The sequence below is a fragment of the Leifsonia sp. LS1 genome, assembly GCF_020521355.1.
In the GTDB taxonomy this organism is placed as follows: domain Bacteria; phylum Actinomycetota; class Actinomycetes; order Actinomycetales; family Microbacteriaceae; genus Leifsonia.
In genome coordinates this window covers 56,296-509,681 of the sequence record NZ_BPER01000002.1, presented here as the reverse complement: position 1 = coordinate 509,681, position 453,386 = coordinate 56,296, and the positions used below count along the sequence as shown (strand labels likewise).

Genomic DNA, 453,386 nt, shown 5'->3' with positions numbered 1-453,386 from the left:
GAGCACCACGCCCTCGGCGAACGGCGCGTCCACGATCAGGAAGGGCGATCCGGGGAAGAACACCTCGCCCTCGCGATATCCGCGGATCGTGCCGGAGAACCGGTACCCGGCGAGCCAGTCCAGCGTCTCCGACCGGACGACGGCGTTCTCGCGCAGGTAGTCGAGCTCCTCATCGCGGAACCGGAACTCCCGGAGCAGCTCGAGCAGCCTCCCGGTGCCGGCGAGGACCCCGTAGCGCCGCCCCTCCGGCAACCTGCGGGTGAACGCCTCGAAGACGCACTCGCGGTCATGCGTGCCCTTCAGAAGGGCGGCGTCGATCATGGTGAGCTCGTAGCGGTCGGTCAGGAGCGCGGATGACTCGGTCACCCGATCAGCCTAGCGGCGTGCCGCACCGGACGGCGGGGTAGGCTGGATCGCTGTGACGGATGCGCCGATTGGGATCTTCGACTCGGGAGTCGGCGGGCTCACGGTCGCGCGTGCGATCCGCGACCAGCTCCCGAACGAGTCGATCCTCTACGTGGGCGACACCGCACATTCGCCGTACGGGCCGAAGCCGATCGCCGACGTGCGGCGGTACTCGCTCGAGGTGCTGGACTTCCTGGTCGAACAGGGTGTTAAGCTGCTGGTGATCGCGTGCAACACCGCCTCGTCGGCGATGCTGCGCGACGCCCGCGAGCGCTACTCCGTCCCGGTGATCGAGGTCATCCAGCCGGCCGTCCGGCGCGCCGTGCGCGCGACGCGCACCGGTCGGGTCGGAGTGATCGGCACGGTCGGCACCATCGCCTCCCGCGCCTACGAGGACGCCTTCGCCGCCGCGCCGACGCTCGAGCTCTTCACGCAGGCGTGCCCGCGGTTCGTCGAGTTCGTCGAAGCGGGCATCACCAGCGGCGACGAGGTGCTGCAGGTGACCGCCGACTACCTGGAGCCGCTGCGCGACGCCGATGTCGACACACTCGTGCTCGGCTGCACGCACTATCCCTTCCTCAAAGGCGCGATCTCCTACGTGATGGGCGAGGGCGTCTCCCTGGTCTCCAGCGACACGGAGACCGCGAAGGACGTCTACCGGACGCTCGTGGGCGGAGGCCTGGAGCGCCGGTCCGCCGAACCGCCGACGATCCACTACGAGGCGACCGGCCTCGACGCCGACAACTTCCTGCGCCTCGCGCACCGCTTCATCGGCCCGGAGGTCTCCCGTGTCGACCTGGTGCAGACCGGCGTCATCGACCTTCCGTTCTGACCATCCCATCCACACGAGGAGAGCCACGTGACCGATAACATCCGCGCCGACGGGCGCACCGCCGACCAGCTCCGCCCGGTCACCATCGAGCGCGGCTGGAGCAAGCAGGCGGAGGGATCGGCGCTCATCTCGTTCGGCGACACCCGCGTGCTGTGCACGGCGTCGTTCACGAACGGCGTGCCCCGATGGATGGCGGGCAAAGGTCGTGGCTGGGTGACCGCGGAGTACGCCATGCTGCCGCGCTCGACCAACGACCGGATGGACCGGGAGGCGGTCAAGGGGAAGATCGGCGGCCGCACCCACGAGATCAGCCGGCTGATCGGCCGCAGCCTGCGCGCCGTCGTCGATATGAAGGCGCTCGGCGAGAACACGATCGTGATCGACTGCGACGTGCTGCAGGCCGACGGGGGGACCCGCACCGCCGCCATCACCGGCGCCTATGTCGCCCTCTCGGACGCACTCGAGTGGGGTCGTGAGCACCGCTTCATCGCACAGCGGGCGACGCCGCTGATCGACTCCGTCTCGGCCGTCTCGGTCGGCATCATCGACGGCACGCCGATGCTCGACCTCGCCTACGTGGAGGACGTGCGTGCCGAGACGGACATGAACGTCGTCGTCACCGGCCGCGGTCTGTTCGTGGAGGTGCAGGGCACCGCCGAGGGCGCCCCGTTCGACCGCTCCGAGCTCAATTCGCTGCTCGACCTCGCGCTGCTCGGCACGACCGAGCTGTCGGACGTGCAGAAGGCCGCCATCGGCGCGGGGGCCTGAGCCGTGGTGCGCGTCGTCCTCGCCACTCACAACGTCCACAAGGCGTTGGAGTTCCAGCAGATCCTGGGCGATGCCGTCCCCGGGATCGAGATCGTGCGGTATGACGGACCCGAGCCCGTCGAGGACGGGTCGACGTTCGCGGAGAACGCCCTCATCAAGGCGCGCGCGGCCTCCGCGCACACGGGCCTCCCGGCACTCGCGGACGACTCCGGCATCTGCGTCGACGTCATGGGCGGCTCACCCGGCATCTTCTCGGCCCGCTGGGCGGGAGGTCACGGCGACGCGCAGGCCAACCTCCAGCTGCTGCTCGACCAGCTCTCGGACATGCCGGACGCGTCCCGTGCCGCGCACTTCACGGCCACTCTGGCACTCGTCGTGCCGGGGGAGGAACCGACGGTGGTCGAGGGGATCTGGCCCGGCAGGATCTCCCGGCAGGCCAGGGGAGCGCACGGCCACGGCTACGATCCGATCTTCGTGCCGGAGGGATACGACGAGACGGCCGCGGAGCTCGGTCCCGACACGAAGAACCGTGAGAGCCACCGCGCCCGGGCGTTCGCCGCGATCGTGCCCGCGTTGCGCGACCTCGCCGGCCGCTGACCCCAGCTGAGAACGGCACTCATTCCTATCTAGCGGGATCGCTGGCGGCGGGCCCGGGCTTCTGTCTACCGTAGAAGGGATGAGTCACGACCACGGTCATTCCGCGAACCGCAACCGCCTCCTGATCGCGATCGGCATCGTGTCGACGGTGCTGGTCGTGGAGGTCGTCGGAGCCTGGCTGAGCGGCTCGCTCGCCCTCCTCGCCGATGCCGGCCATATGCTGAGCGACCTGACCGGCCTGATCGTCGCGCTCGTCGCCACCATCATCGCCGCGCGGCCGGCGACGGACCGGCAGACGTTCGGCTTCCGCCGCGCCGAGGTCTTCGGCGCGCTCATCAACGGGCTGATCCTGGTCGTCGTCGCCGTGGGGGTCGCGATCGGCGCGATCGGCCGGCTCGTGGCGGGTGAGTCGGAGGTGCAGAGCGGGCCGATGCTCATCGTGGCCGTCATCGGTCTCGTGGCGAACTTCGTGGCTCTCATGCTCCTGCGGCCCGCGGCCGGGCACTCGATCAACATGCGCGGCGCCTACCTGGAGGTGTTCGGCGACCTCGTCGGGTCGGTCACGGTCATCGTCGCGGCCGTCGTTATCATGGCCACCGGCTGGGGGCCCGCCGACGCGATCGCGTCCCTTCTGATCGCCGCGTTCATCGTGCCGCGCGCCTACCTGCTGCTGCGCGACGTCGTCCACGTGCTGAGCGAGGCGGCGCCCGCCGACACCGACGTGGCGCAGATCCGCGACCACATCCTCCGGGCGAGGGGCGTCGTGGCGGTGCACGACGTGCACGTGTGGGCGATCACCTCGGGCGCGCCGGTGTTCACCGCTCACGTCGTGGTCGAGCAGGAGGTGTTCCGGTCGGGGTCGACGGGAGCGCTGCTGGACGAGCTGTCCGGTTGCCTCGCCGAGCACTTCGACGTGGAGCACTCGACTTTTCAGCTCGAGCCGGCGGAGCACGCCGAGCACGAGGACGAGTTCCACCGCTAGGCGGGATCGCCGCGGTCAGGCCTCCGGTGTGGGAGCGGGGTGCGCCGCTGCGGCGTCCGCGTCGGCGGCCGCGTCCGCGAGGCGCTTCTTCTTCGACTTGCGCACCGACTGGAAGTAGTGGAACAGCGTCGGGATGAGCGTGATGACGACGGCGCCGATGAGGATGATGTCGATGTAGCTCGACACGAAATGCGCGACCGGCGGGATGTAACCGATGAGGAAGCCGAACAGCGTCAGCCCGGCACCCCAGATCAGTGCGCCGATCGCGTTGTAGAGCGAGTACTTCTTGTAGTTCATGTGGCCGACGCCGGCGGCGACGGGCGCGAACGTGCGGACGATCGGAACGAAGCGGGCGAGGATGATCGCCAGGGCACCGAAACGGTCGAAGAACGCGTTGGTCCGGCGCACGTTCTCCATGCTGAAGAGCCCGCTCTCCTTGCGTTCGAAGACCCGTGGCCCGGCCTTGTGGCCGATCAGGTAGCCGACCTCGCCGCCGAGGAAGGCGGCGAACGCGATCGCGAGGCACACCCACCAGATGTCGACTCCGAACACGAGCGAGGTGTGGGTCAGCAGCCCCGAGATGACCAGGAGCGTGTCGCCCGGCAGGAGGAACCCGACGAGGAGCCCTGTCTCGGCGAACACGATGCCGCACACGACGACGAGCGCCCACGGCCCGGCGGCCGTGATGATGGTGGTCGGGTCGAGCCAAGGGATGAGGCCGGCGTGATGGATCAAGACGCTCCAGACGGGTTCGAGGTACGGGGCCGAGTTTAGTGGCCGGAACCTGCACGAACCGTGCGAATTGTCGCGATGCGGACGAAGATCATCCTGTGGTCCTACTGTGCGGCGTCTTTGTCGTGCAGAGGGCCTCCGGTGCGGGAGAAGGGACTCGAACCCTCACGCCGTGAAGCACAGGAACCTAAATCCTGCGTGTCTGCCAGTTTCACCACTCCCGCGGCGCGCGCTGGGCGCGGCTACGACAATAGCTCATGCACGCGCGGGGCGACCTCGGTGCCGTACAGCTCGATGGCGCGCATGAGGTGGTCGTGCCCGAGCGTGCCGTTGCTGATCTTGAGGTCGAAGCGCTCGATGCCGAGGCCGCGGGCGGTGTACGCGATCTTCTTCGCGACCGTCTCCGGCGAGCCGACGACCAGGGCGCCGTCCTCTCCCGCCTCGTGCTCGAAGCGGGCGCGCGAGGCCGGGGGCCAGCCGCGCTCGCGTCCGATCCGGTTGGTCATGGCCTCGTAATGCGGCCACAGGATCTCCTTGGCCTCCTCGTCGGTGGCGGCGACGAACCCGGGGGAGTGCACGCCGATCGGCAGTGTGGCGTCCTGCCCGAACTGGTCGAGGGCCTTGCGGTAGAGCTCGGCAAGCGGCTGGAAGCGCATCGGGCCGCCGCCGATGATGGCGAGCATCAGGGGAAGCCCGTAGTGCGCGGCCCGGATGACGGACTCCGGGCTCCCGCCCACGCCGATCCAGGTCTTCAGCGGGCCGTGCTCGAGGTGCGGGTAGACCGACTGCCCGGTGAGCGGGGCCCGGAGGCTGCCTTCCCACGTCACCGGCTCCTGCGTGCGCAGCGCGGCGAACAGTTCGAGCTTCTCCTCGAAGAGCTCCTCGTACTGGCCGAGGTCGAGCCCGAAGAGGGGGAACGACTCGATGAACGAGCCCCGCCCGAGGATGACCTCGGCGCGACCGCCCGAGACGCCGTCCAGGGTGGCGAAACGCTGGAACACGCGCACGGGGTCGTCCGAGCTGAGCACGGTCACCGCGGAGCCGAGATGGATGCGTTCGGTGCGGCCTGCGATGGCGGCGAGCACGACCTCCGGGGCCGAGACGGCGAAGTCCGCGCGGTGGTGCTCGCCGATGCCGATGAAGTCGAGGCCGACCTGGTCGGCCAGCACGCCCTCTTCCACGACGTTGCGCAGCACCTGCGCGTGGGGCAGGGGCGCGCCGTCGGCGTCGCGGGTGACGTCTCCGAAGGTGTCGATCCCGAGTTCGAGCCTGGTCGCCATGTCAGTCCTCACATTCATGCGTTTGCATGAAGCCGAACGGCCTCGACGCCGAGCCTATTCCCCGGCCCCGCCCGTCTGTCAGGCGGGCCGCGCCGTGCGGGGAACGTACCGGGGGATGTAGCGCCCGAGCATCATCGCCCCCAGCAGTCCCAGCACGCCCATCACGCCGCCGGCGAACGAAATCGAGACGACCGCCGTCAACAGGGAGACGACGAGCGGGGCGACGGCCTGACCGGCGTCGCTCGAGAAGCGCCAGGCTCCGAGGAAGGGCGCGGGCGCCTCCCGCGGCGCGAGGTCGGCGCCGAGAGTCATGACGATGCCCGATCCGATGCCGTTGGCGACGGAGAGGAAGAGCGAGACGCCGATGTACCAGGCGACGCGCGCATCCAGGTCGTGCGTGAAGGACAGGGCCAGGAATCCGGCACCGAGCCCGATCATCGACGGGATGGCGCTCCACATCCGGCCGAACCGGTCCATGATCTGCCCGCTCGCGTAGAACAGGGCGAAGTCGACGGCACCGGCGATGCCGATGATGAGTGCCGTGTTCGCCTCACTCAGGCCGATGGAGACGGCCCACAGGGGCATGAGCACGGTGCGCGCCGAGCGCACGGCGCTCACGAGCGCGACGCCCGAGCCCATCCGGATCAGCACGGCGCGGAACAGCCAGATCGTGCGGAACAGGCCGTGAGTGCGCTCCTCCGCCTCCTCCTCGCCCGCCGTGACCGGCTCGCCCTTCGGATCCGTGGCGCGCGGAGCCGGCCCGAACATCTTCTCCGGGTCCGGCAGTGCGATCAGCACCACGACGGCGCCGACGCAGCCGACCACGAAGATCCAGAACACCGACTGCGTCGAGCCGGTCAGAGCGATGACGGCGGAGGCGATGAGCGGGCCGACGAACCACCCGCCGCGGAAGATCCCGCCGAGCGTCGAGAGTGCGCGCGCACGGTACTGCTGCGGAACGTAGGTCGTCATGAAGGCGTGCCGGGCGAGCGCGAACACCGCCGTCGCCAGGCCGACCACGAAGATGCCGACCATGAGCACCCAGTAGTTCGGCGCGAGGAGGCAGACCGCGATTCCGATGATCGCCACCAGAGCGGCGGCGATCATCGATCGGCGCTCGCCGAAGCGCGACACGATCCAGCCGCTCGGGATGTCGCCGGCCAGCTCGCCGAGCATCACCATCGAGGCGATGAAACCGGCCATCGCGAGCGACGCGCCGAGGTTGCCGGCGGCGATCGGGATGATCGGGATGATCGCGCCCTCGCCGATCGAGAAGAGCAGCGTCGGCAGGAAGGCGGCGAGGGCGACGGAGCGGAAGCGGAAGGGGCGCTCGTCGATAGTCATCTCCTTAATACCGTACAACTTTCCGCGGCCGTCCCCGGCCGCACGCCCGGCCGGTAGGCTGGACGCCGACATGATTGAACTGGACCTCTCCCCGCAGATCGCCGAGCTGCGCTCGACCCTGGCCGACATCACCGCTGTCGTCGACCCCGACAAGCTCCGCGCCGAGATCGCCGAGCTGAGCGAGCAGGCGGGTGCCCCCGACCTCTGGGACGACACCGCCAACGCGCAGAAGGTCACCAGCGCGCTGAGCCACCGCCAGGCCGAGCTCGGCCGCATCACCACCATCGAGCGGCGCCTCGACGATCTCGAGGTGCTCGTCGAGCTCGCCAACGAGGGCGACGACGAGGAGTCCGCCGCCGAGGCGCGCACCGAGCTCGAGTCCCTGCAGAAGGCGCTCGGCGACCTGGAGGTGCAGACCCTGCTGAGCGGCGAGTACGACGAGCGCGCGGCCATCGTCACCATCCGCTCCGGCGCGGGTGGCGACGACGCCACCGACTTCGCCGAGATGCTCATGCGCATGTACCTGCGCTGGGCGGAGCAGCACAAGTACCCGGTCAAGGTGATGGACACCTCCTACGCCGAGGGCGCCGGCATCAAGTCGGCGACCTTCGAGGTCGATGTCCCGTACGCGTTCGGCACGCTCTCGGTCGAGGCCGGCACGCACCGATTGGCCCGCATCAGCCCGTTCGGGTCCGCCGACAAGCGCCAGACGTCGTTCGCCGCGGTCGAGGTCATCCCGCTCATGGAGGAGGCCACGCAGGTCGACATCCCGGAGGGCGACATCCGCGTCGACGTGTTCCGCTCGTCCGGCCCGGGTGGCCAGTCGGTCAACACGACCGACTCCGCCGTGCGCATCACCCACCTCCCCACCGGCATCGTCGTCTCCATGCAGAACGAGAAGTCGCAGATCCAGAACCGCGCCGCCGCCATGCGCGTGCTGCAGACACGCCTGCTCCTGCTCCAGAAGGAGGAGGAGGCGGCCAAGAAGAAGGAGCTCGCCGGCACCATCACGGCCAGCTGGGGCGATCAGATGCGCTCGTACTTCCTCTACGGCCAGCAGCTCGTCAAGGATCTGCGCACGGGGTACGAATCGGGCAACCCCGCCACCGTCTTCGACGGAGACCTCGACGGGTTCATCGCGGCGGGCATCCGCTGGCGTGCGGGGAACAAAGCCGAGTCCCAGGACTAGTCGATCCGGGACGCACCGCGCACCGACCGCACGCACGGCGCGCTGTCAGGCTCGCGCCACGCCCGCGTCACTACGGCGGATGCGACCGAAGATGCATAGTCTCTAGAGGTCATGATCCGGTTCGAACACGTATCCAAGCAGTACTCGGGCACGACCCGCCCGGCGCTGAACGGCATCAACCTCGAGGTGCTGCGCGGTGAGTTCGTCTTCCTGGTCGGCGCGTCCGGCTCGGGCAAGTCGAGTTGCCTGCGCCTCATCCTGAAAGAGGAGAAGCCCACCAAGGGCAGCATCCACGTGCTGGGGCAGGACCTCGGCTCGATCTCCTCGCGCAAGGTGCCGTACTTCCGCCGCAACCTCGGAGTCGTCTTCCAGGACTTCCGCCTGCTCCCCAACAAGAACGTCTTCCAGAACGTCGCCTTCACGCTGCAGGTCATCGGGAAGTCCCGTGGCTTCATCCAGGAAGCGGTTCCGGACGTGCTGAAGATGGTCGGGCTCGACGGCAAGGCCCAGCGGTTGCCGCACGAGCTCTCCGGTGGCGAGCAGCAGCGCGTGGCGATCGCGAGAGCCGTCGTCAACAAGCCCCAGATCCTCCTCGCCGACGAGCCGACGGGAAACCTGGACCCTGCGACCAGTGCCGGCATCATGGCCGTGCTCGAGCGGATCAACGCCGGCGGCACCACGGTGCTGATGGCGACGCACGAGGCCGCGATCGTCGACCAGATGAAGCGACGCGTGATCGAGCTTGTCGGCGGCCAGATCGTGCGCGACGAGCGCCACGGCGGTTACGGCGTGACGGCTGCCGTCCCGGTCCAGCGGGACCAGGTCACCGTTGCCGCGCCGGCCCCGGTCGGCGTTCCCGTCGGCGCTGCGGCGCCGGCGCCGTACGTCGCGCCCGCGAGCGAGCCGATGACGCGCCCGCACACCCCCGTGAGCAACCCCACCGGACCGGTCGCGGTGCCGCAGCAGACCGGGCCGCAGCCGTCCGCTCCGCAGCCGGTCGCGTACCCGCCGGCGGCGCAACAGCCCGTCGCACCGCCACCGGCCGCTCCGCAGCCGGTGCAGCAGCCCGCCGCCGCCCCGGTGGCGCCGGGGGAGTCGCTGCCCGACCACCTCAACTTCACCGCGAACCTCGACCTCCGGGGCCTGCGCGAGAACTCCGACCGTGACGGCGAGCAGAATGTGGGGCCGACCAAATGAGATTCGGACTGATCTGGTCCGAGGTCGGCAACGGCCTGCGCCGCAACCTCTCGATGGTGATCTCCGTCATCCTGGTCACGTTCATCTCGCTGACCTTCGTCGGCACGGCAGCCCTGCTGCAGATGCAGATCGGCCAGATGAAGACCTACTGGTACGACCGCGCCCAGGTGGCGGTCTACATGTGCACAGAGGCCGACAACTGCCAAGCGGGCCCGGCGACCGAGCAGTCCGTCGAGGCCGTCAAGAAGCAGCTGGAGTCTCCCGAGCTCTCGCCGTACATCCAGAAGTTCTACTTCCAGAACCAGCAGCAGGCGTACGACGAGTTCAAGCAGCAGTTCAAGGGCAACCAGATCGCGGACTTCGTCACGCCGGACATGATCCCGCAGACCTTCTGGATCAACCTCAAGGATCCGAACCAGTCCGCGGTGCTCACGGAGACACTCGCCGGCACGACCGGCGTGCAGAGCGTCGTGGATCAGCGCAGCTACCTGGACCAGATCTTCAACATCCTCGGCGCGGCCAGCGCCACGGCGCTCGTGGTGGCGGTGGTGATGCTCGTCGCCGCGGTCCTGCTGATCGCTACGACGATCCGCCTGTCGGCGTTCTCGCGACGGCGGGAGATCGGGATCATGCGCCTGGTCGGCGCCTCGAACAGGTTCATCCAGACGCCGTTCATTATCGAGGGCGTGCTGGCGGCGCTGATCGGCGCATTGCTGGCGGCCGGTGTCCTCGTCGTCATCGTGCAGCTGTTCGTGCGCGGCCCGCTGCAGAACAGCATCCAGTCGATCAACTTCGTGTCGATGGCGCAGGCCTGGCCGGTCATCCCGCTGATCGTGCTGGTGGGCGTGCTCCTGGCGGCGGCCTCCGCGAACTTCGCGATCAAACGCTACCTGAAGGTCTGACGCACGATAGACTGGTCTGCTGCCCGGCGATGCGCCGGGCAGCACCACCATCGAACGTCAGGAGTCAGCCGTGCCCAGGGAACAGGGACAGAAGGTCGTCGCGACCAACCGTCGCGCCCGCCACGACTACATCCTCGAGGACACCTTCGAGGCCGGCCTCGTCCTGACCGGCACCGAGGTCAAATCGCTGCGGATGGGGCGCGCCTCGCTGGTCGACGGCTACGCCTTCGTCGACGGCGGTGAGGCGTGGCTCGATGCCGTGCACATCCCGGAGTACGCGGACGGCACGTGGAACAATCACGCGCCGCGCCGCAAGCGCAAGCTCCTGCTGCACAAGGCTCAGATCCTGAAGATCGAGAACAAGGTCAAGCAGGGCGGGTACACGATCGTGCCGCTCCAGATCTATTTCAACGACGGCCGCGCCAAGGTCGAGATCGCCGTGGCCAAGGGCAAGAAGGACTACGACAAGCGGCAGGCGCTGCGTGAGCGGCAGGACAACCGTGAGGCGCAGCGGGCGATGTCGAGCCGCCGCCACCTCGGCGAGTAGCCGCGCCTGAACAGGCGGTTCGCGGCGCGGTCGGTCGCACCTGGCAGACTGAGGCCATGACCAGCACCGCCCAGCGCATCCCCGTCCCCGGCACGTACAACTTCCGCGATGTGGGCGGGTACGCGGTCGACGGCGGGACCACTCGCAGCGGCAAGCTGTTCCGCGCCGATGCGCTCGGCCGCCTCGGCGACCCCGGCAAGCAGAGCCTCCGTGACCTCGGCGTGCGGGTCGTCATCGACCTGCGGGACCAGTTCGAGGTGGATGTGCTCCCCGACGACCTCGACGGCCTCGACGTCGACGTGCTGCGGCTCCCGGTGTTCGAGGGGTCCGGCGCGTCGCAGGCCACCATCGGGGCGACGCTCGTCGACCTCTACGAGAAGATCCTGCTCCAGCACCGGGACGTCGTCGTGCGCGCTCTGCGCGAGATCGCGGACACGGCCGATGCGCCGGTCGTCGTGCACTGCACCGCCGGCAAGGATCGCACGGGCATCGTCGTGGCCCTCGCCCTGCTGGCCGTCGGCGTCGATCGCGAGACCGTGCTCGACGACTACGCGGCGACGCAGGCGAACCTGGCGGGTGAGTGGCTCGACGGCATGCTGGAGCTGGTGCGCCGCCATGGAGTGGAGGTGACGCCCGACCTCCGCGTCATCATGGGAGGCAGCCCGCCGGAGGCGATGGCGGCGGCGCTCGACCTGCTCGACCGCGACTTCGGGGGCGCACGCGCCTACCTGCTGGACGCGGGCCTCGACGAGGTGGAGCTGGTGAAACTCCGCTCGGTGCTCGTGCGGCCGGCCTGATCGCTGCCGCTCTCAGACAGGGCGTCGATTCACAGGGGAGTCATCAGTCGCTCGCAGGTCGGTCGCGGGCAGCGCGTGCTTTCCTGGGAACATGGACGAGAATCAGCCGACGGAGCCGCTTCCGCCACAGCATCCGGAGCCTCCGCGCCCGCAGGCGGAGACTCCTGCCGTTGCGCCCGCTGAGCCGTTCTACAAGCGCCACGGCCTCGCGTTCGCCATCTCCACGCTGGTCCTCGGCGTCGTCGTCCTGCTCGGTGTCGTCGGTGCGGGCACCGTCGTCGCCGTCACGGTGGTGTCCCACTCGGTCTCGGCCCGTGACCGCTCCCCGCAGGAGGGGCCGCGCGGGCCGGGTGACGGCCGTCAGGACGGGGGACCTGGACGGGAAGGCCCCGGCCAGGGCGGCCCGGGCGCCGGTGGCACGCAGCGCGAGCTCGTCCGCGGCACGCTGGAGTCCGCCTCCGGATCGGAGTGGAGCGTCACGACGGCCGCGGGCACGACGATCACGGTGAAGATCACGTCGTCGACGGCTTACGGCCTGCCGAAGCAGTCGATGTCGGCCTCGGACTTCGCCCCGGGCGACGAGGTCATCGTGGTCGGCACCGACCGCAGCGGCGACACGGTCACAGCTGCTCGCATCCTCAAGCTCGCCGACATCCCGCGCCCGGGATCGACTCCGGGGCCGACTCCCGGTTCTGGCGGACTCTGACGCGCGTCAGCGTGTCCCCGGCCGCTCAGGAAGCCGCGAACCGCGCGTGCACCTGCACCGCGACATGGATGTCCTCCGGCGCCAGTGCGAGCGCCCCGCCCGCCGTGTCGGCGGACATCGTGCGCGCCCCCAGCGGGGTAGGCGACCGGGGCGGAGCGCCCGCGTCGCCGAGCAGTCCGGGGTCGCTGAGCGCGACGGGCCGCAGCTCGGTGAGGCCGAGCGCCGACGCATACCGCCGGGCCGTCGCGACGGCGTCCTCGACAGCGAGGCGGGACACCTCGTCGACGAGGGCCTCCCTGGTCTCGTCGGAGAGCATCCACTCGACGCCGTCGACGGAGACCCCCTCGCGCAGCGTCACCGCGCTCACCCAGTCCGAGACGGCGGTGGCCTCGGCGAACTCCGCTCGCAGCCCGAGTTCGGCGTGGTGCACGATCGGCAGCTGCTCGCCGCTCTGACTCCATGGCCGGTCGCCCCACACCCGCACCTGATCCGACGACCAGCGCAGCAGCGGACCGCCCGCCGCCTCCTCCAACTCGCGCAGGCCGGCCACCAGCTCCGCGTGACGCTGCGTTGCCAGTGCGAGCGTCTCGTGGCGCGAGGAGCCGTCGTACATCACCCGGACGCGTACGCTCCCGTGCTCCGCCGTCCGCTTCTGCTCGTGCTCGCCCAGGACCGTGATGATCGTCTCCGACATAGGGTGATCGTGGCATAGAACGGGTGGCTGCGCTGTTGTATGATGAGAAGCTCGCTGAGAGGCGAGAGCGGTATCTATACAACTCAACAGCGCGTGACAGCGACCCAGCCTGATGGCTGCGCACGGGGATGATCGGTTTCGACATTGTCTGCGTGACTGTGAGAAGCGGGTCGAGGATGCATGCTTATCTCGTAAACGACGCATGCAAAACCATAAGTGCCAATTCCAAGAGCACTGTCTCGGCCAAGGCCGACTTCGCCCTCGCGGCGTAAGTCCTCCTCCGCCATTTAAAGAGACCGTCAGACCGGGAACTGTTCTCTACCCGGATCCTGGCGTCAGCTAGAGAACTTGCTTCTGCGTTGCGTATCAGGGCGCAGAGGGACTTCAACTGATGCTGGGCCCGTCGGATCAGGTGCCAGTGGCAAGATCCGGGGCCGAGAAAACGCCTTCACTGGCTACACCCGTAGAAGGCACATGACCACAGCAGTGGACGGGGGTTCGATTCCCCCCATCTCCACCACCAGGTCGCTGTCACGCGTTGTTCGAGTCACGACACGACGAAGGGCCGCCCCGAGAGATCCGGGCGGCCCTTCGTCGTGGGTTGGGGCGGACGGACGCCTACTCGTCGTCCCTCGTGATCGCCTTGTTGAACCCGGTGACCGGCTGGGCCTCGTCGAAAGCGGCGACCTTGCGGTGGAAGCCGCGGGTGAGGGCGAGCAGGTAGACGAAGCCGATCACGGCCCAGACCAGGCCGCCGATGAGGGCGTCGGTGTGCAGGTTGACCCAGAGGATGCCGGTCAGGAGCATGCCGATGCCGGGGAGGACGATGAACGTGACGATGTCCTTCGCCTTCTTGCGGCGCCCCTTGCGGATGGCGAACCAGGCGATTACCGAGACGTTCACGAAGGTGAAGGCGATGAGGGCCCCGAAGTTGATGAACGCCGCGATCAGCTCGAGGGTGAAGGCCGCGGCAAGCAGGCTGATGACCCCGACGAGGACGATGTTGAACGTCGGGGTGTGGGTCTTGGGGCTGATGTACCCGAAGAGGCGCTGGGGGAGCACGTTGTTGCGGCCCATGACGAGCAGCATGCGCGAGACGGAGGCGTGCGAGGCGAGACCGGAGGCGAGCGTGGCGGCGAAACCGGCCGCCGTCAGGACCGCCTGGAGTACGGGTCCGCCGACCTGCAGACCGATCTGCGGGAGAGTGCTGTCCTCGATGGCGTCGGTGGGGAACGCCGACGATGACGGGAAGCGCAGCTGGGTGAAGTACGCCGCCACGAGGAAGATCGCGCCGCCGATGAGCACCGTGAACAGGATCGCCTTCGGCATGATCCGCGGGTGCTTCGCCTCCTCGGCGTACATCGTGACGGCGTCGAAGCCGATGAAGGAGAAGCAGACGATGGTCGCGCCCATGAGGACGGCCCCGAGGGTCACGCCGTCGTGGAAGAAAGGCTGCACCGACGCGACCGTGCCGGCGCCCTGCCCCTGGACGAGCTGGGCGATGACCATGATCACGAAGACCGCCATGACGACGATCGAGAAGACCAGGAGGAGCATGTTCATGTTCGACGTGCCGCGCATGGTCAGGTAGATGACCGACGTGACGACCGCGCAGTAGATCACGACCCAGATCCAGCCCGGCACGTCCGGGAAGATCGCCTCCAGATAGCTCCGGATGATCAGGCAGTTCACCATCGGCAGCAGCACGTAGTCGATGAGGGAGGTCCAGCCGACCATGAAGCCGACGTTCGGGTGGACCGACTCGCGCACGTAGGTGTAGGCCGACCCCGCGCTCGGGATCGCGCCCGCCATTCTGCCGTAGCTGATCGCCGTGAACATCATCACGACGAGTGCCACCAGGTAAGCGGAGGGGACGACGTTGTCCGTGTCGCGCGCCACCATCCCGAAGGTGTCGAAGACGACCGTCGGCGTCATGTAACCGAGACCCAGCCCGACGATCGCCCAGAGTCCGAGGTTCCGTCGGAGGGAGCCGGACTTCGATGTGGCGGGGGCTGATGTACTCGTCACGGTCTCTCCTTACGAACAGGGCGAGCGGACGAGGAGCCTCCCGCTCGTCCGCGAGCAGTGACAGCCATCATGGCAGAGCGGACGAGCGACCCGCACCACACACTCCGTCGGACGAGCCGACGATTCCGGATGATCTGACCCGTCGCCTCGGCGAGGCCCGCCTTCAGGACGCGCGGCGGCGTCTCAGCGCGGCGCCGACCACGACGAGGAGACCGCTCGCGGCGAAGCCTGCGCCGACGATGGCGACAGGGGCGGCCGCGGCCGGTGGCGGCGAACTCGTGCCGACCGTCCGGACGCGGCACGAGATCGCCCGCGGTTGCCCCGAGCCCGACGCCGCGCCGGTGGCGAGGGAGCCGAGGTTCCAGAGCGCCGTCTGCCCGGACTCGTGCGGGGGAGGGAGCGGCTGCTCGGCGAGGGCGGCGAAGCCCGCCCCCATGATCACGGCGCCGTGCTCGACGTCCGGGATCTTGTCCTTCGCCCACGGGAACGTCACCAACTGCGCTGTCCCGGTGTCGAGCATCGTCGTGAGGGGGTCGCCGCCGTTGATGCTGATCCGCACGGTCGGGACGACGTTTCCGTCGCCGTCGGCGAGGGCGCCGAGGGGGATCGCCCCCGCCGGGGGCGTGGGAGCGGCGGCGGGACGTGTCGGCGGCGCGGCGTCGGCTGCGGCCGCGCCGGTGACGGCGACCGCGAAGGTGACGGCGACCGCGAGGGCCAGGACGGCGGAGGCGCGCGCCGCACGGGCGGTTCCGGACCGTGCGGTCATTGGTCACCCTCGTCGCCCGCCCCGCAGATTCGCACGGACTCTAGCAGCAGGATCCCGCTGGGCCACGCTCTTCTCCGCCGGTCCTTGCGGTACGGACGACGGGCGCGACACCATGGCAGCATGAAGAACCGCCTCGCCGGCGCTCTCGCCGCCTCGCTCGTCGTCCTGCTCGCCGCCGGATGCGCGGCCCGGCAGGAGGGCACGGCGACCCCGGCCGACGCGTGGCAGCAGGCGGCGCAGTCTGCGCTCGACGACGCCCTGCGCACGACGGGCATCCCCGGCGGGGCGATCACGGTCACCCACGGGGACACGACGTGGACCGGGGTCGCCGGTCTCGCCGACGTCGCATCGGGCAGGAAGGTGAGCGTCGACGACCGCTTCGCCTACCGCAGCATCACCAAGTCCTACACGGTCACGGCGATCCTCCAGCTCGTGGACGAGGGCCGCCTCTCGCTCGACGACCCCGTGTCGAAGTACGTCGACGGCGTGCCGGAGGGCGATCGCATCACCCTGCGCGACCTGGCCCGCATGCGCTCCGGCCTGCCGAACTACTCGGCGACGCCGGCCTTCCAGGACGCCCTGCGGATCGACCTGACGCGCGATTGGACCGACGCCGAGATCCTGCAGGCGGCCTTCTCGGAGCCGAACGACTTCGCCCCCGACGAGCGGTACGAGTATTCCAACACCAACACCATCCTGCTCGGCGAGGTGCTGCAGAAGGTCACGGGGAAGCCCTGGTACGAGGTCGTGCAGGAGGCGATCCTCACACCGCGCGGGCTGAGCACCGCGACGTACCCGGACTCCGACCCCATCCCGTCGCCGCTGGCCGAGCCCTACCAGGCCGCGGGGGAGGGACAGGATCCGGAGCTCATCCCCGCGATCCCGGCCAACTCGCTCTCGGCAGCGGGAGGCTTCGCCGGCACGATCCGCGACCTCGGCCGCTGGGCGCGCATCCTGGGCACGGGCGAACTGCTCGCCGAGAAGACGGCGGAGCAGCGCACCTCCGAGGCGTCGCTCTCGCCGACGACCGACGACCCGAACAGTCCGTTCTACGACGCGTACGGCATGGGGATGGGCGAGATCGACGGCTGGATCGGGCACACGGGCAACGGGCTCGGTTACCAGGCGCTCGCGATGTACGACCCTGCGACGGGGGACAGCGTCGCGATCGTGCTGAACGGCACAGGCGACGACCACGATGCGCCGGCGCACCTCTTCCAGAAGCTGCTGCCGGCACTGAGCTGAGCGGGCGGGGCCACGTCGAGCGTCCTAACGGCTGAGCGCCCAGTCGAGGGCGATGCCGAGCCCCGTGAGCACGGAGACATGGCCCTCGCGCGGGCGCAGCCAGAGCTCCCCGCGGTGCAGTCGCGCAAGCTGGAGGGCCGCATGGCCGGGTGGGACGACGCGGTCGGCGCCGCCTTGGACGAGCAGCGCCGGGCAGCGCACGGCGGCGAGGTCGACGCCCCACGGCGTGACGTAGGCGACGTCGTCGTCGACCTCGCCGTCCGGGCCGTCGGCCGACCCGGCGCCCGCGTCCGCGCCGAGGGGTCCCCAGTCGCCGTTGAGAGCCTCGTAGTCCCGCGAGGTGAAGGAGTCCGGGTCGAACTCGGCGGTCTCAGCGTGCGTCAGACGCGCGTCGCGACCGCCCAGCGCCGCTCCCAGGCCCGACGGGTCGGCCATCCCCGTGAACCAGTCCGGCGACGCCGAGTACGGCGCGATGCCCGCCAGCACCACCGCCGCGCGCACGCGGTCGGGGGCGACGGCGGCGAGCGCGAGCGCGTGCGGGCCGCCGCCGGACGCGCCGGCGGTGATGACCTCCTGCACGTCGAGCTCGTCGAGCACGGCGACGACGTCGGCGGCCGCGTCCGCAACGGTCCGCCCGGGCAGCGGGTCCGACCCGGGATAGCCGGGACGGGCGCACGAGACGACACGGAGCCCGCGTGCGGACGCCGCGGCCGCGACGGGTGCGATGACGGCGCCGGTCTGCGGCGTGCCGTGATGCCAGACGAGAACCGGAGCGCCGGCTGCGCCTCCGGTGTCGAACCAGCGGACGCGGCGCCCGTCCGCGGTCGTGAGGGTCCCCGTCGTGTCTGCGCTCATCCTCGCCATGCCTCCACCTCCTGCAACAGCTCCGCCTTGCGCCCGTCGCTCGCGAAGGACGCCTCGATCGAGTTGCGCGCGTACCGCGCGGCCTGCTCCGCGGTGAGGCCGAGGGCGTCTCGCACGGCGATGAAGTTGTCGCCGACGTAGCCGCCGAAGTACGCGGGGTCGTCGGAGTTGATCGTGACCGCGACCCCGGCGTCGTCGAGCACGTGCAGTGGGTGGTCGGCCAGCACGGGAACGGCGCGCAGGCGCAGGTTCGACAGCGGGCAGACCGTGAGGGCGATGCGTTCGGCGGCCAGCCGCTGCACGAGCGCGTCGTCCTCGACCGAGCGGATGCCGTGGTCGATCCGCTCAGCGCCGAGCAGGTCGAGCGCGTCGCGGACATAGCCGGCCGGACCCTCCTCGCCCGCGTGCGCGACCACGCGCAGACCGGCCTCGCGGGCGCGCCGGTACACGGCCTCGAACAGCGCGGGCGGGTAGCCGACCTCGGCGGAGTCGAGCCCGACGCCGATGATGCGGTCGGTTCGGGTGAGGCCGGCGCTCAAGATCTGCTCCGCCGACTCCACGCTCTCGTCGCGGAGGAAGCAGAGGATGATGCCGCTCGTGATCCCGAGGTCGCGCTCCGCCTCGTCCAGAGCGGCGCCGATGCCGTCGACGACGTCGTCGAGACGGACCCCGCGTGCCACGTGCGCCTGCGGGTCGAAGAACAGCTCGACATGGCGGACGCCCTGCTCGGCCGCGCGGGCCAGGTAGCGGCGGGTCAGCTCGGCGAAGTCGTCTTTCGTGCGGAGGACGTCCATCGTGGCGTAGTAGAGGTCGAGGAACGACTGCAGGTCCGCGAAGTCGTACTGTGCGGCGAGCTCCTCCACCGACGCGTAGGGGAGGGGCACGCCGTTGCGGCCCGCCAGCTCGAACACGAGGTCCGGCTCCAGCGTGCCCTCGATGTGGAGGTGCAGCTCCGCCTTGGGCAGAGCCATCAGGGCGGAATCGGACGGAGCGGAGGGGGAGGGGGCGGGCACGGCATCGGTCATGCACCGATCCTCCCACCTGCGGCGGACGGGATCATCCGGGCGGTGGATGCCCGGGCGCGGCGCGGGCGTTAGCGTCGGGGGATGCGCCGCCTCGTCCTGCTCATCCTGGCCGTCCTCGTCATCGCGGCCGGCCTCGCCGTGCACATCGCGACCTCGGGGGAACCGGGCGGCTTCGTCGGAGACGCCCTCTATGCGGTGCTGGTGTTCCTGCTCGCGGCGCTGGTGGCCCCGCGCGCCTCCGTGCTGCTGACCGGTGGTGCCGCGCTCGCACTCTGCTGGGGCGTCGAGCTGCTGCAGCTGACCGGCATCCCCGCCGTGCTGTCGCGATCCGTCCCGGGCGCGTCGCTGGCGCTGGGGACCACGTTCGAGGCTCTCGACCTCGTCGCCTACACGGTGGGCGTCGGCACGGCGGTCTCGGTGGACGCGCTCATCCGGCGCGCAGCAGGATCTTGCCGAGGTGGGCCGACGACTCCATCCGCCGGTGCGCCTGGCTCGCATCGGCCAGAGGGAACACCGAGTCGATGACGGGGCGCAGCCGCCCGTCCGTCAGCAGGGGCCACACCCGTCGTTCCACGTCCGCGACGATCTCGCGGCGCTCGGCGAGTGGACGCGCCCGGAGGGTCGTCCCGTGCACGAGGGCGCGCTTGCGCATGAGCAGTCCCATGTCGAGGGAGGCCGGGGCGCTCTCGCGCGTCGCGATGGACATGATGCGGCCGCCCGTCGCGAGCGCGTCGAGGTCGCGGGCGATGTACGAGCCGCCGACGATGTCGAGCACGACATCGGCTCCACGCCCGTCGGTGACGGCGAGCACGGCCTCCACGAAGTCCTGGGAGCGATAGTCGACCGCCGCCTCCGCGCCGAGGTCGCGGCAGAACGCCGTCTTGACGTCGCTGCCCGCGGTGGCGATCACGCGGGCGCCGAACGCGCGCCCGAGCTGGATGGCGGTGCTGCCGACCCCGCTCGATCCCCCGTGGACGAGGAGGGTCTCACCGTCCGCGAGCCGGGCGATCCGGAACACGTTCGACCACACGGTCGCGACCGCCTCCGGCAGGCCGGCGGCCTCGACCAGGTCGATCCCGTCGGGCACGGGGAGCACGAGGCCCGCATCCACCGCCACCTGTTCGGCGTAGCCGCCGCCGGGGAGCAGGGCGCACACACGGTCGCCGACGCCCCAGCGCTCGACGCCGCCTCCGACGCGGACGACCGTGCCGGACACCTCCAGTCCGGGCCATTCGGGCGCCCCCGCGGGAGGCGGATAGAAGCCCCGGCGCTGGCTGAGGTCCGCGCCGTTGAGTCCGGCGGCGGCGACCCGGATGAGCACCTCGCCGGCGGCGGGCTGCGGGTCCGCGACCTCGCGGAGCCGGAGGACCTCCGGACCGCCCGGCTCGGCGATGGTCACGGCGCGCATCAGCGGGCGACCCGGTCCGTGTCGCGGCGGGCGCTCAGCACGTCGCGGATCTTGACGCGGCTCGAGTACTGGATCGAGCCGTAGCGGAACAGCCGGACGGCGAGGCGCAGCACGATCGCCGCGAGCACGAAGAGCTCCACGATGATCACGATCGCCTGCCACAGCGGCAGGGAGCCGAAGGCGTTCAGGATGAGCGCGGTGATGGGCGCGGTGTAGGGGAAGAACGCCAGGATCTGCACGATCGGCGACTCGGGCGCGCTGACCGCGAAGCTCGACGCGTAGAGGGGGATGACGACGGCGAAGATCACGACGGAGAACACGGGGGCTGCATCCTTCGCGGTCGGCATCACGGCGCCCACGGCCACGAGGGTTCCGGTGAACAGGGCGAAGCCGCCGATGAGGATCAGCGAGCCGACGATCATCTTCTGCGGATCGAAGACGAGCCCGCTGAGATCCAGGTTCGGGATGTCGAGCTGATCGCGGAAGAACAGGTACCCGACGAGGACAGGCAGCGCGAACACCGCGATCTGGATGATGCCGACGGCGAAGAGGGAGATCACCTTGCCGATCAGCAGGTTGGTCGGGTTGATCGTCGTCAGGATCATCTCGGTGACGCGGTTCTCCTTCTCCTCCAGCGTGGAGTTCAGCATCTGGTTGCCGAGGAACACGATCACGATGAAGAACGCGGCCAGGAAGATGAGCGCCGGGATGATCGCCTCGAAACCGGGGGCGACCGCCCCGTCCTTGAAGGTCGTCGTCGAGGTGGAGACCTCGCCGCGGAGGATGGCCACGTCGATCGGGGAGTCGAGCCGTTGCTCCACGCTCGCCGACAGCAGCGCCTGCGCGACCGAGGAGTACTTGCCGTTCTGGAACACTCCGACGTCGGCGCCCCAGACCTTGATGGCGTCGGTCTTCGGGTCGGCCGGGTAGTCGAAGTACGCCGCCGTTCCGCCGATCTGCACCTCCTCGACGCCCTCCGCGTCGCTCTGGATCAGCTTTCCCCCGTACTCGCGCGCGATCGTCGGGTTCACGAGTCCGGAGGCGTCGCTGTAGAGGAAGTCGAAACGCGCGTTCTTCTGCGCGTCCGCCGAGTTCGACGTCGAGACGTTGGCCGAGATGATCAGCGCGCCGAGGCCGAAGACCAGCAGCGGGAGGATGAGGGTGACGACCCAGAAGGACCGCTTCGACACAGTGCGCTTGAACTCGAACGAGATGACGGTGGAGAGGTTGTGGCGGGCCATGTCAGTCCTCCTGGCGGCTTTCGGCGCCGTAGACCTCGACGAAGATGTCGTCGAGCGACTTGCGGGTGGGGGCGAAGCGGGTCATGGCGAGGCCGGCGTCGAGCAGGCCTCGCAGGATGGCGGCGTCGTCGGCGTCGTTCGCCACCTCCAGCTCAGCGTGGCCGGCCGCGTCGGAGGCGATCCGGTAGGCAGGGGAGGCGGGCACGACGCCGTCGTGGTCGACGTGGATGATCGTGCCGCCGAACTGCTCCTGCACCTCCGGCACGGTGCCGTACGCGCGGGAGACGCCGTCCTTCAGCAGGATGACCCGGTCGCAGAGCCGCTCGACCTCCTCCATCTGGTGGGTCACCATCATGACCGTGGAGCCGCCGCGCTTCTGATCGGCGATGATGTCCATCAGCAGCCGCCGATTGACCGGGTCGAAGCCCTTCGTCGGCTCGTCGAGGATGAGCAGCTCGGGGTCGTTCATGATCGTGACGCCCAGTTGCACCTTCTGCTGCTGGCCGCCGGAGAGCTTGTCGAGGCGCGTCTTCTCCTTGTCGCCGAGTCCGACACGCTCCAGGTACTCCCGCGACCAGTGACGGGCCTGTTCGGCGCCGAGACCCTTGAGACGGCCGAAGTAGACCATCACGTCGATGACGGACTCCTTCTTGTAGAGCCCGCGCTCCTCCGGCAGGTACCCCAGGCGCTCACCGGTCTCCGGAGAGAACGGCTTGCCGTCGATGTGCAGCACGCCCGCGGTCGGCTGGTAGATGCCGAGCAATGCGCGGATGGTCGTCGTCTTGCCGGACCCGTTGCTGCCGAGGAAGCCGAACGTCTCCCCGCGGTTGATGTCGAAAGAGAGGTCGCGGATGACCGTCGTGCGGCCGAAGTCCATCCGGAATCCCTGGATGTGGACGAGGGGTTCGAGTGTCGATGCGCTCACGCCCCCAAGCCTAGGGGTGGCCCTCCTGCGCGTCACCGGGCCACGCCCGCGTCAGGCGAGCGCCTCCAGCAGGGCCGGGTGGAGGTGGCCGTTGCTCGCCAGGGACGACCCGTTGCCCGGTCCGGGCGTGCCGTCGACGGAGGTGAACCGGCCGCCCGCCTCCTCCACGATCGGGATCAGCGCCGCCAGGTCGTAGGTCTTCACGTCGAACTCGGCGACCGCGTCCAGCACGCCCTCGGCGAGGAGCATGTACGACCACATGTCGCCGTAGGCCCGATCGCGCCACACCGCGCGGGACAGCGCGATGAGCTTGTCGAGATACCCGGCGTCGTCCCACTGGGCGATGCTCTGGAAGCTGAGCGACGCGTGCTCCAGTTCGGCGACACCCGAGACCCGCAGGCGGCGCGGCTCGGAGGCCGCACCCGCGGAGCCGGCCGTGTCGGAGGTCCAGGCGCCCTCGCCGACGGAGGCCCACCAGCGGCGTCCGAGCGCGGGGGAGCTCACGACGCCCACGACGGGCACGCCGTCGACCGCGAGCGCGATCAGGGTTCCCCACACCGGCACGCCCCGCAGGTAGTTGGCGGTCCCGTCGATCGGGTCGAGGATCCACTGGCGGGCGGCGTCGCCCTCCGTGCCGTACTCCTCGCCCAGGATGCCGTCGTCCGGCCGCTCGGCGGCGATCGCCTCCCGCAGTGCCCGCTCGACGGCCAGGTCGGCCTCGGTCACGAACGACCGGTCCGGCTTGGTGTCGATACGCAGATCCTGCGCCCGGAAATGCTCGGACGAGATGCGGTCTGCGATGTCGGCGAGGCGCAGGGCGAGGGCGAGGTCGTCGATGTGGCGGGTCACGAGGACGAGCCTACCCGGGGTGAGCTCGCCCGGGAGGCGGGACGCCTTTCGCCGACGGAGGCCCAGACGAGGCTTCCGACGACGACCACGACTCCGCTCGCCGCCAGTGCCAGGCCGCCGGGGCTCAGATCCGTATGTCCGAAATACGGGACGTAGGCGGCGAGCGTCAGAATCAGCTGAACGAGGATCGCCACGACCCCCAGCCAGCGGGCGATGCTCGCGACCCAGGCGCCGGCCGCACCGATCAGGAGCAGAATCCACACGTGCGATCCCTGGTGGACGACGGCATTGTCGGACAGGAACATCGCGAGAGACCAGAAGAGCATGCACAGCACGCACAGCAGCACGATGATCGCCAGCCGCCTCGTCGGCGCCATCGTGCGTCGGCGCAGCAGGACACGGACCGCGATGGTCACAGCCATCGCCCCGAGGATGAGCACTGACAGGCCGAGAGCGCCGGTCGTGTCGTAGTACTCGAAGTGCCGCCGTGCAGAGAGCGAATCCGGGTCGAGGGGGAGGCCGGTCAGGAGGTGGGGATTGAACACTCGCCCCAGGTTCTCCAGTCGTGCGCGGATCAGCTGTTCCACCGGCGTCGACGAGTACTGATGGATGACGTCTGCGAGGAAGCTGTTGCCGTCGGGGGCCTTGATCCCCGCGAGATGCCACTTCAGCAGCCGATCGCCCGGCGGGGAGGTGAATCGCTGGTAGAGGCTCCACGGGAGATAGCAGACCGCTGCCGTGGCAGCCGTGAGGACGAGTGTGAGAATCCGCCGTCCCCGAGCACGGACGAGAGCGGTCACACCGAGGACCGCGATCATCGGGAGCGCGAAGGCCGCGGCGCCGTGCGCGACCATCGCCAACGCGAAAGCCAGCGCGGCGGAGATCAGGCCGGAAGGCCCGCTGATCAGCCTGCGGATCGTTGCGATGAGGAGGGCGGCCGCGCACACGACGAGCGCGGCCGAGAGGAGTTTCGGCCAAGTGTACGTCGTGTTGATCAGCATCGTTCCGGTCGACGCCGCGAACACGATGGCCAGCCGCGCTGCGCTTCCGCGCACGCCGAGGACTCGGAGAGCGGAGAACAGCGCCGGGATCCACACGATCTGGACGACGAACGACAGGGCGAACGAGGCCGGCACTCCGACGAGGCCCAGCCCGCCGAGCAGTGGACGGCCGAGCAGGATCAGTCCGCTTTCGAGCGTGGGGCGGTCGCCCACGTTCCACGCGCCGATGAATCCCTGCGGCGAGGTGCCGGCCCCGGTGATGTCCGCGGCGAGCGTCGGTATGTAGTTGTCGACCGGGTACGGCTTGTCCGCCGAGAAGTGCCACCGCCATGCGGCGATGTCGAACAGGTTCATCCCGGATGTCCGCCAGAGGAGCAGCAGGCCGAGATAGCAGAAGAGCACAGCTGCGCACAGGGCCAGGAGCCACCACGCGCCGCGGAGAAGCCTCCACGCCCGTGTCAGCACGACTGCGACGACCGCACCGGACACGACTGCGATCGAGAACCACGGGCCGATCGGTGGCGCCAGCCAGGTCACGATGAACTGCGCCCACCCTGTCACGCACAGCACAATGACGCCGGCGACGAAGCCGAGGGCGGGAACGCGGCGCCAGAGGGCCTGCGTGAGCCGCGCTCCGGCCAGCCCGACGACTCCGAAGACGAGGAAGGCGACCATCACGCTGGACGCAGTGCTGAGCACATCCATCCTTCCGACGACACTCACACACAGAGTAGGTAGTAGGTAGACAGAGGGCCCGGGTCGGAATGTTCCGACCCGGGCCCTACACGCTGGTGCGCCCCCAGGGACTTGAACCCTGAACCCATTGATTAAGAGTCAATTGCTCTGCCGATTGAGCTAGAGGCGCATTCGATTCGGTGTCCCGAACCGAGGCTCAACACTAGCATCGGTTTCGGCCGCTCCGCCAATCGAGTGATCCTCGGGTGTGTCGGCGGTCAGCGGAGCTCCTTGCGGGGCATGACGACCTCTTTGATGATCAGGATGATGCCGGCGGAGATGGGGATGGCGACCAGGGCGCCGGGGAGGCCGAAGAGGGTGGAGCCGGCGAGGGCGGAGATGAGGACGACGGAGCCGGGGACCTGGACCGCCTTGCCCATGACCTTGGGGGTCAGGATGTACGCCTCCACCTGCATGTAGATCAGCATGAAGATGAGGACGACGACCGCGCTCACAGGGGAGTGGATGAGTGCGAGGACGGTCATCACCGCCGTGGTCAGGACCGTTCCGATGAGCGGGATGAGCGTGATGAAGAACGCGGCGAGACCGATGAGGAATGCTCCGGGGACGCCCGTGACGACGAGGAGGATCGTGCTGTAGACGGCGTTGAAGAATGCGAGGACGACCATCCCGCTCAGGTACTTGCCGAAGTTCTGCAGGATGCGCTCGGTGTACTTGGTGAAGCTGTCGCGGTGCGACTTCGAGACGAGCCGGTACAGGGAGGCCTTGGTCGCGTCGTAGGAGGCGATGAAGTAGAGCGTCAAAATGGCGATGAAGAAGCCGGTCGTGAGGCCGTTGACGATCGAGAGGCCGAACCCGACCAGCCCCGAGCCGACGCTCGCCCAGAGCTGTGGATCCTGCACCTCCTTCGCGATCCAGTTGAGGGCGGCGGCGAGGGTGCCGTTGCTGGTCTCATTGGCGGGGTCGAACCACCCTTGCGCCTTCAGCGCGGCGATCTGCTTGGGGATCGAGACCGCGAGCGACTGGATCTGCTCGATCACCAGGGGGAGCACCACCCAGATGATCGCGACGATCACGCCGATGAGCAGGAGGCTGACGGTGACGATCGCCCAGCCGCGCTTCATGCCGCGGCGCTGGAACCAGCGGATCAACGGGTCCAGGCCGACGGTCGCGAACGCCGCGAGGAACACCGAGAAGATGATCGAGCGCAGCCCGTACAGCATGAGGCCGGTGAGCACCGCACCCACCGCGCCCAGCGTGATCAGATAGCCGAACAGCAGCGGGCTGCGGTTCACGAGCGGCTCCGAGCGGCGCTCCTCGATCGCACGGGAGGCCGGGGTCGCCGGCGGACGGGTGAAGCGCATCGCGCCCTCCTTCAGGTTCCAGCTGAGCGTATTGGCCGCGCTGATGGGCGACAAGTGCAACACGCGCCGCGCAGACGCGCGGCGGCACAGCGCATTTGCGTCTTGTGGCACCGGAGGCGGCGGACGAGACTGAACGGAACGGTCGCGGAGGACCGCGGCCGCCGACGACCGAGGAGGACGCGTGGAGTACAAGGACATTCCCACCAAGGCCGACATCGAGCGGATCGCCGCACATCGCGAACCGGGCTGCGTGAGCATCTATCTGCCCACGGGCACCACCCCGCCGGAAGCGGACCGGGCACGCATCGAGCTCAAGAACCATCTCAGCCAGGCGGTCCGCGCGCTCGAGTCCCTCGGCGTGGCCAAGGCCCGCATCGGGGCCGTGCAGGCCGAGGGGGAGCTGATCCTGGAGGACCGCGACTTCTGGCGCTACCAGTCCCGCTCACTCGCGGTCTTCCTCGACGGCGAGGTGGCCGAGACCTTCCGCCTCCCGAACCGACTGAACGGCGCGTGCGAAGTCGCCGACCGCTTCTACGTCAAACCGCTGCTGCGCGCAGTCACCTTCCCCCAGTCCGCCCTCATCCTCGCACTCGCGCAGAACTCGGTGCGGTTGATCCGGATCGCCGCGGAGGCTCCTCCCACCGTGGTGGAGGTCGAGGGGATGCCGCAGGACGTGGCATCGGCCGCGGGCCTGGCCTCGATCAGCGGACGCTCGCCCGACGGCCGCATCCAGGGCTCCGAAGGCCAGAAGGTGCGGATGCTGGAATACGTGCAGGCGATCGACCGGGCGCTGCGCCCGCTGCTCGCGAACAGCACGGAGCCGCTCATCCTGGCCGCGGCGGAGCCGCTGAGCGGCATCTTCCGGGGCGCGAGCGCCTATCCCCATCTCGTCGAGGAGACCATCGGCGGCAATCCCGAGGACAAGACCGACGAGGAGCTCTCCGTCGCCGCCCGGGGCGTGCTCGACGCCGTCTACGCCCGCAGGACCGAGGAGATCAAGGACGATTTCGAGGCGCGGATCGCTGCGGGCACGGCGCTCGTCGACCTCAGCGACATCGCACGTGCGGCGACGTTCGGCGCGGTCGAGGCGCTCGTCTTCGACATCGACCGTCGCGTGCCGGGAACCGTCGACGACGAGAGCGGCGCGATCAGCTTCGCGCCCGACGACGCGCCCGGATACTACGGAGTCGTCGACGAGATCATCCGCCGGTCGCTGGCCTCCAAGGCGAGGGTCTACGCCGTCCGCTCCGAGGACGTGCCGGGTGGAGGCGCGGTCGCAGCCGCGGTGCGGTTCCCGGTCTGAGCCGGGACACGCCCGCCGTGGCGCTCGGCCCTAGCCGCGGCCGAGTGAGAGCACGAGGGACTCCTGCACGACGGCGAGCCAGTCGAAGACCGTCCGGCGGATCTGCGACTCCTCGTCGTGCACGTCGCCCTCGTCGCCGTCCTGCACGATGCCGAGGCGTGCCGCGAGCACGAGCCGGATGTCGGTGAGGCAGCGCAGCCAGGCCGTCGCCTGCGCCTCGTCCAGAGTGACATCCACCCGGGAGGCGTCGGAGCGGGCGAGGCATTCGACGACGATGCGCGCGTTGAGGGCCTTGCGCTCGGCGATCCCGTCCGCGGTGAACCGGCGGAACTCGGCGGAGGCCTCCGCGTCGCCCGGGTAGGCGTCGGGCATCAGGCGGATGAGGGCAGGGTCGGCGCGCAGGTCGTCGTCGACCGCGGCGGCCTCGGAGGCGAGCTCGGCGGCGTCCGCGGCGAGACGCAGGAGGAGTTCGGCCTCCTCCGGTTCGAAGCGGGCGGTGACGCTTCCTGTGCCCGCCGGGTGGAACAGCCTCATGCGTCCGCCTTCGTCAGCGTGGCCCAGAGACCGTAGTCGTGCATCGCCTCCACGTGCCGCTCCATCTCCTCGCGCGTCCCGGTCGCGACGACGGCGCGGCCCTCGGTGTGTACCAGCATCATGAGCCGTTCGGCCTCCTGGCGGGGATACCCGAAATAGGTCTGGAACACGTGCGTCACGTAGGACATGAGGTTCACGGGGTCGTTCCAGACGAGGGTCACCCACGGCGACCCGAGCTCCAGGCGCTCCTCGACCCCGAGAGCGCCCTCGGTGCGTTCCGCCGGTCGGGTGTCCGTCACCGGCCGGCCGCCGCGATCGCGTCCGCCGCGCGCACCAGAGTGAGGTGCGTGAGCGCCTGAGGGGTGTTGCCGGCCTGCGACCGCCCGTCGACGTCGTACTCCTCGGAGATCATGCCGACGTCGTTGGCGAGCGCCACCAGGCGGTCCATGAGTCGCGTCGCGTCGTCCAGGCGGTGCGAGCGTGCGTACTGCTCCACCAGCCAGAACGAGCAGGCGAGGAACGGGTGCTCCCCGGGAGGGAGACCGTCGACCCCCTTCTCCGTGCGATAGCGCAGCACCAGCCCGTGACGCAGCAGATCCTCCTCGATCGCCCGCACGGTGCCGAGCATCCGCGGGTCCTCCCAATCGCAGTAGCCGACCTGCGCCAGTTGGAGCAGCGAGGCGTCGACCTCGGAGGAGCCGTAGTGCTGCACGTACGTGCCGCGCACGGCGTCGAACCCGTTGGCTTCGATGTCGGCGCGCACTTCGTTGCGCAGCGCACGCCAGCGCACGACGGGGCCGTCCAGACCGTCGCGCTCGACGGCCTGGATGGCGGAGTCGAACGCGGCCCACACCATTGCGCGGGAATGGGTGAAGGCCTGCGGCTCGCCCCGGATCTCCCAGATTCCGTGGTCGGCATCCCGCCAGTGCTGTTCCAGGTACCCCAGGAGCGCACGCTGCAGCGCCCAGGAGAACTTCGTCTCTTCGCTCCCGTCCTCGCGGCCGCGCCGGAGAGCGATCATGACCTCGCCGATCACGTCGCCCTGGAACTGCGTGGAGGCGCCGTTGCCGACCCGAACGGGGTGCGCGCCCTGATAGCCGGGCAGCGACGACAGCTCCCGCTCCGCGAGGTCGCGCTCACCGGAGAGGCCGTACATGATCTGCAGGTCGGCCGGGTCGCCGGCGATCGCCCGCAGCAGCCAGTCGCGCCAATGGTCGACATAGTCATCGTACCCGTGCGCCAGCAGCACCGCGATGGTGAGGGAGGCGTCCCGCAGCCACACGTACCGGTAGTCCCAATTCCGCTCGCCGCCGAACGCCTCGGGCAGGGAGGTGGTCGCCGCCGCCACGATCCCGCCGGTCTCGAGGTGGGTCAGCGCCCGCAGCAGCAGGAGCGATCGCACGACCTCGTCGCGGTACGGGCCGTCGTGGGAGCAGCCTGCTGCCCAGCCGGTCCACCAGCCGCGCGTCTCCCGGAGCGCGTGCTCGACGTCGAGGGCCTCGGGGGTCGGCCGGTGGGAGGGGAACCAGGTCAGGCTGAGGTCGACGGTCTCGCCGGCCTTCACGTCGAACTCGCCGTGGTGCGAGTGATCGGCCGCGTGCAGCATCGGCCCGCGGACGACGATCGCGTCGGGGCCGGCCACCGCCACCAGGGCGGACGGCCGTTCGGAGGTGTCCTTACGCACCCAGGGCACGGCCGAGGCGTAGCCGAAGCGGATGCGGAGGTCCTGCTGCATCCGCACCGTCCCGCGCACACCGCGCACCCGCCGCACCACATCGGCGCGATGGTCGCCCATGGGCATCGCGTCGGTGACTTCCACTTCGCCGTCCGGCGTGCGCCAGCGCGTCACCAGGATCATCGTGTCGCCGTCGTAGCGGCGCGTGCTCTCGGCGATGGCGTCTGTGGGGGCGACGAGCCAGCGGCCGTGATCCTCGGTGCCGAGCAGGGCCCCGAACATCGACGCGGAGTCGTAGCGGGGCAGGCACAGCCAGTCGATGCTGCCGTCCTTGCCGACGAGCGCTCCGGTGAAGCAGTCACTGATCAGGGCGTAATCCTCGATGGGGAGCGACATATCCCCAGTATGGCCGTACTGTGAAGTCCATGACGCAGTCGGTCGACACTCTCGCGATTCTCGGAGCGAGCGGCGATCTCTCCGCCCGCCTTCTCCTCCCCGCCATCGGCCAGTTGCTCTCGGATCACCCCGACCGGCACTTCCGGCTGGTCGGCGCCGGCTTCGAGGACTGGACCGACGCGCATTGGCGCTCGGTGGTGCGGGCATCGTTCAAGACCATCCGGGCCTCGGGCCCGACGGTCGAGCGCGTGCTGAAGGAGACCGTCTACGTGCAGGCGGACGTCACCCGCGCGGACGACCTCCAGCGCATCTTCGACGCGTGCGAGGGAGCTCCCGCGCTCTACTTCGCGCTCCCGCCCGCGATCACTGCCAAGGCATGCGCCGTTCTCGGGACGATGCACCTGCCGCGCGGGCTGACGCTCGCGCTCGAGAAGCCGTTCGGCACGGACAAGCGCAGCGCGATCGCGCTCAACAAGCAGCTCGCGACGCTCGTGCCGGAGGAGCGCATCCACCGCGTCGACCACTTCCTCGGCCGGTCCACGGTCTTCAATCTGATCGGCCTGCGGTTCGCGAACAGCATCCTCGAGCCGCTGTGGAACGCCGACCACATCGAGCGCGTCGACATCGTCTATGACGAGACGCTCGCGCTCGAGGGGCGCGCCCGCTACTACGACAACGCCGGCGCCCTGGTCGACATGATCCAGAGCCACCTGCTGCAGGTCCTCGCCATCGTGGCGATGGAGCCCCCGTCGACCCTCGACGCGACCGACCTGCGCGACGCGAAGGCGACCGTCCTGCGCGCGACCCGGGTGTGGAAGGACAGCCCGAAGGAGTCCAGCAGACGCGCCCGCTACACCGCCGGCACCGTCGAGGGCGAGTCCGTCCCCGCCTACGTCAAGGAGCCGGGTGTCGACCCCGCGCGCGGCACCGAGACGCTCGCCGAGGTGACTGTGCAGATCGACACCTGGCGCTGGGCCGGCGTGCCGTTCACACTGCGGTCGGGCAAGGCGCTCGGGGAGCGGCGGCGGGAGGTCGTCGTCACGTTCAAGCCGGCCCGGCACGTCCCGAAGGGCCTCAGAGGCACCCGCGAGCCGACGGTGCTGCGCGTCATGCTCGCCCCCGACGAGATGTCCCTGGAGATCAACATCAACGGCCCGGGCGACCCGTTCGAGATCGAGCGGGCGGCGATGCGGCTGGAGTTCGGCCCGGGCCAGCTGCTGGCCTACGCGGAGGTGCTGGAGGGCATCCTCGACGGCGACCCGGCGCTGTCGGTGCGTGCCGACACGGCGGTCGACTGCTGGCGCATCGTGGCGCCGGTGCTGACGGAGTGGGCGAAGGACGAGGTCCCGCTGCAGAACTACCGAGCGGGGTCGGCGGGTCCGGCGTCGTGGAAGAAGGTGGGCTGATCCGGCCGCACGAGCGGACGGCGGCCGTCAGGCGGCGTTGCGCTCGGCGATCGCCGGGATCTCGCCCGTGACGGGCTTGCGGAGGTCGGTCCAGACGGTGATCGGGGCAGGCTCCCAGCCGAACGCGGCGGGCTCGCCCTGCTCGGCCGTCCGGGTGCTGTCGGCCGCCGGGGTCTCCTCCGGCTCGGCCAGGTGCTGCGGCTCGGTGACGGCGCCCATGTCGCCGGCTTCCAGGCGGCGGCGGGCGTCGACCAGGGCGGCGGCGATCCCGACGGAGACCGACTGCGCGAGCACGGAGTGGAAGATCGTGTCGGTGTCGTCGGCGGACCGGCGCGAGACCGACCACTCGCCGTCCTCGCCGATCAGCGCGGCGATCTTCCCGTGCACGATCTCGAGGATCTGCGCATCCGTCAACTGAGGCACCGGCGCCGCCGGAACCTCGGCTGCGGCGTGCCGCCTGCGTCCAAACATCGCGATACCCCTCTCCTGGCCCTCGTCGTATACCAGTGTCGGTGAGGAACGCGCCCTCTCCCTCCCGGACACGCCGGTTGACCAGCGGAAATCCGCGGGAGAGCGAGGTTCAGGAGCTCTTGCGGGCGCCGAGCGGCTTGGATTCGCGCTCGGCCGCCTCCTTGGACTCGTCGATGACGGTGCCGATCGCGATCGCCAGCGAGATGGCCGCACCGATCCAGAGCAGCGGAACGCGCCAGTCGCGCACCCCGTTCCTCGTCGACTGGATGGTGGTCCACAGACCGAGGACGGCCGAGATCACCGCACCGTTGAAGACGTACTTGCGCATCCGCATCCTTCCGCTCTCCCCGTAGCGTACGCTGCCTACGGCGCCGGAGGGACCCGGCCAGGACGGAAGGGACCGGATGCGCACTGCGCTGGTGGGAGCGGTGCTCCTGATTCTCGGCGTGATCGCCGTCGCCGTCGGCGTCCTCCCGCTGCCGGAGGTGGCCGAGCTGTGGGACCGCGTGTGGCCCATCCTGCTTTTCGTCGTCGCGGTGACCGTCGTCACGGAGCTCGCCGCGGAGGCTGGGCTGTTCACCTGGGTGGCGCAGCGCACGGCGCGGTGGGGGCGCGGCCGCGCGTGGGTGCTCTGGCTGTTCGTCGTTCTCGTCGCCGCCCTCTGCACTGTGTTCCTCTCGCTGGACACCACAGCGGTGCTGCTCACGCCGGTCGTGATCGTGCTCGCCCGCCACGCGGGACTCAACCCCCTGCCGTTCGCGCTGACGACGGTGTGGATGGCGAACGCCGGCTCGCTGCTGCTGCCGGTATCGAACCTCACGAACCTGCTGGCGCAACACGCCATGGGCGATCCGTCGCCCGCAGCCTTCGCCGCGCTCATGTGGGCGCCCGCCGTGGTCGCGATGGTCGTGCCGATGGTCGCCGTGTTCCTCATCTCCCGGCGTTCCCTGGTCGTGCGCTACGAGGCGGGGGAGGAGGAGCCGGTCGGCGATCGGGTCCTGTTCACGGCCAGTGCGGTCGTCGTGGTGGCGCTGGTCCCGCTGCTCGTCTCGGGGCTCCCGGTGTGGCTGCCCGCGTCGGCAGCCGCCGTCGCGCTCGCCGTCGTGTTCCTGGTCCGCCGCCGCTCGGTGCTCCGGTTCGGCCTCGTCCCGTGGCAGCTCGTCGTGCTCGCCTCCGGCCTCTTCTTGTTCATCGAGGCGCTGCACGCCCTCGGGCTCGGCCAGCTGCTCGCCGCCGTGTCCGGGACGGGGGACTCCCCGCTTGCGCTCCTGCGCCTCTCGCTGACCGGGATGGTCGGCGCCAACGCCATCGACAACCTCCCGGCCTATCTCGCCCTGGAGCCCGTCGCCGGATCGCCCGTGCGCCTCGCCGCCCTCCTGATCGGCGTCAACGCGGGACCGCTGATCACCCCGTGGGCCTCGCTCGCGACCCTCCTCTGGCATCAGCGCCTGACGTCGTTCGATGTGGACCTGCGCTGGAGGCGCTACGTGCTGCTCGGGCTCGTGGTCGCGCCGCTCACCGTGGTGCTGGCGACGCTGGCGCTGGCAGTGACCGCCTGAGGCCGACACCGCGTCGCGCCACTACTCCGCGGGCAGCAACTGCGCCGCCCGCACCACGCGCCTGCGTGCGATGGCGAAGAGGGCGAGGCCGAACCCCAACGCGGCCCAGAGCAGCAGGCCGCCGAGTCCGCGCCAGACGTCCGAGCTGCCGGCCACGACACCCTGCAGCGCCGTGATCGCCGGCGAGGTCGGCAGCCACGGTATCGCGGCGTCGAAGAACGCGGGCGCCGTCGACACGATCCCCGAGGCCAGCGTGACCACGACGACCAGCATGGAGAGGAACCGTCCGACACCGCCGAGGAGCGCGACGAGCCCGTGGTTGACTGCGGCGAACGCGACCCCGACGCCGATCGCGACCGCTGCGAAGCCGAACCACCGTCCCGCGTCGAGAGAGAGCGCCGGCTGCATGATGGCCGCGACGAGCACGCCCTGCACCGCGCCGAGAACAGCGGCGGGGACGAACCCGTCCAATGCGATCAGCCCTGCGGCGCGCGAGGTCAGCAGCGCGCGCCGCGAGACGGCCTGCAGCACGAGGAACGACGCGAGCGCGCCCAGCCAGAGCGCGACGGAGGCGAACAGCGGGATGCTCGTCGAACCGAACGCGGAGGTGCCGCTGGTCTTCTGCGTCACCGGATCGGAGACGACGGACGCCAGATTGGTGCGCTCGCCGGAGTCGTAGCTCGGCAGCTGTGCCACGGCCGACTTCAGGCCGGAGGCGAGGGAGGCCGCACCCGAGGCCGACTGGTCGGCGCCGGAGGCGAGCGGTGCGACACCCGAGGCGAGCTGCGAGACGCCGTCGGAGAGTTGCGCGGCACCGCTCGCGGACTGGGACGCGCCCGACGCGAGCTGGGCGGCGCCGGAGGCGGACTGCTGGGTGCCGGAGGCGAGCTGCTGGGCGGCAGACGAGAGTTGCGACACTCCGGATGCCAACGCGGGCATCCCCCCGGCGAGGGTCTGGACGGCGGGCGTCAGCTTGGCGGAGTAGCCGTTCGCGGTGTTGAGCGGCGTGAGCTGGACGGCGAGCTCGCGGCAGAGCGCGCCCACCTCGGCACTCGTCGGAGCGGCGCAGTACCTGCTCACCGCGGAGTTGATGCCCGTCGTCGCCGCGCTCAGGTTCGTGTTCATGGTCGTCATCGAGTCGGCCAGCGTCTTCGTCTGAGCAGGAAGCGGTGTGGTCTGTTGATTCAGCTCGGACAGCCCGCCTGCCAGCTTGGACGAGCCGTCGGACAACTGCGCAAGTCCGCTCGACAGCCCGGTCGCGCCCGAGCTCAGCTGTGCGGTCCCGCTCGACAGCGACGACGCTCCCGTGGAGAGCTGCCCGGCGGCGTCGTTCAACTGGTGGGTGCCGCTCGCCAGCTGGGTGAGGCCGTCGGAGAGCGAGGCGGCGCCGGTGGCGGCCTGGCCGATCTGGTCGTGCAGGGTGTTGAAGCCGACGTAGACGTTCTCGAGATAGGTCGACGTGAGCTGCTTGTTGAGCACCGTCGTGGCCGTGCTCGTGACGACCTGGCTGATCGCGGGGTCGACGAGCTTCGACTTGTCGCTGGTGCGCACGTCGATCGTCGCCTGCGTGGCGTCGGCGGCGTCGCCCGAGGGGGAGGTCGCCGCCTTCGAGAACGATTTCGGGATGGTGACCACCGCGACGTAGGTGCCGTCGGCGATGCCCGCGTCGGCGTCCTTCTGATCGGTGAGCACCCAGGAGAAGTTGTCGTTCTCGCTGTCGAGCAGGCCGGCCGAGAGCTGGCGGCCCAGCGGCACGGTCTTGCCGTCGACCTTCACGGGCTGGTCCAGGTTGACGACCGCGGCCTTGACATCGCCGAGACGCTCGGTCGGGTTCCACAGCGCCCAGACGAGCAGGCCGCCGATGGTGAGCGGCACGAGCACGATGCCGACGATGGTGAGCCATGTGATGCGCTTGTCGGAGCGCACGCGCTCCAGCGAGAACAGCGAGCGGGGGCGGCGGAGGGGGGAGGGGGTGGTCATCAGGCGTTCGCCTTCTCGAGAGGGGCCGGCTGGCGGGACGTGCGGTCGGGGGAAGCAGTCGGGTCGTCCGGCAGGAGGAGCGTGCCGGCCTCGACGCCGTCGGGGAGCAGGTCGTCGAGGCCCGACGGGTCGACGCAGCTGACGACGAGTGCGAACGGACGCTGGTCGACGCGGGCGCGGCTGAGAGCGGCCGTCAGCTCGGAGCGGATGCGGCGCCGCTCGCCGGGATCGGTCACCGCGTCGGCCGCGTCGAGCGCGAGCAGCTGCGGCCTGCTGGCGAGGGCGCGCCGCACGTCCTCGACCGGGGTGTCGGAGGCGCCGAGGCGGACGACGGAGGTGCGTGAGCGCACGCCCGAGCCGCGCGTGGGGAGCACCAGCCCGGCGACCTTCATCGTGCCGGAATCCGGCCTGGTGCGCCCGGAGACGGCCATCAGCAGGGTCGTAGCCGCCGTGCGGTCGTCGCCGTGGACGACGAGCACCTCGCCGTCGCCGAGCCGGAAGGACACGTCCCGCAGGACCGCACGCCCGCGCACGCTCACGGAGAGGTCGTCGGCCGCAGCCACGAAGCGCGCGCCGGGTTCCGGCCAGTCCGCCAGCTCCAGCTCCTTCTGCAGGCCGTCGCCCTCCACGTCGAACGAGGGGAGGACGCGGTCGAGCCAGCGCGGCATCCACCATGCTTTGTCGCCGAGGAGCTGCAGTACCGCGGGAACCAGCGTCATGCGCACGATGAAGGCATCGACGAAGACGCCGACCGCGAGTCCGAGGGCGATCGGCTTGATGGAGGTGTCGCCCTCCGGGACGAACGCGGCGAAGACGGAGATCATGATGATCGCGGCCGCGGTGACGACCTTGGCGGAGCCGACGAAACCGCTCTGCACCGCGCGCCGGGCATCCTTGCCGTGCACATAGTCCTCGCGGATCCGGCTGACGAGGAACACCTCGTAGTCCATCGCGAGGCCGAACAGCACGCCCATGAGGATGATCGGCATGAAGCTGATCACGGGACCGGTCTTGTCCACGTGCAGCGCGTCGGCGAGCCAGCCCCATTCGAAGACCGCGGTCACCGCGCCGAAGGCGACGCCGACGGAGAGCAGATAGCCGAGCGCGGCCTTGATGGGCACGGCGATCGACCGGAACACCATCGTGAGCAGCACGAGCGAGAGACCGACGACGAGGATGCCGAACGGCAGCAGAGCCCCCGCGAGGCGGTTGGAGACGTCGATCTGGGCGGCGGTCGTCCCCGTCACCTTGAGATCGACCCCGTACTCGTCGAGGAAGTGCTGGTGCTTGGCCCGCAGCTCGGCGACCAGGTCGGAGGTGCGCTGGTCGTCGGGACCCGTCGTCGGGATGACCTGGACGATGCCGGTGTCCGCGGTCGCGTTCGGCGTCGCCAGTGGCACCGCGGCGACACCGGGCAGGTCCGCGATCTCCGCGCCGATCTTGTCCATCAGCCCGACCGGGTCGGTGCTGGAGATGATCGAGCCGGTGACGATCAGCGGGCCGTTGTAGCCGGGGCCGAAGTGCTCCGAGATCAGGTCGTAGGTGATGCGGGCGGGGTCGTCGGCGGCATGCGAGCCCGCGTCCGGAAGGGCGAGCCGCAGCTGCATCGCGGGCAGGGCGGCGATCCCGAGCGCGACGACGACCGCGACCACCGTGACGATCGAGAAGCGGGTGACGGCGCGGACCCAGCCGCGGAAGAAGCCGCGCGGGATCTCGGCCGTCGCGGCATGCGCGAGGCTGGGTGTCGCGGAGGGGGTGGATGTGGACTCCGCGGGCGCGTCGGCAGAGTCGGGCGCCGTTGCCGCGGTCCCCGCGGAGGCCGACGCCCGCGCAGCGCGCTTCGCGGCGCGGCGGCCGGCGCGTCGTCCCGGAGTGATCCGCGCACCGGCGAAGCCGAGGAGCGCGGGCGTCAGAGTCAGTGCGACGAGAACGGCGACGGCGACGGCCGCCGAGGCGGCGAAGCCCATGGTCGTGAGGAAGGGGATGTTCGCCACGGCGAGACCGGCCAGCGCGATGATCACCGTGATGCCCGCGAAGAGCACCGCGGACCCGGCTGTGGCGACCGAGCGGGCCGTCGACTCCTCGGGATCGACGCCGGCCTTCAACTGGCTCTGATGTCGCGAGATGATGAACAGCGAGTAGTCGATGCCGACCGCCAGGCCGAGCATGAGCGCGAGCAGCGGGGTGGTGGAGGAGATGGGGCCGAAGACGGTGGCGATGAAGATCAGCGCCATCGATAGCGCGACGCCGAGCAGCGCCGTCGCCAGAGGCATCCCCGCGGCGATGATCGAGCCGAACGTCACGATGAGCACGACGAGCGCGATCCCCACGCCGACGAGCTCGGTGAGGGAGAGTGTCGGCAGGCTCTGGGAGAACAACTGCCCGCCCACGGCGACCCGCGAGCCGTCGGGGAGCTCCTTCTGCAGCTCGGCTCCCGCGTCTTTCAGAGCGGTCTTCGTCTCCGCGGTGACGGTGGTCTGCTGGCCGGTCAGCTGCACGGTGATGATCGCCGCCGTGCGGTCGTCCGAGATGAGGTTCTTGACGGTCGTGCTGTACGGGGAGGTCGCCCCCGACACCCCGTCGACCTTGGCGAGATCGGCGACGGTGGACTCCACGGGGTCCGTGATCGCAGGTTGGTCGACGGTCTCGCCCTCGGGCGCGACGACCACGATCTGTGCGCTCGTCCCGCTGACCTGCGGGAAGGTGCGGCTCAGCGTGTCGAGCGCCTCCTGCGACTCGGTGCCCGGGATGCTGAAGGTGTTGTCGGTGCCGTGGTTGAACGCGACCGCGCCGCCGGCGAGCAGCACGAGCAGCAGCAGCCACAGCGAGACGACCAGCTTGCGGGCGCGGAAGGCCCAGCGGCCGATCGAATACAGGAGTGAGGACACACGTTCTCCAGCGGTGAGGTGACCAGCGGCGTCACGGAATGATGAGTTTCGATACACCGTTGTATTCGATGCTCGACTGTATCGGATACACTCGTGTATCTGGAACTCGACTCAGGAAGGTTTCAGCTTGGACAGCACAGCTCTCACAGAAGGACACGAGGATGCGCCCGTCGAGGATGCTCCCGTGGAGTCGGCGCGCCGCCGTCGCACCCGGGCTCGGCTGCTGGACGCCGCATTCGACGTTTTCGCCGAGCAGGGCGTCCGCGCGGCGAGCGTCGAGACGATCGCCGAGGCGGCCGGTTTCACCCGCGGTGCCTTCTATTCGAATTTCTCCACCAAGGAGGAGCTGTTCTTCGCGCTGATGGAGCGCGAGAAGACCATGCGGCTCGAGCAGCTCGACCTCGGCCTGGCCCAGCACCTCGCTCCGCTCGTCGACGCCGGGGTGGTGGAGCTCGACGACGCACAGGTGCTCGATATCGTCACGAAGATCCTGGAACTGCAGTCCGACGACCGCCGCTGGTGGCTCGTGCAGTCGGAGTTCCAGCTGCTCGCCCTGCGCGACCCCGCGATCGCGGGCGGCTACCTCGCATTCCAGGACGGTTTCTACAGCGACCTGACCGAGGTCGTCGTCGCGGCACTGGCGAGCGCCCGCCGGCGCTTCACGATCGAGCCGGCGGAGGCGGTCCGTGTGATCGCAGATCTGTGCGCCAGCGAGGAGGCGCGCGCACTGCTCTCGGGCGACGAGCGCAAGTTCTCGGAGCGGCTGTCGGAGAGCGTGCCCGCGGTGCTCCTGGCGCTGACGGAGCGCCTCTGACCGTCCGGCGGACGCACGGCGACATCGGAGCCGACGTCGAGCCGGGTTCGGTACGCTCGATCAGATGCGACGCAGAGCCCTCCCGAACGCACTCGCCGGCGTCCTCGCCGCCGCGGTGCTGACCCTGGTCGCCGCCTGCTCCGGCGCAGCCGACACCGCCCCGGCGGCCACGCCGCAGGCCGAGGCGACTGCGACGCCGACCGCGACGCCGGACCCCTTCCCGCGCCGCCCGCTGACGGCGAGCACCCGCTACGTCGCGCTCGGGGACTCGTTCGCCGCGGGCATGGGCGGCGGCAACGAGACGGGCAAGTGCCGTTCGAGTTCGGCGAGCTATCCCGACGTCTTCACCGAGGAGGCCGGGATCGACCTGATCGTGAACGCGGCCTGCTCCGGGGCCACCACCTCCGACCTCCTGCGCAAGCAGCTCGTCTCGCTCGACGACCGGACGGACCTGGTCACCGTCAGCATCGGCGGCAACGATCTGGGTGTCGCTGCGATCGCCGCCGACTGTGCGGCGGGCAAGGCCGCGTCGTGCCGCAGCCAGCTGACCTCGGCACTCTCGCTGCTCAACGTGCTCCCGGAGCGGCTGGCGACGGTCTACGACGCGATCCTCCAAGCGGCGCCCAACGCGCGCATCGTCGTGACCGGGTACGCCCTCATGTACGACGCCTCGAACCCGGACGCCAAGGACTTCGGCATGGCGGCCGCGATCAACGCGGCCACGATCGGCCTCAACCAGGTGATCGACGACGCGGTGGACGCCGAACGAGCCAAGGGCGCGCCGATGACGTATGTCGGGGTCGACTTCGCCGGACACGCCATCGGGAACGCGAAGCCGTGGGTCCACACGAGCGGCGTTGACGCGTTCCACCCGACGGCGGACGGCTACGCCGAGTACGCGAAGCAGCTCGTGCGGCGTCTCGGCACCGCCGGCTGACGTCGCGGACCTCGTCGGAACCCTTCAGCCCCCGGCGACGCTGCTGTGATCGCGCGCGAACGCGAGGGTCTCACGCAGCAGGTCCCGTCGCTCCGCACCCGAGCGCGCTTTTCGCGTGTTGACCTCGGCGACCACCGAGCCCGACCATCCCGAGCCGGCGAGCAGCCGGAGCACCTCGGCGACGGGCTGGGTCCCGCGCCCCGGCACCAGGTGCTCGTCGAAGACGCGCGTGTCGTCGAGCGCGCCCGAGCCGTCGCACAGGTGCACGTGGCGAAGCCGGTCGCCCAGCTCCTCCGCCATCCGCAGGCCGTCGACGCCGCTGAGCGCCGCGTGGGAGAAGTCGAGCGTGACCGCGTCGCAGTCCATCGGCAGCGGGTTCCAACCGGGGGAGTAGGCCGCCATGCCCCGGCCGGCCACCTTCCACGGGAACATGTTCTCGACCGCGACCGTCACGCCCGTCGCCGCGGCCGTCCGCCGCACGATCCGGAGGAAGTCCTCGGCGTACTCGGACTGCCAGCGGAACGGCGGGTGCACCACGACCGTGTCGGCGCCGAGCTCCGCGGCGAGCGCCGCCGACCGCTCCAGCTTGATGCGCGGGTCGCGCCCCCAGACGAAATGGGTGAGCAGGAGGACCGGGGCGTGGACACTGAGCACGGGGATGCCGTATTGCTCGGCCAGGGCGGCGAGCGGCGGTGCGGACTGCGTCGCCTCGTCGCGTGTGACCATCACCTCGACACCGTCGAAGCCCAGCTCGGCCGCGGTGCGGAAGGCCTCCTCGAGGCCGAGCGGGTAGACGCAGGTCGTGCCCATGCCGATGCGCATCACAGGCGCACTCTAGCCCCGGGCGCTGAACGCGATGTGTCCTCACGCCGAACGACGGCCCCGCGTCAAGGCCCCCGCCGACGCGCGGGGACGCTGGTACTGTGGCGAGCAAGCCACCCCCGCCGACCCGACCATCGACCCGAGGGAGAGGATCCACCATCTCAGCCCAGCCCGCCACCGCGTCCACGACCGACACCTACGAGTTGGTCATCGTCTCGAACCGCCTCCCGGTCGACCGGGTGATCGACGGCGACGGCGAGGCGAGCTGGCGGCCCTCCCCGGGGGGACTCGTCGCGGCGCTGGAGCCGGTGATGCGCGCGCAGGACGGCGTCTGGATCGGCTGGGCCGGTGTCTCGGGCGAGGAGATCGACTCGTTCGAGGCCGGCGGTATCAACATCCTCCCCGTTCCCCTCAGCGAGCAGGAGCTGCAGGAGTACTACGAGGGCTTCTCGAACGACACCCTGTGGCCGCTGTACCACGACGTGATCGCCCAGCCGAGCTATCACCGCGAATGGTGGGAGAGCTACGTGAAGGTCAATCGCCGGTTCGCGGATGCGGCCGCCGGTGCGGCCTCCTCCGGCGCGGTGGTGTGGGTGCACGACTACCAGCTGCAGCTCGTCCCCGCCATGCTGAGGGAGACGCGGCCCGACCTGGTCATCGGCTTCTTCAACCACATCCCGTTCCCGCCGTACGGCATCTACTCGCAGCTGCCGTGGCGGCGCCAGATCATCGACGGGCTGCTGGGGGCGGACGTCATCGGGTTCCAGCGCGTCGCCGACGCGGGCAACTTCTCGCGCGCGGTCCGCCGCCTCAAGGGATACGAGACGCGGGGGCCGATCATCGAGGTTCCGATCGACAGCGACGACCCCGAGGCCGGGTCGCACCGCCATGTGACGACGAACCGGCACGGCGGTCTCGTGCGCACCGTCCTCGCCAGGGCCTTCCCGATCTCGATCGACGCGGAGCAGTATCAGGATCTCGCCCGCCGTCCCGACATCCAGGCTCGGGCGAAGGAGATCCGCGAGGAGCTCGGCAACCCCGAGACCATCATGCTCGGCGTCGACCGGCTCGACTACACGAAGGGCATCGGCCACCGGCTGAAGGCGTTCGGCGAGCTGCTGCGTGACGGCGACCTCTCGGTCGAGGACGTCACCCTCGTCCAGGTCGCGAGCCCCAGCCGCGAGCGGGTCGAGACCTACCGTCAGCTGCGCGACGAGATCGAGCTCACCGTCGGCCGCATCAACGGCGACTACGCCACCCTGGGCCACAACGCGGTCGCCTACCTCCACCACGGCTATCCGCGCGAGGAGATGGTGGCGCTCTACCTCGCCGCCGACATCATGCTCGTGACCGCCCTCCGCGACGGCATGAACCTCGTCGCCAAGGAATACGTCGCGACCCGGGTGGACGACGACGGGGTGCTGGTCCTGAGCGAGTTCGCCGGCGCGTCGGACGAGCTCCGCCAGGCCCTCCTCATCAACCCGCACGACATCGAGGGGCTCAAGGAGACGATCCTCCAGGCCGTCGCGATGCCCAAGCGCGACCGCGTGCGCCGCATGCGCGCCCTGCGCAAGAAGGTGCTCACCAACGACGTGGCCCGCTGGTCCGCGTCGTTCCTCGACGCGCTCACCCGTGCCGCGCACGGCGACCACCCGCTGCAGAACCCGCCGGTGAACCGCCGCTGAGCCGCTCCCGGTTCGCCCTCTCCTCCGTCCCGACCCGGAAAGCCGTATGACCGACACCGCCCCGCACACCCCTCCCGCCTCCGCCGTCGCCCTCGCGGCGGCCGTGCGCCGCCTCGCCGACGCCGACCGGCTGCTGCTCGCGCTCGACTTCGACGGCACCTTGGCGCCGTTCGTGGACGTGCCGCGCGGAGCCCGCGCGCTTCCGGAGGCCAAGGCGGCGCTCGACCGGCTCGAGAAGCTGCCGGACACCTGGGTGGCCTACGTCTCCGGCCGACCGCTGGAGAGCCTCGAGGCCGTGACGGAGGCCGACGCGGACGCCCTGCTGATCGGATCGCACGGCGTCGAGATCCGCTTCGGGCGCGACGGCGTCTCGCTCGACCTGAGCGACGAGGAGCGCGCGACGCTCGAGCGGCTGGGGGAGGCGCTCGGTCGGCTGGTGGACAGCGTCCCGGGGACGAAGCTCGAGGTCAAACCGGTCGGCTTCGGCGTGCATTACCGCACGGTGGAGGGGGACCGCGGGCCGGAGGTCGTCCGTCGCGCGTACGAGGCGGCCGGTGCTGTCAGCGACGCGCTCACCGTGCGCGACGGCAAGGACATCATCGAGTTCTCCGTGCGCGGCGCGAACAAGGGGGACGGCATCGAGCGGCTGCGCGAGTACACGCGGGCGACCGCCGTGCTGTTCGCCGGAGACGACGTCACCGACGAGGACGGCCTGCGCGTCCTGCGGCCGCAGGACGGCGACGTGGGGATCAAGGTCGGCACGGGGGAGACCGCGGCGCAGTACCGGGTGGCGGACGAACGGGCGATCGCCACGCTGCTCACCCTGCTCGCCGACGCGCGCACCTCCTCCACAGCCTGAGGCGCCGCGCGGCCTCTCCACCGATCCGACGACGCATGGTCGGAGCGGCATCCGAGAAGTCCTAGAGTTGTCACATGCCAGAGATCGATTGGAAACCGCGCTCCCGCGTCGTCACCGACGGAATCGAAGCCACGACGAGCCGGGGCATGCTCCGCGCCGTCGGAATGGGCGACGAGGACTGGGAGAAGCCGCAGATCGGCATCGCCAGCTCCTGGAACGAGATCACCCCCTGCAACCTCTCCCTCGACCGCCTCGCACAGGGCGCCAAAGAAGGCGTCCACTCCGGCGGCGGCTACCCGCTCCAGTTCGGCACCATCTCCGTGTCCGACGGCATCTCGATGGGTCACGAGGGCATGCACTTCTCGCTCGTCTCCCGCGAGGTCATCGCCGACTCGGTCGAGACGGTCATGATGGCCGAGCGCCTCGACGGCACCGTGCTGCTCGCCGGCTGTGACAAGTCGCTCCCCGGCATGCTGATGGCCGCCGCGCGCCTCGATCTGTCCGCCGTGTTCCTCTACGCCGGATCCATCGCCCCCGGCTGGGTCAAGCTCTCCGACGGCACGGAGAAGGATGTCACGATCATCGACTCCTTCGAGGCCGTCGGCGCCTGCAAGGCCGGCAAGATGAGCGAGGAGGACCTCAAGCGCATCGAGTGCGCCATCGCTCCGGGCGAGGGCGCCTGCGGCGGCATGTACACGGCCAACACCATGGCGTCCGTCGCCGAGGCTCTGGGCATGAGCCTGCCCGGCTCGGCCGCGCCGCCGTCAGCGGACCGCCGGCGCGACTACTTCGCCCACCGCTCGGGCGAGGCCGTCGTCAACCTGCTCAAGCAGGGGATCACGGCCCGCGACATCCTCACCAAGAAGGCGTTCGAGAACGCGATCGCGGTCGCGATGGCGTTCGGCGGCTCGACCAACGTCGTCCTGCACCTGCTCGCCATCGCGAACGAGGCCGAGGTCGAGCTCACGATCGACGACTTCAACCGCATCGGCGACAAGGTGCCGCACATCGGCGACCTCAAGCCGTTCGGCAAGTACGTGATGAACGACGTCGACCGCCACGGCGGCGTCCCCGTCGTCATGAAGGCCCTGCTCGACGCCGGGCTCCTCCACGGCGACTGCCTCACCGTCACCGGCAAGACCGTCGCGGAGAACCTCGCAGAGATCAACCCGCCTGCTCCCGACGGCGAGGTCATGCGCACGCTCGACAACCCGATCCACGCCACCGGCGGTCTCACGATCCTCAAGGGATCGCTCGCCCCGGAGGGCGCGGTCGTCAAGACGGCGGGCTTCGACGCCCAGGTGTTCGAGGGTCCTGCCCGCGTGTTCGAGCGCGAGCGCGCGGCCATGGACGCCCTCACCGAGGGGCGCATCAACGCCGGCGACGTGGTCGTCATCCGCTACGAGGGTCCCAAGGGCGGCCCGGGCATGCGCGAGATGCTCGCCATCACGGCGGCCATCAAGGGCGCGGGGCTCGGCAAGGATGTACTACTATTAACGGACGGACGATTCTCAGGCGGCACAACCGGCCTGTGCATCGGCCACATAGCACCCGAAGCGGTGGACGCAGGTCCCATCGCCTTCGTGCGCGATGGTGATCTGATACGGGTCGATATCGCGGCTCGCTCCCTCGACCTACTGGTCGACGAGTCAGAGCTGACCGCCCGCCGTGACGGCTGGGCTCCTCTTCCTCCGCGCTATACCCGTGGCGTTCTCGCGAAGTACTCCAAGCTCGTGCACTCTGCAGCAGAAGGCGCGGTCACGGGGTAGCCCTTCGCTCCTCCAGCAGTCAACCGTTTCGTACGTAAGGGACCGATACAGGCATGTCCTCGGATGCAACCCCCCACACCGTGTTGCCCTCCGCGACGCCCGGCAAGGCGTCGCCCGAACCACTGACCGGCTCGCAGGCCGTCGTCCGCACCCTCGAGCTGCTCGGCGTCACCGACGTCTTCGGGCTCCCGGGCGGCGCGATCCTGCCGATCTACGACGCCATCGTGGACTCGGCAAAGATCCGCCACATCCTCGTCCGCCACGAGCAGGGCGGCGGCCACGCCGCCGAGGGCTACGCGTCGGCCTCCAACAAGGTCGGCGTCGCCATGGCGACCTCCGGACCCGGCGCGACCAACCTCGTGACCTCGATCATGGACGCGCACATGGACTCCGTCCCGGTGGTCTTCATCACCGGCCAGGTCTTCTCCACCCTCATGGGTACGGACGCGTTCCAGGAGGCCGACATCGTCGGCATCACCATGCCGATCACCAAGCACTCCTTCCTGGTGAAGCGCGTGGAGGACATCCCGGCCACCATCGCCGCGGCCTACCACATCGCGGGCACCGGCCGACCGGGCCCCGTGCTCGTCGACATCACCAAGGACGCGCAGCAGAACACGGCGCCGTTCGTGTGGCCGCCCAAGGTCGATCTGCCGGGCTATCGGCCGATCACCAAGGCGCACGGCAAGCAGATCCTGGCGGCCGCGCAGCTGCTCGTCGAGAGCAAGAAGCCGGTGCTCTACGTCGGCGGCGGCGTCATCCGCTCGCGGGCGTCGCAGGAGCTCCTCGAGCTGGCCGAGGCCGTCGGCGCTCCGGTGGTGACCACCCTGATGGCGCGCGGCGCGTTCCCGGACACCCACGAGCAGCACCTCGGCATGCCGGGCATGCACGGCACGGTCCCGGCCGTGCTCGCGCTCCAGGAATCGGACCTCATCGTGTCGCTCGGCGCGCGGTTCGACGACCGTGTCACCGGTAACACCTCCCTTTTCGCGCCCCACGCGAAGATCGTGCACGTCGACGTCGACCCTGCCGAGATCTCCAAGATCCGCATCGCCGACGTCCCGATCGTCGGCGATGCCAAGGACGTCATCGTCGATCTGACCGCCGCGTTCCAGGACGCGTCTGCGACCGTCAAGCCCGACCTCGTCGAGTGGTGGACCTACCTCAACGGGCTCCGCGAAGAGTTCCCGCTCGGGTTCACCCCGACGAGCGACGGGCTGCTGGCACCGCAGCACGTGATCCAGCGGATCGGCGAGCTGACCGGGCCGGAGGCGATCTACACCGCCGGCGTCGGCCAGCACCAGATGTGGGCGGCGCAGTTCATCAAGTACGAGCGGCCCAACTCATGGCTCAACTCCGGTGGCGCCGGCACGATGGGCTACTCGGTCCCCGCGGCGATGGGCGCCAAGGTGGCCCAGCCGGACCGCGTGGTGTGGGCGATCGACGGCGACGGCTGCTTCCAGATGACCAATCAGGAGCTCGCCACCGCCACGCTGAACGACATCCCGATCAAGGTCGCGATCATCAACAACTCGTCGCTGGGCATGGTGCGGCAGTGGCAGACGCTGTTCTACGACGGCCGCTACTCCAACACCGACCTCAACACCGGGCACGACACTGCGCGCGTCCCCGATTTCGTGAAGCTGGCCGAGGCGTACGGCGCCCTCGGCATCCGCGTCACCAAGGAGGAAGAGGTCGACGCCGCCATCAAGCTGGCCCTCGAGACCAACGACCGCCCGGTCGTGATCGACTTCGTCGTGAGCGCCGACGCCATGGTGTGGCCGATGGTCCCCCAGGGAGTCAGCAACAGCTACGTCCAGTACGCACGCGACCACAGCCCCGCCTTCGGAGAGGAGTGACCATGAGCAGCCACGTTCTGAGCCTCCTCGTGGAGGACAAGCCGGGTCTGCTGACCCGGGTCGCCGGCCTGTTCGCCCGGCGCGGATTCAACATCCACTCGCTCGCGGTGGGCACCAGCGAGGTCGAGGGGCTTTCCCGCATCACCGTCGTGGTCGACGTGGAGGAGCTGCCGCTCGAGCAGGTCACCAAGCAGCTCAACAAGCTGATCAACGTCATCAAGATCGTGGAGCTGGACCCGGCGCAGTCGGTCCAACGCGAGCACCTGCTCATCAAGGTGCGCGTCGACAACTCCACCCGCTCCCAGGTCTTGGAGGCGGTCAACCTCTTCCGCGCCCGCGTCGTCGACGTGGCCACGGACGCGCTCGTGATCGAGGTCACGGGCGACTCCGGCAAGACCCAGGCGCTGCTCAAGGTGCTCGAGCCCTACGGGATCAAGGAGATGGCCCAGTCGGGCCTGCTCGCGATCGGCCGCGGCTCCAAGTCGATCACCGAGCGCGTCTTCAAGAACTGAACCGTCAGAACCACACATGAAGGAGAATCCACCAGTGGCTGAGATCTATTACGACAACGACGCCGATCTCTCGATCATCCAGAGCAAGAAGGTCGCCGTCATCGGCTACGGCTCGCAGGGGCACGCGCACGCGCAGAACCTCCGCGACTCGGGCGTCGAGGTCGTCATCGGCCTGAAGGACGGCTCGAAGTCGAAGCCGAAGGCCGAGGAGGCGGGCTTCCGCGTCCTCAGCGCCGCCGACGCCGCCAAGTGGGCAGACGTCGTCGTCATCCTCGCGCCGGACCAGGTCCAGCGCCACCTCTACGCCGAGGACATCCAGCCGAACATCGAAGAGGGCAACGCGCTCGTCTTCGGCCACGGCTTCAACATCCGCTTCGGCTACATCGAGGCGCCGGAGGGCGTGGACGTCATCATGGTCGCCCCCAAGGGCCCGGGCCACACCGTGCGCCGCGAGTACGAGGCCGGCCGCGGAGTCCCCGTCATCGTCGCCGTCGAGAAGGACGCCACCGGCAACGCGTGGCCGCTCGTCCTGAGCTACGCCAAGGGCATCGGCGGCCTCCGCGCCGGCGGCATCAAGACCACCTTCACCGAGGAGACCGAGACCGACCTGTTCGGCGAGCAGGCCGTGCTCTGCGGCGGTGTCTCGCAGCTCGTCCAGTACGGCTTCGAGACCCTGACCGAGGCCGGCTACCAGCCGCAGGTCGCCTACTTCGAGGTGCTGCACGAGCTCAAGCTCATCGTGGACCTGATGTGGGAGGGCGGCATCGCCAAGCAGCGCTGGAGCGTCTCCGACACGGCCGAGTACGGCGACTACGTCTCGGGCCCGCGCGTCATCGACCCGCACGTCAAGGAGAACATGCAGGCCGTCCTCACGGACATCCAGACCGGCGCCTTCGCCGAGCGCTTCATCGCGGACCAGGACGCCGGCGCGCCGGAGTTCCTCGCGCTGCGCAAGAAGGGCGAGCAGCACCCGATCGAGGCCACCGGCCGCGAGCTGCGCAAGCTCTTCGCATGGAACGCATCGAACGACGACGACTACGTGGACGGCGAGGTCGCGCGCTGATCCAGCGCCGCGCTGCTGCCGTCTGACGGCACGCTAGCCTGAGGGGTGCCGTGCTCCACCCGTCTCCGGACGGGATCGGGGCACGGCACCCCTTCGTCGTCGAGAGGACCACCGCCATGCCCCGACCCGCCGTCGAGATCGCCGTGCAGGATGTGCCCGGCGTGCGCATCGCTCTCGCGGAGGGCGCGGACCGCGTCGAGCTGTGCTCGGCGCTGGGCCTCGGCGGCCTCACACCGTCGGCCGGTGTGCTCCGTGCCGCCGTCGAGGCGGCGGAGGAGGCGTCGCGCGCCGGGTTCGTCCACGTGCTCGTGCGGCCTCGCGGCGGCGGCTTCGTGTACGACGAGGACGAACTGGCCACCACCGTCGCCGACATCCGTTTCGCACGCGAGGTCGGCGCATCGGGCGTCGTGGTCGGCGCGCTGGACGAGGCCGGGCGGGTCGATCGCCCTGCCGTCGAGCGGTTCGTCGCCGCGGCGGACGGCCTCGAGGTGACCTTCCACCGCGCGCTCGACATCGTCGCAGACCCGATGTCGGCGCTCGAGGCGCTCAGCGGCCTCGGGGTCACACGGGTGCTCTCCTCTGGCGGCGCGCCCCGCAGCATCGAGGGCGTCGAGGTGCTCACCGCGCTGGTCGAGCGCGGTGAGGGGCGCGTCCAGGTGATGGCCGGGGGAGGTGTGCGCGTGGAGGACATCCCCGCACTCGCGGCCGCGGGTGTCGCCGCCGTGCACCTGTCGGCGCGCGACACGGTCCAGGGCGCGCCGAGCGGACCGGGGGGCGGCGATGCAGCCTACGACATCACCGACCCGACGACGGTCCGAGCCGCCGTCGCGGCGGCGGAGTCGCAGCGCGCCTAGCCCGTCACAGCGCGCAGAACACGCACAGCGCGATCAGCAGCAGCTGCAGCGCCGCCCGGGGGAGGAGGGGCGTGCCGAAGGCGCCGAAGCGGTCCGGATGGCGCGCAGCGTAGGCGTTCGCGGGAAACACCGCGATCAGGAACACCACGAGGCAGATCGCCGCGGCCGCACGGGTGGGAGGCAGCAGCAGTCCGATGCCGCCCGCGACCTCGCAGACGCCCGTGACGGCGACCAGGACCGGTGGCGCCGGCACCCCGGGGCGGCGCAGGGCCGGCGGGATCATCGCCGCCATGCCGCGGGCCGGCCCCGGCACGAAATGCAGGGTGCCCATGACGAGGAAGACCGCCGCGAGAGCCAGCCGGGTCACGAGCTGCGCGATGTCGAAGGCGGTCATCCCACCATCCTCTCCCGGGCGGGGCCGTTCCGCGCGTAACGCGGCGAAAGCAGCACCTGCGCTCCCGCTAGAGTTAACGCGACCTGCGCCCCACCGACCGTGGCGCTCTTCTCTCCCAAGCCAGCCCTGCACCTCGAAGGAAACTGCCACGTGACAAAGCCGGTCGTCCTGATCGCCGAAGAACTCTCGCCCGCCACCGTCGACGCCCTGGGGCCCGACTTCGAGATCCGCAGCGCCGACGGGACCGACCGCCCCGCGCTGCTCACCGCCGTCGCCGACGCCGACGCGATCCTCGTCCGCTCCGCCACGAAGGTCGACGCCGAGGTCATCGGCGCGGCGCCGAAGCTCAAGGTGGTCGCCCGCGCCGGCGTCGGTCTCGACAACGTCGACATCAAGACCGCCACCACCGCGGGCGTCATGGTCGTCAACGCGCCGACCTCGAACATCATCTCCGCCGCCGAGCTCACCGTCGGACACATCCTGAGCCTCGCCCGCCACATCCCGGCCGCGCACAGCGCGCTCGCCCAGGGGCAGTGGAAGCGGTCGAAGTACACCGGCGTCGAGCTCTACGAGAAGACGATCGGCATCATCGGCCTGGGGCGCATCGGCGCGCTCATCACGGCCCGCCTGCAGGCGTTCGGCACGAAGGTCGTCGCGTACGACCCCTACGTCACCTCCGCCCGCGCGCAGCAGCTGGGCGTGCAGCTGGTGACGCTCGACGAGCTCCTCGCCGAGTCGGACTTCGTCACCATCCACATGCCCAAGACCCCCGAGACCACGGGCATGATCAGCGACGACCAGCTCGCCCTGATGAAGGAGACCGCGTTCATCGTGAACGTCGCGCGCGGCGGCCTCATCGACGAGGACGCCCTCTACCGTGCCCTCACCTCCGGCTCGATCGCCGGGGCCGGCCTCGACGTCTTCGTGAGCGAGCCGCCGACGGACTCCCCCCTGCTGGCACTCGAGAACGTCATCGTGACCCCGCACCTCGGCGCCTCCACCGACGAGGCCCAGGAGAAGGCGGGCGTCTCGGTCGCGCGCTCGGTGCGCCTCGCTCTCTCGGGCGAGCTCGTCCCCGACGCCGTCAACGTCGCCGGGGGCGTCATCGACCCGTACGTGCGCCCGGGCATCCCGCTGGTCGAGAAGCTCGGCCAGGTGTTCTCCGGGCTCGCACACAGCCCGCTCACCAGCATCGACGTCGAGGTGCGCGGCGAGCTCGTCGACTACGACGTGAGCGTGCTGAAGCTCGCGGCGCTGAAGGGCATCTTCACCAACATCGTCAGTGAGACGGTGTCGTACGTGAACGCGCCGCTCCTCGCCGAGCAGCGCGGCATCGAGGTTCGCCTCATCACCGACTCGGTGAGCGAGGAGTACCGCAACCTGATCACGCTGCGCGGCGCGCTCAGCGACGGTTCGCAGGTGTCGGTCTCCGGCACCCTGACCGGTACCAAGCAGATCGAGAAGGTCGTCGAGATCAACGGCTACGACGTCGAGGTGCCGATCGCGGAGCACCTCATCGTCATGGTCTACGACGACCGCCCCGGCATCGTCGCCGTCTACGGCCGCGAGTTCGGTGAGTCGTCGATCAACATCGCCGGGATGCAGATCGCCCGCACGTCGGCCGGCGGCAAGGCGCTCAGCGTCCTGACCGTCGACTCGCGCGTGCCGGAGGGACTGCTCGAGAAGGTCCGCGTCGCGATCGACGCCGACCTCCTGCAGGAGATCGACATCACCGAGTCCTGAGCGCCTCCCGGACACCCCTCGACAGCCCGCCGGAGAAGTTTTTCCGGCGGGCTGTCGATTTCCGCGATTGACTGACGTCGTACCGGTGTTCGCATCAGTGAGCGCGCGTGAGCGCGCGAGACGTGAGGAGACATCATGACCGACGAGTACGTCCTGCTCATCAAAGAGCCGAACTGGGATCCGGCCGCAATGAGCGCGGAGGACTGGGCAGCCGGGATGGCCGGGCACCGGGCGTTCCAGGAGGCGGTGGCAGCGGCGGGCGAGAGGATCCTCGCCAGCAACGCCCTGCAGCCGGAGAGCGCCGCGACGAAGATCACCCCGCGCGCCGGGCAGACGCCGCTGATCACCGACGGCCCGTTCGGCGAGACCCGGGAGGTGGTGACCGGCTTCTACAGCTTCACCGCCGCGACTCCGGAGCGGGCTCGCGAGCTCGCGTCGCTGGTTCCGAGCGAGGGCTGGGTCGAGCTGTACCCGGTGCTCGTGTTCGACCGCGCGAACTGATTGCGGCGGTGGTCGCTGCTTGTTTGAATGAGCTGTGACCACCGCCATCGAGCGCGCATACCGCACGGAGGCGCCGCGCATCCTGGGCGCCGTCGCCCGCTCGGTCGGCGACCTGCAGCTCGCGGAGGACGCGGTGCAGGAGGCGTTCGCCCGCGCGGTCGCCGAGACGGCCAGGGGTCGCGCGCCCGCCAACCCCGCCGCGTGGATCACGACGGTCGCCCGACGGATCGCCATCGACGCGTTGCGCCGCGAGGCCACAGCGGCCCGTGCCCTTCCCGCCCTCGCGGCGGACGAGGCCGGGCGGGAGGCGCGGAACAGCGTGGCGGAGGGCGACATGCTCGCGAACGACGTGTTCACCGGGGACGAGCGTCTGGAGCTCATCCTCCTGGTCTGTCACCCCGAGGTGACCGAGGAGACGCGGGTCGCCCTCGCCCTGCGTTTCGTCTGCGGTGTTCCGACGGCGCAGGTGGCGGAGGTCTTCCTGGTGCCGGAAGCGACGATGGCGGCGCGCCTGACCCGGGCCAAGAAGCGCATCCACGATTCGGGGCTGCGCTTCACAATGGATGACCCGGAGGCGTTGAGCGACCGTCTGCCGGACGCGCTCACCACGGTCTACCTGCTCTACACGGTCGGCCACGCGCGCACCGACGACCGGCTGCGCGCCGACGCCGTCGAGCTGGCCAGGGACGTGCGTCGCATCCGCCCGGACGACGCGGAGGCGACGGCGCTGCTGGCGCTCCTGCTGCTCACCGAGGCGCGGCAGGCGACCCGGGTCTCGGCGCAGGACGACTTCGTCACGCTCGCCGACGCGGACCGCACGCGCTGGGATCGCGCGCTGCTGGCCGAGGGGGAGCGGCTCGCGACCGCCGCGCTGACGACTGCGGCAGGGGAGGAGCCCGGCCGGTTCGCCCTGCAGGCGGCCGTCGCGGGGCTGCACGGGATGGCGCCGACATGGGAGACCACAGACTGGCCGGCCATCGCGCGGCTGTACGACGGTCTCGTGCGCGGGTGGCCGTCGGCGACCGCCCGGCTCGGGAGGATCGTGGCCCGTGCCTACAGTCCGGACGTGGGGCCGGAGGCGGCGCTCGCAGAACTGGACGCGCATCCCGACCTGTTCGACGGCGTGGCCGCCGCGCAGGCTCTCGCCGTGCGCGCCGACCTACTGCGGGCATCGGGGGAGCGGCGCGCCGCCGCGGACGCCTACGAGCGGGCCCTGGCGGCGGCCGACGACGCGCGGGTGCGGCGGTTCCTCACCCGCCGGCGGGACGAGCAGCGCGGAGCGTGAGGCTGGGGAGTCCGGCCGACGGCGCTGCTCAGGCCACGGGATCGACGCCGAGGCGCTGGACGAGCTCGATCACGCGGTCGAGATCGGTCTCGCCGCGGAGGACGGCGTTCGTGTCGGGCAGGAGCGCGGTGTTGTAGTACATCCCGTCGCCGATGAGCATGATGATGCGCGCGATGAGCGGGTCGCCGACCGATGACTCGAGGATCTCGAGCCAGGATCGCTGCATCGCGGCGAGGGCGTCGCGCGCCCGGCTGTCCGCACTCTGCGCCAGGCGGGCGACGGCGACGATGGAGCGTTCGAGGGCGTTGTCCGTGGGGATGGACGTGCGGATGAAGTAGTCGACCGGCCCCTCGGGTGCAGCCCGCATGCGCCCGAGATCGGCCTCGACGTGGTCGTTCAGCCGGGCGAGCACGCCGTCGACCATCGCGTCCTTGGAGGCGAAATGGTAGAGCAGGCCGCCCTTGGAGACGCCGGCGCGCGCGGCGACGGCCTCGAGGGTGGCCGCCCGTTCGCTCTGCTCCCCGAGGAGTTCCTCGAAGGCGTCGAGGATGCGGTCGCGGGCGGAGGGGGTTTCGGCCATGCCGCCCATGCTAGCCGCTCGGGCTTGACTACTATACCGTCCAGACGGTACAGTAATCGACATGTCCACGACGAACCCCACCCGGCCCGCACCCACCGTCGCCCCGCGCGCCGGTGCGCGCGAGTGGGTGGCTCTCGCCGTCCTCATGCTCCCGGTGCTCCTGGTCTCGGTGGACAACACCGTCCTGAGCTTCGCGCTGCCCGCCATCTCGCAGGCGCTCGAGCCGAGCGGCACCGGGATGCTGTGGATCATCGACGCCTACCCGCTGGTCCTCGCCGGCCTGCTCGTCTCGATGGGCAGCCTGGGCGACCGGATCGGGCGCAGGAAGCTGCTCATGATCGGCGCGACCGGCTTCGCGCTCGTCTCCGTCGGTGCGGCGTTCGCCCCCACCACGGAGCTGCTCATCGCCGCGCGCGCCAGTCTCGGCTTCTTCGGCGCGATGCTCATGCCGTCGACGCTGTCGCTGCTGCGGAGCGTGTTCGTCGACCGCGAGCAGCGGCGCCTGGCGATCGCCGTCTGGGCGTCCGGTTTCGCGGCCGGCTCCGCTCTGGGCCCGATCGTCGGCGGCCTCCTGATCGAGCACTTCTGGTGGGGCTCCGTGTTCCTGCTCGCCGTCCCCGTGCTCATCCCGCTGCTCGTGCTGACGCCGCTGCTGGTGCGCGAGTCGCGCGACCCGAACCCGGGGCCGATCGACGTGCCGAGCATCCTGCTCTCGCTGATGGCGATGGCGCCCGTCGTCTACGGCATCAAGTCGCTGGCGTCGGAGGGGCTCACGGTCGTGGGGGTGCTGGCGATCCTGATCGGCGTCGCCGCGGGCTGGCTGTTCGTGCGCCGTCAGTTGCGCCGCCCCATCCCGATGCTCGACATGCGCCTGTTCCGACGCGCCTCGTTCAGCGGCGCAGTGCTGGTCAACCTGCTGAGCGTGGTGTCGCTCGTCGGCTACCTGTTCTTCGTCTCCCAGCACCTGCAGCTGGTGCTCGGGCTCAGCCCGATCGAGTCGGGGCTCGTCCTGCTCCCCGGACTCGCGGTCATGATCGTCGCAGGCCTCGTCGTCGTTCCGATCGCGCGACGCGTGCGCCCCGCGATCGTGGTCCCCGTCGCGCTCGGCATCTCGGCGGTCGGCTACCTCGTCATCGCCCTCTCGGGCGGGGACGCGCAGACCGGGACGCTCATCCTGTCCTTCGTGCTCCTCGGGCTGGGCATCGGCGCGGCGGAGACCGTCTCGAACGAGCTGATCCTCACGAGCGCGCCCGCGGAGAAGGCCGGGGCCGCGTCGGCGGTCTCCGAGACGGCCTACGAGCTCGGCGCGGTGCTCGGGACGGCGACACTGGGCACCATCCTCACCGCGTCCTACCGGGCGGCGGTCGTGCTGCCGAGCGGACTCACCGATGCCCAGGCGCACGCCGCGGGGGAGACCCTGGGGGGTGCGACGACCGTGGCCGGCCAGCTCCCGCCGCAACTGGGCGAGCAGCTGCTCGCGTCGGCGCGGGCGGCGTTCGATTCCGGCGTCGGGCTGACCGCCGGCATCGGGGTCGGTCTCATGGCCGCCGCTGCGGTGCTCGCGGTGGTCTCCCTCCGGCGGCTGCGCGGCTGACGCGGCGAGGAGGGAGGCCGCCCCGGCCGGTAATGTGGAGGCGTCCGCACGCATCGACCACGCAGGAGTGCCATGTCCCAGACCGTCAAGCTCGCTGTCATCCCCGGAGACGGGATCGGGCCGGAGGTGATCGCCGAGGCGGTCAAGGTTCTCGACGCGGTGAGTGCCGGCAGCGACCTCGCCTTCGAGAAGACGCACTTCTCGCTCGGCGCGGACCGCTACCTGGCCACGGGCGACGTGCTCACGGACGACGACCTGGCGGCGATCTCCGCGCACGACGCGATCCTGCTGGGCGCGGTCGGCGGGACGCCCGGCGACCCGCGGCTCGCAGGGGCGAACATCGAGCGCGGCCTGTTGCTGAAGCTGCGCTTCTCCCTCGACCACTACGTCAACCTCCGCCCGACCACGCTGTTCCCCGGCATCGCCAGCCCGCTGGCCGACCCCGGCGCGGTCGACTTCGTCGTCGTCCGGGAGGGCACAGAGGGGCCCTACGTCGGCAACGGCGGCGCCATCCGCCAGGGCACGCCGCACGAGATCGCCAACGAGGTCTCCGTCAACACCGCCTTCGGCGTCGAGCGCGTCGTGCGGTTTGCGTTCGAGCAGGCCGGGCAACGGCGCAAGAAGCTGACGCTCGTGCACAAGACGAACGTGCTGACGTTCGCGGGCGGGCTGTGGAAGCGCATCGTCGACGCGGTGGCCGCCGAGCATCCGGATGTGGCCGTCGACTACCTGCACGTGGACGCCGCGACGATCTTCCTCGTCACGGACCCTGCTAGATTTGACGTGATCGTCACGGACAACCTCTTCGGCGACATCCTCACCGACCTCGCGGCCGCGATCAGCGGCGGCATCGGGCTGGCAGCGTCGGGCAACATCAACCCCGCCGGCGCGTTCCCGAGCATGTTCGAACCGGTTCACGGATCGGCTCCGGACATCGCCGGCCAGCAGAAGGCCGACCCCACCGCCGCGATCCTCTCCGTCGCACTCCTGCTCCGCCACCTCGGCGCCCAGGAGCAGGCGGCTCGCGTGGAGCAGGCGGTGTCCGCCGACCTGGCCTCCCGCAGCGGGGCGCAGCGCACGACCGCCGAGATCGGCGACGCGATCGCCGCCCGGGTGGCGCAGAATTAGATCACCCTGTTTCACCGCAGGCAGCGCAAAGGACTCTCAATGACATCCAGCAGTATCACACTCACCAGCGGCCCCACCGAGACGAGCGGCCTGCTCTGGCAGGTCACGCGCAACGAGGCCGCGCGCGACGCCGCCGAGCGCGAGGAGATCCTCGCCGACCCGGGCTTCGGCAACTACTTCACGGACCACATGGTCGACATCTGCTGGTCGTCGAAGGGCGGCTGGCACCGGCCGCGCGTCTCGCCGTACGGGCCCATCCAGCTCGACCCGTCGGCGGCCGTGCTGCACTACGCCCAGGAGATCTTCGAGGGCCTCAAGGCGTACCGACACGAGGACGGCTCGATCTGGACCTTCCGCCCCGAGGCCAACGCGGCGCGCATGCAGCGCTCGGCCTACCGCCTGGCGCTGCCCGAGCTGCCCGTCGAGCACTTCCTCGACTCGATCAAGCAGCTTATCGCCGTGGACGGCGACTGGGTGCCCTCGGCGCCGGAGACCAGCCTCTACCTGCGTCCGTTCATGTTCGCCAAGGAGGCGTTCCTCGGCGTGCGCCCGGCGAACAAGGTCGCGTACTACCTGATCGCGAGCCCGGCGGGCGCCTACTTCACCGGCGGCGTCGCCCCCGTCTCCATCTGGCTCTCCGACCGGTGGTCCCGCGCGGGCCAGGGCGGCACGGGAGCGGCGAAGACCGGTGGCAACTACGCGTCGAGCCTCCTGCCGCAGGCGGAGGCGTACGACCACGGCTGCGCCCAGGTGCTGTTCCTCGACTCCGTGGAGGGCAAGTACCTCGAAGAGCTCGGCGGCATGAACGTGGTGCTCGTCTACAAGGACGGCACCGTGGTGACCCCGGAGTCGGAGAGCATCCTTGACGGGATCACGCTCGACTCCATCCTGCAGCTCGCCCGCGACCGCGGCCACACGGTCGAGCGCCGCAAGGTCACCATCGACGAATGGCGTGACGGCGTCGAGAGCGGCGACATCGTCGAGGTGTTCGCCTGCGGCACCGCCGCGGTGGTCACCCCGATCGGCGAGCTGAAGTCGGACACGTTCACCGTGGGCGACATCACCGCGCCGCCCGGGGAGCTGACGATGGCGCTGCGCCAGGAGCTCACCGACATCCAGTACGGCCGCGCGCGCGACCGCCACAACTGGATGACCCGCCTCGACGGGTAGCCCTGCGGCACCGGGTCCTTCAGCGGACGGCCGGCGTGCGCACCGCCTTCAGGGCGGCGTGCACGTCGGCTTCGTCGTTCCAGAGGTGGAAGGCGACGCGGGCGCGGCCCGCGCGACCGGAGGCGCGGAGGCCGGCCGCGGCGAGGTCGGCCAGGGCGGCGCCGTCGGGGTCGTCCCAGGTGACGATCGCCTGCCCGCGGGTCGGCAGGCCCATCGCCTCGGCGAACGTGTCGCCGAGCGCGGTCGCGTGCGCGTGGACGGCGTGGATGTCGAGGTCGTCGAAGAGGCCGAGGGCGGCTGCGGTTCCCGGCCAGACCGGCCACGCGGGCGAGACGTCGAAGCGTCGGGCGGAGCGGGCCGGTTCGACGACGGGCCCGTAGCAGGATGTCCACGGGTCCTCACCCGCGCACCAGCCTGCGTGCACCGGGACGAGTGCCTCGCGCATCGCATCGCCGACGGTGAGGAAGGCGGACCCGCGGGGTGCGCACAGCCATTTGTAGGCGTGCGTGGCGGTGACGTCGAACCGCGAGGCGTCGACGGGCAGCCAGCCGAGCGCCTGGGTGAGGTCGGCGAAGGTGCGCGTCCCGGTTCGGGCGCACGCCGCGAGGATCCCGTCGGCGTCGGCGAGCGCGCCGGTCGCCGACTGCACGAGGGAGAACGCCACGAGCCAGGTGCGGTCGTCGACCGTGTCTGCGAGGGCGGCCAGTGGTGCCGAGCGCACGACGACGCCGCGGTGGGCCTGCGCATAAAAGGGTGCGACCATCGACGCGAAATCGCCGTCGGCGCAGAGCACGGTCGCACCGTCGGGCACGGACGCGGCGACGAGCGAGGCGAGCACCGACACCTGCGAGCCGATCGCGACGGCGTCGACCGGTACGCCGGCGAGGCGCGCGAAGGAGGCCCGGGCCCGGCGCACCGCGTCGTCGTAGTCGACGGGCGACGAAGCGCCGGACGCCCAGCGGTCGAGGTCCGCGCGGCCGGCGGCGACGGTCGCATGGGTCGGCAGGCCCTGCGTGCACGCGGCGAGATAGCCGGCTCCGGCGGGGAAGCGGTCCTGAAAGGTGAGCATGCCTCCACCGTGCGGGATGCGCCATCCATCGCACCAGAGCAGGTGTTCAATCGCATCCATTCGGATTGGTTATGATTAGCGAATGCTGCCCGACGACCTCGACTCCCACAGCCTCCGCGTGGTCCGCGCGATCGCGGACGAAGGATCGATCACGCGCGCCGCCGAGGCCCTCGGATACAGCCAGCCGGCGGTGAGTCAGCACCTGCGCAAGCTGGAGGCCCGGATCGGGCTCCCCGTCGTCGCGCGTGCCGGGCGCGGCGTGCGCCTCACCGAGGCCGGGCGTGTGCTCGCCCGGCATGCGCTGGCGGTCACGACCGCGCTCGACGCCGCGGCGGGCGAGCTCGACGACCTGCGCGGCCTGCGGACGGGCCGGGTGCGCCTGGCGGGATTCCCCTCCGCCTCGTCCTCCCTCGTGCCGCGCCTCCTGAGCACCATGGAGGCCCGGCATCCCGGAGTGCGGATCACCTACCTCGAAGCCGAGCCGCCGGAGGCCGTCGCCGCCGTCCGGGCGCAGACCGCCGATCTGGCGATCACCTTCGGCTATCCGGGAGACCGGGTCGACCCGCACCGCGAGAGCGCGCGTGGCCTGGCGGTCGCACCGCTCTGGCGCGACGAGATGCTGCTGGCCCTCCCCTCCGGGCATCCCCTCGCCGTGCGCGAACGCGTCGATCTGGCCGACCTGGCGGACGAGGCGTGGATCGGCGGGTGTCCGCGCTGCCGCGGCCATCTGCTGGAACTGGCGGCCGGGCGCGGCTACGAGCCGCGCATCGCCTACGAGACCGACAACTTCGTCGCCGTGCTGCGGATGGTGGCCGAGGGGATGGGCGTCGCCCTGCTCCCCGGCCTCGCGGTCGGCTCGGCCGGGGAGCAAGCCGGCGTCGTGCTCCGCTCGACAGGCAACCGCGACCACCGGACGATCAATCTCGTCGGCGCGGCGGGGGCCGACGTCGTGCCGGCGATCTCCGCCACCGCCGAGGCCATCGCCGGGCTCGAGGTGGGGGAGTGGCGACTAGCATCGGTGGGATGAGCGACGAGAGCGACGTGACCCGCGCCGACGAGACCGTCTTCGCGGTCGTGGGGCCCGGCGCGGTCGGCGGCCTCGTGGCGTGGCTGCTGCACCGGGCGGGGCGGGACGTGGTCGCGGTGGGGCGCCCGGCCACGGTGGACGCCCTCCGCGCGGACGGCATCGAGGTGCGCAGCGCGCAGTTCGGCTCGGGCGTGGAGCGGGTCCCGGCCGACACGGTCGTGCCGGACGGGGCGAGCGTCATCCTCGCCACGAAGGCGTACGGGCTGGACGCGGTGCTGCCCGACATCGCCGCCTCCCGGCCCGTCGAGGTCGTCTCGTTCCTCAACGGGGTGGAGCACGTCGGGCCGCTGCGCGCCGCGCTCCCGGGCGTCGCGGTCGCGGGCGCGTCGGTCGCGGTCTCGGCGCTGCGCCTCTCGCCGAGCGTGATCGACCACCGCAGCCCGTTCGTGAACATCGAGGCCCCGGAGGCGGCGGCCGGATTCGCGGCGGTCCGCGCGCTCGCCGACGCCGGACCGCGCGTGCGCGCCCGCGGAACCGAGTCCGAGGTGCTCTGGGCGAAGTTCCGGATGCTGGCGACCCTCGCCCTGCTCACCTCGCACTGGCGCCAGCCGGCCGGCGCCGCCCTCAGCGCGGACCCGGAGCTGACCGAGGCCGTGGTCGCGGAGATCGTCGCCTGCTCCACCGCCGAAGGTGTTCCCGCCACCGCGGTCGCCCTGATGAGTGTGCTCGCCACCGTGCCGGGCGGGATGCGCACGTCCCTGCAGGAGGACCTCGCGGCCGGCGCGCCGAGCGAGCTCGACGCCATCGGCGGCGCACTGCTGCGCATCGGGGAGCGCGACGGCGTCCCGACGCCCGCGATCGCGCGGATCGTCGCGGGGCTAGGCTCGTAGGGTGAAGATCGCACGATTCAGCCACGACGGCGCCATCGACTACGGAATCGTCGACGAGGACGCCCTCGTCGTCCTCGCCGGGGACCCCATGTTCGCCGGCTTCGACACCACGGGCGAGCGTGTGCCGCTCGGGAAGGTCGGCGCGCTGCTCGCGCCGGTCATCCCGCGCTCGAAGGTGGTGGCGGTCGGCAAGAATTACCGGGACCACGCCGCCGAGATGGGCGGGGAGGCGCCGGCCGAGCCGCTGCTCTTCCTCAAGCCGAACACGTCCGTCATCGGCCTCGGCGACGCCATCCTGCTGCCGCCTCAGTCGGAGCGCGTGGAGTTCGAGGGCGAGCTGGCCGTCGTGATCGGGACGATCGCCCGCAACGTGCCGGAGGCGAAGGCCCACGAGTACATCTTCGGGTACACCGTCGCCAACGACGTGACCGCCCGCGACCTCCAGAAGAAGGACGGTCAGTGGACGCGCGCGAAGGGCTTCGACACGTTCTGCCCGCTCGGCCCCGTGATCGAGACCGAGCTCGACCCGGAGGCGTTCCTGCGCACCCGGGTGAACGGCGAGCTGAAGCAGCAGGCACGTCTCTCGGAGATGGTGCACGACATCCCGTCGATCGTCGCCTACGCGTCGAGCGTCTTCACCCTGCTCCCCGGCGACGTCATCCTGACCGGCACACCCGCCGGCGTCGGGCCCCTCGTGGCCGGCGACACGGTCGAGGTGGAGATCGACGGGGTCGGCTCGCTCGTCAACCCGGTGCGCGCCCCCAAGTAGCCGCGCCGCGCACGGCCGCTCCTGACTAGGATTGAGAGCGGTATGTCTGACAACGCTTCGCACCCCTTCTCCACGGCCACCGGCTCGGACGTCCGCGTCCGCTTCTGCCCGTCGCCGACCGGCACGCCGCACGTCGGCCTGATCCGCACCGCCCTGTTCAACTGGGCGTACGCACGGCACACCGGCGGCAAGCTCGTCTTCCGCATCGAAGACACCGACGCGGCGCGCGACAGCGAGGAGAGCTACGCGCAGATCATCGACGCGCTCACCTGGCTGAAGCTCGACTGGGACGAGGGAATCGACGTGGGCGGCCCGCACGGGCCGTACCGGCAGTCGCAGCGCGGCGAGATCTACCAGGAGCTCATCGAGCGCCTGAAGGAGTCGGGCCACATCTACGAGAGCTTCGCCACCGGCGAGGAGATCGAGGCGCGCAACGTCTCGCTCGGCCGCGACCCGAAGCTCGGCTACGACAACTTCGAGCGCGACCTGACCGAGGAGCAGAAGGCGGCCTACCGCGCCGAGGGCCGCGAGCCGGCCCTGCGTCTGCGCGTGCCGGACGACGACCTCAGCTTCGACGACCTGGTGCGCGGCGAGATCACCTTCCCGGCCGGCTCGTTCAGCGACTTCGTGGTGGTGCGCCCCAACGGCAAGCCGCTCTACACCTTCGTGAACCCGGTCGACGACGCGCTCATGGGCGTGACCCACGTGCTGCGCGGCGAGGACCTCCTGTCGTCCACTCCGCGCCAGATCGCGCTGTACCATGCCCTGATCGACGCGGGCGTGACCACTTTCGTACCGCGCTTCGGCCACCTCCCGTACGTCATGGGCGAGGGCAACAAGAAGCTTTCGAAGCGCGACCCCGAGTCGAACCTGTTCCACCACCGTGACCGCGGCTTCATCCCCGAAGGGCTGGTCAACTACCTCGCGCTGCTCGGCTGGTCGCTGAGCCACGACCGCGACGTGTTCTCGACCGACGAGATGGTCGCCGCGTTCGATGTCGCCGACGTGAACCCGAACCCGGCCCGCTTCGACCAGAAGAAGGCCGAGTCGATCAACGGCGACCACATCCGGCTGCTGGAGGTCGCGGACTTCGCCGAGCGGACCATCCCGTACCTGGTGGCCGCCGGTATCCTCACCGAGCCGCTCACCGAGGCGCAGCGCGCGGTGCTCGCGGAGGCGGCACCCCTGGTCCAGGAGCGCATGCAGCTGCTCGGCGAGGCACCGGGGATGCTCGGCTTCCTGTTCACCGACGCTGCCTCGCTCGTGGTGGAGGATGACGCCCGCGCGTCGCTGCCCGCGAACACCGGCGAGGTGCTCGCCGCCTCCCTCGGCGCCCTGGGCGACATCCCCGAGGCCGAGTGGACCCACGACGCCATCGAGAGCGCCCTGCGCGACGCCCTGATCGAGACGATGGGCCTCAAGCCCCGTGTCGCCTTCGGGCCGCTGCGTGTCGCCGTCTCGGGGCGCCGGGTGTCGCCGCCGCTGTTCGAGTCGATGGAGATCCTGGGCAAAGCCGACACCATCGCGCGGCTCGACCGGCTCTCGGCGTCGCTGGCCTAGGGGGAGCGGTGCCCGAGCAGAGCGAGCACGCAGCGTTCGAGGTCGTCGTCGTCGGCGGCGGCCCGGCCGGGCTCTCGACCGCACTGAACCTCGCGCGTGCGCGGCGGCGGCTGCTCGTCGTCGACGGCAACCGGCCCCGGCACGCTGCGACACTGATCGCGCGCGGCTTCTTGACCCGCGACGGCGTGCCTCCGCTGGAGCTGCGCCGTCTCGGCCGCGAGGAGGTCGACGCCTACGACAACGCGCAGGTCGTCTTCGCCCAGGTCGGGTCGATCGAGCTGGAGGGCTCGGGCTTCCGGGTGCGCGCCCGCGGCGTGCGCGGCGGCGCGGACGTGGACACGGTCGCGGAGGCCCTCGTGCTCGCGACCGGCGTCACCGAGACCATGCCCGCCATCCCGAGCCTCCGCGCCTACTACGGCACCCAGCTGCACAGCTGCGTCGAGTGCGACGGCTTCGAGAAGGCCGATACGCCGCTCGCCCTCATCGGCGAGTCCGCCGACCTCGCCGAGCGCGCCCTCCTGCTCACCCAGTGGACCGACGACCTCGTGGTCTTCACCAACGGCGTCGCACCCGTGAGCGCGGACGAGGAGCGGGCCCTGGCCCGGCTGGGCGTCACCGTCGAGCGCCGCCCGATCGACGACGTGGTGGGGGACAAGGGCGTGATGACCGGCGTGCGACTGGCCGACGGCACGGTGATCGAGCGGGCGGGCGGCTTCGTGCGCCCCGCCTGGACCCCGGCGCTCGACTTCGCCGCCGGCCTCGACCTCGACCGGGACACCGACGGCTACCTGGTGACCGACCGTCAGGGCCGCACGTCGCTCCCCGGTGTCTACGCCGCAGGCGAGACCACAGCCCCCGGACCCCAGCAGCTCATCGTCGCGGCCGGCTCCGGCGCCGTCGTCGCATCCGCCGTCAACCGCGACCTGATCGGCATCCAAGCGGACGAGCGCGCCGTTTTGTAGTTCGTTGCGCGCGTAGGATAGAGTTGTTTCTCGTGCCCGGGCCTTGGCCCGAAGCCCTTGGGGTATGGTGTAATTGGCAACACGGCTGATTCTGGTTCAGTTGTTCTTGGTTCGAGTCCAGGTACCCCAGCAAGCGAAGCCCCGGAATTCCGGGGCTTTTTTGCTGTCATCCCGCGGCCCGAGTTCGCCGGACCCCGGCCTCAGCCGCCCGCGCTCCCACCCCTCTGCCGGCCGACGGCGGCGGTGACGCCCGCGAGGATCAGCGACAGGGCCGCGGGGGTGATCGCAGCGTGGTCGCCGATCATGCTGGCCCCGGTCGCGCCGACCAGGCATCCCACGATGAACCCGGTGAGCAGAGGCCAGGCCGCGGCCCACCTTTCGCGGACGGCCCGGTCGCGCCCGCGCGTGCGGACGAGGTCGACGGCGGCCATGGTGGCGACGACGAGGTTGCCGGTCATCACCGCTGTCGAGAACGCCGCGCCGGGGAGGAGGTGCAGGTAGGCGTTCTGGGTCGCCATCGCCGCGACCGCGCACAGGCCGATGACGACCGCGAGCGGGGCGGCCGGGTCTGCCGAGGCCGTCGTCGTGAAGGACAGCACGGCGGCGACCGCGAGCAGGACGGTCTGGACGGCGAGCAGGGGTGCGAACCGGCGCCTCCTCAACCACGCGGAGGAGCGTCCTGTCACGGTGACCGCGGCGACGACGACGACGAACACGGGGATCGCGAGGAGGCTCGCCGGAGCCGGCCGATGGCCGGTGACCGCATCGGCGGCCAGCACCACGAGGTTGCCCGTCACGTGGGCGGAGAAGAAGCCGCCGAGCAGCAGCCAGCTGGTCACATCCGTCGCTCCGGCGATGAGACTGAGCGCGGCCGCGGTCCACAGTGCGCCGGAGCCGAGGTCGTCCCTCGACGCGACGCGCGTGCCGGAGGCCGTCACGATCCCGTCCCTCTCGCGGCGCGGATCCGGTTGTAGACGAACGCCGGAATCAGGATCCCGACCGCCATGCCGAACACCGTGAGGCCCGCCTCGGTCGCGTCCTGAACGATCTCGACGAGCAACCGCTGGGCCGCCTCGCCGGACGACCGCTGCAGGACCGTCAGACCGTCGAGCACGCGGAAGATGAGTACACCGGGCATGAGCGACACGACGGAGGCGAACCCGACGGCGGCGAACGGCACTCCGAACCGACGAGAAGCGGGAAGGAGCACACCCGCCGCGAGAAGGCAGGCGAGGGCGGCGGCGAGAGCGGAGTCCCAGTGCCACACGGTGATGGCGGTCCATCGGAGAGCGTGGACGGCCCCGCCCACCAGGAGCGGCCAGTACAGGATGCGCACGGGCGCCGAGTAGAAGACGCCGTAGCACACGGCCACGACCCCCGCAGCGACGGCGTCGAGCAGCACCGGGACCTCCCGCCCGCCGGGCTCCGGGATCAGGTTCGCGCCCCCGATCGTGAGGCCGATCACGAGGCCCGCGCCGATCGAGAGGAGAGTGACCGCGGCGAAGGTGAGGCGGCTCACGCCCAGCGGGATACGCAGCCCCGCCAGGTCGAAGGCGCCGTTCAGGAGGTGCGGACCCGGGACGAGGATCATGCACGGGCACACCACGGCGAGCCGCAGCTCGGAGCTGAAACCCATGTCGACCGCGGCGGCGCCGAGCACGCTCGCTATCAAGGCGGCGGCCCCGACCTGCCAGAACGGGGATGCGCCGGCCCGGCCGAGCAGCCGTCGGACCACCGCGCCCAGAGCGGCGGACACCACGATGACGGCGATCGGCTCCCACCGCCGGACTCCGAAGATGACCGCGAGACACGAGGCGCCCGCGGCGCAGGCCAGGACGAACAGCGCCAGGTTCGCGGCCGGGAGCGCGGCCGCTCGCCGCACCGCCTCATATGCCGCCGCCGGGTCGGTTCGCCCGGCGGCGAGGGCGTCGATCGCCCGATCCACGGCGAGGACGCGGTTCATGCCCAGATTCGACGGCGGCGTCCGGAACACGATCCGGGAGCCGCTCGCGGCCGTGACCTCGGAGCGGTTCCAGCCCAGGTCGAGCTCGATCGGCTCCCCGAGCGCGGATGACAACTGGTCCGCCCGCGCGCGGGTCCGGTGGGACTCGGCCCCGTTGGCATGGAGGGTCTCGAGGGCGTCCGCGGCCAGCCGCTCGCCGGACACCGGATCCCGCGTGGTTTCGGGTCCTGTCGGCATCCTCAGGCGCCCTCGACCCCATGGCCGACAAGGGTGGACGGCACGACGATCGCATCGAACTGCTCGGCGGTGACATGTCCCGAGGCGATGGCCGCATCGCGCAGCGACAGATCGTGCGCGAGCGCGTCCTCGGCGATGTGCGCCGCGTTCTGGTATCCGATCACAGGGCTGAGCGCGGTGACGAGCATGAGACTCTCCCCGACGTAGGAGGCGATCTTCTTCTCGTTCAGGACGGTGCCCGTGACCGAGTAGGCGACGAACTTCTCGATCCCGTCGCCCAGGATGCGTGCCGAGTGCAGGAAGTTGTTGATGATCACGGGACGCATCGCGTTGAGCTCGAAGTTGCCCTGCGATCCTGCGAAGGCGACGGCCGCGTCGTCACCGAGGACCTGGATGGAGATCATCACCATCGCCTCGCACTGGGTCGGGTTGACCTTGCCCGGCATGATCGACGAGCCGGGCTCGTTGGCGGGGAGGATCAGCTCGGCGAAACCGGTGCGGGGGCCGGACGCCAGCCAGCGCATGTCGTTGGCGATCTTCATCAACGCGACCGCGAGCCCCCGCAGGGCCGCATCGGCGCGGACCATCGCGTCGAGCGAGCCCTGGGCCATGAACTTGTTCGGCGCCGTGACGAACTCCTTGCCCGTCAGATCCGCGATCGTCAGGGCGATCTCACGGCTGAAGCCCTCGGGGGCGTTGAGTCCCGTGCCGACCGCCGTGCCGCCGGCGGCGAGCTCCAACAGCCCCTCCCTGCTGCGCTCGATCTCCGCGATGCACGCGCGGATCTGCGCCGCCCAGCCCGACCATTCCTGGCCGACGGTGAGCGGAACGGCGTCCTCGAGGTGCGTGCGGCCGATCTTGACCACATCCATCCACTGGATCGACTTGCGGTCGAGCTCGTCGGCGAGCTCGCGCACCCGGGGGAGCAGCCGGTCGTCGATCTCCAGGATCGCGGCGATGTGCATGGCGGTGGGGAATGTGTCGTTGCTCGACTGCCCCATGTTGACGTCGTCGTTCGGCCCGACCGGCTCCTGGCTGCCCAGCGTGCCGCCCAGCAACTGGATCGAGCGGTTCGAGATGACCTCGTTGACGTTCATGTTGCTCTGGGTGCCGGAACCGGTCTGCCAGACGAAGAGAGGGAAATGCGCGTCGAGCTTTCCGGCGATGGTCTCCTCGGCGGCGCGGATGATCGCGTCCGCCTTCCATCTCGGCAGGCGGCCCGCGGCCAGGTTCACCAGCGCTGCGGCCTTCTTGACGTAGCCGTACGCGTGGTACACCTCCTTCGGCATGTGGTCATTGCCGATGGAGAAGTGGAGGAGGGAACGCTGGGTCTGAGCTCCCCAGTACTTGTCCGCCGGGACGTCGACCGATCCCAGGCTGTCGAACTCGGCGCGCGTGCCGGTCGCATCCAGCCCGATCGGGATGTCGTGGAGCGCCGGGGGCGTGCTGTCCGCGGCGGCGGGCGTCGTGTGCGAAGTGCCCTTGTGCGTCGTCATCGGTCTGTCCTCTCGTGCTGTCGTCACGTGCCGTCTTCGGTGTGCGGTCGTGCTGAGGACGACGGTAGGAAGGCACCGTGCCACCGTCGTGGGACAGGAGTCGGAAGATCTTCCGCGAGATGTCGAGCGGCGCGGTCCTCTCCGGGATTCGGCCCCCCGATGACCCTGACCCTGCTGGGGGCACGTTCACCCCGGTGGGCGGTTCGTAGAATCCCGACCGTGAATCTGCAGGATGTCGTCGACCAGCTCGCCATGAACCTGGCCCGGTCCGTGGTGATCGACGACCTGCGCTACCGACCGCTCGTCTCCTCGGCACAGGGCGACGAGATCGACGAGCTCCGCGCGTCAGCGCTGCTGAAGCGCTCCACCCCCGAACCGGTCCGCGCCTATCTGGACGAGCTCGGCGTCGGAGACGCCCTGCGCCCGGTCACGGTCGACCTCACCCGATTCGGCGGAAAAGAGCGTCTCGCCGTCCCGGTCCGCGACGAGGGCGGCCCGATCGCCGTGCTCTGGCTCATCACCGGGAATCTGCCGCCGCTCCGGGCGTGCGACTATGCGGCGATCGACTCCGCGGTCGATCTCGCGCGCGCGGCGCTGAATGCCGGGCATCGGTCGGAGGACTGCGAGAACCGCCGTGCCGGAGTCCTGCGACGCCTGCTCGATCCGGACCCGGCGACCAGGAGCCGCGCGCTCCGCGACGCCGGCGCCGCGCACCTCCTTCCCCCGCGCGGCGGCGCGACCCTCCTGGCCGTGCGGCTCGACTCCGGCGCACAGGAGCTCGAGCGGGCCACGTTCGCGAAGTACGGCTCCTCGCCGCGCACGACACCGCTCGATCTGATCGGCGACCAGGACGGCGACCTCGTCTTCCTGACGAGAGGGTCTCCGGAAGATGCGCTCCCGACACTCCAGGAGCGCGCCGAGCATCTCGGTCTCCCCATCCTCGCCATCGGCTCCGCGCAGACCACCGGCGCGGAGGACGATCTGCTCCCGGTCGCGAAGGACGCCCGGACGGCGGTCTCGATCGTCGCCGCGGTAACCTCCCTGGGCGGATATGCCGACATCCGGGGGCTCGGCACCTGGCGGTTGCTGTCCGAGATCACCGCCGGAGAGGCGCACCTCGCCCGCTACTCGCCCGCCGCGCACGCCCTGCTCGTCCACAGCGACCCCGTGCACAGGGAGACCGTCGAGACGTATCTGGACGCCGGCGGGAACGTCCGGGCGGCCTGCGAACGGCTCCACCTGCACCGGACGACCCTCTACTACCGACTGGACAATCTGCCGCAGGTCGTGCGGGAGGCGCTCGACGACGGCATCTCCCGCAGCGCCCTCCACCTGTGCCTCAAACTGGCACGGTTCGCGTGATCGGCAGTTGCGGTCAGCGCACCAGGCGGCGCCACCGGGCGGGCGTCGTCCCGGTGTGCGATCGCCACACCCGGATGAAGGCCGTGACATCGGTGTAGCCGACTGCGCGGGCGGTCTCGGCGACGGTGGCGTCCGTCGTGAGGAGCAGCCGCTCCGCCGCGGCGAGCCGTGCCGACCGGATCGAGCCTGCGACGGTCTGCCCTTCGGCTTCGAACGCGGCGAAGAGCGTGCGGAGCGAGACGTGGTGGCGGAGGGCGATCGTTCCGGCCGAGAGCGCAGGGTCGGCGAATTCTCGCCGGATGTGGTCCACGGCGTCTTCGACGAGACGGTCCGTGTGACGGACGCCTCGATCGGGTCCGTCGCCGTCCAGTTCGCGCAGCAGCGCTCGCGCAGCGCCGACGAGCCGGTGGGAGAGCCCGGTGGGACCGGTGTCGGCGCTCGGGGTCGCCCCGCCGACCGCGCCGCGCAGCAGCCCCTCGAGCGCGATCCTGCTCCGGGAGCCGCCGGCCGCCGCGCGGCCGTTGAGCGCCTCCGGGAGCACTCCGCCTGCCCGCAGCAGAACGGTCGGCACTTGGATGATCGTCGCTCGGAACTCCTCCGGGTAGACGAACGAGAAGGGCCGGCTCGCGTCGTAGACGGCGAGGTCGCCGACGCCGAATCGGTGGTCGCTCTCGCCCAGACGGACGACGAGGCTCCCGGAGTGGACGAAATGGAACTGCGTCGACTCCATCGCCTGGGGCGGGACCTCGTGCATCCGGGAGTCGACCGTCTGTGCGACGGAGGCGATCTGGGCCACCCCGACATGGCCGAACGAGTGCCTGCCCATCCTGCGGTACACCGCGTGCTCGGCGTGCGTGGTCGCCGTCATCTGCACGAGCACGCACGTGGGATCGGTCGGGAGCTGCATTTCCCTCCAGGAGTCTGTCGCCTCAGCATCGCACAATCGTGGCGTGGTGGCAGCCGGGAGCTTCGCGGCCAGGTGCGCGCAGCTGGACGGGCAATCGGCTGATCGTGCAGATCTGGCGGCCGGGACGCGCCCGCTGCGACAATCTGGAATGGTGAATCCATATCGGAGCTGCCACAGCAGAGGACGGTCGTGATGAGTGGCTCCCACGCCGAGCTGGGGATCTACCTGCGTGCCCGGCGCGACGCTCTCGCTCCCGCCGACGCGGGCCTCTCGGCGGACGCACGGAGACGCGTGCCCGGGCTGCGCCGTCAGGAGGTCGCCGTGCTGGCGGGGATCAGTCCCGAGTACTACCTGCGGCTGGAGCAGGGGAAGGACCACCAGCCCTCTCCGCAGGTGCTGCTCGCCTTGGGCAGGGCTCTCCGACTCGACGCGGACGCCACCGACTACCTGTTCCGGCTCGCGGGGCAGACCGTGCCCTCCCGCAGGCCGGCCGCGGCCGGCCCCTCGGCGCCATCCGACCCGGACGCGCTGGACAGTGTGACGACGTTCCTGGACCAGTGGACCTCGGCTCCCGCGTACGTCGTCGATCGCAACCAGGACATCCTGGCGGTGAACACGCTGGCGCGATGCTTCATCCCGATGGCGATCGCTCCAGGCGACAACCTGATCGAGGCGATCGTCGCCGGCGCGGAGGACTCCGACGCCGAACCGGGTGCCGAGGCGCGCAAGCCCTACTGGGATGGGGCGATCCGGTCCGCCGCAGCGAACCTCCGCTACCACGCCGACATCGACGATCCACGGCTGCAGCTGCTCGTCGCCTCGCTCTCGTCACGGTGCAAGCTCTTCCGAGACGCCTGGGGGAGCCACGAGGCACATCCGCAACGCCGGGGCGAGGCGCTGGTCGATGTTGCCCCGTTCGGGCTCATCCCGTTCCGCTGGCAGACGCTGGAGGTACCGGGCGGCGGGCAGTACCTCGCCACCTTCTTCGGCGACCCCGGCTCTCCCGCCGCAGCGGCCGTCGAGTATCTGCTGGCGAAGGACAAGGTGAGCCGCGCACTGGGCGAGGCCGGTGAACGGCGGCCGGGACCGGAGGAGTTGACAGAGCCCGGCGACGGGTGATCCTCTCAGGGTCACGACAACCGCGGCGGCCTTTCCTAGCGTGGCCTGCGAACCCCGAGAAAGGAACGCCGCCATGGCCGCACCCACCATCGTCCTCGTCCACGGAGCCTTCGCCGACGCGGCGAGCTTCGCGCCCGTCACACGGATCCTGCTCGATCAGGGACGCACTGTCCGGGTTCCGGCTGTGCCGAACCGCAGCCTCATCGGCGACGCCGCGTACATCCGCTCGGTCGTGGAGCAGATCGACGGCCCGGTGCTGCTCGCAGGCCACTCGTACGGTGGCGCGGTCATCACCGTGGCCGGCGCCGCCGACAACGTCGTCGGTCTGGTCTATCTCTCGGGCTACGCCCTCGACGAAGGGGAGAGCCTCGGCCAGCTGCAGGGCGGATTCCCGGACTCGGACCTCGCCGCGAACCTCGTCTACACGCCCTTCCCCGTCGAGGGCGGCGAACCCGGCACAGACGTCTCGGTGAAGGTGGACGCCTTCCCGGACGTCTTCGCCGCGGGCATCGACCGTTCCGTCTCGGAGGTGCTGGCGGCCTCGCAGCGACCGTTGGCCGCCCTGGCCTTCAGCGAGGCCGCCCCGGTCGCCGCGTGGAAGACGAAGCCCGGCTGGGGGATCGTCTCGGCCGCGGACCACACGATCAACCCCGACGTCGAGCGCTTCGGCTACCAGCGGGCCGGTCTCCGGTCGGTGGTCGAGATCGACGCCCCTCACCTGGTGATGCGCTCGCACCCCGAACAGGTCGCGGCGTTCATCGCCGACGCCGCCGACGAGGTGTCCTGACTCCCCGTCCCAACCGAAGGAGAAGAAGATGGCGACCGCCAACCCCCAGGGATACGCCCTCGAGCCCGCCGCACTGGCCTTCTGCGAGGCCACCGTCGAGCCGCCGTTCCTGTACCAGCTTCCGCCCGAGCAGGGGAGGACGATGGTCGACCAGGTGCAGGACTCGGAGATCGCCAAGCCGGAGGTCGACGACACCTGGATCACCGTCGACGGCGGTCCCACCGGCTCGGTGCCCGTGCGCATCGTCAAGCCGGTGGGCGCGACCGGCGTCCTCCCCGTGATCGTCTACACCCATGGCGCCGGGTGGGTGTTCGGCGACGCGCACACGCACGACCGGCTGGTCCGCGACCTCGCGGTCGGCACGGGGGCGGCTGTGGTGTTTCCCGAGTACACGCGCTCGCCCGACGTCCACTATCCGGTTGCGAACGAGCAGTCCTATGCCGCCGCGAAATGGGTCGTCGAGCACGGCGCCGACAGAGGACTCGACGGAAGCCGCATCGCTATCGCGGGAGACTCGGTCGGCGGCAACATGGCGATCGCGCTCACGCTGATGGCGAAGGAGCGCGGCGATGTGACCTTCCGCGGGCAGGTGCTGTTCTACCCCGTCACCGACGCCGCCTTCGACGACGGCTCCTACCGGGAGTTCGCCGACGGCTACTGGCTGACGCGCGACGCGATGCGCTGGTACTGGGATCAGTACACCACCAGCGCCGACGAGCGCGCCGAGATCACCGTCTCACCCCTCCGGGCGAGCGAAGAGCAGCTGGCGGGACTGCCGCCCGCGCTGGTCATCAATGCCGAGTGCGATGTGCTGCGCGACGAGGGGGAGGCCTATGCGTCCAAGCTCCGCCGGGCGGGCGTCGAGGTGACCGGAGTGCGATACGAAGGAATCATCCACGACTTCGTGATGGTGAACAGCCTGCACGACACCCCTCAGGCCCGGGCGGCGGTCGCGCAGGCGGTCTCCTTCCTCTCCGGCTGGCTCGCCGAATGAGCGCGGACGGCGGGAGCGGCGGCTTCGACCCGCTGGACTTCGCGATCGTCGAGCCACGGACGTTCGAGCAGCTGCGCATCGGGGAGGTGTTCCGTGCCCCGAGCCGGACCCTGACGGATGCGCACGCGTCCGCGTTCCAAGCGGTCTCCGCGGACAACCACCCCGTGCACTACGACGCGGTGTGGGCGGCGGCCCACGGCCACAGCGCCCCCGTCGTGCACGGTCTGCAGGTGCTGGCGTTCACCGCCCCCGGCGCGACGCTGTTCCCGCAGGTGATCGGCGAGGTGTTCATCGCCTTCACGGGTCTCTCCGCACGCTTCCTCGGCGAGGTCCACGCCGGTGACACGCTCTACTCGCAGCTGGAGATCACCGGGCTCGCCCCGGAGGGCGCGAACGGCGTGGTCACCGCAGCCGTCACCGTGCACAACCAGCGGTCGGAACTGGTGCTGGCCGGCGAGCACACCTACCTGCTGAGGCGCACCCCCGAGGCGGAGCCGCCGCGGTGAGCGTCGCCGAGCTCCGCTCCACTCGGGCGACGGTGCGGTCGGGATACCTCGACCCGACCGCACCGGCCGCCGTCGAGATCGAGCCGGGGGATACCGTCCGATACCTCGACACCTGGACGCATTGGGGGAACGAAGCGGTCTACGGCATGAGCTTCGCCGATCGCGAGCCGCTCCGCCATCGCTATCCGAAAGGCCCCTACTCGATGGTGGGCCCCGTCGAGATCGCCGGGGCGGCGCCCGGGGACGTCGTCGAGTGCGCCGTGCTCGATCTGCGCACCATCGACTGGGGGTGGAACTCGTTCCCGCACGGCGTCGGAGCGTTGCCCGACGATTTCGCCGAGCCCTACGTCCACTATTTCCGTTTCGACGACGCCCGGACGGGCACGGATTACACCCACGGTGTGCGGCTTCCGCTGCGACCGATGATCGGTGTGCTCGGGGTCGAACCCGGCGGCGACGAGGTCTCTGCGATCACGGCCGGCCCGTGGGGCGGCAACCTCGTCCTCCCCGAGCTCGGCGTCGGCGCATCCGTGTTCCTCCCGGTCCGCCGCCCCCGAGCGCGCGTCTGGCTCGGCGACATCCATGCGCGCCAGGCGGAAGGAGTCGTCGATCAGACCGGCATCGAGACGGCCGCCGAACGCATCGACATCCGGTACGCGCTCCACCGCCGGGTCCCGCTCGACGCGCCGCTCGTCGAGACGGCCACCCACTGGGTCCGGTTCGGCTTCGCCGACAACCTCGACGACGCCCTCGTGGCCTGCCTCCGCGGAACGATCGCCTGGCTCGCCGCCGTGACGGACCTCTCGCCCAGTGAGGCGTATGCCCTGTGCAGCATGGCGGTCGACTTCCGCGTGACGCAGTATGCGAACCAGACGGCCTCGGCCTACAGTGCGACGCCGCCCAAGACCGTCCACGCCATGATCCCGAAGGACGTCTTCGACTCCCGCGCCTCCGCGGCGGTCGGCGCGTGGCTCCGGGGAGGATCCTGATGCGACTGACCGGAGCCGAGCAGCTCGAGATCGCGGCGCTCATCGCCGAGGCCGACGACTGCGCGACCCGTCGTGACGCGACCGCCTACGCCGCGTTGTTCGACGTCGATGCGCGGATGACCGGGGTGCAGGGCAGCGTCGCCGGGCGGGACGCCATCGAGCGCCGGGTGAGAGAGGTGTGGGCCGCTGAACCCGACGCGACCCTCCACCTGACGGTGACGCCCGTCGTCTCAGCGGAGATCGACGACGGCGAGGCGACGGCGCGATCCGCCCTCCTGGTCGTGGATCCGACGGATCGGCGCCTGATCGCCGTGCAGCGGGTCAGCCATCGGCTGGTCCGGCGCGGTGCGGGTTGGAGCTTCGTCGCACGCGACATCGGATGATCCCGGGGTGGCGGTCGTCGCGGTCACGTAGGGTCGAAGCATGACCTCCGCCTCTCGCCCGATCGCCCTCGTCACCGGTGCTTCTCGCGGCATCGGCGCTGCCATCGCCCGTGAGCTCGGGCGCACCCATCACGTCCTGGTCGGAGGCCGGGACGACGCCGCGGTGGCGAGCGTCGTGTCCGACCTGCCCTCGGCCGAGCCGTACGTGGGGGAGCTCACCGGCGACGGTCTGCCGTCGCTCCCCGAGCGGCTGGATGTGCTCGTGCACTCGGCGGGTGCGGAAGACGGCGGCACGATCGAGGACACCGACCGGGCGACGTGGCGGCACCTGTTCGAAGTGAACGTCTTCGCAGTCGCGGAGCTGACCAGACGCGCCCTGCCGGCGCTGCGGCGAGCCGAGGGGCTCGTCGTGGTGATCAACAGCGGCTCGGGGCTGACGAGCGGACCCGGGGGTGGGCCGTATGCGGCCTCGAAGTTCGCCGCGCGGGCGCTGACGGATGCGCTGCGGGAGGAGGAGCGGCCGAACGGAGTCCGGGTGAGCAGCATCCACCCCGGCCGCGTCGACACGGACATGCAGCGGGCTCTCGTCGCCCGGGAAGGTCACGACTACGACGAGGCGTACACGATCACGCCGGAGATGGTCGCGGCGACGGTCCGGACCGTGGTCGACCTGCCGTCGGCGGGGACGGTGGAGTCGCTCAGCGTGCGGCCGATGCGGCGCCGCTGAACGATCCGGCGCGGGTGGGAACGAGTCCGGCGTCAGCCGATCAGGCTCTGCACGGCCGCGAAGCCGCCGAGCGCGATCACGGCGATCGCCAGCAGGATCCAGACGCCCATCGCGAGCAGATTGAGGGCGATGCCCCAGCCGGCGCGGCCGCGGGCGTACGGCTCGCGACTCCGCGACGAGACGCCGAGGATCAATCCGATCACCGGGGCGAAGAAGGTCCAGCCGACCAGCAGCGAGCAGATACCGAGCACGAGGCTCGCGGTCCCGCGTCCGGTGCCCGGCTGGGGCGCGATGCCGGCCGGAGGGCGGGTCTCGGAGGGGTTGGGTGCAGTAGTGGTGGTCATGTCTTCCACGCTACGAAGGACCGCCGCCGGTCGGATCGGCCGAGGGTGCCGTCGCCGTGGTACTAGGAGACGACCTGTGCGGCCGACCGCGTCATCCCAGCCGCCGAGGTTCACGTCGTTGCGCCTATTCCGCGGTCGTGACCGCAACGACGTGAACCTCGGGGCTAGTCGAGATGGTCGAGGTAGCGGAGGATGACGCCCTCGCGGAGCGCCCACGGCACCACCTCGAGCTGATCGACGCCGAACGCGCGCATCGCCTCGCGGAGGACCACGCCCCCCGCGACGATCTGGAAGGTGCGGTCGGCGGTGATGCCGGGCAGGGCCGTGCGCGACTCGGCGTTCATTCGCGCCAGCCGCGGCACCCAGTCGGCGAGGTCGCTGCGGCGCAGAACGATGCGCTCGGCGCCGCCTGGGCCCTCGCTCGTGGAGCCGGCGAGGCGGGCGAGCGAGCGGATGGTCTTCGACGTTCCGATGACGTGCTCGTCCGGCCGGCGGTTCGGGAACCGGGCGACCGCGCCGGCCAGCGTGGTGCGCGCATGATCGCGGAGTGCGTCGAGCTGGTCGTCGCGGGGCGGGTCGTCGGGGAGGAATCCGATGGTGCTGCGGCCGGCGCCGAGTGGCACCGAGACGGCGATCTCCGGGTACTCGTCCGCGCCCGCGGCGATCTCGAGTGAGCCGCCGCCGATGTCGAGGAGCAGGATGCTGCCGGACGACCAGCCGGACCAGCGGCGCACGGCCAGGAAGGTCAGCCGCGCCTCGTCCTCGCCGGACAGCACCTGCAGGTCGACGCCGGTCTCGGTGCGGATGCGTTCGAGCAGCGTGGGCCCGTTGGCGGCCTCCCGGATGGCGGAGGTGGCGAAGGGGAGCAGCTCCTCGATGCCCTCCTGCTCGGCCACGCGGATCGCGGCGGAGATGGCGTCGAGGATGGCGGCGCAGCCCTCGTCGCTGATGGCCCCCTCCGGCGTGATGTATCGCATCAGCCGCAGCACGGACTTGTGCGTGGCGGCGGGGATCGGGCGCGCGCCGGGGTGGGCGTCGACGACCAGGAGGTGGATGGTGTTCGAACCGACGTCGAGGACTCCGAGGCGCATGCTTTGACAGTAATGCGTGTACGGGAGGCCGAAATACGCGGCGGATACGATCGGATCATGACCCTTCCGCTCTCCGGCTCCCGTCCGTCGCGCCCCGCCCGTTCGCAGCATGTCTTCGAGGTGGTGCGCACCGAACGGCTGACCCCGCACCTGGTGCGCGTGGTGCTCGGAGGTGCGGCCTTCGACGCGTTCGTCGGGGAGGCGGATCCCGGCAAGCTGGCGACGACCGACAAATACGTCAAGCTGCTGCTGGCGAAGCCGGGGCTGGACCTGCAGCCGCCATACGACCTGGACGCGCTGCGGGCCGAGCTGCCGCCGGAGGACGTCCCGGTGCGCCGCACCTACACCGTGCGCGACCTCGACCGGGAGGCGAAGACGCTCACGATCGACTTCGTCGTGCACGGCGACGAGGGGATCGCCGGCCCGTGGGCGGCGGCGGCGCAGCCCGGCGACCTGCTCGCGCTCTCGGGCCCGGGCGGCATGTACGCGCCCGTCGACGACCCCGGAGTGGAGCACCTGCTGATCGGCGACGACAGTGCTCTTCCCGCGGTGGCGGCCGGTCTCGCCGGTATGGTGGCGGAGGCGCGTGGGCTGGTGCTGATCGAGGTCGGGGGAGCGGCGGACGAACTGGAGCTGGAGCATCCCGCCGGGGTGGAGGTGCGCTGGGTGCACCGCGGCTCCGCGGTCGCGGGCGAGCCGCTGGTGGAGGCCGTCCGGGCGCTCCCCGAGCCGGGCGGGCGGGTGCAGGTCTTCGCGCACGGCGAGCGCACGGCGATGAAGGGGGTGCGCGCGGTCCTGCAGGGCTGGGGGCTGACCCGGGAGGAGTTCTCGCTCTCCGCGTACTGGGCGCTGGGCCGTGCCGAGGACACGTTCCAGGCCGAGAAGCGGCTGCCGGTCGGAGACCTGTTCGCCTGATCGGACGGACCGGGGCGATCGGTCGCGACGCCGGAGAGCCTCCGTCTAGACCGTAGCGCTCGCGTCCGTCGCGGTCGCGTCCGTGGCGTGCGACACCGCGTTGATGCGCTCGGCGGCGATCTCGACGTGATCGGCCATCGCAGCCTCCGCGCGGCCCGGGTCCCCGCTGGCGAGCGCGTCGACGAGGGCCTCGTGCGAGCGCGCGTGCGCGACGAGCTCGTCGGCGGCGAGGGAGCCGTTGGCCGCGCGGAGGAAGCCGTTGATGCGGCTGCGCAGCTGCGAGGCGATGGTGAGCAGCGTGCGGTTGTCGGCCATCTCCCACAGGGTCTCGTGGAATCGGCTGTCGAGGGCGAACAGGCTCTCCAGCTGCTCCTTCTCGGCCGCGGCGACCATCTGTCGCACGATGCGGCGCAGGGCCTGGTCGGACTTCGCGCTCCATGCCGTCTGCACGCTGCGGGCCACGTACTGCTCCAGGACGATGCGCAGGCCGGTGATCTCCTGCAGCTCCTTCTCGGTGAGCGACGCGACCCGGGCTCCGCGGCGCGGGGTGCGCTCGACGAGGCCCTCCTCGCTCAGCTTGGCGAGGGCCTCCCGCACCGGGATGTGGCTGACGCCGAGGCTGTCGGCGAGCTTGCGCTCGACCAGTCGCTCGCCGGGCTCGAGCCGGCCGTTCTGGATGGCGTCGCGGAGCTCGTCGGCGACTTTGGCCGAGATGTTCCGGTCGGACACGCTCCCGAATGTCATGGCTCTCCCTCCTGCGTGGGTGCTTCCGCTACAAGCTATAGGACGCGAGGATGGATTCGCGCAAGACATCGCTCCGTGTCTCCTGGGCGGGGGGGGCGTTTGTTTCGAGCGCGTAAAGCTTTCTTCCTCAGCTCGTCATTTGCTACATGCTATAGCAATAATGCTATCGTGGGAGCGTTCGACGGCGAACCGCTCCCAGCGAAGCCGTCGGCCCGGGTCCCCGGGCACGGACAGATGAGAGAGCGCGAGGAACGATGGACCACACCCCCGTAGCGGGCCGCCCGGTGCGCATCGCCGTCATCGGCGCGGGCAACCGCGGCCAGTCCTACGCGAAGTGGGTCCACGCCAATCCCGATCGGGCGCGCATCGTCGCGGTCGCCGACCCGCGGCCGTTCCAGCGCGGCGTCATCGCCGCCGGCGACCCGGACGTGCGCCACTTCGAGGATTGGCGCGAGCTGGTCGCCGAGCCCGAGCGCATCGCCGACATGGTCATCGTCTCCACGCAGGACCGGCAGCACGTCGAGCCGGCCGTCGCGTGCGCCGAGCGCGGCTACGCCATCCTGATGGAGAAACCGCTGGCGCCCACCGAGGAGGAGTCGCGGCGCATCGTCGCCGCGATCGAGTCGGCCGGGGTGCTGTTCGGGGTCTGCCACGTCATGCGGTACATGCCGTACACCGACCTCGTGAAGAGCGTCGTCGACTCCGGCGTGCTGGGTGACATCGTGAACGTGCAGCACCTCGAGCCCGTCGGGTGGTGGCACATGGCGCACTCGTACGTGCGCGGCCCCTGGCGCCGTGAGGACCTCGCCGCGCCGATGCTGCTGGCCAAGTCCAGCCACGATCTCGACTGGATCCGCTATGTGACGGGCAAGCGCATCGCGACGGTCGCGAGCTTCGGGTCGCGGCATCACTTCCGGCACGAGAACAAGCCGGCGCTGGCCGCCGACCGCTGCCTCGACTGCCCGCTGCAGGAGACGTGCCCGTACGCGGCGCAGAAGCTCTACCTGCCGGTCGTCCGCGACGAGGGTGCGGTGTGGCCGGTCACGGTCATCACCGACGACGCCACGGAGGAGGGCGTGATCGAGGCGCTCCGCACCGGCCCGTACGGGGTGTGCGTCTACGGAGCCGACAACACCGTCGTCGACAACCAGGTCGTCGCCCTGCAGTTCGAGGACGGCACGGCCGGCACCTTCACGATGACGGCCTTCAGCGAGCAGGAGCACCGCAAGACGCAGCTCTTCGGCTCGCACGGCATGCTCGACGGCGACGGCGAGCGCGTGCGGGTCACCGACTTCCGCACCGGGGAGTCCACGGTCCACGAGACCGGGCCGACCGGGGCGGCGAACGCCGGAGGCGACCACGGCGGCGGGGACGGCGGCGTGATGAGCGCCTTCGTCGCGGCCGTCGCCGCCGGCGACCCGGGCCTCATCCGGTCCGGTCCGCGCGAGTCCCTCGACAGCCATCTGGCGGTGTTCGCGGCCGAGCGCTCGCGGCACGGCGGGACGGTCGAGGCGGTCCCGCGCTTCTAGCAGCACCAGCACCTGCGGCATCCGCCGCGCCCCCACCCCCACGCACGAAGGAGCAGCATGCGGTACACGAAGACGATCACGGCGGCCGCCGTGGCAGCGACGGCGGCGCTCGCGCTGGCCGGTTGCAGCGGCAGCTCCGGAGGCTCTGACGGCTCGAAGAAGACGGTCACCATGTGGATCTATCCGGTGATCGCCGACGAGGCGAAGCACAAGAGCTTCTGGGACGACACGATCAAGGCGTTCGAGGCCGAGCACAAGGACATCACCGTCAAGTACGAGATCTACCCCTGGGCGAACCGTGACGAGTCGCTGTCGACGGCGATCGCCGCGGGCAAGGGCCCCGACCTCGTCTACTTGATCCCCGACCAGCTGAGCACGTATCAGAAGTCGATCGAGCCGATGGATTCTTACCTGCCGAGCGACCAGAAGAAGGACATCCTCGACAACGTCGCGGAGTCGATCACGATCGACGGCAAGCTGATGGCCGCGCCGATCCTCACCAGCGCCAACGCCCTGATGTGCGACGCCAAGGCATTCGAGGCGGCAGGCGTCACCGAGTACCCGAAGACCTGGGACGACCTGGAGAAGCTCGCCCCGATCTTCAAAGAGAAGGGCATCTACGTCACCCAGTACTTCGGCTCGCCGGACGTCACCCTCAACATGACCTTCTACCCGCTCCTCTGGCAGGCCGGCGGCTCGGTCTACAACAAGGACGGCAGCAAGGTCGCCTTCGACAGCACAGCCGGGGAGAAGGCGCTCAGCATGATCTCCGACTTCGCCCAGAAGGGCTACATCGAGAAGGATCTCATCTCGACGATGCCGGCCCTGGAGCAGACGGCCCTCGCCACGAACAACGTGGCCTGCACCTGGCAGTCGGGCCCGAGCGACGTCACCAGCTTCTGGGGCGAGGACGCCATCAAGATCCTCCCTCCGCTGACGGACGAGAAGCAGGTCTCCTACGGAACGGTGGGGTCGCTGGCCATGCTCAAGGGGGCGAAGGACAAGGACGCCGCGGGTGAGTTCGCCGCGTTCGCCACGGACGCCGAGAACTCGAAGAAGTTCGACCTGGCCTCCAACTTCTTCTCCCCGCTGAAGTCGACCGGCGAGCTCTACGCCGACAACCCCATCCAGAGCGCGATCGAGAAGACGATCCCGACGAGCAAGGTCGGCGAGCTGCAGCCCAGCGCGCGTGCCGTAATGGGCGTGCTCGCCCCGGAGATCCAGGCCGCGCTGCTCGGCACGAAGTCGCCGGAGCAGGCGCTGAAGGACGCGGCCGCCGCCGCGCAGCCGCTGATCAAGTGACCGTCGGATCCGGCCGGGGCGCCTGACCGCCCCGGCCCGGCGGGTCCGCGACCCGAGGAGACCCCCGTGACCACCACCCCCACCCAGCCCCGGCCTCCCGCCGTGGGCGGACGAGCGGACGGCGGGCAGCGCCGCGACGATCGGCCGCCCGGCCTGACCAAGCGGGTCCTCGCGCGCCGGGAGGCCCGGATCGCGCTGTTCTTCGTGCTGCCCGCGTTCGTGCTGTTCCTCGCCTTCCGGTTCGGTCCGGCGATCGCCGGTGTCGGGCTGAGCTTCTTCGACTACGACATCTCGGGAGAGCTCGACTGGGAGGGCGTCAAGAACTTCGAGCGGATGTTCGCCGACCCGACGTTCTGGCAGGCCCTCGGCGTCACGCTCGCGTACTCGGTGCTCGCGGTGCCGATCTCCCTCGCGCTGTCGGTCGCGATGGCGCTCGGCGTGCGCCGTGCCTTCCGGGGGTCGCGGTTCTTCCGCTCCGTGTTCTTCCTGCCGGTGATCACCTCACTGGTGCTGGCCGGGGCGATCTTCAAGTGGATCTTCTCGACGGACGGCCCCTGGTCGGCGATCATGACGCCGCTCGGGCTGGGCGGTTCCTGGCTCAACTCCACGGTGCTCGTCATCCCCGCACTCGTGGTCGTCGGGGTCTGGTCGCGATTCGGCTACGGGATGCTCATCGTGATCGCCGCGCTGCAGGATGTGCCGCGCGAGCTGGAGGAGGCCGCTCTGATGGACGGCGCCGGCGCCTGGTCGCGGTTCCGCTTCATCGTGCTGCCGCATCTCAAGCCCACGCTGTTCTTCCTCGCGGTGATCGAGACGACGGCGTCGTTCCAGGTGTTCGACCTCGTCTACGTGATGACCCAGGGCGGCCCGGCGCACGCGAGCTACTCGCTCGTCTACATGCTCTACGACCAGGGCTTCAAGTACACCGACTACGGCTACGCGGCCGCCATCGGCGTGGCGCTCTTCGTCATGACACTCGTCGTCGCGCTGATCCAGCGCCGCGTCATCGGGAGGCAGAAGTGACCACAGCGACCACGCGCGTGACGCGCACGCGCTCCTTCCGCGCCCTGCACCCGACCCGCGGCGGCCTCGTGCTGCGCTACCTCTGGCTGTCGATCGCGGCGGTGCTCTGCTTCTTCCCCTTCTACGCGATGGTCGTGCTGAGCCTGAAGCCGGGCCTCGCCGTGCAGTTCCCGCAGAGCCTCCTGCCGTGGAACCTCTCCACCGCCTCCTACGAACAAGTGCTGGGCGGACAGAACCTCCTGGCCTGGCTCGGCAACACGTTGATCTACGCGGTGGTGAGCGTGGTGGCCGTGCTGCTGCTCTCGGCGATGGCCGGGTACGCGTTCGCGAAGAAGCGCTTCCGCGGCAAGGAGATCATGTTCTGGTCGTTCCTCGCCATGGTGATGGTCCCCTTCCACGTCACGCTGATCCCCACCTTCATCGTGCTGGCGAAGCTCGGCGGTGTGGACACCTACTGGGGCCTCATCCTCCCGACGCTCGCGAACGCGCAGGCCGTCTTCCTGATGCGCCAGTTCATCCAGGGGCTGCCGGACGAGCTGTTCGAGGCGGCGCGGATCGACGGCGCGGGGGAGTTCCGCATCTTCCTGACGATCGTGCTCCCGCTGTGCAAGCCGGTGCTCGCGACGCTCGGCATCTTCGTGTTCCTCTGGCATTGGAACGACTTCCTCTGGCCGTTGATCATGGCCAAGAGCTCCGACATGTGGACGCTCACCGTCGGCATCGCGTCGCTGCAGCAGCAGAACGTGCCGCTCAGCGTCATGCTCGCGGGCTCGGTGGTCGCGCTCGTCCCCATCTTCTTCGCCTACTCCGTGGCCCAGCGCTACGTGCAGGAGGGCGTCACGTCCGCGGGGATCAAGGGCTGAGGCCCGCCCCGCTCGATGCGAAAGGCAGACATGTTCAGCAGTGAGAAGGAGCTCGAGGAGGCCCTGGCGACGCCGAGCGCGGCGCTGGTGGCCGACCTCGCGGAGTCGAGCGGCGACCTCGTCGTGCTGGGCGCCGGCGGCAAGATGGGCCCGAGCCTGTCGGTGCTCGCGCGGCGCGCGCTCGACGAGTCGGGCCGCGGCGGCGACGCCGTGTACGCGGTGTCGCGATTCTCGAGCGAGGAGGCGCGACGGGGGCTTGAAAGGGAGCGCGTGGAGGTCGTGCCCTTCGACCTCTTGTCGGACCGGGACCTCGCCGAGCTGCCCGACGCCCCGAACGTGGTGTTCATGGTGGGCGCGAAGTTCGGCGCGGCGACGAACGCGTCCTGGGCCTGGGAGGTCAATGCCGCCCTGCCCGACCGGGTCGCGCGCCGCTACCGCGACAGCGCGATCACGGCGATGTCCACCGGCAACGTGTACCCCTTCGTCGCCCCCGCGAGCGGCGGCTCGATCGAGTCGGACCTGCCCGGCCCGGTCGGCGAGTACGCGATGTCGTGCCTGGGCCGCGAACGCGTCTTCGAGTTCGGCGCGGTCACCCGGGGGACGCGCGTCTCGATCGTGCGCCTCAACTACGCGGTCGACCTGCGCTACGGCGTGCTCGCCGACATCGGATCCACCGTGCTGGCGGGCGCGCCGGTCGATCTGACCACCGGCGCCGTCAATGTCGTGTGGCAGGGGTACGCGAACGAGGTCGTGCTGCGCTCGCTCGGCCACGCGAGCGACGCCGTCTTCACCGTGAACCTCACCGGGCCGGAGCTGTTGAGCGTCCGCGGCATCGCGGAGCGCTTCGGGGACCTGCTCGATCGCGCGGTCGCCTTCGCCGGCGAGCCGGCGCCCACCGCGCTTCTGAACAACGCGGGACGCTGCTTCGAGCTCTTCGGGTACCCGTCCGTGCCGGCTGGACGCCTGATCGAGTGGCAGGCGGAGTGGCTGCGGCAGGGCCTGCCGACGTCGGGCAAGCCGACGAAGTGGGCCGTGCGGGACGGGCGGTTCTGATGGGCGTCGAACGGCTCGCCGACGGGCTCGTCATCCCCGCGCATCCGCTCGCCCTGACGGCGGAACGGCGGCTCGACGAACGGCGCCAGCGCGCCTTGACCCGGTACTATCTGGCCGCGGGCGCGGGAGGGATCGCGATCGCCGTGCACACCACCCAGTTCGAGATCCACGAGCCGGAGCGCGGCCTCCTGGAGCCCGTCCTCGCGCTCACCGCCGACGTGCTCGACCGCGAGGCGGACCGTGAGCTGGTGCGCATCGCCGGCGTCGTCGGCCCGACGGCGCAGGCCGTCGCCGAGGCCGAATTGGCCGCGCGGCTCGGCTACGACGCCGTGCTGCTGAGCCCGCGGCTCGCCGATGCGAGTGAGGACGACCTCATCGAGCGCGCCCGCGCGGTCGGCGAGGTGCTGCCGGTGATCGGCTTCTACCTGCAGGAGGCCATCGGCGGCCCGGTGCTGTCGCGGGCGTTCTGGCGGAGGTTCGCCGACCTGGCCGCCGTCGTGGCTGTCAAGGCCGCCCCCTTCGACCGCTACCGGACGGCGGAACTCGTGCGCGGAGTGGGGGAGTCCGACCGCGCGGACGAGGTCGCGCTCTACACCGGCAACGACGACGCGATCATCGCCGACCTGACCGCCGTGCACCGGGTGCCGGGAGAGGGCGGGACGCGCGAGCTGCGCTTCCGCGGCGGCCTGCTCGGTCAGTGGGCGGTCGGCACCCGGGCCGCGACCGGGCTGCTGCAGCTCGCGAAGCGGGCGGCGGACGGCGATGGCGCCGCAGCCCTCGAGCTGGCGGACCTCGCGGCGGATCTCACCGACTTCAACGCCGCGGTGTTCGATCCCGCGCACGGCTTCGCCGGCGTCATCGCGGGCGTGCACGAGGTGCTGCGGCAGCAGGGGCTGCTGGAGGGGATCTGGTGCCTCGACCGGGCGGAGACGCTGTCGCCCGGACAGGCCGCCGAGATCGAGCGTGTGCGCCTGGCCTACCCGCGCCTCGGCGACGACGCGTTCATCGCCGAGCACCGCGACGAGTGGCTGCGCTGATGAGCGACGGCGTGCCGGCGGACGCCGCCGCACCGACGAGCCGGCCGGTGCTGCTGGTGGCCGTGCCCGTCGCCCGGCGCGCGGAGTTCTTCGACGCGGGGGACGCCGGGCGCCTGGCGGACGCGGCGGCACGCCTCGGCGGGGAACTCGTCTTCGCGGAGTCGCTGGCCGACGCGGCGGCGGAGGTCGACCTCGCGGCGGTCCGCGTGCTGGTCGTCTCCTGGGGCGTTCCTGCGCTGGACGCCGCCCGGCTCGACACGCTGCCCCGCCTGGAGCTGGTCGCCCACTGCGGCGCGAGCATCCGCCCGTTCGCCACGCCGGAGCTGTTCCGGCGCGGTGTGCTCGTCACACAGGCGGGCGCCGCGATGGCGCGGTCGGTCGCGGAGGTGTCCCTGGCCTTCACGCTCGCCCTGCTGCACCGCATTCCACGGTTCGACCACGCGCTCCACGCGGGCTCGGAGTGGGCGGACGCCGAGGCGGCGCCGCCGCAGCACGAGCTCCTGGACGCGCCGATCGGCGTGGTGGGCGCCTCACGCACCGGCCGGGCGTACCTGGAGCTGCTCGTCGCGCTCGGCGCACGCCCGCTCCTGGCCGATCCCACGGTGGACGCGGCGGAGGCGCGCCGGCTCGGCGCCGCGCTCGTCCCGCTGGACGTGCTGCTCGCCAACAGCCGCATCGTCGCCCTCCACGCACCGAGCCTCCCGGAGACGCACCGGATGATCGGCGCCCGCGAGCTCGCCCTCATGCCGACGGGCGCGGGGCTGGTGAACACGGCGCGCTCGTGGCTGGTCGATGAGGACGCCCTCCTCGCCGAGCTGGGCAGCGGCCGCATCGACGCCGCCCTCGACGTCTTCGACGACGAGCCGCTGCCGGTCGACAGCCCCTTCCGGGCTCTGCCGAACGCGCTCCTGGTGCCGCACAAGGCGGCCGGGACCCGGGAGGGCCGGCTGCGGCAGGGGGCATTGGTCGTCTCCGAGGTGGCCCGCCATGCCGCGGGACGGCCGCTCGAGCATGTCGTCACCGAGCAGGATCTGGAGCGGATGGCATGACCGGGCCGGCCGTGGTGTTCGCGGGTGTCGCCCACTCGCACCCCTTCGCGGACGCGGCGAACCTCCGTGACCGCGGTGCGCGGATCGCGGGCGTCTGGGACGCCGACGACGGACAGCGGCGGGACGACTTCTCGGCGCGATTCGCCGCCGAGCCGCACGCGACCCTGGAGGGACTGCTCGACACCGGTCCCGATCTCGTGATCGCCACACCGCGCACCCCGAGGGCGCCCGCGGTGGTCGCGGCCTGTGCGGCGGCCGGGGTGCCGGTGTTCGTCAACAAGACGATCGCCGCGACGGAGGAGGCGCTGGCGAGCCTCGACGCGACGGCGGCCGCCGGAGCCCGGTTCGGCACCTCCTCGGTCCTGCGGTTCGCGCCCGCGGTTGCCGCGTTCGCCGCGCTGCTCGACGGGTCGCGCGTGCGGGCGGTCGATGTGACGGCGCAGCACGACATCGCGGGTTTCCTGACGCCGGAGCGCGCGTGGCAGGACGACCCGGCGTCCGGGGGAGGGACGCTCCTCTCGATCGGTGTGCACGCGGTGGACCTGGTGGACGCGGTGCTGCCGCTCGACCGTGGCCGAGCGGTGCTGGAGAGCGCGATCGTGGTCGACGCCCGGGGTTCCGCCGGGGCGGTGCCGACCCGATCGGAGGCGGTCGCCGTGGTGCGCGCCGACACGGCGGAGGGCATCCCGCTGACGCTCACCATCAGCGGCGTGCCCGGACCGGATCGCTACGCCCTGCGTGTCGTGACCGACGGGGGCCTGCTCGAGCTGGCCCTGGGCGATGGGGACGATCTCGGCTACGCCGGGCTCGCCGACGCCCTGCTCGCGACCGCGCGGGGCGCCTCCCTCCCGGCGCCCTGGCGGCGGAGCGCGGCGGGCTACCGGCTGCTGCTCGACGCCGCCGCCACGATCCGGACCCGGCGGGAGGTCGCGGCATGATCGCCGTGCGCGTCGCGACCGCCGCCGACGAGCCCGGGATCCTCTCGGTGTGGGAGGAGGCCTTCGGCGAGCCCGACATGGCCCCGCGCTGGCGCCTCGACCCGAACCGGCGCTCCTGGACGCTGGTGGCGGTCGAGGGAGCCGACCTCGTCGGGGCGCTGTACCTCGTCGACCAGCGTCGCCGGACCGCGACGGGCCGGCTCGCCCGCGTGCTCGGCCTGGCCAACGTCGCCGTCGCCGGCCGGGCGCGAGGCCGGGGTCTCGCCCGCGCCCTCACCGACGAGGCGGTGGCCTTCGGACGACGCGCCGGCTACGACTGGTCTCTGCTCTTCACCGATACGCCGGGCGTGTACGCGCCGAGCGGCTATCGGGCTTTCGCCCAGCGCCGCGTCCGTCGCGGCACGGTGCTCACCGGCCGGTCCGCCGCCGGCCGCCCGTCCGGCGTGCGCAGCGGCGGAGCGGAGCTCCTCGGCCTGCCCGGCGTCGCCGCGCTGCACGACGGCGCGGACGAGCGCCCGCTGACCGCGGTCCGCGACGAGCTGGGCTGGAGGCGGGCGCTCTCCTGGTACGCCGACACCCGCGTGCACGTGTTGGACGGCCCGGGCGGGTCGCCGCGCGCCTACGCGGTGACCCGGCTCGGCGCCGCGCCCGCGCTTCTCGAGGCGGCGGGCGACAGGTCCGGTCTGGCCGTGCTGGGCGATCTCGTGCGCGCCGACCTCCTGCGAGCCGGGGCGGTCGCCGTCTCGGTCGAGCTCCCGCCCGGCGAGCCCTACGACGACCTGGTCGGCCGCGTCGTCGCCGACCCGGCAGCCGTCGCGGACGACACCGGGATGTTCCACCCGCTCGACACCGACCCCGAGGTCGTACGAGCGACCCTCGACCATCCCCGAGCCTTCCACTGGACGGGGGACTACCTGTGATCCTCCCGACCGCCGATCGAACGGAGCACGCATGACCGAGCTGGGCGCACGCCTCGCCGTCCCGCGCACCGACGCCCCCGTCGGCGTCGCCCGACGGGACATCACCCCACCGACGGGCATCCGCGCGAAGAACTGGGGACCGGCCGACTGGGAGCGCTCGGAAGGCGCCCACCGGCCGTTCACCGCGACCGCGCTCGCGGTCGGCGCCGACCCGCTGGTGCTCGTGGCCGTGGACGGCACGTGGTGGCGTCGTGTCGACGACGAACGCGCGGTGCGCGGGCGCGTGCGGGAGTTGCTCGGGATCGCGGAGGAGCGTCTCGTCATCGCGCTGTCGCACACGCACGCGGGCGCCGTGCTCTGCAGCGCCGACGCCGGGCTCCCGGGGGGAGAGCTGATCCCCGGCTACCTCGACGCGCTCGCCGAGGCGATCGCGTCGGCTGCCCGGGAGGCCGTCGACACCGCCGCGCCCGGCCATATCGACTGGACCGCCGGCCGGTGCGCACTGGCTGCGGATCGCGAGCTCGACATCGAGGGGCGCGCGCTCGTCGGGTACAACCCGGACGCGACGGAGGCCGACGACACCGTCGTCGTCGGGCGGATCACGGCGGCCGACGGGCGTCCCGTCGGCACGGTCGTCAACTACGCCTGCCATCCCACGACCCTCGCCTGGCAGAACCGCCTCGTCTCGCCGGACTACGTCGGAGCGATGTGCGAGCTGGTCGAGTCGGAGACCGGGGCGCCCGTGCTGTTCCTGCAGGGTGCTTCGGGCGAGCTCGCGCCGCGCCGGCAGTACACGGGCGAGCTCGACGTCGCGGACAGGCACGGCCGAGCGCTCGGATATGCCGTACTGTCCGCCCTCGCCCTGCTGCCTGCGCCGGGGACCGAGCTGGAGCTGAGCGGCGTCGTCGAGTCCGGGGCTCCGCTCGGGATGTGGACCGAGGCGCCTCAGGCGCCGGCGACGACGATCGCCGCCGCCCGCTCCGCCGTCGAGCTGGAGTTGAACGACCTCCCGACGCTCGACGACCTGGAGCGCAGCTGGGCGGACATCGATCCGCGGAGCAGGCAGGAGCGCCTCGGACGCGCACGCAATCTGCGCGACGGCTACATCGACGGACCGACCGTCGAGCATCCGCTGTGGGCCTGGAGGCTGGGCGACGCCCTGCTGGTGGCGCACCCGGGTGAGGCGTACTCGGCGCTCCAGACGGGGCTCCGCGGGGAGCTGGACGGCCATCCCGTCCTCGTGCTGAACCTCGCCAACGGTCCCGGCTTCGTCTACCTGCCGACCGACGAGGCCTACCGTCGCGGCGCGTACCAGGCGTGGCAGACCCCGCTCGCGCCCGGGTCGCTCGGCCGGGTGACCGCCGCGGCCTCCGGAGCGCTCCGCGGTCTGCTCGAGGGAGGCGCCCGATGACCGACGGAACGCGCCGCGGGCTCCTCGTCGGTCTGGGGGCCGCCGCACTGGGCGGCGCAGGATTCCTGACCCAGAGCCGGGCGGAACCGGCCTCGGCCTCAGCGCCCGGCGGCCCCGCCTCCGCGCTGCTGACGGTGCGCACGGTCGCCGACCTCGCGCGCGAGAAGGCCCAGGACGGGCGTCTCGCCGTCGCCTCCGGATACCGTGCGCCGGGGGATGCCGGGACCCTCCTCTACGTGGGCGTTCAGCACCCGGGGAGCAGGGCGAACGGCGGCACGCTGGTCGCCGGCCGCAACGGAACCGCCTGGCGGCTGCTGCACGACGGCACCGTCGACTTCCGCGCCTTCGGGGTGCTGGGATCGGACACCCCGGCCGACGACGCGCTCGACGCCCTCCTCGCCGATCCGTCCGTGCACCGCATCGAAGCGCGCACCGATCTGCACTTCGTCCGCCGGCACACCTCGTCGCGGTCGGGCGTCGAACTCGACTTCGGCGGCCACCTCGTCAGCACCGACGGCATCGAGCCGAACAGCCACGACAACCCGTTCGGCGCCGTGCTCTTCTTCACGGGCACGCCCACCGGCGCGACGGTCGAGTACGCGCTCCCGGAGGCCTGGCCCGAGCTGACGGACGCCGTCGCCGTGCCGGATGCCGGCGCGTTCCCGCTCGACTCCTGGTGGGCGCTGCAGTGCGACGAGGTCGCCGGAGGAGGCGGGGACGAACGGGAGCTGCAGCGGTTCGTCCGGATCACGCAGCGCATCGACGCCACCCACGTGCGCGTCGACTACCTCAACGGCTGGACACTGGAGAAAGGGCGGAAGCTCCGCTGGCGGGGTGTCGCGCCGGTCGAGCGGGTGCGCATCCACTCGATGCGGTTCGCCGGGGCGGGCCCCTTCGACGGCCCGACGGACGGCTCGCTGCCCGACCCGCGGGAGCTGACCGGTTCGCATCCCGTCGCGTTCGAGTACGCGGTGCACTGCGACGTGGCCGACATCCACGCCACGCAGACCTGGTGGCCCGTGATCATGCGGCGCTGGAACAGCCACTTCGTCACCGAGCGCTGCTCCCTCGAGAACCCGCCCACCGTGTTCTACGGCGGTGCGGGCTACCTGACCCAGCAGATCTACTGCCTCTATGGCACGGTGCGCGACTGCCGCAGCTCGAACGCGCGCCACCTGAACGACCTGACGGCGAGCGCGTACTGCCTGGTGCAGAACTGCCACGGGGACGGCGACGATCAGGGCGGAAACCCCTTCACCACCCACGGCCAGTACGAGCACGACCTCACCTTCCTCGGCAACTCCGGGCTGATGGACATCGCCAACTCGGGCGCCCAGTGGGGGACGAGCGCGAAGCGGATCACCGTGCGCGATCACGTCTGCTCCTGGTTCGTCGCGAGCACGAAGATCACCGACCTCACCCTGGAGAACGTCCGCGTCGTGCCGCGCAGCACCTTCGACCCGCAGGCCACGCTGACGATCAACGCCGACGGCGCCCAGCTGCGGGGCTGCACGGCCGGCCTGTTCGCGGTGGGCCAGCGCAGCAGCCGCTCCACGCGGCCGACCGTGATCGAGGACTGCACCCTCACCCTGCCGAAGGGACAGGTGCTCGTGCAGACCCCGGTGACGGCGACGGTCACCTTCTCCGGCTGCCGCATCGAGGGCGTCGACGGGACGGTCGCGCGCGGCGCGGGCGCCCTCCGCTTCGTCGACTGCGCCCTGAGCGGGCCCGCCGGCGGGGACGCCTTCCAGATCGGGAGTGCCGAGCTGACCGTGAGCGGCGGCACGGCCGACGGGGTCGCCCTCGTCGTCACGGCCGCGCGCGACCAGCGCGTGACCGTCGAGGGCACCCGCCTCTCCACCACCCGGACGTCCGCGCCGACCCTCGCCCGCGGCGACGGTCCCGGCACGGTCACCTGGCGGATCGACGGGATCGCGTCCGACGCGCCCGCCGGAACGCCGCACCTCGCGATCGAGCGCGGGACCAACCACCTCCGCCTCACGGGCGCCGAGCTCACCGGCGGCGCGCTGAGACTCCCGGCGGCGGGGTTCGGCTCCGACTCGACCCTGCTCTACGACGGCGCCACCGAGCGGCGCGTGGAGCGGACCCTGCCCGAACCGTCGAACCGCATCCTCCTCGGCGACGTGCTCGTCGCCGACCGAACGTGAAGGACTCTGCTCCATGACCAGCTCCTCGGTTCCACCGACCTCCCCGCGCCGCTCCCGCCGCAGCGAGACGGCGCCCGCGCCCGACGTCCCCCGCTCCGGCACCCGCCGCGGCCTGCTCGTCGGTCTCGGGGCCGCCGCGATCGGCGGGGTGACCGCCGTCGGCGGGCTCACCCCGGCCGATGCGGCGACCGCTGCGGTCCCCGCGACGCCCGGCGCCTCCGGCTCGCTGCGCCAGGTGCGCGTCGTCGGCGACCTGGCGAAGATCAAGGCGAAGGACGGCGAGATCGCCATCGCCTCCGGCTACCATCAGCCCGGCGATGTCGGCGGACTGATCTACCGCGGCGCGTCCGGCCAGGGCGCGACCGTCAACGGCGGGACGATCGTCGCGGGCAAGAACGGGACGGTGTGGGTGCTCGCGCACGACGGCACCGTCGAGTTCCGCCAGTTCGGGATCATGGGGCCGGACACCCCGGCCGACGCGGCTCTGGAGGCGATGGTCGCCGACGCGGCCATCGCCAGGATCGAGGGCCACACCGACCTCAACTTCACCAAGCGCCACAAGCTGGTCCGCTCGCACCTCGAACTCGACTTCGGCGGCCACCTCATGACGACGGAGGGGATCGAGAACGCCGGGACGGACGACCCCTTCGCCGCGGTCATGTTCTTCCAGGGGGTCCTCTCGACCGAGACCCAGAGCGCCGCCCTCAGCGCTGCCATCCCGGACCTCGGCGACATCTTCGAGGTCGCCGACTCCTCGTGGTTCGCCGTCGACGCGTGGTATGCCGCGGAGGTCAACGCCCTGAGCGGGCGGTGGGAACGCGAGCTGCAGAAACTGCTGCAGGTAACGCAGATCGTCGACGGCACGCACATCCGCGTGAACTACAAGAACGGGTGGCCGCTGGCGAAGGGGCGCACGATCACCTGGACCAAGGTGCAACCGGTCCAGGACATCCGCATCTCCAACCTCGTCTTCCGCGGCAAGGGGACCGACCAGTACACCGGGTCGCACCCGATCGCGTTCGAGTACGCCGTGCGCTGCGACGTCGAGAACATCGTCGGCAGCCTGACGTTCTGGCCGCTGATCATGCGCCGCTGGAACACGTTCTACTCCACCATCGGCTGCACCCTCTCGAACCCGACGTCGGTGACCTATGGAGGGGCCGGGTACCTCACCCAGCAGATCTACTGCCTGTACGGATATGTCGCCAACTGCCACACGTCCAACGCGCGGCACCTGAACGACTTCACCGCGAGCGCGTATTCGATGGTCGAGAACTGCCACGGCGACGGCGACGACCAGGGCCCGTTCGTCACGCACGGCCAGTACGAGCACGACCTCACCTACACGGGCAACTCCGGTCTGATGACCTTCGCCAACTCGGGTGCGGCGTGGGGTTCGGCGGCCAAGCGCATCACGGTGCGCAAACACGTCTGCTCCTGGTTCGTCGCGCGGGTCAAGGTCACCGACCTGACGCTGGAGGACGTCCGGGTGATCGGCAAGCCCAGTCTGGCGGGCTCCGGGATGCTCTGGATCAACGCCGACGGTGCGCAGCTGACCGGCTGCACCGCCGACAGCACGCTCGTCATCACGCAGGCGTCGACCGCCTCCACCCGGCCGACGGTCATCCGCGACTCCTGGTTCGGCTTCGCGGCTCCAGGCAGCCTGACCGACGCCAGTGTGAAGGTGCCGGTCACCTTCGAGAACACGACGCTGGAGAATGTCGGAGGGATGAAGATCCTCGGGGCCGGGGAGGTCACCTTCCGCGGCTCCACGCTCACGGCCCCCGCCGGGTCCGACCCGGTGCAGACGGCGTCGGCGCGCACGCGCGTCACCGGCAGCCGCCTCGACAACGTGTCGATCCAGGCGACGGGCGCGGCAGAGCAGGCGATCGAGGTGACGGCGAGCAGCGTCATCACGGGCGCCGGAGGCACGGCGATCGGCCGGTCGGGGGACAAGGCGGTCACCGTGCTGCTCGCCGACAGCGCGTTCTCCCGCTCGGAGTCGAGCGGGAAGCACGTGTCGCTCACCGGGGGCACGAACCACTACCGCGCCACGGGCTGCCGCTTCGACGGCGGCGCGCTCGAGCTCACGGGAGGCGGCTTCGGCGGGACGTCGACGCTGCTGCACACCGCGAACGTGGAAAGCTCGGTGACACGCACCGGATTCCCCGCCGACTCGGCGCGCATCGTGACCGCCGGCAACGTCACCGTCTGAACCGTCCGCTCCACCGCACCGCAGAACCACTGGAAGGAACACGCATGACCGCACCCGCGTCCGCATCCGCCCCCGTCGCCCTCGTCACCGGAGGCGCGGCCGGCATCGGCTGGGAGATCGGGAGACGGCTCGCCGCCGACGGCTACCGGGTCGTCGCCGCCGACCTGGTCCCGGGGCTCACGGAGACGACCCCGGAGGCGGGGATCGTCCACCGGCGGCTCGACGTGACCGATCCGGACGACGTCACGGCGGTCTTCGCGGACGTCGTCACCGAGTTCGGGCGGCTCGACGCGGTCGTGAACAACGCGGGCATCCAGCGTCACCGCGCGATCGAGGACCTGAGCTGGGACGAGTGGAAGGCCGTCGTGGACGTGAACCTGCACGGCGTCTTCCTCTGCCTCCAGGCCGCCGGCCGGCACATGCTGGCGGCCGGCGGCGGACGGATCGTCAACATCTCGTCGATCTCGTCGCGCGGCTCGGCGGGCCGCGCGCCGTACGCCTCCACGAAAGCCGCGGTCGTCGGGCTGACGGCGACGGCGGGCGCGGAGTGGGCGGCGCGCGGCGTGCGGGTCAACGCGGTCGCCCCCGGCTATGTCGACACCGGGGTCTTCCGTCAGGGCGTGGCAGCCGGGACGCTGAGCGAGGAGACGATCCTCGCCCGCATCCCGGCCCGCCGCCTCGCCCAGCCGCGCGAGATCGCGGCGACCGTCGCCTTCCTGCTCTCCGACGACGCGAGCTATTTCGCCGGTCAGACCCTCTTCGCCGACGGCGGGTTCCTGGTCGACTACGGCGTGCCGCTCGCGTCGGTGCCGAAGCCGTGACGCGCGAGCTGCGCACCGCGACGACGGCCCTGCCGCTGCCCGCGCCCCTGCAACTCGGCGCGATGACCGTCACCCGGCGGGAGTTCGCCGCCGTGCGCGTCGAGGAGGGCGGGGAGGCCGGAGTCGCGTACGGGCTCACGCGTGAGGCGCCGATGGCGGAGATCGTCGAACGCCTCATCGCGCCGCACGTGCTCGACGGCGATCTCGAGCCCGAGAGGCTGTGGGACCGTGCGTTCCGCGGCAGCGCGATCGTCGGCCGCGTCGGCCTGGTGCGCCGTGCGCTCGGGCTCGTCGATGTGGCCCTCTGGGATCTGCACGCACGGCAGCAGGGCGTTCCGGTCTGGCGCCTGCTCGGCGCGGACGGCGGCCCCCGCGCCGCCATGCTCGTCGCCGCCTACCCGACGGCCGGCCGCACGGTCGAGAGCCTGGTCGAGGAGGTCGTGGTGCAGGCGCGCGCAGGCTGGCCGCAGGTGAAGATCTCCCGGTCGCCCGATCGCGGGCTCATGCGCGACCTCCTCGCCGAGCTCGACCGTGAGCTGCCCGCGGGCTGCGGTCTCGTCGTCGACGTCGGCTTCGGCTGGCGGGGCGCCGACGAGGCGATCGACGAGCTCGCGGCGTGGGGGAGTCCGCGGCTCGCCTGGCTCGAGGACCCCCTGCTCCCGGAGGATGTGGCCGGGTGCGCTCGGATCCGCCGGGAGACCGGACTCACGGTCGCGGTCGGCGACGAGGTCACCGACCCGGCCGTCCTGCAGGCTCTCGCCGAGGGCGGAGGCATCGACGTGGCGCGACTCGATGTCGTCGCCCTCGGCGGGATCACCCCCTCGCGGGCGTTCCTCGCCTGGGCGGCCGACCGCGGCCTCCCCGTGTCGTGCCACATCGGGCCCGAGATCAGCACGCACCTGCCGGGCGTGCAGGTCGAGACGTTCGCGCGCGGCCCCCTGCCCAACCCCTACGACCCCTCGCCGGTGCTCGTCACCGGCGGCCCGGTGTTCGCCGGCGGTCGTGCGACACCGCCGTCGGGTCCCGGGCTCGGCTTCGGGTTCGCACCGGGTACGTTCGACTTCGGGAGGTCGCAATGACACGCAGTGTGGTCGTCACCGGCAGCGGCAAGGGGATCGGGCGCGGCATCGCCGAACGGCTCACGGCCGACGGCTGGACCGTGGTCGGAGTCGAGCGGTCGGCGTCGGACACCCTCGAGGCGGGGATCTGCGCGGCGGTCGTCGTCGGCGACTCCGCCGAGCGCGCGGTCCACACCCGGGCCGCGGAGCGTGCGGAAGAGCTGGCGCCGCTCGCGGGGTGGGTCAACAACGCCGGTGTCACCGTCCGCACCCCGCTGCACGCCCTCGACGAGGAGGCCGTGCGCCGTGTGGTCGAGACCAACGGCCTCGGCTACCTCTGGGGCTGCTCCGCCGCCGTCGCGGCCTTCACCGCGCGTGCGGCCGGCGGTGCGATCGTCAACGTGGGCTCGATCCACGGCCGCGCGAGCTTCGTGGACCACGCGGCGTACGAGTTCACCAAGGGCGGGATCGACGCCCTCACCCGCAGCGTGGCGGTCAGCTACGGTCCGTTCGGCATCCGCGCCAACACGGTCGCCCCCGGCGGGGTGCGGACGCCGCACCTCGACGCGCAGATCGCCGGGGCGGCCGATCCGGAGGCCGAGGAACGCGGCCTCGCCGAGGGGCCGCCGTTGCGGCGGATCGCCACGGTCGCCGAGGTCGCGTCGCTCACGGCGTACCTGCTGAGCGACGAGGCCTCCTACATCAGCGGGCAGTCGATCGCGGTCGACGGCGGCTGGACGGCGGCGTTCGGGCGGCCGGAGGCCGACGCGGGCCTGGCGGAGCGGTACGGTCTCACCGGGCGCTGACGGCGTCCGGACGCGCCGGCCGGCGTCAGGCCTTGACCATCGAGGCGCGCCGGATGAGTCCGTCGCGCACGTCGAACGTGGCGATCGTCTCGGTGGCGACCCCGTCGCGCACGACCTGCTCGCGCGCGACCACCCAGCGGTCGCCGAAGAGCGCGTGCGCGTCGATGGTGCAGTGGAGTCCGGGATAGGCGAGCCGGTCGGCGTAGAAGGTGCGGATCTCCTCCCGTCCCGTGAGCGCCGCTTCGCCGACCCCGGTGACGATCGCGTCCTCCGCATAGGTGGCGACGAATCCGTCGAGGTCGTGCGCGTTGAACGCGTCGACCTGCTCGGTGACGATGCGGAGCGCGTCGAGTGCTGTCATGGGATCCTCCGGTGGCGGGTCGTTCGGCGAGGCAGACGGGGTGGGGGCGGGGCGCGGCGCGTCAGTCGATGCGCACGCCGCCGTTGACGTCGTAGGTGGCGCCGGTCACGAAGCCGGCGCGCTCCGAGGCGAGCGAGGCGATCGTCCAGGCTACGTCGGCCGGTGTTCCGAAGCGGCCCAGCGGGATCGAGGACTCGAGGGCGTCGCGGCCGTCGCCGGTCAGCTGGTCGGTGATGGCGCTCGTCACCGGTCCGGGGGTGACCGCGTTGACGCGGATGCCCTCGGCGGCCAGGTGCCGCGCGAAGCTCCGGGTCAAGGCGAGCAGGGCGCCCTTGCTGGCGGCGTAGTGCATCCCGGTCTGCAGGGCGCCGAGCTGTCCGGCGATCGACGACAGGTTCACGACGCTGCGGTCGCCGGAGGCCGCGCGCAGCAGGGGGAGCAGCCCGCGGGTGAGGAGGAAGGTCCCGCGCACGTTCGTCTCCATCACCGCGTCCCACTCGTCGAGCTCGATGTCGTCGTAGTGGCGGTAGGGGCACACCCCGCCGTTGTTGATGAGCACGTGCAGCTCGCCCCAGGTGGCGGAGAGCTCCTCCACGAGGGCGGTGACCGACCCGGGGGAGCGGAGGTCCAGCCTGCTGACGCGCACCTCGGCGGCCCCGGCTTCCCGGCATTCGGCGGCCACCCGCTCGGCCGCGGCGCCGCCGGATGTGAAGGTGAGCCAGAGCGCGTGCCCGGCGGAGGCGAGCTCGACGGCGGTGGCGGATCCGATGCCGGAGCTGGCTCCGGTGATGAGGCTGCGGCGGATGGTCATGGGAAAACGCTATAGCAAGATCGCCGCAGAATGCGAGCGGACTGGCCCGCAAACGCTAGATGCTATAGCGTTTTCGTTATGACTTCCGATCTCGTTGCGATCACCGACTGCGATCTGCCCGGCACCGCCGCCGACGACGCCCTCACCGCTGCCGGCCTGCGCGTGCGGCGCGCCGCCTCGCCGTCGGCCGACGACATCGCCGAGGCCGCGGCGGACGCATCGGCCCTGATCGTCCAGTGGGCGACCATCGACGGCGCACTGCTCGACCGCCTCCCCCACCTCCGCTTCATCAGCAGGCTCGGCATCGGCTACGACATGATCGACGTGGAGGCGGCCACCGAGCGGGGCATCCTCGTGGCGAACACACCCGCCTACTGCCTGGACGAGGTCGCGACGCACACCCTCGCGATGATCCTCGCTCTCGGTCGCGGGCTCATCGGCTACGACAGGGCGGTGCGCGCCGGGCGCTGGTCCGCGGTGGACGCACGGCCTATGGGCTTCCGGCCCGCGGCGACCACCGTCTCCGTGGTCGGCTACGGCCGGATCGGCTCCCTGGTCGCCCGCCGCTGCGCCGCGCTCGGCTTCCGCGTGCTCGTCGCCGACCCGATGGTCGACGACGGCGACGTCCTGGCGGAGGGCCTCGAGCCCGTCTCGCTGGACGACGCGATCGCACGGGCGGATGTGCTGACGCTGCACGCCCCGCTCACGGACGCCACCCGGCACCTCGTCGACGCACGCGCCCTCGCCGCCATGCGGCCGTCCGCCGTGCTCGTGAACACCTGCCGCGGCCCGCTCGTCGACGAGGACGCTCTCGCCGAGGCGCTCGCGTCCGGAGGCATCGCCGGGGCGGCGATCGATGTGTTCGACAGCGAGCCGCTGCCCGCGACCAGCCGCCTCCGCGCACTGGACAACGTGCTGCTGACCCCGCACGCGGCCTGGTATTCGCCGCAGGCGCTGGCCGACCTGCCGCTGCACGCGGCCGGGAACATCGTCGACCACTTCGCGGGACGGCCCGTGGCCGCCGTCGTCAACCGCGCCGTCGCCACCGCCGACTGAGAGGACCCCGCATGCGATTCCAGCGCCTCGGCCCGGCGGGAGCCGAACGACCGTACGTCCGCTCCGCCGGCCGGCTCTTCGAGCTCGACCGGGTCGCGCCCGACATCGACCCGGCCTTCTTCGCGGCGGACGGGATCGCCCGCACCGCCGCCGCGCTCGCCGCCGGAGAGCTCCCGGAGGCCGCAGCCGAGACCGCGGACCTGCGGGTCGGGCCGCCCGTCGGCCGCCCGGCGGCGATCGTGTGCATCGGCCAGAACTACGCCGCGCACGCCGCCGAGTCGGGGGCAGCGCCGCCGGAGCATCCGATCGTCTTCTTCAAGCACCCCAACACGCTCGTCGGACCGCACGACGACATCCTCCTGCCGCCCGGCGCCGAGCGCGTCGACTGGGAGGTCGAGCTGGCCGTGGTGATCGGACGACGCGCCCGCTACCTCGACACGGATGCCGAGGCGGAGGCCTGCATCGCCGGGTTCGCGGTCTCGGACGACGTCTCCGAGCGCGCCTGGCAGCTGGAGGTCTCCGGCGGCCAGTGGTCGAAGGGCAAGAGCGCCGAGACGTTCAATCCGTTCGGTCCAGAGCTGGTCACCCCCGACGAGGTCGACGGCACGAGGCTGCGGCTGCGCTCGTGGGTGGACGACGAGCCCCGGCAGGACTCGACGACGGCGGACCTGATCTTCGGCGTCGCGGCGCTCGTCCGCGACCTCAGCCAGTACCTGGTGCTCGAGCCCGGCGACATCATCAACACCGGCACGCCGCAGGGCGTCGCGCTCTCCGGCCGGTTCCCGTACCTCGTGGAGGGGAACACGGTGCGCGTGGCGATCGACGGGCTCGGGGAGCAGCGCAGCCGGGTGCGGCGCGCCACACGCTAGACCCCGCTCAGCGCCGGTAGCGCGGCTGCGGCAGTCCCTGCGCCGCCACCTCCGCCGTGAACAGCGCGCCGGACGCGGGCGCCGCCGCCAGCGCGTCCGCGTCCAGATCCGCGCGTGCGGTCGTGACGACCAGGGTGTGCAGCCCGGGTCCGGCGAACGCGACGCTCGACGTGTGCGGGGCGTCGACGGCGACCGTGTCGATCACCGCGCCCGTCGCGTCGTAGCGGCGCACCTCGCCGCGGCCCCAGAACGCGATCCACAGGTTCCCGTCGGTGTCCGCGCACATGCCGTCGGGCATTCCGTCCACCTCGAGATGCACACGGCGCGGCCCCGTCGCTCCCGAGACGACGTCGTAGTCGCGAGCCCAGACCGTCGCGGCGAGGGTGTCGACCGAGTAGAGCGTGCCGCCGTCGGGCGACCAGCACAGCCCGTTGGAGAGCAGGAGATCGTCGTCGAGAACGCGGACGCGGTCGCCGTCGAGCTGGACGAGGACCTCGGGCCCGTCGCCTCCGTCGAACGGGTGCGTGCCGACCAGCAGGCGCCCGGCGGGGTCCACCGCGGCGTCGTTGGTGCGGCTGCGGGCTCCGGTCGGGACCACCACCGGTCCCGCCTCCACGGCGCCGCCCTCCGCCGCGAACAGGATGCGCTCCCGGGCGACGACGGCGAGGCGCCCATCGGCCGCCGGGAGCACGGCGCCGACCGGTTCGCCGAAGGACCGCGACCCGGTGACGGTGATGCCCGCGCCGTCGAGCCGGCCGGACAGCACGGTCCCTGACAGGATGTCGACCCAGAGGACGAGGTCGTTCACCGCGTCCCACACGGGGCCTTCGGCCAGCTCGAACGTCTCGGTCGTGGCCCGGCGTGCGTGGTAGGCGGTCATCCTCCGATCCTGGCAGAAGCAGTCAGCGCGCCGACGCCACGAAGTCCGTCAGCACCGGCGCGAGAGCATCGGCCTCGACCGCGTGCGTCTGGCCCGGCAGCTCGGCGTAGTGACCGTCCACGGCCTCGGCGGCGATGGTGGCGGCGCCGTAGCGGAGGAATTCCGGGGTGGCGCCGCCCGCGAGCCCCAGCACCGGCACGCGGAGCGCCGCGACGACCTCGTCCGGCACCAGGGAGTCGCCGAGTGCCGCGTCGTCGTACGCGAGCGTCGGCGCGAGGCCGACCGTGCCCGACCAGAACGGCGACTGTCGCAGGCCCGCGAGCTGATCCTCCGGCACCCCGACGCGTCGGAAGAAGAGCTCCACCGCCGCGTCGCGGTCGCCGCGGGCGAGAGCGTCGTGCAGGGCGGCCGTATAGGCCTGGGCCGGCTCCTGCGCGCCTTCGGGCACGTACGGCGGCTCGTAGACCACCAGAGCGTCCACCAGCTCCGGCCCGAGCGCGGCCGCCGCAGTCAACGCGAGCGCGCCGCCGGAGGAGATGCCGAACAGCGTCACGGGGCCGCCGATCGCGTCGATCAGGGCCGCGATGTCCTCGATCTCCCGCCCGACGGCGAAGGGGAGGGTGTCGCCGCTCTCCCCGCGCCCGCGGCGATCGTAGGCCACAGCGGTCAGCCGGCGCGCGAGTGCCGCGGCGATCGGCCGCATCGGGCCGGAGGCGCGATGGCAGGAGGCGCCGTCCACGAGCACCATCGCGGGCCCGGCGCCCGCGGTCTCGTAGGCGATGTGCGTGCCGTCGGCGGAGGTCACGGTGGCCATCGATGCTCCTCTCGGCGATCGGCCGGGGCGTCTCGTCGGCCCGGCTGGGCGCATGGTCGGAGTCTAGGCAGCCGTCCGACCCGGGGCCAGGGGCGACGACCGACCGACCCTGGTCAGGCGGCGCGGAGCGCGGGTAGTGTGTCCACACACGGTCCGCCCCTGCACCCGAAGCGGCGGACGGATGGGGGTGTCGATGAGGTTCTTCCCCGAGCGCGAGGAGCGTTCCGCGGACGGCCGCGACCTGCAGCGGTCCCGCACTCCGCGCTGGTCGCGACCCCCCGAGGACGAGCTGCCCCACGCGCTGGCCGAGACGGCGGTGCTCGCGACCACGGACAACCTCGCGCTCCTCCTGGCCGGTGTGCGCGCCTACTCCGACGGCGCCCTGTTCCTGGTCGAGTGGAGGCTGCGCCGGCTCGACGAGGACGACGCCGCCTGGGCGGCCCTCGTGCGCCGCGTCGCCGGCCCGCGCCTCCCGGGTGAGCAGCAGCTCGGCGCGCTGCGGCTGGGTGTCGAGCTCGCCGACGGGGAGCGTCTCGTCGCCGACGGCGAGTCCTGGTGGCTGCCGGGGGAGCTCACCGAGCCGGACGGGCACGTGCTCGGCATGGCGAACTGGAGCGGTGGCGGCAGCGACGACACCCAGGTCTTCTCGGGCGACCTGTGGCTGTGGCCGCTCCCGCCCGAGGGACCGGTGACGCTGGCGTGGGAGTGGCCCGCCTTCGGGCTCACCGAGGGGACGCGCGTGCTCTCCGGCGGGCGCATCCGCGACGCCGCCGTCGCCGCCCGGCCCATCTGGGGCTGAGCGGACGGTTCAGCCGCGCCGGGCGCGCAGGCGCCGCCCGGTCAGGAGCGCCATCCCACCGGTCAGGGCGAGGACGACTGCGAGGGCGGGCAGCGCTCCGGGCGCCGCTCCGCCGGTGTCGGCCAGCTCACCCGTGGGGAGCGTCGACCCGCCGCCGGTTCCGCTGGGCGGCGGCGGAGCCGGCGTCGCCGGCGCGATCAGCGCGAAGTCCTGGCCGACCACCGCGTCGCCCGCCGCCGTGATCGTCACGGTGCGCGTGACCGGTCCGTCGGCCGTGAAGCCGGCCGGTGGCGTGAGCGTGATCGTGTAGTCGCCGGGAGGTAGGGCGCCGAGATCGTAGGAGCCGTCGGCCGCGGTGGTCACGGAGGTCGAACCTCCCGGACCGTCGACCCGCACCGAGGCCCCGGCCACCTCGCCCGCGTCCGACGTCACGACCCCGGCGACCGACCCCGTCTTCGCCAGGGCGAAGTCGACACCGGTGACGTCGTCCGTCGTCACGGTCGCGTCCCGCTCGTCCGCACCGCTGACGACGTATCCCTCGGGAGGGGTCATCGTCACCGCGTAGTCGCCGGGCACGAGGCGCGGCAGGGTGTACGTGCCGTCGGCCCCGGTCACAGCGCCGACGGTTCCGTCCGGCCCCGTTGCGGTGATCACGACACCCGCGACCGGTCCGGCCGCGTCCGTGACCGTGCCGCTCAGGCCCGGGTTCTCGCGCACGACGAAGTCGACGCCCGTGATCGGCGTCGCGACGCCGGGAGGTACGGTGATCGGCTGTCCGGGCGTGACGACGGAGTAGCCGTCCGGCACACCGGTCACCCGCACGGTGTACGGCCCGACGGCGGCCTCGTCGAAGAGATAGCCGCCGTCCGGGCCGGTGGTGGTCGTGATGCCGGGCGCGAGCTCGACGGTGGCGCCGGGCACCGGGTTTCCGGCCGTGTCGCGTACGGTGCCGCCCACGGCGACGGGGACGATCACGTGCATCGAGAAGTCCGCGACCGCGTCCGTCGCGGAGAGGTCGGCCGGCCGGGAGATCGGAGCGTCGGCGATCCACCCCGCGGGCGGCGTGAGGGAGACCGTGTAGCCGTCGCTCGCCTGCACGCCCGGGAAGGAGTACGAGCCGTCGGGGCCGGACGTGGTCGTGCCGACGACCGTCCCGTTCGCGTCTGCCAGCGTGAGGGCGGCGCCGGCGGGGCTGCTGGCGTCGGTGGTCGAGACCGTGCCCGTGATGTCCCGGGCGAGGGAGGCGAACCACGTCTGATAGACGGGGAGACCCGCGCGCTGGGTGTATACGAAGGTGAGGGTCGCGATCGGCGCGTTCGGCTCGAACCACGCGGCCGCGCCGTTGGTGTCGGCGGCCGCCGCGTTGCCGGTCAGGGTCTGGGTCGCCGGATCCCAGGTCGGGACGTCGGTCGCCGAGCCGGAGCACGATGGCTTGCCGGCGATGCCCGGCGCACAATAGTTGAAGCCCCCGTCGAAGCCCAGCTGGGCCGCTGTGAGGGCCGTGCCGTCCGGGCCGACGGCGCGGATCTGCACCGTGTCCGCGTCGATGTCGCCCAGCACGAAGGTCCACCCGGACGTCGGTGTGGGAGCGGCGAACGCGTAGGTGGTGGTGGACGGGGAGACGGCGTTATCCGCCTTCGGCCGCAGGTTGAGATACGGACGACCCTGGCTGGACCCGTACTTCGCGCCGACGGGCGTGCCCGCGGCGAGCCAGGTCGATGTGCCCGAGATCACGCCGATCTGTCCCGTGCGCGAGTCGGTGCTCACCGTCGCCGTCAGCGGCGGGGTGTTCGCCACCTGGACGGTGTAGGACGTGGGGGAGGTCGTCCCCCACCCGGCCCAGAGGCCGGTGGTCGCGGCGGAGGCCGGGGTCGCGGCCACGACGGGCACCAGGACGACGGCCGCGAGGGCCGCGAGGATCGGCAGGCGGGAGCGCACGTTGCGACGCTACGCCGGTGCGGCGAAGCCGTCTAGGAGCGACGGTCCGGACGCCTACCGACCGCGCCGCCGCCGGATGCCGAAGCCGAGCAGCACCGCCCCGCCGATCGCCACGAGGACTCCCGCACCGCGTCCCAGCCACTGCACCTGCCCCGTCAGCGTGTCGACGACCAGGGGAGCGGCCAGGCCGACGGCGATCAGCGCGATGCCCGCGATGAAGAACCAGGGGGAGCCGTTCGTGCGTTCGACCATCCGCCCAGCCTACCGAGCGGACCGGTCCGCCGCCCCGCCGGCCGGCGTATCGCGGGTTGCCTCGCGCACGGCGGGATTGCAGGAGGCGCTTGTATGGTTGAGGACCGTATGCGCACCGACACCCTCGACCCCTCCCGCCTGCGCGCGGACTTCCCGATCCTCGCCCGCGAGGTGAACGGGCACCCCTTCGTCTATCTCGACTCCGGGGCCACCTCCCAGAAACCGCGCCAGGTGCTCGACGCCGAGCGGGCGTTCGCCGAGACGTACACGTCCGCCGTGCACCGCGGCGCCCACACGGTGGCGGGGGAGGCCACCGAACTGTTCGAGGGGGCCCGCGAGCGCGTGGCGCGTTTCGTCGGCGCGCGCCCCGATGAGCTGGTGTGGACCTCGAACGCCACCGAGGGCCTGAACCTCATCGCGTACGGGGTGTCGAACGCCTCCCTCGGGCGCGGCGGCGCGGCCGCCGCCCGCTTCCGACTCGGCCCGGGCGACGAGATCGTGGCCACGGAGGCCGAGCACCACGCCAACCTCGTGCCGTGGCAGGAGCTCGCCGCGCGGACCGGCGCCACCCTCCGCATCATCGGGCTCCACGACGACGGGACGCTGCGGCTCGACCAGGCCGCCGAACTCATCGGCCCGCGCACGCGCGTCGTCGCCTTCGCGCACGTCTCCAATGTGCTCGGCGCCGTCGCCCCCGTCGCCGATCTCGTCGCGCTCGCCCACGAGCACGGTGCCCTCGTCGTCCTCGACGCCTGCCAGTCCGTGCCGCACCTGCCCGTCGACGTCGCCGCCCTCGACGTCGACTTCGCCGTCTTCTCCGGGCACAAGATGCTCGGACCCACCGGTGTCGGCGCGCTGTACGGCCGATCCGACCTCCTGAACGCCCTCCCGCCGTTCCTCACCGGAGGCTCGATGATCACCACCGTGACCCTCGAGGGTGCGGAGTACCTCCCGGCGCCGCAGCGCTTCGAGGCCGGCACCCAGCGCGTCTCGCAGGCCGTCGCGCTCGCCGCGGCGGTCGACTACCTCGACGCGGTCGGCATGGAGGCCATCGCCGCCCACGAGGAGGCCCTCGGGGGCCGGATGCTCGCGGCGCTCGCGGAGATCCCCGGCGTGCGGGTCCTCGGTCCCGGCGCGGGCACGCCGCGCGTCGGTCTCGCCAGTTTCGTCGTCGACGGCATCCACTCGCACGACGTCGGCCAGTTCCTCGACGATCGCGGCATCGCCGTGCGCGTCGGCCACCACTGCGCCCAGCCGGTGCACCGCCGCTTCGGCGCCACCGCGAGCACGCGCATCAGCACCTACCTCTACAACACCGCGGACGACGTGGATGCGGCCGTCGCCGCCGTCGCCGACGCCCGCGCCTTCTTCGGAGTGGCCGCATGACCTCCAGCGATCTGCAGAACCTCTACCAGCAGGTGATCCTCGATCACGCGCGCGAGAAGCACGGCTTCGGCCTGCGTGACGATGCCGCGGCCAGCTCGCACCAGCTCAACCCGACCTGCGGAGACGAGGTCACCGTGGGCGTCCACACCGGCGCGGACGGACGCGTCGCCGCCATCAGCTGGGAGGGTCACGGCTGCTCGATCTCGACCGCGTCGGCGTCGCTTCTGAGCGACCTCGTGCACGACGTCGACCGGGCGCAGCTCGGGGAGGCCGTCGCCGCGTTCCGCGAGCTCATGCACTCCAAGGGCACCCTCGAGGGTGACGACGAGCTCCTGGGCGACGCGGTCGCCCTGGCCGGCGTCTCCAAATATGTCACGCGCATCAAGTGCGCCATGCTCCCCTGGGTCGCCCTGGAGGACGCCCTCCTGAAATCCTCCTGACCACCTCCCCGGTGCCGACAGTGGGGTCGACGGAGGAGTCCAGGTCGGCGGGATTCGGCCGATTCCTCCTCCGTTCGCGTGCGGTGGCCCGGGAGGCGCGCTAGGGGACGGGCGCGAGGTCGACTTCGTCGGCGATGGCCTCCAGGGCGGACGGGAGCGACGGGAACGTCGTGCCGTAGACGAGACCGGAGGGGCCGGCCGCCGTCCACGCGGCGGTCCCGCGCTCGACCTTCCCGACGAGGTAGCGCTTGTGCCCGCCCAGCACTTGGCGCTGCGCGATGGGCAGCGTGAGCGGGAACGCGTACACGTCGCCCTGAGGGCTGACGACCAGCTCCCACCTGGCTTTGCCGGGGTTGAATTTACTCGTGAAGATGCGCGACATGATCGCTCGTTTCTACCCTCACGCCGGCGTCGGTCGCCATGTTCATGACGACCTGTTGCGGACGGCCCGTCTCACCCCTCGCGGGGTCACGGCTCCAGGCGGGCGAGCCAGGCGGTGAGGATGCGTTCCAGTGCGGCGGCGTCGTCCGGGGGGAGATCGTCGAGCAGGCGACGCTCGTTGGCCATGTGGGCCGCGAACGCGGCGTCGATGGTCTCGCGCCCGAGCGGGGTGAGAGCGACGACCCGGCCGCGGCCGTCGCCGACGGCGGTGCGGCGCGCCACGAGGCCGGCGCGTTCGAGTCGGTCGAGGCGCTTGGTCATCCCGCCCGTGGTGATCATGGTGTGCGCGGCCAGCTCGCCGGGAGTCCGTTCGAACGGCGCGCCCGCCCGGCGCAGCGCGGCCAGCACGTCGAAGTCGCCCTCGCCGAGCCCGTGCTGCGCATACACCGCGGTCAGCTCGTCGGTGAGCCGGGACGCGACACGGTGCAGCCGGCCGATGACACCCTGCGGCGCCACGTCGACATCGGGCCGCTCGCGGCGCCACTCATCCTGGATGCGCGCGACGTGATCGGGATGCTCCATGCCCGCCACAATACCTTCCCGGGAAGCTAAACTAACTTCCATGGAAGCTATTTCGCCGTCGTCGTCCGCTCGCTGGGGCTGGATCGCGCTCACCGCCGTCGCCCCGGTCGCGTGGGGCTCCACCTACGTGGTCACCCGCGCCGTCCTCCCGGACGAGCCGCTCTGGGGAGCGGTGCTGCGCGCGCTGCCTGCCGGTCTCCTGCTGCTGCTCGTGAAGCGGCGGCTGCCGCGCGGGGCGTGGTGGTGGCGCTCCGCGGTGCTGGGGCTGCTCACCTCGGGCGGATTCTTCGCGCTCGTGTACGCGGTGGCGCACCTCCTGCCCTCCGGGGTCGCGGCCACCGTGATGGCGGCCTCGCCGCTCGCCATGATGGCGCTGGCATGGCTGATCCTGGGGCAGCGTCCGCGCCTGCTCGCCCTCGCCGGCGGCATCTCCGGGGCCGTCGGTGTCGCGGTCATGCTGCTGGGCGCCGCCGAGGGCGTCGATCCGCTCGGCGTGGTCGCCGCCGTCGCGGCGATGCTCCTGTCGTCCGTCGGCTACGTGCTGGCGACGCGATGGGAGGGGGAGGTGGATGTCTTCTCGGCGACCTCGTGGCAGCTCGTCGCGGGCGGGCTCCTCATGCTCCCGCCCGCACTCGTGCTCGAGGGCGCGCCCCCGGCGCTGGACGGGCCGGCGATCGCGGGCTTCGCCTATGTGACGGTCGTCGCGACGGCCGTCGCGTTCCTCGCCTGGTTCGCGGGCCTGCGTCACCTGGGACCCGCGACCGTCGGCCTGATCGGCCTGCTCAACCCGGTGGCGGGAGTCCTGCTCGGTGCGGTCGTCGCGGGGGAGACACTGACCGGCCGCCAGGTGCTCGGTCTGGCGATCGTGCTCGCCGGCATCGGCGTCGGTCAGTCGGCCAGGGCCTCCAAGAAGCCGCGGGTCGGCGCGAAGAACGTCGTGCCGGTGACCGCCGTCGAGAAGTCCAGGATGCGGTCGTAGCCTCCGGCCGGGTCGCCCACGAACATCCGCTCCAGCATCCGCTCGATCACCCACAGCGCGCGCGAATACCCGATGAAGTAGGTGCCGAACTCGCCCTGCCCCGGTCGCCCGAACGGCATGTTGTCACGCAGGATGTCGTGCTCGACGCCGTCCTCACCCGTGATCGTGGCCAGCGTCTTGTGGGCTTTGCGGCCGTGCTCCACGTCGTCGAGCTCGACGTTCTCGAGCTTGGTGCGGCCGATCACCGCCTCCTGCTCTGCGACGCTCAGCGCGTTCCACGCGCCGAGGTCGTGCAGGTACTTCTGCACGACGACGTAGCTGCCTCCCGCGTGCACCGGATCCTCGTCGCCGACGATCGCCGCCGAGCCGAGCTCGGAGCCCGTCGGGTTGGCCGTGCCGTCGACGAAGCCCAGGAGGTCGCGGGAGTCGAAGTAGCGGAACCCGGTGACCTCGTCGACGACCGTCACGGCGTCGCCCAGTGCACCGAGCAGCAGGCGCTCGAACTCGAACGTGAAATCGCCGCGCTCCGCCCGGATGTGGAACAGCAGGTCGCCGGGCGTCGACACTGCCGTGTGCGCGCTGCCGCGGATCTCCCGGAACGCGTGCAGCTCCCGCGGTGCCGCGGCGTCGGTGAGGCGCGGCCACAAGGCTGCGCCGATCGCGACGTTGCACGACAGATGCGCGTTCAGATCGCGGAACCCGACCGTCTTCACCAGGCCGGCGAGATCCCCGAGCACGTCCTTCACGGTGGCGGCGGCCTCCGGTGTCCCGGCCACCGTCACCACCAGGAAGATCGCGGCCCGCGAGAGCGGGGCGTCCACGCTCTGGGGTTCGATCGGGACGCGCTGCCAGGGGTGATCCGCGGTCGTTTCGGCCATGGTGACCACTTTGCCGTATCACGAGGGCGTCGCGGAAGCGATTTGGCATCCGACCCGTGATGGCTGATACCGTCGAAGGCGCCCCGGTGTGCTCCGACAGCACGGAACGGGGCCGTGAACCCAGCCCGCGACCCGGGCGCGCGGCCGTCACCAGCGGCCCGCCCGGAGCGTACGGTCGGCTGGGCGTGGGCGCACCCCGATGGTCGCGCCGGCGGCGGTCGTTCGCGCGGAGAGTCCGCGCTCGAGCGGCCCGGATGCCGCAGCACGCCCACCACCCGGGCGCAACCACCGGCCGACATCGTGCCCGTGCGATGCGTGCCTGCGGAGAACAAGTGAGCGAGTCTGTCGCCGTCGAGGCGAAGAACATCTACAAGGTATTCGGGCGCAAGCCCCAGGAGGCGGTCCGCCGGCTCCGGGAGGGCTCCTCCCGGCAGGAGGTCTCGGGCCTCGGGACGGCCGCGGTGATCGATGCGGGGCTGACCGTGCAGCGCGGCGAGATCTTCGTCGTCATGGGTCTCTCCGGCTCCGGCAAGTCGACCCTCATCCGGCTGCTGAACGGCCTCCTGGAGCCCACCGCCGGCGAGGTGTCGGTGATGGGGACGACGATCACCGGGTTGACCGGCAAGCGGCTGCGGGAGGTGCGCCAGCGGCACATCTCCATGGTCTTCCAGCACTTCGCGCTGCTGCCGCACCGCACGGTGCTCGACAACATCGCGTACGGCCTGGAGGTCAAGGGCTCCCCGAGCGCGGAACGCCGCGCCCGCGCCGAACAGGTGCTCGAGCTGGTCGGTCTCGCTGGCTGGGGCGACAAGCTCCCGAGCGAGCTCTCCGGCGGCATGCAGCAGCGCGTCGGCCTGGGCCGGGCGCTCGCGGCCGACACCGACGTCCTGCTCATGGACGAGGCGTTCTCCGCCCTCGACCCGCTCATCCGCCGCGAGATGCAGGAGCAGCTGCTGGAGCTGCAGAGCTCCCTCGGCAAGACGATCGTCTTCATCACGCACGACCTCAACGAGGCCATGTTCCTGGGTGACCGGATCGCGGTGATGCGCGACGGCCGCATCGTGCAGACCGGGACGCCGGAGGAGATCCTCACCGATCCCGCGAACGACTACGTCGCCAGCTTCGTGCAGGACGTCGACCGCGCCCGCGTGCTCACCGCCGCGAGCGTGATGGAGCCCGCCCGTGCGCTGGTGACCGTGGCGGGCGGTCCGCGCGCCGCCATGCGCACGATGCGCGACCTCCAGACCTCGGCCGCCTTCGTCGTGGGGCAGGGTCGTGCCCTGCTCGGCGCGGTGCGCGACCGCGACGTGATGCGCCAGGTGCGCGACGGCCGCAGCGACCTCCGCGAAGTGATCCGCGAGGAGATCGCGTCCGTCGACCGCGACGAGGTGCTGAGCGAGCTCGTCGAGCCCTCCGTCGGCAGCGACCTGCCGCTCGCCGTGGTGGACGGCAAGCAGCGGCTGCTCGGCGTCATCCCGCGCGTGACCCTGCTCGCCGCCCTCGGCAACGTGTCCAGCGACACGACGGAGATCCCCGTCGTCGTCGAGCCGCCTGCAACCGTGCCCGTCGACGCGATGACCCTCGCCCTGCAGGAGTCCGCCGGCGACGAACCATCCGCCCGCGGTGAGGAGGTGCGCGCGTGAACGGCATCCGGCTCCCCCTCGGCGAGTGGGCCTCCCACGCCGTCGACTTCGTGACCACGACCCTCGGCGGTTTCTTCGATGTCGTCCGGATGGTCTTCACCGGCCTCTACGACGGCATGGACTGGCTGCTTCAGGCCCCGCCGTTCTGGGGCATCATCCTCATCTTCGCCGTGCTGGCCGTGTGGCTGCGCGGCTGGGTCTTCGGTGCGGGGACCGTCGTCGGCCTCCTCGTGATCGCGAGCGTCGACCAGTGGTCGAACGCGATGGACACCCTCGCCCTCGTCCTCGTCTCCGCCGCGATCGCGATCGCCATCAGCGTGCCGCTCGGCATCCTCGCCGCCCGGTCGAAGACCGCGTCCGCGATCATCCGCCCGATCCTCGACTTCATGCAGACGATGCCGGCCTTCGTCTACCTGATCCCGGCGCTCATCCTCTTCCGCGTCGGCGTGGTGCCGGGCATGGTCGCGACCATCGTGTTCGCGATGGCCCCGGGCGTCCGCCTCACCGAGCTGGGCATCCGCGGCGTCGACAAGGAGCTGGTGGAGGCCGGCCGCGCGTTCGGCTCTCCGCCGCGCCGCATCCTGCGACAGATCCAGCTGCCGCTGGCCATGCCGTCCATCCTGGCGGGCGTCAACCAGGTGATCATGCTCTCGCTCTCGATGGTCGTCATCGCCGGCATGGTCGGCGCGGGCGGCCTGGGCCGCGACATCGTCCAGGCGCTCAGCCGGGTGGATGTGGGCCTCGGCTTCGAGGCCGGTGTGTCGGTCGTGATCCTGGCGATCGTCCTCGACCGTCTGACCGCCTCGGTCGGCCGCGCGCGCCTGCGCATGCCGAAGCGTGCCCTGGCCGTGCTCGGCGCGGCGGTGCTCGTCGCCGTCGGCGGGACCGCGGTCACCGCGGCCTCCACCGCGAGCGGCGGCGACAAGGGCACCATCACGGTCGCCGTGTTCAACGGCTGGCCGGAGGGAGAGGCCGCCTCCTACCTGTGGAAGCACGTGCTCGAGAAGAAGGGCTACACCGTCGACTTCGAGTACGCCGACGCCGGCCCCGCCTTCGCCGGGCTCTCGACCGGGGACTACGACGTGGCGTTCGACGGCTGGCTGCCGACGACGCACGAGGCCTACATGAAGAAGTACGGTTCGAAGCTCACCGACCTCGGCGCCTGGAACGACGAGGCCAAGCTGACCATCGCGGTCAACAAGGACGCTCCGATCGACTCGCTCGACGAGCTCGCCGCCCACTCGGCGGACTTCGGCAACCGGCTCGTCGGCATCGAGCCGGGCGCCGGCCTGACCCAGGCGACCCAGGACAGGGTGATCCCGGAGTACGGGCTCGGCTCGATGGACTTCGTCACGTCCTCCACCCCCGCAATGCTCGCCGAGCTGACCGCCGCGATGAAGAAGGGCGACGACGTGGCCGTGACGCTGTGGCGTCCGCACTGGGCGTACGACGAGTTCGACCTCAAGGATCTGAAGGATCCCAAGGGTGCGCTCGGCGACGCGGAGTCCATCCACTCCATCGGCAGCAAGGACTTCTCGGCGACGTTCCCCGAGGTCGCCGGATGGGTGAAGGGCTTCACGCTCGACTCGGACCTGCTCTACTCGCTCGAGAACGCGATGTTCAACAGCGGCGCGGAGTCATCCGCGTACGACCGCATCGTCTCGTCGTGGATGGACGAGCACGCCGACTACGTGGCGACGCTCACTCCGTAGCGGCCGCGGCCGTGGCGCTCGACGACGTGCCGCTCACTCCGACGGAGTGCAGCCAGTCGAAGAGCGATCGCAGCGAGCGCAGCGCGACGGTGGCGTGCGTGGCGCCGGGGATCCGGTCGTACGTCACCGTCGTGCCCGCGTCACGCTCGGTCCGCACGAACGCGTCGGTCGAGGTCGGCCGCACGAGCCTGTCGTCCTCGCCCTGCGCGACGAAGAGCGGCATCGTCAGTGCCGTCGCGCCCGGCGTGTTCTGGGCGAGCAGACCCGACCACGGCTCGGTGGTCTCCGGATCGTCCGTCAGGAACCGCCCCACGAGCGGCTGGGCGATCGTGTGCAGCTCCTTGTTCTGCGAGAGCAGGCACAGGTCGTTCATGGCGGGCAGCGCGGTGATGGCATGCGGGGTCAGGATGCTCGCGAGCGGCTCGTCGTAGACCGACGCGTAGGCCTGGAACGCGTAGGAGCCGATCGTGACGCCGGAGACGTCGCCGATGTCGGCGCGCAGCAGGGACGCGAGATCGGTCGCGGGTGCCGCGGCCGCCACCGCCTGCACGTCGAGCTCGGGAGCGTAGCCGTGTGCGAGCTGGGCGGCGAACAGCACGGCCTGGCCGCCCTGGGAGTGACCCCACAGCACGACGCGCTCACTGCCGTCGCGGCCGAGGACGTTCCGGGCTGCCCGGGCGGCGTCGAGGACGTTGCGGCCCTCCGTCCCGCCGACCAGATAGGAGTCGGGGCCGGCCGTCCCCATCCCGGTGTAGTCCGTGTAGACGACCGCGTAGCCGCGGTTCAGGAAGTCGGTCAGCCCCTCGACGCTGTCGTACGGGTCGTCGGAGCGCGATGGCGCGCACTTCTCCGCGGCGCCGGTGGTCGGATGCCCCCAGGAGACGATCGTGCGCCCGCCCGCCGGCGCGGGGGAGCCGGGGGCCACCAGCAGGCCCGAGTCGACGACCGGGCGGCCGTCGAGATCGGTCGAGTGGAACAGGATGCGGTAGGCGACGGCTCCGGGAGGGGCGCCGACCGCCGGCGACGTGCGGATGAGGTCCCCGGGTGATCCCGCGGGCAGCGGCTCCGGCTGCTCGTAGAAGGAGGAGATGAACGGCGACGACTCCGCGTCGTCCTGCAGCCGCGCCTCCTGGATCGGGGTGCAGGCGGTGAGCAGCACGACCACGGCGACCGCGCCGAGCGCGACCGCCGTGCGAGGCCGTCGTACGCGCGACGCGTGCGTTCGCGCGCGCTCGGCGCGCCTGCCGCCACTCGTCTGCGCGGTCGTTCGCCTGCCCACGGCGTCAGCCTAGCGGTCCGCCCGGGCGCGGCCCGTACGCTGGGGGGATGACCCTCCCGCGTACCGACACCGTCGTCACCTACCTCGCCGGCGACGTCTCATCCACCGGCACCGTCGTGCACATCGAGCCCCGTCCGGACGGGCGCACCGCCGTCGTGCTGGACCGGACCGCCTTCCATGCCGTCGATCCGGTGTGGCCGGACCAGCCGGCCGACATCGGCACGATCACCGTCGGGGGCCGTGCCCGGGCCGTGGTCGACGCCGTCGTCGGGGCGACCGACGGTGAGACGCTTCACGTCGGCGACGCGCCCGTGCGGACCGGCACCGCAGGGTGGTCGTTCGTCGTCTGCCACCTGGTCGACGACGCCGACGGCATCGAGCCGGGTGCGTCGGCGGCCATCGAGGTCGAACCCGGCCTGCGTCGTGCCCTGTCGGCCGGCCACACGGCCTGCCACCTCGCCTCCCTCGCCCTCAACGACGCTCTCGCGCCGCTGTGGACGAAGGAGGTGCCCGGTGACGGACGCGGTCGCCCCGATTTCGACCGCCTCGCGATCACCTCCTCCCGCATCCTGCCCGACGGTTCGCGCGACGAGTACCGCATCGGCAAGAGCCTGCGGAAGAAGGGGTTCCCCGCCGCCGAGCTCCCGGGCCGGCTCGACGAGATCGCCGCGGCGGCGAACGCGCTGCTCGCGGAGTGGGTGGCGTCAGGCGCAGCGGTCGCGATCACGCGCGAGGGCGACGGGCTCGGCGACCGGCGCCTGTGGACGTGCGCGCTGCCCGGCGGGACCGCGGCCATCCCGTGCGGCGGCACCCATCTCGCATCCCTGGGCGAGCTCACGGCCGTCGAGGTCGTCCTCGAGGCCGCGGAGGCCGACGGCGCCCTCACGGTCGTCATGCGGACGTCCGCCCACTCCGCCTGAGGTCCGGGCCGCGGCGGCGTCAGCGCGGGACGAACGGGAGGACGGCGGCGAACAGGGCGAGCCCCGCTGCGACAGCCCAGCCTGCGCGCACCAGGCGGGCGCTGCCGACCTCGCTCTCGATGCGGGCGAAACGGTCGGCGACATCCACCAGCTGCCCGGCCGTCCGCCAGGTGCCCGGCTCGTCCACGAGCCGGGTGACGGCGTCCACGGCGGCCGCGTCGGTCACGGCCGGACGCCGGGTGAGCCAGTGCACGAGCTCCTCGCCGCGCACGACATCCACCGATCGCGGGCGCTGGCGGATGCGCAGCTCCTTCGCCCCGACGACGGCGACGACGGCGCGCACGGGCGCCTGGATCCCCGCGGTCGCCAGCAGGCCGCGCACGCGCGAGGCCTCCAGGTCGGCGTTCCGCAGGGAGGGTGCCGTGGCGCCGTTCACCCGCATGGATCGTTGCGCGACCCACACCCGCGCGCCGCGGTGGTGGGTGGTGTCGATGACGAAGACGCCCGCCGGTCCGACCACCAGATGGTCGAGATCCGCGTCGCCCGACCCGACGGGCAGCGCGTGGAACACGCGCCACCCGTCGGGAAGGCGAGCGAGGCGAGCGCCGATCTCGCGCTCGCCGAGGGCGCCGACGAACCAGGGGATCGTCTCGTCCGCCAGCGGGGTCACCCCGAGGGCACGGGCGAACGGCGTCCGCGGCGGGGCCGCGTCGTGCAGGCGCACGACCTGCGCCATGACCGCCGCCCCGGGTGCCCGGTCGCTCATCCGTCCGCTGTCCATCGCGTCACGGTATCGGGCGGCGGCCCGGGTCGGCAGTCCCCTGTCCGGGCCGCTCCGTGGCGGCCTACCCCTGGTCGGGGGAGCCGTGTTGCGGCTCCGCGTGCTGGCCGGGCAGGCGTTCCTCCAGCGAGTCGTTGCGTTCCGCCACCGTCTCGAGCTGGTCTTCGCGGGTCTCTCCGAGGCCGGCCACGGTCTCCTGGAGGTCGGCGGCGGTCGTGGTGCCGTCGGCCGTGGGCTGTTCGTCACGATCGGTCATGCCGTGCACGGTACTCGCGGTCGGCTCGAGCCTCGTCCGGCCCTCGCCTGAATCTCGCGCTGCGGGAGTAGCATGCGGCCCATGAGCCGCATCGAAACCGGGATCGTCTCCTACACCGTCTCCGGCGACTACTTCGCCCGTGTCGGCGCCGACTTCGACGCGGAGGCGGTCGACGACGCCATCCTCGCCGAGCTGAACCGCCGCCTGCCGCGCGGCGTCGTGGTCGAGCGCAGCGGGCGCGTGCTGGCGGAGGAGGCGCAGGCCGAGGAGGCCAGGAACCTCGACTGGACCGCCCTCCTCGGCAGCATCGACGTCGACCAGATCCTCGCCGACCACGCGCGCTGACGGTCGGCGCCGACGGGCGGCGCTCACGGTCAGCGGGCCTTCTTGACCACGTCGAACGCAGCGAGGGCGGCCCGGCGCGTCTCGGCGAGATCGACGATCGGCTCCGGGTAGTCGCCGGTGTCCCACTCCGGAACCCAGCGGCGCACGTAGTCACCGTGCGGGTCGAACTTGGTGCGCTGCAGTTCGGGGTTGAAGACGCGGAAGTATGGAGCGGCGTCCGCCCCGCTGCCGGCGACCCACTGCCAGTTGAACGGATTGTTGGCCGCATCGGCGTCGACCAGCGTGTCCCAGAACCACTGCTCGCCCCGCCTCCAATCGACCAGGAGGTTCTTGACGAGGAACGACGCGACCACCATGCGCACGCGGTTGTGCATGATCCCGGTCGTCCACAGTTCCCGCATCCCCGCGTCCACGAGGGGAATGCCGGTGCGACCCTGGTGCCAGGCCCGTAGTGCCGCAGGATGCAACCGGGGCCAGGGGAAGGAGTCGTACTCGCGATGGATGTTGACGGTCGCCAGGTCGGGATGCTCGTAGAGGGTGTGGTGCGCGAACTCGCGCCAGCCCAGTTCGCTCACGAAGGCACTCGCGCCGGCCGCGTTGGTCTGGTCGCGGGCCTCCGCCGTCGCGTGCCACACCTCATGCGGGCTCAGTTCGCCCCAGCGCAGGCGGGGGGAGAGCCGGGAGGTCGCGGCGATGCCCGGGGTGTCGCGATCGTCGCGGTAGCGGGCGACGTCCTCGTCCAAGAACTCGACGAGCCGCCGCCGCGCCGCCTTCTCGCCGGGCTCCCAGGCCTCGCGCAGGCCGCCCGCCCAGTCGGGGGCGGTCGGCAGAAGACCCAGATCGTCGAGGGCGTCCCCGTCGACAGGCGAGGCGCGCCGCAGCTCTCGTGGCGCGGGCAGCGGTTTGCGCGGCGGGGGCGCGGCCAGGCAGGCGCGCCAGAACGGCGTGTAGACGGAGAACGGCGTCCCGGATCCGGTGCGGATCGTCCACGGCTCGAACAGCAGGTTCGCGGCGAAGCTGGTCGCCTCCATCCCTGCCGCGCGCGCGGCGGACTTGATCGCCTCGTCGATGCGCCGCTCTGCGCCGCCGTACCGACGGTTCCAGAACACGGCGGCGGCGCCCGCCTCGCGCAGCACATCGGCGACCACGCGCTGGGCCGGACCGCGCCGGATGATCAGCGGGGCGCCGCGCTGTCCGAGGTCGTCGGCCAGCGCGGCGAGCGAGTGGTGCAGCCACCAGCGCGCTGCCCCGCCCAGCGGGCGGATCCCCGCGGACTCCTCGTCGAAGACGAACAGGCAGAGAACCGGGCGGCCGGAGTCGGCGGCCGCCCGCAGGGCCGGGTTGTCGGCGACCCGCAGATCGTCCCGGAACCAGACGACGGCGGGCGCGTCCGCCGTCCCGGCTCCGCCGCCGGATCGGCCCGCGCTCACAGGTCGAGGGAGTCGCCGGGTTCGAGCGCGAAGTGCTTTCCGCCGTTCTGCTCGGTGGCCCACCCGATGCGCGCGTTCGAGAGATCCTTGCCCGCCCGGGAGAGGACCATCTCGTGAACCGCGAAGCTGCGCCTGGGCTTCACGGCGAGCACGTAGTCCATGACCTCGGCGACCTTCATCCACGGCGCTCCAGCGGGCGCGGCGAGCATGTCGACCTCGACGCCGTCGGGGATCGTGAACGAGTCGCCCGCGTAGTAGAGCTCGTCGTTGATGAGCACGCCCAGGTTGTCGACGGTCGGGATGCTGGAGTGGATCACGGCATGCTCCCCGCCGAAGAAGCGCAGCGTGAACGGCCCGGCCTCGACGGTGTCGCCGGCGTGTACGACGGTCACGTCGAAGTCCGCCGCCGCCCGCGCGACGCCCTCGGGCGCGAAGATCCGCGCGTCCGGGCTCAGGTCGAGCACGCGCTTCAGCTGCTCCGGCGTCCAATGGTCGGCGTGCTCGTGGGTGATCACCACGGCCACGGTGTTCGCCGCGTCGGTCACGGGCGTCGTGAAGCTGCCCGGATCGACGAACAGCTTCTTCCCCGAATCCTCGAGGAGCAACGCGGCGTGTTCGAACTTCGTGAGTCTCATTCCCCCAGGAAATACCGAACGGCCGACCGGTGCAAGCCGACGGAGGGGGACCGGCTCCGAATGCGCGGGAGGGGCTGGCGGAATATACCCGGTAGGGGTATCGTTCCGGGTGTCATGGACAGCACGAACGCACACGAGCACCAGCACACGGACGGCGCGATGACCTCGCACGCGGAGCACGGCCACGGCGCGCACGATCACGGCGCGCACGATCACGGCGCGCACGATCACTCCGCCCACGATCACTCCGCCCACGACCACTCCGCGCACGCCGGCCACGACCCGGCGATCTTCCGCCGCAAGTTCTGGCTGACGCTCGTGCTGACCATCCCGACCCTGGTCTTCTCGCACGGCCTGCAGGAGATCCTCGGTCTGTCGGGCCCACGGTTCCCGGGCAGCCAATACATCCCCGCGGTCTTCGGCATCGCGATCTTCTTCTACGGCGGGCTCGTGTTCCTCCGCGGAGCGGTCGGCGAGCTGCGGTCGCGACAGCCGGGGATGATGACGCTGATCTCGCTCGCCATCGTCGTCGCGTTCGGGTACAGCCTCGCGGTGACGCTCGGCCTGCCGGGCATGGACTTCTGGTGGGAGCTCGCCACCCTCATCCTGATCATGCTGCTCGGCCACTGGATCGAGATGTCGGCGGTCATGGGCGCCCAGGACGCGCTGGGCCAGTTGGCGAAACTCCTGCCGGACACCGCCGAGCGGCTCGCCGACCCGCATGCCGACCCCGAGACGGTCGCCGTCGAGGAGCTGCGGGTCGGCGACCTCGTGCGGGTGCGGCCGGGCGCCGCCGTGCCGGTCGACGGCGAGATCGTCGACGGACGCAGCGATCTCGACGAGTCCCTGCTCACCGGAGAGTCGAAGCCGGTCACCCGGGGGACGGGGGAGCAGGTCGTCGCCGGAAGCATCTCCGGCAGCGGGTCGCTCGTCGTCCGTGTCGGGAAGACCGGGGGCGACACCGCGCTCGCCGGGATCATGCGCCTGGTGTCGGACGCTCAGGCCAGCAAGTCGGGCACGCAGATCCTGGCCGACCGCGCGGCCGCCTGGCTGTTCTACGTCGCGCTCGCGGTCGCTGCGATCACCCTCGTCGTCTGGATCCTGCTCCGCCCCGGTGACCCCGCGTTCGTGCTCGAGCGCGTCGTGACGGTGCTCATCATCGCCTGCCCGCACGCGCTCGGCCTCGCCATCCCGCTCGTGGCGCAGATCTCGACGGCGATCGGCGCGCGCAACGGACTCCTCATCCGCGACCGGCACGCCATGGAGGACGCCCGCCGCATCGACGTCGTCCTCTTCGACAAGACGGGCACGCTCACCGAGGGGCGTCAGGGCGTCGCCGCCGTGACCGCCGTCGACGGCGACGACGATGCCCTGCTCGCTCTCGCCGCCTCCGTCGAGGCGCCGGCCGAGCACCCGATCGCTCGTGCGATCGTCGCCGCCGCCCGCGAGCGAGGGCTGTCCATCCCCTCCGTGACGGACTTCGAGGCGCTCGGGGGCCGCGGTGCCGCCGCCACCGTCTCGGGCGAACGCGTCGTCGTCGGTGCGCCGCGGCTGCTGGCCGAGACGGGAGCGACGGCGGCGGGCTCGGTCGCCCGCATGGTGGAGGAGGCCTCGGCGCAGGGGCAGACGGTCGTCTACGTTCTCCGCGGCGATCGCGTCACCGGTGCGATCGCGCTGGCGGATGTCGTCCGGCCCGAGTCGGCGGACGCCGTGCGCGCTCTCCGGGACCGCGGGATCCGTGTCGCCATGCTCACCGGCGACGCACGACCGGTCGGAGAGGCGGTCGCCGCGACCCTCGGAATCGACGAGGTCTACGCGGAGGTGCTCCCGGGCGACAAATCCGGCACCGTGGCGCGTCTGCAGCAAGACGGCTCCCGGGTGGCGATGGTGGGCGACGGCGTGAACGACGCACCCGCGCTCGCGCAGGCGGACGTCGGCATCGCCATCGGCGCGGGCACGGATGTCGCGATCGAGTCGGCCGGCATCGTGCTGGCCGCCAGTGATCCGCGCGGGGTGGCGAAGGTGGTCGAGCTCTCGCGGTCGACCTATCGCAAGATGCTCCAGAACCTGGCGTGGGCGACCGGGTACAACGTGATCGCGCTGCCGCTGGCAGCGGGTGTGGCGACCGGTGCCGGCATCGTCGTCTCCCCGGCGTTCGGCGCCGTGCTGATGTCGGTCTCCACGATCGTCGTCGCCCTCAACGCCCAGCTGCTGCGACGCGTCCGCCTCTGAGATCCGCCCCGCAGCGGGGTCGCGAATCGTCGCTCCGGCGCCGCCATACCAGCGGTTCGCGACCCCGCCGTTCCGGCGGCCGTGTGCCATCATCGTGCACTATGGCCGCACATCCCGGAACCGTCGTGGTCGCGGTCAACCCCATGGCCTCGTTCGGCCACCGCCGGGAGGTCGGCCCGCTGGTCGTCGAACGCCTGCGCGAGGCCGGACACATCGTGGTCGCGATCGACGAGGCGAACATCGAGCTCCTGCGCAGGGAGACCGCACGCGCGGTGGCGGCCGGCGCCGGCGCGCTGGTCGTGGTCGGGGGCGACGGCATGGCGAACCTCGGCATCAACATCGTCGCCGAGACGACCGTCCCTCTCGGCATCGTCCCGAGCGGCACCGGCAACGACCTCGCCGACGGCCTGGGGATCCCGGTGGGCGACACGCACGCGGCCATCGCGCACCTCCTCGCCGCGCTCGGCCGAGAGCCGCGCACGATCGACGCGGGGGTGGTGCGTCACGGCGGCCTCTCCACCTGGTTCGGCGCAGTGCTCTCGGCCGGCTTCGACGCCACCGTCAACGAGCGCGCCAACCACATGACCCGTCCGCGCGGACGCAGCCGGTACATCCTCGCGCTGCTCCGGGAGCTCGCCACCCTGGCCCCGCGCCCGTACCGCCTCGTCGTCGACGGCGAGACCATCGAGACGGAGGCGATGCTCGTCTCCGTGGCCAACAACCGCTCCCTCGGCGGTGGGATGCGCATCGTGCCGCACGCAGCGCTCGATGACGGCCGTCTCGACCTCTTCGTCGTGCGGCGCATGTCGCGCCTGCGCTTCCTGCGTCTCTTCCCGACGGTCTTCCGCGGCGAGCACACCGACCTCCCGGAGGTCTCCTTCCACTCCGTGAGCACCGTCCGCCTCGACGCGGAGGGGGTCGTGGTCTACGCGGACGGGGAGCGGATCGGCCCGCTGCCCGTCGACGTCTCCGTGGTGCCGGGAGCCCTCCGCGTCCTCGCCTGAGGGTCGCGACACACCCGGGCTGGGCGCCCCGTTTTGGAGGATGCCGCCGACCTGTGGCATGATCATTGAGTTGTCAAAACACGGCCCCATCGTCTAGCGGCCTAGGACGTCGCCCTCTCACGGCGGTAACGCGGGTTCAAATCCCGCTGGGGTCACCACTCACGAAGCCCTCTCGGACCATGCCCGGGAGGGCTTCGTCGTGTCGCGCGGCCGGCCGGGGAACGCGGCTTCCTCACGAGATCCATTCCGTCGGGAAGTGGTCTCTGATCCGCTCCGCGAAGTACCGACCGGCCGACGGCGCGGAGCGGAACTCGTGCCAAATCCGGTCGGAGACCAGCCGGTAGCGGTAGCGCGCTCCGGACCGGAACACGATCTCCAGCACGTGCTCGCGATCGTCGAAACCCGCCGCGGCGACCGCGGCGCTCTCGAACTCCACCCACTCCACGCGCGGCACTGTACGCGCGTGCGCCGAGCGCGGGGGAGTCCGGTAGGATGAGTGATCGCGAAGGGGAGTATCCCGGACGGCCGCGGTGCGTGCACCGCCGCCGGCGCTGTGAACGTCATCACGGTCCGCTCTGGACCCGGGCGCAGCGGCACTGGAGACGGTGCGGGAGAGACTTTCGGCTCATTTCCGATGCCCTTCGAAAGGTCCTCCATGCAACTCGCCCTCCCGCTCTGGTTCGAGGTCGGCTCGATCGTCGTGCTCCTCCTGGTGCTCGCGTTCGACCTGCTCATCGTCTTCAAGCGCCCGCACATCCCGAGCCCGAAGGAGTCGTCGCTCTGGATCGCGTTCTACGTGGGTCTCGCGCTGATCTTCGCGCTGCTCATGCTGCTGCTGGGCGATGCGGAGCACGCGGGGCAGTTCCTCGCCGGCTGGCTCACGGAGTACAGCCTCAGCATCGACAACCTGTTCGTGTTCGTCATCATCATGGGCCGGTTCGCGGTGCCCAGGAAGTACCAGCAGGAGGTGCTCATGGTGGGCATCATCCTGGCTCTGATCTTCCGCGGCGTCTTCATCCTGCTGGGGGCGAGCCTCATCGCGAGCTTCAGCCCGATCTTCTACATCTTCGGCGCGTTCCTGCTCTGGACCGCCTTCAACCAGGCGTTCGGCAACCACGACGATGAAGGAACGGACGACAGCTGGTTCATCCGCTTCATGCGCAAGCACCTCAAGGTCTCCGACCAGTACGACGGCAACAAGCTCCGCACCACGGTTGCGGGCAAGCGGATGTTCACCCCCCTGATCATCGTCTTCCTGGCGCTCGGCACGACGGACCTGCTGTTCGCGCTCGACTCCATCCCGGCGATCTTCGGCATCACGCAGAGCCCGTTCATCGTCTTCACCGCCAACGTGTTCGCGCTCATGGGTCTGCGCCAGCTGTACTTCCTGCTCGGTCATCTGCTCGACAAGCTCGTGTACCTGAAGTACGGGATCGCGTTCATCCTCGCCTTCATCGGCGTCAAGCTCGTCTTCCACGCCATGCACGAGAACGAGCTGCCGTTCATCAACGGCGGCCAGCACCTCGAGTGGGCGCCGGACATCGACACCTGGACGTCGCTCGCGGTGATCGTCGGGTCGATGGTTGTCGCTACCATTGCAAGTCTGGTGAAGCTGCGGATGAGTGGCGGAACCATCGCCGAGGCCATCCACGGCGACGACGACGAGGCCGACGAGGCCCCGGAGGCCGTGACCGGCGAGGTCCCGGTCCCGCGCGATCAGCAGGAGGACCCCCGCACATGACCTCACACGTCGGCGTGAGCGCCCGGAGCGACATCGGGGCGGTACGCCACGTGAACGAGGACTCCTTCCTCGCCGAGGACCCGGCCTACCTCGTGGCCGACGGGATGGGCGGCCACGCCCGCGGCGATCTGGCGAGCCGCACGGCGCTGGAGAGCCTGGCGCGCACGCTGCAGCCGGGCAGCCGGCCGACGCCGGAGGAGGTCGTCGCCGCGATCGACGAGGCCAACGCGGCCGTCCGGGCGCTCTCGGGAGCGGACGAGTCCGGGGCCGCCGTCGCCGGAACCACCCTCGCCGGCGTGGTGCGTGTGCGCGTCCCCGAGCGTGCGGCGGAGCACTGGCTGGTCGTGAACGTCGGGGACTCCCGCGTGTACGAGTGGGACGGCTCCGCGCTGACCCAGCTGACCGTCGACCACTCGGCGGTGCAGGAACTCGTCGACGCCGGCCTCATCTCGGCAGCGCAGGCGGCCGTGCACCCCGAGCGCAACGTCATCACCCGTGCCCTGGGCGCGGAGGACTTCGTCGACACCGACACCGCGCTGCTGCCGGACGCCTCGCGCCGCACGCTGCTGATCTGCTCCGACGGTCTGACCCGCGAGCTGTCCGACGAGCGCATCGCGGCCGTCCTCGCCTCCGCCCCCGAGGATCCGGCGGGGGAGCTGGTGGAGGCCGCCGTCGCGGCGGGCGGTCACGACAACGTCACGGTCGTCGTCGTGACCATCGATGAGACCGACGGACCGTCGGTGATATCCTGACTCCGTGCACGCAGGTCTTCTCCTCCTTAGCCGCCGCGGCGAGTCCTAGTTCTCAGGCCACTCTCGCCGCGGAGTCCGTCGACGGCTGATCCGCACGCACGCTAAGGAGCACGAGCACAATGACGACCGAGACCGATCGCACTCCGCTGACCCTCGCAGAGAAGGTCTGGCGGGACCACCTGGTCGTGAAGGGCGAGGACGGCACGCCCGACCTCATCTACATCGACCTGCACCTGGTGCACGAGGTGACCAGTCCGCAGGCCTTCGACGGCCTCCGCATGGCCGGCCGGCCGGTCCGCCGTCCGGACCTCACCATCGCCACCGAGGACCACAACACGCCCACCATCGGCATCGACCGGCCCATCGCCGATCTGACCAGCCGCACGCAGATCGAGACGCTGCGCCGCAACGCCGAGGAGTTCGGCATCCGCCTGCACTCGCTGGGCGACGTCGAGCAGGGCATCGTGCACGTGGTCGGCCCGCAGCTCGGCCTCACGATGCCGGGCATCACCGTGGTCTGCGGCGACTCGCACACCTCGACGCACGGCGCGTTCGGCGCGATGGCGTTCGGCATCGGTACCAGCGAGGTCGAGCACGTCATGGCGACGCAGACCCTGCCGCTCAAGGCGTTCAAGACCATGGCGATCACCGTCGAGGGTGACCTGCGCCCCGGCGTGACCGCGAAGGACATCATCCTGGCCGTCATCGCGAAGATCGGCACCGGCGGCGGGCAGGGCTATGTGCTCGAGTACCGCGGCAGCGCGATCCGCTCCCTCTCGATGGAGGGGCGCATGACGATCTGCAACATGTCGATCGAGGCCGGGGCCCGCGCGGGCATGGTCGCGCCCGACGAGACCACCTACGCCTACCTCAAGGGCCGCCCCCACGCGCCGGAGGGCGCCGACTGGGACGAGGCCGTCGCATACTGGGACACCCTCGCCACTGACGACGACGCGGTCTTCGACGCAGAGGTCTACCTGGACGCCGCCGACATCGAGCCGTTCGTCACCTGGGGCACCAACCCCGGCCAGGGCGTCTCGCTCAGCCAGAACGTGCCGGACCCCGCGCAGATCGAGGACCCCAACGCCCGGGCCGCCGCGGAGCGCGCGCTGGAGTACATGGATCTCGAAGCCGGCACCCCGATGAAGAGCATCCCCGTCGACGCCGTGTTCATGGGCTCCTGCACCAACAGCCGGATCGAGGACCTGCGCGCCTTCGCCTCCCTGATCAAGGGGCGCAAGAAGGCAGACAACGTGCGCGTCATGGTCGTCCCGGGCAGCGCGCGCGTGCGCATCGAGGCCGAGGCGGAGGGCATCGACAAGATCGTCGAGGAGTTCGGCGCCGAGTGGCGCTTCGCGGGCTGCTCGATGTGCCTGGGCATGAACCCGGACCAGCTGGCGCCCGGGGAGCGCTGCGCCTCCACCTCGAACCGCAACTTCGAGGGCCGGCAGGGCAAGGGCGGCCGCACCCACTTGGTGTCGCCCCTGGTCGCGGCAGCGACGGCGATCCGCGGGACCCTGTCCAGCCCCTGGGACTTGGATAACGATGGCGGCGACACGCCGGACGGCGGCGACGCGGACACGCGCGCCGGGGAGAAGGTGAACGCCTGATGGAGAAGTTCGAGACCGTGACGGGTGTGGCCGTCCCGCTGCGCCGTTCCAACGTGGACACCGACCAGATCATCCCGGCGGTGTTCCTCAAGCGCGTGACCAAGACCGGCTTCGAGGACGCCCTCTTCCACGGCTGGCGCCAGGACCCGGACTTCATCCTCAACCAGGACGCCTACCAGGGCGCGACCGTGCTCGTCGCCGGTCCCGACTTCGGCACCGGCTCCTCCCGGGAGCACGCCGTGTGGGCGCTGCGGGACTTCGGCTTCCGGGTCGTCCTGAGCCCCCGGTTCGCCGACATCTTCCGCGGCAATTCCGGCAAGCAGGGCCTGCTCGCCGGGCAGATCACGGAGGAGGACGCGGAGCGCCTCTGGGCGGCCATCGAAGCGCAGCCGGGAATAGCGGCGACGGTCGATCTGGTTGCCAAGACTGCGACGATCGGCGAGGTACAGGTGTCTTTCGACATCGACGATTACACTCGCTGGCGTTTGCTCGAAGGGCTGGACGACATCGCCCTCACCCTGCGTGATGAAGCGCGAATCTCCGAATACGAAAGCGGCCGTGCTGGTTGGCGGCCCAAGACCCTCCCGGTGAAACTTTGAACTCACTTCTTCAGGACGCTCAGGCAGCAGGAGCGCGCGTCGGCCTCAAGGGCGACCGCATCACGATCAACGGCGGCATCCCCCTCCGGGGCCGCATCGAGGTCCGCGGCGCCAAGAACTTCGTCACGAAGGCCATGGTCGCCGCCATCCTGGGCGAAGGCCCCAGCGTCCTGCGGAACGTGCCGGACATCAGCGACGTCCGCGTGGTGCGCGGTCTGCTCGAGGTGCACGGCGTCAAGGTGACCGACGGCGTCGCGGGTGAGCTGCTGCTCGACCCGAGCGCGGTCGAGACGGCCCACATGGCCGACATCGACGCGCACGCCGGGTCGAGCCGCATCCCGATCCTGTTCTGCGGCCCGCTCCTGCATCGCCTGGGCGAGGCGTTCATCCCCGATCTCGGCGGCTGCCGCATCGGCGACCGCCCGATCGACTACCACCTCGAGGTGCTGCGCCAGTTCGGGGCGGTCGTCGACAAGCTGCCGAGCGGCATCCGCATGAGCGCCCCGAACGGCCTCCACGGTGCCAAGCTCGAGCTGCCGTACCCGAGCGTCGGGGCGACGGAGCAGGTGCTGCTCACCGCTGTGCGCGCCGATGGCATCACCGAGCTCAAGGGCGCGGCGATCGAGCCCGAGATCATGGACCTCATCAACGTCCTGCAGAAGATGGGCGCGATCATCTCGGTCGACACCGATCGCGTGATCCGCATCGAGGGCGTCGCGAAGCTCGTCGGCTACAGCCACACCGCGCTGTTCGACCGGAACGAGGCCGCCAGCTGGGCGGCCGCCGCGCTCGCCACGGGCGGGGACGTCTACGTCGGAGGCGCCCGCCAGCCTGAGATGCTGACCTTCCTCAACGTCTTCCGCAAGGTCGGCGGCGCCTTCGAGATCCACGACGACGGCATCCGGTTCTTCCACCCGGGAGGACCGCTGAAGCCCGTCGTGATCGAGACCGACGTGCACCCCGGGTTCATGACCGACTGGCAGCAGCCGCTGGTGGTCGCTCTCGCGAAGGCGGAGGGGGTGTCGATCGTCCACGAGACGGTCTACGAGCAGCGCTTCGGCTTCACCGACGCGCTCATCGACATGGGTGCCAAGATCCAGGTGCACAAAGAGTGCCTCGGCGGCCACGCCTGCCGCTTCGGCCAGCGCAACTTCAACCACTCCGCGGTCATCATGGGCCCGACGGAGCTGAAGGGCGCCGACATCGAGGTCCCCGACCTGCGCGGCGGCTTCAGCCACCTGATCGCGGCGCTGACCGCGGAGGGCCGCTCGACCGTCAGCAACGTCGGCATCATCAGCCGCGGCTACGAGAACTTCATCACCAAGCTGGAGTTGCTCGGAGCGGACTTCGTCCTCGAAGGGTGACGGCACGGATAATAGGGATGTGTCCCATCCCGAAGATCCCGCCGTCCCGCGTCCCCCGGTGAAGCGTCAACGCTCCGAGAAGAGCCGTCCGTCGATCTTCTGGGTCCTGGCGTTCCTCATCGTGCCGCTGGGCAGTCTGCTCGCGCGGTTCCGTATCGCGGACGGAGCGAAGCTGCCGCGTCACGGCGCGTTCATCGTCGCTCCGAACCACTACAGCGAGATCGACCCGGTGATGATGGGGATGGTGCTGTGGCGGCTCGGCCGGCTGCCGCGCTTCCTCGCCAAGGACAGCCTGTTCCGCGTGCCCGTCGTCGGCTGGTTCCTGCGCAGGTCCGGTCAGGTGCCGGTCGCTCGTGGCGGAGCTGCCCGGGGCGCTGCGCCGCTCGACGCGGCGCAGAAGATCATCGACGAGGGGCGCATCGTCGTCGTCTACCCGGAGGGCTCGCTCACGCGTGACCCCGACATGTGGCCGATGCGCGGCAAGACCGGCGCCGCCCGGATGGCGCTGGAGCACGGCATCCCCGTGATCCCGATGGCGCACTGGGGCACGCAGCAGGTGATGGCGCGGTACTCGAAGAAGATCAGCTTCTTCCCGCGCAAGACGATCGACGTGAAGGTCGGCGACCCCGTCGACCTCTCGGCGTTCGAGGGGCGCAGCCTCGACTCCGCGACGCTGGCCGAGGCCACCGCGGTGATCATGGCGGCGATCACCGCCCTGCTCGAGGACCTCCGCGGCGAGAAGGCGCCCGCGCAGCGGTGGGACCCGTCGCAGCACAACCAGAAGGAGACCGGCCGCTTCGATGGCTAGCAAGGCTCGTACCGCACTGCCTCCCGCTCCCCGTCGGATCGCCGTTCTCGGCGCCGGCAGCTGGGGGACCACCTTCGCGAAGATCCTCGCCGACGGAGGGTCCGACGTCGTGCTCTGGGCGCGCCGTCCGGAGCTCGCGCGCGAGATCAACGAGGTCAAGCGCAACAGCGATTACCTCGAGGGCATCAATCTGCCGCGCAACCTGCGGGCGACGTCGAAGCTCGGAGAGGCGCTGCGCGACGCGGAAGTCGTGTTCGTCTCGATCCCGAGCCAGACGCTGCGGGAGAACCTCGCCGCCGTCCAGCCGTTCCTCGGCCCGTCCACGATCGTGGTGAGCCTCATGAAGGGCGTCGAGAAGAGCACCGGGTTGCGGATGAGCGAGGTGATCGCCCAGGCCCTCCCGATCGAGGCCGAGCGGATCGCTGTCGCCTCCGGCCCGAACCTCGCGCTCGAGATCGCGCGCGAGCAGCCGACCGCGGCCGTGGTCTCGTCGGTGAGCCTGGAGACGGCGCAGACGGTCGCGATGGCCGCCACCAACCGGTATTTCCGCAGCTTCGTGAACACCGACGTGATCGGCACGGAGTTCGGCGGCGTGCTGAAGAACCTCATCGCCGTCGCGATCGGCATCGTCGACGGTGTCGGCTACGGCGAGAACACCAAGGCCTCGATCATCACGCGCGGGCTGGTCGAGATGACCGACTTCGCCGTGGCGTACGGGGCGGAGGCCCAGACCCTCTCGGGGCTCGCGGGCCTCGGCGACCTGATCGCGACCTGCGAGTCGTCGCTCAGCCGCAACAACACCGCCGGGCGGCTGCTCGGCCAGGGCTACAGCTTCACCGACGTGGTGAAACAGATGAACCAGACGGCGGAGGGGCTGGCCTCGGTCGCCCCCGTGCTGAGCCTGGCGGAGGCGCGCGGCGTGGACATGCCGATCGTGCGGCAGGTGAGCCAGGTGCTCGCCGGAACGCTCGATCCGAAGGACATCGCGCCGCACCTCACGACGGACTCGGACGAGCCGCAAGGCGAAAGGACGACGGATGACGGACACGGCCGCAGTGGCTCTTCTCTTCGGGGGGCGTTCAAGCGAGCATTCGATCAGCTGCGCAACGGCGGCCGGGGTCCTCGCGGCGATCGACCGTAGCGCCTACCGCGTCATCCCGATCGGGATCACGCACGACGGCGCCTTCACCCTTCAGCCGGACGACGCCGAGCGGTTCGCGCTCGACGCGGAGGCGCTCCCCGAGGTCGAGGACAACGGCACCCGCGTGCACTGGCCAGAGAGCGCCACGACCCGCGAACTGACCGTCACGCATCCGGACGGCTCGGTGGAGTCCCTCGGCGACGTCGACATCGTGTTCCCGATCCTGCACGGTCCGTGGGGCGAGGACGGCACGGTGCAGGGCCTGCTCGAGCTGGTCGGCCTGCCCTACGTGGGCAGCGGCGTTCTCGCCAGCGCGCTCGGGATGGACAAGCACTTCACGAAGACCGTCCTGCTGCAGGCGGGCATCCCTGTCGCCCCGTGGCAGACCGTGACCGCTCACCGGTGGGGCGCCGCTCCGGAGGCCGTCGAGGCCGAAGCCCGTGACCTCGGGCTTCCCGCGTTCGTCAAGCCGGCGCGGGCGGGGTCGAGCGTCGGCGTGACGAAGGTCAAGGACTGGTCGGAGCTCGCCGCCGCCATCGAGGTCGCCCTCGCCGAAGACGACCGGGTGCTGATCGAGTCGGCCGTCGTCGGCCGTGAGGTGGAGATCGCCGTGCTCGGCGGCCGACCGGGGGAGGCTGCGCGTGCGTCCGTCGCGGGCGAGGTCGTCGTCTCCGGGCGCGACTTCTACGACTTCGCAGCGAAGTACCTCGACGCCCCCGGGATCGACCTGGTCTGCCCGGCCGACCTGAGCGCGGCCGAGCTCTCCGACATGACCGATCTCGCCGTGCGCGCGTTCGACGCCATCGGGGGAGAGGGCCTGGCGCGCGTGGACTTCTTCCTGACTGCGGACGGTTTCGTCGTCAACGAGATCAATACGATGCCGGGCTTCACTCCGATCTCGATGTTCCCGCGCTGCTGGCAGGAGTCGGGGCTGTCGTACCCGGATCTGATCGACGAGCTCATCCAGGTGGCGCTGGCGCGCGCGGCGGCCTGAGCGCCCCGCGCTGCGGTTCGGGACGAACGCTGCGCGGCGCGCGACCGCGGATGTCCCGTGCGACCGCGGTCGCTGCCGTGCGGCGCGCGGGTGGCCTGGCGCGCTGCGGTTCGGGACGAACGCTGCGCGGCGCGCGACCGCGTTCGTCCCGCGCGACCGCGTTCGTCCCGCGCGACCGCGGTCGTCCGGCGGGGCGGCGGATGCCGCTCAGCGGGTGGGCGTGGGCGTCGGCGTCGGCGTGGACCCGTCGGTCGCGCCGTCCCTTGGGGTGAGGCTCGTGTCGAGCGTCGACAGGCACTGCTTGGTCTGCTTGACCGTCGAGACGGCGGAGGCGAACTCGGGCAGCACCGACGAGTCGGACACGCCGGCCACGTGGTCGATCACGACCTCCGTCGCGGGGGTGCGGCCGAAGGTCTGATAGACGATCGTCTTGGCGGTCGGGTCCGTCATCAGCACCCAGTCCACGCCGTTGACGTTGACGCACGGCTGGGTGGTCGGCCCGATGTCGGGGACGCCGCAGCGCAGGATGACCGCTGCGGGGTCGCCCCACGCACCGGTGGCCTGCGCGTCCGTCACGCGCTTGTCCTTGTCTGCGACCGTGTCGGGCAGGCGCACGCTGATCTCGGCGCAGCCGGGGTCGTTGGCGTCGGCGCCCGGGTCGAGCGAGACGGTGGGCGCGCATCCGGTCAGGGCGAGCGCGATGGCTCCTGCAGCGAGGACGGAGGCGAGGGCGGTGCGGCGGACGGTCACGATGATTCAGGCTAGCGTTTCCAGACATGGGAATGTCTGAGAGCACGGCGGCCGGCGCGACGATCGGAGAGGTCTCCGAGCGGGAGGCGCTGCGCCGCATCTTCCCCCGCCTCCCCGGGTCGTCGGCCACCGTGGTCGGCCCCGGCGACGACGCGGCCGTGCTCGCCGCCCCCGACGGCCGGTACGTCGTCACGACCGACATGATGGTCCACGGCCCGGATTTCCGGCTCGCCTGGTCGTCGCCGGAGGATCTCGGCTGGAAGGCCGCCGCCACCAATCTCTCCGATGTCGCCGCGATGGGCGCCGTCCCGACCGCGCTGGTGGTGGCCATCGCGGCTCCGGCCGACACTCCCGTCGCCGACCTCGAGGCCATCGCGGACGGCTTCCGCCTGGCGTGCGAGGCACTCGCCCCGGGCTGCGGAGTCGTCGGCGGCGACCTGTCGGTATCGGAGACGCTGACCTTCGCCGTGACCGCCTTCGGCGACCTCGAGGGGCGCGCTCCGGTGCTGCGCAGCGGGGCGCGGCCCGGAGACGTGGTCGCGGTGTCCGGGAGGCTGGGAGCGGCCGCTGCGGGACTCCGTCTGCTCTTCGACGAGGCCGTCGATGCGTCCGGAGTGCCCGACCGCGATCGGTTCGCGGCCGTCGTGGCCGCGCATCCCGACGCCGTCCGTGCGCAGCTGCGGCCGGAGCCTCCCGTCGCCGACGGCCCCCGCGCTGCGGACGCGGGCGCGACCGCCATGCTCGACCTCTCCGACGGCCTGGCGCTCGACGCCCGGCGGGTGGCCGAGGCCAGCGGTGTCGCGATCGATCTCGACCCCGGTCTGCTCGGTGACGACCCGCGCGCCGCCCTCACCGGGGGAGAGGACCACGGCCTGTTCGCCGCCTTCCCGGCCGGCGCAGCGCTTCCCGGCGGCTTCCGCCGGATCGGCGCGGTGCGCGACGGCAGCGGCCTGCTGGTCGCCGGCCGCCCCTTCGACGAGCGCGGCGGCTGGGACCCGTACCTCGAGTGGGACGGCGCAGCCGGCTGACCGCGTCCGCGCGATCACGTTCAGGGGTCGCATCCTGCCGCTCAGCCGGCCGCATTGCGGCAGTTCGCGACCCCGCGATGCTCGCGGGGGGAGGGGGCGTCAGTGCGCGGTGCGGGTCAGCCAGAACAGCGCGGTCTCGCCGTAGTCCTTGCGGCGCGTGAGCTCCAGCCCGTCCGGGAGGGCGGGCTCGCCGGTGCGGGTGCTGCGCTCGACGCAGACGGTGGCGCCGGGCACGAGAAGAGGGACGAGCGCGGTCAGCACGTCCAGCAGCTCGGCATCGCCCACATCGTAGGGCGGATCGACGAACACGAGGTCGAACGGGCCGGCAGCGCCGGAGAGGTACGACTGCACGCTGGTGGCCCGGACGTCGACGGTCGGGCGCGCGGACGCGGGGGCGGCCTTCGTCACGGCCGCGGCGTTGCGGCGGCAGATCTGCGCGGCCGCGGCACCCCGCTCCACGAGGACGACGGAGGAGGCGCCCCGGCTGGCGGCCTCGAGACCGAGGGCGCCCGAGCCGGCGAACAGGTCGAGCACCCGCGCGCCGTGCACCTCGCCGCGCGCGTCGAGCGCCGAGAAGGCGGCCTCGCGCACGCGGTCGCTCGTCGGGCGGGTGCCGCTCTTCGGCACCTGGAGGGTGAGGGAGCCGGCGAAACCGGAGACGATGCGGGTCATGGCACACCGAGCCTAGCGGCACGGGATACCACCATCGCGCACTGGTCTTCGCCGGGCGACGGCACCAAGATAGGGGCCATGGTGGAGCGCCTCGAACAACCCGAGCTCGACGCGTTGTGGGACGTCGACGACCCGGTCGGCTCGGCGGAGCGGATCGCGGCGGCGGCGTCGCGACCCGACCGCCCCGAGCTGGTCCGTGCTGAGCTGCAGACCCAGCGGGCGCGCGCGTTCGGCCTGCAGGGCCGTTTCGCCGAGGCGGACGCCCTGCTGGCGTCACTGGAGCCTGCCACGGGCATCCTCCACGTGCGGATCGTGCTGGAACGCGGGCGCCTGCTCAACACCGAGGGACGCCATGCCGAGGCGGTCGAGATGTTCCAGGAGGCGGTGCAGGCCGCCCGGCGGGAGGGTGACGTCTTCCTGGCCGTCGACGCCGCGCACATGCTCGCGATCGCCGATCCCGCGCGCGGCGAGCAGTGGACGGAGGAGGCCGACGCCGAGCTGGCCGCGACGACGGATCCGCGCATCCTCCGCTGGCGCGTCGCGCTCCGCAGCAACCGCGGCTGGTCGTTGCTGGAGGAGGGGGACGCGGAAGCCGCTCTGCGCGAGTTCGACCGGGCTCTGGAGGCCGCTGTCGAGTACGGGACCCCCGATCAGCGGTTCGCCGCGCGCTGGGCGGTCGCCCGTGCGCTCCGCAGCGCCGGTCGCGCGGAGGAGGCGCTCGAGCTGCAGCGACGACTCGCCGAGGAGCGTCCCGAGGATCCGTATGTCGTCGCCGAGCTCGCCGCGCTGACGGGGGCAGCGCCTACGATCGAACCATGACCAACGCCTCCGCCCCGGCTGCCGAGGGCGCGATCACGCTCGACTCGCGGCTCGCCGGCGTGCTCGGGGGGCGCACGGCCTCCGCGTTCGAGAAGGCGTTCGGGATGCGCACCGTGGGCGACCTCCTGCATCACTTCCCGCGCCGGTACGCACGCCGTGGCGAGCTGACGGCGCTCGCCAATCTGCCGCTGGACGAGAACGTCACGATCATCGCCGAGGTGCTCCGCGTGCAAGAGCGGTCCATGCGAGCGCGCCGGGGGTCGATCCTCGAGGTGAAGATCTCCGATGGCGAAGGGATCCTGACGCTGACGTTCTTCAACCAGTCCTGGCGCTCGAAGGACCTCGTGCCGGGCGTGCGCGGCATCTTCGCAGGCAAGGTCTCTGCCTACCGCGGCGCGCTCCAGCTGGCGCACCCCGACTACGAGCTCTTCGAGCCCGACTCCGAGAACGCGGTGGCACCCGGCAGCTCCGCCGCGACGTCGTGGGCGCAGACGCCCATCCCGATCTACCCGGCGACCGGCACGGTCGCGAGCTGGCAGGTGCAGAAGGCCGTCGAACTCGCGCTCGACGCCCTGGACACCGCGCCCGACCCCGTGCCCGCCTCCATCGCGGCCGAACGCGGTCTGCTGTCGTACCGCGACGCGCTCGAGGGCATCCACCGTCCGCAGAAGGACGCGCAGTGGCAGCGGGCTCGCGACGCCCTGCGCTTCCAGGAGGCGTTCGTCCTGCAGGCGGCGCTGCTGCAGCAACGCGCCGCGGCGCGCACGGTCCCGTCGACGCCGCGGCGCGCCGAGCCCGGAGGCCTGCTCGAACGTTTCGATGCGGCCCTGCCGTTCTCGCTGACGGACGACCAGGCCCTGGTCGGCGCCGAGATCGGCTCCGACCTGGCCGGAACCGCTGCCATGCACCGGCTGGTGCAGGGCGAGGTCGGCTCCGGCAAGACGCTCGTCGCGCTGCGGGCGATGCTCGCCGTCGCCGACTCGGGCGGCCAGTCCGCGCTGCTCGCCCCGACCGAGGTGCTCGCGGCGCAGCACCTGCGGTCGATCGCGGCGATGCTCGGCCCCGACCTCTCCGCGCAGCTCATGCCCACCCTGCTCACCGGGCAGCTGAGCGCCGCGGAGCGCAAGCGCGCACTGCTGCGCACCGTCTCCGGCCAGGCGCGCATCGTGATCGGCACCCACGCGCTGCTCGGCGACGCGGTGACCTTCTTCGACCTCGGGCTCGTCGTCGTCGACGAGCAGCACCGGTTCGGCGTCGAGCAGCGGGAGGCGCTGCGGGCGAAGGGCGGGACGCCCCCGCACGTGCTCGTGCTGACCGCCACGCCCATCCCGCGCACGGTCGCCATGACGGTCTTCGGCGACCTCGACGTGTCGACGATCGCCCAGCTTCCCGCCGGTCGCCAGGGCATCGAGAGCTTCGTCGTGCCCCTGGCCGATCGTCCCGGCTGGGAGCGGCGCATCTGGGAGCGGGCGTCCGAGGAGATCGCGAAGGGCCGCCAGGTGTTCGTGGTGTGCCCGGCGATCAGCGGTAAGGATGTCGAGGACGACGGAGGCGAGCGGGAGGAGCCCGAGGACGCCGCGGACGACGGAGCGCCGCGCGCGGTCGCCACGGTCGAGTCGGTGGCGGCGCAGGTGCGCGCCGATCCGCTCTTCGCCCGGTCCCGCGTCGGCGTGCTGCACGGCAGGCTCGCGAGCGACGCGAAGGACGAGGTGATGCGCGCCTTCGCGTCCGGCGACATCGACATCCTCATCGCCACGACGGTGATCGAGGTGGGCGTCAACGTGCCGAACGCCTCCGCCATGGTCGTGCTCGACGCCGACCGGTTCGGCGTCTCTCAGCTCCACCAGCTGCGCGGCCGGGTCGGCCGGGGCGAGATCCCGGGACTCTGCCTGCTGGTGACGTCGGCCGAGGAGGGATCGCTGGCGCGCGAGCGGGTGGAGGCGGTGGCGGCGACGCTCGACGGCTTCGAGCTGGCCAACGTCGACCTCGAGCTGCGACGAGAGGGCGACGTGCTCGGCAGCCGGCAGTCCGGCGGCCGGTCGTCCCTGCGGCTGCTGCGGGTCGCGGCCGACGGCGACCTGATCCAGGAGGCGCGCGTCGCCGCGGCGGAGACCCTCGACGCCGAGGGCGGCCTGGCGGCGGTCCCCGCCCTGCAGGCCGCGCTGGCCAGGAGGCTCGACGAGGCGGAGCGCGCCTACCTCGGCAAGTCGTGACAAGGTAACGGATTCACAACGAAATGCCGGGTACCGCGGGATAGTCTGGTGCCCTATGAACAGGATCGCCGTAGTCCCTGGATCGTTCGACCCGGTCACCCTCGGTCACCTCGATGTGATCGAACGCGCCGCCCGGCTCTGGGACGAAGTCCACGTCGTGGTGGTCCACAACCCGGACAAGTCGGCTCTGCTGCCCATCGCGCAGCGGGTCTCGCTGCTGGAGAAGTCGATCGAGGAGGCCGGGATCACCGGCAACGTCATCGTCGCCTCCTGGTCGATGGGGCTGCTGGTCGACTACTGCACGGACGTGGGGGCGCACGTGCTCGTCAAGGGGATCCGTTCGCAGGTGGACGTCGCATACGAGACGCCGATGGCGATCGTGAACCGCCACCTCGCCGATGTCGAGACGGTGTTCCTGCTCCCCAACCCCGCCAACGCGCACGTCTCCAGCTCCCTGGTGCGTCAGGTCTCGGCGCTGGGCGGCGACGTGAGTCCGTACGTCCCGCCCGCGGTCTTCGAACTGCTGTCATCGAGATGAGAGTGCAGGAGCCATGAACAGCTACGCGACGCGCCAGCCCACGGAACCCTCGCTCGCACCGGAGGAGGAGGCGGGCCGCGCCGCAGCGGGCATGGATCTGGCGGAGCTCCGTCGCGCCGCCGAGCAGATCACCGTGAACGTCGAGTCGGTCATCGACGGCAAGCACGACGCCGTGCGAACCGCGCTGGTGGTGCTGCTCGCGGAGGGCCACCTCCTGATCGAGGATGTGCCCGGCGTCGGCAAGACGATGCTGGCGAAGTCGCTGGCGAAGTCGGTCGACTGCACCGTGAGCCGCATCCAGTTCACCCCCGACCTCCTGCCGAGCGACGTCACCGGCGTCTCGGTCTACAACCAGGTGGAGCGCCGCTTCGAGTTCAAGCCGGGCGCGATCTTCGCGAACATCGTCATCGGCGACGAGATCAACCGTGCGAGCCCCAAGACGCAGTCGGCGCTGCTGGAGTGCATGGAGGAGCGGCAGGTCACGGTCGATGGCTCGACCTATCCGCTCGCCGCCCCGTTCATCGTCGTCGCGACCCAGAACCCGGTGGAGATGGAGGGCACGTACGCCCTCCCCGAGGCGCAGCGCGACCGGTTCATGGCCCGCATCGCGATGGGCTATCCGGATGAGGAGTCCGAGCTCGCGATGCTCACGACGCGTGACACGTCGAGCCCGCTCTCGCGGATCGGCCCGGTGGTGACGTCGGAGCAGCTGCGCTCCATGATGACGACCGCGCGCAGCGTGTTCGCGTCCGCCCCGGTGAAGCAGTACGCCGTCGATCTGGTGCGCGCGACCCGGGAGGATCGCGACCTGCGCTTGGGGGCGAGCCCGCGCGCGACGCTGCAGCTGATCCGGGCGGCGAAAGCCCTGGCGGCACTGGACGGACGCGACTTCGTGCTTCCCGACGACGTCGACTCCCTCGCCGTGCCGGTGCTCGGTCACCGTCTCCTGCCCACGAGTCGCGCGCTGGGACATCACCACGAGAGCGCGCCCGTCATCGCCGACATCGTCCGGCGCATCGTCGCCTCCACGCCTGTGCCGGTCGGCTCCGGCGCGATCGGCTCGGGCGGCCGCTAACGTGCCGGGCCGCGGCCGGGCGTCCAGCCCGCTGACGAAGCCGCGGCCGACCGCGCGCGGCTGGACGCTGGGCGGGGTCGGCGTGGCCGCCCTGATCGCCTCCGCCCTGCTCGGGAGGACGGACGTGCTCTTCGTCGGCGTCTTCCTGACGGTCCTGCCGCTCGCCGCGATGATCTCCGTCACCTGGGACCGGCCGCGGCTGGGAGTCACTCGCAGCTTCCACCCCGATGTGGTCGCGGTGGGGGAGACCACCACCATCGTCACGACCGCTCGCAATCTGAGCGGCCGGCCGAGTCCCGCCGCCCGCTGGCGGGAGTTCGCCCCCGCAGGCATAGACGTGCAGGGGCGCGCGCCGTTCCCACGCCTCGGCCCGCACGACGCGCGCGATCTCCAGGGCCGAGACACGACCGTGCTGCGACAGGAGGTGCTGGCCGAGAAGCGCGGTTCCCACCCGGTCGGCCCGCTCGTGATCAGCCGCACCGATCCGTTCGGCATCGCCTACGCCGAGTACGCGCTCGGGCAGCCGCGCGCGCTCCTGGTCACGCCGCGGGTCGTACCGCTCGCCCACGGCGAGCTGGACGTCGCACACAGCGAGGGCACCGAGCACGAGCTGCTGCGCCACAGCATCCCGAGCGCCGACGAGCTGATCGCGCGCGAGTACCGCCCCGGCGATCCGCTGCGACGGGTGCACTGGCGGGCGACGGCGCGTCACGACAAGCTGATGGTGCGCCAGGAGGAGCAGCGCAGCAACCCCGAGGCGTGGCTGCTGCTGGACACCCGCGACGGTCTCGCCGACGAGGCCGCGTTCGAGGCGCAGATCGATCTGATGGCTTCGGTCGGGGTCCACCTGCTCGACGAGGGATTCGCCGTGAGCGTCGTCGAGACGGCGGAGCGTCAGCTGACCGGACGCAGTGGTGCCGGTCGTACCGGGACGCTCGGCGCCACCAGCCCGACGTTCGATCTCAGCGGTTCCGATCGCCTCCTGCTGGCCGACCTCGCCGGCGTCGAGCCGGGCGTCTCCCCGCGCGACGACGCCGTGGCCGAGCTCGCGACCGGCCTCCGCCGCGCGGGGCGGTCGGTTCCGGTGTTCGCGTTCCTCCTCGGCGGCACGGCCGAGCTCGGCTCGCTGGCCGCGCTCCGGTCGATGGGCGACCCGGCGGTGGCGTTCCTGGCCGCCTCGACGCCACCAGAGGTGGAGGAGTTGCTCGCCGACGCGGGGTGGCTCTGCGTCGCGTGCGCGCCCGGCGAGGACGCCGCCACCAGCTGGCAGCGCGCGCTGGCCCGGCAGCGGGCGGTGACGCATGGTTAGCGAGTCCATCCCCGTCGCCGTGCCGAGGCTTGTCCGGAGGCGCGTGGGCTACTGGAGACTCACCGGCGCGATGCTGCTCCAGACGCTCGCCGCGAGCGTGGCGCTGGTCGGACTGATCCAGGGGGCCGGCTGGTGGTTCGCCCTCATGCTGACCTCGTCGCTCCTGCTCGTCGCCGGGGCCGGCCTTCGCACGGCGGGCGTGCACCGCGGGATCGTGCCGGTGCTCGAGCTCGTCCTCGGCGCGATGGTGATGACGGCGGCGTTCGGCGGCGGGACAGGGCTGCTCGCCATCATCCCGACGCCGGCGACGTTCGCCCACTGGGGCGGCCTCCTGCAGCAGGCGATGCTCTCGATCTACCAGCAGGGGACTCCCGCGGAGAGCCTGCCGGAGTTCCTGTTCCTCGTCGTCGGTGGCGCGGCGCTGATCGCCGTCGTCCTGGACACGCTGGCCGTGGCCGTCCGCGCACCCGCGTTCACCGCGGTCGGCGTCGGCGCGGTGCTCGTCGTGCCGGGCGCGCTGCTCGGCGACGGCCTGGACCCCAGCGCCCTCGCCCTCTCCGCCATCGCCTACCTGTGGTTGCTGCGCGCCGACGTGCGCACCCGCCGTCCGGGCTCCCCGCGGCCGGGCGCAGCGCTCGCGGTCGGCGCCTCCGCGACGCTCGTGGCGGTGCTGCTCGCCGCGACCGCACCGGGCTTCGACCGCGGCGGCGCCGCCTCGTTCACCGCCGGCGGCATCAACATCGGCGGCACCGTCACGCCGCTCATCGACCTCGGCAAGGACCTCCGTCGGCCCACCGCCGTGCGCGCGCTGACGTACACGACGAGCGCGGCCACCGGGCAGTACCTGAAACTCGCGTCGCTCGACCAGTTCACGGGGTCGGTGTGGAAGCATCGCGAGCGCGACACCAAGCGCCTCGCCGAGGGGACGCCGATCGGCCCGGTCGCCGGGCTCTCCGACCAGGTGCCGACGTCGAAGATCACCACGACCGTGAAGATCGACAACATGCAGAGCCGGTGGCTGCCCGTCCCCTCGCCCGTGCAGTCCGTGAAAGGGCTCGCCGGCACCTGGTCGTGGGATCCGGACGATCTCACGATCGGGGGGATCAACGCCACCACCAGGGACCAGGACTACACCGTCACCAGTCTGCTCGTGCAGCCGACGGCGGACCAGCTCAAGGCGGCGGGCGGTTTCGTGCCCGAGGACGTGCAGCGCGACCTGTTCCTGCCTCCGAACCTGCCGTCGATCATCGCGAAGACGGCGGTCGCCGCGACGGAGGGGGCCACGTCGGAGTACGAGCAGGCCGTCGCTCTGCAGGACTACTTCCGCGACAACGGGTTCGTCTACTCGACGCAGACACCGCTCAAGCAGGGCTACGACGGGGACGGCGCCCGCGTGATCGCCGCGTTCCTGGAGGCGAAGAGCGGCTACTGCGTCCACTTCGCGTCGGCGATGGCCCTGATGGCGCGCTCGCTCGGGATCCCGTCCCGTGTCGCCGAGGGCTATCTGCCCGGCGCGAGCGGCGGAGGCACAGCCACCGACCCCGGGCAGTACACCGTGACCAGCGACGACCTCCACGCCTGGCCGGAGCTCTACTTCGCGGGCGTCGGCTGGGTGCCGTTCGAGCCGACCGTGGGCCGGGGGACCATCCCGAGCTACACCCGTCCCGAAACGGCCGCTGCCGTCCCGACGACGGCGCCGAGCTCCGGCACCACGACCGCGCCGAAGCGGATCGTGCCGACGGATCCGGCCCAGATCGCGGGAGCGGCCGGCACCACGCCCCCGTCTCCGCTGCAGCCCGTGCTCTCCGGACTCGGCGTGGCCCTCCTCGTCGTCCTCGTGCTGCTGACACCGGCCGTCGCGCGCCGCGTGCGTCGTCGGCATCGGCTGAGACGCCTGGCCGAGGCCTCGGGCGGGGCATCCGTCGTCTGGGCCGAGCTGCGCGACACCGCGCGCGACCTCGGCTGGTCGGCTCCCGAGACCGAGACACCGCGCGCCTTCGCCCGGCGCATCGCCGATCAGGTGGCGGGGACGGTGGGGGAGGAGGCCGTGCTGCGACTGCTCGAGGTGCGTGAACGTGACGCGTACGGGCCTCCCGTCCGCGGCGCGACGGTCGGCCTGCGCGACGATCTCGTGCGGGTGCTGGACGCGCTCGAGTCCCGTGCGGGCCGGGGCAGACGCGTGCGGGCCCTGCTCCTGCCTGTGTCATTGCTGCCAGCAGGCTGGCCGATCGCTGCGAGTCCCGGAGGCGCCGCGTAGAATTGTCGTCCGTGACCACGTTCAAGAAGACCCCGTACACCGTCAACGTGTACGACCTCATGCGCCGGCCTGGTGCGATGCGCGAGCAGGAGCTGGCGATCCCGGTGCGCGAGAAGCTCGGCGAGGGGCTGATCTCGGTGCCCGAAGGTGCGATGCTCGATCTCGACCTGCGCCTGGAGTCCGTGCACGAGGGGATCCTGGTCAGCGCGGTGGCCTCGACCACCGCGACCGGCGTGTGCGGTCGCTGCCTGATCGACATCGAAGGGCCCGTCGAAGTCGATTTCCAGGAACTTTTCGCGTATCCTTCTGGAGAAGCTTTCGATTATGAGGTTCACGACGACCACGTGGATCTTGAACCTCTGATCAGAGATGCGGTAGTGCTGGCACTGCCGTTTCAGCCGGTGTGCCGGCCGGACTGCCCGGGTCTCGACCCCGAGACGGGCGAGCGGCTGGCGGATGTACCGGACCGGGAGCCCACCCAGACCGTCGATCCTCGTTGGTCTGCGCTCGCGGGTTTCCAGGCTTCCGACACCGATGAATCCACCCCGTCCAGCGGGAACACAGAAGAGAGATAGTCATGGCCGTTCCGAAGCGGAAGCAGTCTCGCGCCAACACCCGCGCCCGTCGTTCGCAGTGGAAGGCCGAGGTCCCCACTCTCGTCAAGACCGTCGAGGGTGGCAAGGTCACCTACAGCCTTCCCCACCGCGCCAAGGTGGTCGAGGACTCCGCAGGCACCGCCCTGTTCCTCGAGTACAAGGGCCGCAAGGTCGCAGACGTCTGATCGTCCCTCAGCAATGAGAGGGCACGGTCCGGCCGGGGAGAACCCCGACCGCACTGCACTCATCGAGAAGCTCGGAGTCGATATCGACCCCGAGCTTCTCGGGCTTGCGCTCACCCATCGCTCGTACGCGTACGAGCACGGCGGCATCCCGAACAACGAGCGCCTCGAGTTCTTGGGCGACTCGATCCTCGGCCAGGCCGTCACGGTCAAGCTGTTCCGCGAGAACCCGGACCTCGACGAGGGCGAGCTCGCCAAGCGACGTGCCAGCCTGGTGAGCTCGGTGGCCCTCGCAGAGGTCGCCCGGGCCATCGGGCTGGGGGAGTACCTGCTGCTCGGTCGCGGCGAGAACCAGAGTGGCGGCCGTGACAAGGCGTCCATCCTGGCCGACACGGTCGAGGCGATCATCGGGGCCGCCTACCTCGACGCCGGCGGCACCGAGGCGACGGCTCTCGTGCTGCGACTGATCGAGCCGCTGCTCGGCGACCCGGATCGCTTCGGGGCCGCCATGGACCCGAAGACGAGCCTCCAGGAGGCGGCGGCGCACCGCGGGGCCGGCCTTCCGGTCTACACGGTCACCAGCACCGGCCCCGACCACTCGAAGATGTTCCACGCCTCCGTCGCGGTCGGCGATCTGGTCACCGCCGACGGCGAGGGCACCAGCAAGAAGCAGGCCGAGATGGCCGCCGCGCTCAACGCGTGGACCGAGCTGACCAGCCGTCGTGCCCGAGCTCCCCGAGGTTGAGGTCGTGCGTGCCGGTCTGGCCCCCGCGGTCTCCGGTGCGACGATCCTCGGCGTGGAGGTGCTCGAACCGCGCTCCCTCAAGCGGCACGACCCGCTCGGCGGTGCGTTCGAGGCACTCCTCACCGGCCGTGTGATGCGCACGCCGGCCCGGCGAGGCAAGTTCCTCTGGATCCCGCTGGACGGCGAGCCCCGGCAGGCGATCGTCGCCCACCTCGGGATGAGCGGCCAGATCCTCCTGCGCGATCCCGGGGCAGTCGAAGCCGGCCTGCTGCGCATCCGGCTCCACATCGAGACGCCCCCGCAGCCCGACGGCGCCCGCCGTGAGCTCTGGGTCCACTTCGTCGATCAGCGCATCTTCGGCTCGATGGCGGTCGACGCGCTCGTCCCCACCGCGGACGGCGCCCCCGCCGGTCTGGGCACCGACGACCCTCTGGTGCCCACGCAGGTCGCCCATATCGCCCGCGACCCGCTGGACCCGGCCTTCGACGACCGCGCGTTCGCCGCCGCCCTGTCCCGCAAGAAGACGGGCATCAAGCGCGCCCTGCTCGACCAGACGCTCGTGAGCGGCATCGGCAACATCTACGCCGACGAGGCGCTCTGGGCGGCCCGCATCCACTACGCCCAGGAGGCGTCCAGCCTGTCCGCAGTCCAGGTCCGCACCCTGCTCGCCGAGGTGCGGCACGTGCTCGAGAAGGCGCTGGCCGAGGGCGGCACCAGCTTCGACGCGCAGTACGTCAACGTCAACGGCAACTCCGGCTACTTCTCCCACTCCCTCAACGCCTACGGACAGCAGGGCAGGCCGTGCCCGCGCTGCGGGACGGCCATCGTGCGGGAGCGTTTCATGAACCGGTCGTCGCACTTCTGCCCGCGGTGCCAGCGGCTTCGCGGGAGCGGAGCCGCCTGACGGATCAGCACGCCTGCCGGACGACCTCGCGCGCGTGGCAGGATGGCGTGCATGGGATCGGACGAGAACCTGCCCCGCTACCGCCTCCTGACCGGCGTCGACGACGCGGCGTTCTGCGAACGCGTCAGTGCCGCGCTCGACCTCGGCTACGAGCTCCACGGTGGCCCTGCGCTCACCTGGAACGGTGCGACGGGCTATGTCGCCCAGGCCGTCGTCTGGCACAAGGACGGACCGACGCCCGCGAAGCCGCGTCCGGGCGCCTGACGGCGGCCCTTTTTCCCGGTCGGTAAAGTGGTCGGGTGAACATCGGCGATTTCGAGGTCCAGGCGATCACGGACGGGAGCGGTACAGAGCAGGCGGCGGAGATCATCTCGCGCTTCTCGGACGCGGAGGCGTGGCGTGGCCACCCGGAGGAGTTCGGGCACGACGGGCGCTGGACGTTCCCCGTCGGCGGGTTCCTGATCCGCGGCGGCGGCCGCCTGATCCTCGTGGACGCCGGAGTAGGACCGCTCGACGAGGGCGGCTATACCGGTGGCGGACTCCCGCAATCGCTGCGGGCGCACGGCGTCGAGCCCGCCCAGGTGACGGACGTGCTGTTCACCCATCTGCATTTCGACCACGTGGGCTGGGCCTCCGTGGAGGGCCGTGCTGCGTTCCCGCGCGCGACCTACCGGGCCCACCGGGCGGACTGGGAGCGGTTCGTCGACGGCCCGGACGCGGACGAGCGCGTCCGCCGCGTGCTCCTGCCGGTCGCGGAACGGTTCGAGCTGTTCGAGGGCGACTTCGACGTCGTGCCGGGCGTCGTCGCGCGCTGGACTCCGGGCCACACGCCCGGCTCGGTCGTGGTCGTCGTGGCCTCCCGCGGCGAGCGCGCGGTGTTGCTCGGCGACACCGTCCACTCGGTCGTGCAATTCGCGGAGGACGACTGGACGGTGGTGTGGGACGACGACCCTGTCGCCGCTTCCCGGATGCGGAACACCCTCGCCGATGAGGCCGCCGAGCGCGGGGATCTCGTCGTCGCCGCACACTTCCCGGCCCAGGCGTTCGGCAGGGTGGTGTCGTCGGCGGGCCGTCGGCGGGCCGTCGGCGCTTCGTGCGGTCGACGCGCTGAGCACGTCGGCTCGGACCGCTCGGCCTCACCCCAGCCGCTTCTGCCACGTCCCCGTCAGCGCGTGCGGGCGGAAGCCGAACGCGCGGTTGATCGCGATCATGGGGGCGTTCTCGTCGGCGTTCCAGGTGAGCAGACGGGTGATGTGCGGGGCGCATCGAGCGAGCTCGTGGATGTTGTGGAGCTTGACGAGGGTGCCGAGGCGGTGGCCGCGGTGGTCGGCCGCGACCAGGGTGTCGTACTGCTCCGCCTTCTCGCCGTCGGCGGGCACCGCGATCTCCGTGTAGGCGGCGAGGTCGCCGCTGGCCTCGCACTGGGCCGCCGTGACGAGCAGGGGTTCGCCGCGGGCGGCCAGTTCGCGCTCCTGCGCGCGCACGCGGTCGCCCGTCCAGGCTTCGCGGTCGAGCGCGATCCCGCTGTGGGGCACGTCGACCACCATGCGCTCCTTCAGCGCCGCGAAAGAGTCGAGCAGGTCGTCGGGCGCTGCACCGAACCAGGACACGACGCGGTAGCCGTCCGCCGTCGCGGCGGTGCTGGCCAGGGCGACCGCCCGCACCGGCGGCAGCGGCAGGACGAGCTCGCTCGAACGCTCGATCTGGCCGAGCCGGTAGCCGTGGCGCAGGGCGAACCGCACCCCGGGGTCCTCGGCAGGGAGGCCGGCGGAGCCGGCGGGGGCATGCACCCACGCCCCCTCTTCGGGCAGCGAGCGGACGGGATGCTCGGTGTAGGCGCTCACCACGGTGCGTCCGCCCTCGGCGGCGAGCTCTTCCCCGGCGGCGAGCAGGGCGGAGCCGATGCCGCGACTCCGCAGGGCCGGGACGACGTCGACGAGCAGGGAGACCGTCTCGGCGTCCTGGTCCAGCGGGAAGTCGGCCTCGACACGCCCGACGATCGCGCCCTCCTCGACGGCGACCAGCACGATCTTCTCGAGGTAGTCCTGCTCGCGCAGGCCGGCGAGCGCCTCCTCCGCGGTCTCGACGAAATCGTCGTCGCCCCACAGCTGGTACACGATCCCGTTGAGCACCCCGACGAGCTCTTCGAACGCGGCGGACTCCGGGGTCCCGAGCCGTTCGGGAGGCGTCAGACGGCGGATCTCCAGCCCGGACCACCTCCCCCTCACAGCAGCCCGGGCGACGTCGCGCGGGCCGAAAAAACTCACACTAGCCCGCCGGGCGTGCCGTGTGAAGTCGGACGTCCCGTTTGGTTTCGATCGTGTAAATCCCGCCCGCGGACCTGGTTGCAAAAGCTTGCGCAGCATGTAGTCTCAGCACACATATTCGTGGTGCGGCGCGGTAACTACGCCGCGTTCGTGACGCATTTCACGTCGAGAGGCAGAAGATGTTACGAAACAAAGTCACCATCGGTGCGGCCGTTGCAGTGTCGGTCGCACTGCTCCTCGCAGGGTGTGCCAACCAGCCGTCCAGCGGGGGATCGACCAGCGGGAGCTCCAAGGTCGACATTCCGGCGATCACCTCGATCGACACACCGAAGGACGCGGTCCTCCCCGCCGGAGACGGCAAGGCGACCTGCCCCGCGGGCCTGACGATCGGCTACGTCGGAGCGGAGACGGGCCCCAACGCCCAGCTCGGCATCAACATCTACAACGGCATCCAGCTCGCCATCGACCAGCACAACGAGGCGAACAAGGGCTGCCAGGTCGGCTTCAAGAAGTTCGACACCGAGGGCGACCCGAACAAGGCGACCGGCCCGGTCACCCAGGCCGTCAACGAGTCCGACATCGTCGGCGTGGTCGGCCTCCCGTTCTCGGGCGAGTCCAAGGCGACCGGAAACATCTTTCAGCAGCAGGGCCTGGTCCACATCACCCCGTCGGCCACCAACCCCGGCCTGACGGAGAACGGCTGGACGACCTTCTTCCGCGGCCTCGGCAATGACGCCGTGCAGGGCCCGGCGGCGGCGAAGTTCCTCACCGACCAGCTGAAGGCCAAGAAGGTCTACCTGGTCCAGGACGACTCCGACTACGGAATCGGCCTCGGAACCCAGACCTCGCAGGCGCTCGGCGACGCGCTCGTCGGCACCGACAAGGTGACCACCGGCCAGAAGGACTTCTCGGCGGTGATCTCCAAGATCATCAACGCGAAGCCCGACGCGGTCTACTACGCCGGGTACTACGCCGAAGGCGCCCCGTTCGACCAGCAGCTGGTCAACAAGGGCTTCACCGGCACGTTCGTCGGCCCGGACGGTGTGAAGGACGACCAGTTCATCAAGCTGGCCGGAGACGCGTCGAGCAACGCGTACTTCACCTGCCCCTGCATCCCGGGTGAGCTCATCCCCGACTTCGAGTCCGCCTACAAGAAGCTCGCGAACGCCGAGCCGGGCACCTACTCGATCGAGGGCTACGACGCCACCACCGTGCTGCTCGCGGGCATCGACAAGGGCAAGACGACCCGCGCCGACCTGCTCGACTGGGTGAAGAACTACGACGCCGACGGTCTGAGCAAGCACTACAAGTGGGACTCGAAGGGCGAGCTCCAGGCGCCGACCGTCTACGGCTACAAGGTCGAAGGCGGCAAGATCGTGCCGATCGGCACCATCGGATAGCGCGACACCGTGAGGATGCCGCGGGCCGCCGTGGCCCGCGGCATCCTTGCGTTTCGGCCCCTCATCCGCACATGCCCGGATCGCCGACGATCCGGCACTGAACCCTGGATGCACGAATGCTCGAACTGATCGCCCTCCATCCCGTCCTCGACAACTCCTGGATCAATTTCGACGTCGGCGCTCTCGTCCAGAACTTCTGGAGCGCCACCTTCGACGGCCTCACCTTCGGTGCCATCTACGGCCTGATCGCGGTCGGCTACACGCTGGTCTACGGCGTGCTCAACCTGATCAACTTCGCCCACTCCGAGGTGTTCATCGTCGGCGCGTACGGCGTCGTGATCACCCTCACCTCGCTGGGCTTCGGCCCCAGCGCCCCCAACCTCAGCCCCGCCGCGATCATCGGCGACCTCCTGCTGGCGCTCCTCGTCGGCATGGCGGCGTCGGCGTTCACCGCGTTCGTGCTGGAACGGGTGGCGTACCGGCCGCTGCGAAAACGGAACGCGCCCCGCCTCGTGTTCCTCATCACGGCGATCGGCGCCTCGTTCACGATCCAGTACCTGATCTTCCTGATCCGGGGCGCGAACGCGGAGCCGGCGGTGACGATGTTCATCCCGACACCGATCTTCGACGTGTTCGGGACGATCGTGAACAGCCAGCAGATCATCATCGTCGTGGCCTCCGTCCTCCTGATGGTCGCGACCGATCTCTTCATCCGCCGCACCCGCACCGGTCGCGGCATCCGCGCCGTCGCACAGGACGCCGACACCGCGACGTTGATGGGCGTCAACAAGGAGAAGATCATCGTCATCACGTTCGTGGTCGGCGGCGTCCTCGCCGGTGCCGCGGCCCTCTTCTACGTGATGCTGGTGCCCTCGGGCGTCATCTACAACGGCGGCTTCGTGCTCGGCGTGAAGGCGTTCGCCGCCGCCGTCCTGGGCGGCATTGGCAACGTGCGCGGCGCCCTCCTCGGCGGCCTGCTGCTGGGCGTGATCGGCAACTACGGCCAGATCCTGCTCGGCGACTCGCAGTGGACCGATGTCGTGGCGTTCGTGGTCCTCGTCCTGGTGCTCCTGGTGAAGCCCACCGGAATCCTGGGAACCTCGCTCGGAAGGAGCCGCGCATGAGCATGACCGAAGGTCCCAAGGTCCTGCCCGACGGCCGGTCGGAGCAGGCGGCGGATGCGATGGAGGCGGCCCGCGGCGGCCGGCGGGGGCCGTTCCAGCCGCTCCGCGACAGGTGGAACTCGCTCCCGCGCCCGATCCAGTGGCTGTGGCTGCTGATCGTGGTGGCGCTGGCGTACGCGCTGCCGTACCTCAACTTCTTCCCGCTCACCACCGAGCCAGGCAACGACTGGCCGCTCGCGTGCTTCGCGATGGCGACGTACGCGCTGGTCGCGGTCGGCCTCAACATCGTGGTCGGCTACGCCGGCCTCCTCGACCTCGGCTACGTCGCGTTCTTCGCGGTCGGGTCGTACACGGCCGCGATGCTGACCAGCCCGGACTCGCCGTTCCTGAAGATCCCGTACCTGTGGACCATCCCGGTCGCCATGGCGATCACGATGATCTTCGGCGTGATCCTCGGCGTGCCGACCCTCCGGCTCCGCGGCGACTACCTGGCGATCGTGACCCTCGGCTTCGGAGAGATCGTGCGCATCCTCGCGACGATCATCCCGGCCCTGAAGGGTCAGGTCGGTTTCCAGAACGTCGGGCACCCGCCGGGGGAGCAGGCGAACGGCATCCCGATCTTCTCGAACTCGAACGGCGTCCCCTGGTACTGGCTGACGCTCTCGATCATCATCATCGTGCTGCTGCTCGTCGGGAACCTGGAGCGCAGCCGGGTCGGACGGGCGTGGATCGCGATCCGCGAGGACGAGGACGCCGCCGAGATCATGGGCGTCCCGACGTTCAAGTACAAGGTGTGGGCGTTCGCCATCGGCGCCGGCGTCGGCGGCCTCTCCGGGGCCCTGTTCGCCGGGCAGGTCGGCTTCGTCAACAACCAGAAGTTCGATGTGCAGACCTCCATCCTGTTCCTCGCGGCCGTCGTGCTCGGCGGTGCGGGCAACAAGGTGGGCGCGATGATCGGCGGAGCGATCGTGGCGTACATCCCGCTGCGCTTCACGGCGATCGCGGACTACAAGTACCTCATCTTCGGCATCGCGCTCGTGCTCATCATGATCTTCCGCTCGCAGGGTCTGTTCCCGGCGCGGCAGAAGCTCCTGGCGTACGGCAGGCACGCGTACCGACGAGTCAGCGAGGCGGCGAAGGGAGGCGCACGATGACGGACGCGCAGAACCCCGGAGCGCCGGAGGAGGTGGCGCTCGGCGCCAACGAGGACGAGCTGGAGGCGGCGGGCGTCGATCTCGACGTCGCCGAGGCGGCGGCGCCCGACCGCGAGATCGCGGTCGAGGTCGGCGAGAACATCGTCGAGGTCCGCAACCTGACGGTCAAGTTCGGCGGCCTGCTCGCGCTCGACGACGTGTCGTTCGACATCCGGCGCGGCGAGATCCTCGGACTCATCGGCCCCAACGGCGCGGGGAAGACGACGTGCTTCAACGCGATGACCGGCGTCTACAAGCCGACCAGCGGGGATGTGCTGCTGGAGGGCCAGTCGATCAAGGGGCGCAAGCAGCACCAGATCACCCGGCTCGGACTGGCCCGCACCTTCCAGAACATCCGCCTCTTCGGTGAGATGACGGCGCTGGAGAACGTGGTCGTCGGCCTCGACGCGCGCCACCGCACGTCGGTCCCTGGAGCGCTGCTGCGCCTGCCGCGTCACACGCGGGAGGAGAAGTCGGCGATCGAGCGCGGGATGGCGCTGCTGGAGTTCGTCGGCATCGCCGACCTCGCCGGCACGCTCTCCCGACACCTCCCGTACGGCTACCAGCGCCGCCTCGAGATCGCGCGCGCACTCGCCACCGATCCGAAGGTGCTGTGCCTCGACGAGCCGGCGGCCGGCTTCAACCCGGCGGAGAAGGAGGAGCTGATGGACCTCATCCGCACCATCCGCGCCGACGGATACACCGTGCTCCTCATCGAGCACGACATGAAGCTGGTCATGGGAGTGACCGACCGGATCGTGGTGCTGGAGTTCGGCCGCAAGCTGGCGGACGACACGCCGGAGGCCATCCGGAACGACCCGCGCGTGATCGCCGCCTACCTCGGGGAGCCCGAAGATGACGTTGCTTGAGCTGAAGAACATCAGCGTGTCGTACGGCCGCATCGAGGCCATCCACGACATGTCCTTCTCGGTCGAGGAGGGGGAGATCGTGAGCCTCATCGGGGCGAACGGAGCGGGCAAGTCGACCACGATGAAGACGGTCTCCGGCATCCTCAACCCGACGAAGGGGTCGATCCTCTTCGACGGCGAGGACATCACGAAGATGAAGGCGCACATCCGTGTGGTGCGCGGCATCTCGCAGGCGCCGGAGGGCCGGGGCATCTTCCCCGGCATGACGGTGATGGAGAACCTCGACATGGGGGCGTTCGGCCGCAAGGACCGCAGCAACATGAGTGCCGACTTCGACCGGGTGTTCGGCCTGTTCCCGCGGCTCGCCGAGCGCAAGTCGCAGGCAGGGGGAACCATGTCCGGCGGCGAGCAGCAGATGCTCGCCATCGGCCGCGCGCTGATGTCGAACCCGCGTCTGCTGCTGCTCGACGAGCCGTCGATGGGGCTCGCGCCGCAGTTCATCCGCCAGATCTTCTCGATCATCACGGAGATCAACCAGCAGGGGACGACCGTGCTGCTGGTGGAGCAGAACGCCAATCAGGCGCTGGCCCGCGCGCACCGGGCGTTCGTGCTGGAGACCGGCAGCATCACCCACGCCGGAACCGGCAAGGAGCTCCTGGCAGACCCGGCGATCAAGGAGGCGTACCTGGGCGTCGCGTGAGCGCCCGCCGAGGGGCACGTCGTGGCCGCCATCCCGCGCGGATGAAGGCCACGACGTGCCCCTCGGCTGCGGGATGGCGGCGGCGCGTTACGGTAAATTCACCTGCGTGTATCTGAAGAGTCTGACGCTCAAGGGCTTCAAGTCGTTCGCTCAGCCGACGACGTTCGCCTTCGAGCCCGGCGTCACCTGCGTGGTGGGGCCGAACGGCTCCGGCAAGTCCAACGTCGTCGACGCGCTGGCCTGGGTGATGGGCGAGCAGGGCGCCAAGACCCTGCGCGGCGGCAAGATGGAGGACGTCATCTTCGCCGGCACCTCGACGCGCGGTCCGCTCGGGCGCGCGGAGGTGCAGCTCACCATCGACAACTCCGACGGCGCCCTGCCGATCGAGTACTCGGAGGTGACGATCTCGCGCACGCTGTTCCGCAACGGCGGCAGCGAGTACGCCATCAACGGCCAGTCGTGCCGGCTGCTCGACGTGCAGGAGCTGCTCAGCGACTCCGGCCTCGGGCGTGAGATGCACGTCATCGTCGGCCAGGGTCAGCTCGACGCCGTCTTGCGCGCGACCCCGGAGGAGCGCCGCGGTTTCATCGAGGAGGCCGCCGGCATCCTGAAGCACCGGCGCCGCAAGGAGAAGACCCTCCGCAAGCTCGACGCGATGCAGGCCAATCTGACGCGCCTCAGCGACCTCGCCGGCGAGGTGCGACGCCAGCTCAAGCCGCTCGGTCACCAGGCCGAGATCGCCCGTGAGGCGCAGTCCATCGCCGCGATCGTCCGCGACGCCCGGGCCCGCCTCCTCGCCGACGAGGTCGTCGGGCTCCGTCGCGTGCTCGACGACCACACGCGCTCGGAGGCCGAGCGGCACTCCGAGCAGATCGTGCTGCAGGAGCAGCTGGAGCAGAAGCAGCTGCGGCGCACCCGGCTGGAGCAGGCGCAGATCGGCGATGCGGTGGACGTGGCCCGCAGCACGGCCTTCGCACTCGAGCAGGTGCAGGACCGCCTGCGCTCCCTCTACACGCTCGCCACGCAGCGGCTCGCCCTGCTCGGCAGCCAGGCGGACGCGCCCGACGACGGCCCGCGGGTCAGCCCGCAGATGGTGCAGGACGCCCACGACGAGACCGAGCGTCTGCGCGGCGTGGTCGCCGCGGCAGAGGCCACCTGGACCGCAGCGCAGGCGGCGACGAAGGCGGCGCGCGAACGACTGGACGCCGTCGACGAGGAGATCGCCGCGCAGAGCGCCCTCGTCTCGCGCCACGACCTCGAGATCTCCCAGCTGAGCGGACAGGCCGAAGCGGCCGCCCAACGTCTCGCCGCCGTGCGCGGGGAGGTGCTGCGCCAGCAGAGCGCGCTCGACGCCGCATCCCAGCGCCTCGCCCAGGCGCAGCAGGCGTTCGACGAGCGCGAAGCCGAGGCCGAGGAGACGGACGCCGGGGAGGGCTCCCTCGACGAGGCGTACGAGCTCGCCCAGGCCGACGTGTTCGAGGCGGAGGGGGAGATCGAGCGGCTCCGCGAGGAACTCCACACGTTGGAGCGCGAGCGCGACGCCCTCGCCGCCCGCACCGGCGCCCTCTCGCTCGCCCTCGATCAGAAGGACGGATCCGCCGCTCTCGTCTCCGCACGGCTGGCGGGCGTGCGGGGGCTGGTGGCCGAGCACGTGCGTGTGCATCCCGGCTACGAGGCCGCCATCGCCGCGGCGCTCGGTTCGCTCTCCGACGCCGTCCTGGCCGACGACCGTTCCGCAGCGTTCGACGCCGTCGCCCATGCCGCCGCCGACGATCTGGGCCGCGTGGAGGTCGTCCTCGCCGACGCGCCGGTGCCGGAGGTCGATCTGAGCGGTGTCGACGGCGTGGTCCCCGCGCGGAGCGTCGTCGAGGCTCCCGGCGGCATCCTCGGCGTCCTCGCTTATACGGCCGTGGCGGACGACCTCGACGCCGCGCGCGCTGCCGCCGACGCGTTCGCCGCCCGCGACCTCGGCGGTCCCGTCACGCTCATCACGCGGGCCGGGGACGTGCTCACCCGGTACGTGCTCCGCGGCGGCTCGGGTGCCAAGCAGAGCCGCATCGAGCTCATCGCCGAGCGTGACGCGGCGGCGGACCGGCTGGGAGAGGTGACCTCCCTGATCGAACGCGCCGGCTTCGCGCTCGCGGAGCAGCGGGGCGTCGTCCAGGTCGCCAAGGAGCAGTCGCAGGCGGCACTGGCCTCCCTGCGGGAGTTCGACGCTCAGCTGGCCGCACGCACCGAACAGCTGAACCGCGTGAAGGTGCAGCTCGAGGCGGCGCTGGCGGAGTCCGAGCGGCATGGTCGTGCCCACGAGCAGGCCGCCGAGCGCGTCGCGGAGGCGGAGGCCGCCGCCGAGAAGGCGAAGGCCGAGCTGGAGTCGGCGCGTTCGCGCCCGCGGCCCATCCTCGACGTCAGCGCGCGCGACACGCTCTCCGCCGAGCTCGACAGCGCGCGGGAGGCCGAGGTCGAGGCACGGCTCGGCGTCGAGACGGCGAAGGAGCGCGTGCGGGCGGAGCAGGCGCGCGGAGAGGCGCTCGCCCGCCAGCTCGAGGCCGAGCGGGCCGCCGCGGAGGAGGCCGCCCGGCGCGCCGTCGTCCGCCGACGGCAGCTCGACGCGGCGCAGGCCGTCGTGGACGCCCTGCCCCCCGTCCTCGCCTCCGTCGACCGTTCGGTCGCGCAGGCCCGGCTCGAGCTCGCCACGGCGGAGGCGGAGCGCGCCAGCCAGAACGAGGAGCTCGCGACCGTGCGCCGCGAGGAGAGCGCGCTGCGCGAGCGCCTGCACGGCGTCACCGAGAGCGTCCACGGCCTCGAACTGCAGATCTACGAGAAGAAGCTGCACCTCTCCAGCCTGCTCGAACGCGTCGGAAGCGAACTCGGCCTGGTGGAGGACGTCCTGGTGGCCGAGTACGGCCCCGAAGTGGGCATTCCCGTCGCGCGGGACTCGGAGGACGGCGATCCGGCCGACGGGGCGGAGCAGCCCACTGTCCCGTTCGTGCGCGAGCAGCAGCAGAAGCGCCTCGCCCAGGCGGAGCGCAAGCTCGCCCAGCTCGGTCGGGTCAACCCGCTCGCCCTGGAGGAGTTCGCCGCACTGGAACAGCGCCACAAGTTCCTCACGGAGCAGCTGACCGACCTCACGAACACGCGCAAGGACCTCGTGACGATCATCGAGGAGATCGACGAGAAGATGCAGACGATCTTCGAGTCTGCCTTCGCCGACACCGAGGCGGCCTTCACACGGGTCTTCCCGATACTCTTCCCGGGCGGCGTCGGCCACATCGCCCTCACCGACCCGGACGATCTGCTGACGACCGGTATCGAGGTCTCGGTCAAACCGGCCGGCAAGAAGATCGAGCGCCTCTCCCTGCTGTCCGGCGGTGAGCGCTCCTTGGCCGCGGTGGCGCTGCTCATCGCGATCTTCAAGGCGCGCCCCAGCCCGTTCTACATCATGGACGAGGTGGAGGCGGCGCTCGACGACGCCAATCTCGGCCGCCTGCTGTCGATCTTCGAGGACCTGCGCGAGGACAGCCAGCTCATCGTCATCACGCATCAGAAGCGCACCATGGAGATCGCGGACGCCCTCTACGGCGTCTCGATGCGGCAGGACGGGGTCTCGGCCGTCGTCGGTCAGCGCGTCGCCCAGGAGGCGGCGTCGGAGGACCGCGCGGCGTCGTGACGGACGGGTGAGGCGATGCTGCGCCCGAGAGCCCGCAACGACCGTGGCAGGGGACGTCAGATCCTGATTGCCCCGACCTTCTCTTCGACGCCGTTCAGCGCCTCCCGCGCCCTCCGCTCGCAGCGGACGGCGGCCGCTTCGAGATCGTGCTCACGCAGAGAAGCGGCGAGGAGGGTGTCGTCGCGGTGGGAGCCGAGCGCGTCCTGCACCGCCTCCGCCGCCGCGGCGAGGCGCACGGCGTGCCGCCCGAGGTCGTCCGCGACGGCCTCCGCCGCGTATCGCACCCGCCGGGCGGCCTTGCGTGTCTCATGCCGCTCCGCCAGCGCGTCGCCGCGCGTGGCGTGCACCCGGTCGACGGCCTTCGCGAGGCCGCGGCGGACGACCCGGCGCGGGTGCTCCCTGCCCGCGACGGTGAGCGGGGGATCGGCGGCGAACGACTGCACGTCCGCCAGGAGCCGCCGGTGGGAGCGACCGTGAAGGTGCTCCAGGAGGGCGTGCAGCGCCTCGCGGTGCTCCGCGCGCGCCTGCGCGGCCAGCGCCTCGACCGCATCGACCAGCGCGGGATCGTCATCGGCGCCGGGGAGGTCGTCCAGCGCATCGGCGCGCACCTCCCGGTCGCGCACCTCGCCGAGCCGCGCGCCGAGCGCCTTCAGCCGCGCCCGCAGCCGCCGGGCCTCCTCCGGCTCGAACGCCTTCCGGTAGACGCCGAGGATGCTGCGCAGCCGCCGGACCCGCGTGCGCGCCTGGTGCACGGCGTCCTCCCCGTCCGACTCGATCGCGACGAGCTGCTCGGCGAGCTCGGCCGACACCGCCACGAGGGAGAACATGGGCCAACGCTAGCAACTAGTCTGAGTGTCATGGCAGACCGCACCCCCTGGTCCTTGTCGGGCGCCCTTCGCGGGCTGTTCGCCAAGAAGACCATCGATGAGAACACCTGGGACGACCTGGAGGCGGCGCTGATCACAGCCGATTTCGGGCCGGACGTCACCGAGGCGATCGTCGACGACCTCCGCGCCAAGGTGGAGCGCTTCCACACCACGGACCCGGCGGACCTCCAGCGCATGCTGCGGGAGACGCTCGAGGAGCGGCTCTCGCGGCACGACACCACGCTCACGCTCAGCGACCGCCCCGCGATCGTGCTGGTCGTGGGCGTGAACGGGGTCGGCAAGACGACCACGATCGGCAAGTTCGCCAAGTTCCTGCGCACCTACGACCGCACCGTGATCGTTGGCGCGGCCGACACCTTCCGCGCGGCGGCCGTCGAGCAGCTCGCGACGTGGGCGGAGCGCGCAGGGGCCGCCATCGTCCGCCCGCAGCAGCAGGGGCAGGACCCGGCCTCCGTCGCGTTCCAGACGGTCGAGAAGGCCAAGAACGACGGCATCGAGATCGTCATCATCGACACGGCGGGCCGTCTCCAGACCAAGGGCGGTCTGATGGACGAGCTGTCCAAGATCAAGCGTGTCGTCGAGAAGCAGGCGCCGATCTCGGAGGTGCTCCTCGTGCTCGACGCCACCACCGGGCAGAACGGCCTCGCCCAGGCGGAGGCGTTCCTGGAGCACGCCGGCGTCACCGGTCTCGTGCTCACGAAGCTGGACGGCTCGGCCAAGGGCGGCTTCGTGCTCGCGGTGCAGGAGCGCACCGGCATCCCGATCAAGCTGGTCGGCCAGGGCGAGGGGATCAACGACCTCACCGGCTTCACCCCGCACGTCTTCGCGCAGCAGCTGGTCGGATAGGGGGAGAGCGTGGCGATCGAGCACGACTATTTCGGGATCATCGACGAGACGGCCTCGGGCGGCCTCGCCTGGTCCGACACGGTCGACCTCGCGGACCAGGCCGTCGAGGTGGAGCTGCTGGCGGACGACGAGACGGCGGTCACGGAGTTCGCCCTCGATGCGGCCGCGGCGCTCGTCCAGGCGCTCGAGGGCTTCGATGCGCGGGCGCGGGACGCCCTGGTCGCCGAGCTGAGCTCGCGCCAGTCGGCGACGAGCACGTACATCGACCAGCACGTGGACATGATGGGGGAGAGCCTCGTCGACCTCCTGGTGCACAACTCGGGCGACATCGCGATCGACGTCCTGCGTTCGCTGCAGCTGCTCCACATCGTCCTCCAGCCGGACAACGCCGAGGAGGACGAAGTGTTCGCCACCTTCGACTACTCGATCAGCCCCGACGAGACCGACGCCATCCTGACGGTCTCCTTCGACGTGCGCGGCGATGTCGTGGCGGTCGACACCCAGGGCTGACCACTCGGCCGACGCACGGCGGACGCGCGGCCGCTCCCGGTAGACTTGTCGGATCATGGCTACTTTCGGCACGCTGTCCGACCGTCTCGCGGACACCTTCAAGAACCTGCGCACCAAGGGCAAGCTGTCGCCGTCGGACGTCGACGGCACCGTGCGCGAGATCCGCCGCGCCCTGCTCGACGCCGACGTCGCGCTCGACGTGGTCAAAGAGTTCACCGGAAAGGTGCGCGAGCGGGCGCTCAGCGACGACGTCAACAAAGCGCTCAACCCGGCCCAGCAGGTCGTCCAGATCGTCAACGAGGAGCTCATCGGCATCCTCGGCGGCGAGCAGCGCCGCCTGCAGTTCGCGAAGAAGCCGCCGACGGTCATCATGCTCGCCGGCCTCCAGGGCGCGGGAAAGACGACCCTGGCCGGCAAGCTGGGCAAATGGCTCGTCAAGGACGGCCACACGCCCCTCCTCGTCGCCGCCGACCTCCAGCGTCCCAACGCGGTCACCCAGCTGCAGATCGTCGGCGAGCAGGCCGGGGTGCCGGTCTATGCCCCGGAGCCGGGCAACGGCGTCGGCAACCCGGTGAAGGTCGCCAAAGACGCCCTGAAGTTCGCCGAGACGAAGCAGTACGACACGGTCGTGATCGACACAGCGGGCCGCCTGGGCGTCGACGCCGAGCTGATGAAGCAGGCCGCCGACATCCGCAAGGCCACCGACCCCGACGAGGTGCTGTTCGTCATCGATGCGATGATCGGTCAGGACGCCGTCGCGACCGCGAAGGCCTTCCAGGACGGCGTCGACTTCACCGGCGTCGTGCTCTCGAAGCTCGACGGCGACGCCCGCGGCGGTGCCGCCCTCTCGGTCGCGTCCGTCACCGGTCGGCCGATCATCTTCGCGTCGACCGGTGAGGGGCTGGACGACTTCGAGCCGTTCCACCCCGACCGCATGGCGTCGCGCATCCTCGACCTCGGCGACATCCTCACCCTCATCGAGCAGGCCCAGGAGGCCTTCGACGAGGAGGAGGCGCGCAAGGTCGCCGAGAAGTTCGCGACCGACAGTTTCACGCTCGACGACTTCCTCAAGCAGATGCAGCAGCTGCGCAACATGGGATCCATCAAGAAGATGATGGGCATGCTCCCCGGCGCCGGGCAGATGAAGCAGCAGCTGGACAACTTCGACGAGCGCGAGATCGTGCGCACGGAGGCCATCATCCAGTCGATGACGAAGGCCGAGCGAACCACGCCGAAGCTGCTCAACGGCTCCCGCCGCCTCCGCATCGCCAAGGGCTCCGGCACCACCGTCACCGAGGTGAACCAGCTCGTCAACCGTTTCGAGCAGGCAGCGAAGATGATGAAGACCGTCGCCAAGGGGGGCGTTCCGAACGTCCCCGGCATGGGACCCATCCCGGGTGCGGGGTACGCCGGCCGCAAGCCGCAGGCCAAGAAGAAGAAGGGGTCTCGTTCCGGCAACCCGGCGAAGCGTGCGGCGGAGAACGCCGCGCTCGCGTCGGGCATCGACCCGAACGCGACGTCGGCCCGCGCCGGAAGCGGCTTCGGCCTGGGAGGCGGCGCAGCAAAACAGGGCGGCCCCACCGAGGAGGAACTGGCCTCGCTGCAGAAGTTCCTGGGCCGCTGAGGCCCGCTCGCCGAGCCGCCGCCTAGAGCGTCGCCACGAGGGGAGCCAGCCGGCTCTCGATCCGCGCGGCCACGGCGCGCTGGCCCGCGGCATTCGGGTGGATGCCGTCCGGCTGCAGCAGGTCCGCCTTGCCTTCGAGCGGGCGGCCGAGGTCGAGGAAGTCTCCGCCGACCGAGCGCACTGCGGCGCCGACGATGTCGTCGACGCGGTCGAGGGTGGCGGGCTGCGCGTCCGCTCCCCAGATGCCCGTGATGCCGATGATGCGGGCGTGCGGGAAGGCGTCCCGCAGTTCGCCGAGCAGCTGATCGGCGTTCGCCTCGATGCGGGCGGGATCCTCGTACCGGTCATTGCGGGTCGCGGCGATGAGGATGTACGCGGGGTGCAGCGCCAGCGCCTCCTTGACTTGGTCGCCGTAGGTCTTGCCGTTCCAGCCGGTCTTCACGAAACCGGAGCCGGACACGGCGAGGTCGTCGAGTCGCCAGCCGTGCTGCGCGGCGACGAGGGCGGGCCAGGACTCGTCCGGCCGCACGCCCTTGCCGAACGCGATCGAGTCGCCGATCGCGACCGCGGAGGGCTGCTCGTCGGCGGCGGGAGCCGCGGCGGACTCCGCTGCGACGGGTCGCGCCGTGGCGGCGCAGCCGGCGAGGGCGGTTGCGGCGACGATCGCGGCGAGTGCCAGCGCGAGACTCAGAGGGCGTCGCCGGCGCGGTCGGGTGGTGGGCACGGAGCGAGGATAGATCGCTGAACCTGCGTGATCACTGTGTGTCGTTCGGCGCGCCCCGGACTCTCGGTCAGAAGCGGATTCGGAGGTGTCAGCTCGCGGGCGTCGCCGTGCTCGCCGCGCGCGCCTCCACGAGGCCGTCGAGTGCGGTGAGCGCGACCGCGGCGATGGCCTGCTGGCCGGCGACGGTCGGATGCTCGCCGTCGGCCTGCACGAGTCCGTCCTGGTCGCGGTAGGGCTCGCCGAGGTCGATCCACGTGCCGCCCTCTGCCTCCACGGCCGCCTTCAGAGCGGCATCCAGCGGCGCGAGGTCGTCGTCCGAAGCGGCGCCGCTCAGCGCGTCGTAGCCGATGATCTGGGCGTGGGGGAGGGCGGAGTGCAGCCGGTCGACAGCGGCGGACATCGCGGCGGCGACCGTCGCAGTGTCCGTGCCCAGATCGTTGTCGGACGCGCCGATCAGGACGAGCTGCGCCTTGTCGGCGATCGCGGCCGTCACCTGGGTCGCGAAAGTGCCGCCGTCGGCGCCGGTGGCCACGAACCCGGCCCCGGAGACGCTGAGGTTGTCGAGGCCCCAGCGGCGGTCCACGGCGAGCAGCTCCGGCCACGCCTCCGTCGGCTCGAGGCCCAGCCCGGCCTCGATCGAGTCGCCGATCACCGCGACGCGGGTGTGGGCGTCCGCCACCGCCGTCCCGACGGGGGTGGGCGGCGTCGCGGCCGAGCACCCGCTGAGGGCCAGGGCCGCGCCGCTCGCCACCGTCACGGCGGCGGCCAGCGCGGCGAGCGGGCGGTGGGAGAGCATGCCTCCACCCTAGGAACCGACCCTTTGTCTTCGCTATGGGCGGCACACGGTGTTCCTGTGTGGTAAGGCCGAGGCGCGCGATCAGCGGGCGAGGCCGCCGCGCAGCTCGTGCGTCAGCGAGCTGACCACCGCCTGCAGGCTGCCACCGTTCGCCTCGGCGACGGCCAGCTGCCGCTGGTAGCTCGCTCCGCCGTCCAGGATGCGCAGCACCCCTTCCAGCTCCTCGGGGCAGCCCAGCCGCTCCGCGGTCGGGCGCAGTTCGTCGACCAGCTCCCGCAGGGCGTCGGAGACGAGTCGCTCACGGCCGTCCGGGGCCTCGATGATCTCGGCGTCGAGCCCGTAGCGGGCGGCCCGCCACTTGTTCTCGCGCACGAACCACGGCTGCAGGGTGACCGGCTCGGCGCCGGTGTCCAGGTCGCCCGACATCCGGTCGGTCAGGCAGTGGATGAGCGCAGCGACGGCGCCGACCTCGTCCGTCGTCGACAGGCCGTCGCAGGCCCGCATCTCCACGGTGCCCCACTTCGGCGACGGGCGGATGTCCCAGCGCACTTCGGAGTGGTCGGTCACGACCCCGGTGGTCACCAGATCCTGCACGTACTCCTCGTAGTTCGCCCAGGTGCCGAACTGCCACGGGAGGCCGGCCGTCGGGAGCTGCTGGAACATCAGCGCCCGGTTGGACGCGTATCCGGTCGCGGCCCCGGCCCAGAACGGACTCGAAGCGCTGAGCGCCTGCAGGTGCGGGTAATACGTGAGCAGGCCGTTCACGATCGGGAGTGCCTTGTCGCGCGCGTCGATCCCGACATGCACGTGCACACCCCAGATCATCATCTGGCGGCCCCACCACTGCGTGCGATCCAGCAGGCGGTCGTAGCGGTCGTTCGGGGTGATCTTCTGGTCGTACCACTGGGCGAACGGATGGGTGCCCGCGCACAGCAGTTCGACGCCCAGCGGGTCGGTCACCCCGCGCACGAGGTCGATCAGCCCGGAGAGGTCGGCGACGGCGGCCGGCACGGTGCGGTGCACGCGGCTCACCAGCTCGACCGTATTGAGGAGCAGCTCGTGCGTGATCTGCGGGTGCTCCCGCCCGTCGGGCGTCCCGAGCTCGCGCAGAACCTCGTCGGCGATCTGGACGAGGTCTCCCGTCGACCCGTCCACCAGTGCGATCTCCCACTCGATGCCGACGGTGGAGCGCTCGGACTCCGCGAATTCGATCTGCACAGGGCGTTCCGTCCGTCCGATTGTTCAAAGCAGGGCAGTATCTGACAGAATAGCTAGTTGAGTTCCGCCGTACCCGACCCTCTATCCGGTTCGGCGGAATACCAATAGACCTCCTGCCGAGTGTGCCCCCACGCCCACGGCAGTCAGTTCGACGAAACGCACTCATCAACACTGGAGAATTGTGGCTGTCAAAATCCGTCTGAAGCGCCTGGGCAAGATCCGCGCTCCGTACTACCGCATCGTCGTCGCCGACTCGCGCACCAAGCGCGACGGTCGCGTCATCGAGGAGATCGGTCTGTACCACCCGACCGAGGAGCCCTCGCGCATCGAGGTCGACTCCGACCGCGCGCAGTACTGGCTCGGCGTCGGCGCCCAGCCGTCCGAGCAGGTCCTCGTGCTCCTCAAGCTCACGGGCGACTGGGGCAAGTTCAAGGGCGACAAGGACGCCGTCTCGACCGTGAAGACCGCGGACGAGAAGGTCGCGTTCGTCGCCGACGAGAAGAAGAAGCCGGTTCTGAAGCCCAAGGCCGAGAAGCCCGCCGAGGTCGTCGCCGAGGCGGAGGCCGTCGTCGAGGCCGAGGTCGAGGCGGAGGAGGCCGCTGAGGCCGAGGTCGTCGCCGAGGCCGAAGAGATCGTCGCCGACGCCGACGGCGAGAAGGCGTAACACCTTGCTCGCACCCGCGCTCACGCACCTGGTCAAGGGCATCGTCGACCACCCGGAAGACGTGCACGTCGTGGCCAAAGGCTCCCCGCGTGGCGAGGTCCTCGAGATTCGCGTGAATCCCGAGGACCTCGGCCGGGTGATCGGCCGTGCCGGCCGCACCGCCAAGGCGCTCCGCACGCTCGTGTCCGCGCTGGCCGACGGCCGTCGCGTCCGCGTCGACGTCGTCGACGACTGAGGTGGCCGACCACAAGCTGCCCCGTAAGGACGTCGCGCCGCGACCCGGTCAGACCGAGCTCCGCGTCGGCCGGCTCACCAAGGCGCACGGGCTCAAGGGAGCCATCAAGCTCGAACTGTTCACCGACGAGCCGGAGAAGCGGTTCGTCCCGGGAGCGGAGTTCACCCTCCAGGTCCCCACTGCCTCCAAGTGGCACGGCAAGACCCTGAGGCTCGTCGAGCTGCGCTGGTACAACGGGCACGCCGTCGGATTCTTCGAGGGCGTGGACGACCGGACCGAGGCCGAGACCCTGGTGAAGGCCATCCTCTGGGTGAGTCAGGACGCCACGGAGCTCCCCGAGGAGGAGGACGCCTGGTACGACCACCAGCTGGTCGGGCTGAGCGCCCACCGTGACGGCGTGCCCGTCGGCACGGTCGCCCGGGTCGACCACCTGCCCGCGCAGGATCTGCTGGCGATCAAGACCGACGCGGGCGAGGTGCTCGTGCCGTTTGTGAAGGCGATCGTGCCCGAGGTCGACCTGGCCGCCGGAACGGTCACGCTCACGCCGCCGACGGGGCTCTTCGAAGAGCTTCCGGAGGAGGGGGAGGCTCCGTCCGGGGACGCCTCGGCCGGAGAATCGCCCGCTCAGGGAGAGCCGCCCGCTCGGGGCTGAACGTCGTGAGAAGAGCCCCGACCATCCGGTCGGGGCTCTTCTCGTTCTCAGCCGACGATCGCGAGGCCGCGGGCGCGGAGCCCGCGGGCGTCCGCGCCGAGCGCCGTCGCCAAGCGCTCGTGGGTGGCCACGATGTGGCGGTGGATGTGCTCCGCAGCCGCGTCCGCATCCCGCGCCGCGACGAGGTCGAGGATCCGCCGGTGCTCCTCCCAGGCGGTCCGCCGTGACTCCTCACTCCGCACCTCCAGCCAGCGGGTGCGGGCGAGGCGGGTCATCGCGGCGTCGACGGAGTCCGCGAAGAAGTGGTTGCCGCTGAGGGCGGCGAGCCGCATATGGAAACCGGTGCCCGCTCCGATGGCGTCCTCGTGCGTGCGGCCGAGGTCGTATGCGCCCAGCCGGGTCACCAGGGCAGCGATGTCGTCATCGGTGGCGCGCTCGCAGGTGAGGCGCACGGCGGCCGTCTCCAGGGCGTCGCGCAGCTCGCTGAGCCGGGCGATCTCGCCGAGGTCGATGGGGGAGACTTGCCACGCGCGACCGTCGCGCGAGACGAGGCCCTCGCCCTCCAGACGCATCAGGGCGGCCCGCAGCGGTGTGCGAGAGACTCCCAGGTCGGTCTCGAGCCCTCGCTCCGTCAGGCGGGAGCCGGGCACACGGTCGAGGTCGAGGATCTCGGCGCGCAGGCGCTCGTAGACAGTGGACTGCTCGCTCATGGGGTCCTCTCGATGTGGTGCACCGGGCTGGTATACCATTAGGGTATACCGCATGATGCCCGTCCTTCAACGATCCGACTCGCGACGGCCCCGCCCGTGGATGATGCTGGGGTTCGGCGTGCTCGCCCAGGCGAGCTCGACGGTGTTCGTCTCGACCCCGGCGTTCCTCATCCCGTTGCTCCACACCGAGAGGGGACTGAGCCTCGCCCAGGCGGGACTGCTCGCGTCGGCGCCCACGCTCGGGCTCGTCCTCACGCTGATCGCGTGGGGCGCGCTGAGCGACAGGATCGGGGAGCGCTGGGTGATCGCCTCCGGGCTCGCCCTGACCGCGATCGCGGGGCTCGCAGCGATGTTCGTGTCGTCGTACGTGCTGCTCGGCGCGTTCTTCCTCCTGGGCGGCATGGCCGCGGCCAGCCCCAACGCCGCCAGCGGGCGCGTCGTGATCGGTTGGTTCCCGAAGGAGCGGCGGGGACTCGCCATGGGCATCCGCCAGATGTGCCAGCCGCTTGGCGTCGCGATCGCCGCGATCTCCATCCCGTTGCTGGCGAATGCGGGCGGTGTCGCCGCCGCGCTGATCGTTCCGACGGCCCTCTGCGCCGTCTCGGCCGTCTTGTGCGCCGTCGGGATCGTCGACCCGCCGCGACCGCCGCGGAAGGCGTCGCCGGGGGAGGCCGAGCACCGACAAGCGACCTGGCGCCCCTATCGCGAGACCTCGCTGCTGTGGCGCATCCACTCGGTGTCGATGCTGCTGGTCGTCCCTCAGTTCACCGTGTCGACCTTCGGCCTGGTGTGGCTCGTCACCGAGCTGCGCTTCTCGTCGCTGGCGGCCGGCATCGTGATCGGCGTGAGCCAGTTCGCGGGTGCGATCGGGCGCATCGGGGTGGGCGTGCTCAGCGACCGGGTCGGCAGCCACCTGCGGCCACTGCGCTGGGTGTCGCTCGCGGCCGTCGTGGTCATGCTCCTGATGGCGGCCGCCTCGGCCTTCGGCTCGGTGGCCGCCGCGGTCATCCTGATCGTCGCGGCGATCGTCACGGTCGCCGACAACGGCCTCGCCTACACGTCGGTCGCCGAGATCGCCGGGCCGTTCTGGTCGGGCCGTGCCCTCGGTGCGCAGAACACCGGTCAGTTCCTGGCGGCGTCGGTCGTCGGGCCCGCTGTGGGCGGCCTCATCGGCTGGCTCGGCTATCCCGTCGCCTTCGCGGTGGTCGCCCTCTGCCCGGCCGTCGCGACTCCGCTCGTCCCGCGCGACCGGGAGCTGGCCGTCGTCCCCGAATAGACTCGTCTGCATGCGCATCGACATCGTCACGATCTTCCCGACGTTCTTCGATGTGCTGGACATCTCCCTGCTGGGCAAGGCGCGGCAGTCGGGGATCATCGAGCTGGGCGTGCACGACCTGCGAGACCACACCCACGACCGGCATCGCACCGTCGACGACACCCCGTACGGCGGGGGAGCAGGCATGGTGATGAAGCCAGAGCCCTGGGGGGAGGCCCTCGACGCCGTGCTGGGCGAGGGAGCGCGCGATCCCGTGGTGATCTTCCCGTCGCCGGCCGGCGAGGTCTTCACCCAGTCCCTCGCGCGCGAGCTGGCCGAGGAGGAGCACCTCGTCTTCGGCTGCGGCCGCTACGAGGGGATCGACCAGCGGGTGTTCGACGACACGGCGACGCGGGCACGCGTGCGGCTGATGAGCATCGGCGACTACGTGCTCAACGGCGGGGAGGTCGCGACGATGGCGATGATCGAGGCGGTGGGACGTCTCATCCCCGGCGTCGTCGGCAATCCGGAGAGCCTGGTGCAGGAGTCGCACGAGGACGGTCTCCTGGAGTACCCGAGCTACACCAAGCCGGCGCAGTGGCGCGGGCACGAGGTGCCGCCGGTGCTGCTTTCGGGCAACCACGGCGCGATCGCGACCTGGCGGCACGAGCAGCAGCTCGAGCGCACCCGGCGCGTGCGTCCGGATCTGCTTCCCGGAGACTGAAGCGCGCGGGAGCCGGCAGCGTCGCCGCGGGGCTACGGCGCGGAGAGGACGAGGGGGCCGTCCGGCGTGATCGCGACCGTGTGCTCCGAGTGCGCTCCGCGGGAGCCGTCCGCGCTGCGCAGCGTCCAGCCATCCGGGTCCGTGAGGATCTGGTCCGTGGTCTCGAGGAACCACGGCTCGATCGCGATGACGAGTCCGGGCTTGAGCGGGAAGCCGCGGCCGGCGCGACCGTCGTTCGGGACGTGCGGGTCGCCGTGCATGGTGCGCCCGACCCCGTGGCCACCGAACTGCGTGTTGATCGAGTAACCCTCGGCGTGCGCGACCGCCGCGATGGCGGCGGAGATGTCCCCGATCCGCCCGCCTGGCTGCGCGGCGGCGATCCCCGCGGCCAGGGCGCGCCTGGTCGTGTCGATCAGGCGCAGGTCCTCGTCGCGCGCGGATCCGACGACGATCGACACCGCGGAATCGGCCACCCACCCGTCCACGCTCGCGGCGAAGTCGAGGCTGAGGAGGTCGCCGTCGCGCAGCCGGTAGTCGTGTGGGAGGCCGTGGAGCACGGCATCGTTGACGGACGTGCAGATGACCTTGCCGAACGGGCTCGCTCCGAACGACGGGTGGTAGTCGATGTAGCAGGATTCGGCGCCGCGCGACCGGATGAGGTCGTGCGCGATGCGGTCGAGCTCCAGGAGGTTGACGCCCACCTTCGCCGCGGCGGCGGTCTCGCCCAGCACCTCGGCGACGAAGCGGCCGGCCGGCCGCATCTGCTCGATCTCGGCGGGGGTCCTCAGCTCGATCACGGGTGCGTTCCTCTCCTGACGCCGTCCGCGCGCTGCGCACGGCGGCGCATCCCAGTCTTCCACGGACGTTCGGCCCTCGGCGAACCCGCAGCCGGAGCACAGGCGGGCGCGGCTACGCTGGTCGCGTGATCATCCGCAAGGCGTTCTACTGGTGGCTCTTCCCGTCCGCCGTGGTGCTCCCGGTGTGGCTGCTGATCGGCTGGGCGGCGTTCAGCCAGGGGAGCGGCTGGAGCTTCCTCGGCCTCCTCATCCTGTGCCCGATCCTCTTCCTCGCCCAGCTCGCCGTCGGCGGCATCACGGTCGCCCGGCGCAGCGCACGCGACGTCCGCGCCGTCTCGTGGGCCGACGCCGCCCTCCTCACCGGGTGGCACGCGTCGGTGATCGCCTTCGGGTTCTTCCCTGCCGGTGCGACGGGCTGGCTCGCGGTGCTCGCGGTCCTCTTCTTCCTCGGCACGTTCTGGCTCGTGCTCTGGGAGCTCGTCACCGACATGCGAGCGCGGGTGCAGCAGACCTTCGAGGCGTACGAGCGCGCCGCCCAGCCGCAGCAGGTGCGTCGCCCCGGCCCGGCCGACGAGAGCATCGAGTACATCGTGGTCGAGGAGCGGCACGACGACCGCTGACCGCTTTGGCGATCAGACCCCCGGCATGGCAGAATGGATGCTTGTGCCGCGGCCCGGCTCTGCCACAGGGGAGCCAGCATCGACTCGTGCACACCCCAACCGAATGAACGGCCGCCCGCGCCTCGCGTGATCGCGGCCCCGAATCCGTCCCCGACCTGTCGGCGGGTACAGAGAGCGAACAGCAATGCACATCCTCGACCAGGTGGACGCAGCGTCCCTCAAGTCGGACATCCCCGAGTTCCGCGCCGGAGACACCGTCAAGGTGCACGTGAACATCATCGAGGGCTCGCGCGCGCGCGTCCAGGTGTTCCAGGGCGTCGTGATCGGCCGCTCGGGCGAGAGCGTCCGCGAGACCTTCACGGTCCGCAAGATCAGCTTCCAGGTGGGCGTCGAGCGCACCTTCCCGGTCCACTCGCCGGTCATCGACAAGATCGAGGTCGTCACCCGCGGTGACGTCCGTCGCGCCAAGCTCTACTACCTGCGCGAACTGCGCGGCAAGAAGGCGAAGATCAAGGAGAAGCGCGACAACTGAGCCGCTTCCCGCAGCGTGTCGCGCGGCCCTGCGCCGCAGTCGTCCTGAGCTCCCGGTCCTACACTGGACCGGGAGCTCAGACGGTTAAATGACGGAAGACACGGTTCCCGCAGGCGCGGGGCGCGCGGCGGGTGGCGAGCGCGAGAAGCGGCGCACGGCGCTGAGGTTCGCCCGCGATGCCGCGATCATCGTCGTCGTGGCCCTCCTGGTGTCGTTCCTGGTCAAGACATTCGTCGTCCGCTCGTTCTACATCCCCTCCGGCTCGATGGAGAACACGCTCCAGATCCAGGACAAGATCATCGTCAACGAGCTGCAGCCGTCGCTCCTCCCGCTCGCCCGCGGCGATGTGGTCGTGTTCCGGGATCCCGGAGGCTGGCTGCCGCGCGCCGCCCCGACGCGGCAGGACCCTCTCGGCCAGGTGGTCGACACCGCGCTCACCTTCGTCGGCCTGTCGGCGTCCGACAGCGACGACCACCTGGTCAAGCGCGTCATCGGCCTGCCCGGCGACCACGTCACCTGCTGCACGGCCGGCGGGCGCCTGACAGTGAACGGGGTCCCCATCGTGGAGCCGTACGTCGTCGTCCCCTCCGGGCAGGTCGACGCTGCGACCGTCGCGTTCGACGTCACGGTCCCCGCGGGCGAGCTCTGGGTGATGGGGGACAACCGGTACGCGTCGCAGGACTCGTCCCGCAATCAGGCGCTGTCGGGGCACGGTTTCGTCCCGGTCTCGAACGTCGTCGGCCGGGCGTTCGTGATCAGCTGGCCGTCCAGCCGGTGGACCTGGCTGGACGACTATCCTGAAGTCTTCGCACGTGTGGAGGAGAGCTCAGGATGATGGCCCCGGTGACGCCGACGCTGCGCTTCGAGAAGGCGCTGTACCGCGACGGGGTGACGTCCATCGTCGCCGTCGATGAAGTCGGGCGCGGCGCCCTCGCCGGCCCGGTGGCGGTGGGCATGGTCGTGATCGACACGGCGGTGAGGCGCATCCCGGTCGGGCTGCGCGACTCCAAGCTGCTGCCGGAGGCGGCGCGCGAGGCGCTGGAGCCGGCGTGCCGACGCTGGTCACTGTTCCACGCGGTCGGCCTGGCCACCGCCGCCGAGGTCGACTCCCTCGGAATCATGCGCTGCCTCGGTCTCGCCGGAGCCCGGGCTCTGGCCGCTCTCGAGGAGGAGGGGGCACCCGTGCACGACAGCACGCTCATCCTCGACGGCAACTACGACTATCTCAACCCGTCGCTGATGCGCCCCGCGCGTGTGGTGACCCGCGTCAAAGCTGACCGCGACTGCGCGTCGGTGGCGGCTGCTTCGGTGATCGCGAAGGTGCACCGGGACCGGTTGATGATCCAGCACGACGCCGAGTACCCGGGCTATGGCTGGGCGAGCAACAAGGGGTACTCCTCCCGCGAGCATTTCGCCGCGCTGGACGCGCTCGGCCCGAGCGCGCTGCACCGTCTCACCTGGCTGAAGGACACCGCCACCCTCGACATTCCGCTCTGAGCTCCGAACCGGCATAGACTTGACGGACGATGGATGAAGACGAGTTCGACGACTACGACCGCGAGGTCGAGTTGGCTTTGTATCGCGAGTACCGGGACGTCGTCTCGCAGTTCAAGTACGTGATCGAGACGGAGCGCCGCTTCTACCTCGCCAACGAGGTGGAGTTCGTGCGCCGGGACACCGAGCACGACTTCTACTTCGAGCTCACGATGAACGATGTGTGGGTGTGGGACGTCTACCGCGCCGACCGATTCGTGAAGTCGGTGCGCGTGCTCACGTTCAAGGACGTCAACATCGAGGAGCTCTCGAGCAAGGAGTTCGAGCTCCCGAAGGAGCTCGCTCTCGACGAGTAGCACGTTCTCCTCCACAGCGGCTCTCTCTCCGCCTCCTCTCCACCGATCTTCCGGATCCGCCCGCTGCGGGGCCTCCTCCGCCCAGTCTGGTGGCAGGAGGAACACATGGCAGAGAAAGACGAATTGGGCCGTCGTGGCGAAGCGGTGGCGGCGGAGCGGCTGGAGGCGTCGGGCCGTATCGTGCTCGACCGCAACTGGCGTTGCGCGATCGGGGAGATCGACCTCATCCTGCGAGAGGGCACGACGACCGTCTTCGTCGAGGTGAAGACGCGCAGCTCGCTCGCGTTCGGGCATCCCTTCGAGGCCATCACCTCCGCGAAGAGCGCCCGGTTGCGGCGACTGGCGGCGGAGTGGTGCCGCGAGAACGGTCCTCTGCCGGGCGACATCCGGATCGATGCGGTCGCGGTGATCGACGCGTGGGGTCCCGCGCCGGCGGTCGAGCACCTCGCCGGGATCGCGTGATGGCGCTGGCACGCGCGTTCGCCGTCGCCTTGACGGGCGTACGGGGTGACATCGTCGAAGTGGAGGCCGACATCTCCGCCGGGCTCCCGGCCTTCGTGCTCATCGGCCTGCCGGACGCCGCGCTCGGCGAGTCGCGCAAGCGTGTCAGTGCGGCCGCCGTCAACGCGGGCAGCCCCCTCACCCAGCGCAAGCTCACGGTCAACCTCTCCCCGGCGTCACTGCGCAAGCAGGGGAGCGCTTTCGACCTGGCCATCGCGATCGCGGCGCTGGCCGCGGCCGGCGACGTTCCGGCGGAGTCGGCCGCCCGCGCGGTCCACCTCGGTGAGCTGGGGCTCGACGGGCGGCTCCGGCCCGTCCCCGGGGTGCTACCGGCGGTCGTCGCGGCCCGGGAGGCCGGCTTCCGGCGCGTGTTCGTCCCGACCGCCAACGCCGCGGAGGCCGAGCTCGTGGAGGGGATGGAGGTCGTGGCCGTCGTGGGACTCCGGGCAGCGGCGATCGCCCACGGTGCCGACCTCGACCCGGTGGACCTCGATCCCGTGGAGGGGCCTCGGCTCGACCTCGGTCCGGCAGAGGAGCCGGACCTCGCGGACGTCGCCGGCAACGACGAGGCAGTGGACGCCCTCGTCGCGGCAGCGGCGGGCGGCCATCACGTCGCGATGGTCGGACCTCCCGGCGCAGGCAAGACCATGCTGGCTCGGCGGCTGCCGTCGTTGCTGCCCGATCTGAACGGGGAGGAAGCCTTGGAGTCGACGTCGATCCGCTCGCTCGCGGGGCTCGGGGTCGGCGGCGGCCTCGTGCGCCGGCCGCCGTTCGAGGCGCCGCATCACACCGCGAGCGCGGTCTCTCTGGTGGGCGGCGGCAGCGGCCGCATCGTTCCCGGAGCCATCGTGCGCGCGACCAACGGGGTCCTCTTCCTCGACGAGGCCGCCGAGTTCCCGCCCTCGGTGCTCGACGCCCTGCGGCAGCCGCTCGAGTCGGGGTCCGTCAGCATCCACCGCGCGAGCGGTGCGGCGACCTTCCCCGCGCGGTTCCAGCTGGTCCTGGCCTCCAACCCCTGCCCGTGCGGGCGTTACGGCTCGGTCGACGAGGAGTGCACGTGCACGCCGATCGCGCGCCGTCGGTATCTCGCGCGTATGTCCGGACCGCTGCTCGACCGCGTCGACATCCACCTCACCGTGCGCAGGCTCGGACTCGCCGCGCTGCGATCGGGGCGGGACGGGGAGCCGACAGGTCGCACCAGTGCGGCGCTCCGGGAGCGCGTGCACGCCGCGCGCTCGGCGGCGGCGGCACGGCTGGAGGGCACCGGCTGGCTCCGCAACGCCGACGTGGCGGGCGTCTGGCTGCGGTCGGGATCGCGGCGCATCGGCCCCGCCACCCTCGGACCCCTCGACCGGGCGCTCGAGCGCGGCGCGATCACCATGCGCGGCTACGATCGGGCGCTCCGTCTGGCGTGGACTCTGGCCGACCTCGACGGTGCGGGTGCGCCGACGGCGGACCATCTCGGGCGCGCACTCTTCCTCCGGCGGGGGATCGGCGCATGACCGCAGACAGAGGATTCCTCGGCGTCCCCTATGCACGGCTGGCGGCGCTCCTCGATCCGGTCGCCGTGGGTGCGCCCGTGGTGGCGGACGCGGGCGATGCCAGGGAGACTGTGCGTATCCGCATGGCCCGCGCGGCGCTGGGGACGATGTGCGAGCCCGGTGATCTGGACGCCGGGGCGCTCGTCGCGGCGCTCGGCCCGGTCGAAGCGCTGACCGCGATCGTGGACGACGAAGACGCCTCCCGCCTGCTGCAGCGCATCGGCGGCACCTCGTCGAGCGCGCGCCAACGTGCGCGGCTGGATGAGGCGCTGAAGCGCTGGCGCGCTCGCGGGACGCTCGAGTCGGGAGTGCGGGCCCTGGAGATGGCCGCGCACGTGGGGGCGCGCCTCCTGACCCCGGAGGATGCCGCATGGCCCGACGGCCTCCCCTCACTCGGTGCCGGCGAACCTCTCGCGCTCTGGGTGCGCGGCGATCCGGGACGACTCGCGGGGTTGCGTCGTTCGATCGCTCTGGTCGGCGCACGGGCAGCAACCGGCTACGGGGAGCACGTCGCGATGGAGAGCTCCGCCGGGCTCGGCGATCGCGGCTTCGCCATCGTCTCCGGCGGGGCGTACGGCATCGACGGAGCCGCCCACCGTGCCGCCCTCGCGAGCGGACACGTGACGGTCGCATTCCTCGCCGGCGGTGTCGACCGCCTCTATCCCGCCGGTCACTCCGACCTCCTCCGCCGTGTCGCCGACACCGGCCTCCTCCTCGGCGAGCTGCCCTGCGGGTCGACGCCCACGCGCTGGCGGTTCCTCATGCGCAACCGCCTCATCGCGGCATCCAGTGCGGCGACCGTCGTCGTCGAGGCCGGGCAGCGCTCCGGCTCCCTCAACACGGCCGGTCACGCCGCCGAGATCGGACGCCCATTGGGCGCGGTGCCGGGTCCGGTGACATCACCCGCCTCCGCGGGCTGCCACCGGCTCATCCGCGAGTACGCCGCCACCTGCGTGACGACGGTCGAGGAGATGGCCGAGCTCGCCGGTCCGATCGGCGCCCCGGGCGGAACGGCGGGCGACGCGTCCGCCGACGCCTCCGTGAGGAATGGCGCGGACGGCGACGACCTCACCGTGCTCGCCGCCCTGAGCGACGCCTGCGGGCTCGAACCGGGCGACCTCGCGCGAGCGACCGGACGCCCCGTCCGCGACGTGAGCGCCGCTCTGGGCCGCCTCGAGCTCTCCGGCACCGTCCGTCTCACCGGGCGTGGATGGGAGGCGGTGCGATGAGGCAGCAGCGCGAACGGGTGGCGAGAGGGGGCAGGAGGCGAGGCGGTCGACCCATGGGTCGAGGGAGCGGACCCATGGGTCGAGGGAACGGACCGTGGGACCGGCATGGTGACGAAAGCGCGGCTCCGCTCAGGCGGCCGATCCCGGGGTCCGCCGAGGGTCGCTGCACGAGTCGGCCGTCGGCGAGGGGGATGCTGGAGGGGTGCACTTCACGGACGCGATCGACGGCTACGCCCGCCACCTCGAGGTCGAGCGCGGATACTCCGCGCAGACCGTGCGCGCGTACCGCTCCGACCTGACCGCGCTCGCCGCGTTCGCCGCCGCCCGTGCGGCTGCGGCGCGCGGAACGGAGACGGTCGCGAAGACGTCGGCGGCGGTCGCATCGGTCGGCACCGAGGCCGTGACTCTCGAACTCTTGCGGGACTGGCTCTGGGACGGGGCGCAGCGGGAGCTCGCGAAGGCGACGCTTGCGCGGCGGTCGGCGGCGGCGCGCGGGTTCAGCGCGTGGCTGACGCGAAGGAGCGGGGCGCCAGTCGATCCCGCCGCGCGGTTGCGTGCGCCGCGGCCGGACAAGACCTTGCCGCGCGTGATCACACGCGCCCAGATGGACGACCTCCTCGGCGGGCTCGCCGCGCGGGCGGACGAGGGCGAGCCGGCTGCCCTGCGCGACCTGACGGTGATCGAGCTGCTGTACGCGACAGGTATCCGGGTGTCGGAGCTGACCGGGCTCGACGTCGACGACGTCGACCTGGACCGGCTGACCGTCCGCGTGCTCGGCAAGGGAGCGAAGGAGCGTGTGGTGCCGTTCGGGGTGCCCGCGTCGATCACCGTCCGCCGCTACCTCGCCGACGCGCGACCCCGGCTCGCCGCCGAGCGCTCCGGCCCGGCCCTGCTGTTGGGCGCCCGCGGCGGCCGGCTCGGTCCGCGTGCGGTGTACGAGCTGGTCGCCGGGCTGCTCGCAGAGATCCCGGGTGCGGGTCCGGCGGGGCCGCACGCCCTCCGGCACACGGCCGCGACGCATCTCCTCGACGGCGGCGCCGACCTGCGGGCGGTGCAGGAGATCCTCGGCCACGCCAGCCTCGGCACCACCCAGATCTACACCCACGTCTCGACCGAAAGACTCAGAGAGAGCTACCGCATCGCCCACCCGCGCGCCTGAACGCTGGAGGCGGTCGCCACACACGTCACACCGGCCGAGCAGAGCCCATCGGCTGAGCGGGAGCGGGATCGGTGCCGGCCGGTTCTGAGTGCGCTCATCGGCCGAGTGGGAGCAGGATCGACGGGGGGACGCGCTCGAAGAAGAGCAGCGGTGAGACGTACTCGCCGTCGACCCGGAGGCCGACATGCAGGCAGGCGTCCGCGCAGTGACCGCCCGTGGCCACGACACCGAGAGGGTGACCGCGCGTGACCGTGTCCCCGGCCACCAGAGACGAGTCGAGAGGCTCGTAGCTCGAGAGCACCCCGTCGCCGTGGTCGAGTGTCACCACGGAACGGTCGACCACCCGCCCGACGAAGCGGACGATCGCGGTGTTGGGGGAGCGAACCGCGCTCGCCGTCGTCGACGCAATGTCGATGCCGCGATGCCCCGCCGAGTAACGATCGACCGGAGACTCGAACCCGCGCGACAGATGCGAGGGAGCGAACGGCCACTCCCACCGGGGCCGCTCCTGCGCCGCAGCAGAGGCCGCCGCCGATGCGGCCGATGCCGGCTCTCCGACGACGGTAGTCGGTATCGCCGTCGTCTCCGCCTTCGCCACCGAACCCTGGACGGCCACGAGGATCACCACTCCGGCGCCGACGACCCCGGCGCCGACCACCCACAGCCGCTGTCCCCTCTCACTCCACCCGCTCACGCGACCCCTCCTCGCCTCGTCCTCGTATCGGCCGGCCCGTTCCCTCCGCCTTCACCCTCGCGCAGGCATGACTCGCCGGGAGCGCTTCTGCGGTTCCGGTGGAGAACGCCGATTATGCACATCCGTTCGCCTGTCGCTTTTGCCGACCGCGATTCCGGGCGTACGGTGAACAGCGCCGGTGAGGCTCCTGATGCGGATCGCGCACGGGGTCGGTGCCGGAAGGGCCCGTGATCCGACGGCTCACGCACGGACGGCCCACAACCGAACAAGGGGATAACGAGATGTCTGGAGAGCGCAGCAGCGCCGCAGAGGACGAGGTCGGGTACGAACCCACGTCCGCGATGAAGCGACGGGTGGTGGGGCTGGCCGTGTCGGCCGCGGTCGGCGGGTTCCTCTTCGGTTTCGACTCGTCGGTGATCAACGGCGCGGTGGACTCGATCCAGGAGCACTTCGCGCTCAACGCGTTCGTCAAGGGCTTCGTGGTGGCCATCGCACTGCTGGGCTGCGCGCTCGGCGCATACATCGCCGGTCGGCTCGCCGACCACTGGGGCCGCATCAAGGTGATGCTGCTCGGCGCCGGCCTCTTCCTGGTGAGCTCCATCGGCGCGGGACTGGCGTTCTCGGTGTGGGATCTCGGGCTGTGGCGTGTCGTCGGCGGACTCGGGATCGGCATCGCCTCGGTCGTCGCCCCGGCCTACATCGCCGAGATCTCGCCGAAGCGTTCGCGCGGCGGGCTCGCGTCGCTCCAGCAGCTCGCGATCACGATCGGTATCTTCGTCGCCCTCCTCTCCGACGCACTCCTCGCGGGTGTGGCCGGCTCGGCGTCGAGCCAGCTGTGGTTCGGGCTGGAGGCGTGGCGGTGGATGTTCCTCGTCGGCGTCGTCCCGTCGGTCGTGTACGGCATCCTGGCCCTGAGCCTTCCGGAGTCGCCGCGCCACCTGCTCGCGACAGGCAAGCGCGACGAGGCGAAGAAGATCTTCGCGACCCTCGTCCCGGCAGACCACGTCGACCAGCAGATCGCCGACATCGAGCGCGCGATCGCCGAGGACAAGCAGGGAGCGAAGGCCTCGCTGCGCGGCGACCGGTTCGGCCTGAAGCCGATCGTCTGGATCGGCATCATCCTGTCGGTGTTCCAGCAGTTCGTCGGCATCAACGTGATCTTCTACTACTCCACCTCGCTCTGGCAGGCGGTCGGTTTCACCGAGAGCAACTCGCTTCTCATCACGGTGATCACGTCGGTCACGAACGTGGTGGTGACGGTCGTCGCCATCCTCCTGGTCGACCGGATCGGCCGTCGCCCGATCCTGCTGACCGGGTCGGTCGGCATGGCGATCTCGCTCGGGCTGATGGCGCTCTCGTTCACGTTCGCGACGAAGTCGGGCGACGCGGTGTCGCTGCCGAACCCGTGGGGGCCGATCGCGCTCATCGCCGCCAACGCGTTCGTGATCTTCTTCGGCGCATCGTGGGGTCCGCTCGTCTGGGTGCTGCTGGGGGAGATCTTCCCGTCGCGCATCCGCGGCGTCGCGCTCGGTGTCGCCGCCTCGGCCCAGTGGATCGCGAACTTCCTCGTCACGGTCTCGTTCCCGCCGATGTCGGACTTCTCACTGCCGTTCACCTACGGCATGTACGCCGTGTTCGCGGCCCTGTCGTTCTTCTTCGTGTTCTTCAAGGTGCCGGAGACGAAGGGCATGGCGCTGGAGCAGGCGGAGACGCTGTTCACGAACGCCCGTGGGCGCCAGCGCGGACCGCAGGTGCGCTCCACCGGCGACAACGCGTGAGGCCCCGTTCCTGATAGGATGTGCGAAGCACTCCGCTCGTCGGAGTGACTACGCGTGCCCGGACACCCGCAGGGTGGGGCGCACTTCCACCGGTCTCCTCCACACATCCCGAGCGGTTTTCCGCGCGGGCGGACGAGGAGCGGAGGTGCGCGGGGCACCAGGAACGGCGGCCGCCGGCCGCCGTGGACAACCGCACATCGCACCCGTCCCGGCATGGCCGAGCGGGCGCGCCCAACACAAGGAGAAACGGCAAATGGCCGTCGTCACCATGCGCCAGCTGCTCGACAGCGGCGTCCACTTCGGACACCAGACCCGCCGCTGGAACCCGAAGATGAAGCGATTCATCCTCACCGAGCGCTCGGGCAGCTACATCATCGACCTGCAGCAGTCGCTCACCTACATCGACAAGACCTACGACTTCGTCCGCGAGACGGTCGCCCACGGCGGCACCATCCTCTTCGTCGGCACCAAGAAGCAGGCGCAGCAGGCGATCGCCGAGCAGGCGACCCGCGTGGGCCAGCCCTACGTCAACCAGCGCTGGCTCGGTGGTCTGCTGACCAACTTCCAGACCGTCTCCAAGCGCCTCGCCCGCATGAAGGAGCTCGAGGAGCTCGACTTCGAGGGCACCACCAGCGGCTTCACCAAGAAGGAGCTGCTGATCAAGAAGCGCGAGCTGGACAAGCTCCACAAGTCGCTCGGCGGCATCCGCAACCTGTCGAAGACCCCGAGCGCGCTCTGGGTCGTCGACACCAAGAAGGAGCACCTCGCGATCGACGAGGCGAAGAAGCTGGGCATCCCGGTCATCGCCATCCTCGACACCAACTGCGACCCGGACGAGGTCCAGTACCCGATCCCGGGCAACGACGACGCCATCCGCTCGGTCGGCCTCCTGACCCGCATCGTCGCCGACGCCGCGGCCGAGGGCCTCATTCAGCGTCACCAGAAGCCCGAGGAGGGCACCGAGCAGGCCGAGCCGCTCGCCGAGTGGGAGCAGGAGCTGCTGCAGGGCCAGGCCGAGGTGCAGTCGAGCGCCGAGACCGAGAAGGCCGCTGACGCCGACCTCGCCGAGGCCGAGGCGGACTCCGCCGAGGTCATCGCCGAGGGCGAGGCCGACGCCGAGGCTGCGGCGGACGCCGAGCCCGAGGCCAAGTAGTCACCCCACAAACCCGCTTTCGACAAGAAGGTTCCAGTCAGAACATGGCAAACATCAGCATCGCTGACATCAAGGCCCTGCGCGAGCAGCTCGGCACGGGCATGGTCGACACCAAGAAGGCGCTCGAAGAGGCCGGTGGCGACATCGAGAAGGCGACCGAGATCCTCCGCCTGAAGGGTGCGAAGGGCAACGCGAAGCGTGCCGACCGCTCCACCAGCGAAGGCCTCGTCGCGGCCAAGGAGAACGGAAACGGCTCCGCCACCATGATCGAGCTCGCTTGCGAGACCGACTTCGTGGCGAAGGGCGAGAAGTTCATCGCCCTGGCCGACAAGGTCCTCGACGCGGCCGCCGCCGCGGGTGCGACCACGGTGGAGGAGGCCCTGGCCGCCCCCGCCGGCACTCAGACCGTCGCCGAGCTCATCGGCGACGAGGCCGCCATCCTGGGCGAGAAGGTCGAGCTCCGTCGCGTCGCGTCCGTCTCGGGTGAGAACTTCGCGATCTACCTGCACAAGACCTCCAAGGACCTGCCGCCGCAGGTCGGTGTCGTCGTCGGCTACACCGGCTCCGACGCGGAGACCGCCCGCAGCATCGCGCAGCACATCTCGTTCGCGAACCCGACCTACCTCACCCGTGAGGACGTTCCGGCCGCCGAGGTCGAGAACGAGCGTCGCATCGTCGAGGAGATCTCGCGCAACGAGGGCAAGCCGGAGGCCGCCCTCCCGAAGATCATCGAGGGTCGCCTCGGCGCGTTCTTCAAGCAGGTCGCCCTGCTGGAGCAGGAGTACGCCCGCGACAACAAGCTGACCATCGCCCAGGTGCTGAAGGACTCGGGCCTGACCGTGTCCGGCTTCGCCCGGTTCAAGGTCGGCGCCTAAAGCACCGATGAAGGAGTCCGGATCGCCGTGAGCGATCCGGACTCCTTTTCTGTGCGCCCACCCATAGGCGCACGAAAAGACACGCACTAGCGTTAGAACGAAAACCACGGAAGGACCACACACGACATGTCGGCAGCCAACACGAGACGCAGGGTCCTTCTCAAGCTTTCCGGCGAGGCGTTCGGCGGGGGGCAGCTCGGCGTCAACCCCGACATCGTGAGCAGCATCGCCCGCGAGATCGCGCAGGCGGCGGAGGACGTCGAGATCGCGATCGTCGTCGGTGGCGGCAACTTCTTCCGCGGCGCCGAGCTTTCGCAGCGCGGGATGGACCGCGGGCGCGCCGACTACATGGGCATGCTCGGAACGGTGATGAACTCGCTCGCCCTGCAGGACTTCCTCGAGCAGGCGGGCGCGGAAACGCGCGTGCAGTCGGCCATCTCGATGACCCAGGTCGCCGAGCCGTACATCCCGCGCCGCGCGGAGCGCCATCTCGAGAAGGGCCGCGTCGTCATCTTCGGCGCCGGCGCCGGACTGCCGTACTTCTCGACCGACACGGTCGCCGCGCAGCGCGCGCTGGAGATCAGCGCCGACGTCGTGCTCGTCGCCAAGAACGGCGTGGATGCCATGTACGACTCCGACCCCCGCACCAATCCGGGGGCGCGCAAGATCGAGCACATCAGCCACCAGGAGGCGCTGCAGCAGAATCTCAAGGCCGTGGACTCCACCGCGCTGAGCCTCTGCATGGACAACGGCATGCCGATGCGCATCTTCGGGATGGAGCCGGCCGGTAACGTCACCGCGGCGCTGCTCGGCGCCGAGATCGGCACCCTGCTCGGCTGAGCGCCGCCTGGCCCCGCCGCCGGGTGCGACGCGTGGGCTCTAGACTAGACACCGATTCACCGATCTGAAGGAGAAACCGTGATCGCGGATGTGATTTCCGATGCCCGCCAGCGCATGAGCAAGACCGTTGATGCGGCGAGAGAGGACTTCGGCACCGTGAGCGCGGGCCGCGCCAACCCGGCCCTCTTCCAGAAGGTGCTCGTGGACTACTACGGTTCGCCGACGCCGCTGGCCCAGCTGGCCGGCCTCCAGAACCCCGAGGCCCGGGTACTGCTCGTCACTCCCTACGACAAGTCGGCGCTGAAGGAGATCGAGAAGGCCATCGTCAACATGCCGAACCTCTCGGCGAACGTCGGCAACGATGGCGAGATCGTCCGCGTGACGCTTCCCGAGCTCACCGAGGACCGCCGCAAGGAGTTCGTGAAGATCGTCCGCGGAAAGGGCGAGGACGCCAAGGTCGCCATCCGCAACATCCGCCGCAAGGCGAAGGACGACCTGGACGCGCTCAAGGGCGAGGTCGGCGACGACGAGGTGGCGCGCGGCGAGAAGGAGCTGGAGTCCCTCACGCGCACCAACGTCGACGCGGTCGACGAGGCCTTGAAGCGCAAGGAAGCCGAGCTCCTCGAGGTCTAGGCATGAGCGAGGGGAGCGACCCCGGCGCGCCCCACGCGCCGGTGACGGGCAGGCGGGGGAAGCCGCGTTCACGCGAGGAGCTCCGCGCGCAGGTGCAGGCCACACGCGCGGACTTCGAGCGTCAGGTTCAGGCCCGCAAGGCACAGCTCGACGCGACGAACGAGCTGATCGAGCAGCGCGCCGGGCGCAACCTGATCCTGGCGATCCTGATCGGGCTGGGCGTCGGAGCGATCGTGGTCGTCAGCCTCATCTTCATCAAAGAGCTCTTCATCCCGTTCGGGATGGCGATGGCCGGGTTCGCGGCCTTCGAGCTCACGCAGGCGTTCCGCGGCGCCGGTCGTCGCGTTCCGCGCGTCCCGACCCTGCTGGCCGCGGTGGCGATCATCCCCGCCGCCTTCTGGTTCCACGCCGGCGGGCAGCTCGTCGCCCTTGCGGCGGGTATCGTCCTCGTCGTCGTGTGGCGGCTGATCGAGGAGGCCGCGCTTCCGGTACGACGCGCCGGGGGAGCGGCGCTCGTCCGCGACCTCACCTGGAGCATCCTGGTGCAGCTCTACGTCGGGCTTCTCGCGAGCTTCGTGCTGCTGCTGCTCGCGGAGCCGGGTGGCGAGTGGTGGGTGCTGGCGTTCGTCATCGTGGTCGTCGCGGTCGACACGGGCGCGTACGCGGCCGGTCTCGCGTGGGGCAAGCACCCGATGGCGCCGACCATCAGCCCGAAGAAGACCTGGGAGGGTTTCGCCGGTGCGACGGCCGCAGCCATCGTGGCCGGTGTGCTCGTGTCGGTGTTCATGATCGACCGGCCGTGGTGGTTCGGCATCGTGTTCGGCGTGGTGCTGCTGCTGACCGCGACCGCGGGGGATCTCTCCGAGTCGCTCATCAAGCGCGATCTCGGCATCAAGGACATGAGCTCATGGCTGCCGGGTCATGGCGGCTTCCTCGACCGTCTCGACTCGATCCTGCCGTCCGCCGCCGCCACCTACGTGCTGTTCCTCATCTTCCGATGACACAATGGGGGACGTGAGCACCTTCCCCCGCACCCCGAAGAAGCAGGGCTACGACGTCGAGCAGGTCGACGCGTTCCTGCAGACCGCCCGGCGCGCGTACGACGACGACGCCTCGGCTCCGCTGACGTCGGCCGACATCCGGCGCACGGCCTTCTCGATGCAGAAGGGCGGCTATTCGACCACACACGTCGACGCGGCCCTGGAGCGGCTCGAGGACGCCTTCGCGCAGCGCGAGCGCGAGGGCGCACGGCAGAGGATCGGTGACGAGGCCTGGTTCGCCGACGCGCGCAGCACCGCGCAGGTCGTGCTGAACCGGCTCGACCGGCCGGTGGGCCACCGCTTCGACCGGGTCAGCTTCCTCACCCTGGGCTACCACCGGCAGGACGTCGATCGCTTCGCGAACCGTCTGGTCAAGTACTTCCAGGACGGCCGCCCGATGAGCGTCGAGGAGGTCCGCACGGTGACGTTCCGCGAGCAGCGCGGCGGCTACCGGGAGGTGCAGGTCGACCTGCTCCTGGACAGCGTCACGGACGTCATGCTTGCCGTCCGGTGACCCTGGCTGTTGCCTGAACGCGTGCGCGGTTTCTTGGATTGTCCGCGGAAGTCCGTTATGGTCTTGTGATCGTGGGTAGACGAGAAGCAGCAGAGATCGTTCCGCTGACCCCGGCCAACCCGGTCGGAGTCGCCTTCAAGCGATCCCGACGACCGCACATCCGGTCGCGAGCCCTGCTCTGGGGTTTCGCCTTCACCGCCGCCGTAGGCTTCGCCCTGGTGAACGTGGTGGACCCGTACTCCGGTTCGGCGGCGACTCCGGCGTATGCGGACACGATCCCGACCGCCCCCACCACGTCGCGCTTCGGCGGGGCGCCCACGCAGTCGCTCACCGCTCCGGACTCGTACACCACCCAGGTGCAGCGCGACACGGTGAGCGTGAAGGCCAAGCCGACGCCCACTCCGACTCCCACCGCGACGAGCAAGTCGTCCGGATCGTCCTCCGCTCCGGCTGTCGGAACGCCCGACCCCGGGACGGCCCAGGCGATCGCCTACGAGATGCTCCAGGCCCGTGGCATGGGGGACGACCAGTTCAGCTGCCTGGTCGCGCTCTGGAACAAGGAGTCGCACTGGAACGTGTACGCGCACAATACCAGCAGCGGCGCGTACGGCATCCCGCAGGCGCTTCCCGGCAGCAAGATGGCATCGGCCGGGTCCGACTGGGAGACCAACCCGGCGACGCAGATCACCTGGGGCCTCGGCTACATCACCGGCCGCTATGGCGACCCGTGCGGTGCCTGGGGGCACTCGCAGTCCTCCGGTTGGTACTGATCGGCGGCGCGGACCGGCGTCCGGCGCGGCCTGGCCGGCCGGTTTAGACTGGTCCAATGCCGCGCAGCAACCGTCCCCGAGGCCGCCACGGCCCGGGGCGTGACCGCTTTGAGGACCAGCAGGACACCGGGCTCGACCGACTGCTCTCCGGTTGGCGGCGCACAGAGACGCGCCGCGGGACGACCTGGAACGTCCAGCCGGTCTCGGCCGCCCAGGCGCAGAAGAGCTACGTGTGCCCGGGATGCGGGCGCGACATCGCCCCGGGAGTCGCGCACCTCGTAGCGTGGCGAGCGGACGGCGTGCTGGGCGACGGCGCCGACCTGGCGGCACGACGGCACTGGCACGAATCCTGTTGGAAGATCGCCTGAGCGCAGTCCCGCGGCGATCTTCGACCACCGAGAAGAGAAGGACCCACGTGAGCACCATCGAGATCCGCGGCGGCGTCGAGCTGCCTGCGCGCCGTGAGGACATCGAGCTGCACACGCGCGACGGCCTCACCCTCGTCGGTGAACTGGCGAGCCCTCTCGACCGCGAGCCGGTCGCGACGCTCGTGACGCTGCATCCGCTGCCGACCGGCGGCGGTTTCATGGACTCGCACATCCTCCGCAAGGCCGCCGGGCGTCTGCCCGCTCTGGCCGACATCGCCGTGCTGCGATTCAACACGCGCGGCACCGCGTCGCCGCGCGGCCGCAGCGAGGGACGGTTCGGCCACGGGGTCGACGAGCGCTACGATGTGGAGGCCGCGATGGCGTTCGTCGCCGAGCGGGGCCTCCCGCACCCGTGGCTTCTCGGTTGGTCGTTCGGCACGGAGTTGGCGCTGATGTACGGGCGCGAGTGCCCGGTGGACGGCGTCATCCTGCTCTCGCCGCCGCTGCATCGGGCCAAGCCCGAGCACCTCGCGGCATGGGCGGGGGACTCCCGGCCTATCGTCGCCCTCATCCCCGAGCACGACGACTACCTCCAGCCTGCCGAGGCGGTGCGGCGATTCGCGCCGCTGCCCCAGATCGAGCTGGTCGACGTCGCGGGAGGAAAGCACCTGTGGGTGGGCGAGAATCAGACGCGCCGCGTTCTGGACGAGATCGTCGCCCGGATCAACCCGGCCGCGGCCCCACTGCCTACCGAGTGGAGTGAGCCCGCCGCGGTGTGATCCGCAGCGGACGCGCCTACAGCTCGTTCTGGCGGGGGATGACGACCTGCTTGATGATCAGCAGCAGGGCGGCCGCGAAGGGGATGGCCACGAGCGCGCCGAGGATGCCGAGCAGTGTGCCGCCGGCGAGCGCGGCGACGACGACGAGCGCCCCGGGCACGGAGACGGCGCGGTTCATGATGCGTGGGCTCAGGACGTACGCCTCGACCTGCATGTACACGATGTAGTAGATCGCGGCGGCGATCGCCGTCGGAGGACCGGACAGGATGCACACCGCGACGATGATGACCGAACCGGTGATCGTGCCCACGAGCGGGATCAGGGAGAAGAAGAACGCGATGAACGCCAGCAGCACCGGGAACTTCGCGCCGATGATCGTCAGGAAGATCGCGCTCAGCACTCCGTTGACGAGGGCGAGGGAGACCTGGCCCATGACGTACTTGCCCACGGAGTCGGTGATCTGGTCGCCGAGGTCGGCGAAGCGGGATCGCTTCGAGGCCGGGACCAGCTGGTAGGCCGCGCGCTTGATGCTCGGCAGCGACGCCGTGAAGTAGATCGTGAGGATGATCACGATGATCACGCCGAACGCGCCCTGGACGATGCCGGAGGCGGTCTGCAGGATCTTCGACGTGATGTCCGGGAGGTTCTGCTGCAACCACTGTGTGACGGCATTGATGTTGGTGTCGTTGATCACCGACGGGAACTGGTGCTGCAGACTCTGGAACCAGTCCTCCGCGCCTCCGCTGTTGACCCACGTGATCGTGTTGTTGACGAGCTGCGTCGCCTGCGAGATCGCGACCGGCACGATGGACCAGATCAGGCCGACGAACGCGCCGATGATCACGACCAGCGTGATGACCAGCGCCAGCCAGCGCGGGAAACGACGGCGCTCGAGGAACGAGATGAGGGGCTCGATGCCGAGCGCCAGGAAGAGCGCGGCGCCGATGTAGGTGATGATCGTGGCGAGGCTGACGATCGACGTCAGGATCAGGATGCCGAGACCGACACCCAGCGTCCCGATGAGCCCGACCCGGAATGCGTTCTGGATCTTCATGTTCCCCCGGCCCTTCCGGTCAGTCTCGGTCTGCCGTGACGCCCTCGGCCTGCTGCAGCATACCGCGGAGGTTCTCGAAGTAGCCGGCCACAGCCTCCCGCTCGATCTTGATCTGGGCCAGGCGCTCCTCGGCGTCGGCCACGAGCCGCGCGGTGCGCTCCTCGGCCTCCTCGAGCTGAGCGGCGGCGCGCTCCTCGGCGTCCCGCACGATCCGGGCGGCCGTCTGCTCGGCCTCGGTGCGAGCCTTCTTGACCGTCTCGCGGGCCTTGGTCTCGAAGGCCTCGCTCTCGGAGCGCGCCTGCGCGGTGCGCTTGGTGGCGTCCTGCAGCTGGGCGTTGGCGTCGTCGAGGTACTTCTGCGTCTGCGCGACGGCCTCCTGGTGCCGGGCCAGGTACTCCTTCTCCGCCTCGTCGCGGCGCGCCTTGAGCTCGACGTCGAGGTCGATGCGGGCCTGCTGCACTTCGTGCGTGCGCGCGTCGAGCTCGGCGAGCGTCGTCGTGCGCAGCGTCGACAGCTCGGTCTCGAGCGCCGTGCGGGCCTCCGCCGCCTCGTGCTCGAACTGCGCGGTGCGCTCGGCGATCTCGGCGGCGAGCGCGGTGCGTGCCTGGGCGATCTCCGCCGCGAGCTCCTGACGCGCCTCGCCGGACTCCTTCTCGAGCGCGACCCGAGCCTGCTGGGTCTCGTCCGCGAGCGCACGACGGACGGTCTCCGCTTCGCTCTCGAGCGAGAGCCGCTGCTGCTCCCGGTCGTTCGCGAGCTCGTTCGCCGTGGATTGACGCTGATCGGCGAGCTCGACCGCGGTGCGGCGTGCGTCTTCCGCGAGGGTCGTGCGCACCCGCTCGGTCTCTTCCGCGAGGCGGGAGCGGGTCTGCTCCGCCTCGGCGGCCAGCGTGGCCGTCGTCTGCTCGACCTCGGCGGCGAGTGCGGCCTTCGTGGTCGCGACCTCGGTCTCCAGCGCCGAGCGGGCCTGCTCGGTGTCGGCCGCGAGCGTCGTCGTGGTCTGCTCGACTTCGGCGGCGAGGGCGGATTTCGTCGTGGTGACTTCTGTCTCGAGGGCGGATCTGGTCTGTTCGACCTCGGCGGCGAGGGCGGACTTCGTCTGTTCGACTTCGGCGGCGAGCGCGGACTTCGTGGTCGAGACCTCCGTCTCGAGGGCGGACTTCGTCTGTTCGACTTCGGCGGCGAGGGCGGCGCGGGTGGTCTCCACCTCGGACGCCAACTGGGCGCGGGTCGAGGTGACCTCGGCCTGCAGAGCAGCCCGGCCGCCGGCCAGCTCGTCGGCCAGCGCCGTGCGTGCCGCGTCGACCTCGGCCGCGAGATCCGCGCGGAGCTGCGTCGCTTCGGCGTCCAGCTCGCGGCGGCGCCGCTCGGTCTCCGCCTCCAGCTCGGCGCGGGAGGTCTCCGCAGCCGTCGCGATCTCGCTCGCCGCCCGCTCGCGGTCGGCGGCGAGGGCGGCGGCCGTGGCCGTGCGATCGGCCTCGAGGGCCGACCGCGTCTCGGTCGACTCCTTATCCAGGGCGGTGCGCGTCTGGAGGGTCTGGTCGGCCAGCTCCCGCGTGGTCCGTTCGACGTCGTCCGCCAGTCGTGCCTTCGTGCTGGTCACCTCGTCGGCCAGAGCGGACTTCGTGCGGGTGACCTCGTCGGCGAGGGCCGCCTTCGTGGTGGCGACTTCGTCGGCCAGAGCGGACTTCGTGCGGGTGACCTCGTCGGCCAGAGCGGACTTCGTGCGGGTGACCTCGTCGGCGAGCTCGGTGCGGGTGCGGTCGACCTCCTCGGTGAGCGCGGATCGGGTCGTCGTCACCTCGGCGGCGAGCCCGGCCTTGGTCTGCTCGACCTCCGCCGCCAGCGCGGCCTTGGTCTGCTCGACCTCGACCGCCAGCGCCTTGGTGGTCTGCTCCACCTCGGTCTTCAACGAGAGTCGCGTGGTGGCGTCTTCATCGGCGAGGTCGGCGCGGGTCTGGGCAGCCTCGGCGGCGAGGGCCGCGCGCTCCTGTTCGACCTCGGCGGCGAGGTCGGCGCGGGTCTGGGCGGCCTCCGCCGCGAGCTCGGCCCGCAGGCGTGACTCATCCGCCGCCAGCCGATCGGCGGTCTCGGCCACACGGCGGTCGAGGTCGAGGCGGATCTGCGCGGCCTCCCGCTCGAAGGCGGCACGGTCCTGTGCGAACGCCCCTTCGAGCTCTGCGGTGCGGGCCTCGATCGTGCGCTCGAGCTCTGCGGCCTCCGCACGGGCCGACTCCGCCTCCCGCGAGGCGACGGCCTTCAGCTCGGCGGCCTCGCGGTCGGCTTCGGCGCGCACCGCCGCGGCCTCGCGCTTGCTCGTCGCCCGCAGCTCGGCGGCCTCGGTGGCGACGGCACCGCGGATACCCGCCGCCTCTCGCATCGCGTCGGTGAGGAGGGTCTCCTTGTCGGCACGAGTCTTGGCGAGGAGCTCACGCGACTCGATCTGCGCGTCCTCCAGCATGGTCGTCGCGCGGGCGGTCGCGTCCGCGATCACCCGCTCGGCCTGCTGGGCTGCAGCCTTCTTCACCTTCTCGATCTCACCGGAGACCCCGGCGCGCAGCTTCTCCGCGTCGATGTCGGCCTGCGCGATGAGGCGGGTCGACTGCTCCTCGGCGACGCGGAGGGTGTTCTCCAGCTTCGTCCCGAGGCCCGAGTACGTCGGGCTTCCGACCTCTTCGATCTCGGCGTTCAGCTCATCGATGCGCAGCTGGAGACGCTTGATCTCCTTGGCCGAGTCGGCCGACTGCGTGTTCGACTTGATGAGCTCGCGCCGCAGCTCCTGCACGGCCTTGTCGACCTCGTCCTTGTCGTACCCGCGGAAGACCTGCGTGAAGTTGGATTCATCGGTGGCCACGTGTGTTACTCCTGAAGTCTGCTGGTCGCGAGCTGCTCGCACGCCGCAACGATCTTACATTTGGCGCCGGGTACCCGCATGGGGGACTGCATCCTCCCGCAGGGAACGGTTAGATGCCTTTCAGGGTGCTGGACTATCGTGGAGTGTCTTGCCCGCCTGTCTGTGCCCGTCCCCCTCCGGCACACGAGGAGATCTGCTTGCGTTTCGTACTCGCCATCGTCGCGTTCGTCGTGGCCGCCGTCATGATCGTCGCCGGCATCGCCCAGCGGACGGTGTTCGCACCCCCATCGCAGCTCACGGCGACCGCGAACGTGCCGGGGGATGCCCGGTACGTGGTGATCGCCGGCTCGGCGCTCAACGCGCACACCGGTCAGCAGACGCTCTCCGTGACCGGTGCCGAAGACCCCGCGGCGCAGGTCGTCGCGATCGGGCGGACGGACGACGTGACGGCGTGGCTGGGCACGGAGAAGTACGTCGCCGTCGGATACGACTCGACCACGGGCGCGCTCACGACACGCATGGTCACCCCGAAGGCGGCCTCCGGCTCCACCTCGACCCCGTCGCCCGGCGCGACGGCGGGTGCCACCGAGGGGACGTCGTCGTCCGCGGCGGGTCCGAATCCCACGGGGTCCGACCTCTGGCTCGAGGAGTACGACGGCCAGGACGCCCAGGTCACCCGCATGAACATCCCCGACGGGGTGAGCGTCCTCGTCGCCTCGGACGGCACGAAGCCCGCGCCCTCCACGATCACCGTCACCTGGCCGGTCGACTCGAGCACGCCGTGGGCGTTCCCGCTGATCATCGGCGGCCTGGTCCTGCTCGTCATCGGAATCGCCCTCTACCTCTGGGGGCTCTACACCCACCGCAGATCGCGCGGACCGCGCCGGAAGAGCGGACCCAAGATGCCCAAACTCCCCAAGGCCCCCAAGTACAAGCCGACCTCCGAGGTCGAGACCACCCCGCGCGGGCGTCGATCCACGCGGCGCGCCCGGGTGATCGCGCCCGCCGTGCTCGTCGGAGCCCTGACCCTGTCGGGCGCCGGCGCCGCCTTCGCCGACGAGACGCCCACTCCCACTCCGACGCCGACGTCGACGACGACCGCGGTGCCGAAGCCGGCGAATCAGCTGCCACCGGCGGTCACCGTGCCCCAGCTCGAGCGGATCGTCAAGCGCATCTCGGTCTCCGCGGCCAATGCCGATGCGAAGGCCGACCCGAACCTCGCCAAGCAGCGCTTCACCGGCGCCGCCCTGCAGCTGCGTGAGGCCAACTACGCCATCCGGGCGAAGAAGGCGGACCAGCCGGCGCTCCCGGCGATCCCCTCCGACCCGATCGTGCTCTCGCTCCCGCAGGCGACCGATTCCTGGCCCCGCACGGTCGTCGCGGTGATCGAGATGCCCAAGGACGCGGAGGGCAAGGACCAGGCGCCGCAAGCGCTCACCCTGGTGCAGGACTCGCCGCGCGACAACTACATGGTCGAGTACGCGATCTCCCTCGAGCCCAAGGCCAAGGTTCCGAACCTGGCACCGGCGAGCATCGGCGCCGCCGCCGTCCGTCCGGACTCGAAGCTGCTCGCCCTGCCGCCGAACCAGGTCGCCGCCGCGTACGGCGACGTGCTGATGAACGGCGACCAGAGCAAGTACGCGAGCCTGTTCAGCGCGGACGGCGACACTTTGCGCACGGCGGTGGGCGCCGAATGGAAGGCGCAGCAGAAGGCGGCCGTGCCGGCCACCGCCTCGCTGACCTTCACCAGCGCGGTCGGCCCGAACCCGGACGTCGCGATGGCCACCAACGACTCGGGCGCGCTCGTGTGGGTGGACCTGCAGGAGACGCAGCAGCTGAAGGTGGTCGAGGCCGGGGCCGAGGTCAACGCCGGCCCGACCGCCGCCGCGCTCGGCGTCGCGAGCTCCAAGACCGGTGTCGAGACCACCTTCGGCTACCAGTTGGCCTTCTATGTGCCCCCGGCCGGGTCGGACGCGAAGATCACGCTCCTCGGTTTCGCTCAGGGCATGATCGGGGCCAAAGAGATCCAGTGATCGCGCGGCGCCCGCCGCGTAAGGTTGAGAGTTGTGCCGACGCGGACCCGGTCCGCCCTCTGGAGGAGTCATGAGTCAGATCCCGCCCCCGCCCACCAACCTGCGCGGCGCCGTCGATTTGAGTTCGCTCGTCAACCGGCCCGCCACGCCTGCCGCGGGCGGTGCGGGGGCGCCGGCGGACGCGGGTGAGGCGCTCGCGCTGCCGAGCCTGTTCTTCGAGGGCACCGACGCGAACTTCAACGACTTCATCGATCTGTCGATGCGCGTCCCCGTCGTGGTGGACCTGGCCGCCGCGTGGGCGGAACCGTCCGCGCAGCTCAGTCCGGTGCTGGAGCGCGTCGTCGCCCAGCTCGCCGGTCGCGTCGTGCTGGTGAAGGTCGATGTCGACGCGAACCCGCAGCTGGCCCAGGCGTTCCAGGCGCAGTCCGTCCCCGCGGCGGCCGCGCTGGTCGGCGGCCGCCCCGTCCAGCTCTTCGCCGGCGCTCTACCCGAGGAGCAGATCCGCGACGTCCTCGACCAGCTGCTGCAGCTCGCAGCGCAGAACGGCGTGACCGGAACGGTGGCCGTCGACGGTGAGGCCGGCCCGGCCGCCGAGGGGGAGCAGGCCGAAGCCGCACCCGAGCCGCTGCCGCCGCACCACGCCGAGGCGTACGAGGCGATCGAGCGCGGCGACTACGCCACGGCGATCCAGGAGTACAAGACGGCCATCGCGCAGGATCCGCGCGACGCCATGGCCGTGGCCGGGCTGGCGCAGGTCAGTCTGCTGGCCCGCCTGGCGGGCAAGACGCTCGACGCGATCCGCTCCGCCGCCGCGGCCGACCCGGCGGACCCGTCCGCGCAGCTCGACGTCGCCGACCTCGACCTCTCCGGCGGTCACGTGGAGGACGCGTTCGACCGCCTGCTCACGCTGTTCCCGACGCTGGACGCGGCCGGCAAAGAGACGGTCCGCACCCGGCTGCTCGACTATTTCGAGATCGTCGGTGTGGAGGACTCGCGCGTCGCCAAGGCGCGGGCTAGGCTGACGTCGCTGCTCTACTGACGTCGCGGACGCGGTGAGGCGGCGGACCCCCGAACCCCTCCCGAAAGGCAGCGTATGCCCCGTGTGCTCGTCGTCGGCGGGACAGGTCTCGCCGGACGCGCGGTGACCGCCGCCGCTGTGGAACGCGGGCACGAGGTGGTCGTGGCTGCGCGACGGGCGCCGGACGACGACGCACCGGCGTACGTCGACGGCGCGCAGTACGTCACGGCCGATCTCGTCGGCGGGGGCGGCCTCGAGGAGGCGGTCGACGGGGTCGATGTACTGATCGACGCGAGCAACGGCTCAGGCAAGCAGGCGGCGCGCGTCTTCCTGCACGGTTCCCGCAATCTCCTGCACACCGCGGCGCGCTTCGGTGTGGGGCGCGCGGTGCAGCTGTCGATCGCCGGCATCGACGGATCGCGCTACCCGTACTACCGCGCCAAGCTCGCCCAGGAGCAGGTGTATCGCGAGTCGCCCCTGGCGACCCGCATCGTGCGGGCGACCCAGTTCCACGACTTCGTGACCGCGGTCTTCGAGCGCGGGCGCCCGTTCGGCGCGCTGCTCGCGCCGACGGGGACGCGGTTCCAGCCCATCGCGGTGGAGGATGTCGCGGACGCTCTGGTGGACGCCGCCGAGCTCACCGCTCCGGCGGACACCGAGCGCACGATCGGCGGTCCGGCGATCGAATCGGCCCGCTCCCTCGCGGAGCAGTTGAAGGCAGCGCGCGGATCCCGTCGTCCCATCGTCCCGGTGCGCCTGGGCGGCGGCCTGGGCGCGACCTGGCGGGCCGGGCGCAACCTCGCGCCCGAACACGCCATCGACGGCGTCGACTACGCCGCGTGGCTCAGCGCCGCGGCCTGAGCCACAAGGCGCCCAGCGGCGGCAGGGTGAGCACCGCTGACGCCGGGCGGCCCATCCACGGCTCGTCCGCCGCGGTCACTCCGCCGAGGTTGCCCACGCCCGAGCCTCCGAACGCGTCGGCGTCGGTGTTGAGCAACTCCTCCCAGTCGCCCGCGAAGGGCAGGCCGATCCGGTAGCCGTCGTGCGGGGCGCCGGAGAAGTTGAACACGGCCACCAGGGGCGAGCCGTCCCGGTCCTTCCGGAGGAACGCGATCACATTGCCTGCGGCGTCCGAGCCGTCGATCCACTCGAAGCCGGCCGGCTCGTTGTCGAGGGCCCAGAGCGCGGGCTGCGCCCGGTAGAGCGCGTTGAGCTGAGCGACCAGGTTCCAGAGGCCCTGATGCGCCGGCTGGTCCAGGATCCACCAGTCCAGTCCGCGCTCCTCGCTCCACTCCGACGGCTGGCCGAACTCCTGCCCCATGAAGAGCAGCTGCTTGCCCGGATGCGCCCACATGAACGCGAGGAAGACCCGCACGTTCGCCAGCTGCTGCCAGTGGTCTCCCGGCATCTTGCCGAGCAGCGAGCCCTTGCCGTGCACGACCTCGTCGTGGCTGATCGGCAGGAGGAAGTTCTCGCTCCAGGCGTACACGAACGAGAACGTGAGCTCGCCGTGGTGGTAGGAACGCCACATCGGGTTCTCGTGCATGTACTGCAGCGAGTCGTGCATCCAGCCCATGTTCCACTTGAGCCCGAAGCCGAGGCCCCCCGAGGAGGTCGGCGCGGTGACGCCGGGGTAGCTGGTGGACTCCTCGGCGATCATCACGGTCCCGGGGTTGCGCTTGTACGCCGTGGCGGTGACCTCCTGCAGGAAGCCGATGGCCTCGAGGTTCTCGCGCCCACCGTGGATGTTCGGCTCCCACTCGCCGTCGTTGCGTGAGTAGTCCAGGTAGAGCATGGAGGCGACAGCGTCGACACGGAGCCCGTCGACGTGGAACTCCTCGAGCCAGTAGAGCGCGTTCGCGACGAGGAAGTTGCGCACCTGCGAGTTGCCGTAGTCGAAGATGTATGTGCCCCAGTCCTTGTGCTCGCCGCGGCGGGGATCGGGGTGCTCGTACACCGCCTCGCCGTCGAAACGCGCGAGCGCCCAGTCGTCCTTCGGGAAGTGGCCGGGCACCCAGTCCATGATCACGCCGATCCCGGCCTGGTGCAGACGGTCGATCAGGAACCGGAGGTCGTCGGGTGAGCCGAAGCGGCTGGTCGGCGCGTAGTAGCCGGTGACCTGGTAGCCCCACGACCCGCCGAAGGGATGCTCGGCGAGCGGCAGGAACTCCACGTGCGTGTAGCCCAGGGCGACCACGTAGTCGATGAGCTGGTCGGCGGCCTCCACATAACCGAGCCCCGGCCGCCAGCTGCCGAAATGCAGCTCGTAGACGCTCATCGGCCCCGCGTGCGGGTCTCGCTCGGCGCGGGAGCGCATCCACTCGCCGTCCTGCCAGTCGTGACGGCCGACCGTGACGACGGACGCGGTCGCGGGAGGGGTCTCCGCCGCCTGCGCCATCGGGTCGATCTTGCGCACCCACGCGCCGTCTCGGCCGAGGATGTCGAACTTGTAGAGCTCCCCTTCGCCGAGACCGGGCACGAACAGCTCCCAGACACCGGCCACGCCCATCGTGCGCATGGCGTGCTGCGTGCCGTCCCAGCCGTTGAAGTCGCCGACGAGACGCACGGCACGGGCTTGGGGCGCCCAGACCGTGAACGCCGTCCCGACGACGCCGCCCAGGTCGCGGACGTGCGCGCCGAGCGCCGTCCACAGCTGCTCGTGGCGCCCCTCCCTGATCAGGTGCAGGTCGAGCTCGCCGATGGTGGGCGCGAAGCGGTACGGGTCGTCGGCCGTCCACGTGCTGCCGTCCGCGTAGCGCGCCTCGATCTCGTAGGCGCCGGGGCCGACGATGTCGACGCCCTGCCAGATGCCGTGGGCGAGGTGCGCCAGCTCGAGGTGGGCGCCGGTCGGGAGGATGGCGAACACCTCGGTCGCGAGGGGGCGGAGCGTGCGGATGACGGTGACCGGGTCGGACACGCCCGCTGCGTTCACCTGGTGCTGGCCGAGGACGGCGTGCGGGTCGTGGTAGGCGCCGGTCGCGACGGCGAGCAGCAGGCCGTCGTCGAGAGCGGGCAGGTCGACGGCGGCGGCGCCTTCGGGGATCGGGCTCATGGTGCTCCTTCTGGGGCTGTTCTCGGCGGGCCTGGGCGGATCGGTCCGCGGTTCAGAGCGGCTTGACGACCAGGATGTGCACGGGTTCGGTGAAGGCGTCGAGGCGGACGTAGTTGTCGGCCCCCCAGGTCCAGCGCTGGCCGGTGACGACATCCTTGACCTCGAACGTCGAGCCGACCGGGAGCCCGAGCGCGGCGACGTCGAGGTGGACGACGGTCTCGCGCACGGAGTGGGGGTCGACGTTGGCGACCACGAGCACCGTGTCCGCCTTGCCGCTGCGGGTGAACGCGCCCGGCAGGTGCTTGGAGTAGACGAGGATCGCGTCGTCCTCGCTGCCGTGCACGTGCAGGTTGCGCAGTTGCCGCAGGGCAGGGTGCTCGCTGCGGGTGCGGTTGAGCATCGTCAGGTACGGAGCGAGAGAGCGGCCGAGTGTCTGCGCGCGGGTGTAGTCACGTGGGCGGTACTCGTACTTCTCGTTGTCGATGTACTCCTCGGCGCCCGGGCGTGCGACGTTCTCGAACAGCTCGTAGCCGGAGTAGACGCCCCAGGTCGGCGCGCCCGTCGCGGCGATCGCGGCGCGCACCTTGAACGCCGCCGGCCCGCCGAACTGGAGGTACTCCGTGAGGATGTCGGGGGTGTTGACGAACAGGTTGGGGCGCAGGAAGTCGGCCGTGTCGTGGGCGAGGCCGTCGAGGAACTCCTCGAGCTCCTCCTTCGTGTTGCGCCAGGTGAAGTAGGTGTACGACTGCTGGAACCCGGCCTTGGCGAGTGTGTGCAGCAGAGCGGGGCGGGTGAACGCCTCCGCGAGGAACACGACGTCCGGGTCCGTGGCGTTGACCGTGTGGATCAGCCACTCCCAGAAATGCAGCGGTTTGGTGTGCGGGTTGTCCACGCGGAAGATCCGTACGCCCAGCGACATCCAGTGCCGCACGATGCGCAGCACCTCGGCCCGGAGGCCGTCGTAGTCGTTGTCGAAGTTGATGGGGTAGATGTCCTGGTACTTCTTCGGCGGGTTCTCCGCGTACGCGATCGTGCCGTCCGGCAGCGTCGTGAACCACTCCGGGTGCTCCGTGACCCAGGGGTGGTCGGGGGAGGCCTGCAGGGCGAGGTCGAGCGCGACCTCGAGGCCTGCTTGCTTGGCCTTTCCGAGGAAGTGGGCGAAGTCCTTCTCGGTGCCGAGGTCCGGGTGGATGGCGTCGTGACCGCCCTCCGCGGATCCGATCGCCCACGGGGAGCCGGGATCGTTCGGTCCGGCGTCGAGTGTGTTGTTCGGGCCCTTGCGGAACGTGCGCCCGATCGGGTGGATCGGCGGGAGGTAGACGACGTCGAAGCCCATCGCAGCGATCTCCGGCAGGCGCTTGGCCGCGGTGCGGAACGTGCCCGACTTCCACGAGCCGTCGGCGAGCTTCTTGGCGCCCTCCGACCGCGGGAAGAACTCGTACCAGCTGCCGACGCCGGCGCGGGTCCGCTCGACGAGCACGGCGCGCGTCTCCGAGAGCGACGGCAGGGACACGATCGGGCGCTCGGCGAGGATGCGGACGATGCGTTCGTCGATCGCGGCGGCGAACCGCGCATCCACGGGCTGCGCGGTGTCGGCGACGACCTTGGCGGCCTCGCCGAGGTGGCGGCGCTCGGCCGGGCTGCGGCGCTTGTCCGCGGCCGCGCCGGAGAGCAGGTCGTGGCCCATCCTGAGCATCAGGTCGACGTCGATGGCTGCGGGCACCTTCACCTCGGCGTTGTGCTTCCAGGTGGCGTAGTCGTCGGCGTACGCCTGGATCCGGTACCGCCACAGGCCCTCGGTCTCGAGCTGGACCTCGACCTCCCACCGGTCGGTCCCCGGCGCGATCGGGTGCATGTGGTGCTCGGTCTGCACCCCGGCGGGGTCGAGCAGGAGGAGGTCGACGCCGATGCGGTCGTGCCCCTCGCGGAACGAGGTCGCGCGGAAAGGGACGACCTCGCCGCGGAAGGCGGTCGCCGCCCAGTGGCCCTCGTCCACCTGCGGCGAGAGGCCCAGGATCGGCAGCCGGGTCAGCAGGGGCACGTATTCCTGGACGGGTCCGGCGTCCCCGGTCCCGGCCGCGGGGGTCTCCGCCGCCGGTGACGTCACCTCCTCAGGGAGGTGGTCGACGGTGGCCTCCGGTGCCGCTGCGGCTGCCGGCTTGGTCGCTGCGCTCTTTCCCACAGACCCGACCGTACACTCATTAACCTGCTCGACATGAGGCTCCCCTATTGTGGGGCGAGTGAAGGCCATCCGTAGATTCACCGTCCGAGCCGTCCTGCCCGAGAACCTGTCCGCCCTGGAGGAGCTCGCGGGCAATCTCCGCTGGTCATGGCACGAGCCGACCAAGGAGCTGTTCGCCCGCATCTCACCGGAGCTGTGGCACCAGGTGGAGCACGATCCCGTCGCGCTCCTCGGAGCCGTCGACCCGGACCGCCTCGCCGAGCTGGCCGCGGATCCGGGCTACGTGGACTGGGCGAACCATGTCCGCGACGAGCTGCACGGGTACCTGAGCGAGCCGCGCTGGTACCAGTCCCTGGGGGAGCACACGCCGCGCACCATCGCGTACTTCTCTCCCGAGTTCGGCATCGCCGCGGCGCTGCCGCAGTACTCCGGCGGCCTGGGGATCCTCGCGGGAGACCACCTCAAGGCCGCGAGCGACCTGGGCGTCCCGCTGGTCGGCGTCGGCCTGTTCTACCGATCCGGCTACTTCGCCCAGGCGATCTCGCCCGACGGCTGGCAGCAGGAGAGCTACCCCTCCCTCGACCCGGACGGGCTGCCCCTGAGCGTGCTGCGCACCCCGGACGGCACCCCCGTCGAGGTCTCGCTCGCGCTCCCGGACGGCGTGCTGCACGCGCGCGTCTGGCAGGCGGCGGTGGGCCGGGTACGGCTCCTGCTGCTCGACACGGACATCCCGGAGAACGAGGAGCGCCTGCGGTCGGTGACCGACCGCCTGTACGGCGGCGGGGGCGAGCACCGCCTCCTGCAGGAGCTGCTGCTCGGCATCGGCGGCGTGCGGGCGATCGAGGCGTGGGCGGAGCTCACGGGTGCTCCGGCGGCCGAGGTGTTCCACACGAACGAGGGCCACGCCGGCTTCCTCGGCCTCGAGCGGATCGCCAATCTGATCGGCGAGGGATTGAGCTTCGACGAGGCGCTGCAGGTGGTGCGCGCCGGAACGGTGTTCACCACCCACACGCCCGTGCCGGCCGGCATCGACCGGTTCGACCGTCCGCTGGTCGAGCGGTACGTCTCCACGTCGCTGCTGCCGGGCGTCGACGCCGCCCAGGTGCTGGCGCTCGGCGCGGAGGACTACCCGGGCGGGTCGCCCGACGTGTTCAACATGGCCGTCATGGGCCTGCGCCTCGGGCAGCACGCGAACGGGGTGTCCCGGCTCCACGGCGAGGTCAGCCGGCAGATGTTCAACGGGCTCTACCCGGGGTTCGACCCGCAGGAGGTGCCGATCGACTCGGTCACCAACGGCGTGCACGCCCCGACCTGGACGGACCCGATGCTCCGCGCGCTCGCGGTGGAGCGCCTCGGCACGGACGACACGGCCCACGCCGACTGGGCCGACTCCGGCGCCGTGGGCGACGCCGACCTCTGGTCGGTGCGCAACCGGATGCGCGAGCAGCTCGTGCAGGACGCCCGCCAGCGGCTGCAGGCCGCGTGGGAGGCGCAGAACCCCGGCGGGATCGCCCCGGCGTGGATGAACGACCTCCTCGACCCGAACGTGCTCACGATCGGATTCGCACGGCGCGTGCCGACCTACAAGCGGCTCACTCTGATGCTGCACGACCCCGAGCGGCTGAAGAACATCCTGCTGCACGCCGAGCGGCCGGTGCAGTTCGTGATCGCGGGCAAGTCGCACCCGGCCGACGACGAGGGCAAGCGGCTCATCCAGAAGCTGGTGCAGTTCGCCTCCGAGCCGGAGATCCGGGGCCGGATGGTGTTCCTGCCCGACTACGACATCGGAATGGCGCAGCTGCTCTACCCGGGGACCGACATCTGGCTGAACAACCCGCTGCGGCCGCTGGAGGCGTGCGGCACGTCGGGCATGAAGGCGGCGCTCAACGGCGCCCTCAACCTGTCCATTCTGGACGGCTGGTGGAACGAGTTCTACGACGGTGAGAACGGCTGGGCGATCCCCTCCGCCGATGCCGCGGGCGACGGCGCCGAGCGCGACGCGCTGGAGGCGGAGGCCATGTACGACCTCATCGAGCACCAGATCGCGCCGCGGTTCTACGACCGCGACGGCGACGGCGTGCCGACGGCGTGGGTGGCGCAGATCCGTCACACCCTCGCAACGCTCTCGCCCGCGCTGAGCGCCGAGCGGATGGTGCAGGAGTACGTGCAGCGGCTCTACCTCCCCGCGGCCGGGTACGAGGAGCGTCTGAGCGCCGACGGCTACGCCGCGGCGCGCGGTCTCGCGGCCTGGAAGGACCGGGTCCGCGCGGCCTGGCCCGGTGTGAACGTGGCGCACGTGGACGCGGGCGGGGTCGACGCGGTGCCCCAGGTCGGCGACCAGCTGCACGTGCGCGCGCTCGTCCACCTGGGCGGACTGGCGCCGGAGGATGTGGAGGTGCAGGTCGTGTACGGCCGCAGCCACGAGGGCGACGACCTCACCGACGTGCAGCACCAGCGCCTGGAGCTCGACCACGGCGTGCCCGGCACGGAGGACCCGGCGGTGGCGCGCGAGTACGTGGGCACCGTGACGCTGGGCCGGGCGGGCTCGTTCGGCTACACCGTCCGCGTGGTGCCGGTGAACGACCTCCTGCTCTCCCCGGCGGAGCTCGGACTGGTCGCCGTCGCCTCCTGACGCGCGTCGAGGTTCACGTCGTGGCGCCCATTCGGGAGGATTGAGCGCAACGACGTGAACCTCGGCAACGCGGGGGTCAGGCGAGGAGGGGGAGCGCCATGAGGGTGGTCGCTGCGGCCCCGAGTGCGGCCTCCGCGCGCGGCAGCAACGGCAGCGGGCGGCGGAGCGCGACGACCGCCGAGGCCGCCGCGAACGCGAGTGCGGCGACGCCGAGCACGAGGAGGACCGGCAGGCCGTGGGAGGCGTGAGCCCCTCCCACGGCGCTGCCGGAGTGATGGGAGCCCGCGGTCGCGATCAGGCCCGCCATCAGCACGGCCTGGAGGGAGCGGTGCGCGGTCATCGTGCGGGACGGATGGGTCGGGCTCCCCGCCGGAGGCACGGCGCGCAGCCGGCCCTGCACGGCCGTCGCGAGCGCCACCAGCACGAGAACCGCGGCCCAGACGATCGGTGCGAGCAGAGGCCGTGGCATCAGCATCGTGTCGGCCATCGCCGCGAGCATGGCCAGCATCCCGAGCCAGGCCAGCGGCGAGCGGCGGTCGGCTCCGCCGGCGACGCAGCATGCTCCCAGCGCCGCCGGGAGCATGCTGCCGAGGTGGAGCGCCTCGATCATCCGTGGTGCGCGTGGTCGCCGTGGCCGTGGTCGCCGTGGCTGTGGTCGCCGTGCGTGTCGCCGCCGTGCGCGTGGTGTCCCGGGGCGCAGTGGGCAGGCTCCGCGGCGGGCACGTTGAGCGCGGGGTTGCGGCCGAAGAAGCCGTACGGCTTCAGGGTGAACTTCGCGTAGTCCACGGGCATGACCGGCCAGTCCTCGACGCGCGGGAAATGCGTGGGGCCGAACGTGTGCCAGAGCACGATGTCCTCGCCGTCGAGCGGGCGGTCCGCCGCCATGTACGCCGGGAGGCCGTCGCCGCCGGGGTTCTGGTTGACGAACTCGCCGGCGGGATAGCGCTCGTCGCTCGCGTACTGCGTCACCCACACCTGCTTGGTCGTGAACGCCGCCCGGGCGGTGACCGTCGCAGACGGGTCCGCCAGGAGGGTCGGGTTCTGCTCGGCGTGGAGCACATACCCGGTGGGCTGCCCGAGGCGGTTCGTCTTCTCCGTGTTGACGATGTGCCAGGTGCGGCCGACGGAGGCGTCGGCGTCGCGAGCGCCTTCCGCCTCGCTGGCGATGCGCGTCGCTTTCTTCGTGAACGCGTTGCCGTACGGGTTCGTGGCGCTGACCGGCAGACGGACCGCGTCCACTTCATCGACCGCGTTGGCCAGGCCGTCCACCATCATGTCCAGGCGGGCCGAGAACAGGTGCTGGTGGTAGGGGGCCCCGAGGCCCGGGGCGACTTCGCTCGCCGTCGGCGACCCCTCGAGGTAGGCGGAGGTGAACAGGATGCCGGTGAGCTTCGCCTCGCACTCGATCGTGCCGTCGAGATAGAGGTACCAGTAGAAGCCGTAGTCGTAGTTGCCGACCGTGGTGAAGAACGAGATCACCAGGCGCCGCGACCGCCGCACCTCGTTGGCCGAGGTGAAGAGATCGGTGTGCTTCCACAGCGTCCCGTAGTCCTCCTCGTGCATGCAGATCGCGTTCTCGATGGTCTTGGGCCGCCCGAACTCGTCGGAGAGCACCGCGTCGAAGTACCGGATCTCGCCCAGGCAGTCGCATCCCAGCGTGAGGGAGTTCGCGAACCGTCCGAACAGGTATTCACCGGTGTCGAAATAGTTCTGCCAGTACCGCGTGGGGGAGGGATCGGCGTACGGCACGACCATCTCGGCGATCGAGGCGCGGTAGATCACGGGCCGCACCTCGCCGCCCTGGTCCGGGTCGGCGAAGGCGAGGTCGCGCAGGATGAGCCCCTCGCGGGCGTCGAAGCCGAGAGAGAACGACCAGTTCGCCCACGTGACGGTGTCGCCGTCGACGGAGAAGCTCGGCCCCTCCGGCTGCGTGATCGCGATCGGCTTCAGGGTGTCGAGCGGCGCGGGCCGCTCAGCCTCCAGGTGGAAGTTGCCCGGCTCGTCCGGAACCGGAAGCTCGACGGCGTCCACCACCTGGGTGACCTCGCGGGCGATCACATCGACGTAGGCGCAGAGTCCATCGACCGGGTGCGCCCACGGGTGGTCCTCCGCGTGGTCCATGCGGAAGGCGAAGACGCGGATGATCCGGCGCCCCTCCTCGCCCGGGATGTCGTACGAACCGGGGGAGAGCGGGGCGTAGACGACCTGCTCGGCGGTCAGGCCGCGCTTCTCGAGCGCCGCCAGCCAGGCGCCGTCGGCGACCAGGATCGCGCCGATCGCCTCGAACTCCTCCTCGAGGATCGGCACCTGGCCGCGGGATCCGTCGATGGGGACGAGGGCGACGACCTCCTCACGGGTCAGCGACACGGCCGCGTCGACGCCGGCACCGGTCGCCACGTCGAGCAGCAGGAGGCGGGCCTCTCGCTCGGGCGCCGGGGCCTCGCCGACGCGGGCGGCCAGCACGTCCGCCTTGTCGGGCTCCAGGAGGCCGACGTAGACGAAGCGCGTGGTGTCCGTCACCGCGCCGGCGTCGCGGAGGGTGCGCACGGCGGTCTCGATCTCGGGGGCGGTGAGGCTGGAGAGCGGGCCGGGCGCCGCCGTGTCGTCGGCGGGCAGAGTCAGGGGAAGCTCGGTGGTCATGGTACTTACGTCTCCTAGGCGCTGATGGTGTCGATGATGTTCTCGTAGGCGTCGCGTCTGCTGCGGCGCAGGACGAGGGCCTGCACCACGCCGATCACCGGGAAGGCGAGCATGGCGGCGAAGAAGACGATGGAGAGCGGGCCGAGCACCGGGGTGCCCTGCGCATCCACATCGCCGATGAGGAGGGGGAAGTTGTCGACGATGATGATCGTGACGCCGACGAGGCCGATCAGCCCGATCACGGGGGCGATCACCGTGCGCCAGAGGCCTGCGCCGGTCCTCGTCCGCGCGAAGTAGACGATCACCGCGAGGCAGGTCAGCGCCATCAGGACGACGATCGCCAGCGTCGCGATACCGCTGAACCAGGTGAACACCTGCAGCACCGGGTCGAGCCGGAAGAGCGCGAACACCACGAGCAGCACCGCCGCAGTCGCCGTCTGCACGAGCGACGAGACGTACGGGGACGCGTGCTTTCCGTGCACGCGGCCGATCCGGGCCGGGAACACCGCCGCATTCGACATCGAGTGCTGGTATCGCGTGACGACGTTGTGGAACGACAGGACGCAGGCGAACAGGCTCGTGATCAGCAGCACGTTGACGATCACGCCGCCCACCGAGCCGAGGTAGTGGATCGCGGTGTTGACGATGAAGCCGCCGGTGTCCTTCGCCACGACGTCGACGATCTGAGCGGGCCCCCACCCCATCACCAGCGACCACGACGCGAACGTGTAGAAGACACCGATCGCGATCACCGCGATGTACGTCGCCCGCGGGATGGTCTTCTCCGGCTCCTTCGCCTCGTCGCGGAAGATCGCCGTCGACTCGAACCCGATGAAGCCGGCCAGGGCGAACATCAGCCCGATGCCCGGCGAACCGGAGAGCACCGTGCTCGGCTCGAACGGCGCGAGCGACAGCCCGTCCGCTCCGCCGGTGCCGATGATCACCAGGCTCAGCACGACCACGATGCCGACTTCGGCGATGAGCAGCACCCCGAGCACACGGGAGCTCAGTTCGATGTGCCGGTATCCCAGCACGCCGACCAGAGCGACCATGGCCAGCGAGTAGACGTACCAGGGGATGTCCGGTCCGTGCAGCGCCACCACCGACGACTCGAGCGTCGCCCCGAGATAGCCGTACACCGCCACCTGCACCGTCGTGTAGGTCAGCAGCGCCAGATAGGCGGCCGCGAGACCGAGCGGCCGCCCCATCCCGTAGCCGACATAGGTGAAGAACGCGCCCGGGCGCGGGATGAACCGGCTCATCGCGCTCAGCCCCACCGCGAAGAAGAGCAGGATGATCGCACCGATCGCGAACATGCTGGGCACCCCGGCGCCGTTGCCGAGCAGCACGGCGACGGGGAAACCGCCGCCGATCACCGTGAGGGGAGCCGCCGCCGCGACCACCATGAACACGATCGAACCGACACCGAGCCGGCCCGAGAGCTGACGAGATGCACCCGCGCCGCGCACCGCGACCGGACCGCCCAGCAGAGCCTGCGGCTCCTGCGCTGCCGTCATGAGTTCCTCCTAGGGGGAGAGGGGATGGGGTCCCGCCAGTCTCGTCAGCGGGTGTTGCACCGTCGTTCCGCACGCGTGAAGAGTCGGCGCTCGCCGAATGGGATTCCCGGTGTCGCATTCGACGGTCACGTCGCCGTGACCCCGTGGAAACGCCGTCGCAACACGCGGGTCGTAGCCTCGCGGGAAGAGGAGCATCCCGTGACAGCACAGCCCCCCGTGACGGCCTTGAGCCGGGCGATCGCCGATCCGCGACCGGTCGACGGCCTCCCTGCGCGCTCGCCGATGGCGGGGCTCGACCGCCGCAGCCTCGGGTTCGTCGACGTGCTCGCCCAGTCGGTCGGGGCCGTCGCGCCATCGGCCGCTGCGGCGACCTGTCCGGTGCTGGTGGCGGCACGAGCCGGCTCCGGGACGCTCACCGCGTTCCTGCTCGCCGCCGTGCTGATGGCGCTGGTGGCGTACGCCGTCAACCAGTTCACCCGGCGCATGGCGGCGACCGGATCGCTCTACACGTTCGCCGCGCGTGGGCTGGGTGTGCGTGCCGGGTTCGCCACCGGTGCGGCAATGCTCGTCGGCTACGGTTTCGTCGCCATGTTCGCCCTGCTGGGAGCGGCGTACTACTCGCTCATGCTGCTCGCGCACGCGTCTCCCGGCGTGTCCGGGTCGCGCCCGCTCGTGCTCGTGCTGCTGGTCGCGTTCGGCGCGCTCTGCCTGCTGGTGCTGTGGCGCGGGATCCGCCTGTCGACACGGGTCACTCTGGTGATCGAGCTGCTGGCGATCGCGGGCATCCTGGTCCTCATCGCCGTGCTGCTCGTGCGGGTGCCGGGCTCGTCGTTCTGGAGCGTCGCCGTGCCGCACGACGTCGGCCTGCCGCAGCTCGCCGCCGGGACGACGGTGGCCGTGACCGCGTTCGTGGGCTTCGAGAGCGCGGCGACGCTCGGGGTGGAGTCGCGGCGGCCGTTCGCGACCATCCCGCGCACCATCCGGTGGACCGTCATCGCGGCCGGCGTTCTCTACCTGCTCTCCGCGTACACGCAGCTCGCGGGTTTCGACGCGTTCGGCGGAGAGCTCGCGGCGAGCGACAGTCCGGTGAACGATCTGGCCGGGCGTGCGGGCGTGGAGTGGATCGGGCTGCTGCTCGACGCGGCGCTCGCCTGCTCCTTCCTCGCCTGCGCGCTCGCCTCGACGACGGCGTTCGCCCGGGTGCTGTTCTCCCTCGGGCGCGAAGGCATCGCGCCCGCCGCGCTCGGGCGCACGCACCGCAGGTTCCGTACGCCGCACGTCGCCCTCACCGTGGGGCTGGCGCTCGAGGTGGCGGTGCCCGCGGTGCTGGTGCTGGCCGGACTCGGCGCCTGGGAGGCGATGGGCGTCGTCGTGGTGTGCGCGGCGGCGGGCTACATGACCGCGTACGCGCTCGTCTGTGTCGCCACACCGTTCTTCCTGCGCCGGATCGGCGAGCTGACGGTCGCGCCCGCCGTGGCCGCGGGGATCGCCGCGCTCGGGCTCGTCGCGGCCCTCGGCACGGACCTCTGGCTCGAGGTCACCGGCACACGGCCACTGGCCGTGCTCCTCCTCGCCGCGGTGGCTGCGCTCGCGCTCGCCCTCTACGCGGTCTGCCGGCGCAGGAGGCGGGAGGCGCTCGGCCGCATCGGCCTCTACGACGAGCCGACGACGGGGGACGTGCTCGGCGGGTCGGCATGAGCGCCATCCCCGAGCTGAGCGGGCGGCAGCCCGGCGCGGTGCACAGCGCCCTCGCCGTGCTGGAGGAGGTCGCGCACTCCGGCCCGGGGATCACGGCCCAGCAGATCTCGGTCCGGCTCGGGCTGCCGCGGGCGACCGCGTATCGGCTGCTCAACCTCCTGGTGCAGGACGAGTACCTCGTGCGCATGCCCGACCTGCGCGGTTTCGCGCTCGGCCGCAAGGTGGCCGAGCTGGCGGACGTCGCCCAGGCCCAGGATGCGGCCGCTACGGCCCGCGCGGCCGTCACCGAGCTGCGCTCGCGCATCCGCGGCGGTGTCCACCTGGCGGTGTATCGCGAGGGGCGCGTCGTGCCCGTCGACGTCGACCCGGACTTCCCGCTCTCCGACCCGCGCCGCATCGGCGCCGATCTCAGCGTCTCGGCGCTCGGACGGCTGCTCCTGGCGGAGCAGGCGGCGCGCACCGTGCCGTCCCCGACCCGGTACACGACGCAGGAAGGGGAGCTCACCCCGGGATTCGGCTGTCTCGCGGTCCCGGTGCGCGGCGGCGACGAGCGCCTCATCGCCGGACTCGCGCTCGCGCTCCCCGCCGCCCGACTGGCCGACCGCGACGGGCTGGTGTCGCTGGTGGCCGACACCGCGGCGCGGCTGGGCCCGTTGCTGCAGCGGGTCTGAGAGCGGCGGGAGACGGGATCAGGCGGTGCGCAGGAGGCGCACGACCTCGACACCCGTCGCGCCGATCGTCTCGACCTTCGTCGAGCCGTCGAAACGGAATCCGTTGCGCGCATAGAACGTACGCGCGCGCGGGTTGTCGGCCATCACCCACAGGTAGGCGTCCGCGCTGCCGATCGCCGCGTCGAGAAGGCGCTGGCCGGCCCCGGATCCGTACACGCTCGCGAGGGTGTACAGCCCTTCGAGCTCGAGCGGCACCGGGGCGTCGGCGTCCCGCCCCGTTCCGGTGCTCGCCCAGCCGACGATCGCGCCGCCGGACTCCGCGACCTGAACGCCCGTCGTCCCGGACGCGATGAGGGCGGCCCAGGAGGCCGCACGGCGGTCCCTGTCGAGCGCTGCGAGGTACTCCGCGGGCACCTGCCGGGCGTACGCCTCCCGCCACGCGGTGACGTGCACGTGCGCGATCCCCGGCGCGTCGGCCACCGTCGCCGGGCGCACCTCGATCGTCCGCCCCGCCATCAGGCCTCCTTCGCGATCGCCGCGTAGGCGCCGTCCGTCGCCGTCAGCAGTGCGGCGGGGGTGAGCTCGATGTCGAGACCGCGTCGCCCGCCCGAGACGAACACGGTGTCGAACAGCTGCGCCGTCTCGTCGACGACCGTGACGTGCCGCGTCTTCTGGCCGATCGGGCTGATCCCGCCCACGACGTATCCGGTGCGGCGTTCGGCGACCGCCGGGTCCGCCATCGCCGCGCGTTTGGCTCCCACGGCCGCAGCCAGGGCCTTCAGGTCGAGCAATCCCGTGACCGGGACCACGCCGACGACGAGCCCGAGCTCGGTGTCGGCGAGGAGCGTCTTGAACACGCGCTCCGGTTCCACGCCCAGAGCCTCCGCCGCCTCCGACCCGTATGACGGAGCGGCCGGATCGTGGGTGTACGGGTGCACCGCGAACGGCAGCCCCGCCGCGCCGAGCGCCACCGTGGCGGGAGTCCCGGCCGTCGCCGCCTTCGCCTTCGCCATCAGTCCGCCGGCCGATCGTCGCGCGGCCCGTTGGCACGGAACAGTTGCATCGAGGTCCCGCCGACGAGACGCTTCGACCCGGGCGGGAGGAGAGTCGGATCCTCCGGGATCGGCACCTCCGTCGCGCTGTCCCAGAGCAGCTGGTACGACTCGACGCCGGGGGCGACCGGGAGCGACACCTCCACGTCGTCCTCCACCCCGTGCACGATGAGCAGAACGCGGTTGAACTCCTCCTTGTCCGGCGTCGACGCCACCAGGTACTGCAGCGTGCGGTTCTCGGGGGAGTTCCAGTCCACGTCGTCCATCCCGCTGCCGGAGGCGTCGAACCAGTCCATGTGGCTGGCGTTCGGAGTGGTCTGGCCGTAGACGGCGTACCGGCTCGGGCGCAGCGCGGGGTTGCTGCGCCGCAGCTCCAGCAGACGCTTCGTGGTCTCCTCGAACTCACGCTGCTCGCGCGTGCGCAGCCAGCTCAACCAGGTGAGCTCGCTGTCGTGGCAGTAGGCGTTGTTGTTGCCGCGTTGAGTGCGGCCGTACTCGTCGCCGGCCGCGATCATCGGGACCCCGGCCGACAGCAGGAGCGTCCCCATCAGATTGCGCATGGCCTTGTGCCGGTCGAGCAGCACCTGCTCGTCGACGGTGGGCCCCTCGACGCCGTGGTTGAACGACCGGTTGTTGTCGGTGCCGTCACGGTTGTCCTCGCCGTTGCCGAGGTTGTGCTTGACGTCGTAGGCCGTCAGATCCGCCATCGTGAAGCCGTCGTGCGCCGTGACGAAGTTCACCGAGGCGAGCGGCCCCCGCTCCGGGGAGAAGGTGTTCGACGACCCGGCGAGACGCGTCGCGAACCCGCCGATGCCGACGGGGGCCTGCCCGTTGCGTCGCGCCTCGGCGATATCGGCCAGCCAGAAGTTGCGCACCCGATCGCGGTAGCGGTCGTTCCACTCCGACCATCCGTCCGGGAAGTTGCCCGTCTGCCAGCCGCCGAGCCCCACGTCCCACGGCTCCGCGATCAGCGTGACGCCCTGCAGAGCCGGATCGCTCAGCGCCGCCTGCAGCAGAGGATGCTCGCGTGAGTACGACGCATCCGCACCGCGTCCGAGCGTGGCGGCGAGATCGAACCGGAACCCGTCGATCTGCATCTCTTCCGCCCAGTACCGGAGCGAATCGAGCACCAGCCGCTGGGGGACCGGGTCGCCGAAGTCCACCGTGTTGCCGCAGCCCGTCACGTCGATGTACACACCCTGGTCGTCCTGCCGGTAGTACGTCGCGTTGTCGATGCCGCGGAAGCTCGTGCGCGGACCGCCGATGCCCTCCTCGGCGGTGTGGTTGTACACGACATCGAGGATCACCTCGATCCCGGCCAGATGCAGCAGCTTGACCATGCCCTTGAACTCGGCCAGCACGGCCTCCGGCCCGGCCGCCTGCGCCGCACGGGAGGCGTACGCCGCGTGCGGACTGAAGAAGTTCAGGGTGTTGTACCCCCAGTAGTTCGTGAGCCCCTGCTGCTGCAGCCGCTGCTCCGAAACGAACGCGTGCACGGGAAGCAGCTCGACCGCGGTCACCCCCAGGTCGCGCAGATAGCCGATGGACGACTCGTGCGCGAGCCCGGCATAGGTCCCCCGCAGCTCTTCGGGCACCGCCGGGTTGAGCTTGCTGAACCCGCGCACGTGCGTCTCGTAGACCACCGTGTGGTCCAGCGGCGTCGCCGGCTTGCGCGCCTCGCCCCAGTCGAATCCGTCCTCGATCACCACGCCGCGCCAGCTGTCCGATCCGGCGCGCACCAGCGACCGCGCATACGGGTCGAGCAGCAGCGTCTCCGGATTGAACACGTTCTGCGGAGACGCCGGTCCCGACACGCGCACGGCGTACCGGCTGCCGACCGTCAGCGACCTCGAGCGCACCGACCACACCCCGTGCGCATCCCTGGTCATCGGCCGCGTCTTCACCAGCCAGTTCGGGTCGCGCTCATCGAACAGGCACAGCTCCATCGCGTCGGCGTGCTCGGAGAACACACGCAGCTCGCCGCCGTGCGGCCCGACACGGACACCCAGATTGCGCAGGGGATCGGGGGAGGTCATGCGATCTAGAGTAGTGAGTGACGCGACGCGCACCCGCCCGCGCGTCGCCCCAGCGAACCGAGGAGGGCCCGGTGCCGGTCTATCTCGACCACGCCGCCACGACCCCCATGCGCCCCGAGGCCATCGCCGCCTACGCCGACGCGATGGGCGTCGTCGGCAACCCCTCCAGCATCCACAGCCAGGGCCAGCAGGCCAAACGGATGCTCGAGGAGGCGCGCGAGACCGTGGCGGCGACCCTCGGCTGCGACGCCATCGAGGTCGTCTTCACCTCCGGTGGCACCGAGTCCGTCAACCTCGCGATCAAAGGCCTCTATTGGGCACGCAACACAGGCCGGTCGCGCCCGCGCATCCTCGTCCCCGGAGGCGAGCACCACGCGACCACGGAAGCCGTCGAATGGCTGGAGCGCGCCGAAGGGGCCACGCCCTCCTGGCTCGGGCTCGACGACGAGGGCCGCATCCTCCCCGGCCCGATCGACGATCCGGACACGACGGCCCTCCTCACCTTCCTCGCCGTCAACAACGAGGTCGGCACCGTGCAGCCCGTGGCGGCGCTCGCCGCAGCGGCGCGGGAGGCGGGTGTGCCCGTCCACGTCGACGCCGTCGCCGCGTACGGGCATCTGCCGATCGACTTCGCCGGGCTCGGCATCGACGCGCTCAGCGTGTCCGCCCACAAGATCGGCGGCCCGGGCGGCATCGGAGCCCTCGTCCTGAGCCGGACCTCCACCGTCGTGCCGCTGATCCACGGCGGCGGCCAGCAGCGCCAGGTGCGCAGCGGAACGCAGGATGTCGCGGCCGCCGTCGCCTTCGCCGTCGCGGCCCGGGCGGTCGAGCGCGAGCGCGTCGCCGAGACCGCGCGGCTCGCGGTGCTGCGCGACCGCCTGATCGCGGGGGTGCGCGCCGCCGTGCCGGAGGCCGTCCTCAGCGGTCCGTGGCCGGCGTCGGGGGAGCGCGTGGCGGGCAACGCCCACTTCGTCTTCCCAGGGGCGCAGGGGGATTCGCTGCTGTTCCTGCTCGACATGGCCGGGCTCTCCGTCTCGACCGGGTCCGCGTGCACCGCGGGCATCCCCGAGCCCTCCCACGTGCTCCTGGCCATGGGGCGCGACGAGCGCGATGCCCGCAGCGCCCTGCGCTTCACGCTGGGTCGCACCTCGACGGACGCCGACGTCGACGCCCTGCTCGCGGCTCTGCCCGGCGCGTACGCCCAGGCCGCCCGTGCCGGCCACGCGACCCGCGCCCCTCGCCTCGCCTGAGCACGCCCCCTCCCTCCCTCCCTGCCGACAGGGGTCGCGTTCTGCCGGAATACGCCGGCGTTTCCGGCCGGATGCGACCCCTGTGCCCGCCTCGGGCGACGCGCAGGCCGGGCGGCGTAGACTCTTCGGGTGAAAGTTCTGGCAGCGATGAGCGGGGGAGTGGACTCCGCCGTGGCGGCGGCGCGCGCGGTGGAGGCTGGTCACGACGTGGTCGGTGTGCACCTGGCGCTCAGCCGGATGCCCGGGACGCTCCGCACCGGCAGCCGCGGGTGCTGCACCATCGAGGACTCGATGGACGCGCAGCGCGCTGCGAACATCATCGGGATCCCGTACTACGTGTGGGACTTCTCCGAGCGCTTCAAGCTCGACGTCGTCGACGACTTCATCGCCGAGTACGCCGCGGGCCGCACGCCGAACCCCTGCATGCGCTGCAACGAGCGGATCAAGTTCGCCGCCCTGCTCGAGAAGGCGCTCGACCTCGGATTCGACGCCGTGTGCACGGGGCACTACGCCGCGGTCGTCACCGACGACGACGGCAACCGCGAGCTGCACCGCGCGAGCGCGTGGGCGAAGGACCAGTCGTACGTGCTCGGCGTGCTGACGGCCGATCAGCTCGCTCACGCGATGTTCCCGCTCGGCGCCACCCCGTCGAAGGCGGAGGTGCGGGCGGAGGCTGCCGCACGCGGTCTGAGCGTCGCGAACAAGCCGGACTCGCACGACATCTGCTTCATCCCCGACGGAGACACGCGCGGCTGGCTCGCCGAGCGCGTGGGCGCCGAGCAGGGCGACATCCTCGACCGCGACGGCAACAGGCTGGGCACCCACGAGGGAGCGCACGCGTTCACCGTGGGGCAGCGCAAGGGCCTGAACATCGGCTACCCGTCGCCGGACGGGCGACCCCGGTTCGTGCTCGAGGTGCGCCCGAAGGACAACACCGTCGTCGTCGGCCCGAAGGAGGCGCTCGACATCGCGGAGATCGCGGGATCGCGCTTCACCTGGGCGGGCCTCCCGCCCGCCGACCCCGGCACCCCCTTCGACTGCGACGTGCAGATCCGAGCCCACGCCGATCCCGTTCCGGCGCGTGCGTGGGTCGCCGGGGGCGAGCTCGTCGTGCGTCCGCTGATCCCGCTGGATGGCGTCGCGCCGGGCCAGACCGCCGTGGTCTACGTCGGCACGCGCGTGCTGGGCCAGACGACGATCGACCGCACGGTCTCCGCCGTCCCCGCCTGAGCGGGAGGCTCGATCGCTGTCGGCGGTCCTCTCTAGAATCGTCAGGGTGAGCGACACCTCTGAGACGAGTGACACCCCCGTCGACCGTGAGCCGGTCGAGTTCGATGGGCTCGATTTCGCTGCGGCGCGGGCCGAGGCGGAGCGGCTGGCAGAGCGCATCGAGGGGGCGCGCGTCGCGTACTACGGCGACGGCGATTCAGCGCTCTCCGACGCCGAGTACGACGCCGACTTCCACCGGCTCGAGGCCATCGAGCGCGCCTTCCCCGAGCTCGCCGGGCAGGACAGCCCCACGCAGCAGGTCGGCGCGACCGTCGCCTCCGTCGGCTTCCCCGAGCACGAGCACGCCGAGCGGATGCTCAGCCTCGACAACGTCTTCTCGATCGACGAGTTCCGCGAGTGGGCCGCCAAGACCGCGGCCGCGGCCGGCCGGCCGGTGCGCTGGTTGACCGAGCTCAAGATCGACGGTCTCGCGATCAGCCTCGCCTACCGCGACGGGGTGCTCGAGACCGCGACGACCCGCGGTGACGGCCGCGTCGGCGAGGACATCACGGAGAACGTCGAGTGGATCCCCGCGATCCCGCGGCGCCTGACGGGCTCCGGCTTCCCGCCCTTCTTCGAGGTGCGGGGCGAGGTGTTCCTCGCGACGGCCGACTTCGAGGCGCTCAACGAGCGTCAGCGCGCGCTGCAGACCGCCTTCGAGGCCGAGGAGCGCGCCAAGGGCCGACCGGAGGACAGGATCAAGACGCGGTACCCGGAGTTCGCGAACGCGCGCAACACGGCGGCGGGCAGCCTCCGCCAACGTCGCGAGAACAAGAGCCCCTTCGAACTGGAGCTGATGCGCGAGCGCCTCGGCCGCCTCTCGCTCTACCTGCACGGGATCGGCGCCTGGCAGCATCCCGGCGTCGTCGCGCAGTCGGAGATCTACGACCTGATCGCCGGCTGGGGCCTCCCCGTCTCGCCGCACTCGCGCGTGTTCGACACCGTCGACGACGTCGCCGGGTACATCGCCGACCGCGGAGAGCACCGGCACGACGTCGAGCACGAGATCGACGGGATCGTGGTCAAGGTGGACGAGCTGGAGCTGCACGTCGAGCTCGGCGCGACCAGCCGGGCGCCGCGGTGGGCGATCGCGTACAAATACCCGCCCGAGGAGGTGCACACCACGCTGCTCGACATCGTCGTCGGCGTCGGCCGCACCGGTCGCGCGACGCCGTATGCCGTGATGGAGCCGGTCAAAGTCGCCGGCTCGACGGTGCGCCAGGCGACTCTCCACAACCAGCAGGTCGTGCGGGCGAAGGGCGTGATGATCGGCGACACCGTCGTGCTGCGCAAGGCCGGAGACGTCATCCCCGAGATCCTCGGCGCCGTCGAGCAGCTGCGCGACGGCACGCAGGTCGAGTGGCACATGCCGGAGGTCTGCCCGGAGTGCGGCACTCCGCTGCGGCCGATGAAGGAGGGCGACATCGACCTCCGCTGTCCGAACGCGCAGTCGTGCCCCGCCCAGGTGCGCGGTCGGGTCGAGCACATCGGGTCCCGGGGCGGCCTCGACATCGAGGCGCTGGGTGAGGTCACGGCGGCAGCGCTCACGCAGCCGGTCGTCCCGGCCACTCCGCCGCTGGTGACCGAGGCCCGGCTGTTCGATCTCGACATCGACGAACTCGTGCCCGTCGAGGTGCTCGTCCGTGACTCCGAGACCGGTGAGGTCAAGCTCGACGAAGCCACCGGCGAGCCGATCCGGCGGTCCCCCTTCCAGCGTCTCGGGGCGAAGACCTATCCGCCCGGCACGGAGGAGCTCGACCCGGCGGAGCGCCGTCGGCTCGGCATCCGCAAGGACTACCAGCCCGTTCTGCCGTCGGAGGCCGCGACGAAGCTGCTCGCCGAGCTCGAGCGCGCCAAGACCAAGCCGCTCTGGCGCCTCCTCGTCTCCCTCAACATCCGGCACGTCGGCCCGGTCGCCGCACGCGCGCTCGCCGACTACTTCGGCTCGCTCGACGCGATCCGCGCGGCGACGCGGGAGGAGCTGGCGCAGGTCGACGGAGTGGGCGGCATCATCGCCGACGCCGTCATCGACTGGTTCGGCGTCGACTGGCACGTCGACATCGTCGACCGATGGACGCGCGCCGGTGTGCAGTTCGCCACCCCGGGCCACCCGGGGCCGGGCGCGGCGGCCGAGGCCGGTGGTGTGCTCGCCGGGCTCACGGTCGTCGCCACCGGCTCGCTCGACGGGTACACGCGCGAGGGCGCCCAGGAGGCGATCATCGCGGCGGGCGGCAAGGCGGCGTCGAGCGTCTCGAAGAAGACCGATTTCGTCGCCGCGGGGCCCGGAGCGGGGTCGAAACTCGCGAAGGCCGAGGAGCTCGGATTGCGCGTGCTCGACGCCGCGCAGTTCCGGATCCTCGTCGAAAAGGGTCCGGACGCCCTCGAAACCGTGTGAATCGGTCAGCCAAAGCGCGGACAGGATTTCAAGTCTCCCCCTGAATCGGGGGTAGAACGTCCTGCCGACGTCCATGTTTTCCCCGATACCATCGAAGAGTGCGCTCACCCGGTGCGCACTGCAAGGGCTTAGCTCGCTCGCTCTCGGAGGGACCCGGACGGAGTGCTGGTCGGCTTTGCAGCTGTCTCTATCGTTACCTCGGCAGTCTCGGGACTGACCGGGGCCTTTGTCGTGTCCGCAGACAGTGCGCCCGTCTCCGCCGTCTCGACCGTTGCGGCCGTCCCCGCAGCCGGCGTCACCTCCGGTTCCTCCGCGTCGGGCCAGACCGCTGCCGCCGCGGCGGCGAGCACGCTCGGCCGCCTCGCCGCTGTCAGCGCATCCGCCCTCCCGGCCTACCTGTCCGGCCATCGGGCGGAGATCGACAAGCTCATCTCGGATCCGCCCGCCGCGAGCGACGTCAGCCGCGTCTGGTCCCTGCTCGACAGCAAGCAGCAGGCCGTGCTGCTCTCCGAGACGCCGCACCTCGTCGGCAACCTGGAGGGCGTGCCGTACAGCGTCCGCGGTAAGGCGAACGCGCTCGACCTCTCACGCACGATCGCGACCGCCACAGCAGACCTCAAGACGGAGCGCGGCAAGACGGAGCGGCTGGCCCTGCAGCGTCAGCTGACCACGCTCGGCAATGTGAAGACGGCGCTGGCGAAGAAGGACGGCGTGAAGCGCACGCTCGTCTCGCTGGACACCTCCGAGAACGCGAAGGCGGCGATCGTCGTCGGCGACCTCAGCACCGCGAAGTACGTCAGCGTTCTGGTTCCCGGGATGTACATGTCGGTCGGGGAGCAGATCGAGGCGTGGGCGGAGGTCGCGCAGGACCTCCACGATCAGGAGACCGGCTTCCTCACGCGCCTCCTGGGCCCGCGGGCCGGGTCGACCGTCCCGGGTGTCGCGGTCGTCGCGTGGATCGGCTACCAGACGCCCGTGCTCACGAACATCGGCGGGCTGGAGCTCGCACAGCAGGGCGCCGACAGTCTGGAGCGCACGCTCGAGGGCATCACGAGCCTCCGGGCGGCCGACCCGCCCTACCTCAGCGTGTTCGCCCACTCCTACGGGTCGACGGCCGCGCTGCTCGCGCTCGAGCGCGGCACGGTCGAGGTGGACGCGCTGGCGCTGATGGGCTCGCCCGGGAGCGACGCGCAGTCCGTGAAGGATCTGTCGGTGCGCGACGGCAATGTCTTCGTCGGTGAGGCGCCGATGGACCCGATCGTCGACAGCGCGTTCTTCGGCAGCGACCCCGGATCGTCGTCGTACGGCGCGAAGCGGATGGGGGTCTCCGGCGCCGTCGACCCCCTCACGCATCGCACCCTGGCCGGATCCAGCGGCCACAACGAGTACTTCACGGCGGGGACGGAGTGCATGCGCAACCTCGCGATGATCGGGATCGATCAGGGCCGCCTCGTGCTCTGAGCGATCCGCGCCCGCATAATGGACGGGATGGGATCGGACGACGAGCAGCAGGAGAGGCGCGGGTCGTCGCGCCGCGACTTCCTCAAAGGTGCGGGGCTGGTGGCGGCGGGGGCCGTCGCCGGCGGCGCCGGGGGAGCGGCGGCCGGAGCAGCGTACGCCTCCCGCGCCGTGCCGGGCGAGGCGCCGCGTGCGGAGCCGGGCGAGGAGTTTCCACCGCTGCCGCCCCGGGCGAAGCCGGGCTTCGACCATCTCGTGGTGCTGATGTACGAGAACCGCTCGTTCGACAACCTCCTGGGCTGGCTCTATGACGAGAAGACCCTGCCGGAGGGCAAGCGCTTCGACGGTCTGGCGTTCGGCGAGTACAGCAACCCGGATCCGAACGGCGGTCCGGACATCCCGGTGCACGCCTACGACGGCACCACCGACTTCGTGATGCGGCAGCCGTCCCCGGACCCGGGCGAGGTCTATCCGCACGTCAACACCCAGCTGTTCGGCATCGTCGACCCGCCGTCGAACGCCGACGCGCTGGTGAAGGACATGCAGCCGCCCTACAACGCGCCGCAGCCGGGCCAGAGGCCGACGATGTCCGGCTTCGTGAAGGACTACATCGGAGTGCTGCGCAAAGACACCGGGCAGGAGCCGGGCGTCGACGACTACCGGCGCATCATGGGCGCGTTCACGCCCGACATGCTCCCCGTCTTCTCGACGCTCGCCCGGCAGTTCGCCGTGTACGACGACTGGCATTGCGCGGTGCCGTCGCAGACGTTCTGCAACCGCTCCTTCTTCCACGCCTCCACCTCCCACGGCTACGTGGACAACGGCGGCGAGGGCGGGCTCCGCAAGTGGTTCGATCCCGCCAACGACGCGCCGACGATCTTCAACCGGCTGGAGGAGGCAGGGCGTACCTGGCGGGTCTACTACGACGACCGTCAGCTGATCTCGCTCACCGGCTTCATCCACGCCCCGGCGCTCGAGCCGTACTGGCGGACCAATTTCCGCACGATGTCCCACTTCTACAAGGACGTGGCGGAGGGCACCCTGCCCGACTACGCGTTCGTCGAGCCGCGGCTGCTGTACGACCACAACGACATGCATCCGCCGGGCGGCCCGATGACGGAGGAGGACGTCGCGGGCGGCATCGTCGTCGGCGGCGCCATCTCCGACGTGCGTGCGGGCGATCTGCTGCTGCACAACGTGTACTCGGCCATCCGTTCTTCGCGCAGTGCGAAAGGCTCCAACGCGCTCAACACGATGCTGCTGGTCACGTTCGACGAGCACGGCGGCACGTACGACCACGTTCCTCCCGGGCCGGCGACCCCGCCCGACCAGACCGGACCGGGCGAGAACGGCTTCATGTTCGACCGGCTCGGGCTGCGCGTCCCCGCCATCGCGATCTCCGCGTACACCGAGCGCGGGTCCATCCTCCACGAGGAGATGCACCACGCGGCCGTGATCGCGACGCTGTGCGAGAAGTACGGGCTCGAGAATCTGACCGAGCGCGACCGCGGCGCCCGCACGCTCCGCGACGCCGTCAATCTGTCGACTCCGCGCCAGCCCGGCACCTGGCCGGATACGCACCCGCAGTACCTGCCGTCGAATCCGGAGTCGGACGCCCCGCAGCCGGGTGACCAGGACCGTCCGCTGAGCCCGCCGGGGGTGGGGCTGGTCGGGCTGCTGACGGCGCGCTACGGTCGGCCGGGGGACGGCATCCCGGTCACCTACCAGGAGGCCTACGACGCCGTGCACCGTCTCGGCCTCGGGCTCTTCGGCGAGCAATAGAATCGATACGGGCCGCCGGGCGCACCCGCGGCACCTCACCACACCGATACTCACGGAGACGCATGTCTGAAATCAGCGCAGAACAAGTCGCGCACCTGGCGAACCTCGCCAGGATCGACCTCAGCCAGGAAGAGATCGAGAGCCTCACGAACGAGCTCGGCCAGATCGTGGAGTCGGTCGCCAAGGTGCAGGAGGTCGCCGGGCCGGACGTGCCCGCGACGAGTCACCCGCTGCCGCTGACCAACGTGTTCCGCCGCGACGAGGTCAGGCCCTCGCTGACGGTCGACCAGGCGCTCTCCGGCGCCCCCGCACGCGACGGCGACCGCTTCAAGGTCGCCGCCATCCTGGACGAGGAGTGACCATGACGGATCTGACCCGGCTCAGTGCCGCCGCCCTGGCCGACCTGCTCACGGCGGGGGAGGTCTCGTCCGTCGAGGCGACCCGCGCGCACCTCGACCGCATCGAGGCCGTCGACGCGGACGTGCACGCCTACCTGCACGTCGCAGGGGAGAAGGCGCTCCGCACCGCCGCCGAGATCGATGGCCGTCGCGCGTCCGGCGACGCCCTCGGGCCGCTCGCCGGTGTGCCGGTCGCGATCAAGGATGTGCTCGCCACCAACGACATGCCGTCGACCTCCGGCTCGAAGATCCTCGAGGGCTGGCTGCCGCCGTACGACGCCACCGTGGTCCGCAAGCTGCGCGAGGCCGACCTGGTTCCGCTCGGCAAGACGAACATGGACGAGTTCGCGATGGGCTCCTCCACCGAGCACTCGGCGTACGGCCCGACCCGCAACCCCTGGGATCTCGAGCGGATCCCGGGCGGATCGGGTGGAGGCTCGGCCGCGGCCGTGGCCGCCTTCGAGGCGCCGTTCGCCCTGGGCTCCGACACGGGAGGCTCGATCCGCCAGCCCGCGGCGGTGACCGGCTCGGTGGGCGTCAAGCCGACCTATGGCGGCGTCAGCCGTTACGGCGCGATCGCGCTGGCGAGCTCGCTCGACCAGGTCGGCCCGGTCTCGCGCACCGTGCTCGACGCCGGTCTGCTGCACGACGTCATCGCCGGGCACGACCCGCTCGACTCCACGTCGCTCACCGACACCTGGCCGTCCATGGCCGCCGCAGCGCGCGCGGGCCTGGCGGACGGCGCCCTGCGCGGCGTGCGCGTCGGCGTCATCACGGAGATCGCCGGCGAGGGCTTCCAGCCCGGCGTCAAGCAGCGTTTCGACGAGGCGGTCGCGCTCCTGGAGGGTGCCGGCGCCGAGGTCGTCGAGGTGAGCGCCCCGAGCTTCGAGTACGCCGTCGCCGCGTACTATCTCATCCTCCCGGCCGAGGCGTCCAGCAACCTGGCGCGCTTCGACTCCGTGCGCTTCGGCCTCCGTGTCGACCCGCAGGAGGGCCCGGTCACCGTCGAGCGCGTCATGTCGGCCACTCGCGAGGCCGGCTTCGGCCCCGAGGTCAAGCGCCGTATCATCCTCGGCACGTATGCCCTCAGCGCGGGATACTACGACGCCTACTACGGCAGCGCGCAGAAGGTCCGCACGCTGATCCAGCGCGACTTCTCCGCCGCGTTCGAGAAGGTCGACGTGCTCGTCAGCCCGAGCGCCCCGACGACGGCCTTCAAGCTGGGCGAGAAGCTGGCCGACCCGATGGCGATGTACCTCAACGACATCACCACCATCCCTGCCAACCTCGCCGGCGTCCCCGGGATGGGGCTGCCGATCGGTCTCGCGCCGGAGGACGGCCTCCCGGTGGGTATGCAGCTGATGGCGCCGGCCCGTGCCGATGCGCGGCTCTACACGATCGGAGCCGCGCTCGAGCGGCTTCTGGAGCAGAAGTGGGGGCGCACCCTGCTGAGCCAGGCCCCGGACCTGGCCGCCACCGAGATGTTCGCGAGCGAAGAGGGAGCCGTCTGATGGCCGGAACGGAACTGATGGACTTCGACAAAGCCCTCGAGCTGTTCGAGCCGGTGCTCGGCTTCGAGGTGCACGTCGAACTGAACACCAAGACGAAGATGTTCTGCGGCTGCGCGAACGAATTCGGCTCGGGCGCCAACACCAACACCTGCCCGACGTGCCTCGGGTTGCCCGGCGGACTGCCGCAGGTGAACGAGAAGGCGATCGAGTCGAGCATCCGTCTCGGCCTCGCCCTCGGCTGCGACATCGCCGAGTCGAGCCGCTTCGCGCGCAAGAACTACTTCTACCCGGACACGGCGAAGAACTTCCAGACGTCGCAGTACGACGAGCCGATCGCCCATGACGGGTCGGTCACCATCGAGCTCGAGTCGGGCCGCGAGGTCACGGTGCTCATCGAGCGCGCGCACATGGAGGAGGACGCAGGCAAGCTCACGCACGTCGGCGGAGCCACCGGACGCATCCAGGGCGCCGACTATTCGCTGGTCGACTACAACCGCGGCGGAGTGCCGCTGGTCGAGATCGTCACACGGATGATCGAGGGCGCCGAGCACGACGCCCCCGAGATCGGCCGCACCTACGTGCGGGCCATCCGCGACATCGTGAAGGCGCTCGGCGTCTCGAACGCGCGCATGGAGGAGGGCAACGTCCGCTGCGACGCCAATGTGTCGCTCCGCCGCCGCGGCTCCGACCAGCTGGGCACGCGCACCGAGACCAAGAACGTCAACTCCCTGCGTTCCGTCGAGCGCGCCGTGCGTTACGAGATCCAGCGCCAGGCGGCGATCCTGGAGGCCGGTGGCACGATCACGCAGGAGACGCGCCACTGGCACGAGGACACGGGCACCACCAGCGCCGGCCGCCCCAAGAGCGACGCCGACGACTACCGGTACTTCCCTGAGCCGGATCTGGTCCCCGTGGCTCCGAGCCGCGAGTGGGTCGAGGAGCTGCGCGGCACCCTGCCCGAGCAGCCCGCGGCCCGCCGCAAGCGTCTCGCGGCCGACTGGGGCTTCACCGCTCTGGAGTTCCAGGACGTGGAGAACGCCGACCTGCTCGACGAGGTCGAGGCGACCGTCGCCGCAGGTGCGACCGCGGCGGCCGCGCGCAAGTGGTGGACCGGCGAGATCGCCCGTCTGGCGAACGCGTCGAACGTCCCGGCGGGAACGCTGGTGAGCCCGGAGCACGTCGCCGAGCTGGCCGGCCTCGTCGAGGCGGGAACGCTCACCGACCGCCTCGCGCGCCAGGTGCTGGAGGGTGTGGTCGCCGGCGAGGGCCGGCCGCAGGAGGTCGTGGACGCCCGCGGACTCGCGGTCGTCTCCGACGACGGCGCGCTCATCGCGGCGATCGACGAGGCGCTGGCCGCTCAGCCGGACGTGCTCGCGAAGATCCGCGACGGCAAGGTGCAGGCCGCCGGCGCCGTCATCGGCGCGGTCATGAAGGCCATGAAAGGCCAGGCCGACGCCGCCCGCGTGCGTGAGCTCGTCCTGGAGCGCTCCGCGCAGTAGGAGGCACGGACCACTCCGGCGGAGCCCCGCACGCGCCCAGGTGTGCGGGGCTCCGCCGTGCCCGGCTCAGGGACAGTGCGCAGGTTCGGGCGGCAGAGTGGGCGCATGGGCGTCTTCACTCTGGGTGGGTTGACCTCGGTCCCCGCCGCCTCACGCACCGACCTGCTCGCACCCGCCGTTCTCGACGCGCTGACGGTGCGCGGCCTGCTCGACGACGTGGGAGTGGTCGAGATCGACCCCGGCGTCTCCGACACCGCCGCCACCCGGGAGCGATTCGGCCTGGATGCGGCGACGCTCGCCAATTGCGTGGTCGTCGGCGGCAGACGCGAAGGCGCCGAGCGCATCGCGGCGTGCGTCGTCCTGTCGACGACCCGCGCCGACGTCAACGGCACGGTGAGGCGTCTGCTCGACGTGCGCAAGGCGTCCTTCCTGCCGATGGAACGCGCTGTCGAGCTGACCGGGATGGAGTACGGCGGGATCACCCCCATCGGGCTCCCGGCAGACTGGCCGGTGCTCGTCGACGCGCGCGTCGGGCGGGCGGATGTCGTGATCGTGGGGTCGGGCGTCCGCCGGTCGAAGATCCTCGTGCCCGGACGGCTGCTCGCCGCGCTGCCGCAGGCACGGATCGTCGACGGGCTCGGGACGGAGATCCCGGCAGCATGAGCGGCCTCCTCGCTCCGGTGCGATCGCGCCTGGTCGAGACGCTCGCGGGCCGTTCCGATGTCGTCCCGGAGTGGATCCTCCGGCTGGAGGACGGCGACGACGCCGGCTACTTCGGTCCCGGCAGCGCCGCCTGGGTGGTGCACGGCGGGATGCCGACGCTGGTCGCAGGCATCCGCGCGTTGCTGCTGCAAGCCCTCCACCCCGGGGCGCTCGCGGGGGTGCGGGAGTACTCCCGCTATCGCGAGGATCCGCTCGGCCGGCTGGCCGGCACGATCCGATGGATCCACACCGTGACCTACGGCAGCACCGGGCAGGCGATCGCCGGGTCCGAGATGGTGCGGTCGCTGCACCGCCGCGTGGCGGGCACCTTCGTCGACGGCCACGGCATCACGCGGCCCTATTCGGCAGAGGACCCCGAACTGGCCCGGTGGGTCCACCTGGCCTTCACCGACGCCTTCCTGACCGCGCATGAGAGGTGGGGCGGACCCATCCCGGGCGGTGCCGACGGCTACGTCGCAGAGTGGACGCGCGCCGCCCGGTTGATGGGCGTGGACGACGCGCCGGGCACGGCGGCCGGCCTGCGCTCGGCCATCGGCGCCGTGACGGAGGCGGGCAACCTGCGCGGAGGACCCGAGGTGGACGAGATCGTCCGCTTCATCCGCCGTCCTCCGGTGCGGCGCATGCTCCGCCCGTCGTACCGGGTGCTGTTCCGTGCCGCCGTCTCGACGCTGGAGCCGCGTCACCGGCAGCTCCTCGGCTTCCCAGAGCGACCCTCCGAGCGCCTGCTCCCGCTCGATCGGGCGACGGCCGCGGTGCTGCGCGGGGCGGGCAGCCTCCTCGGTCCGCAGACCCAGGCGGAGCTCGCCGCCCGCCGCCGTCTGAGCAGACTGTCAGAAGATCGCGGCGACGCGTAGCGACCCGTCGGCTCCGAACGGAGTTACGCTGTCTCCTGCGCCCGCTCGGAGGTGAGCGGACCTCATGTACCGGAGGTGCACATGACCGCGACCGTTCCGCAGAGACCGGACGACATCGAGTCGAAGGGGTTGAAGGACGGCGCGCTCGGACTCGTGTCCAGCGTCGTCGTCGGCGTCGCATCCACGGCTCCGGCCTACAGCCTGGCCGCGAGCCTCGGATTCATCGTCGTCGGTGGCACGCTCGCCGCCGGGGTGAAGGCGCCCGGGATCGTCCTCCTGGCGTTCGTGCCGATGTACCTGATCGCCGTCGCCTACCAGGAGCTCAACAAGGCCGAGCCGGACTGCGGCACCACCTTCACCTGGGCGACCCGGGCGTTCGGACCGGTGACCGGCTGGATGGGCGGATGGGGGATCATCGTCGCGGACGTGATCGTCATGGCCAACCTGGCCCAGATCGCCGGCTCCTACTCGTTCACGTTCGTCGGCAGCTTCGGGCTGCCGGCGGTCTCTGCGCTGGCGTCCAACGTCGTCGCGACGACCATCGCCGGCCTGATCTGGATCGCGCTCATGACCTGGATCTGCTACCGCGGCATCGAGATCTCCGCCCGGCTGCAGTACGTGCTGCTGGGCTTCGAGGTCGTCATCCTGATCTTCTTCGCGGTGTTCGCACTGGTTCGGGTGTACACGGGCACCGCCGAGCCGTACTCGCTCATCCCGCAATGGGACTGGTTCAATCCGTTCACGCTCGACTTCGCCAAGACCATCGCCCCGGCGATGCTGACGGCGATCTTCATCTACTGGGGCTGGGACACGGCGGTGTCGATCAACGAGGAGACGAAGGACCCGGGCAAGACCCCCGGCCGCGCAGCGGTGATCAGCACCCTGCTGCTGCTCGGCACCTACGCCGTCGTCACCGTCGCGACCGTGGCCTTCGCGGGCGTCGGGGACAAGGGCATCGGGCTCGCGAACCCCGCCAACTCCGGCGACGTCTTCTCGGCCATCGGCCCGACCCTGTTCGGCGGGGGAGTCGTCGGCTCGATCCTGATGGCCCTCCTGGGCTTCTCGATCCTGACCTCCGCCTCGGCGTCCACGCAGACCACGATCCTGCCGACCGCGCGCACCGCGCTCTCGATGGCGGCGTACAAGGCCATCCCGACGCAGTTCGCCCGTATCCACCCGAAGTTCCTCACCCCCACCTGGGCGACGATCGGGATGGGACTCGTCTCGGCGCTCTTCTACCTGATCTTCACCTTCATCAGCTCGTCGCTGCTGAACGCGCTGATCGGCTCCATCGGCTTGATGATCGCCTTCTACTACGGGCTCACCGGGTTCGCCTGCGTGTGGTTCTACCGCAAGACGCTCTTCACCTCCTTCCGCCATGTCGTCATGCGCGGCGTCTTCCCGTTCGTCGGAGGCGTCATGCTGCTGGCGGTGTTCGTCTACGGCCTCATCAGCTTCTCGGCGCCGGACTGGCTGACGGACGACAACGGCAAGAACGTCACGATCTTCGGCATCGGCGCGGAGGCCGTGGTCGGCGTCGGCGGCCTGCTGATCGGCCTCGTGCTCATGGCGATCTGGTGGTGGCGCAAACCGGACTACTTCCGCGGCAAGACCTTGCCGAAGCGATCGCACGCCCTCGTGCTCGCGCCGGCGGGGGTCCCGACGTTCGGCCTCCCCGACTCGACGCCGCCGCGCACCGTCATCGCGCCCGACCGGTCGAATCTGCCCCCTGGGCAGATCCCGCTGAACGCTGAGACACTGGAGCCGGTCGAGCCGACCGACGGCCCGGCGACCCCGCGAGAGGACGGCACGTGACGGAACGCCGGCGCATCGTCGAATGGGAGGACCCGGCGCCGGGAGTGGCGGTGATGCCCACGATGTCGGGACTCGACTACCTCCGGGCGATGATCGCCGGCGAACTGCCCCCGCCGCCCATCGCGGCGCTGATGCGCATGACGCTCACGCAGGCGGACGTCGGAACGGCGACGTTCGTCTGCGAGCCGGACGAGTCGCACTACAACCCCATCGGCACCGTGCACGGCGGCCTCGTGTGCACCCTCCTCGACTCGGTGCTCGGCTGCGCGGTGCAGTCGACGCTGGCCCCGGGGCAGGGCTACACGTCCATCGAGATCAACGTCAACTACCTGCGGCCCGTGCTGGCCGACTCCGGTCCCCTCACCTGCGTCGGCACCGTGACCAAACCCGGCAACCGTGTCGCCTTCGCCGACGGAGTCGTCACCGATCGGGCCGGCAAGGTGGTGGCCACGGCGACCGGATCGCTGCTGGTGTTCCCGATCGGGTGACCGTACACGACCTCGGCGCGGCCCCTACGCCAGCAGCTGCTCCCGCACCGCGCGGCGGATGACCTTGCCCACGATGGAGCGCGGGAGGTCGTCCACCTGGACGACGGACTTCGGCACCTTGTACGCGGTCAGAGTGTCGCGCGCGTAGGCGCGGATGGCCGCTTCGTCGAAGGAAGCACCGGGCTCCATCACCACGGCCGCGACGACCTTCTCGCCGCTGTGCGCGTCCGGGAGGCCCACCACGGCCACGTCGGCGACGCCCTCGAACGAGCGGAGGGCGTCCTCCACCTCGGTGGGCGCGATGTTGAAGCCGCCCGAGATGATGAGCTCCTTGATGCGGTCGACAATGCGGACGAAGCCGTCCTCGTCCATGGTGGCGATGTCCCCGGTCCGGAACCAGCCGTCCGCCGTGAGCACCTTGGCGGTCTCATCCGGCTTGCGCCAGTAGCCCGAGAACACCTGCGGTCCGCGGGCGAGCAGCTCGCCCTCCTCACCGAACGCGCGATCGGTCTGCGGGTCCTCCGGATCCGCGATGCGCAGCTCGGTGCTGGAGAGAGGGAGCCCGACGGTGCCCGCCTTGCGCCCGTCGCTCACAGGGTTGGCCATGAGCACCGGCGAGCACTCCGAGAGGCCGTAGCCCTCCACGAGGTAGCCTCCGGTTCGCTTCTCCCACTCGCCGACCACATCCTGGGGCAGGGCCATGGCGCCGGAGATGGCGATGTCGATGCCCGCGAGCGAGACCTTCCGCTTGTCGGCGGCCTGGACGAGGCGGTCGTAGATCGGCGGGACGGCCGGGAGGAACGTGGCCGGGCGCTTCTTGACGACATCGAGCACCAGGTCCGGGTCGAACTTCGGGAAGAGCACCAGCCGGGCGCCCATGCTCATCGCGAACGTGAGGCAGAGCGTGAGCCCGTAGGCGTGGAACAGGGGGAGGACCGCGTACACCACGGATCGACCGCGCTCGACGGCGGGGACCCAGGCGCGGGCCTGCGCCGCGTTGACCGTGAGGTTGGCGTGCGAGAGCATCGCGCCCTTCGGCAGCCCGGTCGTCCCGCTGGTGTACTGGATGAGCGCGAGATCGTCCGCCTGCGGCCGCGGCGACGAGGCCTTCAGCTTGCGGCCGGAGAGCAGCTGCTCCCAGGTGACCGTGCCCGAGACCTTGGTTGTCAAAGCCTCCCGGGCCTCGCGGGCCTTACGGACGGGGAGACGCAGGGCGAACCGCTTGCCCGCCGGCATCGCCGTCGTCATGTCGACCGAGATCACGGTGCTGACGCCGAGGTCGGCGGGGAGGTCCTGCACCGTCGCGGCGACCTTGTCCCAGACGATGGCGACGGTCGCGCCGTGGTCCTCGAACTGGTGGCGGAGTTCGCGCGGCGTGTAGAGCGGGTTGTGCTCGATCACGACGGCGCCCAGCCGCAGCGCGGCGTAGAAGGCGACGACGTGCTGCGGGCAGTTCGGCAGCACGAGCGCTACGCGGTCGCCCTTGCGGACGCCGCGCTTGCGGAGACCCTCGGCGGCGCGCGCGATCTGCTCGCCGAGCTCGGCGTACGTCGTGGTCGCGCCGAAGAACTCGAGAGCCACGTGGCTGCCGTAGGTCTTCACGGACTCGTCGATCAGGTGGGCGAGGGAACCGGCGGGGACGTCGACGTCGGCCGGGACGCCGGGCGCGTAGCTCGCGACCCAGGGGCGTTCGCTGTAGATGCTCACGCGCGCAAGCCTACGCGGGCGCGGCGAAGGCCCGTACGGCCTCGTCCAGCGGGGTGTCGCCCGAGACGACCTCCCACACCTTCCCGATCGTGCCGGGCTCGGCGAGGCAGGCGGCGATGAGCCGGGCGACGTCCTCGCGTGGGATGCTGCCGCGCTCGACGGACTCGCCGAGCGTCACCCGGCCGGTGCCCTCGTCGAACGTGAGGGCGCCGGGTCGCAGGATGGTCCACTCGAGCCCCGAGCGCCGCAGTGCGTCGTCCGCGTCGCGCTTGGCGTCCACGTAGGCGCGCCAGTCGGGCGCGGCGTCGTCGGCCACCGGGTTGTCGACGCCCCAGGCGGACACCTGGACGAAGCGGCGGATGCCCGCCCTCGCCGCGGCCTCCGCCGACTTCACGGAGCCGAGGTAGTCCACCGTGCGCTTGCGCTCGGCGCCCGAGCCGCCTCCCGCGCCGGCCGAGAACACGACCGCGTCGCAGCCCTCGAAGGCCGCAGCGAGCGCGTCGACGTCGGCGGTCTCGATGTCGACCAGCACGCCGGTGCCCCCGAGTCGGTACACGTCCTCCGCGTGTTCGTCGTTGCGCACGACGCCGACGAAGTCGTCCCCCTGGTCGTAGAGCACCCGCATGAGCTGCTGGGCGACTTTTCCGTGGGCACCGACGATCGCTACTCGAGACATGACTCCATCTTGCTCCCTCTCCAGCGGGGTGCGCTCACGGCGAACGTGCACAGACATCCGCGCGGGATTTTGTTAGCGTCGTCACATGTCGGCCGTCCTGGAGCTCCTCGCGCATCTCGTCGCGTCGGCCCTGGGCGTCTCGTGGAGCGCGAGCGGCCCGGCGGGCATCATCGCCGCCGCCGGTGTGGCGGGCGCCATCGGCCTGGTCGCGGCCGTCGCCGCCACGTCGCTGCGTTCCGTCGCGGCCCTCGCCGCCTCGCTGCGCGGGCGCACGGTCTGGTCCCGGCCCGCCGAGCCCGAGGTGGCCGCGCGCGTCGAAAGCGCCTCCCACCCCGACACCGACGGGCGCCCGCGCCCGCGAGCGCCGGGATCCCTCCTGCCGGCCGTGTAGTCGGGGCGTGCTGCCCCTGCACTCGGCCAGACGACTCCACGTCCGTCCGACAGCAGGGAAACACACCCATGGACCTTTTCTCCTGGCCGCCCGTCGCGGCCCTCCTCGACGGGGCGTACCGCCTCGTCACCGGCGTCTCCGACGCCGTCGAACCCTTCGCCGGCACTGCGGCCGGCATCGTCGCGATCATCGTGCTCACGATGCTCGTCCGCGCGATCCTCCTCCCCGTCGGTGTCAGCCAGGTGCGCGCGGAGTATGTGCGCCGCCGGTTGGCGCCGCAGCTCGCCGCCCTCCAGAAGAAGCACGGGGCCGACCGCGAGAAGCTCGCACAGGCGACCGTGGAGCTCTATCGGAGGGAGCGCACGTCGCCCTTCGCCGGGATGCTCCCGCTGCTGGCGCAGATCCCGGTCATCTCCCTCGTGTACGCGGTCTTCACGCACGCGACCATCGCCGGACACCCGAACGAACTGCTGGGGGAACGCGCGTTCGGGGCCCCGCTCGGCACGAGCTTCCTGGGACTGACGGGAGCGGGACCGGTCTGGCCGGCGATGGGGGTCTACCTCGCCGTGCTGGCGCTCATCGCGGTCGTGACGACGGTCTCCCGCCGCGTGCTCGCCCTCCCGCAGCCCGAAGGGAGCGCCGCGCCGTCGGGGATGGTGCGCGCGCTGTCCTTCCTGCCCTACGTCACGGTGGTCTTCGCGGCGTTCGTCCCGCTGGCGGCGGCCGTGTACATTCTGACCTCGACGGCGTGGACCGTCGCGGAGCGCTGGCTGCTGCGTCGCCTGCTCGACCCCGCCCGCCGTCGACCGGAGGGGACGGCCACGCCTTCGACGTCGCACTGACCCCGGTGCCCGAGCTGACGACGGGGCGACGCACTCCTCTGGGACGGCGAATGGGTCGACGCGCTCGTGATGCGATGCTTGTCGGATGTGGAGACGCAGCAGGAGGACTGACGATCGCGACGAGCGGGGAGGTCGATCGGAGAGCGATCGGCTCGGCCCCTCCTCACCGGGATCCCTCGGCGTCGGGGTGCAGGTCTACGTGCGCGAGAGCGATCCGCCCGCCGGCGACGACTGGGTCGGCGAGCCGACGGGCGTGATCGTCGCACCGGGGGAGCGGAGCCTGCGCAGCGTGTCCCTCCCCGCCGACCGCCTGACGACGTGGGTGGTCGCGTTCGGCGAGCCGCAGTATCGGCGCAACGGACGCGGCCCCGTGGAGACTGCGACGATCCCCGCCTCCCGCCTCGTCGCGGCCGAACCCGTCGGCGACTGATCTTCCATGGACGTCATCTCTCATTGATATTGGATGTAGCCTATAGGATCCGTTATGATCCTGCATACGCAACATCGAAGGAGATGACGTGACGAACGACCACGCCACCGACACGCGCGAGGAGAGCCGCAACCTCCGCCGCACCGCCGTCGCCGGGATCATCGGCAGCATCGTGGAGTATTACGACTTCACCCTCTACGGGCTCGCGGCGGCCCTGGTCTTCGGGCCGCTGTTCTTCCCCGGGCAGGACCCGGCCACCCAGGTCATCAGCTCGCTCCTGACGTTCGCCGTCGGGTACCTCGGCCGCCCCGTCGGGGGCCTGCTCTTCAGCCACTTCGGCGATCGGTTCGGACGCAAGCCCATGCTCGTCGGCACCCTGATCCTCATGGGTGCCGCGACCGTCGCGATCGGTCTGCTGCCGACGTACGGTGCGATCGGGGTGTGGGCGCCGATCCTCCTCGGCGGCTGCCGGGTGCTGCAGGGGATGGGGGCCGGTGCCGAATACGTCGGCGCCCTGGTGATGATGGCGGAGAGCGGTGACCGCCGTCGCTACGGACTGCGCGTGTCGCTGCCCGGTATGGGCGTCTTCGCGGGCATCGTGCTGGCGACCGGGGTGTTCGCGGTCATCGCGACGCTGCCCGAGGAGTCGCTGCTGACGTGGGGCTGGCGGGTGCCGTTCCTGGCGAGCGTCGTCACCCTGGCGATCGGGATGTGGATCCGCGTCGGCATCCGCGAGACCGAGGAGTTCCAGCGGCTGGCGACGGAGAAGCGCACCACACGGCTCCCCGTCTGGGAGGCGATCCGCACCCAGTGGCGCGAGATCCTGATCGGGTTCGGCCTGAACGGACCGTATCTGGCGTTCTCGTCGTTGACGCAGGTGTACCTGCTCTCGTACCTCACCGGTCCGCTCGGGCTCCCCGCCGGGATCGGGCTCACGGCGAACCTCGTGTCGTCGGCGCTCGCGATCGGAACCGTTCCGCTGTTCGGCTGGCTCGGCGACCGCCTCGGCCGCGGCCGGGTCTGGCTCTTCGGGGCCGGTGTGTTCGTCCTGTTCGGGGTGGCGGTGTTCGGCCTCCTCGCCACCGGCGACCCGATCGTCATCACGGGGGTGATGGTCGTCGGGATCAGCCTCGGGCTGGCCTCGATGTACGCGGTGCAGGGCGCGATCCTGACCGCGTTGTTCGAGCCGCAGCACCGTCTGACCGGCGTGGTGCTGGTGCGCGAGCCCACTGCGGCCCTCGTCGCCGGGCCGGCGCCCGCCTTCGCGGCGTGGCTCGTGCTCGCAGCGGGCGGCGCGACGTGGCCGGTCGGTGCGCTCTACATCCTCAGCGCGCTCGTCGCGGCCGGTTCCCTGTTCGCGCTGCGCGGGCGCTCGGCCCACGCAGCGTCTGCGGCGGTGGGCGCGGCCTCCTGAGGCGACGTGCGATGCTGGAGGGACCGACGACGGTGAGGAGCGCGATGCTGGGTGTGGGTCTGGTCCGGGGGATCAACGTCGGCGGCGCGGCGCGTGTGTCGAAGAGTGAGCTCTCGGGGGCTTTCGAGGACGCGGGGCTCGCCGACGTGACGACGCTCCTCCAGAGCGGCAACGTCGTGTTCTCGACGACGTCCGCGCCCTCCGCGGACACCGCCGCCGCCGTCGAGACGGCGCTGCATGCCCGTTCCGGAGTCCGGGCGCGCGTGCTCCTCCTGACCGAGCGGGGCTTCCGCGACGTGGCCGCCGCCAACCCGCTCACGCGCATCGCCGCCGACGACTCGCGGTTGGTGGTGACCTTCCTCGACCACGACCTCCCGGACGATCTCGAACTCCCCTCGGAGAAGGAGACGGCGCCGGAACGGATCGTCGCGGGCGACCGCGCGCTGTACCAGTGGTGTCCGCTCGGCGTGTCGAAGTCGGTCGTCCCCGCAGCCTTCTGGCGAGCGGTGGGCCCGCTGGCGACGACCCGCAACCAGCGCACGGTGGCTCGGCTCCTCGCCGAGCTCGATCGGCGGGCCTGAGACCGAGGCGGCCTCTGTTCCGGCGAGGCGGGCGATCCTACAATGACGGCATGTTCGTCGAGGGCACGCTTCGATGGCAGGTCACCGAGGACTGTCCCTGGGACCTGCTGATGGCCCTCGCCGTGCGCGATCTCGCCGGCCTCGGCGCGGCGGGGGATCCGGTGCTGCCGCGGCTGACCCCGGCCCTCGCGCCGGTTCTCCGGGCGAACACCGGCTCGCATCCCGTGCACCCGTCGCTCGGCGGCGGCGGCGGGCACGGCCGGAGCGCGCGCCGTGTACCGGGAGTGCCCGGAGAGGACCCGCTCGCCGAGCAGTGGCGCGCCTGGTTCGAGGTCGCCGTCGACCGCGAGCGGCGCCCGGCGGGCGGGATGCTCCGCCCGCCGCACTTCGAGGCCTTCGACCGCGCTCTCGAGCTGCAGGACGTCGTCATCGAGCACTACGACGTCGCGTCGACGTGGGCTCACGAACGCCACGCCGAGTACGTGCAGGCGAGCCTGCTGAACCACGCCCGGCGCGCGGCCGACGTCGTCGACGTGGTGCGGGAGCGCGAGCACGAGCTGCGGCGCCAGGCCGGGTACTTCCGGCTCGACATCGACGTGCTGCCCCTGTCGAGCTCCGGCGCCTGGATCGTCGGACCGCACACGGTGGTCGTCAGCGCCAGTCTGCGCGATGACTCGGACGCGTTCCGCGACTGGTTCCGGCCGCTGGTGTCCGCGCTCGTCTGAGGCGGGCACCGGCGGCCGGACCGGATCCGGTCGCCGGTCCGCTCAGGCGGGGCGCGTGGCCGGCGAGATCGTCTGCGCGGGGTCGGTCTCGGCCACGTCTCCGATCGCCTCGTCGATGCGGGCGAGCACGTCGCCGGACAGGCGGACGCCCGCGGCGGCCGCGTTCGAGGCGACCTGTTCCGGGCGGGATGCTCCCACGATCGCTCCCGCGACGTTGGGGTTCTGCAGCACCCAGGCCACGGCGAGCTGCGCCATCGTGATGCCGAGTTCGTCGGCGATCGGGCGGAGCCTCTGCACCGCCGTCAGCACGTCGTCGCGCAGGAAGCTCTTGATCGCGTTCGCCCCGCCCTTCTCGTCGGCGGCACGGCTGCCCGCGGGCGGCTGCTCGCCCGGCGTGTACTTGCCGGTGAGCACGCCCTGCGCGACGGGGGACCAGACGATCTGGGAGATGCCGAGCTCCGCCGAGGCCGGCACGACCTCCTTCTCGATGACGCGCCAGAGCATGGAGTACTGCGGCTGGTTCGAGATCAACGAGAAGCCCAGCTGCTTCGCCAGGGCGTGGCCGGCACGCAGCTGCTCCGCGGACCACTCGCTCACGCCGATGTAGAGCGCCTTGCCCGCGCGCACGATGTCGGCGAAGGCCTGCATCGTCTCCTCGAGCGGTGTCTCGTAGTCGTAGCGGTGAGCCTGGTAGAGGTCGACATAGTCGGTTCCGAGACGCTCGAGCGATCCGTCGATCGACTCCAGGATGTGCTTGCGCGAGAGGCCGACGTCGTTGGGCCCCTGGGGTCCGGTCGGCCAGTAGACCTTGGTGAAGATCTCGAGCGACGCGCGGCGCTCGCCCTTCAGCGCGTCGCCGAGCACCTTCTCCGCCGCGGTGTTCGCGTAGGCGTCGGCCGTGTCGAAGGTGGTGATGCCGGCGTCGAGAGCGGCGCGGACGCTGCGGGCGGCGGTGTCGTTCTCGACCTGGGAGGCGTGGGTCAGCCAGTTGCCGTAGATGATCTCCGAGATCTTGAGCCCGGAGTTGCCGAGGTATCTGAATTCCATGCGGGTCACGCTACTCGTCGGCGGCGCTGTCGGCGGAAGGTGGCATCCTGGAGGGTGTGGGACGAGCGGATGGCAGCGACCGGCGGGTGACGACCGCGGCGGTCGACGACTCCACGGCCACCGTGCTGCACGTCGACATGGACGCCTTCTTCGCCTCCGTCGAACTGCTCGACCGCCCGGACGCCCGCGGCAAGCCCGCGATCGTCGGCCACGCCGGGGGCCGCGGCGTGGTCACGAGCGCGACCTACGAGGCCCGGCGCTTCGGCGTGCGCAGCGCGATGCCGATGTCCCAGGCGCTGCGGCTGTGCCCGACGGCGATCATCCTGCCGCCGCACTACGAGAAGTACACCGAGTACTCGGCCCGGGTGATGGAGATCTTCCACGAGGTGACCCCGCTGGTGGAGCCCCTCAGCATCGACGAGGCGTTCCTCGACGTGGCCGGCGCACGGCGTCTGCTCGGCTCCCCGCGCCGCATCGCCGAGTTGATCCGGGCGCGCGTGCAGGAGGAGACCGGCCTGACCTGCTCCGTCGGCGTCGCCGGAACCAAGTTCATGGCCAAGCTCGCCTCGGGTCGCGCCAAGCCCGACGGGCTCCTGGTCATCCCGCCCGCCGATACCCTCGCCTACCTGCGCCCGCTGCCGGTCGGCGCGCTCTGGGGCGTCGGCGCCAGCACTCAGGCCTCGCTCGAGCGGATGGGGATGCGCACGGTCGCCGACCTCGCCGACGCGCCGCTGAGCGTGCTCGAGCGCGCCGTCGGGCAGGCGGGCGCCCGCCGCCTCCACGATCTCGCGAACGGCCGCGACGCCCGCCGCGTCATCACCGAGACCCGCGAGAAGAGCGTCGGCCACGAGAACACGTTCGGCGTCGACGTCGACGAGCCGGACGTGCTGCGCCGGGAGTTCCTCCGGCTCTCCGGGCGGGTGGGAGAGCGTCTGCGTCGCCACGGGCTGGTCGGCCGGACCGTCGCGATCAAGGTCCGCTTCTCCGACTTCCGCACCATCACCCGGTCCCGCACGCTCGCCGAACCCACCAACGTCGGCCGCCGACTCTTCGAGGAGGCCTGGCAGATCTTCGAGGCCCTCGACCTCGACGTGCGCGCCACCCCGATCCGTCTCATCGGTGTCCGCGCCGAGCAGCTCCTCGACGCCGGCGGCGACGCGCTCGCCCTCTGGGACCCGGACGAGGAGTGGCGCGAGACCGAACGCGCCCTCGATGCCGTCAGCGCCCGCTTCGGACGCGGCACCATCGGCCCCGCCTCCCTCGTCCGCCGCTCCCGTGAGGCCGAGGACGAGTCGAAGGACGGCCGCAACCCGCGCTGGGTGAGCGACTGAGTCTCAGAGCGGCAGCGCGAACAGCGTCACCACCGCGCTCACGGTGAAGAGCACACCGTTGACCACAGCGAGTGCCAGCAGGAGCCCCGCTCTCCCTGTCGTCCGCAGCATCACCGCGTAGCGCACCACGTTGATGAGAGCCACGCTCGCGAGGATGGGGAACAGCATCGCGGGGACGACGAGCGCGGCCACCACGAGGAGCGTCACCGCCACGACGGCACCGATGCCTTCCGTGCGCGGATTCATCGTCCTGCCCGTCGGCCGGCCGGCGGTCATCGCTCACCCGATTCCACAGCGGGTGTCACCGTGCGCTGCGACGGATGTTCCGACGACGCGAGCGCAGTAGATCGGTTCTTGAAAACCGGCTACGAGAGCGAATCGGAACTTGTATGCGCCGTACGCGTATCCGCCACCACCGCTGACTCCCGCGGCGGAACTCGTACGTCCGACGTAGGACCATCCGATGAACGATGTCGACCCGCCTCCATCGAGATAGCGCGCGCTCGTGACGGTTGCTCCGTTGTAACAGATCTGGCCCGTCGTCCACATGCTACCCAGGGTCTGACCGATCGAATTGTAGAAGGCGGATCGGGCAGTGTACGAGTAGCACCCTGAGGCCGCACGGGAACGAGCGTCGCGCTCGCGCTCGAACTGATCGCTTGTCGTTGAGACAGTTGCGACCTCGCTCGCGGCGCGCACGAGCGCTTGCTCTCCGGAGGACATCGCGTCGAAGGTGGACTGCGGTTCGGGGCTGACTGCGAGTTGATCGAGCAGTCGGCGGGCTTCTCTATCAGTGGCGATCATGGGGGAGGCGGCTGCTGCCAGCGTGGGGCCGAATGACAGGACGAACGCGACCACCGCCGCTGCGGTCACAGTGACAGAGCTTCTGAGTTTCGGCATGACGATTCCTTTTGGTCATCACCTTTGATGACGTGTGTCAAGAATGTCAGATCTGGAGGATTTAATCCACAGCGTCGACGCCCTAACGCAACCCCACCTGTATGCCGCGGTGGTCGCTCCCGTTCTCCGGGAGCACGATGCTGCTCACAGTTGCGAGGCCGCGGGTCAGGGCGTGGTCGAGGCGGGCGGCGGGGAACGCGGCCGGCCAGGTGAAGCCGAGTCCGAGCTCGCTGTCCGGCTTCTCGCCGAGTTGGGTGAGGAGCGGCGCCAGCGTGCGGTCGGTGGTGGCGGTGTTGACGTCGCCGATCACGAGCAGGCGGGTCGCGTCGTCGCCGGCGATCGTGCCGCTCAGCTCCTTCAGCATCTCGTCGCGGGTGGCGCTTTCGCCGGGGCGCACCGAGGCGAGGTGCACAGCGTAGACGCGAGTGATCCCTCCCGGGGTGTCGACGTCGACGCGGAGGGCGCGGTCCCAGCCGAGGCCGAGGTCGAGGCGCTGCTCGCCGGAGAGCGGGTGGGTGCTCCAGAGACCGACGGTGCCGACGATGGCCCGATACGGGTAAGCGGGGTCGAGCACGTCGGAGACGGCGGAGCGTGTGGTCGCGTCGAGTTCCTGGAGCGCGATCAGGTCGGGGGAGCGGGCGGCCAGATCGCGGGCGATGCTCGCTGCTTCGGGGTTGCCGGCGCGGATGTTCTCGCTCACGACGGTGAAGGCGGGGGCGCCGACCGAGGCGGCCGGCAGCATCGCGGTGCCGAACAACGACCACCAGACGGCCGCCGCGGTGGCGACGCCGAGACCGGCGAACAGGGACAGCCGGAACAGTGCGGAGAGGCCGAGCACGGCGATCAGCGCGGCCGCCCAGGGCAGGAACGACTCGACGAGGGAGGCGGCGCCGCCGATGTCGGGGAGCATCCCGTGCCAGAGCAGCAGTGCGGCGACCGCCAGTGCTGCGATCCCGGTGAGGACGCCTCGGGGGCGGCGGCGGGTACGGGACGATGGCACCCGATCGATTATTCCGGCCCCGTTGCTGAGAAGCCGCCGCGAACGCCGGGAAGAGGCTGCGAAGCGCCCTGGTCATCCTGGGAGGGCGGCGGGTACGGTGAGGGCATGACCAACATCTCGCTCAAACTCGCCGAGACCGTCAGCTCGTCGGGCGTCAAGTCCGTGTACGGCGAGCCCGTCGTCATCGACGGCACGACGATCGTGCCCGTCGCCGCCGTGCAGTTCGGATTCGGGGCCGGGGGCACCGACGACGAGGAAGGCCCGGGCGGGGGCGGTGGCGGGGGAGTCGCGATCCCGTTCGGCGCCTATGTGAGCGACGCGGCGGGCGTGCGTTTCCGGCCGAACCTCATCACGCTGCTGGCGGTGGCGATCCCGTTCGTGTGGGTCGCCGGTCACGCCTGGTCGCGCGTCATCCGCGCGCTGAAGAAGTAGACGCGGACGCGGTGACGTCACCGGCGGCGTGACGTCGCACTAGACTGATCGCGAACACGGGAGTCCGGTGAGCCGGGCTGAGAGGAAGCTTCTCCAAGCTTCGACCGTCGAACCTGATCTGGATCATGCCAGCGCAGGGAGGCCATCTCTGAATCCCGTGCCCTCTTTTCCACGAGCGAAAGGGCACGAACAGTGCACGCAACCATCACTCCGTCCGCGACGCGCTCCGCACGCGTCCTCCGCTGGCGTGTCGTCGACATCGTCGTCGCCAGCGTCGTGGCCGTCGCCGCCGGCGTCGTCTTCTGGGTCTGGGGGCAGGTGCAGAACCCGATCTCCGGACCGGTCAGCGCCGCGCTGCCGGGCTTCCAGGGCCTTCTCAACGGCCCCTGGCTGTTCGCCGGCGTTCTCACGGCGCTGATCGTCCGCAAGCCGGGCGCCGCACTGTACGGCGAGCTCGTCGCGGCCATCGTGTCGGCGCTGATCGGGACGCAGTGGGGCTTCGCGACGCTGCTCTCGGGCGTCGTGCAGGGCCTCGGTGCCGAGATCGTCTTCGCGATCCTCCTCTACGCGAACTGGAAGCTCGTCCCGGCCATCCTCGCCGGCGCCGGCGCCGGGCTCGCCGAGTCCGTCCTCGACCTCCTGTACTGGTACCCGGGCGCCAAGCCGGAGTTCGCGATCGTCTACACCATCACGACGACGCTCTCCGGAGCGCTCGTCGCCGGGCTGCTGTCGTGGCTGCTCGTCCGCGCGCTCGCCAGGACCGGGGCCCTGAGCCGGTTCGCGGCCGGGCGCGAAGCGACGGGGCGGGTCTGACCATCGCCTCCGTCACCCTGGGACAGCCGGTCCCGGCCGCTGTTCGGGTCGGCGGCTGGGGCTGGCGTTACTCCGGGCGGTCCGCGTGGGCCGTCCGCGACCTGGCGCTGACCATCGAGCCCGGTGAGCGGGTGCTCCTCCTCGGGGCCTCGGGCGCGGGCAAGAGCACGGTCCTCGCCGGACTCGCCGGTGTGCTCGGCGGGGACGACGATGGCGAGTCCGAAGGGCTGCTGGAGGTCGACGGTCGCCCGCCTGCGCGGGCGCGCGGGACGACCGGGCTGCTGCTGCAGGATCCGGACGCGCAGGTGATCCTCGCGCGCGTCGGTGACGACGTCGCCTTCGCGTGCGAGAACCTCGGCGTCCCTCGGGAGCAGATCTGGCCGCGCGTGCGTGCCGCCCTGGCCGCCGTCGGACTCACGGTGCCGCTCGACCACCCCACGTCGCAGCTCTCGGGCGGTCAGAAGCAGCGTCTCGCCCTGGCCGGACTGCTGGCGATGCGTCCCGGTCTGCTCCTGCTGGACGAGCCGACCGCGAACCTGGACCCCGACGGGGTGCACGAGGTGCGGGACGCCGTCGCCGCTGCGCTGGACGCGACGGGCGCGACCCTGGTGGTCGTCGAGCACCGCGTCGCGGTGTGGCGCGATCTCGTCGACCGCGTCATCGTCCTGGCGGCGGACGGCGGCGTGCTTGCGGACGGTCATCCCGACGCTGTGCTCGCGGACGCGGGGAGCACTCTGCGGAGCGCGGGCGTGTGGCTGCCGGACGACATCGTCCCGAAGGCGCCGACCGTGACCCTGGGCGAAGCCCTGCTCACCGCGCGCGAGCTGGCCTTCGGCCGCGGCCCGGCCGTCGCCCGTCGGCGACGGAGACGTCGATCCGAGCGTCGCTCTCCGTCGGTCGTCGCGCTTCCCGAGCGAGTGTCCATCGATCTCGCCGAGGGCTCCGCGATCGCCCTCACCGGGCGCAACGGCGCGGGCAAGTCGACGCTGGCCTTGACCTTGGGCGGCCTCCTGCCGGTGCTCGGGGGCGCCCTGCGAGCAGAGCCGGCCCTCGCCGCCGGGGCGGGCGCGGCGCCGGAGGGCTGGCGCTCCCGTGACCTGCTGACCCGGATCGGCAGCGTGTTCCAGAACCCGGAGCACCAGCTGGTCGCCTCCACCGTGCGCGACGAGCTGGCGGCGGGGCCGCGAGCGCTCGGGCTCACCGAGCGGGAGATCCGCGACCGCGTCGACGACCTCCTGGACCGGCTGGCGTTGAGCGCCGTCGCGGACGCCAACCCGTTCACGCTCTCCGGCGGGCAGAAGCGACGGCTGTCGGTCGGCACAGCGCTGGCGACCCGGCCGCGGCTGCTCGTCCTCGACGAGCCGACGTTCGGGCAGGACGCGAACACGTGGCGCGGGCTGGTGCGCACCATCGCCGAGCTCCGCGGCTCCGGCCACTCGATCGTGACGGCGACGCACGACACCGAGTTCATCGCCGCGATCGGCGCCACGGACCTTCCGCTCGGGTCGGCACGGGAGGTGACGGCGTGACCCTGCTCGAACCCGTCCGCAGCGGACCGCTCGCGACGCTCAACCCCGTCGCCAAGCTGGGTGCCGCCCTCATCGTCACCGCGGTGCTCCTGGTCTCCATCGATCCGGTCTCGGCCGCCGTCGCGCTCGCGCTGGAGCTGGTGCTCGTCGCGTTCTCCGGCATCCCGGCGCGCGTGCTGCTGCTGCGCACGGCACCGATCTGGATCGCGGCGCCCCTCGCCGGGCTGACGACCGCGCTCTACGGCCGCACAGCCGGCACCGTCCATCTGCAGTGGTGGGCGGTGGAGGTGAGCGACGGCTCGCTCCTGCTGGGGCTGGCGACGATGCTCCGCATCCTGGCCATCGGCCTGCCCGCCGTCCTGCTCTTCATCACGATCGATCCGACCGATCTCGCCGACGGGTTGGCGCAGCTGCTGCGACTTCCCGCGCGTTTCGTGCTCGGCGGGCTCGCCGGGCTCCGACTCGTGGGTCTCTTCGCCGAGGACTGGCGGGCGCTGACCCTCGCCCGGCGCGCCCGCGGGATCGCCGAGAGCGGTGCACTGCGGCGCATGCTCGGCCAATCGTTCGCGCTCTTCGTGCTCTCCATCCGTCGCGGCAGCAAACTGGCGACGGCGATGGAGGCGCGGGGATTCGGGTCCGCCTCGGCGCGCACGTGGGCGCGGCCGTCGGTGTTCCGCGGGCGGGACTGGGCGGCCCTCGTGGTCGCCGCTGCCGTCGCAGGAGCGGCGGTGGCGGTCGCCGTCGTCGTCGGGAGCTGGAATGTCCTGGGACGCTGAGCGGGAGCGGCTGGACGCCGCCGTGCGCGCAGCGGTCGCCGCGGCGGACGGTCGTGCGCCCGTCGTGCTGATCGACGGGCCGAGCGGAGCGGGCAAGAGCTCGCTCGCCGATGACCTCCTGCGCGCGTGGCCGGCAACCGGACGGCCCCGGCTGGTGCGCATGGACGACCTCTATCCGGGATGGGACGGCCTGGACGCGGGAAGCGCCGCTCTCGGTCGCGACCTGCTCCTCCCGCTCCGCGCCACCGGTGCCGGCCACTGGCGGCGCTGGGACTGGGCGGGCGATCGGCCGGCGGAGCGGGTCGCGGTGCACGGCACGGAGCCGCTGATCGTGGAGGGGTGCGGGACGCTGGCCCGGGCGAACGTCTCCGCGGCGGACCTCGCCCTGTGGCTCGATGCCGACGACACGCTCCGCAAACGGAGGGCACTCGATCGCGACGGCGAGACCTTCGCCCAGAACTGGGACCGCTGGCAGGCCGAGTTCGAGGAGTATCTGCGGCGAGAGCGTCCCCGCGACTCCGCGACGCTGCGTCTGGATGTGACGGACTGGCCGCTCGGCGCGGCGCGCGTGCCGAGCGCGGAGGACTAACCTGGAGACCATGAGCGAATCACAGGCCCACGATCCCGAGTACATCGTCGAGTACGCCGATGGTCCGCTGGTCGGTACCGCCGAGCGCCGGTACCTGGTCGACGGCAAGGTGGACGAGCGGATCGGCGCCGTCGCCGCGGTCGAGGGACTGGAGTCCCTGTTCTGGTATGTGGCCGGCGCGGAGCGGGAGGTCAACGGCGAGAAGCACGTGACGTACCACTTCGATGCACCCGACAGCGACCCGGTCGAGGCCGACAAGGACGAGGAGTCCCTCTAGAGTCCGTCGAGCGCCGTAGCGCGGCTCCGGTCGGGACGCGCTACGCCCAGCCCAGCTCGTGCAGGCGTTCGTCGTCGATGCCGTAGAAGTGCGCGATCTCGTGCACCAGCGTGACGTGGATCTCGTCCCGCAGCTCGTCGACCGTCTCGCAGATCGCGAGCAGCGGCTCGCGGTACAGGATGATGCGGTCGGGCATCTCGCCGAACCCGTAGGAGTCGCGCTCGGTCAGGGCGACACCGTCGTAGAGGCCGAGGAGGTCGAGTGAGCCGTCCTCGGGGCGGTCCTCGACCACGAACACCACGTTGTCGAGGCCGTCGATCATTTCGTCCGGCAGCTGGTCGAGCTCCTCGGTGACGAGGGCTTCGAACGCGTCGGCGTCGAGCGGGAGGCCCACGGTCACCACGCGTCCGCGACGGCGGCGTGCAGGTCGAGCAGGCCGGTGGTGCGCTCGCTCGGTCCGCGCCCGAAGCCGCACTCGGTCGCGACGCCGAATCGTGCCTGCGCGGTGGACGCCGCCGCGATCCGCCGGCGGGCGCCCTCCTCGCCGTCCTCGTGGTGCAGCAGTCCGAGGTAGAGCTCGGTCGTCTCCGGAAAGGCGACGTCGCGCAGGGGAGAGAAGAACTCCGCGTCGTCGCGATCGATCGGCACGGGCAGGTGGACCCAGCTGATGCGTCGGCCCGCGCCCTCGACGATGCCGCGGGTGACGCCGGCGAGCCAGCCCGCGTCGGCGGGCTGCACGAAGTGGTGCTCCTCGACGTCGCCGTAGCAGAGGTGGAAGCCCACCTCGACGTCGTCGGGGACGGCACGCGCTTGGCGGATCGACCGTTCGACGACGCCGTCGAGGACGTCGGTGAACCACGGCTCGATGCGACCCTCCAGCAGGGCGAACTCGACCGCCGTGTCCCACTGGATCGCGAGACGCTCGTGCGGGATGCCGTCGACGATGCGGGCGAGCTCACCGAGGAGTGCGCGCTCGTAGGCGGCCTCGAAGGCGGCCCGGTCCTCGGGGACGATGAAGGCGCCGGCGATCGCGGCCGGGGTCGGGAGGGAGACCTGGAATCGCGTCGCAGGGGCGAGCACCCCGTCGTCGACGAGGCGGGCGAAGGTCGCGAACGACTCGAGCGCGGCGGAGGCGTAGCCGAGGTCGGGGAAGACCAGATCGGCCGCCTGCACACCGGCGTCCACGCGGAACGGCCGTCCGTCGAAGGTGTCCCGCAAGAAGAACGGCTCGATCGGCAGGCGCGACAGGCCGGCTATGGTGTCGAAGCGGCGGGTCTGGAACTGGATCCAGTAGAACCGTTCGCCGACCTCGCCGTCCGGGATGCGGCGCATCCGGTCGCCGAGGTGCGCTCCGACGGTGCGGAGGACGGTCTCGGCATCGGGGAGGTTGACGCTGCCGACGAGGTGGGCGCCGCGGACCTCCGTGGCGCCGACGGACGAGTGCGGGGGAACGGTGCTCACCCGCGCGAGTCTACCGACACCGCGCGGGCGCGCGCCCGCTCAGTACCAGTTGACGGACTGCGAGTGCGACCAGGCCGAGCACGGGGTGCCGTACGAGCGCGAGATGTAGTCGAGCCCCCACTTCACCTGGGTGGTGGCGTTGGTCGCCCAGTCGGTGCCGAAGCTGGCCATCTTGCTGCCGGGGAGTGCCTGCGGGATGCCGGTGGCGCCGCTGCTGCCATTGGAGGCCTGGTAGTTCCAGCCGGACTCCTTCTGCCAGAGGCTGTTGAGGCACTGGAACTGGTCGTCGCCCCAGCCGTACTGCGAGGAGGCGATGCTGCGCGCGGCGGACTTGGCGCCGTCCGGGGTGTTCGCGGCGGCGGCCGCGGCTGCGGCGGCCTCGGCGGCGACCCGGTCGGCCTCGGCGCCTGCGGCGGCCAGCGCGGTGGTGGCGGCCTTCGTGGCGTCGATGGTCGTGCGCAGCCTGCTGTCGTCGAGCTTCGTGTACGAGTCGAGGCCCGCGATCGCGGTCTTGGCCGCGGAAGCGTCGGTCTTGGTCTCGTTGGCCGCGACGGTGGTCTGTGCGCTGGCGAGCGTCTGCTTCGCCTCCGCCTCGAGGCGGTCGCGCACGATCTTGTCGTAGATGGAGAGCTGCTCGCGGTGCAGCCGGGTCGAGTCGGAGAGCTCCCGGGTCGAGCGTTCGCTCTGCTGCTGGGCGCTGAGCGCGGGGCCGATGAGACTGGCCGACATGAGGACGGCGGCGGCGCCGGTGACGATGCGGCCGAAGGGGATGTCGGTCTTCTGGATGGCGTTGCGAAGGGTGCTGAGCATTCGGTTCCTGGGTCGGGCTTCCCCGCCCTGGTGGCCTCCCCGGGCTCCGGGCAGGCGCGACCGTGCCGCGAGGGGGTGCGGCGGGCGGGCTGGAACCCGCGTCGGCACGCACGGAAGCGCCCGGTGGACCCGTGGTCCCGAGGGCGCGCGACGTGCGGCGCGGGGTGCGTCACGACGACGGAACGGCGTCCTGGTTCGAGGGGGGTCGGGGAGGGCGCACGCGGCGTGACGCGGACGGCGTTCGATGCCGTCGACCAGCTACGTTAGGCCGTCACTCTGGACGATCGGGGCATGATCCCTGGCAAAGTCGTGTACGTGTCACCGTTCTGCCGGTGGGTCGGCCGCCTCGACCGCGGCCCGTTCCGCCTCGTCCATGCGTCGATCCGTGACCCAGATCATCCCTGTGAGGAGGCACAGGACGATGACCCCGGCGCCGAGGAACACGGCCCGGAGGCCGAGCACTTCCGCGACGATCCCGCCCGCGGCGGTACCGAGCGGGATGGTTCCCCACGCGAGGAGCCGGTACGCGCTGTTGAGGCGGCCGAGCAGGCGGTGCGGGGTCACCCGCTGGCGCAGCGACACCGTGATCACGTTCCAGATGGAGACGGTCACGCCGCCGACGAAGAAGGCCGCGCCGATGATCCACGGGCTGGTCGTGAACGCCGGGGTTGCGACGGTGAGGACGGAGCCGGCGATCGTGAGGGCGAGCGCGCGCGAGCGACCGAGCAGGCGTTCAGCGCCCTCGGCGAGGAATGTGCCGAGCACGCTGCCGAGGGCCGAGGCGGTGAGCAGGGCGCCGTAGGCCGGATCGTCCAGCCGCATGGCGGACCTCGATCCGACGGCGTACACCACGAACACGTTGAACACCGCGCTGCTCGCGAAATTGAAGCCGCCCACCAGGAAGGCCAGCACGCGCAGGACGGTGTTGCTCCAGAGAAAGCGCAGACCCTCGCCGATGTCTGCTCGGATGGTCGTCGTTCCAGGGCGGTCGACGCGGAACGCCCCGCGCACCAGGAGCAGCAGCACGATGGCTGCGACCCAGAGGGCGACCGGCGCTCCGAATGCCAGCCCCACCCCCGCGGCGACGAGAAAGCCGCCGAGGGGCGGCCCGATGAACTGGTTGGCGGCGAGTTCCGCCGCATACAGCCTCCCGTTCGCCCGGGAGAGGGCGTCACGGCCGACCAGCTGGGGGAGGATCGACTGCGAGGAGGTGTCGTACAGCGTCTCAGCCGTCCCGACACAGACCGCGGCGATGTACAGCAGCCAGATGGATCCGACACCGGCGACAGCCGCAGCCGTGAGCGCCGCCAGCAGGGTCGCTCGGGCGATGTTCGCGCCGATCATGATCGCGCGGCGGTCCAGCCGGTCGGCGAGGGCCCCGGCCGTGAGCGCGAACAGCAGCCAGGGGAGTGAGAAGGCGAAACCCAGTCCGGCGATCAGCAGGGGGGAGTCGGTGAAGCGGACGGCTACGAGCGGCAGCGCCACCTTCATCACGCCATCGGCCAGGTTGGAGAACGCCGCCGACGTCCACAGCGTCCAGAAGGGAGCGCCCAGTCGTCTCGAGGTCACGAGTGCAGCATCGCACACTGATTGAGGAAACTCAATCGATAGGAGAAACCTCTATCACTCGCGTAGACTGGGCGCATGGACCGCGACCCGACCATCGACCCGGAGGCCAAGCGCCGTCCGGCGACGGTCAAGGAGATCAAAGCGATGTCGCATCCGCTGCGGGTGCGCATCCTGCGGCTGTGCGGGGATCGTGAGCTGACCAACAAGCAACTCGCCGACCGCCTCGGCGTCGACGCTGGCACAGTCCTCTACCACGTGCGGCAACTCGTCGACGTGGGCTTCCTGGAGCCGGTCGGGGTGCGCTCGGGGGAGAGCGGCGCGCTCGAGAAGCCGTATCGGTCCACCGGGCGCACCTGGTGGTTGTCCGTCGGCCTGGATGACCTCGACCGGGGTGAGGGCTTAGCACCGGTGGATGCGTTTCAGCAGGAACTCGCCGACGCCGGCCCGCGCTCGATCGCCACGTACGCCCGCTTCGCCCTGCACCTCTCCCCGGAGGATGTCGCCGAGCTGGACCGCCGCATCGTCGCCGTCATCGACGAGTTCGTGGAGACCGACGCCGAGCGCACGGGCCGGCCGCTGCACGGCGGCCTCTTCCTGCTGCACCGCTCCGCGGAGTAGCGGCCCACCTCGTCGCGCTTCGCGCGACGACTGCTGCGCTTCGGGACGACCGCGCCCTGGCGCCGCACCGCACACGTCCCGAGGCGCCGCGCTCGCCCGTCCCGGCCGCATGCGAAACGCCCCGGCGCATGCGAAACGCCCCGGCGCATGCGAAACGCCCCGGCCGTCTCTGACCGGGGCGTTCCTCTGGGGTGAGTAACGGGGCTTGAACCCGCGACCTCCTGGACCACAACCAGGCGCTCTACCAACTGAGCTATACCCACCATGTCCGCGACCGTTTCAGGTGACCCGGTCGAGGCAACTCATCGATTCTAGTACATTCGCGGCGCCCATTTTTCCACGACGGCCGCGGCGACCTCCTGGGTCTGCTCCGTGGTGGGTCCTGGCTCGCCGACGAAGGCCGCGCCGCGGTAGTAGTCGAGTTCGCGGATGGATTCGAGGATGTCGGCGAGGGCGCGGTGTCCGCCGTTCTTGCCGGGCGCGTTGAAGTAGACGCGGGGGAACCAGCGGCGCGAGAGCTCCTTGATCGAGGAGACGTCGACGTTGCGGTAGTGGAGGTGGTTGTCGAGGCGCGGCATGTACTTCGCGAGGAACATGCGGTCGGTGCCGATCGTGTTGCCGGCGAGCGGGGCGGTGCGGGCGTTGGGGACGAACTTCAGGACGTACTCGAGCACCTCGTATTCGGCTTCGCCGAGGCTCTTGCCGTTCGGGATCTCCTCGATGAGGCCGGAGGTCGTGTGCATGTCGCGGACGAAATCGTTCATGTTCTCGAACGCCGAGGTGTCGGGCTTGATGACGATGCTGAGTCCGGGGTCGAGAACGTTCAGCTCGAAGTCGGTGATGACGACCGCGATCTCGACCAGTTCGTCGACCTCGAGGTCGAGTCCGGTCATCTCGCAGTCGATCCAGACCAGTCGATCCGAGGAGTTAGACATGCTCCCGAGTCTAGTGCGGCCCTCCGACGGCTCGCGGCACGGGGCGGGGGACGGGGTGTTTGGGGTCCATCCCGTCGCCAGCGGAGATGTGGCGGAGCCGGCGACCGGCCCAGGGGAGCGCGTACACGCGCAACCAGGTGCGGAACGGGATCTCGCCGGACGGGTGCTCCGCCGGGATGCCGCCCGTGTCGGATCCGGCGATCGGCGCGGTCTCCGCATAGGGGACTCCGAGCGTGTGGGCGGCGACGCTGGCGAGCGTGCGGTGGCCGCGCGAGCTCAGGTGCACGCGGTCGGAGGCCCACATCGCGGGCTCGCGGAACTCGCGCACGCCCCACACGTCGAGCACGGTGGCCTGCTGGTCCCGAGCGATGGTCCAGATGTTGGCGTTGAACACGGCGGCGCGTCCCCGGAACGGCTTGAGGAAGAACGCGAACTGCGGGTCGAACAGGTTCGCGAGCAGCACGGTCGCGCCAGCGTCGCGCAGTGCTCGCACTCCGGTCTCGAGGCGGCTGGCGAGCGCATCCGGGTCGGCGGTGGGGCTCATGAGGTCGTTCCCGCCGATGAGGACGGAGACGAGGTCGGGGCGCATGGCGACCGCGTGCGGAACCTGATCGGTCACGACGTCGGAGATGCGGCGCCCCCGCACGGCGAGGTTGGCGAATTCGAGGGATCGTCCGGCGAGGTGCGCGTGCCCGTCCAGGATCCCGGCCAGCCGGTCCGCCCAGCCCAGCCACGATCCCGTCCGGTTCGGCACCGCGTCGCAGAGCCCTTCGATGATCGAGTCTCCGAGGGCGACGTACCGAGAGAAGCTGGACCGGCTCACGCTGCGATTGTCGGCCGCGCGGGTGACGTGCGGGTGACATCGCGCCGAGACGGGCGGGATCGTCGTCGCCTGTTCGCCGGACGTACACTGACAGCGTGGATTCGTCACCGTCCGTTGCCCCGGACGTCACCGGGGGGATCGCCCTCACGCTGTACTCGTCAGCGTTCTGCGAACCATGCATGCAGACCCGGGCCGTGCTCGCGGAGGCTGTGCGTCTCGTGCCGGCGCTCTCCGTCACCGAGCTCGACGTCACTCGCGCCCTCGATCGCGCCGAGCGCGACGGCATCCGCTCCACGCCGACCGTCATCGTGAACGACGCCGCGGGCGTGGAGGTGTTCCGCGCCGAAGGGGTGCCGACGCTTCAGCAGGTGCTGGTGGCGGCGGCGAAGGCGGTCTGAGCGGACCGTCCGCCCACTCCGGGGCCGCATTCTGTCGCTTCGGCGCGGTCATTCCGGCGTTTCGCGACCCCTCGATGGGACGGTCGCGCTGTTCCGGGGTGGGGGTGCCCCCGGCAGGAATCGAACCTGCGACCAAGAGATTAGAAGGCTCCTGCTCTATCCGCTGAGCTACGGGGGCGCGGCATCCACGATACCGCAGCCCGTCCTCCACGTCGCCGAGCGTCGCCGAGCGCCGGTCGCGACGTCTCAGCGACGACACACCCGGTGAGGAAGGTGGCCGCTGCGTCTCGGGACGACCGCGGTGCGGCGCGCGGTAGCGGTCGTCCCGCGAGACCGCGCTCGTGCTGAGACGGCGAAGGTGGCGCGCCACGGTGGCGCGCGGCGGCGCGGCGGCGCGGCGGCAGGCAGGCAGGCAGTACGCCGCCCCTAGAGCGTCGCGCCGGTCTTGCCCGCGCGGTTCACGATGGCGATGGTGGGGCGGCGGCCGCGGAGGCCGAAGCGGAGGCGGAGGCTGGCTTGGCGGGCGATGAGGACACCGATGACCACGGCCGCCGCTGCGGGGACGGCGCCGGAGATCATCATGGCGAGGTGCGGGCCGATGGCCTCGACGAGCCAGCCCATCACGGGGCCTCCGATGGCCTGACCGCCGAGCAGGACGAGGATGTAGAGGGAGATGACACGGCCGCGGATCTGCACGTTGGACGACATCTGCACCAGCGAGTTCGCGGCGGTGATGAAGAGCAGGTTGCCGACGCCGATGCCGATCAGGAGCACGCTGAACGCGATCTCGCCGGGGGCGAAGCCGGCGAGTGCCTGGACGATGCCCAGCCCTGCCGCCGCTCCGACGACCATGGAGAGGCGCACGCTGGTGCGGCGGGTGGAGGCGAGAGCACCTGCCAGCGCGCCCGCGGCGACGAGGGCGTTGAACATCCCGTAGCCTTGCGCGCCGACGCCGTAGACGTCGTTGGCGTACGCGGCGAGGAACACGGGCATGTTGAACGCGAAGACGGCGATGATCGCGACCATGACGACGGTCCAGAAGATGACCGGCTTGCGCCGGACGTACCGTATCCCCTCGGCGAGCTGACCCTTCGTGCGCGGAGCTGCGGGGGAGTGGTGCAGCTGATCGCGGCGCAGCGTGCACAGGGCGACGACGACGGCGAGGCAGGCGGCGGCGTTGATCACGAACGACCATCCCCCTCCGACGGCCGTGATGAGGAGGCCCGCCGCGGCAGGGCCGATCAGCCCGCCGAGCTGGAAGATCGACGAGTTGAGGCTGATGGCGTTGCGCAGGTAGGTCGGACCGACGAGCTCGTTGACGAAGACCTGTCTGGCCGGATTGTCGACCACCGTGACGAGGCCCAGCAGGAACGAGATCAGGTAGACGTGCCACACCTGTACGCTCCCGGTGAGCGTCAGCACCGCGAGTGTCGCGGCCAGGGCGGACGCCGTCGACTGGGTGATGATGAGCAGCTTCTGCTTGGAGTACCGGTCGGTGAGCACTCCGCCGTAGAGGCCGAGGACCAGCATCGGGGTGAACTGCATGAAGACCGTGATGCCGACGGCCGCGACGCTTCCGGAGAGCTGGAGCACCAGCCAGTCCATCGCGATGCGCTGCATCCAGACGGCGGTGTTGGCGACGAGGTTGCTCGTGGCGAAGATGCGGTAGTTGCGCACTCGTAGTGAGACGAAGGTCTCCCGCCACGGGGGGCGCGTGCTGAGCACGGGCATGGGGCCGGTCGGCGGGGCTGCTGCGGTGGAGGTCGCCACGTGTTTCCTTGGTGTCGTATCGAGAGTGTCTGGTTCCGTATGAGCGGGCTCCTTCGACTGTACGTCGCGGCGCGGTATTGTTCTGCCAAATCGAAGCTATAACTCCTATTGGCATTCCGAATGGATGGACGATGTTCGACCCCGTACTGCTCCGCACCTTCCTCGCCGTCGCCGACACCCGCAGCTTCACCCGTGCGGCGGGGGCGCTCGGCATCAGCCAGCCGACGGTGAGCCAGCACGTGCGGCGCCTCGAGGAGGCGGCGAAGCGCCAGCTCGTCGCGCGGGACACCCGCGAGGTGCGGCTGACCGACAACGGGGACGCGATGGCCGGGTTCGCGCGCACGATCCTCGCGGCGCACGCCGAGGCCGACCGCTACTTCAGCGGGTCGGCGATGCGCGGGCGCCTGCGGTTCGGTGCAGCGGACGACCTTGCCATCACGACTCTGCCTCGCATCCTGCGCCACTTCCGGCAGCAGCACCCGCAGATCAATCTCGAGCTCACGGTCGATCAGTCGGGGCCGCTGCACCGGCGGCTGAAGGCGGGTCATCTCGACCTCATCTTCATCAAGCAGAACCCGGGGACGACCGAGGGCACCGTCGTCGCGACGGACGAGCTGGTGTGGATGGGCCAGGAGAAGACGGCGGTCGATCCTGCGCAGCCGTTGCCGCTGATCGCCTATCAGGGCACGAGTCTCAGCCGTCAGGCGGCGATCGACGCGCTGGAGCAGGCGGGGCGGACCTGGCGCATCACCTGCAACACGCGCGAGGTGAACGGCGTGCTCGCCGCGGTTCGTGCCGGCATCGGGGTCGCCGTGTTCCCGCGGTCGCTCATCCCGACCGACCTGGTGAAGGTCACCAACCGCTTCTCGCTCCCGGAGCTCGGGCACGTCGACTTCACGCTGTTGTCGAATCCGGCGGCCGCGCGCGAGCCCGTCGAGGCGCTGACCACGGCGATCCTGGCCCGGGCGGTCACGCGGGTCCCCTGATCCGGTCGGCGCTCACCCGACAATGGGCACTTCGTCGTGGTCGGCGGGCCGGGCCCCTCCGTCCGACGAGCCCCGCCGCAGCAGGAGCGCGAGCAGCGGGAACAGCAGGACGGACAGCATCCCTGCGCCCACGAGCGCGGTGGCCGTGCCGGACGGGACGTCGCCGTCCTCCACACCGATCGACATGACGGCCACGATGATCGGCAGACCGGTCGCGCTGAACAGGGTGAGGGAGGCGCGGTCGGCGAGAGTGGAGCCGCGGGGAGCGGCGAGGGAGCCCGGCAGGCCCCGGACGATCAACAGCAGCACCAGGAAGATCGGCAGCAGGAGGAGGGACCGCGGGTCGGCGAGGAGGGCGCCGAGGTCGAAACCGACGCCCGTGTTGATGAAGAAGATCGGCACGAAGACGCCGAACGCGACGGCCTCCAGCTTGCCGTCGACGAGCTTCCTGTCCGGTTCGTCGGCGCCGGACAGGAGGATGCGGCAGACGACCCCGGCGGCGAACGCCCCGAGCAGCATGTCGAGGCCCAGCGCCAGGCTGAGGCCGATCAGCGCGGCGATCACCAGCACGACGAACCGTACGGCGAACTGCCCGCTGGTGTGCAGCGTGGCCCGCACGAGGCGGTGGAAGCCGCGGTGGCCTCCCCGCGAGGCGAACCAGATGGCCGCGGCCGAGACGACCGCGAACCCCACCAGGACGAGCGCGGCGGTCACCGGGCGCCGCCCGCTGAGGAAGAGGGAGATCGCCAGCAGCGGGCCGAACTCGCCGACGGCGCCGACGGCGGTCACGGCGAGGCCGAACGGGGTGCGCAGCTCACCGGCGTCGCGGAGGACGGGCATGAGCGTTCCGAGGGCGGTGGAGGTCAGCGCGATGCCGATGTAGACCGCCGCGATGAACGAGGGCGCCAGCACGGCGGCGAGGAGCACGCCGGCGACCAGGGAGACCAGCCATCCCAGCGACGCGCGGCGCAACGGGCGCCCGCGGATCGCCGAGAAGTCGATCTCATTGCCCGCCATGAAGAACAGGAACGCCAGACCGATGTTCGCGAAGGCGGCCAGCCCGTCGCTCTCGGGCACCCAGCCGAGCAGGCTCGGGCCGACCAGGAGGCCGAGCACGATCTCGAAGACGACGAGCGGGATGGCGGCGACGCGGCCGACGATGCGGGCGAGCACGGGCGCCACGACCGCGAGCACGGGCACGATCACGATCGTCGCGATGGAGGCGTTCATGGGCCGATGGTAACGGCGGGCCTCCGCGGTCCGGAAGGACCGTTCACACAGCGGAAACGCGGCGGGGATATCGTTGGCGCATGCGCGAATTGCAGGCACGGATCATCGAAGAGCTCAATGTTAGCCCCGTCATCGACGCCGCGGCGGAGGTCGAGAGACGGGTCGACTTCCTCGTCCGCTACCTCACGGAGACCGGCGCCGCCGGGTTCGTGCTCGGCATCAGCGGCGGCCAGGACTCCTCCCTCGCCGGACGGCTCAGCCAGCTGGCTGTCGAGCGGCTCGCCGAGCGCGGCGTCGACGCCGAGTTCATCGCCGTACGCCTGCCCTACGCGGTGCAGCACGACGAGGACGACGCGCAGCTCGCCCTCTCCTTCATCCGCCCGCAGCGCACGGTGACGTTCAACATCCAGCGCGGTACCGACGGCATCGAGGACGAGTACGCAGACGCGGTCGGCGACGAGCTGACCGACTTCAACAAGGGCAACGTGAAGGCCCGCATGCGCATGGTCGCGCAGTACGCCATCGCGGGTCAGCGACGCCTGCTGGTCGTCGGGACGGACCACGCGGCGGAGGCGGTGACGGGCTTCTTCACGAAGTACGGAGACGGCGGGACCGACGTGCTGCCGCTGACCGGCCTGTCGAAGCGGCAGGGCAAGGCGCTCCTCCAGCACCTGGAGGCCCCGGCCCGCCTGTACGAGAAGGCGCCGACGGCCGACCTGCTCGATCAGAACCCGGGCCAGACGGACGAGGACAACCTCGGTCTCAGCTACGCGACCATCGACGACTTCCTCGAGGGGAAAGACGTGCCGGAGGAGGCGGCAGCCGCCATCGAGGCGCGGTACCTCGCGACGGAGCACAAGCGGCGGGTGCCCGCGAGCATGTTCGATGACTGGTGGCACCGGCGCGGCGACTACAGCGTCTGAGACGCGCGTCTCAGACGCGCGAAAAAGGGGCGCCGGCCGGGAAGTCGGCGCCCCTCTTTCGCGCGAGGTGGTCGTGTGCTCCGGAACTCCGGAAGGATCAGACGGGCTGGCCCAAGCGCGTGGTCGGGGCGGTGTCGTTCCCGGCCTCCGAGTCGCTCGGCGTCGTGAGCACGCCGAGCGGGCCGCTGTCGGCGGTGGTCTCGGCGTTCGCCGGTGCGGGGACGAACTGCTCGTGGTGCTGCTGGGCGACCCACGCATCCTGCTGCTGCAGGAGGGTGCGGTCGGTGTCGGTGTTCTCGAAGCGCCAGCGCTCAAGGTCGCTCTGGAAGATCTTGCGGGCGCGCCGTGGGTTGTTCTGCCACTCGATGAGGCGATCCCGGAACTCGGCGACGGCCGGATCGAGCTGGTATCCGAAGGTGGCCGAGGCGCGCTTCATCTCCGCGAGCTGGTGGCCCGCCCAGTTGGCGGCGATCCCGGCACCCTTGATGGGGAGCAGGCGCACGAGGATGTCGGCCTGGCCGACGGCCCGATCGGAGAGCACCTGCTCGCCCGGGGTGAGGGAGTTCCAGACGGAGGCCTCGGTCGCGGCGTCGACGAGTGCGGCGATCGCGGAGGCCTTCTGCTGCCGGTCGGTGCGCCGCAGCAGCCCGCGCAGGGCGCCGCGCGCGATCCATGCGGCGAGCAGGCCGGACACGATGACGGCGACGGCGAGGACCGCGCCGGAGAAGATCACCGGGCGTGTGGCCGGTGCGAGGAGCCAATCGACGAAATCATTCCACCACTGCATGCGCCGATGCTAACCGCGCGGGCGGCCGGGGGAGTGCAGCCGCCGCGCTGTGTCGCGCATCCGTCCACAGACCTGTCCGGGCGGGAGTTCTCCACGGATTCGCGGGTCGGCGCCGCTCGGTCCGGCGCACCCGCGAGGCTGGAGGAACGGTCGACACGATGTCGGCGCGAAGGGAGGCGGGATGGACGGATCGATCACCGTGCGCGGGGTGGTGACCACGAGGCCTCGGCACCTGAGGACGGCGGACGGGTTGGCGGTGGCGTCCTTCCGCATCCTGTCGGTGCGCTCGGCGGGGTCGAGCCACCGCAGCTGGTTCACGGTCACCGCCCTGCGGCGCCTGGCGGATGCCGTGGAACGCTCCCTCGCTCCCGGCGACGCGGTCCTCGTGACAGGGAGGCTGCGCGTGCGCGAGTGGACCGGTACCGCTCGCGGATCGACGGCCGAGGTCGAGGCGGAGGCGATCGGGCTCGAAGTCGGTGCCGGGCGCTTCTCGTCTGCATCGGCGGCTCCCGACGCTTCCCCAGCGAATGATCGATAACGTGGACCCCATGACGCGACGCCCCGTTGCCCCTGCTCTCGCCGCCCTCGCTCTGGCGTTCTCGGCCGCCCTCGCACTGACGGGCTGCGTCCCGGGCGCCACGCCCTCCTCCACCCCGACGGCGAGCGCGACACCGACCGCGACCTCGACGGCGGCGGCCGAGGTGAAGCTGATCCCGGGTGGCACGGCCGCGCAGAACCTGCCGTTCTTCGACCAGGTCAACAAGGCGACGCTCGCGGCCAACCCGGAGGCGAAGGGGCGCGACTTCATCGACGCCCTGGTCGCGGCCGGGTTCACGAAGGCGGACATGCAGGTGACCGTCGACACGACCACCATCGGGCTGAAAGCGAACAGCATCCAGTTCTCGGTCAAGATGGGCGACACCTGCCTCATCGGCCAGAACGGCGCCGATGCGGGCGGCTACAACAGCATGGTGACACCGGTGCTCTCCACCGGAGCCTGCCTCATCGGGCAGACGCGCGCCATCGACTGGTGACCTCGGGGCTCCGGCGCGCCTCAGCCGGTATCCTCGTACAGGGCGACGGTCGGACGGACTCCGACGTGCGCCAGCGGACGACAGGGAGTTAGAGAAGAAACGTGGCCGAATACATTTACTCGATGGTGCGCGCCCGCAAGGCGGTCGGCGACAAGGTCATCCTGGACGACGTCACCATGGCGTTCCTCCCGGGTGCCAAGATCGGTGTGGTCGGCCCGAACGGCGCCGGTAAGTCCACGATCCTGAAGATCATGGCCGGGCTCGACACCCCCTCCAACGGCGAGGCGAAGCTGACCCCCGGCTACACCGTGGGCATCCTCATGCAGGAGCCGCTGCTCGACGAGAGCAAGACCGTGCTCGAGAACGTCCAGGAGGGCGTCGGCGAGATCAAGGGCAAGGTCGACCGGTTCAACGAGATCTCCGGTCTGCTGGCCGACCCGGACGCCGACTTCGACACGCTCCTGGCCGAGATGGGCACGCTGCAGGAGCAGATCGACGCCGCAGACGCGTGGGACCTCGACTCGCAGCTCGAGCAGGCGATGGACGCCCTGCGCTGCCCGCCGGGGGATTGGCCGGTCAACACCCTCTCGGGCGGTGAGAAGCGCCGCGTCGCGCTCTGCAAGCTCCTGCTCCAGAAGCCCGACCTCCTGCTCCTCGACGAGCCCACCAACCACCTCGACGCCGAGAGCGTGCTCTGGCTCGAGCAGCACCTCGCCAAGTACCACGGCGCCGTGCTCGCCGTGACCCACGACCGGTACTTCCTCGACCACGTGGCCGAGTGGATCGCCGAGGTCGACCGCGGCCACCTCTACCCGTACGAAGGCAACTACTCCACGTATCTGGAGAAGAAGCGCGAGCGTCTCGCGGTGCAGGGCAAGAAAGACGCCAAGCTCGCCAAGCGCCTCTCGGAGGAGCTGGACTGGGTGCGCAGCAATGCGAAGGGCCGGCAGGCCAAGTCGAAGGCGCGTCTGGCCCGCTACGAGGAGATGGCGGCGGAGGCGGAGCGGACCCGCAAGCTCGACTTCGAGGAGATCCAGATCCCGCCGGGCCCGCGCCTGGGCCAGATCGTGATCGACGCGAAGAACCTGGAGAAGGGCTTCGGCGACCGCAAGCTCATCGACGGCCTCACGTTCACGCTCCCGCGCAACGGCATCGTCGGCGTGATCGGCCCGAACGGCGTCGGCAAGACCACGCTGTTCAAGACCATCGTCGGGCTCGAGCCCCTGGACGGCGGCGACCTGAAGGTCGGCGAGACCGTGCAGATCTCGTACGTCGACCAGACCCGCGGCGGCATCGACCCGAACAAGAACGTCTGGGAGGTCGTGTCCGACGGCCTGGACTACATCCAGGTCGGCAAGACGGAGGTGCCGTCGCGCGCCTACGTCTCCACCTTCGGGTTCAAGGGGCCGGACCAGCAGAAGAAGTCGGGCGTGCTGTCGGGCGGTGAGCGCAACCGCCTCAACCTCGCGCTGACGCTCAAGCAGGGCGGCAACCTCCTCCTGCTCGACGAGCCGACCAACGACCTCGATGTGGAGACCCTGTCGAGCCTGGAGAACGCGCTGCTCGAGTTCCCCGGCTGCGCCGTGGTCATCACCCACGACCGGTGGTTCCTCGACCGCATCGCGACCCACATCCTCGCCTACGAGGGCACCGAGGAGGACCCGGCCAACTGGTACTGGTTCGAGGGCAACTTCGAGGCGTACGAGGAGAACAAGGTCGAACGTCTCGGCCCCGACGCCGCGAAGCCCAACCGCTCCGCGTACCGCAAGCTGACGCGCGACTAGTCGCGACCGGAGGAGACCCATGCGACTGCACGTGCCGATCAAGCTCCGCTGGAGCGACCTGGATGCGTACGGGCACGTGAACAACGCCGAGATGCTGCGCCTCCTCGAAGAGGCGCGCATCGAGGCGTTCTGGGTCACGGACGACGCCGAGGCGGCGGTCGGAGGATCGACCGCCGTCCTCGACGGGCGACCCGGCGCCGACACGCTCACCCTGATCGCCCGTCAGGAGATCGAGTACCTCGCGCCCATCCCTTACCTGCGGCCGCCGGTCGACGTGCAGCTCTGGATCGGCCGCCTGGGCGGCGCGAGTCTCGAGGTCTGCTACGAGGTGTGGTCGCCGGAAGGCCTGGAGCCGCGCACACTGTTCTCGCGGGCGGCGACGACGATCGTGCTGGTGGACGCCGCGAGCCAGCGCCCGCGGCGCATCAACGACACCGAGCGCGCGGCCTGGGAGCCCTACCTGGACGAGCCGGTGCAGTTCGCCAAGCGCGGCTGAGCATCCCTCTCGTCTCGACGCCCGGTCGCCGCGGGCTCAGGGCGACGGTGTCGGTGTCGGCGCTGTCGGCAGCGGCGTCGGGGAGAACGAGTTCTCCCAGATCGCCCGCGAGCCGGCTTCGCCGATGAGAACGACGTCGACGACGGTGCCCGCGGCCAGCACCGCCGCGACGACCGCCAGCGCGACCACGACGACGATGCGCACCGTGCGCGACGGCCGCCGCTCACGGCCGGGCCGATCGACGAAGAAGAACCACGCCCACTGCAGCGCGCTGAACACGAACAGCGCGATCACCCACGGGTACAGGGTCTGACCGAGCGCGGCGTGCTCCCGGATCAGCGGGGTGGACGGCACCCGCGCCTCCAGCCACTCGCCCGCGTCCGTCACGATCGGCACGAGCACGACGTTGGCCAGTGCGAGCAGGGGCGTCACGATCCCGAGCCGGCGGCGTGCGGCGGGCCAGAGTGGCACCACCAGCGCGCACAGGGCCGTCAGCGGCACGAGCACGACCACGACGTGCACCAGCAGCACGTGGAGCGGGAGACCGTTGACCTCCATGAGCGGCTCGCCTCCCGGCCCGCTAGTTCGTGACCGTGACCGTGTCGCCGCTCACGGTCGCCGTGAGCTTGGGGAGGGGGTCGCGCGCCGGCCCGTTGATCACGTCGCCCGTCGCGGCGTCGAATGTCGAACCGTGGCACGGGCAGTCGAACTCCTTGCCCTGCGGCGCGACGGTGCAGCCCTGGTGCGTGCAGACCGCGCTGAACGCGACGACGGTGCCGGCGGTGGGTTGCGCGACCACGACGGGTGCCGAGCCGATCGACGCGGAGACCGCTCCGCCGACCGGGATGGACGAGAGCGTGACCGTGGTGGAGCCTCCCGACCCGCCGGACCCGCCGGAGCCGCCCGAGCCGCCCGTGCCTCCCGACCCGCCCGCTCCGGCGGAGGTGCAGGCGGCGAGCAGCAGGGTCCCGGCCCCGGCGGCGGTGGCCCCGCCGAGCTGGACGAGGGTGCGACGGGTGAGTGGGGTGGAGTCGGTCATGACAGGATCCTCTCGGTCGGCGTAGCGTCTTCCTCACCGTATGCACGGAGGAGCGCCTGGTTCGGTTCATCCTGCGCCGCATTCCGATGAACTTTCCGAGTGTCCGCACCGTGTATCACGTGACCAGGAGCGGAGGTGGGCATGCCCGACGACGACGCGCGTCTGCTGCGGGAACTGCACGAACAGCACTCGCAGGCCGTGTGGCGCTACGTCGTGCACCTCACCGGCGATCGCGCCCTCGCCGACGACGTCGTGCAGGAGACCCTGCTGCGCGCGTGGAGACGGCCGGCAGTGCTCGACGAATCGCAGCACTCGGCCCGCGCCTGGCTGTTCACGGTGGCGCGCAATCTGGTGATCGACACGAAGCGCAGCGCGCACGACCAGCACGAGTTCGGCACGGACGTCCTGCCCGAGAGGGCGACGGCCTCCGATGAGGCCGATGCGGTGCTGGACGCGTGGCTCGTGTCCGACGCCCTGGCGGAGCTCTCCGCCGAGCACCGGTCGGTGATCGTCCACGCCTACTACGGCGGCAGATCGATCGCCGAGATCGCGCGCGAGCTGGATGTGCCGGAGGGAACCGTCAAATCGCGCCTCCACTACGGTCTGCGAGCGCTCCGGCTCGCGTTGCAGGAGAGAGGGGTGACGGAGCGATGACGACGCACGACGAGTTCGCGACGTGGGACGCGTCCTACGTCCTGGGCGCGCTGTCGCCCGCGGACCGGAGGGCCTTCGAGGAGCACCTGCGGACGTGCGAGAGCTGTTCTGCCGCCGTGGCCGAGCTCGCGGGTGTTCCCGGACTCCTCGGACTGCTGCCGCGTGAGCAGGGGATGGCGGCGCTGGCCGCCGACGCGCCTGAGCCGGGCGGAGTCGGTGCAGAAGTGCTGCCGCTCCTGGTGAAGCGCGTCCGGCGCCAGCGGCTGCGCACGCGCTGGCTCACCGCCGGGGTGGCGGCCGCCGCCGCGGTCCTGCTGCTGGGTGTGCTCTCCGTCGTGCTGCCGTCCGTGATCGGCGCCTCCGCTCCCGAGGCGAAGCCGATCGCGATGGAGCAGGTCGAGCCGAGCGCGCTGAGCGCCGACCTGCGCCTGACCTCCGAGCCGTGGGGGACCCGTATCGACTCGCGCTGCAGCTATGCGGACGTGGGTGGCGGCCACGGCACGCGCTCCTGGACGTACGCGATGGTCGTGACCGATCGGGAGGGACGGCAGACGCAGGTGTCCACCTGGACGGCCCAGGAGGGGACGACCGTCGTCCCGACCGCGACGACGAGTGTCGCCCTGGCCGACATCGCGGCCATCGACATCCGCGCCGCCGGCGACGGAACGGTGCTCCTGCGCAGCACCTTCGGCTGATCGGCTGCGCGTTCAGCCCCGGCCGTCGGGGACGCGCAGCATCGCCTCCTGCGCGACGCTCGCCACCAGGCGCCCGTCGCGGCTGAAGATGCGGCCGAGAGCGAGACCGCGGCCGCCGCTCGCGCTGGGGGACTCCTGCACATAGAGCAGCCACTCGTCGACCCGTGCGGGGCGGTGCCACCACATCGCGTGGTCGAGGCTGGCGGCCTTGAGCCCGGGGGTCGCCCAGGCCACACCGTGCCGGCGCATGATCGACTCCATGATCGTGTAGTCGCTCGCGTAGGCGAGTGCGGCACGGTGCAGCGAGGGGTCGTCGGGAAGATCGCCGATCGTGCGGAACCAGACCGCCTGGTGGGCGACGTGCTCCCCGTCGACGCTCAGATAGACCGGCGAGGTGACATGGCGCATGTCGAACGGTCGCTGGCTCGCCCAGTACTGCGCGACCGGATGCTGGACGTCCTCCAGGCTGTCCGCCGAGGACGGAAGGGACTCGGGCTCCGGCAGCCCCTGGGGGATCGGCACCTGGTGCTCGAGTCCCTCGTCCTCGTCCTGGAACGACGCGATCATCGAGAGGATCGGCAGGCCGTTCTGGTAGGCCTGGGTGCGGCGCGTGGAGAACGAGCGCCCGTCGTGGATGCGGTCGACGGAGAAGGTGATGGGCAGGTTCACGTCTCCCGGCCGGAGGAAGTAGCCGTGCATCGAGTGGATGCTGCGGTCGTCGGCGACCGTGCGTGTCGCTGCGACGATCGACTGTGCGAGCACCTGGCCGCCGAACACGCGGCCCAGCGGCATCCACTGCGACGGCCCGGTGAAGATGTCCTCGCTGGTGCGGGCGCCGGTGTCGGTGAGATCGAGTGCCGTCAGAAGGGATGCCAGGGGCTCGCTCACAGTGTCTCCGTCCGATGTCTCTAGTAGTTTAGAGGTCCGATGAACCAGTCGTTTTCCCTCGTTGACAGCCTCGCCGTCGCCGACCTCCAGACCTATCTGTCGAGGGCGGCCCGTGTGGAGGAGGGCTCCGTGCGCCTGATCGCAGGATCGGGCGTGCTGGCGGTCTACACCGCCATCCTGTATCCGCGGGGACTGCTCGATCAGACGCCGACCGTGCTGGGACTCCGGACGTTCGCGACCGGGGACGACGTGGAGTTCGACGCCGTCGTCCCGATCCGCTCGCTGCTCGACCGGCTCGCGCGGGCGCGGGAGGCCGCCGGGCCCGACGGCGCAGCGGAGGGGCCGATCGAGTTGCGGCTCCCGCTCGAGGTCTCGACCGTCACCTGGGCGGGCATCTCGCCGCCGCGCGGCGGCTGGCGGCCCGTCGGGGAGACGAGCTACGAGCTCCTGGAGGCGACCGCGAAGGCGGGGATCGCCGAGGTGGCGGACGCTGTGCCGACCGGCACCGGGGAGCAGTTGGTGCAGCGGGTGCGCGCCGAGGTGTGGGGGCGCCCCATCGACGGCCTCGAGTACGTGCCGGCCGGGGCGGCGTTCGCGGCGGAGAGCCTGGGCTTCCTCGACGCTGCGGAGCCGGTGTCGGTGCTCGAGACCGGCACCTGGACGCGCCTGACGACCGAGCGCGGCCACACGCTGATCCGCCGGCAGGCCTGGTCGCTGCGGATGTGACCGGGGCGGCCCGCGGTCCGGTCGCTCAGACCGCCCGTGCAGCCGCCCGCCCGGCCGTTCGCCCCGAGAAGAGGCAGCCGCCGAGGAAGGTCCCCTCCAGCGCGCGGTAGCCGTGCACCCCGCCACCGCCGAAACCGCTGGCCTCGCCCGCCGCGTACAGGCCGGGCACCGGCTCTCCGTCCGCCCCCAGCACTCGTGCGTCGAGGTCCGTCTCGATCCCGCCCAGGCTCTTCCGAGTCAGAATGTGCAGCTTCACCGCGATCAGGGGGCCGGCCTTCGGATCCTGCAGCCGGTGCGGGCTCGCCACGCGGATGAGCTTGTCGCCGCGGTAGGCACGGGCGGACCGGATCGCTGCGAGCTGCAGATCCTTGCCGAAGTCGTTGTCCAGTTCACGGTCGCGCTCCTGCACGTGCCGCGTCACCAGCCCGGTGTCGAGTGGCACGTCACTCAGCCGTCGCATCCCGACGAGCAGCTCGTCGAGGGTGTCGGCGACGACGAAGTCGGCACCCTTCTCTTTGAAGGCCTCGACCGGACCGGGTGCACCTGGCCCGACGCGCGAGGCGAGCAGGCGGAGGTCCTTGCCGGTCAGATCGGGGTTCTGCTCGCTGCCCGAGAGCGCGAACTCCTTCTCGATGATCTTCTGGGTGAGGATGAACCAGCTGTAGTCCGAGCCGATCCTGCGCAGGTGCTCCAGTGTCCCGAGCGTGTCGAAGCCGGGGAACAGGGGAGCGGGCAGCCGGTCGCCGCGCGCGTCGAGCCAGAGGGACGACGGACCGGGGAGGATGCGGATGCCGTGTCGCTGCCACACCGGGTCCCAGTTCTGGATGCCCTCGGTGTAGTGCCACATCCGGTCGCCGTTGATGAGGTGTGCACCGGCCGCCTCCGCGATGCCGAGCATGCGGCCGTCGACGTGCGCCGGCACGCCCGACAGCATCAGCTCCGGGGGAGTGCCCAGGCGCTCCGGCCAGGCGGCCCGCACCAGGTCGTGATTGCCGCCGATGCCGCCACTGGCGACGATGACGGCGGGCGCGCGGAGTTCGAACTCCCCCGCCACGTCGCGGTTGCTCGCGGCACCCCGCGCGGCCGTGTCGGGCTCCAGGACCGCGCCGCGCACGCCGGTCACCCGCCCATCCTCGACGATGAGCTCATCGACGCGGTGCCGGTGCAGGAGCCGCGCTCGACCAGAGGCGACGCCCGCCTGGACGCGCTTCACGAACGGGTCGACGACGCCCGGCCCGGTTCCCCAGGTGATGTGGAACCGGGGGACGGAGTTGCCGTGCCCGCCGGCTGCGCCGCTGCCGCGCTCCGCCCACCCGACGACCGGGAAGAAGCGGACGCCCTTCTCGTGCAGCCAGGCGCGTTTCTCACCCGCGGCGAACTGCAGGTACGCCTCGGCCCAGCGCTTCGGCCAGTGGTCCTCGTCGCGGTCGAATCCGGCCGAGCCGAACCAGTCCTGCCGGGCGAGGGCCAGCGAGTCGTGCACGCCCATCCGCCGCTGCTCGGGCGAGTCGATCAGGAAGAGGCCGCCGAACGACCACCACGCCTGTCCGCCGAGGGAGGCCGGTGGCTCCTGCTCGACGATCGTCACCCGCTTCCCGGCGTCGAGCAGCTCACCGGCGGCGACGAGACCGGCCAGACCGGCTCCCACGACGAGGGCATCGGGTTCGTTCGTCATGGCGTGTCTCCTTCGGCACGTCGGGATCGAGGGCTACTCCTCGAATGTGTTGACCATAGCGAACGCGGCCCGCTCCAGGTAGCTCCAGAGCGTCTCCTCCTGCAGCGGCGGGAGGTCGAGCTCGTCGACGGCCGTGCGCATGTGGGTGAGCCAGCGGTCGCGCGCGTCGGGGTTGACCCGGAACGGCAGGTGCCGCATACGCAGCCGCGGGTGGCCGCGCTCCTGACTGTAGGTGCCGGGGCCGCCCCAGTACTGCTCGAGGAACAGGGTGAGCCGTTCGGCGGCCGGACCGAGGTCTTCCTCGGGGTACATCGGCTTCAGCACCGGGTCGTCGGCGACGCCGCGGTAGAAGGCGTCCACGAGACGGCGGAAGGTCTCGTGGCCGCCCACCTGCTCGTAGAAGGACGGGCCGGAGGGCGGTCCGACGGGGATGCTCGTCATGTCACTCCGCGGGAGGCTCGGTGGGAGGCTGGGAGGAGGTGCTCGGTGCAGGCTTCTCGGGCGGTGCCGCTTTCGGGGCAGGCCCGGTCTTCGGCTTCGAGACGGACTTCTCGGCCGGCGCGGCCTTCTCGGCGTGCGGCTGCGTCGGCGTGCGCGGGACCGTCGCCGCAGACGCGCCCGGCGTGATGCGGATCGCGTTCGGGTTCGCCGCTGCGCGCTTCGCGGCGGCCCGCGCTTTGCGTCCGGTGAGCGGCTTCTCCGGGAGGGCCTGCACGGGCCGGGTGCGCGGAGGCTTGGCTCCGCTCACACTGCCGGCGCTGTCGAACCCGCTCAGCACGACGGCCGAGAGCGACGGGAGCGTCACGCCCATCTCGTCCAGCGCGTGCTTGAGCTGCGCACGCAACTCGCGCGAGACGTCGTCCTTGGCGGTCGTGCGCGTCTTCAGCACGATGCGGATGACGATGGCGTCGGCCGAGATCGACTCCAGACCCCACAGCTCGGGTTTCTCGAGGATGCGCGAACGCCACTTGGGGTTCGTCGCGAGCGCCGTCGCGGTGGCGAGCATCTTCTCCTGCACGGCCTCGATGTCGGTGTCGTACGGCACGGCGAGGTCGATGATGACCCGCGACCAGCCCTGCGACATGTTGCCGACGCGCACGATCTCGCCGTTGCGGACGAACCAGAGCGTGCCGTTCACGTCCCGCACCTGCGTGATCCGGATGCCGACCGCCTCCACGACTCCCGTCGCCGAGCCCAGGTCGACGACGTCGCCGACGCCGAGCTGGTCCTCCATGACCATGAAGAGGCCGTTCAGCACGTCTTTGACGATGTTCTGCGCGCCGAAACCGAGGCCGGCGCCGATCGCGGCGGTGAGGAGGGCGAACGAGCCCAGCACCTCGGACGCGAACACGTTGAGCACCAGGATGATCGCGATCACGCCGACGGTGACGTTGACGATGTTGCTGAGCACGGAGCCGAGGGTGCGGGTGCGCTGCACGACACGGACCGCCGCCAAGGGGGACGCGACGAGCGCCTGCGTGTCGGTGACGTTCTGGCCCTTCTTCACCCCGCTGACGATCTGCTTGACGACGCGGCGGATGAGCACTCGCAGCAGCCAGCTCAGGACGAAGGCGCCCGCGATGATCAGGGCGGCCGCGAGCACTTTCCACCCGGCCGCGACGGCCCAGCCGCCCAGGTCGACCCAGAAGTCGGTCTTCATGATTCCCATACGTGTCAGAGCCTACCGAGCCTCGCCTTGGCGCGGCCTGGATTCAGCGCTCGACGAGGCCGTTGTCGTAGGCGAAGATCACCGCGTGCACCCGGTCGCGCAGGTGCAGCTTGGCGAGCACGCGCCCCACATGGGTCTTGACGGTCGACTCGGTGAGGAAGAACTTCGCGCCGATCTCGCCGTTGGTGAGGCCGTCCGCCATCGCGAGCAGGATCTCCCGCTCGCGCGGGGTCAGGGCCGCCGTCACGTCGACTCCCGCCGCCGTGTCCGTCGCCGACGCCGGGAGGCGGTCGGCGAACAGCTCGAGCATCGACCGCGTCACCCGGCCGGTGACGGCGGCATCTCCGGCCGCGACCGCGCGGATCGCCGCGATCAGCTCGGCGGGGCGGGCATCCTTCAGCAGGAACCCGCTCGCGCCCGCTCGGAGCCCGCCGAACGCGTACTCGTCGAGGTCGAACGTGGTGAGGATGATGATGCGCGCGTCGGGGTTGGCGGCGACGATGCGCCTGGTCGCCTCGATCCCGTCCATCGCCGGCATGCGCACGTCCATCAGGATCACGTCGGGGCGCGTCTCGACCGCGAGCCGCACGGCCTCGGCGCCGTCGGCGGCCTCTCCGACGACGCGGAAGTCGTCCTCCGCGTCGAGCACCATGCGGAAGCCCAGGCGCACGAGCGACTGGTCGTCGACGAGCAGGATGCGGAGGGGGAGCGGGTCGGTCACGGTTTCTCCTCGAGGTCGGTTGCGGTGGCGGGGGTGTCGGTGGCGGCGGCCGGCCGGATGGCGTCGAACTCGGCGTGCAGCCGCCAGCCCGCGGGGTTCTTGGGGCCGGCGTCGAGCGTGCCGCCGTACAGCGCGACGCGCTCGCGCAGCCCGATCAGGCCGCGACCGGAGCCCTCGACGGCGTCGGTGTGCACGGCGGCGTCGTCCTCGACGGTGATCGCGATGCGCTCCGGGCGGAAGCGGATGGTCACCTCGACGGTGTCGGCCAGCGGACCGTACCGGAGGGCGTTGGTGAGGCCCTCCTGCACCACCCGGTAGACGGTGAGCTGTTGGCCGACGTCGGCGGGCGGCTCGCCGGTGATGGTGATGCGCACGGACATGCCGGCGGCGCGGAACCGCTCCACGAGCTCGCCGAGGTCGCCGACGCCCGGCTGGGGCTGGTGGGCGGCGCCCTCGAGTTCGTCGGAACGCAGGACGCCCAGCAGGCGGCGCATGTCTCCGAGCGCGGTCCGCCCCGTCTCCGCGACCATCCGCATGGTCTCCGCGGAGCGGTCGGGTGCGGTCTGAGCGAGGCGGGCCGATCCCTCCGAGAGAGTGATCATGACCGTGAGGCTGTGCGACACGATGTCGTGCATCTCGCGCGCGATGCGGCTGCGTTCGGCGGACGCCGCGATGACCGCTTGCTGGTCGCGCTCCCGAGCCAGCTGGCGGGCACGGTCGATGAGGGCCGTCAGGTAGCGGCGGCGGCCGCCGATGTTGTTGCCGATCAGCACGGCGACCAGCGAGAACGCGAGGACCGTGAACCCGGTGCTCGTCGGGTCCTCCGGCTGGGCCGCGTAGACACCCGTGCGGCGGAGCAGCTGGGTGATTCCGAGCGAGCCGAGCGACGCGCCCGCGGTGATCGCGAAGCCGATCCAGGCGGAGGACGTGGAGCGGTAGACCGCGAGGGCATAGAGGGCGAACAACGCGGGGACGAAGTCCACGAGGTGGCCGAGCAGGGTGCTGCCGACGAGCACCGCCATGGCGACCGCGAACACCACCCGCGGGTGCTGCCGCCTGACGTAGAGCGAGCCGCCGGCGGCGATCACGAGGGCGACCTCGATCGCTCCGGCGACGGACGGCGTCATGATCAGGGTGACGACGGTCAGCAGGATGGACGGGACGAAGTAGACGGTGACGACCGCCGTGTCGACGAGCAGCGGGTGATCCGCCAGGAAGCGGCGGATGACCCCGGGCGGTCTGGGGAGTTCCAGAGCGCCCGGGGCCGGATCCGCCGCGGGGAGGGACTGGGTCATGCGTCCCGTCGCTGGAGCAGGAGGGCGCCCACGACGAACGAGACCACGGCCCAGGCGATCGCCGTGAGGATGTTCGCCCACGGCTCGAGCGTGCCGTTGGTCACCCCGGCGAGTCCGGTCCCCGCGCTGCTCAGGAGGTAGTGCCCGGCATCCTGCACCCACTGGGTCTTGGTCAGGCTCGAGACGAGGTTGGCGATGATCGGCAGCACCAGCAGCACGCCGAGGGCCGCAGCGATGCCGCCGGCGGTCGACTTGAGGATGGCGCCCACGCCCAGGGCGAAGACCGCGACCAGCCCGAGGTACGCGCCGGCGCCGACGATCGCCCAGAGCGTGTCGGAGGCGAGCAGGTCGCCGGGGTAGCCCTTGCCGTTCAGGATGGGCAGCGCGACCGCCCAGGAGGCCGCCGAGGAGACCAGCCCGACGACGAAGGAGACGCCGAACAGGACGAGGGCCTTCGCCAGGAAGACCGGGAAGCGGCGCGGCACGGCGGCGAACGACGAACGGATCATTCCGGTGGAGAACTCCCCGCTGATCACCAGCACGCCGAGGACGGCGATCACGAGTGCGGCGAACGTGAGTCCGGCCGTCGAAGCGCTGGTGGCGAACTGCGCCGCCTGGGCCTCGATCCCGGCACGCTGGGACTGCGGCACCTCGCCGAACAGGACCGACTTCTCCGGGATCGCCGTCGCGACGAGGGCGGCGATGCCGATGACGAGCACGATGACGCTCGCGAGCGTCCAGAACGTGGAACGCAGGGTGCGCAGCTTGATCCACTCGGAGCGCACGACGCGCGGGAAGCTGAGCCGGCCGAGCGTCGAGTGCTCGTGCGGGCGGGCGGGGGCTGTCGTGGTCACTTCTCGACCTCCGTGCGGTATTCGACCTCGTCGTGGGTGAGCTCGAGGTAGGCCTCCTCGAGCGAAGCGCTCAGCGGCGTGAGCTCGTGGAGCACGACGCCGGAGCGGGCGGCGGCCTCGCCGACCTGGGCGGCCGTGAGTCCGGTGACCTCGATGAGCTGGTTCTCCACGCCGGTCACGGTGACGTCGGCGGAGGAGATCGCGCGGGCGAGCTCGTCGACCTGCGGTGTGCGCACCCGCACGGCGTTGCGGGTGGCGCCGGCGAGGATCTGGTCGACGGGGGCGTCGGCCAGGATGCGCCCGCGGCCGAGCACGATGATGTGGTCGGCGGTCTGGGCCATCTCGCTCATCAGGTGCGAGGAGAGGAAGACGGTCCGGCCCTGTGCGGCCAGGTGACGGGCGAACTGCCGCACCCAGAGCACGCCCTCCGGGTCGAGGCCGTTGACCGGCTCGTCCAGGATGAGGGTGGCGGGGTCGCCGAGCATGGCGGCGGCGATGCCGAGCCGCTGGCCCATGCCGAGCGAGAACCCGCCGACGCGCTTGCCCGCGACGGAGTCGAGCCCGGTGAGCCCGATGACCTCGTGGACGCGGCGCTTCGGGATGCCGTGGGTGGCCGCCATCGCAAGCAGGTGTCCGTAGGCGGTGCGGCCGGTGTGCACGGCCTTGGCGTCGAGCAGGGCGCCGACCTCGGTGAGCGGCGAACTCAGCTCGGCGTAGCGTTTGCCGTTGACGGTCGCGCCTCCCGAGGTCGGGCGGTCGAGGCCCATGATCATGCGCATGGTCGTCGACTTGCCCGCGCCGTTCGGCCCGAGGAAGCCGGTGACCTTGCCGGGCTGGACGGTGGCGGTGATGCCGTCGACGGCCGTCTTGGGGCCGAACCTCTTCGTGAGGCGGTCGAGTTGAATCATGGTTCCAACGTAGAGGGAGGGGCCCTCGTCCGCCATCGGCCCCTGGTACCAGGCCGGTCGGACGAGGGTCCCCTCCTCAGCTCGCTCGCGTGATGCGCGCGGTGCGTCAGCTCTGCGCGTCGCGCTCCTGGGCGGCGAGCGCGCGCTCCACGCCCGCGAGGTTCTCCACCACGAGGCGGCGGAGCGCCGCCGGCTCCGGATGGGCGTCGAGCCAGGTGCGCGTCGCGTCGCGCAGCTCGGCGTTCGCCAGCGCCGCCGGGTACATGCCCGCGACGAGGTACTCCGCGATCTTGTACGAGCGCGACTCCCACACGTCCTGCAGGGCGGCGAAGTACGGCGCGACGAAGCCCGCGAGCACCGACGTGTCGGCCGCGCGCTGGAAGCCGATCCCGGTGAAGCGCACGATGGTGTTCGGCAGGTCGTCGGAGCCGAACACCGAGTCCCATGCCGCCTGCTTGCCCGCGGCGGTCGGGATGCTCGCCCGCGCCTGCGCGGCGAACTGGCCGCCGTTGGCGGTGTTGTCCGCCGCGAGGGCCGCGTCGATCTCGGCGGTGCCGGCCGCGCCACCGGCGACGAGGGCGATCAGCAGCTCCCAGGCCAGGTCGGTGTCGACTGTGAGGCCCTCGAGCGTCTGCGAGCCGTCGCGCAGCGCGGCGATCTCGGCCAGGTGCTCGTCGGTCGACGCGTAGGCGGCGAAGAACTTGACGAACTGGAACTGCGCGTCGCTGCCGGCCTCGGCCTGCTTCGCCAGCTCCCAGAGCGCGGTCGCGACCGCCTGCATCGTCTCCTTCTGACGCTCGGGCGCGACGTAGCTTCCCGCGGCCAGGCCGAGCTGGGTGAGGGTCGTGCGGAGCGTGGTCGACTCCGTCTCGGCGGCGATGTTGCCGAGCACGAGGCGCACGTAGTCGCTCGCGCTGCTCTCGGCATCGCGCGTGGCATCCCAGGCGGCGCCCCAGACGAGCGAGCGCGCGAGCGGGCTCTCGATCTGGCCGAGGTGCTCGATCGCGACGGCCAGCGACGCGTCGTCCAGACGGATCTTGGCGTAGGCCAGGTCGTCGTCGTTGAGCAGCACGAGCGCCGGGCGGGTGCGGCCGACGAGTTCGGCGACCTCGGTGCGCTCCCCGTCGACGTCCAGCTCGACACGGTGGTCGCGTACGAGCGCGCCGTCCCGCAGCTCGTAGAAGCCGATCGCGAGGCGGTGCGGGCGGATGGTCGGGTAGTCGGCCGCGGCGGTCTGCAGCACGGCGAACGATGTGATGACGCCGTCCGCGTCGACCTCGATCTCGGGACGAAGCGTGTTGACGCCCGCGGTCTCGAGCCACTTCGCCGACCAGTCGGTGAGGTCGCGGCCGCTGGTGGCCTCCAGCTCGACGAGGAGGTCCTTCAGCTCGGTGTTGCCGTGGGCGTGCTTCGTGAAGTACTCGGAGACGCCCGCGAGGAAGTCGTCCTGGCCGACCCACGCCACCAGCTGCTTGAGCACCGAGGCGCCCTTGGCGTAGGTGATGCCGTCGAAGTTGACCTGCACGTCCTCCAGGTCGTTGATCGTGGCGACGATGGGGTGGGTCGACGGCAGCTGGTCCTGCTTGTACGCCCAGCTCTTCTCCATCGCGGCGAAGGTCGTCCACGCCTCGTGCCACTCGGTCGCCTCGGCCGTCGCGAGAGTCGAGGCGTACTCGGCGAACGACTCGTTCAGCCACAGGTCGTTCCACCACTTCATGGTGACCAGGTCGCCGAACCACATGTGCGCGAGCTCGTGCAGGATCGTGACGACGCGGCGCTCCTTGATGGCGTCGGTCACCTTGGAGCGGAACACGTAGGTCTCGGTGAATGTCACCGCGCCGGCGTTCTCCATCGCGCCGGCGTTGAACTCCGGCACGAACAGCTGGTCGTACTTCTCGAACGGGTACGGGACGTCGAACCGCTCCTCGTAGAAGGCGAACCCCTCGCGGGTCTTCTCGAAGATGTAATCGGCGTCGAGGAACCCGGCCAGGCTCTTGCGCGCGTAGACGCCGAGCGGGATGGTCCGGCCGTCGCTGCTCGTCAGCTCGCTGTGCACCGACTCGTACGGTCCGGCGATGAGCGCGGTGATGTACGACGAGATGACAGAGGTCGGGGCGAACGTCCACGTCGCGACGCCCTCGCCCGCGGGCACGGACTCGGGGGTGGGGGAGTTGCTCACCACGGCCCAGTTCGCGGGAGCGGTGACCGTGAACGCGAACGTCGCCTTCAGATCGGGCTGCTCGAAGACCGCGAACATGCGGCGGGAGTCGGGCACCTCGAACTGGCTGTAGAGGTACACCTCGCCGTCGACCGGGTCGACGAAGCGGTGCAGGCCCTCACCGGTGTTCGTGTAGATCGCGTCGGCGTCGACGGTCAGCACGTTCTCGGCCTGCAGGCCGTCCAACCGGATGCGCACGCCGTCGGCGACCTCCGCCGGGTCGAGCTCGACGCCGTTGAGGACCACCGAGTGCACGGTGCGGGTGATCGCGTCGATGAACGTCGACGCGCCCGCGGTCGCGGAGAAGCGCACGGTCGTCGTGCTGCGGAAGGTCTCCGGACCGGTCGTCAGGTCGAGCGCGACCTCGTAGGCGTGGGTGCTGACGAGCGACGCGCGCTCCTGTGCTTCGATGCGGGTGAGGTTTTCTCCGGGCAACGGTGACTCCTTGAAGACGAGATTCGCGTGGATCGTGTCCACCCGATCCACCTTAGTGACCCGCGCGCCGCCGTCGGCGGCCTTCCCTAGACTTGCCTCATGCGCATCCACATCGCCACCGACCATGCCGGCCTCGACTTCAGCACGCACCTCCAGGAGCACCTGAGCGCCGCGGGCCACGAGGTCGTGGACCACGGTCCGGCCGCGTACGACCCGATCGACGACTACCCGGCGTTCTGCATCAACGCCGCGAAGGCCGTGGTGCGCGATCAGCAGGCCGGCGTGCAGGCGCTCGGGGTCGTCTTCGGCGGATCGGGCAACGGCGAGCAGATCGCCGCCAACAAGGTGCTCGGCGTGCGTGCGGCGCTCGTCTGGAACGAGAGCACCGCGCAGCTCGCCCGGCAGCACAACGATGCCAACGTGATCTCGATCGGCGCGCGGCAGCACACCGTGGAGGAGGCCACGCGCTTCATCGACCTCTTCATCGCGGAGCCGTTCTCGTTCGAGGAGCGGCACGTGCGCCGGATCGCACAGCTGGCCGAGTTCGAGGCCACCGGCGACATCGCGGGCAAGAACGTGGACCGCTGATGCCCGAGGGCCACTCCGTCCATCGCATCGCCCGGCAGTTCGCGACGAACTTCGTCGGTCACCGGGTGGCCGTCTCGTCGCCCCAGGGGCGGTTCGCCGAGGGCGCCGCGCGCATCGACGGCCAGGTCATGACCGCGGCGAAGGCCGTGGGCAAGCAGATGTTCCTCGAGTTCGAGAACGGGCTGTGGCTGCGCATCCACCTCGGTATCTACGGTGCGTGGGACTTCGCGGGCGAGATCAGCGTCGATCCGACGATCGCCTCGGCCAACGGGCGCATGGGGCAGACCAACCAGCGCGGCACCGTGGCCGACGACGCCCGGGTCTTCGACGACGCGGGTGAGAACTCCCTCCATTCGATCGGCGCACCGCGCCGCACCCGCTTGCGCATGGCCGAATCGGAGAAGCTGGAGGCCGAGATCACGACGTTCCCGCCCGAGCCGGTCGGCCAGGTGCGTGTGCGCCTGCTGACGGACACCGCAGTGGCGGACCTCCGAGGCCCCACGGCCTGCGAGGTGCTGGACCCGGCGCAGGTGGATGCGGTCATCGCCAAGCTCGGGCCCGACCCGATGCTCGACGACGGGCCGGATGCCGAGGAGCGTTTCGTCGCGACGGTGCGGCGCAAGCCCACCGCGATCGCGCTCCTGCTCATGGACCAGAGCGTCGTGAGCGGCATCGGCAACGTCTATCGCGCCGAGCTGCTGTTCCGCGCGCGCCAGAACCCGCACACGCCCGGCAAGCTGGTCCCGGAGGACACCGTGCGCGCACTCTGGCGCGACTGGGTGAAGCTGCTGCGCATCGGCGTCGCGACCGGCCAGATGATGACGATGGACGACCTCGACGACGAGGCGTACCGCAAGGCGATGGCGAGCCGCGACGACCGCCACTGGGTCTACAAGCGGGAAGGTCTGCCCTGCCGTGTCTGCGGGACGCACATCGTGATGGAGGAGCTGGGCGGCCGCAAGCTGTACTGGTGCCCGAAGGATCAGGCCTAGGAGGCGGCATGCGCCAGAACCCGAGCTTCACCCTCACCGACGCCGAAGAACTGGCGCGGCTCATCCGCGAGAACCCGTGGGCGACGTTCGTCAGCCACACGGAGGCCGGACTGGTGGCGTCGCACTACCCGGTGATCCTCGACGACACCCGGGACGGGATCTGCCTCCTGAGTCATGTCGGCCGCCCCGACGAGCAGTTGCACGAGCTGGGCGAGCACGAGCTCATGATCATCGTGCAGGGCCCGCACGGCTACATCTCGTCGGGCTGGTACGACGACAAGCCCGCCGTCCCGACCTGGAACTTCATCTCCGCGCACTTCTCCGGAGTGCCGGAGATCCTGAGCGACGAGGAGAACCTCGACGTGCTCGCGCGCCTGGTCGACCACTTCGAGCGCGAGCTCCCGGAGCCGCGGCGGATGGCGGGCACCGAGGCCGACGCCGCGTACGCCCAGCGGATCGCGTCGGGCACCGTTGGTCTGCGCCTCACACCGACCCGGATCACCGCCAAGCAGAAGATGAGCCAGAACCGGCCGGACCACATCGTCGACCGCATCCTCCGGGAGCTCGCCGGCGACGGGCCGTACGCGAGCGACGGGTTGCTCCGCGAGATGACGATCGTGCACGACCGCCGTCGCGCCGCCCGATGAGCCTGCTGCTGGCCGGGGCGCGGCTGCCCGGATCGGACGGCGTGCTGGACCTGCGGATCGTCGAGGGCCGGATCGACGCCGTCGACCTCGCCGGACGCCTCGACCCGCGCGGGGCGGAACGGCTGGACCTGGGCGGTCGCTGGCTGGTGCCCGGGCTCTGGGACAACCACGTGCACTTCACCCAGTGGGCGCAGACCGCGCGCCGCCTGGACGTCTCGCGCGCAGCCTCCGCAGCGGAGGCGGCGGACCTGGTGCGCCGTCGCGTCGCGGCCGAGCCGGGGGAGGAGCTGCTGGTGGGGTTCGGCTTCCACGACGCACTCTGGCCCGACCTCCCGACCCGTGCCCTCTTGGACGCCGCGGCGGGGCGGCGGCCGGTGGTACTGATGGCGGGGGACCTGCACTGCTCCTGGCTGAACTCTGCTGCGGCGCAACGGTTCGCCCCGGCATCCGACGACGCGGTGCTGCGAGAGGACGCGAGTTTCGCGGTCACGAGCGAGCTCGGCCCAGCCGACGAGGCGACGTCGGACCGCTGGGCGGCCGAGGCCGCTGCGGCCGCGGCGCGCCGCGGCGTCGTCGGGATCGTCGACCTGGAGTACGGCTGGAACCTCGACACGTGGGTCCGCCGGATGGCGCCGTCCGATCCCCTCCTGCGCGTGGAGTTCGGCGTCTACGGCGACGATCTCGAACGCGCCGCCGGCCTGGGCCTGCGCACGGGCGCACCGGTGGAGGGCACCGACGGGCTGCTGACCGTCGGCCCGTTCAAGGTCATCTCCGACGGATCGCTCAACACGCGCACCGCGCTCTGCACTCACGCGTATCCGGACGGCAGCCACGGTGTCGCCAACCTCAGCGGGGACGAGCTGGTCGCCGCGATGCGGTTCGCCGTGCGCAACGGCATCGAGCCCGCCGTTCACGCCATCGGCGACGAGGCGAACCGGCGGGCGCTGGACGCCTTCGAGCGCATCGGCGTCCGGGGCCGTATCGAGCATGCGCAGCTGGTCGCCCCGGACGACGTGGCGCGTTTCGCGCGGCTCGGGGTGACCGCGAGCGTGCAGCCCGAGCACGCGATGGACGATCGGGATGTCGCCGAGCGACTGTGGGAGGGGCGCACCGACCGCGCCTTCCCGCTCGCGGACTTCCTCCGCCACGGCGTGCGGCTGGCCTTCGGGTCGGATGCGCCGGTCGCGCCGCTCGATCCGTGGGTCGCGATCGGCGCCGCGGTGGATCGGTCGCGTGCCGGGCGCGAGCCGTGGCATCCCGAGCAGCGCATCCCGTTCTCCGCGGCGCTCGATGCCTCGGTGCGCAGCCGTGTGGCCACGGGGGAGCCTGCCGACCTCGTGGTCCTCGACGCAGACCCGTCGACGCTCGCAGGGGAGGCGCTGCGCGCCGCGCCCGTCGCCGCGACCCTGCTGGGCGGTCGGTTCACCCACGACACGCTCCGCTGAGCCGCAGACGACAAGTGCGGCTCCCCGGGGCGAGTGCTGCTCGGCGCAGCACCGCGTTCGTCCCGAAGAGCCGCACTCGTGCGGCGGGCGCTACTCGCTGATGTGGGCGAACAGGAACCAGCGGTCCTTGTCGAGACCGCGCGCGATCTCGATCGCGACGTCCTGGCTGGTCTGATCGAGCTCGTCGAGCTCCTTCACCGCGGTGTTGACGGCCGCCAGGGCGGCGTCGATCTGCGCGATGACCTCGGCGATCGTGTCGTTGGCGGGCCGGAAGCCCGCGGTCAGCTCCGGGGTCGTGGTCTTGGCGGCCACGGTCCCGAGGCGGCCGTCGACGGGCAGGCCCAGGGCGACGATGCGCTCGGCGGCCAGGTCGGCCCACTCCTGCGCGTGGTCGACGATCGTGTCGAGCAGCTCGTGGACGCCGATGAAGTTGGCGCCGCGCACATGCCAGTGCGCCTGCTTTCCGTTGACGACGAGCGCGGTGAGGTCGACGACCACCGGGCTCAGGAACTGGGCGACCCCGGCGGCGACGTCCGGGTTGGAAACACTCTGGCTTGCGGCGATGTCCGTCATGGTTGTGGCGTCCTTTCTCGTGCCTGCTTCAACGCTACCCGGGCACCGGAATTCCGCAACGAAGCTGAGCCTCGGCTTACTCAGCTGAGCCTTGCCTGGGCGACGGCCGAACGTGGGCGGGACGCCGCCCCGGGGGATAACCCCCGCTGGGATCGGGAGGCTCGCGGGATGGGTTCGTCCGCAGGCGCCCGCGAGGCTGGAGGCATCCTCACCGACTGGAGAAGAACCATGACCGCCGTCCCGTCCGCCATGCTGGATCCCGTGAACGCACGTCCCGCTCCGCCCACCGACCGCACGACGTACGGCTCGCTGTGGCGGGGCGTCCCGCGCGAGCTCGGGTTCCTGCTCCTCACCATGCCGATCGCGATCGTCGGCCTCTCGGTGCTGCAGTCGCTCTTCTGGACGGGGGTCGGCACGATCGTCATCTACGTCGGCCTGTTCATCCTCATCGGCGCGTTCTACACCGCCCGCGGGTTCGGCACCCTCGAGCTCGTGCGCCTGCGCTGGGCGCGCCGACCCGAGATCGCGCGGCCGACGTGGGAGCCCCGGGGCACGCCGCGCACGTTCTGGCGGGTCGCGTTCGGGCCGTTCGTCAACGGCCACTACTGGCTCTACCTGCTGCACGGCATCCTGATCAACCCGATCGTCAGCATCGTCACCTGGACCGTCACGATGGTGTGGACGCTCATGGCGCTCGGCGGACTCACCGATTGGATCTGGGACGGATTCATTCCGCACGAAGGGCAGAACGTCCATCTCTCCCACGTGATCGTGGACTGGGCCTTCCGCACGAGCTCCACCTTCGATCCGGTGCTCGGCGACCGCATCCTGTACTTCATCCTCGGGGTGGTGTTCGCCGCGACGCTGCCGTTCGTCACCCGCGGGTTGACCCTCGCCCATGACGCCATCGCGCGCGGGCTGCTCGGCGCGTGGCGCTCCGAGGCGCTGCAGCGGGAGGTCGCCGACCTGTCGGCCTCGCGCGGTGCTGCCGTCGCCGCCGAGGACCAGGCGCTGCGCCGCCTGGAGCGCGATCTGCACGACGGCCCGCAGCAGCGGCTCATCCGGCTGCAGATGGACATCGCCGCCGCCGAGCGCAAACTCGCCGACGACCCGGACGCCGCGGCCGCCCTCCTGGCCGAGGCCCGGCAGCAGGCGGGGGACACTCTGGAGGAGCTTCGGGCGCTCTCCCGCGGCTTCGCACCGCCGCTTCTTCAGGACCGAGGACTCGCCGCAGCCGCCGAGTCGCTCGCCGCGCGCAGCACCGTGCCGATGCGGGTGGAGTCGTCGCTCGCGACCGGCGAACGCTTCAGCCCGGAGACCGAACGCAACGCCTACTACGTGCTCGCCGAGCTGGCGGCGAACGTCGCGAAGCACTCGGGTGCGACGGAATCGCGGCTGTTCCTGGACCGCACTGTCGATCCGTCGGGTGCTGTGTGGCTGAGCGTGTGGGTGACCGACAACGGTACCGGGGGTGCGGCCGCGGTCGCCGGCCACGGCCTCAGCGGGCTGGCCGAGCGCGTGCGCGGCCTGCGCGGCGAGTTCGTCGTGGACAGCCCGGCCGGGGGCCCGTCGCGGATCGGGGCGCGCCTCCCGCTCTCCTGAGCGCGGAGACGACGAAGGGCGGGGGAGGGCTGTCCCTTCCCCGCCCTTCATCAAGCGATCGTCGCTACTCGGTGCCGACGGCCTTGTCCGCGGCATCGCGAGCGCCGTCGATCTGGCTCTCGAACTTGCCACCGGTGACCTTGTTGGCCGCGTCGGCGACCCCGTCGAGCAGCTTGTCGCTGATGTCCTCGGCCTGCTCGGACTTCAGCGCGTTCTTCACAGTATCGCTGTCGAGGAATTCCTTGGCCTTGTTGGTGATGTCGTCCAGTCCTGCCACGGTGCACCTGCTTTCGTCGTCGATGAGCGGTTCACGCGCCATTCTGTCCTCACCGCTGCAGGAACGCCAGTACCGCGAGCACCCTGCGGTGGTCGTCGCCGGAGTCCTCCAGTGTCAGCTTCTGGAAGATCGACGTCACGTTCTTCTCGACGGCGCCCACCCCGATCACCAGTTGCGCGGCGATCGCCGAGTTGGTGCGCCCCTCAGCCATCAGCCCCAGGACCTCCCGCTCACGCGGCGTCAGCGTCGCCAGCGGATCCGTGCGCCGCGTCAGCAGCTCGCGCACGACCTCCGGGTCGAGCACCGTACCGCCCTGCGCGACCCGCGTCACGGCGTCCCGCAGCTCGTCGAGCGACGCGATGCGATCCTTCAGCAGGTAACCCGTGCCGCCCTCCCCGCTGGCGAGCAGCTCCTGCGCGTAGGTCCCCTCGACGTACTGGCTGAGCAGCAGCACGGCGACCCCCGGATGCTCGGCCCGGATCCGCAGCGCCGCCCGCACCCCCTCGTCGCGGAACGTCGGCGGCATCCGCACGTCGAGCACCGCCACATCCGGCCCCACCGCGCCGATCTCCGCCAACAGCGACTCCGCGTCCCCGTACGCCCCGACCGTCTCGAACCCGGCCTCGTCGAACAGCCGGATCAGCCCCTCCCGCAACAGGACGGAGTCGTCGGCGACGACCAGGCGGAGCGGAGCGGAGGTGGGGTTCAGCGGCACGGGAGCCAGCCTATTCGGGCACAGCGGCGACGTCCCGCCGCAGACATTTGGACCGAATGTCGAGAATGACGCTCTCTCACCACACATTTGGTCCAAATGTGTGTACGGCGGGATGCCAACGGAGGGGATGACGGGAATCGAACCCGCGTAATCAGTTTGGAAGACTGAGGCTCTACCATTGAGCTACATCCCCGAAGCCGCGCGTCTGCGGCGGCCGGGGACCATCGTAGTACACGCGGGGGTCATCTCGTGTGCAGTAGACTTGCGCGTGGTCTTTCGCACCGTTGTAGCCGGGGCGTAGCTCAGCTTGGCTAGAGCGCCCGCTTTGGGAGCGGGAGGTCGCAGGTTCGAATCCTGTCGCCCCGACGAGGACCTCGTTCCTTGCGAGAAGACCATCGTTCGAACATTCAGGAGAACCCAGACATCGTGAAGACCACGGTCGAGAAGCTCAGCCCCACCCGCGCCAAGCTCACCATCTCGGTGACGCCGGAGGAGCTGAAGCCTTCCATCACCCACGCGTACGAGCACATCGCCGAGCAGGTCAGCATCCCCGGCTTCCGCAAGGGCAAGGTCCCGCCGGCGATCATCGACCAGCGGGTCGGCAAGGCTGCCGTCCTCGAGCACGCCGTCAACGAGGGCCTGGACGGTTTCTACCGTGCGGCCGTCGAGGAGAACGACGTGCGCCCGCTCGGCCGCCCGCAGGCCGACATCACCGAGTGGCCGGCCGAGAAGGACTTCTCCGGTGACCTGCTGCTCACCATCGAGGTCGACGTGCGCCCGGAGATCACCCTCCCGAAGCTCGACGACATCACCATCACGGTCGACGCCGCCGAGATCGCGGAGAGCGACATCGACGAGGAGCTCGACACCCTGCGCAGCCGCTTCGGCACGCTCGTGACGGTCGACCGTCCGGCCAAGAAGGGCGACTTCGCCCAGATCGATCTGACCGCCGAGATCGGCGGCGAGGAGGTCGACACCGCCGCGAACATCTCCTACGAGATCGGCTCCGGCGAGCTGATCGACGGCATCGACGAGGCGCTCGACACGCTGACCGCGGGGGAGACCACGACCTTCGAGGCTCCGCTCATGGGCGGCGACCACGAGGGCGAGAACGCGCAGATCACGGTCACGCTCAACGCCGTGAAGGAGCGGGAGCTGCCGGAGGCGGACGACGACTTCGCCCAGATCGCGAGCGAGTTCGACACCATCGCCGAGCTGCGGGACAGCCTGCGCACCCAGGTGGAGCGCTCGAAGGCGTTCGGCCAGGGCACCTCCGCCCGTGACCAGCTCGTCGACACGCTCCTCGAGCTCGTCGAGATCCCGGTCCCGGAGCAGCTCGTCGAGGACGAGGTGCACCGCCACCTCGAGCAGGAGAACCGCCTCGAGGACGACGTGCACCGCGCCGAGGTGAAGGAGTCGAGCGAGAAGACCTTCCGCACGCAGATCCTGCTGGACGAGGTCTCGACGGCCGAGGACGTCAAGGTCAGCCAGGACGAGCTCACCCAGTACCTCATCCAGGGTGCCGCGCAGTACGGCATGGACCCGAACGAGTTCGTCAAGATCCTCAGCGAGAACGGCCAGATTCCGTCGATGGTCGGCGAGGTCGCCCGCAACAAGGCGCTCGCGATCGTGCTCGGCAAGGTGAAGGTCGTCGACAGCAACGGCAAGCCCGTCGACCTCAGCGAGTTCACGGCCGTCGCCTCGGGCGACGACGAGGACGCGGAGGCCCAGGACGCCGAGGCCCCCGCGGAGGAGGCCGCCGAGGCCCCTGCCGCCGAGGACAAGCCGAAGAAGAAGGCTCCCGCCAAGAAGCCGGCCGCCAAGAAGAAGGCCGCGGACGCGGAGTAACACGACACGACGACGAAGGCCGGGTGCGCACGCGCCCGGCCTTCGTCGTATCCGGCACGAGGGAGACGGAATGGACGACTGGCAGCAGCGTGTCGACGCGGCGTGGGACGCGGCGGACGACCGGGGTGAGGCGGCGACCGTCGCCGCGATCCTCGCCCTCGCAGCCGAGCGGCCCGCGGGGGACGCCACTGCGCTGTACGAGAGCGCGGGTGCGTACGACTACGCCGGACGGGAGGCGGAGGCGGAGCCGCTCTACCGGGCGGCACTCGACGCGGGCCTCGCCGAACCGGAGCGTTCGCGGGCGACGATCCAGCTCGCAAGCACGCTCCGCAACCTGGATCGTCCCGAGGAGGCGGTCGAGCTGCTCCGCGACCTGCTCGCCGCCCAGCCCGCCGGCGCTCCGCTCGCCGCCGACGCGCGCGCCTTCGCCGCGCTCGCGCTCTTCGATCTCGGCCTGAATGCGGAGGCCCTTCGGGAAGCCCTGACCGCTCTCGCACCGCACGCCTCCCGCTACGGCCGTGCGATCTCCGCATACGCGGCCGAGCTCGACGACGCCTGACCCCGCCGTCGTGTCGCACGGCGCGACACCACTCTGCCCAGGGCGAACAGCGCCGAAATGGCCGCACCGCTCCGATAGATTCGATCCCAAGCGATAAGGAAACGGAGCGAACATGGCCGACCTGGGTATCCAGCCCAATGTTTTCGACAGACTGCTGAAGGACCGCATCATCTGGCTCGGTTCCGAGGTCCGGGACGAGAACGCGAACGAGATCGCCGCGAAGCTGCTGCTCCTGGCCGCCGAGGACCCGAAGCGCGACATCTACCTCTACATCAACTCTCCCGGCGGTTCGATCACGGCCGGCATGGCGATCTACGACACCATGCAGTTCGTCCCGAACGACATCGTCACCGTCGGCATCGGCATGGCGGCCTCGATGGGCCAGCTCCTGCTGACCGCCGGCACCAAGGGCAAGCGGTACATCACCCCGAACGCCCGCGTGCTGCTCCACCAGCCGCACGGCGGCTTCGGCGGAACCGCGAGCGACATCCAGACCCAGGCCCAGCTCATCCTGGACATGAAGAAGCGACTCGCCGAGATCACGGCGTCGGCCACGGGCAAGTCCGTCGAGCAGATCAACGCCGACGGCGACCGCGACCGCTGGTTCACCGCGCAGGAGGCACTCGAGTACGGCTTCGTGGACCACATCCGCGAGTCGGCCCTCGATGTCGCCGGCGGCGGCGGCACCGACCAGGAATCCAAGTAGCGGACGCCGGAAGGACGAAGGACACCACTATGAACACCCCCATGCTCGGCGGAGCCGCCCACAACGGCCAGCCTCTCGGCGGCCAGGCCCTCGGCGGCGTGCAGGCGCCCGGCTCCCGCTACATCCTCCCCAGCTTCGAGGAGCGCACGGCCTACGGCTACAAGCGCCAGGACCCGTACGCGAAGCTCTTCGAGGACCGCATCATCTTCCTCGGCGTGCAGGTCGACGACGCCTCGGCGGACGACATCATGGCCCAGCTCCTCGTGCTCGAGAGCCAGGACCCCGACCGCGACATCGTCATGTACATCAACTCGCCCGGTGGCTCGTTCACCGCGATGACGGCGATCTACGACACGATGCAGTACATCCGCCCGCACATCCAGACGGTCGTGCTCGGCCAGGCGGCCTCCGCCGCGGCCGTGCTGACCGCCGCGGGCACCCCCGGCAAGCGTCTCGCGCTGCCGAACGCCCGCATCCTCATCCACCAGCCGGCCGTCGGCCAGGCGGGCCAGGGTCAGGCGTCGGACATCGAGATCCAGGCCAACGAGATCATGCGCATGCGCAGCTGGCTGGAGGAGACGCTCGCGAAGCACTCCAACCGGTCGGTCGAGCAGGTCAACAAGGACATCGACCGCGACAAGATCCTCGGTGCGCAGGAGGCTCTGGAGTACGGTCTGATCGACCAGGTGCTCACCAGTCGCAAGACGCTGCCGGCGCTCGTCAAGTAGCAGCAGCGGTAGAAGGGGAGGACGCGGTCGATGCGATCGCGTCCTCCTCGCACGTCCGGCGGTCTTCTGCTGTCGGCATAACGGCGGATGACGCGTTCGACCCGCCGGTGCGCGCCATTGTCGCTCGCACAGGTTAGGCTCGGACGAAGACACCCGTGTTGTAGGAGGGGATGAGGGATGGCTCGAATCGGGGAGAGCGCCGATCTGCTCAAGTGTTCCTTCTGCGGCAAGAGCCAGAAGCAGGTCCAGCAGCTGATCGCCGGGCCGGGCGTGTACATCTGCGACGAGTGCGTCGAGCTGTGCAACGAGATCATCGAAGAGCGTCTCGCCGAGGCCGGCGAGGAAGCCGCGAGCGAGTTCGATCTGCCGAAGCCGAAGGAGATCTTCGGGTTCCTCGAGGAGTACGTGATCGGCCAGGAGCAGGCCAAGCGCTCGCTCGCCGTGGCCGTCTACAACCACTACAAGCGGGTGCGCGCCAAGCAGACCATCACGGCGGCCGACGCCATGGACGACGTCGAGATCGCCAAGAGCAACATCCTGCTGATCGGCCCCACCGGCTGCGGCAAGACCTATCTGGCGCAGACGCTCGCCCGCCGCCTCAACGTTCCGTTCGCCGTCGCGGACGCCACCGCCCTCACCGAGGCGGGCTACGTCGGCGAAGACGTCGAGAACATCCTGCTCAAGCTGATCCAGGCCGCCGACTACGACGTCAAGCGCGCCGAGACCGGCATCATCTACATCGACGAGGTCGACAAGATCGCCCGCAAGGCCGAGAACCCGTCGATCACCCGCGACGTCTCGGGCGAGGGCGTGCAGCAGGCGCTGCTCAAGATCCTCGAGGGCACGGTCGCGTCGGTCCCCCCGCAGGGCGGTCGCAAGCACCCGCATCAGGAGTTCATCCAGATCGATACGACGAACGTCCTGTTCATCGTGGCCGGCGCCTTCGCGGGGCTGGAGGAGATCATCTCGTCCCGCGCGGGCAAGAAGGGCATCGGCTTCGGCGCCCCGCTGCACTCCAAGGGCGACGACATCAACCTCTTCAGCGAGGTGCTCCCCGAGGACCTCCACAAGTTCGGGCTCATCCCGGAGTTCATCGGCCGTCTGCCCGTCGTCACCACCGTGACGCAGCTCGACCAGAGCGCCCTGATGCAGATCCTCACCGAGCCGAAGAACGCCCTGGTGCGTCAGTACCAGCGCATGTTCGAGCTCGACGGCGTACAGCTCGAGTTCGAGCACACCGCGCTCGAGGCCATCGCCGATCTCGCCGTGCTCCGCAAGACGGGTGCCCGCGGCCTTCGCGCGATCATGGAGGAGGTGCTCGGGCCGATCATGTTCGAGGTGCCGTCCAGCTCCGAGGTCGCCCGCGTCGTCGTCACCCGGGAGGCCGTGCTCGAGAACGCCGCGCCCACCATCGTCCCGCATCGCCCACGCCGCGAGGAGAAGTCGGCCTGACGGCCGGCGGCGGGCGGCGACCGAGACGGCCTCCGCCCGCCGGCGGTCAGCCGGTCAGCCCGCGCCGTTCCAGCAGCGGCTCGATCACGGCGTCGCGCCCGCGGAAGTCGCGGTACGCCTCCAGCGGGTCCTTCGAGCCTCCCACGCCGAGCAGGCGGGAACGGAACCGGTCGCCGTTCTCGCGGGTGAGGCCGCCGTTCTCCCGGAACCACTCGACGGTGTCGGCGTCGAGCACCTCGCTCCAGATGTAGGAGTAGTAGCCCGCGTCATAGCCGCCGGAGAACGTGTGCGCGAAGTAGGTGCTCGCGTAGCGCGGAGGGACCGCCGGGTTGTCGAGGCCGACCGCGGCCAGAGCCTCCGCCTCGAACGCCGCGACGTCCTCGACGGTGTCGTCGGCCGTGATGGCGTGCCAGGCCTGGTCGAGGAGCGCGGCGGCGAGGTACTCGCTCGTCGCGAAGCCCTCGTTGAACGACTCCGAGGCGTGGAGGCGGTCGATGAGATCCTGCGGCATCCGCTCGCCGGTGACGTGGTGCACCGCGTAGTTCTCGACGATCTCCGGCCACAGCATCCACATCTCGTTCACCTGGCTCGGGAACTCGACGAAGTCGCGGAAGACGTTGGTTCCCGCGAACTTGGGGTAGGTGACGCGGGCGAACAGTCCGTGCAGCGCATGCCCGAACTCGTGGAACAGTGTGTTCGTCTCGTCGTAGGTGAGCAGCGTCGGCTCGCCCGCCGCGGGCTTCGGGACGTTGAGGTTGTTCACGACGACCGTCGGGGTGGCGAGGAGCTCGGACTGGGAGATGAGCGGGTTCATCCAGGCGCCGCCGCGCTTCGAGTCGCGGGTGTAGAGGTCGAGGATGTAGAGGCCGAGTTCGCTGCCGTCCTCGTTGCGGACCTCGAAGACGCGGGCTTCCGGGTGGTAGGCGACCAGGTCGGGGCGCTCCTCGAACGTGATGCCGTAGAGACGGGTCGCGGCGTGGAAGACGCCGTCGCGCAGCACCCGCTCGGCCTCGAAGTACGGGCGCATGCCGGCGAAGTCGACGTCGTACTTCTGCTGCCGCACCTTCTCGGTCAGCAGCGGCCAGTCCCAGCTCTGCACGGTGTCGCCATCGGGGAGCCGCTGCTGGAGGTCCTCCTGTTCGGCGCGCGCGTTGCGGGCCGCGGGAGGGGCGAGCCGGCCGAGCATATCGGCCACGGCCTGCGGGGTGCGTGCGGTCTGGTCGGCCGTCACGAAGGCCGCGTGCGTGTCGAAGCCGAGCAGACGGGCGCGTTCGGCGCGCAGGCGGGTGATCTCGAGCACCAGCTCACGGTTGTCGTGCTCGCCACCGCGGATGCCGCGCGAGCGGGAAGCCGTCATGATCCGCTCGCGCACATCGCGGCGGGTGAGGGAGGACAGCCACGGGTGGCCGGTGGGGAGCACCAGAGTCACCACGTACGTGCCGTCGAGCCCGCGCTCCCGCGCCGCCTCGGCGGCGGCGGAGATCTCTCCGTCGCCCAGTCCCGCGAGCTCGTCGGCCGAGTCGAGTACGACCGCGAGGTCGTTCGTGTCGGCGAGGAGGTTCTTCTCGAAGCGGGTGGTGAGGGTCGAGAGCCGCTGGTTGTACTCCCGCAGCCGCTCCTTGTCCGCCTCGTCGAGACCGGCACCCGCCAGGGTGAACTCGGTGTGGTATCGCTCCACCAGGTAGCGGGACTCGGCGTCGAGGTCCAGCTCGTCGAGTGCGGCGTGGATCGCGTCGATACGGGCGTAGAGGTCCGGGTTCAGGAGGATCGCATCCTGGTGCGCGGCGAGCCGCGGCGCGATCTCCTCCTCCAGCGCGTTGGTGAAGTCGGTGCTGTCGGAGGAGCTCTTGTTGAAGAAGACCTCGGCGACGCGCTGGAGCACCTGTCCGGAGCGCTCGAGCGGCAGGAACGTGTTCTCGAACGTCGCCGGTCCGGGAGCGGCCGTGATCGCGTCGATCTCGGCGAGCTGCTCCGCGAATCCGCGCTCGAAGGCCGGACGATAGTGCTCGTCCCGGATCTCGGCGAACGGCGGCAACTGGTAGGGGAGGGTGCTGGGGGAGAAGAACGGATTCGCGGTGTCTGCCATTCGTCCAGCCTACGGCCCCATTCACGCTCGCAAAGGGTGCGCTGCAAAGAAATAATTGCAAACGAATCAGTGCAAAGAGACAATTGCAAAGACGTCTTTGCATTGCTACGCTCGATGCATGGCCCACGAAGACCCCCGCGAGACGGACGCCCCGCAGAAGCCGGCGCCGATCTCCCACCCCATGGACGACGCCCTCGGCATGGAGGCGCTCCGCGCGCTGGCGCACCCGTTGCGCGTCGAGATCATGAACGAGCTCTCCGACTTCGGGCCGGCGACCGCGAGCGGACTGGCGGAACGGCTGGGGGAGTCGAGCGGCTCCACGAGCTACCACCTGCGCCAGCTCGCCAAGCACAACATCATCGTCGAGGACGCTGAGCGCGGCTCGGGGCGCGAGCGCTGGTGGCGCATGGCGCCGGGCGGCGTGACGATCGGCTCGCCCGAGACGCTGGCCACTCCGGCCGGCCGTGAGGCCAACGAGCTCATCTCGCGCGAATGGCAGCAGAACAACGAGCGCCGCCTCACCGCGTTCGTCCGCCGTGGACTCGACGTCTTCGGTACGGAGTGGATGCAGGCGAGCACACTCTCGACCTCCCACCTCGAGCTCACGATCGACCAGCTGGCCGAGCTCGGGCGCGAGTACTACCGCCTCCTGGACCGTCTGCGCGAGCAGTGGAAGTCCGACGATGTCGAGGGCAAGCTGCGGGCCCAGGTGCAGTTCAACGCCTTCCCGCTGGTCGAACAGGAAGACCGATGACGACGCCGCTCGGCGCCGGGTTCGCGCGCCTCTGGACCGCCGCGATCGCGAGCAACCTCGCGGACGGCATCGGCCGCACGGCGGTGCCGCTGATCGCGACGACGCTGACCCGCGACCCGGCTCTCATTGCCGGGCTCACGGCGGTCACCTTCCTCCCGTGGCTGCTCTTCGGCATCCCGGCCGGGATGCTGCTCGACCGTGTCGACCGTCGCGTCGCGATGGCCGTGGCCAACAGCCTCCGGTTCGCCGTCGCAGCGCTGCTCGCCGGACTCATCGCGGCGGACGCGCTCACCATCTGGTGGCTCTACGGCTGCGTGCTCCTGTTCGGGCTGGGCGAGACCGTCTTCGACAACGCCACGACCACGGTCGTGCCGAGCCTGGTCGGCCGCACCCAGCTCGACCGCGCGAACGGCCGTATGCAATCCGCCGAAATCGTCGTGCAGAACTTCATCGCGACGCCCATCGCGGGCTTCCTGTTCGCGGTCGCCCTCGTGCTGCCGGTCTGGCTCACGGGGTCCGGATTCCTTGTCGCCGGTCTGCTGGCGCTGAGCATCCCGGCGGCGGCCGCGCGTTCCCACGCGCGGGGCGCAGACACCGACGGAGAGGCGGCCGCCCGCCCGGGGATGGGCGCCGTCGTGCGCTTCCTGGTCGGGCACCGGTTCCTGCGCAAGATGATCGTGCTGACATCGCTCACCGCGTCGGCCCTGGCCTTCGCACAGGGAAGCGTGGTGCTCCTCCTCCTGCAGACCTTCGCGGTGCCGGAGGCGCTTGTCGGTGTGGTGACGGCGGGCGTCGGGGTGGGGGCGCTCGTGGGCGCCCTGATCTCCAGCTCGCTCGTCGCCCGATTCGGTCGCGGCCGGGTGATGTTCTGGTCGATCCTCGTGAGTGGAGTCGGTCTCGCCGGTGTCGGACTCACCGCGAACGTCGCGGTCGCCGTGCTGAGCTACGCCGTCGGCGCCTTCGGTGTGGCGGTCTGGAACGTGCCGTGGGGTGCGCTCCGCCAGGCACTCATCCCGGGCGACATGCTCGGCCGTGCGATGGGCATCGTCCGCACCATCGGGTGGGGACTGACTCCGGTCGCGACCGTGCTCGGCGGGTTCGTCGCCCGCATCGACCTGCGCCTGCCGTTCGTCATCGGCGGCGGCGTCGTGGTCGTCCTGACCTTCGTCTGCACGCGCCTGCTGCTCAGCGCGCGCAGCTACGACGCCGGCTCGACCGAGCCGGCACTCCAGCCCATCTCGGAAGGATCCGCCTCATGACCGCCTACGCCCTCTCGGCCCGCCGGCCGTGGACCCACCGCACCGCCGTCCGTCTCGGCCACGCGCTCACCGCGTGGGGGGACCGCCCCGTTCGCCGGTCCGCTGCGCACGCCGACCTCGTCGACCAGCTGGAGGCGACGCGGGATCGCGCCGCGCGCCAGCTGCCGCAGCTCCCGCGGTAGAGCCGATCAGGCCTCGTCGTAGTCGGTGGGCTGCTGCTCCACCGGCTGCGTGATCGTGGCGGAGTCCTCCTGCGGGTTGTACCGCACCACGGTGCCGTCGTCGAGCTCCACGACGGGGCGCCCCTCCAGCCAGGTGAGGGTCCAGCGCCATCCATCGGTCTCGACGTCGGTGGCGACCAGCTCCTCCTCGACGGTCGAGAGCGCGAACGCGACGACCTCGGGGAGGCTCTCCGGAGGAGTCGCGCCGATGGCCCAGCGGGTGCCGAGCTGCATCAGCCCCGGCCCGACAGATCGATCTCGTACGTCACCCAGGAGGTGCGCTCGGCCACGGCATCGTAGACGCGCTGGGCCGTTGCATTGTCCTGGGCGGTGATCCACTGCACGACGCCGAGGCCGCGCTCCTGCGCGAGCGAGCGGACATGCTCGATGAGCGTGCGCCCCACTCCGGCGCCGCGAGAGTCTTCCGCGACGAACAGATCGTCGAGGAAGAGGCCGCGGTCGCCCTCGAGCGGCCGGGCGAACTCGCGCACGTGGGCGAGGCCGACGATGCGCTCCCCGTCCACCGCGACGAAGCCGAGCTCCTCGTGCTCCGGAGCCGTGAGCCACGACCACAGCAGCAGGGCGCGCTGGTCGGTGAGCTCCGTCTCGTAGAATTCCGCGTACTTCGTGTACAAGTCGAGCCAGGCGAAGAAATCGCCGTCCCTGACCGGTCGGACCTCGATCGTCATGGGTTACTCCGTTCGCCTTCCCCATACGGCCGCGCGGGCCGCGTGCGTGTTCTGACCATATCCCGATCCGGTTCAGGGGACGAGATCGTAGGTCACCCACTTCGTCTTCTGCGCGACGGCGTCGTAGAGCCGCCGCGCCGTGTCGTTGTCCTTCGCCGTGATCCAGCGCACGACGGAGAGACCGCGCTCGCGGGCGGCGTCGCGCAGGAACTCGAGCAGCTGCGTGCCCGCCCCCGCGCCGCGCGCGTCCGGAGACACGAACAGGTCATCGAGGTAGAGGCCCTTGCTGCCGTCGAGCGGGCGCACGAACTCGCGCACGTGGGCGACGCCGATGGGCGCCCCCTCGTCGTCGATGGCGAAGTAGGCCTCGAGCTCGTTCTCGGGGTCGGTGATCCAACTCCAGACGAGAAGGGCCTTCTCGTCCGTGACGGGGCTCTCGTAGAACTCCCCGTAGCCGACGTAGAGGTCGAGCCAGGTGAAGAACTCGTTGTCCTCCACCTTCCGGACGGTCGCCGTCATCGTTCCTCCTCGGTCGGTGCCTGAGCAAGCAGAATATCGGTGACGGCCAGCTCCTCCGCGGCTGCGAAACGCAGTTCGGCGATTCTGCCCACCGAGCGCAGATCGGCGGCCGCCGACTCGATCGCGGCGATCTCGTCCGCGGGGCCCGAGATCACGGCGGAGTCGACCGGCGTGCGCTGCGAGGCCTTCGCCGCCGTCTTCGCTCCGCGGATGCCCGTGAGAGCGCGGCCGACGACGGCCAGGACGGGACGCTGGTCGGCGCCCTCGGGGGCGACATCGGAGGCCGTCGGCCAGGGCGCGACGTGCACGGAGTCCTCCGCCGACCAGCTCCAGGCCTCCTCCGCCGCGAACGGCAGCACGGGCGCGAGCAGTCGCAGGAACGCCGAGAGGGCGACACGGAGGGCGACGACGGCCGAGACCTGCTCGGCGTTCGCCTCGCCGTAGGCGCGCTCCTTGACGAGCTCGAGGTAGTCGTCGCAGAAGGTCCAGAAGAACGTCTCGACGATCTCGAGCGCCCGCGCGTGATCGTAGCCGTCGAGCGCGGCGGTCGCGTCGGCGATCACGTCGGCAAGGTTCTGCAGCATCCCGATGTCGAGCGGGCTGGTGACCTGGGCGAGGTCGAGGGAGGCGGGCGCCTCGAAGCCCAGGATGAACTTGGCCGCGTTGAGCAGCTTGATGGCCAGGCGGCGGCCGATCTTGATCTGCGTCGGGTTCTGCGGGTCGAAGGCGGCATCCGTGCCGAGGCGCGACGAGGCGGCCCAGTAGCGGACGGCATCCGAGCCGTGGCGCTCCAGGATGTCGGCGGGCGTCACGACGTTGCCCTTCGACTTCGACATCTTCTTGCGGTCGGGGTCGACGATGAAGCCGGAGATCGCAGCGTTGCGCCACGGGACGACGTCGCTCTCGAGCTGTGAGCGCAGGAGGGTCGAGAACAGCCAGGTGCGGATGATGTCCTGTCCCTGCGGACGCAGGTCGAACGGGTAGACGGCGTCGAACAGGGCGCCGTCGCGCTCCCAGCCGCCCGCGAGCTGCGGGGTGAGGGAGGAGGTCATCCAGGTGTCCATGACGTCGAGCTCGCCGATGAAGCCGCCCGCCTGGCCGCGCTGCGACTCATCGTGACCGGGGGCCGGATCGGACGACGGGTCGACGGGGAGCTGCTCCTCGGTCGGCAGGATCGGCTGGTCGAACACCGGGTTGCCCTCCGCGTCGAGCGGGTACCAGACGGGGATGGGAACGCCGAAGAAGCGCTGGCGTGAGATCAGCCAGTCGCCGGTGAGGCCGTTCACCCAGTTCTCGTAGCGCACCCGCATGAACTCGGGGTGCCAGTCGATCTCGCGCCCGAGCTCGATGAGACGCTGCCGCAGCTGCTCGTCGCGCGCCCCGTTCTTCACGTACCACTGCCGGGTGGACACGATCTCGAGCGGCTTGTCGCCCTTCTCGAAGAACTTCACCGGGTGCTGGATGGGCTTCGGATCGCCGATCAGGTCGCCCGAGGCGCGCAGCAGCTCCACCACCGCCTGCTTGGCCGAGAAGGTGGTCTTGCCGGCGAGCTCGGCGTACGCCGCCCGACCCTCGGCGCTCTCGATCGCCGCGGGCGGCTCGCTGACGATGCGGCCGTCGAAGCCGATGATGGCGCGGTTCGGCAGGTCGAGCTCGCGCCACCAGACCACGTCGGTGATGTCGCCGAACGTGCAGATCATCGCGATACCGCTGCCCTTGTCGGGCTGGGCGAGGTGGTGGGCGACGACGGGGACCTCGACGCCGAAGACCGGGGTGCGGACGGTGGTGCCGAACAGAGGCTGATAGCGCTCGTCGTCCGGGTGGGCGACCAGGGCGACGCAGGCCGGCAGGAGCTCCGGGCGAGTGGTCTCGATGTACACGGGGCCGTCGGCGCCGTGGAACGCGACGCGATGGTACGCGCTCGGCTGCTCGCGGTCCTCGAGCTCGGCCTGGGCGACCGCGGTGCGGAACGTGATGTCCCACAGCGTCGGCGCGAGGGCCTGGTACGCCTCACCGCGGTGGATGTTGCGGAGGAACGCGAGCTGGGAGGTCTTGAGCGACTCGTGGCCGATCGTGCGGTAGGTCTGCGACCAGTCGACCGAGAGACCGAGCGAGCGCCAGAGCGCCTCGAACTGCTTCTCGTCCTCGACGGTGAGGCGCTCGCAGAGTTCGATGAAGTTGCGGCGCGAGATCGGCTTCTGGTCGGCCGCCTTGGTGCTCTTGTTGTCCCCGCCCTCGAACGGCGGCACGAAGTCCGCCTCGTAGGGGAGGGTGGGGTCGCAGCGCACGCCGTAGTAGTTCTGCACGCGGCGCTCGGTGGGCAGGCCGTTGTCGTCCCAGCCCATCGGGTAGAAGACGTGCTTGCCGCGCATGCGCTGGTAGCGCGCGACGACATCGGTGTGGGTGTAGCTGAAGACGTGGCCGATGTGCAGGGAGCCGGACGCGGTCGGCGGCGGGGTGTCGATCGAGTACACGCCGTCGCGGCCGGCGGCGAGGGCGGAGTCGCGATCGAAGCGGAAGGTGCCCTGCTGCTGCCAGCGGTCGCCCCATTTGGCTTCCAGGCCCTCCAGTGCGGGCTTCTCGGGCACGGGGTTCGCGGCGCTCATGGTCCTCCGGTTCGATATGTGCGGCACCGTGTCATCGGGGTGCCTGAGTGTGCGACCGTACAAGCGTACCGGAGGACCGCACCGCCGCTCAGACCTCGTCGACGATCGGGGTCCGTCGGGAGGCGATCAGCGCGGCGACCAGGGTGATGACGCTCATCAGGCCGAGGACGATGCCGGGGTGCCACCAGGCGTTGCCCGTCGCGCCGCCGAGGAGCAGTGTCAGCGCTGGGACGAACGCGGTCAGGAGCGCCGCGAGGCTGTACGCGACCGAGAGCCCGCTGTAGCGCACCTCGCTCGGGAACAGGTCGGACATCAGGCCGCCGAGACCCGCCCAGGCGAGCGTCGGGAGGATGCCGCCGACGATCATGCTGCCGACGAGGATCGGGAACGTCGCGTACTGCAGGAGGAAGTACATCGGGAAGGCGATGATCAGCGTCCCGATCGCACCGATCATGACGACCCTGGCCGACCCGATCCGTGTCGCCCAGACTCCGAACAAGGGGATGGTGACGAGCTGGAGGAGGCCGCCGACGGTGGTCGCGATCAGCAGGTCCTGGAAGCTGAAGCCGAGCGTCGTGGTGCCGTAGTCGACCATGTAGGTGTTCATCAGCGAGTAGGAGCCGATGCCCAGCACGGCCGCGCCGATCGCGATGACGAACCCGGAGGGCGCCTTGCGGAAGACGTCGAGCACGGGGAAGCGGTCCCGCGTCCCCGTCTCGAGCAGCTGTCGGAAGACAGGGGTCTCGTCGATCGACCAGCGGAGGTACAGGGAGACCAGCAGGAGCGGGATGGCGGTCAGGAAGGGCAGGCGCCAGCCCCACGCCGCGATCTGGTCGGTCGGGATCAGCGCGGTCGTCGCGATGAACACCACGGCGCTCAGGATGGAGCCGACCGGGGAGCCGAGCTGGGGGAGCGCGGCGTAGAAGCCGCGGCGCTTCGGGTTCGCGTACTCCGTCGCGAGAAGGATCGAGCCTCCCCATTCGCCGCCGAGCGACAGCCCCTGCACCAGGCGCAGGATCACGAGCGCGACGGCGCCGAACCAGCCGGCCTGCGCGTAGGTGGGCAGGACGCCGACCAGGCCCGTCCCGATCCCCATCATCGCGATGGTGATCAGGAGGGTCGGGCGGCGGCCGATGCGGTCGCCCAGATGGCCGAAGACGATCGCGCCGATCGGGCGGATGACGAATCCGGCCGCGATGGTCAGGAAGCCGGCGAGGACACCCCCGAACGCACCGAGCGGCTGGAAGAACAGCGGGCCGACGAAGAAGGCGCTGAAGTACGCGAAGAGGTAGAAGTCGTACGATTCGAGGGCGGTCCCGACGAACGAGGCGATCGTGACGCGGCGTGCCGTGCCGGGCGTGATGCCGGGCCGATCCGTCTCGCTGCGCACGGCGGTGGGGGTGGTTGTCACGGGCGTCCTTCGCAATCGTTGATAAGTGGACCGGGTCCAATAATAGGCGTCAGGGAGAACACGAGATGGCCAGAGCGCATTCCGCATCGGGCAGGCCCCGCGCGTCCTCCCGGCAGATGATCGCCGAGGCGGCGGGCGAACTGTTCCTGGAGCAGACCTACGCGGGCACGACGATCGACGACATCGCGCGCCGCGCCGGTGTGAGCCGCGGTACGTTCTTCAACTACTTCGGATCCAAGAGCGACCTGCTGTGGCTGGAGGTCGACCAGTCGCTCGCCGGATTCGCGGACGCGCTCGCCGCCGTCGACGACGGTGTCGCACCGATGGATGCGGTCCTCGCAGCCGTGGTCGCGCTCGCCGACGGGTTCGGTCCGTCGCGCCTGCCTCTCGCGGTCACGCAGGTGGAGCTGATGGGCACCGACGCCGAGCTGCAGGCGTCCGGCCTCCCGCGCTTCCTGGCCCTGGTGCGCGCGGTCGCCGGCGCCGTCGCCGCGCGCACCGGTCTCGACCCCGACGACCTGCTGCCACGCAGCGCGGCGACCGCCGTCGTCGGCGCCATGGTCTCGGCCGCGACGGTGTGGGCGCGTGCGGGAGTCGCGCGCGGGCCGCTCTCCCCGCTCGTGCGGGCAGCGGTCGAGCCCGTCTGCCGGGGCTACGCGGCCGCGTTCGTGAACGGGTAGAATCGACGCATCGACTACGACCCGGCCATCACCGGCGAGTCTTCGGAAGAACCGTGCGGCCCGTCCGTGCGCAGTAGAACCGAACGGGGCCGGCCCGTCACAGCCGCAGAATGAGAGGCCGTACCCGGCGCAGCCGGCGGGTGGGGCAAGCGGGGTGGTACCGCGACGGGCGCGCGAGCGGCCGGCGTCCTCGTGCAGACCAGTGAACCTGCCAGGAGAGAGATGCCGTACCCCAAGCCCTCATCGGACGGAGCCTCGGCCGACGCCGCTCAGCGCTCGGACGTGCCCGCCAGCCCGGTCCTGCCCGAGATCGAGACCGGCATCCTCGCCTTCTGGAAGAAGGACGACACCTTCCGCGCCTCCGTCGCCAACCGCGAGGGCGCGCCGGAGTGGGTGTTCTACGACGGGCCGCCCTTCGCCAACGGCCTCCCGCACTACGGCCACCTGCTGACCGGCTACGCCAAGGACGTCTTCCCTCGCTTCCAGACCATGCGCGGCAAGCAGGTGCACCGCCGCTTCGGCTGGGACACGCACGGCCTGCCGGCGGAGCTGGAGGCGGAGCGCCAGCTCGGGCTGACCGACAAGAGCCAGATCGAGGAGATGGGCATCGCCGCCTTCAACCAGGCGGCGAAGGACTCCGTCCTCCGCTACACGAAGGAGTGGCAGGAGTACGTCACCCGCCAGGCGCGCTGGGTCGACTTCGACAACGACTACAAGACGCTCGACGTCACGTACATGGAGTCCGTGATCTGGGCGTTCAAGCAGCTGTACGAGAAGGGCCTCGCCTACGAGGGATACCGCGTCCTCCCGTACTGCTGGCGCGACCAGACGCCGCTCTCCAACCATGAGCTGCGGATGGACGACGACGTCTACAAGATGCGACAGGACCAGACGGTCACGGTCACCTTCCCGCTGGTCGGCGCGAAGGCCGAGGCGCTCGGCCTCACGGGTGTGCGGGCGCTGGCGTGGACGACGACGCCGTGGACGCTTCCCACGAACCTGGCGCTCGCCGTCGGCCCCGCGATCACGTATGCGGTGGTGCCGGCCGGCCCCCACGGCGCCGCCGACACGCACGGCGCGACCGACGACGAGGTGCTGAGCGGCGAGTACCTGATCGCGATCGACCTGCTCGGCAACTATGCGAAGGACCTCGGCTACGAATCCGCGGCCGACGCCCAGGCCGCGGTCTCGCGCACCCTGCTCGGCGCCGAGCTGGAGGATGTGCACTACGACCGCCTCTGGGACTACTACGCCGACGCGGAGACGTATGGCACGCAGGACGCCTGGCGCATCCTGGTCGACGACTACGTCACCACCGAGGACGGCACCGGCATCGTCCACCAGGCCCCTGCCTACGGCGAGGACGACCAGCGGGTGACCGAGGCTGCCGGAATTCCCATGATCATCTCCGTCGACGACGGCGCCCGCTTCCTGCCCGCGGTCTCCGACGTCGCGGGTCTGCAGGTGTTCGACGCGAACAAGCCGCTCACGGCCCTCCTGAAGCAGCAGGGCCGACTGCTGCGCCAGGCGAGCTACGAGCACTCGTACCCGCACTGCTGGCGGTGCCGGAACCCGCTGATCTACAAGGCCGTCTCGAGCTGGTTCGTGCGCGTCACGGAGTTCCGCGACCGGATGAGCGAGCTCAACCAGGAGATCAACTGGGTGCCGGAGAACGTGAAGGACGGCCAGTTCGGCAAGTGGGTCGCGGGGGCGCGCGACTGGTCGATCTCCCGCAACCGCTACTTCGGCTCGCCGATCCCGGTGTGGAAGAGCGACGACCCCGCCTACCCACGCACCGATGTGTACGGGTCGCTGGAGGAGCTCGAGCGCGACTTCGGCCGGCTGCCGCTCAACGCCGCGGGCGAGCCCGACTTGCACCGCCCGTTCATCGACGACCTCACCCGCCCGAACCCGGACGACCCGACCGGCCGCTCGACGATGCGCCGCATCTCCGACGTGCTCGACGTGTGGTTCGACTCCGGCTCGATGCCGTTCGCGCAGGTGCACTACCCGTTCGAGAACCGGGAGTGGTTCGACTCGCACCACCCGGCCGACTTCATCGTCGAGTACATCGGCCAGACACGTGGCTGGTTCTACCTGCTGCACACCCTCTCGACGGCGCTCTTCGACCGGCAGGCGTTCTCGAACGTCATCAGCCACGGCATCGTGCTGGGCAGCGACGGGCAGAAGATGTCGAAGTCGCTGCGCAACTACCCCGACGTCAACGAGGTCTTCGACCGTGACGGCTCGGACGCGATGCGCTGGTTCCTGATGTCGAGCCCAGTCCTGCGCGGCGGCAACCTCGTCGTGACCGAGGAAGGCATCCGCGAGGGCGTCCGCCAGGTGCTGCTGCCGCTGTGGAGCACCTGGTACTTCTTCTCCCTGTACGCGAACGCGACGGGCTACGAGGCGAAGCGCTCGGTGCAGTCGACCGACGTGCTCGACCGCTACCTGCTGGCCAAGACGCGCGACCTCGTGGAGGCCGTGACCGACGACCTGGAAGGGCTCGACTCGACGCTCGCGGCGGCGAAGCTGCGCGACTTCGCCGACGTGCTCACCAACTGGTACGTCCGGCGATCCCGCGATCGGTTCTGGACGGGCGTCGGAGAGGACGGCTCCGGCGCCGAGGCGTTCGACACCCTCTACACCGTGCTCGAGACGCTGACGCGCGTCGCGGCGCCCCTCCTGCCGCTCGTCACCGAGCGGATCTGGAAGGGCCTCACCGGAGGCCGCAGCGTGCACCTCACCGACTGGCCGGAGGCCGCCGAGTTCCCGGCGGACGACGCGCTGGTCGATGCGATGGACCGAATCCGCGCGATCAGCTCGACCACGCTGTCGCTGCGCAAGCAGGCCGGACTCCGCGTCCGCCTCCCGCTCGCGTCGCTCACCGTGGTCGTCGAGAACTCCGCGGCCCTGCAGCCGTTCGAGGCGATCCTGCGCGACGAGCTCAATGTGAAGGCGGTGGAGCTGGTCGAGCTGCACGACGACAGCGCGACCGCATACGGCATCACCCGCAAGCTGACGGTCAACGCACGCGCGGCCGGGCCCCGTCTCGGCAAGCAGGTGCAGCAGGTGATCGGCGCCGCTCGAGCCGGCGACTGGAGCGAGCAAGACCGCGTCGTCACGGTCGGTGGCATCCTGCTGGTCGAGGGGGAGTACGAACTGGTGCTCGAGACGGCCCAGACCGACGGCGACGCCACGAGCGCCCTCGCCCTCCTGCCCGGCGGCGGTTTCGTGCTGCTCGACACGCGCACCACCCCGGAGCTGGAGGCCGAAGGGCTCGCGCGCGATGTCATCCGCGCCGTGCAGGACACCCGCAAGGCGGCCGGTCTCGATGTGAGCGACCGCATCCGGCTGGTGCTCACCTTCGATCACGAGGACGACGCCCGCGCGCTCGACCTCGCCGCCGATGTGGACATCGCGACCGAGACGCTGGCGCTCGAGCTCGTCGTGGGCTCCGCGTCGTCCGCGTTCGAGAAGGGCTTCACCGCCGGGCAGTTCGCGAACGCCGGCGCGTTCACCGTCGGCGTGACGAAGATGGAGGAATCGTGAGCGACGAGATCTCGGCCGAGAACTGGCACGAGCAGGCGGAGGCGGTCTACCAGGCGCTGCTGGCGCGGGTCGGTGAGGGCGCCCCGGAGCGCCGGCTCGACGCGACCCGCCGGGCGGTCGAACTGCTGGGCGACCCGCAGCGCGCCTACCCGATCGTGCACATCACCGGCACCAACGGCAAGACCTCGACGAGCCGCATCATCGAGAGCCTCCTGCGCGCCTACGGGCTGCGCACCGGTCTGCTGACCAGTCCGCACCTGGTGTCCTTCACCGAACGCATCGTCATCGACGGGCAGCCGGTCTCCGACGAGGAGCTGGTGCGCAACTGGGAGGACATCCGGCCCTACCTCGAGATCGTCGACGCCGAGCTGGAGGAGCAGGGCAAGGCGCCGCTCACGTTCTTCGAGGCGCTCACGGCGCTCGCCTACGCGATCTTCGCCGACTCCCCGGTCGACGTCGCGGTGATCGAGGTCGGCATGGGCGGCGAGTGGGACTCGACCAATGTCGGGGACGGCCAGGTGGCCGTCTTCACGCCGATCTCCCTCGACCACACCATGGCGCTCGGCGACACGGTCGAGGAGATCGCGCGCACGAAGTCCGGCATCATCAAGCCATCGGCCGACGTGGTCAGCTCGGCGCAGGTGCCCGAGGCGCTCGACGTACTGCGGGAGGCCGCGGCTCTCACCGAGTCGAGCCTCGCCGTGCAGCCGCGCGACTTCGACGTCGCGTCGACCAAGGTCGCGGTCGGCGGCCAGCTCGTGACCGTGCGCGGCCGCGCGGCGACCTACGAGGACGTCTTCCTGCCGCTCTACGGCGATCACCAGGCGCAGAACGCCGCCGTGGCGGTGGCCGCCGTCGAGACCTTCCTCGGCCGCGGTTCGCAGCCGTTGAAGGCCGACCTGGTCGAGGAGGGCTTCGCGACGGCGACGTCGCCCGGCCGCCTGCAGCTCATCGGCATCGAGCCGACCGTCCTCGTCGACGCCGCGCACAACCCGGCGGGCGCCTCCACCCTCGCCGAGGCCCTGCGACGGTACTTCGACTTCGACGAGCTGACGTTCGTGATCGGCAGCCTCGCCGACAAGGACGCCCGGGGGGTGGTGCGCGCTCTGGCGCCCGTCGCCACCCGGTTCTTCGTCACCGCGCCCGCCAGCGAGCGCGCGCTCGACGCGGAGGACCTCGGCGACATCGTGCGGGACGAGGTCGGTGACGAGGCGACGATCGTCTACAGCGATGCGATCGACGCGCTCGAGTCCGCCCGCGACTGGGCCGGCGAGTCGGGCCGGCGCGCCGTGGTCGTGACCGGGTCGATCGTCCTGGTGGGCGCCGCCATCGCCTACGCGGGCGACCAGGAGTGGAAGGGGAACGGCGCGTGAGCGACGCCCCTCCGGAGTCCACTGCGGCCGGCGGGCCGCCGCCCCGCGCCCGCCGCACGCGCAGCCTCCGCGAGAGCCTCGGCTCGATCGTGCTCGCCTTCGAGCTTGTGATCGTGTTCCTCGGCGCCCTCGTGCTGTTCGGGCTGGGCGCACTGCCGCCTGCGGTCGCCCTGGGCGGGGGAGCGGCGGTGATCGTGCTCATGATCCTCGCGGTCGGCACCCTCCGCTGGCCGGTGGGCGTCGTGCTCGGCTGGATCGTGCAGCTCACCGTCGTCGCCGCCGGATTCCTGGTGCCCGCCTTCTTCATCGTCGGGGCGATCTTCACCGCCATGTGGACCTACTGCATGATCGCGGCCGCCCGCATCGACCGCAACCAACGGGCCGCCTCGGCCCACAACGGAACGGAGAACACATGACCACCGCCGTCGAAGAGACCCTCGTCCTCGTGAAGCCCGACGGGGTCGCCCGCAGCCTGACGGGTGAGATCCTGCGACGCATCGAGGCGAAGGGATACTCGCTCGTCGACCTCCGGATGCTGCAGGCCGACCGCGAGCTGCTGGCGAAGCACTACGCCGAGCACGAGGGCAAGCCGTTCTACGAGCCGCTCGTCGAGTTCATGGAGTCCGGCCCGATCGTGGCCCTCCGCGTCGCGGGCAACCGCGTGATCGAGGGCTTCCGCTCGCTCGCCGGCACCACCGACCCGACCACCGCGGCTCCCGGCACCATCCGCGGCGACCTCGCTCGCGACTGGGGCCTCGCGGTGCAGCAGAACCTCGTGCACGGCTCCGACTCGCCCGAGTCCGCGCAGCGCGAGCTCGCGCTCTGGTTCGGCTGAGCCGGCGGGTCGGCTGCACGGGCCGACGACGAACGAAGGGCCGCGGCATGCCGCGGCCCTTCGCCGTGCGACGAGCGGGTGCTCAGACGAACGCGCGGTGGATCCAGTCGAGCTGGATCTGCGCCAGGATGGCGACGATCGCATAGCAGACGATCGTGATGAGCGGCACCCAGGAGTAGGCGGCCGCGAAGAAGCGCCGGGCGCGCTCCGGGACGGGGATGTTCCCCTCTTTGAGGTTGTAGAGGGTCACCGCCCAGAAGGTCGGGATGGTGACCGCCCAGGTGACCATGCACCACGGGCACAGCACGTTCAACACGGTGAGCGACTGGGTGATCAGGAAGACGACCAGCGCCAGCGCGAGCACGACGCCCACATTGAAGGCGATCCAGTACCAGCGCGCGAACCGACCGCGGACCGCGAACAGCCCGACGCCGACAGCGATCGTGGCCGTCCAGCCGCCGAGTCCGAGCACCGGGTTCGGGAAGCCGAGGAGCGAACCCTGCCAGGAGTTGAGGTTCTTCGAGCAGCCCACGAGCACGCTGAAGTTGCAGGACAGCTGGGCGTCCGGGTTCTCGAGGAGGTGGAACTTGTCCACGGTCAGCATGAACGCGGCCCACAGACCGATGACTCCGGCGGCGATCAGGAAGACCGCAAGAACGGTGGGGCGCCGGTAGGGGGCCGCGACGGCAGGTTCAGACACCCTCGGATTATGGCATGCGCCACGCGCGTCGTCCTGGGAGCTACGGTCATCGGCGCGCGCGTCATGCGATAATCGTCTGTGGACGTCGAACCGGCCCGGCCGGAGACGTGCGAATGAAGGCTTGAGGGCGCCCCCGGCGCCCGGTGAGGGTCGGCCGAAGAGGTCGGCGGAGACAGAGCCGGATGCGCGCCGCGCCACGAGCCGGCGGTGTCCGAGCAAGGATTACGGGGCAGGCCGAGTGTCGGCTCCGACGGAGAGTACCCGGTGAGCGGGGAACCGCACCGGTCGAGGAGTGCACCAGCGATGGTGGAAAACGAGAATATCGACAGCAATGGCAACGACACGGAGACGGGAGGGCGCAAGCGTAAGGGGCTCTTCGGAGCGCGGCGCGCGGTGAAGCGCACCACCGATTCCCCCGTGCAGCAGGCCTCGGTACAGCAGGACACCGTGGCGGAAGCCCGCGCAGCGCGGCCGACCTCCGCCACGGTGCAGGACGACGTGGTGACCGCCTCGGCGACGACGGTGACGCAGTCGGAGACCATCGCGGAGGCGGCGACGCCGACGCAGGCTCAGACTTCGACGGGGGCGAAGGCCGACGCGGTGGTCGAGCGCGGTGCGCACGAGCCGCCGGCGCTCCCGGAGCCGCACGGCAACGAGGAGGCGCCCGTCGCTGCCGCCGTCCCGGGCCTCCCGCCCACGACGCTGCTGTTCCAGGCGCCGGACATCGTCCCCCTCCCACCGCTCCCGGGCGACGATGAGGAGCAGGCGGGCTCCGTGCGCCGCCGGTCGCGCCGACGCGCCGGCGAGTCGGGCCGTGAGGGGGCGAACGACCCGGCGAACACCGTAGTCAAGGTGCGCACGCCGCGCGAGCCGGAGCTCATCACCGAGCCGCAGAAAGTCAAGGGATCGACCCGTCTCGAGGCCAAGAAGCAGCGTCGCCGCGACGGTCGCGACGCCGGTCGCCGCCGCCCGGTCATCACCGAGGCCGAGTTCCTCGCCCGCCGCGAGTCCGTCGACCGCCAGATGATCGTGCGCTCCAAGGGCGGCCGCATCCAGATCGGCGTGTTGGAGGACAAGGTGCTCGTGGAGCACTACGTCGCCCGCTCGCAGGAGGCGTCGCTGATCGGCAATGTCTACCTGGGTCGTGTGCAGAACGTCCTTCCCAGCATGGAAGCGGCGTTCGTCGACATCGGTCGCGGCCGCAACGCGGTGCTGTATTCGGGCGAGGTCGACTGGGACGCCGTGGAGACCGGCAACCAGCCGCGCCGCATCGAACTGGCGCTGAAGCCGGGCGACCGCGTGCTCGTCCAGGTGACCAAGGACCCGGTCGGCCACAAGGGCGCTCGACTGACCAGCCAGATCTCGCTTCCCGGCCGCTACCTCGTCTACGTGCCCAACGGCTCGATGAACGGCATCAGCCGCAAGCTCCCGGACACCGAGCGCTCGCGCCTCAAGAAGATCCTCAAGGAGGTGCTCCCCGAGAGTGCGGGCGTGATCGTGCGCACCGCCGCGGAGGGGGCAACCGAGGAGCAGCTGACGCTCGACGTCAACCGCCTCACCGCGCAGTGGGCCGACATCAGTGCGCAGGTCGAGCGGCAGCAGGCTCCCGCCCTGCTCCACAGTGAGCCCGACCTGCTGATCAAGATCATCCGTGACGTCTTCAACGAGGACTTCCAGAAGCTCGTGATCGCGGGGGACGACGCGCGCCAGACGATCGAGAGCTACCTGCGCCAGGTCGCCCCGGACCTCCTCGACCGGGTCGAGGCCTACACGGGAGAGCGCGACGCGTTCGACGAGTTCCGCATCACGGAGCAGATCGAGAAGGCGCTCGAGCGCAAGGTGTGGCTGCCCTCCGGCGGCTCGCTCGTCATCGACCGCACCGAAGCGATGACGGTGGTGGACGTCAACACCGGCAAGTTCGTGGGCTCCGGCGGCAACCTGGAGGAGACGGTCACCAAGAACAACCTGGAGGCCGCGGAGGAGATCGTGCGCCAGCTGCGGCTGCGCGACATCGGCGGCATCATCGTCGTCGACTTCATCGACATGGTGCTCGAGTCGAACCGCGATCTCGTGCTGCGGCGCCTGATCGAGTGCCTCAGCCGCGACCGCACCAAGCACCAGGTGGCCGAGGTCACCTCGCTCGGCCTGGTCCAGATGACCCGCAAGAAGCTCGGCCTCGGTCTGCTGGAGACATTCAGCGAGGCGTGCGAGGTCTGCGCGGGCCGTGGCGTCGTCGTGCACCACGACCCGGTCGTGAAGCACCGCCAGCCCCAGCAGCAGGCACCCCAGGGCGAGCGCCGCCGAGGCCGCGGCAACGGGGGCGTGTCCGGATCGCAGACGGTGTCCGGCGTGACCCAGAACGGCACCGGGAACGGCGGCACGCACGCCATCACGGACGACGCGAAGAACGCGCTCGCGCAGATCGCCGCCTCCACCATCCACGCCCATCCGCACGACGAGGAGGCACCGGCGCCCGCACCGGCGGAGGCCGCTCCGGCGCCGAAGAAGCGCCGCCGCAAGGGAAAGGGCGGCGCGTCGGGCGAGCAGGCTCCTGTTGCAGAGGCTCCCGCTGCAGAGGCTCCCGCTGCAGAGGCTCCGGACGCCGAGGCTCCGGCCGACGTCCGCCCCGGAGAGGCACCGGCCGTCCCGGACCTCGAGCCGGCTCCCGCCGCGGAGGAGGACGGCACGCTGGTGCCGCTGATCGACCTGCCCGAGCCGCACGATGCGCCCGCGCCCGCCGAGCGCCCCTCCGCCCAGGAGGCCGCGCTACTGCTCGACTCGGTGCTCGACGCTCTTCCGGCGCCGAAGGAGCCGGGCCAGGGCCGCAGCCGCAGCCGGCGCGCCAGCACGGCGGTCATCGCCGGTGGCGAGATCGCCCACCCGGGCGAGTAGCGCGCGACGCAGACACGCGACCGCGTCCCGAGACGCTGACCGGCTCAGTGCCTCCGGGCGCGGTCGCGTGCTTTGACGCGCAGTCCGCTCGCGATGAGCCGGGTGACGAGCTCTTTGCCGGGGACGGCGAGGGCGCCGGCGGCCACCAGCTCGTCGTGACGGCGGTCGGGGACGTCGTAGTGGTCGCGGTCGAAGGCGCGCGCGGGGATGTCGTTGGCGGCGGCGAAGGCGTGGAGCTCCTCGAGCGACGCGTCGCTGACCAGATGCGACCACAACATGCCGTGGGCGGGCCATGCCGGGGGATCGATCAAGACCGTCATAGAATGATTCTAGGAACGGCGCCATCGACGGTGCTGCACGGCCCCGGAGCCCCCTCGCTGAATTGACGAGAAGAGTGGCCTCGGGTAAAGTTGACCGCTGGTGTGTGTTGGGCGTCGCCCTGATCGACACCATGGTTTTCTGAGAGCCGCCCCCGATCCACGGGGCGCCGGACTCGCCAGTGACTTCCGAGAACAGTAAGAGTAGGACCAGGTCCGGGCCGTCAGGTCGCCGGGAGCTGTTCCCCGACGAAAAGGTACTGAAAGTGGTTTACGCAGTTGTGCGCGCCGGTGGCCGGCAGGAGAAGGTCGAGGTCGGCACCATCGTCACGATGGACCGCATCAAGGCCGACAAGGACGGCAACGTCGAGCTGGCTGCGGTCCTGCTTGTCGACGGTGACAAGATCACCTCGGACGCCAAGTCCCTCGCCAAGGTGAAGGTCACGGCGGAGGTCCTCGGCGACCTGCGCGGTCCGAAGATCGTCATCCAGAAGTTCAAGAACAAGACCGGCTACAAGAAGCGCCAGGGCCACCGCCAGGAGCTCACGCGCGTCAAGATCACCGGCATCAAGTAGTCGACCCGGACCTCCCGAGGAGAAGAAGACATGGCACACAAAAAGGGAGCGAGCTCCACTCGCAACGGCCGCGACTCGAACGCGCAGCGCCTCGGCGTCAAGCGCTTCGGCGGCCAGACCGTCAGCGCGGGTGAGATCCTGGTCCGCCAGCGCGGCACCCACTTCCACCCCGGCGTGAACGTCGGCCGTGGCGGCGACGACACGCTGTTCGCCCTGGCGGCGGGCTCGGTCGAGTTCGGCAGCAAGGGCGGCCGCAAGGTCGTCAACATCGTGGCGGTCGAGGCGTAGCCTCCACCACCAGCACCACTTTCCGGATGGGCGGGCTTCGGCCCGCCCATCCGTCGTTGAGGACAGAACAAGGGAGCACCACATGGCGACGTTCGTTGATCGCGTGACGTTGCATCTGCGCGCCGGCAACGGCGGCAACGGGTGCGTCTCGGTCCGGCGGGAGAAGTTCAAGCCGCTGGCCGGCCCGGACGGCGGCAACGGCGGCAACGGCGGCGACATCGTGCTGGTCGCCGACCCGCAGGTCACCACGCTGCTCGGGTTCCACCGCGCGCCGCACCGCTCGAGCGAGAACGGCGGCTTCGGGATGGGCGACCATCGCAGCGGCCACCAGGGCGAGGACCTCGAGCTGGCCGTGCCGGTCGGCACGGTCGTCAAGAGCGCCGACGGCGAGGAGCTGATCGACCTCACCGAGCCGGGCACCCGGTACGTCGTGGCGCCCGGCGGCATCGGCGGACTGGGCAACGCCGCCCTCGCGAACCCGAAGCGCAAGGCGCCCGGCTTCGCCCTGCTCGGCACGCCCGGGTGGGAGGGCGACATCCTCCTCGAGCTGAAGACCGTCGCCGACGTCGCGCTGGTCGGGTTCCCCTCGGCGGGCAAGTCGAGCCTCGTGGCGGCGCTGTCGGCCGCCAAGCCGAAGATCGCCGACTATCCCTTCACCACCCTGCACCCGAACCTCGGGGTCGTGCAGGCGGGTGACGTGCGCTACACCATCGCCGACGTCCCCGGCCTCATCGAGGGCGCGAGCGAGGGCAAGGGCCTGGGGCTCGAGTTCCTCCGCCACGTCGAGCGGTGCTCGGCGCTGCTGCACGTGCTCGACTGCGCCACGCTCGACCCCGGGCGGGACCCGCTGAGCGATCTCGACGTCATCCTCGGCGAGCTCGCCGCGTATCCGGTGCCCGACGGGCAGCTGCCGCTGCTCGAGCGCCCCCAGCTGGTCGCCCTCAACAAGATCGACGTCCCCGACGGCCGCGAGCTGGCCGACTTCGTGAAGCCGGAGCTCGAAGCGCGTGGCTACCGGGTCTTCGAGATCTCCTCCGTCAGCCACGAGGGCCTGCGCCCCCTCTCGTTCGCCCTCGCCGAGCTCGTCGAGTACGCACGACGCGAGCAGGCGCAGCTCGAGGCCGAGCGCCCGCGCATCGTCATCCGCCCGCGCGCCGTCGACGAGATGCCGTTCACCGTCAAGGTCGAGGGCGGGTCCGACGGTCCCGTCTTCCGCGTGCTCGGCGGCAAGCCGGAGCGCTGGGTGCAGCAGACCGACTTCGCCAACGACGAAGCGGTCGGCTTCCTGGCCGACCGGCTGGCGAAGGTGGGCGTCGAGGAGGCTCTGTTCAAGGCGGGCGCGGTGGCGGGCTCGACCGTCGTCATCGGCCGCAACAACGGCGTGGTGTTCGACTGGGAACCGACGCTCACCTCCACGGCCGAGCTGATCACCTCCCCGCGCGGCACGGACACCCGCCTCGACGGGAACGCGCGCCCCACGCGCAACCAGCGACGCGAAGACTACTTCGACCGGATGGACGCCAAGGCCGAGGCGCGCGCCGAGCTGATCCGCGAGCGCGAAGCGGGCCTCTGGCAGGACGACGACTACGACGACGCCGCGGAGGGCGGCAGCGAGGAGACGGGCCGGGAATGATCATCGACGACCGCAGCCGGATCCGCACGGCCAGACGCATCGTCGTCAAGGTCGGCTCGTCCTCGATCAGCGGCGACAACGCCGGGCAGATCCAGCCGCTCGTCGACGCCCTGGCCGAGGCGCACGGGCGCGGCACGCAGGTCGTCCTGGTCTCCTCCGGCGCCATCGCGACGGGCATCCCTTACCTGTCGCTCGCCGAGCGCCCCACCGATCTCGCGACGCAGCAGGCGGCGGCGGCGGTGGGGCAGAACGTCCTCATCTACCGGTACCAGGACAGCCTGGACCGCTACGGGATCGTCGCGGGACAGGTGCTGCTGACGGCGGGGGACATGGAGACCCCGACGCACCGCACCAACGCCAAGCGGGCGATGGAGCGGCTCCTCGACCTCCGCATCCTGCCCATCGTGAACGAGAACGACACCGTCGCGACCCACGAGATCCGCTTCGGGGACAACGACCGGCTCGCCGCCCTCGTCGCGCTGCTGGTGGAGGCGGACGTGCTCGTCCTGCTGTCCGATGTCGACGCGCTCTACACGAAGCCCCCGCAGGAGCCCGGTGCCGAGCGGATCGAGCGGGTCGACTACGACGACGAGCTGGCCGGTGTCGAGATCGGCGCCACGGGCACGTCCGGTGTCGGCACCGGGGGAGCTCTCACGAAGGTGTCCGCCGCGCGTCAGGCCGCGGAACGGGGGACCGCCGTCGTGCTCACCTCCACGGCCCTCGTGGCGGAGGCGCTGCGCGGCGAGCCCGTCGGCACCTGGTTCGCCCCCGCGCCGGACGGCGTGCCGAGCGTCACGGGAGCTCTCTCGGCCGTCACTCCCGGGACCGTCGCGTCCTAGACTGAGAGCATGTCTCAGACCACCGCCGCACCCGTCGCGCTCATCGACAAGCTCGCCGCGGCCAAGCACGCCTCGCTCGCGCTCTCGACGGCGAACACGCTGCAGAAGAACGCCGCCCTGACGGCGATCGCGGAGGGCGTGCTCTCCTCGTCCGCCGACATCCTGGCGGCCAACGAGCTCGACCTCGCGAACGGCCGGGAGAACGGTCTCTCGACGGGACTGCTCGACCGTCTGACGCTCTCTCCCGCCCGCCTGCAGGGGCTCGCGGACGCGGTGCTCGAGGTGGTCGGCCTGACCGACCCCGTCGGACAGGCCGTGCGCGGGAGCACCCTGCCGAACGGCGTCGCGATCTCCCAGGTCCGCGTGCCCTTCGGCGTGGTCGGTGCGATCTACGAGGCGCGCCCCAACGTCACCGTCGACATCGCGGCGCTCGCGATCAAGAGCGGCAACGCCGTCGTGCTGCGCGGCGGGAGTGCGGCCATCGAGACCAACCGCGTGCTGGTGGAGGTCATCCAGTCGGCCCTTGCGACCGCCGGGCTGCCTGCCGCGGCGGTCCAGACCGTCGACGAGTTCGGCCGGGCGGGCGCAGGCGAGCTGATGCGGGCGCGCGGCTACGTCGACGTGCTCATCCCGCGGGGCAGTGCCGATCTCATCCGCACCGTGGTGACCGAGTCCACCGTGCCCGTCATCGAGACCGGGGCCGGCGTCGTGCACATCGTGCTCGACGAGAGCGCGCGAGAGGACTGGGCGGTCGACATCGTCCTCAACGCCAAGGTGCAGCGGCCGAGCGTCTGCAACGCCGTCGAGACACTGCTCGTGCACCGAGGGGCCGCCGAACGGCTGCTCCCTCCCGTGCTCACCGCCCTCGCGGAGTCCGGGGTCACCGTGCACGCCGACGAGCGGGCGCTTCCGTACGCGGTCGCCGGCGTCCCCGTCACGGAGGAGGACTGGGCGACCGAGCACATGAGCCTCGACATCTCCGTGAAGGTCGTCGACGACCTCGACGAGGCGATCGACCACATCCGTCGCTACTCGACGCAGCACACGGAATCGATCATCACGAACGACCTCGCGAACGCCGAGCGGTTCCTGGGCGAGGTGGACTCCGCCGTCGTGATGGTGAACGCCTCCACCCGCTTCACCGATGGCGGGGAGTTCGGCTTCGGCGCCGAGGTCGGCATCTCGACCCAGAAGCTGCACGCCCGCGGCCCCATGGGTCTCCCGGAGCTGACGAGCACCAAGTGGATCGTCCGCGGGTCCGGGCAGATCCGCGGCTGACCGCCCGCTAGACTGATCGGCGGGCCAGCGCCCACCGGAAAGGAAGAACCCCGATGTCATTTCTGACGACCGTCCTCGCGGAGGCCGAGACCCACGTCGAGCTGCCGATGCCCACCTGGGCTTATGGCGCCATCGCCCTCGCCGTCTTCGCGGTGCTCGCGATCGTGGTGTTCAGCTACAAGGACGTCGCCAACCGGCACAGCCACAAGGCCGCTCCCGACGCCGCGTCGCACGCGGGCGCCCCGGGCGCGACGCACCACGGCAGCGGGCACCCGAACCAGGGACACTGACCCTTCCGGGCATGGAGCTCTCGGAGAACAGCCGGCCGCGCATCGGCGTGATGGGCGGGACGTTCGACCCGATCCACCACGGCCACCTGGTCGCCGCCAGCGAGGTGGCGCAGTCGTTCGACCTCGACGAGGTCGTGTTCGTCCCCACCGGGCAGCCCTGGCAGAAGGGCGCAGTCACGGAGGCGGAGCACCGCTACCTGATGACGGTGATCGCGACGGCCTCCAATCCGCGGTTCACCGTGAGCCGCGTGGATGTGGACCGCGCCGGCCCGACCTACACGATCGACACCCTCCGCGATCTGCACGAGCAGCGGCCGGACGCCGAGCTGTTCTTCATCACGGGCGCCGACGCGGTCGCCCAGATCCTCAGTTGGCGCGACGTCGAGGAGCTCTGGAAGCTGGCCCACTTCGTCGCTGTGAGTCGCCCGGGACATGACTTGAGTATTTCTGGATTGCCGTCGAGCGACGTAAGCTTGTTGGAAGTTCCGGCACTGGCGATCTCGTCCACCGATTGCCGGAGCCGGGTGAGCAGGGGATTCCCGGTCTGGTACCTCGTGCCGGACGGTGTCGTCCAGTACATCTCGAAACACCACTTGTATCGGAGTGTTGCATGACTTCGTGGCCTGACCAGCCAGCGGGAGGCCAGCCGCCCCAGACTCGGCGACAGGCCCGCGAGAGCGAGCGCGCCGCAGGGCGTCGGGACGCCCGCCGCGCAGGAACGACCGAGCCGACGCCGGGCGGGGAGATCCCCGACCTGACCGCGACGGCGGCATCCGCTGCCGGCCGGCCCGCAGACACCGCGTCCGACCGCCCGACCATCCCGGCGACGGCGTTCGCCGAGCCGGGTGTGCTGCCGCCGACGCGTCCGCACACGGCGGGCGGCGACGACTTCGACGCGCTCCTCTTCGCGGGAGCCCCGGCGTCGCAGGAGAGCCCCGTCGATGCCGGCGACGACGCCTCCGGGCTCTTCCGCCAGGCGGCCGACCCAGCGAAGCCGCAGGCGGTCACCCAGCCCCTCGCCGTGGTGGACGGCCCGCCCGCGCCTGCCGGCGCATCCGCATCCGCCACGCCCGGATCCGCCACAGCCACGCCCGGGTCGGTCGCCGTGCCCGGGTCCGCCGCCGGGCCCATCCCGGCGGATCCGTCCGCTCCGGCCGGCGTCGCCCCCGAGCGCACGCTCACGCGCCGTGAACTGCGGGCCATGATGCAGGCGCAGGAGGCGAACCAGCAGGCGAACCACACGCCGCAGCCCGCCGAGCCGATCGTCCCCGTCACGTTCACGCCTCCGGCCGCTCCGGCCGACGCGAAGCCGCCGGCGGCGGAGGGGACCCCGGCAGACGGCGCCAAGACGGCCTGGCCGTTCGCACCGCTGACGCCGTCGAGCGGTGCGCAGGCGGAGGCGCCGGAGGCCGACGGTTCGTCGGCCACCGCCGTTCCGCCCGTCCGCACGTCCGCGGCGGCGTCCCCCTTCGCCTCGCTCGGTCTGGCGCCGGCGTCGGGCGCGACGGCTGGAGCGCAAGCGCCCGCGCCGGCTGCGGGTGCGACGACCGGAGCGCAAGCGCCCGCGCCGGCTGCGGATCCCGCCGAGACCGCACAGGAGCGACGCCCCTTCACCCCGCCGACCGGGCACTGGTCGACGGCAGCCGACGTCGAAGACGAGAGCGAGCCGATCATCTCGCGCAACGTCGGCCAGTCGACGGCCGCGACGACGACGAACGCCCTCATCCTCCCGGCCATCCCACGTCCCGACGCCACGGCGCCGCTGACCAGCACGGGGGAGATCCTCGTGACCGGATCGATCGACCTGCCGCGCGGCGTCGGGGCGACCGGACTCAACCCGGAGCACCTCGACTCGTCCGACATCGACAACCTGCTCGACGGCGAGGAGAACGAGTTCAACACCTCGGAGGTGGCGCCTGTGCGCGCCTCCCGTGCGATCAGCACCCACACGTCCACGCGCGGGGTCATCACTCCGCCGAAGAAGCGCGGCAACGCCCTGCCGACCGTGCTCATCATCACGGCGGGCGTCCTCGCCGTGGGCGTCATCGGACTGCTCGTCGCGGCGTACTGGCTGAAGGTGTTCTGATCCTCCGCTCCGCCATCTCGACACCCGCCATCGTCACCGCACCGGAGGCACGACAGTGACCGCATCCCCGCACGCCCGAGAGATCCTGCAGATCGCGGCGGCCGCCGCCGACGCGAAGGGCGGGGAGGACCTCGTCGCCCTCGACGTCTCCGGTCCGCTGCCGCTGACCGACGCCTTCCTGCTGGCGACCGGGCGCGTCGAGCGCAACGTGCTGGCCATCGCCGGCGAGGTCGAGGACCGCCTCAACGAGGCCGGGGTGAAGACCCTGCGCCGCGAAGGCCGCGCCGAAGGCCGCTGGGTGCTGCTCGACTTCGGCGACCTCGTGGTGCACGTCTTCCACGAGGAGGACCGGATGTACTACTCGCTCGAGCGCCTCTGGAAGGACTGCCCCGTCCTCCCGATCGAACTGCCGGTCCACGACACCGCGCAGTAGGCCGCCCGCGCCGTCACGGCGTTTTCCCGGCTTCGCCTGAGAGTTCTCTCATGCGCGCAGGTTCTACTGTGGACATGAAGTGTCCTACCGACAGTGCGACCCTGGTCATGAGCGAGCGCAGCGGCATCGAGATCGACTACTGCCCCGAGTGCCGCGGCGTCTGGCTCGATCGCGGAGAGCTCGACAAGATCATCGAGCGGGCAGGTGCGAGCGCGTCCCCAGCGCCGGCGGCGCCGCCAGCGCCGGCATACCAGGAGGCGCAGTTTCGCGAACCGCAGTACCGGCAGCCGTCGTACCCGCAGCAGGGCTACGAGCAGCAGCGCCCGTACAAGAAGAAGCGCGAGAACTGGCTCAGCGAGCTGTTCGACTGAGCCTGCGACGACGACGCGCCCGGGGAGGCCCGGATTTTTTCCTGGGCGCGTCGGTGTAGTACGCTGGATGAGTTGTCGCGGGAGACCGGGACGGCAACGAGAAGTCAACAACGGGTCTGTGGCGCAGCTGGTAGCGCACCTGCATGGCATGCAGGGGGTCAGGGGTTCGAGTCCCCTCAGATCCACCACGGGAAGCCCGGCTTCCGCGAGAATTCGCGGAGTCGGGCTTCTTTCGTTCACGGATGCGACTGTCCCCGACGGATGGGCCGGGCGGGTCCGGCACAGCTCGCCTCGCGGTTCTCAGTCCCGCCGCAACTGCGAGCGCACGGCCGTCAGCGCACACACGGCGGCGACGGCCCGGCGAAGCCGGGACGGCGGACGGACGGTGCCGAGGGCGTCGGCGGGGAGCGATGTCGAAGCGAGCCTGCGTTGCAGTTCGCGGAACCCGTCGATCTGCAGCGCGAGGGTCTCCAGGTCCACTGTGGGCGCATCCAGCTCTGCGAGGAGGTACTCGGGCGCGGTGACGAGGGCGATGGCCGGGATGCGGTGCTCGAAGAGCGGCTCTCCCTCGCCGAAGTGGATGAGTGGCGCCGGTTTGGCGACCGTGGCGGAAGCCCCGTCGCGCTCCGGCCAGACCAGCCGGACGAGGCTGGCGAGCTCGCGCGTCGTGGCGTACAGCAGCTCGGGCTCTGCCGCACCTGTCGGGCCGTAATCGCCGGTGGCGGGGTCGACGGCGAATGCACGTGCCCCCAGGTGCTCGATCGCGAGTCCGGCGACGGCGCGCAGATGTCCGATGCGGCCGTCCCAGAGCTCGGGGTGGTCGCGCAGCCAGGCGGTGGTGGCCTGGCCGTGGTCGGTCATGGCCGGGATCCGCAGGTGACCCGTGACCGCGGCGAAGACGATCGTGCGGTCGTGCGCGGTCCCCGCTGCGTCTCTGGCGAGCGCGAGGAGGCCGATGTGGCCGTTCTCCTCGACCTCGTTGGAGCCGTCCGTGTGGGTGATCACGAGGACGGACTCGCCGGGCACGGCGCCAGGGGAGACAGCCCAGACGGTGTCGGTGGGGGCAGCGGGCGTGAGCGCGGCGACGAGGCGGAGGCGTGCGGTCGCCCCGCGGCTCGCACCGGCGCGGAGCCGACCGGAGACGCTCTCGGGCGCCCACACCGCCGGTAGGTCGTGGTAGGGCTGGGTGAACGGAACGTACTGGCCGGCGGCGATCGCGTCGGGGAGGCCGCGCCAGACGGCGACGACGCCGAGCACCCCCGCGGCTCGTGCGGCGGCGAGGTCGAGACCGCCGAGTTCGGCACTCAGGACCGGGTTGCTCACGGTCGGTCCCAGCGCCGTCGACCCGTCCCAGCTGTCGACGAGGAAACGCGAGGGGACGCGGAGGTGGGGCACCTCGACGACGGCGATGGCTCCCGCCGCGTCGGCCCAGCGCGGCCGGCGACCGCCCAGCCGGACGAGGCGTCCCGTGACGCCGTCGGCGGGGGTGGCTCCGGAGTACGGCCACGCGGACGCGAGTGGGATCGGCTCGCCGCCCACCTCCAGCGAGACCGCGGACTCGGGGGCCTCCCACCGGTCGAGGACGTGCCCGTCGCGGTGCACCTCGAGCCCGAGCGCGGCCAGCTCGTCGGCGATCGTGTCGACGAGCTCGCTGTGCGCGGCGGAACCGGTGGAGCGCATCCCGAGCAGGGTGAGCTGCTCCAGCTGGGCGGCGTATCGCGGCTTCGGGTTCTGCATGCCCCCATTCTGGCGCGCGGCGATGACCCCAGGACCGGGGGTGGCCCGCGTGGCCCGGCAGGCGCGTCTCGCAGCACTCGGAAAGGAAACGTCGGTAGGCTTTCCGGCATCCCACCGCTCCCGATCCCGGAAAGGCACGCCATGACGGACCTGCCGCGCCGCCACCAGCGCGCCCGTGGCCCGCAGCCCGTGCGCCACGGCCGACTCCGCCGCCGCGGTGCCGTCGGGTACGTGTTCGGGTTGCTCGCCGCGGCGATGGCGGTCGTGCTCGTGAGCGTCGGCGGTGTCGCGGCGTATGCGGTGTGGGACGTCGCCCGTTCGGTGAAGACCGGGGTGAAGCTCGTCTCGCTCCCCGGCCACACCCAGCAGGCCATCCCGGATGTCGCCGCGATGGAGGGTGGGATCAACCTCCTCATCGCCGGCACCGACAGCCGTTCCGGCCTCGGCGGGATCTACGAGTCGGCGGACGAGCAGGACGCGAGCAGCGGCGAGGGCAACAACGACGTCACGATGCTGCTGCACATCGCACAGGACCACAAGAGCATGATGGTGGTCAGCTTCCCGCGCGACCTGATGATCGCCATCCCGGACTGCCCGGCCCAGAACGGCGACGGGACCATCGACGGGAGCTCGTACGCACAGTTCAACACCGCGCTCTCCCGCGGCGGCCTTCCGTGCGTCGTCCTGACGGTCGAGAAGCTGACGGGGTTGACCATCCCGTTCGGCGCGATCATCAACTTCGCGGGCGTGAGCGCGATGTCGACCGCTGTCGGCGGCGTCTCCGTGTGCCTCGCGACGCCGGTGGAGGACAAGTACACGAACCCGCCGCTGGACCTCCCGGCCGGGGACAACGAGCTCGTCGGCGACGAGGCGCTCTCGTTCCTCCGCAGCAGGCACGGCGTCGGCGACGGCAGCGACCTCGGCCGCATCTCGAACCAGCAGGTGTTCCTCTCGGCTCTGGCGCGGAAGGTCGTCAGCGGCGGCGTGCTCTCCAACCCGGTGCAGCTCTACGGGCTCGCCAAGGCCACCGTGCAGAACGTCACGCCCTCGGAGTCGCTGAGCAACCCCACGACGCTCGTGCAGATCGCCCTCGCCGTCAAGGACACGGGTCTCGAGAACATGGTGTTCGTGCAGTACCCGACGGTGACGGACCCGGACAACGTCAACCGGGTCATCCCGCAGTCCTCGGCGGCGAAGGCCCTCAACGAGGCGCTCGTCAACGACGTCCCGGTGAAGCTCACCGGGACGACGGGCCGGGCGGCGGAGGACCCGAGCGCGACATCGACGCCCGCCCCGACGGACACGGGAGCGGCGACCGATCCGGGCGCCGCGACGGATGCGGGGTCGCCCCCGGCGGATGCCCCGGCCACGCCCGCGCCGACGGACACGGGAGCGGCGGTCGAGCTGCCCTCCAGCATCACCGGGCAGACCGCCGCGCAGGTCACGTGCACCAAGGGCAACAACTAGCCGCGCGGGAGAGCGCTTGCACCGGCGGCCCGGTGGCCGTTGAATGAGTCCATGGCGTCCGAACGCATGACTTCGCTGCAGCTGCGCGTGCTGATCATCGCGATCCTCGCCAGCTTCGTGGCCTTCCTCGACGGCGCGGTCATCAACGTCGCCCTCCCGGCGATCGACAAGGAGCTCGGCGGGGGATTGCCGCTGCAGCAGTGGGTGGTCGACGGGTATCTCGTGACCCTCGGGTCGTTCATCCTGCTGGCGGGCTCGCTGTCCGATGTCTTCGGCCGCAAGCGCGCGCTCTACATCGGGCTCATCGGCTTCGGGATCACCTCCCTGCTCTGCGCCTTCGCCCCCGACGGCGTCTTCCTCGTGATCGCGCGCGCCCTGCAGGGGATCGCGGGCGCGCTCCTGGTCCCGAGCTCGCTGGCGATCATCATCTCCCGCTTCGACGGCGCCGCGCAGGCGAAGGCGATCGGCCGGTGGACGGCGTGGACGGGAATCGCGATGATCGCCGGGCCGGTGATCGGCGGGGTCTTCGTGGACACTCTCTCCTGGCGGTGGGTGTTCGTGATCAACGTCGTGCCGATCGTGATCACCCTGGTGCTGATGCTCACCCTCGGCGAGACGGACCACGGCACCGGGGGCCGGGTCGACGTGCTCGGCGCGGTCTTCGGATCGGTCGGGCTGGCGGGCACCGTCTTCGCGCTGATCGAGCAAGGCGCCTACGGCTGGGCGAGTCCGCGGGTCTGGATACCGCTGGCCGTCGGTCTGCTCTCGCTCGCGTCCTTCTTCATCGTGGAGACGCGGGTGAAGCAGCCGATGCTGCCGCTCGCACTGTTCCGCGTGCACAACTTCTGGGTCGGCAACATCGCCACCGCGTTCGTGTACGGCGCACTCTCCTTCGGCCCGCTGATCGTCACACTGTTCCTCCAGCAGGTCGCCGGCTTCTCGGCGATCGCGGCCGGGTTCGTCTTCATCCCCTCGACGCTCTGCATGCTGCTGTTGTCGGGATTCTTCGGCGGCCTGGCGGGGCGGTACGGCCCGCGGCTGTTCATGGCGGTCGGGCCGATGGTGGCGTCGGTCGGCTTCCTGTGGCTGCTCCTGGCGGACGCGCACGTCGACTACTGGATCAGCCTGCTGCCGGCGGTGCTGCTCTTCGGCATCGGACTCTCGATGACGGTCGCGCCGCTCACCAGCGCCATCCTCGGCGCGATCCATCCGGCGGAGGCGGGGATCGCGTCGGCGGTCAACAACGCCGTGTCCCGTATCGCCGGGTTGATCACGGTCGCGATGGCGGGCCTCGTGATCGGGCAGCAGCTGGATGTCGACGGCCTCCACCGGGCGATGATCACGACCGCCGCACTCCTGCTCGCGGGCGGCATCGTCTCGGCGATCGGCATCCGCAACAAGGCGCCGGTGGCGGAACCGGTTCAGGCCGCGACGACAGACTGACCCGCGATCGCCAGCATCAGCACATCGATCAGTGCGCACGTCATGATGAGCTGCATGAGCAGTCGGGTGGGACTGCTGCGCAGCAGGAGCACGACGCCGAGCGCGGCCGCGGCGAGTCCGAGCACCAGACCGACGGTGAGCGCGGGACGCATCGGCCAGCCCGGTCCCAGCGCGACGAGCGCGGTCGCCACGGCAAGGCAGCCGAACGCGAGGAGACCGCTGACCGTGGCACCCAGACGGTGCGGGAGGCCGCGGATGCCGGTGCGCTCATCGTCCGCCAGGTCGGGCAGCACGTTCGTGATGTGGGCGGCCACGCCGAGCAGCGCCCCTGCGAGGAGCACCCAGCCCGCCGGGACCAGCGGGCGTTCCTGCCCGAGTGTCGCGATCGCCGGCAGGAGGCCGAAGCTGACGGCGAACGGCACGAACGACAGGACGGTCGACTTCAGGCCGAGGTTGTAGGCCCAGCCGCCGGCGATGGCGACCGCGTGTGCAGCCAGTGCGCCGGGGCCCAGCGGAGCGGTCGCGACCAGAGCGAGCCCGAGGGCGGAGAAGGCGGCCGCGCGGACGGCGGTGGGGGAGATGTCACCGCGAGCGGCCGGCTTGTCCGCCCGGTCGACGGCGCGGTCGCGGGCGGCGTCCAGCCAGTCGTTCGACCACCCGATGGAGAGCTGGCCGAGCAGGATGGCCAGCGCGAGCAGGGCGAGGCGTCCGGGGGAGTATCCCAGACCGATTCCGAGACCGGCCGCGACGGCGGTGACCACGAGCGTCGGCCCGGGATGCGAGGCGAGCAGCAGGGAGGTCACGCGGGTCGCCATGCCCGCCATGCTAGACCCGGGCGCGCGCAATGCAAGAGACTTGCGTGATTCTGCAAGCACTTGCGTACACTGTCCGGTATGTCGAAACGTCTCGCCGAGGTCGCGCGCAAGGTCGGGGTCAGCGAAGCGACCGTCAGCCGAGTGCTGAACGATAAGCCGGGAGTGTCCGCGGCGACCAGGGAGGCCGTCCTGACCGCCCTCGACGTCCTCGGCTACGAGCGCCCCACCAAGCTGCGCGGGGAGCGCGCGCGCCTGGTCGGCCTCGTCCTCCCCGAACTGCAGAATCCGATCTTCCCGGCCTTCGCCGAGATCATCGGCGGCGCCCTCGCGCAGAACGGATACACCCCTGTGCTGTGCACCCAGACGGCCGGCGGGATCTCGGAGGCCGACTACGTCGAGCTGCTCCTGCAGCAGCAGGTGTCGGGCGTCGTCTTCGTCGGCGGCGCCTACGCCCAGGTCGACGCGTCGCACGAGCACTACGACCGGTTGCGCGACCTCAACCTCCCCACGGTGCTGGTGAACGCGCCGGTCGACGAGCTGCACTTCGCTACCGTCTCGTGCGACGACTCCGTCGCGACGGGGCAGGCGCTCGGCCACCTCCGCTCCCTCGGGCACGAACGGATCGGACTGCTCCTGGGGCCGCGCGACCACGTCCCCTCGATGCGGAAGCTGGAGGCGGCGCGCCGGATCAGCGCCGAATGGGGCACGCCCCTGGATGAGGGGCTCGTCGTCCATTCGCTGTATTCGTTGGAGGCGGGGCAGGCGGCGGCGGCCCGCCTGCTCGCCGCCGGTGTCAGCGCCATCGTCTGCGCGAGCGACCCGATGGCGCTGGGCGCCATCCGTGCGGCGCGCAGGGCGGGGCTGTCCGTCCCGCGGGACGTCTCGATCGTGGGTTACGACGACTCCGCGCTGATGAACTGCACCGAGCCGCCGTTGACGACCATCCGTCAGCCCATCGAGCCCATGGGGCGCACCGTGATCGAGCTGCTGCTGCGCCAGATCTCGAGCGACTCCGCCATCCGGGACGAGCTGTTCTTCGAGCCGGAGCTAGTGGTGCGGGGGTCCACCGGGCCCGCCTGAGGCGGCGGCGGAGCGCAATTCGGCGCAAATGTACGCAAGTGAATTGCGTATTGTTGAGTTCTTGCATCATCTTGTCGCCTTCGCTACATTTCGGTAGCAGCGACGGCGCCGAGAGCGCGTCGCGACAGCCGCGGCCCGCTCCGAAGGGCCGCCCGATGCGATGGGCTCACCGTGGATCTCTCCCTGCTGACCGGCGACACCGCCGGGCATGACACCGCCGAGGCGGCGGCCCCCGGCGCCGCCGCGCACCCGACCGGCGCGACTCCGAGGGACGACGACTCCGCCTGGTGGCGCAGCGCGGTCATCTACCAGATCTACCCGCGGAGCTTCGCGGACGGCGACGGTGACGGGGTGGGCGATCTCGCGGGTGTGCGGCAGCACCTGGACCACCTGAAGGCGCTCGGCGTCGACGCGATCTGGTTCACGCCCTGGTACGACTCCCCGCTCGCGGACGGCGGCTACGACGTCGCCGACTACCGCCGCATCCATCCCGCTTTCGGCGACCTGGCCGAAGCGGAGGCCCTCATCGCGGAGGCGCTCGCCCTCGGCATCCGGACCATCGTCGACATCGTCCCCAATCACGTCTCCGACCGGCACCCCTGGTTCCGGGCGGCGCTGGCGGCCGGCCCCGGCTCGCCCGAGCGGGAGCGGTTCTGGTTCCGCCCCGGACGCGGCGAGCACGGGGACGCGATGCCCACGAACTGGGAGTCCAACTTCTCCGGGGACACCTGGACGCGCACGAGCGAGGCCGACGGCACGCCCGGCGAGTGGTACCTCCACCTGTTCAGCCCGGAGCAGCCCGATCTCAACTGGAACCACCCCGACGTGCGCCGCGAGCACGAGGACATCCTGCGGTTCTGGTTCGACCGTGGTGTGGCCGGGGTGCGCATCGACTCCGCCGCGCTCCTCGTGAAGGACCCGGCCTTGCCTGAGGTCCCGGAGGCGCCGGTCGCGGGCGAGCACCCCACCCAGGACCGCGACGAACTCCACGACATCTACCGCTCGTGGCGGGCGATCGCCGACTCCTACCCGGGCACCCGGGTGCTGGTGGGGGAGATCTGGCTGCCCGACATCGACCGGTTCGCCCTGTACCTCCGCCCCGACGAGCTGCACACGGCGTTCAATTTCGACTTCCTCGCGCGGCCGTGGGATGCCCGCGAACTGCGCACCTCCATCGACGAGACGCTCGCGGCGCACGCTCCGGTCGGCGCGCCGAGCACCTGGGTGCTCTCGAACCACGACGTCACCCGGCCCGTCACGCGCTACGGGCGGGAGGACTCCTCGTTCGCCTTCGCGAAGAAGCGGTCGGGCACGCCGACCGATCTGGAGCTGGGGCGACGCCGCGCCCGCGCCGCCGCGCTGCTCACGGTGGCCCTGCCGGGATCACTGTATCTGTACCAGGGCGACGAGCTCGGGCTGCCGGAGGTCGAGGACCTGCCCGCCGACCGCCTCGAGGACCCGATGCACTTCCGCTCGGGCGGTGTGGACCCGGGGCGCGACGGCTGCCGGGTGCCTCTGCCCTGGCGCGGCGCGACCGCCCCGTTCGGATTCAGCCCGGCCGGAGCGACCTCCGAGCCGTGGCTGCCCCAGCCGTCGGCCTGGGCGGCGCTCACCGTCGAGGCGCAGCAGAGCGACCCGGCGTCGATGCTCTGGCTCTATCGCCAGGCGCTGCGCATCCGGCATGAGGAGGCCGGTCTCGGCGACGGCCCCTTCGCCTGGCTGGACGCCCCTGACGGGGTGCTGGCGTTCGCGCGCGGCGACCGCTTCGCCTCCGTCACGAACCTCTCTCCGGATGCCGTCCCCCTGCCGGACAGCACCGCCATCCTGCTCAGCAGCAGCCCGCTGGTCGACGGCCTGCTGCCTCCCGACGCGACGGTCTGGCTGCGCCCGCAGCCCTGACTGCCGCCGACCGCCACACCCGCACGACCCGCACCACTGAGAGACCCTCACCACATCACTGGAAGGAAACACCGACAATGAAGTCACCACGCACGATCGCGGCCGTCACCGCGGTCGCCCTCGCCGGAGTCGGCATCCTCGCCGGCTGCTCGTCATCCGGAGGCGACGCCAACGACGGCAAAGTCCACATCACCGTCGCCAGCCTCATCCCGGGCAGCGACAAGGCCGCCTTCAAGGCGTTCGACGACCGGGTCAAGGAATTCGAGAAGGCCAACCCCGACATCGTCGTGAAGTCGGAGGAGTACCAGTGGACGGGCCCGACGTTCGCGACGCAGCTCGCGGGCGGCACCCTCCCCGACGTCTTCAACGTGCCGTTCACCGACTCCCAGTCGCTCATCCAGGCGGGTCAGCTGGCCGACATCACGGCCGAGGTGAACAAGCTGCCCTACGCGTCGAAGTTCAACGAGAACGTGCTCGCGGTCGCCAAGGACGGCGACAAGATCTACGGGATCCCGTACGGCCCGTACGCGATGGGGCTCTCGTACAACCGCGAGATCTTCACCAAGGCCGGGCTCGACCCCGACAAGCCGCCGACGACCTGGGACGAGGTCCGCGCCGACGCCAAGACCATCTCCGAGAAGGTCCCCGGCGTCGCGGGCTACATGCAGATGACCCAGGGCAACACCGGCGGCTGGGAGCTCACCACCACCGTCTACGCGCGGGGCGGCCGCATGGAGACCACCGAGGGCGGGAAGACGAAGGTCACGACCAACAACCCCGTCACCAAGGAAGCCCTGCAGTGGCTGAAGGACCTGCGGTGGAAGGACAACTCGGTCGGGAGCAACTTCCTGCTGGACTGGTCAGGCATCAACCAGGCCTTCGGCGCCGGCCAGATCGCGATGTACCCGTCCGGCTCTGATGTGCTCACCTCCCTCGTGCAGCAGAACGCGGTCGACCCGAAGAACTACGGGCTGACCATGCTGCCGATCGACGACAGCAACACGGACGCCGGCGTGCTCGCCGGCGGCAACGTCGCGGCCGTCAGCCCGAAGTCGACCCAGGAGCAGAAGGACGCCGCGGTCAAGTGGATCGACTTCTACTACATGCAGAAGCTGCTGAACCAGGACCAGGCCGTGGCTGACGCGAAGGTACTGGTGAAGTCGGGCCAGCCGGTGGGCGTCCCCACCTTGCCGGTGTTCGACAAGGCGACGTACGACCAGAACATGGAGTGGATCACGGACGAGATCAACGTGCCGCAGCAGAACGTGGCGCCGTTCACGGACAAGATTTTCGACGCGAACCTGGTGCCTGAGCCGAACAAGCACACCCAGGAGCTGTACGGAGCGCTCGACACCGTCGTGCAGGCCGTGTTGACGGACCAGAACGCCGACATCGATCAGCTGCTGACGAAGGTCGACTCCGACATCCAGAAGCTCGTCGACGCCGACAAGTGACCACCCGGCCGGCCGGTGGCGCCACGTGCGTCGCCGGCCGGCCGGCTCGATCCGAGAGGGTGATCCGCGCATGACCGCGATCGACCGCACCCGCCCGGCCGCGCGCCGGGCCCGACGCACGCCCCTGACCTGGCTGCGCGGCGGCGGACTCAGCAACCTGCTGTTCCTGCTGCCGATGCTCCTGATCTTCGGCGTCTTCTCCTGGTGGCCCATCGTGCGCAGCGTGGTGATGAGCTTCCAGCACACCAATCTGGTGAGTCCGCCCGTCTGGGTGGGCTGGGACAACTTCGTCCAGGTGGTCAATGACCCGCTGTTCTGGACGGCCGTGGGGAACACCGCCTGGTTCGCGCTGCTCGCGCTGATCCTGGGGTATCCCATCCCGCTGATCGCCGCCGTGCTGATGAGCGAGGTGAAGCGCGCGAAGGGACTCTACAGCGCCCTCGCGTACCTGCCGGTGGTCGTTCCGCCGGTCGTCGCCGTGCTGCTCTGGAAGTTCTTCTACGACGCGCGTCCCACGGGTGTCTTCAACACCATCCTGGGCTGGGCGGGCATCCCGCCGCAGCCGTGGATCCAGGATGCGACGCAGGCGATGCCGTCGCTGGTCGTCGAGGCGACCTGGGCGGCCGCCGGCGGCACGATCATCATCTATCTCGCCGCCATCACCGGTGTCGCTCCCGAGCTGTACGACGCCGCCGAGGTCGACGGTGCGAGCATCTGGCGCAAGATCTGGCACGTGACGCTGCCGCAGCTCCGGGGCGTGCTGCTGATCACCCTGATCCTGCAGATCATCGGCACGGCCCAGGTCTTCCTGGAGCCGTTCCTGTTCACCAGCGGCGGCCCGGTCAACTCGACCGTGACGATCCTGCTGCTGATCTACCGCTACGCGTTCCAGAACTCCCTCGGCGGCGACTACGGCGCCGCGACGGCGCTCAGTCTCATGCTCGCCGCGTTCCTGGCCGTGCTGTCCCTCGTGTACTTCCGCCTCACCAAGTCCTGGAGCCAGAATTGAGCACGTCCACCCAGCTTCCGCCCGAGGTCACGACGGTCGTGACCGCCGTCGTCGAGGAAGGCGCGAGCCCGGAGCCGCCCCGGCGTCGTCGTCGCCGCCGGGCCGCGGACACCGGCGACCGGGGCATCCTCTCGCTCTCGGACCGCCGTCGCCCGGGGGTGCGGTGGAGCTCGCGGGTGATCAATGCCGTGCTCCTCGTGCTCCTGATCGTGGTCGGGCTCGGGCCGTTGCTCTGGCTCGCCAAGTCGGCCATCACGCCCACGGCGGACACGCTCAAGACCCCGATGGCGCTGTTCCCGAACGGCGTCGACTGGGCCAACCTGTCGACCGCGTGGTCCACCGTGCACATCGACGTGCAGTTCGTGAACACGATCTGGGTCGCCGCGGGGTCGTGGGCCGCGCAGATCCTCGTCGCGACCACCGCCGGGTACGCGCTGAGCGTGCTGCGGCCGAGGTACGGGAAAGTGCTCTACGGCCTCATCCTCACGACGCTGTTCGTGCCGTCGGTCGTGCTGCTGGTCCCGCTGTACCTGACCATCCTGAACCCGCCGCTGCTCGGTCAGTCGCTCATCAACACCTTCTGGGCGGTCTGGCTCCCGGCGGGGGCGAGCGCGTTCAACGTGGTCCTCGTGAAGCGGTTCTTCGACAACCTGCCGCGCGAGGTGTTCGAGGCGGCGCGGACCGACGGGGCGGGACCGTTCCGCCTGTTCTGGTCGATCGTGCTGCCGATGTCCAAGCCGATCCTCGGCGTGGTCTCGGTGTTCGCGATCATCGCGGCGTGGAAGGACTACCTCTGGCCCCTGCTCGTGCTGCGCGATCCGGCCCTCCAGCCCCTCTCGGTGCGCCTGCCCACGCTGCAGGCGGCGATCCAGCTGGACGTGTACCTCGCGGCGCTCGCGATCTCGACCCTCATCCCGATCGTGCTGTTCCTGGTGTTCCAGGGACTCTTCCTGCGCAGCGCCGGGCTCGGAGGCGCCGTCAAGGGGTGAGGGCTAGCATCGTCTGATGCGGAGGACGAGGCGGTGGGCGACGGCAGGCGTCGCGGCCGCGCTCGCGGTGACGGCGGCCGGCCTCGTGGGCTGCACCGCACCTGGTCCCGCTCGCCCTGCCGCCTCCGCTCCGCATGCTCCGGTCCGTGACTCGGCGACGCCGTCGCCGGCCCCGACCCGCGATCCCGCGGAGGCGTTCGCGGACCAGCGGCTGGCGAACATGACGCTCCGCCAGAAGGTCGCCAGCCTCTTCATGCTCCACGCTGGAGGGACGGACGGTGCGGCGCTGCGTGGCTTCTCCGATCGGTACGGGCTGGGCGGGCTGATCCTGATGGGCGACAACATCCCGGCGTCGCCGGAGGCGCTGGCCGGCCAGACGGCCGCGATGCGGGCATCCGACCCGACGATGCCGCCGCTCATCGGCATCGATGAGGAGGGCGGCGACGTCACGCGGCTCCCGTGGGACGGCCAGCCCGGCGGGGAGGAGCTGCGTGGCGGGAGCCCGGACGCGACACGTGCTGCGTTCTCCGCCCGAGCGGCCCTGCTGAAGCAGGCGGGCGTGAGCCTCAACTTCGGTGTGGTCGCGGACATGACGGCCGATCCGTCCTCGTTCATCTCCGACCGCGTGCTCGGGACCGACCCGGCCGGCGCGGCCGACCGCGTCGCGGCGGCGGTGGCGGGGGAGCGCGGCAGCGTGCTGAGCACCCTCAAGCACTTCCCGGGCCACGGGGAGACCGATGCCGACTCGCATCTCACCGTTCCGACGACCACGGTCTCGCGGGCGCAGTGGGAGGCGCGAGATCTGCCGCCGTTCCGCGCGGGGGTGGATGCGGGGGCCGAGGTCGTGATGTTCGGACATCTCGTCTACAGCCAGGTCGACGCCGCTCCCGCGTCCCTCTCGCCGACCTGGCACCGCATCCTGCGAGACGAGGTGGGGTTCCACGGCATCACGATCACCGACGACCTGCGGATGCTGCAGGACACGGGACTCCCGCAGTACCAGGACGCCGGGGCGAACGCGGTCGCGGCGATCGCCGCGGGCAACACGATGGTGCTCATGGTGCAGGGCGCCGACACCGATCCCGCTGCTCTGATCGATGCGGTCGTCGCCGCGGTCGGGGACGGTCGGATCCCGGTCGAGCAGATCGACGCGGACGCACGCGCGCTGATCGTCCTGCGTCATTCGATGACGAAGGAAGAGTGACGCGTCAACTTTTTTGGCAGAATCGGAATAGACCGACGATACATACGCTTGCATGTACTCGAGCGGGGCGAAGCATCGTCCGCCCGCTCCGCAAGCGAGACCACCGATTCTCAAGGAGATCACCGCATGACCATCGACATCCCCGGCTACAAGGCGGGCACCTGGACCATCGACCCCGTGCACAGCGAGGTCGGCTTCAGCATCCGTCACCTCATGATCAGCAAGGTCAAGGGCACGTTCGAGAACTTCGACGCGACCTTCGTGACCGCCGAGAACCCGCTCGAGTCGACCGTCACGGCGAAGGCCGAGGTCGCGTCCGTCAACACCAAGAACCCCGACCGCGACGCGCACCTGCGCACCGGCGACTTCTTCCTCGCCGAGGAGTACCCGACCATCGACTTCGTGTCGACCGGTGTGCGCCACGAGGACGGCGACTTCCTCGTCGACGGCGACCTGACGATCAAGGGCGTGACCAAGCCGGTCACGTTCGAGTTCGACTTCGGCGGCTTCGGCCAGGACCCGTACGGCAACTACAAGGCCGGCGCGACCGCGAAGACGAAGATCAACCGCGAGGACTTCGGCCTCACCTACAACGCGGCGCTCGAGACCGGTGGCGTGCTCCTCGGAGAGGACGTCACCATCACGCTCGAGCTGCAGGCGGTCCTCCAGCAGGCCTGACCTCTCCCGCGCGGAACGGAACCGCCGAGCACGCAGATCCTCTGCGTCCTCGGCGGTTCTTCGTGTTTCGGGGGGCGAAGACTCGGCACGAATGCGGGGAAGCCGCCCGCCGCTCTCGCGACGTTCGTGACGAATCGCGGGGTGTCAGTGACCGATGAGGGGGCCGAGGGCGCGGGCGATGAGGGAGGCGCGGCCGGTGAGGGACTCCTCCAGGTCGGCGCCCTCCATCGCCAGGAGGCCGGCGTTGGCGCCCGCGAACCGGAGCGGCTCGGGCTCCCAGGGTCGTGAGCGGTGGCCCACCCAGGGAAGGGCCGTCAGAGCGGTGGCCCGCCCGGCGATGAGGTCGGCGAGTGTGCGGCCCGCGAGATTGGTGGTGCTCAGTCCGTCGCCGACATAGCCACCCGCCCAGGCCTCCTTGCGCGCGGCGTCGAGGCCGACGCCGGCGTGCCAGTCGCGCGGGACGCCGAGCGGACCGCCCCAGTGGTGGGTGATGCGCGCGCCCGCGGCATCGGGAAAGAGGTCGAAGAGGGTGCGCACCAGGTGGTCGCGCACCGTCTGCGAGCGGTCGTACGCCGGATGGACGGCGCTGCCCAGGTGGTAGCGTGCGCCGCGCCCGCCGAACGCGAACCGATCGTCCGCGGTGCGCTGTCCGTAGACGATGAGGTTACGGAAGTCGGTGAACGTCTGCCCGTGCGCGATCCCGATGCGGTCCCACGTCTCCTCGGAGAGCGGCTCGGTGGCGATCATGAGCGAGTAGAGCGGAAGGATGCGGCGGCCGACCTGCGGCACCTGGGAGCCGTAGCCCTCCGTCGCGTTGACGACGACTCCCGCGCGGACCGTACGCTCCGCGCCGCCCGAGCGGGTCTGGACGACGCCGTCGCGCCACGAGAGCACTTCGGTTCCCTCGGCGATGGTCGCCCCCGCCTCCTCCACGACACGCGCCAGCCCCCGGACGAGCTTGCCGGGGTGGACGCGCGCGCAGTCGGGCGTGTACGTGGCGGCGACCGCGTCGGGGACACCGAATCGCTCGCGCACGGTCGCCGTGCCCCACAGCGCCACCCGGTCGACGCCGAAGCGCTCCGATTCGGCGAACTCCGCGCGCGCGGCGTCCAGTTGCGGACGGGAGCGGGCGAAGGTCACCGTGCCGCCGCGGCGGTAGTCGCAGTCGATGCCCTCGACGTCGGTCACGCGACCGACCTCGTGCACGGTGTCGATCATCGCGCGGCGCTGCGCGACGGCGGCGTCGAAGCCGTAACGCGCCTCCAGTTTCGTCGCCGACCACGGGAAGAGCGCCGAGCACCATCCGCCGTTGCGGCCGGATGCGCCGAACCCGGCGACCTCCTTCTCGAGCAGGACCACCCGCAGGGCCGGGTCGGAGCGCAGGAGGTAGTACGCGGTCCAGAGCCCGGTCAGCCCGGCGCCGACGATGGCGACGTCCGCCTCCACGTCCGCGGTGAGACCGGGCCGGGGCGCGAAGCCGCCCTCGGTGTCGGCGATGGAGTCGAACCAGAAGCCGGTGCTGCGATAGTCCATGGGATCTCCGGGTGTCGGGGGAGGTGCGGATACGGAAGGCGGGCCCGGTCGCCGCTCGCGCGGAGGCCGGACCCGCCTCGTGCAGTCGGGTACTGCGGTCTTACAGGTGGTTGCTCGCCTCGGTCAGCACGGACTCGAGGATCTGGCGGATCTCGACGAACTCGTCGGGACCGATGGTCAGCGGCGGTGCGAGCTGGACGACGGGGTCTCCGCGGTCGTCGGCGCGGCAGTACAGGCCCGCGTCGTACAGCGCCTTGGAGAGGAACCCGCGCAGGAGCCGCTCGGACTCGTCGTCGTCGAAGGTCTCCTTCGTGGCCTTGTCCTTCACCAGCTCGATGCCGAAGAAGTAGCCGTCGCCGCGCACGTCGCCGACGATCGGGAGATCGAGCAGCTTCTCGAGCTCGGCGCGGAAGAGCGGCGAGTTCTCGCGCACGCGGTCGTTCAGGCCCTCCTCCTCGAAGATGTCGAGGTTCTCCATCGCGACCGCGGCCGAGACCGGGTGCCCGCCGAACGTGTAGCCATGGTAGAACGACGTGTTGCCGTGCTTGAACGGCTCGTAGATCTTGTCGCTGATGATCGTCGCGCCGATCGGGGAGTACCCGGAGGTCATCGCCTTGGCACAGGTGATCATGTCGGGCACGTAGCCGTACTGGTCGCAGGCGAACATGTGGCCGATGCGGCCGAAGGCGCAGATGACCTCGTCGCTGACCAGCAGCACGTCGTACTTGTCGCAGATCTCGCGCACGCGCTGGAAGTACCCGGGAGGCGGCGGGAAGCAGCCGCCGGAGTTCTGCACCGGCTCGAGGAAGATCGCTGCGACGGTCTCAGGGCCCTCGAACTGGATCATCTCCTCGATGCGATTGGCCGCCCACACCCCGAAGTCCTCGATGTTGTCGGTCGGGGCGCCCATCTCGCCCGCGCGATAGAAGTTCGTGTTCGGGACGCGGAACCCGCCGGGGGTGAGCGGCTCGAACATCTCCTTCATAGCCGGGATGCCGGTGATCGCGAGCGCACCCTGCGGGGTGCCGTGGTAAGCGACGGAGCGCGAGAGCACCTTGTGCTTGGTCGGGCGCCCCTGCAGTTTCCAGTAGTACTTGGCCAGCTTGAAGGCGGTCTCGACGGCCTCGCCGCCGCCGGTGGAGAAGAAGACGCGGTTAAGGTCGCCGGGCGCGTAGTGCGCGAGCCGGTCCGCGAGCTCGATGGCGTTCGGGTGGGCGTACGACCAGATCGGGAAGAACGCGAGCTGCTCGGCCTGCTTAGCGGCGGCCTCGGCGAGACGCCTGCGACCGTGGCCGGCGTTGACCACGAACAGCCCGGAGAGCCCGTCGATGTAGCGCTTGCCGTGCGAGTCCCAGATGTGATGGCCTTCGCCGCGGGTGATGATCGGCACGCCTGCGCCGTCCTCCATCACCGACTGGCGCGCGAAGTGCATCCAGAGGTGGTCCTTGGCCTTGGCCTGGAGCGTCGCCTCGTCGGAGGTGATCGGCTCGCCGAACGTTTCTACGGTTGTCATGGTTATCGTGTTCCCCAGTTGTAGAACTGTTTGTGGAGTTTGAGATAGACGAACGTCTCGGTCGACAGCACGCCGTCGAGGGATCGGATCTCGGAGTTGAGCATCGTGATGAGGTCGAGGTCGTTCTCGCACACCACCTCGGCCAGGATGTCGTAGGTCCCGGCCGTGAGGACGACGTAGTCGACGGCCGGCATCGCAGCCAGCTTGTCGGCGACCACGCGGGTGTCCCCGGTGACGCGGATCCCGATCATCGCCTGGCGATAGAACCCGAGTTGCATCGGGTCGGTCACGGCCACGATCTGCATCACGCCCGACTCGGTCAGCTTCTGCACGCGCTGGCGGACCGCAGCTTCGCTCAGACCGACGGCCTTGCCGATCTCGGCGTACGACTTGCGGCCGTCCACCTGGAGCTGCTCGATGATCGCCTTGGAGACGTCATCGATCTGCGGAGCCTTCGCGCCGTTCGTTGCCCGAGGGGTACTCATGGAGCGATTCTGTCAGTGGAACTGCTCTCTGGCAAGCGATTCCGCACGTTCCTGGTGCATTCGGTGACGAAATCAGTAGACTCCCGGCCATGACCGAGCTCAGGAACTTCGTGAACGGCACCCACGTCGAGGCGCGCGGGGACGCGACCCTCACTCTGATCGACCCGGCGACGGAGGAGGTCTACGCGAACGCGCCGATCTCCACCGCCGACGACGTCGCCGACGCCTACCGTGCGGCGCAGACCGCGTTCGAGACGTGGGGGGACACGACTCCCGCGGAACGCCAGCTGGCGCTCTTCCGGATCGCGGACGCGATGGAGGAGCGCGCCGAGGAGTTCGCCGACGCGGAGTCGCAGGACACCGGCAAGCCGCGCTCGACCCTGGTCGACGACGAGATCCTGCTCTCGATCGACCAGATCCGCTTCTTCGCCGGTGCAGCGCGCAACCTGGAGGGCCGCTCGGCCGGCGAGTACCTGCGCGATCACACGTCGTTCATCCGGCGTGAGCCGATCGGCGTCGTCGGGCAGGTGACGCCGTGGAACTACCCGCTCAACATGGCGGTGTGGAAGTTCGCCCCCGCACTGGCGGCCGGCAACACGACGGTGCTGAAACCGTCGGACACGACGCCCCTGTCGACCCTGCTGCTGGCCGAGGTCGCCGCCGAGTTCCTCCCGGCCGGAGTGCTCAACGTCGTTCTGGGGGACCGCACCACGGGGGCGGCGATGACGGCCGACCCCATCCCGCAGCTGATCTCGATCACGGGGTCGGTGCGCGCCGGAATGGAGGTCGCGCGGGCAGCCTCGTTCGATCTCAAGCGTGTGCACCTGGAGCTCGGCGGCAAGGCGCCGGTGATCGTGTTCGACGACGCCGACATCCCGAAGGCGGTCGAGGGGATCGTCGCGGCGGGCTACTTCAACGCCGGCCAGGACTGCACCGCCGCGACGCGGCTCCTCGTGCAGACGGGCATCCACGACGAGTTCGTCGCTGCGCTGACCGAGTACGCCCGCGCCAACGCCGTGACCGGCGGGCCCCGGGAGGACGGCGTGCTCTACGGCCCGCTCAACAACGCGAACCAGCTGGCGCAGGTCAGCGGCTTCGTGGACCGGCTCCCGGACCACGCGACGGTCGAGACGGGCGGACGCCGCCAGGGTGACCGCGGCTACTTCTGGGAGGCGACCATCGTGTCGGGCCTGCGGCAGGACGACGAGGCGGTGCAGAACGAGATCTTCGGCCCCGTGCAGACCGTGCAGCGCTTCGCCGACGAGGCGGAGGCCCTGCGCTGGGCGAACGGCGTGCAGTACGGGCTCGCCTCCTCCGTCTGGACGAAGGATCACGGCCGTGCCATGCGGTTCGCCAAGGGGCTCGACTTCGGCTGCGTGTGGATCAACACCCACATCCCGATCGTCGCGGAGATGCCGCACGGCGGCTTCAAGCACTCCGGCTACGGCAAGGATCTCTCGCAGTACGGCTTCGACGACTACACGCGCATCAAGCACGTCATGAGCTACATCGGGGAGTGACGCCGGAGCCCGACGTGCACCGGGGTCACATCCTGCCGCTCCACGCTAGCGGTAGCGGCAGGATGTGACCCCTGCGCCTCCGGGCGGATCAGGACTCGCGGCGCGGGATGCGGAGCGGGTTGCCGTCGCGCAGCTCGGGAGGGAGGACCTCCTGCGGTGCATCCTGATAGGCGATCGGGGTCAGCCAGCGGCGGATCGCGGTCGCGCCGACGGACGTGTGCACGGACGCCGTGGTGGCGGGCCACGCACCGCCGTGATGCTGCGCCCAGCCGATGGCGACCCCGGTGGGCCAGCCGTCGAAGAGCAGCCGCCCGGCGATCTCCGCGAGCCGGGCGGACAGCGCGGCGACGTCCTCGCCCGCCGCGCGATGGATCGTCGCCGTGAGGGATGGCTCGAGAGCGCCGAGAAGGGTATCGAGCTGCCCGGCGCGGTAGCGCACGAGCACGCTGACCGGCCCGAAGCACTCGGTGAGCAGGGCCTCCCGATGCGCGAGGAAGGCCGCGCCGTCCACCAGCGCGAGCGTCGGTGCGGACAGGCTGCCGTCGGCCGGGGCGGCTCGCACGAGCTCGACGCCGGGGAGGGCCCCATAGCCCGCGACCCCGGCCGCGAACGCCGTGCTCATGCCGGCGGTGAGCTGGCGTGACGCGGGGGCGGTGCCGAGCGCCTCCCGCGCCGCGCGCGCGACCTCGCCGCCCTCCGGGAGGAACACCAGCCCGGGCTTGGTGCAGTACTGCCCGGCGTCGCGGGTGAAGGAGGCGACGAGGCCCGCGCCGATCTCCGCCCCGCGCGCCTCGGCCGCGGCCTCGGTCACGACCACCGGATTGATGCTGCCCAGCTCGCCGTAGAACGGGATCGGCGCCGGCCGGGCGGCCGCGAGGTCGAACAGTGCGCGCCCGCCGCGCGCGGAGCCGGTGAAGCCGGCGGCGGCGACGGCGGGATGACGGACCAGCTCAACGCCGGCGTCGAGCCCCTCGACGAGCGAGAGCATCCCGGCGGGGAGCACGGACAGTGCGAGCTCCGTCGTCCGGCGCGAGAGGCGGGGGTGGCCGGGATGGGCTTTCACCACGACCGCGCAGCCGGCCGCCAGGGCCGAAGCGGTGTCGTTGCCGAGAACAGAGAAGGCGAACGGGAAGTTCGACGCGGTGTAGACCGCCACCGGGCCGATCGGGCGCAGCATGCGGCGCAGATCGGGGCGCGGCGGGATCAGCTCGGGGTCGGGGGAGTCGAGCGTGGCCTCGAGGTAGGAGCCCTCGCGTGCGACCCCGGCGAAGAACCGGAGCTGCGCAGCGGTGCGGCTCACCTCGCCGTCGAGGCGGGAGGAGGCGAGCGCGGTCTCCTCGGCGGCGAGGGCGACGAGCCCCTCCCTGTCGGCCTCGAGAGCGTCCGCAAGGGCATCGAGCCATCCCGCGCGCTCGTCGCGGGTGCTGCCGGTGCGCATCGCGGCGGCCGCGGCAACGGCGGCCGTGTCCACGACGCCGCTCACGCGAACGCCGCCAGCCCGGTGAGGGCGCGGCCGAGCACGAGCGTGTGGATCTCGTCGGTGCCCTCATAGGTGCGTACCGACTCGAGGTTGGCCATGTGGCGCATCACCGGGAACGCGCTGGTGATGCCGTCTCCGCCGAGGATGGTGCGCGCCTCCCGTGCGATCGCCAGGGCCTCCCGCACGCTGTTGAGCTTGCCGACGCTGATCTGTGTCGGCGTGAGGCGACCTGCCTCCTTCAGCCGCCCCAGGTGCAGGGCGAGCAGCATCCCCTTCTCGTACTCGACCAGCATGTTCGCCAGCTTCTCCTGGATGAGCTGGGTCGCTCCGATCGGCCGGCCGAACACCTCCCGGGTGGTAGCGCGGGCGACCGAGACCTCGAGACAGTCGCGCGCCGCGCCCATCGCGCCCCACACGATCCCGTAGCGGGCCTCGTTGAGGCACGAGAAGGGGCCTGACAGCCCGCGCGCCCCGGGAAGCTGCGCCGTCGCGGGCACGCGCACCTCGTCGAGCACGACGTCGCACTGCACGGAGGCCCTCATCGAGAGCTTGCCGTCGATCGCGACCGCCGAGAACCCCGGAGTCGCGGTGGTGACGAGGAAGCCGCGTACGCCGTCATCGGTCGCGGCCCAGACCACGGCGACGTCGGCGAGGGCGGCGAGACCGATCCAGCGCTTGGTGCCGGTGATGACCCAGTCTCCGCCGTCGCGCCGTGCCCGGGTGCTCATCGCGGCGGGGTCGCTGCCGCCGTCCGGCTCGGTCAGGGCGAAGCAGCCGATGCGCTCGCCCCGCGCCATCGGGGGCAGCCACTCCGCCTTCTGCTCGGCGGAGCCGAACTTCGAGATGGCGCTCATGGCGAGCGAGCCCTGCACCGAGACGAACGTGCGCCAGCCGCTGTCGGCGGCTTCGAGCTCGTGGCAGACGAGACCGTAGCTGACGGCGCCGGCTCCCGCGCACCCGTCGTCGGTCAAGTGCATGCCCAGGAAGCCGAGGGCGCCCAGCTCGGCGACGAGCTCCCGCCGGAAGTGCTTGTCCTCGAAGTCCTGCTCGATGACCGGGCGGATGCGGTCGGCCGCGAAGGCACGCGCCTTCGCGGCCCAGGAGCGCTCCTCGTCGGAGAGCAGGTGGTCGATGCTGAAGGCCTCGTCGAGGGGGGATATTGTCACGGTCGGTCCTTGTCGTCGATTGCGGATTCGGGTGTCGTGGCTACGGGAGGCTGCTCGTCGCGCCAGTGGGGCTCGTCGGCGCCGAGGAGGGGCGGCGGCGTGCGGTGGGCCGCCGGCGCGGTGTCGAGCCGGATCGGAGTCGCGGGCTGCCGGTTCGTGCGCCCGGTCGCGGGATCCCGCGTCTCGACGACGGGGGCGAGCCCGAGCTCCTCGGCGAAGGCGAACGCCTCCGCCACCGAGTTGACGAGCCCGGCCGGAACCCGAGCGCGTGCGAGAGCGTCGACCCAGTCGGCGGCGGGCCGGGTGGCCAGCGCGGGTTCGAGCAGTGCCCGGAGCGCCGCTCGTTCGCCCACTCTGGCCTCGTTGGTGGCGAAGCGGTCGTCCGCGGCGAGAGCGGGCAGCCCGACGACCTCCGCGAACGCCGCGAACTGTCGGTCCGTGCCGACCGCCACGACGAGCGCTCGGTCGCGCGCGTGGAAGAGCTCGTACGGGGCGATGCTGGGATGCGCGTTGCCGAGCCGCGCGGGCGCGCGCCCGGTCGCCAGGGTGCTGGAGGCTTGATTGCTGAGGGCGGCCAGCAGTGAGCCGAGCAGGTCAACGTCCACGCGTGACCCCCGGCCGGTCTCGTCGCGCGAGCGGAGGGCGAGCAGGATCCCCGCGAGTGCGTTCTGGCCGGTCAGGATGTCGACCAGGGCGACGCCGACCTTGCTCGGCTCACCCTCCGGCGCGCCGGTGATCGACATCAGCCCGCCGACGGCCTGGACCAGCAGGTCGTAGCCCGGGAGGGCGGCACCCGCCTCGCGACCGAATCCCGTGATGGAGCAGTAGACGAGCCCCGGGTTGTCTGCGCGGAGGGATGCCTCGTCGAGCCCGAAGGCCTCCATCACCCCCGGCCGGAAGTTCTCGACCACGACGTCGGCGGTCGAGGCCAGCCGGCGGGCGTCGGCGAGGCCGCCCTCGGTGCGCAGGTCGCAGACGACCGACCGCTTGTTGCGGTTGACCGACGCGAAATACGTGGACTCGCCGGCGTCGTCGACGGGCGGCCGCCAGGCGCGCGTGTCGTCGCCGGCGGGGCTCTCGATCTTCACGACGTCCGCCCCGAAGTCGGCGAGCATCATCGTGGCGTACGGGCCGGCGAGAACGCGGGAGAAGTCCGCGACACGCAGCCCGGCGAGGACTCCGTCGGCCATCAGCGCTCCGTTCCCTCCGGGCGCCTCCGCGCGCCACGATCGCGTATTCATTCTATACCGGATGATTCGATCGGGATATCGTGGGCGGATGACCAGCACCACCGGACCGGCCGCGGCCGCGGCACCCGCCCGCGTCTCGCCCGGGGCACGCGATGCGGTCTTCGCCCAGCTGGCGGACGCCGGGCGCGCCGAGCAGGTGTCTCGGCGCATCGCGGACGCGATCGTGCTGGGCGTGCTCGTGCCGGGGGAGCGCCTCCCGAGCGAGGCCGAACTGGCCAGGCGGTTCGGGGTCGCCCTCGTCACGGCGCGCGAGGGCCTCGGGATGCTGCGGGAGGCGGGGCTGGTCGACACCCGGCGCGGCCGGGACGGCGGGAGCTTCGTGGTCGCACCCCGCGGCGGCGAGGACGTCCTGCTCGCGTCCCGCCTGCGCGGCCTCTCGCAAGTGGAGCTGGCGGATCTGGGTGTGTACATCATGACGATCGCGGCGGGCTGCGCAGACCGCGCGGCCGAACGCGCGACCTCGGCGGATGGGGAGCGCCTGGTCGCGTGGGTCGACGCCGCGTCCTTCGACACCGCCGCCGACGCGCGCCGGAACGCCGGAGGCTTCCTGCTGGAGCTGGCGGTGCTCAGCCAGTCGGCGCGGCTCGTGCGCGAGCAGATCCGCCTCCAGGCCGAGTACGGCCCGCTGCTCTGGATCGGGCTGCAGGACACCGCGCTCCGATCGCGCGTGGTCGGCAGCCTTCGTGCGGCGGCGGAGGCGGTGGCGAGCCGCGAGCGCTCCCGCGCGCGGGAGGCCGTGACGGACCTCATCGGAGCGGTGACGGAGTGGCTCCTCGGCGCCAAGGCGCGCCTGGAGCGGGGCGGGGGGCTCGATGGCTGAGCCGACGCTCACCCCGGGCGAAGCGGCCGAGCGCGTCGGTGCCCTTTTCTCCCGCATCCAGGTGACCCTCGCGGGCTGGCGCGATGCAGTGCTCGCCGTCACTCCCGACCGGCCGACGACGACGGCCCTGGACGCCGCGATCGGAGCGCTCGTGCTTCCGGAACTGGACGCGGCCGACGCGCTCTTCGTCGGCGCAGGATTCATCGCCGCACCCGAGTTGACCGGCACGGACTCCGTCCACTTCTCCTGGTGGCTCGGCCCTCTGGAGGAGAACCCGGTGTACGGCGCCACGACGGGCCCGACCCGTCTGGATCTCACCACACGCTCCTACACCGATTACCTGCGCGACTTCCGGTCCCTCGAGTGGTACCGCGTCCCTCAGTCGACGCATCGGACGCATGTCACCGGTCCGTACGTCGACCACCTCTGCACGTGCGACTACATCGTCACCGTCACCGCCCCGGTCGAGCGGGACGGACGCATGATCGGGGTCGTCGGCGTCGACGTGTTCGTCAAGCGCCTCGAGCGCGACCTGCTGCCGGACCTCCTCGCCACCGGCGTCCCTCTCGTCCTGGTGAACGCCGACGGGCGCGTCCTCGTCTCGACCGAGCCGTCGGTGCTCGCCGGGGCCGCCGTCGCTACGGAACCTGCGGGCGCCACCACTGCGGTCTGCCCTGGGACCCCGTTCCGGCTCCTCCCGGCGGCTACACTCGGATAGGTCGCCGCGGCAGCGGGCCGTCGCGACGACGAAGAAGGGTGCCACGCGTGAGTCCGGATCCGACGTCGGCCGACGCCCGCGGTGCCGACGCCCCCACCGGGTACGTCCGCTACGCGCCCACCGCCGGTCCCTCGCGCTGGCTGCTGATCGCCGGCCGCCGCTTCGTCGCCGCGGTCGAGAGCACCGTCTCGGACGCCATCGTCGACGCCGTCTGGTGGCTGGCCGGGTCCGAGCTCGCCACCATCGAGTCCGTCGTCGGCGCCTTCCCGCTCGCCGGACCCGACAGCGTCCGGTCGTTCGCCGTCGCCGAGATCGGCCGGCCCGGATCGACCGGCGACGTCGTCGTCACGGCGGTCGTGCGCGGGTCCGCCGCGATCGACGTCTTCTCGGTCGGCGGATCCCGCCGGTTCTCAGCCGCCGGGGTGCAGCCGTGGGTCCTCGCCGAGTTCCGCAGTGTGACCGGGCTCGTCCTGCTGGGCGACGACGCCCCCACCGGTCCGGTCGCGCGGCTGTCGATCGGCTCGCTGCCGGTCGGGCTGGGGGTCGTGGACGGCGAGCTGCTCACCTGGTCGCTCTCGCCGATCGAACGGGTCGAACGCAGCGCCGCTCCCGAGCGGAGCGTGACGCCCGGCGGAGCAGGCACCGCCGGCGGCGAAGCCGACCCCGCCGACGGCGAGACGATCATTCCGCAGCGCGGCGCGGGTCTCTTCGGGCATGCGGCGGCGCCCGTGCTCGCGCCCGCGATGCCGTTCGCGGCCACCGGCGGCGAGATCCCGCCGGCCGCCGAGCGGCCCGTCGCACACGAGCTCCCGGGTGCCGTCGACATCGACGAGCCCGGCGTCGCCCTCGACACGCCAGATCTGCTCACCGTGCCCGCGGGGGAGGACGCCCAGCCTCTCACCGGGCCGCGGCTGGTCCCGCCTGCGCCGGCGACCTTCGCCGTCCGGCTGGGGGCGGGGGACACGCTGACGCTCGACACCCCGATCGTGTTCGGCAGGCACCCGGCGGCTCCCCGCGTGGGGAGTGGCGTCCCTCCGCGGCTCGTCGCCGTCGTGTCGGCCACTCAGGAGGTCTCCGGGACGCATGTGCGCATCGAGCAGTCCGGCGGCGCGGTGGTCGTCACCGACCTGCGCTCGACGAACGGCACGCGGGTCACCGCCCCCGGCGGCGCCCGTCTGCGTCTGCGGCCCGGCGAGTCGACGGTGGCGCTGGCAGGGGCGACCGTCGAGATCGGCGACGGTAATATCATCGAGATCACCGCCGCGCCGGGCGGCACCGGGGAGACGGACCGGCACCGAGACGAAGAAGGACGCGAGTGACCCAGATCGGTCGCAGCAACAGGCGCCACACCGTGGCCGTGCCCGGCACGCCGGACGCGCGGATCAGCCTCGCCTGGGCGGCGCTCAGCGACAAGGGGTACCGGAGGAGCGTCAACGAGGACAGCCTCCTCGCCCGGTCGCCGATCTTCGCCGTGGCCGACGGGATGGGCGGCCACACCGCGGGGGACTTCGCCTCGACGGCGGTGGTGACGCGGCTCGCCGAGCAGGTGTCCACCGCGTTCGTGGGCGAGGCCGCGCTCACCGGCGCGCTCCGATCGGCCGTGGACGACATGGGCCGCGGCGTGGGGCACACCGATCTGGGCACCGGGACGACCGTCACCGGGGTCGCCCTCACCCTGGTCGACGGAGCACCCTACTGGCTCGTGTTCAACATCGGCGACTCGCGCGTGTACAGCTACCGTGACGGCACGCTGGAGCAGCTCACCGTCGACCACTCCATCGTGCAGGAGCTGCTCGACGCGGGAGCGATCACGCCCGCGGAGGCCGAGGTCCACCCGCACAGCAACGTCATCACGCGGGCGGTCGGCTTCAACGAGGACCCGGTTCCCGACTTCTTCCTCTTCCCGATCGTCGCGGGCTCCCGACTGCTGGTGTGCTCCGACGGGCTCACGAAGGAACTCACCGAGCACGGGATCCGGTACTTCCTCGGCGAGGGCTCGTCGCCGCTCGATGCGGCCCAGCAGCTCATGGACGCGGCACTGGGCAACGGGGGCCGCGACAACGTGACGGTGGTCGTCGTCGACGTGCTGGCCACCCCCGAGAGCGGCGCGCACCGCGAGGGCGTGTCGCGCCGCGCCGCCCGTCGGCACTGAGCCCGGCGGGCACCCCCGCCATCCGGCCGCCACGTGCGCGCTGGCATGACCCCCGGAGTGGGGGTGCCTGTGGCGCCCGCGGCGTCGTTCGAGGCCCGTAGACGGCCCTGTCCCGCTGCCTACAATTGGGAAACGCTCGCGCGCGGCGGGCGCAGTCGACGCGGAACGGAGGAGCCTCGTGGCCCGGCGCTTGCCGTCCCAGCCGCCGAACCTCCCCGGCTTCTCCTACGTCCGGGTGCTCGGGTCCGGCGGTTTCGCGGACGTGTTCATGTACGAGCAGAACCTTCCGCGCCGCCAGGTCGCCGTGAAGGTCATGCTCGCCGAGGTCGTCACCAGCCAGGTCAAGCAGATGTTCCAGGCCGAGGCGAACCTGATGGCGCAGCTCAGCACCCACCCGTCCATCCTGACCGTGTACCAGGCCGGGGTGTCGGGGGACGGCCGCCCGTACCTGGTCATGGAGCTCTGCTCGTCGGCCATCGGTCAGCGGTACCGCATGGAGCCGCTGTCCGTGGCGGAAGCGCTGAGCGTCGGCGTGCGCATCGCGAGCGCGGTCGAGACGGCACACCGTGCCGGAGTGCTGCACCGCGACATCAAGCCGTCGAACATCCTGACGACGGCGTACGGCCATCCCGTGCTGAGCGACTTCGGGATCGCCGCCACGCTCAGCGAGGCCGACGTCACCGAGGCCGTCGGTCTCTCGGTCCCGTGGTCGGCGCCCGAGGTGCTGCTTGACGAGACCAGCGGCACGATCGCGAGCGAGGTCTGGTCACTCGGGGCGACTGTGTACTCGTTGATCGCCGGGCGGTCCCCGTTCGAGGTGGCGGGCAAGGAGAACACCTCCGCCGAGCTGATCCACCGCATCACCAAGGGCCGCCCTCAGCCCCTCGAGCGAGCCGACATCCCGCCCCGGCTGGAGCAGGTCCTCCTCCGCTCGATGGCGCGGCGGCCGTCACAGCGCCAGCGGTCGGTGCTCGAGTTCATCCGCGAGCTGCAGGCGGTGGAGGCGGAGCTCGGGCTCCCGCAGACGCCGATCGAGGTCGCGACGGACGAGTGGGCGGTCGCGGCCGCCGCCGACACGGAGGATCGCACCCGCGTGACGGGCGTCGTCGCCGTCGATCCGGCCGGGTCGATGCGCCGCAGGCGCCGCGTCCCCGCTCCGCCCGCTCCGGGCCGTGCCCCGACGCGCACGATCGTGCGCGAGAGCGGGAGCGCGCCCGGGACCGGGCCCGTGGCGCCCGCGCGCGCCCCGCGCGCACTCGTCTACTCCCTGGTGGCGTGCGCGGTGCTCGTCGTCGTTCTGGGCGTGACGGCCTCGATCGTCCTCGTGCGGGCCGGCGCGCCGGACGACATCCCGGTCGTCCGCGATCTCAGCGGCCAGGTCGCCGGGAGCACGATCGTCTTCCGTTGGTCGGACCCGGGCGTGCAGTCCGGTGACGTCTATCAGGTGGCGGTCGACGACGCGCCGCCGGCGAGCCAGCGCTCGACCGAGTTCCGGGTGGATGCGCGCGCCGGCCAGACCGTGTGCGCCACGGTGACCGTGAACCGCGACGGGAAGACCGGAGCGCCGAGCGGCCGTAAGTGCGTGGAGCGGAGCGACGGTCCGTGAGTAGGCTCGGGGCCGTCTGGGCGTGGGTCGCGACCCACAAGTCGATCGCCGCGACCGCGGTGAGCGGCACAGCGGTCGCCGCGCTCGTCACCACCCTCGCCGTCGTCTCCGGCGGGTACAGCGCACAGCAGCTGCGGCTCGACGACGCGTCGGTGTGGGTCGCGAGCGACGCGAAGAAGTCGATCGGGCGCGCGAACACCGAGATCGACAAGCTCAACTCGGTCGTGGCCGGCACGGGCGAGGCGCTGGAGGTGGTGCAGGACGGCGAGAACGTGCTCCTCATCGACCGCGAGGCCAACACGGTCGCGGTCGTCGACCCCGCGACCGCGGAAGCCGGCAAGTCGGTCGCGCTCCCGCCGCGAGCCCCCGAGGTCTTCCTCGCCGGAGACCGGGTGGCGCTCCTCTCGCAGACCACCGGCCAGCTGTGGCTGACGACGGTCGGGCAGTTGGACCAGTTCAATTCGGGATCGGCGGCGACGGTCGATCTGGGCGGCCGGACCGTCGCCGCGATGGACCCCGACGGCGCGCTCGTGACCTACCAGCCGTCGACGCGCTCCGTGGTGCGGATCGCGCTGAGCGGCAGCGAGCCCTCGACCACCACGACGAAGGTCGCCACGCGCGGGGACGGGGTGAACGTCTCCCTCACGACTGTGGCCGGGCACTGGGCGCTGCTGGACCCGGACGAGCGCCGCCTGTGGCTCGACGGGCGGTCTGTCGGTCTGTTGCCGGAGCTCGGCGACGGCTCCGACCCCGTGCTGCAGCAGCCGTCGCCGAGCGGGACCGCCGTATGGATCGGGACGACCAGCGGCGTCGTCCGGGTGCCGCTCGACGGAAGCGCGACGACGACGCCGTTCCGGACCGCCTCGGGCGCGGCCGCCGCGCCGGTGACCGTCGCGGGCTGCACGTACGCGGGCTGGAACAGCGGCATCGCCTGGCGCTCCTGCGATGCGGGGGGTTCGGGCGAGCGGTCGTCGCTGGCCACGGTTCCGGCGGGCGCGACCCTGGCTTTCCGCACCAACCGCGACCGAGTCGTCCTGAACGACACACGGTCCGGCGTCTCGTGGGCGGTGCAGAGCGGCAACACCCGCATCGACAACTGGGACGAGCTGGTCGCCACGAAGACCACGAAGGAGCTCGTCGACCAGTCGAAGCAGGACACGACCCCCCAGTACGAGAAGCAGGAGCAGCCTCCCGTCGCGGTCGACGACCAGTTCGGCGCGCGCCCGGGCCGGGTGACGTCGCTGCCGGTGCTGCTCAACGACTACGACCCCAACGGCGACGTGCTGACGATCGACTCCTTCACGGCCATCCCGGACGAGCAGGGCACCATCGAGCTGACCAACGCCGACCAGCAGCTGCAGATCTCGTTGCCCGAGACGGCGACCGGGTCGATCGCCTTCGACTACACGATCTCGGACGGTCGCGGAGGCACGGCGACGGCCCATGTCGTGGTGACGGTGCGTCAACCGCAGGAGAACTCGCCGCCGGTGTGCGTGCGCACGGCGAAGGCCGTGGTGCAGAGCGGAGGCCGCGTGACGACGGGCGTCCTGGGCGACTGCTACGACCCCGACGGCGACTCGTTCTATCTCGCCGGGGCCGCCGTGCCCCTGCCCGATACGGTCACGTTCACCCCGCAGGGCCAGGTGGCCTTCTCGGACCACGGCGACGGCGGGGACCTCACAGACGTCGCCCTGACTCTCTCCGACGGCCGGTCCGAGGGAACCGGCCTGCTCGCGGTGACCGTGCGCCCGCCCGGGCAGGTGCCCATCATCGCCGACCCCTTCGCCGTGCTGACCTACGAAGGCCAGGAGGTCGCCATCCGGCCGCTCGACCACGTGCGCGGGGGCAACGGCACCGTCCGGCTCGCCACGGTGCCGACGAAGGCCGACGCGACCATCACGCCGGACTACCAGGGCGGGACCTTCCGCTTCGAGTCCGATCAGCCGGGAACGCACAACATCGAGTATTCGGTGACGGACGGCGTGGTCACCACGACCGGCGTCGTGCGCGTCGAGGTCAAGGCTCCCCCCGGTGCGAAGACGGCGCCCATCGCCGTACCGCACACCGCGTTCATCCGGGAGCAGTCGACCCAGGATGTGGACGTGCTGTCCACCGACATCGACCCGTCCGGCGGCGTGCTGCTCGTCACGGGCGTCACGGAGCCGGACGCCTCCACGGGCGTGCACGTGCAGGTGCTGCAGCAGCGGACCCTGCGGGTCACCCTCGGGCGGCCGCTGGGCGGCCCCGTGGACTTCCACTACCGGCTGAGCAACGGCCTCGCCGAGACGTCGGGGACGGTCACCGTCGTGCAGCTCCCGCCGCTCACGGTCCACCAGCCGCCCATCGCCGCGCCGGACTCCGTCTCGGTGCGCGTCGGCGACGTGGTCGACATCCCGGTGCTCGCGAACGACGTGCAGCCGGACGGGGACAAGCTGACCCTCGATCCTGCGCTCGCCTCGCCACTGCCTGCGGGCGCCGGTCTGCTGTTCGCGAGCGGCGACCACCTGCGCTACCTGGCTCCGACGCGTCCCGGCAACTACACCGCCGCGTACAAGGTGGTCGGCGAAGACGGCCAGTGGGCGACGGCCGACGTCACGATCGCGGTGCGCGAGCGCGATGCCGCGACCAACAACCCACCCGTGCCCAAGACGGTCACGGCCCGGGTGCTCGCGGGGGACGTGGTGCGCATCACCATCCCGCTCTCGGGGATCGACCCCGACGGCGACTCTGTGCAGTTCGTGGGGCAGGAGACGAACCCGCAGAAGGGCGCGGTGATCGCCTCCGGCGCCGACTGGATGGACTTCCAGGCGGGGGACTATGCGGCCGGGACCGACACCTTCACGTATGCCGTCGTCGATGCGCTCGGCGCGCGGGCGACGGGCACGGTCCGCGTCGGTATCGCCGCGCGGGCCGAGGGCGCGCGCAACCCCGTGGCCGTCGAGGACGACGTCACGACCCGACCGGGGAAGACGCTCAGCGTGCAGGTCCTGGCGAACGACAGCGACCCGGACGGCAGCCCGCTCTCCGTCACGGGGGTCTCGTCCCTCGACGGCGGCGCCAAAGCGAAAGTCAGCGGAGACATCGTCGTCGTGACCGCACCGCAGAAGCAAGGCGTGTACGGCTTCCTCTACACGATCCAGAACGAGCGCGGCGGCACGAGCCAGGCCTTCCTGCGGGTCACCGTCGACGCGAACGCGCCGCCCGCCCGTCCGATCGTCGAGGACACGACGCTCGGCCTCTCCGACATCCTCGGCAAAGACCACGTCGACGTGAACGTGCTCGCCAACGTCTTCTTCGCCGACGGAGCCGTCTCCAGTCTCCGGCTGTCCGTGGTGCCCGGATACGGCGACAGCGCTCAGATAACGGCGGCGAAGCGGGTGCGGGTGACGATCGGCGCGAAGAGCCAGATCGTGCCGTTCGCGGTCGCGAACCCGGAGGACCCCTCCATCGTGGCCTACGGCTTCGTGCACGTGCCGGGCTACGACGACGCCCTGCCGCAGGTGAAGCGCGGCGCGGCGAAGCTCTCGGTGGTCAGCGAGAAGACGCTCACCATCCACCTCAACGACTACATCGTCGCGGTCGGCGGCCGGAAGGTCCGTCTGACGGACGCCGCGACCGTCCGCGCCACTCACGCCAACGGCGATGACCTGGTCGTGAGCGGGGACACGCTGCAGTACACATCGACGTCGCGCTACTTCGGGCCCGCCTCCATCTCGTTCCAGGTGACGGACGGGTCGAGCGCCACCGATCCGTCGGGCAACGTCGCCACCATCGTGCTCCCGATCGAGGTGACACCGCGCGAGAACCAGCCGCCGGTCTTCACCGGCGCGCTCATCGACTTCGAGCCCGGCCAGAGCAAGACGATCGACCTCACCAAGCTCACCAGATATCCCTACGCGAAGGACCAGGGCGAGCTCGTCTACCGGGTGCAGGATCCTCAGCCCGCCGGAGTCTCGACGTCGCTCTCGGGGCAGAAGCTCACGATCACCGTCTCGGCGGGGACGCAGAAGGGAGCGACCCCGTCGCTCGCCATCGGAGTCAAGGACGCGGTGAACGCCGGCCAGGCGGGCAGGGTCGACATCAACGTCGTGCCGTCGACGCGCCCGCTCGCGAGCCCGCAGGCCGATCGCGTCGTCGCCCCGCGCGGGCAGACCACGCAGGTCGACGTGCTGGCCAACGACGCCGCGACGAACCCGTTCCCGGGCAAGCCGCTGCGTGTGCTCGCCGTGCGCGGACTCGGGGGGAGCCTTCCCGACGGCGTGAGCATCACACCGAGCGCCGACAGCTCGACCCTCTCCGTCAGCGTCTCGGCGACGGCGGCCCCGGCGGACACGACCCTCCAGTACGAGGTCGCGGACGCGACGGGCGATCCCGATCGGTACACCTGGGGAACCATCACGATCTCGGTGCAGGACCGCCCCGCGCCGGTGGCGAACGTGCAGATCGCGGCGATCGGTGATCGCAGCCTCACGCTGAGCTGGATCCCGGGAGCGTTCAACAACTCGCCGATCACCGGATTCGACGTCGCGATGACAGCGGCCGCGAGTGGGACGACGCTCTCCACGACGAGCTGCACCACGACCTCCTGCGCGATCCAGACCCCGGGCAACGGCCCGGACAATGCGGTGCGGCTCAGCGTCAGGGCGCGCAACGCGCTCGGTCTCTCCGACCCGACACCGTACGCGGAGGCGACCTGGTCGGACGTCGTCCCGAATGCGCCGGCCTCCGTCGCATCGACCCCGCTCGACAGAGGGCTCCGCGTCACCTGGACCAAGCCGGCGAACGCCGCGGGGGCGAGTCCGATCACGTCGTATCTGGTGACCGTCGGGGGAGTCACGAGCTCGCTGCTCGTCGCCGGCGCCGACCCTGTCGGCACCGCGTACTCGATCAACGTCTCGGACGCGACGCTCGCCAACGGGGTCTCCGTCGGCTTCACCGTGGCGTCGCGCAACGAGTTCTACCAGGGCCGCACCACCTGGAATCAGACACAGTCGAGCGGTGTGCCCGCCGGCGCGCCGGTGACCACCGGAGCGGCGCCCGTGGCCTCCCCGGACACCTCGGACGGCCGCACCGCGACGCTGAGCTGGCCGAGCGTGTTCGGGGACAACGGCAAAGCCATCACGTCGTACTTCGCGGGGGTATTCCAGGGCGGAGCCCAGCCGTCGTGCTCCGTCAGCGGCGTGGAGAACGGCAACCCGGTCCTGAAGACCGATCCGCTCTCCGGATCCTTCCAGCGGGTGCAGGGGGGCAGCGCGACCTTCTCCAACCTGCAGCCGAATCAGCCATACGACTTCGTCGTGTACGCGTACAACGGACAAGGCTGCACGGCGAGCGCGGTCGTCTCCGCGACCCCGCGGCGCGCTCCGGGGCAGGTCTCGGGGGTCTCGGTGGATGCGACGCTCCAGCCGAGCGCGCAGGGCCTCTTCGATTTCTCGGTGAACGGCGTCTCCTACAGCGCGGGAAGCGGATCGACTTCGTCGGTGACGTACACGCTGACGTCGGGCGGGAGCGCCGTCGACAGCGGGACGCTGAGCGGCTCGAACCCGACGAGCGGCATCGTCGCGGGCGGCAACGGACAGCATTACGGCATGGATCTCGCGATCACCATCACACGGATCTGCGAGACGTACCCGGACGGCTCCCAGCTCTGCACCACCCAGGATCCGAACAGCTTCCCGCTCGGCGTCGCCGTGAGCACGGTGATCGGCGGCCAGCGCTACGACGCCACGACCCGCACGTTCACCTGGACCTCCTGGCCGACGGGCCCGGGCTACGCGGCGGTGCAGTACAGCTGCGGAGGGGCCGCCACCGACATGCCGGCGGCCGGCCAGACGGCGAGCTGCGTCGCACCGGAGGGCGACCCCGACCCGCAGCTCGTGATCGCGGTCACCCGCACGGCAGGCGACACGTACAGCACGCCCTATCGGTCTTCGGGGATGCAATGAGCCGCGACAGGCATACTGATCTCCGGACCGCGTGGCTGCGGCCGACCCGCCGAATCCCATCCAGAGAGGCCCGCGCATGACGATGACCCCTGAGCAGGCGACCTGGTTCTCCAGCGTGTTCGACCGCCTCGTGGCGAACATCGACCGCGTCCTGCTGGGCAAGTCTCACGTCATCCGGCTCGCGCTCACCGCGATGCTCAGCGAGGGCCACCTGCTGCTCGAGGACTACCCGGGGACGGGCAAGACGTCCCTCGCCCGGGCGATCGCCGAAAGCGTGCGCGGGTCGACCAACCGCGTCCAGTTCACCCCCGATCTGCTGCCCGGCGACATCACCGGCGTGAACATCTACGACCAGCGCACCGGCGCGTTCGAGTTCCACCGGGGACCCATCTTCGCCAACATCGTCCTCGCCGACGAGATCAACCGTGCGAGTCCGAAGACCCAGTCGGCGCTGCTGGAGGTGATGGAGGAGCAGCAGGTGACGGTGGACGGCGTGCGCCACGCCGTGGGTGCGCCGTTCATGGTCATCGCGACGCAGAACCCGATCGAGCAGGCCGGGACCTACCGGCTGCCGGAGGCACAGCTCGACCGCTTTCTGATGAAGGCGTCCATCGGCTACCCCGATCACGAGGCGACGCTGCGCATCCTCGAAGGGGCGGAGCACCGCGCCCACGAGGTCGTGGTGCCCGAGGTGGTGTCGGCGGCGACCGTTGTCGAGATGGCGACGATGGCGCGCGGCGTGCACGTGGATGCGACGATCAGTGACTACGTGGCACGACTGGTCGACGCGACGCGGTCGGCGGAGGAGATCCGACTCGGGGTCAGCGTCCGCGGCGCGCTCGCCCTGCTGCGGACCGCGAAGACGCTGGCGGCCTCGGCCGGACGCTACTACGTGACACCGGACGACGTGAAGGCGCTGGCCGAGCCCGTCCTCGCCCACCGTCTCGTGCTCGACCCGGAGGCGGAGTTCGAGGGCGTGTCCGCCTCGAGCGTGGTCGGGCAGCTGCTCATCGAGGTGCCGCCTCCCAGCGACCGGGCCACCGTGTGACCGGCACCGTCACCCGTACGCCGGCCGAGCTCACCAACGCCCGGTCCCGTATCGTCGGCGAACGCGAGGGGATGCTGGCGGATGCGATCGTCTGGATCGTCCGCTCGACGGCGACCGGGCGTCAGGCGGTCGCCCGGCTGGCCCGCCGTGCGGGCTCGGTCGTGACCCCGCTGGGGTGGTCGCTGGCGGCGGTCGTGGTCGTCGCGCTGGTGTCGGGCTATGTGCTCGGCTGGAGCGAGGCGGTCGTGGCCGGGTGGACGGTGCTGGCCCTCCTCGTGATCGCGACAGGATACCTCGCCGGACGGATCGCGTTCGATGTCGGGATCTCGCTGCCGTCGAACCGCGTCGTCGTCGGTGACCGCGCCCCGGGCGAGGTCGTGGTTCGCAATCCGGGTCGCCGCCGGCTGTCGGGGGTGCACATCGAGGTCCCGATCGGAGCGGGGCTGGCGGAGTTCGCGTCGCCGGCGCTCGCGGCCGGTGAGGAGCACTCGGACGTGTTCGTGGTGCCCACCGCCCGGCGCGGGATCGTGCCGATCGGACCGGTCCGCACCGTACGCGCCGACCCGCTCGGTCTGCTGCGCCGCGAGGTGGTCCGGGCGGAAGCGCTCGACTTGTTCGTGCATCCCCGCACCGTCGCGATACCGAGCATGAGCACGGGCTTCGTGCGCGATCTGGAGGGCGCTCCGACGCGCGACCTGACGTCGAGCGACATCGCATTCCACGCCCTCCGCGAGTATCAGCCGGGTGACGAGCGCCGCTACATCCACTGGAAGAGCACCGCCAAGACCGGCGACTACATGGTGAGGCAGTTCGAGGAGACGCGCCGCAGTCACCTGCTGGTCGCGCTCAGCCTCGCCGCGGCCGACTACGCCTCGGACGAGGAGTTCGAGCTCGCGGTCGGCGCGACCGGATCGCTGGGGGTCCGCGCCATGCTCGACTCCCGCACGGTGTCCGTCGTGGCGAGCGCGGAGACGCCCGAGTTCGCGAGGCGGATGGTGCTGAGCGCCCGGCACCTGAGCACGGTCAACCGCGGCCGGCTCCTCGACGACCTCGCGGGCGTCGAGACGGCGGCAGCCACCCTCCGGCTCCCCGAGCTCGCCCGGGTGGCGGCGGATGACGCGGGCGGGACCTCGATCGCCTTCCTCGTGGCGGGGTCTCCGCCGACGGCGGCGCAGTTGCGGGCTGCGGCCGCGCACTTCCCGCTGGGGGTGGATGTCGTGGCCATCGTCTGCGACGCCGGCGCCGTCCCCTCCCTCCGCCGCGTCGCCGACCTCACCGTCCTCACCATCGGTTTCCTCGAAGACCTGCAGCGCAGCCTCGCGAAACGGCTCGCGACATGACAGCGCGTGTGCGCGCGAGCAGTGCCGCCGTCGACACCGCGTTCGCGCTGGCGGCCGTCGCTCTCGCGGCCTGGTCGTTCTGGCCGGTGTACCAGTCGGGGCCGTTCGTCGTCCTGCTCATCGCGACGCTGCTGCTCGGCGGGGCGATCGGCGTGCTCGGAGCGGTGTTCCGCTGGCCGAGCATCGTGATCGCGGGCGCGGCGGCGCTGGTCTACCTCGGCGCCGGTGTGCAGCTCGCCGTGCCGACGGCCGCCACCGCGGGGGGCCTCCTGCCGAGCGGCGCGGGCTTCGTCGACCTGATCCGGGCCACCTGGCTCAGCTGGAAGCAGCTCGTGACGATCTCGGTTCCGGTCGGCTCCTACCAGGCGCTCCTCGTCCCGGCCTTCGTCCTGATCCTGCTGGCGGCGGTGGTCACCGTGAGTGTCGCGCTGCGCGCCCGTATTCCCGAGTCGGCGGCCCTCCCTCCCGCCGTGCTGCTGGTGTGCGGCATCGCGCTCGGTTCCGGCACGACCGCGGTCCCGCTCTGGGTCGTACTCGGACTGCTCGCGCTCCTGCTCGTCTGGCTGATCCGGTTCCGGCTCCGGCGGCGATCGGCCGCCTTGCGCGCGCTGGGGCAGCAGAGCGGGCTCTCCATGGAGACGCCGCGGGAGCGCCGGTCGACGGCACTGCTGACCGGGGTGGGCGCTCTCGTCATGCTCCTGGGAGCCTCGGTGGTCGGCATCGCCGCCGCGGCGGTCGTGCCGCCCGCGCCGTCGCGCCAGGTCGTCCGCACGGCGGTGGAGCAGCCCTTCGACCCGCGCGCCTATCCGAGCCCGCTCAGCGCCTTCCGTTCGTACCAGGAGTCCCCGCGCGCCGATGAGCCGATGCTGACCGTCCAGGGGCTGCCCGAGGATGGACGGCTGCGGATCGCCACCCTGGACACGTACGACGGCGTGACCTACTCGGTCGGCAGCGACGGAGTGACGAGCGCGTCCGGTTCGTTCACCCGCGTGCCCTATCGTCTCGACCAATCGCGAGTGCGTGGAGAGGAGCACGCCATCTCGGTCACGGTGCGCGACTACCGGGGTCCGTGGGTGCCGGGCTCCGGACAGCTCCAGCAGATCGACTTCACCGGGACCGGCTCCGCCACCCTGGCCGGAGCCTTCTTCTACAACGACGTGACCGGGACGGGCGCTGTGACGACAGGACTGCGCTCGGGCGACTCGTACACGGCCGACTCGGTCGTGGGGCCGACGCTCACGGCGGCGGCGATCGAGAAGGTGGAGCCCGGATCCGACGTCGTCCCGAAGCCGACCGTGGTGCCGGACGAGTTGACCTCCGTGCTGCAGAAGTACACCGCGGGCGTCTCCGGTGCCGGTCCCAAGCTCGCCGCCGCGCTGCGCGGTCTCGCCGCGGACGGCTACGTCAGCCACGGCGTGGGTCCCGACGAGCCCGCCAGCCGCTCCGGCCACGGCGCCGACCGCATCACCGAACTGCTGACGGACGTCCCGATGCTCGGGGACCAGGAGCAGTACGCCGTCACGGCCGCCCTGATGGCACGGCAGCTCGGGTTCCCCGCCCGCGTCGTGTTCGGCTTCGCCGTTCCCGCGGGCACGGCCTCCTCCGGCACCGTCACGCTGACGGGCGCAGACGTCTCGGCCTGGATCGAGGTCCAGACCACCGAGGGCTGGGTGACGGTCGACCCGACGCCGCCGCTGCGCCCGGTGCCGCCGAAGCAGCCCGACCAGCCGACGGAGATCTCTCGCCCCCAGACGAACGTCCAGCCGCCCGTCGACGAGAGCCCGCAGCGGAACGACGAGCCGCCGCAGGCCCAGGTCGACAGCACCGATCAGCGCCCGCCGGACCCGGTCGTGGAGACCCTCCTCGCCATCCTCGTCGCGGTGGGCTGGACCCTCCTGGTGCTCGCCGTCCTCGCCGCGCCGTTCCTCGCGGTGGTCGCGGCCAAGTGGAGGCGGCGCACGCTGCGGCGATCGGCGCCGACGGCGGTGGACCGGATCGTGGGCGGTTGGCGCGAGTTCGCCGATGCCGCGGTGGACCACGGGTACGAACCTCCGCCGGCCGCCACCCGCGTCGAGTTCGCGCAGACCATCGGAGGCGCCCGGGCTGCGGCGCTCGCGAAGGTCGCGGATCGTGCCGTCTACAGCCCCACCGCACCGACGCCGGCCGAGGCGGATTCCGTCTGGAAGACCGTCGACGAACTGCGCGGCCAGCTCGATCGGCGCGACACGCGCTGGAAGAGGCTGCTCGCGGCCGTGTCGCTGCGCTCCCTCGGATACCGTGGAGGGAGGCGTGAGAGGAGAGACGGGCGATGAACTGTCGGGTATGCGGTGCTGAGCTGAGCGAGGGGACGCTGTTCTGCGGCCGGTGCGGGAGCTCGGTGACCGCGGCGCGTGTCCGCGAGCCCGAGGTCGCCGACCCGCGGCCGTCGGACACCACCATCGTCGAACGTCTCCCGAAGCCGGCGGTCGCCGGCCCATTCGTCGATGAGGACGGCCTGCCGCCGACGGAAGCGGTCGCGGTGCTCCCGCTCGAGGCGGCGTCGCGCATCCCGTCGGCGGCCCACGCGTACACCCTGAGCTTTTCGACCGGGGAGAGCGTCGTGGTGACGGGTTCCGGACTCATCGGCCGCCGGCCCATCACCCAGCCGGGCGAAGAAGTGGACCAGCTGGTCGTCGTCTCAGACCCGGCGCGCAGCGTCTCGAAGACCCACCTCGAGTTCGGGCTCGAAGGCGACGACCTCTGGATCTGCGACCGCTACTCCGGCAACGGGACGGTCGCCCGGCCGCTGGGCTCGGACGCGCGCCAGTGCGAGGCGGGTCGTCGCTATCGCGTCACGCGCGGCACGCGCGTGGAGATCGGCGACCAGTGGTTCGACGTCAGCTGACCCGCCTCGCCCGCTGGATGTAGTCAGACGAGCGCCTCCGCGATCTCGCCCGCCTGGAGGCCGTGCGCCTCGGCGACGCCGGCGTTGACGACCCGCCCAGCGTGCACGTTGAGGCCGAGACCCAGCGAGGCATCGGCGCGGAGAGCGTCCTGCCAGCCGCGGTTCGCGATCGCGCGGGCGTAGGGGAGGGTCGCGTTGGTCAGCGCGTAGGTCGAGGTGTGCGGCACCGCACCCGGCATGTTCGCCACACAGTAAAACAGCGACTGGTGCACCGTGAAGGTCGGGTCGGCGTGCGTGGTCGGGTGGGAGTCGGCGAAGCAGCCGCCCTGGTCGACCGCGATGTCCACGAGCACGCTGCCGGACTTCATGCGCGAGACCAGGTCGTTACTGACCAGCTTCGGAGCCTTCGCGCCCGGCACGAGCACCGAGCCGATGACGAGGTCGGAGGCGATGACCGCCTTCTCGATCTCGAAGCTGTTGGAGGCGATCGTCTTGATGCGGCCGGCGTAGAGCGCGTCGAGCTCGCGGAGCCGGGCGATGTTCGTGTCGAGGACCGTCACCTCGGCGCCGAGGCCGACCGCGACCGAGATGGCATTGGTGCCGGCGACGCCGCCGCCGAGCACGGTGACGACGGCGGGGTGGGTGCCGGGGACGCCGGGGACGAGGAGGCCCGGGCCGCCGTTGGGCTTGAGCATGGTGTTCGCGCCCACGATGGGGGCGAGCCGGCCCGCGACCTCGCTCATCGGCGCGAGAAGCGGAAGGGACCGGTTGGGCAGCTGCACCGTCTCATACGCGATGGCGGTCACACCCGCGTCGATGAGCGCTCGGGTGAGGGCCTCGTCGGCGGCGAGGTGCAGGTAGGTGAAGAGCACGAGGCCGTCGCGGAAGTAGCCGTACTCGGAGGCGATGGGCTCCTTGACCTTGAGGATCAGATCGCCGGCGGCCCAGGTCGCGGCGGCGTCGGGGACGATCGTCGCGCCCGCGCCTGCGTAGAGCTCGTCCGGGATGGAGGAGCCGACGCCCGCCCCGGCCTCGACGAACACCTCGTGCCCGGCGCCGACCAGGTCGTGCACGCCGGCCGGAGTGATCGCCACCCGGAACTCATTGTTCTTGATCTCGCGGGGGATCGCGACCTTCATGGGATTCCTCTCACTTCGACGTGGTGTTCGCTCTCACCATAGTCGTCTCGACGGAGGATTTCGACATAAATCTCGGAGACAGGACGCTGATTCCGTACAGGCATGGCATTCATTGAGTGGATTTCGTCTGTGCGCGGCGACAGTGATGACGTGGGGAGCCGCGGACGACGGTTTCCCGGGCGAATCGACCGGATCGGAACGGATTTCGTAAAGTTTGTGTTTCCGATCCGACGATTCGGCCCCTTTCTGGTGCGGATCGCTGCGTCCTGTGCCAGTATCGACCCCACCGCGACGGCACGCCGATGTGACTCGTCTCAGGCATCGCCCAGTGGTCCGTGTTCGAGCCCCGAAGGAGCACCCGCAGTGAATCCCAGGCCCCTCCCGCAAGACCCGATGATCCGTCAGCTCGTGCAGTCCGCCCGCGCGTCGCAGCTCTCGCGCCGCGGACTCCTCGCCGGGCTCGGCGCCGGCGCCGCCACTCTGGCCCTCGCGGCCTGCTCGACCGGCGGAGCCTCCAGCAAGCCGACCGCGGCGAAGGACCAGTCGTCGTCGGACAAGTCGATGACGTGGGCCAACTGGCAGGCCTACCTCGACCAGGACGAGAACGGCGGGTACCCGACCCTTCAGGCGTTCGAGAAGCAGAGCGGCATCACGGTGAAGTACGACGTCGCCGTCGACGACAACAACACGTACTACGCCAAGGTCAAGGACCAGCTCGCGCTCGGGAAGGACATCGGTGCCGACACCGTCTGCCTCACGGACTGGATGATCGCGCGCTGGATCCGCCTCGGCTACGTGCAGACGTTCGACGAGAGCGCCATCCCGAACAAGAAGAACCTCGTCAGCAACCTGCAGGACATCGACTTCGACCCGGGACGCAAGAAGTCCCTCCCGTGGCAGAGCGGTTTCGCCGGCATCTGCTGGAACAAGGAGAAGCTCCCGCAGGGCCTGAAGTCAGTGGACGACCTGTGGAAGCCGGAGCTCAAGGGCAAGGTCGGCGTCCTCAGCGAGATGCGCGACACCGTCGGCCTGATCCTCCTGCAGCAGGGGGTGGACATCTCCAAGGACTTCTCGGACACGGAGTTCGAGAAGGCGATCGACACGCTCACCACGAAGGTGAGCGACGGCCAGATCCGCAACATCAAGGGCAATTCGTACCTGAACGACCTCAAGAGCGGCGACACGCTGGCCGCGATCTGCTGGTCGGGCGACATCACGCAGCTGAACGCCGAGGCGGGGGACAACTGGGAGTTCGTGCTCCCGGAAGCGGGCGGCACCCTCTGGAGCGACAACTTCGTCATCCCGATCGGGTCGCCCCGCAAGGCCAACGCCGAGAAGCTGATCGACTACTACTACCAGCCGGAGGTCGCCGCCGAGGTGGCCGCGTGGGTCAACTACATCACCCCGGTCGAGGGCGCCAAGGAGGCCGCGGTCGCCATCGACCCCGATCTGGCCGACAACCAGCTGATCTTCCCGGACGCCTCCACGCTGTCGAAGGCGCACATCTTCCGCTCGCTCAGCACGGCGGAGGAGCAGAAGTACCAGGCGGCGTTCCAGAAAGTGATCCTGGGGGCCTGATGCCGAAGGGAGTCTTCGCCGAGTCGGGAGCCGACCTGCGCCTCGCCGGCATCACCAAGCGCTTCCCGGGCTTCACCGCTATCAAGGAGCTCGACCTCACCATTCCTGCCGGGTCGTTCTTCGCCCTCCTGGGACCGAGCGGCTGCGGCAAGACCACGACGCTCCGCCTGGTCGCGGGCCTGGAGGAGCCGACGGCGGGTCAGATCCTGATCGGCGGAAAGGACGTCACCAAGACCAAGCCGTTCCAGCGACCGGTCAACACGGTGTTCCAGAGCTACGCCCTCTTCCCGCACATGACCATCCTCGAGAACGTGGCGTTCGGGCTGCGCCGCCGCAAGATCGGCGACCCGGTCGCGAAGGCGCACGAAGCCCTGCGGCTGGTGGAGCTCGACCACCTCGCCGCGCGTCGGCCCGCGCAGCTCTCGGGAGGTCAGCAGCAGCGTGTCGCCCTGGCCCGCGCCGTGGTCAACCGACCGGCGCTCCTCCTGCTCGACGAACCGCTCGGCGCGCTGGACCTCAAGCTGCGCCGGCAGATGCAGCTGGAGTTGAAGTCCATCCAGACCGAGGTGGGCCTGACGTTCGTTCACGTGACCCACGACCAGGAGGAGGCCATGACCATGGCCGACACCGTCGCCGTGATGAACAAGGGTCGCATCGAGCAGATGGGTGCGCCCGAAGTGCTCTACGAGCTGCCCGCGACGGTCTTCGTCGCCAACTTCCTCGGGCAGTCGAACCTGTTCGTCGGGCGGGTGCAGGAGTCGACGGCCGACACGGTCGGCGTGGAGGTCGGCGGTCATCGCGTGCGCGTCCCGCGCTCGCGGGCCCAGCGGGAGAGCGGCCTGGTCACCGTGGGGGTGCGTCCGGAGAAGCTCACCCTGCACGAGACCCCGGACACCATCCCCTCCGGCGCGAACGCCCTCGGGCCGGGTCGCGTCACGGACGTCTCGTTCAGCGGCGTCAGCACGCAGTATCTGGTCGACATCCCGGGCCTCGGCACGGTGATCGTGTTCGCGCAGAACATGCACGCCGGCCCGGTCGCCGCGCTCGGCGCCACCGCCTGGGTCGCCTGGGACGCGGCGCACACCTTCGTCCTCGGCGACGAGCCGCCGGCCGACGGCCGTTTCGTGGACGACACGGACACGCAGGCGATGGCCGCCCAGGCGCGCGAGCGGATGCTCACGGAGCTGGAGGAGGCGTAGATGGCCCTCGCCGCCTTCACCGGGCCGCCGCCCACCCAGGACGCCGAGCCCGCCGTCCGCCGGCGCAGCGGCATCGCACTCGTGCTGCTGCTGCCGGGCGTGCTGTACCTCGTGCTGTTCTTCCTGACGCCGCTCGTGTCGCTCATCATCACCTCCTTCCAGGCCCCGGTGCCCGACGGCGACATCGGGCAGTACCAGGCCGCGTTCCAGTGGAGCAACTACACGGACGCGATCTCGGAGTACTGGCCGCAGATCATCCGCTCATTCGTCTACGCGCTCATCGCGACGGCGGCGGCGCTGGTGATCAGCTACCCGCTCGCCTACTTCATCGGAGTGAAGATGCGGGGGAGGGCGGTGCTGCAGAATCTCCTGATGACGCTCGTGATCGCCCCCTTCTTCATCAGCTTCCTGCTGCGGACGTTGGCGTGGAAGTCGATCCTGAGTGACGACGCGTGGATCGCGAGTTCGCTGAAGGCCCTCTCGATCCTCCCGCCGGACGCGCACATCACGGGGACGCCGTTCTCGGTCATCTTCGGTCTGACGTACAACTTCATCCCGTTCATGACGCTGCCGCTCTACTCCACGCTGGAGCGTCTCGATGTCCGGCTGCTGGAGGCGGGGCAGGACCTCTACGCGAACGCGTGGACGACGTTCCGGAAGGTGACCGTGCCGCTCTCGATGCCGGGCATCGTCTCGGGCACGCTCCTGACGTTCATCCCGGCGGCGGGCGATTACATCAACGCGTCGCAGGACTTCCTCGGCGCAGCGGACACCTCGATGATGGGCAACGTCATCGAGAGCAACTTCCTCGTGCTGCAGAACTACCCCGCCGCTGCCGCGATGTCGGTCATCCTCATGGCCGTCATCCTCGTCATCGTCGGCGTCTACGTGCGGCGGAGCGGAACGGAGGACCTGCTGTGACGACGACCGCACCGACGGCGCCCGCCGCGGGCGCCTCCACCGCCGGGCAGCGGGGATCCCGCGGGCGTCGGTTCCGCTTCCAGGGCCTCGGGCTCGGAGCGTACGCCTTCCTCGCGCTCGCTTTCCTGCTCATCCCGATCGTGTACACGTTCGTCTTCTCGTTCAACGACGCGATCAAGAACAACATCGCGTGGCGCGGGTTCACCCTCCGCAACTGGACCAACGTGTGCGACGCCGCCGGCATCTGCGACGCGTTCATGGCGAGCATCGTCATCGGTCTCGTCTCGACGGTGATCGCCACGGCGCTCGGGACCATGATCGCGATCGCGCTCATGCGCTACCGGTTCCGGTTCCGGTCGCAGACCAGTCTGCTGCTGTTCCTGCCGATGGCGAGTCCGGAGGTCGTGCTCGGCGCGGGGCTGGCGGCCCAGTTCCTCAGCCTCGGCGTGAACAAGGGCTTCGGCACGATCATCATCGCCCACGTGATGTTCTGCATCAGTTTCGTGGTCGTGACGGTGAAGGCGCGCGTCGCGAGCCTGGACCCGGCGCTGGAGGAGGCGGGGCGCGACCTCTACGGATCGCCCAACGCCGTGTTCTGGCGGATCACCTTCCCACTGCTCCTGCCGGGCATCCTCTCCGCCGCGCTGCTCTCGTTCTCCTTGAGCTTCGATGACTTCATCATCACGAACTTCAACGCGGGCGCGGTGACGACGTTCCCGATGTACATCTACATCGCCGCATCCCGGGGCATCCCGGCCCAGGCGAACGTGATCGCGTCGGCCGTCTTCATCATCACCATCCTGGTGGTGCTGATCTCGCAGCTGAGCGCGGCCGCCCGGGCGCGGCGCCTGGCGCGCTCATCGCAGTAGACGCGGACGCGCCCCCCACAGCCGTTCGGACCCGACAGCGGACGCTGCCGGGCCCGAACAGTGCGTGCGTGAGGTCAGACGTAGGCGGCGCGGATCTCGCCGACCGGCTCGCCGCGGCCGAGGACGGCCAGGTCGAGCTTCGGGGCGAGCGCGTCGACCGCAGCTCGGTCGATCGCTCCGGCGTCCGCCAGGAGGGAGAGCGCCACGACGGTCGCCGCGCGGAGGCTGCCGTCCAGCATCTTGAGTGTGACGGTCGTGCCGTCGGGGGCCGCCATGACCATGACGCCCTCCGCCCCGCCCTTCGCGAAGACGCCGAGCTCGTCGATGACCACGGTGTTCGACCGTCCGGGGCCGTCGATCGCCCAGCCGTCCGCGAGCACGGCGTTCGTGAGGAGCGCGGCGTTGCGGTAGAGCGCGAACGGTGAGCCGTCGGAGGCCGTGGCGATGCGCTGGATTCCGCGCGCGAGGGCCACGAGCGACATGGCGTGCACCGGGGCGCCGCAGCCGTCCACGCCCGTCGCCACGACTTTCTCCCCGGTGAGGCGCTCGATGGTGTCGCGGATGTGGTGCTGCAGCGGGTGCTGCGGGTCGAGGTAGCTCTCGAGCGGCCAGCCGTTGACCCGGCACGCGACGAGCATGGCGGCGTGCTTGCCGGAGCAGTTCATGAACAGGGGCTGCTTCTGCTCGCCGGCGCGGATGGCGTCGTCGCGCGCAGCGGAGTCGAGCGGCCAGTCCGGCGGGCAGAGCAGGGCATCCTCGGTGAGCTGGGCCTGCGCGAGGATGCTGCGCACGACGGAGAGGTGCGCGGGGGTCCCCGCGTGGCTGGCGGTTGCGAGCACGGCCCGCGCGCCCTCCAGCGGCACTCCCGCGCCGAGGATGGCGACGGCCTGGAACGGCTTCATCGTCGAGCGCGGGAAGACCGGCCTCTCCGGGGCCCCGAGTCGACGGGCCACGGCGCCGTCAGGCCCGAGAACGACGGCCGAGCCGACGTGCCGCGACTCGACGAACCCGCTGCGCTCGACCACGGCGAGCTCGACGGCCTCGGCCCCCGAGAAGACGGCGGCGTCCACGACGGGGCTCACAGGGCGGCGAAGGCGTCGTCGATCACGGAGATCGCGTCGGCGATGAGTTCGTCGGACACGGCGAGGCTCGGCAGGAAGCGAAGCACGTTGCCGTAGGTGCCCGCATTGAGCAGGAGCACGCCCTGCTGCGCGGCGTACGCCACGATCTTCGAGACCGCGTCCGCGTTGGGCAGCTTCGTGGTCTGGGCCGTCCCCGGCTGGACGAGTTCGATCGCGATCATCGCGCCGATGCCGCGCACGTCGCCGATGATGTCGTACTTCTCCTGCAGGCCGCGCAGGCCCGCGGTGAGGGAGGCCTCGATGCGGCGCCCCTCGGCGAGGAGGTCGTTCTTCTCGATCTCGTCGAAGACGGCGACGGCAGCGGCAGCGGCGACCGGGTTGCCGCCGAACGTGCCCCCGAGCCCGCCGGGCTGGGCGGAGTCCATGATCTCGGCGCGGCCCGTGACGGCGGCGAGAGGGAGGCCTCCCGCGATGCCCTTGGCGCTGAGCACGAGGTCGGGCACGAGGCCGAAGTGCTCGCTCGCGAAGTACGCGCCGGTGCGCGCCATTCCGCTCTGGATCTCGTCGGCGATGAAGACGACGCCGTTGGCCGTGCACCACTCTTGCAGCGCCGGGAGGTAGCCGTCCGCCGGGACCATGAAGCCGCCCTCGCCCTGGATCGGCTCCGCCACGAGGCAGGCGAGGTCCGACGCGCCGACGACCTTCTCCAGGTAGGCGATGGTGCGGGCCGCGGCCTCCGCGCCGGTCAGACCGTCGTGGTAGGGGTAGGAGTTCGGGGCGTGGTAGACGTCGCCCGCGAACGGGCCGAAGCCGGTGGCGTACGGTGCGGCCTTGTAGTTCATGGCCATCGTGAGGTTGGTGCGGCCGTGGTACGCGTGGTCGAGCACGGCGACGGCGCGGCGGCCGGTGTGCTTGCGGGCGATCTTGACGCCGTTCTCCACGGCCTCCGCGCCGGAGTTGACGAGCACGGTCTTCTTGGCGTGGTCGCCGGGCGTGTGCGCCGCGAGCAGCTCCGCCACCCGCACGTACTCCTCGTACGGCGTGATCGTGAAGAGCGTGTGGATGACATCCTGCAGCTGCTCCGCAGCGGCGGACACGACGGCCGTCTCGGTGTGACCGACCGTGGTGACGCCGATACCCGCGCCGAAGTCGACGAACTGATTGCCGTCGACGTCGACCAGGATGGCGCCGTTGGCGCGGGCGATGTACACAGGCAGCGCAGAGGAGACACCCGTCGGCACCACGGCGAGACGTCGCTCGTGCAGCGCCACGGAGGCGGGGCCGGGCACGGCTGTGACGATGCGGCGTTCCTGCGGAACGGTGAAGACGGGCGCGTTCAGGGTGTCAGTCATGATGCTCCGATTCTAGCCGCGGTGCCAGAATCGAACCATGAGACTCGAGCACAGCTACGCGATCGACCTGCAGTGGACGGGCAACCGGGGGAGCGGCACCAGCGGCTACAAGGACTACGGCCGCGACCACGTGATCAGCGCCGAAGGCAAGCACCCGCTCGAGGGCTCGGCGGACCGTGCGTTCTTCGGAGACCGCGACCGCTGGAACCCGGAGGAGCTGCTGCTCGCCGCGCTGGCCCAGTGCCACATGCTGAGCTATCTCGCGGAGGCCGCCCGAGCGGGCGTCGTGATCGTCGGCTACACGGATGCCGCGACGGGGACGATGGAGCAGACGGCGAACGGGGGAGGACACTTCACCGAGGCGACGCTGCACCCGCGGGTGACGGTCGCGGACCCCGCTCAGCGCGAACTGGCGGCGGCACTGCACAAGCCCGCGTCGGAGAAGTGCTTCATCGCCGCGAGCGTGAACTTCCCGGTGCGCCACGATCCGGAGCTGCTGACCCTGGCCTGAGCGCCGAACTCCGGCACACATTCGTCACGAATCGCGGGAATGCGCGCGGCGGAGGCGACATTCGTCACGAATCTCGTGCGGCTCAGAGGCGCTCGGGGTGCAGGACCCGCTTCACGCGCTCGACCGGGTTGGCCGGCGGCGCCTCGTTGTAGGCGCCGGCGAGCTCCTGCCCGGTGAGGGCGTGGATGGCGGCCATGATCTCGTCGGTCGCCTGACGTCGGGCGCGCCCCGACTCCGGCGGGCCGTAGTGGGCCAGGTCGAGCGGCTCGCCGAAGGCGACGGTGACGCGGCGGACGCGCGGGAACTTTGCTCCGACCGGTTGCATCTCGTCGGTGCCGATGAGTCCGACCGGCACGACCTTGGCGCCGGTGGTGAGGGCCAGCCAGCCGATACCGGTCCGGCCCTTGTAGAGGCGGCCGTCGAGGGAGCGGGTGCCCTCCGGGTAGAGCGCGAACGCGGACCCGGTGTCGATGATCCGTCGGGACTGCTCGAGCGCCTCCTGCGCCGCCTGACCGGCGCCGCGCTTCACACCGACCGCGCCGATGGCGGTGAAGAAGGCGCGGGAGATGCGGCCCTTCACGCCGGTCCCCTCGAAGTAGTGGGACTTCGCCAGGAACTGCACGCGACGCGGCGAGGTGACGGGGATGAGGATCGAGTCGATGAACGACAGGTGGTTGCTCGCCAGGATGACCTTGCCATGCCGCGGGACGTTCTTGCGGCCGACCACCCGGGGCCGGTAGATCAGCTTGGCGATGGGGGCGAGGATCCACCGGCCGACGTAGTAGAGCGCACCGGGCCGCTGCACCGGGGCCTGCCCGTCGTCGGGTTCGTGGATCGTCACCATTCGAGGGTAGTCCGGCGCATATTCCACCGCGAGCATGCGCGCCGCGATCGGGCGGATCGGGGCCGGGACGCCCCGGCCGTCACCCGGCGACGGCCGGCACCTGCTCGAACCGGCCGTCCACGAGCCGCACCACGCGATGCATCCTCGGGAGGTGGACGACGTCGTGGGTCACCAGGAGGGTGGCGGCGTCGCGCTCGGCCGTGAGCCGCAGCAGCAGCTCGATGATCTCGGCGCCGCGCTCCTGATCGAGGGCGCTGGTCGGCTCGTCGACGAGGAGGGCGACCGGCTCGTTCATGAGGGCGCGCGCGATGTTGACCCGCTGGCGTTGGCCTCCCGAGAGCTGGTGCGGACGCTTGTCCCGCAGTGCGCCGAGACCGACGGCGCCGAGCAGGTCGTCCGCTCGCTGCGCAGCGTCGAGGCGGGCGCGGCGGCGCGCGCTTCGACGTCCGCCGAGCTCGGCCATCAGCCTCAGCTGCTCGCGCGCGGTGAGCGCGGGAAGGAGGTTCGACTGCTGGAAGACGATCCCGATGCTCGTCCTCCGGAGCTCGGTCGCCTCCGCCGCGTCGAGCCGGGTGGCGTCGACCTCGCCGACGACGACGGTGCCGGAGTCGGGCCGGATGAGGGTGGAGGCGACGGCGAGCAGACTGGACTTGCCCGACCCGCTCGGTCCGGTGATCCCGGTCACGGTGCCGGGGCGGGCGGTCAGGCTGACGTGGTCGACGGCGGTGACGCGCGTGTCACCGTCGGGGAAGGTGAGGGTGACGTCGTCGAGGCGGATCATCGGTTGCTCCCGAGTGCGGTGAGGGGGTCGGCGGAGGTGACGGACCGGAGCGCGAACGCCGCTCCGGCGAGCCCGAGGACGAGGAGGATCGCGCCCGGGACGAGAGTGGTGAGCGGACTGAGGAGGAAGGGGAGTGCGCCGCCGGCCAGGGCTCCGAGGCCCGCCACCAGTGCGAGGCCGACGCCGATGCCGAGGGCGAGCACGACCAGCGCCTGGCCGAGCGCATCCCGGATCAGCGTGCCGGTGCCGGCGCCGAGGGCCTTGAGCACGGCGATGTCGCCCGCGCGCTGGAGCGTCCACACAGTGAAGAACGCGCCGACGACGAGTCCCGAGATACCGAAGAGCAGGGCGATCATCAGCAGGAGCGAGCCGATCTCCGACCGGAACGAGCTCAGGGCGGTGAGGGAGCCGATGATGCTCTCGGACACGGTGCCGGTCGCCGCGTCGGAGGCGGCCCAGTCGGGGTTCCCCGACACGGCGAGCACGGTGGCGTATGCGTCCGGTGCTCCGGTCGCGGCGGCGGACGACTGCCAATCCGCAAGCGTCATCCGCACGACAGGGGTGTGGCTGTACCAATCGTCTCCGCCGACCTCGGCGACCGTGTAGTCGCGGCCACCGATGCGGAGCCGCTCGCCGACCCTTGCGTCGAGCGCGGCGGCCGCTCCGGTCGAGAGCGTGACCGTTCCGTCCCGATCGGGCGCGGAGGTGGCGCCGTTCGCGGTCTGCCCGAACAGGGCGACCGCGGCCCGCGTGTTCCCCCTCTCGGCCCGCGACTGGCTGATGCCGATCGGCGCGACAGAGCGCACCCCCTCTCGCGCGGACCAGGCCCGCTGCTGGTCCGCCGTGACGGCGGAGTCGGCGAACGTCGCGCCGGAGTCCCCGGAGCCCGGTGCCGAGAACACCAGCCGATCACCGGGGAGCGAGAGCACCGCGGAGACGTTCTGGGTGGCGAGGCCCCCGGTCAGACCGCTCAGAAAGCCGACGAGCAGCGTGATCAGGGCCACGACGGAGCCGATGAGGAGGAAGCGGCCGCGGGCGAAGCGGAGGTCGCGCAGTGCGACGAACATGAGGCGCCTTTCGGACAGGGACGGGGACGTCCTCCAGCCTTCCCGCGGCGCCGCGAACGGACATCGACCGGCAGCACGGCCGTCGGCGACCGCGCGATGGACCGCGCGCTCCATCTTTCGGACGATGCCGCGGGAGCCGCTCCCGCGTAGAGTCGCCGCATGGCCCACACCGCGCTCACCCCGGTCTTCGTGGGCCTGCGCACCGGTCTGCACGTGCTCTTCGTCGTGCTCGACGGCCTCGTGGTGGTGCGCGCCCTCGTCGCGCCGTCCGCGTCGAGCGGTGTGATCGTCGCCGTCGCGCTCGTCCTGGCCGCGACGTATGCGGCGGGCGGCGTGGTCGCGCGCACGGCGCCGAGACGACGCGACGCCGCCGGCCAGCTGTGGCTGACCGTGCTCACCCTCGAATGGGCGCTCCTGCTCTGGTTCAGCACCGAGGCGGCGTACCTCGTCTTCCCGCTGTTCTTCCTCTTCCTGCACCTGCTCGGAGCACGCTGGGGGACCGTCGCCGTCGTGGTGGCGACGGCGGCCGCAGTCTGCGCGCTGGGCGTCCACGGCGGGTGGACCGTCGGCGGTGTCGTCGGACCGCTGGTCGGGGCGGGCGTCGCCCTCCTCATCGGGCTCGGTTACCAGGCGTTGGCGCGGGAGGCCGCCGAGCGCGAGGCGCTGATGCGCGAACTGCTCGACACGCGCGACCAGCTCGCCGCGACCGAGCACGAGTCCGGGGTGCTCGCCGAACGGGCTCGCCTCGCGCGCGAGATCCACGACACGGTGGCGCAGGGGCTCTCGAGCATCCAGCTGCTGCTGCACGCCGCCGAGCGCGCCGACCCCGACGGCGCCGGGGTGGAGCATGTCCTCCTCGCCCGCGAGACCGCGGCGACCGCCCTCGCCGACACCCGGCGCTTCATCCGCGAGCTGGCTCCGCCGGAGCTGGAGGGCCGCGGCCTGGGCGGTGCGCTGCGCCGGCTGGCCGACGGGCAGTGGGCGTCCCAGGGGCTGGACGTCGCCGTGCGGGTCGCGGACGCCGTCCCGCTGCCGATGCACGTGCAGACCGCGCTCTTGCGCATCGCCCAGGGGGCGGTCGCCAATGTCGTGCAGCACGCGCACACGCGGTCGGCGAGGATCGACCTCGTCACGGACGCCGACGGCCTCCGGTTCACGGTGTCGGACGACGGCGCCGGGTTCGACCCGGTGGCGGTCGCCGGCGAGCCGACCGGCATCTCCGACTCGTTCGGGCTGCGCGCGACGCGCGAGCGGGTCCAGCAGCTGGGTGGCACCCTGGTGGTCGATTCGGCACCCGGGCGCGGAACGACTCTCACGGTCCTCCTCGCGAGCGAGGATTCCGCGTGATCCGGCTCGTCGTGGCCGACGACCATCCCATCGTTCGCGCGGGACTGGTCGCCCTCGTCGCCGCCGAGCCCGACCTCGCGGTCGTCGCGGAGGCCGCCACCCCCGACGAGGCGGTGACAGCGGCCGAGCGCGAGAACCCCGATGTCGTGCTGATGGACCTGCAGTTCGGTCCGGGGGCGGAGGGCGGGGGAGCCGACGCGACGCGACGCATCCGGGCGCTGGACGCCGCACCCTACGTGCTGGTGCTGACCAACTACGATTCGGACGCCGACATCCTGGGCGCGGTCGAGGCCGGGGCCAGCGGATACCTACTCAAGGACGCGCCGCCGCACGAGCTGACGGCCGCGATCCGCGCGGCGGCGGCCGGCGAGAGCGCGCTCGCCCCCGTGATCGCGTCCCGCCTCCTGGACCGGCTGCGCGCACCGCGGGTCAGTCTCAGCGCCCGGGAGATCGAGGTGCTGGGCCTGGTGGCCGCGGGCCGGACGAACACCGAGGTGGCCGGTGCGCTGTTCGTGAGCGAGACGACCGTGAAGTCGCACCTGGCGCACATCTTCACCAAGCTCGACGTGACCTCCCGCACCGCCGCCGTCGCCGCCGCCCGCGAGCGCGGCATCCTGCGCTGACCGGGCGTCACCGGCGCAGACCGGGCGTCAGCCGCGCAGACCGGGAACGGGGGCGCAGCCGAAGCCGCCGACGTAGTCGAGGCACGGGAGCATGAACCTCGGATACCGCACGGCCGTCGGGTCGCCGAACCACAGCGTGTAGAGACGCGAGAAGTTGAGGTTGCCGTACGTCGAGCAGCTGCCGGCCGGCCCGGTCGGAGCGGCCAGCGTCTCGTCGTTCGGCTGATACGGCGTGTAGTTGTAGAGGTTCGCCGTCGCCTGGTTCACGATGCGCACGCTGCTCGACCCGCAGGAGGCGTCGGGATGGAACTGGATGTCGTTCCTCCCGATGCGGTACCGCCAGTCGCCCGGGTGCACCGTGTACTCGCGGAACTGCCAGGCGGCCCGGTACACCTGGTTGACGAAGCCGAAGTAACGCTTATCGCACTCCGCAGTGTCCGGGCAGGCGTATCCGGTCGCCTTCTGATAGCCGGAGGCGCTCGGCACGGTGAGCAGGGACTGCTCCTTCTGGAGCAGAACGAGGAGCACACGCGGGCTGATCGTGCACGCCTGCGCCACGCGCGCGATGACGCTGCTGGCGCGCTCGCCCTTCATCGCCGGGATCGCCGAGCACCGGTCGGCCGACGCCGGGATGCGCGGCGTGTCGACGCGGTAGTCGGCGAGGCACGGCACGCCGTCCTTCGGCGTGCAGCTGCGCGCCTCGAGGAACGACTGGATCTGGCCCGTCGTCATGGCGTCCGGGTTGAAGAAGCTGTCGTCGCTGATGATGTCGCCGGGGTCGAAGGCGGCGCGTTCCGCCCCCAGCACCCCGGTCGCGGGCACGAGGGCGAGCGTGACGGCCGCGATGACGACCGCGGCGGCCGTCCGCCAGCGCCTGATCCGCATCTCCGGTCAGCCGAGCTGTGCCAGGGCTTCTTCGAGAACGGTGGCCGCGTCGTCGATCAGCTCCTCGCTGATGACGACGGACGGAAGCAGACGCAGGACGCTGTCCCAGCTCCCGGCGTCGAGCGGGATCACGCCGTTGGCGGTGGCGTGCGCGAGCACCGCCTTCAGCGCCTCGGGGTTCGGCGTCGTCGTGCCGGGCACGACCAGCTCGATGCCGAACATCGCGCCCTTGCCGCGCACCTCGCCCACGACGGGGAAACGCTCGGCCCAGTCGCCGATCCGCGCCCAGAGCGCTTTCTCGACGCGTCGCGCCTCGGCGAGCAGGTCCTCCTTCTCGAAGGCCTCGAACACCGCCAGCGCGGCCGCGGTCGAGACCGGGTTGCCGCCGAAGGTGCCGCCGATCCCGCCGGGCTGCACGGAGTCCATGATGTCCGCTCGGCCGGTGACCGCCGCGAGCGGGAAGCCTCCCGCGATGCCCTTGGCGCTGGTCACGAGGTCGGGGACGACGCCGTGGTGCTCGATCGAATACCAGGTGCCCGTGCGCCCGATGCCGGCCTGGATCTCGTCGGCGACGAACACGATGCCGTTCTCGGTGCAGAACTCGGAGAGGCGTGCGAAGTAGCCCGGCGCCGGGATGACGATGCCGCCGTCGCCCTGGATCGGCTCGACGAACAGGGCGGCGAGTTCCGTCGCCCCGATGTGGGTGCGGATGTAGTCGATCGTGCGCTCGGCCGCTTGCTCGCCCGTCATTTCCTCGGGATCGCGGAACGGGTAGCTGATCGGGAGGCTGTAGATCTCGCCGGGGAACGGTCCCATGCCCGCACGCTCCGGCCAGGGGCGGTAGGTCATCGCCATCGTGAGGTTGGTGCGGCCGTGGAACGCGTGGTCGAGCGTCGCGATGGCGCGGCGGCCGGTGAACTTGCGGGCGATCTTCACCGCGTTCTCGACGGCCTCCGCCCCGGAGTTGACGAGGATGCTGCGCTTCTCGAAGTCGCCCGGCGTGATCTCCGCGAGCTTCTCGGCGACACGGACGTAGTTCTCGTACGGCGTGACGGTGAAGAGCGTGTGGGTCAGCTTCGCGGCCTGCTCCGCCGCGGCCGCCGCGACGGCGGGGTGCGCGTGGCCGATCGTGGTGACGCCGATCCCGCAGCCGAGGTCGATCAGGCGGTTGCCGTCGACGTCGACGAGGATCGCTCCGGACCCCGACTCCATGTAGATGTTCGCGAGCGTCCCCGCGCCGCGGCTCACTGTGGCTTCGCGCCGGCGCTGCAACTCCTGCGAGCGCGGGCCGGGGAGGGCCGTGACGACGTGGCGGGACTGGGGGACCGAGAATTCGCGGGTCATGCCTTCCATCGTAGGCGGCGACCGGCCGCCGCCTCGACGCGTCGGCCCGGCACGGAGCCGACTGTCAGCGGAGGCCTAGGCGGATGCGGCAGACTGTTCGATCGTGCGCAGATCACTCTCCCTTCTCACCGCCGCCCTCGTCGTCGCCGGGCTGGCCGCCTGCAGTTCCTCCGCTCCGGAGCCGTCCGCCACGAGCACGGCGGCCGCGGCCACCTGCCAGAACACGAAGGCGGGCGACGCCTCGAAGTCGGTGAAGGTGGAGGGCGACTTCCGCAAGACGCCGACCGTGACCTTCACGACCCCGCTCAAGGCCACCGATGTCCAGCGCAGCGTCGTCATCACGGGCGACGGCGCAGAGGCGAAGGCGGGCTCGAGCGTCGATATCGCCCTCGCCGCCTACAACGGCGCGACCGGCAAGGAGCTGACGACGTCCGCCGGTTTCGACGGGCAGGCCGCTCAGACCATCACCGTCGACGACACCAAGTTCGTCCCCGGTCTCGTGCGCGCCGTCGAGTGCCTCAAGGTCGGCTCCCGCGTCGTGCTCACGGCGACGGCCAAAGAGGCCTTCGGTAACGCCGACATCAGCCAGCTCGGCCTCAAGGAGGCCGACACGGTCGTCTTCGTCGCCGACCTCGTCGACGTGCTCCCGACGCGCGCCAACGGCACCCCGGTCGAGCCCAAGGCCGGGTTCCCGACCGTGAAGCTCTCGAAGACCGGCGAGCCGACGATCACCATCCCGAAGACCGACCCGCCGGCCCAGACCGAGCTCGAGGTGCTCAAGCAGGGCGACGGCGAGACGGTCCAGCCCGGCGACACCGTCACCGTGCAGTACAAGGGCGTGATCTGGCGAACCGGCGAGATGTTCGACTCCAGCTGGAGCCGCGGAGCGCCCACGTCGTTCGCCACCACCGGTGTCGTGGTCGGCTTCAAGAAGGCCCTCGAGGGCCAGAAGGTCGGCTCGCAGGTGCTCGTCGTCATCCCGCCGGCGGACGGCTACGGCGACGCGGGCAACGGCGACATCAAGGGCACGGACACCATCGTGTTCGTCGTCGACATCCTGAAGACCACCCGCTGATGACCGGTCGACCGCGACGCGTGGTGCTCCTCGGCTCGACAGGGTCGATCGGCACGCAGGCGCTCGACGTCGTCGCTGCCAATCCCGATCTCTTCACCGTCGTCGGCCTCTCGGCCGGTCGCGACGCGGAGGGCCTCGCCGCGCAGGCGGAGCGGTTCGGTGTGCGCGAGACCGCGCTCGGGGCCGATGACTCGGAGCGGCTCGTGCGCTCCGTCGAGGCGGACGTCGTGCTGAACGGCATCACCGGGTCGGTGGGACTGGGTCCGACGCTGGCCGCGCTGGAGACCGGCGCGAGCCTCGCCCTGGCGAACAAGGAGTCGCTGATCGTCGGCGGCGAGCTGGTCATGCGCGCCGCCGCTCCGGGCCAGATCGTGCCCGTCGACTCCGAGCACTCGGCGATCGCGCAGGCGCTGCGCTCGGGCACGGCGGGGGAGGTGCGCCGGCTCGTGCTGACCGCCTCGGGCGGCCCGTTCCGGGGGCGGAGCCGCGCGTCCCTGCGCGACGTCACCCCGCGCGAAGCCCTCGCCCATCCCACGTGGGACATGGGCCTGGTCGTCACGACCAACTCCTCCACCCTCGTCAACAAGGGCCTCGAGGTCATCGAGGCGCACCTGCTGTTCGATGTGCCCTACGACCGGATCGACGTCACCGTGCACCCGCAGTCGGTCGTCCACTCGATGGTGGAGTTCGTGGACGGCTCGACCATCGCCCAGGCGTCGCCCCCCGACATGCGCCTCCCGATCGCGCTCGGCCTCGGCTGGCCCGACCGCGTGGCCGGGGTCGGCGTCCCGCTCGACTGGACCGCCGCCCACACCTGGACGTTCGAGCCGCTCGACCACGAGGCCTTCCCTGCCGTCGCCCTCGCGAAGCGCGTCGGGACCGCCGGCTCCACCTACCCGGCTGTCTTCAACGCCGCGAACGAGCAGGCCGTCGCCGCCTTCCACGCGGGCGCCATCGGCTACCTCGACATCCTCGACACGGTCGAGCGCGTCGTCGACGCCCACGATCCGGTCGACGAGCTCTCGCGCGCAGCGCTCTCGGCGGCGGAGTCGTGGGCGAGAGAGAAGGCGGACGCCCTCATCGCCTCCCGCTAGGGCGGCGCCGGGCGTACAGGACCCGACCCGTACATAGGCGTCTAGCGGCTGGCTCCAAGCTGGCCGCCACTACCCTGAGTGCGTGGAAACCGTGCTCCTGTTCGTCCTCGGCGTCGTCATCATCCTGATCGGCCTCGGTGTTTCCATCGCGCTGCACGAGATCGGCCACCTGGTCCCCGCCAAGCTGTTCGGCGTCAAGGTCACGCAGTACATGATCGGCTTCGGCAAGACCCTGTTCTCGTTCCGTCGCGGCGAGACGGAGTACGGCGTCAAGGCGCTCCCGCTCGGCGGCTACATCTCCATGATCGGGATGTTCCCCCCGGGCAAGCAGGGCGGAGCCGGCCGCAACGCCACCACCGGCTTCATGCAGTCCATGGCGCAGGACGCGCGCACCGCCAGCGCCGAGACCGTCGCGGTCGGCGAGGAGGAGCGCACCTTCTACCGGCTCGCGGTCTGGAAGCGCGTCATCATCATGTTCGGCGGCCCGTTCATGAACCTCCTCATCGCCGTCGTGCTGTTCGGCGTGCTCCTGATGGGCTTCGGAGCGCCGCAGAACTCGACGACGGTCGGCAGCGTGAGTCAGTGCGTGATCCCCGCCTCCAGCACCAGCCAGACCTGTTCGGCGGACGATCCCCAGGGTCCTGCGGCCGCGGCGGGGCTGAAGCCGGGCGACACCATCGTGAGCATCGACGGCACACCGATCACCTCCTGGGCGCAGTCCACCACGATCATCCGCGAGTCGGCCGGACGCTCGCTCTCCATCGTCCTGCGCCGCGACGGCGCCGAGCGCACGGTGACGCTGACCCCGGCCACCAACCAGGTCGCCAAGATCGACGCAGCAGGCCTTGTCGTGAAGGACGCGAACGGAAAGGTCGAGACCTACTCGGCGGGCTTCGCCGGCATCGGCGCCGTCCAGAAGCTGGTGCCGCAGCCGATCACGTCGGTGCTGCCCGCCGTCGGGGCGCAGATCGGCGGGGTCTTCGGCGTCGTGATCCACCTCCCCGAGCGCATGGTGGATATCTGGAACGCCGCGTTCGGCTCCGGCCAGCGCGACGCCAACGGGCCGGTCGGTGTCATCGGCATCGGCCGGGCGGCCGGCGAGCTGACCGCCCTCGACGGCGTGCCCGTCGTGGACAAGGCCTACACGATGATCGGCCTGCTCGCCTCGCTCAATGTCGCACTGTTCGTCTTCAACCTGATTCCGCTGCTCCCTCTCGACGGCGGCCACATCGCCGGCGCCCTCTGGGAGGGCATCCGCCGCAGCTTCGCGAAGATCTTCCGCCGCCGCGACCCCGGCCCCGTCGACATGGCCAAGCTGATGCCGCTCACCTTCGCCGTCGTCATCGTGCTCGGCGGCATGAGCCTCTTGCTCGCCTACGCCGACATCGTCAAGCCGATCAACCTGTTCGGGTAGCGCTCGCGGAGCCCACTCCCCGCCGACGCCCAGCCGGTTCCCACCGGCCCGCGTAGGATTGTCGGGTGGCAGCAATCAATCTGGGGATGCCCAAGGTCCCCGAGACCCTCGCACCCCGTCGCAAGTCCCGTCAGATCCGTGTCGGAAAGGTCCTCGTCGGAGGCGACGCCCCGGTGAGCGTGCAATCGATGTGCACGACGCCGACCACGAACATCAATGCGACCCTGCAGCAGATCGCCGAGCTCACCGCGTCCGGGTGCGATATCGTGCGTGTGGCGGTGCCGAGCCGGGATGACGCCGAGGCGCTGCCGATCATCGCGAAGAAGAGCCAGATTCCGGTGATCGCGGACATCCACTTCCAGCCGAACTATGTGTACGCGGCGATCGATGCCGGCTGCGCGGCCGTGCGAGTGAACCCGGGCAACATCCGCAAGTTCGACGACCAGGTGGGCAAGATCGCCGCCTACGCGAAGGCTGCGGGCGTCTCGTTGCGTATCGGCGTCAACGCCGGGTCGCTGGAGCCCAGCCTGCTGCAGAAGTACGGCAAGCCCACCGCGGAGGCGCTCGTCGAGAGCGCCGTCTGGGAGGCCAGCCTCTTCGAGGAGCACGACTTCCACGACTTCAAGATCTCCGTGAAGCACAACGACCCCATCGTGATGGTCAAGGCGTACCGTCAGCTCGCCGAGCGCGGGGACTGGCCGCTGCACCTCGGCGTCACGGAGGCCGGGCCGGAGTTCCAGGGCACCATCAAGTCGGCGACCGCGTTCGGCATCCTGCTCTCCGAGGGCATCGGCGACACGATCCGCGTCTCGCTCTCGGCCCCGCCCGCCCAGGAGGTCAAGGTGGGCCTGCAGATCCTGCAGTCGCTCAACCTCCGCGAGCGCAAGCTCGAGATCGTCTCCTGCCCCAGCTGCGGCCGGGCGCAGGTCGACGTCTACACGCTGGCGAACGACGTGACGAGCGGGCTCGAGGGCATGAGCGTGCCGTTGCGTGTCGCAGTCATGGGCTGTGTCGTGAACGGCCCCGGCGAGGCCCGCGAGGCCGACCTCGGCGTTGCGAGCGGCAACGGAAAGGGCCAGATCTTCGTCAAGGGCGAGGTCATCAAGACCGTCCCCGAAGCCGAGATCGTGCAGACGCTGATCGCGGAGGCCAACCGCATCGCCGCCGAGATGGGCGAGGAGGGCGGCCCGTCGGGGGAGCCCGTGGTCACCGTCGGCGCTCACTGAGGCGCGGCGGGGCGGTCATCCGACGACGTCGAACCGGACGGTCCCGGTCGGGATGTCCGCCGCGACCAGGTGAAGGCGCACGCGCTCGCCCGGGCGCACGCCGTCCGGCCGTGGGACGGTGGCGGTCACGACCGGGTCGGCGAGCTGCACGTTGATCGTCCCGTTGCGCACCGCGAGCACCGTCGCATCGAACACCGCGCCGATGCGCGACGCCAGCAGAGCGGCCTCGACGCGGTCGAGCGCCTCCGTGTCGAGGCGGGAGGCGAGCCGGGTCGAGGCCCCCATGATCGACGGCAACGCGCTCAGCGAGTCCCGTGCCCAGACCGGCACGGGCCGGCCGGCGCACAGAGCCTCACAGACGACGAGCACCCACCGGTCGACGAGCCGTCGCAGGGGAGCGGTCGTGTGCGCGTACGGAGCGGCGATGGCGGACTGCTGCGGGTCCGCAGGCGCCTCGCCGTCCAGAACGACGTAGCCGGCACCGCGGAACAGCCCGGCCGCCGCCTGCAGGACGGCCGCAGCGCGGGGCTGGTCGTGGTCGAGGGTGCGCAGGTACTCGCCGTAGTCCACGTCATCGGACCAGGGAAGACCCAGCGCGACGGTCTGCGCCCGGAAGCCCGCCACGGCCTCCGGTGCGGGGGCGGGCATCGTGCGCAGGATGCCGATGCGCGCGTCGAGCATGATCCGTGCGGCCGCCATGCCCGTCAACAGGGAGAGCTGGGCGTTCCAGTCCTCGACGGGCAGCGGCGCACGGCGTTCGATCGCGTAGGCTCCGTCGCGGAGCACGATCTCCTCGTCCGGCCGGTTGAGGCTGGCGCCGCCGCGCAGGCGCTCCTGCTCGATGCGGGCCGGGCCGATCTCCGCCAGCAGGGCCAGCTCGTCGGGCGCGGAGCCGTCGTCGAGCGCGGCCTGCGCTTCCGCGTAGGACCACTGACGTCGTGAGCGGATGCGCGCGCGTGCGACGGAGGCCGTGACTTCGCGGCCGGTCGCGTCGAGGGCGATGTCCCAGACGTATGCGCCCCGCACCTGGTCGGGCAGCAGCGAGCCCGCGTGCTCGCCGATCGCCGCCGGATGCAGCGGGACGCGGCCGTCCGGGGCGTAGAGCGTCTGCCCCCGTCGTCGCGCCTCGCCGTCGACCGCGCCGTCCGGGAGTACCAGCGCGGGCACGTCGGCGATGGCGTAGCGGACCCGGAAGCCCTCGCCCTCCCGCGCCAGATGCAGAGCCTGGTCGAGATCGGTCGAGCCCGCCGGGTCGATCGTCAGGAACGGGATCGCGGTCAGGTCGGCGTCGGGGAGCGCCGGCTCTGCGGCGGCCCGGCGCGCCTCGGACTCCACCGGCGCAGGGAACTCCTCCGGCAGCTCCAGGGTCGCGCGCAGCGCCGCCAACGCGCCGGCGAGCTCGCTCTGCGCCGCGGACGGGGCGATGGAGGTGCGACGGTCGGGCATACCGCCAGACTATGCCTCGCCCTCATCGTGCCCGCCGCCGCGGACCCCCTCCGCCCTCTAACATGGAACGGTGCCTACACGCCTGACGAACTACTTCCTCCGCACGCTCCGCGAAGACCCCTCCGACGCCGAGGTCACCAGCCACAAGCTGCTGGTGCGCGCCGGTTACATCCGGCGCCAGGCGCCGGGCATCTTCGCCTGGCTGCCGCTCGGTCTACGGGTCAAGGCCCGCATCGAGACGATCATCCGCGAGGAGATGGCCGCCGCGGGCGCTCACGAGGTCCACTTCCCGGCATTGCTCCCGCGTGAGCCGTACGAGGTGACCAATCGCTGGGAGGAGTACGGCGAGGGGCTCTTCCGCCTGCAGGACCGCAAGGGTGCCGACTACCTGCTCGCGCCCACGCACGAGGAGGTCTTCACGCTGCTGGTGAAGGATCTGTACTCGTCGTACAAGGACCTCCCTCTGACGATCTTCCAGATCCAGGACAAGTACCGGGACGAGGCCCGGCCGCGCGCCGGCCTCCTCCGCGGGCGCGAGTTCACGATGAAGGACGCCTACTCGTTCGACACGAGCGACGAGGGCCTCGATGCGAGCTACCTCGCCCAGCGCGACGCGTACGAGCGCATCTTCCAGCGCCTCGGGCTGTCGTACGTGATCGTGCAGGCCGACGCCGGCGCGATGGGCGGCTCTCGCAGCGAGGAGTTCCTGCACCCGACCGTCGTGGGCGAGGACACGTTCGTGCGCTCGGCGGGCGGCTACGCGGCCAACGTCGAAGCGTTCACGACCGTCGCACCTCCGACCCGCGGGTACGAGAAGCTCACCCCGGCCGAGGTGCTGGACACGCCGAACACTCCGACCATCCAGACGCTCGTCGATGTCGCCAACGAGAAGCACCCGCGTCCGGACGGACGCGCGTGGACCGCCGCCGACACGCTCAAGAACGTGGTGCTCGCGCTGACGCACCTCGACGGAACCCGCGAACTCGTCGTCGTCGGCGTGCCGGGCGACCGGGAAGTCGATACCAAGCGTGCCGAGGTCGCCTTCGCGCCGGCGGACGTCGAGCCGGCCACGGAGGCGGACTTCGCCAGGCACCCGGGACTGGTCAAGGGCTACATCGGCCCCTGGTCGCCGGAGGGCGCCGTACTGGGCGAGGAGTCGGCGACCGGGATCCGCTTCGTCGTGGACCCGCGCGTCGTCGACGGCTCGGGCTGGATCACGGGCGCCAACGTCGAGGGCAAGCACGTCTTCGGCCTCGTCGCCGGTCGCGACTTCGCCTGGGACGGCGTGGTCGAGGTGGCCGAGGTGAAGGAGGGTGACCCCGCCCCGGACGGTTCCGGACCCGTCGAGCTCGCGCGCGGCATGGAGATCGGCCACGTCTTCCAGCTCGGCCGCAAGTACGCCGAGGCGCTCGGGCTCAAGGTGCTGGACGAGAACGGCAAGCTCGTCACGGTCACGATGGGGTCGTACGGCATCGGCGTGACGCGCATCCTGGCGATCATCGCCGAGGAGAACAACGACGACAAGGGGCTCGTCTGGCCCGAGTCGGTCGCGCCGTTCGACGTGCACGTCGTGGCCGCCGGTCGAGACCAGGCCGCGTTCGATGTCGCGGAGGAGGCCGCCGCCGAGCTCGAGGGTGCCGGTCTCGAGGTGCTCCTGGACGATCGCCCCAAGGTCTCGCCCGGTGTGAAGTTCGGCGACGCCGAGCTCATCGGCGTCCCGCGCGTGCTCGTTGCGGGCCGCGGGGCGGCCGAGGGCGAGGTCGAGCTCTGGAACCGCCGCACCGGCGAGCGCCAGACGCTCCCGCTGGCGGAGGCCATCGCCCAGCTCCTCGCGTAGCGGCGGACGACGGGGCCGCTCAGGCGGCCTCGTCGTCCCCGGCGATCTCCGAGTGGATGCGGCGGAGATCCTCCACGAGCGAACCCAGCAGCACCCAGTGCCGCGGGTCCGGGGTCGAGATCACCAGCGGGGCCGTCAGCGCGGGGATGCCCGCCGTCTCGGTGTCGGGTTCGACGATCGGTGTGTCGGGATCCCGGCTGAGCAGGCGCAGATCGTGCGCGGAGCGGCTCAGCTCCTCGGCGATCGCGATCATCGTCGGCTCGCCGACCAGGCCGTCGTCGTAGTGGTCGTGGAAGGCGCGCGTCATGCCGACCGCGCGGGTGACGATCGGCCGCAGCCGTGCGAAGAGCGCCTCGTCATGCTCGAGCATGATGCGGTGCTTTCCCTGCCGGGGGTTGAGCGTGAGGCTTTCGCGGGCGGCGGTGAGCGCGGCCCCGGCCTTCGTCTCCATCGGCCGCAGGAGCCGCGCCTCGATCAGCAGCGCGTCCAGCTCGCCCGGCGTGAGCCTGCTGGTGATCGCCCGCGCGAGTCGGTCCAGTGTGGCGGCGAGCTCGTTGCCGAGCGCGAGGACGGCGGTGCGGGCGGGAGCTGTGAGCACCGGCGGGACGACCGCGATGTTGACGATCACCCCGATCACGGCACCGACGATCGTCTCGCCGATGCGGGCGAACGCGTACTCCGGGTTGGAGGCGCCGATGGCGAGCACCAGCATGGCGCTGATCGGCACCTGGTTCGCACTCCCGGGCGTCAGCTTGAGCACCCAGGCGAGCAGCACGGCGACGACGACGGCGATCAGCACGATCCAGCTGTTGGTGCCGAAGGCGATCCCGACGGCATACGCGACGAGTACGCCCACGATGACGCCCAGCGAGCGCTCGATGGCGCGGCCGACGGACTGGTTGACGCTCGGCTGCACCACCAGGAGCGCGGCGATCGCCGCGAAGACCGGCAGCTCTCCCGGCACGATGAGGCTCGCCGCCAGCCACGCCAGGACCATCGCGACGGCCGTCTTCAGCACCTGCAGGAACGGGGTGCGGCTCGACGCGCGGATGCCGGCGGGGAGTTTCAGGGCCACGGTTCCAGGCTAGCCCGCGAAGCGGAGGTAGGCGGCCGCCGCGCGTTCCGCGGCGGCCGGGCGGGCACCTGACAGCGGTTCGAACGGAAAAGTCTCGATGGCGGTGCCCGCGCGCCGCCAGGTGCCGGCCACGCGCCCCTGCGCGACGAGGATGGGGGAGAACACTCCGTTCTTGCCGGGCACGACGCGCTCGAAGAGCGCGTCATCGATGACGGGCGCACGGTCCTGGTAGCCCAGCAGGTACTCGTCGAAAGCCGGCAACAGCTGGACGGCTTCGCGCTCGGATCGCGTCGCGGGGAGGGAGGCGGCCCGGTCGGCGAGTTCGGCGCCTAGCAGGTACTCGACCCCGTCGACTTCGAGCGTCGTCAGCTCGTCGCCGAGGATCGCGACGGCGGCGCGCGCGGAGGCGAGCGTCCCTTTGGTCCACCAGACGAAGTCCTTGAGGGTGGCGGGACCGTGCCCGGCCAGGTAGCGCCGGAGGTACTCGGCGCCGGCCTCGTCGGGGTCGAGCTGGCGGGCGCGCTCGGGCGGCGCCCAGTCGTCGAGGAGCACGAGCGCCTGCTGCGTCCGGAGCGTCGGTCCCCAGCAGATCACGCCGGTCTGCGCGAGGTAGTAGAGCAGGTGATAGCCGCGCTGGCCGCCGGTGGCGATGCCCGCGGACTCCCAGAGTTCCATCGCGTCGGCCCGGCTGAGCGCGCGTCCCCCGGCCAGCGCGGAGGTGAGGAGGTCGCGGGCGCGCGTGAAGTCGGCCGACTCGAGCTCGAGCTCGCGGTGCCGGCGGGTGAGGCCCGCCAGCATCCGCTCCGTGGTGACGGAGAGCATCCAGCGGAGGTCCTCGGGCGGAACGAAGTGCAGTGTTCCGCGCATGGGCCACGAGCGCACGATACGGCCGGCGTCGAGGTCTGCCAGCACAGCGTTCCGCGACGGCGCGACGGTGCGGAGGGCGATCGCCCAGCAGGCCGCTCCGAAGTCCTGCGCCTGCACGGCGAGCATCCGGCGCGCGACGTCGGCGGGCGTCTGCTCCCGCGGGCCGTCGATGGCGTGCGCGAGGCGCCGCATGCGGAGCAGGTCGGCGCGGCGTGCAGGCATGCGCCCAGTCTGCCGCACACGCCCGACAGCGACGGCGAACGCGTCAGGGGAGCTAAGCGTCAGGGCGTCAGGGGAGCAGGCCGTGCGCACGGAGCTGCTCGCTCAGGCCGGCGCCGTCCGGCGCGTAGACCCAGGGCGCGCCCGAGAGCTCGCTGTGCTTGTCGGCCTTCGAACGGCCGCCCGCGAGGACCGCCTCGCCGCCGGACAGCTGCCGGATCGCGACGCCCGCGACGTTGCCGGGGTGGGCGATGCTGAACTCGCCGTAGAGCTGCTCGTCGTGCTGCCCGTCATCGCCGATGAGGAGCCACTTGAGGCCGGGGAACTCCGACGACAGTCGATCCAGGCTGGTGCGCTTGTGCTCCCGGCCGCTGCGGAAGATGCGGTCGTGGGTGGGTCCCCAGTCGGTGAGCAGCAGCGGGCCGGACGGGAAGAGGTTGCGCGAGAGGAAGCGACGCAGGGTGGGGGCGACGTTCCACGCCCCGGTGGAGAGGTAGATGACCGGCGTACCCGGATGCGTCCCGGCGAGGCGCTCCAGGAGGACGGCCATGCCCGGGGTGGGGACGCGGGCGTGCTCGTCGAGCACGAAAGTGTTCCACGCCGCGAGCAGCGGGCGGGGGAGCGCGGTCACCATGACGGTGTCGTCGACGTCGGAGATGATGCCGAAGGTGGCCTTCGGATCGACGATGAAGATCGGCGCCTCGAAGACGCGGTCCGACTCCGGTGTCGACATGCGCACGGTGTGCCAGCCGGGTGCGAGCTGCACGGGGACCACCGTGTCGATCACGCCACCGCGGTCGGGTTCGACCGTGTGCCGGTCGCCTTCGATCTCGATCGTCACGGTGACGTCGGAGACCGGCACGCTGACGAAGGACCGCCACCCGCGGATGGACTCCTCGCGCTTGCGGTGCTTGCGCTCGGCGCGGCTGCCGGGCCGCGGCTCCCTGGCGAGCACGACGCGCCCCAGGATGCGTACCCACGACGGCGCGCCGTAGCCGGTGTACGGCACGACCGTGGCCAGATAGCCGCGTCGGCGTGCGCGGCGTGCCCGGAACTCGTGGAAAGCGTCTTCGATACGCGCCGCGCGGTGCATGATGGGCTCGACGGCGGCGCTGCGCTTATCGGGAGTTGCGGTCATAGAGATTCAAGTCTCTCATGGAGTGCAGGATCGATTTCCGCACTCCCCAGATCTGGGGGGCGGTTCTGCGGCGAGTCATATCCGATTCCCCGCAAGAAGTGAGGTTTCCCCGAATATGATCGTTTCAATGGAGTGCGCCACGCGAGCCGAGGCGCACGGGTTGGGGACCCGCAACACGTAACGTAGACAACCGGGAAGTAGAGGAGTCGCGATCGTGCCCATCAACGACCTTGTGGCCGGACAGAACACCGTCGGAGCCGCTCTCGTGCGCACCGAGCCGATCCAGGAGCGCAGCGCCGCCCGGGTCGACGCGCTGCTGGACGCGGCCGCCGAAGTGGTCGACGAGATAGGTTTCGACCGGTTGACGACCGCGATGGTCGCCGAGCGGGCCGGAGCCTCGATCGGAACCGTCTACCGGTACTTCCCCGACCGCATCGTCCTCCTCCAGGCGCTGCGCGACCGCGCGGTGCTGCGGTACCGTCGCGCCGTCGTCTCCGCCATCCGCGAGCAGCAGCCGGAGCACTGGTGGAACGCCGTCGAGGCGGCGATCGACTCCTTCGTCGCGATGTTCCGTGAGGAGGCGGGCTTCCGTATCATCCGCTTCACCGACGCCGAGCGGTCGGGCGTCCCGGGCGACGAGGTCGTGCGCGACGTGTCGTTCGCCGCCCAGTTCGCCGAGATCCTTTCGGACGAGTACCGCCTCCCGGCCGGCCAGGATCTGGCGTTCCGGCTCGAGATCGTGGTCGAGGTCATGGATTCCCTGATCAACCGTGCGTTCCGCGACGATCCGACCGGCGACGAGCGCTACATCGCGGAGGCCCGCATCGTCGCTCGGGAGTACTTGGAGAGCCGTTACGGCTCCGGAAGCTGATCCGTCGGCCCATCCGGGAATGTCGGAGGTTCGCGCGACGCTGATTTCCGTTACAGAAGGACTCATCCGTTGCCAAACGGCCAGAACGCTGTTTGGGTGGAATGGATGGACCTCACCGACAGAAATGGGCCCCAGCGATGATCGAGTTCCGTTCGGTGACGAAGCGGTTCCCCGACGGGACGGTCGCGGTCGACGACTTCTCGCTGGTCATCCCGTCGCGCAAGATCACCGTGCTGGTCGGCTCCTCCGGCAGCGGTAAGACCACGATCCTCCGCATGATCAACCGCATGGTCGATCCGACCAGCGGCACGATCGAGATCGACGGGGAGGACGTCCAGAGGCTCCAGCCGGTGCAACTGAGGCGGAGCATCGGCTACGTGATGCAGAACTCCGGGCTCCTCCCGCACCGCAAGGTGGTGGACAACATCGCCACGGTCCCCCTGCTTCGCGGCGTGAAGAAGAAGGAGGCGCGCGAGAACGCGCTCACGCTCATGGACACCGTCGGCCTGGAGCGCTCGCTCGCGGACCGCTATCCCAGTCAGCTCTCGGGCGGCCAGCAGCAGCGCGTGGGCGTCGCGCGCGGGCTCGCGGTCGACCCCAACATCCTTCTGATGGACGAGCCGTTCGGCGCAGTCGACCCGATCGTGCGCGACGAGCTGCAGAACGAGCTCCTGCATCTGCAACGCGAGCTCGACAAGACGGTGGTGTTCGTGACGCACGACATCGACGAGGCCTTCCGGCTGGGCAGCCAGGTGGTGATCTTCCGCAAGGGCGGCATCATCGCGCAGCAGGGAACGCCGTCGGAGATCCTCGCCGCGCCCGCCGACGAGTTCGTGGCATCGTTCATCGGCGCCGACCGCGGACGGCGTGCGCTGCACGTCGAGCAGACCCCGACCGGCTCGGTGCTGGTCGACAGCGAAGGGCGCCCGGCCGGTGTGCTGGCGTCCGACGAGGCAAAGGCCACGACCCTCCCGGTCGTGGGTGCTCCGGCGCAGGGTGAGGAAGCGTCGTGAGCTGGCTGTGGTCGAACCTCGGCCTCGTCTGGGATCTCACGGTCGCTCACGTGACGTTGAGCGTGTTCCCGATCGTCATCGGGTTCCTGGTCTCGCTTCCGATCGGATGGGTGGCGAACCGATACCGCGCGAGTCGCGGCGTGCTGCTGACGATCGGCGGCATCCTCTACACGATTCCGTCGCTGCCACTCTTCGTCGCGATGCCCGCCCTGATCGGCACACAGATCCTCGACCCGGTCAATGTCGTGATCGCGCTGAGCCTCTACGCGCTCGCCCTCATGGTCCGCACGACGTCGGACGCGTTGGCAAGCGTCCCGGGCGACGTGCTGCAGTCCGCGACGGCCGTCGGCTTCAGCACGTGGCGCCGGTTCTGGTCGGTGGAGCTGCCCTTGGCGGGTCCGGTGCTGCTCGCGGGTCTCCGGGTGGTGTCGGTGAGCACGGTGAGTCTCGTGAGCGTCGGCTCACTGGTCGGTGTGAGCAACCTCGGCACGATGTTCGTGCAGGGACTCAACCAGTACAACAACGCGGAGGTCGTGACGGGCATCGTCACGATCGTCGTCATCGCGCTCCTGTTCGACCTCGTCCTCGTCCTGTTGGGCCGGGTGCTCATGCCCTGGACGAGGCTCGGCACCACGAAGCGCGCGAGCCGTCGCGCCGCACTGAAGGCGGTGACCGGCGTATGACCGACATCCTCGCGGCGTTCGCCTGGGTCTTCGACCCCGCCAACTGGGCCGGGGCCTCCGGAATCCCCGCCCGCCTCGGCGAGCACGTCTGGTACTCCTTCTTGACGCTGGTCCTCGCCGCCGCGATCGCGCTGCCGATCGGCCTCGCGATCGGGCACACCGGCCGGTTCCGCGGTCTCGCGGTCGGCGTCTCGGGCGCGCTGCGCGCCATCCCGACGCTGGGCCTCGTCGTCTACCTCGCCCTGATCACGCTGAACCTCAGCATCGTGCCCCCGTTGATCGCCCTGACCATCCTGGCGATCCCGCCCGTGCTCGCCGGGGCGTACTCCGGGCTGGAGTCGGTCGACCGCCGGACCATCGACGCGGCGCGGGCGATGGGCATGACGGAGCTGCAGATCCTGTTCAAGGTCGAGATCCCGCTGTCCCTTCCGCTCATCATCGGCGGGCTGCGTTCTGCGGCCCTCCAGGTCATCGCGACCTGGACCGTCGCGGCCATCCTGCCGGTCGGCGGTCTCGGCCGCTTCCTGTTCGACGGCCTCGCCGTCCAGCGCTATGACGAGATGCTGGGCGGCTCCATCCTCGTCATCGTGCTCGCGCTCGTCACCGATGGTGTCTTCGCGATCGTGCAGCGCCTCGTCGTGCCGCGCGGCGTGCGCGCCGGGAGCGTGCAGGACGTCCGCACGAAGAAGGACCCCTGGCGTCCGATCGGGCCGTCCGTGCCCAACCGTCCGGTCGGCTCCGGAACCTGACCCCCGAACCCACCAAGATCCCCAGCACCCACCGAAAGAGAGAAACCAAAATGTTCGCATCCAAGAGAGGCCGCATCGCGGCCGGCGTGGTCGCGGCGGGAGCCCTCCTCGCTCTCAGCGCGTGCTCGTCCGGCGGCGGCGCGCTCGGCGGCAACACCTCGTCCTCGTCGAGCGACAGCGTCACGATCGGCTCGGCGGCGTTCGGCGAGTCCGAGATCCTCATGCAGGTCTACGGCCAGGCCCTCGCGGCCAACGGCGTGAAGGTCAACTACAAGCCCAGCATCGGCCAGCGCGACGTCTACCTCAAGGCGCTGCAGGACGGATCGATCGATCTCATCCCCGAGTACAGCGGGAACCTGCTGCAGTTCTACAAGAAGGACGCCACCGCCACCTCGAGCGACGACGTCTACACGGCGCTCACATCCGCGCTGCCGAAGGGCTACGAGGTGCTCGACCAGGCGGAGGCGCAGGACGCCGACTCCTACAACGTCACCAAGGAGTTCTCGGAGAAGTGGGGCGTGACCAGCCTCTCCGACCTCTCCAAGGTCACCGAGCCGCTCACGGTCGGCGCCAACCCGGAGTTCGAGACCCGTCCCTACGGCATCCCGGGGCTCAAGTCGGCTTACGGCGTCACCGCGACGCTGAAGCCGATCAGCGACTCGGGCGGCCCGCTCACCGTCACCGCCTTGAAGAACGGCGACGTGCAGCTGGCGGACATCTACACGACGACGCCGGCCATCAAGGACAACGGGTTCGTGACGCTCAAGGACCCGAAGAGCCTGATCGCGGCCCAGAACATCGTCCCGCTGATCAACAGCGGCAAGGCGACGGACAAGGTCAAGGAGGTCCTCAACAAGGTCTCCGCCGAGCTGACCACCGACGACCTGATCGCGATGAACAGCGAGAACCAGGGCGACAGCAAGACCGCGCCTGACGTGGTCGCGAAGAACTGGCTGAAGGACCACCCGGTCAAGTAGCCGGGAGGATCATTCTCCGTCGTGCGGCGGCTCGGGAGACCGGGCCGCCGCACTCATGTGCGCGGCCTCGCGCTTCTGCAGGAGCTTCTTCACCAGGAACACCAGCAGGACGAACACCGCGATGATCGCCACGAAGATGTAGCCGGCCCAGTGCAGCTCGCGGGAGAGCTCCCGATAGCTCCCCGCGGCGAGCGATCCCACGGTGACGTAAGCGAACGCCCACAGGATGCAGGCGGGCGCTGTCCAGGCCATGAAGGTGCGGTACCGCATCGGGCTCATCCCGACCGTCAGCGGGATGAGGGAGTGCAGCACGGGCAGGAACCGCGACAGGAAGACGGCGATACCGCCCCGTCGCGCGAGGTACGCCTCCGCCTTGTCGAAGTTGTCCTGGCCGAGCCTCCGGCCGAGCCGGCTCGCCCGGATCCGCGGACCGAACCAGCGGCCGAGGGCGAACCCGAAGGATTCGCCGCACAGCGCGCCGACGACGACGGCCGCGACCATCGCGATGTACTCCACCGGACCCTCGACCGCGGTGCTGGCCACCAGCACGACGGTATCGCCCGGGACGATCAGTCCGATCAGGATGGAGGTCTCCAACATGATCCCGACGCCGGCCAGCAGGGTGCGCAGCACCGGGTCGACGCCCTGGACCAGGTCGAGCAGCCAGTTCAGGGCGTCGTTCATGCGACCGGGCCCGTCCGCACCAGGGTCCAGAATGCGGTGAGGACCTCGGCCATGTCGGCGGAGGGGTCGAGCATCCACTGCACCTGCATGCCGTCGGCGACCGCGATGCCGAGCTGGGCGACCGTGCGCGCGTCGACCGCCGTCGTCATCCGCCCGGCCTCCTGTTCGGCGCGCACGTGCTGCTCGAGCCCCGCGACGATCTTCCGGTAGCGCTCGATGAAGTACCCGTGCCCGGGATGGTCGGGATCGGCCGCCTCGGCGGAGAGGGTCGCATAGAGCTGCACGAGCCCGGGGACGTCCGCGTTGTGACGTACGACCCGCACGAGCCCGTCGGCCGCGTCGTCCCACTGGTCGTCCAGCGCTGCCGTGCCGGTGTCGACCTCGTCGCGCTTGCGGAGCACTTCCGAGAAGAGCTCCTCCTTCGAGGAGAAATGGTGCAGGAGGCCGGCCTGGCTGAGCCCGACGGATTCGGCGATCTCGCGCAGGGATGCTTTGCGATAGCCCTTGTCGGCGAAGACCTCCAGCGCGCGGGACAGGATCTCCTCGCGCTTGGCGATCCCCTTGGCGTACGACCCCTTCTTCGGCATAGGGACGATGCTACTGGGCACTGGCTGGGAGAGTCGGGGCGGCCCGAGCGCAGGCACGGGATGCCGATCGCGTCAGCTGGTGAGGACGAGGACAGGTGGGACCAGCACCAGGAGGACGATCGCGATCGTCACGCTTGTGCGAAGCGCGGGACCGACGGTGCGGCGGCCGGCGGTGAGCCGTGTCTCCCGGGCCAGCAGGGCATCGCGGCGCTGCTCGGGCGAGCGGCGGTCCTTGGGGGCACCGAGAGCGGTGCCCGCGGAACCGGTCTCGTCGACGATACGGATGGCCTCGGCGAGCACGGCGTCCCCCGAGGAGCGCCGCGCGGTGTCGTCCGCGAGCATCTCGAGCAGGAGCGCGACGGCGTCCTGTGCGCGCGTGGCGATCGGGAACCACGGGAGCGCGCGCTTCCACGAGCGGAAGGCGTCGAGCAGCAGATGGTGCTTCTGTCGGAGGTGGGTGCGCTCATGGGCCACCACGGCGTCGAGCTCCTCCGGGCTGAGGAGGGCGATCATCCCCTCCGAGAGCACGGTGACGCTGCGCGCGCCGGGAAGGCAGTACGCGGCCGGCGCCGGATGGTCGATGACGCGGGTGCTCGGGAGGTCGGGCAACGGCGAGCTCAACAGGCGCAGGAGCTCCATGTGCCGGTGCCGCTGGCTTCTGCTCCGCGCAGAGGTGAGCGCCAGGTTGAGGAGGAGGTGGGCGGTGAGCAGCACCGCTGCACTCAGCAGGAAGGCATTGAGGAGCGTGACGCCGGCGGGGAGGGGACCGCTGAAGAGCGTCCCGGCGGCGCTGCCGATCCGGCTCCAGAGGTCATCGCCGAACGGATGCAGCCCCGCGAGGAGGAGGGAGCCGATCATCGAGACGCCGCCGGCGAGCGCGATCGACTGCCACAGCGCCACGGCGAGCACGGGGGCGGCGGGCGGCCAGGTGGCACGCGCCAGCAGCACCGGGACGGGCCAGGCGAGGGCGATCGCCAGCAGGCCGAGGGCGATGGCCGTCTCGTTGACGGGGAGCACGGGCGGGCTAGGCGGTGCGTGCGTCGAGCAGGCGGCGCAGCACCTGCGCCTCCGACTCGTCCACCGTTCCCACGAAGTAGGCGAGGGCCTCGGTGCGGTCGGAGGAGGACTCCAGGACCTCGTGCATGAGGTCGGCGACGTGACCGGCGCGAGTCAGGGTCGCGAAGTAGACGTGGGGACGTGCATCGCGGTCGCGGTCGACCATGCCCTTCTGCTCGAGCCGCGAGAGCACGGTGAGCACCGTGGTGAGGGCGGGAGTCTTGCCCTCTCCGCGCACGGCCGATAGCTTGTCGCGTAACTCGTTGGCGGTGATCGGGGCGTCGCCCGCCCACAAGGCGTCCATGACCGCCCGTTCCAGTTCTCCGAGATTCGCCACGGACCAAGAGTACCGCGAAGAGGCTGAGAATGTTCTACACTCTGTAGAAGAGGCACTTCTACACCGTGTAGAAGACTGATCGAAGGGTGAGACGCCGTGCACGATCTCCTGGACCCGCTGCTCCTGTCGAGGTGGCAGTTCGGTCTTACAACGATCTACCATTTCCTGTTCGTGCCGCTCACCATCGGCGTCGTCACGGTGGTCGCGATCTTCCAGACCTGCTGGTATCGCACGGGCAAGGTCCACTACCTGCAGCTCACGCACTTCTTCGGCAAGCTCTTCCTGATCAACTTCGCCATGGGCGTGGTCACCGGCATCGTGCAGGAGTTCCAGTTCGGCATGAACTGGTCGAACTACTCGCGGTTCGTCGGTGACATCTTCGGCGCGCCGCTCGCCCTGGAGGGCCTGCTCGCCTTCTTCCTCGAGGCGACGTTCATCGGCCTGTGGATCTTCGGCTGGGACAAGCTGCCCCGCGGCCTGCACCTCGCGACCATCTGGCTCACCGCCGCCGGGACGATCCTGTCGGCCTACTTCATCATCGCCGCGAACGCCTTCATGCAGAACCCGGTCGGTTACACGCTGAATCCCGAGCGCGGCCGGGCCGAGCTCACGGACATCTGGGCGGTTCTCACGAACAAGGTGGCGCTGGCGGCCTTCCCGCACACGATCTTCGGCGCCTTCATGGTGTCGGCCGGCCTGATCATCACGGTCGCCGCGTGGCACCTCTCGCGGAACCAGCACCTCGAGACCATGCGCCCCGCTCTTAAGTTCAGCCTCTGGATGATGGTGGTCGCCGGCATCGGTACCGTGCTCAGCGGCGACCAGCTGGGCCTGGCGATGGTCGAGACGCAGCCGATGAAGATGGCAGCGGCGGAGGCGTTGTACAAGACCTCCACGGGGGCGGACGCATCGTTCTCGATCTTCACCCTGGGCACGCCGGACGGTGTGCACGAGCTGTTCTCGATTCGCGTGCCGTATCTCCTCTCGTTCCTCTCGACCCACACGCTCAACGGCACGGTCGAGGGCATCAACGACCTCCAGGCGCAGTACGTGCAGCTGTACGGTCCCGGCGACTACACCCCGACCATCTGGATCACCTATTGGGCCTTCCGCTGGATGATCGGGCTGGGCATGCTGCACGTGCTGGTCGCGGTCGTCGGACTCTGGCTGACCCGCAAGGGCCGCATGCCGCGACACCAGTGGCAGTGGAAGCTCGCCATCTGGGCGATGCCGCTCTCGCTGGCCGCGATGATCGTCGGCTGGATCTTCACCGAGATGGGCCGGCAGCCGTGGATCGTCTTCAGCCTCATGAAGACAGCGGACGGGGTCTCGCCCAACACCACCGGGCTCGAGGTGCTCATCTCGATCATCGCGTTCACCCTCGTGTACGGCGCCCTCGCCGTGGTCGAGTTCAAGCTGATCAAGCGCGCGGCCCAGAAGGGACCGGCCCCCGTCGAGGAGCATCTCGACGACGAGGGCAAGCACGTCCCGGTCGCGACGGTCTACTAGGAGGCGACGGAAAATGGATCTCGCAGTTCTCTGGTTCGGTATCGTCGCCTTCTTCTTCGTCGGCTACTTCGTCCTCGACGGGTTCGACTTCGGCGTCGGGATGGCACTGCCCTTCCTCGGCAAAGACGACGTGGACCGCCGCGTCATGATCAACACCATCGGCCCGGTCTGGGACCTCAACGAGACCTGGGTCATCGTGGGCGGCGCGGCGCTCTTCGCGGCGTTCCCCGAGTGGTACGCGACGCTGTTCAGCGGCTTCTACCTGGCGCTCCTGCTCATCCTGATCGCGCTCATCCTGCGCGGCGTGTCGTTCGAGTACCGCCACCAGCGGCCCGGCGCACGGTGGAAGAAGTGGTTCGACGGGATGATCGTCGTCGGCTCGGCGCTGCCCGCCTTCCTCTGGGGCTGCGCGTTCGCCAACATCGTGCAGGGCGTCGCCCTCGACGCCGGGCACAACTACACGGGCACGCTGTTCGACCTCCTGAACGGATACGGCCTGCTGGGCGGCCTGACGACGCTTCTGCTTTTCTTCACCCACGGTGTCGTGTTCATCTCGCTGAAGACGGACGGTGACATCCGCGAGCGGGCGCGCGCGCTGGCCGTCAAGTCGGGCGCAGTCACGATCGTGGTGGCGGCGGCGTTCCTCCTCTGGACGGGCATCGCGCACTTCTCGGTCGTGTTCCTCGTGCTGGCCGCGCTGGCCGCCGTCGCGCTGATCGCGTCGTGGGTCGCCAACCTGCGCGGAGCGGAGGGCTGGTCGTTCGCGCTCATGGCGGCCACGATCGCCTTCGCGGTGATCTCGCTGTTCGCGGCGCTCTTCCCGAACGTGATGCCGTCGTCGCCGAACCCGGAGAACAGCCTCACGATCGCGAACGCGTCGAGCACCACCGCGACACTGACGGTGATGACCTGGGTGGCGGCGATCTTCCTTCCGCTCATCCTGCTCTACCAGGGGTTCACCTACTGGGTGTTCCGCAAGCGGGTCACCCGGGCGCAGATCCCGGACGAGACGCCCGAGCCTGTGGCCGCCTGACCCGTGCGTCCTCTCGACCCCCGCCTGCTGCGCTACGCCTCCGCGGCCCGCGGCACCCTGGCCGCCGGCGGTCTGCTCGCCCTCGTGCAGACCGCCGCCGGCCTGGCGTTCGCGTGGCTGGTCACCCAACTGATCGTGCGGGCGATCGCCGGCGACGGCCTGGCGGCGCTCAGTGGGCTGATCGCGTCCCTAGTGCTCGTCGTGCTCGGTCGCGGCGTCGTCCTCTGGGCGATGGAGGCCGTCGCGGCGCGCGGGGGAGCCCGCGTGGTCGGTCAGCTGCGCGAGCGGCTGATGTCGGCGGTCGCCGCTCTCGGGCCGGGATGGACGGCCTCCCGCAGTTCGGCCGACGTCGCCCTGGTGGCGGGTCGCGGCATGGACGCGCTGGACGGCTACTTCGGCAAGTACCTGCCCCAGCTCATCCTCACGGCGGTGGCGACCCCGATCCTGGTGGTGGTCATCGGCTGGCAGGATCTCACCAGTGGCATCATCATCGTGCTGACCCTGCCGCTGATCCCGCTCTTCATGGTCCTGGTGGGTTGGGCGACGCAGGCCGCCCAGAAGAGGCAGTGGAAAGCCCTGTCGACTCTGTCGCGCGGCTTCCTCGACGTGGTCGGCGGCCTGTCGACCCTCAAGCTGTTCGGGCGTCAGCACCGGCAGGAGGCGCGCATCCGCTCCGTGAGCGAGGACTACCGCGTGCACACCATGAAGGTCCTGCGCATCTCCTTCCTCTCCGGATTCGTCCTCGAGCTGGCGGCGAGCCTCTCGGTCGCGCTCGTGGCGGTGACCATCGGTCTGCGGCTCGTCGCCGGTGACATGGAGCTCTCCGTCGGACTCTTCGTACTGCTTCTCGCGCCGGAGGCCTTCCTGCCGCTCCGCAACGTGGGGGCGAGCTACCACGCCGCGGCGGAGGGCATCGAGGCGGCGGACAACGCCTTCGCGGTGATCGAGGAGGCCGAGGCGCTGCGGCCGGCGACGACCGGGACGACGCGCACGATGGCTGCGCCCCGGCCGGCCAGCGTCGCGGACGGCCGCACGGCGCTCGTCTTCGAGGAGGTCTCGGTCGCCTACGACGGTCGGGCGGTCGTCGGCCCCTTCACCGCCGCCGTCCCGTCGGGCGCCCTCGCGGTGCTCAGCGCGCCGAGCGGAGCGGGCAAGTCCAGCCTCGTCGCGGCCGCGCTCGGCTTCGTGCCGGCGGAGGGCACCGTGACCGTCGCGGGCCGCGCGGACGCCGACGGGCGCCGCGCGGGCATCGCGTGGGCCGGGCAGCGCCCGGGGCTGAACGCCGGGACGATCGCCGACAACATCGCGCTCGGCGACCCGCACCCCGACCGAACCGCGATCATCGACGCACTGCACGATGCCGCAGCCGGCGAGCTCGACCCCGATGCGCCGCTCCACCAGGGCGGGTCCGGGCTCTCCGGCGGCCAGGCCCAGCGGGTCGCCGTCGCCCGTGCCCTGTACCGACTGCGCACGCGGAGGTGCCCGGTCCTCATCCTCGACGAGCCCACGTCGGCGCTCGACGCCGCGACGGAGTCCGCGCTGCTCGCGAGCCTCCGTCGCATCGCCGACGCCGGCACGGCCGTCCTGGTCGTCAGCCACCGCGCCGCCGTGGTCGCCGCAGCCGACCTGATCCTCGAACCGGAGGCGACGAACCGTGTCCGCTGACGTCCGCCGCATCCTCCGGCTGGCACTCCCGCCCGCCCGCCGCCTGTGGGCCGCGATCGCTCTCGGCGCACTGAGCGCGGCGTGCGCCGTGGCGCTGCTCGGGGCGTCGGCGTGGCTCATCACCTACGCGGCCGAGCAGCCTCCCGTCCTCTTCCTGTCGATGGCGGTCGTCGGGGTCCGCGCGTTCGCCCTGGGACGTGCCTTCTTCCGCTACCTGGAACGCCTCGCCGGCCACGACGCCGCCTTCCGCCAGCTGCCGGCCATCCGCTCGTCGCTGTACGCGCGGCTCGTCCCGCTGGCGCCCGACGGCGTGCGCGGGAACCGCTCCGGCGACGTGCTCTCCCGTCTCGCCGACGACGTCGACGAACTCCAGAACCACTCGCTGCGGGTCGTCCAGCCCCTGGTGACGTCGGGAGTCATCGCGCTCGGGAGCGTCGTCGCGACCTTCTTGCTGCTGCCTGAGGCCGGTGGTGCCCTGCTGGCCATGCTCGTTCTGGCCGCCATCGCGGGGTCGGTCGTCAACTCCTGGGCTGCCGGTGCCGCCGAGCGGCGCGTGGCCCCGTTGCGGGCCGAGCTCACCGCCGGGATCCTCGACCTGGTGCGCAACGTGGACGTGCTCACCGCGTACGACGCGCTGCCGGACGCGCAGCGACGCGTCCGCGAGGCGAGCGAGCGCCTGACCGGCGCCGTGCGAGCGCGGGCGGCAGGACTCGGCCTCACGGCGGGTGTCGTCTCCCTCCTCGCCGGCGGTGCGACGGTCCTGGGCCTGGTGTTCGGCATCCCCGCCGTCGACACCGGGCGTATCGGCGGCCCCGTACTCGCGGTGATCGCATTGCTGCCCCTCGCGGTGTTCGAAGTGTTCGGGATGGTGCCGCTCGCCCTGGGCGCCTGGCGTCAGGTGACGGCGAGCGCGCAGCGCATCGCGGAGGCCGCCCCGGCGACGCTTCCCGCGGGAGTGCCCGTCGACGGACCCGACGCTCGGCCGCTGACGATCGACGGAGTGCCGACGGTGCGACTGTCCGGCATGTCCGCTCGGTGGCCCGGCACGGATCTCCCGGTGCTCCACGACATCGACCTGGAGCTCGCTCCGGGCGAGCGCGTGCTCCTCACGGGCCCGACTGGGGCGGGCAAGACGGCGCTCGCCCACGTGCTCGTGCGGTTCCTCGATCACGAGGGCAGCGTCGCGATCGACGGTGTCGAGACGCGCGACGCCCGCCAGGACGATGTCCGGCGCGTCGTCGGCCTGTGCGAGCAGCAGCCGTACCTGTTCGACGCCGACCTGCGGCAGAACCTCCTCTTCGCCCGCGAGACTGCGACCGACGACGAGCTTCTGGCGGTCCTGCATCGGGTCGGGCTCGCCGAGTGGGCCGCGGAGCGTGAGGGCCTGGCCACGAGAGTCGGTGAGCGCGGCGCGCTCGTCTCGGGCGGTCAGGCGCAGCGGATCGCACTCGCCCGCGCGTTGCTCGCCGACTTCCCGGTGCTCGTGGTGGACGAGCCGACCGCGAACGTCGACGTGGCGGCGGCGGACCGGGTCGTCGCCGACATCCTGCGGACTGCGGACGAGGACGGACGCACGGTCCTGCTCATCTCCCACACCGACGTCCCTCCCGCACTGATCACCCGCCGGATCGAGCTGGAAGACGGCCGGATCAGGGGAGCGGCGGCAGCGGCCTGACCAGCGCGGAGAAGCGTGCTCGCCACGCGTCGAGACGCGCCGCGTCCGGGGACAGCGCCGGTCCGTCGACCCAGGCCGTGACGGTGCGGATGCCGTGAAGGGCGTTGACCGCCCAGAGGGTGACGCCGTCGAGCTGGGCGGGCCGGGCCTCCTCCTCGTCGACCGGGATGCGGAGCGCGGCCGCGACGCCGCGGACGGTGCGAGCGGCGACGCTGTCGACGCGGGGGAGCGAGAGCGGCGGGGTGACCAGGGTGTCGCCGCGCCACCACAGCAGCGCCGTGGTCGCGCCATCGGCGACGAACCCCTCGTCGAGGATCACGGCCTCCTGGGCGCCTCGCTGCTGAGCGCGCTGGCGCAGGACCGACAGCCGCTCGATGTCCGGCCCCTTGATGTCGGGGACCCGGCGCGGGTCGGAAGCGGCGGTGGCGACCACGAGCTCGGTGCCGAGCGGCGGGGCGGTCCGCAGCCGGAAGCGGAGACGGAGCGCGTCGCGGGTGCGGACGAGCTCGAGCCGCGGGAACCACGCGCCGTCCCGCGGTATCGCGGCGACGCCCGCCTCCCAGAACCGTTCGAGGTCGGAGCGATCCAGGTGCCCCTGCAGCCGTGCGGACTCGGCGAACCGCGATCCGTGCAGCCCAAGGGCGAGCACACCGCCGCCGTCGACCAGGAACGAATCGGCGACGAGCAGTTCGGTCTCCGCGACCTCGCAGGTGTCGCGAGCCAGCAGCTCCGCGCCAGACCAGTCGAAGAGGGTGCTGCTCGCGTCCATTCGCCTAGGCTAGCCCAGTGGTCCTCCCGCCCCTCGCGCGGCAGCTCGACGACTGGGTCGATCCTGCCGACGCCTTCGTCGCCCTGTTCGGGCCCGACTCCGCCGTCGCCCCCGGCGTCGACGCCGTCTGGCTGGATAGCGGGCCGGGCGCGACGTCGGGCCGCAGTATCCTCGGCACCGGCAGCCGTGTCCTCACCGCCTCGGCGGCGCGCCGGAGGGTCGTCGTCGACGGCGTGCCCACCTCCGGCGGCGTGCTGGATGCGCTGCGGCGCGAAGTCACGTCGTCGCGCGCCGCGCGCACCCCGGGATCGCCGCTCGGCTGGATCGGCTGGATCGGCTACGAGAGCGGAGCAGTCGCACTCGGCGTGCCGACGCGGGCCGGCGACGGCGCGGACTCCGCGCTGCTGCTCCTCGACCGCGCCGCCGTGTTCGACCACGCGACGGGTCGGGTCGAGCTGATCGCCGACGACCTGCCGGAGGGCTCCGAGTGGCTGGAGGCGGCCGCGCGGGCACTGAGTGCGAGCGCCGGGGCCGCGGACGCGCACCTCGCCGATCATCCTGCGCCCCCCGCCAGGGCGGCGTGGCGGCACACCGAGGACGAGTACCTGGACCTGATCCGCGCCTGCCGGGACGCGATCCGCGCCGGAGACGCCTACCAGCTGTGCCTCACGAACCTCGCGACCGCCCGTACCGCGGCGGATCCCCTCGCCGTGCACCTGCGGCTCCGCACGGCGAGTCCGGCGCACCACGCGGGGTTCCTGCGGATCGGGGGCGAGACGCTGGTCAGCTCGTCTCCGGAGCAGTTCCTGCGGGTGACGTCGGACGGCCGCGTGCGCACGAAGCCGATCAAGGGCACGCGGCCGCGAGGCACGACTCCCGCGGCCGATGTCGCCCTGCGCGCCGAACTGGAGGCGAGCGAGAAGGAGCGCGCGGAGAATGTCATGATCGTCGACCTCATGCGCAACGACCTCGGGCGCGTGTGCGAGGTGGGGACGGTGGAGGTGAGCCGCCTGCTGGCCGTCGAGAGCTACGCGCAGGTCCACCAGCTGGTGAGCACGGTCGAGGGACGACTGCGGTCGGGGATGACAGCCGTCGACGTGGTCGCGGCCTGCTTCCCGGCAGGTTCGATGACGGGAGCCCCGAAGCTCAGCGCGATGACGATCCTCGCCGGTCTCGAGCGGGGGCCGCGCGGCGTCTACGCCGGCTGCTTCGGGATGTTCGGCGCCGACGGTTCGGCGGATCTCGCGATGGTGATCCGCAGCCTCCGATTCCGCGACGGGGGTGTGGAGATCGGCGCGGGCGGCGGTATCACGGCGCTGTCCGTCCCGTCCGAGGAGGTGGAGGAGGTGCGGGTGAAGGCGTCCGCGCTGCTGCGTGCGGCGGGACTCTCCGCCGCCGCTCCCTGACCCGGCCCGTCTTGGCGTCCGCTGGGAACGGACTGGACACCTCCGACGTTTAGTAGTCTGGAGACCCGGGCTTCGTGCCCGGCGTCTGCTTCGCCGCCCACTCCGCCCGACGCTCCGCCGTCCGGCGCGACCGGACGGCGCCGACACAGCGCTAGCGAGAAAACAGGAGCCCCGTGGCACACCAGCACGATTCAGGGAGCACGCCCGTCGAGGGCGCGCAGTACGACTTCGCCGCCATCCAGAGCAAGTGGCTTCCGGTCTGGGACGAGCTGAAGCCGTTCGCCACGGACGACCCGGACGACACGCGCCCCCGCAAGTACATCCTCGACATGTTCCCGTACCCCTCCGGCGACCTGCACATGGGCCACGCCGAGGCGTACGCACTGGGCGACGTCATCGCCCGCTACTGGCGGCAGCAGGGCTTCAACGTGCTGCACCCGATCGGCTGGGACGCCTTCGGCCTGCCCGCCGAGGGCGCGGCGATCAAGCGCAACCTGGACCCGCGCGACTGGACGTACGACAACATCGCGCAGCAGAAGGCCAGCATGCGCCGCTACGCCCCCAGCTTCGACTGGGATCGCGTGCTGCAGACGTGCGACCCGGACTACTACCGCTGGAACCAGTGGCTGTTCCTGAAGCTGTACGAGAAGGGCCTGGCCTACCGCAAGGCGAGTCAGGTCAACTGGTGTCCCTTCGACCAGACCGTGCTGGCCAACGAACAGGTCGTCAACGGGCGCTGCGAGCGCTGCGACAATCTGGTGACCAAGAAGAAGCTGACCCAGTGGTACTTCCGGATCACGGACTACGCCGACCGCCTGCTGGATGACCTGAAGCAGCTGGAGGGCGCGTGGCCCTCCAAGGTGCTGAGCATGCAGCGCAACTGGATCGGCCGCTCGACCGGCGCCGACGTGCAGTTCGCCATCGAAGGCCGCGAGGAGCCCGTGACGGTCTACACGACCCGACCCGACACGCTCTACGGTGTGACGTTCATGGTCGTCGCGCCCGACTCCGACCTGGCCGCCGAGCTGGTCGAGGGCGCCCGCCCGGAGGTGCGCCAGCGCTTCGACGAGTACCTGGAGACCGTCCGCGGCACGACGGAGATGGACCGGCTGAGCACGGAGCGCGAGAAGACAGGCGTCTTCCTGGAGCGTCACGCGGTCAACCCGCTGACCGGCGAGCGCATCCCGATCTGGGCGGCCGACTACGTGCTGAGCGACTACGGCCACGGGGCGATCATGGCCGTACCCGCGCACGACCAGCGCGACCTGGACTTCGCGCGCGCCTTCGATCTGCCGGTGCGCGTGGTCGTGGACACGACCCAGCCGGTGACGGGCGTCATCCCGGTGATCCCCGTCGACCCGGAGACGGGCGAGCCGATGATGCCGGAGGGTGCTCCGCTGGAGAACCCGTCCGAGACGGGCGTCGCTCTGACCGGCGAGGGACGCCTGATCAATTCGGGGCCGTTCGACGGCCTGAGCAAGTCCAACGCGATCCGCAGGGTGACCGAGGCGCTGCAGGCGTCTTCGCTGGGCGAGCCCGCGAAGAACTTCCGTCTGCGCGACTGGCTGATCTCGCGTCAGCGGTATTGGGGCACGCCCATCCCGATCATCCACTGCGCGTCCTGCGGTGAGGTGCCGGTCCCGGAGGACCAGCTGCCCGTGCTGCTGCCGCCGGCCGAGGGCCTGGACCTGAAGCCGAAGGGCACCAGCCCGCTCGGGGCGGCCGAGGACTGGGTCAACGTCTCCTGCCCGACGTGCGGCGGCCCGGCCAAGCGTGACGCCGACACGATGGACACGTTCGTCGACAGCTCCTGGTACTTCCTCCGCTTCCTGTCGCCGAAGGACGACACGCAGGCGTTCGACCCGCGCGAGGCGGAGAAGTGGGCACCGGTCGACCAGTACGTCGGGGGCGTGACGCACGCCATCCTGCACCTGCTGTACTCGCGCTTCATCACCAAGGTGCTGTTCGACATGGGCTCGATCAGCTTCACCGAGCCGTTCACGGCTCTGCTCAACCAGGGCATGGTGCTGATGGAGGGCTCGGCGATGTCGAAGTCCCGCGGCAACATCGTGAAGCTGTCCGAGCAGCTGGACGAGCACGGTGTGGACGCGGTGCGCCTGACGATGGCCTTCGCCGGCCCTCCGGAGGACGACATCGACTGGGCGGACGTGTCGCCGTCGGGCAGCGCCAAGTTCCTCGCGCGCGCGTGGCGCGTTGCGCACGACGTGACGAGCTCGCCGGACGTCGTCTGGAAGACGGGCGACCCCGCGCTACGCCGGGTCACTCACCGCTTCCTCGCCGACGCGCCCGGCCTGATCGAGGCGTTCAAGTTCAATGTGGTCGTCGCGCGTCTGATGGAGCTCGTCAACGCGACCCGCAAGGCGATCGACACCGGCGCCGGTGCGGGCGACGCTGCCGTGCGTGAGGCGGCCGAGGTCACCGCGATGGCGCTCAACCTGTTCTCCCCGTACACGGCGGAGGACATGTGGCAACTGCTCGGCTACGAGCCGTCGGTGGCGCTGGCGCAGTGGCGCAAGGCCGATCCGACGCTGCTGATCGAGGAGTCGGTCACCGCTGTCGTGCAGGTCGACGGCAAGGTGCGCGACCGCGTGGAGGTCTCGCCGAAGATCTCCGCCGACGACCTCGAGGCGCTGGCCCGCGCCTCCGAGGCCGTGATCCGCTCGGTGGGCGACCGTGAGATCGTGAACGTCATCGTGCGGGCGCCCCGCCTGGTCAACATCGCCACCCGGCCGAAGGGCTGACGGGGGCGGTCGGGACGACCGGCCCGACACGCACCGGACGGCGGTCCTCCACAGGAGGACCGCCGTTCTACGTTGTGCACTGTTTTCGGGTGGCGCCGCCGACAACCGCGCCGGTTTCCTAGCGTGAGGACATGCGCCACCGCTCCGAGACCGCCGTGAGTCCGACCGAGTCGGACGCGCCGTCGTCCGAGCGTCGTCGACTGCGGCTCGGAGTCGGCGCAGTGGTGGTGCTCCTGCTCGGTGCGTTCGTCGTCGCCATCCTGACGTCGGCGTTCGCGCAGCGAGGGGAGGAGCAGCAGGGCGTGGATGTGCCTTCGGCTCCTGCGTCGGCGGGCCCGTCGCCCAGCGCGGGCGCGCCGGGGGCGGCCGAGCTCTTCGTCCACGTCTCGGGTGCAGTCCTGTCGCCCGGGCTCGTCACCCTCGACGCCGGAGCGCGCGTCGTCGACGCCATCGCCGCAGCCGGAGGTCTTGCGCCCGATGCCGATCCGGACGGAGTGAACCTGGCCCGGCCGATCGCGGACGGAGAGCAGCTCGTCGTGCCGCGGGAGGGCGAGGCTCCCGCGCAAGTCGATGGGGCGGCGAGCGGGCCTGGTGGAGGCGCTGCCGGCGCGTCGGCGGCGGTCAACCTCAACACCGCGGGACGGAGCGAGCTGGAGACTCTCCCGCGCATCGGCCCCGCTCTGGCGCAGCGCATCCTCGACTGGCGCGCCGCCAACGGGCGGTTCTCGCAGCCGTCCGACCTGCTCCAGGTGACCGGGATCGGCGAGAAGGTGTTCGACGGACTGAAGGACCGGGTGACGGTGTGACCGGCCGCGCCGCGTCGCCCCCGGACCTGCGGTTGGCCCTCCCTGCCGCCGCACTGTGGACGGCGTGCGCCGTGGGCGTCGGCTGGCCGGAGGGGAGCGGGCCCACGGCGGTGGGGGCGGGGGTCGGCGCCGCGGCGCTCGTCGCTGCCGCGGCGTGGATGCGGCGCGGGAGGCGTCGGGTGCTGGTCGCCGCCGTGATGGCCGCAGGCGTCGCGCTCGGTAGCGCCGTGACGGCGGTTCGCGCTCCGGAGCGGACGGCCGCCGTGCTGGAGGAGGCCGCCGCAGAGCACCGCGCGGTCACGCTCACCGTGCGGGTGGACGGCCCCGCGCGACCGGTGGCGATGGGAATCGATGGGCGGCCCCGGTGGAGCTGGCGGGGAACGGCGACCGCAGCGGATGCTCAGGGGGAGTCATCGCGCGCGTCGCCCTCGCGAGCCGCTGGGAGGGGGATCCGCGTGCCGATCACCGTGTTCTCGGACGGCGAGGAGGGTGCGGGGTCCGGTGTGCCGACGATCGGCGCCGCAGCGATGGTCTCGGGGACGCTTCGCCGCAACGAACCCGGGGAGGCGACGAGCTTCCGCGTGGCGGCGTCGACGGCGCCACGGGAGGTGGAGCGGGCTCCCGCCTGGCTGTCGTGGACGGCGCCGGTCCGCGAGGCCTTCGCAACTTCGGCGCGGACGATGCCGGGGGACGGCGGCGCGCTGCTCCCCGGGCTCGCGATCCGCGACGAGTCCGCGGTGCCGAGCGACCTCGACGAGGCGATGAAGGCGAGTTCGCTCAGCCATCTGACCGCCGTCTCCGGGGCGAACTGTGCGCTGGTTACCGGCTTAGTCTTCGTGGTCTCCGCACGCCTCGGCGCCGGGCGCCGGTTGCGGCTGGCGATCGCCGGAGGCGCCCTGCTGGCCTTCGTCGTCCTGGTCGGGCCGGGGGCGAGCATCCTGCGGGCGGCGGTGATGGCGATCGTCGTCCTGGTTGCGCTCGCCCGTGGACGGCCTGCCGATGGACTGCCCGCGCTCGGTCTCGCCGTCATCGTCCTGCTCGTGCACGACCCCTGGATGGCGCGCGACTATGGCTTCGCACTCTCCGTGGCGGCGACCGCCGGGCTTCTCCTTCTCGCAGGACCGATCGCCGGCGCGCTCACCCGGTGGATGCCGCGCCCGCTCGCCCTGGGCATCGCCATTCCGGCTGCCGCACAGCTCGCGTGCCAGCCCATCCTCGTGCTGCTCAGCCCGACCCTCCCGCTGTACGGCGTCGTCGCGAACCTCCTGGCCGAGCCGGCCGCGCCGATCGCGACCGTGCTCGGCTGCCTCGCCTGCCTGGTGCTGCTGTGGGCTCCGATGCTGGGGGAGGTGCTCGTGCGGCTGGCCTGGCTCCCCTCGGCATGGATCGCGCAGATCGCGCACACGGCCGCCGGGCTCCCCGGCGCGGCTCTGCCCTGGCTCGAGGGGCTGCCCGGCGTTCTGGCGTGCAGCGCCGCCGTGATCGCGGTCGGGACGCTGAGCAGGGGAAGAAGGCTCCCCCGCGCGGTGACCGCGGCGATGGCGGCCGCACTGGCCGCCGGAGTCGTCGTGTACACCGGGATCCTCGCCGGAGGCGCCGTGGGGCGTGCGCTGGCAATTCCGCCGGACTGGCAGATCGCCGCGTGCGACGTCGGTCAGGGCGACGCCCTGCTGGTCCGCGGCGACGGCGGGGTCGCGATGATCGACGTGGGCCGCGCTCCGGAGGCGGCCGCGGCGTGCCTCGACCGGCTCGGAGTGGAGCGGATCGCTCTGTTGGTCTTGACCCACTACGACGCCGATCACGTCGGCGGGCTCCCCGGGGTCGTCGAGCGCGTGGACGGTGCGCTCGTCGGGCGCGCGGATGGAGCGGCGGATGAGGCCGTGCTCCGCGCGCTGGCGGCACGCGCCATCCCGGTGGCGGAGGCTCGGCGAGGAATGTCGGGAGTACTCGGGTCGCTGCAGTGGGACGTCCTCTGGCCGGCGGCGACGGGGACTCACGTGCCGACCGGGAACGATGGCAGCGTCGTCGTCCGCACGTCGGGGGCGGGACTCACCGGCCTGTTCCTCGGAGACCTGGGGGAGCGGTCTCAGTCGGACGTGCTGCGCGCCGGCGGCCTCGGCGGCGTCGATGTGCTCAAGGTGGCGCATCACGGTTCGGCCGATCAGAGCGAGCGGCTCACCCGGGCGGTGGCGGCGCGCGTCGGCCTGGTCTCGGTCGGCGCGGGCAACGGGTACGGACACCCCACGGCCCGCGCGCTCGGCCTGGTCGAGGCGGCGGGCGGCGTCGTCGCCCGCACGGATCGGCAGGGTCTGGTGCTCGTGGCGGCAGGGTCGGAGGGCCCGCGGGTCTGGTCGGAGCACCGGACGGACGCCGATGCCGGTGGTCGCCCGTATCCTGGAGGGGAACGAGGAGGAACGTGGCGACCCGAAACACCGGCCGCGGCGGCGCGAGCCGCTCCGGAGCGACCAAGGCCCGTGCGGCCGCCAGCGCCATCCCGCAGCTCGCCTGGAACCAGATCCGGCCGGCTCCGGTCGTGCTGGTGTCCGGCACGGAGGGCTTCCTGGCGGACCGCGCCATCCGGTCGCTGCGTGATGCGCTCAAGGCCGACGACCCGAGTCTCGAGATCAGCGATATCTCCGCATCGGACTACGCACCCGGCGAGCTGCTCACGCTCGCGAGCCCCTCCCTGTTCGGCGAGCCGCGGCTGATCCGGGTCGAGGCCGTCGAGAGGTGCACGGACGCGTTCCTGACCGAGACCCTGGACTACGTGGCCGCGCCGGCCGAGGGCACGGTCGTCGTGCTTCGGCACGGAGGCGGTGTGCGCGGCAAGAAGTTGCTCGACGCCATCCGCGGCGGGGCAGGCGGCGGCATCGAGATCGTCTGCGCCGAGCTCAAGAAAGACGCCGAGAAGTACGAGTTCGCCCAGGCGGAGTTCACGGCGGCCGGCCGGAAGATCACACCGGGCGCCCTCCGAGCCATCACATCCGCGTTCGCGGATGATCTGGCCGAGCTGGCGGGAGCCTGCCAGCAGCTGATCTCCGACGCCGCCGAGCAGATCACCGAGGCGACGGTCGATAAGTACTACGGCGGCCGGATGGAGACGAACGCGTTCCAGGTGGCCGACGCCGCCATCGCGGGTCGCCACGGTGATGCGCTCCTCACCATGCGCCACGCCTTGGCATCCGGCGCCGACCCCGTTCCGATGGTGGCGGCGTTCGCCAGCAAGATCCGCACGATGGCCAAGATCTCGGGCGCTCGCGGCGGCTCCGGCCAGCTCGCGCAGCAGTTCGGGCTCGCACCCTGGCAGGTCGACCGCGCCAAGCGCGACCTGCACGGCTGGACCGAAGACGGACTCGGGCGCTGCATCGAGGTGCTCGCCGAGACGGACGCCAACGTGAAGGGCGGAGGCCGCGATCCCGTGTTCGCTCTGGAGCGCATGATCCGCGTCGTCAGCTCCCGCGGACGGGCCTGACACGCCGACACCCGTCAGCCGCGTCAGCCGCGTCTCCGTGCACGGCAGCGGGCGGGCATGCAGAAAGCCCCCGCCGTCGGACCGGGGGTCCTCGGGAGCGGGGGCTCTTCGCGGGCGGGCGGGTGCCCGCCGTGGATCAGCGGCTCAGAGAGCGGCGACCTGCTTGGCGATGGCCGACTTGCGGTTCGCTGCCTGGTTCTGGTGGATGACGCCCTTGCTGGCAGCCTTGTCGATCTTCTTCGAGGCGACACGCAGCGCCGCGGTGGCCTTCTCCTTGTCGCCGGCGACGACGGCCTCACGGGTCGCGCGGATGGCGGTCTTGAGCTCGCTCTTGACGGCCTTGTTGCGCTCCTGCGCCTTCTTGTTGGTGCGGTTGCGCTTGATCTGCGACTTGATGTTTGCCACGGATGGTTACTTTCGTTCGGAGTGAGTATCGGATGTGCCGCTCAGCGAGAGAGGGCGCCTCGCGGCGTTCGTGCGGTTACACCCACACGCAAGCCAACAAACAACTTTACCAGCGGGCCACCCAGGCGCCAAATGACGCGCGCGCGTCGTACCGCTCAGTCCGTGGCGATCGTCGCGGGGGCGTACGACCCGGAGACGATCTCGTCGAGCAGACTCGCGCCGTTCGGCTCCCAGCCCAGGTCGATGCGCGCCTTCGAGCCGCGCGACCGCTGGTCGAGCAGCAGCGCCTCCGTGAGCCCGGCACCCAGGCGCTCGGACGTCTCGTCGGCGGTCTCGGCCACGACGCCTCCCGCGAGGCCCGCAGCGGACGCCGCCGCCTCGCCCAGCTCGCGCACGGTGGGGTTCGCCCCTCCGGCCCCCAGATAGACCTGGCCCGCGTCGCCGTTCTCGAGGGCGAGGACGTAGAGCTGGGCGAGGTCGTCGACGTGCACGGTCGCCCAGTGCTGGGCGCCGTCCCCGATGAGGTGCAGGGCGGGCGCAGCACCGTCGCCGCGCGGTGCGTCGACGACGACGCGGGCGAGACCCGCCCCGTGTCCGTACACGATCGAGGGGACGACGACCATCCCGCGCACACCCGCGGCGCCGAGCACGACGGCCTCGTTCGCGCCGCGCCAGGCGGTGAGCGCGGGCGGCGCGGCCGGGGACTCCTCCGTGATGTCGTCGTTGGAGCCGTACGTCCAGATGCCGCCGGTGTGCACGAAGGGCTTGCCGCTGCCCTCGAGGCCGCGGAGGACGGCGGCGATGAACGCCGGGTCGACGTCCTGGCCCGAGGCGAGGTGGATGACGCCGTCGCTCTCGAGCGCCGCGCGGGCGACCAGGTCTCCGTCGGTCGCGTCGCCGACGAGCGCGGTGGCGCCGGCGGCCTCCACGATCTCCGCCTTCGCGGCGTCCCGCACGAGGGCGGTCACGCTGTGGCCCTCCTCGATCAGGCGGGGGAGAACGGAGGTGCCGATGTAGCCGGTCGCGCCGGTCAGGAGGATGCTCATGCAGAGGGCCAACGCACGTGGCGCCCGCGCATTCCCGGGTCGCCGGGCGAGCGTAGGCTCGATCCCATGACCAGTTCGAGCATCGCCATCGTCAACGCCCGCGTCGTCCCCGTGATCGGGGAGCCCATCGAGGGCGGCACCGTCCTCATCCGCGATGGCGTGATCGCGGCGGTCGGCGCGGCGCCGGAGGTGGAGATCCCGGAGGGCGTCGAGACGATCGACGCCACCGGCAAGTGGGTCCTGCCCGGCTTCGTCGAGTCGCACGGTCACGTGGGCATCCACGAGGAGGCGAACGGCCCGGCGGGCGACGACACCAATGAGATGACCACCCCGAACACCGCGGCGGTGCGAGCGATCGACGCCGTCAACATCGACGACGAGGGTTTCCGCGACGCGCTCTCGGGCGGGGTGACCTCCATCGTCGTCAAGCCCGGCTCCGGCAATCCGATCGGCGGCCAGACCGTCGCCATCAAGGCGTGGGGCGGGCGCACGATCGACGAGCAGGTCATCAAGGCGGCGGTGAGCGTCAAGTCCGCCCTCGGCGAGAACCCGAAGCGCGTCTACGGCGCCAAGAACGTCACCCCGAGCACCCGCCTCGGGGTGGCGATGGTCATCCGCGAGGCGTTCGTGGAGGCGCAGAACTACCGCGCCCAGCGCGAGGAGGCCGAGCGCGACGGCAAGCCCTTCGCCCGCGACCTGTCCAAGGAGACGCTCGCCCGTGTGCTCGACGGCGAACTGTACTGGGACCAGCACACCCACCGGCACGACGACATCGCGACCGCGCTGCGGTTGGCCGACGAGTTCGGCTACAAGCTGGTCGTCAACCACGGCACGGAGGCGCACAAGATCGCCGACGTGCTCGCCGAGCGCGACATCCCGGTGATCTTCGGCCCGATGTTCACCTCCCGCTCGAAAGTGGAGTTGCGCGACCGCGCGATCGCGAACCTCGCCGCGCTCGCGGCGGCGGGCGTGCGTGTCGCCATCACGACCGACCACCCCGTCGTCCCCATCAACTTCCTCGTCTATCAGGCGGCCCTCGCCGTCAAGGACGGCCTGCCGCGGCAGACCGCGCTCGAGGCGCTCACGGCGAACCCTGCCGCGTTCCTGGGGCTGGACGACCGCATCGGCGCCCTGGTGGAGGGACGCGATGGCGACGTCGTCATCTGGTCGGGCGACCCGCTCGACGTGAACTCGCGCGCGGAGCACGTCTTCATCGAGGGCGCAGAGGTCTACCGCTGGGAGGACGGCACCGGGCACGTGGTGGAGCGCTCCGAGCGCTTCGCCTGACCGTCGGGCGGCGCGGCCCGGCTCCCGGTTCATGGGAGAATGGCGGCACGATGTCACCACGAGCTTTGACGGCCCTCGAGCCCGCCGCCACCGATCCCGCGTTCCTGCGCAACTTCTGCATCATCGCGCACATCGATCACGGCAAGTCCACCCTGGCCGACCGCATGCTGCAGATCACCGGCGTCGTCGCCGAGCGCGACATGCGGGCGCAGTATCTCGACCGCATGGACATCGAGCGCGAGCGCGGCATCACGATCAAGAGCCAGGCGGTGCGGATGCCGTGGCAGCTCGACGGCGACACCTTCGCGCTGAACATGATCGACACCCCCGGGCACGTCGACTTCACCTACGAGGTGTCGCGGTCCCTGGCAGCCTGCGAGGGCGCCATCCTCCTCGTCGACGCAGCGCAGGGCATCGAGGCCCAGACCCTGGCGAACCTGTATCTGGCGCTCGAGAACGACCTGACGATCATCCCGGTCCTGAACAAGATCGACCTCCCGGCCGCCGACCCCGACAAGTATGCGGCCGAGCTCGCCGGCCTCATCGGCGGTCGTCCGGAGGACGTCCTGCGCGTCTCCGGCAAGACGGGGATGGGTGTCGACGCGCTGCTGGACCGGGTCGTGCAGGAGATCCCGGCGCCGGTCGGCGTCGCGGACGCGCCCGCCCGCGCGATGATCTTCGACTCGGTGTACGACAGCTATCGCGGCGTGGTCACCTACGTCCGGATGGTGGACGGCAAGCTCTCGCCGCGCGAGCGCGTGCAGATGATGTCGACCAAGGCGACCCACGAGATCCTCGAGATCGGCGTCTCGTCGCCGGAGCCCACCCCGTCGAAGGGCCTGGGGGTCGGTGAGGTCGGCTACCTGATCACCGGCGTGAAGGACGTCCGCCAGTCCAAGGTCGGTGACACCGTCACCTCGGCGGCCAAGCCGGCGACCGTGGCCCTCCCGGGCTACACCGAGCCCAAGCCGATGGTGTTCTCCGGCCTGTACCCGATCGACGGCAGCGACTACCCCGAGTTGCGCGAGGCGCTGGACAAGCTGAAGCTGTCCGACGCCGCCCTCGTCTACGAGCCCGAGACCTCGGTCGCGCTCGGCTTCGGCTTCCGTTGCGGCTTCCTCGGCCTCCTGCACCTGGAGATCATCACCGAGCGCCTGTCCCGCGAGTTCGGCCTCGACCTCATCACGACCGCGCCCAGCGTGGTCTACGAGGTCACGACCGAGGACAAGAAGACGATCACCGTCACGAACCCCAGCGAGTTCCCCGGCGGCAAGATCGAGAAGGTGGAGGAGCCCGTCGTCAAGGCGGCGATCCTCGCGCCCAAGGACTACGTCGGCGTGATCATGGAGCTCTGCCAGAGTCGCCGCGGGACCCTGCTCGGCATGGAGTACCTCGGCGAGGACCGCGTCGAGATCCGCTACACCATGCCGCTCGGCGAGATCGTCTTCGACTTCTTCGACAACCTCAAGAGCCGCACCGCCGGCTACGCCTCGCTCGACTACGAGCCCGCGGGCGAGCAGGAGGCCGACCTGGTGAAGGTCGACATCCTCCTCCAGGGCGAGACCGTCGACGCGTTCAGCGCGATCGTCCACCGCGACAAGGCCTACGCGTACGGAACGATGATGGCCGGCCGCCTGCGCGAGCTCATCCCGCGGCAGCAGTTCGAGGTCCCCATCCAGGCCGCCATCGGCGCCCGCATCATCGCCCGCGAGAACATCCGCGCCATGCGCAAGGACGTCCTCGCCAAGTGCTACGGCGGCGACATCACCCGCAAGCGCAAGCTCCTCGAGAAGCAGAAGGAGGGCAAGAAGCGCATGAAGATGGTCGGCCGCGTCGAGGTCCCCCAGGAGGCGTTCATCGCCGCGCTGAGCGGCGACACGGAGAAGAAGGACGCGAAGAAGTAGGCGTCACTCCGCGCCCGGCCGCCGGAAGACGTTGATCTGCACCCCGGACCCCAGCGTCCGCGTCTCCACGAGCGACAGCGTCGTGCGCGGGAACCCCTCCGGGAACAGCTTCTTGCCGGTGCCGAGGACGATCGGGTAGACCATCAGCCGGTACTCGTCCACGAGGTCGTGGGCGCCGAGGGTCTGGATGAGGTCGGCGCTGCCCCACACGCGGATCTCGCCACCGGGCTGCCCGCGGAGGGCGGCAACCGCGGCGGGCACGTCGTCGCCGAGCAGGTGGGAGTTGTTCCAGTCCAGCTCGGTGAGCGTGCGCGAGGCGACGTACTTGGGGATGCGGTTGTAGCGGCGCGTGAACTCGCCCTGCAGCCCAGGTGCGTCCTCCGGCCAGACGCCCCAGGCCTGCGCCCAGATGGAGTAGGTGATCCGGCCGAGGAGCAGCGCCTCGGTGCGCTTCTCCCACTCCAGGATGACGTCGTCGTCGGAGTCCGCGCCGTGGTCGCGGTCGTAGTCCTGCTGCCATCCGCCGTACGGGAATCCGCGCTCGTCGTCCTCCGTCGACCCTCCCGGCGCCTGGATGACGCCGTCCAGGGTGATGAACTCCTGCGCCACGATGCTGCTCATGCCGATCCTCCTCGATGGTCGCCGATGGCGCGAGGCCGCCGTCGTGCGCCCAGTGTCGTCCCGGTCGTCGCGGCCCGCCAGCCTTCGTGACGATTCCCGTCCCGGTTCGCGCTCGCGCGCGGATTGGCGGAGGATAGTCTCCATGCGTCGTTCCACCTTCACCGACCAACCCGTCACGTATGGCGCCGTCGGTGGAACGCAGGCCCCCGACCTGCTCTACTACCCGCCGAAGGGCTACCGTCCGCTGCAGAAGAAGGTGCGCCTCGGCTCGGGCGACGAGCGGTTCGACGCCGCCGTGTCCGCGCTGATGACGTGGGGCGTGCAGCGTGGGAGCGGCATCCAGATCACCGAGGTGAGCGAAGGGACCGGCGTCCAGTACGAGGGCATCGAATACGCGGAGGACGGCACCCCGAAGGGGATGCGCGAGCACCGCGCCGAAGAGGACGTCTTCGCCGACGACGGATCGCCGTACATCCGCAACGGCATGACGGCCGTGCTGAAGGTGCCCTTCGGGCCGTTCACGGTCTCGGCGCCGATCCGGGTCGTCTACGTGGTCGACGAGCCGTTCGTGAAGGGGTTCGCCTACGGCACACTGCGCGGGCATCCCGAGAGCGGCGAGGAGGCCTTCCTGGTCGAGCAGCGCGAGGACGGCACGGTGTGGTTCATCGTGAAGTCGCTGTCGCGTCCGTCCAACGGCTTCTACCGTCTCGTGTCGCCCGTGCTCCGGTTCATGCAGGGCCGTATCACGACGAAGTACCTGCGCGCGCTGCTCCCCGCGCGGTCCGCCTGATGCCGAGTGCACTGCCGCTGGGCGATCCGGCCCCGGCCGACGGCCTGCTGCCCGCGTCCGCCCGGCGCGGCGTCGGCGAGCGGGACTTCGGCGTCTACCTGCACGTGCCGTTCTGCCGCGTGCGCTGCGGCTACTGCGACTTCAACACCTACACCGCCACGGAGCTGCGCGGGGTGCGCCAGTCGGACTACGCCGGCCACGCGGTCGCCGAGATCGCCTTCGCGGCCCGTGCGCTCGAGGCGAGCGGCCTGCCCGCCCGCCCGGTCTCGACCGTCTTCCTCGGGGGAGGGACGCCCACCCTGCTCCCGCCGGACGACCTCGGCGCGATGCTCGGCGCCGTGCGCGACGCCTGGGGGCTCGCACCGGGGGCGGAGGTCACGACCGAGGCGAACCCCGACTCCGTCGACGGGTCCGATCTGCGCCGGCTGGCCGACGCCGGCTTCACCCGCGTCTCGTTCGGGATGCAGTCCGCGGTCCCGCACGTGCTCGCGACCCTCGAGCGGACCCATGACCCCGAGCGGATCCCGCTCGTGGTGCAGTGGGCGCGGGAGGCCGGCCTGCAGGTGAGCCTCGACCTCATCTACGGCACGCCGGGGGAATCGCTCTCCGACTGGGAGCGGAGTCTCGAGACGGCGCTCGCGTGCGCACCCGACCACCTCTCGGCGTACTCCCTGATCGTCGAGCCGGGCACCAAGCTGGCCCGCCAGATCACGAGCGGACAGGTGCCCCAGCCGGACGAGGACCTCCAGGCCGACATGTACGAGCTGGCGGACGCGCGGCTCGCCGCCGGCGGCTACGGCTGGTACGAGGTGAGCAACTGGGCGCGCGACGACGACCACCGGTCGCGTCACAATCTCTCGTACTGGCTCGGCCACGACTGGTGGGGCATCGGGCCCGGCGCGCACAGCCATGTCGGCGGCGTCCGCTGGTGGAACGTGAAGCATCCCGCCGCATACGCGCAGCGGGTGCTCGCGGGAGAGTCGCCCGCGGCCGGACGCGAGACGCTCGACGACGAGACGCGCCGGGTGGAGCGGGTTCTGCTGCTGACGCGCATCCGGGAAGGGCTCCGCACGGCGGAGCTCTCCGCCGAGGGGCGCCGGGAGATCGCCGGGCTGATCGCCGACGGACTCGTCGACGGAAAAGCCGCCCTCGCCGGGTCGGTGACGCTGACCCTGCGAGGACGGCTGCTGGCGGACGCCGTCGTCAGACGACTGCTCGCCGAGGAGTGATCGGGAGCCTCAGCTCACGAACTTGATGGCGATCGGGTAGGTGTAGTACTGACCCTGGTTCGCCTTGAGGGCGGCGATGATGCTGAAGACGATGTTCACGACCCAGACGGCCGCCCACAGGATGAGGCCGATGCCGACGACGGTGAGGATGCCGCTCACGACATACGCGATGAGGACGGTGAGCTGGAAGTTCAGCGCGGTCGCGGTGTGCGAGCGGACGAACGGGCCGCGGTCCTTCAGGACGAGGTAGCCGATGAGCGCGGGGATCCAGTTGAAGAGGATTCCGCCGACGTGGACCAGGGTGGCCCAGAGCTTCTCGTCGGAGGGGCTCAGCTGCTGAGAAGCGCCTCCGTACGGCTGCTGGGGCGGCGGTGGGGGCGTTGCGGACATGGTGTCTCCTTGCAAGGAGCCCGGGGGTCCCGGGCTGATCGACGGACGAATACCACCACAGCCTAGGGCCGGAGGCCCGAGTCTGAGAAGACGCCGAGAGCGATTCGCTACTTGATGAAGCGGAAGTTCACCGGGTAGCGGTAGGAGCCCCCGCTGTTCACCTTGACGAAGCCGAGGATCGAGAACACGAGGTTCAGGATGTAGAGCGCCCAGGGGATGAGGAGGCCGAACAGCAGCCAGCCCACGCCGGTGAAGGCGAGGATGATGCCGACGATCTGCGACGCCACCCAGACGATGATCCAGGTGATCTGCCAGTTGAGCGCCTCCTTGGCCTCGACGTCGGTCTTCTGTCCGCGGTCTTTGAAGACGAGCCAGATGATGAGCGACGGGAGGAACCAGAGGATGCCGCCGAGGTGGGCGAACGACGCCCACTGCTTGTCCTGTGCGGCGTCGAGAGGCGCACCGGGCGCGGCGTACGGCTGCTGCGGGGCTCCCGCCGGCTGCGCGCCGTAGGGCTGCTGCGCGCCATACGGCTGCTGGGGCGCTCCGGGCGGAGGGCCGGCCGGCTGCTGCGGCGGCACCGACGGCTGCTGGGGAGGGACGCCGCCCTCGGGGTTCTGCGGCTGCGTGGGATCGGACATGGTGTTGCCCTTTCGTGATCGGATGCGGACGACGCCGACCCGGTGCGGCTAACGTACAGCCGCGCGTCCGCGTGGACAATGATCCGACCGAGTCTTTCGCGGGATATGATTAGCACTCAAGAACGCTGAGTGCTAAGAGCAGACGGGAGGGTGTCATGGTCTCCGAGCGCAGTCTCGAGGTCCTGCGGGTGATCGTCCAGGACTATGTGGCCTCCCGCGAGCCCGTCGGATCGAAGAGCATCGTCGAACGGCACTCGTTCGGCGTCTCGGCGGCGACCATCCGCAACGACATGGCCCTGCTCGAAGAGGAGGAGCTGATCGCGGCCCCGCACACCTCGTCGGGTCGCGTGCCCACCGACAAGGGCTACCGGCTCTTCGTCGACCACCTCTCCGAGATGCGCCCGTTGACGCAGGCCCAGCGTACGGCGATCGAGACCTTCCTGGGCGAGTCGATCGACCTGGACGACGTGCTCGCCCGCACGGTGCGCCTGCTGTCCCAGCTGACCAACCAGGTCGCGCTGGTGCAGTACCCCTCCGTGTCGCGCTCCCGCATCCGGCACATCGAGCTCGTGTCGCTCGCTCCGCACCGCCTCCTGAGCGTGCTCATCACCGACTCCGGGGCGGTGGAGCAGCGCGTCATCGAGCTCGGCAGCGAGCTCGACGACGCCGAGATCGCCGAGATCCGGGGCGCCATCAACGGCGCCGCCGCCGGGCTCTCGCTTCCCGATGCGGCCGCGCGGCTGCGCGAGCTGCCGGGCGCCCTCGCGGAGCGGACGCGCGAACTCGTCGCGCCGGTCGCGAGCGCCCTGCTCGACCAGATCGCGGCGAATCGTCAGGAGCGTCTCGTGATGGCCGGGGCCGCCAACCTCGTCCGCACCGAGACCGACTTCCCGGGCACCATCACCCCGGTGCTGGAGGCGATCGAGGAGCAGGTGGTGTTGCTGCGGCTGTTCGACGAGATGGCGCTCGACCAGCACGGCGTCGCCGTCAGCATCGGGCGCGAGAACGCCGTCCGCGGCCTCAGTGAGGCCTCCATCCTGTCGAGCGGCTACAGCGCCTCCGGCTCCGACGTGGCCAGGATCGGCCTGGTCGGGCCGCTCCGCATGGACTACTCGGGCAACATGGCCGCCGTCCGCGCGGTCGCCCGCTACCTCTCCCGCCTCCTCGGCGACTAGAACACACGACAAACGAGAAGGAACGCACCTTACGTGGCCGACCACTACGAAGTCCTCGGCGTTGAGCGCAACGCCACCCCCGACGAGATCAAGAAGGCGTACCGCCGGCTCGCGCGCGAGCTGCACCCGGACGTGAACCCCAGCTCGGAGGCGCAGGAGCGCTTCAAGCTCGTCACGCACGCGTACGACGTGCTGAGCGATCCGCAGCAGCGCCAGCAGTACGACCTCGGCGGCTCGTCCGGCTTCGGCGGTGGCGGCCAGGGCGATTTCGCAGGATTCGGCGACATCTTCGAGACGTTCTTCGGCGGCGGAGGCGGTGCCCAGCGCGGCCCGCGGTCCCGGCGCGAGCGCGGGCAGGACGCTCTGCTGCGCGTGGAGGTCGACCTCGACGAGGTCGTCTTCGGCACGCACCGCGACCTCGAGGTCGACACCGCGGTGGTCTGCGAGACCTGCAACGGCTCGTGCTGCCAGCCGGGCACCGCGCCGGTGACCTGCGACATCTGCCACGGCACCGGCAGCCTCCAGCGCTCCGTGCGCTCGCTGCTCGGCAATGTCATGACCTCGACGCCGTGCGGCACCTGCCGCGGCTACGGCACCGTGATCGCGACGCCGTGCGTGACGTGCCAGGGCCAGGGCCGCGTGCGCGCCCGCCGCACCGTCCCGGTGGACATCCCCGCCGGCGTCGACACCGGGTTGCGCCTGCAGATGCCGGGCAGCGGCGAGGCCGGTCCCGCCGGCGGCCCCAACGGGGACCTGTACCTCGAGATCAAGGTGAAGCACCACGACGTCTTCAGCCGCGACGGCGACGACCTCCTGTGCACGCTGGAGGTGTCCATGGTCGATGCGATCCTCGGCACCACGGCGACGATGAAGGCCCTCGACGGCGACATCCGCCTCGACCTCAAGGCCGGCACCCAGAGCGCTGACATCATCACCGTGAAGGATCGCGGCATCACCCACCTGCGTGGCAGCGGCCGCGGCGATCTGCGGGTGGGCATCCAGGTGGTCACGCCGACCAAGCTCGACCACAAGGAGAAGGAGCTCATCAAGAAGTTCGCGGCCACGCACCAGTCCGTGGAGCCGTCGCTCGCCCGCTTCCAGCAGGGGCTCTTCGCGAAGCTCCGCGACCGGTTCCTGAACCTCTGATCCGATGAGCTCGCTGTACCTCCGCGAAGACCTCGAGACGGCGGTGCCGGGCGCTCGGCTCACGCTCACCGGCCCGGAGGCGAAGCACGCCGCGACGGTGAACCGGACGCGCACGGGCCAGACCGTGCTGATCGGCAACGGCCGCGGCCTGCTCGCATCGGGGGAGGTCGTCGTCGCCTCGAACACCGAGCTGACCATCGAGGTGGACGCCGTGGAGCGTATCGAGCCTTCGGCCCCGCGCATCACCCTCGTCCAGGCGCTGGCGAAGGGCGACCGCGACGAGCTTGCGATCCAGGCGGCGACCGAGCTGGGCGTCGACCGCGTCGTACCGTGGGCGGCGGCGCGCTCGGTGTCGCGCTGGGAGGGTGCGAAGGTCGCGAAGGGCCGCGAGCGCTGGTCGGCGATCGTACGTGAGGCCTCGAAGCAGTCGATCCGGGCCTGGGTGCCCGAGGTGGGCGCGCTCGCGAGCACGTCGCAGGTCGCGGCACTCGCCTCCGACGCCGACGTGCTCGTGCTGGAGCCGACCGGGGAGTCGGCGCTCACCGACCTGGCTCCCGGATCGCGCGAGCTGGTGCTCGTGGTCGGTCCTGAGGGCGGGATCGCCCCCGCCGAGCTGGAGGCGCTGCGAGCGTCCGGCGCGCGCATCGTCCGACTCGGCACCACGGTGCTGCGGACCTCCACCGCCGGGCCCGCCGCCCTCGCGGTGCTGAACGCCGCTCTCGGACGCTGGTAGCGGACAGCGGCGGATGTGTCCGAGGGGACGAATAGGATGGACGGCATGGAAAGCGCACAGCCCTCGATCTTCTCGCGCATCATCGCGGGGGAGATCCCGGCCGACATCGTCTACGACGGCGAGCGCATCATTGCGTTCCGTGACATCGCGCCGAAGGCGCCGGTGCACCTGCTCGTCGTCCCCAAGACCGAGCAGTACCGCGACGTGACCGAGCTGGCGGCCGGCGATCCGGCCCTCCTGGCGGAGATGGTCGCGGTGGCCCAGCGGCTCGCCGCGGAGTCCGGCGGCGATTTCCGATTGGTCTTCAACACCGGGGCGGGTGCAGGCCAGACCGTGTTCCACGTCCACGCCCACGTACTGAGCGCCGGCCCCGGCGGGTCGCTCGAGGAAGGAAGTCTTGCCGACTAGCGAACCGATGCCCGAGGCGGGCGCCGCATCGAACGGGGCCGCCGAGGCGCGTCTGCACGTCGACGGCGTCCAGATGGTCCGGCTCCTCGGACCGCAGGACCGTCTGCTGACCACGCTGGAGCGGCAGTACCCCCTGGTGAGCGTGCACGTGCGTGGCAACGAGATCGGCCTGAGTGGCGACGCGGGCCAGGTGGACGCTGCGCGGCACCTCCTGGAGGAGCTGCTGGAGCTGGTGCGGAGCGGGCAGGACATCAGCCCCGCGGAGGTCACGACGTCGGCCAAGATCCTGAACGCGGACACGAGCGCGACGCTGACGGACGTGCTGGGCCAGGCCATTCTGAGCGCGCGCGGCAAGACCATCCGCCCGAAGACGCTCGGACAGAAGCAGTACGTCGACGCCATCGACAACAGCACCATCGTGTTCGGCATCGGCCCGGCGGGCACCGGCAAGACCTACCTCGCGATGGCGAAGGCGGTGCAGGCCCTCCAGCGCAAGGAGGTGAACCGCATCATCCTGACGCGACCGGCGGTCGAGGCGGGCGAACGGCTGGGCTACCTGCCCGGCACGCTGACCGACAAGATCGACCCGTACCTGCGTCCGCTCTACGACGCTCTCAACGAGATGATGGACCCGGAGCTCGTGCCCAAGCTTCTCGCGGCGGGGACGATCGAGGTCGCGCCGCTGGCCTACATGCGCGGCCGCACACTGAACGACTCGTTCATCATCCTGGACGAGGCGCAGAACACCACGCCCGAGCAGATGAAGATGTTCCTCACCCGTCTCGGTTTCGGCTCGCGGATGGTCGTGACGGGCGACATCACGCAGATCGACCTCCCGAATGCGGCGAGCGGCCTCCGGCTCGTGACGCGCGTGCTCAAGGACGTCGACGACATCCACTTCGCCCGGCTGACCAGCGAGGACGTCGTGCGCCACACCCTCGTGGGCCGCATCGTCGACGCATACACCGAGTACGACGCGAAGCAGCAGGCCCGCCTGTACGAGCGTGAGAAGGCGGCGGAGTTCGCAGGCCGCGCCGAGCGCCGCGGCGCCGCCCGCGACCATCTCCCGAAGCGACGATAGGGCCGCCATGAGCATCGAGATCAACAACGAGTCCACGATCGAGATGGACGAGGCGGCGCTCCAGCGCCTGGCCGCGTACGCCTTCGACATCATGCACGTCCACCCCGACGCCGAGCTCGCGATCGTTCTGGTGGACGAGGCCGCGATGGAGCAGCTGCACGTGCAGTGGATGGACGAGCCCGGCCCGACCGACGTGCTGAGCTTCCCGATGGACGAGCTGCGCCCCGGCACCGAGGAGGAGCCCTCGCCCGCCGGCCTGCTCGGCGACGTCGTCCTGTGCCCGCAGGTGGCGCAGGTGCAGGCGGAGACCGCAGGGCACACCCTGATGGACGAGCTGCTGCTGCTCACCACGCACGGCATCCTCCACCTGCTCGGGTTCGATCACGCCGAGCCGGCGGAGGAGCGCGAGATGTTCGGCATCCAGCGCGACATCCTGGTGGGCTTCGCCCGCTACGACCGACAGCGCTAGGAGGCGACGATGCTGCCGGCGCTGTTCTTCATCGTCGCGTTCCTGCTCGTCGCCTTCGGTGGCCTGATGGCGGCGGTCGACTCCGCCCTGGGCGTGCAGTCGCGCGGCGACCTCGCCGACCTGGCGGAGACGTCGCGGTCCAGGAAGTCCCTGCGGGCGATCGCGGAGGACCCGGGGCCGTACCTCAACGCCGTCAACTTCAGCCGCATCATCGCGGAGACGACGGCCGCGGTGCTGGTGACCCTCGCGTTCGAGCAGATCTTCGAGGAGTGGTGGATCTCGCTCATCCTCTCCGCCCTCATCATGACCGGGGTCTCGTTCGTCCTCGTCGGGGCGAGCCCGCGCAGCGTCGGCCGCGCGAACTCGACGGTGCTGTTGCGGGCGACCGCCGGTCTGGTGCGGTTCGTCCGCGTCGTGCTCGGTCCGATCCCGGGAGGGTTGGTCGCGCTCGGCAACCGCGTGACGCCGTCCCGCGCGCGTTCGGCCCCGGTCACGAGCGAGGAGCAGCTCCTCAGCATCGTCGACGAGGCGACCGAGTTCGACGTCCTCGAGGAGGACGACCGCGAGCTCATCCACTCCATCTTCGAGTTCAGCGACACCGTCGTGCGTGAGGTGATGATCCCGCGCACCGACATGATCGCCGTGGACACCTCTGCCGGCCTCGGCACCGCGATGGGACTCTTCTTCAGCAAAGGCGTCTCCCGCATGCCCGTCATCGACGGCGACCCCGACGAAGTGGTCGGCGTCCTGTACCTGCGGGACGTCGCGAAGCTGAGCTTCGAGAGCCCGCTGGGCGCCGACGAGCTGACGATGGGCGAGATCGCGCGTCCCGCCCTCTTCGTGCCGGAGTCGCAGAAGGCGGACGCGCTGTTGCGCGAGATGCAGCGGGAGTCGAACCACCTGGCGATGGTCGTCGACGAGTACGGCGGGATCGCCGGGCTGGTGACGCTCGAGGATCTCATCGAGGAGCTGGTGGGCGACATCTCGGACGAGTACGACCATGAGGTCGCGCTCGTGCAAGATCTCGGCGACGGCGTGTACCGCGTGGCGACCCGGCTTCCCATCGACGACCTGGGTGAGCTGTTCGACCTCGAGATCGAGGAGGACGACGTGGACAGCGTCGGGGGTCTCGTCGCGAAGGCGCTCGGCAGGCTCCCGGAGGTGGGGTCCACGATCGGGGTGCACGGCCTCCGCTTCACCGTCGATCGGATCGAGGGCCGCCGCAAGCATGTCAGCACCGTGCTCGTGGAGCGCGACACCGCGCTGCTGCCGGAGCAGGAGCCGTCGATCACCTTCCACCGCGCGGAGGACAGACCCCGCGCAGAGGACAAGCACCAGAAGCGCGACAGACACGAGAAGGAAGCACGCCCGTGACCGAGTACCACGCCGGATTCGTCTCGTTCGTCGGACGCCCGAACGTCGGGAAGTCCACGCTCACCAACGCCCTCGTCGGCGAGAAGGTGGCGATCACCAGCTCCAAGCCCCAGACGACGCGGCGCGCGATCCGCGGAATCGTCCACCAGAAGGGCGGACAGCTCGTCCTGGTCGATACCCCGGGGATCCACCGGCCGCGCACGTTGCTCGGCGAACGTCTGAACACGCTCGTGCAGTCGACGCTCGGTGACGTGGACGTCATCGGGTTCTGCGTCCCGGCCGACGAGAAGATCGGCCCGGGCGACCGCTTCATCAACGACCAGCTCGACGACTACCCGTCGGCGAAGAAGGTCGCGATCGTCACGAAGATCGACAAGGCGAGCCGTCCGCAGGTCGCCGCGCAGTTGCTGGCCCTCTCGGAGCTGCGCGAGTGGGAGGCCATCGTGCCGATCTCCGCGACGAGCGCCATCCAGCTCGACACCCTCACGAGCGAGCTCATGAAGCTCCTGCCGGCGTCGCCCGGCCCGCTCTACCCGGAGGACGCGATCACCGACGAGGGGCTGGAGGACCGGATCGCGGAGTACATCCGCGAGGCGGTGCTCGAGGGCGTGCAGGACGAGCTCCCGCACTCGCTCGCCGTCACGATCGATGACATCGTGGAACGTGACGACAAGGACCTGGTCGAGGTGTACGCCAACCTGTTCGTGGAGCGTGACAGCCAGAAGGCGATCGTGATCGGCAAGGGAGGCAGCCGCCTGCGCGATGTGGGCGCCGCGGCGCGCGAGCCGATCGAGCAGCTGCTCGGCCGCCACGTGTTCCTGTCGATCCGGGTGAAGGTGGCCAAGGACTGGCAGCGCGACCCGAAGCAGCTCGGCCGGCTGGGCTTCTGACGCGTCGGGGCGGATGCGCGCGTACATCCCGAGGATGATTCGCGCAGCCGGATGCGACCGGGCGGCTGCGCGCCCCGTACCGTAGAGGCATGCTCGACCGCACCCGCCTCCTCAGCGCGCTCGCGCCGCATCGCTGGGTGCTCGAACCCGCGGTGGCCGTCGTGCTGTTCGTGGCGTGGCTGTTCAGCGGGCTGCCGACCGCCCTCTCCGCTCTCGCGCTGCTCTTCTATTGCGCCGCGGTGGCGCTCTCCCGCGTCCTGCCCGGAGTTGCCCTCGGGATCGTGTGGACGGCTTTGCTGTTGGAGCTGACCGAGCCCGATCCGCTTCCCGGCGCGTTCCGGATCATCGGAGCGGTCGCGATCTTCGCCACGGTGTTCGGGATCGCCGCGCACGGTGGAAGAGTGCTGCGCTGGTTCGCATTCGCCTCGGCCTGCCTGATCGGACCGGCGATGGCGTACCTCTTCACCGTGAAGGGCGAGCTCAAGTTCCTGCAGTTCGGACCGGTGATCGGCGGCTACTACGCGAGCCAGGGTGTCGGGCTTCTCCTGATGAGCCTGCTGATGATCGTGGCCTTCCTGATCGGCTGGCTGTTGGGCTACCTGGTGGCGCGGCAGCGCGCGTTCGCATCGGCGGCGGGAAGTCCGTCCGCGGGAGACGGCCAGCGGGGGTCGGTGCTGGTCTGGCTCGCGTCGTCCGGCGGCGCGGTCGTCGCGGAGGGCGATCCCGACCGCCCGCGGCTCGTGCAGCGGCTGAGCCGTGGCCAGCTGACCTTCGACATGGCCGGAGCAGCCGCGTTCGTGGTGTTCTGCCTGTTCATCGACTCGGCCGACTTGTTCGGGTCGAGCCGGGACGGGAGCCGCTCGGGCACGATCGTGCTCGCCGTCTTCACCGTCGCGGTGGCGCTGCGGCGTATGTCGCCCGCCGTCGCCCTCGCCTTCGCCTGGCTCGCCGCCGTCATCCAGATGACCACCGGCAACAGCATCCTCGCGAGCGACCTCGGCGTGCTGCTGGTGCTGTACGCCACGGCGGCATACGGGGACCGGGTGGTGCGCTGGGTCGGACTCGTCTCGGCCGGGCTGGGCGCCCTCGTCGCGGCGCTGTACCTCTCGGTCACCAGCGCCCTGTCGCAGGGCTATTTCGACCTCCTCTCCACCTCGCTCACCAGCATCGCGCTCCAGTTCGCGTTCCTCTTCGTCGTGAGCGCGACGGTGCTGGGGCTGTCCTGGGTGCTCGGCCTGCTGATGCGCACCTGGAGGGAAGCCCGCTTCTCCCGCTACGCGCAGACGGTCGCCGAGCTCGACCGCAACCGCGCGGAGGAGGTCGTGGTCGTCGAGCAGGAGCGCACGCGCATCGCGCGCGACATGCACGACGTCGTCGCGCACTCCCTGGCCGTCGTGATCGCCCAGGCCGACGGTGCCCGCTACGCCCGGCACACCGACCCGGGCGCCGTGGACGAGGCCCTGACCACCATCGCGGCGACCGCGCGCTCCGCGCTCGGCGACGTGCGCGTGCTGCTCGCGGAGCTGCGCCAATCGCAGCCGGAGGGCCCCCAGCCGTCACTCGACGACGTGCCGCAGACCATCGAGCACATCCGCGCGGCCGGCCTCCCCGTCGCCTTCGAACGGCTCGGGCGCGTGGACGGTCTCGGCTCCGCGCAGCAGATCGCCGGCTTCCGCATCGTGCAGGAGGCGCTCACCAACGCCCTCCGGCACGGCGACACCAGTCAGCCCGCCACCGTCGTCCTGGCCGCCGTGGCCGCGGACGCCGGGGGGCCGGGGATCGTCATCACCGTGAGGAACACCATGAAACACCTGCCCGCCGACGAGCTCTCCACCGGGACGGTGCCGCGCATCGGTCACGGGTTGCCCGGGATGCGCGAGCGCGCCTCCCTCGCCGGGGGCACGCTCTCCGCCGGCCCGGTCGACGGGGTCTTCGTGGTCTCCGCCTTCCTCCCCGCCGGAGGCGCGGCGTGACGGGCGCGGCCGCGGGGGCCATCCGGGTCCTGCTGGTCGACGACCAGGCCCTGTTCCGCGCCGGCGTCCGGATGCTCGTCGGCTCGCAGCCCGACCTCGAGTTCGCCGGGGAAGCCGCCAACGGGCAGGAAGGGGTCGAGCTGGCCCGCAGCGTGCGCCCGGACGTCGTGCTGATGGACATCCGCATGCCGGTCATGGACGGCATCGCCGCCACCGGTGCGATCATCGCCGAGGCCGAGCGGGAGGGCCGCACGCCACCTCGCATCGTCGTCCTGACGACCTTCGACCTCGACGAGGCCGCGGCCCGCGCGATCCGCGGCGGCGCCAGCGGTTTCGTCCTCAAGGACGCCGAGCCGGAGTTCCTGCTCGCGGCGATCCGCACCGTCCACGCCGGCAGCGCCGTGATCGCCGCGGGCGCGACCCGCGAGCTGTTCCAGTACTTCTCCGAGGGACGCACGGAGCGCCCGGAGCCCGCCGAGTTCGGCTCCCTCACCGCTCGCGAGCGCGAGATCTTCGTGCTCGCGGCTCGCGGCCTCAGCAATTCCGAGATCGCCGGCTCCGAGTTCCTCAGCGAGGCCACCGTCAAGACCCACATCAGCCGCATCCTGGCCAAGCTCGGCCTCCGTGATCGCGTGCAGATGGTCGTGTATGCGTTCGAGCACGGGCTGACCGGGGGTGCGGGGGACTGAGGGACGTCCGCGCGCAGCGCGGAATCATCCTCCCGACGGATACCGGATGGCCCTGCAGCGCGATCCCCGCAGCGGCGCGGATTCCTAGCGTGGAGGTATGACTGAGACCTCCGCACAGCCGCCCGCCGCAGCGCCTGCGGCTCCCGCCGCCGCTGCTCCCGTCGCCCGCGTCGAGGGCGCGACGAAGACCTACGGCTCGGGCGCCGGCCGGGTCGCCGCGCTCGACGGGGTCACGCTCGGCATCCCGGCCGGACGGTTCACCGCGATCATGGGGCCGAGCGGGTCGGGCAAGTCGACGCTCATGCACGTGATGGCGGGGCTCGACACCGTGACGGGTGGGCGCGTGTTCCTCGGCGACACCGAGATCACCCGGCTGCCGGACACGGAGCTCACGCTGCTGCGGCGCCGCCGGGTCGGGTTCGTCTTCCAGTCGTTCAACCTCGTGCCGACGCTCGACGTGCGGGCGAACATCCACCTTCCGTTCGAGCTCGACGGGCGCAAGCCGACCCTCCCGCAGCGCGAGTGGATCGACCACCTGACCGAGTCGCTCGGATTGGGGGAGCGGCTGACCCACCGACCGCACGAGCTCTCGGGCGGGCAGCAGCAGCGCGTCGCGATCGTGCGTGCGCTCGCCACGCGACCCGACCTCGTCTTCGCCGACGAGCCGACCGGCAACCTCGACTCGCGCACCGGCCGGGAGGTGCTGGCCGTGCTGCGCGAGGCCGCGCACACGTACGGGCAGAGCATCGCGATGGTGACGCACGACCCGGTCGCGGCGAGCTTCGCCGACCGCATCGTCTTCCTCGCGGACGGCCGCGTGGTCGCCGAGCGCGATGCGTCCTCGGCCGAGGAGATCTCGTCGTACATGCTCGGGATGGAGGCGGTGGCGTGATCCGTGCTTTCCGCGCCAACGCCCACGATCACCGGGCGAGCATCCTGGTCGCCGCGCTGAGCTCCGCCTTCGGGGTCGCCCTGCTCGCGTGCACGAACGTCCTCGCCACCTACATCCGGTCGACGGAGATGGGCGAGTACGGCTCCACACAGGTGGCGCTCACCATCGTGTCGGGCATCTTCTTCGTGATCGCGGTCTACGTCGGCGCCATCGTGACGACGAACACCTTCGCGACGATCATCGCCGGGCGGACGCGCCAGATCGCCCTGCTTCGCCTCATCGGCTCGAGCGCACGGGCGCAGCGGCGCTCGGTCGCGAGCGAGGGGCTCACAGTCGGCGTCATCGGCGCCGTGGCCGGGGGAGCGGGCGCGGCCGCGCTGTCGCTGCTCGCCGTGCGCCTGCTCACGCTGGGAAGCGTCCTGCCCGCTGCCAGCTACCCCGTGCTGACCCCGTCCCTGCTGGTGCCGGTGGTGACGGTGGTGCTCACCACGTGGCTGGCATCCTGGGCGGGCAGCCGACGCGTGCTGACCGTCTCTCCGATGGAGGCGCTCGGCGCCGCACAGGAGCGCCCGTCCGCGGCGGTGCGGACGGTCGGGCGCACCGTCGCCACCTCTCTGCTTCTCGCGGCGGGTCTCGCCCTGCTCGTGCTCGGCGTTCTGCTCGCCCTGGGGGTCTTCGCCGGCGTGCCGGCGCTCGCGGGGCTGTCGTCCTACGGAATCCTCGTGGCGTTCCCGGGTGGAGTGCTCTCCTTCACGGGGCTCGTTCTCGCCGCCCCGCTGTTCATGCCGGCGGTCCTCCGCGGCGCAGGGCTGCTCCTCGGGCGCGGCGCGGCGGCCAGACTCGCCGCAGCGAACGCGGTTCGCAACCCGGAGCGCAGCTCTCGCACCGCGATCGGTCTCGTCATCGGCGTCACCCTCGTGACGATGTTCGTGGTGGCCGCAGAGTCGTGGCTGCAGATGATCCGCGCGGCGAGCGATCGGTACCCCGGGATGTACGCCGGCGTTGAGAGTGTCCTCACCATCACGATGGTCGTGTTCAGCGTGCTCGTCGGCTTCTCGGCGGTCATCGCGGCGATCGGCGTGGTGAACAGCCTCGCCCTCAGCGTGCTCCAGCGGGCACGCGAGCTGGGGCTTCTGCGGGCCCTGGGATTCACGGCTGCGCAGGTGCGCCGGATGGTCCTCGCCGAGAGCGCCCAGGTCACGATCGCGGGCGTGGTGACCGGCGTCCTCCTGGGGACGGCGTACGGCTGGGCCGGTGCGCAGTCCCTGCTCGCGGGCATCCCCGGCGGCGGCCTCCTGCTGCCGGTGCTGCCCTGGCCCTACCTCCTCCTGATCGCGGGGGCGGGCGCCCTGCTGGCCGTGCTGGCCTCCGTCGCCCCGACGCGCCGGGCCACGCGCATCAGCCCGGTCGCGGCGCTGGCCGTCGACTAGCCGCCTCCGAGTTTCCTGAACCTGAACCCGCCTCCAGCTCTGGGAGAGCTGTGACCCGGATAATGGCAGCGCACCGAGGAGAGGACCCGCCCTGAACTGGCTCATGACACTGAGGATCGACAAGCCGCCGTTCCTCATCGCCCTCGACCTCGTCGCCGCGGTGCTGGCGCTGTATCTGCTGGTGCGGCCGACCGGTCGGCGTATGCTCGCGGGCCTCCTCGCGGCCGTCGGCGGCGGTCTCCTGGGCTGGCTGGTGGTCTGGATCTCGGACGACGTCTTCGACGTCTTCGGCGTGGGGCTGACACCGGTGACGACCTTCTGGGCGGCGCTCGGCTTCGCCGGGGTGAGCCTCGCCATCGCGAACTTGTTCCGTTCGCGCTGGTGGCGCAAGGTGGTCGCCGTCGTGAGCATCCCGGTGTTCCTCGCCACCGCCGCGGCCGGCGTGAACGTGGACTTCGGGGCGTACCGTGATCTCAACGACGCGCTCGGGGTCGTGCCCTACCGGTCCCTCGACCTGCACGCGGAGCGCGGGGAGGTGCTCGACATCGGCACGGACTACGCATCGACGGCGACGCCGGGGCAGACGGTGCCGGCGAAGGGCGAGATCGGGACCGTGGACATCCCGGGCACCACGTCGCAGTTCCCGGCACGCACCGCCGTCGTCTACCTCCCACCCGTCGCGCTCACGGCCAAGCCGCCCGCGCTCCCCGTCCTGTACGCCCTCTCCGGGCAGCCCGGAGCCCCCGCCGACATGTTCACGGCGGGACGTCTCGGTCCCGAGATGGATGCCTTCGCGGCGGCGCACGACGGCTACGCGCCGATCGTGGTCGCCGTCGACCAGCTCGGCGGCCCCGGTCGCAACCCGATGTGCGTCGACTCGCGGGAGTACGGCAACTCGGCCACCTACCTCCTCCACGACGTGCGCGATTGGATCTCGTCTCATCTGCGGGTCAGCAGCGACCCTGCCGCGTGGGGCGTCTTCGGGTATTCGCAGGGGGCGACCTGCGCGGTGCAGTTCGCGACGGGACATCCGGAGCTGTTCGGCTCCGCCCTCGCCTCCTCGAGCGAGCTGGGTCCGACTCTCGGCGATCGAACGCTCACCATCGACACGGGCTTCGGCGGATCGGCGAAGGCCTTCGAGGCCGCGCAGCCGTTGGCCATGATGGCCGCCAACGCGCCGTACAAGAATTCGACGATCGTGTTCGGGGTCGGGCAGAACGACGCCAAGTACACGGCGTTCGCCCGCACGCTCCACGCGGCCGCGCAGAAGGCGGGCATCCACAGCGAGCTGCTGATCTCCCCGGGTACGGCTCATGATTGGAACACGGTGCGGCACACCCTGCACGACGGCTTCCCGGCCATCGCCAGGGAGATGGGACTCGGCCGATGAGTGACGACGAGCAGCAGGCGACGCCCGAGCAGCCGACACCTGGGCAGCCGACACCCGAGCAACCCGCACCCGCGCGACCGGTGCCCGAGCGGGCGCGGGAGCCCCTGCCCCTGACCGGGACCCTCGCTGTGCAGACGCAGGAGCGTCCTCTGCACCGGGTGGGGCGCATCATCGCGCGCTATCCGTTCACCGCCGGAATCACGCTGCTCGTGCTGGTCCTGGCGCTGGTCACGGGGCCCCTCCACGGTCCCCACCGACCGCTGCGCATCTGGGTGGGGACCGGCGCTGCCCAGATCGCGGACGGGCACTGGTGGTCGCCCCTCACGTCCGTCCTGTTCACGAGCAATCTCGCGGAGCTGATCGTCACACTCGTGCTCCTCGTCGTGCTCGTCGGCGCCTCCGAGCACCTGATGCGGACGTGGCGCACCGCGCTCGCCTTCGTGGTCACACCGGTCATCGGAATCGTGCTCGGCTCGGCTCTCCAGCTGCTCGGCGCCCAGACGGGTGAGATGTGGTCCAGCAACGTGCACCGCTTCGTATCGCTCGACTCCTTCACGGCGATCGGCGGCACGATCATGGCGGCGAGCGCGTTCGCCGGCCCGCTCTGGCGGCGGCGCATCCGGGTGATGACACTGCTCGTGGCGATCATGTTCCTGCTCTACTCGGGCTTCCCCTCCGACCTCGACCGGCTGCTGGCCGTGCTCGCGGGACTCGCGCTCGGTGCCCTGCTGAACCGGTCCGGCCGCGCGCGCGGCTGGCGGCGCAGCTCCCATCACGAGATCCGGGTGCTGCTCGCCTCGGCCGTGACCATCACCGCGATCGGACCGGTGATCGGCCTGCTGACCCGCTCGCGCTACGGTCTGCTGTCGCCGATCGGCCTGCTCTTCAGCGACGACGTCGCGAACCGCGGCAACGTCCTGGAGCGCTGCCAGGCGTTCGCGGTGACCCGGGACTGCGTCCGCGAGATCACGCTGGAGCGGATCAACGGGTTGGGGCCCGTGCTGCTGTCGGTGCTGCCCCTGCTCGTGCTGCTGGTCGCCGCCTTCGGGCTCCTGCGCGGTCGGCGGTTCGCCGTGTGGCTCGCGGTGGGCGTCAACGGCCTGCTCGCCGTGCTCTCCATGCTCTACTTCGGCATCCTCCCGGTCGCGGGCGCCGCCACCCGCGCCGCGCTCTCTCCCCGGTATTGGGAGGTGACGGCGATCCTCGCGATCTCGTCCGCCGTCCCCCTGGTGATGGCCATCCTCCTCATCGTCCTCCGCCGGCACTTCCCGGTGCTGCCGACGGCCCGCGCCGTGCGCCGCTACCTGATCACGGTGGTGGGGTCCGCCCTGGGGCTCGCCGCGCTGTACGTGCTCGTCGGGTGGCTCCAGCGCGACACCGGGTTCACGCGGCCGATCGACATCGGCGACCTCCTCGACGACGTCTTCGAGCGCTTCGTCCCCGTGAGCTTCCTGCGCCGGGAGCCCGTGCAGTACCTCCCGACGACGCCGCTGGCCTCTCTCGTGTACCACAACATCGGGACCCTGTTCTGGTTGATCGCGATCATCGCGGCCCTCCCTCCCATGCTCGGCCGCGGGACCATCGGCCGCTCCCCGGACGAAGCGGCCCGGGTGCGCGACAGCCTCCTGCGCGGCGGGGGAGACGCGCTCTCCTTCATGGCGACCTGGCCCGGCACGAGCCACTGGTTCGACGGCCCGGAGGGCGGTGCCATCGCATACCGGGTTGTCGGCCGCGTCGCCATCACCACGGGCGGCCCGTTCGGCGCACCGCCCCCGCACGACGGCACCATCGAACGATTCGCCCGGTTCTGCGACGACAACGGCTGGATCCCGGTCTTCTACAGCGTGGAGGACGACTACCAGCCGCTCTTCGAGCGCATGGGATGGTCGACGATGACCGTCGCGGAGGAGACGGTGATCCGCCCGCAGAACTGGGCGACCACCGGCAAGAAGTGGCAGGACGTCCGCACCTCCATCAATCGTGCGCAGCGAGCGGGGATCCGTGCCGAGTGGACGTCGTACCCGGCGCTGCCGCTCAGCGCGACGGTCCAGATCTCCGACATCTCGGAGCAGTGGGTGGCCGAGAAGGACCTGCCCGAGATGGGGTTCACGCTGGGCGGCATCGACGAGCTCCGCGATCCGGCGGTGCGCCTCATGCTCGCCATCGACGAGAGCGGTCGCATCGAGGGTGTGACCAGCTGGCTCCCCACCTGGCGCGACGGCGTCGTGATCGGCTGGACACTCGACTTCATGCGGCGCCGGCCGGGAAGCATCAACGGAGTGATGGAGTTCCTCATCGCGGAGTCCGCCACCCGCATGAAGGCGGACGGTGTGGAGTTCATGAGCCTCTCGGCCGCGCCCCTCGCGCACACGGCGGGGACCCCCGACGGAGAGAAGAGCGGGATGGACCGCATCCTGGGCTATCTCAGCACCTCGCTCGAACCGGTCTACGGATTCCGCTCGCTGCTCAACTTCAAGCAGAAGTTCCAGCCCGAGCTGCACCCGCTGATCATGGCCTACCCCGACCCGGTCGCGCTGCCGGAGATCGGGATCGGCCTGGTGCGCGCCTACCTCCCCGATCTGTCGGTGCGCCAGGCGGCATCGCTGGCGCGCGGTCGCTCCTGACCATGCGTGGTACCCTCATTCCTGTGTACGGTCTGCTCCTTCTTAGCTGCCGCGACGAGTCCTAGTTCCGGGCCTCCCTCGTCGCGGAGTTCGTCGTCGGCTCTCCACACCACACCGCGAGGAGAAAACAGACCATGAAGAACACGCAGGCGCCGAGCGCCATGCCGATCCACAAGTACCGCCCGTTCCACGAGCAGATCCGCGTCGACCTGCCGGACCGCACCTGGCCGGGAAACCGGATCACCACCGCGCCGCGCTGGTGCGCCGTGGACCTGCGCGACGGCAACCAGGCACTCATCGACCCGATGAGTCCCGAGCGCAAGCGGATCATGTTCGACCTGCTCGTGCGCATGGGCTATAAGGAGATCGAGGTCGGGTTCCCGAGCGCGAGCCAGACCGACTTCGACTTCGTGCGCAGCCTGATCGAGGAGGGTGCGATCCCGGACGACGTCACCATCCAGGTACTGACCCAGGCGCGTGAGCACCTGATCAAGCGCACGTACGAGTCGCTGGTCGGCGCCAAGCGGGCCATCGTGCACCTCTACAACTCGACGAGCATCCTGCAGCGCGACGTCGTCTTCCGCACCGACCAGCAGGGCGTCGTCGACATCGCGCTGGCCGGTGCCCGGCTCTGCCGCGAGATGGAGTCGCTGGTCCCCGGCACCGAGATCTACTACGAGTACTCGCCCGAGAGCTATACCGGCACCGAGCTGGAGTTCGCCGCCGACATCTGCAACCAGGTGATCGAGATCTTCGAGCCGACCCCGGACCGCAAGGTCATCGTGAACCTGCCCGCCACGGTCGAGATGGCGACCCCGAACGTCTACGCCGACTCGATCGAGTGGATGTCGCGCCATCTGAACCACCGCGAGAACGTGATCCTGTCGCTGCACCCGCACAACGACCGCGGCACCGCCGTCGCCGCGGCCGAGCTGGGCTACATGGCCGGTGCGGACCGCATCGAGGGCTGCCTGTTCGGCAACGGTGAGCGCACCGGCAACGTCGACCTGGTGACGCTGGGCGTCAACCTGTTCACGCAGGGGATCGACCCGCAGATCGACTTCAGCGACATCGACCAGATCAAGCGGACGGTCGAACACTGCAACCAGCTGCCCGTCGGCGAGCGCAGCCCGTGGGGCGGCGACCTGGTCTTCACCGCCTTCAGCGGCTCCCACCAGGACGCCATCAAGAAGGGCTTCGAGGCGATGGCCGCGCGCGCCGAGGCGGAGGGCACGTCGGTCGACGACCTGGTCTGGGCGGTGCCCTACCTGCCCGTCGACCCGAAGGATCTGGGCCGCAGCTACGAGGCGGTGATCCGTGTGAACTCGCAGTCGGGCAAGGGCGGCGTGGCCTACCTGCTGAAGACCGACCACGCGCTCGACCTGCCGCGCAAGCTGCAGATCGAGTTCTCCGGCGTCGTGCAGGCGAAGACCGACGCCGAGGGAGGCGAGGTCACGAGCGAGCAGATCTGGGACATCTTCCAGGACGAGTACCTGCCGGCGCCCGCGACCGACGCCGACGCCAAGTGGGGCCGCTTCGAGCTGGGCAGCACCTCGACGACCAACGAGTCGGGCGACCACGTCAGCCTCACGGTCGCGCTGCGCGACGGCGACACCGTCTCCAAGGTCACCGGCGAGGGCAACGGCCCGATCGCCGCGTTCATCGACATCCTCAACGCCCGCGGGATCAACGCGCACCTCTACGACTACTCGCAGCACACGCTGTCCGCGAGCGAGTCCGCCCTGGCGGCGGCCTACATCGAGCTCGACGTCGACGGCGTGCGCCTGTGGGGCGTCGGAATCGACGGCGACACCACCACCGCGTCCTTCAAGGCCGTCGTGTCGGCGGTCAACCGTGCGGTGCGCGCGTCGGCGGGCACCGCGGCGGAGGCGGAGCTCGTCACGGTCTGACACCGGTTCGCGTCGAACGCCGTCCGCGGGAGCGGGCGGCGTTCGTGCGTGCGGGAGCGATCAGGCATCGGCGTCCGCGTCCGGCTTGTCGATGCGGTAGCGCGGGATGGCACCCGTGTCCGTCCTGTCGTCGACGTGGGTCTCGGGCGGCCGGGTCGCGAATCGGCGCCAGCGCACCCGGGGCAGGCGCCCCAGCTCGCGCTGCTCCGGCAGGCTCCAGCCGAATCGGACGGCGAGAAGGCGGATGACAAGGGTGACGAGCACGCACACGATCGCCGCGATGGTGAGCGGCACACCGAGGTCGATCAGCACGACCAGCACGACCGTGCCCGCGCCGGCGGCGACGGCGTAGAGCGACCCCACGTGCATCAGCGCGATCGGGAGGTTCAGCAGGACGTCCCGCAGGATCGAACCGCCGACCGCCGCGACGACTCCCACGAAGATGGCGGGCACCTCCGGGAGGCCGAGCGACAGGGCCTTGCTCGCGCCGATCGCACCGAAAAGGCCGATGGTCAGGGCGTCGAGGAAGGTGATCAGCGGGTCGAGCCGGCGGAAGAGCCGCACCAGCAGCATCCCGACCAGCGCGGCGAACACGGTCGCCGGCAGATACCAGTTCGACTGCAGGGCGACCGGGGTGACGGTGAGCAGCAGGTCACGGAGCAGACCGCCGCCGACCCCGGTCGCCACGCCGATGATCGCCACGCCGAGCAGGTCGAGCCGTCGATCCCGGAAACCGGACGCGAACATGGCCCCCTGCAGGCTGCCGACGCCGACGGCGACGAGGTCTCCCCAGAGCGGGATGATCAGGGCGGTGGTGCTCACAGTCACTTCTACCACGCGGCGCTGGCCGCGACTGTCGGTCTCACGCGAGATAATCGGGAGGTGCCTGTCTATCGTGATGAAGCCGTCGTGCTGCGCACCCACAAGCTGGGGGAAGCCGATCGCATCGTCACGCTGCTCAGCCGCCAGCACGGCAAGATCCGTGCCGTGGCGAAGGGCGTTCGCCGCACGGCGTCGCGCTTCGGGTCGCGCCTCGAACCGTTCATGGTGGCGGACATCCAGCTGTATGAGGGCCGCACCCTCGACGTCGTCACGCAGGCGGAGTCGCTGGGGGCCTACGGTGCGCTGATCGCGGACGACTACGCCAGCTACACGGCTGCGAACGCGATGGTCGAGGCTGCGGACCGTCTCACCGACGCCGAGGCGTCGCTGCAGCAGTACCTGCTGCTCGTCGGCGCCCTCCGCTCCCTGTCCCGCCGCGAGCACACGCCGACGCTCACGCTCGACTCGTACCTGCTGCGGGCGCTGTCGCTGGCCGGCTGGGCGCCAAGCTTCCTCGACTGCGCGCGCTGCGGCCGCCCCGGCCCCCACGAGCACATCGTCGTGCAGCTCGGGGGCGTGGTCTGCCCCGCGTGCGCGCCGCACGGGGCGCCGCGCGTGGACATGGCGACGATCGACCTCCTCGGCGCCCTGCTCACCGGGGACTGGGCGGCCGCCGAGGCGGCGGACGAGGGGACGCGCTCCAAAGCGGACGGCGTCGTCTCGGCGTACACCCAATGGCACCTCGAGCGCGGCCTGCGCTCCCTCCAGCACGTGCACCACGACGCCCCCGCCGACGCCGCGCAGCGACGGCTCGATCGGAAGGGGAGCGCATGAGCCCCAAGCCATACACGCACAAGGATGCGGTCGAGTATCGCCCCCTCGATTGGACCGGCGTCTACCCGCCGCCGCTTCCCGCCGCCGCGGTGCCGGCGCACGTGGCGATCGTCATGGACGGCAACGGCCGGTGGGCCAATCGGCAGGGTCTGACGCGCATCGAGGGCCACCGCGCGGGGGAGGCCTCGCTGCTCGACGTCGTGGCCGGCGCGATCCAGATCGGTGTCAAGCACCTCAGCGTCTACGCCTTCTCCACCGAGAACTGGAAGCGCTCGCCCGACGAGGTCCGCTTCCTCATGGGTTTCAACCGGGACGTTCTGCACCGCAGGCGCGACCAGCTGAACGAGTGGGGCGTGCGGGTCCGCTGGGCCGGCCGCAAGCCGCGCTTGTGGGGGTCGGTCATCAAGGAGCTGCAGTACGCCGAGCAGCTCACCGCCGGGAACGATGTCCTCACCCTGACGATGTGCGTCAACTACGGAGGCCGCACCGAGATCGCCGACGCCGCGCGCTCGATCGCCGAGGAGGTCGCCGCGGGGAGGCTCAAGCCGTCCGCCGTGGGGGAGAAGACCATCCAGCGTCACCTCTACCTGCCCGACATGCCGGATGTTGACCTGTTCGTGCGGAGCTCGGGGGAGCAGCGCACGAGCAACTTCCTCCTCTGGCAGAGCGCGTACGCCGAGATGGTGTTCCTCGATACGCTGTGGCCGGACTTCAGCCGCACCGATCTCTGGGAGGCCGTCGGGCTCTACGCGGGACGCAACCGGCGGTTCGGTGGTGCGATCGACACGCCCACCGCCGGGGCCGCCGATAGCGCGCGTTCGCCCGCCTCGGCGGGTTCGGAATAGCTGCAGCCGTGCAGGATGTTGGAACCAGTGTGAGCGAACCCATCAAGATCGACATCTGGTCCGACATCGCGTGCCCGTGGTGCTACATCGGCAAGCGGAAGTTCGAAGCGGGCAGCGGCCTCTTCGCCGGCGCGGGAGACGGACGCGACGTGGAGGTCGAGTACCACTCCTTCGAGCTTTCGCCGGACACCCCCGTCGACTTCGACGGCAGCGAGGTCGACTTCCTCTCCGGGCACAAGGGCCTTCCCGCCGATCAGGTCGAGCAGATGCTCGAGCGCGTCACGGGCATCGCCTCGTCCGTCGGACTCGACTACGACTTCGAGCACCTCAAGCACACCAACACGGTCAAGGCGCATGAGCTCCTCCACTTCGCCAAGGCCCACGGCAAGCAGCTCGAGCTCGCGGAGCGCCTGTTCCAGGCCTACTTCGTCGAGGGCGGCCACGTGGGCCGCATCGAGGACCTGGCCGATCTCGCCGCCTCCGTCGGTCTCGACCGCGCCGAGGCCATCACCGCCCTCGAGTCGGAGCAGTACCTCCCGGCCGTCCGTGAGGACCAGCGCAGCGCCGGTGAGTTCGGTATCAACGGCGTGCCGTTCTTCGTCATCGACGGCAAATACGGCGTCTCCGGCGCGCAGGACGCCGCCACCTTCGCCCAGGTGCTGGAGCAGGTCTGGAACGAGCGCGCGGCGGTGACCGCGTGACCGGCGCTGCTGATTCCGTCGCGGCCGCCGCGGCCGCGACGCCGCCCGTCACCCTCATACCCCTCGGCGACGCCTCCGCCGCCTCCTGCGACGGCGACTCCTGCGCCCTCCCCGTCTGACGTCCACTCCCGCCTGAACAGCGGGATCGCATGCTGTCGGACTGGCGCGTCCATCACGGCAGTATGCGACCCCGCTGTTGCGCGAGAACGCGACGCACCCGGTCGACGGCCGGACGGGAGCCGCGCGACATGGGAGCGATTGATGCGAACCACGCGCCATCCGGCCTGCTCGAGCGCCCAGAGGCGATCGACGTCCCGCTCGTACTGCACCGGATCGGTGCGGTGATGGTCACCGTCGTACTCGACGACCACCCGCTCGACCGGATAGACGAGATCGCCGTGCAGCACGAGGCCGCGGGCGGTGAAGACGGGCAGATTGACCGCCGGCTCGGGGAGCCCGGCGTCGACGAGCATGAGACGCAGCAGGGACTCCATCGGCGAATCCGTCCCCGGCCGCAGTAGCGCGACGGCCTGACGCAACCGGCGGACTCCCGGCCGGGTTCTGGCATCCTCGACCGCGCCACGCAGCGCATCGACCGAGCTGAGGGGCGAACGCCGGCGAAGGCACGCGTCGCCCGCCAGCACGAGCTCGGTCACCGACAGCTCCGCCGCGAGCTCCACCCAGGTCTCCTCGACGGAGGGCACGCGCAGGCCGTGGACCAGGGTCACCTCATCCGCGGCGATCCGCAGTTTGTGCCCGACGATCCCGACGCCGCGCGGCGCGCGGCCTCCACGGAGCGTCGCGACGTGCAGCGGCCCGCCCGCCCGGAGCCGACCGGGCAGCGACAGGCCGTGCAGGGCTGCAGCGGTGGAGTGACTGAAGCACTGCGTGGCCGGCATGGCCGCGCGGTACGCGCGGCAGGCACCCTCGAGACTCCCGTCACGGTCGGCGTGCGGCACGCGTACGCCGTGGTGCGGCCGGGCAAGGTCGCCGCGTCGGAGTCGACCGTCGTTCACCCCGGCGGAGCGGGCGGTCGCGGTCGAGAAGGCCGGGGAGCGGAGGATCGGGGGCAACGGTTCTGGTCTGCGCATGCCCACACGCTGTCACCCCGACGATGACCGTTTGGGGTTATCCACAGGCGCCCGGATCACGGGGGTCTCGAACTGCCGGAAAGCGGAGCGCGAAGCGGCTGTTTGCGACCCCTGTGTCATGCGCCGGTGTCAGTCGCCGGGATCGGGCGGGCTACTCGGGGTCGGTGATGTCGGCGACGGTGGCGGAATAGGCGCGGATCACCTCGTCGGCGTCGACGAAGAGGGAGAGGCCGTGCTCGCCGGCGCCCATGGAGACACGGCGGCCGACGATGCCGGCGTCGGCGACGACGGGCCACGCGGTGGTGCTGCCGAAGGGCGTGATGGTTCCCCGCTCGTAGCCGGTCGCGGCGAGGGCGACGGAGGCGTCGGGGAGCTGAAGCTTGTTGACCTGCAGGAGGCCGCGCAGCTTGGGCCACGAGATCTTGCGGCCGCCGGGGACGAGCGCGAAGACGAAGGTGTCGTCGCTGCGCTTGACCACGAGAGTCTTGACGATGTCGCCGGGGCCGATCCCGAGGAGGGTCGCCGCCTCCTCGAGGCTGCGTGCCGCGGGGCGCTCGACGATGTCGATGGGGACGCCGCGGGCCGCCGCGTCGGCCTCCACGCGGGCGCGACCGCCATCCACAGGCGCGCCGGACGCGCTGTTCTCCACTGTTTCCGGGCTCTCGGCCATGGTTCAGCACGCTTTCTGGGAGAATCGGATCAGATGTCTACCACTGCCACCCTAAGCCACGCGCCCCAGCTGACCATCGGTCCGCTGGCCCTCGACGTCCCCGTCGTGCTCGCCCCGATGGCCGGGATCACGAACACCGCCTTCCGTCGCCTCTGCCGCGAGTACGGAGCCGGCCTCTACGTGAGCGAGATGATCACGTCCCGCGCGCTCGTCGAGCGCACCCCGGAATCGCTGCGCCTCATCACCCACCACGAGTCGGAGACCCCGCGATCCATCCAGCTCTACGGCGTCGATCCGAAGACCGTGCGTGAAGCGGTCACCATGCTCGTCGCGGAAGACCGCGCCGATCACATCGACCTGAACTTCGGCTGCCCGGTTCCCAAAGTCACCCGCAAAGGGGGCGGCGCTGCGCTGCCGTGGAAGCTGGGGCTGTTCCGCGAGATCGTCGAGGGTGCGGTGAAGGCCGCCGGCGACATCCCGCTCACCGTCAAGATGCGCAAGGGCATCGACAGCGACCACCTGACGTATCTCGAGGCGGGGCGGGCGGCGGAGGGGGCCGGGGTCGCGTCGATCGCGCTGCACGCCCGCACGGCTGCAGAGTTCTACTCGGGCCATGCGGACTGGTCGGCCATCGCGACGCTCAAGCAGACCATCACGTCGACTCCGGTGCTCGGCAACGGCGACATCTGGTCGGCCGCCGACGCCATCCGCATGGTCGACGAGACCGGCTGCGACGGCGTCGTGGTCGGTCGGGGCTGTCTGGGCCGCCCCTGGCTGTTCGGCGACCTCGCGGCCGCCTTCCACGCCAAGGCAGGACGGATCTCGGCCGCTGAGGCCGAGCGGGCGCTCGCGCACCCGACGCTGGGCGAGGTGGCCGCGGCGTTCCGGCGGCACGCCGAGCTGCTCGTCGAGTTCTTCGACAGCGAGGAGCGCGGCTGCCGCGACATCCGCAAGCACGTGGCGTGGTACTTCAAGGGGTACCCGGTGGGAGGCGACCTGCGCGCGAGCCTCGCCACCGTCGACACGCTCGCGCACCTGGACGACCTGCTCGCGACCCTCGACGGCGAACAGGAGTACCCGGGTGAGGCGGCGGAGGGCCAGCGCGGCCGCGCCGGATCGCCCAAGCGTCCGGCCCTGCCGGAGCGCTGGCTCGAGAGCCGCGAGGTGGACGGCGCCCAGCGCGCGGAGGTCGCCGAGGCGGAGGTGCACAACAGTGGTGGATAGCGTGATCACGTCGGCGCCACACGGGGGAGCCCCGGCGGACGAGCTGGGCTACACCGACCGCGACCGCGACCGATGGCTGCCCGAGCACCACTCGAATCGCCGCAGCGACTTCGCCCGTGACCGCGCCCGCCTCCTGCACTCCAGCGCGCTGCGACGGCTCGCGGCGAAGACCCAGGTGCTGAGCCCGACCGCCGGCCTCGACTTCGCCCGCAACCGGCTGACGCACTCCCTGGAGGTGGCGCAGGTCGGCCGCGAGCTGGCGGCCAGTCTCGGTCTCGACCCCGATGTCGTCGACACGGCCTGTCTCGCCCACGACATCGGCCACCCGCCCTTCGGCCACAATGGCGAGCGTGCGCTGAGCGCATGGTCGGCGGATATCGGCGGCTTCGAGGGAAACGCCCAGACCCTCCGCCTGCTGTCCCGCCTCGAGCCGAAGGTGTTCGGGCGCGACGGACGGCCATACGGGCTCAACCTCACGCGCGCGAGCCTCGACGCAAGCTGCAAGTACCCGTGGCCGTCGACCTCGTCGGTGGCGGACCCGAGCGGGCGCGCGAAGTTCGGCTTCTACGCCGACGACGAGCCGGTCTTCGCCTGGCTGCGGGAGGGGGCTCCCGAACGGCAGCAGTGCATCGAAGCGCAGGTGATGGACCTCTCCGACGACATCGCGTACTCGGTCCACGACTTCGAGGACGCGATCGTCAACGGCTACATCGACGTCGCCGCCCTCGGCAGCCGCGTCGATCACGACGACCTGGTCACCTCGATGCACGAGTGGGTGGGAGGCGAGATCGGACACGACGACCTCATCGCCGCGTTCGACCGGCTCGACGGCCTCGACATCTGGCTGGAGAGCTGGGACGGGAGCCGGCGCGCGCAGGCCCACCTCAAGAACCTGACCAGCCAGCTCATCGGCCGGTTCGCCCACGCGGCGGTCCACGCGACCAAGGCGGCCTCCGGCAGCACCGGGCTCATCCGCTTCGGCGCCGACGTCGTCGTCCCCGACGAGATCCGAGCGGAGATCGCGGTGCTGAAGGGGATCGTCGCGACCTTCGTGATGTCCCGCAACACCCGGCAGCCCATCTACGCGCAGCAGCGCGAGATCCTCACCTCGCTCGCCGACACGCTGTACGAGCGCGGCCCGGCGGCCCTCGACCCGGGATTCGCCGAGGACTGGAGGCTTGCGCGCGGCGACGCGGAGCGCAAGCGCGTCATCGTCGATCAGGTCGCCAGCCTGACCGACCAGTCGGCGCTCAGCTGGTTCGAACGACTCGTTCAGCACTGACACGGCGCGCGGGCTTGAATACCCGCCGTACGTGCAGAATGCTGGAGGTCACGCCATCGGAAGGACACCCATGAGCACGCCACAGCCCCCGTCGGACGACGACCGGACGGATCGGCCGGACGCGGCCGCGCCGGTGGAGCCGTCGACGGAGAGCCGCGCGACGGGCGAGGGTGCCCCCGCGGGGTCCGCGGACACAGCCGCCGACACGCCCGCCAAGAAGGTCCCGGCCCGCAAGCCTGCCGTTCGCAAGCCCGCGGCCCGTAAGACGAGCTCGAGCGCGGCCGGGACGTCGTCGACGCCGCGCAAGCGCGCGCCGAAGCCTCCTGCGCCCTCGCCGGTCGGCGAGGCGCCGGACATCATGGACGCCACCCTCGGGACCTCGACGCCGCTGGCGCGCGCGGACGTGGGGGGCACGGAGTCCGAGACGCCGGCCGCACCGGCCGAACCCACGCTGCCCTCGGCGACCGAGATCTTCGCGTCGGTGAAGCCTGCCCGCGGTGCGTCAGCGCGTACGCGGGAGAGCACGACCGCCGCGTCCTCCTCCACGCCGACGGCAGACCCTGCACAGCCGACCGGGACGACGGAGCCGGCCGCCTCGTCGGGGGCCACAGCGGCGACCGAGGTCCTCACGCCCGCGGCGTCGGCCGAGCCGGCGTCGGTCCCTCCTGCGGCGTCCGTCGTACCGTCCGCATCCGCCGCGGCACCGGAGACCGGCGCACCGGGAGAGGACGCTGCACCGGGAGAGGACGCTGCACCGGCAGAGCACGCACGCGCGGCCGGACCCGCGGATCCCGGCGAGCCCGTCGACTCCGGCCTGCCTGCCCCGGACGGCGCGGATCAGCCCGACCCCGCCGACCCCACCGCGACCGACGCCCGCGGCCGTCGCAGCGTTGTCGAGCTCGCCGACCGCCTCGACGATTCCCGGTTCTTCTCCGCGCTGTTCGACTTCACGTTCACGAGCTATGTGACGCGGCGGCTCGCCGGTCCGGTCTACGTGGTCGGCCTGGTGCTGATCGCGCTCGGCATCCTCGTCGGGTTCTCGCAGAGTCTGGCGATCGCGGTGTCGACCCAGTCTCCGGCCGGCGCGTTCGCGTTCCTGCTCGGCGTGCTGGTGACGCTCGTGGCCGCGATCCTGGCGGTGCTACTGCTGCGGGTCGGCATCGAGGTGTTCGTGGCGATCATCGAGATCGCGCAGAACACGCGCGGCCGGCGGCGCCCTCCGCGCGACTGAGCGCACCGGTCCGCGACCCGCTCGTCGGTGCGGCTCACTAGAATCGAAGCATGGCAGGCCGGATTCGACAGAGCGACATCGAAGAGGTCAAGTCCCGAACCAACATCGCCGACATCATCGGCGACTACGTCAGCCTCAAGACCGGCGGCGTCGGAGCCCTCAAGGGCCTCTGCCCGTTCCACGACGAGAAGAGCCCCAGCTTCTACGTGCGCCCCGGTGTCGGTCGCTACCACTGCTTCGGCTGCGGCGAAGGCGGCGATGTCTACGAGTTCCTGCTCAAGATGGACCACGTCTCGTTCACCGATGCCGTCGAGCGTCTCGCGGGCCGCATCGGCTACCAGCTGCACTACGAGGAGGGCGGCGGCCCGACCGAGGGTTCGGGCGCCAATCGCGCCCGCCTGCTCGCCGCCAACAGCGCCGCGGAGGAGTTCTTCCGCGACCGCCTGACGGCGCCGGACGCCGAACCCGGTCGCCGGTTCCTCGGGGAGCGGGGGTTCGGCGCCGAGGCCGCCGCGCAGTTCGGCGTCGGGTTCGCGCCGAAGAGCTGGGACGAGCTCACCACACACCTGCGTGGGAAGGGGTTCACGCAGGACGAGCTGGTGGCGGCGGGTCTCGTCTCCCAGGGCGACCGCGGCGTGTACGACCGCTTCCGCGGGCGGCTGGTGTGGCCGATCCGGGATGTGACGGGTCAGACGATCGGCTTCGGCGCGCGGCGGCTGCTCGACGACGACAAAGGACCCAAGTACCTCAACACCCCGGAGACCGCCGTCTACAAGAAGGCTCAGGTGCTCTACGGCCTCGACCTCGCGAAGCGCGACATCTCGCGCAACGACCAGGTCGTCGTCGTGGAGGGGTACACCGACGTGATGGCGTGCCACCTCGCGGGGATCACCACGGCGGTCGCGACCTGTGGGACATCGTTCGGCGTCGACCACATCAAGGTGATCCGGCGGGTGATGGGGGACGACACGAGCCAGGGCTCGGTGATCTTCACGTTCGACCCCGACTCCGCCGGCCAGAAGGCCGCCGCGCGCGCCTTCGGCGAGGAGCAGCGGTTCTCGGCGCAGACGTACGTGGCGGTCGGTCCGGACGGACTCGACCCGTGCGATCTGCGCCTGGCGAGAGGCGATGACGCCGTCCGCCGCATGATCGACGCCAAGAAGCCGATGTTCGAGTTCATGATCCGCCAGGTCGTGGAGCGGTTCGACCTCGACAGCGTGGAGGGACGTGCGGGTGCTCTGCGCGCCGGCGCCCCGATCGTCGCGACGATCCGCGATCCCGCCTCGCAGAACGGCTACACGCGCGAGCTCGCCCGCCTCTCCGGCGCCGACCTGCAGGATGCGCTGCGTGCGGTCCGCTCCGCACAGCATGGCTCGCGCGGCTCCCGCAACGACGACGGGCGCGGTGGACCCTCCGGTCGGTCCGCCGACGGCGGCCGGTCCGGCGGCCCGGCCGCCGAGGGGGCGGTCGCGCCCATCCGAGCCGCGGACCTCACCGATCCGACGCAGCGGACCGAGCGCGAATGCCTGATGGTGCTCCTCCAGCTGCCCGAGGAGGTCGGTGCCGAGCGGGCGGCCCGCGCCGTGCAGGTCCCGTTCCAGAACCCGACCCACGCGGTGGTCCGCGACGCCATCGCCACCCAGCTGGCCACGATGACGGCGCCCGGTTGGGTGGACCGGGTGCTCGCCGAGGTCCCCGCGGCGTACGCGCCCACCGTCAACGGTCTCGCGGTCGCGACGCTGCCGCAGGCGGCCGGGGGAGACGCCGGACGCTACGCCCGCTCCATCCTCGACGGCCTGATCGACCGTGACCTCCTGCGTGAGAAGGCGGAGCTCACGTCGAGGCTCGCCCGCACCGACGCGCAGGAGGCCGAGCTGCGCCGGTCGCTGCAGCTCGCCCTCAGCTCGATCGACCAGGAGCGGATGCGCCTCCGGGCCGAGTAGCGCAGCCCCGACCACCTGGATGGATTTCCTCCTCGCATGCGCGGATGAGCGGCGGTTTGTTGCGTGCACGTAAAGAATTCGACGCGTTCCGCCTTCTGATGCGGTCGGCACGACAGATCCGTGCTAGGAAATGGGTACGCGATTCGGCATCGGGGCTCTCGTGTGCCTCGCCGTGTCGGCTATCCCACACCAGGAAGAGGTATTCGGATATGACATCCGCACACATCCGCGGTCGGCGCATCCTCGCCGTCTCCGCCGCTTTCGCGGCGACCGCGCTCGTGCTCGTCGGCTGCTCCGGGAGCAACAGCAGCTCCGGCGGCGGCGGCACGTTGACCATCGGAACGACCGACAAGATCACGTCGATCGACCCGGCCGGCTCGTACGACAACGGCTCGTTCGCCGTCATGAACCAGGTCTACCCGTTCCTCCTGAACACCCCGTACGGCAGCCCCGACGTCAAGCCGGACATCGCCACGAGCGCCGACTTCACATCGCCGAACGAATACACCGTGAAGCTCAAGAAGGGCCTCAAGTTCGCCAACGGGCACGACCTCACCTCGTCGGACGTGAAGTTCACCTTCGAGCGCCAGCTGAAGATCAACGACCCCAACGGTCCGGCCTCGCTGCTCGCGAACCTCGACAGCGTCTCCACCCCGGACGACACGACGGTCGTCTTCAAGCTGAAGGTCGCCAACGATCAGACCTTCCCGCAGGCGCTCTCGAGCCCGGCCGGCCCGATCGTGGACGAGCAGGTCTTCTCGGCCGACAAGGTCACGCCGGACGCGGACATCGTCAAGGGCCACGCCTTCGCCGGCCAGTACGACATCACCAGCTATGACTTCAACAACCTGATCGCGTACAAGGCGAACCCCAACTACGAGGGCCTGCTCGGCAAGCCGGCGACGGAGAAGGTCAACGTCAAGTACTACGCCGACTCGTCCAATCTAAAGCTCGACATCCAGAAGAACTCGATCGACGTCGCGTTCCGCAGCCTGTCGGCCACGGACATCGAGAGCCTCGGCAGCGACAAGAACGTCAAGGTCGTCAAGGGCCCGGGCGGCGAGATCCGCTACATCGTGTTCAACTTCAACACGCAGCCGTACGGCGCGACCACGCCGGAGGCCGATGCGGCCAAGGCGCTGGCCGTCCGCCAGGCGGCGGCCGATCTCGTCGACCGCTCCGCGATCGCGAAGCAGGTCTACAAGGACACCTACACCCCGCTCTACTCGTTCGTGCCCGAGGGGCTGACCGGTGCCACCACGGTGCTGAAGGACCTCTACGGCGACGGCAACGGCGGCCCGAGCCTCGAGAAGGCGAAGCAGACCCTGGAGGCCGCCGGGGTCACCACTCCGGTCGCGCTGAGCCTGCAGTACAACCCGGACCACTACGGCCCGTCCTCCGGCGACGAGTACGCGCTGGTCAAGGAGCAGCTCGAGAAGGGCGGCCTGTTCACGGTCAACCTGCAGTCGACCGAGTGGGTCCAGTACTCCAAGGACCGCACCGCCGACGTCTACCCGGCGTACCAGCTCGGCTGGTTCCCGGACTACTCCGACGCCGACAACTACCTGTCGCCGTTCTTCATCAAGGACAACTTCCTGGCGAACCACTACGACAACCCCCAGGTCCAGTCCCTGATCGAGCAGCAGCTCGGCACCACCGACAAGGACGCCCGCACCAAGCTGATCGAGGAGATCCAGGCCAAGGTGGGCGCCGACCTCAGCACGCTGCCGTTGCTGCAGGGTGCGCAGGTCGCCGTGGTCGGCAAGACGGTGACGGGCGCCGACAAGACGCTCGACCCGTCGTTCAAGTTCCGCTACGCGGCCCTCGCCAAGGGCTGAGCCGCACAGCCGGCAACCGGGGGCGGTCCGTCGCGTGCGGGCCGCCCCCTCCCACGAACCACCACGATTGGCTTCCATGACCGCGACAGTCAGCACTCCGGCGCCCGGAGCGGCCCCCGGCCCCGTACGCACGACGGCGAAGCGACGATCGGGAGGCGGCCTCGGCCGGTACCTGATCATCCGCGCGCTGCTCATCATCCCCACGATCTTCATCCTCGTCACCGTCGTCTTCTTCTTGATGCGCTCGACGGGCGACCCGATCACGGCCGCGCTCGGCGGCAAGCTGCCGCCCGCCCAGCTGCAGGCGCGCATCCACGAGGCGGGATACGACCGGCCGCTCATCGTCCAGTACTTCGACTACCTGGGCATGATCCTGCGCGGAGACTTCGGCACGACGTTCACGGACAACCAGCCCGTGACGCAGGTGCTCATCACCTACGGCGCGGCGACCCTCGAGCTCGCGTTCTACGCGCTCATCGTCGCCTTCATCGTGGGCATCCCGCTCGGGATGGTCGCGGCCTACTTCCGCGACAAGGGGCAGGACGCGGTGCTGCGGGTCTTCGCGATCATCTGCTACGCCACGCCCGTCTTCTTCGCGGGCATGCTGCTGAAACTCGTCTTCGCCGTCTGGCTGAACTGGCTGCCGGTCGCGGGCCGTGCCTCCACCGGCTCGGAGATCGAGATGCAGACGCTCGACACCAAGACCGGCATCTACCTGATCGACTCGATCCAGACCGGGGACCCGGCTGTGGTGGGGGATGTGCTCTCGCACGCGATCCTCCCCGGCATCGCGCTCGGCCTGCTCACCGCGGGGGTCTTCCTCCGGCTCGTGCGCACCAATGTGATCGGGACGCTGTCGACCGATTATGTGGACGCGGCGCGGTCGCGCGGCGTCCGCGAGAGCAGGCTCGTCCGCAAGCACGCCTACCGTCCGGCGCTCATCCCGATCATCACCGTCATCGGCCTGCAGATCGCTCTGCTGCTGGGCGGTGCGATCCTCACCGAGAAGACGTTCGAGTGGAAGGGACTGGGCTTCCAGCTGTTCCACTACCTCTCGGCACGCGACTTCGTCGCCGTGCAGGGGCTCGTCGCGCTCCTCGCGGTGATCGTCGCGCTGACGAACTTCATCGTCGACGTGATCGCGGCGCTCATCGACCCGAGAGTGAGGTACTGACGATGACGCAGCACATCGACACGTCGGCTCGGCCTCGACCAGCCGCCAGGCGCTCCCTCTGGTCCCGCCTTCCCGTCGTCCACCAGCTCCGGCAGAGCGTCGGGCTGCAGCGGGGGATGCTGATCGCGGGCCTCGCCATCACGGGCTTGTTCATCCTCATCGCGATCTTCGCGCCGATCGTCGCCCCGTACGGCTATTCGCAGCTGAGCGGTCCGGGCGGACAGTTCGGCTCGCAGCAGCCCCCGAGCGGCGCGCACATCTGGGGCACCACGGTCGGCGGGTACGACGTGTTCTCCCGCACGATCTGGGGTGCGCAGACGGCACTCCTGGTCATCATCGTCGCGGTGGTCCTGTCGATCTTCGCCGGCGTCGTGCTGGGGCTCGTGTCCGGGTACTTCGGCGGCTGGCTCGACCGGGTGCTCGTCGTCATCTGCGATGCGATCTACGCGTTCCCGTCCCTGCTGCTCGCGATCATCGTCGCGATCGTCGTCAGCGGAGGGCAGTCGAGCCTCTGGGGCGGCATCCTCGCGGCGGCGATCTCGATCACCGTCGTGTTCATCCCGCAGTATTTCCGCGTGATCCGCGCCGAGGCCGTGCGCATCAAGGCGGAGGCGTACGTGGAGTCGGCGAAGGTGGTGGGGGCGAGCAACACCCGCATCATGTTCCGGCACGTGCTGCGCAACTCCACGCGAACGCTGCCGCTGATCTTCACGCTGAACTCCTCCGAGGCGATCCTGACGTTGGCGGGGCTGGGATTCCTCGGCTTCGGCATCGAGCCGACCGCGGCGGCCGAGTGGGGCTACGACCTCAACAAGGCGCTCTCGGATGTCACGAGCGGGATCTGGTGGACCGCGGTGTTCCCCGGTGCGGCGATCGTGCTGGTGGTGCTCGGCATCACCCTCGTCGGCGAGAGCCTCAACGACCTGGCCGACCCGCGCCTGCGGGGCCGACGCCGGGCCGCTGCGGCCTCGGGACTGGTCGCGGAGACCTCGGTGGTCCCCGGCGGACCGCTGGAAGCAGGGCCGGCCGGCCTGGACGGACTGGAGGGCGGCGAGTCCTTCGACGAGCACGGAATCGAGGTGAAGCCGTGAGCGACGCGGAGACGTTGGACACCGTGGTGCAGATCGACAATCTGTCGGTGACGTTCGCCACCGACGGCGGGGCGGTCAAGGCCGTGGACGATGTGACGCTGAGCGTGGCGCCGGGAGAGGTCCTGGCGATCGTCGGCGAATCGGGTTCGGGCAAGACGGTCACCGCGAAGACCATCCTCGGACTGCTGCCCGAGACGGCCACCGCCTCGGGAGCGGTGGTGCTGCGCAGCAAGGACGGCGGGAGCGAAGCGGATGTCGTCACGCTGAGCAAGCGCCAGTTGCGCGCCGTGCGCGGCACCGATGTCGCGATGGTGTTCCAGGAGCCCTCGACGGCTCTCAACCCGGTCTACCCGGTGGGCTGGCAGATCGCGGAGGGCCTCCGGGCCCACGGGAAGCTCTCCAGGAAGGAGGCGCGGGCTCGCGCCGTGGAGATCCTCGAGCGGGTGGGAATCCCGGAGCCGGAGAAGCGGGTGAAGTACTACCCGCACCAGTTCTCCGGCGGGCAGAAGCAGCGGATCGTCATCGCGATGGCGCTGGTGCTCAATCCCGGGCTCATCGTCGCCGACGAGCCGACCACCGCGCTCGACGTGACGGTCCAGGCCGAGATCCTCGACCTCCTGCGCCGCTGCCGCGACGAGTTCGGCGCCGCGATCGTGCTCATCACCCACAACATGGGCGTCGTCGCCGACCTCGCCGACCGGGTGGCGGTCATGTACCAGGGCAGACTGGTCGAGCAGGCGGATGTGCGGACGCTGTTCGCCTCGCCGCAGGCCGACTACACCAAGAAGCTGCTGGCGGCCGTGCCCAAGATCGGGCAGGGGACGGTGCAGACCCGCGAGCGCGCCGCAGCGCGGCAGTCGACGGCCGACCAGGCTCCCGTCGTCGCAGCCCGAGACCTGCGCATCCAGTACCCCGGCCGGTTGGGACGCCCTGGTTTCGTGGCGGTCGACGGCGTCGATTTCGAGATCCGGCCGCGGGAGGTGCTCGGCCTGGTGGGCGAGTCCGGTTCGGGCAAGACGACCATCGGCCGCGCGATCGCCGGGCTGAACCGGGTGACGGGCGGTTCGCTGAACGTGCTCGGGATCGAGATGAACGGCGTCCGGGAGCGGGAGTTCCGTCCCGTGCGGAGCGACATCGGGTTCGTGTTCCAGGACCCGGCATCGAGCTTCAACCCGCTGCTCACCATCGCCGACTGCGTCGCCGAGCCGCTCGTGGTGCACGGTCGTGCCGATTCGCCCGCCGACGCCCGGGTCCGCGTGGACGAGCTGCTCGAGGCCGTTCAGTTGCCCCGCAGCTACGGCGACCGGTTCCCGCACGAGCTCTCGGGAGGTCAGCGACAGCGAGCGAGCCTCGCCCGAGCGCTCGCGCTCGAGCCGTCGCTCCTGATCGCGGATGAGCCGACATCCGCGCTCGACGTCTCCGTGCAGGCGCGTGTGCTGGAGCTCTTCGCCGAGCTGCAGCGCGAGTTCGGCTTCGCCTCGCTGTTCATCAGCCACGACCTGGCCGTCGTCGACCTGCTGGCGGACCGGATCGCGGTGCTGCACCACGGCAGGCTGGTGGAGGAGGGCACCGGTGAGCAGGTGCTGGTCGACCCGCAGGAGCCGTACACACAGCGGCTGCTCGCGTCCCTCCCGGTGCCGGATCCGGTGGAACAGGCCAAGCGGCGCGAGGCGCTCCGCGCCCTGAGGGAGCAGAGCGCCTAGGGTCGTCATGTGAGTTCCGATCCCGCCATCGTCGTCAGCGACCTGTCCGTCGAGTACCCCGCGCGGGGCGTCAGCCCGTCGTGCGTCGCGCTGCGCGGGGTGAGCTTCCGGCTGGAGACGGGGAGGATCCTGGGCGTCCTCGGCGAGACCGGTTCGGGCAAGAGCACGCTCGCCGAGGTGCTGGCCGGGCACGTGCTGCCGCCCCGGTCGGCCGACCCGGGCCCGCGGATCAGCGGCGGCCAGGCGACCGTGCTCGGACATCCTCTGCGCAAGGCGCGGAGGCGCGATCTGGCCGAGGTGACGTTCCACGTGGGCTACCTGCCACAGGATGCGGCGAGCACGCTGGAGCCGTCGCTCACCGTGCAGGACAACGTGACGCTCCCGATCTTCGAGCGCGACCAGCACTATTCGCGCCGGGCCGCGGGGGCGCGGGCGGCCACCATCCTGGACACTGTGCACCTGCCGCTCAGCGTGCTGACGAAGTACCCGTACGAGCTCAGCTCCGGTCAGCGGCAGCGCGTGGCGCTGGCCCGGGCGCTCGTGCTCGGACCGAGCGTGCTCGTCGCCGACGAGCCGACAGCCGGGATCGACGCGACCGTCCGCGATGCGGTGATCGACCTCCTGGCTCAGCTGCGGGGGCACGACGACTTCTCGGCCGTGATCGTGAGCCACGATCCCTCGGTGCTGCGGCGTGCCACCGACGCGTGCCTGGTGCTGCAGGCCGGCCGCACCGTCGGATACGGCCCCATCGAGGACGTGCTCGCCGACCCGACGCACCCGTTCGTCGCCGGGCTGGCGAAGGCGCTGGGCACCTCCTCCCGTCGCACCGAGCGCCGACCGCAGCGCGCCGCCGAGTGAGGATCGCCGAGTGAACAGGGAGTACCCCATGTCGTCGTCCACCGCATCCGGTGCGGGGCAGCATCGCGCCGTCCTCGCCGGAGAGGTCCGGCCGCTTCCGGCCGATCGACGGCCCGAGCCGGGCCCGATCGCCATCATGCCCCGCGCCGAGCAGACCTTCGTCGACGCGGTCCGGGCAGGGGGAGGGACGGTCGCGCCCCTCTCCGAAAGCACCCGAGGGCTCGTCTGGCTGGACTACAGGGACCCGGACGGCTTCGCCGCGGCCATGGACGCGCACCCGTCGATCACCTGGGTCCAGCTGCCGTTCGCGGGCGTCGACGCGTTCTCCCCGACGATCGCGGCGCACGCGCGTCCCGGTCTCGTGTGGACGAGCGCCAAGGGCGCCTACGCGCAGCCGGTCGCGGAGCACGCCCTCACCCTCGCCCTGGCGCTGCTGCGGGTCATTCCGAAGCGGGTGCGCGCCCGCAGCTGGGCGACAGAGCCCGAAGGTCGTTCCCTGTACGGGATGGACGTCGTGCTCATCGGAGCAGGCGGCATCGCGCTCGAGCTGATGCGGCTGCTGGAGCCGTTCGGCACCCGCATCACGGTGGTGCGGCGCTCGGCCGAGCCGGTCCCGGGGGCCGCGCGGACGCTCACGACCGACCGTCTGGCGGAGGCGCTGCCGACGGCCGACATCGTCGTGGTCGCGGCTGCGCTCACCGGCGGCACACGGGAGCTGATCGGTGCGCCGGAGGTCGCGGCCATGAAGCCGACCGCCCTCCTCGTCAACATCGCCCGTGGCGGACTCGTCGACACGGACGCGCTGCTCGCCGCCCTCCGGGACGGCGGGATCGCCGGCGCCGGCCTCGACGTGACCGACCCGGAGCCGCTCCCGGACGGTCATCCGCTCTGGGACGAGCCGAGCTGCCTCATCACCCCGCACCAGGCGGACACCCCGGAGATGGTGGCGCCGTTGCTCGCCGAGCGCGTGCGACTCAACGTGTCGGCCTTCCTCGGCGACGGCCGGTTCGTCGGTCTGGTGGACCCCGAAGCGGGCTACTGAGCGCGCCCCGGCGCGACGCGCGCGAGATGCAGTGCCGATTTCATAACCCGGTCGAATCCTTGCTACAGTAGCTTCGCTGAACAAGCATTCCTCGATAGCTCAATTGGCAGAGCAGCCGGCTGTTAACCGGCAGGTTCTTGGTTCGAGTCCAAGTCGGGGAGCCACCGGATCCCGGTCGATGAGCCCAATGCATAAGAGCAGGGCGAGTCGATCGGGATCTTTTTTCATGCCCGATGCGGAATACATCCGTCGTTCATGCGCCCGGTCTCCCTCCGAGCCCCGAATGATGATGACCGCGCGCCAGGATGCGCGTGGCGCGGAGGCGACGCCGAGCACGATCCGCGAGCCGACTGTGTGCGAACCGCGTACTCCCGGGGGAGTAGCCGGGAGTATCCGCATCACGCCCCCGGGCGCACGTCGGCGCTGCGGCGCGTGATTAGCATGGGGAGATGGCCTGGTCCTCCCGCATCGATCCGCTCGCGGGAGGGCGCGTGCCCGGCTGGGCGGCGCCGGAGCGACCCCGCGGATCGCGCTGGTTCCCGGTCGTCGTCGCGGCGCTGATCCAGGTGCCGGGCGTGCTGATCGCGCTCGGTGACGGCGCGGCGCACCCCCTCACGGCGGCAGCGGTCGCCGTGGCGCTCCTGTCCTCCGCGCTCCTGGCGTTCGGTCGCCCGCATCCCGGCGCCGTGCTGGTCGCCGTGGCCGTGCTCTGCGCTCCCGCGATCGCACTCACGTCGGGGCCGCCGTTCGCCGCCGTCCCGCTCGCGTTCGCCGTCGTCGGAGCCGTGGTCCGGGGCGCTCGGGTCTGGGCGTGGTGGACGCTCGCCGGCTTCGCCGTCGCCGCTCCTCTCGCTGCGTTCCTCCTCACCGAGCGGCCCACGGCGATGATCCGTCCGCTGATCCTGGCGCTCATCCTGTGCCTGCTCGTCGGGGTCGGGGAGGCGGTGCGCAACCGGCGCGAGCGGTACCGGGAGATCTCCCGGGCGATCGCGGCGCGACGCGAGGCCGCGGCGGAGGCGGAGCGGCTGCGGATCGCGCGCGAGCTCCACGACGTCCTCGCGCACTCGCTGTCACAGATCAGCGTGCAGGCCGGTGTCGGTCTGCACCTCTTCGACTCCCGGCCCGATAAGGCGCGCGAGAGCCTGGAAGCCATCAAGACGACCAGCGGTCAGGCGCTCGAGGAGGTGCGCGGCGTCCTCGGCTTCCTCCGTTCGGACGGCTACGCCGAGCGCAGTCCCGAGCCGGACCTGTCCCGCATCCCCGTGCTGGTCGAGACGTATCGGCGCGCGGGGCTCGACGTGACGTACGAGAATGCGCTGGGGGAGGGCGCGTCCGCCGCGACCGGGCACGCCCTGTACCGGATCGCGCAGGAGTCCCTCACCAACGCAGGCAGGCACGCACAGGCGCACATCGTCCGCATCCGCCTCGCCGAGGAGGGCGGCTGGTACGTGCTCACCATCGCCGACGACGGCCGCAATCGTGCGGGCGAACCCCTCATCGAGGGCAAGGGGATGCTCGGGATGCGCGAGCGCGCAGAGCTCCTCGGCGGCCGCTTCGCCACGCGGGAGACGCCCGGCGGCGGCCTGACCGTCGAGGCGCGTCTGCCCGCCCGTCCGGCGGAGGCCGCGTGATCCGCGTGCTCCTGGCGGACGACCAGCATCTCGTCCGCGCCGGGTTCCGGGCGCTCCTCGAGGCCGAGGACGGCATCGAGGTCGTGGGCGAGGCTCCGACCGGGCGCGAGACCGTCGCCGCGGTGCGACGGACCCACCCGGACGTCGTCCTCATGGACATCCGCATGCCCGACGGCGACGGGCTGTGGGCGACCGCGGAGATCGTGGCCGACCCGGCGCTCGCGGGGACCCGCGTCGTGGTCGTCACGACCTTCGAGCTCGACGAGTACGTCGCGCAGGCCATCCTGGCGGGCGCAAGCGGATTCCTCGTGAAGGACACCGAGCCGGTCGAGCTGCTGCGCGCGATCCGCGTCGTCGCGGAGGGAGACGCCCTGCTGTCGCCCGGCGCGACCCGCCGGCTGATCGCCCGTGTCGCGGACGGCCTCGGCCCGGCCCCCGACCTGGAGCGCCTCTCGGCGCTCACCGATCGGGAGCGGGAGGTCCTCGCCCTCGTCGGCCACGGGCTCACCAACACGGAGATCGCCGAGCGGCTCTATCTGAGCCCGTTGACGGCGAAGACCCACGTGTCGCGCATCATCGCCAAGCTGGGCGCCCGCGACCGCGTGCACCTCGTGGTGCTCGCCTACGAGACCGGACTGGTACGCCCCGGGCGGAGCTGACCGACTCGGCCGTGCACCCAGGGGAGTAGGCCAGGTCACTCCCGGCGGCGGATTCGCGGCGGGGGCCCCGAGCGGAGGCTGGATGCATCGTCCGCGAGAGCCGCGGACGGACATCGACCGATTGGACGCACCATGTTCAGCTCCTCCGTCGCGACGGCACTCGCCGCCGCCCCCTGCACCGTCTGGGCCGGACCCGGGTTCGGCTGGTGGTGGATCTTCATCCCGATCTTCTGGGTAGCGGTGTTCGTGCTCCTCTTCGGGCTCGCCGGTCGCCGCTGGCGTCGGGCGGCCGCGATGCGCGGCGGGTACGGCCCAGGCGGGTACGGGCCCGGCGCGGGCTGGGGTCCGCATTCGGCCACCCGCTCGGCGGAGCAGACGCTCGCGCAGCGCTACGCCAACGGCGATATCGACGAGGCCGAGTACCGCGCCCGGCTCGAAGTGCTGCGGGCGAACCGCACCGACGGCGCCTGAGCGCCTCGGCTCCACCCCTCGCGCGGCCCGGGATAGGATCGTCCGGGCCGCGCGAGGCGGCCGAGGAGGAGACACCGTGATGACCCCGCTCGCCCTGACCGTCGGCGCCGTGCTGCTCGCCGCCGCCGCGGCGTTCCTCGCGCTGTGGCTCCTGGAGCTCCGCAGGCACCGGCGGCTGCGCGGCTCCCGCGAGGAGTCGGAGTGGGACCGCATCGACCGCGAGCTCGAGCTCGCCGAACAGGCCGGTCGGTTCCGCATCGCCGGCGAGCTCGGCGACATCGCGGTCCAGACGGTCAATCGGCTGGTCGCCCACGCGGAGGGCATCCGCTACGCCGCCACCACCGACCCGGAGGCGGCTGCGCGCGCCACACCTGCGCTGGAGACGATCGCGCGCGAGGCGCTCGGCGATCTGCGCCGCCTGCAGAACGTCGTCCGCGAAGGCCAGGACGCCGCGCAACCGCAGCCGCGCCTCCACTCGGCCCGCGACCTCTTCCGTGTCATGCGCGACGCCGGGATCGAGGTCGCGTTCACCGAGAGCGGCGAATCCTTCGCGCTCCGGCAAGGAGCCGAGCTCGCGGTCTTCCGCATCCTCCAGACCGCCCTCGAGAACGCTCTCACCCACGGCGGCTCCGGCACGCGGGTGACCGTGGCGTTCAGCTGGACGCAGGACGGCCTCCAGGTCAGCGTCGACGACGACGGCATCCGCGCCGCGGCACGCCGCCAGGGCCTCGACCGCGAGGGCGTCGACCAGGCGACCACCTACACGATCGAAGAGGACCTGCGCGCCGTCACCGAGTACATCGACGGTGTGCGCCTCAACGAGCTCCGCGACCGGGCGGCGCTGTTCGGCGGCGTCCTCACCGCCAAGACGGTCCCCGGCGTCGGATTCTCGCTCTCGGTCGTGTTCCCCGCACTGCGGCACCACAACGGAGTGCACGGAGTGGAGCTGCGCCGCTAGCCTGCGGCAGCTCGCTCAGTCCTCCAGGTGGTCGCGCCCGGGCAGCCAGCTCAGACCGGGGACGCCCCAGCTGTTCTTGCGCTGCGCCTTCAGCGCGGCCTTGGCGTAGGGGTGCGCGAGGCGGTCGACATAGAGCACACCGTCGAGGTGGTCGTACTCGTGCTGGAAGATGCGGGCCAGCCAGCCGTCCGCCTCGATCTCGAAAGGCTCGCCCTCGAGGTCGACCGCGCGGAGCACGACGCGCTGAGCCCGGCGGAGCGGGAAGCGCTCACCCGGGAACGAGAGGCAGCCCTCCGACTCCTCGTCCTCGTCGAGCTCTCCGGTCGCGAGCGGGCTCTGCCACAGCTCGGGATTGATGGCCACGCCGCGGTGGAGGACGTCGTCGTCGTCCGTCCAGCCGAAGACGAAGAGCCGCAGGGCCACGCCGACCTGGGGGCCGGCGAGACCGACACCGGGCGCTTCGTCCATCGTCTCGAACATGTCCGCCACGAGCCGGCGCAGGTCGTCGTCGAAGTCGACCACGGGCGAAGCGGGGGAGTGCAGGACGGGGTCTCCGGTGATCCGGATGGGGAGGACGGCCATTCGGCAAGACTATCGGCTGCATGTCGGTTAGGGTCGTGGGGTGGGTACGGAACTGATGGACGCGCTCGAGCTGTCGTATCAGCCGAGTCAGCTCCTCGGCATCCCCATCGCGCTCGTGGGCGCCTGCTTCCTCTCGATCGGCGCTCAGCTGCAGCACCACGGCGTCGCCAAGGTGGAGGCGCAGACGACCGAGGCGTCGTCCGGCCTGAACCTCCGTCAGCTCGGGCTGCTGCTCGCCCGGCCGTCCTGGGTCATCGGGACGCTGCTGCTGGGGCTCGCGATCGTCTTCCAGCTCGTCAGCCTCAAGCTCTCGCCGATCATCCTCGTGCAGCCGCTCGGCGTGGTCGGGCTCGTGATCACCAGCATCCTGAACGCGCGCGTGAGCGGTGTGCGGCTCAACCGGCGGTCGATCGTGGCCGTGAGTCTCTGCGTCGGCGGCGTGGGCGCCTTCGTGCTGATCGCCGCGGTGTTCGCCCGCGACGTTCCGGTGACGAGCCGCTCGCTGATCGTCATCCTCATCATCCTCGCCGTCGTCCTGCTCGTGTTCGGGGGACTCTTCCTGTTCCTGCGCCACCGGTTCAAGGCGATCATGTACATCGTCGGCGCCGGCGTGCTCTACGGCTTCGTCGCGACGCTCGCGAAGGTCGTGATCGACCGCGTCTCGAACAACGAGTGGGACTGGCTCCTCGTCGGCGCCATCGTCGCGCTGCTCGCGGCGGCGGGACTCGGCGCCTACTTCGTGCAGAACGCGTACTCCTCCGGACCGCCGGACCTCGTCATCGCCGGGCTCACCGTCATCGACCCGCTGGTCGCCGTGACGATCGGCATCGTCGTCCTCGACGAGGCGGCCGGCGCGCCGTGGTGGGCGATGCTCGGCTTCGCGCTGACCGGCGCGGTCGCGATGTACGGCGTGTTCCAACTCGCGAAGCACCACCCCCAAGCCGCACCCGAGGCGCCGATCGCCGCGCGCGTCGCGGAGGACTCCGGGAAATCCGGCCTAGACTAGGCCGGTGAATCGGCCGGGACGGACCACCGCCCGGCGAGCCGAAACCGTCGCCGGGCCATCGACCCGGCCCACGACAGTAGGGACCATCCACGTGCCAGATCCGAGCGGAACGACAAGTACCCCGCCCGCCCCGGCTCGCAAGCCACTGACCATCCTGATGGGCTGCGACACCTTCCCGCCCGACGTGAACGGCGCCGCGCGCTTCGCCGAACGCCTCGCCGCTGGTCTCGTCGAGCGCGGCCACGACCTGCACATCATCGCCCCCGCCGCCAGCCGCACGCACGGCACCTGGGTGGAGGAGCACGAGGGCCAGAAGATGACCGCGCATCGGCTCCGCAGCTGGCGTTGGTACCCGCACGACTGGCTGCGCTTCGCCCTGCCCTGGATGAGCAAGGCCAACGCGCGCCGCGTGCTCGACGAGGTGCAGCCCGACGTGGTCCACTTCCAGTCGCACATCGTGGTCGGCCGCGGTCTCGCCTACGAGGCGCAGAAGCGCGGCATCCGCATCGTCGCGACGAACCACGTCATGCCCGAGAACATCATGGAGTTCACGGTCATCCCGAAGTTCCTCCAGAAGGCCCTCATCGCCGTGGAGTGGCGGGATGCCCGCAAGAGCTTCGACCGAGCAGAAGCCGTGACCACCCCGACGCGCAAGGCGGCGGACTTCCTCGAGAAAGCCACGGGCCTCCGCGGCGTCCACGCGATCTCGTGCGGCATCGACGCACAGAACTACACGCCCGACTTCACCCCGCGGACCGCCAACCGCATCCTGTTCGTCGGACGCGTGACGGGAGAGAAGCACATCGACGTGCTGCTCAACGCGGTCAAGCTGCTGCCCGCGTCCCTCGACGCCCAGCTGGAGATCGTCGGCGGCGGCGATCAGCTCAAGAACCTCCAGGCGCTCGCGCAGAGCCTCGGCATCGCCGACCGGGTGAACTTCCTCGGCTACGTCACGGACGAAGAGCTCCGCGCCGCGTACACCCGCGCCACCGTCTTCGCCATGCCGTCGATCGCCGAGCTGCAGTCGATCGCCACCATGGAGGCCATGGCCTCCGCGCTCCCCGTCGTCGCCGCCGACGCCATGGCGCTGCCGCACCTCGTGCACGACGGGGAGAACGGGCACCTCTTCCGCCCCGGCGACGCGCAGGATCTCGCGGACAAGCTCGAGAGCGTGCTGACGCTGCCGCAGGCCGAGCTCGACGCGCTCAAGAACGCCTCCCTCCGGATCGTCGCCTCGCACGACATCCAGCGCACGATCTCGACATTCGAGAGCCTGTATCGTGGGGAGCCGGTGGCGGACCCGGTGACGGACGCGGCCGACAGCGTGCCCGCCCCGGAGTGACGGGACGCGCACACGACCGGGGCGGTAGCTCAGCTGGTTAGAGCATCGGACTCATAATCCGCCGGTCACGGGTTCAAGTCCCGTCCGCCCTACTGGAGCCCTCGCCCGCGTGGAAGTACGCCCCGGGCGTCGTGCCCGAGACGCGGTGGAACGCTGCGATGAAGGCGCTCGGGGTGCTGTAGCCGACGCGGTATGCCACGCGGGAGACCGGCTCGCCCTCGGCGAGGAGCGCGACCGACGCCTGGATGCGCGCGTGCGTCCGCCAGGTGCCGAAGCTCATGCCGGTCTCCGACTGGAACAGGCGGAGCAGTGTGCGCGAGCTGGCACCCACGTCGCGTCCGAACTCGTCCAGACTGCGGGCGTCCGCCGGGTCGTCGAGGAGGAGACGGGCGACGTCGCGGGCACGGGGATCAGCAGGGACGGGCACCGCGATGGCGCGCCGCCCCACGGGCTCCAGCGTGTCGAGGAGGACGCGCTCGGCGCGTTCGCGCTCCTCGGCGCCGAGATCGCGGGCGAGGTAGGAGACCAGCTGGCGGCTGAGCGGGCCCATCTGCAGGACGGTCGGTTCGGCCCAGTCGACCGGAGTGCGTGCGGGGTCGAAGTAGAGGCCCTCCATCACCGACTCGCGCACGGCCAGCGGGGCATGGACGATGCCCGCGGGCATCCACAGTCCGAGTGTGGTCGGCAGCACCCAGTAGCGGGCGCCGACCTCGACGGTCAGCACGCCGGCAGACGCCCAGATCAGCTGGTGGTCGTCGTGGGCGTGAGCGTCGAATCCCTCGCCGCGGTCGAGCGGGAAGCGGTGCAGGACGATGACGTCGGCGCCCACGGCCCTCCTCTCGACGGTTAGCCTCGTTCCACGCGATGCGACCCAGGCCTTGGCGAACGAGCGACATTGATTGTCAGCATAGCGCTCAGCCGTCACGCGTCGTCGCCGTAGGTTCGAGGACGTGCCCCGAACGACTCCCCGCCCCGCACCGGCCACGGGCGGTGCCGTCCTGCGGCGCGCTCTGCTCGACCGGTGGAGCGAACTCGCTCGCGCGTCGGTGCTGTTCAGCGGCCACCAGGTGGGCGAGGCGCTCGTGCCTGTGGCGATCGGGGCGACGGTCAGCTCGGCGATCGCGCGCGGTCAGCCGGGGGTCCTCGTGCTCTGGCTCGCGGTGCTGGGCGCCGACTTCGCGGTGCTCTCGCTCTCATACCGGTTCGGGGCGCGGGCGAGCGCCCGCGCTGAACAGCTCTCCGCGCACGGAGTTCGGATGCGGGTCGTCGATGCCGTCGTACGCAAGCAGCAGGCTGGCGGCCGTGCGTGGACGCCGGGCGAGCTGCTCGTCCGCGCATCGAGCGACGCCGACCGTGTGGGAGCGTTCGCCGGAATGGTCGCGTCGGCGTCGGCCGCGCTCGTCGCGCTCGTGGTCGCGGTCGTCGCCCTGCTGCTGGCGTCGCCGCTGCTCGGCGCCGTCATCGTGGTGGGGACCGTCGCCGTGCTGCTGGTCAATGCCGCCATCGCACGCGGGGTCGCCCGGCGCAGCGCCGCGGAGCAGGAGGCCGCGGGCGAGGCGGCCGGGCTCGCGGAAGACCTCGTGCGGGGCCTGCGCGTCCTGGCGGGGCTCAGTGCGGGGGCGGCGGCGGTCCGTCGTTTCCGGACGGCGAGCGGGCGGGCGACCAGGCAGGCCGTGCGCGCCGTCGACGCACAGGCCGTCCGCAGCGGCGCGACGACCGCGACGACGGGCGCCTACCTGCTTCTCGTCGTCGGGGTGGGAGGCTGGCTCGCCCTCGCCGGTATGCTCCCGCTCGGCGGGCTCGTCGCGGCGTTGGGGCTCGCCCGGTTCCTGGCGGGGCCGCTGCAGACTCTTGCGGCGCTGCCCGCGGCTGCGGCGCGCGCCCACGCCTCGGCGGTGCGCGTCGCCGAGCTCCCGCTGCCTGCCCGCGACACCGCGGACAGGGGGGACTCTGCGCGGGGGGCTCTCACGTCCGAGGCGGCTCCGCCGGTGCTCGAAGCGGTCGGCCGCTTCGGGACCCTGCGGGCCGAGCCGGGAACGATGGTCGGTGTCGCGGGGCTCGACGGACGCGGCGCCCGCGCGCTTCTCGCCACCCTGGCCGCCCGCGAAGGCGTGCTCCGCTTCGACGGCGCGGTGCCCGACGCGCGTGCGCGCGCATCCCTCCTGCTGATCGCGCCGCATGAGAGCCACCTCTTCGCGGGGACGCCGGAGGAGAACATCGCAGCCGGACGTGCGCGCGCCACGGAGCCGGCCGCTCGCGCCGCCTTCGCCGACGAGATCGCCGCGCGCGAGGTGGGGGAGGCCGGGCTCCGCCTCTCGGGAGGCCAGCGACAGCGGATCGCCCTCGCCCGCGCTCTCGCCGCCGACGCCCCCGTCCTGGTGCTGCACGACCCGACGACCGCGATCGACGCCGTGACGGAGGACGTCATCGCGGAGCGCGTCCGCGCTCTGCGGGCGGGACGCACGACGATCGTGCTCACCTCCTCACCCGCCGTGTTGAGCCGATGCGATGTCGTGGTCGAGTTCGCCCCCGAGGTGGCGCGATGAGCGCTCCAGCGCAGCCGACGGGTCGACGGGAGGAGGAGCGGAATGTGCTCCCGGTCGCCCGCGGCCGGACGATCCGCGCGGTACTCCGTCGTTCTCTCCGCGGAGCCTGGGCCGCTCTGCTGGGAGGCGCGGGCCTGCTCGTCGTGGGTGCCGGAGCCGGGCTCGGCGTCCCCGCCGCGATCGGCTGGATCGCGCAACTGGTGACGGAGCGCGCCGTCGCCTCGGCGTTGTTCCCGCCGCTCGCCCTGCTCGCGGGGTGTGCGGTGGTCGGAGGGGCCGCGGCCGCGGGGGCGGGCGTGCTGCTCGGCCGGGCGGTTCTGCCCGCGCTCGGCCGGATCCGCGAGGAGGTGGTCGACGCCGCCGTGCGGCTGCCGGTCGACATCGCGGAGTCGTCGTCCGGGGATCTCGTCGCGCGGGTGACCGACGATGTGGAGCAGGTGGCGGAGGTCGCGCAGGGAGCGTTCGCCCGCCTGCTCGGCGCGGCGATCACGATCCTCGTGACCCTCGCCGGGCTCGCGGGACTCGACTATCGGTTCGCGCTCGCGGCGCTCGTGGCCGTTCCCGTGCAGGCCTGGACCCTGCGCTGGTACCTGCGCAGCTCGACACGGACATATGCGCGGAGCCGGCGTGCCGTGGGCACCCGAGCGGCGACACTGCTGGAGACGTTCGCAGCCCTCCCGACCGTCCGGGCGTACGACCTCGGGGCGGATCGATCGCTGCGTGCCCGCGCCGCCTCGGAGCAGGCGGTCGCTGCCGAGCTCGACGCGACCCGGACGATGACGCGCTTCTACGGGCGGCTCAACCTCGCGGAGTTCCTCGGGCTCGGCGCGATCCTGGTCGTCGCGTTCGTCCTCGTCCGCGCCGGCGGGGCCGATGTCGGCCAGGCGACAGCGGCCGCGCTCTTCTTCGCGGCCCTCTTCGACCCGGTCAACGTCGCACTCGGGACGGCTGACGACGTGCAGCGTGCGGGTGCCGGGCTGGCGAGGCTCGCCGGTGTGATCGATGCGGCGTCGGCCCCGCCGCCGCGGGAGCCGGCCCCGCGCGGGCACGACATCGTCGTGCGAGGCGCCGTCTTCGGCTATGACGGGACCCCCGTGCTGCACGAGATCGATCTGCGCATCCCGGCGGGTCAGCGGGTCGCGATCGTCGGCACGACGGGAAGCGGCAAGAGCACCCTGGCCTCGCTCATCGCCGGCGTCCGTCGCCCCGATGCCGGAAGTGTGCTGATCGGCGGAACACCGATCGCCGACGTCGACGCGGCGGTCCGGTCGTCCGTGGTCGCTCTCGTCGCACAGGAGCCGCACGTCTTCGCCGGATCGATCGCCGACGGGCTGCGGCTCGGGGCCGACGGCGCGGGGGAGGGGCGGGTGCGCCGCGCGCTCGTCGCCGCGGGCGCGGCGGAGTGGGTCGACCTGCTGCCGGACGGGATGGACACCCGGGTGGGGGCGGGCGGCCTCGCGCTCGCACCGCACCATGCGCAGCACCTGGCACTGGCGCGCGTGCTCCTGATGAACCCCGGCGTCGTCGTGCTCGATGAGGCGACCGCGGAGGCGGGGAGCGATTCGGCGCGAACGCTCGACGCGGCTGCGCGCCGCGTCGTTGCGGGCCGCACGGCCGTGATCGTCGCCCATCGCCTCGACCACGCCCGGGAAGCCGACCGCGTCGTGGTGCTGGAGGGCGGACGCATCGTCGAGGACGGCACCCCGCAGCGGCTCATCGCCGCCGGCGGTGCCTTCGCACGGCTCGTCGCGGTGGCGGATGCGCGACACGAGATGTCCGATCGCCGGTAAGCCGGGGTCGCTGCGTCGTCTACGCTGATCAACGGCCCGCTTTGGTTAGCCTTACCTAACCGCCCAGAGGTCGCCCCTCCCGACGACGTCCCCAGAAAGTCCCCGTGCCCCCTCACGCCCCCACCCCCGCCGCGGTCGTCCCGCTCTCGGCCGCGGGCTCCAGGCGGCGGATGCGCCCGCTGGCCTGGCGGCTGAGTTGGCTCGTCGTCGGCGTCGCACTCCTCGTCCTCCTGCTCGGCGCGAGCCTCGCCGTCGGCGCGAAGTCCATCCCGCTCGGGCAGGTGCTCCCCGCCGTGCTCCACCCGACGGGGTCGGAGGACGACCTCGTGATCACCGGGCTCCGGGTTCCGCGCACGCTCCTCGGGCTCGTGGCCGGTGCGGCACTGGGCGTCGCCGGCGGCGTGATCCAGGCGTTCACCCGCAACCCGCTCGCAGATCCCGGCATCCTCGGCGTCAACGCCGGCGCCGCGCTCGCGGTCGCCGTGGGGGTCGCTCTGCTCGGGATGCGGGACATCTCCCAGTACCTCGGCCTCGCCCTGGTCGGCGCTATCGCCGCGACCGTCGTGGTCGCCCTCATCGGCGCGGGGCGTCGGGGAGGCTCCTCCGCCCTCCGGATGACGCTCGCGGGCGTCGGGGTCGCCGCCGTCCTGGGCGGAATCACGTCGGCCATCCAGCTCTCCGCACCGAGCGCGTTCCAAAGACTCCTGGGCTGGTCGGCCGGCAGCCTGGTGGCGCAACCCCTCTCCGCGGTCGCGCTGGTGACTCCGGTCGTCGTGGTCGGCCTCGTGCTGGCGGCGATCGCGACGCGCGGCCTCAACGCCCTCGCGCTGGGCGAGGACCTCGCAGCATCCCTCGGGAGCCGTGCCGCCGTGACACGCACGCTCGCGGTCGTGTCGGTGACGCTGCTCGCGGGCGCGGCGACCGCGGCCGTCGGGCCGATCGCGTTCGTCGGGCTCATGATTCCGCACGCGGCCCGCGCGATCGTCGGTCCGGACCAGCGCTGGATCCTCGCCTTCGCCGTCGTGCTGGGGCCGTGTCTGCTGCTGTCGGCCGACATCCTCGGCCGCATCGT

The 453,386-nt window shown here is 70.9% G+C and carries 421 protein-coding genes, 11 tRNA genes, 1 other RNA gene, 3 pseudogenes and 1 riboswitch (2 of these 437 only partly in view); of the genes and pseudogenes, 291 read left to right on the top strand and 145 right to left on the bottom strand.

Annotation, left to right across the window (positions count from 1 at the left end; genetic code table 11):
- Positions 1-366 carry the start of a nicotinate phosphoribosyltransferase gene (locus LLS1_RS05780; RefSeq protein WP_226653966.1) on the bottom strand. 945 nt of this gene lie to the left of the window's left edge, so the window shows 366 of its 1,311 coding nt (coding positions 1-366); the start codon lies at positions 364-366; its stop codon lies beyond the left edge, outside the window.
- A gap of 52 nt (positions 367-418) precedes the next feature.
- Between LLS1_RS05780 and murI the strand changes: the two genes are divergently transcribed.
- From murI to LLS1_RS05760, 4 genes are all read left to right on the top strand, one after another.
- Complete coding sequence (gene murI / locus LLS1_RS05775; protein WP_226653965.1) at positions 419-1,237, top strand: glutamate racemase; 819 nt, start codon at positions 419-421, stop codon at positions 1,235-1,237.
- A gap of 27 nt (positions 1,238-1,264) precedes the next feature.
- Positions 1,265-2,005, top strand: coding sequence for a ribonuclease PH (rph, locus tag LLS1_RS05770; protein ID WP_308443793.1), 741 nt, complete (start codon positions 1,265-1,267; stop codon positions 2,003-2,005).
- Positions 2,006-2,008: 3 nt separating this feature from the next.
- Positions 2,009-2,602 carry an RdgB/HAM1 family non-canonical purine NTP pyrophosphatase gene (gene rdgB, locus LLS1_RS05765; protein ID WP_226653964.1) on the top strand — a complete coding sequence of 198 codons (594 nt, stop codon included), beginning with the start codon at positions 2,009-2,011 and terminating at the stop codon, positions 2,600-2,602.
- 79 nt (positions 2,603-2,681) lie between these two features.
- The gene (locus tag LLS1_RS05760; protein WP_226653963.1) at positions 2,682-3,584 is read left to right on the top strand and encodes a cation diffusion facilitator family transporter; all 903 of its coding nucleotides are present in this window, start codon (positions 2,682-2,684) and stop codon (positions 3,582-3,584) included.
- Positions 3,585-3,599: 15 nt separating this feature from the next.
- Here LLS1_RS05760 and LLS1_RS05755 read toward each other — a convergent pair whose 3' ends face one another.
- The 4 genes from LLS1_RS05755 to LLS1_RS05740 all read right to left on the bottom strand — a co-directional run bounded on the left by LLS1_RS05755 (position 3,600) and on the right by LLS1_RS05740 (position 6,940).
- On the bottom strand, positions 3,600-4,319 hold the full coding sequence (locus LLS1_RS05755; protein ID WP_226653962.1) for a DedA family protein: 720 nt from the start codon (positions 4,317-4,319) through the stop codon (positions 3,600-3,602).
- Between the two features lie 139 nt (positions 4,320-4,458).
- Positions 4,459-4,540 (bottom strand) — tRNA-Leu (locus tag LLS1_RS05750).
- 18 nt (positions 4,541-4,558) lie between these two features.
- A complete protein-coding gene (locus tag LLS1_RS05745; protein WP_226653961.1) occupies positions 4,559-5,596 on the bottom strand; it encodes an LLM class flavin-dependent oxidoreductase in 1,038 nt (345 codons plus the stop codon).
- 78 nt (positions 5,597-5,674) lie between these two features.
- A complete protein-coding gene (locus LLS1_RS05740) occupies positions 5,675-6,940 on the bottom strand; it encodes an MFS transporter (protein ID WP_226653960.1) in 1,266 nt (421 codons plus the stop codon).
- A gap of 70 nt (positions 6,941-7,010) precedes the next feature.
- On the opposite strand from LLS1_RS05740, the gene prfB reads away from it, so the two are divergent.
- The 6 genes from prfB to LLS1_RS05710 all read left to right on the top strand — a co-directional run bounded on the left by prfB (position 7,011) and on the right by LLS1_RS05710 (position 12,278).
- Positions 7,011-8,129, top strand: coding sequence for a peptide chain release factor 2 (prfB, locus tag LLS1_RS05735; RefSeq protein ID WP_223360488.1), 1,119 nt, complete (start codon positions 7,011-7,013; stop codon positions 8,127-8,129).
- A 111-nt stretch (positions 8,130-8,240) separates the two neighbouring features.
- Positions 8,241-9,326: a cell division ATP-binding protein FtsE gene (gene ftsE, locus LLS1_RS05730; protein ID WP_223360489.1), complete on the top strand. Its 1,086-nt coding sequence runs from the start codon at positions 8,241-8,243 to the stop codon at positions 9,324-9,326.
- A complete protein-coding gene (ftsX, locus tag LLS1_RS05725) occupies positions 9,323-10,228 on the top strand; it encodes a permease-like cell division protein FtsX (RefSeq protein ID WP_226653959.1) in 906 nt (301 codons plus the stop codon). Before ftsE ends, ftsX begins: the two co-directional genes overlap by 4 nt.
- A gap of 70 nt (positions 10,229-10,298) precedes the next feature.
- The gene (smpB, locus tag LLS1_RS05720) at positions 10,299-10,775 is read left to right on the top strand and encodes an SsrA-binding protein SmpB (RefSeq protein ID WP_223360491.1); all 477 of its coding nucleotides are present in this window, start codon (positions 10,299-10,301) and stop codon (positions 10,773-10,775) included.
- A 56-nt stretch (positions 10,776-10,831) separates the two neighbouring features.
- Positions 10,832-11,572, top strand: coding sequence for a tyrosine-protein phosphatase (locus LLS1_RS05715; RefSeq protein WP_223360492.1), 741 nt, complete (start codon positions 10,832-10,834; stop codon positions 11,570-11,572).
- A gap of 91 nt (positions 11,573-11,663) precedes the next feature.
- Positions 11,664-12,278, top strand: coding sequence for a hypothetical protein (locus tag LLS1_RS05710; protein ID WP_226653958.1), 615 nt, complete (start codon positions 11,664-11,666; stop codon positions 12,276-12,278).
- 25 nt (positions 12,279-12,303) lie between these two features.
- On the opposite strand, the gene LLS1_RS05705 is transcribed toward LLS1_RS05710, so the two are convergent.
- On the bottom strand, positions 12,304-12,972 hold the full coding sequence (locus LLS1_RS05705) for an SIMPL domain-containing protein (RefSeq protein ID WP_226653957.1): 669 nt from the start codon (positions 12,970-12,972) through the stop codon (positions 12,304-12,306).
- A gap of 124 nt (positions 12,973-13,096) precedes the next feature.
- On the opposite strand from LLS1_RS05705, the gene ssrA reads away from it, so the two are divergent.
- Positions 13,097-13,492: a transfer-messenger RNA gene (gene ssrA / locus LLS1_RS05700) on the top strand.
- Positions 13,493-13,590: 98 nt separating this feature from the next.
- On the opposite strand, the gene LLS1_RS05695 is transcribed toward ssrA, so the two are convergent.
- Together LLS1_RS05695 and LLS1_RS05690 are read right to left on the bottom strand one after the other, a co-directional pair.
- Positions 13,591-15,000, bottom strand: coding sequence for an APC family permease (locus LLS1_RS05695; RefSeq protein ID WP_226653956.1), 1,410 nt, complete (start codon positions 14,998-15,000; stop codon positions 13,591-13,593).
- Between the two features lie 163 nt (positions 15,001-15,163).
- Complete coding sequence (locus LLS1_RS05690) at positions 15,164-15,766, bottom strand: hypothetical protein (protein ID WP_226653955.1); 603 nt, start codon at positions 15,764-15,766, stop codon at positions 15,164-15,166.
- Positions 15,767-15,886: 120 nt separating this feature from the next.
- Here LLS1_RS05690 and LLS1_RS05685 point away from each other — a divergent pair, with 120 nt between their 5' ends.
- Entirely contained in the window at positions 15,887-17,011 is a 1,125-nt protein-coding gene (locus LLS1_RS05685) for a serine hydrolase (RefSeq protein ID WP_226653954.1), read from the top strand.
- 24 nt (positions 17,012-17,035) lie between these two features.
- Here LLS1_RS05685 and LLS1_RS05680 read toward each other — a convergent pair whose 3' ends face one another.
- The gene (locus LLS1_RS05680) at positions 17,036-17,866 is read right to left on the bottom strand and encodes an alpha/beta fold hydrolase (RefSeq protein WP_226653953.1); all 831 of its coding nucleotides are present in this window, start codon (positions 17,864-17,866) and stop codon (positions 17,036-17,038) included.
- Positions 17,863-18,900, bottom strand: coding sequence for an adenosine deaminase (locus LLS1_RS05675; RefSeq protein WP_226653952.1), 1,038 nt, complete (start codon positions 18,898-18,900; stop codon positions 17,863-17,865). Before LLS1_RS05675 ends, LLS1_RS05680 begins: the two co-directional genes overlap by 4 nt.
- Before the next feature lie 81 nt (positions 18,901-18,981).
- Here LLS1_RS05675 and LLS1_RS05670 point away from each other — a divergent pair, with 81 nt between their 5' ends.
- Positions 18,982-19,425 (top strand): DUF2809 domain-containing protein, encoded by a 444-nt coding sequence (locus LLS1_RS05670; protein ID WP_226653951.1) that lies wholly within the window; start codon positions 18,982-18,984, stop codon positions 19,423-19,425.
- On the opposite strand, the gene LLS1_RS05665 is transcribed toward LLS1_RS05670, so the two are convergent.
- The 7 genes from LLS1_RS05665 to LLS1_RS05635 all read right to left on the bottom strand — a co-directional run bounded on the left by LLS1_RS05665 (position 19,328) and on the right by LLS1_RS05635 (position 26,384).
- Positions 19,328-20,308, bottom strand: coding sequence for an NAD(P)H-quinone oxidoreductase (locus LLS1_RS05665; protein WP_226653950.1), 981 nt, complete (start codon positions 20,306-20,308; stop codon positions 19,328-19,330). The two genes, LLS1_RS05670 and LLS1_RS05665, sit on opposite strands and share 98 nt — an antisense overlap.
- Complete coding sequence (locus LLS1_RS05660; protein ID WP_226653949.1) at positions 20,308-21,549, bottom strand: ABC transporter permease; 1,242 nt, start codon at positions 21,547-21,549, stop codon at positions 20,308-20,310. Before LLS1_RS05660 ends, LLS1_RS05665 begins: the two co-directional genes overlap by 1 nt.
- 1 nt (position 21,550) lies before the next feature.
- Entirely contained in the window at positions 21,551-22,426 is an 876-nt protein-coding gene (locus tag LLS1_RS05655; RefSeq protein WP_226654045.1) for an ABC transporter ATP-binding protein, read from the bottom strand.
- Between the two features lie 99 nt (positions 22,427-22,525).
- Entirely contained in the window at positions 22,526-23,323 is a 798-nt protein-coding gene (locus LLS1_RS05650) for an inositol monophosphatase family protein (protein ID WP_226653948.1), read from the bottom strand.
- Positions 23,320-25,023 (bottom strand): hypothetical protein, encoded by a 1,704-nt coding sequence (locus tag LLS1_RS05645; RefSeq protein ID WP_226653947.1) that lies wholly within the window; start codon positions 25,021-25,023, stop codon positions 23,320-23,322. Before LLS1_RS05645 ends, LLS1_RS05650 begins: the two co-directional genes overlap by 4 nt.
- Positions 25,024-25,113: 90 nt before the next feature.
- Positions 25,114-25,189 (bottom strand) — tRNA-Lys (locus tag LLS1_RS05640).
- An 88-nt stretch (positions 25,190-25,277) separates the two neighbouring features.
- Complete coding sequence (locus LLS1_RS05635; protein WP_226653946.1) at positions 25,278-26,384, bottom strand: AI-2E family transporter; 1,107 nt, start codon at positions 26,382-26,384, stop codon at positions 25,278-25,280.
- A 181-nt stretch (positions 26,385-26,565) separates the two neighbouring features.
- Between LLS1_RS05635 and LLS1_RS05630 the strand changes: the two genes are divergently transcribed.
- On the top strand, positions 26,566-27,687 hold the full coding sequence (locus LLS1_RS05630) for a hypothetical protein (protein ID WP_226653945.1): 1,122 nt from the start codon (positions 26,566-26,568) through the stop codon (positions 27,685-27,687).
- A 30-nt stretch (positions 27,688-27,717) separates the two neighbouring features.
- Here the strand turns inward: LLS1_RS05630 and LLS1_RS05625 are convergent, their stop codons facing one another.
- From LLS1_RS05625 to LLS1_RS05615, 3 genes are read right to left on the bottom strand one after another with little or no spacing between them, the layout of a single operon-like run.
- On the bottom strand, positions 27,718-28,221 hold the full coding sequence (locus tag LLS1_RS05625; protein WP_226653944.1) for a DUF2017 family protein: 504 nt from the start codon (positions 28,219-28,221) through the stop codon (positions 27,718-27,720).
- Entirely contained in the window at positions 28,218-28,520 is a 303-nt protein-coding gene (gene clpS / locus LLS1_RS05620; protein ID WP_374758238.1) for an ATP-dependent Clp protease adapter ClpS, read from the bottom strand. Before clpS ends, LLS1_RS05625 begins: the two co-directional genes overlap by 4 nt.
- Complete coding sequence (locus LLS1_RS05615; RefSeq protein ID WP_226653943.1) at positions 28,517-30,292, bottom strand: glycoside hydrolase family 15 protein; 1,776 nt, start codon at positions 30,290-30,292, stop codon at positions 28,517-28,519. The genes clpS and LLS1_RS05615 overlap by 4 nt, the downstream gene beginning before the upstream one ends.
- 29 nt (positions 30,293-30,321) lie before the next feature.
- Between LLS1_RS05615 and LLS1_RS05610 the strand changes: the two genes are divergently transcribed.
- Positions 30,322-31,698 carry a glucose-6-phosphate dehydrogenase gene (locus LLS1_RS05610; RefSeq protein WP_226653942.1) on the top strand — a complete coding sequence of 459 codons (1,377 nt, stop codon included), beginning with the start codon at positions 30,322-30,324 and terminating at the stop codon, positions 31,696-31,698.
- Positions 31,699-31,725: 27 nt separating this feature from the next.
- Here LLS1_RS05610 and LLS1_RS05605 read toward each other — a convergent pair whose 3' ends face one another.
- Both LLS1_RS05605 and LLS1_RS05600 read right to left on the bottom strand, forming a co-directional pair.
- Positions 31,726-32,169 carry a hypothetical protein gene (locus LLS1_RS05605; RefSeq protein WP_226653941.1) on the bottom strand — a complete coding sequence of 148 codons (444 nt, stop codon included), beginning with the start codon at positions 32,167-32,169 and terminating at the stop codon, positions 31,726-31,728.
- A gap of 109 nt (positions 32,170-32,278) precedes the next feature.
- Entirely contained in the window at positions 32,279-32,497 is a 219-nt protein-coding gene (locus LLS1_RS05600; protein WP_226653940.1) for a hypothetical protein, read from the bottom strand.
- 76 nt (positions 32,498-32,573) lie between these two features.
- On the opposite strand from LLS1_RS05600, the gene LLS1_RS05595 reads away from it, so the two are divergent.
- Positions 32,574-33,728: an SLC13 family permease gene (locus LLS1_RS05595; RefSeq protein WP_226653939.1), complete on the top strand. Its 1,155-nt coding sequence runs from the start codon at positions 32,574-32,576 to the stop codon at positions 33,726-33,728.
- Between the two features lie 21 nt (positions 33,729-33,749).
- Here the strand turns inward: LLS1_RS05595 and LLS1_RS05590 are convergent, their stop codons facing one another.
- Positions 33,750-35,708, bottom strand: a complete 1,959-nt coding sequence (locus tag LLS1_RS05590) for a YhgE/Pip domain-containing protein (RefSeq protein WP_226653938.1) — start codon at positions 35,706-35,708, stop codon at positions 33,750-33,752.
- Positions 35,708-38,596, bottom strand: coding sequence for an MMPL family transporter (locus LLS1_RS05585; RefSeq protein ID WP_226653937.1), 2,889 nt, complete (start codon positions 38,594-38,596; stop codon positions 35,708-35,710). The genes LLS1_RS05590 and LLS1_RS05585 overlap by 1 nt, the downstream gene beginning before the upstream one ends.
- A gap of 127 nt (positions 38,597-38,723) precedes the next feature.
- On the opposite strand from LLS1_RS05585, the gene LLS1_RS05580 reads away from it, so the two are divergent.
- A complete protein-coding gene (locus LLS1_RS05580; RefSeq protein ID WP_223360520.1) occupies positions 38,724-39,410 on the top strand; it encodes a TetR/AcrR family transcriptional regulator in 687 nt (228 codons plus the stop codon).
- Between the two features lie 64 nt (positions 39,411-39,474).
- On the top strand, positions 39,475-40,347 hold the full coding sequence (locus LLS1_RS05575; protein WP_226653936.1) for an SGNH/GDSL hydrolase family protein: 873 nt from the start codon (positions 39,475-39,477) through the stop codon (positions 40,345-40,347).
- A 24-nt stretch (positions 40,348-40,371) separates the two neighbouring features.
- On the opposite strand, the gene LLS1_RS05570 is transcribed toward LLS1_RS05575, so the two are convergent.
- Positions 40,372-41,172, bottom strand: coding sequence for a sugar phosphate isomerase/epimerase (locus LLS1_RS05570; RefSeq protein WP_226653935.1), 801 nt, complete (start codon positions 41,170-41,172; stop codon positions 40,372-40,374).
- Between the two features lie 155 nt (positions 41,173-41,327).
- Between LLS1_RS05570 and otsA the strand changes: the two genes are divergently transcribed.
- The 7 genes from otsA to LLS1_RS05535 all read left to right on the top strand — a co-directional run bounded on the left by otsA (position 41,328) and on the right by LLS1_RS05535 (position 49,770).
- A complete protein-coding gene (gene otsA, locus LLS1_RS05565) occupies positions 41,328-42,854 on the top strand; it encodes an alpha,alpha-trehalose-phosphate synthase (UDP-forming) (RefSeq protein ID WP_226654043.1) in 1,527 nt (508 codons plus the stop codon).
- 46 nt (positions 42,855-42,900) lie between these two features.
- Positions 42,901-43,713 carry a trehalose-phosphatase gene (otsB, locus tag LLS1_RS05560; RefSeq protein ID WP_226653934.1) on the top strand — a complete coding sequence of 271 codons (813 nt, stop codon included), beginning with the start codon at positions 42,901-42,903 and terminating at the stop codon, positions 43,711-43,713.
- Between the two features lie 74 nt (positions 43,714-43,787).
- Complete coding sequence (ilvD, locus tag LLS1_RS05555; RefSeq protein ID WP_223360525.1) at positions 43,788-45,482, top strand: dihydroxy-acid dehydratase; 1,695 nt, start codon at positions 43,788-43,790, stop codon at positions 45,480-45,482.
- Between the two features lie 53 nt (positions 45,483-45,535).
- On the top strand, positions 45,536-47,341 hold the full coding sequence (locus tag LLS1_RS05550; protein WP_226653933.1) for an acetolactate synthase large subunit: 1,806 nt from the start codon (positions 45,536-45,538) through the stop codon (positions 47,339-47,341).
- Between the two features lie 2 nt (positions 47,342-47,343).
- Positions 47,344-47,853: an acetolactate synthase small subunit gene (gene ilvN, locus LLS1_RS05545; protein WP_223360527.1), complete on the top strand. Its 510-nt coding sequence runs from the start codon at positions 47,344-47,346 to the stop codon at positions 47,851-47,853.
- Between the two features lie 34 nt (positions 47,854-47,887).
- A complete protein-coding gene (gene ilvC, locus LLS1_RS05540; RefSeq protein ID WP_223360528.1) occupies positions 47,888-48,916 on the top strand; it encodes a ketol-acid reductoisomerase in 1,029 nt (342 codons plus the stop codon).
- Between the two features lie 116 nt (positions 48,917-49,032).
- Positions 49,033-49,770 (top strand): copper homeostasis protein CutC, encoded by a 738-nt coding sequence (locus LLS1_RS05535; RefSeq protein ID WP_226653932.1) that lies wholly within the window; start codon positions 49,033-49,035, stop codon positions 49,768-49,770.
- 4 nt (positions 49,771-49,774) lie between these two features.
- Here the strand turns inward: LLS1_RS05535 and LLS1_RS05530 are convergent, their stop codons facing one another.
- Positions 49,775-50,164, bottom strand: a complete 390-nt coding sequence (locus LLS1_RS05530; protein WP_226653931.1) for a DoxX family membrane protein — start codon at positions 50,162-50,164, stop codon at positions 49,775-49,777.
- Between the two features lie 150 nt (positions 50,165-50,314).
- Between LLS1_RS05530 and serA the strand changes: the two genes are divergently transcribed.
- The 3 genes from serA to LLS1_RS05515 all read left to right on the top strand — a co-directional run bounded on the left by serA (position 50,315) and on the right by LLS1_RS05515 (position 53,693).
- A complete protein-coding gene (gene serA / locus LLS1_RS05525) occupies positions 50,315-51,907 on the top strand; it encodes a phosphoglycerate dehydrogenase (RefSeq protein WP_226653930.1) in 1,593 nt (530 codons plus the stop codon).
- A gap of 135 nt (positions 51,908-52,042) precedes the next feature.
- Positions 52,043-52,408 carry a YciI family protein gene (locus LLS1_RS05520; RefSeq protein WP_226653929.1) on the top strand — a complete coding sequence of 122 codons (366 nt, stop codon included), beginning with the start codon at positions 52,043-52,045 and terminating at the stop codon, positions 52,406-52,408.
- Between the two features lie 34 nt (positions 52,409-52,442).
- Positions 52,443-53,693, top strand: coding sequence for an RNA polymerase sigma factor (locus tag LLS1_RS05515; protein WP_226653928.1), 1,251 nt, complete (start codon positions 52,443-52,445; stop codon positions 53,691-53,693).
- A gap of 28 nt (positions 53,694-53,721) precedes the next feature.
- On the opposite strand, the gene LLS1_RS05510 is transcribed toward LLS1_RS05515, so the two are convergent.
- Entirely contained in the window at positions 53,722-54,273 is a 552-nt protein-coding gene (locus LLS1_RS05510) for a TetR/AcrR family transcriptional regulator (RefSeq protein WP_226653927.1), read from the bottom strand.
- 61 nt (positions 54,274-54,334) lie between these two features.
- On the opposite strand from LLS1_RS05510, the gene LLS1_RS05505 reads away from it, so the two are divergent.
- From LLS1_RS05505 to LLS1_RS05495, 3 genes are all read left to right on the top strand, one after another.
- On the top strand, positions 54,335-55,867 hold the full coding sequence (locus LLS1_RS05505; protein WP_226653926.1) for an MFS transporter: 1,533 nt from the start codon (positions 54,335-54,337) through the stop codon (positions 55,865-55,867).
- 72 nt (positions 55,868-55,939) lie between these two features.
- Positions 55,940-56,995 (top strand): 3-isopropylmalate dehydrogenase, encoded by a 1,056-nt coding sequence (locus tag LLS1_RS05500; RefSeq protein WP_226653925.1) that lies wholly within the window; start codon positions 55,940-55,942, stop codon positions 56,993-56,995.
- A 39-nt stretch (positions 56,996-57,034) separates the two neighbouring features.
- The gene (locus LLS1_RS05495) at positions 57,035-58,165 is read left to right on the top strand and encodes a branched-chain amino acid aminotransferase (protein WP_226653924.1); all 1,131 of its coding nucleotides are present in this window, start codon (positions 57,035-57,037) and stop codon (positions 58,163-58,165) included.
- A gap of 19 nt (positions 58,166-58,184) precedes the next feature.
- On the opposite strand, the gene LLS1_RS05490 is transcribed toward LLS1_RS05495, so the two are convergent.
- A complete protein-coding gene (locus LLS1_RS05490) occupies positions 58,185-59,234 on the bottom strand; it encodes an aminotransferase class V-fold PLP-dependent enzyme (protein ID WP_226653923.1) in 1,050 nt (349 codons plus the stop codon).
- 82 nt (positions 59,235-59,316) lie between these two features.
- On the opposite strand from LLS1_RS05490, the gene LLS1_RS05485 reads away from it, so the two are divergent.
- From LLS1_RS05485 to LLS1_RS05460, 6 genes are all read left to right on the top strand, one after another.
- A complete protein-coding gene (locus LLS1_RS05485; RefSeq protein WP_226653922.1) occupies positions 59,317-60,261 on the top strand; it encodes a LysR family transcriptional regulator in 945 nt (314 codons plus the stop codon).
- A complete protein-coding gene (locus LLS1_RS05480) occupies positions 60,258-61,151 on the top strand; it encodes a ketopantoate reductase family protein (RefSeq protein ID WP_226653921.1) in 894 nt (297 codons plus the stop codon). Before LLS1_RS05485 ends, LLS1_RS05480 begins: the two co-directional genes overlap by 4 nt.
- A gap of 1 nt (position 61,152) precedes the next feature.
- On the top strand, positions 61,153-61,920 hold the full coding sequence (locus tag LLS1_RS05475; protein WP_226653920.1) for a fumarylacetoacetate hydrolase family protein: 768 nt from the start codon (positions 61,153-61,155) through the stop codon (positions 61,918-61,920).
- Between the two features lie 42 nt (positions 61,921-61,962).
- A complete protein-coding gene (gltX, locus tag LLS1_RS05470; RefSeq protein ID WP_226653919.1) occupies positions 61,963-63,480 on the top strand; it encodes a glutamate--tRNA ligase in 1,518 nt (505 codons plus the stop codon).
- An 8-nt stretch (positions 63,481-63,488) separates the two neighbouring features.
- Entirely contained in the window at positions 63,489-64,442 is a 954-nt protein-coding gene (locus LLS1_RS05465; RefSeq protein WP_226653918.1) for an NAD(P)/FAD-dependent oxidoreductase, read from the top strand.
- A gap of 58 nt (positions 64,443-64,500) precedes the next feature.
- Positions 64,501-64,572 (top strand) — tRNA-Gln (locus LLS1_RS05460).
- A gap of 70 nt (positions 64,573-64,642) precedes the next feature.
- Here the strand turns inward: LLS1_RS05460 and LLS1_RS05455 are convergent.
- The 3 genes from LLS1_RS05455 to fumC are packed head-to-tail and all read right to left on the bottom strand — an operon-like array spanning position 64,643 to position 68,138.
- Positions 64,643-65,380: a YoaK family protein gene (locus LLS1_RS05455; protein WP_226653917.1), complete on the bottom strand. Its 738-nt coding sequence runs from the start codon at positions 65,378-65,380 to the stop codon at positions 64,643-64,645.
- The gene (locus tag LLS1_RS05450) at positions 65,377-66,642 is read right to left on the bottom strand and encodes a threonine/serine exporter ThrE family protein (protein WP_226653916.1); all 1,266 of its coding nucleotides are present in this window, start codon (positions 66,640-66,642) and stop codon (positions 65,377-65,379) included. Before LLS1_RS05450 ends, LLS1_RS05455 begins: the two co-directional genes overlap by 4 nt.
- 2 nt (positions 66,643-66,644) lie before the next feature.
- Positions 66,645-68,138 (bottom strand): class II fumarate hydratase, encoded by a 1,494-nt coding sequence (fumC, locus tag LLS1_RS05445; protein ID WP_226653915.1) that lies wholly within the window; start codon positions 68,136-68,138, stop codon positions 66,645-66,647.
- Between the two features lie 219 nt (positions 68,139-68,357).
- On the opposite strand from fumC, the gene LLS1_RS05440 reads away from it, so the two are divergent.
- Positions 68,358-69,500: a CdaR family transcriptional regulator gene (locus LLS1_RS05440; protein WP_226653914.1), complete on the top strand. Its 1,143-nt coding sequence runs from the start codon at positions 68,358-68,360 to the stop codon at positions 69,498-69,500.
- A 13-nt stretch (positions 69,501-69,513) separates the two neighbouring features.
- Here LLS1_RS05440 and LLS1_RS05435 read toward each other — a convergent pair whose 3' ends face one another.
- Positions 69,514-70,407 carry an AraC family transcriptional regulator gene (locus LLS1_RS05435; protein WP_226653913.1) on the bottom strand — a complete coding sequence of 298 codons (894 nt, stop codon included), beginning with the start codon at positions 70,405-70,407 and terminating at the stop codon, positions 69,514-69,516.
- Between the two features lie 192 nt (positions 70,408-70,599).
- Between LLS1_RS05435 and LLS1_RS05430 the strand changes: the two genes are divergently transcribed.
- The 7 genes from LLS1_RS05430 (at position 70,600) to LLS1_RS05400 (ending at position 75,912) form a co-directional block, all read left to right on the top strand.
- Positions 70,600-71,526: a helix-turn-helix domain-containing protein gene (locus tag LLS1_RS05430; RefSeq protein ID WP_226653912.1), complete on the top strand. Its 927-nt coding sequence runs from the start codon at positions 70,600-70,602 to the stop codon at positions 71,524-71,526.
- A 73-nt stretch (positions 71,527-71,599) separates the two neighbouring features.
- Positions 71,600-72,313 (top strand): alpha/beta fold hydrolase, encoded by a 714-nt coding sequence (locus LLS1_RS05425; protein ID WP_226653911.1) that lies wholly within the window; start codon positions 71,600-71,602, stop codon positions 72,311-72,313.
- Between the two features lie 28 nt (positions 72,314-72,341).
- Entirely contained in the window at positions 72,342-73,307 is a 966-nt protein-coding gene (locus LLS1_RS05420; RefSeq protein ID WP_226653910.1) for an alpha/beta hydrolase, read from the top strand.
- A complete protein-coding gene (locus LLS1_RS05415) occupies positions 73,304-73,813 on the top strand; it encodes a MaoC family dehydratase (RefSeq protein WP_226653909.1) in 510 nt (169 codons plus the stop codon). The genes LLS1_RS05420 and LLS1_RS05415 overlap by 4 nt, the downstream gene beginning before the upstream one ends.
- Entirely contained in the window at positions 73,810-74,802 is a 993-nt protein-coding gene (locus tag LLS1_RS05410) for an acetamidase/formamidase family protein (RefSeq protein WP_226653908.1), read from the top strand. Before LLS1_RS05415 ends, LLS1_RS05410 begins: the two co-directional genes overlap by 4 nt.
- Positions 74,802-75,185 carry a nuclear transport factor 2 family protein gene (locus LLS1_RS05405; protein WP_226653907.1) on the top strand — a complete coding sequence of 128 codons (384 nt, stop codon included), beginning with the start codon at positions 74,802-74,804 and terminating at the stop codon, positions 75,183-75,185. The genes LLS1_RS05410 and LLS1_RS05405 overlap by 1 nt, the downstream gene beginning before the upstream one ends.
- A 40-nt stretch (positions 75,186-75,225) precedes the next feature.
- Complete coding sequence (locus LLS1_RS05400) at positions 75,226-75,912, top strand: SDR family oxidoreductase (protein ID WP_226653906.1); 687 nt, start codon at positions 75,226-75,228, stop codon at positions 75,910-75,912.
- A 32-nt stretch (positions 75,913-75,944) separates the two neighbouring features.
- Here the strand turns inward: LLS1_RS05400 and LLS1_RS05395 are convergent, their stop codons facing one another.
- Positions 75,945-76,256, bottom strand: coding sequence for a hypothetical protein (locus tag LLS1_RS05395; protein WP_226653905.1), 312 nt, complete (start codon positions 76,254-76,256; stop codon positions 75,945-75,947).
- A 164-nt stretch (positions 76,257-76,420) separates the two neighbouring features.
- Complete coding sequence (locus LLS1_RS05390; RefSeq protein ID WP_226653904.1) at positions 76,421-77,347, bottom strand: Ppx/GppA family phosphatase; 927 nt, start codon at positions 77,345-77,347, stop codon at positions 76,421-76,423.
- 57 nt (positions 77,348-77,404) lie between these two features.
- Here LLS1_RS05390 and LLS1_RS05385 point away from each other — a divergent pair, with 57 nt between their 5' ends.
- Positions 77,405-78,262, top strand: coding sequence for a siderophore-interacting protein (locus tag LLS1_RS05385; protein WP_226653903.1), 858 nt, complete (start codon positions 77,405-77,407; stop codon positions 78,260-78,262).
- Positions 78,263-78,307: 45 nt separating this feature from the next.
- On the opposite strand, the gene LLS1_RS05380 is transcribed toward LLS1_RS05385, so the two are convergent.
- On the bottom strand, positions 78,308-79,006 hold the full coding sequence (locus LLS1_RS05380; RefSeq protein ID WP_226653902.1) for a GntR family transcriptional regulator: 699 nt from the start codon (positions 79,004-79,006) through the stop codon (positions 78,308-78,310).
- Positions 79,007-79,260: 254 nt separating this feature from the next.
- On the opposite strand from LLS1_RS05380, the gene LLS1_RS05375 reads away from it, so the two are divergent.
- The 15 genes from LLS1_RS05375 (at position 79,261) to LLS1_RS05305 (ending at position 97,199) form a co-directional block, all read left to right on the top strand.
- The gene (locus LLS1_RS05375; RefSeq protein ID WP_226653901.1) at positions 79,261-80,535 is read left to right on the top strand and encodes a Gfo/Idh/MocA family protein; all 1,275 of its coding nucleotides are present in this window, start codon (positions 79,261-79,263) and stop codon (positions 80,533-80,535) included.
- Between the two features lie 57 nt (positions 80,536-80,592).
- The gene (locus LLS1_RS05370; protein WP_223360576.1) at positions 80,593-81,837 is read left to right on the top strand and encodes an extracellular solute-binding protein; all 1,245 of its coding nucleotides are present in this window, start codon (positions 80,593-80,595) and stop codon (positions 81,835-81,837) included.
- 66 nt (positions 81,838-81,903) lie between these two features.
- Positions 81,904-82,860: a carbohydrate ABC transporter permease gene (locus tag LLS1_RS05365; protein WP_223360578.1), complete on the top strand. Its 957-nt coding sequence runs from the start codon at positions 81,904-81,906 to the stop codon at positions 82,858-82,860.
- Positions 82,857-83,723, top strand: coding sequence for a carbohydrate ABC transporter permease (locus LLS1_RS05360; protein WP_226653900.1), 867 nt, complete (start codon positions 82,857-82,859; stop codon positions 83,721-83,723). Before LLS1_RS05365 ends, LLS1_RS05360 begins: the two co-directional genes overlap by 4 nt.
- Before the next feature lie 30 nt (positions 83,724-83,753).
- Complete coding sequence (locus tag LLS1_RS05355; protein WP_226653899.1) at positions 83,754-84,776, top strand: NAD(P)-dependent oxidoreductase; 1,023 nt, start codon at positions 83,754-83,756, stop codon at positions 84,774-84,776.
- Positions 84,776-85,813 (top strand): dihydrodipicolinate synthase family protein, encoded by a 1,038-nt coding sequence (locus LLS1_RS05350; protein WP_226653898.1) that lies wholly within the window; start codon positions 84,776-84,778, stop codon positions 85,811-85,813. The genes LLS1_RS05355 and LLS1_RS05350 overlap by 1 nt, the downstream gene beginning before the upstream one ends.
- Complete coding sequence (locus LLS1_RS05345) at positions 85,813-86,862, top strand: hydroxyacid dehydrogenase (protein WP_226653897.1); 1,050 nt, start codon at positions 85,813-85,815, stop codon at positions 86,860-86,862. The genes LLS1_RS05350 and LLS1_RS05345 overlap by 1 nt, the downstream gene beginning before the upstream one ends.
- Positions 86,859-87,800, top strand: a complete 942-nt coding sequence (locus LLS1_RS05340; RefSeq protein ID WP_226653896.1) for a hypothetical protein — start codon at positions 86,859-86,861, stop codon at positions 87,798-87,800. The genes LLS1_RS05345 and LLS1_RS05340 overlap by 4 nt, the downstream gene beginning before the upstream one ends.
- Entirely contained in the window at positions 87,797-88,720 is a 924-nt protein-coding gene (locus LLS1_RS05335; RefSeq protein ID WP_226653895.1) for a GNAT family N-acetyltransferase, read from the top strand. The genes LLS1_RS05340 and LLS1_RS05335 overlap by 4 nt, the downstream gene beginning before the upstream one ends.
- 31 nt (positions 88,721-88,751) lie before the next feature.
- Positions 88,752-90,131, top strand: coding sequence for a hypothetical protein (locus LLS1_RS05330; protein WP_226653894.1), 1,380 nt, complete (start codon positions 88,752-88,754; stop codon positions 90,129-90,131).
- Positions 90,128-92,299, top strand: coding sequence for a peptidase C14 (locus tag LLS1_RS05325; RefSeq protein WP_226653893.1), 2,172 nt, complete (start codon positions 90,128-90,130; stop codon positions 92,297-92,299). Before LLS1_RS05330 ends, LLS1_RS05325 begins: the two co-directional genes overlap by 4 nt.
- A gap of 13 nt (positions 92,300-92,312) precedes the next feature.
- Positions 92,313-94,514, top strand: a complete 2,202-nt coding sequence (locus LLS1_RS05320) for a peptidase C14 (protein WP_226653892.1) — start codon at positions 92,313-92,315, stop codon at positions 94,512-94,514.
- Between the two features lie 44 nt (positions 94,515-94,558).
- Entirely contained in the window at positions 94,559-95,335 is a 777-nt protein-coding gene (locus LLS1_RS05315; protein ID WP_226653891.1) for an SDR family NAD(P)-dependent oxidoreductase, read from the top strand.
- Complete coding sequence (locus LLS1_RS05310) at positions 95,332-96,414, top strand: enolase C-terminal domain-like protein (protein ID WP_226653890.1); 1,083 nt, start codon at positions 95,332-95,334, stop codon at positions 96,412-96,414. The genes LLS1_RS05315 and LLS1_RS05310 overlap by 4 nt, the downstream gene beginning before the upstream one ends.
- Positions 96,411-97,199 (top strand): SDR family NAD(P)-dependent oxidoreductase, encoded by a 789-nt coding sequence (locus LLS1_RS05305; protein ID WP_223360591.1) that lies wholly within the window; start codon positions 96,411-96,413, stop codon positions 97,197-97,199. The genes LLS1_RS05310 and LLS1_RS05305 overlap by 4 nt, the downstream gene beginning before the upstream one ends.
- A 25-nt stretch (positions 97,200-97,224) precedes the next feature.
- Here LLS1_RS05305 and LLS1_RS05300 read toward each other — a convergent pair whose 3' ends face one another.
- Complete coding sequence (locus tag LLS1_RS05300) at positions 97,225-97,560, bottom strand: nuclear transport factor 2 family protein (protein WP_226653889.1); 336 nt, start codon at positions 97,558-97,560, stop codon at positions 97,225-97,227.
- Positions 97,561-97,621: 61 nt separating this feature from the next.
- Entirely contained in the window at positions 97,622-98,371 is a 750-nt protein-coding gene (locus LLS1_RS05295; RefSeq protein ID WP_226653888.1) for an SDR family NAD(P)-dependent oxidoreductase, read from the bottom strand.
- 78 nt (positions 98,372-98,449) lie between these two features.
- Between LLS1_RS05295 and LLS1_RS05290 the strand changes: the two genes are divergently transcribed.
- Both LLS1_RS05290 and LLS1_RS05285 read left to right on the top strand, forming a co-directional pair.
- The gene (locus tag LLS1_RS05290) at positions 98,450-99,427 is read left to right on the top strand and encodes a C-terminal binding protein (RefSeq protein WP_223360594.1); all 978 of its coding nucleotides are present in this window, start codon (positions 98,450-98,452) and stop codon (positions 99,425-99,427) included.
- Positions 99,428-99,438: 11 nt separating this feature from the next.
- Complete coding sequence (locus LLS1_RS05285) at positions 99,439-100,296, top strand: fumarylacetoacetate hydrolase family protein (protein WP_226653887.1); 858 nt, start codon at positions 99,439-99,441, stop codon at positions 100,294-100,296.
- A gap of 7 nt (positions 100,297-100,303) precedes the next feature.
- Here the strand turns inward: LLS1_RS05285 and LLS1_RS05280 are convergent, their stop codons facing one another.
- Together LLS1_RS05280 and LLS1_RS05275 are read right to left on the bottom strand one after the other, a co-directional pair.
- A complete protein-coding gene (locus tag LLS1_RS05280) occupies positions 100,304-101,176 on the bottom strand; it encodes an SMP-30/gluconolactonase/LRE family protein (protein ID WP_226653886.1) in 873 nt (290 codons plus the stop codon).
- A gap of 22 nt (positions 101,177-101,198) precedes the next feature.
- A complete protein-coding gene (locus LLS1_RS05275) occupies positions 101,199-101,990 on the bottom strand; it encodes an alpha/beta fold hydrolase (protein WP_226653885.1) in 792 nt (263 codons plus the stop codon).
- 193 nt (positions 101,991-102,183) lie between these two features.
- On the opposite strand from LLS1_RS05275, the gene LLS1_RS05270 reads away from it, so the two are divergent.
- Positions 102,184-102,789, top strand: a complete 606-nt coding sequence (locus LLS1_RS05270) for a hypothetical protein (RefSeq protein WP_226653884.1) — start codon at positions 102,184-102,186, stop codon at positions 102,787-102,789.
- 9 nt (positions 102,790-102,798) lie between these two features.
- On the opposite strand, the gene LLS1_RS05265 is transcribed toward LLS1_RS05270, so the two are convergent.
- Complete coding sequence (locus LLS1_RS05265; protein WP_226653883.1) at positions 102,799-104,727, bottom strand: collagen binding domain-containing protein; 1,929 nt, start codon at positions 104,725-104,727, stop codon at positions 102,799-102,801.
- 54 nt (positions 104,728-104,781) lie between these two features.
- Positions 104,782-104,979 carry a hypothetical protein gene (locus tag LLS1_RS05260; protein WP_226653882.1) on the bottom strand — a complete coding sequence of 66 codons (198 nt, stop codon included), beginning with the start codon at positions 104,977-104,979 and terminating at the stop codon, positions 104,782-104,784.
- Between the two features lie 108 nt (positions 104,980-105,087).
- Here LLS1_RS05260 and LLS1_RS05255 point away from each other — a divergent pair, with 108 nt between their 5' ends.
- Both LLS1_RS05255 and sufU read left to right on the top strand, forming a co-directional pair.
- Positions 105,088-106,365 carry a SufS family cysteine desulfurase gene (locus LLS1_RS05255; RefSeq protein ID WP_226654042.1) on the top strand — a complete coding sequence of 426 codons (1,278 nt, stop codon included), beginning with the start codon at positions 105,088-105,090 and terminating at the stop codon, positions 106,363-106,365.
- Positions 106,362-106,805, top strand: coding sequence for a Fe-S cluster assembly sulfur transfer protein SufU (gene sufU, locus LLS1_RS05250; protein ID WP_226653881.1), 444 nt, complete (start codon positions 106,362-106,364; stop codon positions 106,803-106,805). Before LLS1_RS05255 ends, sufU begins: the two co-directional genes overlap by 4 nt.
- Before the next feature lie 100 nt (positions 106,806-106,905).
- Here the strand turns inward: sufU and LLS1_RS05245 are convergent, their stop codons facing one another.
- Entirely contained in the window at positions 106,906-107,187 is a 282-nt protein-coding gene (locus tag LLS1_RS05245; protein WP_226653880.1) for a hypothetical protein, read from the bottom strand.
- 86 nt (positions 107,188-107,273) lie between these two features.
- Entirely contained in the window at positions 107,274-107,768 is a 495-nt protein-coding gene (locus LLS1_RS05240; protein ID WP_226653879.1) for a MarR family winged helix-turn-helix transcriptional regulator, read from the bottom strand.
- 40 nt (positions 107,769-107,808) lie between these two features.
- Between LLS1_RS05240 and LLS1_RS05235 the strand changes: the two genes are divergently transcribed.
- The gene (locus LLS1_RS05235; protein WP_226653878.1) at positions 107,809-108,747 is read left to right on the top strand and encodes a DMT family transporter; all 939 of its coding nucleotides are present in this window, start codon (positions 107,809-107,811) and stop codon (positions 108,745-108,747) included.
- Here LLS1_RS05235 and LLS1_RS05230 read toward each other — a convergent pair.
- Complete coding sequence (locus tag LLS1_RS05230; RefSeq protein WP_226653877.1) at positions 108,657-109,625, bottom strand: Dyp-type peroxidase; 969 nt, start codon at positions 109,623-109,625, stop codon at positions 108,657-108,659. The genes LLS1_RS05235 and LLS1_RS05230 overlap by 91 nt on opposite strands.
- Before the next feature lie 311 nt (positions 109,626-109,936).
- Between LLS1_RS05230 and LLS1_RS05225 the strand changes: the two genes are divergently transcribed.
- Together LLS1_RS05225 and LLS1_RS19520 are read left to right on the top strand one after the other, a co-directional pair.
- A complete protein-coding gene (locus LLS1_RS05225) occupies positions 109,937-111,268 on the top strand; it encodes a glycine betaine/L-proline ABC transporter ATP-binding protein (protein ID WP_226653876.1) in 1,332 nt (443 codons plus the stop codon).
- Complete coding sequence (locus tag LLS1_RS19520) at positions 111,265-112,980, top strand: ABC transporter permease/substrate binding protein (RefSeq protein ID WP_308443792.1); 1,716 nt, start codon at positions 111,265-111,267, stop codon at positions 112,978-112,980. The genes LLS1_RS05225 and LLS1_RS19520 overlap by 4 nt, the downstream gene beginning before the upstream one ends.
- On the opposite strand, the gene LLS1_RS05210 is transcribed toward LLS1_RS19520, so the two are convergent.
- On the bottom strand, positions 112,970-114,259 hold the full coding sequence (locus LLS1_RS05210; RefSeq protein ID WP_226653875.1) for an alpha/beta fold hydrolase: 1,290 nt from the start codon (positions 114,257-114,259) through the stop codon (positions 112,970-112,972). The genes LLS1_RS19520 and LLS1_RS05210 overlap by 11 nt on opposite strands.
- Positions 114,260-114,306: 47 nt before the next feature.
- Here LLS1_RS05210 and LLS1_RS05205 point away from each other — a divergent pair, with 47 nt between their 5' ends.
- Positions 114,307-115,179: a metal-dependent hydrolase gene (locus LLS1_RS05205; protein WP_226653874.1), complete on the top strand. Its 873-nt coding sequence runs from the start codon at positions 114,307-114,309 to the stop codon at positions 115,177-115,179.
- A gap of 19 nt (positions 115,180-115,198) precedes the next feature.
- On the opposite strand, the gene LLS1_RS05200 is transcribed toward LLS1_RS05205, so the two are convergent.
- Both LLS1_RS05200 and LLS1_RS05195 read right to left on the bottom strand, forming a co-directional pair.
- Positions 115,199-115,960 carry a nuclease-related domain-containing protein gene (locus LLS1_RS05200; protein WP_226653873.1) on the bottom strand — a complete coding sequence of 254 codons (762 nt, stop codon included), beginning with the start codon at positions 115,958-115,960 and terminating at the stop codon, positions 115,199-115,201.
- A 64-nt stretch (positions 115,961-116,024) separates the two neighbouring features.
- Positions 116,025-116,216 carry a hypothetical protein gene (locus tag LLS1_RS05195; RefSeq protein WP_226653872.1) on the bottom strand — a complete coding sequence of 64 codons (192 nt, stop codon included), beginning with the start codon at positions 116,214-116,216 and terminating at the stop codon, positions 116,025-116,027.
- A gap of 81 nt (positions 116,217-116,297) precedes the next feature.
- Between LLS1_RS05195 and LLS1_RS05190 the strand changes: the two genes are divergently transcribed.
- Positions 116,298-116,561, top strand: a complete 264-nt coding sequence (locus tag LLS1_RS05190; protein ID WP_226653871.1) for a hypothetical protein — start codon at positions 116,298-116,300, stop codon at positions 116,559-116,561.
- Between the two features lie 29 nt (positions 116,562-116,590).
- Here LLS1_RS05190 and LLS1_RS05185 read toward each other — a convergent pair whose 3' ends face one another.
- Together LLS1_RS05185 and LLS1_RS05180 are read right to left on the bottom strand one after the other, a co-directional pair.
- A complete protein-coding gene (locus LLS1_RS05185) occupies positions 116,591-117,991 on the bottom strand; it encodes a deoxyribodipyrimidine photo-lyase (protein ID WP_226653870.1) in 1,401 nt (466 codons plus the stop codon).
- Complete coding sequence (locus LLS1_RS05180; protein WP_226653869.1) at positions 117,988-118,626, bottom strand: MBL fold metallo-hydrolase; 639 nt, start codon at positions 118,624-118,626, stop codon at positions 117,988-117,990. The genes LLS1_RS05185 and LLS1_RS05180 overlap by 4 nt, the downstream gene beginning before the upstream one ends.
- 114 nt (positions 118,627-118,740) lie before the next feature.
- Between LLS1_RS05180 and LLS1_RS05175 the strand changes: the two genes are divergently transcribed.
- The 3 genes from LLS1_RS05175 to LLS1_RS05165 all read left to right on the top strand — a co-directional run bounded on the left by LLS1_RS05175 (position 118,741) and on the right by LLS1_RS05165 (position 122,020).
- On the top strand, positions 118,741-120,858 hold the full coding sequence (locus tag LLS1_RS05175) for a heavy metal translocating P-type ATPase (RefSeq protein ID WP_226653868.1): 2,118 nt from the start codon (positions 118,741-118,743) through the stop codon (positions 120,856-120,858).
- A 101-nt stretch (positions 120,859-120,959) separates the two neighbouring features.
- Complete coding sequence (locus tag LLS1_RS05170) at positions 120,960-121,862, top strand: diacylglycerol kinase family protein (RefSeq protein WP_226653867.1); 903 nt, start codon at positions 120,960-120,962, stop codon at positions 121,860-121,862.
- A gap of 82 nt (positions 121,863-121,944) precedes the next feature.
- A tRNA-Glu gene (locus LLS1_RS05165) sits at positions 121,945-122,020 on the top strand.
- Between the two features lie 74 nt (positions 122,021-122,094).
- Here the strand turns inward: LLS1_RS05165 and LLS1_RS05160 are convergent.
- The gene (locus LLS1_RS05160) at positions 122,095-122,307 is read right to left on the bottom strand and encodes a KTSC domain-containing protein (RefSeq protein WP_226653866.1); all 213 of its coding nucleotides are present in this window, start codon (positions 122,305-122,307) and stop codon (positions 122,095-122,097) included.
- A 210-nt stretch (positions 122,308-122,517) separates the two neighbouring features.
- On the opposite strand from LLS1_RS05160, the gene LLS1_RS05155 reads away from it, so the two are divergent.
- From LLS1_RS05155 to LLS1_RS05120, 8 genes are all read left to right on the top strand, one after another.
- Positions 122,518-123,603, top strand: coding sequence for a TerC family protein (locus LLS1_RS05155; RefSeq protein ID WP_226654040.1), 1,086 nt, complete (start codon positions 122,518-122,520; stop codon positions 123,601-123,603).
- A complete protein-coding gene (locus tag LLS1_RS05150; protein WP_226653865.1) occupies positions 123,600-124,355 on the top strand; it encodes a PP2C family serine/threonine-protein phosphatase in 756 nt (251 codons plus the stop codon). The genes LLS1_RS05155 and LLS1_RS05150 overlap by 4 nt, the downstream gene beginning before the upstream one ends.
- Positions 124,356-124,474: 119 nt before the next feature.
- Positions 124,475-125,965, top strand: a complete 1,491-nt coding sequence (leuC, locus tag LLS1_RS05145) for a 3-isopropylmalate dehydratase large subunit (protein ID WP_223360628.1) — start codon at positions 124,475-124,477, stop codon at positions 125,963-125,965.
- Positions 125,965-126,564, top strand: a complete 600-nt coding sequence (leuD, locus tag LLS1_RS05140; RefSeq protein ID WP_226653864.1) for a 3-isopropylmalate dehydratase small subunit — start codon at positions 125,965-125,967, stop codon at positions 126,562-126,564. Before leuC ends, leuD begins: the two co-directional genes overlap by 1 nt.
- Positions 126,561-127,928, top strand: coding sequence for a UDP-N-acetylglucosamine 1-carboxyvinyltransferase (gene murA / locus LLS1_RS05135; protein WP_223360630.1), 1,368 nt, complete (start codon positions 126,561-126,563; stop codon positions 127,926-127,928). The genes leuD and murA overlap by 4 nt, the downstream gene beginning before the upstream one ends.
- Positions 127,929-127,947: 19 nt before the next feature.
- Positions 127,948-128,736 (top strand): 1-acyl-sn-glycerol-3-phosphate acyltransferase, encoded by a 789-nt coding sequence (locus LLS1_RS05130; RefSeq protein WP_226653863.1) that lies wholly within the window; start codon positions 127,948-127,950, stop codon positions 128,734-128,736.
- Entirely contained in the window at positions 128,729-129,877 is a 1,149-nt protein-coding gene (locus tag LLS1_RS05125; RefSeq protein ID WP_226653862.1) for an NAD(P)H-dependent glycerol-3-phosphate dehydrogenase, read from the top strand. Before LLS1_RS05130 ends, LLS1_RS05125 begins: the two co-directional genes overlap by 8 nt.
- On the top strand, positions 129,774-130,871 hold the full coding sequence (locus LLS1_RS05120; RefSeq protein ID WP_226653861.1) for a D-alanine--D-alanine ligase family protein: 1,098 nt from the start codon (positions 129,774-129,776) through the stop codon (positions 130,869-130,871). The genes LLS1_RS05125 and LLS1_RS05120 overlap by 104 nt, the downstream gene beginning before the upstream one ends.
- A gap of 207 nt (positions 130,872-131,078) precedes the next feature.
- Here LLS1_RS05120 and LLS1_RS05115 read toward each other — a convergent pair whose 3' ends face one another.
- Positions 131,079-131,621 (bottom strand): DUF3515 family protein, encoded by a 543-nt coding sequence (locus LLS1_RS05115; RefSeq protein ID WP_226653860.1) that lies wholly within the window; start codon positions 131,619-131,621, stop codon positions 131,079-131,081.
- 26 nt (positions 131,622-131,647) lie between these two features.
- Here LLS1_RS05115 and thiL point away from each other — a divergent pair, with 26 nt between their 5' ends.
- Positions 131,648-132,649 (top strand): thiamine-phosphate kinase, encoded by a 1,002-nt coding sequence (gene thiL / locus LLS1_RS05110; protein ID WP_226653859.1) that lies wholly within the window; start codon positions 131,648-131,650, stop codon positions 132,647-132,649.
- A gap of 99 nt (positions 132,650-132,748) precedes the next feature.
- Here the strand turns inward: thiL and rsmD are convergent, their stop codons facing one another.
- The gene (rsmD, locus tag LLS1_RS05105; RefSeq protein ID WP_226653858.1) at positions 132,749-133,321 is read right to left on the bottom strand and encodes a 16S rRNA (guanine(966)-N(2))-methyltransferase RsmD; all 573 of its coding nucleotides are present in this window, start codon (positions 133,319-133,321) and stop codon (positions 132,749-132,751) included.
- A 78-nt stretch (positions 133,322-133,399) separates the two neighbouring features.
- Here rsmD and LLS1_RS05100 point away from each other — a divergent pair, with 78 nt between their 5' ends.
- The 12 genes and pseudogenes from LLS1_RS05100 to LLS1_RS19545 form a co-directional block, all read left to right on the top strand.
- Positions 133,400-134,140, top strand: coding sequence for a tetratricopeptide repeat protein (locus LLS1_RS05100; protein ID WP_226653857.1), 741 nt, complete (start codon positions 133,400-133,402; stop codon positions 134,138-134,140).
- Positions 134,137-136,353, top strand: a complete 2,217-nt coding sequence (locus tag LLS1_RS05095; RefSeq protein WP_226653856.1) for an ATP-dependent DNA helicase RecG — start codon at positions 134,137-134,139, stop codon at positions 136,351-136,353. The genes LLS1_RS05100 and LLS1_RS05095 overlap by 4 nt, the downstream gene beginning before the upstream one ends.
- Positions 136,354-136,408: 55 nt before the next feature.
- Positions 136,409-136,891, top strand: a complete 483-nt coding sequence (gene coaD, locus LLS1_RS05090; RefSeq protein WP_226653855.1) for a pantetheine-phosphate adenylyltransferase — start codon at positions 136,409-136,411, stop codon at positions 136,889-136,891.
- 13 nt (positions 136,892-136,904) lie between these two features.
- Positions 136,905-137,966 carry a MoxR family ATPase gene (locus tag LLS1_RS05085; protein WP_226653854.1) on the top strand — a complete coding sequence of 354 codons (1,062 nt, stop codon included), beginning with the start codon at positions 136,905-136,907 and terminating at the stop codon, positions 137,964-137,966.
- Position 137,967: 1 nt separating this feature from the next.
- Complete coding sequence (locus tag LLS1_RS05080) at positions 137,968-139,275, top strand: DUF58 domain-containing protein (RefSeq protein ID WP_226653853.1); 1,308 nt, start codon at positions 137,968-137,970, stop codon at positions 139,273-139,275.
- A gap of 43 nt (positions 139,276-139,318) precedes the next feature.
- Positions 139,319-141,532, top strand: a complete 2,214-nt coding sequence (locus tag LLS1_RS05075) for a DUF3488 and transglutaminase-like domain-containing protein (RefSeq protein ID WP_226653852.1) — start codon at positions 139,319-139,321, stop codon at positions 141,530-141,532.
- A gap of 59 nt (positions 141,533-141,591) precedes the next feature.
- On the top strand, positions 141,592-142,107 hold the full coding sequence (locus LLS1_RS05070) for a DUF177 domain-containing protein (protein WP_374758247.1): 516 nt from the start codon (positions 141,592-141,594) through the stop codon (positions 142,105-142,107).
- A gap of 2 nt (positions 142,108-142,109) precedes the next feature.
- Entirely contained in the window at positions 142,110-142,313 is a 204-nt protein-coding gene (rpmF, locus tag LLS1_RS05065; RefSeq protein ID WP_021759817.1) for a 50S ribosomal protein L32, read from the top strand.
- Between the two features lie 13 nt (positions 142,314-142,326).
- Complete coding sequence (gene rnc / locus LLS1_RS05060; protein ID WP_223360643.1) at positions 142,327-143,055, top strand: ribonuclease III; 729 nt, start codon at positions 142,327-142,329, stop codon at positions 143,053-143,055.
- Positions 143,033-143,959, top strand: a complete 927-nt coding sequence (mutM, locus tag LLS1_RS05055) for a bifunctional DNA-formamidopyrimidine glycosylase/DNA-(apurinic or apyrimidinic site) lyase (protein ID WP_226653851.1) — start codon at positions 143,033-143,035, stop codon at positions 143,957-143,959. The genes rnc and mutM overlap by 23 nt, the downstream gene beginning before the upstream one ends.
- A gap of 51 nt (positions 143,960-144,010) precedes the next feature.
- Entirely contained in the window at positions 144,011-144,223 is a 213-nt protein-coding gene (locus LLS1_RS05050) for a DUF1737 domain-containing protein (protein WP_223360645.1), read from the top strand.
- A 35-nt stretch (positions 144,224-144,258) separates the two neighbouring features.
- Positions 144,259-144,975, top strand: a pseudogene (locus LLS1_RS19545) (MBL fold metallo-hydrolase); the annotation flags it as partial.
- Positions 144,976-145,095: 120 nt separating this feature from the next.
- Here the strand turns inward: LLS1_RS19545 and LLS1_RS05040 are convergent.
- The gene (locus LLS1_RS05040; RefSeq protein ID WP_226653850.1) at positions 145,096-146,226 is read right to left on the bottom strand and encodes a GNAT family N-acetyltransferase; all 1,131 of its coding nucleotides are present in this window, start codon (positions 146,224-146,226) and stop codon (positions 145,096-145,098) included.
- Positions 146,227-146,405: 179 nt separating this feature from the next.
- Between LLS1_RS05040 and LLS1_RS05035 the strand changes: the two genes are divergently transcribed.
- From LLS1_RS05035 to smc, 6 genes are all read left to right on the top strand, one after another.
- Positions 146,406-147,626 (top strand): branched-chain amino acid ABC transporter substrate-binding protein, encoded by a 1,221-nt coding sequence (locus LLS1_RS05035; RefSeq protein ID WP_226653849.1) that lies wholly within the window; start codon positions 146,406-146,408, stop codon positions 147,624-147,626.
- A gap of 116 nt (positions 147,627-147,742) precedes the next feature.
- Positions 147,743-148,750, top strand: a complete 1,008-nt coding sequence (locus tag LLS1_RS05030; RefSeq protein WP_223360649.1) for a branched-chain amino acid ABC transporter permease — start codon at positions 147,743-147,745, stop codon at positions 148,748-148,750.
- The gene (locus tag LLS1_RS05025; RefSeq protein ID WP_226653848.1) at positions 148,747-149,904 is read left to right on the top strand and encodes a branched-chain amino acid ABC transporter permease; all 1,158 of its coding nucleotides are present in this window, start codon (positions 148,747-148,749) and stop codon (positions 149,902-149,904) included. Before LLS1_RS05030 ends, LLS1_RS05025 begins: the two co-directional genes overlap by 4 nt.
- Complete coding sequence (locus LLS1_RS05020) at positions 149,901-150,812, top strand: ABC transporter ATP-binding protein (RefSeq protein ID WP_226653847.1); 912 nt, start codon at positions 149,901-149,903, stop codon at positions 150,810-150,812. The genes LLS1_RS05025 and LLS1_RS05020 overlap by 4 nt, the downstream gene beginning before the upstream one ends.
- Positions 150,805-151,512, top strand: coding sequence for an ABC transporter ATP-binding protein (locus tag LLS1_RS05015; RefSeq protein WP_374758246.1), 708 nt, complete (start codon positions 150,805-150,807; stop codon positions 151,510-151,512). Before LLS1_RS05020 ends, LLS1_RS05015 begins: the two co-directional genes overlap by 8 nt.
- A gap of 106 nt (positions 151,513-151,618) precedes the next feature.
- On the top strand, positions 151,619-155,182 hold the full coding sequence (gene smc / locus LLS1_RS05010; RefSeq protein ID WP_226653845.1) for a chromosome segregation protein SMC: 3,564 nt from the start codon (positions 151,619-151,621) through the stop codon (positions 155,180-155,182).
- A 56-nt stretch (positions 155,183-155,238) separates the two neighbouring features.
- Here smc and LLS1_RS05005 read toward each other — a convergent pair whose 3' ends face one another.
- Complete coding sequence (locus tag LLS1_RS05005) at positions 155,239-156,009, bottom strand: CHAD domain-containing protein (protein WP_226653844.1); 771 nt, start codon at positions 156,007-156,009, stop codon at positions 155,239-155,241.
- Positions 156,010-156,039: 30 nt separating this feature from the next.
- Between LLS1_RS05005 and ftsY the strand changes: the two genes are divergently transcribed.
- From ftsY to ffh, 3 genes are read left to right on the top strand one after another with little or no spacing between them, the layout of a single operon-like run.
- Positions 156,040-156,915, top strand: a complete 876-nt coding sequence (gene ftsY / locus LLS1_RS05000; RefSeq protein ID WP_226653843.1) for a signal recognition particle-docking protein FtsY — start codon at positions 156,040-156,042, stop codon at positions 156,913-156,915.
- A 9-nt stretch (positions 156,916-156,924) separates the two neighbouring features.
- Positions 156,925-157,425 (top strand): DUF2004 domain-containing protein, encoded by a 501-nt coding sequence (locus LLS1_RS04995; protein ID WP_223360656.1) that lies wholly within the window; start codon positions 156,925-156,927, stop codon positions 157,423-157,425.
- A 55-nt stretch (positions 157,426-157,480) separates the two neighbouring features.
- A complete protein-coding gene (gene ffh, locus LLS1_RS04990; protein WP_226653842.1) occupies positions 157,481-159,049 on the top strand; it encodes a signal recognition particle protein in 1,569 nt (522 codons plus the stop codon).
- Between the two features lie 22 nt (positions 159,050-159,071).
- On the opposite strand, the gene LLS1_RS04985 is transcribed toward ffh, so the two are convergent.
- The 3 genes from LLS1_RS04985 to LLS1_RS04975 form a co-directional block, all read right to left on the bottom strand.
- On the bottom strand, positions 159,072-159,773 hold the full coding sequence (locus tag LLS1_RS04985; RefSeq protein ID WP_226653841.1) for an SGNH/GDSL hydrolase family protein: 702 nt from the start codon (positions 159,771-159,773) through the stop codon (positions 159,072-159,074).
- A gap of 88 nt (positions 159,774-159,861) precedes the next feature.
- Positions 159,862-160,569 carry an SGNH/GDSL hydrolase family protein gene (locus tag LLS1_RS04980; protein WP_226653840.1) on the bottom strand — a complete coding sequence of 236 codons (708 nt, stop codon included), beginning with the start codon at positions 160,567-160,569 and terminating at the stop codon, positions 159,862-159,864.
- A gap of 81 nt (positions 160,570-160,650) precedes the next feature.
- Entirely contained in the window at positions 160,651-161,787 is a 1,137-nt protein-coding gene (locus tag LLS1_RS04975) for a glutamate--cysteine ligase (protein ID WP_226653839.1), read from the bottom strand.
- Between the two features lie 181 nt (positions 161,788-161,968).
- Here LLS1_RS04975 and rpsP point away from each other — a divergent pair, with 181 nt between their 5' ends.
- From rpsP to rimM, 3 genes are read left to right on the top strand one after another with little or no spacing between them, the layout of a single operon-like run.
- Positions 161,969-162,451, top strand: coding sequence for a 30S ribosomal protein S16 (gene rpsP / locus LLS1_RS04970; RefSeq protein ID WP_223360661.1), 483 nt, complete (start codon positions 161,969-161,971; stop codon positions 162,449-162,451).
- A gap of 4 nt (positions 162,452-162,455) precedes the next feature.
- Complete coding sequence (locus LLS1_RS04965) at positions 162,456-162,686, top strand: RNA-binding protein (RefSeq protein ID WP_223360662.1); 231 nt, start codon at positions 162,456-162,458, stop codon at positions 162,684-162,686.
- 1 nt (position 162,687) lies between these two features.
- Positions 162,688-163,338, top strand: a complete 651-nt coding sequence (gene rimM / locus LLS1_RS04960) for a ribosome maturation factor RimM (RefSeq protein WP_226653838.1) — start codon at positions 162,688-162,690, stop codon at positions 163,336-163,338.
- Positions 163,339-163,385: 47 nt separating this feature from the next.
- On the opposite strand, the gene LLS1_RS04955 is transcribed toward rimM, so the two are convergent.
- Positions 163,386-164,048: a GntR family transcriptional regulator gene (locus LLS1_RS04955; RefSeq protein ID WP_226653837.1), complete on the bottom strand. Its 663-nt coding sequence runs from the start codon at positions 164,046-164,048 to the stop codon at positions 163,386-163,388.
- 52 nt (positions 164,049-164,100) lie between these two features.
- Here LLS1_RS04955 and LLS1_RS04950 point away from each other — a divergent pair, with 52 nt between their 5' ends.
- Both LLS1_RS04950 and trmD read left to right on the top strand, forming a co-directional pair.
- Positions 164,101-165,324 (top strand): MFS transporter, encoded by a 1,224-nt coding sequence (locus tag LLS1_RS04950; protein WP_226653836.1) that lies wholly within the window; start codon positions 164,101-164,103, stop codon positions 165,322-165,324.
- 10 nt (positions 165,325-165,334) lie between these two features.
- The gene (trmD, locus tag LLS1_RS04945; RefSeq protein WP_226653835.1) at positions 165,335-166,027 is read left to right on the top strand and encodes a tRNA (guanosine(37)-N1)-methyltransferase TrmD; all 693 of its coding nucleotides are present in this window, start codon (positions 165,335-165,337) and stop codon (positions 166,025-166,027) included.
- Between the two features lie 32 nt (positions 166,028-166,059).
- Here the strand turns inward: trmD and map are convergent, their stop codons facing one another.
- Positions 166,060-166,824: a type I methionyl aminopeptidase gene (gene map, locus LLS1_RS04940; protein WP_226653834.1), complete on the bottom strand. Its 765-nt coding sequence runs from the start codon at positions 166,822-166,824 to the stop codon at positions 166,060-166,062.
- Between the two features lie 125 nt (positions 166,825-166,949).
- On the opposite strand from map, the gene LLS1_RS04935 reads away from it, so the two are divergent.
- The 9 genes from LLS1_RS04935 (at position 166,950) to LLS1_RS04895 (ending at position 174,256) form a co-directional block, all read left to right on the top strand.
- Positions 166,950-167,444: a hypothetical protein gene (locus LLS1_RS04935; RefSeq protein WP_226653833.1), complete on the top strand. Its 495-nt coding sequence runs from the start codon at positions 166,950-166,952 to the stop codon at positions 167,442-167,444.
- A gap of 184 nt (positions 167,445-167,628) precedes the next feature.
- Complete coding sequence (gene rplS / locus LLS1_RS04930) at positions 167,629-167,976, top strand: 50S ribosomal protein L19 (protein WP_223360669.1); 348 nt, start codon at positions 167,629-167,631, stop codon at positions 167,974-167,976.
- Between the two features lie 88 nt (positions 167,977-168,064).
- Complete coding sequence (gene lepB / locus LLS1_RS04925; RefSeq protein WP_226653832.1) at positions 168,065-168,811, top strand: signal peptidase I; 747 nt, start codon at positions 168,065-168,067, stop codon at positions 168,809-168,811.
- Complete coding sequence (locus tag LLS1_RS04920; protein WP_374758245.1) at positions 168,811-169,473, top strand: ribonuclease HII; 663 nt, start codon at positions 168,811-168,813, stop codon at positions 169,471-169,473. The genes lepB and LLS1_RS04920 overlap by 1 nt, the downstream gene beginning before the upstream one ends.
- A 29-nt stretch (positions 169,474-169,502) precedes the next feature.
- The gene (locus LLS1_RS04915) at positions 169,503-169,826 is read left to right on the top strand and encodes a DUF2469 family protein (RefSeq protein WP_018190696.1); all 324 of its coding nucleotides are present in this window, start codon (positions 169,503-169,505) and stop codon (positions 169,824-169,826) included.
- Positions 169,827-169,931: 105 nt separating this feature from the next.
- Positions 169,932-170,288 carry a YraN family protein gene (locus tag LLS1_RS04910; protein WP_226653830.1) on the top strand — a complete coding sequence of 119 codons (357 nt, stop codon included), beginning with the start codon at positions 169,932-169,934 and terminating at the stop codon, positions 170,286-170,288.
- Positions 170,288-171,829: a YifB family Mg chelatase-like AAA ATPase gene (locus tag LLS1_RS04905; protein WP_226653829.1), complete on the top strand. Its 1,542-nt coding sequence runs from the start codon at positions 170,288-170,290 to the stop codon at positions 171,827-171,829. Before LLS1_RS04910 ends, LLS1_RS04905 begins: the two co-directional genes overlap by 1 nt.
- Positions 171,826-173,097, top strand: coding sequence for a DNA-processing protein DprA (gene dprA / locus LLS1_RS04900; protein WP_226653828.1), 1,272 nt, complete (start codon positions 171,826-171,828; stop codon positions 173,095-173,097). The genes LLS1_RS04905 and dprA overlap by 4 nt, the downstream gene beginning before the upstream one ends.
- 202 nt (positions 173,098-173,299) lie before the next feature.
- Positions 173,300-174,256, top strand: coding sequence for a tyrosine-type recombinase/integrase (locus LLS1_RS04895; protein WP_226653827.1), 957 nt, complete (start codon positions 173,300-173,302; stop codon positions 174,254-174,256).
- 94 nt (positions 174,257-174,350) lie between these two features.
- On the opposite strand, the gene LLS1_RS04890 is transcribed toward LLS1_RS04895, so the two are convergent.
- On the bottom strand, positions 174,351-174,950 hold the full coding sequence (locus LLS1_RS04890; protein ID WP_226653826.1) for a murein hydrolase activator EnvC: 600 nt from the start codon (positions 174,948-174,950) through the stop codon (positions 174,351-174,353).
- 281 nt (positions 174,951-175,231) lie between these two features.
- Between LLS1_RS04890 and LLS1_RS04885 the strand changes: the two genes are divergently transcribed.
- From LLS1_RS04885 to LLS1_RS04840, 10 genes are all read left to right on the top strand, one after another.
- Positions 175,232-176,728 (top strand): sugar porter family MFS transporter, encoded by a 1,497-nt coding sequence (locus LLS1_RS04885; protein WP_226653825.1) that lies wholly within the window; start codon positions 175,232-175,234, stop codon positions 176,726-176,728.
- A gap of 253 nt (positions 176,729-176,981) precedes the next feature.
- Entirely contained in the window at positions 176,982-177,881 is a 900-nt protein-coding gene (gene rpsB / locus LLS1_RS04880) for a 30S ribosomal protein S2 (RefSeq protein ID WP_223360678.1), read from the top strand.
- 44 nt (positions 177,882-177,925) lie between these two features.
- Complete coding sequence (gene tsf / locus LLS1_RS04875) at positions 177,926-178,756, top strand: translation elongation factor Ts (protein ID WP_223360679.1); 831 nt, start codon at positions 177,926-177,928, stop codon at positions 178,754-178,756.
- A gap of 126 nt (positions 178,757-178,882) precedes the next feature.
- On the top strand, positions 178,883-179,596 hold the full coding sequence (gene pyrH / locus LLS1_RS04870) for a UMP kinase (RefSeq protein WP_223360680.1): 714 nt from the start codon (positions 178,883-178,885) through the stop codon (positions 179,594-179,596).
- A gap of 78 nt (positions 179,597-179,674) precedes the next feature.
- Positions 179,675-180,229 (top strand): ribosome recycling factor, encoded by a 555-nt coding sequence (gene frr / locus LLS1_RS04865; protein WP_226653824.1) that lies wholly within the window; start codon positions 179,675-179,677, stop codon positions 180,227-180,229.
- Between the two features lie 2 nt (positions 180,230-180,231).
- A complete protein-coding gene (locus LLS1_RS04860; protein ID WP_226653823.1) occupies positions 180,232-181,230 on the top strand; it encodes a phosphatidate cytidylyltransferase in 999 nt (332 codons plus the stop codon).
- Between the two features lie 13 nt (positions 181,231-181,243).
- Positions 181,244-181,783, top strand: a complete 540-nt coding sequence (locus LLS1_RS04855) for a DivIVA domain-containing protein (protein ID WP_223360683.1) — start codon at positions 181,244-181,246, stop codon at positions 181,781-181,783.
- Between the two features lie 71 nt (positions 181,784-181,854).
- Positions 181,855-182,553 (top strand): lytic transglycosylase domain-containing protein, encoded by a 699-nt coding sequence (locus LLS1_RS04850; RefSeq protein ID WP_226653822.1) that lies wholly within the window; start codon positions 181,855-181,857, stop codon positions 182,551-182,553.
- Between the two features lie 56 nt (positions 182,554-182,609).
- Positions 182,610-182,921 (top strand): hypothetical protein, encoded by a 312-nt coding sequence (locus LLS1_RS04845; RefSeq protein ID WP_223360685.1) that lies wholly within the window; start codon positions 182,610-182,612, stop codon positions 182,919-182,921.
- Positions 182,922-182,977: 56 nt separating this feature from the next.
- Positions 182,978-183,700: an alpha/beta hydrolase gene (locus tag LLS1_RS04840; protein ID WP_226654038.1), complete on the top strand. Its 723-nt coding sequence runs from the start codon at positions 182,978-182,980 to the stop codon at positions 183,698-183,700.
- 16 nt (positions 183,701-183,716) lie between these two features.
- On the opposite strand, the gene LLS1_RS04835 is transcribed toward LLS1_RS04840, so the two are convergent.
- Positions 183,717-184,754 (bottom strand): AI-2E family transporter, encoded by a 1,038-nt coding sequence (locus tag LLS1_RS04835; protein WP_223360686.1) that lies wholly within the window; start codon positions 184,752-184,754, stop codon positions 183,717-183,719.
- Positions 184,755-184,773: 19 nt separating this feature from the next.
- Positions 184,774-187,608: a hypothetical protein gene (locus LLS1_RS04830; protein WP_226653821.1), complete on the bottom strand. Its 2,835-nt coding sequence runs from the start codon at positions 187,606-187,608 to the stop codon at positions 184,774-184,776.
- A gap of 197 nt (positions 187,609-187,805) precedes the next feature.
- Here LLS1_RS04830 and LLS1_RS04825 point away from each other — a divergent pair, with 197 nt between their 5' ends.
- The 3 genes from LLS1_RS04825 to LLS1_RS04815 all read left to right on the top strand — a co-directional run bounded on the left by LLS1_RS04825 (position 187,806) and on the right by LLS1_RS04815 (position 191,520).
- Entirely contained in the window at positions 187,806-189,641 is a 1,836-nt protein-coding gene (locus LLS1_RS04825) for a hypothetical protein (RefSeq protein ID WP_226653820.1), read from the top strand.
- A 70-nt stretch (positions 189,642-189,711) separates the two neighbouring features.
- Positions 189,712-190,680 carry a tetratricopeptide repeat protein gene (locus tag LLS1_RS04820; RefSeq protein ID WP_226653819.1) on the top strand — a complete coding sequence of 323 codons (969 nt, stop codon included), beginning with the start codon at positions 189,712-189,714 and terminating at the stop codon, positions 190,678-190,680.
- Between the two features lie 54 nt (positions 190,681-190,734).
- Entirely contained in the window at positions 190,735-191,520 is a 786-nt protein-coding gene (locus tag LLS1_RS04815; RefSeq protein WP_226653818.1) for an SDR family oxidoreductase, read from the top strand.
- Here LLS1_RS04815 and glgB read toward each other — a convergent pair.
- Positions 191,504-193,711, bottom strand: a complete 2,208-nt coding sequence (gene glgB, locus LLS1_RS04810) for a 1,4-alpha-glucan branching protein GlgB (RefSeq protein ID WP_226653817.1) — start codon at positions 193,709-193,711, stop codon at positions 191,504-191,506. The genes LLS1_RS04815 and glgB overlap by 17 nt on opposite strands.
- Before the next feature lie 52 nt (positions 193,712-193,763).
- Positions 193,764-195,707 carry an alpha-1,4-glucan--maltose-1-phosphate maltosyltransferase gene (locus LLS1_RS04805; RefSeq protein ID WP_374758244.1) on the bottom strand — a complete coding sequence of 648 codons (1,944 nt, stop codon included), beginning with the start codon at positions 195,705-195,707 and terminating at the stop codon, positions 193,764-193,766.
- A 244-nt stretch (positions 195,708-195,951) separates the two neighbouring features.
- Here LLS1_RS04805 and glgP point away from each other — a divergent pair, with 244 nt between their 5' ends.
- Positions 195,952-198,525, top strand: a complete 2,574-nt coding sequence (gene glgP / locus LLS1_RS04800; protein ID WP_226653816.1) for an alpha-glucan family phosphorylase — start codon at positions 195,952-195,954, stop codon at positions 198,523-198,525.
- A gap of 76 nt (positions 198,526-198,601) precedes the next feature.
- Here the strand turns inward: glgP and LLS1_RS04795 are convergent, their stop codons facing one another.
- The 3 genes from LLS1_RS04795 to LLS1_RS04785 are packed head-to-tail and all read right to left on the bottom strand — an operon-like array spanning position 198,602 to position 202,682.
- Positions 198,602-199,135, bottom strand: a complete 534-nt coding sequence (locus LLS1_RS04795; RefSeq protein WP_226653815.1) for a hypothetical protein — start codon at positions 199,133-199,135, stop codon at positions 198,602-198,604.
- Entirely contained in the window at positions 199,132-201,165 is a 2,034-nt protein-coding gene (locus LLS1_RS04790) for a primary-amine oxidase (RefSeq protein WP_226653814.1), read from the bottom strand. The genes LLS1_RS04795 and LLS1_RS04790 overlap by 4 nt, the downstream gene beginning before the upstream one ends.
- Positions 201,166-201,179: 14 nt before the next feature.
- Entirely contained in the window at positions 201,180-202,682 is a 1,503-nt protein-coding gene (locus LLS1_RS04785) for an APC family permease (RefSeq protein ID WP_226653813.1), read from the bottom strand.
- 198 nt (positions 202,683-202,880) lie between these two features.
- Between LLS1_RS04785 and LLS1_RS04780 the strand changes: the two genes are divergently transcribed.
- Positions 202,881-204,380: an APC family permease gene (locus LLS1_RS04780; protein ID WP_223360696.1), complete on the top strand. Its 1,500-nt coding sequence runs from the start codon at positions 202,881-202,883 to the stop codon at positions 204,378-204,380.
- The gene (locus LLS1_RS04775; RefSeq protein WP_226653812.1) at positions 204,377-205,051 is read left to right on the top strand and encodes a helix-turn-helix domain-containing protein; all 675 of its coding nucleotides are present in this window, start codon (positions 204,377-204,379) and stop codon (positions 205,049-205,051) included. The genes LLS1_RS04780 and LLS1_RS04775 overlap by 4 nt, the downstream gene beginning before the upstream one ends.
- An 18-nt stretch (positions 205,052-205,069) precedes the next feature.
- Here LLS1_RS04775 and LLS1_RS04770 read toward each other — a convergent pair whose 3' ends face one another.
- The 3 genes from LLS1_RS04770 to glgX are packed head-to-tail and all read right to left on the bottom strand — an operon-like array spanning position 205,070 to position 208,139.
- Positions 205,070-205,567: a GNAT family N-acetyltransferase gene (locus LLS1_RS04770; protein WP_226653811.1), complete on the bottom strand. Its 498-nt coding sequence runs from the start codon at positions 205,565-205,567 to the stop codon at positions 205,070-205,072.
- Positions 205,567-206,064, bottom strand: a complete 498-nt coding sequence (ybaK, locus tag LLS1_RS04765; RefSeq protein WP_223360699.1) for a Cys-tRNA(Pro) deacylase — start codon at positions 206,062-206,064, stop codon at positions 205,567-205,569. Before ybaK ends, LLS1_RS04770 begins: the two co-directional genes overlap by 1 nt.
- Complete coding sequence (glgX, locus tag LLS1_RS04760) at positions 206,064-208,139, bottom strand: glycogen debranching protein GlgX (RefSeq protein ID WP_226653810.1); 2,076 nt, start codon at positions 208,137-208,139, stop codon at positions 206,064-206,066. Before glgX ends, ybaK begins: the two co-directional genes overlap by 1 nt.
- A gap of 71 nt (positions 208,140-208,210) precedes the next feature.
- Between glgX and LLS1_RS04755 the strand changes: the two genes are divergently transcribed.
- The 12 genes from LLS1_RS04755 (at position 208,211) to LLS1_RS04700 (ending at position 223,581) form a co-directional block, all read left to right on the top strand.
- Positions 208,211-209,389: a cysteine desulfurase family protein gene (locus LLS1_RS04755; RefSeq protein ID WP_226653809.1), complete on the top strand. Its 1,179-nt coding sequence runs from the start codon at positions 208,211-208,213 to the stop codon at positions 209,387-209,389.
- Positions 209,390-209,518: 129 nt separating this feature from the next.
- Positions 209,519-210,619, top strand: a complete 1,101-nt coding sequence (mnmA, locus tag LLS1_RS04750; protein WP_226653808.1) for a tRNA 2-thiouridine(34) synthase MnmA — start codon at positions 209,519-209,521, stop codon at positions 210,617-210,619.
- A gap of 46 nt (positions 210,620-210,665) precedes the next feature.
- Positions 210,666-213,053 carry an NAD-dependent DNA ligase LigA gene (ligA, locus tag LLS1_RS04745; RefSeq protein ID WP_223360703.1) on the top strand — a complete coding sequence of 796 codons (2,388 nt, stop codon included), beginning with the start codon at positions 210,666-210,668 and terminating at the stop codon, positions 213,051-213,053.
- 231 nt (positions 213,054-213,284) lie between these two features.
- On the top strand, positions 213,285-214,514 hold the full coding sequence (locus LLS1_RS04740) for an alpha/beta hydrolase (protein WP_226653807.1): 1,230 nt from the start codon (positions 213,285-213,287) through the stop codon (positions 214,512-214,514).
- Positions 214,515-214,541: 27 nt separating this feature from the next.
- Complete coding sequence (locus LLS1_RS04735; RefSeq protein ID WP_226653806.1) at positions 214,542-216,293, top strand: alkaline phosphatase family protein; 1,752 nt, start codon at positions 214,542-214,544, stop codon at positions 216,291-216,293.
- 62 nt (positions 216,294-216,355) lie between these two features.
- Entirely contained in the window at positions 216,356-216,652 is a 297-nt protein-coding gene (gatC, locus tag LLS1_RS04730) for an Asp-tRNA(Asn)/Glu-tRNA(Gln) amidotransferase subunit GatC (RefSeq protein ID WP_226653805.1), read from the top strand.
- Positions 216,653-216,654: 2 nt separating this feature from the next.
- A complete protein-coding gene (gatA, locus tag LLS1_RS04725; protein WP_226653804.1) occupies positions 216,655-218,202 on the top strand; it encodes an Asp-tRNA(Asn)/Glu-tRNA(Gln) amidotransferase subunit GatA in 1,548 nt (515 codons plus the stop codon).
- On the top strand, positions 218,202-219,701 hold the full coding sequence (gene gatB / locus LLS1_RS04720; RefSeq protein ID WP_223360708.1) for an Asp-tRNA(Asn)/Glu-tRNA(Gln) amidotransferase subunit GatB: 1,500 nt from the start codon (positions 218,202-218,204) through the stop codon (positions 219,699-219,701). The genes gatA and gatB overlap by 1 nt, the downstream gene beginning before the upstream one ends.
- A gap of 105 nt (positions 219,702-219,806) precedes the next feature.
- Entirely contained in the window at positions 219,807-220,364 is a 558-nt protein-coding gene (locus LLS1_RS04715) for a YbaK/EbsC family protein (protein ID WP_226653803.1), read from the top strand.
- Complete coding sequence (locus tag LLS1_RS04710; protein ID WP_226653802.1) at positions 220,361-221,278, top strand: oxygenase MpaB family protein; 918 nt, start codon at positions 220,361-220,363, stop codon at positions 221,276-221,278. The genes LLS1_RS04715 and LLS1_RS04710 overlap by 4 nt, the downstream gene beginning before the upstream one ends.
- Positions 221,279-221,359: 81 nt before the next feature.
- Complete coding sequence (locus LLS1_RS04705) at positions 221,360-223,093, top strand: APC family permease (RefSeq protein ID WP_226653801.1); 1,734 nt, start codon at positions 221,360-221,362, stop codon at positions 223,091-223,093.
- A gap of 53 nt (positions 223,094-223,146) precedes the next feature.
- Positions 223,147-223,581, top strand: coding sequence for a PaaI family thioesterase (locus LLS1_RS04700; RefSeq protein WP_226654037.1), 435 nt, complete (start codon positions 223,147-223,149; stop codon positions 223,579-223,581).
- Positions 223,582-223,605: 24 nt separating this feature from the next.
- Here the strand turns inward: LLS1_RS04700 and LLS1_RS04695 are convergent, their stop codons facing one another.
- Positions 223,606-225,288 carry a long-chain-fatty-acid--CoA ligase gene (locus LLS1_RS04695; protein WP_226653800.1) on the bottom strand — a complete coding sequence of 561 codons (1,683 nt, stop codon included), beginning with the start codon at positions 225,286-225,288 and terminating at the stop codon, positions 223,606-223,608.
- A gap of 10 nt (positions 225,289-225,298) precedes the next feature.
- Positions 225,299-225,964: an SDR family oxidoreductase gene (locus LLS1_RS04690; RefSeq protein WP_226653799.1), complete on the bottom strand. Its 666-nt coding sequence runs from the start codon at positions 225,962-225,964 to the stop codon at positions 225,299-225,301.
- Positions 225,965-226,049: 85 nt separating this feature from the next.
- On the opposite strand from LLS1_RS04690, the gene LLS1_RS04685 reads away from it, so the two are divergent.
- From LLS1_RS04685 to LLS1_RS04660, 6 genes are all read left to right on the top strand, one after another.
- Positions 226,050-226,355 carry a DUF6412 domain-containing protein gene (locus LLS1_RS04685; RefSeq protein ID WP_226653798.1) on the top strand — a complete coding sequence of 102 codons (306 nt, stop codon included), beginning with the start codon at positions 226,050-226,052 and terminating at the stop codon, positions 226,353-226,355.
- 68 nt (positions 226,356-226,423) lie between these two features.
- Complete coding sequence (locus LLS1_RS04680; RefSeq protein WP_223360715.1) at positions 226,424-227,197, top strand: YidC/Oxa1 family membrane protein insertase; 774 nt, start codon at positions 226,424-226,426, stop codon at positions 227,195-227,197.
- A gap of 85 nt (positions 227,198-227,282) precedes the next feature.
- On the top strand, positions 227,283-227,627 hold the full coding sequence (locus LLS1_RS04675; protein WP_226653797.1) for a hypothetical protein: 345 nt from the start codon (positions 227,283-227,285) through the stop codon (positions 227,625-227,627).
- Positions 227,628-227,715: 88 nt separating this feature from the next.
- A complete protein-coding gene (locus LLS1_RS04670) occupies positions 227,716-229,041 on the top strand; it encodes an MFS transporter (protein WP_226653796.1) in 1,326 nt (441 codons plus the stop codon).
- Between the two features lie 44 nt (positions 229,042-229,085).
- Positions 229,086-229,622 carry a DUF1697 domain-containing protein gene (locus tag LLS1_RS04665; protein ID WP_226653795.1) on the top strand — a complete coding sequence of 179 codons (537 nt, stop codon included), beginning with the start codon at positions 229,086-229,088 and terminating at the stop codon, positions 229,620-229,622.
- Positions 229,623-229,672: 50 nt separating this feature from the next.
- The gene (locus LLS1_RS04660; RefSeq protein WP_226653794.1) at positions 229,673-230,347 is read left to right on the top strand and encodes a hypothetical protein; all 675 of its coding nucleotides are present in this window, start codon (positions 229,673-229,675) and stop codon (positions 230,345-230,347) included.
- Between the two features lie 42 nt (positions 230,348-230,389).
- Here the strand turns inward: LLS1_RS04660 and LLS1_RS04655 are convergent, their stop codons facing one another.
- Positions 230,390-231,394, bottom strand: coding sequence for an aldo/keto reductase family protein (locus LLS1_RS04655; RefSeq protein ID WP_223360721.1), 1,005 nt, complete (start codon positions 231,392-231,394; stop codon positions 230,390-230,392).
- Positions 231,395-231,450: 56 nt separating this feature from the next.
- Between LLS1_RS04655 and LLS1_RS04650 the strand changes: the two genes are divergently transcribed.
- The gene (locus LLS1_RS04650) at positions 231,451-232,725 is read left to right on the top strand and encodes a DNA polymerase IV (RefSeq protein ID WP_226653793.1); all 1,275 of its coding nucleotides are present in this window, start codon (positions 231,451-231,453) and stop codon (positions 232,723-232,725) included.
- 3 nt (positions 232,726-232,728) lie between these two features.
- Here the strand turns inward: LLS1_RS04650 and LLS1_RS04645 are convergent, their stop codons facing one another.
- From LLS1_RS04645 to LLS1_RS04635, 3 genes are all read right to left on the bottom strand, one after another.
- Positions 232,729-233,001, bottom strand: coding sequence for a hypothetical protein (locus LLS1_RS04645; protein ID WP_226653792.1), 273 nt, complete (start codon positions 232,999-233,001; stop codon positions 232,729-232,731).
- 3 nt (positions 233,002-233,004) lie between these two features.
- Positions 233,005-233,625, bottom strand: a complete 621-nt coding sequence (locus LLS1_RS04640; protein ID WP_226653791.1) for a hypothetical protein — start codon at positions 233,623-233,625, stop codon at positions 233,005-233,007.
- Positions 233,626-233,707: 82 nt separating this feature from the next.
- The gene (locus LLS1_RS04635; protein ID WP_226653790.1) at positions 233,708-234,625 is read right to left on the bottom strand and encodes an endonuclease/exonuclease/phosphatase family protein; all 918 of its coding nucleotides are present in this window, start codon (positions 234,623-234,625) and stop codon (positions 233,708-233,710) included.
- A 105-nt stretch (positions 234,626-234,730) separates the two neighbouring features.
- Between LLS1_RS04635 and LLS1_RS04630 the strand changes: the two genes are divergently transcribed.
- The 6 genes from LLS1_RS04630 to LLS1_RS04605 all read left to right on the top strand — a co-directional run bounded on the left by LLS1_RS04630 (position 234,731) and on the right by LLS1_RS04605 (position 239,041).
- Positions 234,731-235,057 carry a GerW family sporulation protein gene (locus LLS1_RS04630; protein ID WP_223360725.1) on the top strand — a complete coding sequence of 109 codons (327 nt, stop codon included), beginning with the start codon at positions 234,731-234,733 and terminating at the stop codon, positions 235,055-235,057.
- A 46-nt stretch (positions 235,058-235,103) separates the two neighbouring features.
- A riboswitch (TPP riboswitch) is annotated at positions 235,104-235,214 on the top strand.
- Between the two features lie 35 nt (positions 235,215-235,249).
- Entirely contained in the window at positions 235,250-235,870 is a 621-nt protein-coding gene (locus LLS1_RS04625) for an ECF transporter S component (protein ID WP_226653789.1), read from the top strand.
- A gap of 2 nt (positions 235,871-235,872) precedes the next feature.
- Positions 235,873-237,399, top strand: a complete 1,527-nt coding sequence (locus tag LLS1_RS04620; protein WP_226654036.1) for an ABC transporter ATP-binding protein — start codon at positions 235,873-235,875, stop codon at positions 237,397-237,399.
- Positions 237,396-238,175, top strand: a complete 780-nt coding sequence (locus LLS1_RS04615; protein WP_226653788.1) for an energy-coupling factor transporter transmembrane protein EcfT — start codon at positions 237,396-237,398, stop codon at positions 238,173-238,175. Before LLS1_RS04620 ends, LLS1_RS04615 begins: the two co-directional genes overlap by 4 nt.
- Positions 238,159-238,764, top strand: coding sequence for an ATP-binding protein (locus LLS1_RS04610; protein WP_226653787.1), 606 nt, complete (start codon positions 238,159-238,161; stop codon positions 238,762-238,764). Before LLS1_RS04615 ends, LLS1_RS04610 begins: the two co-directional genes overlap by 17 nt.
- A gap of 10 nt (positions 238,765-238,774) precedes the next feature.
- Positions 238,775-239,041, top strand: a complete 267-nt coding sequence (locus LLS1_RS04605) for a hypothetical protein (RefSeq protein ID WP_223360729.1) — start codon at positions 238,775-238,777, stop codon at positions 239,039-239,041.
- A gap of 40 nt (positions 239,042-239,081) precedes the next feature.
- On the opposite strand, the gene LLS1_RS04600 is transcribed toward LLS1_RS04605, so the two are convergent.
- The 4 genes from LLS1_RS04600 to LLS1_RS04585 form a co-directional block, all read right to left on the bottom strand.
- Positions 239,082-239,435 (bottom strand): metallopeptidase family protein, encoded by a 354-nt coding sequence (locus LLS1_RS04600; RefSeq protein ID WP_374758243.1) that lies wholly within the window; start codon positions 239,433-239,435, stop codon positions 239,082-239,084.
- A 2-nt stretch (positions 239,436-239,437) separates the two neighbouring features.
- Positions 239,438-240,502, bottom strand: a complete 1,065-nt coding sequence (locus LLS1_RS04595; protein ID WP_226653786.1) for a hypothetical protein — start codon at positions 240,500-240,502, stop codon at positions 239,438-239,440.
- A 39-nt stretch (positions 240,503-240,541) separates the two neighbouring features.
- Complete coding sequence (locus LLS1_RS04590; RefSeq protein WP_226653785.1) at positions 240,542-241,312, bottom strand: hypothetical protein; 771 nt, start codon at positions 241,310-241,312, stop codon at positions 240,542-240,544.
- Between the two features lie 318 nt (positions 241,313-241,630).
- Entirely contained in the window at positions 241,631-242,881 is a 1,251-nt protein-coding gene (locus tag LLS1_RS04585; RefSeq protein WP_226653784.1) for an MFS transporter, read from the bottom strand.
- 75 nt (positions 242,882-242,956) lie between these two features.
- Here LLS1_RS04585 and LLS1_RS04580 point away from each other — a divergent pair, with 75 nt between their 5' ends.
- On the top strand, positions 242,957-243,499 hold the full coding sequence (locus LLS1_RS04580; protein WP_226653783.1) for a transcriptional regulator: 543 nt from the start codon (positions 242,957-242,959) through the stop codon (positions 243,497-243,499).
- 187 nt (positions 243,500-243,686) lie between these two features.
- Here the strand turns inward: LLS1_RS04580 and LLS1_RS04575 are convergent.
- The 3 genes from LLS1_RS04575 to LLS1_RS04565 form a co-directional block, all read right to left on the bottom strand.
- Positions 243,687-243,762: transfer RNA gene (locus LLS1_RS04575), tRNA-His, on the bottom strand.
- Positions 243,763-243,810: 48 nt separating this feature from the next.
- Entirely contained in the window at positions 243,811-244,434 is a 624-nt protein-coding gene (gene orn / locus LLS1_RS04570; RefSeq protein ID WP_223360734.1) for an oligoribonuclease, read from the bottom strand.
- A 10-nt stretch (positions 244,435-244,444) separates the two neighbouring features.
- Positions 244,445-245,257, bottom strand: coding sequence for an SGNH/GDSL hydrolase family protein (locus LLS1_RS04565; protein WP_226653782.1), 813 nt, complete (start codon positions 245,255-245,257; stop codon positions 244,445-244,447).
- Between the two features lie 95 nt (positions 245,258-245,352).
- Here LLS1_RS04565 and LLS1_RS04560 point away from each other — a divergent pair, with 95 nt between their 5' ends.
- Entirely contained in the window at positions 245,353-245,655 is a 303-nt protein-coding gene (locus LLS1_RS04560; RefSeq protein WP_226653781.1) for a thioredoxin, read from the top strand.
- A 105-nt stretch (positions 245,656-245,760) separates the two neighbouring features.
- Here LLS1_RS04560 and LLS1_RS04555 read toward each other — a convergent pair.
- Together LLS1_RS04555 and LLS1_RS04550 are read right to left on the bottom strand one after the other, a co-directional pair.
- Positions 245,761-245,833: transfer RNA gene (locus LLS1_RS04555), tRNA-Arg, on the bottom strand.
- A gap of 248 nt (positions 245,834-246,081) precedes the next feature.
- On the bottom strand, positions 246,082-247,386 hold the full coding sequence (locus LLS1_RS04550; protein ID WP_226654035.1) for an MFS transporter: 1,305 nt from the start codon (positions 247,384-247,386) through the stop codon (positions 246,082-246,084).
- Between the two features lie 170 nt (positions 247,387-247,556).
- Between LLS1_RS04550 and LLS1_RS04545 the strand changes: the two genes are divergently transcribed.
- The gene (locus LLS1_RS04545; protein WP_223360740.1) at positions 247,557-248,411 is read left to right on the top strand and encodes a LysR substrate-binding domain-containing protein; all 855 of its coding nucleotides are present in this window, start codon (positions 247,557-247,559) and stop codon (positions 248,409-248,411) included.
- Positions 248,412-248,423: 12 nt separating this feature from the next.
- On the opposite strand, the gene LLS1_RS04540 is transcribed toward LLS1_RS04545, so the two are convergent.
- Positions 248,424-249,641: a cation:proton antiporter gene (locus tag LLS1_RS04540; protein WP_226653780.1), complete on the bottom strand. Its 1,218-nt coding sequence runs from the start codon at positions 249,639-249,641 to the stop codon at positions 248,424-248,426.
- A gap of 80 nt (positions 249,642-249,721) precedes the next feature.
- Here LLS1_RS04540 and nadE point away from each other — a divergent pair, with 80 nt between their 5' ends.
- Positions 249,722-250,564, top strand: a complete 843-nt coding sequence (gene nadE / locus LLS1_RS04535) for an ammonia-dependent NAD(+) synthetase (RefSeq protein ID WP_223360742.1) — start codon at positions 249,722-249,724, stop codon at positions 250,562-250,564.
- Between the two features lie 97 nt (positions 250,565-250,661).
- Here nadE and LLS1_RS04530 read toward each other — a convergent pair whose 3' ends face one another.
- Positions 250,662-251,351, bottom strand: coding sequence for a hypothetical protein (locus LLS1_RS04530; RefSeq protein ID WP_226653779.1), 690 nt, complete (start codon positions 251,349-251,351; stop codon positions 250,662-250,664).
- Between the two features lie 181 nt (positions 251,352-251,532).
- Here LLS1_RS04530 and LLS1_RS04525 point away from each other — a divergent pair, with 181 nt between their 5' ends.
- The 4 genes from LLS1_RS04525 (at position 251,533) to LLS1_RS04510 (ending at position 254,665) form a co-directional block, all read left to right on the top strand.
- Positions 251,533-251,889, top strand: coding sequence for a single-stranded DNA-binding protein (locus LLS1_RS04525; protein WP_226653778.1), 357 nt, complete (start codon positions 251,533-251,535; stop codon positions 251,887-251,889).
- Positions 251,890-251,899: 10 nt separating this feature from the next.
- Positions 251,900-252,385, top strand: coding sequence for a DUF6993 domain-containing protein (locus LLS1_RS04520; protein ID WP_226653777.1), 486 nt, complete (start codon positions 251,900-251,902; stop codon positions 252,383-252,385).
- 101 nt (positions 252,386-252,486) lie between these two features.
- Positions 252,487-254,169: an energy-dependent translational throttle protein EttA gene (gene ettA, locus LLS1_RS04515; RefSeq protein WP_226653776.1), complete on the top strand. Its 1,683-nt coding sequence runs from the start codon at positions 252,487-252,489 to the stop codon at positions 254,167-254,169.
- 19 nt (positions 254,170-254,188) lie between these two features.
- On the top strand, positions 254,189-254,665 hold the full coding sequence (locus tag LLS1_RS04510) for a thioesterase family protein (RefSeq protein ID WP_226653775.1): 477 nt from the start codon (positions 254,189-254,191) through the stop codon (positions 254,663-254,665).
- Between the two features lie 36 nt (positions 254,666-254,701).
- Here LLS1_RS04510 and LLS1_RS04505 read toward each other — a convergent pair whose 3' ends face one another.
- Positions 254,702-255,223 (bottom strand): DUF2231 domain-containing protein, encoded by a 522-nt coding sequence (locus tag LLS1_RS04505; protein WP_223360748.1) that lies wholly within the window; start codon positions 255,221-255,223, stop codon positions 254,702-254,704.
- Positions 255,224-255,245: 22 nt separating this feature from the next.
- A complete protein-coding gene (locus tag LLS1_RS04500; RefSeq protein WP_226653774.1) occupies positions 255,246-255,704 on the bottom strand; it encodes a ubiquinol-cytochrome c reductase iron-sulfur subunit in 459 nt (152 codons plus the stop codon).
- A gap of 141 nt (positions 255,705-255,845) precedes the next feature.
- Between LLS1_RS04500 and LLS1_RS04495 the strand changes: the two genes are divergently transcribed.
- Together LLS1_RS04495 and LLS1_RS04490 are read left to right on the top strand one after the other, a co-directional pair.
- The gene (locus tag LLS1_RS04495; protein WP_226653773.1) at positions 255,846-256,358 is read left to right on the top strand and encodes a sigma-70 family RNA polymerase sigma factor; all 513 of its coding nucleotides are present in this window, start codon (positions 255,846-255,848) and stop codon (positions 256,356-256,358) included.
- The gene (locus tag LLS1_RS04490) at positions 256,355-257,053 is read left to right on the top strand and encodes an anti-sigma factor (protein ID WP_226653772.1); all 699 of its coding nucleotides are present in this window, start codon (positions 256,355-256,357) and stop codon (positions 257,051-257,053) included. Before LLS1_RS04495 ends, LLS1_RS04490 begins: the two co-directional genes overlap by 4 nt.
- 12 nt (positions 257,054-257,065) lie before the next feature.
- Here the strand turns inward: LLS1_RS04490 and LLS1_RS04485 are convergent, their stop codons facing one another.
- The gene (locus tag LLS1_RS04485) at positions 257,066-257,941 is read right to left on the bottom strand and encodes an acyl-CoA thioesterase II (protein WP_226653771.1); all 876 of its coding nucleotides are present in this window, start codon (positions 257,939-257,941) and stop codon (positions 257,066-257,068) included.
- 39 nt (positions 257,942-257,980) lie between these two features.
- Between LLS1_RS04485 and LLS1_RS04480 the strand changes: the two genes are divergently transcribed.
- Entirely contained in the window at positions 257,981-258,667 is a 687-nt protein-coding gene (locus LLS1_RS04480; protein WP_226653770.1) for a hypothetical protein, read from the top strand.
- Positions 258,668-258,692: 25 nt separating this feature from the next.
- On the opposite strand, the gene LLS1_RS04475 is transcribed toward LLS1_RS04480, so the two are convergent.
- From LLS1_RS04475 to pepN, 8 genes are all read right to left on the bottom strand, one after another.
- Positions 258,693-260,342, bottom strand: coding sequence for an FAD-binding dehydrogenase (locus LLS1_RS04475; protein ID WP_226653769.1), 1,650 nt, complete (start codon positions 260,340-260,342; stop codon positions 258,693-258,695).
- A gap of 33 nt (positions 260,343-260,375) precedes the next feature.
- The gene (locus tag LLS1_RS04470; RefSeq protein WP_223360755.1) at positions 260,376-260,783 is read right to left on the bottom strand and encodes a globin; all 408 of its coding nucleotides are present in this window, start codon (positions 260,781-260,783) and stop codon (positions 260,376-260,378) included.
- 1 nt (position 260,784) lies between these two features.
- The gene (locus LLS1_RS04465) at positions 260,785-262,011 is read right to left on the bottom strand and encodes a mechanosensitive ion channel family protein (protein WP_226653768.1); all 1,227 of its coding nucleotides are present in this window, start codon (positions 262,009-262,011) and stop codon (positions 260,785-260,787) included.
- A 43-nt stretch (positions 262,012-262,054) separates the two neighbouring features.
- A complete protein-coding gene (locus LLS1_RS04460) occupies positions 262,055-262,732 on the bottom strand; it encodes a response regulator transcription factor (protein ID WP_223360757.1) in 678 nt (225 codons plus the stop codon).
- Positions 262,729-264,027, bottom strand: a complete 1,299-nt coding sequence (locus tag LLS1_RS04455) for a sensor histidine kinase (protein WP_226653767.1) — start codon at positions 264,025-264,027, stop codon at positions 262,729-262,731. The genes LLS1_RS04460 and LLS1_RS04455 overlap by 4 nt, the downstream gene beginning before the upstream one ends.
- Positions 264,024-264,881: an ABC transporter permease subunit gene (locus LLS1_RS04450; RefSeq protein WP_223360759.1), complete on the bottom strand. Its 858-nt coding sequence runs from the start codon at positions 264,879-264,881 to the stop codon at positions 264,024-264,026. Before LLS1_RS04450 ends, LLS1_RS04455 begins: the two co-directional genes overlap by 4 nt.
- The gene (locus LLS1_RS04445; protein ID WP_223360760.1) at positions 264,878-265,789 is read right to left on the bottom strand and encodes an ATP-binding cassette domain-containing protein; all 912 of its coding nucleotides are present in this window, start codon (positions 265,787-265,789) and stop codon (positions 264,878-264,880) included. Before LLS1_RS04445 ends, LLS1_RS04450 begins: the two co-directional genes overlap by 4 nt.
- 106 nt (positions 265,790-265,895) lie before the next feature.
- Complete coding sequence (gene pepN, locus LLS1_RS04440) at positions 265,896-268,442, bottom strand: aminopeptidase N (protein WP_226653766.1); 2,547 nt, start codon at positions 268,440-268,442, stop codon at positions 265,896-265,898.
- A gap of 99 nt (positions 268,443-268,541) precedes the next feature.
- Here pepN and LLS1_RS04435 point away from each other — a divergent pair, with 99 nt between their 5' ends.
- Genes LLS1_RS04435 through LLS1_RS04420 form a run of 4 tightly spaced genes read left to right on the top strand, consistent with a single transcriptional unit; the run spans position 268,542 to position 272,114 of the window.
- A complete protein-coding gene (locus LLS1_RS04435) occupies positions 268,542-269,030 on the top strand; it encodes a ribose-5-phosphate isomerase (protein ID WP_223360761.1) in 489 nt (162 codons plus the stop codon).
- Positions 269,030-270,022 carry an Fpg/Nei family DNA glycosylase gene (locus LLS1_RS04430; protein ID WP_226653765.1) on the top strand — a complete coding sequence of 331 codons (993 nt, stop codon included), beginning with the start codon at positions 269,030-269,032 and terminating at the stop codon, positions 270,020-270,022. Before LLS1_RS04435 ends, LLS1_RS04430 begins: the two co-directional genes overlap by 1 nt.
- Before the next feature lie 8 nt (positions 270,023-270,030).
- Entirely contained in the window at positions 270,031-270,669 is a 639-nt protein-coding gene (locus LLS1_RS04425) for an FMN-binding negative transcriptional regulator (RefSeq protein WP_226653764.1), read from the top strand.
- On the top strand, positions 270,666-272,114 hold the full coding sequence (locus LLS1_RS04420; protein WP_226653763.1) for an amidohydrolase: 1,449 nt from the start codon (positions 270,666-270,668) through the stop codon (positions 272,112-272,114). The genes LLS1_RS04425 and LLS1_RS04420 overlap by 4 nt, the downstream gene beginning before the upstream one ends.
- A gap of 90 nt (positions 272,115-272,204) precedes the next feature.
- Here LLS1_RS04420 and LLS1_RS04415 read toward each other — a convergent pair whose 3' ends face one another.
- Complete coding sequence (locus LLS1_RS04415) at positions 272,205-272,687, bottom strand: Dps family protein (RefSeq protein ID WP_223360765.1); 483 nt, start codon at positions 272,685-272,687, stop codon at positions 272,205-272,207.
- 168 nt (positions 272,688-272,855) lie between these two features.
- On the opposite strand from LLS1_RS04415, the gene LLS1_RS04410 reads away from it, so the two are divergent.
- The gene (locus LLS1_RS04410) at positions 272,856-274,289 is read left to right on the top strand and encodes a sensor histidine kinase (RefSeq protein ID WP_226653762.1); all 1,434 of its coding nucleotides are present in this window, start codon (positions 272,856-272,858) and stop codon (positions 274,287-274,289) included.
- A gap of 64 nt (positions 274,290-274,353) precedes the next feature.
- Here the strand turns inward: LLS1_RS04410 and LLS1_RS04405 are convergent, their stop codons facing one another.
- From LLS1_RS04405 to LLS1_RS04395, 3 genes are all read right to left on the bottom strand, one after another.
- Positions 274,354-274,566 (bottom strand): antitoxin, encoded by a 213-nt coding sequence (locus LLS1_RS04405; RefSeq protein WP_226653761.1) that lies wholly within the window; start codon positions 274,564-274,566, stop codon positions 274,354-274,356.
- A gap of 49 nt (positions 274,567-274,615) precedes the next feature.
- Entirely contained in the window at positions 274,616-275,281 is a 666-nt protein-coding gene (locus LLS1_RS04400) for a response regulator transcription factor (RefSeq protein WP_223360768.1), read from the bottom strand.
- A gap of 122 nt (positions 275,282-275,403) precedes the next feature.
- Positions 275,404-275,474: transfer RNA gene (locus LLS1_RS04395), tRNA-Gly, on the bottom strand.
- A 98-nt stretch (positions 275,475-275,572) separates the two neighbouring features.
- On the opposite strand from LLS1_RS04395, the gene LLS1_RS04390 reads away from it, so the two are divergent.
- The 6 genes from LLS1_RS04390 (at position 275,573) to clpX (ending at position 280,574) form a co-directional block, all read left to right on the top strand.
- Positions 275,573-275,647, top strand: a tRNA-Pro gene (locus tag LLS1_RS04390).
- Between the two features lie 60 nt (positions 275,648-275,707).
- Positions 275,708-277,129, top strand: a complete 1,422-nt coding sequence (tig, locus tag LLS1_RS04385; RefSeq protein ID WP_226653760.1) for a trigger factor — start codon at positions 275,708-275,710, stop codon at positions 277,127-277,129.
- A 70-nt stretch (positions 277,130-277,199) separates the two neighbouring features.
- Entirely contained in the window at positions 277,200-277,688 is a 489-nt protein-coding gene (locus tag LLS1_RS04380) for a tetratricopeptide repeat protein (RefSeq protein WP_226653759.1), read from the top strand.
- 112 nt (positions 277,689-277,800) lie between these two features.
- Positions 277,801-278,394: an ATP-dependent Clp protease proteolytic subunit gene (locus LLS1_RS04375; RefSeq protein ID WP_223360779.1), complete on the top strand. Its 594-nt coding sequence runs from the start codon at positions 277,801-277,803 to the stop codon at positions 278,392-278,394.
- A 29-nt stretch (positions 278,395-278,423) separates the two neighbouring features.
- The gene (locus LLS1_RS04370) at positions 278,424-279,122 is read left to right on the top strand and encodes an ATP-dependent Clp protease proteolytic subunit (protein ID WP_374758237.1); all 699 of its coding nucleotides are present in this window, start codon (positions 278,424-278,426) and stop codon (positions 279,120-279,122) included.
- Positions 279,123-279,299: 177 nt separating this feature from the next.
- Positions 279,300-280,574, top strand: a complete 1,275-nt coding sequence (gene clpX / locus LLS1_RS04365) for an ATP-dependent Clp protease ATP-binding subunit ClpX (protein WP_223360780.1) — start codon at positions 279,300-279,302, stop codon at positions 280,572-280,574.
- 46 nt (positions 280,575-280,620) lie between these two features.
- Here clpX and LLS1_RS04360 read toward each other — a convergent pair whose 3' ends face one another.
- On the bottom strand, positions 280,621-282,660 hold the full coding sequence (locus tag LLS1_RS04360) for a M3 family metallopeptidase (RefSeq protein ID WP_226653758.1): 2,040 nt from the start codon (positions 282,658-282,660) through the stop codon (positions 280,621-280,623).
- A gap of 118 nt (positions 282,661-282,778) precedes the next feature.
- Between LLS1_RS04360 and LLS1_RS04355 the strand changes: the two genes are divergently transcribed.
- From LLS1_RS04355 to LLS1_RS04345, 3 genes are read left to right on the top strand one after another with little or no spacing between them, the layout of a single operon-like run.
- Positions 282,779-283,414 (top strand): transcriptional regulator, encoded by a 636-nt coding sequence (locus tag LLS1_RS04355; RefSeq protein ID WP_223360782.1) that lies wholly within the window; start codon positions 282,779-282,781, stop codon positions 283,412-283,414.
- A complete protein-coding gene (locus LLS1_RS04350) occupies positions 283,411-284,673 on the top strand; it encodes an MFS transporter (RefSeq protein ID WP_226653757.1) in 1,263 nt (420 codons plus the stop codon). Before LLS1_RS04355 ends, LLS1_RS04350 begins: the two co-directional genes overlap by 4 nt.
- Positions 284,670-284,855: a hypothetical protein gene (locus tag LLS1_RS04345; protein ID WP_226653756.1), complete on the top strand. Its 186-nt coding sequence runs from the start codon at positions 284,670-284,672 to the stop codon at positions 284,853-284,855. The genes LLS1_RS04350 and LLS1_RS04345 overlap by 4 nt, the downstream gene beginning before the upstream one ends.
- A 6-nt stretch (positions 284,856-284,861) precedes the next feature.
- Here LLS1_RS04345 and LLS1_RS04340 read toward each other — a convergent pair whose 3' ends face one another.
- The 5 genes from LLS1_RS04340 to LLS1_RS04320 all read right to left on the bottom strand — a co-directional run bounded on the left by LLS1_RS04340 (position 284,862) and on the right by LLS1_RS04320 (position 290,119).
- Positions 284,862-285,128 (bottom strand): hypothetical protein, encoded by a 267-nt coding sequence (locus LLS1_RS04340; RefSeq protein ID WP_226653755.1) that lies wholly within the window; start codon positions 285,126-285,128, stop codon positions 284,862-284,864.
- A complete protein-coding gene (locus LLS1_RS04335) occupies positions 285,128-285,583 on the bottom strand; it encodes a GNAT family N-acetyltransferase (RefSeq protein WP_223360786.1) in 456 nt (151 codons plus the stop codon). Before LLS1_RS04335 ends, LLS1_RS04340 begins: the two co-directional genes overlap by 1 nt.
- Before the next feature lie 72 nt (positions 285,584-285,655).
- Positions 285,656-286,102 carry a GNAT family N-acetyltransferase gene (locus tag LLS1_RS04330; protein ID WP_223360787.1) on the bottom strand — a complete coding sequence of 149 codons (447 nt, stop codon included), beginning with the start codon at positions 286,100-286,102 and terminating at the stop codon, positions 285,656-285,658.
- The gene (valS, locus tag LLS1_RS04325; protein WP_226653754.1) at positions 286,099-288,708 is read right to left on the bottom strand and encodes a valine--tRNA ligase; all 2,610 of its coding nucleotides are present in this window, start codon (positions 288,706-288,708) and stop codon (positions 286,099-286,101) included. The genes LLS1_RS04330 and valS overlap by 4 nt, the downstream gene beginning before the upstream one ends.
- An 88-nt stretch (positions 288,709-288,796) precedes the next feature.
- Positions 288,797-290,119 (bottom strand): MFS transporter, encoded by a 1,323-nt coding sequence (locus tag LLS1_RS04320; RefSeq protein WP_226653753.1) that lies wholly within the window; start codon positions 290,117-290,119, stop codon positions 288,797-288,799.
- A 65-nt stretch (positions 290,120-290,184) separates the two neighbouring features.
- Between LLS1_RS04320 and LLS1_RS04315 the strand changes: the two genes are divergently transcribed.
- The 5 genes from LLS1_RS04315 (at position 290,185) to ndk (ending at position 296,559) form a co-directional block, all read left to right on the top strand.
- Positions 290,185-290,799 (top strand): TetR/AcrR family transcriptional regulator, encoded by a 615-nt coding sequence (locus LLS1_RS04315; protein WP_223360790.1) that lies wholly within the window; start codon positions 290,185-290,187, stop codon positions 290,797-290,799.
- 222 nt (positions 290,800-291,021) lie between these two features.
- Complete coding sequence (gene ileS / locus LLS1_RS04310) at positions 291,022-294,351, top strand: isoleucine--tRNA ligase (protein WP_226653752.1); 3,330 nt, start codon at positions 291,022-291,024, stop codon at positions 294,349-294,351.
- A complete protein-coding gene (locus LLS1_RS04305; protein WP_226653751.1) occupies positions 294,348-295,724 on the top strand; it encodes a folylpolyglutamate synthase/dihydrofolate synthase family protein in 1,377 nt (458 codons plus the stop codon). Before ileS ends, LLS1_RS04305 begins: the two co-directional genes overlap by 4 nt.
- A complete protein-coding gene (locus LLS1_RS04300) occupies positions 295,721-296,140 on the top strand; it encodes a DUF4233 domain-containing protein (protein WP_223360793.1) in 420 nt (139 codons plus the stop codon). Before LLS1_RS04305 ends, LLS1_RS04300 begins: the two co-directional genes overlap by 4 nt.
- Positions 296,137-296,559, top strand: coding sequence for a nucleoside-diphosphate kinase (ndk, locus tag LLS1_RS04295; RefSeq protein ID WP_223360794.1), 423 nt, complete (start codon positions 296,137-296,139; stop codon positions 296,557-296,559). Before LLS1_RS04300 ends, ndk begins: the two co-directional genes overlap by 4 nt.
- 82 nt (positions 296,560-296,641) lie before the next feature.
- On the opposite strand, the gene LLS1_RS04290 is transcribed toward ndk, so the two are convergent.
- Entirely contained in the window at positions 296,642-297,259 is a 618-nt protein-coding gene (locus LLS1_RS04290) for a vitamin K epoxide reductase family protein (RefSeq protein WP_226653750.1), read from the bottom strand.
- Positions 297,260-297,562: 303 nt separating this feature from the next.
- Here LLS1_RS04290 and LLS1_RS04285 point away from each other — a divergent pair, with 303 nt between their 5' ends.
- Positions 297,563-300,151 carry an Rne/Rng family ribonuclease gene (locus LLS1_RS04285; RefSeq protein ID WP_226653749.1) on the top strand — a complete coding sequence of 863 codons (2,589 nt, stop codon included), beginning with the start codon at positions 297,563-297,565 and terminating at the stop codon, positions 300,149-300,151.
- Positions 300,152-300,195: 44 nt separating this feature from the next.
- Here LLS1_RS04285 and LLS1_RS04280 read toward each other — a convergent pair whose 3' ends face one another.
- Positions 300,196-300,471, bottom strand: a complete 276-nt coding sequence (locus tag LLS1_RS04280) for a DUF4031 domain-containing protein (RefSeq protein ID WP_226653748.1) — start codon at positions 300,469-300,471, stop codon at positions 300,196-300,198.
- A gap of 263 nt (positions 300,472-300,734) precedes the next feature.
- Between LLS1_RS04280 and rplU the strand changes: the two genes are divergently transcribed.
- The 11 genes from rplU (at position 300,735) to LLS1_RS04225 (ending at position 308,449) form a co-directional block, all read left to right on the top strand.
- A complete protein-coding gene (gene rplU, locus LLS1_RS04275; protein WP_055916382.1) occupies positions 300,735-301,043 on the top strand; it encodes a 50S ribosomal protein L21 in 309 nt (102 codons plus the stop codon).
- Positions 301,044-301,073: 30 nt separating this feature from the next.
- The gene (gene rpmA, locus LLS1_RS04270) at positions 301,074-301,331 is read left to right on the top strand and encodes a 50S ribosomal protein L27 (RefSeq protein ID WP_223360798.1); all 258 of its coding nucleotides are present in this window, start codon (positions 301,074-301,076) and stop codon (positions 301,329-301,331) included.
- 82 nt (positions 301,332-301,413) lie between these two features.
- Positions 301,414-302,964 carry a GTPase ObgE gene (gene obgE, locus LLS1_RS04265; protein ID WP_226653747.1) on the top strand — a complete coding sequence of 517 codons (1,551 nt, stop codon included), beginning with the start codon at positions 301,414-301,416 and terminating at the stop codon, positions 302,962-302,964.
- Complete coding sequence (gene proB, locus LLS1_RS04260; protein ID WP_226653746.1) at positions 302,961-303,803, top strand: glutamate 5-kinase; 843 nt, start codon at positions 302,961-302,963, stop codon at positions 303,801-303,803. Before obgE ends, proB begins: the two co-directional genes overlap by 4 nt.
- 9 nt (positions 303,804-303,812) lie before the next feature.
- Positions 303,813-305,081 carry a glutamate-5-semialdehyde dehydrogenase gene (locus LLS1_RS04255; RefSeq protein WP_223360801.1) on the top strand — a complete coding sequence of 423 codons (1,269 nt, stop codon included), beginning with the start codon at positions 303,813-303,815 and terminating at the stop codon, positions 305,079-305,081.
- 53 nt (positions 305,082-305,134) lie between these two features.
- A complete protein-coding gene (locus LLS1_RS04250) occupies positions 305,135-305,371 on the top strand; it encodes a hypothetical protein (RefSeq protein WP_223360802.1) in 237 nt (78 codons plus the stop codon).
- Positions 305,372-305,382: 11 nt separating this feature from the next.
- A complete protein-coding gene (gene nadD / locus LLS1_RS04245) occupies positions 305,383-305,985 on the top strand; it encodes a nicotinate-nucleotide adenylyltransferase (RefSeq protein ID WP_223360803.1) in 603 nt (200 codons plus the stop codon).
- Entirely contained in the window at positions 305,982-307,457 is a 1,476-nt protein-coding gene (locus tag LLS1_RS04240) for a hypothetical protein (protein ID WP_226653745.1), read from the top strand. The genes nadD and LLS1_RS04240 overlap by 4 nt, the downstream gene beginning before the upstream one ends.
- Before the next feature lie 55 nt (positions 307,458-307,512).
- Positions 307,513-307,890: a ribosome silencing factor gene (gene rsfS / locus LLS1_RS04235; RefSeq protein ID WP_223360805.1), complete on the top strand. Its 378-nt coding sequence runs from the start codon at positions 307,513-307,515 to the stop codon at positions 307,888-307,890.
- Positions 307,891-307,964: 74 nt separating this feature from the next.
- Positions 307,965-308,261 carry a zf-TFIIB domain-containing protein gene (locus LLS1_RS04230; RefSeq protein WP_226653744.1) on the top strand — a complete coding sequence of 99 codons (297 nt, stop codon included), beginning with the start codon at positions 307,965-307,967 and terminating at the stop codon, positions 308,259-308,261.
- A gap of 112 nt (positions 308,262-308,373) precedes the next feature.
- A tRNA-Ala gene (locus LLS1_RS04225) sits at positions 308,374-308,449 on the top strand.
- 112 nt (positions 308,450-308,561) lie between these two features.
- Here LLS1_RS04225 and LLS1_RS04220 read toward each other — a convergent pair.
- Positions 308,562-309,998 (bottom strand): hypothetical protein, encoded by a 1,437-nt coding sequence (locus LLS1_RS04220; protein ID WP_226653743.1) that lies wholly within the window; start codon positions 309,996-309,998, stop codon positions 308,562-308,564.
- 141 nt (positions 309,999-310,139) lie between these two features.
- Between LLS1_RS04220 and LLS1_RS04215 the strand changes: the two genes are divergently transcribed.
- Together LLS1_RS04215 and LLS1_RS04210 are read left to right on the top strand one after the other, a co-directional pair.
- Positions 310,140-311,465 carry an LCP family protein gene (locus LLS1_RS04215; protein ID WP_226653742.1) on the top strand — a complete coding sequence of 442 codons (1,326 nt, stop codon included), beginning with the start codon at positions 310,140-310,142 and terminating at the stop codon, positions 311,463-311,465.
- Between the two features lie 51 nt (positions 311,466-311,516).
- A complete protein-coding gene (locus LLS1_RS04210; RefSeq protein WP_226653741.1) occupies positions 311,517-312,908 on the top strand; it encodes an MFS transporter in 1,392 nt (463 codons plus the stop codon).
- On the opposite strand, the gene LLS1_RS04205 is transcribed toward LLS1_RS04210, so the two are convergent.
- Positions 312,887-313,723, bottom strand: a complete 837-nt coding sequence (locus LLS1_RS04205; protein ID WP_226653740.1) for a UbiA family prenyltransferase — start codon at positions 313,721-313,723, stop codon at positions 312,887-312,889. The genes LLS1_RS04210 and LLS1_RS04205 overlap by 22 nt on opposite strands.
- 78 nt (positions 313,724-313,801) lie before the next feature.
- On the opposite strand from LLS1_RS04205, the gene LLS1_RS04200 reads away from it, so the two are divergent.
- The 7 genes from LLS1_RS04200 (at position 313,802) to LLS1_RS04170 (ending at position 322,036) form a co-directional block, all read left to right on the top strand.
- The gene (locus tag LLS1_RS04200) at positions 313,802-314,803 is read left to right on the top strand and encodes a LacI family DNA-binding transcriptional regulator (protein ID WP_374758236.1); all 1,002 of its coding nucleotides are present in this window, start codon (positions 313,802-313,804) and stop codon (positions 314,801-314,803) included.
- Positions 314,804-315,106: 303 nt separating this feature from the next.
- Positions 315,107-316,702, top strand: a complete 1,596-nt coding sequence (locus LLS1_RS04195) for a glycoside hydrolase family 13 protein (RefSeq protein WP_226654034.1) — start codon at positions 315,107-315,109, stop codon at positions 316,700-316,702.
- Positions 316,703-316,779: 77 nt separating this feature from the next.
- Positions 316,780-318,156: an ABC transporter substrate-binding protein gene (locus LLS1_RS04190; RefSeq protein WP_226653738.1), complete on the top strand. Its 1,377-nt coding sequence runs from the start codon at positions 316,780-316,782 to the stop codon at positions 318,154-318,156.
- Between the two features lie 70 nt (positions 318,157-318,226).
- A complete protein-coding gene (locus LLS1_RS04185; protein WP_226653737.1) occupies positions 318,227-319,165 on the top strand; it encodes a carbohydrate ABC transporter permease in 939 nt (312 codons plus the stop codon).
- Complete coding sequence (locus LLS1_RS04180) at positions 319,162-320,154, top strand: carbohydrate ABC transporter permease (RefSeq protein WP_374758235.1); 993 nt, start codon at positions 319,162-319,164, stop codon at positions 320,152-320,154. The genes LLS1_RS04185 and LLS1_RS04180 overlap by 4 nt, the downstream gene beginning before the upstream one ends.
- Positions 320,155-320,170: 16 nt before the next feature.
- Positions 320,171-321,358, top strand: coding sequence for a glycoside hydrolase family 3 N-terminal domain-containing protein (locus LLS1_RS04175; protein WP_226653736.1), 1,188 nt, complete (start codon positions 320,171-320,173; stop codon positions 321,356-321,358).
- Positions 321,359-321,484: 126 nt separating this feature from the next.
- On the top strand, positions 321,485-322,036 hold the full coding sequence (locus LLS1_RS04170; RefSeq protein ID WP_223360816.1) for a YceI family protein: 552 nt from the start codon (positions 321,485-321,487) through the stop codon (positions 322,034-322,036).
- 144 nt (positions 322,037-322,180) lie between these two features.
- Here the strand turns inward: LLS1_RS04170 and LLS1_RS04165 are convergent, their stop codons facing one another.
- The 3 genes from LLS1_RS04165 to LLS1_RS04155 form a co-directional block, all read right to left on the bottom strand.
- Positions 322,181-323,569 (bottom strand): FAD-binding oxidoreductase, encoded by a 1,389-nt coding sequence (locus LLS1_RS04165; RefSeq protein ID WP_226653735.1) that lies wholly within the window; start codon positions 323,567-323,569, stop codon positions 322,181-322,183.
- A gap of 100 nt (positions 323,570-323,669) precedes the next feature.
- Positions 323,670-325,082 carry an aspartate aminotransferase family protein gene (locus LLS1_RS04160; protein WP_226653734.1) on the bottom strand — a complete coding sequence of 471 codons (1,413 nt, stop codon included), beginning with the start codon at positions 325,080-325,082 and terminating at the stop codon, positions 323,670-323,672.
- A 2-nt stretch (positions 325,083-325,084) separates the two neighbouring features.
- Complete coding sequence (locus tag LLS1_RS04155) at positions 325,085-325,567, bottom strand: Lrp/AsnC family transcriptional regulator (protein ID WP_223360819.1); 483 nt, start codon at positions 325,565-325,567, stop codon at positions 325,085-325,087.
- 89 nt (positions 325,568-325,656) lie between these two features.
- Here LLS1_RS04155 and LLS1_RS04150 point away from each other — a divergent pair, with 89 nt between their 5' ends.
- Positions 325,657-327,087: a gamma-aminobutyraldehyde dehydrogenase gene (locus LLS1_RS04150; protein ID WP_223360820.1), complete on the top strand. Its 1,431-nt coding sequence runs from the start codon at positions 325,657-325,659 to the stop codon at positions 327,085-327,087.
- An 88-nt stretch (positions 327,088-327,175) separates the two neighbouring features.
- Here LLS1_RS04150 and LLS1_RS04145 read toward each other — a convergent pair whose 3' ends face one another.
- From LLS1_RS04145 to LLS1_RS04135, 3 genes are read right to left on the bottom strand one after another with little or no spacing between them, the layout of a single operon-like run.
- On the bottom strand, positions 327,176-328,570 hold the full coding sequence (locus LLS1_RS04145) for an aldehyde dehydrogenase family protein (protein ID WP_226653733.1): 1,395 nt from the start codon (positions 328,568-328,570) through the stop codon (positions 327,176-327,178).
- On the bottom strand, positions 328,567-329,733 hold the full coding sequence (locus LLS1_RS04140) for an acyl-CoA dehydrogenase family protein (protein ID WP_374758234.1): 1,167 nt from the start codon (positions 329,731-329,733) through the stop codon (positions 328,567-328,569). Before LLS1_RS04140 ends, LLS1_RS04145 begins: the two co-directional genes overlap by 4 nt.
- On the bottom strand, positions 329,730-330,923 hold the full coding sequence (locus LLS1_RS04135; RefSeq protein WP_226653732.1) for a CaiB/BaiF CoA-transferase family protein: 1,194 nt from the start codon (positions 330,921-330,923) through the stop codon (positions 329,730-329,732). The genes LLS1_RS04140 and LLS1_RS04135 overlap by 4 nt, the downstream gene beginning before the upstream one ends.
- An 88-nt stretch (positions 330,924-331,011) precedes the next feature.
- Between LLS1_RS04135 and LLS1_RS04130 the strand changes: the two genes are divergently transcribed.
- The 10 genes from LLS1_RS04130 to LLS1_RS04085 all read left to right on the top strand — a co-directional run bounded on the left by LLS1_RS04130 (position 331,012) and on the right by LLS1_RS04085 (position 347,496).
- Positions 331,012-331,803, top strand: a complete 792-nt coding sequence (locus tag LLS1_RS04130) for a FadR/GntR family transcriptional regulator (RefSeq protein WP_226653731.1) — start codon at positions 331,012-331,014, stop codon at positions 331,801-331,803.
- Entirely contained in the window at positions 331,796-332,521 is a 726-nt protein-coding gene (locus tag LLS1_RS04125) for a cache domain-containing protein (protein ID WP_226653730.1), read from the top strand. Before LLS1_RS04130 ends, LLS1_RS04125 begins: the two co-directional genes overlap by 8 nt.
- Positions 332,522-332,568: 47 nt before the next feature.
- Entirely contained in the window at positions 332,569-333,840 is a 1,272-nt protein-coding gene (locus tag LLS1_RS04120) for an FHA domain-containing protein (protein ID WP_226653729.1), read from the top strand.
- Positions 333,837-334,673 (top strand): PP2C family serine/threonine-protein phosphatase, encoded by an 837-nt coding sequence (locus LLS1_RS04115; RefSeq protein ID WP_223360827.1) that lies wholly within the window; start codon positions 333,837-333,839, stop codon positions 334,671-334,673. Before LLS1_RS04120 ends, LLS1_RS04115 begins: the two co-directional genes overlap by 4 nt.
- Positions 334,674-334,851: 178 nt before the next feature.
- Positions 334,852-336,279 (top strand): serine/threonine-protein kinase, encoded by a 1,428-nt coding sequence (locus LLS1_RS04110; protein ID WP_226653728.1) that lies wholly within the window; start codon positions 334,852-334,854, stop codon positions 336,277-336,279.
- Complete coding sequence (locus tag LLS1_RS04105; protein WP_226653727.1) at positions 336,276-342,224, top strand: Ig-like domain-containing protein; 5,949 nt, start codon at positions 336,276-336,278, stop codon at positions 342,222-342,224. The genes LLS1_RS04110 and LLS1_RS04105 overlap by 4 nt, the downstream gene beginning before the upstream one ends.
- Positions 342,225-342,300: 76 nt before the next feature.
- Complete coding sequence (locus LLS1_RS04100; protein WP_226653726.1) at positions 342,301-343,272, top strand: MoxR family ATPase; 972 nt, start codon at positions 342,301-342,303, stop codon at positions 343,270-343,272.
- Positions 343,269-344,612 carry a DUF58 domain-containing protein gene (locus LLS1_RS04095; protein WP_226653725.1) on the top strand — a complete coding sequence of 448 codons (1,344 nt, stop codon included), beginning with the start codon at positions 343,269-343,271 and terminating at the stop codon, positions 344,610-344,612. Before LLS1_RS04100 ends, LLS1_RS04095 begins: the two co-directional genes overlap by 4 nt.
- Entirely contained in the window at positions 344,609-346,924 is a 2,316-nt protein-coding gene (locus LLS1_RS04090; protein WP_226653724.1) for a transglutaminase domain-containing protein, read from the top strand. The genes LLS1_RS04095 and LLS1_RS04090 overlap by 4 nt, the downstream gene beginning before the upstream one ends.
- Positions 346,921-347,496 carry a zinc-ribbon domain-containing protein gene (locus LLS1_RS04085; protein ID WP_374758233.1) on the top strand — a complete coding sequence of 192 codons (576 nt, stop codon included), beginning with the start codon at positions 346,921-346,923 and terminating at the stop codon, positions 347,494-347,496. Before LLS1_RS04090 ends, LLS1_RS04085 begins: the two co-directional genes overlap by 4 nt.
- Positions 347,497-347,519: 23 nt before the next feature.
- On the opposite strand, the gene ald is transcribed toward LLS1_RS04085, so the two are convergent.
- A complete protein-coding gene (gene ald, locus LLS1_RS04080; protein ID WP_223360834.1) occupies positions 347,520-348,635 on the bottom strand; it encodes an alanine dehydrogenase in 1,116 nt (371 codons plus the stop codon).
- A 363-nt stretch (positions 348,636-348,998) separates the two neighbouring features.
- Here ald and LLS1_RS04075 point away from each other — a divergent pair, with 363 nt between their 5' ends.
- The 4 genes from LLS1_RS04075 to LLS1_RS04060 are packed head-to-tail and all read left to right on the top strand — an operon-like array spanning position 348,999 to position 353,202.
- Positions 348,999-350,213 carry a PotD/PotF family extracellular solute-binding protein gene (locus tag LLS1_RS04075; RefSeq protein WP_226653722.1) on the top strand — a complete coding sequence of 405 codons (1,215 nt, stop codon included), beginning with the start codon at positions 348,999-349,001 and terminating at the stop codon, positions 350,211-350,213.
- The gene (locus LLS1_RS04070) at positions 350,213-351,412 is read left to right on the top strand and encodes an ABC transporter ATP-binding protein (protein WP_226653721.1); all 1,200 of its coding nucleotides are present in this window, start codon (positions 350,213-350,215) and stop codon (positions 351,410-351,412) included. Before LLS1_RS04075 ends, LLS1_RS04070 begins: the two co-directional genes overlap by 1 nt.
- Positions 351,413-352,333, top strand: a complete 921-nt coding sequence (locus LLS1_RS04065; RefSeq protein WP_223360837.1) for an ABC transporter permease — start codon at positions 351,413-351,415, stop codon at positions 352,331-352,333.
- Positions 352,330-353,202 carry an ABC transporter permease gene (locus tag LLS1_RS04060; RefSeq protein WP_226653720.1) on the top strand — a complete coding sequence of 291 codons (873 nt, stop codon included), beginning with the start codon at positions 352,330-352,332 and terminating at the stop codon, positions 353,200-353,202. Before LLS1_RS04065 ends, LLS1_RS04060 begins: the two co-directional genes overlap by 4 nt.
- Positions 353,203-353,276: 74 nt before the next feature.
- On the opposite strand, the gene LLS1_RS04055 is transcribed toward LLS1_RS04060, so the two are convergent.
- Positions 353,277-354,284, bottom strand: coding sequence for an asparaginase (locus LLS1_RS04055; RefSeq protein ID WP_226653719.1), 1,008 nt, complete (start codon positions 354,282-354,284; stop codon positions 353,277-353,279).
- Positions 354,281-355,636, bottom strand: coding sequence for a 4-aminobutyrate--2-oxoglutarate transaminase (gabT, locus tag LLS1_RS04050; protein ID WP_226653718.1), 1,356 nt, complete (start codon positions 355,634-355,636; stop codon positions 354,281-354,283). Before gabT ends, LLS1_RS04055 begins: the two co-directional genes overlap by 4 nt.
- Before the next feature lie 37 nt (positions 355,637-355,673).
- On the opposite strand from gabT, the gene LLS1_RS04045 reads away from it, so the two are divergent.
- Positions 355,674-356,147, top strand: a complete 474-nt coding sequence (locus LLS1_RS04045; RefSeq protein WP_226653717.1) for an OsmC family protein — start codon at positions 355,674-355,676, stop codon at positions 356,145-356,147.
- Positions 356,148-356,229: 82 nt separating this feature from the next.
- Here the strand turns inward: LLS1_RS04045 and LLS1_RS04040 are convergent, their stop codons facing one another.
- The 3 genes from LLS1_RS04040 to LLS1_RS04030 form a co-directional block, all read right to left on the bottom strand.
- Positions 356,230-356,991 (bottom strand): 1-acyl-sn-glycerol-3-phosphate acyltransferase, encoded by a 762-nt coding sequence (locus LLS1_RS04040; protein ID WP_226653716.1) that lies wholly within the window; start codon positions 356,989-356,991, stop codon positions 356,230-356,232.
- 79 nt (positions 356,992-357,070) lie between these two features.
- Positions 357,071-357,772, bottom strand: coding sequence for an ABC transporter ATP-binding protein (locus tag LLS1_RS04035; RefSeq protein WP_226653715.1), 702 nt, complete (start codon positions 357,770-357,772; stop codon positions 357,071-357,073).
- On the bottom strand, positions 357,769-358,839 hold the full coding sequence (locus LLS1_RS04030) for an ABC transporter permease (RefSeq protein WP_226653714.1): 1,071 nt from the start codon (positions 358,837-358,839) through the stop codon (positions 357,769-357,771). Before LLS1_RS04030 ends, LLS1_RS04035 begins: the two co-directional genes overlap by 4 nt.
- A gap of 159 nt (positions 358,840-358,998) precedes the next feature.
- Here LLS1_RS04030 and LLS1_RS04025 point away from each other — a divergent pair, with 159 nt between their 5' ends.
- Together LLS1_RS04025 and LLS1_RS04020 are read left to right on the top strand one after the other, a co-directional pair.
- Complete coding sequence (locus LLS1_RS04025; RefSeq protein ID WP_226653713.1) at positions 358,999-360,186, top strand: sensor histidine kinase; 1,188 nt, start codon at positions 358,999-359,001, stop codon at positions 360,184-360,186.
- Complete coding sequence (locus LLS1_RS04020) at positions 360,183-360,809, top strand: response regulator transcription factor (RefSeq protein ID WP_226653712.1); 627 nt, start codon at positions 360,183-360,185, stop codon at positions 360,807-360,809. The genes LLS1_RS04025 and LLS1_RS04020 overlap by 4 nt, the downstream gene beginning before the upstream one ends.
- Positions 360,810-360,836: 27 nt before the next feature.
- On the opposite strand, the gene LLS1_RS04015 is transcribed toward LLS1_RS04020, so the two are convergent.
- Complete coding sequence (locus tag LLS1_RS04015; RefSeq protein WP_226653711.1) at positions 360,837-361,694, bottom strand: hypothetical protein; 858 nt, start codon at positions 361,692-361,694, stop codon at positions 360,837-360,839.
- Positions 361,695-361,700: 6 nt separating this feature from the next.
- Entirely contained in the window at positions 361,701-363,047 is a 1,347-nt protein-coding gene (locus tag LLS1_RS04010; RefSeq protein WP_226653710.1) for an aminotransferase class III-fold pyridoxal phosphate-dependent enzyme, read from the bottom strand.
- A 94-nt stretch (positions 363,048-363,141) separates the two neighbouring features.
- On the opposite strand from LLS1_RS04010, the gene LLS1_RS04005 reads away from it, so the two are divergent.
- From LLS1_RS04005 to ispG, 4 genes are all read left to right on the top strand, one after another.
- Entirely contained in the window at positions 363,142-364,113 is a 972-nt protein-coding gene (locus tag LLS1_RS04005; RefSeq protein WP_226653709.1) for an FKBP-type peptidyl-prolyl cis-trans isomerase, read from the top strand.
- Positions 364,113-365,207 carry a 1-deoxy-D-xylulose-5-phosphate reductoisomerase gene (locus LLS1_RS04000; protein WP_226653708.1) on the top strand — a complete coding sequence of 365 codons (1,095 nt, stop codon included), beginning with the start codon at positions 364,113-364,115 and terminating at the stop codon, positions 365,205-365,207. The genes LLS1_RS04005 and LLS1_RS04000 overlap by 1 nt, the downstream gene beginning before the upstream one ends.
- 82 nt (positions 365,208-365,289) lie before the next feature.
- Complete coding sequence (locus LLS1_RS03995) at positions 365,290-366,621, top strand: RIP metalloprotease (protein WP_226653707.1); 1,332 nt, start codon at positions 365,290-365,292, stop codon at positions 366,619-366,621.
- Between the two features lie 86 nt (positions 366,622-366,707).
- The gene (ispG, locus tag LLS1_RS03990) at positions 366,708-367,847 is read left to right on the top strand and encodes a flavodoxin-dependent (E)-4-hydroxy-3-methylbut-2-enyl-diphosphate synthase (RefSeq protein WP_223360946.1); all 1,140 of its coding nucleotides are present in this window, start codon (positions 366,708-366,710) and stop codon (positions 367,845-367,847) included.
- 15 nt (positions 367,848-367,862) lie between these two features.
- Here the strand turns inward: ispG and LLS1_RS03985 are convergent, their stop codons facing one another.
- Positions 367,863-369,293, bottom strand: a complete 1,431-nt coding sequence (locus tag LLS1_RS03985) for an RNB domain-containing ribonuclease (RefSeq protein WP_226653706.1) — start codon at positions 369,291-369,293, stop codon at positions 367,863-367,865.
- A 70-nt stretch (positions 369,294-369,363) separates the two neighbouring features.
- Between LLS1_RS03985 and LLS1_RS03980 the strand changes: the two genes are divergently transcribed.
- A complete protein-coding gene (locus tag LLS1_RS03980) occupies positions 369,364-371,130 on the top strand; it encodes a proline--tRNA ligase (protein ID WP_226653705.1) in 1,767 nt (588 codons plus the stop codon).
- Positions 371,131-371,149: 19 nt separating this feature from the next.
- Here the strand turns inward: LLS1_RS03980 and LLS1_RS03975 are convergent, their stop codons facing one another.
- The 3 genes from LLS1_RS03975 to LLS1_RS03965 all read right to left on the bottom strand — a co-directional run bounded on the left by LLS1_RS03975 (position 371,150) and on the right by LLS1_RS03965 (position 374,429).
- Complete coding sequence (locus tag LLS1_RS03975; RefSeq protein ID WP_226654031.1) at positions 371,150-372,199, bottom strand: aromatic acid exporter family protein; 1,050 nt, start codon at positions 372,197-372,199, stop codon at positions 371,150-371,152.
- A 15-nt stretch (positions 372,200-372,214) separates the two neighbouring features.
- Positions 372,215-373,294: a winged helix DNA-binding domain-containing protein gene (locus tag LLS1_RS03970; protein ID WP_226653704.1), complete on the bottom strand. Its 1,080-nt coding sequence runs from the start codon at positions 373,292-373,294 to the stop codon at positions 372,215-372,217.
- Between the two features lie 67 nt (positions 373,295-373,361).
- Positions 373,362-374,429, bottom strand: coding sequence for an App1 family protein (locus LLS1_RS03965; RefSeq protein WP_226653703.1), 1,068 nt, complete (start codon positions 374,427-374,429; stop codon positions 373,362-373,364).
- A 214-nt stretch (positions 374,430-374,643) separates the two neighbouring features.
- On the opposite strand from LLS1_RS03965, the gene LLS1_RS03960 reads away from it, so the two are divergent.
- The 5 genes from LLS1_RS03960 (at position 374,644) to LLS1_RS03940 (ending at position 378,722) form a co-directional block, all read left to right on the top strand.
- Positions 374,644-375,300, top strand: a complete 657-nt coding sequence (locus LLS1_RS03960) for a TetR/AcrR family transcriptional regulator (RefSeq protein WP_223360856.1) — start codon at positions 374,644-374,646, stop codon at positions 375,298-375,300.
- A 137-nt stretch (positions 375,301-375,437) separates the two neighbouring features.
- Positions 375,438-376,313, top strand: coding sequence for an ABC transporter ATP-binding protein (locus tag LLS1_RS03955; protein ID WP_226653702.1), 876 nt, complete (start codon positions 375,438-375,440; stop codon positions 376,311-376,313).
- Positions 376,310-376,996: an ABC transporter permease gene (locus LLS1_RS03950; protein WP_226653701.1), complete on the top strand. Its 687-nt coding sequence runs from the start codon at positions 376,310-376,312 to the stop codon at positions 376,994-376,996. Before LLS1_RS03955 ends, LLS1_RS03950 begins: the two co-directional genes overlap by 4 nt.
- On the top strand, positions 376,993-377,745 hold the full coding sequence (locus LLS1_RS03945; protein ID WP_223360859.1) for an ABC transporter permease: 753 nt from the start codon (positions 376,993-376,995) through the stop codon (positions 377,743-377,745). Before LLS1_RS03950 ends, LLS1_RS03945 begins: the two co-directional genes overlap by 4 nt.
- A gap of 50 nt (positions 377,746-377,795) precedes the next feature.
- Positions 377,796-378,722 (top strand): ABC transporter substrate-binding protein, encoded by a 927-nt coding sequence (locus LLS1_RS03940; protein WP_226653700.1) that lies wholly within the window; start codon positions 377,796-377,798, stop codon positions 378,720-378,722.
- Positions 378,723-378,731: 9 nt separating this feature from the next.
- Here LLS1_RS03940 and LLS1_RS03935 read toward each other — a convergent pair whose 3' ends face one another.
- The 4 genes from LLS1_RS03935 to LLS1_RS03920 all read right to left on the bottom strand — a co-directional run bounded on the left by LLS1_RS03935 (position 378,732) and on the right by LLS1_RS03920 (position 381,386).
- The gene (locus tag LLS1_RS03935) at positions 378,732-379,406 is read right to left on the bottom strand and encodes a DedA family protein (protein ID WP_226653699.1); all 675 of its coding nucleotides are present in this window, start codon (positions 379,404-379,406) and stop codon (positions 378,732-378,734) included.
- Positions 379,403-379,993: a TetR/AcrR family transcriptional regulator gene (locus LLS1_RS03930; RefSeq protein ID WP_226653698.1), complete on the bottom strand. Its 591-nt coding sequence runs from the start codon at positions 379,991-379,993 to the stop codon at positions 379,403-379,405. The genes LLS1_RS03935 and LLS1_RS03930 overlap by 4 nt, the downstream gene beginning before the upstream one ends.
- A gap of 72 nt (positions 379,994-380,065) precedes the next feature.
- Positions 380,066-381,010, bottom strand: a complete 945-nt coding sequence (locus LLS1_RS03925; RefSeq protein ID WP_226653697.1) for a M56 family metallopeptidase — start codon at positions 381,008-381,010, stop codon at positions 380,066-380,068.
- A 7-nt stretch (positions 381,011-381,017) separates the two neighbouring features.
- On the bottom strand, positions 381,018-381,386 hold the full coding sequence (locus tag LLS1_RS03920) for a BlaI/MecI/CopY family transcriptional regulator (protein WP_223360864.1): 369 nt from the start codon (positions 381,384-381,386) through the stop codon (positions 381,018-381,020).
- Positions 381,387-381,482: 96 nt separating this feature from the next.
- On the opposite strand from LLS1_RS03920, the gene LLS1_RS03915 reads away from it, so the two are divergent.
- From LLS1_RS03915 to cydC, 4 genes are read left to right on the top strand one after another with little or no spacing between them, the layout of a single operon-like run.
- A complete protein-coding gene (locus tag LLS1_RS03915; protein ID WP_226653696.1) occupies positions 381,483-382,895 on the top strand; it encodes a cytochrome ubiquinol oxidase subunit I in 1,413 nt (470 codons plus the stop codon).
- Between the two features lie 13 nt (positions 382,896-382,908).
- Positions 382,909-383,928, top strand: a complete 1,020-nt coding sequence (gene cydB / locus LLS1_RS03910; protein WP_226653695.1) for a cytochrome d ubiquinol oxidase subunit II — start codon at positions 382,909-382,911, stop codon at positions 383,926-383,928.
- Between the two features lie 3 nt (positions 383,929-383,931).
- Positions 383,932-385,593, top strand: a complete 1,662-nt coding sequence (gene cydD, locus LLS1_RS03905) for a thiol reductant ABC exporter subunit CydD (RefSeq protein WP_226653694.1) — start codon at positions 383,932-383,934, stop codon at positions 385,591-385,593.
- Positions 385,583-387,268 (top strand): thiol reductant ABC exporter subunit CydC, encoded by a 1,686-nt coding sequence (gene cydC, locus LLS1_RS03900; protein ID WP_226653693.1) that lies wholly within the window; start codon positions 385,583-385,585, stop codon positions 387,266-387,268. The genes cydD and cydC overlap by 11 nt, the downstream gene beginning before the upstream one ends.
- Here the strand turns inward: cydC and LLS1_RS03895 are convergent.
- Positions 387,243-388,037 carry an aminotransferase class IV gene (locus LLS1_RS03895; protein ID WP_226653692.1) on the bottom strand — a complete coding sequence of 265 codons (795 nt, stop codon included), beginning with the start codon at positions 388,035-388,037 and terminating at the stop codon, positions 387,243-387,245. The genes cydC and LLS1_RS03895 overlap by 26 nt on opposite strands.
- Positions 388,038-388,054: 17 nt before the next feature.
- Here LLS1_RS03895 and pabB point away from each other — a divergent pair, with 17 nt between their 5' ends.
- The 5 genes and pseudogenes from pabB (at position 388,055) to holA (ending at position 396,483) form a co-directional block, all read left to right on the top strand.
- Entirely contained in the window at positions 388,055-389,443 is a 1,389-nt protein-coding gene (pabB, locus tag LLS1_RS03890) for an aminodeoxychorismate synthase component I (protein WP_226653691.1), read from the top strand.
- A gap of 173 nt (positions 389,444-389,616) precedes the next feature.
- Positions 389,617-392,205, top strand: coding sequence for a leucine--tRNA ligase (gene leuS, locus LLS1_RS03885; RefSeq protein ID WP_226653690.1), 2,589 nt, complete (start codon positions 389,617-389,619; stop codon positions 392,203-392,205).
- A 131-nt stretch (positions 392,206-392,336) separates the two neighbouring features.
- Complete coding sequence (locus tag LLS1_RS03880; protein WP_226653689.1) at positions 392,337-393,011, top strand: helix-hairpin-helix domain-containing protein; 675 nt, start codon at positions 392,337-392,339, stop codon at positions 393,009-393,011.
- A 158-nt stretch (positions 393,012-393,169) separates the two neighbouring features.
- Positions 393,170-395,179 (top strand): annotated as a pseudogene (locus LLS1_RS03875) (ComEC/Rec2 family competence protein); the annotation flags it as partial.
- A 248-nt stretch (positions 395,180-395,427) separates the two neighbouring features.
- Positions 395,428-396,483 carry a DNA polymerase III subunit delta gene (gene holA, locus LLS1_RS03870; protein WP_226653688.1) on the top strand — a complete coding sequence of 352 codons (1,056 nt, stop codon included), beginning with the start codon at positions 395,428-395,430 and terminating at the stop codon, positions 396,481-396,483.
- Positions 396,484-396,627: 144 nt separating this feature from the next.
- On the opposite strand, the gene rpsT is transcribed toward holA, so the two are convergent.
- Entirely contained in the window at positions 396,628-396,888 is a 261-nt protein-coding gene (gene rpsT / locus LLS1_RS03865) for a 30S ribosomal protein S20 (RefSeq protein ID WP_223360874.1), read from the bottom strand.
- 155 nt (positions 396,889-397,043) lie between these two features.
- Positions 397,044-397,934, bottom strand: a complete 891-nt coding sequence (locus tag LLS1_RS03860; RefSeq protein ID WP_226653687.1) for an NAD-dependent epimerase/dehydratase family protein — start codon at positions 397,932-397,934, stop codon at positions 397,044-397,046.
- A 66-nt stretch (positions 397,935-398,000) separates the two neighbouring features.
- On the opposite strand from LLS1_RS03860, the gene LLS1_RS03855 reads away from it, so the two are divergent.
- Together LLS1_RS03855 and lepA are read left to right on the top strand one after the other, a co-directional pair.
- Positions 398,001-399,221: an amidohydrolase gene (locus LLS1_RS03855; protein WP_226653686.1), complete on the top strand. Its 1,221-nt coding sequence runs from the start codon at positions 398,001-398,003 to the stop codon at positions 399,219-399,221.
- Positions 399,222-399,271: 50 nt separating this feature from the next.
- On the top strand, positions 399,272-401,125 hold the full coding sequence (gene lepA, locus LLS1_RS03850) for a translation elongation factor 4 (RefSeq protein ID WP_223360877.1): 1,854 nt from the start codon (positions 399,272-399,274) through the stop codon (positions 401,123-401,125).
- A 3-nt stretch (positions 401,126-401,128) separates the two neighbouring features.
- Here the strand turns inward: lepA and LLS1_RS03845 are convergent, their stop codons facing one another.
- Positions 401,129-401,746, bottom strand: a complete 618-nt coding sequence (locus LLS1_RS03845; RefSeq protein ID WP_226653685.1) for a dihydrofolate reductase family protein — start codon at positions 401,744-401,746, stop codon at positions 401,129-401,131.
- Between the two features lie 142 nt (positions 401,747-401,888).
- Between LLS1_RS03845 and LLS1_RS03840 the strand changes: the two genes are divergently transcribed.
- Both LLS1_RS03840 and hemW read left to right on the top strand, forming a co-directional pair.
- Positions 401,889-402,536 carry a DUF1990 family protein gene (locus LLS1_RS03840; protein WP_226653684.1) on the top strand — a complete coding sequence of 216 codons (648 nt, stop codon included), beginning with the start codon at positions 401,889-401,891 and terminating at the stop codon, positions 402,534-402,536.
- On the top strand, positions 402,536-403,765 hold the full coding sequence (hemW, locus tag LLS1_RS03835; protein WP_226653683.1) for a radical SAM family heme chaperone HemW: 1,230 nt from the start codon (positions 402,536-402,538) through the stop codon (positions 403,763-403,765). Before LLS1_RS03840 ends, hemW begins: the two co-directional genes overlap by 1 nt.
- Before the next feature lie 9 nt (positions 403,766-403,774).
- On the opposite strand, the gene LLS1_RS03830 is transcribed toward hemW, so the two are convergent.
- Both LLS1_RS03830 and LLS1_RS03825 read right to left on the bottom strand, forming a co-directional pair.
- The gene (locus LLS1_RS03830; protein ID WP_223356192.1) at positions 403,775-404,155 is read right to left on the bottom strand and encodes a DUF4870 domain-containing protein; all 381 of its coding nucleotides are present in this window, start codon (positions 404,153-404,155) and stop codon (positions 403,775-403,777) included.
- Positions 404,156-404,262: 107 nt separating this feature from the next.
- The gene (locus LLS1_RS03825; protein ID WP_226653682.1) at positions 404,263-404,796 is read right to left on the bottom strand and encodes a DUF4870 domain-containing protein; all 534 of its coding nucleotides are present in this window, start codon (positions 404,794-404,796) and stop codon (positions 404,263-404,265) included.
- A 155-nt stretch (positions 404,797-404,951) separates the two neighbouring features.
- Here LLS1_RS03825 and hrcA point away from each other — a divergent pair, with 155 nt between their 5' ends.
- The 15 genes from hrcA to leuA all read left to right on the top strand — a co-directional run bounded on the left by hrcA (position 404,952) and on the right by leuA (position 422,980).
- Positions 404,952-405,971 (top strand): heat-inducible transcriptional repressor HrcA, encoded by a 1,020-nt coding sequence (hrcA, locus tag LLS1_RS03820; RefSeq protein ID WP_223356197.1) that lies wholly within the window; start codon positions 404,952-404,954, stop codon positions 405,969-405,971.
- 33 nt (positions 405,972-406,004) lie between these two features.
- Entirely contained in the window at positions 406,005-407,117 is a 1,113-nt protein-coding gene (gene dnaJ, locus LLS1_RS03815) for a molecular chaperone DnaJ (RefSeq protein ID WP_223356199.1), read from the top strand.
- Positions 407,118-407,121: 4 nt separating this feature from the next.
- Positions 407,122-407,850 carry a 16S rRNA (uracil(1498)-N(3))-methyltransferase gene (locus LLS1_RS03810; RefSeq protein ID WP_226653681.1) on the top strand — a complete coding sequence of 243 codons (729 nt, stop codon included), beginning with the start codon at positions 407,122-407,124 and terminating at the stop codon, positions 407,848-407,850.
- Between the two features lie 45 nt (positions 407,851-407,895).
- The gene (locus tag LLS1_RS03805; RefSeq protein WP_226653680.1) at positions 407,896-408,258 is read left to right on the top strand and encodes a histidine triad nucleotide-binding protein; all 363 of its coding nucleotides are present in this window, start codon (positions 407,896-407,898) and stop codon (positions 408,256-408,258) included.
- Positions 408,259-408,265: 7 nt separating this feature from the next.
- The gene (locus LLS1_RS03800; RefSeq protein WP_223360948.1) at positions 408,266-409,339 is read left to right on the top strand and encodes a PhoH family protein; all 1,074 of its coding nucleotides are present in this window, start codon (positions 408,266-408,268) and stop codon (positions 409,337-409,339) included.
- A gap of 7 nt (positions 409,340-409,346) precedes the next feature.
- Positions 409,347-409,808 (top strand): rRNA maturation RNase YbeY, encoded by a 462-nt coding sequence (ybeY, locus tag LLS1_RS03795; protein ID WP_226653679.1) that lies wholly within the window; start codon positions 409,347-409,349, stop codon positions 409,806-409,808.
- Between the two features lie 9 nt (positions 409,809-409,817).
- Positions 409,818-411,182, top strand: a complete 1,365-nt coding sequence (locus LLS1_RS03790; protein ID WP_226653678.1) for a hemolysin family protein — start codon at positions 409,818-409,820, stop codon at positions 411,180-411,182.
- Complete coding sequence (gene era, locus LLS1_RS03785; RefSeq protein ID WP_226653677.1) at positions 411,179-412,072, top strand: GTPase Era; 894 nt, start codon at positions 411,179-411,181, stop codon at positions 412,070-412,072. Before LLS1_RS03790 ends, era begins: the two co-directional genes overlap by 4 nt.
- 89 nt (positions 412,073-412,161) lie before the next feature.
- Positions 412,162-414,045, top strand: coding sequence for a sensor histidine kinase (locus LLS1_RS03780; RefSeq protein WP_226653676.1), 1,884 nt, complete (start codon positions 412,162-412,164; stop codon positions 414,043-414,045).
- On the top strand, positions 414,042-414,734 hold the full coding sequence (locus LLS1_RS03775) for a response regulator transcription factor (RefSeq protein WP_226653675.1): 693 nt from the start codon (positions 414,042-414,044) through the stop codon (positions 414,732-414,734). The genes LLS1_RS03780 and LLS1_RS03775 overlap by 4 nt, the downstream gene beginning before the upstream one ends.
- Positions 414,735-414,831: 97 nt before the next feature.
- Positions 414,832-415,626, top strand: a complete 795-nt coding sequence (locus tag LLS1_RS03770; RefSeq protein ID WP_226653674.1) for an ABC transporter ATP-binding protein — start codon at positions 414,832-414,834, stop codon at positions 415,624-415,626.
- Positions 415,623-417,056, top strand: a complete 1,434-nt coding sequence (locus LLS1_RS03765; RefSeq protein WP_226653673.1) for an FtsX-like permease family protein — start codon at positions 415,623-415,625, stop codon at positions 417,054-417,056. The genes LLS1_RS03770 and LLS1_RS03765 overlap by 4 nt, the downstream gene beginning before the upstream one ends.
- 103 nt (positions 417,057-417,159) lie before the next feature.
- Positions 417,160-418,446 carry an esterase family protein gene (locus LLS1_RS03760; protein WP_226653672.1) on the top strand — a complete coding sequence of 429 codons (1,287 nt, stop codon included), beginning with the start codon at positions 417,160-417,162 and terminating at the stop codon, positions 418,444-418,446.
- On the top strand, positions 418,443-421,070 hold the full coding sequence (locus tag LLS1_RS03755; protein ID WP_226653671.1) for a bifunctional lysylphosphatidylglycerol flippase/synthetase MprF: 2,628 nt from the start codon (positions 418,443-418,445) through the stop codon (positions 421,068-421,070). The genes LLS1_RS03760 and LLS1_RS03755 overlap by 4 nt, the downstream gene beginning before the upstream one ends.
- A 134-nt stretch (positions 421,071-421,204) precedes the next feature.
- Positions 421,205-422,980 carry a 2-isopropylmalate synthase gene (gene leuA / locus LLS1_RS03750; protein WP_226653670.1) on the top strand — a complete coding sequence of 592 codons (1,776 nt, stop codon included), beginning with the start codon at positions 421,205-421,207 and terminating at the stop codon, positions 422,978-422,980.
- Positions 422,981-423,040: 60 nt separating this feature from the next.
- Here leuA and LLS1_RS03745 read toward each other — a convergent pair whose 3' ends face one another.
- Positions 423,041-423,802, bottom strand: a complete 762-nt coding sequence (locus LLS1_RS03745) for a trimeric intracellular cation channel family protein (RefSeq protein WP_226653669.1) — start codon at positions 423,800-423,802, stop codon at positions 423,041-423,043.
- Between the two features lie 60 nt (positions 423,803-423,862).
- On the opposite strand from LLS1_RS03745, the gene recO reads away from it, so the two are divergent.
- The 4 genes from recO to LLS1_RS19460 are packed head-to-tail and all read left to right on the top strand — an operon-like array spanning position 423,863 to position 426,301.
- Positions 423,863-424,636: a DNA repair protein RecO gene (gene recO, locus LLS1_RS03740; RefSeq protein ID WP_226653668.1), complete on the top strand. Its 774-nt coding sequence runs from the start codon at positions 423,863-423,865 to the stop codon at positions 424,634-424,636.
- On the top strand, positions 424,633-425,481 hold the full coding sequence (locus LLS1_RS03735; protein WP_226653667.1) for an isoprenyl transferase: 849 nt from the start codon (positions 424,633-424,635) through the stop codon (positions 425,479-425,481). Before recO ends, LLS1_RS03735 begins: the two co-directional genes overlap by 4 nt.
- Before the next feature lie 29 nt (positions 425,482-425,510).
- Positions 425,511-426,182, top strand: coding sequence for a DsbA family protein (locus LLS1_RS03730; protein ID WP_226653666.1), 672 nt, complete (start codon positions 425,511-425,513; stop codon positions 426,180-426,182).
- Positions 426,179-426,301 carry a hypothetical protein gene (locus LLS1_RS19460; protein ID WP_264186812.1) on the top strand — a complete coding sequence of 41 codons (123 nt, stop codon included), beginning with the start codon at positions 426,179-426,181 and terminating at the stop codon, positions 426,299-426,301. Before LLS1_RS03730 ends, LLS1_RS19460 begins: the two co-directional genes overlap by 4 nt.
- 183 nt (positions 426,302-426,484) lie before the next feature.
- Here LLS1_RS19460 and LLS1_RS19540 read toward each other — a convergent pair.
- Both LLS1_RS19540 and LLS1_RS03720 read right to left on the bottom strand, forming a co-directional pair.
- Positions 426,485-426,655, bottom strand: a pseudogene (locus LLS1_RS19540) (hypothetical protein); the annotation flags it as partial.
- A gap of 769 nt (positions 426,656-427,424) precedes the next feature.
- A complete protein-coding gene (locus tag LLS1_RS03720; protein ID WP_226653665.1) occupies positions 427,425-427,943 on the bottom strand; it encodes an aminoacyl-tRNA deacylase in 519 nt (172 codons plus the stop codon).
- Positions 427,944-427,976: 33 nt separating this feature from the next.
- Between LLS1_RS03720 and dusB the strand changes: the two genes are divergently transcribed.
- The 15 genes from dusB (at position 427,977) to LLS1_RS03645 (ending at position 445,048) form a co-directional block, all read left to right on the top strand.
- On the top strand, positions 427,977-429,167 hold the full coding sequence (gene dusB, locus LLS1_RS03715; protein ID WP_226653664.1) for a tRNA dihydrouridine synthase DusB: 1,191 nt from the start codon (positions 427,977-427,979) through the stop codon (positions 429,165-429,167).
- 1 nt (position 429,168) lies between these two features.
- Positions 429,169-430,449 (top strand): deoxyguanosinetriphosphate triphosphohydrolase, encoded by a 1,281-nt coding sequence (locus LLS1_RS03710; RefSeq protein ID WP_374758242.1) that lies wholly within the window; start codon positions 429,169-429,171, stop codon positions 430,447-430,449.
- A gap of 70 nt (positions 430,450-430,519) precedes the next feature.
- Complete coding sequence (locus LLS1_RS03705; protein WP_226653663.1) at positions 430,520-431,680, top strand: DUF4282 domain-containing protein; 1,161 nt, start codon at positions 430,520-430,522, stop codon at positions 431,678-431,680.
- 50 nt (positions 431,681-431,730) lie between these two features.
- A complete protein-coding gene (gene dnaG, locus LLS1_RS03700) occupies positions 431,731-433,623 on the top strand; it encodes a DNA primase (RefSeq protein ID WP_226653662.1) in 1,893 nt (630 codons plus the stop codon).
- A 209-nt stretch (positions 433,624-433,832) separates the two neighbouring features.
- Positions 433,833-435,461 (top strand): ABC transporter substrate-binding protein, encoded by a 1,629-nt coding sequence (locus tag LLS1_RS03695; protein ID WP_226653661.1) that lies wholly within the window; start codon positions 433,833-433,835, stop codon positions 435,459-435,461.
- Positions 435,462-435,537: 76 nt separating this feature from the next.
- The gene (locus tag LLS1_RS03690; RefSeq protein WP_223356259.1) at positions 435,538-436,635 is read left to right on the top strand and encodes an ABC transporter permease; all 1,098 of its coding nucleotides are present in this window, start codon (positions 435,538-435,540) and stop codon (positions 436,633-436,635) included.
- 2 nt (positions 436,636-436,637) lie between these two features.
- Positions 436,638-437,726 carry an ABC transporter permease gene (locus LLS1_RS03685; RefSeq protein ID WP_226653660.1) on the top strand — a complete coding sequence of 363 codons (1,089 nt, stop codon included), beginning with the start codon at positions 436,638-436,640 and terminating at the stop codon, positions 437,724-437,726.
- 14 nt (positions 437,727-437,740) lie between these two features.
- A complete protein-coding gene (locus LLS1_RS03680; protein ID WP_226654029.1) occupies positions 437,741-439,429 on the top strand; it encodes an ABC transporter ATP-binding protein in 1,689 nt (562 codons plus the stop codon).
- Positions 439,430-439,438: 9 nt separating this feature from the next.
- A complete protein-coding gene (locus LLS1_RS03675) occupies positions 439,439-440,287 on the top strand; it encodes a dipeptide/oligopeptide/nickel ABC transporter ATP-binding protein (RefSeq protein ID WP_308443788.1) in 849 nt (282 codons plus the stop codon).
- Positions 440,288-440,315: 28 nt separating this feature from the next.
- Positions 440,316-441,329 (top strand): D-isomer specific 2-hydroxyacid dehydrogenase family protein, encoded by a 1,014-nt coding sequence (locus LLS1_RS03670; protein ID WP_226653659.1) that lies wholly within the window; start codon positions 440,316-440,318, stop codon positions 441,327-441,329.
- An 88-nt stretch (positions 441,330-441,417) separates the two neighbouring features.
- A tRNA-Asn gene (locus tag LLS1_RS03665) sits at positions 441,418-441,493 on the top strand.
- 285 nt (positions 441,494-441,778) lie between these two features.
- Positions 441,779-442,960, top strand: coding sequence for a sensor histidine kinase (locus LLS1_RS03660; RefSeq protein WP_226653658.1), 1,182 nt, complete (start codon positions 441,779-441,781; stop codon positions 442,958-442,960).
- Positions 442,957-443,619, top strand: a complete 663-nt coding sequence (locus tag LLS1_RS03655; RefSeq protein ID WP_226653657.1) for a response regulator transcription factor — start codon at positions 442,957-442,959, stop codon at positions 443,617-443,619. Before LLS1_RS03660 ends, LLS1_RS03655 begins: the two co-directional genes overlap by 4 nt.
- A gap of 132 nt (positions 443,620-443,751) precedes the next feature.
- Entirely contained in the window at positions 443,752-444,090 is a 339-nt protein-coding gene (locus tag LLS1_RS03650; RefSeq protein WP_226653656.1) for an SHOCT domain-containing protein, read from the top strand.
- A gap of 79 nt (positions 444,091-444,169) precedes the next feature.
- Entirely contained in the window at positions 444,170-445,048 is an 879-nt protein-coding gene (locus tag LLS1_RS03645; protein WP_226653655.1) for a sensor histidine kinase, read from the top strand.
- Between the two features lie 15 nt (positions 445,049-445,063).
- Here LLS1_RS03645 and def read toward each other — a convergent pair whose 3' ends face one another.
- Entirely contained in the window at positions 445,064-445,630 is a 567-nt protein-coding gene (def, locus tag LLS1_RS03640; RefSeq protein ID WP_223356275.1) for a peptide deformylase, read from the bottom strand.
- A 40-nt stretch (positions 445,631-445,670) separates the two neighbouring features.
- Here def and LLS1_RS03635 point away from each other — a divergent pair, with 40 nt between their 5' ends.
- The 3 genes from LLS1_RS03635 to LLS1_RS03625 all read left to right on the top strand — a co-directional run bounded on the left by LLS1_RS03635 (position 445,671) and on the right by LLS1_RS03625 (position 448,070).
- Positions 445,671-446,636 (top strand): DMT family transporter, encoded by a 966-nt coding sequence (locus LLS1_RS03635; protein WP_223356277.1) that lies wholly within the window; start codon positions 445,671-445,673, stop codon positions 446,634-446,636.
- A gap of 91 nt (positions 446,637-446,727) precedes the next feature.
- Positions 446,728-447,978, top strand: coding sequence for a glycosyltransferase (locus LLS1_RS03630; RefSeq protein WP_226653654.1), 1,251 nt, complete (start codon positions 446,728-446,730; stop codon positions 447,976-447,978).
- Between the two features lie 18 nt (positions 447,979-447,996).
- Positions 447,997-448,070 (top strand) — tRNA-Ile (locus LLS1_RS03625).
- Here LLS1_RS03625 and LLS1_RS03620 read toward each other — a convergent pair.
- On the bottom strand, positions 448,052-448,807 hold the full coding sequence (locus tag LLS1_RS03620) for an AraC family transcriptional regulator (protein ID WP_226653653.1): 756 nt from the start codon (positions 448,805-448,807) through the stop codon (positions 448,052-448,054). The two genes, LLS1_RS03625 and LLS1_RS03620, sit on opposite strands and share 19 nt — an antisense overlap.
- Before the next feature lie 121 nt (positions 448,808-448,928).
- Between LLS1_RS03620 and LLS1_RS03615 the strand changes: the two genes are divergently transcribed.
- From LLS1_RS03615 to LLS1_RS03605, 3 genes are all read left to right on the top strand, one after another.
- Complete coding sequence (locus LLS1_RS03615) at positions 448,929-450,524, top strand: ABC transporter ATP-binding protein (protein WP_226653652.1); 1,596 nt, start codon at positions 448,929-448,931, stop codon at positions 450,522-450,524.
- Positions 450,521-452,314 (top strand): ABC transporter ATP-binding protein, encoded by a 1,794-nt coding sequence (locus LLS1_RS03610; protein ID WP_226653651.1) that lies wholly within the window; start codon positions 450,521-450,523, stop codon positions 452,312-452,314. Before LLS1_RS03615 ends, LLS1_RS03610 begins: the two co-directional genes overlap by 4 nt.
- A gap of 104 nt (positions 452,315-452,418) precedes the next feature.
- A protein-coding gene (locus LLS1_RS03605; protein ID WP_226653650.1) for an iron chelate uptake ABC transporter family permease subunit crosses the window boundary here: on the top strand, positions 452,419-453,386 show its 5' portion. 100 nt of this gene lie beyond the right edge of the window; 968 of the gene's 1,068 nt are visible here — the first part of the coding sequence; the start codon lies at positions 452,419-452,421; its stop codon lies beyond the right edge, outside the window.

Bases quoted from the DNA above. Each gene is read 5' to 3' on its own strand.
- LLS1_RS05760 (WP_226653963.1), top strand. From the start codon at position 2,682: ATGAGTCACGACCACGGTCATTCCGCGAACCGCAACCGCCTCCTGATC.
- LLS1_RS05745 (WP_226653961.1), bottom strand. From the start codon at position 5,596: ATGGCGACCAGGCTCGAACTCGGGATCGACACCTTCGGAGACGTCACC.
- LLS1_RS05740 (WP_226653960.1), bottom strand. From the start codon at position 6,940: ATGACTATCGACGAGCGCCCCTTCCGCTTCCGCTCCGTCGCCCTCGCC.
- prfB (WP_223360488.1), top strand. From the start codon at position 7,011: ATGATTGAACTGGACCTCTCCCCGCAGATCGCCGAGCTGCGCTCGACC.
- ftsE (WP_223360489.1), top strand. From the start codon at position 8,241: ATGATCCGGTTCGAACACGTATCCAAGCAGTACTCGGGCACGACCCGC.
- ftsX (WP_226653959.1), top strand. From the start codon at position 9,323: ATGAGATTCGGACTGATCTGGTCCGAGGTCGGCAACGGCCTGCGCCGC.
- LLS1_RS05715 (WP_223360492.1), top strand. From the start codon at position 10,832: ATGACCAGCACCGCCCAGCGCATCCCCGTCCCCGGCACGTACAACTTC.
- LLS1_RS05710 (WP_226653958.1), top strand. From the start codon at position 11,664: ATGGACGAGAATCAGCCGACGGAGCCGCTTCCGCCACAGCATCCGGAG.
- LLS1_RS05705 (WP_226653957.1), bottom strand. From the start codon at position 12,972: ATGTCGGAGACGATCATCACGGTCCTGGGCGAGCACGAGCAGAAGCGG.
- LLS1_RS05690 (WP_226653955.1), bottom strand. From the start codon at position 15,766: ATGACCGCACGGTCCGGAACCGCCCGTGCGGCGCGCGCCTCCGCCGTC.
- LLS1_RS05685 (WP_226653954.1), top strand. From the start codon at position 15,887: ATGAAGAACCGCCTCGCCGGCGCTCTCGCCGCCTCGCTCGTCGTCCTG.
- LLS1_RS05680 (WP_226653953.1), bottom strand. From the start codon at position 17,866: ATGAGCGCAGACACGACGGGGACCCTCACGACCGCGGACGGGCGCCGC.
- LLS1_RS05675 (WP_226653952.1), bottom strand. From the start codon at position 18,900: ATGACCGATGCCGTGCCCGCCCCCTCCCCCTCCGCTCCGTCCGATTCC.
- LLS1_RS05670 (WP_226653951.1), top strand. From the start codon at position 18,982: ATGCGCCGCCTCGTCCTGCTCATCCTGGCCGTCCTCGTCATCGCGGCC.
- LLS1_RS05665 (WP_226653950.1), bottom strand. From the start codon at position 20,308: ATGCGCGCCGTGACCATCGCCGAGCCGGGCGGTCCGGAGGTCCTCCGG.
- LLS1_RS05660 (WP_226653949.1), bottom strand. From the start codon at position 21,549: ATGGCCCGCCACAACCTCTCCACCGTCATCTCGTTCGAGTTCAAGCGC.
- LLS1_RS05655 (WP_226654045.1), bottom strand. From the start codon at position 22,426: ATGGACTTCGGCCGCACGACGGTCATCCGCGACCTCTCTTTCGACATC.
- LLS1_RS05635 (WP_226653946.1), bottom strand. From the start codon at position 26,384: ATGCGCTTCACCCGTCCGCCGGCGACCCCGGCCTCCCGTGCGATCGAG.
- LLS1_RS05625 (WP_226653944.1), bottom strand. From the start codon at position 28,221: ATGAGGCTGTTCCACCCGGCGGGCACAGGAAGCGTCACCGCCCGCTTC.
- LLS1_RS05615 (WP_226653943.1), bottom strand. From the start codon at position 30,292: ATGTCGCTCCCCATCGAGGATTACGCCCTGATCAGTGACTGCTTCACC.
- LLS1_RS05610 (WP_226653942.1), top strand. From the start codon at position 30,322: ATGACGCAGTCGGTCGACACTCTCGCGATTCTCGGAGCGAGCGGCGAT.
- LLS1_RS05605 (WP_226653941.1), bottom strand. From the start codon at position 32,169: ATGTTTGGACGCAGGCGGCACGCCGCAGCCGAGGTTCCGGCGGCGCCG.
- LLS1_RS05600 (WP_226653940.1), bottom strand. From the start codon at position 32,497: ATGCGCAAGTACGTCTTCAACGGTGCGGTGATCTCGGCCGTCCTCGGT.
- LLS1_RS05595 (WP_226653939.1), top strand. From the start codon at position 32,574: ATGCGCACTGCGCTGGTGGGAGCGGTGCTCCTGATTCTCGGCGTGATC.
- LLS1_RS05590 (WP_226653938.1), bottom strand. From the start codon at position 35,708: ATGACCACCCCCTCCCCCCTCCGCCGCCCCCGCTCGCTGTTCTCGCTG.
- LLS1_RS05575 (WP_226653936.1), top strand. From the start codon at position 39,475: ATGCGACGCAGAGCCCTCCCGAACGCACTCGCCGGCGTCCTCGCCGCC.
- otsB (WP_226653934.1), top strand. From the start codon at position 42,901: ATGACCGACACCGCCCCGCACACCCCTCCCGCCTCCGCCGTCGCCCTC.
- ilvD (WP_223360525.1), top strand. From the start codon at position 43,788: ATGCCAGAGATCGATTGGAAACCGCGCTCCCGCGTCGTCACCGACGGA.
- LLS1_RS05550 (WP_226653933.1), top strand. From the start codon at position 45,536: ATGTCCTCGGATGCAACCCCCCACACCGTGTTGCCCTCCGCGACGCCC.
- ilvN (WP_223360527.1), top strand. From the start codon at position 47,344: ATGAGCAGCCACGTTCTGAGCCTCCTCGTGGAGGACAAGCCGGGTCTG.
- LLS1_RS05535 (WP_226653932.1), top strand. From the start codon at position 49,033: ATGCCCCGACCCGCCGTCGAGATCGCCGTGCAGGATGTGCCCGGCGTG.
- LLS1_RS05530 (WP_226653931.1), bottom strand. From the start codon at position 50,164: ATGACCGCCTTCGACATCGCGCAGCTCGTGACCCGGCTGGCTCTCGCG.
- LLS1_RS05520 (WP_226653929.1), top strand. From the start codon at position 52,043: ATGACCGACGAGTACGTCCTGCTCATCAAAGAGCCGAACTGGGATCCG.
- LLS1_RS05510 (WP_226653927.1), bottom strand. From the start codon at position 54,273: ATGGCCGAAACCCCCTCCGCCCGCGACCGCATCCTCGACGCCTTCGAG.
- LLS1_RS05505 (WP_226653926.1), top strand. From the start codon at position 54,335: ATGTCCACGACGAACCCCACCCGGCCCGCACCCACCGTCGCCCCGCGC.
- LLS1_RS05500 (WP_226653925.1), top strand. From the start codon at position 55,940: ATGTCCCAGACCGTCAAGCTCGCTGTCATCCCCGGAGACGGGATCGGG.
- LLS1_RS05495 (WP_226653924.1), top strand. From the start codon at position 57,035: ATGACATCCAGCAGTATCACACTCACCAGCGGCCCCACCGAGACGAGC.
- LLS1_RS05490 (WP_226653923.1), bottom strand. From the start codon at position 59,234: ATGCTCACCTTTCAGGACCGCTTCCCCGCCGGAGCCGGCTATCTCGCC.
- LLS1_RS05485 (WP_226653922.1), top strand. From the start codon at position 59,317: ATGCTGCCCGACGACCTCGACTCCCACAGCCTCCGCGTGGTCCGCGCG.
- LLS1_RS05480 (WP_226653921.1), top strand. From the start codon at position 60,258: ATGAGCGACGAGAGCGACGTGACCCGCGCCGACGAGACCGTCTTCGCG.
- gltX (WP_226653919.1), top strand. From the start codon at position 61,963: ATGTCTGACAACGCTTCGCACCCCTTCTCCACGGCCACCGGCTCGGAC.
- LLS1_RS05450 (WP_226653916.1), bottom strand. From the start codon at position 66,642: ATGCCGACAGGACCCGAAACCACGCGGGATCCGGTGTCCGGCGAGCGG.
- fumC (WP_226653915.1), bottom strand. From the start codon at position 68,138: ATGACGACGCACAAGGGCACTTCGCACACGACGCCCGCCGCCGCGGAC.
- LLS1_RS05435 (WP_226653913.1), bottom strand. From the start codon at position 70,407: ATGCAGCTCCCGACCGATCCCACGTGCGTGCTCGTGCAGATGACGGCG.
- LLS1_RS05430 (WP_226653912.1), top strand. From the start codon at position 70,600: ATGAGTGGCTCCCACGCCGAGCTGGGGATCTACCTGCGTGCCCGGCGC.
- LLS1_RS05425 (WP_226653911.1), top strand. From the start codon at position 71,600: ATGGCCGCACCCACCATCGTCCTCGTCCACGGAGCCTTCGCCGACGCG.
- LLS1_RS05420 (WP_226653910.1), top strand. From the start codon at position 72,342: ATGGCGACCGCCAACCCCCAGGGATACGCCCTCGAGCCCGCCGCACTG.
- LLS1_RS05415 (WP_226653909.1), top strand. From the start codon at position 73,304: ATGAGCGCGGACGGCGGGAGCGGCGGCTTCGACCCGCTGGACTTCGCG.
- LLS1_RS05405 (WP_226653907.1), top strand. From the start codon at position 74,802: ATGCGACTGACCGGAGCCGAGCAGCTCGAGATCGCGGCGCTCATCGCC.
- LLS1_RS05400 (WP_226653906.1), top strand. From the start codon at position 75,226: ATGACCTCCGCCTCTCGCCCGATCGCCCTCGTCACCGGTGCTTCTCGC.
- LLS1_RS05395 (WP_226653905.1), bottom strand. From the start codon at position 76,256: ATGACCACCACTACTGCACCCAACCCCTCCGAGACCCGCCCTCCGGCC.
- LLS1_RS05390 (WP_226653904.1), bottom strand. From the start codon at position 77,347: ATGCGCCTCGGAGTCCTCGACGTCGGTTCGAACACCATCCACCTCCTG.
- LLS1_RS05385 (WP_226653903.1), top strand. From the start codon at position 77,405: ATGACCCTTCCGCTCTCCGGCTCCCGTCCGTCGCGCCCCGCCCGTTCG.
- LLS1_RS05380 (WP_226653902.1), bottom strand. From the start codon at position 79,006: ATGACATTCGGGAGCGTGTCCGACCGGAACATCTCGGCCAAAGTCGCC.
- LLS1_RS05375 (WP_226653901.1), top strand. From the start codon at position 79,261: ATGGACCACACCCCCGTAGCGGGCCGCCCGGTGCGCATCGCCGTCATC.
- LLS1_RS05370 (WP_223360576.1), top strand. From the start codon at position 80,593: ATGCGGTACACGAAGACGATCACGGCGGCCGCCGTGGCAGCGACGGCG.
- LLS1_RS05355 (WP_226653899.1), top strand. From the start codon at position 83,754: ATGTTCAGCAGTGAGAAGGAGCTCGAGGAGGCCCTGGCGACGCCGAGC.
- LLS1_RS05350 (WP_226653898.1), top strand. From the start codon at position 84,776: ATGGGCGTCGAACGGCTCGCCGACGGGCTCGTCATCCCCGCGCATCCG.
- LLS1_RS05345 (WP_226653897.1), top strand. From the start codon at position 85,813: ATGAGCGACGGCGTGCCGGCGGACGCCGCCGCACCGACGAGCCGGCCG.
- LLS1_RS05340 (WP_226653896.1), top strand. From the start codon at position 86,859: ATGACCGGGCCGGCCGTGGTGTTCGCGGGTGTCGCCCACTCGCACCCC.
- LLS1_RS05335 (WP_226653895.1), top strand. From the start codon at position 87,797: ATGATCGCCGTGCGCGTCGCGACCGCCGCCGACGAGCCCGGGATCCTC.
- LLS1_RS05330 (WP_226653894.1), top strand. From the start codon at position 88,752: ATGACCGAGCTGGGCGCACGCCTCGCCGTCCCGCGCACCGACGCCCCC.
- LLS1_RS05325 (WP_226653893.1), top strand. From the start codon at position 90,128: ATGACCGACGGAACGCGCCGCGGGCTCCTCGTCGGTCTGGGGGCCGCC.
- LLS1_RS05320 (WP_226653892.1), top strand. From the start codon at position 92,313: ATGACCAGCTCCTCGGTTCCACCGACCTCCCCGCGCCGCTCCCGCCGC.
- LLS1_RS05315 (WP_226653891.1), top strand. From the start codon at position 94,559: ATGACCGCACCCGCGTCCGCATCCGCCCCCGTCGCCCTCGTCACCGGA.
- LLS1_RS05305 (WP_223360591.1), top strand. From the start codon at position 96,411: ATGACACGCAGTGTGGTCGTCACCGGCAGCGGCAAGGGGATCGGGCGC.
- LLS1_RS05300 (WP_226653889.1), bottom strand. From the start codon at position 97,560: ATGACAGCACTCGACGCGCTCCGCATCGTCACCGAGCAGGTCGACGCG.
- LLS1_RS05295 (WP_226653888.1), bottom strand. From the start codon at position 98,371: ATGACCATCCGCCGCAGCCTCATCACCGGAGCCAGCTCCGGCATCGGA.
- LLS1_RS05290 (WP_223360594.1), top strand. From the start codon at position 98,450: ATGACTTCCGATCTCGTTGCGATCACCGACTGCGATCTGCCCGGCACC.
- LLS1_RS05285 (WP_226653887.1), top strand. From the start codon at position 99,439: ATGCGATTCCAGCGCCTCGGCCCGGCGGGAGCCGAACGACCGTACGTC.
- LLS1_RS05280 (WP_226653886.1), bottom strand. From the start codon at position 101,176: ATGACCGCCTACCACGCACGCCGGGCCACGACCGAGACGTTCGAGCTG.
- LLS1_RS05275 (WP_226653885.1), bottom strand. From the start codon at position 101,990: ATGGCCACCGTGACCTCCGCCGACGGCACGCACATCGCCTACGAGACC.
- LLS1_RS05270 (WP_226653884.1), top strand. From the start codon at position 102,184: ATGAGGTTCTTCCCCGAGCGCGAGGAGCGTTCCGCGGACGGCCGCGAC.
- LLS1_RS05260 (WP_226653882.1), bottom strand. From the start codon at position 104,979: ATGGTCGAACGCACGAACGGCTCCCCCTGGTTCTTCATCGCGGGCATC.
- LLS1_RS05255 (WP_226654042.1), top strand. From the start codon at position 105,088: ATGCGCACCGACACCCTCGACCCCTCCCGCCTGCGCGCGGACTTCCCG.
- sufU (WP_226653881.1), top strand. From the start codon at position 106,362: ATGACCTCCAGCGATCTGCAGAACCTCTACCAGCAGGTGATCCTCGAT.
- LLS1_RS05245 (WP_226653880.1), bottom strand. From the start codon at position 107,187: ATGTCGCGCATCTTCACGAGTAAATTCAACCCCGGCAAAGCCAGGTGG.
- LLS1_RS05240 (WP_226653879.1), bottom strand. From the start codon at position 107,768: ATGGAGCATCCCGATCACGTCGCGCGCATCCAGGATGAGTGGCGCCGC.
- LLS1_RS05235 (WP_226653878.1), top strand. From the start codon at position 107,809: ATGGAAGCTATTTCGCCGTCGTCGTCCGCTCGCTGGGGCTGGATCGCG.
- LLS1_RS05230 (WP_226653877.1), bottom strand. From the start codon at position 109,625: ATGGCCGAAACGACCGCGGATCACCCCTGGCAGCGCGTCCCGATCGAA.
- LLS1_RS05225 (WP_226653876.1), top strand. From the start codon at position 109,937: ATGCGTGCCTGCGGAGAACAAGTGAGCGAGTCTGTCGCCGTCGAGGCG.
- LLS1_RS05205 (WP_226653874.1), top strand. From the start codon at position 114,307: ATGACCCTCCCGCGTACCGACACCGTCGTCACCTACCTCGCCGGCGAC.
- LLS1_RS05200 (WP_226653873.1), bottom strand. From the start codon at position 115,960: ATGGACAGCGGACGGATGAGCGACCGGGCACCCGGGGCGGCGGTCATG.
- LLS1_RS05195 (WP_226653872.1), bottom strand. From the start codon at position 116,216: ATGACCGATCGTGACGAACAGCCCACGGCCGACGGCACCACGACCGCC.
- LLS1_RS05190 (WP_226653871.1), top strand. From the start codon at position 116,298: ATGAGCCGCATCGAAACCGGGATCGTCTCCTACACCGTCTCCGGCGAC.
- LLS1_RS05180 (WP_226653869.1), bottom strand. From the start codon at position 118,626: ATGAGACTCACGAAGTTCGAACACGCCGCGTTGCTCCTCGAGGATTCG.
- LLS1_RS05175 (WP_226653868.1), top strand. From the start codon at position 118,741: ATGGACAGCACGAACGCACACGAGCACCAGCACACGGACGGCGCGATG.
- LLS1_RS05170 (WP_226653867.1), top strand. From the start codon at position 120,960: ATGGCCGCACATCCCGGAACCGTCGTGGTCGCGGTCAACCCCATGGCC.
- LLS1_RS05155 (WP_226654040.1), top strand. From the start codon at position 122,518: ATGCAACTCGCCCTCCCGCTCTGGTTCGAGGTCGGCTCGATCGTCGTG.
- LLS1_RS05150 (WP_226653865.1), top strand. From the start codon at position 123,600: ATGACCTCACACGTCGGCGTGAGCGCCCGGAGCGACATCGGGGCGGTA.
- leuC (WP_223360628.1), top strand. From the start codon at position 124,475: ATGACGACCGAGACCGATCGCACTCCGCTGACCCTCGCAGAGAAGGTC.
- leuD (WP_226653864.1), top strand. From the start codon at position 125,965: ATGGAGAAGTTCGAGACCGTGACGGGTGTGGCCGTCCCGCTGCGCCGT.
- LLS1_RS05125 (WP_226653862.1), top strand. From the start codon at position 128,729: ATGGCTAGCAAGGCTCGTACCGCACTGCCTCCCGCTCCCCGTCGGATC.
- LLS1_RS05120 (WP_226653861.1), top strand. From the start codon at position 129,774: ATGACGGACACGGCCGCAGTGGCTCTTCTCTTCGGGGGGCGTTCAAGC.
- thiL (WP_226653859.1), top strand. From the start codon at position 131,648: ATGGGAATGTCTGAGAGCACGGCGGCCGGCGCGACGATCGGAGAGGTC.
- rsmD (WP_226653858.1), bottom strand. From the start codon at position 133,321: ATGACCCGCATCGTCTCCGGTTTCGCCGGCTCCCTCACCCTCCAGGTG.
- LLS1_RS05100 (WP_226653857.1), top strand. From the start codon at position 133,400: ATGGTGGAGCGCCTCGAACAACCCGAGCTCGACGCGTTGTGGGACGTC.
- LLS1_RS05095 (WP_226653856.1), top strand. From the start codon at position 134,137: ATGACCAACGCCTCCGCCCCGGCTGCCGAGGGCGCGATCACGCTCGAC.
- coaD (WP_226653855.1), top strand. From the start codon at position 136,409: ATGAACAGGATCGCCGTAGTCCCTGGATCGTTCGACCCGGTCACCCTC.
- LLS1_RS05085 (WP_226653854.1), top strand. From the start codon at position 136,905: ATGAACAGCTACGCGACGCGCCAGCCCACGGAACCCTCGCTCGCACCG.
- LLS1_RS05070 (WP_374758247.1), top strand. From the start codon at position 141,592: ATGCGCCGGCCTGGTGCGATGCGCGAGCAGGAGCTGGCGATCCCGGTG.
- rpmF (WP_021759817.1), top strand. From the start codon at position 142,110: ATGGCCGTTCCGAAGCGGAAGCAGTCTCGCGCCAACACCCGCGCCCGT.
- rnc (WP_223360643.1), top strand. From the start codon at position 142,327: ATGAGAGGGCACGGTCCGGCCGGGGAGAACCCCGACCGCACTGCACTC.
- LLS1_RS05050 (WP_223360645.1), top strand. From the start codon at position 144,011: ATGGGATCGGACGAGAACCTGCCCCGCTACCGCCTCCTGACCGGCGTC.
- LLS1_RS05035 (WP_226653849.1), top strand. From the start codon at position 146,406: ATGTTACGAAACAAAGTCACCATCGGTGCGGCCGTTGCAGTGTCGGTC.
- LLS1_RS05030 (WP_223360649.1), top strand. From the start codon at position 147,743: ATGCTCGAACTGATCGCCCTCCATCCCGTCCTCGACAACTCCTGGATC.
- LLS1_RS05025 (WP_226653848.1), top strand. From the start codon at position 148,747: ATGAGCATGACCGAAGGTCCCAAGGTCCTGCCCGACGGCCGGTCGGAG.
- LLS1_RS05020 (WP_226653847.1), top strand. From the start codon at position 149,901: ATGACGGACGCGCAGAACCCCGGAGCGCCGGAGGAGGTGGCGCTCGGC.
- LLS1_RS05005 (WP_226653844.1), bottom strand. From the start codon at position 156,009: ATGTTCTCCCTCGTGGCGGTGTCGGCCGAGCTCGCCGAGCAGCTCGTC.
- ftsY (WP_226653843.1), top strand. From the start codon at position 156,040: ATGGCAGACCGCACCCCCTGGTCCTTGTCGGGCGCCCTTCGCGGGCTG.
- ffh (WP_226653842.1), top strand. From the start codon at position 157,481: ATGGCTACTTTCGGCACGCTGTCCGACCGTCTCGCGGACACCTTCAAG.
- LLS1_RS04980 (WP_226653840.1), bottom strand. From the start codon at position 160,569: ATGCTCTCCCACCGCCCGCTCGCCGCGCTGGCCGCCGCCGTGACGGTG.
- LLS1_RS04955 (WP_226653837.1), bottom strand. From the start codon at position 164,048: ATGAGCGAGCAGTCCACTGTCTACGAGCGCCTGCGCGCCGAGATCCTC.
- LLS1_RS04950 (WP_226653836.1), top strand. From the start codon at position 164,101: ATGATGCCCGTCCTTCAACGATCCGACTCGCGACGGCCCCGCCCGTGG.
- trmD (WP_226653835.1), top strand. From the start codon at position 165,335: ATGCGCATCGACATCGTCACGATCTTCCCGACGTTCTTCGATGTGCTG.
- rplS (WP_223360669.1), top strand. From the start codon at position 167,629: ATGCACATCCTCGACCAGGTGGACGCAGCGTCCCTCAAGTCGGACATC.
- lepB (WP_226653832.1), top strand. From the start codon at position 168,065: ATGACGGAAGACACGGTTCCCGCAGGCGCGGGGCGCGCGGCGGGTGGC.
- LLS1_RS04920 (WP_374758245.1), top strand. From the start codon at position 168,811: ATGGCCCCGGTGACGCCGACGCTGCGCTTCGAGAAGGCGCTGTACCGC.
- LLS1_RS04915 (WP_018190696.1), top strand. From the start codon at position 169,503: ATGGATGAAGACGAGTTCGACGACTACGACCGCGAGGTCGAGTTGGCT.
- LLS1_RS04910 (WP_226653830.1), top strand. From the start codon at position 169,932: ATGGCAGAGAAAGACGAATTGGGCCGTCGTGGCGAAGCGGTGGCGGCG.
- LLS1_RS04905 (WP_226653829.1), top strand. From the start codon at position 170,288: ATGGCGCTGGCACGCGCGTTCGCCGTCGCCTTGACGGGCGTACGGGGT.
- dprA (WP_226653828.1), top strand. From the start codon at position 171,826: ATGACCGCAGACAGAGGATTCCTCGGCGTCCCCTATGCACGGCTGGCG.
- LLS1_RS04885 (WP_226653825.1), top strand. From the start codon at position 175,232: ATGTCTGGAGAGCGCAGCAGCGCCGCAGAGGACGAGGTCGGGTACGAA.
- rpsB (WP_223360678.1), top strand. From the start codon at position 176,982: ATGGCCGTCGTCACCATGCGCCAGCTGCTCGACAGCGGCGTCCACTTC.
- tsf (WP_223360679.1), top strand. From the start codon at position 177,926: ATGGCAAACATCAGCATCGCTGACATCAAGGCCCTGCGCGAGCAGCTC.
- pyrH (WP_223360680.1), top strand. From the start codon at position 178,883: ATGTCGGCAGCCAACACGAGACGCAGGGTCCTTCTCAAGCTTTCCGGC.
- LLS1_RS04860 (WP_226653823.1), top strand. From the start codon at position 180,232: ATGAGCGAGGGGAGCGACCCCGGCGCGCCCCACGCGCCGGTGACGGGC.
- LLS1_RS04845 (WP_223360685.1), top strand. From the start codon at position 182,610: ATGCCGCGCAGCAACCGTCCCCGAGGCCGCCACGGCCCGGGGCGTGAC.
- LLS1_RS04835 (WP_223360686.1), bottom strand. From the start codon at position 184,754: ATGAAGATCCAGAACGCATTCCGGGTCGGGCTCATCGGGACGCTGGGT.
- LLS1_RS04820 (WP_226653819.1), top strand. From the start codon at position 189,712: ATGAGTCAGATCCCGCCCCCGCCCACCAACCTGCGCGGCGCCGTCGAT.
- LLS1_RS04815 (WP_226653818.1), top strand. From the start codon at position 190,735: ATGCCCCGTGTGCTCGTCGTCGGCGGGACAGGTCTCGCCGGACGCGCG.
- glgB (WP_226653817.1), bottom strand. From the start codon at position 193,711: ATGAGCCCGATCCCCGAAGGCGCCGCCGCCGTCGACCTGCCCGCTCTC.
- LLS1_RS04795 (WP_226653815.1), bottom strand. From the start codon at position 199,135: ATGATCGAGGCGCTCCACCTCGGCAGCATGCTCCCGGCGGCGCTGGGA.
- LLS1_RS04790 (WP_226653814.1), bottom strand. From the start codon at position 201,165: ATGACCACCGAGCTTCCCCTGACTCTGCCCGCCGACGACACGGCGGCG.
- LLS1_RS04785 (WP_226653813.1), bottom strand. From the start codon at position 202,682: ATGACGGCAGCGCAGGAGCCGCAGGCTCTGCTGGGCGGTCCGGTCGCG.
- LLS1_RS04775 (WP_226653812.1), top strand. From the start codon at position 204,377: ATGAGCGCCATCCCCGAGCTGAGCGGGCGGCAGCCCGGCGCGGTGCAC.
- LLS1_RS04770 (WP_226653811.1), bottom strand. From the start codon at position 205,567: ATGGCGGGGCGGACGATCGAGGTGCGCCCGGCGACGGTGGCCGACGCG.
- ybaK (WP_223360699.1), bottom strand. From the start codon at position 206,064: ATGGCGAAGGCGAAGGCGGCGACGGCCGGGACTCCCGCCACGGTGGCG.
- glgX (WP_226653810.1), bottom strand. From the start codon at position 208,139: ATGACCTCCCCCGATCCCCTGCGCAATCTGGGTGTCCGTGTCGGGCCG.
- LLS1_RS04735 (WP_226653806.1), top strand. From the start codon at position 214,542: ATGGGATCGGACGACGAGCAGCAGGAGAGGCGCGGGTCGTCGCGCCGC.
- gatC (WP_226653805.1), top strand. From the start codon at position 216,356: ATGTCTGAAATCAGCGCAGAACAAGTCGCGCACCTGGCGAACCTCGCC.
- gatA (WP_226653804.1), top strand. From the start codon at position 216,655: ATGACGGATCTGACCCGGCTCAGTGCCGCCGCCCTGGCCGACCTGCTC.
- gatB (WP_223360708.1), top strand. From the start codon at position 218,202: ATGGCCGGAACGGAACTGATGGACTTCGACAAAGCCCTCGAGCTGTTC.
- LLS1_RS04715 (WP_226653803.1), top strand. From the start codon at position 219,807: ATGGGCGTCTTCACTCTGGGTGGGTTGACCTCGGTCCCCGCCGCCTCA.
- LLS1_RS04710 (WP_226653802.1), top strand. From the start codon at position 220,361: ATGAGCGGCCTCCTCGCTCCGGTGCGATCGCGCCTGGTCGAGACGCTC.
- LLS1_RS04705 (WP_226653801.1), top strand. From the start codon at position 221,360: ATGACCGCGACCGTTCCGCAGAGACCGGACGACATCGAGTCGAAGGGG.
- LLS1_RS04700 (WP_226654037.1), top strand. From the start codon at position 223,147: ATGCCCACGATGTCGGGACTCGACTACCTCCGGGCGATGATCGCCGGC.
- LLS1_RS04690 (WP_226653799.1), bottom strand. From the start codon at position 225,964: ATGTCTCGAGTAGCGATCGTCGGTGCCCACGGAAAAGTCGCCCAGCAG.
- LLS1_RS04685 (WP_226653798.1), top strand. From the start codon at position 226,050: ATGTCGGCCGTCCTGGAGCTCCTCGCGCATCTCGTCGCGTCGGCCCTG.
- LLS1_RS04680 (WP_223360715.1), top strand. From the start codon at position 226,424: ATGGACCTTTTCTCCTGGCCGCCCGTCGCGGCCCTCCTCGACGGGGCG.
- LLS1_RS04675 (WP_226653797.1), top strand. From the start codon at position 227,283: ATGTGGAGACGCAGCAGGAGGACTGACGATCGCGACGAGCGGGGAGGT.
- LLS1_RS04665 (WP_226653795.1), top strand. From the start codon at position 229,086: ATGCTGGGTGTGGGTCTGGTCCGGGGGATCAACGTCGGCGGCGCGGCG.
- LLS1_RS04660 (WP_226653794.1), top strand. From the start codon at position 229,673: ATGTTCGTCGAGGGCACGCTTCGATGGCAGGTCACCGAGGACTGTCCC.
- LLS1_RS04655 (WP_223360721.1), bottom strand. From the start codon at position 231,394: ATGGAATTCAGATACCTCGGCAACTCCGGGCTCAAGATCTCGGAGATC.
- LLS1_RS04645 (WP_226653792.1), bottom strand. From the start codon at position 233,001: ATGACCGCCGGCCGGCCGACGGGCAGGACGATGAATCCGCGCACGGAA.
- LLS1_RS04640 (WP_226653791.1), bottom strand. From the start codon at position 233,625: ATGCCGAAACTCAGAAGCTCTGTCACTGTGACCGCAGCGGCGGTGGTC.
- LLS1_RS04630 (WP_223360725.1), top strand. From the start codon at position 234,731: ATGACCAACATCTCGCTCAAACTCGCCGAGACCGTCAGCTCGTCGGGC.
- LLS1_RS04610 (WP_226653787.1), top strand. From the start codon at position 238,159: ATGTCCTGGGACGCTGAGCGGGAGCGGCTGGACGCCGCCGTGCGCGCA.
- LLS1_RS04605 (WP_223360729.1), top strand. From the start codon at position 238,775: ATGAGCGAATCACAGGCCCACGATCCCGAGTACATCGTCGAGTACGCC.
- LLS1_RS04590 (WP_226653785.1), bottom strand. From the start codon at position 241,312: ATGCTCAGCACCCTTCGCAACGCCATCCAGAAGACCGACATCCCCTTC.
- LLS1_RS04580 (WP_226653783.1), top strand. From the start codon at position 242,957: ATGGACCGCGACCCGACCATCGACCCGGAGGCCAAGCGCCGTCCGGCG.
- orn (WP_223360734.1), bottom strand. From the start codon at position 244,434: ATGTCTAACTCCTCGGATCGACTGGTCTGGATCGACTGCGAGATGACC.
- LLS1_RS04550 (WP_226654035.1), bottom strand. From the start codon at position 247,386: ATGCCCGTGCTCAGCACGCGCCCCCCGTGGCGGGAGACCTTCGTCTCA.
- LLS1_RS04545 (WP_223360740.1), top strand. From the start codon at position 247,557: ATGTTCGACCCCGTACTGCTCCGCACCTTCCTCGCCGTCGCCGACACC.
- LLS1_RS04540 (WP_226653780.1), bottom strand. From the start codon at position 249,641: ATGAACGCCTCCATCGCGACGATCGTGATCGTGCCCGTGCTCGCGGTC.
- nadE (WP_223360742.1), top strand. From the start codon at position 249,722: ATGCGCGAATTGCAGGCACGGATCATCGAAGAGCTCAATGTTAGCCCC.
- LLS1_RS04530 (WP_226653779.1), bottom strand. From the start codon at position 251,351: ATGCAGTGGTGGAATGATTTCGTCGATTGGCTCCTCGCACCGGCCACA.
- LLS1_RS04525 (WP_226653778.1), top strand. From the start codon at position 251,533: ATGGACGGATCGATCACCGTGCGCGGGGTGGTGACCACGAGGCCTCGG.
- LLS1_RS04520 (WP_226653777.1), top strand. From the start codon at position 251,900: ATGACGCGACGCCCCGTTGCCCCTGCTCTCGCCGCCCTCGCTCTGGCG.
- LLS1_RS04510 (WP_226653775.1), top strand. From the start codon at position 254,189: ATGCGACTGCACGTGCCGATCAAGCTCCGCTGGAGCGACCTGGATGCG.
- LLS1_RS04505 (WP_223360748.1), bottom strand. From the start codon at position 255,223: ATGGAGGTCAACGGTCTCCCGCTCCACGTGCTGCTGGTGCACGTCGTG.
- LLS1_RS04500 (WP_226653774.1), bottom strand. From the start codon at position 255,704: ATGACCGACTCCACCCCACTCACCCGTCGCACCCTCGTCCAGCTCGGC.
- LLS1_RS04495 (WP_226653773.1), top strand. From the start codon at position 255,846: ATGCCCGACGACGACGCGCGTCTGCTGCGGGAACTGCACGAACAGCAC.
- LLS1_RS04490 (WP_226653772.1), top strand. From the start codon at position 256,355: ATGACGACGCACGACGAGTTCGCGACGTGGGACGCGTCCTACGTCCTG.
- LLS1_RS04480 (WP_226653770.1), top strand. From the start codon at position 257,981: ATGAACCAGTCGTTTTCCCTCGTTGACAGCCTCGCCGTCGCCGACCTC.
- LLS1_RS04475 (WP_226653769.1), bottom strand. From the start codon at position 260,342: ATGACGAACGAACCCGATGCCCTCGTCGTGGGAGCCGGTCTGGCCGGT.
- LLS1_RS04470 (WP_223360755.1), bottom strand. From the start codon at position 260,783: ATGACGAGCATCCCCGTCGGACCGCCCTCCGGCCCGTCCTTCTACGAG.
- LLS1_RS04465 (WP_226653768.1), bottom strand. From the start codon at position 262,011: ATGGGAATCATGAAGACCGACTTCTGGGTCGACCTGGGCGGCTGGGCC.
- LLS1_RS04455 (WP_226653767.1), bottom strand. From the start codon at position 264,027: ATGACCCAGTCCCTCCCCGCGGCGGATCCGGCCCCGGGCGCTCTGGAA.
- LLS1_RS04445 (WP_223360760.1), bottom strand. From the start codon at position 265,789: ATGATTCAACTCGACCGCCTCACGAAGAGGTTCGGCCCCAAGACGGCC.
- LLS1_RS04435 (WP_223360761.1), top strand. From the start codon at position 268,542: ATGCGCATCCACATCGCCACCGACCATGCCGGCCTCGACTTCAGCACG.
- LLS1_RS04430 (WP_226653765.1), top strand. From the start codon at position 269,030: ATGCCCGAGGGCCACTCCGTCCATCGCATCGCCCGGCAGTTCGCGACG.
- LLS1_RS04425 (WP_226653764.1), top strand. From the start codon at position 270,031: ATGCGCCAGAACCCGAGCTTCACCCTCACCGACGCCGAAGAACTGGCG.
- LLS1_RS04420 (WP_226653763.1), top strand. From the start codon at position 270,666: ATGAGCCTGCTGCTGGCCGGGGCGCGGCTGCCCGGATCGGACGGCGTG.
- LLS1_RS04415 (WP_223360765.1), bottom strand. From the start codon at position 272,687: ATGACGGACATCGCCGCAAGCCAGAGTGTTTCCAACCCGGACGTCGCC.
- LLS1_RS04410 (WP_226653762.1), top strand. From the start codon at position 272,856: ATGGGTTCGTCCGCAGGCGCCCGCGAGGCTGGAGGCATCCTCACCGAC.
- LLS1_RS04380 (WP_226653759.1), top strand. From the start codon at position 277,200: ATGGACGACTGGCAGCAGCGTGTCGACGCGGCGTGGGACGCGGCGGAC.
- LLS1_RS04375 (WP_223360779.1), top strand. From the start codon at position 277,801: ATGGCCGACCTGGGTATCCAGCCCAATGTTTTCGACAGACTGCTGAAG.
- LLS1_RS04370 (WP_374758237.1), top strand. From the start codon at position 278,424: ATGAACACCCCCATGCTCGGCGGAGCCGCCCACAACGGCCAGCCTCTC.
- clpX (WP_223360780.1), top strand. From the start codon at position 279,300: ATGGCTCGAATCGGGGAGAGCGCCGATCTGCTCAAGTGTTCCTTCTGC.
- LLS1_RS04360 (WP_226653758.1), bottom strand. From the start codon at position 282,660: ATGGCAGACACCGCGAATCCGTTCTTCTCCCCCAGCACCCTCCCCTAC.
- LLS1_RS04355 (WP_223360782.1), top strand. From the start codon at position 282,779: ATGGCCCACGAAGACCCCCGCGAGACGGACGCCCCGCAGAAGCCGGCG.
- LLS1_RS04350 (WP_226653757.1), top strand. From the start codon at position 283,411: ATGACGACGCCGCTCGGCGCCGGGTTCGCGCGCCTCTGGACCGCCGCG.
- LLS1_RS04345 (WP_226653756.1), top strand. From the start codon at position 284,670: ATGACCGCCTACGCCCTCTCGGCCCGCCGGCCGTGGACCCACCGCACC.
- LLS1_RS04340 (WP_226653755.1), bottom strand. From the start codon at position 285,128: ATGCAGCTCGGCACCCGCTGGGCCATCGGCGCGACTCCTCCGGAGAGC.
- LLS1_RS04335 (WP_223360786.1), bottom strand. From the start codon at position 285,583: ATGACGATCGAGGTCCGACCGGTCAGGGACGGCGATTTCTTCGCCTGG.
- LLS1_RS04330 (WP_223360787.1), bottom strand. From the start codon at position 286,102: ATGACGGCGACCGTCCGGAAGGTGGAGGACAACGAGTTCTTCACCTGG.
- valS (WP_226653754.1), bottom strand. From the start codon at position 288,708: ATGAGCGCCGCGAACCCCGTGCCCGAGAAGCCCGCACTGGAGGGCCTG.
- LLS1_RS04315 (WP_223360790.1), top strand. From the start codon at position 290,185: ATGGCCAGAGCGCATTCCGCATCGGGCAGGCCCCGCGCGTCCTCCCGG.
- ileS (WP_226653752.1), top strand. From the start codon at position 291,022: ATGCCGTACCCCAAGCCCTCATCGGACGGAGCCTCGGCCGACGCCGCT.
- ndk (WP_223360794.1), top strand. From the start codon at position 296,137: ATGACCACCGCCGTCGAAGAGACCCTCGTCCTCGTGAAGCCCGACGGG.
- LLS1_RS04285 (WP_226653749.1), top strand. From the start codon at position 297,563: ATGGTGGAAAACGAGAATATCGACAGCAATGGCAACGACACGGAGACG.
- LLS1_RS04280 (WP_226653748.1), bottom strand. From the start codon at position 300,471: ATGACGGTCTTGATCGATCCCCCGGCATGGCCCGCCCACGGCATGTTG.
- rpmA (WP_223360798.1), top strand. From the start codon at position 301,074: ATGGCACACAAAAAGGGAGCGAGCTCCACTCGCAACGGCCGCGACTCG.
- obgE (WP_226653747.1), top strand. From the start codon at position 301,414: ATGGCGACGTTCGTTGATCGCGTGACGTTGCATCTGCGCGCCGGCAAC.
- proB (WP_226653746.1), top strand. From the start codon at position 302,961: ATGATCATCGACGACCGCAGCCGGATCCGCACGGCCAGACGCATCGTC.
- LLS1_RS04255 (WP_223360801.1), top strand. From the start codon at position 303,813: ATGTCTCAGACCACCGCCGCACCCGTCGCGCTCATCGACAAGCTCGCC.
- LLS1_RS04250 (WP_223360802.1), top strand. From the start codon at position 305,135: ATGTCATTTCTGACGACCGTCCTCGCGGAGGCCGAGACCCACGTCGAG.
- nadD (WP_223360803.1), top strand. From the start codon at position 305,383: ATGGAGCTCTCGGAGAACAGCCGGCCGCGCATCGGCGTGATGGGCGGG.
- LLS1_RS04240 (WP_226653745.1), top strand. From the start codon at position 305,982: ATGACTTCGTGGCCTGACCAGCCAGCGGGAGGCCAGCCGCCCCAGACT.
- LLS1_RS04230 (WP_226653744.1), top strand. From the start codon at position 307,965: ATGAAGTGTCCTACCGACAGTGCGACCCTGGTCATGAGCGAGCGCAGC.
- LLS1_RS04220 (WP_226653743.1), bottom strand. From the start codon at position 309,998: ATGCAGAACCCGAAGCCGCGATACGCCGCCCAGCTGGAGCAGCTCACC.
- LLS1_RS04215 (WP_226653742.1), top strand. From the start codon at position 310,140: ATGACGGACCTGCCGCGCCGCCACCAGCGCGCCCGTGGCCCGCAGCCC.
- LLS1_RS04210 (WP_226653741.1), top strand. From the start codon at position 311,517: ATGGCGTCCGAACGCATGACTTCGCTGCAGCTGCGCGTGCTGATCATC.
- LLS1_RS04205 (WP_226653740.1), bottom strand. From the start codon at position 313,723: ATGGCGACCCGCGTGACCTCCCTGCTGCTCGCCTCGCATCCCGGGCCG.
- LLS1_RS04200 (WP_374758236.1), top strand. From the start codon at position 313,802: ATGTCGAAACGTCTCGCCGAGGTCGCGCGCAAGGTCGGGGTCAGCGAA.
- LLS1_RS04190 (WP_226653738.1), top strand. From the start codon at position 316,780: ATGAAGTCACCACGCACGATCGCGGCCGTCACCGCGGTCGCCCTCGCC.
- LLS1_RS04185 (WP_226653737.1), top strand. From the start codon at position 318,227: ATGACCGCGATCGACCGCACCCGCCCGGCCGCGCGCCGGGCCCGACGC.
- LLS1_RS04175 (WP_226653736.1), top strand. From the start codon at position 320,171: ATGCGGAGGACGAGGCGGTGGGCGACGGCAGGCGTCGCGGCCGCGCTC.
- LLS1_RS04170 (WP_223360816.1), top strand. From the start codon at position 321,485: ATGACCATCGACATCCCCGGCTACAAGGCGGGCACCTGGACCATCGAC.
- LLS1_RS04165 (WP_226653735.1), bottom strand. From the start codon at position 323,569: ATGGACTATCGCAGCACCGGCTTCTGGTTCGACTCCATCGCCGACACC.
- LLS1_RS04160 (WP_226653734.1), bottom strand. From the start codon at position 325,082: ATGACAACCGTAGAAACGTTCGGCGAGCCGATCACCTCCGACGAGGCG.
- LLS1_RS04155 (WP_223360819.1), bottom strand. From the start codon at position 325,567: ATGAGTACCCCTCGGGCAACGAACGGCGCGAAGGCTCCGCAGATCGAT.
- LLS1_RS04150 (WP_223360820.1), top strand. From the start codon at position 325,657: ATGACCGAGCTCAGGAACTTCGTGAACGGCACCCACGTCGAGGCGCGC.
- LLS1_RS04135 (WP_226653732.1), bottom strand. From the start codon at position 330,923: ATGGCCGACGGAGTCCTCGCCGGGCTGCGTGTCGCGGACTTCTCCCGC.
- LLS1_RS04130 (WP_226653731.1), top strand. From the start codon at position 331,012: ATGACCAGCACCACCGGACCGGCCGCGGCCGCGGCACCCGCCCGCGTC.
- LLS1_RS04125 (WP_226653730.1), top strand. From the start codon at position 331,796: ATGGCTGAGCCGACGCTCACCCCGGGCGAAGCGGCCGAGCGCGTCGGT.
- LLS1_RS04100 (WP_226653726.1), top strand. From the start codon at position 342,301: ATGACGATGACCCCTGAGCAGGCGACCTGGTTCTCCAGCGTGTTCGAC.
- LLS1_RS04090 (WP_226653724.1), top strand. From the start codon at position 344,609: ATGACAGCGCGTGTGCGCGCGAGCAGTGCCGCCGTCGACACCGCGTTC.
- LLS1_RS04085 (WP_374758233.1), top strand. From the start codon at position 346,921: ATGAACTGTCGGGTATGCGGTGCTGAGCTGAGCGAGGGGACGCTGTTC.
- ald (WP_223360834.1), bottom strand. From the start codon at position 348,635: ATGAAGGTCGCGATCCCCCGCGAGATCAAGAACAATGAGTTCCGGGTG.
- LLS1_RS04070 (WP_226653721.1), top strand. From the start codon at position 350,213: ATGCCGAAGGGAGTCTTCGCCGAGTCGGGAGCCGACCTGCGCCTCGCC.
- LLS1_RS04065 (WP_223360837.1), top strand. From the start codon at position 351,413: ATGGCCCTCGCCGCCTTCACCGGGCCGCCGCCCACCCAGGACGCCGAG.
- gabT (WP_226653718.1), bottom strand. From the start codon at position 355,636: ATGACTGACACCCTGAACGCGCCCGTCTTCACCGTTCCGCAGGAACGC.
- LLS1_RS04045 (WP_226653717.1), top strand. From the start codon at position 355,674: ATGAGACTCGAGCACAGCTACGCGATCGACCTGCAGTGGACGGGCAAC.
- LLS1_RS04040 (WP_226653716.1), bottom strand. From the start codon at position 356,991: ATGGTGACGATCCACGAACCCGACGACGGGCAGGCCCCGGTGCAGCGG.
- LLS1_RS04035 (WP_226653715.1), bottom strand. From the start codon at position 357,772: ATGATCCGCCTCGACGACGTCACCCTCACCTTCCCCGACGGTGACACG.
- LLS1_RS04030 (WP_226653714.1), bottom strand. From the start codon at position 358,839: ATGTTCGTCGCACTGCGCGACCTCCGCTTCGCCCGCGGCCGCTTCCTC.
- LLS1_RS04025 (WP_226653713.1), top strand. From the start codon at position 358,999: ATGGCCCACACCGCGCTCACCCCGGTCTTCGTGGGCCTGCGCACCGGT.
- LLS1_RS04015 (WP_226653711.1), bottom strand. From the start codon at position 361,694: ATGCGGATCAGGCGCTGGCGGACGGCCGCCGCGGTCGTCATCGCGGCC.
- LLS1_RS04010 (WP_226653710.1), bottom strand. From the start codon at position 363,047: ATGGAAGGCATGACCCGCGAATTCTCGGTCCCCCAGTCCCGCCACGTC.
- LLS1_RS04000 (WP_226653708.1), top strand. From the start codon at position 364,113: ATGACCGGTCGACCGCGACGCGTGGTGCTCCTCGGCTCGACAGGGTCG.
- ispG (WP_223360946.1), top strand. From the start codon at position 366,708: ATGCCCAAGGTCCCCGAGACCCTCGCACCCCGTCGCAAGTCCCGTCAG.
- LLS1_RS03985 (WP_226653706.1), bottom strand. From the start codon at position 369,293: ATGCCCGACCGTCGCACCTCCATCGCCCCGTCCGCGGCGCAGAGCGAG.
- LLS1_RS03970 (WP_226653704.1), bottom strand. From the start codon at position 373,294: ATGCCTGCACGCCGCGCCGACCTGCTCCGCATGCGGCGCCTCGCGCAC.
- LLS1_RS03965 (WP_226653703.1), bottom strand. From the start codon at position 374,429: ATGACCGCAACTCCCGATAAGCGCAGCGCCGCCGTCGAGCCCATCATG.
- LLS1_RS03955 (WP_226653702.1), top strand. From the start codon at position 375,438: ATGATCGAGTTCCGTTCGGTGACGAAGCGGTTCCCCGACGGGACGGTC.
- LLS1_RS03945 (WP_223360859.1), top strand. From the start codon at position 376,993: ATGACCGACATCCTCGCGGCGTTCGCCTGGGTCTTCGACCCCGCCAAC.
- LLS1_RS03940 (WP_226653700.1), top strand. From the start codon at position 377,796: ATGTTCGCATCCAAGAGAGGCCGCATCGCGGCCGGCGTGGTCGCGGCG.
- LLS1_RS03935 (WP_226653699.1), bottom strand. From the start codon at position 379,406: ATGAACGACGCCCTGAACTGGCTGCTCGACCTGGTCCAGGGCGTCGAC.
- LLS1_RS03930 (WP_226653698.1), bottom strand. From the start codon at position 379,993: ATGCCGAAGAAGGGGTCGTACGCCAAGGGGATCGCCAAGCGCGAGGAG.
- cydB (WP_226653695.1), top strand. From the start codon at position 382,909: ATGGATCTCGCAGTTCTCTGGTTCGGTATCGTCGCCTTCTTCTTCGTC.
- LLS1_RS03895 (WP_226653692.1), bottom strand. From the start codon at position 388,037: ATGGACGCGAGCAGCACCCTCTTCGACTGGTCTGGCGCGGAGCTGCTG.
- LLS1_RS03880 (WP_226653689.1), top strand. From the start codon at position 392,337: ATGCGCCACCGCTCCGAGACCGCCGTGAGTCCGACCGAGTCGGACGCG.
- LLS1_RS03860 (WP_226653687.1), bottom strand. From the start codon at position 397,934: ATGAGCATCCTCCTGACCGGCGCGACCGGCTACATCGGCACCTCCGTT.
- LLS1_RS03855 (WP_226653686.1), top strand. From the start codon at position 398,001: ATGACCAGTTCGAGCATCGCCATCGTCAACGCCCGCGTCGTCCCCGTG.
- lepA (WP_223360877.1), top strand. From the start codon at position 399,272: ATGTCACCACGAGCTTTGACGGCCCTCGAGCCCGCCGCCACCGATCCC.
- LLS1_RS03845 (WP_226653685.1), bottom strand. From the start codon at position 401,746: ATGAGCAGCATCGTGGCGCAGGAGTTCATCACCCTGGACGGCGTCATC.
- LLS1_RS03840 (WP_226653684.1), top strand. From the start codon at position 401,889: ATGCGTCGTTCCACCTTCACCGACCAACCCGTCACGTATGGCGCCGTC.
- hemW (WP_226653683.1), top strand. From the start codon at position 402,536: ATGCCGAGTGCACTGCCGCTGGGCGATCCGGCCCCGGCCGACGGCCTG.
- LLS1_RS03830 (WP_223356192.1), bottom strand. From the start codon at position 404,155: ATGTCCGCAACGCCCCCACCGCCGCCCCAGCAGCCGTACGGAGGCGCT.
- LLS1_RS03825 (WP_226653682.1), bottom strand. From the start codon at position 404,796: ATGTCCGATCCCACGCAGCCGCAGAACCCCGAGGGCGGCGTCCCTCCC.
- hrcA (WP_223356197.1), top strand. From the start codon at position 404,952: ATGGTCTCCGAGCGCAGTCTCGAGGTCCTGCGGGTGATCGTCCAGGAC.
- LLS1_RS03810 (WP_226653681.1), top strand. From the start codon at position 407,122: ATGAGCTCGCTGTACCTCCGCGAAGACCTCGAGACGGCGGTGCCGGGC.
- LLS1_RS03805 (WP_226653680.1), top strand. From the start codon at position 407,896: ATGGAAAGCGCACAGCCCTCGATCTTCTCGCGCATCATCGCGGGGGAG.
- LLS1_RS03800 (WP_223360948.1), top strand. From the start codon at position 408,266: ATGCCCGAGGCGGGCGCCGCATCGAACGGGGCCGCCGAGGCGCGTCTG.
- ybeY (WP_226653679.1), top strand. From the start codon at position 409,347: ATGAGCATCGAGATCAACAACGAGTCCACGATCGAGATGGACGAGGCG.
- LLS1_RS03790 (WP_226653678.1), top strand. From the start codon at position 409,818: ATGCTGCCGGCGCTGTTCTTCATCGTCGCGTTCCTGCTCGTCGCCTTC.
- LLS1_RS03780 (WP_226653676.1), top strand. From the start codon at position 412,162: ATGCTCGACCGCACCCGCCTCCTCAGCGCGCTCGCGCCGCATCGCTGG.
- LLS1_RS03770 (WP_226653674.1), top strand. From the start codon at position 414,832: ATGACTGAGACCTCCGCACAGCCGCCCGCCGCAGCGCCTGCGGCTCCC.
- LLS1_RS03760 (WP_226653672.1), top strand. From the start codon at position 417,160: ATGACACTGAGGATCGACAAGCCGCCGTTCCTCATCGCCCTCGACCTC.
- LLS1_RS03755 (WP_226653671.1), top strand. From the start codon at position 418,443: ATGAGTGACGACGAGCAGCAGGCGACGCCCGAGCAGCCGACACCTGGG.
- leuA (WP_226653670.1), top strand. From the start codon at position 421,205: ATGAAGAACACGCAGGCGCCGAGCGCCATGCCGATCCACAAGTACCGC.
- LLS1_RS03735 (WP_226653667.1), top strand. From the start codon at position 424,633: ATGAGCCCCAAGCCATACACGCACAAGGATGCGGTCGAGTATCGCCCC.
- LLS1_RS03720 (WP_226653665.1), bottom strand. From the start codon at position 427,943: ATGGCCGAGAGCCCGGAAACAGTGGAGAACAGCGCGTCCGGCGCGCCT.
- dusB (WP_226653664.1), top strand. From the start codon at position 427,977: ATGTCTACCACTGCCACCCTAAGCCACGCGCCCCAGCTGACCATCGGT.
- LLS1_RS03705 (WP_226653663.1), top strand. From the start codon at position 430,520: ATGAGCACGCCACAGCCCCCGTCGGACGACGACCGGACGGATCGGCCG.
- dnaG (WP_226653662.1), top strand. From the start codon at position 431,731: ATGGCAGGCCGGATTCGACAGAGCGACATCGAAGAGGTCAAGTCCCGA.
- LLS1_RS03695 (WP_226653661.1), top strand. From the start codon at position 433,833: ATGACATCCGCACACATCCGCGGTCGGCGCATCCTCGCCGTCTCCGCC.
- LLS1_RS03690 (WP_223356259.1), top strand. From the start codon at position 435,538: ATGACCGCGACAGTCAGCACTCCGGCGCCCGGAGCGGCCCCCGGCCCC.
- LLS1_RS03685 (WP_226653660.1), top strand. From the start codon at position 436,638: ATGACGCAGCACATCGACACGTCGGCTCGGCCTCGACCAGCCGCCAGG.
- LLS1_RS03670 (WP_226653659.1), top strand. From the start codon at position 440,316: ATGTCGTCGTCCACCGCATCCGGTGCGGGGCAGCATCGCGCCGTCCTC.
- LLS1_RS03660 (WP_226653658.1), top strand. From the start codon at position 441,779: ATGGCCTGGTCCTCCCGCATCGATCCGCTCGCGGGAGGGCGCGTGCCC.
- LLS1_RS03650 (WP_226653656.1), top strand. From the start codon at position 443,752: ATGTTCAGCTCCTCCGTCGCGACGGCACTCGCCGCCGCCCCCTGCACC.
- LLS1_RS03645 (WP_226653655.1), top strand. From the start codon at position 444,170: ATGACCCCGCTCGCCCTGACCGTCGGCGCCGTGCTGCTCGCCGCCGCC.
- def (WP_223356275.1), bottom strand. From the start codon at position 445,630: ATGGCCGTCCTCCCCATCCGGATCACCGGAGACCCCGTCCTGCACTCC.
- LLS1_RS03610 (WP_226653651.1), top strand. From the start codon at position 450,521: ATGAGCGCTCCAGCGCAGCCGACGGGTCGACGGGAGGAGGAGCGGAAT.